Origin of the sequence: Burkholderia sp. D-99 (genome assembly GCF_011605345.1) — a bacterium.
Classification (GTDB): Bacteria; Pseudomonadota; Gammaproteobacteria; order Burkholderiales; family Burkholderiaceae; genus Burkholderia.
The window spans coordinates 570,221-1,031,593 of sequence record NZ_JAAOXM010000001.1; the positions used below are offsets into that span (position 1 = coordinate 570,221).

The 461,373-nt window shown below is 67.1% G+C and carries 389 protein-coding genes, 7 pseudogenes and 2 riboswitches (2 of these 398 only partly in view); of the genes and pseudogenes, 169 read left to right on the forward strand and 227 right to left on the reverse strand.

The window, feature by feature from the left end; translation table 11 throughout:
- The 6 genes from HAV18_RS02530 to HAV18_RS02555 all read right to left on the reverse strand — a co-directional run.
- Positions 1–307: the 5' portion of a TetR/AcrR family transcriptional regulator gene (locus HAV18_RS02530; RefSeq protein ID WP_166952294.1), read on the reverse strand. The gene continues 266 nt to the left of window position 1, outside the view; the window shows 307 of its 573 coding nt (coding positions 1–307); it begins with the start codon at positions 305–307; its stop codon lies off the left edge, out of view.
- Positions 308–568: 261 nt separating this feature from the next.
- Positions 569–1,414, reverse strand: coding sequence for a GNAT family N-acetyltransferase (locus tag HAV18_RS02535; RefSeq protein WP_166952297.1), 846 nt, complete (start codon positions 1,412–1,414; stop codon positions 569–571).
- A 379-nt stretch (positions 1,415–1,793) separates the two neighbouring features.
- Positions 1,794–2,363 (reverse strand): YdeI family protein, encoded by a 570-nt coding sequence (locus HAV18_RS02540; protein ID WP_166952300.1) that lies wholly within the window; start codon positions 2,361–2,363, stop codon positions 1,794–1,796.
- A gap of 236 nt (positions 2,364–2,599) precedes the next feature.
- Positions 2,600–4,528 carry a TonB-dependent receptor domain-containing protein gene (locus HAV18_RS02545; RefSeq protein ID WP_166952304.1) on the reverse strand — a complete coding sequence of 643 codons (1,929 nt, stop codon included), beginning with the start codon at positions 4,526–4,528 and terminating at the stop codon, positions 2,600–2,602.
- Positions 4,529–4,611: 83 nt separating this feature from the next.
- Positions 4,612–4,779: a hypothetical protein gene (locus HAV18_RS02550; protein WP_166952307.1), complete on the reverse strand. Its 168-nt coding sequence runs from the start codon at positions 4,777–4,779 to the stop codon at positions 4,612–4,614.
- A gap of 90 nt (positions 4,780–4,869) precedes the next feature.
- Positions 4,870–5,063: riboswitch (cobalamin riboswitch) on the reverse strand.
- A gap of 89 nt (positions 5,064–5,152) precedes the next feature.
- Complete coding sequence (locus HAV18_RS02555) at positions 5,153–6,211, reverse strand: AraC family transcriptional regulator (protein ID WP_166952309.1); 1,059 nt, start codon at positions 6,209–6,211, stop codon at positions 5,153–5,155.
- A 167-nt stretch (positions 6,212–6,378) separates the two neighbouring features.
- Between HAV18_RS02555 and HAV18_RS02560 the strand changes: the two genes are divergently transcribed.
- From HAV18_RS02560 to HAV18_RS02580, 5 genes are read left to right on the forward strand one after another with little or no spacing between them, the layout of a single operon-like run.
- A complete protein-coding gene (locus HAV18_RS02560; RefSeq protein ID WP_166952312.1) occupies positions 6,379–6,723 on the forward strand; it encodes a hypothetical protein in 345 nt (114 codons plus the stop codon).
- Entirely contained in the window at positions 6,713–7,345 is a 633-nt protein-coding gene (locus tag HAV18_RS02565) for a Dabb family protein (protein ID WP_166952315.1), read from the forward strand. The genes HAV18_RS02560 and HAV18_RS02565 overlap by 11 nt, the downstream gene beginning before the upstream one ends.
- 44 nt (positions 7,346–7,389) lie before the next feature.
- Positions 7,390–8,382 (forward strand): NADP-dependent oxidoreductase, encoded by a 993-nt coding sequence (locus tag HAV18_RS02570; RefSeq protein WP_166952318.1) that lies wholly within the window; start codon positions 7,390–7,392, stop codon positions 8,380–8,382.
- Positions 8,383–8,413: 31 nt separating this feature from the next.
- Complete coding sequence (locus tag HAV18_RS02575) at positions 8,414–9,289, forward strand: SDR family NAD(P)-dependent oxidoreductase (RefSeq protein WP_166952321.1); 876 nt, start codon at positions 8,414–8,416, stop codon at positions 9,287–9,289.
- A gap of 5 nt (positions 9,290–9,294) precedes the next feature.
- Positions 9,295–10,119, forward strand: a complete 825-nt coding sequence (locus HAV18_RS02580) for an SDR family NAD(P)-dependent oxidoreductase (protein WP_166952324.1) — start codon at positions 9,295–9,297, stop codon at positions 10,117–10,119.
- Between the two features lie 33 nt (positions 10,120–10,152).
- Here the strand turns inward: HAV18_RS02580 and HAV18_RS02585 are convergent, their stop codons facing one another.
- From HAV18_RS02585 to HAV18_RS02610, 6 genes are all read right to left on the reverse strand, one after another.
- The gene (locus tag HAV18_RS02585) at positions 10,153–10,401 is read right to left on the reverse strand and encodes a hypothetical protein (protein ID WP_166952327.1); all 249 of its coding nucleotides are present in this window, start codon (positions 10,399–10,401) and stop codon (positions 10,153–10,155) included.
- Between the two features lie 177 nt (positions 10,402–10,578).
- On the reverse strand, positions 10,579–11,553 hold the full coding sequence (locus tag HAV18_RS02590) for a threo-3-hydroxy-L-aspartate ammonia-lyase (protein ID WP_166952330.1): 975 nt from the start codon (positions 11,551–11,553) through the stop codon (positions 10,579–10,581).
- A gap of 66 nt (positions 11,554–11,619) precedes the next feature.
- The gene (locus tag HAV18_RS02595; protein ID WP_166952332.1) at positions 11,620–12,258 is read right to left on the reverse strand and encodes a transcriptional regulator; all 639 of its coding nucleotides are present in this window, start codon (positions 12,256–12,258) and stop codon (positions 11,620–11,622) included.
- A 62-nt stretch (positions 12,259–12,320) separates the two neighbouring features.
- The gene (locus HAV18_RS02600; RefSeq protein ID WP_166954099.1) at positions 12,321–12,824 is read right to left on the reverse strand and encodes a YbaK/prolyl-tRNA synthetase associated domain-containing protein; all 504 of its coding nucleotides are present in this window, start codon (positions 12,822–12,824) and stop codon (positions 12,321–12,323) included.
- 312 nt (positions 12,825–13,136) lie between these two features.
- Positions 13,137–14,498, reverse strand: coding sequence for an FAD-binding oxidoreductase (locus HAV18_RS02605; RefSeq protein WP_166952335.1), 1,362 nt, complete (start codon positions 14,496–14,498; stop codon positions 13,137–13,139).
- A gap of 86 nt (positions 14,499–14,584) precedes the next feature.
- Complete coding sequence (locus HAV18_RS02610) at positions 14,585–15,184, reverse strand: hypothetical protein (protein WP_166952338.1); 600 nt, start codon at positions 15,182–15,184, stop codon at positions 14,585–14,587.
- Positions 15,185–15,866: 682 nt separating this feature from the next.
- Here HAV18_RS02610 and HAV18_RS02615 point away from each other — a divergent pair.
- From HAV18_RS02615 to HAV18_RS02625, 3 genes are all read left to right on the forward strand, one after another.
- Positions 15,867–16,556 carry a TetR/AcrR family transcriptional regulator gene (locus HAV18_RS02615; RefSeq protein ID WP_166952341.1) on the forward strand — a complete coding sequence of 230 codons (690 nt, stop codon included), beginning with the start codon at positions 15,867–15,869 and terminating at the stop codon, positions 16,554–16,556.
- Positions 16,557–16,798: 242 nt separating this feature from the next.
- The gene (locus tag HAV18_RS02620) at positions 16,799–17,674 is read left to right on the forward strand and encodes a hypothetical protein (RefSeq protein ID WP_166952344.1); all 876 of its coding nucleotides are present in this window, start codon (positions 16,799–16,801) and stop codon (positions 17,672–17,674) included.
- Positions 17,675–17,798: 124 nt separating this feature from the next.
- The gene (locus HAV18_RS02625; protein ID WP_243771526.1) at positions 17,799–18,815 is read left to right on the forward strand and encodes an alpha/beta hydrolase; all 1,017 of its coding nucleotides are present in this window, start codon (positions 17,799–17,801) and stop codon (positions 18,813–18,815) included.
- 190 nt (positions 18,816–19,005) lie between these two features.
- Here HAV18_RS02625 and HAV18_RS02630 read toward each other — a convergent pair whose 3' ends face one another.
- Positions 19,006–19,425: an NUDIX hydrolase gene (locus tag HAV18_RS02630; protein WP_166952347.1), complete on the reverse strand. Its 420-nt coding sequence runs from the start codon at positions 19,423–19,425 to the stop codon at positions 19,006–19,008.
- 307 nt (positions 19,426–19,732) lie between these two features.
- Here HAV18_RS02630 and HAV18_RS02635 point away from each other — a divergent pair, with 307 nt between their 5' ends.
- Both HAV18_RS02635 and HAV18_RS02640 read left to right on the forward strand, forming a co-directional pair.
- On the forward strand, positions 19,733–20,236 hold the full coding sequence (locus HAV18_RS02635; protein WP_166952350.1) for a GNAT family N-acetyltransferase: 504 nt from the start codon (positions 19,733–19,735) through the stop codon (positions 20,234–20,236).
- Positions 20,237–20,380: 144 nt separating this feature from the next.
- A complete protein-coding gene (locus HAV18_RS02640) occupies positions 20,381–20,746 on the forward strand; it encodes a hypothetical protein (protein WP_166952353.1) in 366 nt (121 codons plus the stop codon).
- A 199-nt stretch (positions 20,747–20,945) separates the two neighbouring features.
- Here the strand turns inward: HAV18_RS02640 and HAV18_RS02645 are convergent, their stop codons facing one another.
- Positions 20,946–21,662 carry an EthD domain-containing protein gene (locus HAV18_RS02645; protein WP_166952356.1) on the reverse strand — a complete coding sequence of 239 codons (717 nt, stop codon included), beginning with the start codon at positions 21,660–21,662 and terminating at the stop codon, positions 20,946–20,948.
- Positions 21,663–21,712: 50 nt separating this feature from the next.
- Positions 21,713–22,225 carry a nuclear transport factor 2 family protein gene (locus HAV18_RS02650; RefSeq protein ID WP_166952359.1) on the reverse strand — a complete coding sequence of 171 codons (513 nt, stop codon included), beginning with the start codon at positions 22,223–22,225 and terminating at the stop codon, positions 21,713–21,715.
- A gap of 189 nt (positions 22,226–22,414) precedes the next feature.
- On the opposite strand from HAV18_RS02650, the gene HAV18_RS02655 reads away from it, so the two are divergent.
- The 5 genes from HAV18_RS02655 to HAV18_RS02675 all read left to right on the forward strand — a co-directional run bounded on the left by HAV18_RS02655 (position 22,415) and on the right by HAV18_RS02675 (position 27,870).
- Positions 22,415–22,915 (forward strand): nuclear transport factor 2 family protein, encoded by a 501-nt coding sequence (locus tag HAV18_RS02655; protein ID WP_166952362.1) that lies wholly within the window; start codon positions 22,415–22,417, stop codon positions 22,913–22,915.
- A gap of 50 nt (positions 22,916–22,965) precedes the next feature.
- Positions 22,966–23,832, forward strand: a complete 867-nt coding sequence (locus HAV18_RS02660) for an SDR family NAD(P)-dependent oxidoreductase (protein WP_166952365.1) — start codon at positions 22,966–22,968, stop codon at positions 23,830–23,832.
- Positions 23,833–23,841: 9 nt separating this feature from the next.
- Positions 23,842–24,597 carry an SDR family NAD(P)-dependent oxidoreductase gene (locus HAV18_RS02665; RefSeq protein ID WP_166952368.1) on the forward strand — a complete coding sequence of 252 codons (756 nt, stop codon included), beginning with the start codon at positions 23,842–23,844 and terminating at the stop codon, positions 24,595–24,597.
- 103 nt (positions 24,598–24,700) lie between these two features.
- Entirely contained in the window at positions 24,701–25,477 is a 777-nt protein-coding gene (locus HAV18_RS02670; RefSeq protein WP_166952371.1) for a glucose 1-dehydrogenase, read from the forward strand.
- Positions 25,478–26,004: 527 nt separating this feature from the next.
- Positions 26,005–27,870 (forward strand): phosphoenolpyruvate carboxykinase (GTP), encoded by a 1,866-nt coding sequence (locus HAV18_RS02675; protein WP_166952374.1) that lies wholly within the window; start codon positions 26,005–26,007, stop codon positions 27,868–27,870.
- 97 nt (positions 27,871–27,967) lie between these two features.
- Here HAV18_RS02675 and HAV18_RS02680 read toward each other — a convergent pair whose 3' ends face one another.
- From HAV18_RS02680 to HAV18_RS02700, 5 genes are read right to left on the reverse strand one after another with little or no spacing between them, the layout of a single operon-like run.
- Positions 27,968–28,876 carry an NAD(P)-dependent oxidoreductase gene (locus HAV18_RS02680; RefSeq protein WP_166952377.1) on the reverse strand — a complete coding sequence of 303 codons (909 nt, stop codon included), beginning with the start codon at positions 28,874–28,876 and terminating at the stop codon, positions 27,968–27,970.
- A 58-nt stretch (positions 28,877–28,934) separates the two neighbouring features.
- Positions 28,935–29,768, reverse strand: a complete 834-nt coding sequence (locus HAV18_RS02685) for an SDR family NAD(P)-dependent oxidoreductase (RefSeq protein ID WP_407062404.1) — start codon at positions 29,766–29,768, stop codon at positions 28,935–28,937.
- Positions 29,769–29,808: 40 nt separating this feature from the next.
- On the reverse strand, positions 29,809–30,567 hold the full coding sequence (locus tag HAV18_RS02690) for an SDR family oxidoreductase (protein WP_166952383.1): 759 nt from the start codon (positions 30,565–30,567) through the stop codon (positions 29,809–29,811).
- Positions 30,568–30,607: 40 nt separating this feature from the next.
- The gene (locus HAV18_RS02695) at positions 30,608–31,465 is read right to left on the reverse strand and encodes an SDR family NAD(P)-dependent oxidoreductase (protein ID WP_166952386.1); all 858 of its coding nucleotides are present in this window, start codon (positions 31,463–31,465) and stop codon (positions 30,608–30,610) included.
- Positions 31,466–31,468: 3 nt separating this feature from the next.
- Entirely contained in the window at positions 31,469–31,885 is a 417-nt protein-coding gene (locus HAV18_RS02700) for a nuclear transport factor 2 family protein (RefSeq protein ID WP_166952389.1), read from the reverse strand.
- Between the two features lie 460 nt (positions 31,886–32,345).
- On the opposite strand from HAV18_RS02700, the gene HAV18_RS02705 reads away from it, so the two are divergent.
- On the forward strand, positions 32,346–32,555 hold the full coding sequence (locus HAV18_RS02705) for a hypothetical protein (RefSeq protein WP_166952392.1): 210 nt from the start codon (positions 32,346–32,348) through the stop codon (positions 32,553–32,555).
- Positions 32,556–32,831: 276 nt separating this feature from the next.
- Positions 32,832–34,328, forward strand: a complete 1,497-nt coding sequence (locus HAV18_RS02710; RefSeq protein WP_166952395.1) for an FAD-dependent oxidoreductase — start codon at positions 32,832–32,834, stop codon at positions 34,326–34,328.
- Between the two features lie 175 nt (positions 34,329–34,503).
- Here HAV18_RS02710 and HAV18_RS02715 read toward each other — a convergent pair whose 3' ends face one another.
- A complete protein-coding gene (locus HAV18_RS02715) occupies positions 34,504–36,177 on the reverse strand; it encodes an acid phosphatase (RefSeq protein WP_166952398.1) in 1,674 nt (557 codons plus the stop codon).
- A 480-nt stretch (positions 36,178–36,657) separates the two neighbouring features.
- Here HAV18_RS02715 and ftsH point away from each other — a divergent pair, with 480 nt between their 5' ends.
- Together ftsH and HAV18_RS02725 are read left to right on the forward strand one after the other, a co-directional pair.
- Positions 36,658–38,634: an ATP-dependent zinc metalloprotease FtsH gene (gene ftsH, locus HAV18_RS02720; protein WP_166952401.1), complete on the forward strand. Its 1,977-nt coding sequence runs from the start codon at positions 36,658–36,660 to the stop codon at positions 38,632–38,634.
- Positions 38,635–38,717: 83 nt separating this feature from the next.
- Positions 38,718–39,185: an OsmC family protein gene (locus HAV18_RS02725; RefSeq protein ID WP_166952404.1), complete on the forward strand. Its 468-nt coding sequence runs from the start codon at positions 38,718–38,720 to the stop codon at positions 39,183–39,185.
- Positions 39,186–39,192: 7 nt separating this feature from the next.
- Here the strand turns inward: HAV18_RS02725 and otsA are convergent, their stop codons facing one another.
- The 3 genes from otsA to HAV18_RS02740 form a co-directional block, all read right to left on the reverse strand.
- Positions 39,193–40,599 carry an alpha,alpha-trehalose-phosphate synthase (UDP-forming) gene (otsA, locus tag HAV18_RS02730; RefSeq protein ID WP_166952407.1) on the reverse strand — a complete coding sequence of 469 codons (1,407 nt, stop codon included), beginning with the start codon at positions 40,597–40,599 and terminating at the stop codon, positions 39,193–39,195.
- A gap of 632 nt (positions 40,600–41,231) precedes the next feature.
- Positions 41,232–42,851: a methyl-accepting chemotaxis protein gene (locus HAV18_RS02735; protein ID WP_208101649.1), complete on the reverse strand. Its 1,620-nt coding sequence runs from the start codon at positions 42,849–42,851 to the stop codon at positions 41,232–41,234.
- A gap of 467 nt (positions 42,852–43,318) precedes the next feature.
- The gene (locus tag HAV18_RS02740) at positions 43,319–45,397 is read right to left on the reverse strand and encodes a TonB-dependent receptor (protein WP_243771527.1); all 2,079 of its coding nucleotides are present in this window, start codon (positions 45,395–45,397) and stop codon (positions 43,319–43,321) included.
- A 354-nt stretch (positions 45,398–45,751) separates the two neighbouring features.
- A riboswitch (FMN riboswitch) is annotated at positions 45,752–45,912 on the forward strand.
- A 66-nt stretch (positions 45,913–45,978) separates the two neighbouring features.
- Between HAV18_RS02740 and HAV18_RS02745 the strand changes: the two genes are divergently transcribed.
- A complete protein-coding gene (locus tag HAV18_RS02745) occupies positions 45,979–46,485 on the forward strand; it encodes a 6,7-dimethyl-8-ribityllumazine synthase (protein ID WP_166952413.1) in 507 nt (168 codons plus the stop codon).
- 105 nt (positions 46,486–46,590) lie between these two features.
- On the opposite strand, the gene HAV18_RS02750 is transcribed toward HAV18_RS02745, so the two are convergent.
- Together HAV18_RS02750 and HAV18_RS02755 are read right to left on the reverse strand one after the other, a co-directional pair.
- The gene (locus HAV18_RS02750) at positions 46,591–47,022 is read right to left on the reverse strand and encodes a MarR family winged helix-turn-helix transcriptional regulator (RefSeq protein WP_166952416.1); all 432 of its coding nucleotides are present in this window, start codon (positions 47,020–47,022) and stop codon (positions 46,591–46,593) included.
- Entirely contained in the window at positions 47,019–47,936 is a 918-nt protein-coding gene (locus HAV18_RS02755; RefSeq protein ID WP_166952419.1) for a serine aminopeptidase domain-containing protein, read from the reverse strand. Before HAV18_RS02755 ends, HAV18_RS02750 begins: the two co-directional genes overlap by 4 nt.
- Before the next feature lie 355 nt (positions 47,937–48,291).
- On the opposite strand from HAV18_RS02755, the gene HAV18_RS02760 reads away from it, so the two are divergent.
- Entirely contained in the window at positions 48,292–49,203 is a 912-nt protein-coding gene (locus tag HAV18_RS02760) for an ABC transporter substrate-binding protein (protein ID WP_166952422.1), read from the forward strand.
- 70 nt (positions 49,204–49,273) lie between these two features.
- Positions 49,274–50,368, forward strand: a complete 1,095-nt coding sequence (locus tag HAV18_RS02765; protein WP_166952425.1) for an LLM class flavin-dependent oxidoreductase — start codon at positions 49,274–49,276, stop codon at positions 50,366–50,368.
- A gap of 104 nt (positions 50,369–50,472) precedes the next feature.
- On the opposite strand, the gene HAV18_RS02770 is transcribed toward HAV18_RS02765, so the two are convergent.
- The 11 genes from HAV18_RS02770 to HAV18_RS02820 form a co-directional block, all read right to left on the reverse strand.
- Positions 50,473–51,405, reverse strand: a complete 933-nt coding sequence (locus HAV18_RS02770; RefSeq protein ID WP_166952428.1) for an ABC transporter substrate-binding protein — start codon at positions 51,403–51,405, stop codon at positions 50,473–50,475.
- 34 nt (positions 51,406–51,439) lie between these two features.
- Positions 51,440–53,227 carry an amino acid ABC transporter permease/ATP-binding protein gene (locus HAV18_RS02775; RefSeq protein ID WP_166952431.1) on the reverse strand — a complete coding sequence of 596 codons (1,788 nt, stop codon included), beginning with the start codon at positions 53,225–53,227 and terminating at the stop codon, positions 51,440–51,442.
- A gap of 64 nt (positions 53,228–53,291) precedes the next feature.
- On the reverse strand, positions 53,292–54,644 hold the full coding sequence (locus HAV18_RS02780) for an LLM class flavin-dependent oxidoreductase (RefSeq protein ID WP_166952434.1): 1,353 nt from the start codon (positions 54,642–54,644) through the stop codon (positions 53,292–53,294).
- Positions 54,645–54,651: 7 nt separating this feature from the next.
- Positions 54,652–55,701 (reverse strand): LLM class flavin-dependent oxidoreductase, encoded by a 1,050-nt coding sequence (locus HAV18_RS02785; protein WP_166952437.1) that lies wholly within the window; start codon positions 55,699–55,701, stop codon positions 54,652–54,654.
- Positions 55,702–55,764: 63 nt separating this feature from the next.
- A complete protein-coding gene (locus HAV18_RS02790; protein WP_166952440.1) occupies positions 55,765–56,712 on the reverse strand; it encodes an ABC transporter substrate-binding protein in 948 nt (315 codons plus the stop codon).
- Positions 56,713–56,768: 56 nt separating this feature from the next.
- Positions 56,769–57,329, reverse strand: coding sequence for a GNAT family N-acetyltransferase (locus HAV18_RS02795; RefSeq protein ID WP_166952443.1), 561 nt, complete (start codon positions 57,327–57,329; stop codon positions 56,769–56,771).
- 318 nt (positions 57,330–57,647) lie between these two features.
- The gene (locus HAV18_RS02800) at positions 57,648–58,049 is read right to left on the reverse strand and encodes a type II toxin-antitoxin system MqsA family antitoxin (RefSeq protein ID WP_166952446.1); all 402 of its coding nucleotides are present in this window, start codon (positions 58,047–58,049) and stop codon (positions 57,648–57,650) included.
- A gap of 2 nt (positions 58,050–58,051) precedes the next feature.
- Positions 58,052–58,348, reverse strand: coding sequence for a type II toxin-antitoxin system MqsR family toxin (locus HAV18_RS02805; protein WP_166952449.1), 297 nt, complete (start codon positions 58,346–58,348; stop codon positions 58,052–58,054).
- A gap of 103 nt (positions 58,349–58,451) precedes the next feature.
- Positions 58,452–59,492 carry a succinylglutamate desuccinylase/aspartoacylase family protein gene (locus tag HAV18_RS02810; protein WP_166952451.1) on the reverse strand — a complete coding sequence of 347 codons (1,041 nt, stop codon included), beginning with the start codon at positions 59,490–59,492 and terminating at the stop codon, positions 58,452–58,454.
- A gap of 255 nt (positions 59,493–59,747) precedes the next feature.
- Complete coding sequence (locus tag HAV18_RS02815) at positions 59,748–60,023, reverse strand: hypothetical protein (protein ID WP_166952453.1); 276 nt, start codon at positions 60,021–60,023, stop codon at positions 59,748–59,750.
- Between the two features lie 244 nt (positions 60,024–60,267).
- Positions 60,268–61,818, reverse strand: a complete 1,551-nt coding sequence (locus HAV18_RS02820) for a sensor domain-containing diguanylate cyclase (protein ID WP_166952464.1) — start codon at positions 61,816–61,818, stop codon at positions 60,268–60,270.
- A 522-nt stretch (positions 61,819–62,340) separates the two neighbouring features.
- On the opposite strand from HAV18_RS02820, the gene HAV18_RS02825 reads away from it, so the two are divergent.
- Genes HAV18_RS02825 through HAV18_RS02835 form a run of 3 tightly spaced genes read left to right on the forward strand, consistent with a single transcriptional unit; the run spans position 62,341 to position 67,168 of the window.
- Complete coding sequence (locus HAV18_RS02825; RefSeq protein ID WP_166952467.1) at positions 62,341–65,220, forward strand: xanthine dehydrogenase family protein molybdopterin-binding subunit; 2,880 nt, start codon at positions 62,341–62,343, stop codon at positions 65,218–65,220.
- Positions 65,217–65,912 (forward strand): (2Fe-2S)-binding protein, encoded by a 696-nt coding sequence (locus HAV18_RS02830; protein WP_166952469.1) that lies wholly within the window; start codon positions 65,217–65,219, stop codon positions 65,910–65,912. The genes HAV18_RS02825 and HAV18_RS02830 overlap by 4 nt, the downstream gene beginning before the upstream one ends.
- The gene (locus HAV18_RS02835) at positions 65,909–67,168 is read left to right on the forward strand and encodes a cytochrome c (protein ID WP_166952472.1); all 1,260 of its coding nucleotides are present in this window, start codon (positions 65,909–65,911) and stop codon (positions 67,166–67,168) included. Before HAV18_RS02830 ends, HAV18_RS02835 begins: the two co-directional genes overlap by 4 nt.
- Before the next feature lie 89 nt (positions 67,169–67,257).
- Here the strand turns inward: HAV18_RS02835 and HAV18_RS02840 are convergent, their stop codons facing one another.
- A complete protein-coding gene (locus HAV18_RS02840; RefSeq protein WP_166952475.1) occupies positions 67,258–67,428 on the reverse strand; it encodes a hypothetical protein in 171 nt (56 codons plus the stop codon).
- Positions 67,429–67,637: 209 nt separating this feature from the next.
- On the opposite strand from HAV18_RS02840, the gene HAV18_RS02845 reads away from it, so the two are divergent.
- Positions 67,638–68,102 carry a hypothetical protein gene (locus HAV18_RS02845; RefSeq protein WP_166952477.1) on the forward strand — a complete coding sequence of 155 codons (465 nt, stop codon included), beginning with the start codon at positions 67,638–67,640 and terminating at the stop codon, positions 68,100–68,102.
- A gap of 117 nt (positions 68,103–68,219) precedes the next feature.
- On the opposite strand, the gene pal is transcribed toward HAV18_RS02845, so the two are convergent.
- From pal to HAV18_RS02870, 5 genes are all read right to left on the reverse strand, one after another.
- The gene (pal, locus tag HAV18_RS02850; RefSeq protein ID WP_166952480.1) at positions 68,220–68,711 is read right to left on the reverse strand and encodes a peptidoglycan-associated lipoprotein Pal; all 492 of its coding nucleotides are present in this window, start codon (positions 68,709–68,711) and stop codon (positions 68,220–68,222) included.
- Positions 68,712–69,101: 390 nt separating this feature from the next.
- Positions 69,102–70,298, reverse strand: coding sequence for a porin (locus HAV18_RS02855; RefSeq protein WP_166952482.1), 1,197 nt, complete (start codon positions 70,296–70,298; stop codon positions 69,102–69,104).
- A gap of 279 nt (positions 70,299–70,577) precedes the next feature.
- Positions 70,578–71,156, reverse strand: coding sequence for a hypothetical protein (locus tag HAV18_RS02860; protein ID WP_166952485.1), 579 nt, complete (start codon positions 71,154–71,156; stop codon positions 70,578–70,580).
- 42 nt (positions 71,157–71,198) lie between these two features.
- Positions 71,199–71,654, reverse strand: coding sequence for a VOC family protein (locus tag HAV18_RS02865; RefSeq protein WP_166952487.1), 456 nt, complete (start codon positions 71,652–71,654; stop codon positions 71,199–71,201).
- A 254-nt stretch (positions 71,655–71,908) separates the two neighbouring features.
- Positions 71,909–72,910 carry a GlxA family transcriptional regulator gene (locus tag HAV18_RS02870; protein ID WP_166952490.1) on the reverse strand — a complete coding sequence of 334 codons (1,002 nt, stop codon included), beginning with the start codon at positions 72,908–72,910 and terminating at the stop codon, positions 71,909–71,911.
- A gap of 345 nt (positions 72,911–73,255) precedes the next feature.
- Between HAV18_RS02870 and HAV18_RS02875 the strand changes: the two genes are divergently transcribed.
- From HAV18_RS02875 to HAV18_RS02920, 10 genes are all read left to right on the forward strand, one after another.
- Positions 73,256–74,230, forward strand: a complete 975-nt coding sequence (locus HAV18_RS02875; protein ID WP_166952492.1) for a nitronate monooxygenase family protein — start codon at positions 73,256–73,258, stop codon at positions 74,228–74,230.
- Between the two features lie 742 nt (positions 74,231–74,972).
- The gene (locus HAV18_RS02880; protein ID WP_166952495.1) at positions 74,973–76,079 is read left to right on the forward strand and encodes an AAA family ATPase; all 1,107 of its coding nucleotides are present in this window, start codon (positions 74,973–74,975) and stop codon (positions 76,077–76,079) included.
- 8 nt (positions 76,080–76,087) lie between these two features.
- A complete protein-coding gene (locus HAV18_RS02885; RefSeq protein ID WP_166952498.1) occupies positions 76,088–76,258 on the forward strand; it encodes a hypothetical protein in 171 nt (56 codons plus the stop codon).
- Positions 76,259–76,268: 10 nt separating this feature from the next.
- Positions 76,269–78,764 carry a DUF5682 family protein gene (locus HAV18_RS02890; RefSeq protein ID WP_166952501.1) on the forward strand — a complete coding sequence of 832 codons (2,496 nt, stop codon included), beginning with the start codon at positions 76,269–76,271 and terminating at the stop codon, positions 78,762–78,764.
- A gap of 103 nt (positions 78,765–78,867) precedes the next feature.
- Positions 78,868–79,992 (forward strand): VWA domain-containing protein, encoded by a 1,125-nt coding sequence (locus HAV18_RS02895; RefSeq protein WP_166952503.1) that lies wholly within the window; start codon positions 78,868–78,870, stop codon positions 79,990–79,992.
- Positions 79,989–82,235, forward strand: a complete 2,247-nt coding sequence (locus tag HAV18_RS02900; RefSeq protein ID WP_166952506.1) for an SWIM zinc finger family protein — start codon at positions 79,989–79,991, stop codon at positions 82,233–82,235. Before HAV18_RS02895 ends, HAV18_RS02900 begins: the two co-directional genes overlap by 4 nt.
- A gap of 165 nt (positions 82,236–82,400) precedes the next feature.
- A complete protein-coding gene (locus HAV18_RS02905; protein ID WP_166952509.1) occupies positions 82,401–86,657 on the forward strand; it encodes a WGR and DUF4132 domain-containing protein in 4,257 nt (1,418 codons plus the stop codon).
- A 31-nt stretch (positions 86,658–86,688) separates the two neighbouring features.
- Positions 86,689–87,435, forward strand: coding sequence for a lysozyme inhibitor LprI family protein (locus tag HAV18_RS39780; RefSeq protein WP_243771528.1), 747 nt, complete (start codon positions 86,689–86,691; stop codon positions 87,433–87,435).
- Between the two features lie 88 nt (positions 87,436–87,523).
- On the forward strand, positions 87,524–88,573 hold the full coding sequence (locus tag HAV18_RS02915; RefSeq protein WP_166952512.1) for a hypothetical protein: 1,050 nt from the start codon (positions 87,524–87,526) through the stop codon (positions 88,571–88,573).
- A gap of 187 nt (positions 88,574–88,760) precedes the next feature.
- Positions 88,761–88,928 carry a hypothetical protein gene (locus HAV18_RS02920; protein WP_166952515.1) on the forward strand — a complete coding sequence of 56 codons (168 nt, stop codon included), beginning with the start codon at positions 88,761–88,763 and terminating at the stop codon, positions 88,926–88,928.
- Positions 88,929–89,018: 90 nt separating this feature from the next.
- On the opposite strand, the gene HAV18_RS02925 is transcribed toward HAV18_RS02920, so the two are convergent.
- Complete coding sequence (locus tag HAV18_RS02925; protein ID WP_208101661.1) at positions 89,019–89,480, reverse strand: RidA family protein; 462 nt, start codon at positions 89,478–89,480, stop codon at positions 89,019–89,021.
- Positions 89,481–89,696: 216 nt separating this feature from the next.
- Here HAV18_RS02925 and HAV18_RS02930 point away from each other — a divergent pair, with 216 nt between their 5' ends.
- Entirely contained in the window at positions 89,697–90,602 is a 906-nt protein-coding gene (locus HAV18_RS02930; RefSeq protein WP_166952518.1) for a LysR substrate-binding domain-containing protein, read from the forward strand.
- A 186-nt stretch (positions 90,603–90,788) separates the two neighbouring features.
- Here HAV18_RS02930 and HAV18_RS02935 read toward each other — a convergent pair.
- From HAV18_RS02935 to tssJ, 20 genes and pseudogenes are all read right to left on the reverse strand, one after another.
- A pseudogene (locus HAV18_RS02935) lies at positions 90,789–91,315 on the reverse strand (helix-turn-helix domain-containing protein); the annotation flags it as partial.
- A 239-nt stretch (positions 91,316–91,554) separates the two neighbouring features.
- Positions 91,555–91,965, reverse strand: a complete 411-nt coding sequence (locus tag HAV18_RS02940) for a toxin-antitoxin system YwqK family antitoxin (RefSeq protein WP_166952521.1) — start codon at positions 91,963–91,965, stop codon at positions 91,555–91,557.
- Between the two features lie 13 nt (positions 91,966–91,978).
- Positions 91,979–96,487 carry an RHS repeat-associated core domain-containing protein gene (locus HAV18_RS02945; RefSeq protein ID WP_166952524.1) on the reverse strand — a complete coding sequence of 1,503 codons (4,509 nt, stop codon included), beginning with the start codon at positions 96,485–96,487 and terminating at the stop codon, positions 91,979–91,981.
- Entirely contained in the window at positions 96,484–97,782 is a 1,299-nt protein-coding gene (locus HAV18_RS02950; protein WP_166952527.1) for a tetratricopeptide repeat protein, read from the reverse strand. The genes HAV18_RS02945 and HAV18_RS02950 overlap by 4 nt, the downstream gene beginning before the upstream one ends.
- Positions 97,783–97,799: 17 nt before the next feature.
- Positions 97,800–98,399 carry a hypothetical protein gene (locus HAV18_RS02955; protein ID WP_166952530.1) on the reverse strand — a complete coding sequence of 200 codons (600 nt, stop codon included), beginning with the start codon at positions 98,397–98,399 and terminating at the stop codon, positions 97,800–97,802.
- 71 nt (positions 98,400–98,470) lie between these two features.
- Complete coding sequence (tssI, locus tag HAV18_RS02960; protein ID WP_166952533.1) at positions 98,471–100,744, reverse strand: type VI secretion system tip protein TssI/VgrG; 2,274 nt, start codon at positions 100,742–100,744, stop codon at positions 98,471–98,473.
- Positions 100,741–103,401: a type VI secretion system ATPase TssH gene (gene tssH / locus HAV18_RS02965; protein ID WP_166952536.1), complete on the reverse strand. Its 2,661-nt coding sequence runs from the start codon at positions 103,399–103,401 to the stop codon at positions 100,741–100,743. Before tssH ends, tssI begins: the two co-directional genes overlap by 4 nt.
- 12 nt (positions 103,402–103,413) lie before the next feature.
- Positions 103,414–104,589, reverse strand: coding sequence for a type VI secretion system baseplate subunit TssG (gene tssG, locus HAV18_RS02970; RefSeq protein WP_407062400.1), 1,176 nt, complete (start codon positions 104,587–104,589; stop codon positions 103,414–103,416).
- The gene (tssF, locus tag HAV18_RS02975) at positions 104,514–106,385 is read right to left on the reverse strand and encodes a type VI secretion system baseplate subunit TssF (RefSeq protein WP_166952542.1); all 1,872 of its coding nucleotides are present in this window, start codon (positions 106,383–106,385) and stop codon (positions 104,514–104,516) included. Before tssF ends, tssG begins: the two co-directional genes overlap by 76 nt.
- Before the next feature lie 4 nt (positions 106,386–106,389).
- Positions 106,390–106,938 (reverse strand): type VI secretion system baseplate subunit TssE, encoded by a 549-nt coding sequence (gene tssE / locus HAV18_RS02980; protein WP_166952545.1) that lies wholly within the window; start codon positions 106,936–106,938, stop codon positions 106,390–106,392.
- Positions 106,939–106,954: 16 nt separating this feature from the next.
- On the reverse strand, positions 106,955–107,446 hold the full coding sequence (locus tag HAV18_RS02985; RefSeq protein WP_027791618.1) for a type VI secretion system tube protein Hcp: 492 nt from the start codon (positions 107,444–107,446) through the stop codon (positions 106,955–106,957).
- Between the two features lie 71 nt (positions 107,447–107,517).
- A complete protein-coding gene (tssC, locus tag HAV18_RS02990; RefSeq protein WP_166952548.1) occupies positions 107,518–109,026 on the reverse strand; it encodes a type VI secretion system contractile sheath large subunit in 1,509 nt (502 codons plus the stop codon).
- The gene (gene tssB / locus HAV18_RS02995) at positions 109,019–109,573 is read right to left on the reverse strand and encodes a type VI secretion system contractile sheath small subunit (RefSeq protein WP_166952551.1); all 555 of its coding nucleotides are present in this window, start codon (positions 109,571–109,573) and stop codon (positions 109,019–109,021) included. The genes tssC and tssB overlap by 8 nt, the downstream gene beginning before the upstream one ends.
- 79 nt (positions 109,574–109,652) lie before the next feature.
- Complete coding sequence (tssA, locus tag HAV18_RS03000) at positions 109,653–110,702, reverse strand: type VI secretion system protein TssA (RefSeq protein WP_166954108.1); 1,050 nt, start codon at positions 110,700–110,702, stop codon at positions 109,653–109,655.
- Positions 110,703–110,754: 52 nt separating this feature from the next.
- A complete protein-coding gene (locus HAV18_RS03005; RefSeq protein WP_166952553.1) occupies positions 110,755–113,259 on the reverse strand; it encodes a serine/threonine-protein kinase in 2,505 nt (834 codons plus the stop codon).
- 72 nt (positions 113,260–113,331) lie between these two features.
- Complete coding sequence (gene tagF / locus HAV18_RS03010) at positions 113,332–114,027, reverse strand: type VI secretion system-associated protein TagF (protein WP_208101663.1); 696 nt, start codon at positions 114,025–114,027, stop codon at positions 113,332–113,334.
- Complete coding sequence (gene tssM / locus HAV18_RS03015) at positions 114,009–117,635, reverse strand: type VI secretion system membrane subunit TssM (protein WP_166952555.1); 3,627 nt, start codon at positions 117,633–117,635, stop codon at positions 114,009–114,011. The genes tagF and tssM overlap by 19 nt, the downstream gene beginning before the upstream one ends.
- A 1-nt stretch (position 117,636) precedes the next feature.
- Positions 117,637–118,959, reverse strand: coding sequence for a DotU family type VI secretion system protein (locus tag HAV18_RS03020; protein ID WP_166952558.1), 1,323 nt, complete (start codon positions 118,957–118,959; stop codon positions 117,637–117,639).
- A gap of 15 nt (positions 118,960–118,974) precedes the next feature.
- Positions 118,975–120,363, reverse strand: a complete 1,389-nt coding sequence (gene tssK / locus HAV18_RS03025) for a type VI secretion system baseplate subunit TssK (protein ID WP_166952570.1) — start codon at positions 120,361–120,363, stop codon at positions 118,975–118,977.
- Positions 120,360–120,875, reverse strand: a complete 516-nt coding sequence (tssJ, locus tag HAV18_RS03030; RefSeq protein ID WP_166952572.1) for a type VI secretion system lipoprotein TssJ — start codon at positions 120,873–120,875, stop codon at positions 120,360–120,362. Before tssJ ends, tssK begins: the two co-directional genes overlap by 4 nt.
- Before the next feature lie 632 nt (positions 120,876–121,507).
- On the opposite strand from tssJ, the gene HAV18_RS03035 reads away from it, so the two are divergent.
- Positions 121,508–121,894 carry a TssQ family T6SS-associated lipoprotein gene (locus HAV18_RS03035; protein ID WP_166954112.1) on the forward strand — a complete coding sequence of 129 codons (387 nt, stop codon included), beginning with the start codon at positions 121,508–121,510 and terminating at the stop codon, positions 121,892–121,894.
- A gap of 44 nt (positions 121,895–121,938) precedes the next feature.
- Positions 121,939–123,354, forward strand: coding sequence for a type VI secretion system-associated FHA domain protein TagH (gene tagH, locus HAV18_RS03040; protein WP_166952575.1), 1,416 nt, complete (start codon positions 121,939–121,941; stop codon positions 123,352–123,354).
- Positions 123,355–123,415: 61 nt separating this feature from the next.
- Here tagH and HAV18_RS03045 read toward each other — a convergent pair whose 3' ends face one another.
- From HAV18_RS03045 to HAV18_RS03080, 8 genes are all read right to left on the reverse strand, one after another.
- Positions 123,416–124,888, reverse strand: a complete 1,473-nt coding sequence (locus tag HAV18_RS03045; protein ID WP_166954114.1) for a diguanylate cyclase — start codon at positions 124,886–124,888, stop codon at positions 123,416–123,418.
- Positions 124,889–125,318: 430 nt separating this feature from the next.
- Positions 125,319–126,764 carry an NAD-dependent succinate-semialdehyde dehydrogenase gene (locus HAV18_RS03050; RefSeq protein WP_166952577.1) on the reverse strand — a complete coding sequence of 482 codons (1,446 nt, stop codon included), beginning with the start codon at positions 126,762–126,764 and terminating at the stop codon, positions 125,319–125,321.
- 152 nt (positions 126,765–126,916) lie between these two features.
- Positions 126,917–128,215 carry a cytochrome c gene (locus HAV18_RS03055; protein WP_166952580.1) on the reverse strand — a complete coding sequence of 433 codons (1,299 nt, stop codon included), beginning with the start codon at positions 128,213–128,215 and terminating at the stop codon, positions 126,917–126,919.
- 15 nt (positions 128,216–128,230) lie between these two features.
- Positions 128,231–130,450 carry a xanthine dehydrogenase family protein molybdopterin-binding subunit gene (locus HAV18_RS03060; protein WP_166952582.1) on the reverse strand — a complete coding sequence of 740 codons (2,220 nt, stop codon included), beginning with the start codon at positions 130,448–130,450 and terminating at the stop codon, positions 128,231–128,233.
- Positions 130,451–130,534: 84 nt separating this feature from the next.
- On the reverse strand, positions 130,535–130,990 hold the full coding sequence (locus HAV18_RS03065) for a (2Fe-2S)-binding protein (RefSeq protein WP_166952585.1): 456 nt from the start codon (positions 130,988–130,990) through the stop codon (positions 130,535–130,537).
- 139 nt (positions 130,991–131,129) lie between these two features.
- Positions 131,130–131,429: a putative quinol monooxygenase gene (locus HAV18_RS03070; RefSeq protein ID WP_166952587.1), complete on the reverse strand. Its 300-nt coding sequence runs from the start codon at positions 131,427–131,429 to the stop codon at positions 131,130–131,132.
- A 93-nt stretch (positions 131,430–131,522) separates the two neighbouring features.
- On the reverse strand, positions 131,523–132,581 hold the full coding sequence (locus HAV18_RS03075) for an NADP-dependent oxidoreductase (RefSeq protein ID WP_166952589.1): 1,059 nt from the start codon (positions 132,579–132,581) through the stop codon (positions 131,523–131,525).
- A gap of 233 nt (positions 132,582–132,814) precedes the next feature.
- Entirely contained in the window at positions 132,815–133,435 is a 621-nt protein-coding gene (locus HAV18_RS03080) for a TetR/AcrR family transcriptional regulator (RefSeq protein ID WP_166952592.1), read from the reverse strand.
- A gap of 295 nt (positions 133,436–133,730) precedes the next feature.
- On the opposite strand from HAV18_RS03080, the gene HAV18_RS03085 reads away from it, so the two are divergent.
- Positions 133,731–135,302, forward strand: coding sequence for a hypothetical protein (locus tag HAV18_RS03085; protein WP_166952594.1), 1,572 nt, complete (start codon positions 133,731–133,733; stop codon positions 135,300–135,302).
- Positions 135,303–135,569: 267 nt separating this feature from the next.
- Here HAV18_RS03085 and HAV18_RS03090 read toward each other — a convergent pair whose 3' ends face one another.
- Positions 135,570–136,589, reverse strand: a complete 1,020-nt coding sequence (locus HAV18_RS03090) for a DNA-binding protein (protein ID WP_166954116.1) — start codon at positions 136,587–136,589, stop codon at positions 135,570–135,572.
- 260 nt (positions 136,590–136,849) lie between these two features.
- On the opposite strand from HAV18_RS03090, the gene HAV18_RS03095 reads away from it, so the two are divergent.
- The 4 genes from HAV18_RS03095 to HAV18_RS03110 all read left to right on the forward strand — a co-directional run bounded on the left by HAV18_RS03095 (position 136,850) and on the right by HAV18_RS03110 (position 140,191).
- Positions 136,850–137,341 carry a papain-like cysteine protease family protein gene (locus HAV18_RS03095; protein ID WP_166952597.1) on the forward strand — a complete coding sequence of 164 codons (492 nt, stop codon included), beginning with the start codon at positions 136,850–136,852 and terminating at the stop codon, positions 137,339–137,341.
- A 157-nt stretch (positions 137,342–137,498) separates the two neighbouring features.
- On the forward strand, positions 137,499–138,956 hold the full coding sequence (locus HAV18_RS03100) for a HAMP domain-containing protein (protein ID WP_166952600.1): 1,458 nt from the start codon (positions 137,499–137,501) through the stop codon (positions 138,954–138,956).
- Positions 138,953–139,600: a response regulator transcription factor gene (locus tag HAV18_RS03105; RefSeq protein ID WP_166952603.1), complete on the forward strand. Its 648-nt coding sequence runs from the start codon at positions 138,953–138,955 to the stop codon at positions 139,598–139,600. The genes HAV18_RS03100 and HAV18_RS03105 overlap by 4 nt, the downstream gene beginning before the upstream one ends.
- 219 nt (positions 139,601–139,819) lie before the next feature.
- Positions 139,820–140,191: a DUF4156 domain-containing protein gene (locus tag HAV18_RS03110; protein WP_166952606.1), complete on the forward strand. Its 372-nt coding sequence runs from the start codon at positions 139,820–139,822 to the stop codon at positions 140,189–140,191.
- Positions 140,192–140,424: 233 nt separating this feature from the next.
- Here HAV18_RS03110 and HAV18_RS03115 read toward each other — a convergent pair whose 3' ends face one another.
- The 4 genes from HAV18_RS03115 to HAV18_RS03130 form a co-directional block, all read right to left on the reverse strand.
- Entirely contained in the window at positions 140,425–141,753 is a 1,329-nt protein-coding gene (locus HAV18_RS03115) for an MFS transporter (protein ID WP_166952609.1), read from the reverse strand.
- A 95-nt stretch (positions 141,754–141,848) separates the two neighbouring features.
- The gene (locus tag HAV18_RS03120; RefSeq protein ID WP_166952612.1) at positions 141,849–142,736 is read right to left on the reverse strand and encodes an oxaloacetate decarboxylase; all 888 of its coding nucleotides are present in this window, start codon (positions 142,734–142,736) and stop codon (positions 141,849–141,851) included.
- 8 nt (positions 142,737–142,744) lie between these two features.
- Positions 142,745–143,635: an amidohydrolase gene (locus HAV18_RS03125; protein ID WP_166952615.1), complete on the reverse strand. Its 891-nt coding sequence runs from the start codon at positions 143,633–143,635 to the stop codon at positions 142,745–142,747.
- 64 nt (positions 143,636–143,699) lie between these two features.
- On the reverse strand, positions 143,700–144,995 hold the full coding sequence (locus HAV18_RS03130) for an MFS transporter (RefSeq protein WP_166952618.1): 1,296 nt from the start codon (positions 144,993–144,995) through the stop codon (positions 143,700–143,702).
- A gap of 123 nt (positions 144,996–145,118) precedes the next feature.
- Between HAV18_RS03130 and HAV18_RS03135 the strand changes: the two genes are divergently transcribed.
- The 3 genes from HAV18_RS03135 to HAV18_RS03145 all read left to right on the forward strand — a co-directional run bounded on the left by HAV18_RS03135 (position 145,119) and on the right by HAV18_RS03145 (position 148,446).
- Positions 145,119–146,015 carry a LysR family transcriptional regulator gene (locus HAV18_RS03135; protein WP_166952622.1) on the forward strand — a complete coding sequence of 299 codons (897 nt, stop codon included), beginning with the start codon at positions 145,119–145,121 and terminating at the stop codon, positions 146,013–146,015.
- A gap of 320 nt (positions 146,016–146,335) precedes the next feature.
- Positions 146,336–147,520 carry a thiolase family protein gene (locus HAV18_RS03140; RefSeq protein ID WP_166952625.1) on the forward strand — a complete coding sequence of 395 codons (1,185 nt, stop codon included), beginning with the start codon at positions 146,336–146,338 and terminating at the stop codon, positions 147,518–147,520.
- Positions 147,521–147,780: 260 nt separating this feature from the next.
- A complete protein-coding gene (locus HAV18_RS03145; RefSeq protein WP_166952628.1) occupies positions 147,781–148,446 on the forward strand; it encodes a cation diffusion facilitator family transporter in 666 nt (221 codons plus the stop codon).
- Between the two features lie 201 nt (positions 148,447–148,647).
- Here HAV18_RS03145 and HAV18_RS03150 read toward each other — a convergent pair whose 3' ends face one another.
- Entirely contained in the window at positions 148,648–149,838 is a 1,191-nt protein-coding gene (locus tag HAV18_RS03150; protein WP_166952630.1) for a LuxR family transcriptional regulator, read from the reverse strand.
- 281 nt (positions 149,839–150,119) lie between these two features.
- On the opposite strand from HAV18_RS03150, the gene HAV18_RS03155 reads away from it, so the two are divergent.
- The 5 genes from HAV18_RS03155 to HAV18_RS03175 all read left to right on the forward strand — a co-directional run bounded on the left by HAV18_RS03155 (position 150,120) and on the right by HAV18_RS03175 (position 156,032).
- Positions 150,120–151,058, forward strand: coding sequence for an alpha/beta hydrolase (locus HAV18_RS03155; protein ID WP_166952634.1), 939 nt, complete (start codon positions 150,120–150,122; stop codon positions 151,056–151,058).
- Complete coding sequence (gene ribBA / locus HAV18_RS03160) at positions 151,055–152,179, forward strand: bifunctional 3,4-dihydroxy-2-butanone-4-phosphate synthase/GTP cyclohydrolase II (protein WP_166952636.1); 1,125 nt, start codon at positions 151,055–151,057, stop codon at positions 152,177–152,179. The genes HAV18_RS03155 and ribBA overlap by 4 nt, the downstream gene beginning before the upstream one ends.
- Before the next feature lie 152 nt (positions 152,180–152,331).
- Positions 152,332–152,838: a helix-turn-helix transcriptional regulator gene (locus HAV18_RS03165; protein WP_166952639.1), complete on the forward strand. Its 507-nt coding sequence runs from the start codon at positions 152,332–152,334 to the stop codon at positions 152,836–152,838.
- 2 nt (positions 152,839–152,840) lie between these two features.
- Positions 152,841–154,181 (forward strand): type II toxin-antitoxin system HipA family toxin, encoded by a 1,341-nt coding sequence (locus HAV18_RS03170; protein WP_166952642.1) that lies wholly within the window; start codon positions 152,841–152,843, stop codon positions 154,179–154,181.
- Between the two features lie 615 nt (positions 154,182–154,796).
- Complete coding sequence (locus HAV18_RS03175) at positions 154,797–156,032, forward strand: NADH:flavin oxidoreductase (protein WP_166952645.1); 1,236 nt, start codon at positions 154,797–154,799, stop codon at positions 156,030–156,032.
- A gap of 60 nt (positions 156,033–156,092) precedes the next feature.
- On the opposite strand, the gene HAV18_RS03180 is transcribed toward HAV18_RS03175, so the two are convergent.
- The gene (locus HAV18_RS03180) at positions 156,093–157,220 is read right to left on the reverse strand and encodes a 4-hydroxyphenylpyruvate dioxygenase family protein (RefSeq protein WP_166952648.1); all 1,128 of its coding nucleotides are present in this window, start codon (positions 157,218–157,220) and stop codon (positions 156,093–156,095) included.
- A gap of 357 nt (positions 157,221–157,577) precedes the next feature.
- On the opposite strand from HAV18_RS03180, the gene shiA reads away from it, so the two are divergent.
- Positions 157,578–158,885: a shikimate transporter gene (gene shiA, locus HAV18_RS03185; RefSeq protein WP_166952651.1), complete on the forward strand. Its 1,308-nt coding sequence runs from the start codon at positions 157,578–157,580 to the stop codon at positions 158,883–158,885.
- 22 nt (positions 158,886–158,907) lie between these two features.
- Here the strand turns inward: shiA and HAV18_RS03190 are convergent, their stop codons facing one another.
- A complete protein-coding gene (locus HAV18_RS03190; protein ID WP_166952654.1) occupies positions 158,908–159,636 on the reverse strand; it encodes an HNH endonuclease in 729 nt (242 codons plus the stop codon).
- A gap of 253 nt (positions 159,637–159,889) precedes the next feature.
- Here HAV18_RS03190 and HAV18_RS03195 point away from each other — a divergent pair, with 253 nt between their 5' ends.
- Entirely contained in the window at positions 159,890–161,191 is a 1,302-nt protein-coding gene (locus HAV18_RS03195; RefSeq protein ID WP_060359039.1) for a UDP-N-acetylglucosamine 1-carboxyvinyltransferase, read from the forward strand.
- A 99-nt stretch (positions 161,192–161,290) separates the two neighbouring features.
- Here the strand turns inward: HAV18_RS03195 and HAV18_RS03200 are convergent, their stop codons facing one another.
- Both HAV18_RS03200 and HAV18_RS03205 read right to left on the reverse strand, forming a co-directional pair.
- Positions 161,291–161,902 carry a hypothetical protein gene (locus tag HAV18_RS03200; protein ID WP_166952657.1) on the reverse strand — a complete coding sequence of 204 codons (612 nt, stop codon included), beginning with the start codon at positions 161,900–161,902 and terminating at the stop codon, positions 161,291–161,293.
- A gap of 27 nt (positions 161,903–161,929) precedes the next feature.
- Positions 161,930–162,883 (reverse strand): energy transducer TonB, encoded by a 954-nt coding sequence (locus HAV18_RS03205; protein ID WP_166952660.1) that lies wholly within the window; start codon positions 162,881–162,883, stop codon positions 161,930–161,932.
- Positions 162,884–163,016: 133 nt separating this feature from the next.
- Between HAV18_RS03205 and HAV18_RS03210 the strand changes: the two genes are divergently transcribed.
- Positions 163,017–163,787, forward strand: a complete 771-nt coding sequence (locus HAV18_RS03210; protein WP_166952663.1) for an IclR family transcriptional regulator C-terminal domain-containing protein — start codon at positions 163,017–163,019, stop codon at positions 163,785–163,787.
- Positions 163,788–163,905: 118 nt separating this feature from the next.
- Here the strand turns inward: HAV18_RS03210 and HAV18_RS03215 are convergent, their stop codons facing one another.
- From HAV18_RS03215 to HAV18_RS03235, 5 genes are all read right to left on the reverse strand, one after another.
- Entirely contained in the window at positions 163,906–166,206 is a 2,301-nt protein-coding gene (locus HAV18_RS03215) for an ATP-dependent DNA helicase (protein WP_166952666.1), read from the reverse strand.
- Positions 166,203–167,897, reverse strand: a complete 1,695-nt coding sequence (locus HAV18_RS03220) for a VRR-NUC domain-containing protein (RefSeq protein ID WP_166952669.1) — start codon at positions 167,895–167,897, stop codon at positions 166,203–166,205. Before HAV18_RS03220 ends, HAV18_RS03215 begins: the two co-directional genes overlap by 4 nt.
- A gap of 96 nt (positions 167,898–167,993) precedes the next feature.
- Positions 167,994–168,872 (reverse strand): MipA/OmpV family protein, encoded by an 879-nt coding sequence (locus HAV18_RS03225; protein WP_166952672.1) that lies wholly within the window; start codon positions 168,870–168,872, stop codon positions 167,994–167,996.
- Between the two features lie 206 nt (positions 168,873–169,078).
- A complete protein-coding gene (locus tag HAV18_RS03230; protein WP_166952675.1) occupies positions 169,079–169,390 on the reverse strand; it encodes a hypothetical protein in 312 nt (103 codons plus the stop codon).
- 327 nt (positions 169,391–169,717) lie between these two features.
- Entirely contained in the window at positions 169,718–170,017 is a 300-nt protein-coding gene (locus HAV18_RS03235) for a hypothetical protein (protein WP_166952678.1), read from the reverse strand.
- 134 nt (positions 170,018–170,151) lie between these two features.
- On the opposite strand from HAV18_RS03235, the gene HAV18_RS03240 reads away from it, so the two are divergent.
- Positions 170,152–170,400: a hypothetical protein gene (locus tag HAV18_RS03240; RefSeq protein WP_166952681.1), complete on the forward strand. Its 249-nt coding sequence runs from the start codon at positions 170,152–170,154 to the stop codon at positions 170,398–170,400.
- 336 nt (positions 170,401–170,736) lie between these two features.
- Here the strand turns inward: HAV18_RS03240 and HAV18_RS03245 are convergent, their stop codons facing one another.
- Positions 170,737–172,719, reverse strand: a complete 1,983-nt coding sequence (locus tag HAV18_RS03245) for an ATP-binding protein (RefSeq protein WP_166952684.1) — start codon at positions 172,717–172,719, stop codon at positions 170,737–170,739.
- A gap of 394 nt (positions 172,720–173,113) precedes the next feature.
- Here HAV18_RS03245 and HAV18_RS03250 point away from each other — a divergent pair, with 394 nt between their 5' ends.
- Entirely contained in the window at positions 173,114–174,151 is a 1,038-nt protein-coding gene (locus HAV18_RS03250; protein ID WP_166952687.1) for a sigma-54-dependent Fis family transcriptional regulator, read from the forward strand.
- A gap of 30 nt (positions 174,152–174,181) precedes the next feature.
- Here the strand turns inward: HAV18_RS03250 and HAV18_RS03255 are convergent, their stop codons facing one another.
- Entirely contained in the window at positions 174,182–175,981 is a 1,800-nt protein-coding gene (locus HAV18_RS03255; protein ID WP_166952690.1) for a methyl-accepting chemotaxis protein, read from the reverse strand.
- A gap of 353 nt (positions 175,982–176,334) precedes the next feature.
- Entirely contained in the window at positions 176,335–176,589 is a 255-nt protein-coding gene (locus HAV18_RS03260; RefSeq protein WP_166954118.1) for a DUF3562 domain-containing protein, read from the reverse strand.
- Positions 176,590–177,144: 555 nt separating this feature from the next.
- On the opposite strand from HAV18_RS03260, the gene HAV18_RS03265 reads away from it, so the two are divergent.
- Positions 177,145–177,579: a hypothetical protein gene (locus HAV18_RS03265; RefSeq protein ID WP_166952693.1), complete on the forward strand. Its 435-nt coding sequence runs from the start codon at positions 177,145–177,147 to the stop codon at positions 177,577–177,579.
- Between the two features lie 540 nt (positions 177,580–178,119).
- On the opposite strand, the gene HAV18_RS03270 is transcribed toward HAV18_RS03265, so the two are convergent.
- From HAV18_RS03270 to HAV18_RS03320, 11 genes and pseudogenes are all read right to left on the reverse strand, one after another.
- A complete protein-coding gene (locus tag HAV18_RS03270) occupies positions 178,120–179,055 on the reverse strand; it encodes a universal stress protein (protein ID WP_166952696.1) in 936 nt (311 codons plus the stop codon).
- Between the two features lie 209 nt (positions 179,056–179,264).
- Positions 179,265–180,647, reverse strand: coding sequence for an amino acid permease (locus HAV18_RS03275; RefSeq protein WP_166952699.1), 1,383 nt, complete (start codon positions 180,645–180,647; stop codon positions 179,265–179,267).
- Positions 180,648–181,088: 441 nt separating this feature from the next.
- Positions 181,089–181,283, reverse strand: a pseudogene (locus HAV18_RS03280) (cytochrome P460); the annotation flags it as partial.
- A 5-nt stretch (positions 181,284–181,288) separates the two neighbouring features.
- Positions 181,289–182,332, reverse strand: a complete 1,044-nt coding sequence (locus HAV18_RS03285; RefSeq protein WP_208101665.1) for an invasin/intimin cell-adhesion domain protein — start codon at positions 182,330–182,332, stop codon at positions 181,289–181,291.
- 76 nt (positions 182,333–182,408) lie between these two features.
- Entirely contained in the window at positions 182,409–184,541 is a 2,133-nt protein-coding gene (locus HAV18_RS03290; protein WP_166952702.1) for a hypothetical protein, read from the reverse strand.
- Between the two features lie 522 nt (positions 184,542–185,063).
- On the reverse strand, positions 185,064–185,237 hold the full coding sequence (locus HAV18_RS03295) for a hypothetical protein (protein ID WP_166952705.1): 174 nt from the start codon (positions 185,235–185,237) through the stop codon (positions 185,064–185,066).
- A 71-nt stretch (positions 185,238–185,308) separates the two neighbouring features.
- Complete coding sequence (locus tag HAV18_RS03300) at positions 185,309–187,342, reverse strand: invasin/intimin cell-adhesion domain protein (protein WP_208101667.1); 2,034 nt, start codon at positions 187,340–187,342, stop codon at positions 185,309–185,311.
- A gap of 61 nt (positions 187,343–187,403) precedes the next feature.
- Positions 187,404–188,402: an omega toxin-like domain protein gene (locus HAV18_RS03305; RefSeq protein WP_166952708.1), complete on the reverse strand. Its 999-nt coding sequence runs from the start codon at positions 188,400–188,402 to the stop codon at positions 187,404–187,406.
- A gap of 1,070 nt (positions 188,403–189,472) precedes the next feature.
- The gene (locus HAV18_RS03310; protein WP_166952711.1) at positions 189,473–190,498 is read right to left on the reverse strand and encodes a DedA family protein/thiosulfate sulfurtransferase GlpE; all 1,026 of its coding nucleotides are present in this window, start codon (positions 190,496–190,498) and stop codon (positions 189,473–189,475) included.
- A gap of 185 nt (positions 190,499–190,683) precedes the next feature.
- Entirely contained in the window at positions 190,684–191,190 is a 507-nt protein-coding gene (locus tag HAV18_RS03315) for a cupin domain-containing protein (RefSeq protein ID WP_166952714.1), read from the reverse strand.
- 383 nt (positions 191,191–191,573) lie between these two features.
- On the reverse strand, positions 191,574–192,044 hold the full coding sequence (locus HAV18_RS03320; RefSeq protein WP_166952717.1) for a universal stress protein: 471 nt from the start codon (positions 192,042–192,044) through the stop codon (positions 191,574–191,576).
- Between the two features lie 322 nt (positions 192,045–192,366).
- On the opposite strand from HAV18_RS03320, the gene HAV18_RS03325 reads away from it, so the two are divergent.
- Together HAV18_RS03325 and HAV18_RS03330 are read left to right on the forward strand one after the other, a co-directional pair.
- Positions 192,367–194,475, forward strand: a complete 2,109-nt coding sequence (locus HAV18_RS03325; RefSeq protein ID WP_166952721.1) for a PAS domain S-box protein — start codon at positions 192,367–192,369, stop codon at positions 194,473–194,475.
- Positions 194,472–195,119: a response regulator transcription factor gene (locus HAV18_RS03330; protein WP_006483707.1), complete on the forward strand. Its 648-nt coding sequence runs from the start codon at positions 194,472–194,474 to the stop codon at positions 195,117–195,119. The genes HAV18_RS03325 and HAV18_RS03330 overlap by 4 nt, the downstream gene beginning before the upstream one ends.
- A 75-nt stretch (positions 195,120–195,194) precedes the next feature.
- Here HAV18_RS03330 and HAV18_RS03335 read toward each other — a convergent pair whose 3' ends face one another.
- A complete protein-coding gene (locus tag HAV18_RS03335) occupies positions 195,195–195,599 on the reverse strand; it encodes a lysozyme inhibitor LprI family protein (RefSeq protein ID WP_166952725.1) in 405 nt (134 codons plus the stop codon).
- A 351-nt stretch (positions 195,600–195,950) separates the two neighbouring features.
- Between HAV18_RS03335 and HAV18_RS03340 the strand changes: the two genes are divergently transcribed.
- Genes HAV18_RS03340 through HAV18_RS03350 form a run of 3 tightly spaced genes read left to right on the forward strand, consistent with a single transcriptional unit; the run spans position 195,951 to position 198,267 of the window.
- Positions 195,951–196,553 carry a DUF1326 domain-containing protein gene (locus HAV18_RS03340; protein ID WP_166952728.1) on the forward strand — a complete coding sequence of 201 codons (603 nt, stop codon included), beginning with the start codon at positions 195,951–195,953 and terminating at the stop codon, positions 196,551–196,553.
- Between the two features lie 23 nt (positions 196,554–196,576).
- Entirely contained in the window at positions 196,577–197,365 is a 789-nt protein-coding gene (locus tag HAV18_RS03345; protein ID WP_166952731.1) for a DUF2182 domain-containing protein, read from the forward strand.
- An 8-nt stretch (positions 197,366–197,373) separates the two neighbouring features.
- Positions 197,374–198,267 carry a DMT family transporter gene (locus HAV18_RS03350; protein WP_166952734.1) on the forward strand — a complete coding sequence of 298 codons (894 nt, stop codon included), beginning with the start codon at positions 197,374–197,376 and terminating at the stop codon, positions 198,265–198,267.
- 115 nt (positions 198,268–198,382) lie between these two features.
- Here the strand turns inward: HAV18_RS03350 and HAV18_RS03355 are convergent, their stop codons facing one another.
- The 6 genes from HAV18_RS03355 to HAV18_RS03380 form a co-directional block, all read right to left on the reverse strand.
- Positions 198,383–198,712 carry a DUF4148 domain-containing protein gene (locus tag HAV18_RS03355; protein WP_166952737.1) on the reverse strand — a complete coding sequence of 110 codons (330 nt, stop codon included), beginning with the start codon at positions 198,710–198,712 and terminating at the stop codon, positions 198,383–198,385.
- A gap of 222 nt (positions 198,713–198,934) precedes the next feature.
- On the reverse strand, positions 198,935–199,798 hold the full coding sequence (locus HAV18_RS03360) for a PilZ domain-containing protein (protein ID WP_166952741.1): 864 nt from the start codon (positions 199,796–199,798) through the stop codon (positions 198,935–198,937).
- Between the two features lie 79 nt (positions 199,799–199,877).
- Positions 199,878–202,466, reverse strand: coding sequence for a penicillin-binding protein 1A (locus HAV18_RS03365; RefSeq protein WP_166952744.1), 2,589 nt, complete (start codon positions 202,464–202,466; stop codon positions 199,878–199,880).
- 174 nt (positions 202,467–202,640) lie between these two features.
- A complete protein-coding gene (gene lhpH, locus HAV18_RS03370; protein ID WP_166952747.1) occupies positions 202,641–203,648 on the reverse strand; it encodes a trans-3-hydroxy-L-proline dehydratase in 1,008 nt (335 codons plus the stop codon).
- A gap of 69 nt (positions 203,649–203,717) precedes the next feature.
- Positions 203,718–204,839 (reverse strand): branched-chain amino acid ABC transporter substrate-binding protein, encoded by a 1,122-nt coding sequence (locus tag HAV18_RS03375; protein ID WP_166952750.1) that lies wholly within the window; start codon positions 204,837–204,839, stop codon positions 203,718–203,720.
- Positions 204,840–204,960: 121 nt separating this feature from the next.
- Positions 204,961–205,698 carry a FadR/GntR family transcriptional regulator gene (locus HAV18_RS03380; RefSeq protein WP_166952753.1) on the reverse strand — a complete coding sequence of 246 codons (738 nt, stop codon included), beginning with the start codon at positions 205,696–205,698 and terminating at the stop codon, positions 204,961–204,963.
- A gap of 263 nt (positions 205,699–205,961) precedes the next feature.
- Between HAV18_RS03380 and lhpI the strand changes: the two genes are divergently transcribed.
- The 3 genes from lhpI to HAV18_RS03395 all read left to right on the forward strand — a co-directional run bounded on the left by lhpI (position 205,962) and on the right by HAV18_RS03395 (position 208,265).
- Positions 205,962–206,897, forward strand: coding sequence for a bifunctional Delta(1)-pyrroline-2-carboxylate/Delta(1)-piperideine-2-carboxylate reductase (gene lhpI, locus HAV18_RS03385; RefSeq protein WP_166952756.1), 936 nt, complete (start codon positions 205,962–205,964; stop codon positions 206,895–206,897).
- 167 nt (positions 206,898–207,064) lie between these two features.
- On the forward strand, positions 207,065–207,469 hold the full coding sequence (locus HAV18_RS03390; protein ID WP_166952759.1) for a response regulator transcription factor: 405 nt from the start codon (positions 207,065–207,067) through the stop codon (positions 207,467–207,469).
- A 16-nt stretch (positions 207,470–207,485) separates the two neighbouring features.
- Positions 207,486–208,265 (forward strand): helix-turn-helix domain-containing protein, encoded by a 780-nt coding sequence (locus HAV18_RS03395; protein ID WP_166952762.1) that lies wholly within the window; start codon positions 207,486–207,488, stop codon positions 208,263–208,265.
- Between the two features lie 48 nt (positions 208,266–208,313).
- Here the strand turns inward: HAV18_RS03395 and HAV18_RS03400 are convergent, their stop codons facing one another.
- The 6 genes from HAV18_RS03400 to HAV18_RS03425 all read right to left on the reverse strand — a co-directional run bounded on the left by HAV18_RS03400 (position 208,314) and on the right by HAV18_RS03425 (position 212,713).
- Positions 208,314–208,664 (reverse strand): metal ABC transporter ATPase, encoded by a 351-nt coding sequence (locus tag HAV18_RS03400; RefSeq protein WP_166952765.1) that lies wholly within the window; start codon positions 208,662–208,664, stop codon positions 208,314–208,316.
- Positions 208,665–208,820: 156 nt separating this feature from the next.
- Entirely contained in the window at positions 208,821–209,060 is a 240-nt protein-coding gene (locus tag HAV18_RS03405) for a UDP-glucose 4-epimerase (protein WP_166952768.1), read from the reverse strand.
- Positions 209,061–209,082: 22 nt separating this feature from the next.
- Entirely contained in the window at positions 209,083–209,367 is a 285-nt protein-coding gene (locus tag HAV18_RS03410) for a DUF1488 domain-containing protein (RefSeq protein WP_166952771.1), read from the reverse strand.
- A gap of 149 nt (positions 209,368–209,516) precedes the next feature.
- Positions 209,517–209,915, reverse strand: a complete 399-nt coding sequence (locus HAV18_RS03415; protein ID WP_011355271.1) for a DUF488 domain-containing protein — start codon at positions 209,913–209,915, stop codon at positions 209,517–209,519.
- A gap of 163 nt (positions 209,916–210,078) precedes the next feature.
- A complete protein-coding gene (locus HAV18_RS03420) occupies positions 210,079–211,281 on the reverse strand; it encodes an amino acid aminotransferase (RefSeq protein WP_166952774.1) in 1,203 nt (400 codons plus the stop codon).
- 46 nt (positions 211,282–211,327) lie between these two features.
- Complete coding sequence (locus HAV18_RS03425) at positions 211,328–212,713, reverse strand: amino acid permease (protein WP_166952777.1); 1,386 nt, start codon at positions 212,711–212,713, stop codon at positions 211,328–211,330.
- 317 nt (positions 212,714–213,030) lie between these two features.
- Here HAV18_RS03425 and HAV18_RS03430 point away from each other — a divergent pair, with 317 nt between their 5' ends.
- Positions 213,031–213,504: an Lrp/AsnC family transcriptional regulator gene (locus tag HAV18_RS03430; protein WP_059853705.1), complete on the forward strand. Its 474-nt coding sequence runs from the start codon at positions 213,031–213,033 to the stop codon at positions 213,502–213,504.
- A 30-nt stretch (positions 213,505–213,534) separates the two neighbouring features.
- Here HAV18_RS03430 and HAV18_RS03435 read toward each other — a convergent pair whose 3' ends face one another.
- Positions 213,535–214,392: a DMT family transporter gene (locus HAV18_RS03435; protein WP_166952780.1), complete on the reverse strand. Its 858-nt coding sequence runs from the start codon at positions 214,390–214,392 to the stop codon at positions 213,535–213,537.
- A gap of 409 nt (positions 214,393–214,801) precedes the next feature.
- Between HAV18_RS03435 and HAV18_RS03440 the strand changes: the two genes are divergently transcribed.
- Positions 214,802–216,475, forward strand: coding sequence for a phospholipase C (locus HAV18_RS03440; protein WP_166952783.1), 1,674 nt, complete (start codon positions 214,802–214,804; stop codon positions 216,473–216,475).
- A 94-nt stretch (positions 216,476–216,569) separates the two neighbouring features.
- Positions 216,570–217,988 (forward strand): cytochrome-c peroxidase, encoded by a 1,419-nt coding sequence (locus HAV18_RS03445; RefSeq protein WP_166952786.1) that lies wholly within the window; start codon positions 216,570–216,572, stop codon positions 217,986–217,988.
- Between the two features lie 24 nt (positions 217,989–218,012).
- Here HAV18_RS03445 and HAV18_RS03450 read toward each other — a convergent pair whose 3' ends face one another.
- The 4 genes and pseudogenes from HAV18_RS03450 to HAV18_RS03465 form a co-directional block, all read right to left on the reverse strand.
- Complete coding sequence (locus HAV18_RS03450; protein ID WP_166952789.1) at positions 218,013–218,744, reverse strand: class I SAM-dependent methyltransferase; 732 nt, start codon at positions 218,742–218,744, stop codon at positions 218,013–218,015.
- A gap of 357 nt (positions 218,745–219,101) precedes the next feature.
- A complete protein-coding gene (locus HAV18_RS03455) occupies positions 219,102–220,424 on the reverse strand; it encodes a TIGR00366 family protein (protein ID WP_166952792.1) in 1,323 nt (440 codons plus the stop codon).
- 207 nt (positions 220,425–220,631) lie between these two features.
- A complete protein-coding gene (locus HAV18_RS03460) occupies positions 220,632–221,966 on the reverse strand; it encodes a chloride channel protein (RefSeq protein WP_166952795.1) in 1,335 nt (444 codons plus the stop codon).
- A 184-nt stretch (positions 221,967–222,150) separates the two neighbouring features.
- Positions 222,151–222,536: pseudogene (locus HAV18_RS03465) on the reverse strand (amidohydrolase family protein); the annotation flags it as partial.
- Between the two features lie 308 nt (positions 222,537–222,844).
- Here HAV18_RS03465 and HAV18_RS03470 point away from each other — a divergent pair.
- Positions 222,845–223,987, forward strand: coding sequence for a porin (locus tag HAV18_RS03470; RefSeq protein ID WP_166952798.1), 1,143 nt, complete (start codon positions 222,845–222,847; stop codon positions 223,985–223,987).
- Positions 223,988–224,203: 216 nt separating this feature from the next.
- Positions 224,204–224,506, forward strand: coding sequence for a DUF4148 domain-containing protein (locus HAV18_RS03475; protein WP_166952801.1), 303 nt, complete (start codon positions 224,204–224,206; stop codon positions 224,504–224,506).
- 115 nt (positions 224,507–224,621) lie between these two features.
- Here the strand turns inward: HAV18_RS03475 and HAV18_RS03480 are convergent, their stop codons facing one another.
- On the reverse strand, positions 224,622–225,569 hold the full coding sequence (locus HAV18_RS03480) for a LysR family transcriptional regulator (protein ID WP_027791525.1): 948 nt from the start codon (positions 225,567–225,569) through the stop codon (positions 224,622–224,624).
- 201 nt (positions 225,570–225,770) lie between these two features.
- Here HAV18_RS03480 and HAV18_RS03485 point away from each other — a divergent pair, with 201 nt between their 5' ends.
- Positions 225,771–227,954: an FUSC family protein gene (locus HAV18_RS03485; protein WP_166952804.1), complete on the forward strand. Its 2,184-nt coding sequence runs from the start codon at positions 225,771–225,773 to the stop codon at positions 227,952–227,954.
- A gap of 155 nt (positions 227,955–228,109) precedes the next feature.
- Positions 228,110–228,322, forward strand: a complete 213-nt coding sequence (locus tag HAV18_RS03490; RefSeq protein WP_166952807.1) for a hypothetical protein — start codon at positions 228,110–228,112, stop codon at positions 228,320–228,322.
- A 144-nt stretch (positions 228,323–228,466) separates the two neighbouring features.
- Here the strand turns inward: HAV18_RS03490 and HAV18_RS03495 are convergent, their stop codons facing one another.
- Positions 228,467–229,576 (reverse strand): P1 family peptidase, encoded by a 1,110-nt coding sequence (locus HAV18_RS03495; protein WP_166952810.1) that lies wholly within the window; start codon positions 229,574–229,576, stop codon positions 228,467–228,469.
- Positions 229,577–229,640: 64 nt separating this feature from the next.
- Positions 229,641–231,047 carry an APC family permease gene (locus tag HAV18_RS03500; RefSeq protein ID WP_166952813.1) on the reverse strand — a complete coding sequence of 469 codons (1,407 nt, stop codon included), beginning with the start codon at positions 231,045–231,047 and terminating at the stop codon, positions 229,641–229,643.
- 125 nt (positions 231,048–231,172) lie between these two features.
- Here HAV18_RS03500 and HAV18_RS03505 point away from each other — a divergent pair, with 125 nt between their 5' ends.
- Positions 231,173–231,973 (forward strand): helix-turn-helix transcriptional regulator, encoded by an 801-nt coding sequence (locus HAV18_RS03505; protein WP_166952816.1) that lies wholly within the window; start codon positions 231,173–231,175, stop codon positions 231,971–231,973.
- Positions 231,974–232,111: 138 nt separating this feature from the next.
- The gene (locus HAV18_RS03510) at positions 232,112–232,495 is read left to right on the forward strand and encodes a hypothetical protein (RefSeq protein ID WP_166952819.1); all 384 of its coding nucleotides are present in this window, start codon (positions 232,112–232,114) and stop codon (positions 232,493–232,495) included.
- An 82-nt stretch (positions 232,496–232,577) separates the two neighbouring features.
- Here the strand turns inward: HAV18_RS03510 and HAV18_RS03515 are convergent, their stop codons facing one another.
- Positions 232,578–232,883, reverse strand: a complete 306-nt coding sequence (locus tag HAV18_RS03515) for a panthothenate synthetase (protein ID WP_166952822.1) — start codon at positions 232,881–232,883, stop codon at positions 232,578–232,580.
- A gap of 188 nt (positions 232,884–233,071) precedes the next feature.
- Entirely contained in the window at positions 233,072–234,511 is a 1,440-nt protein-coding gene (locus tag HAV18_RS03520; RefSeq protein ID WP_166952825.1) for a cytochrome P450, read from the reverse strand.
- Between the two features lie 87 nt (positions 234,512–234,598).
- On the opposite strand from HAV18_RS03520, the gene HAV18_RS03525 reads away from it, so the two are divergent.
- Positions 234,599–235,534 carry an AraC family transcriptional regulator gene (locus tag HAV18_RS03525; protein WP_166952828.1) on the forward strand — a complete coding sequence of 312 codons (936 nt, stop codon included), beginning with the start codon at positions 234,599–234,601 and terminating at the stop codon, positions 235,532–235,534.
- 7 nt (positions 235,535–235,541) lie between these two features.
- Here HAV18_RS03525 and HAV18_RS03530 read toward each other — a convergent pair whose 3' ends face one another.
- Positions 235,542–235,919, reverse strand: a complete 378-nt coding sequence (locus HAV18_RS03530; protein WP_166952832.1) for a nuclear transport factor 2 family protein — start codon at positions 235,917–235,919, stop codon at positions 235,542–235,544.
- 290 nt (positions 235,920–236,209) lie between these two features.
- On the opposite strand from HAV18_RS03530, the gene HAV18_RS03535 reads away from it, so the two are divergent.
- The 4 genes and pseudogenes from HAV18_RS03535 to HAV18_RS03550 all read left to right on the forward strand — a co-directional run bounded on the left by HAV18_RS03535 (position 236,210) and on the right by HAV18_RS03550 (position 239,951).
- Complete coding sequence (locus HAV18_RS03535) at positions 236,210–237,094, forward strand: LysR substrate-binding domain-containing protein (RefSeq protein ID WP_059522161.1); 885 nt, start codon at positions 236,210–236,212, stop codon at positions 237,092–237,094.
- Positions 237,095–237,267: 173 nt separating this feature from the next.
- A pseudogene (locus HAV18_RS03540) lies at positions 237,268–238,220 on the forward strand (AEC family transporter).
- Positions 238,221–238,346: 126 nt separating this feature from the next.
- Positions 238,347–239,282: a DMT family transporter gene (locus HAV18_RS03545; protein WP_166952835.1), complete on the forward strand. Its 936-nt coding sequence runs from the start codon at positions 238,347–238,349 to the stop codon at positions 239,280–239,282.
- A 294-nt stretch (positions 239,283–239,576) separates the two neighbouring features.
- Positions 239,577–239,951, forward strand: a complete 375-nt coding sequence (locus HAV18_RS03550) for a hypothetical protein (protein ID WP_166952838.1) — start codon at positions 239,577–239,579, stop codon at positions 239,949–239,951.
- Between the two features lie 146 nt (positions 239,952–240,097).
- Here HAV18_RS03550 and HAV18_RS03555 read toward each other — a convergent pair whose 3' ends face one another.
- Positions 240,098–241,615, reverse strand: coding sequence for a CoA-acylating methylmalonate-semialdehyde dehydrogenase (locus HAV18_RS03555; RefSeq protein WP_166952841.1), 1,518 nt, complete (start codon positions 241,613–241,615; stop codon positions 240,098–240,100).
- A 49-nt stretch (positions 241,616–241,664) separates the two neighbouring features.
- Positions 241,665–243,020 carry an aspartate aminotransferase family protein gene (locus HAV18_RS03560; RefSeq protein WP_166952844.1) on the reverse strand — a complete coding sequence of 452 codons (1,356 nt, stop codon included), beginning with the start codon at positions 243,018–243,020 and terminating at the stop codon, positions 241,665–241,667.
- Between the two features lie 105 nt (positions 243,021–243,125).
- Here HAV18_RS03560 and HAV18_RS03565 point away from each other — a divergent pair, with 105 nt between their 5' ends.
- On the forward strand, positions 243,126–244,079 hold the full coding sequence (locus HAV18_RS03565; protein ID WP_166952849.1) for a LysR family transcriptional regulator: 954 nt from the start codon (positions 243,126–243,128) through the stop codon (positions 244,077–244,079).
- A gap of 109 nt (positions 244,080–244,188) precedes the next feature.
- On the opposite strand, the gene HAV18_RS03570 is transcribed toward HAV18_RS03565, so the two are convergent.
- From HAV18_RS03570 to HAV18_RS03580, 3 genes are read right to left on the reverse strand one after another with little or no spacing between them, the layout of a single operon-like run.
- Complete coding sequence (locus HAV18_RS03570) at positions 244,189–245,445, reverse strand: MFS transporter (protein WP_166952852.1); 1,257 nt, start codon at positions 245,443–245,445, stop codon at positions 244,189–244,191.
- Complete coding sequence (locus HAV18_RS03575; protein WP_166952855.1) at positions 245,442–245,777, reverse strand: hypothetical protein; 336 nt, start codon at positions 245,775–245,777, stop codon at positions 245,442–245,444. Before HAV18_RS03575 ends, HAV18_RS03570 begins: the two co-directional genes overlap by 4 nt.
- 37 nt (positions 245,778–245,814) lie before the next feature.
- Positions 245,815–246,285 carry a MarR family winged helix-turn-helix transcriptional regulator gene (locus HAV18_RS03580; RefSeq protein WP_166952858.1) on the reverse strand — a complete coding sequence of 157 codons (471 nt, stop codon included), beginning with the start codon at positions 246,283–246,285 and terminating at the stop codon, positions 245,815–245,817.
- Positions 246,286–246,453: 168 nt separating this feature from the next.
- On the opposite strand from HAV18_RS03580, the gene HAV18_RS03585 reads away from it, so the two are divergent.
- On the forward strand, positions 246,454–246,945 hold the full coding sequence (locus HAV18_RS03585; protein WP_166952862.1) for a 2,4'-dihydroxyacetophenone dioxygenase family protein: 492 nt from the start codon (positions 246,454–246,456) through the stop codon (positions 246,943–246,945).
- Positions 246,946–247,048: 103 nt separating this feature from the next.
- Here HAV18_RS03585 and HAV18_RS03590 read toward each other — a convergent pair whose 3' ends face one another.
- Positions 247,049–248,197, reverse strand: coding sequence for an epoxide hydrolase family protein (locus HAV18_RS03590; RefSeq protein WP_166952865.1), 1,149 nt, complete (start codon positions 248,195–248,197; stop codon positions 247,049–247,051).
- Positions 248,198–248,274: 77 nt separating this feature from the next.
- Complete coding sequence (locus tag HAV18_RS03595; RefSeq protein WP_166952868.1) at positions 248,275–249,246, reverse strand: GlxA family transcriptional regulator; 972 nt, start codon at positions 249,244–249,246, stop codon at positions 248,275–248,277.
- Between the two features lie 136 nt (positions 249,247–249,382).
- Between HAV18_RS03595 and HAV18_RS03600 the strand changes: the two genes are divergently transcribed.
- The 3 genes from HAV18_RS03600 (at position 249,383) to HAV18_RS03610 (ending at position 252,824) form a co-directional block, all read left to right on the forward strand.
- Positions 249,383–250,183: an SDR family oxidoreductase gene (locus HAV18_RS03600; RefSeq protein ID WP_166952871.1), complete on the forward strand. Its 801-nt coding sequence runs from the start codon at positions 249,383–249,385 to the stop codon at positions 250,181–250,183.
- A gap of 327 nt (positions 250,184–250,510) precedes the next feature.
- Positions 250,511–252,319 (forward strand): sensor domain-containing diguanylate cyclase, encoded by a 1,809-nt coding sequence (locus HAV18_RS03605; protein WP_243771530.1) that lies wholly within the window; start codon positions 250,511–250,513, stop codon positions 252,317–252,319.
- Positions 252,320–252,527: 208 nt separating this feature from the next.
- Positions 252,528–252,824, forward strand: a complete 297-nt coding sequence (locus HAV18_RS03610) for a hypothetical protein (protein ID WP_166952874.1) — start codon at positions 252,528–252,530, stop codon at positions 252,822–252,824.
- Between the two features lie 21 nt (positions 252,825–252,845).
- On the opposite strand, the gene HAV18_RS03615 is transcribed toward HAV18_RS03610, so the two are convergent.
- From HAV18_RS03615 to HAV18_RS03625, 3 genes are all read right to left on the reverse strand, one after another.
- Positions 252,846–254,186, reverse strand: a complete 1,341-nt coding sequence (locus tag HAV18_RS03615) for an MFS transporter (protein WP_166952877.1) — start codon at positions 254,184–254,186, stop codon at positions 252,846–252,848.
- Between the two features lie 87 nt (positions 254,187–254,273).
- Positions 254,274–255,623, reverse strand: a complete 1,350-nt coding sequence (locus tag HAV18_RS03620) for an MFS transporter (RefSeq protein WP_166952880.1) — start codon at positions 255,621–255,623, stop codon at positions 254,274–254,276.
- Positions 255,624–255,803: 180 nt separating this feature from the next.
- Positions 255,804–256,763, reverse strand: a complete 960-nt coding sequence (locus HAV18_RS03625; protein ID WP_166952884.1) for an MBL fold metallo-hydrolase — start codon at positions 256,761–256,763, stop codon at positions 255,804–255,806.
- A gap of 177 nt (positions 256,764–256,940) precedes the next feature.
- Here HAV18_RS03625 and HAV18_RS03630 point away from each other — a divergent pair, with 177 nt between their 5' ends.
- Positions 256,941–258,590 (forward strand): IclR family transcriptional regulator C-terminal domain-containing protein, encoded by a 1,650-nt coding sequence (locus HAV18_RS03630; RefSeq protein WP_166952887.1) that lies wholly within the window; start codon positions 256,941–256,943, stop codon positions 258,588–258,590.
- 855 nt (positions 258,591–259,445) lie between these two features.
- On the opposite strand, the gene HAV18_RS03635 is transcribed toward HAV18_RS03630, so the two are convergent.
- Complete coding sequence (locus HAV18_RS03635; protein ID WP_021159229.1) at positions 259,446–259,928, reverse strand: Lrp/AsnC family transcriptional regulator; 483 nt, start codon at positions 259,926–259,928, stop codon at positions 259,446–259,448.
- Between the two features lie 285 nt (positions 259,929–260,213).
- Between HAV18_RS03635 and HAV18_RS03640 the strand changes: the two genes are divergently transcribed.
- Positions 260,214–260,861, forward strand: coding sequence for a LysE family translocator (locus HAV18_RS03640; RefSeq protein WP_166952890.1), 648 nt, complete (start codon positions 260,214–260,216; stop codon positions 260,859–260,861).
- Between the two features lie 81 nt (positions 260,862–260,942).
- On the opposite strand, the gene HAV18_RS03645 is transcribed toward HAV18_RS03640, so the two are convergent.
- Positions 260,943–262,391: a hypothetical protein gene (locus HAV18_RS03645; RefSeq protein WP_243771531.1), complete on the reverse strand. Its 1,449-nt coding sequence runs from the start codon at positions 262,389–262,391 to the stop codon at positions 260,943–260,945.
- Between the two features lie 110 nt (positions 262,392–262,501).
- On the opposite strand from HAV18_RS03645, the gene HAV18_RS03650 reads away from it, so the two are divergent.
- Positions 262,502–262,933 (forward strand): YqaA family protein, encoded by a 432-nt coding sequence (locus HAV18_RS03650; RefSeq protein WP_166952893.1) that lies wholly within the window; start codon positions 262,502–262,504, stop codon positions 262,931–262,933.
- A gap of 59 nt (positions 262,934–262,992) precedes the next feature.
- On the opposite strand, the gene HAV18_RS03655 is transcribed toward HAV18_RS03650, so the two are convergent.
- Genes HAV18_RS03655 through HAV18_RS03670 form a run of 4 tightly spaced genes read right to left on the reverse strand, consistent with a single transcriptional unit; the run spans position 262,993 to position 267,617 of the window.
- Entirely contained in the window at positions 262,993–264,450 is a 1,458-nt protein-coding gene (locus tag HAV18_RS03655) for an MFS transporter (protein ID WP_166952896.1), read from the reverse strand.
- 40 nt (positions 264,451–264,490) lie between these two features.
- Positions 264,491–265,513, reverse strand: coding sequence for a cyclase family protein (locus HAV18_RS03660; protein ID WP_166952899.1), 1,023 nt, complete (start codon positions 265,511–265,513; stop codon positions 264,491–264,493).
- Between the two features lie 58 nt (positions 265,514–265,571).
- Positions 265,572–266,849 carry a CaiB/BaiF CoA-transferase family protein gene (locus tag HAV18_RS03665; protein ID WP_166952902.1) on the reverse strand — a complete coding sequence of 426 codons (1,278 nt, stop codon included), beginning with the start codon at positions 266,847–266,849 and terminating at the stop codon, positions 265,572–265,574.
- 18 nt (positions 266,850–266,867) lie between these two features.
- Entirely contained in the window at positions 266,868–267,617 is a 750-nt protein-coding gene (locus HAV18_RS03670) for an IclR family transcriptional regulator (RefSeq protein WP_166952905.1), read from the reverse strand.
- A 229-nt stretch (positions 267,618–267,846) separates the two neighbouring features.
- Between HAV18_RS03670 and HAV18_RS03675 the strand changes: the two genes are divergently transcribed.
- The 3 genes from HAV18_RS03675 (at position 267,847) to HAV18_RS03685 (ending at position 271,517) form a co-directional block, all read left to right on the forward strand.
- The gene (locus tag HAV18_RS03675) at positions 267,847–268,755 is read left to right on the forward strand and encodes a CoA ester lyase (RefSeq protein ID WP_166952908.1); all 909 of its coding nucleotides are present in this window, start codon (positions 267,847–267,849) and stop codon (positions 268,753–268,755) included.
- A 174-nt stretch (positions 268,756–268,929) separates the two neighbouring features.
- Entirely contained in the window at positions 268,930–270,003 is a 1,074-nt protein-coding gene (locus HAV18_RS03680) for a porin (RefSeq protein ID WP_166952911.1), read from the forward strand.
- A gap of 56 nt (positions 270,004–270,059) precedes the next feature.
- Positions 270,060–271,517: an MmgE/PrpD family protein gene (locus HAV18_RS03685; RefSeq protein ID WP_166952914.1), complete on the forward strand. Its 1,458-nt coding sequence runs from the start codon at positions 270,060–270,062 to the stop codon at positions 271,515–271,517.
- A 43-nt stretch (positions 271,518–271,560) separates the two neighbouring features.
- Here the strand turns inward: HAV18_RS03685 and HAV18_RS03690 are convergent, their stop codons facing one another.
- A complete protein-coding gene (locus tag HAV18_RS03690) occupies positions 271,561–271,725 on the reverse strand; it encodes a hypothetical protein (RefSeq protein WP_166952917.1) in 165 nt (54 codons plus the stop codon).
- Positions 271,726–271,745: 20 nt separating this feature from the next.
- On the opposite strand from HAV18_RS03690, the gene HAV18_RS03695 reads away from it, so the two are divergent.
- Together HAV18_RS03695 and HAV18_RS03700 are read left to right on the forward strand one after the other, a co-directional pair.
- On the forward strand, positions 271,746–272,177 hold the full coding sequence (locus HAV18_RS03695; RefSeq protein WP_166952920.1) for a YqaA family protein: 432 nt from the start codon (positions 271,746–271,748) through the stop codon (positions 272,175–272,177).
- A 140-nt stretch (positions 272,178–272,317) separates the two neighbouring features.
- Positions 272,318–274,300, forward strand: a complete 1,983-nt coding sequence (locus tag HAV18_RS03700) for a methyl-accepting chemotaxis protein (RefSeq protein WP_166952923.1) — start codon at positions 272,318–272,320, stop codon at positions 274,298–274,300.
- A 37-nt stretch (positions 274,301–274,337) separates the two neighbouring features.
- Here the strand turns inward: HAV18_RS03700 and HAV18_RS03705 are convergent, their stop codons facing one another.
- Positions 274,338–275,990 (reverse strand): acyl-CoA synthetase, encoded by a 1,653-nt coding sequence (locus HAV18_RS03705; protein ID WP_166952926.1) that lies wholly within the window; start codon positions 275,988–275,990, stop codon positions 274,338–274,340.
- Between the two features lie 168 nt (positions 275,991–276,158).
- Between HAV18_RS03705 and HAV18_RS03710 the strand changes: the two genes are divergently transcribed.
- The 7 genes from HAV18_RS03710 to HAV18_RS03740 all read left to right on the forward strand — a co-directional run bounded on the left by HAV18_RS03710 (position 276,159) and on the right by HAV18_RS03740 (position 285,961).
- On the forward strand, positions 276,159–276,914 hold the full coding sequence (locus HAV18_RS03710) for a Crp/Fnr family transcriptional regulator (RefSeq protein WP_166952929.1): 756 nt from the start codon (positions 276,159–276,161) through the stop codon (positions 276,912–276,914).
- Positions 276,915–277,142: 228 nt separating this feature from the next.
- Positions 277,143–280,310, forward strand: coding sequence for an efflux RND transporter permease subunit (locus HAV18_RS03715; RefSeq protein WP_166952932.1), 3,168 nt, complete (start codon positions 277,143–277,145; stop codon positions 280,308–280,310).
- A gap of 36 nt (positions 280,311–280,346) precedes the next feature.
- Positions 280,347–281,576, forward strand: a complete 1,230-nt coding sequence (locus HAV18_RS03720) for an efflux RND transporter periplasmic adaptor subunit (RefSeq protein ID WP_166952935.1) — start codon at positions 280,347–280,349, stop codon at positions 281,574–281,576.
- Between the two features lie 5 nt (positions 281,577–281,581).
- On the forward strand, positions 281,582–283,096 hold the full coding sequence (locus HAV18_RS03725) for an efflux transporter outer membrane subunit (RefSeq protein ID WP_166954123.1): 1,515 nt from the start codon (positions 281,582–281,584) through the stop codon (positions 283,094–283,096).
- A 28-nt stretch (positions 283,097–283,124) separates the two neighbouring features.
- Complete coding sequence (locus tag HAV18_RS03730; protein ID WP_011355331.1) at positions 283,125–283,820, forward strand: heavy metal response regulator transcription factor; 696 nt, start codon at positions 283,125–283,127, stop codon at positions 283,818–283,820.
- Positions 283,817–285,274: a heavy metal sensor histidine kinase gene (locus tag HAV18_RS03735; RefSeq protein WP_166952938.1), complete on the forward strand. Its 1,458-nt coding sequence runs from the start codon at positions 283,817–283,819 to the stop codon at positions 285,272–285,274. Before HAV18_RS03730 ends, HAV18_RS03735 begins: the two co-directional genes overlap by 4 nt.
- A gap of 99 nt (positions 285,275–285,373) precedes the next feature.
- Positions 285,374–285,961, forward strand: a complete 588-nt coding sequence (locus HAV18_RS03740; RefSeq protein ID WP_085037708.1) for a LysE family translocator — start codon at positions 285,374–285,376, stop codon at positions 285,959–285,961.
- Positions 285,962–285,983: 22 nt separating this feature from the next.
- Here HAV18_RS03740 and HAV18_RS03745 read toward each other — a convergent pair whose 3' ends face one another.
- Positions 285,984–286,829, reverse strand: a complete 846-nt coding sequence (locus HAV18_RS03745; protein ID WP_166952941.1) for an AraC family transcriptional regulator — start codon at positions 286,827–286,829, stop codon at positions 285,984–285,986.
- A gap of 221 nt (positions 286,830–287,050) precedes the next feature.
- Between HAV18_RS03745 and HAV18_RS03750 the strand changes: the two genes are divergently transcribed.
- A complete protein-coding gene (locus HAV18_RS03750; RefSeq protein ID WP_166952944.1) occupies positions 287,051–287,845 on the forward strand; it encodes an SDR family NAD(P)-dependent oxidoreductase in 795 nt (264 codons plus the stop codon).
- 24 nt (positions 287,846–287,869) lie between these two features.
- Here the strand turns inward: HAV18_RS03750 and HAV18_RS03755 are convergent, their stop codons facing one another.
- The 8 genes and pseudogenes from HAV18_RS03755 to HAV18_RS03790 form a co-directional block, all read right to left on the reverse strand.
- On the reverse strand, positions 287,870–288,244 hold the full coding sequence (locus HAV18_RS03755; protein WP_166952947.1) for a hypothetical protein: 375 nt from the start codon (positions 288,242–288,244) through the stop codon (positions 287,870–287,872).
- A gap of 210 nt (positions 288,245–288,454) precedes the next feature.
- Complete coding sequence (locus HAV18_RS03760; protein WP_166952950.1) at positions 288,455–289,525, reverse strand: AI-2E family transporter; 1,071 nt, start codon at positions 289,523–289,525, stop codon at positions 288,455–288,457.
- Positions 289,526–289,649: 124 nt separating this feature from the next.
- On the reverse strand, positions 289,650–290,759 hold the full coding sequence (locus HAV18_RS03765; protein WP_166952953.1) for an NADH:flavin oxidoreductase/NADH oxidase: 1,110 nt from the start codon (positions 290,757–290,759) through the stop codon (positions 289,650–289,652).
- 140 nt (positions 290,760–290,899) lie between these two features.
- On the reverse strand, positions 290,900–291,586 hold the full coding sequence (locus tag HAV18_RS03770) for a type 1 glutamine amidotransferase domain-containing protein (protein WP_166952956.1): 687 nt from the start codon (positions 291,584–291,586) through the stop codon (positions 290,900–290,902).
- 467 nt (positions 291,587–292,053) lie between these two features.
- Positions 292,054–292,205 (reverse strand): annotated as a pseudogene (locus HAV18_RS39785) (LacI family transcriptional regulator); the annotation flags it as partial.
- 173 nt (positions 292,206–292,378) lie between these two features.
- Complete coding sequence (locus tag HAV18_RS03780; protein ID WP_166952959.1) at positions 292,379–293,128, reverse strand: SDR family oxidoreductase; 750 nt, start codon at positions 293,126–293,128, stop codon at positions 292,379–292,381.
- A 146-nt stretch (positions 293,129–293,274) separates the two neighbouring features.
- Entirely contained in the window at positions 293,275–294,192 is a 918-nt protein-coding gene (locus HAV18_RS03785) for a LysR family transcriptional regulator (protein ID WP_166952962.1), read from the reverse strand.
- Between the two features lie 132 nt (positions 294,193–294,324).
- Positions 294,325–294,633 carry a hypothetical protein gene (locus HAV18_RS03790; RefSeq protein WP_166952965.1) on the reverse strand — a complete coding sequence of 103 codons (309 nt, stop codon included), beginning with the start codon at positions 294,631–294,633 and terminating at the stop codon, positions 294,325–294,327.
- Between HAV18_RS03790 and HAV18_RS03795 the strand changes: the two genes are divergently transcribed.
- The 8 genes from HAV18_RS03795 to HAV18_RS03830 all read left to right on the forward strand — a co-directional run bounded on the left by HAV18_RS03795 (position 294,626) and on the right by HAV18_RS03830 (position 302,671).
- Positions 294,626–296,110 (forward strand): PLP-dependent aminotransferase family protein, encoded by a 1,485-nt coding sequence (locus HAV18_RS03795; RefSeq protein WP_166952968.1) that lies wholly within the window; start codon positions 294,626–294,628, stop codon positions 296,108–296,110. The two genes, HAV18_RS03790 and HAV18_RS03795, sit on opposite strands and share 8 nt — an antisense overlap.
- A gap of 94 nt (positions 296,111–296,204) precedes the next feature.
- On the forward strand, positions 296,205–296,642 hold the full coding sequence (locus HAV18_RS03800) for a carboxymuconolactone decarboxylase family protein (protein ID WP_006479143.1): 438 nt from the start codon (positions 296,205–296,207) through the stop codon (positions 296,640–296,642).
- Positions 296,643–296,652: 10 nt separating this feature from the next.
- Complete coding sequence (locus HAV18_RS03805; protein ID WP_166952971.1) at positions 296,653–297,075, forward strand: cupin domain-containing protein; 423 nt, start codon at positions 296,653–296,655, stop codon at positions 297,073–297,075.
- Positions 297,076–297,402: 327 nt separating this feature from the next.
- Positions 297,403–298,101: a TetR/AcrR family transcriptional regulator gene (locus HAV18_RS03810; protein WP_166954124.1), complete on the forward strand. Its 699-nt coding sequence runs from the start codon at positions 297,403–297,405 to the stop codon at positions 298,099–298,101.
- Positions 298,098–299,063, forward strand: a complete 966-nt coding sequence (locus HAV18_RS03815) for an HlyD family secretion protein (protein WP_166952974.1) — start codon at positions 298,098–298,100, stop codon at positions 299,061–299,063. Before HAV18_RS03810 ends, HAV18_RS03815 begins: the two co-directional genes overlap by 4 nt.
- Positions 299,060–300,019 (forward strand): ABC transporter ATP-binding protein, encoded by a 960-nt coding sequence (locus HAV18_RS03820; RefSeq protein ID WP_166952977.1) that lies wholly within the window; start codon positions 299,060–299,062, stop codon positions 300,017–300,019. The genes HAV18_RS03815 and HAV18_RS03820 overlap by 4 nt, the downstream gene beginning before the upstream one ends.
- The gene (locus tag HAV18_RS03825) at positions 300,016–301,170 is read left to right on the forward strand and encodes an ABC transporter permease (RefSeq protein ID WP_166952980.1); all 1,155 of its coding nucleotides are present in this window, start codon (positions 300,016–300,018) and stop codon (positions 301,168–301,170) included. Before HAV18_RS03820 ends, HAV18_RS03825 begins: the two co-directional genes overlap by 4 nt.
- A gap of 10 nt (positions 301,171–301,180) precedes the next feature.
- On the forward strand, positions 301,181–302,671 hold the full coding sequence (locus tag HAV18_RS03830; protein WP_166952983.1) for an efflux transporter outer membrane subunit: 1,491 nt from the start codon (positions 301,181–301,183) through the stop codon (positions 302,669–302,671).
- A gap of 216 nt (positions 302,672–302,887) precedes the next feature.
- Here the strand turns inward: HAV18_RS03830 and HAV18_RS03835 are convergent, their stop codons facing one another.
- Together HAV18_RS03835 and HAV18_RS03840 are read right to left on the reverse strand one after the other, a co-directional pair.
- Complete coding sequence (locus HAV18_RS03835; protein WP_166952986.1) at positions 302,888–304,108, reverse strand: porin; 1,221 nt, start codon at positions 304,106–304,108, stop codon at positions 302,888–302,890.
- 478 nt (positions 304,109–304,586) lie between these two features.
- The gene (locus HAV18_RS03840; protein WP_166952989.1) at positions 304,587–305,651 is read right to left on the reverse strand and encodes a phytoene/squalene synthase family protein; all 1,065 of its coding nucleotides are present in this window, start codon (positions 305,649–305,651) and stop codon (positions 304,587–304,589) included.
- A 358-nt stretch (positions 305,652–306,009) separates the two neighbouring features.
- Here HAV18_RS03840 and HAV18_RS03845 point away from each other — a divergent pair, with 358 nt between their 5' ends.
- Complete coding sequence (locus HAV18_RS03845; protein WP_166952992.1) at positions 306,010–307,155, forward strand: glycerophosphodiester phosphodiesterase; 1,146 nt, start codon at positions 306,010–306,012, stop codon at positions 307,153–307,155.
- A 77-nt stretch (positions 307,156–307,232) separates the two neighbouring features.
- Here HAV18_RS03845 and HAV18_RS03850 read toward each other — a convergent pair whose 3' ends face one another.
- Both HAV18_RS03850 and HAV18_RS03855 read right to left on the reverse strand, forming a co-directional pair.
- Positions 307,233–308,858 (reverse strand): rhodanese-related sulfurtransferase, encoded by a 1,626-nt coding sequence (locus HAV18_RS03850; RefSeq protein WP_166952995.1) that lies wholly within the window; start codon positions 308,856–308,858, stop codon positions 307,233–307,235.
- A 133-nt stretch (positions 308,859–308,991) separates the two neighbouring features.
- Positions 308,992–309,558 (reverse strand): cysteine dioxygenase, encoded by a 567-nt coding sequence (locus tag HAV18_RS03855; RefSeq protein ID WP_166952998.1) that lies wholly within the window; start codon positions 309,556–309,558, stop codon positions 308,992–308,994.
- Between the two features lie 17 nt (positions 309,559–309,575).
- Here HAV18_RS03855 and HAV18_RS03860 point away from each other — a divergent pair, with 17 nt between their 5' ends.
- The gene (locus tag HAV18_RS03860; protein ID WP_208101674.1) at positions 309,576–310,550 is read left to right on the forward strand and encodes a LysR family transcriptional regulator; all 975 of its coding nucleotides are present in this window, start codon (positions 309,576–309,578) and stop codon (positions 310,548–310,550) included.
- 61 nt (positions 310,551–310,611) lie between these two features.
- Here HAV18_RS03860 and HAV18_RS03865 read toward each other — a convergent pair whose 3' ends face one another.
- Positions 310,612–312,090: an acyl-CoA dehydrogenase family protein gene (locus tag HAV18_RS03865; protein ID WP_243771532.1), complete on the reverse strand. Its 1,479-nt coding sequence runs from the start codon at positions 312,088–312,090 to the stop codon at positions 310,612–310,614.
- 294 nt (positions 312,091–312,384) lie between these two features.
- On the opposite strand from HAV18_RS03865, the gene HAV18_RS03870 reads away from it, so the two are divergent.
- The 8 genes from HAV18_RS03870 (at position 312,385) to HAV18_RS03905 (ending at position 320,512) form a co-directional block, all read left to right on the forward strand.
- Positions 312,385–313,470, forward strand: coding sequence for an LLM class flavin-dependent oxidoreductase (locus tag HAV18_RS03870; RefSeq protein WP_166953004.1), 1,086 nt, complete (start codon positions 312,385–312,387; stop codon positions 313,468–313,470).
- Positions 313,471–313,492: 22 nt separating this feature from the next.
- A complete protein-coding gene (locus tag HAV18_RS03875) occupies positions 313,493–314,332 on the forward strand; it encodes a class II aldolase/adducin family protein (RefSeq protein ID WP_166953007.1) in 840 nt (279 codons plus the stop codon).
- A gap of 32 nt (positions 314,333–314,364) precedes the next feature.
- Positions 314,365–315,408, forward strand: a complete 1,044-nt coding sequence (locus tag HAV18_RS03880) for an ABC transporter substrate-binding protein (protein ID WP_166953010.1) — start codon at positions 314,365–314,367, stop codon at positions 315,406–315,408.
- Between the two features lie 4 nt (positions 315,409–315,412).
- Positions 315,413–316,510 (forward strand): ABC transporter permease, encoded by a 1,098-nt coding sequence (locus HAV18_RS03885; RefSeq protein ID WP_166953014.1) that lies wholly within the window; start codon positions 315,413–315,415, stop codon positions 316,508–316,510.
- On the forward strand, positions 316,504–317,331 hold the full coding sequence (locus tag HAV18_RS03890) for an ABC transporter ATP-binding protein (protein ID WP_166953017.1): 828 nt from the start codon (positions 316,504–316,506) through the stop codon (positions 317,329–317,331). The genes HAV18_RS03885 and HAV18_RS03890 overlap by 7 nt, the downstream gene beginning before the upstream one ends.
- Before the next feature lie 50 nt (positions 317,332–317,381).
- Positions 317,382–318,566, forward strand: a complete 1,185-nt coding sequence (locus HAV18_RS03895; RefSeq protein ID WP_166953020.1) for a cytochrome c — start codon at positions 317,382–317,384, stop codon at positions 318,564–318,566.
- Positions 318,567–318,603: 37 nt separating this feature from the next.
- Positions 318,604–319,557, forward strand: coding sequence for an ABC transporter substrate-binding protein (locus tag HAV18_RS03900; RefSeq protein ID WP_166953023.1), 954 nt, complete (start codon positions 318,604–318,606; stop codon positions 319,555–319,557).
- An 88-nt stretch (positions 319,558–319,645) separates the two neighbouring features.
- The gene (locus HAV18_RS03905) at positions 319,646–320,512 is read left to right on the forward strand and encodes an MOSC domain-containing protein (RefSeq protein ID WP_166953026.1); all 867 of its coding nucleotides are present in this window, start codon (positions 319,646–319,648) and stop codon (positions 320,510–320,512) included.
- Positions 320,513–320,698: 186 nt separating this feature from the next.
- On the opposite strand, the gene HAV18_RS03910 is transcribed toward HAV18_RS03905, so the two are convergent.
- The 3 genes from HAV18_RS03910 to HAV18_RS03920 form a co-directional block, all read right to left on the reverse strand.
- A complete protein-coding gene (locus HAV18_RS03910; RefSeq protein WP_166954126.1) occupies positions 320,699–322,117 on the reverse strand; it encodes a sensor histidine kinase in 1,419 nt (472 codons plus the stop codon).
- A 199-nt stretch (positions 322,118–322,316) separates the two neighbouring features.
- Entirely contained in the window at positions 322,317–322,997 is a 681-nt protein-coding gene (locus HAV18_RS03915) for a response regulator (RefSeq protein WP_006484260.1), read from the reverse strand.
- 124 nt (positions 322,998–323,121) lie between these two features.
- Positions 323,122–324,360, reverse strand: coding sequence for a multidrug effflux MFS transporter (locus HAV18_RS03920; protein WP_166953028.1), 1,239 nt, complete (start codon positions 324,358–324,360; stop codon positions 323,122–323,124).
- Between the two features lie 102 nt (positions 324,361–324,462).
- Here HAV18_RS03920 and HAV18_RS03925 point away from each other — a divergent pair, with 102 nt between their 5' ends.
- The 5 genes from HAV18_RS03925 to HAV18_RS03945 all read left to right on the forward strand — a co-directional run bounded on the left by HAV18_RS03925 (position 324,463) and on the right by HAV18_RS03945 (position 331,471).
- Positions 324,463–325,950 (forward strand): PLP-dependent aminotransferase family protein, encoded by a 1,488-nt coding sequence (locus HAV18_RS03925; protein ID WP_166953030.1) that lies wholly within the window; start codon positions 324,463–324,465, stop codon positions 325,948–325,950.
- A gap of 218 nt (positions 325,951–326,168) precedes the next feature.
- A complete protein-coding gene (locus HAV18_RS03930) occupies positions 326,169–327,269 on the forward strand; it encodes an ABC transporter substrate-binding protein (RefSeq protein ID WP_166953033.1) in 1,101 nt (366 codons plus the stop codon).
- A 116-nt stretch (positions 327,270–327,385) separates the two neighbouring features.
- Positions 327,386–329,158: an iron ABC transporter permease gene (locus tag HAV18_RS03935; RefSeq protein WP_166953035.1), complete on the forward strand. Its 1,773-nt coding sequence runs from the start codon at positions 327,386–327,388 to the stop codon at positions 329,156–329,158.
- Positions 329,151–330,218, forward strand: a complete 1,068-nt coding sequence (locus tag HAV18_RS03940) for an ABC transporter ATP-binding protein (RefSeq protein ID WP_166953036.1) — start codon at positions 329,151–329,153, stop codon at positions 330,216–330,218. Before HAV18_RS03935 ends, HAV18_RS03940 begins: the two co-directional genes overlap by 8 nt.
- A gap of 161 nt (positions 330,219–330,379) precedes the next feature.
- Complete coding sequence (locus HAV18_RS03945) at positions 330,380–331,471, forward strand: porin (RefSeq protein ID WP_166953038.1); 1,092 nt, start codon at positions 330,380–330,382, stop codon at positions 331,469–331,471.
- Positions 331,472–331,639: 168 nt separating this feature from the next.
- Here HAV18_RS03945 and HAV18_RS03950 read toward each other — a convergent pair whose 3' ends face one another.
- Positions 331,640–332,602 carry a zinc-binding alcohol dehydrogenase family protein gene (locus tag HAV18_RS03950; protein ID WP_166953039.1) on the reverse strand — a complete coding sequence of 321 codons (963 nt, stop codon included), beginning with the start codon at positions 332,600–332,602 and terminating at the stop codon, positions 331,640–331,642.
- Between the two features lie 46 nt (positions 332,603–332,648).
- Entirely contained in the window at positions 332,649–332,900 is a 252-nt protein-coding gene (locus HAV18_RS03955; RefSeq protein ID WP_166953041.1) for a hypothetical protein, read from the reverse strand.
- A gap of 95 nt (positions 332,901–332,995) precedes the next feature.
- Here HAV18_RS03955 and HAV18_RS03960 point away from each other — a divergent pair, with 95 nt between their 5' ends.
- Positions 332,996–333,805 (forward strand): helix-turn-helix domain-containing protein, encoded by an 810-nt coding sequence (locus HAV18_RS03960; protein ID WP_166953042.1) that lies wholly within the window; start codon positions 332,996–332,998, stop codon positions 333,803–333,805.
- Here HAV18_RS03960 and HAV18_RS03965 read toward each other — a convergent pair.
- The 8 genes from HAV18_RS03965 to HAV18_RS04000 are packed head-to-tail and all read right to left on the reverse strand — an operon-like array spanning position 333,796 to position 339,874.
- A complete protein-coding gene (locus HAV18_RS03965) occupies positions 333,796–333,951 on the reverse strand; it encodes a hypothetical protein (protein WP_166953043.1) in 156 nt (51 codons plus the stop codon). The genes HAV18_RS03960 and HAV18_RS03965 overlap by 10 nt on opposite strands.
- Before the next feature lie 19 nt (positions 333,952–333,970).
- A complete protein-coding gene (gene hpaI, locus HAV18_RS03970) occupies positions 333,971–334,777 on the reverse strand; it encodes a 4-hydroxy-2-oxoheptanedioate aldolase (RefSeq protein WP_166953044.1) in 807 nt (268 codons plus the stop codon).
- 12 nt (positions 334,778–334,789) lie between these two features.
- A complete protein-coding gene (gene hpaH / locus HAV18_RS03975) occupies positions 334,790–335,593 on the reverse strand; it encodes a 2-oxo-hept-4-ene-1,7-dioate hydratase (RefSeq protein WP_166953045.1) in 804 nt (267 codons plus the stop codon).
- A gap of 20 nt (positions 335,594–335,613) precedes the next feature.
- Positions 335,614–336,006 (reverse strand): 5-carboxymethyl-2-hydroxymuconate Delta-isomerase, encoded by a 393-nt coding sequence (locus HAV18_RS03980; RefSeq protein WP_166953046.1) that lies wholly within the window; start codon positions 336,004–336,006, stop codon positions 335,614–335,616.
- Between the two features lie 33 nt (positions 336,007–336,039).
- Positions 336,040–336,888: a 3,4-dihydroxyphenylacetate 2,3-dioxygenase gene (gene hpaD / locus HAV18_RS03985; protein WP_166953047.1), complete on the reverse strand. Its 849-nt coding sequence runs from the start codon at positions 336,886–336,888 to the stop codon at positions 336,040–336,042.
- A 49-nt stretch (positions 336,889–336,937) separates the two neighbouring features.
- Positions 336,938–338,401 (reverse strand): 5-carboxymethyl-2-hydroxymuconate semialdehyde dehydrogenase, encoded by a 1,464-nt coding sequence (gene hpaE / locus HAV18_RS03990; protein ID WP_166953048.1) that lies wholly within the window; start codon positions 338,399–338,401, stop codon positions 336,938–336,940.
- Between the two features lie 22 nt (positions 338,402–338,423).
- Positions 338,424–339,188 (reverse strand): fumarylacetoacetate hydrolase family protein, encoded by a 765-nt coding sequence (locus tag HAV18_RS03995; RefSeq protein WP_166953049.1) that lies wholly within the window; start codon positions 339,186–339,188, stop codon positions 338,424–338,426.
- Positions 339,185–339,874 (reverse strand): fumarylacetoacetate hydrolase family protein, encoded by a 690-nt coding sequence (locus HAV18_RS04000; RefSeq protein WP_166953050.1) that lies wholly within the window; start codon positions 339,872–339,874, stop codon positions 339,185–339,187. Before HAV18_RS04000 ends, HAV18_RS03995 begins: the two co-directional genes overlap by 4 nt.
- 152 nt (positions 339,875–340,026) lie before the next feature.
- Between HAV18_RS04000 and hpaR the strand changes: the two genes are divergently transcribed.
- Complete coding sequence (gene hpaR, locus HAV18_RS04005; protein ID WP_048245409.1) at positions 340,027–340,467, forward strand: homoprotocatechuate degradation operon regulator HpaR; 441 nt, start codon at positions 340,027–340,029, stop codon at positions 340,465–340,467.
- A gap of 54 nt (positions 340,468–340,521) precedes the next feature.
- Here hpaR and HAV18_RS04010 read toward each other — a convergent pair whose 3' ends face one another.
- Positions 340,522–341,733 carry an SDR family oxidoreductase gene (locus HAV18_RS04010; protein WP_166953052.1) on the reverse strand — a complete coding sequence of 404 codons (1,212 nt, stop codon included), beginning with the start codon at positions 341,731–341,733 and terminating at the stop codon, positions 340,522–340,524.
- Between the two features lie 649 nt (positions 341,734–342,382).
- Here HAV18_RS04010 and HAV18_RS04015 point away from each other — a divergent pair.
- The 4 genes from HAV18_RS04015 (at position 342,383) to HAV18_RS04030 (ending at position 347,028) form a co-directional block, all read left to right on the forward strand.
- Entirely contained in the window at positions 342,383–342,727 is a 345-nt protein-coding gene (locus HAV18_RS04015; RefSeq protein WP_166953053.1) for a DUF3564 family protein, read from the forward strand.
- A gap of 417 nt (positions 342,728–343,144) precedes the next feature.
- A complete protein-coding gene (locus tag HAV18_RS04020; RefSeq protein WP_166953055.1) occupies positions 343,145–345,040 on the forward strand; it encodes a penicillin-binding protein 2 in 1,896 nt (631 codons plus the stop codon).
- Between the two features lie 208 nt (positions 345,041–345,248).
- Positions 345,249–346,244 (forward strand): arabinose ABC transporter substrate-binding protein, encoded by a 996-nt coding sequence (locus tag HAV18_RS04025; protein ID WP_166953057.1) that lies wholly within the window; start codon positions 345,249–345,251, stop codon positions 346,242–346,244.
- Positions 346,245–346,263: 19 nt separating this feature from the next.
- Positions 346,264–347,028, forward strand: coding sequence for an SDR family oxidoreductase (locus tag HAV18_RS04030; RefSeq protein WP_166953059.1), 765 nt, complete (start codon positions 346,264–346,266; stop codon positions 347,026–347,028).
- A gap of 75 nt (positions 347,029–347,103) precedes the next feature.
- Here HAV18_RS04030 and HAV18_RS04035 read toward each other — a convergent pair whose 3' ends face one another.
- From HAV18_RS04035 to HAV18_RS04050, 4 genes are all read right to left on the reverse strand, one after another.
- Entirely contained in the window at positions 347,104–348,822 is a 1,719-nt protein-coding gene (locus tag HAV18_RS04035) for a cation:proton antiporter (RefSeq protein WP_166953061.1), read from the reverse strand.
- Positions 348,823–349,031: 209 nt separating this feature from the next.
- On the reverse strand, positions 349,032–350,444 hold the full coding sequence (locus HAV18_RS04040; RefSeq protein ID WP_166953063.1) for a cytochrome c: 1,413 nt from the start codon (positions 350,442–350,444) through the stop codon (positions 349,032–349,034).
- Complete coding sequence (locus HAV18_RS04045; RefSeq protein WP_166953065.1) at positions 350,441–352,219, reverse strand: GMC family oxidoreductase; 1,779 nt, start codon at positions 352,217–352,219, stop codon at positions 350,441–350,443. Before HAV18_RS04045 ends, HAV18_RS04040 begins: the two co-directional genes overlap by 4 nt.
- Complete coding sequence (locus HAV18_RS04050) at positions 352,219–352,956, reverse strand: gluconate 2-dehydrogenase subunit 3 family protein (protein WP_166953067.1); 738 nt, start codon at positions 352,954–352,956, stop codon at positions 352,219–352,221. The genes HAV18_RS04045 and HAV18_RS04050 overlap by 1 nt, the downstream gene beginning before the upstream one ends.
- Before the next feature lie 603 nt (positions 352,957–353,559).
- Between HAV18_RS04050 and HAV18_RS04055 the strand changes: the two genes are divergently transcribed.
- Positions 353,560–354,144, forward strand: a complete 585-nt coding sequence (locus HAV18_RS04055; RefSeq protein ID WP_166953069.1) for an RNA 2'-phosphotransferase — start codon at positions 353,560–353,562, stop codon at positions 354,142–354,144.
- 9 nt (positions 354,145–354,153) lie between these two features.
- Here the strand turns inward: HAV18_RS04055 and HAV18_RS04060 are convergent, their stop codons facing one another.
- Positions 354,154–354,570, reverse strand: coding sequence for a DUF3995 domain-containing protein (locus HAV18_RS04060; RefSeq protein WP_166953071.1), 417 nt, complete (start codon positions 354,568–354,570; stop codon positions 354,154–354,156).
- Between the two features lie 331 nt (positions 354,571–354,901).
- Here HAV18_RS04060 and ald point away from each other — a divergent pair, with 331 nt between their 5' ends.
- Complete coding sequence (gene ald / locus HAV18_RS04065; protein WP_166953073.1) at positions 354,902–356,017, forward strand: alanine dehydrogenase; 1,116 nt, start codon at positions 354,902–354,904, stop codon at positions 356,015–356,017.
- Between the two features lie 47 nt (positions 356,018–356,064).
- Here ald and polX read toward each other — a convergent pair whose 3' ends face one another.
- The 9 genes from polX to HAV18_RS04110 form a co-directional block, all read right to left on the reverse strand.
- Entirely contained in the window at positions 356,065–357,831 is a 1,767-nt protein-coding gene (polX, locus tag HAV18_RS04070) for a DNA polymerase/3'-5' exonuclease PolX (RefSeq protein ID WP_166953075.1), read from the reverse strand.
- A gap of 149 nt (positions 357,832–357,980) precedes the next feature.
- Positions 357,981–358,373 (reverse strand): TraR/DksA family transcriptional regulator, encoded by a 393-nt coding sequence (locus HAV18_RS04075; protein WP_166953077.1) that lies wholly within the window; start codon positions 358,371–358,373, stop codon positions 357,981–357,983.
- Positions 358,374–358,605: 232 nt separating this feature from the next.
- Positions 358,606–359,379: a transporter substrate-binding domain-containing protein gene (locus HAV18_RS04080; RefSeq protein ID WP_243771533.1), complete on the reverse strand. Its 774-nt coding sequence runs from the start codon at positions 359,377–359,379 to the stop codon at positions 358,606–358,608.
- 68 nt (positions 359,380–359,447) lie between these two features.
- Positions 359,448–360,647 (reverse strand): acetyl-CoA C-acyltransferase, encoded by a 1,200-nt coding sequence (locus tag HAV18_RS04085; protein WP_166953079.1) that lies wholly within the window; start codon positions 360,645–360,647, stop codon positions 359,448–359,450.
- Complete coding sequence (locus HAV18_RS04090; protein ID WP_166953081.1) at positions 360,644–361,306, reverse strand: 3-oxoacid CoA-transferase subunit B; 663 nt, start codon at positions 361,304–361,306, stop codon at positions 360,644–360,646. Before HAV18_RS04090 ends, HAV18_RS04085 begins: the two co-directional genes overlap by 4 nt.
- The gene (locus tag HAV18_RS04095) at positions 361,281–361,961 is read right to left on the reverse strand and encodes a CoA transferase subunit A (RefSeq protein WP_166953083.1); all 681 of its coding nucleotides are present in this window, start codon (positions 361,959–361,961) and stop codon (positions 361,281–361,283) included. Before HAV18_RS04095 ends, HAV18_RS04090 begins: the two co-directional genes overlap by 26 nt.
- An 11-nt stretch (positions 361,962–361,972) precedes the next feature.
- Complete coding sequence (locus HAV18_RS04100; protein WP_166953085.1) at positions 361,973–363,286, reverse strand: aspartate aminotransferase family protein; 1,314 nt, start codon at positions 363,284–363,286, stop codon at positions 361,973–361,975.
- A 44-nt stretch (positions 363,287–363,330) separates the two neighbouring features.
- On the reverse strand, positions 363,331–364,092 hold the full coding sequence (locus HAV18_RS04105; RefSeq protein WP_166953087.1) for an amino acid ABC transporter ATP-binding protein: 762 nt from the start codon (positions 364,090–364,092) through the stop codon (positions 363,331–363,333).
- On the reverse strand, positions 364,089–364,751 hold the full coding sequence (locus HAV18_RS04110; protein WP_166953089.1) for an amino acid ABC transporter permease: 663 nt from the start codon (positions 364,749–364,751) through the stop codon (positions 364,089–364,091). The genes HAV18_RS04105 and HAV18_RS04110 overlap by 4 nt, the downstream gene beginning before the upstream one ends.
- A gap of 213 nt (positions 364,752–364,964) precedes the next feature.
- Here HAV18_RS04110 and HAV18_RS04115 point away from each other — a divergent pair, with 213 nt between their 5' ends.
- Complete coding sequence (locus HAV18_RS04115; RefSeq protein ID WP_166953091.1) at positions 364,965–365,888, forward strand: LysR family transcriptional regulator; 924 nt, start codon at positions 364,965–364,967, stop codon at positions 365,886–365,888.
- Positions 365,889–365,929: 41 nt separating this feature from the next.
- Here the strand turns inward: HAV18_RS04115 and HAV18_RS04120 are convergent, their stop codons facing one another.
- Together HAV18_RS04120 and HAV18_RS04125 are read right to left on the reverse strand one after the other, a co-directional pair.
- Positions 365,930–367,345 carry an undecaprenyl-phosphate glucose phosphotransferase gene (locus tag HAV18_RS04120; RefSeq protein WP_243771534.1) on the reverse strand — a complete coding sequence of 472 codons (1,416 nt, stop codon included), beginning with the start codon at positions 367,343–367,345 and terminating at the stop codon, positions 365,930–365,932.
- Between the two features lie 2 nt (positions 367,346–367,347).
- Complete coding sequence (locus tag HAV18_RS04125) at positions 367,348–368,130, reverse strand: Crp/Fnr family transcriptional regulator (protein ID WP_166953093.1); 783 nt, start codon at positions 368,128–368,130, stop codon at positions 367,348–367,350.
- 922 nt (positions 368,131–369,052) lie between these two features.
- On the opposite strand from HAV18_RS04125, the gene HAV18_RS04130 reads away from it, so the two are divergent.
- The 6 genes from HAV18_RS04130 (at position 369,053) to HAV18_RS04155 (ending at position 375,975) form a co-directional block, all read left to right on the forward strand.
- Entirely contained in the window at positions 369,053–369,835 is a 783-nt protein-coding gene (locus HAV18_RS04130; protein WP_347814727.1) for a Crp/Fnr family transcriptional regulator, read from the forward strand.
- 171 nt (positions 369,836–370,006) lie between these two features.
- Positions 370,007–370,258, forward strand: coding sequence for an acyl carrier protein (locus HAV18_RS04135; protein ID WP_166953095.1), 252 nt, complete (start codon positions 370,007–370,009; stop codon positions 370,256–370,258).
- Positions 370,255–371,451 (forward strand): acyl-CoA dehydrogenase family protein, encoded by a 1,197-nt coding sequence (locus HAV18_RS04140; protein WP_166953097.1) that lies wholly within the window; start codon positions 370,255–370,257, stop codon positions 371,449–371,451. The genes HAV18_RS04135 and HAV18_RS04140 overlap by 4 nt, the downstream gene beginning before the upstream one ends.
- Entirely contained in the window at positions 371,448–372,440 is a 993-nt protein-coding gene (locus tag HAV18_RS04145; RefSeq protein WP_166953099.1) for an amino acid--[acyl-carrier-protein] ligase, read from the forward strand. The genes HAV18_RS04140 and HAV18_RS04145 overlap by 4 nt, the downstream gene beginning before the upstream one ends.
- Positions 372,437–373,495 carry a DUF1839 family protein gene (locus HAV18_RS04150; protein ID WP_166953101.1) on the forward strand — a complete coding sequence of 353 codons (1,059 nt, stop codon included), beginning with the start codon at positions 372,437–372,439 and terminating at the stop codon, positions 373,493–373,495. The genes HAV18_RS04145 and HAV18_RS04150 overlap by 4 nt, the downstream gene beginning before the upstream one ends.
- Positions 373,492–375,975 carry a glycoside hydrolase family 2 protein gene (locus HAV18_RS04155; protein WP_166953103.1) on the forward strand — a complete coding sequence of 828 codons (2,484 nt, stop codon included), beginning with the start codon at positions 373,492–373,494 and terminating at the stop codon, positions 375,973–375,975. The genes HAV18_RS04150 and HAV18_RS04155 overlap by 4 nt, the downstream gene beginning before the upstream one ends.
- A gap of 45 nt (positions 375,976–376,020) precedes the next feature.
- Here the strand turns inward: HAV18_RS04155 and HAV18_RS04160 are convergent, their stop codons facing one another.
- Positions 376,021–377,412 (reverse strand): sigma-54 dependent transcriptional regulator, encoded by a 1,392-nt coding sequence (locus HAV18_RS04160; protein ID WP_166953105.1) that lies wholly within the window; start codon positions 377,410–377,412, stop codon positions 376,021–376,023.
- A gap of 1,453 nt (positions 377,413–378,865) precedes the next feature.
- On the opposite strand from HAV18_RS04160, the gene HAV18_RS04165 reads away from it, so the two are divergent.
- The 4 genes from HAV18_RS04165 (at position 378,866) to HAV18_RS04180 (ending at position 383,935) form a co-directional block, all read left to right on the forward strand.
- A complete protein-coding gene (locus HAV18_RS04165) occupies positions 378,866–379,450 on the forward strand; it encodes a drug:proton antiporter (protein WP_166954132.1) in 585 nt (194 codons plus the stop codon).
- The gene (locus HAV18_RS04170) at positions 379,447–381,021 is read left to right on the forward strand and encodes a mannose-1-phosphate guanylyltransferase/mannose-6-phosphate isomerase (RefSeq protein WP_166953107.1); all 1,575 of its coding nucleotides are present in this window, start codon (positions 379,447–379,449) and stop codon (positions 381,019–381,021) included. Before HAV18_RS04165 ends, HAV18_RS04170 begins: the two co-directional genes overlap by 4 nt.
- Positions 381,022–381,532: 511 nt before the next feature.
- Complete coding sequence (locus HAV18_RS04175; protein ID WP_166953109.1) at positions 381,533–382,681, forward strand: glycosyltransferase; 1,149 nt, start codon at positions 381,533–381,535, stop codon at positions 382,679–382,681.
- Positions 382,682–382,855: 174 nt separating this feature from the next.
- Positions 382,856–383,935, forward strand: a complete 1,080-nt coding sequence (locus tag HAV18_RS04180) for a glycosyltransferase family 1 protein (RefSeq protein WP_166953111.1) — start codon at positions 382,856–382,858, stop codon at positions 383,933–383,935.
- Between the two features lie 247 nt (positions 383,936–384,182).
- Here the strand turns inward: HAV18_RS04180 and HAV18_RS04185 are convergent, their stop codons facing one another.
- The 10 genes and pseudogenes from HAV18_RS04185 to HAV18_RS04225 all read right to left on the reverse strand — a co-directional run bounded on the left by HAV18_RS04185 (position 384,183) and on the right by HAV18_RS04225 (position 400,926).
- Positions 384,183–385,751 carry a GNVR domain-containing protein gene (locus HAV18_RS04185; protein WP_347814734.1) on the reverse strand — a complete coding sequence of 523 codons (1,569 nt, stop codon included), beginning with the start codon at positions 385,749–385,751 and terminating at the stop codon, positions 384,183–384,185.
- Between the two features lie 417 nt (positions 385,752–386,168).
- Positions 386,169–386,429, reverse strand: a pseudogene (locus HAV18_RS40240) (Wzz/FepE/Etk N-terminal domain-containing protein); the annotation flags it as partial.
- 45 nt (positions 386,430–386,474) lie between these two features.
- On the reverse strand, positions 386,475–387,800 hold the full coding sequence (locus HAV18_RS04190) for a cellulase family glycosylhydrolase (RefSeq protein WP_407062405.1): 1,326 nt from the start codon (positions 387,798–387,800) through the stop codon (positions 386,475–386,477).
- A 23-nt stretch (positions 387,801–387,823) separates the two neighbouring features.
- On the reverse strand, positions 387,824–389,035 hold the full coding sequence (locus tag HAV18_RS04195; RefSeq protein ID WP_243771536.1) for an O-antigen ligase: 1,212 nt from the start codon (positions 389,033–389,035) through the stop codon (positions 387,824–387,826).
- A 350-nt stretch (positions 389,036–389,385) separates the two neighbouring features.
- Complete coding sequence (locus tag HAV18_RS04200) at positions 389,386–390,639, reverse strand: flippase (RefSeq protein WP_166953117.1); 1,254 nt, start codon at positions 390,637–390,639, stop codon at positions 389,386–389,388.
- 38 nt (positions 390,640–390,677) lie between these two features.
- The gene (locus HAV18_RS04205; RefSeq protein ID WP_166953119.1) at positions 390,678–391,868 is read right to left on the reverse strand and encodes a glycosyltransferase; all 1,191 of its coding nucleotides are present in this window, start codon (positions 391,866–391,868) and stop codon (positions 390,678–390,680) included.
- 328 nt (positions 391,869–392,196) lie between these two features.
- Positions 392,197–394,014, reverse strand: a complete 1,818-nt coding sequence (locus HAV18_RS04210; RefSeq protein ID WP_166953121.1) for a serine aminopeptidase domain-containing protein — start codon at positions 394,012–394,014, stop codon at positions 392,197–392,199.
- A 400-nt stretch (positions 394,015–394,414) separates the two neighbouring features.
- Entirely contained in the window at positions 394,415–395,602 is a 1,188-nt protein-coding gene (locus HAV18_RS04215) for a polysaccharide biosynthesis/export family protein (protein WP_166954134.1), read from the reverse strand.
- A 384-nt stretch (positions 395,603–395,986) separates the two neighbouring features.
- Positions 395,987–398,377 carry a hypothetical protein gene (locus HAV18_RS04220; RefSeq protein ID WP_166953123.1) on the reverse strand — a complete coding sequence of 797 codons (2,391 nt, stop codon included), beginning with the start codon at positions 398,375–398,377 and terminating at the stop codon, positions 395,987–395,989.
- Positions 398,378–398,502: 125 nt separating this feature from the next.
- On the reverse strand, positions 398,503–400,926 hold the full coding sequence (locus tag HAV18_RS04225) for a glycosyl hydrolase family 28-related protein (protein ID WP_166953125.1): 2,424 nt from the start codon (positions 400,924–400,926) through the stop codon (positions 398,503–398,505).
- A gap of 727 nt (positions 400,927–401,653) precedes the next feature.
- On the opposite strand from HAV18_RS04225, the gene HAV18_RS04230 reads away from it, so the two are divergent.
- A complete protein-coding gene (locus tag HAV18_RS04230) occupies positions 401,654–403,855 on the forward strand; it encodes a glycoside hydrolase family 3 C-terminal domain-containing protein (RefSeq protein WP_166953127.1) in 2,202 nt (733 codons plus the stop codon).
- Between the two features lie 243 nt (positions 403,856–404,098).
- Here HAV18_RS04230 and HAV18_RS04235 read toward each other — a convergent pair whose 3' ends face one another.
- Positions 404,099–404,680: a DUF4865 family protein gene (locus tag HAV18_RS04235; RefSeq protein ID WP_208101678.1), complete on the reverse strand. Its 582-nt coding sequence runs from the start codon at positions 404,678–404,680 to the stop codon at positions 404,099–404,101.
- Positions 404,681–404,807: 127 nt separating this feature from the next.
- On the opposite strand from HAV18_RS04235, the gene HAV18_RS04240 reads away from it, so the two are divergent.
- From HAV18_RS04240 to HAV18_RS04255, 4 genes are all read left to right on the forward strand, one after another.
- Entirely contained in the window at positions 404,808–405,665 is an 858-nt protein-coding gene (locus tag HAV18_RS04240; RefSeq protein ID WP_166953131.1) for a LysR family transcriptional regulator, read from the forward strand.
- A gap of 76 nt (positions 405,666–405,741) precedes the next feature.
- On the forward strand, positions 405,742–406,392 hold the full coding sequence (locus tag HAV18_RS04245) for a DUF2625 family protein (protein ID WP_166953133.1): 651 nt from the start codon (positions 405,742–405,744) through the stop codon (positions 406,390–406,392).
- 298 nt (positions 406,393–406,690) lie between these two features.
- Entirely contained in the window at positions 406,691–407,278 is a 588-nt protein-coding gene (locus tag HAV18_RS04250) for a YigZ family protein (protein ID WP_166953135.1), read from the forward strand.
- Positions 407,279–407,555: 277 nt separating this feature from the next.
- Complete coding sequence (locus HAV18_RS04255; RefSeq protein ID WP_166953137.1) at positions 407,556–407,846, forward strand: H-NS family nucleoid-associated regulatory protein; 291 nt, start codon at positions 407,556–407,558, stop codon at positions 407,844–407,846.
- Between the two features lie 55 nt (positions 407,847–407,901).
- On the opposite strand, the gene ppk2 is transcribed toward HAV18_RS04255, so the two are convergent.
- The 7 genes from ppk2 to HAV18_RS04290 form a co-directional block, all read right to left on the reverse strand.
- Positions 407,902–408,852, reverse strand: coding sequence for a polyphosphate kinase 2 (ppk2, locus tag HAV18_RS04260; RefSeq protein WP_166953139.1), 951 nt, complete (start codon positions 408,850–408,852; stop codon positions 407,902–407,904).
- Between the two features lie 88 nt (positions 408,853–408,940).
- Positions 408,941–410,332 (reverse strand): OmpW family protein, encoded by a 1,392-nt coding sequence (locus HAV18_RS04265; protein ID WP_166953141.1) that lies wholly within the window; start codon positions 410,330–410,332, stop codon positions 408,941–408,943.
- Positions 410,333–410,336: 4 nt separating this feature from the next.
- Positions 410,337–411,632 (reverse strand): HlyD family efflux transporter periplasmic adaptor subunit, encoded by a 1,296-nt coding sequence (locus HAV18_RS04270; RefSeq protein ID WP_166953143.1) that lies wholly within the window; start codon positions 411,630–411,632, stop codon positions 410,337–410,339.
- 12 nt (positions 411,633–411,644) lie between these two features.
- A complete protein-coding gene (locus tag HAV18_RS04275; RefSeq protein WP_347814728.1) occupies positions 411,645–412,649 on the reverse strand; it encodes a hypothetical protein in 1,005 nt (334 codons plus the stop codon).
- Positions 412,646–414,766 carry a peptidase domain-containing ABC transporter gene (locus tag HAV18_RS04280; RefSeq protein ID WP_166953147.1) on the reverse strand — a complete coding sequence of 707 codons (2,121 nt, stop codon included), beginning with the start codon at positions 414,764–414,766 and terminating at the stop codon, positions 412,646–412,648. The genes HAV18_RS04275 and HAV18_RS04280 overlap by 4 nt, the downstream gene beginning before the upstream one ends.
- 144 nt (positions 414,767–414,910) lie before the next feature.
- Entirely contained in the window at positions 414,911–415,096 is a 186-nt protein-coding gene (locus HAV18_RS04285; protein WP_166953149.1) for a hypothetical protein, read from the reverse strand.
- A 225-nt stretch (positions 415,097–415,321) separates the two neighbouring features.
- Complete coding sequence (locus HAV18_RS04290; protein ID WP_006495012.1) at positions 415,322–415,495, reverse strand: hypothetical protein; 174 nt, start codon at positions 415,493–415,495, stop codon at positions 415,322–415,324.
- Positions 415,496–415,776: 281 nt separating this feature from the next.
- Between HAV18_RS04290 and HAV18_RS04295 the strand changes: the two genes are divergently transcribed.
- From HAV18_RS04295 to HAV18_RS04325, 7 genes are all read left to right on the forward strand, one after another.
- Positions 415,777–417,192: a TolC family protein gene (locus HAV18_RS04295; RefSeq protein WP_166953150.1), complete on the forward strand. Its 1,416-nt coding sequence runs from the start codon at positions 415,777–415,779 to the stop codon at positions 417,190–417,192.
- A 482-nt stretch (positions 417,193–417,674) separates the two neighbouring features.
- On the forward strand, positions 417,675–418,712 hold the full coding sequence (locus HAV18_RS04300; RefSeq protein ID WP_166953152.1) for an aliphatic amidase: 1,038 nt from the start codon (positions 417,675–417,677) through the stop codon (positions 418,710–418,712).
- Positions 418,713–418,780: 68 nt separating this feature from the next.
- Positions 418,781–419,263 (forward strand): AmiS/UreI family transporter, encoded by a 483-nt coding sequence (locus HAV18_RS04305; protein WP_166953154.1) that lies wholly within the window; start codon positions 418,781–418,783, stop codon positions 419,261–419,263.
- Positions 419,263–420,102 (forward strand): CbbQ/NirQ/NorQ/GpvN family protein, encoded by an 840-nt coding sequence (locus HAV18_RS04310; protein ID WP_166953157.1) that lies wholly within the window; start codon positions 419,263–419,265, stop codon positions 420,100–420,102. The genes HAV18_RS04305 and HAV18_RS04310 overlap by 1 nt, the downstream gene beginning before the upstream one ends.
- Positions 420,099–421,658 carry a nitric oxide reductase activation protein gene (locus tag HAV18_RS04315; RefSeq protein ID WP_166953159.1) on the forward strand — a complete coding sequence of 520 codons (1,560 nt, stop codon included), beginning with the start codon at positions 420,099–420,101 and terminating at the stop codon, positions 421,656–421,658. The genes HAV18_RS04310 and HAV18_RS04315 overlap by 4 nt, the downstream gene beginning before the upstream one ends.
- Before the next feature lie 32 nt (positions 421,659–421,690).
- Positions 421,691–422,833, forward strand: coding sequence for a transporter substrate-binding domain-containing protein (locus tag HAV18_RS04320; protein WP_166953161.1), 1,143 nt, complete (start codon positions 421,691–421,693; stop codon positions 422,831–422,833).
- Between the two features lie 6 nt (positions 422,834–422,839).
- The gene (locus HAV18_RS04325; protein WP_027791381.1) at positions 422,840–423,451 is read left to right on the forward strand and encodes an ANTAR domain-containing response regulator; all 612 of its coding nucleotides are present in this window, start codon (positions 422,840–422,842) and stop codon (positions 423,449–423,451) included.
- A gap of 28 nt (positions 423,452–423,479) precedes the next feature.
- Here HAV18_RS04325 and HAV18_RS04330 read toward each other — a convergent pair whose 3' ends face one another.
- Positions 423,480–423,929 carry a helix-turn-helix domain-containing protein gene (locus HAV18_RS04330; RefSeq protein ID WP_011355448.1) on the reverse strand — a complete coding sequence of 150 codons (450 nt, stop codon included), beginning with the start codon at positions 423,927–423,929 and terminating at the stop codon, positions 423,480–423,482.
- Positions 423,930–424,280: 351 nt separating this feature from the next.
- Between HAV18_RS04330 and HAV18_RS04335 the strand changes: the two genes are divergently transcribed.
- Positions 424,281–425,204 carry an alpha/beta fold hydrolase gene (locus tag HAV18_RS04335; protein ID WP_166953163.1) on the forward strand — a complete coding sequence of 308 codons (924 nt, stop codon included), beginning with the start codon at positions 424,281–424,283 and terminating at the stop codon, positions 425,202–425,204.
- Between the two features lie 87 nt (positions 425,205–425,291).
- Here HAV18_RS04335 and ggt read toward each other — a convergent pair whose 3' ends face one another.
- Positions 425,292–427,013: a gamma-glutamyltransferase gene (gene ggt, locus HAV18_RS04340; protein WP_166953166.1), complete on the reverse strand. Its 1,722-nt coding sequence runs from the start codon at positions 427,011–427,013 to the stop codon at positions 425,292–425,294.
- 427 nt (positions 427,014–427,440) lie between these two features.
- On the opposite strand from ggt, the gene HAV18_RS04345 reads away from it, so the two are divergent.
- Entirely contained in the window at positions 427,441–427,965 is a 525-nt protein-coding gene (locus tag HAV18_RS04345) for a metal-dependent hydrolase (RefSeq protein WP_059861431.1), read from the forward strand.
- 201 nt (positions 427,966–428,166) lie between these two features.
- The gene (locus HAV18_RS04350) at positions 428,167–432,690 is read left to right on the forward strand and encodes a DEAD/DEAH box helicase (protein ID WP_166953168.1); all 4,524 of its coding nucleotides are present in this window, start codon (positions 428,167–428,169) and stop codon (positions 432,688–432,690) included.
- A gap of 264 nt (positions 432,691–432,954) precedes the next feature.
- Here the strand turns inward: HAV18_RS04350 and HAV18_RS04355 are convergent, their stop codons facing one another.
- The 4 genes from HAV18_RS04355 to HAV18_RS04370 all read right to left on the reverse strand — a co-directional run bounded on the left by HAV18_RS04355 (position 432,955) and on the right by HAV18_RS04370 (position 435,612).
- On the reverse strand, positions 432,955–433,251 hold the full coding sequence (locus HAV18_RS04355) for an XRE family transcriptional regulator (RefSeq protein WP_011355454.1): 297 nt from the start codon (positions 433,249–433,251) through the stop codon (positions 432,955–432,957).
- A 73-nt stretch (positions 433,252–433,324) separates the two neighbouring features.
- Complete coding sequence (locus tag HAV18_RS04360; RefSeq protein ID WP_166953170.1) at positions 433,325–433,684, reverse strand: type II toxin-antitoxin system RelE/ParE family toxin; 360 nt, start codon at positions 433,682–433,684, stop codon at positions 433,325–433,327.
- A 126-nt stretch (positions 433,685–433,810) separates the two neighbouring features.
- Positions 433,811–434,797 carry a pca operon transcription factor PcaQ gene (gene pcaQ / locus HAV18_RS04365; RefSeq protein ID WP_166953173.1) on the reverse strand — a complete coding sequence of 329 codons (987 nt, stop codon included), beginning with the start codon at positions 434,795–434,797 and terminating at the stop codon, positions 433,811–433,813.
- 77 nt (positions 434,798–434,874) lie between these two features.
- On the reverse strand, positions 434,875–435,612 hold the full coding sequence (locus HAV18_RS04370; protein ID WP_166953175.1) for a helix-turn-helix domain-containing protein: 738 nt from the start codon (positions 435,610–435,612) through the stop codon (positions 434,875–434,877).
- Between the two features lie 120 nt (positions 435,613–435,732).
- On the opposite strand from HAV18_RS04370, the gene HAV18_RS04375 reads away from it, so the two are divergent.
- From HAV18_RS04375 to pcaG, 3 genes are all read left to right on the forward strand, one after another.
- A complete protein-coding gene (locus HAV18_RS04375; protein ID WP_166953177.1) occupies positions 435,733–436,299 on the forward strand; it encodes a YiiX/YebB-like N1pC/P60 family cysteine hydrolase in 567 nt (188 codons plus the stop codon).
- A gap of 274 nt (positions 436,300–436,573) precedes the next feature.
- A complete protein-coding gene (gene pcaH / locus HAV18_RS04380) occupies positions 436,574–437,281 on the forward strand; it encodes a protocatechuate 3,4-dioxygenase subunit beta (protein ID WP_006489685.1) in 708 nt (235 codons plus the stop codon).
- A gap of 3 nt (positions 437,282–437,284) precedes the next feature.
- Positions 437,285–437,878: a protocatechuate 3,4-dioxygenase subunit alpha gene (gene pcaG / locus HAV18_RS04385; RefSeq protein ID WP_166953179.1), complete on the forward strand. Its 594-nt coding sequence runs from the start codon at positions 437,285–437,287 to the stop codon at positions 437,876–437,878.
- A 461-nt stretch (positions 437,879–438,339) separates the two neighbouring features.
- Here the strand turns inward: pcaG and HAV18_RS04390 are convergent, their stop codons facing one another.
- Positions 438,340–439,119, reverse strand: coding sequence for a helix-turn-helix domain-containing protein (locus HAV18_RS04390; protein ID WP_166953181.1), 780 nt, complete (start codon positions 439,117–439,119; stop codon positions 438,340–438,342).
- A 142-nt stretch (positions 439,120–439,261) separates the two neighbouring features.
- Between HAV18_RS04390 and HAV18_RS04395 the strand changes: the two genes are divergently transcribed.
- Positions 439,262–440,041, forward strand: coding sequence for an alpha/beta fold hydrolase (locus tag HAV18_RS04395; protein ID WP_166953183.1), 780 nt, complete (start codon positions 439,262–439,264; stop codon positions 440,039–440,041).
- A gap of 35 nt (positions 440,042–440,076) precedes the next feature.
- Here HAV18_RS04395 and HAV18_RS04400 read toward each other — a convergent pair whose 3' ends face one another.
- The 8 genes from HAV18_RS04400 to HAV18_RS04435 form a co-directional block, all read right to left on the reverse strand.
- A complete protein-coding gene (locus HAV18_RS04400; RefSeq protein WP_166953185.1) occupies positions 440,077–440,904 on the reverse strand; it encodes a M55 family metallopeptidase in 828 nt (275 codons plus the stop codon).
- Positions 440,901–441,983 carry a P1 family peptidase gene (locus HAV18_RS04405; RefSeq protein WP_166953187.1) on the reverse strand — a complete coding sequence of 361 codons (1,083 nt, stop codon included), beginning with the start codon at positions 441,981–441,983 and terminating at the stop codon, positions 440,901–440,903. The genes HAV18_RS04400 and HAV18_RS04405 overlap by 4 nt, the downstream gene beginning before the upstream one ends.
- Positions 441,983–442,876 carry a glutathione ABC transporter permease GsiD gene (gene gsiD, locus HAV18_RS04410; RefSeq protein ID WP_166953189.1) on the reverse strand — a complete coding sequence of 298 codons (894 nt, stop codon included), beginning with the start codon at positions 442,874–442,876 and terminating at the stop codon, positions 441,983–441,985. The genes HAV18_RS04405 and gsiD overlap by 1 nt, the downstream gene beginning before the upstream one ends.
- A gap of 7 nt (positions 442,877–442,883) precedes the next feature.
- Entirely contained in the window at positions 442,884–443,804 is a 921-nt protein-coding gene (gene gsiC / locus HAV18_RS04415; RefSeq protein WP_166953191.1) for a glutathione ABC transporter permease GsiC, read from the reverse strand.
- A gap of 79 nt (positions 443,805–443,883) precedes the next feature.
- The gene (gene gsiB / locus HAV18_RS04420; RefSeq protein WP_166953193.1) at positions 443,884–445,446 is read right to left on the reverse strand and encodes a glutathione ABC transporter substrate-binding protein GsiB; all 1,563 of its coding nucleotides are present in this window, start codon (positions 445,444–445,446) and stop codon (positions 443,884–443,886) included.
- 95 nt (positions 445,447–445,541) lie between these two features.
- Positions 445,542–447,443 (reverse strand): dipeptide ABC transporter ATP-binding protein, encoded by a 1,902-nt coding sequence (locus HAV18_RS04425; protein ID WP_166953195.1) that lies wholly within the window; start codon positions 447,441–447,443, stop codon positions 445,542–445,544.
- Between the two features lie 29 nt (positions 447,444–447,472).
- Complete coding sequence (locus HAV18_RS04430) at positions 447,473–448,474, reverse strand: isoaspartyl peptidase/L-asparaginase family protein (protein ID WP_166953197.1); 1,002 nt, start codon at positions 448,472–448,474, stop codon at positions 447,473–447,475.
- Positions 448,471–449,415, reverse strand: coding sequence for a MurR/RpiR family transcriptional regulator (locus HAV18_RS04435; protein ID WP_166953199.1), 945 nt, complete (start codon positions 449,413–449,415; stop codon positions 448,471–448,473). The genes HAV18_RS04430 and HAV18_RS04435 overlap by 4 nt, the downstream gene beginning before the upstream one ends.
- 244 nt (positions 449,416–449,659) lie before the next feature.
- On the opposite strand from HAV18_RS04435, the pseudogene HAV18_RS40245 reads away from it, so the two are divergent.
- From HAV18_RS40245 to HAV18_RS04450, 3 genes and pseudogenes are all read left to right on the forward strand, one after another.
- Positions 449,660–449,821, forward strand: a pseudogene (locus HAV18_RS40245) (porin); the annotation flags it as partial.
- Positions 449,822–450,139: 318 nt separating this feature from the next.
- Entirely contained in the window at positions 450,140–452,161 is a 2,022-nt protein-coding gene (locus tag HAV18_RS04445; RefSeq protein ID WP_166953202.1) for a BCCT family transporter, read from the forward strand.
- Positions 452,162–452,219: 58 nt separating this feature from the next.
- Entirely contained in the window at positions 452,220–452,531 is a 312-nt protein-coding gene (locus HAV18_RS04450) for a hypothetical protein (protein WP_166953204.1), read from the forward strand.
- Between the two features lie 99 nt (positions 452,532–452,630).
- Here the strand turns inward: HAV18_RS04450 and HAV18_RS04455 are convergent, their stop codons facing one another.
- Entirely contained in the window at positions 452,631–453,479 is an 849-nt protein-coding gene (locus HAV18_RS04455; protein WP_166953206.1) for a class I SAM-dependent methyltransferase, read from the reverse strand.
- Between the two features lie 199 nt (positions 453,480–453,678).
- On the opposite strand from HAV18_RS04455, the gene HAV18_RS04460 reads away from it, so the two are divergent.
- The 3 genes from HAV18_RS04460 to HAV18_RS04470 all read left to right on the forward strand — a co-directional run bounded on the left by HAV18_RS04460 (position 453,679) and on the right by HAV18_RS04470 (position 456,897).
- Positions 453,679–455,142 carry a metallophosphoesterase gene (locus HAV18_RS04460; protein ID WP_166953208.1) on the forward strand — a complete coding sequence of 488 codons (1,464 nt, stop codon included), beginning with the start codon at positions 453,679–453,681 and terminating at the stop codon, positions 455,140–455,142.
- On the forward strand, positions 455,139–456,524 hold the full coding sequence (locus HAV18_RS04465; RefSeq protein ID WP_347814729.1) for a cytochrome c peroxidase: 1,386 nt from the start codon (positions 455,139–455,141) through the stop codon (positions 456,522–456,524). The genes HAV18_RS04460 and HAV18_RS04465 overlap by 4 nt, the downstream gene beginning before the upstream one ends.
- Positions 456,525–456,621: 97 nt before the next feature.
- Positions 456,622–456,897 carry a hypothetical protein gene (locus HAV18_RS04470; protein ID WP_166953210.1) on the forward strand — a complete coding sequence of 92 codons (276 nt, stop codon included), beginning with the start codon at positions 456,622–456,624 and terminating at the stop codon, positions 456,895–456,897.
- Positions 456,898–456,978: 81 nt separating this feature from the next.
- Here HAV18_RS04470 and HAV18_RS04475 read toward each other — a convergent pair whose 3' ends face one another.
- Complete coding sequence (locus tag HAV18_RS04475; RefSeq protein ID WP_166953213.1) at positions 456,979–458,463, reverse strand: PLP-dependent aminotransferase family protein; 1,485 nt, start codon at positions 458,461–458,463, stop codon at positions 456,979–456,981.
- A 203-nt stretch (positions 458,464–458,666) separates the two neighbouring features.
- Between HAV18_RS04475 and HAV18_RS04480 the strand changes: the two genes are divergently transcribed.
- Positions 458,667–459,017: a hypothetical protein gene (locus HAV18_RS04480; RefSeq protein WP_166953215.1), complete on the forward strand. Its 351-nt coding sequence runs from the start codon at positions 458,667–458,669 to the stop codon at positions 459,015–459,017.
- 157 nt (positions 459,018–459,174) lie between these two features.
- Here the strand turns inward: HAV18_RS04480 and HAV18_RS04485 are convergent, their stop codons facing one another.
- The 4 genes from HAV18_RS04485 to HAV18_RS04500 all read right to left on the reverse strand — a co-directional run.
- Complete coding sequence (locus tag HAV18_RS04485) at positions 459,175–459,597, reverse strand: DUF6691 family protein (RefSeq protein ID WP_166953217.1); 423 nt, start codon at positions 459,595–459,597, stop codon at positions 459,175–459,177.
- Position 459,598: 1 nt separating this feature from the next.
- Positions 459,599–460,033, reverse strand: a complete 435-nt coding sequence (locus HAV18_RS04490; protein ID WP_166953219.1) for a YeeE/YedE family protein — start codon at positions 460,031–460,033, stop codon at positions 459,599–459,601.
- Positions 460,023–460,373 carry a helix-turn-helix transcriptional regulator gene (locus HAV18_RS04495; RefSeq protein ID WP_166953221.1) on the reverse strand — a complete coding sequence of 117 codons (351 nt, stop codon included), beginning with the start codon at positions 460,371–460,373 and terminating at the stop codon, positions 460,023–460,025. Before HAV18_RS04495 ends, HAV18_RS04490 begins: the two co-directional genes overlap by 11 nt.
- Positions 460,374–460,469: 96 nt before the next feature.
- Positions 460,470–461,373: the 3' portion of an aromatic acid/H+ symport family MFS transporter gene (locus tag HAV18_RS04500; protein ID WP_166953223.1), read on the reverse strand. It continues 458 nt past the right edge of the window; 904 of the gene's 1,362 nt are visible here — the last part of the coding sequence; its start codon lies off the right edge, out of view; it ends in the stop codon at positions 460,470–460,472.

Below are 461,373 nucleotides of genomic sequence, written 5' to 3' on the forward strand. Positions count from 1 at the left end.
CGGCCGCAAAACGGCCGGGGTGTTCGCGTGCGTAGTCGCGATAGACGTTGGCGAGCGCGGTGAGCGCGTCCTTGGCGGTGCGGCCGGCCAATGCTTCGGTCGCGCGATCGGCGAGTTCCTTCAGCGCGAATAGGGCGATCCGGCTCTTGAGGTCGTCGAAACTCGGGATATGGGAGTACAGGCTGGCCAGTTTGACGTCGAAGTGACGCGCGAGCGCTGCGCCGGTCAGGTGCTCGAAGCTGGTTTCATCGGCGAGCTGTGCGCCGGCTTCGACGAGTTTGTCCAGGGTGATGCCGGCGCGTGGCATGGCGTATGCTACTCATATTAGTAAAAAAACTAATTGTATTAGGTTTTGGGGTGATGTCAATTCTCCGTGCGTGCCGGTGCTGCCGATGCGTCACTGGGGTGACGTGTTCCGGTGCTTCGAAGCGCCATGCCTTCATGTGATCGGGAACAGTTGCCATGGCTGAGTGTTGCGCACCAGGAAGCGGAGAGAAACATGCGTCGAGCTGTCTGCCATGCCGACCTGGCTGTCGCGGCAGATCTGCATCTGCCCGGCCCGTGACGATCACCCCAGCTCGAACGACGTCACCCCGAACACGTGATCGATCGCAATCGCCGGCGCGTCTTTCGTGTACATCCGTGCGGTTTCGAAGACGCTCGTCATGCCGTGCCGTTCCGCCAGTGCGACGGCCGCGGGGTTCGTTTCCGGCACGTCGAGCACGATGACCTCGCCGGGCATGCGCGCCGCGAGCGCGCGAAACAGCCCGGTGGCAACGCCTGCGTCGTCGGCGAACAGCGGCCCGATCTTGCAGCCCGCCTTGCAGCGCCGCACGACACCGTATCCGGCGACACGGCTGCCGTCGAGCGTCGCGAGCGCGACGGCATCCGGCTGCGCGATCCAGGCGGAGACGAAACGCTCGCGCGCCGTGGGAAAGCACTGGCGGTCGTAGGCAAGCAACTGCTCGAACGGCACGTCGGCGGCTGCCACCACGTGCGCGCAACCGATGCCGTCCACGCGCCCCTGATAGCGGATGTTGCGGTATGCGAGCGCGAATCCGGACTTCCGGTAGTTTGCCTGCTGGGCCAGGACACCATCGAGCCCGATGTTGCGGTCTCCGAGGTAACGCATGCCGTGCTGCCAGATTCGGATGCCGAAGCCTTTGCCGCGAAACCCGGGTTTCACGATGTAGAGGCCGATGAAGCCGAAGTGTTCGTCGTAGGCGACAGCGGAGATGCACGCGACCGGCTCGCCGCGGCAGACGCCGACGAAGAACCCGGCCGGGTCCGCTTCCCGGAAACAGGACGGATCATGCAGGCCGGGGTTCCAGCCTTCTGCAGCCGCCCATTCGACCGACATTGCCACCTCGTCGGCCGACATGGTGCGCACGATGAAGTCTTCGCCTTGATCCATGGTTCACCTCGGTCGCTGCGCTCGGGAATGCGCATTGCGTTACGGTAAATGCATCGGGGAAGCGTTGGCGGGCAGCCTCGTGGCTGCCGATCGGGTCATCATAATCCCGGGAACGGGTATGAGCGTGGGGAGGGTACAGCCGTACTGTCGATGGCCGACACGCGGTGGGTCGAGGCGGATGGCGTGGTTGCGTTCGGCGAAGGTTCAAAATCTGCCGGACAACGGTTGTCACGATTGGTCTTGCTTGACGCGCACCGCAATGGACTTGTATCGGCCGACAAGGGCCCTTCTGACGTTTCCCGCGCAGGACGGCTGCTGAGCCGAAGCGGCCACGACAGCCTACATGCCCCGGATTGGGAAAACGCCGTCAGCGAAAAATCTATGGATGGAAGGTTTCGCCACGGTTCAGCATCTCGATGAATTCCCCGATTTTACGCGCCCTTGTTTCCGGTTTTTTTGCGTTCTGTACCCGAAACAGGATTGCATAGCGGTTCCGGCTGTTCAGTGTCGCGAAAAACTTCCTGGCTCCCGGATTTGCGTCCAATGCTGCCTGTAGGTCGTCCGGCACGATCGAATTGGCGGCCGACGTATAAGCCGCCTTCCAGCGGCCGTCCTTCCTGGCCTTTTCGATTTCGCCCATGCCGCGCGGGCGCATTCTGCCTGCGGCGATCAGCGCTTCGGCCCTGTCGGTGTTGAGTTTGGACCAGATGCTTCTTGCGGAGCGTGGCGTGAAGCGTTGTAACCAGTATTGCTCGTTCTCAGCCCGCTTTTGACCATCGATCCAGCCGTAGCAGAGGGCGCTTTCCAACGCCTGTTCGTAGGTGACGGTTCGCTCCTCGGTGCCTTTTCTCGCCAGACGCAGCCATGCGCCGGTCGAAGTGCTGCCGTTTTGCCCTAGCCAGCTTTCCCATTCGATCTGACTGGTAAATGTCAGGGCGCATTCGGTCATGTCACTGTCCTGAATGGTTGAGTCCATGTGCGGGGAAGGCGTCCGCAGTCTAACAGTGTTGATACGGACATCAACGTCCGTGGTGCGACCAGAAGACCGGCCGATTCGTAGCCCCGGCCCGTCGACCGGTTTGTGGCGGAATCCCCGTTTCCAAGACCCGGCGACGGACGCGTCGAACACTGCTTTTCAACGAGAGACCTCGCGGCCCGACGCGCCAAGGCCTCTCCATCCACCCGTCAGAACGTATAACTCACCTTCCCGAACGCCGTCCGCCCAAGCGTGTTGTAGCCATACGCGGTCATGTATTGCCGATCGAACAGGTTCGACACCGTAGCCGACACGGTCAGATGCGAATTGATCCGGTACGAAGCACGCAGCCCCACCGTCAGGTACGAAGGCAGATAGGTCGAGTTGGCCGGATCATCGAACGTCGTGCCGCCATAAAGCAGCGACGCCCCCGTGCTCAACGCATGCAGGTGCAGCTCATCCCACGTGTGATCGATGTTGAGGCTGACCGTCTGACGCGGCCGGCGGTTGAGCCAGGAATCGTTGGTCTCGTCCTGCGGATTCAGGATCCCGATCGCGAGGCTCACCGGCGTCGAGCGGCCGATCGTCCCCTTGTACGACAGGTCGATGCCGCGAATATGCGCGCGACCGATGTTCATCGGCGAGAAGGTCGCCGGGTTGTACGCGATCAGGTTCGTGACCCGCGTATCGTAGATCGCGGCCGTAAACGTTCCGTACGACGTGTTCGCATCGACCGCGGCCTCGACCGACGTGTTGCGCTCCGGGTTGAGATTCGGATTGCCGTAGCCGGGGTAGTACAGGTCGTTGAAGGTAGGCAGCCGGAACGCATTGCCGTACGAAACGCGTGCCGTGTAGACCGGCGTGATCGCCCAGGACAGCGCCGCGTTACCCGTATTCACCGACTGCCCGGCGATGATTTCATGGCGCCCCGCGAGGAACATCGTCACGCTGCCGAGCGTCGCCGACTGATGCAGCGAGAACGCGGAATCGTTGCGCGTCGGTACGCCACCGGGAATATCGACCGGCAGGAACGCCTGCTCACGCGTGAAGTCGTACGCGAGCTTGGTCTCGCCCGACAGCGGCAGCCCGAACAGATGGAACCCGCGCTCCTGATGCGTCAACGACGTCGACGTGCTGATGCGCTGTGAATTGATCTGGTCGGTCGGGATGGTCGGATCGCTCGCGTAGAGGAACTGGCGATCGTTCGCATAACCGAACGACTGGTCGAACTGCGTGTCAGGCGTGATGTCGAGGTGGAACGCGATGCCGGTCGTCAGTTGATGATCGAGCTGGCGGTTCGCATAGCCGCTGTTGTCGTAGGACAGATCGGACCGGTGATACAGCGCGAACGTCGAGATCGACCAGTTGTCGCGCGCGTAGCCGAGGCGCGCATCGAGATCCTGCGCGTGGTACGGGTTGCGGCCGGCCTCATGGTACGGCAGCACGGGGCGCGTCGAGTCGATGCCGTCCGTGTTGTACGAATGCAGGCCGAGCGAGTAGGTGAGCCCGCCGAGCGCGGCGAGCGGCCCGGTCGACGGCACCGTGCCCGACGTGCGGAGCTGCGTGTCGAACGTCTTGTTCGACCCGTCGCCGAACGACACGGTCGTCTGGTTCGGCTGGTTGGCGGCGCGGCGCGTGAAGAGCTGCACGACACCGCCCATCGCATTGGCGCCGAACGACGCGGCGGCCGGCCCCGAAATCACTTCCACACGTTCGAACGCTTCGGTCGGCAGGTCGGCCCACGGCGCGATGCCGGTGGTCGGCGAGCCGATCCGGATGCCGTCGATGAACACCGCGACCTGGCTGGCCGACGAGCCCCGGATGCTGACCGACGCGGACGAACCCGGGCCACCGTTCTGCGAGACGGTCACGCCGGGCAGCGTCGCAAGCGCCTGCGTGATGCTCGGCTCGCTCGGCGACAGCCGGTCGAGATCGGTGCGCGTGAGCACCTGGGTCGTCGCGTAGCGCTGGTCGAACGACTCGGGCAGCCGCCGCGTGTCGGTCACGTTGATCGTCGGCAGGTCGGCGCCTTCGGCGGCCGGGGCCGGTTGCGAAATCGCGGGGTCGCCGGCGGCGTGGGCGAGGGGCGAGAGGAGCGCGGTCGCGGCGGACGTGGCAAGGAGGTGTCGAATCTTCATGAGGCTGTCGTTGTCATCGGGCTGCGCATGCGTCGATCGTGAGCGGGCGGCGGGCAGCACCGGTTTTGTTATCGGTGATCGGGTTATCGCGCGAGTGGGCCGGGCAGGCCGTTGTCGCGGGCGTCGGCGCGGCGCATGCCGGCGGACGCCATCGAAAGGAAGCGGCACGCGCGAGCGGGCGGGCCGTGCAGGCCGGCGGCGTGCCGGCGCGACGCTTCCGGTGCGGAAGCGGATGCGGTAACAGTGGACATCGGGCGGATCCTGAGGTCGGGCCGTCCATGCAACGGGCGACCGCCAACGGCGGTGCCTGGCGCATCGGGACACCCCGCCCGGTGCGGCTGCTTGGACCTCGGGTCGATGGCAGGTCTCCTGGCTCGCGGGTCGTCATTCGTGCCGGCCTTCCCGGTTTCCCAGTGGCATGCAGTGGCACGGATTCGCCGCTCACAGTTGCGGGGGCAGCCGCAGATTCGAGGCGCGGCCTCTCCTGCGTTCCCTTTTGATCCCGTCTCCGGGAACCATCAGCGCGCAAGGGTAATGGCGTGCGCGCCGGCGCGTCAATTATCCGGTCGCGCGGGGATGCGAAAAAACGTCATTGCCGGGTGAAAACTTTCGAAATCCTTTCTTTCATGCATCGGTGCCGCATTTCATGTCTGACGAAACGGGGTGGTTTGCAACTTTGCGATCGCGCCTGAACCGGCTCGGCGCGACACCCGTCCACCGCACGAACGCGCGGCGAAACGCCTCCTCGCCGCCGAACCCGAGATGCGCGGCAATCCGCGCGACCGGCCAGTCCGTCTCGCACAGGCAGCGTTGCGCGGCTTCGGCGAGACACTGCTCCCGCAGCGCGTGATAACCGGTGTGCTCGGCCGCCAGCCGCCGCCGCAACGTCGCCTCGCTGACACCGAGCCACGCGGCCAGCTCGGCGAGCGCCGGCAACGCCTGTTCGTGCGCGAGCGCCGCATCGAGGAAACCGCGCACCTGCTGCGTCCACGACACGACGGCCGGTGCCGCATCGATCAGGCGAAACGGAAAATCGACGAGAAACGCGTCGAGCTCGGCCGGCTGCCGGATCACGCGGCACGCGAGCTGCGTTGCATCGAATGCGAAGCCGTAGGTCCTGCGGCCGACTTCGACCGGCGCATTGAACAGCCCGAGCAGCGGCATCGCGTCGTCGCGGCGGGGATGGCCGAGCCACACGTCGGCCGGCCGCAACGGCTGCCCGATCAGCCAGCCGAACAGCTGCAGGTAGCAGAACAGCCCCGTCAGGTCGACGAGGCACGCGGCCGGGCTGCGCGTACGCCGCAGCGAATCCATCCGGAACAGCGCGCGCCCGTCGCGCATCGCAAGCGTCAGGTGCCCGGCGCGCGGCTGGAGCATTTCGCAGAACTCGGCCGCACAGCGGATCGCGTCGGCGAGCGTCGCACAGCTCAGCAGGCAGCGGCACATCAGGTCGACTTCGCGCTTGCGCATCGGCGGGTGGCCGTCGCCGCGCGCGACCTGCGCCTCGAGCCGCTCGATCGCGTCGCGGTACAGCGCGACGAAATCGCGCGGCGTCGTCGCGGGTAGAAGTGGCGGCGCATCGCGGTCGGCCGGCGGCGCGCCGCTGCGCGTGAGTTCGCTCAGCAGGCGCGCGCCGAGGCCCGGCAGGATGCGGCCGCGGGCCGGCATGGCGCGCTGTTTCATGAGTTTCCCGATCTGATCGTTGCGACAGGGGCCGGTGAGCGGGCCGGTAGGGGTCTGCGGACCGTCGCCGCACAACAATGCTATCCACGCCGGCCGCCCGCGGCCTCGCCGGAACGGCGTAGGCCGGCCGCGCATCCCTGTCACGAACGACCACGGACGACACGCGAATGATCCAGATCGTAGACGAAATCACGCTCGCGCCCGAGCGCATTCCCGACGTGCTTGCGCTGCTGCGCGACCGTTACCTGCCGGGCCACGCGGCGCGCGGGCTGACGGCGGCGGGCCGCTGGGTGTCGCCGCCCGTCGCGGCGCCGGGGCAGCCGAGCACGCTGTGGCTGACCTGGCACGTGGCGGATGCGCCGGCCTACTACCGGATGCGCGCGCTGACGGATGCCGACGTGGTCGGTTTCTGGATGGCTGTCGACGCGCTGTGCGACGTGCGCCGCCGCCATGTGATGACGGACGCCGATGCGCCGCTGCCCGCGCTGACGGAGGTCGATCATGCGGCATGACACGGCGCAGGTGTTCGTATCGGCGGATCGCGACACCGGCGGAATCGAGCGCGCGTTGCACGAAGCCGCGCACGCACTGGTGGGCGCGAAACGCGTGGCGCTGGCACGCAATCTGGACGGCAGTTGGGGCGCGGGCGACTACACGCTCGACGTGCTGCGCGACGATTCGGCGGCCGACGGCGCGGCGGATTTTGCCGAGCTGGCGCAACTGCCGGGTATCGAGCGCATCGACGGCGCCGTGTGCCGCGCGATCGGCGGCGGCCTGCGCGAACCGGCACTGCGCAACGGCGTGTGGCGCACGCTGATGCTGCGCGTGCGGCCGCAGGCCGGCGCAGCGCAGGTCGCCGCGCTCGAACGCGAACTGTTGCGCATGCCCGCGTTCATGCCCGGCATCCGCAACTGGCGCCTGAGCCGGATCGTGACGCCCGGCGCATGGACGCACGTGTGGCAGCAGGAATTCGCGCACGTCGGCGATCTGCTCGGCGAATACCTGATGCATCCGTATCACTGGGGCTGGGTCGATCGCCGGTTCGATGCCGAAAGCCCCGACTGGACGGTCGATGCGATCTCGCATGCGTTCTGTCCGCTCGCGTCGAGCCTGCTGGCCGATACGGCGGCGTGACGCGGCGCGCCCATCAAGCTGACAACACCCCTGGAGACACGAAGATGCGAGCCCTGTTGATCGACCGCGCCGGTCATTCCGACGCCTTGCGGATGGCCGACGTACCGGCACCGACGCCGGGCCCCGGCGACGTGCTGATCCGCGTTGCCTTTGCAGGCGTCAATCCCGCCGACTGGAAATGCCGCGAAGGCTACCTTGGCGCATTCATGCAATACACGTTTCCGTTCGTGATCGGCTTCGATGCGGCGGGCGTGGTCGAAGCGGTCGGCGACGGCGTCGACGGTCTCGCGCCCGGCATGCGCGTGTTCGCGCAGACCGACGTCGGCGCGGGGCGCTGGGGTGCGTATGCGGAATACGTGGCGGTGCGCCACGACTCGGTCGTGCGCGTGCCCGACACGGTGAGCCTGGCGGAAGCCGCCACCGTGCCGACGCCTGCGCTCGCCGCGTGGGCCGGCCTGTTCGACGACGGCGGGCTGCGGGCCGGCCAGACCGTGCTGGTGCACGGCGGCGCGGGCGCGGTCGGCACGTTCGCGATCCAGCTCGCGGTGCAGGCCGGCGCGCGCGTCGCGGCGACGTGTTCGGCGCGCAATCGCGCGACGGTCGAATCGCTGGGCGCGGCTGCAAGCATCGACTATCGCGCGCAGGACATCACCGCGGCGCTGCATGCGTGGGCGCCCGGCGGGGTCGACCTCGTACTCGACGCGGTCGGCGGCGACACGCTGCCCGCCGCGCTCGACCTGCTGGCACCGGGCGGCACCCTGGTGAACATCATGACGCTCGCGCCCGGCGATGCGCAGCGGCTGGCCGCGACGGCCGCCGAAGCTGCCCGGCGCGGCCTGCGCACCGCGATGACCTACAGCCGGATGCCGAGCGGCGGCACGCTTGGCCGGATCGCGGCGCAACTCGAACGGCGCGCACTGCGCGTGCCGCGTTTCGACCGTTTTCCGCTCGAACAGGCGGCCCGCGCACTCGATCTCGTTCAAACGGGCGAGGCGAAAACGAAGCTGGTGCTTCATGTTGCGGATATTGCCGACTGAGCCGCCCGCACGCCCATCACAGGAGACAACGATGACCGATACCCGAACCGGCGTGCTCGCCGGCAAGTGCGCGCTCGTAACGGGCGCAAGCCGCGGCATTGGCCGTGCGATTGCGCAGCGCCTGGCATCCGAAGGCGCGACCGTCGTCGTGACGGCACGCAGCCTCACGCAATCGGCCGCGACTGCCGGCACGCTCGCCGAAACGGTCGCGCTGATCGAGCAGGCCGGCGGCCGCGCGATCGCGCTCGCGGCCGACCTGTCGAACGCGGCCGAGCGCGATGCGCTCGTCGGGCGCGCGGCGCAGGCGGCCGGCGGCCTCGACATCCTCGTCAACAACGCGGGCGTGGCTGACTATGCGTGCGTCGACGCGATGCCGATGACGATGTTCGACACGACGATCGAGCACTATCTGCGGATTCCGTTCGCGCTGGCGCAGGCCGCGATCCCGCTGATGCGTGCGCGCGGCGCGGGCTGGATCGTGAACGTCGGTTCGGTGACGGCGCTGCCGCCGCTGCGGCCGTTCGACGATTTTTCGCGTGCGGGCGGCGCGACCGTCTATGCGGCGGTGAAGGCGGCACTGTCGCGCTTCACGCAAGGGCTCGCGGCCGAGCTCGAAGCCGACGGCATCGCGGTGAATCTCGTCGCGCCGAGCACGGCGATCCGCACGCCGGGCGCCGCGCGCTACATCCCCGAAGGCTATCCGACCGAGGATGTCGCGTATCTCGCCGAAACCGCGCTCGCGCTGTGCAGCCTGCCGGCACGCGAACGCACGGGCCTCGTCACGCACAGCCTGCATTTCCCGCTCGCGCAGCAGCTCGCGGTGCGTTCGCTCGATGGCCGCACCGTGCTGCCGCCGCCGGTGATTCCCGCGTATGCGCATCCCCACATCGACCCGACAGGACTTTGATTGATATGACGAATTCGATTCGCTTCGACGGCGGCACCGCCGTGATCACCGGCGCGGCCAGCGGCATCGGCAGCGGGCTCGCACGCCATGCTGCCGGGCTCGGCATGCGCGTCGTGCTGGCCGATCTCGACCCGGCGAAGCTCGACGCATTCGCCGCGACGCTCGACACCGACGTCCTGTGCGTGCCGACCGACGTCAGCCGGCCGGAAGCCGTCGACGCACTGGCGGAAGCCGCCTGGCAGCGCTTCGGCGGCGTCGACCTGCTGTTCAACAACGCGGGTGTGATGGCGACCGGCTTCAGCTGGGAAATCACGCCGGAACGCTTCGAGCGCAGCTTCGCGATCAACGTGCACGGCGTGCTGAACGGGATCCGCAGCTTCGTGCCGCGGATGCTCGAACGCAACGTGCCGGCGCGCATCGTGAATACCGCGTCGGTCGGCGGGTTCCTGCCGAGCCCGCTGATGTCGCCTTATTCGGCGACGAAATTCGCGGTGGTCGCGCTGACCGAATCGCTGTACGGAGAACTGAAGATGCTCGGCGCGCCGGTCGGCGTGTCGTTGCTTGCGCCTGGCCCCGTGCACTCGGGCATCTTCAACGACCCGTTCGGCGCGGCGCACGACCGGCCCGAGGTGCGCGGTTTCGTCGACACGATGCGCTCGATGCTGAACGCGCACGGGCTCACGCCCGACGCATTCGCCGAGCGGGTGTTCGACGGCATCCGTGCCGGGCGCTACTGGCTGATTCCGCAACCGGAGACGATCGACGGCGCGCTGCAGCGGCGCACCGACGACATTCTCGCTGCACGCGATCCGTCGTTGCCGGCATTCTGAGGGCCGGGCGCGGCAGCAGCGCCCGGCGCGCCGTCACATGTGCGTGCCGGAGTGCGTGCGGCCGCTCGGGTCGCCGCCGCGATCGGGTGGCGTATTGTTCTGATCGATCTTCGCGAGCACGAAGCCGGCGTGCGGCAACGCGGCGGGCGAGCGGTGCACCGCTTGCGCGATCGCGTCGTGCGGCGACGCGGCGGGAAAACCGGATGACGTCACGCCCGGTTGAGCGAACGCCGAAAGGGATGCAGCCGCCAGGGCGGCGGCGACGATCGCGTGCGTTTTCATGGTGGCTCCTTCACGACTGGCTGTGCGACTGACTGCGGGACAACGTAATCAGTCTAGGGCGCGAAACTTAACGCGGCGTGAAGGCGTGAAGGCGTGTAGGCGTGTAGGCGTGTAGGCGTGTAGGCGTGTAGGCGTGAAGCGGCGCGGATGACGGAAAGTTCACGCGCGCCGCGACGTTCATGCCGGCGCCGACACCAGCGCGCAGAAGTTCTCGAGATCGACGTTGCCGCCGCTGATCACCACGCCGACGCGCTTGCCCTGCAGCGCATCCTTCATCCGTCGCACGGCGGCGAGCGACAGACAGCCGGTCGGCTCGACCACAATCTTCATACGCGTCGCGAAGAAACGCATGCAGTCGACCAGTTCCGCGTCCGTCGCGGTGAGGATGTCGTCGACGTCGCGGCGGATGATCGGGAACGTCAGGTTGCCGAGGTGCTGCGTCTGCGCGCCGTCGGCGATCGTGTGCGGCGTGTCGATATGCACGATCGCGCCGGAACGGAACGATTGCTGGCCGTCGTTGCCGGCTTCCGGCTCGACACCGTACAGCGTTGCGTGCGGCGACAACGCGCGTGTGGCGAGCGCGGTGCCCGACAGCAACCCGCCGCCGCCGAGCGGCGCGAATACCGCGTCGAGCGGGCCGACTTCGTCGAACAGTTCCTTGGCCGCCGTGCCCTGGCCGGCGATCACGTCCGGGTGGTCGTAGGGCGGGATCAGCGTGAGCCCGTGCTGCGCCGCGAGATCGCGCCCGATCTGCTCGCGATCCTCGGTGTAGCGGTCGTAGGTCACGACCTTGCCGCCGTAGCCGCGCGTCGCGGCCATCTTCGCGGCCGGCGCATCCTGCGGCATCACGATCGTCGCGGGAATGCCGAGCATGCGCGCCGACAGCGCGATCGCCTGCGCATGATTGCCGGACGAGAACGCGACGACGCCGTGGCGGCGCTGCTCTGCGTCGAAGCGCGACAGCGCGTTGAACGCGCCGCGGAACTTGAATGCGCCCATGCGCTGCAGGTTCTCGCACTTGAAGAACACCTGCGCGCCGAGCGCTTCGTCGATCGTCCGCGACGTCATCACCGGTGTGCGGTGCGCATGGCCTTCGAGCCGGGCCGCGGCGGCGGCAACGTCGTCGTACGTGGGGAGAGTCGGAGAGTTCATGATCGCTCGGGGTCGGAAAGGTCAGTCAACAGGGAAGCAGCGCGCACGGCGCGCCGGCATCCGGAATCATTTCGCATCGTTGTAGACGGTCGCGCGCGAGACGCCGAGATGCTGCGACACGATTTCCATCGCGCGGCGCACTTCGAGGAAGCCGTCGGCCTTCAGCGTCTGCATCAGCTCGCGGCGCTGGTCGGTCTTCAGCTCGCGCGGCGTCGTCGCGAGGCGCATCGCGAATGCGTCGATGCGCTGCCGGATCGCGTCCGCGCCGGCCGGGTCGAGCGTTTCCGCGACGGCTTCGCCGTCCGTGCTGCAGAACTGGTTCAGCATGCCCTGGAAGCCGCGGAACAGCGTGACGTCGGCGTTCAGGCACAGCGCGGCCACGTAGCGGCCGGTCGAATCCTTGATGCCGATCGACGTGCTTTTCGCGGTGCGGCCGTCGGCGAAACGGTTCGGGTAGTTCGCGAGCACCTGCGGGAAATCGTCGTCCGCGATGCGGGCGAGGCCGAGCTCGGTCGCGGGATCGCCGACGGCGCGCCCCGACAGGTTGTTGTGGATCGCGAGGATCGCGTGCTTCGGCGTGCGCAGGTCGTGGACCACGACCTCGGTGAACGGCGCGAACATCGCGCCGAGCCCTTCGGCAATGCGCTGCACCTGTTCGATCAGCGAGGCCTGCTCGGACAGCGCCTTGTTCCGGGTGGTGGTCATGGTGGTTTCGCGTTCAGGTTTCGGATCGATGCGACGGCTTCGGGAAAGGGGCAACCGGCGTGTTACTCGCCGTCCGCCGCGTGCGGCCGCGTGATGTCGGCGAGCAGCGGCTGCGCGATCCGCACATAGTCGGCCGCGTCGAGCACGACGGAGCGGTCGAGGCGGCCCGCGTTGAAAGCGATCTCGGTGTTGCGTTCGACCAGGGCGGGATCGACCACGAGCGTCACGCTGGCGTCGAACACGAACGGCGGCACGGCGCCTATCACGCAGCGGGTGACGGTGGCCGCGAGGTCGGGCGATGCGAGTGTGGCCTTGCGGCGGCCGAGCGCATCGGCGACCTTGCGGAAATCGATCTTCAGGTGGCCGGGAATCACCGCGAGCGCGGTGGCGTTGCCGCCATCCTTGAACGTGCACAGCATCGCCTTCGCGCCCTGTTCGGGGCGTGTGCCGCGCAGCGCGGCGATCGCGTCGGATTTGCCTTCGGCCGGATGCGCCAGCACGCGGAACCGCGCGCCGGACGTGTTCAGCAGATCGCAAAGCGTGTCGAAAACGGGGTAGTCGCTCATGGCGCTCATGTCGCTCCGGGCAGGTGGGGCCGGGGAATCGAGGCGCGCTCGGGTTCGCATGCTTCAGCGTGCCGGTCGATGAATTGTCGAATTATAGACGTTTTGTCACGTATGTGGCAAAGGGGCGAGAAGCCGGGGAGTGGAGGGCGCTGCGAGTGGAAAGGGGGATCGAGAAACAGTTGCGTTACGCAATGGTGCGGAGCGCCGGGGAGAATAGCCGGTGCGCGACCCGACGACGGAGCCTTTAGGGCGGGCGGGAAGCGCGACGCGAACCCGGCGCCGGCTACGACGGGAACGCGCAACCCTCCGCCGTTACTTCGTCAACCCTCGTTCTTCCCACCGGTCCCAGGTCTTCAGCGCTCGACGGGCCACCCTGCCGAACAGGAACGACAGGGTGTCGCTCTTCATCGACATCGATTTCCGGTTCACGATCCAGAAGTCGGTCAAGGTCGTTTGCTTCCCGCTCAACAGATCCGCGATCGTCCGGCCATTGAGGTGCGTCAGGGCGACGCCGTGACCGAAACATCCGCCCGAGTAGATGATGCGTTCGTCGTCGATGAAACCGATCTCCGGAACCATGTCCATCGTCACCGAAACCGGGCCGCCCCATCGATAGTCGATGCGCGTGTCCCGCAGCTGCGGGTAGATCCATTTCAGGTGTTCCTCGCAATGCCGCCAGGCCGCGGGGGCGGGAACCTCGTCCATGGCGTCCGTCGTGTAGCTGATCGCGTCCCCGCCTCCCATGAGAATGCGGCCATCGGCCGTCGGCCGGAAATAGTGCAGCATCTGCCGATTGTCCCCGAACGACTGTCGCGCCTTCCAGCCGATACTGTCCCATTGCGCCTCGCTCAAGGGTTCGGTGACGACCTGATACGTCCAGAGCGGATATTGACGCGCTTTCAGCTTGGGCGAGCCGGGAACCTGGCGAGAATAGGCATTCGTCGCAACGACGATCCTGTCTGCCTCGATCCGGCCGTGCGGCGTCGCGATGCGTACCGACAACGGCGTTCGTTCCAGATTCGTGACGGGTGTCAGCTCGTAGATCGAGACCCCGCTCGACATCGCCAGGGCCTTCAGCGACCGGACCTGCTTGCAGGGGTTCAGATACCCGGTGTCCGACTCGTAGATGCCGCCGGCGAAACGTTCCGATTGGAAGTCCTGCTGGAACTGGTGCGCGCTGCGCCACACCATGTCCGTGTCGATGCCCAGCTGCTGGAACAATTCAAACGTCTTCTGCATTCGGCCCAATTGCTGCTTGGTATAGCTCGCGCGAACCAGGCCGCCATGGCAGTAGTCGGCTTGAAAACCATGTTCGTCGATGAGGTGCCGGGTGTGCGCCACGGCGAGCTTCAGGTAGTGATGGGCCTCGATCGTCTTTTGCTTGCCCCAGCGCAGCAGGACCATTTCCGGCTCGAGGCCGAACATCTTCGTGCTGAACCCGGCATTGCGTCCGCTGGCACCGAATCCCACGATGGCGGCCTCCAGCACGACGACTCGAGCATTGGGATTGTCCTTCTTGAATTGAAACGCCGTGTTCAGCCCGGTGAAGCCGCCCCCGATGATGGCGACATCGACCTTGAGATCCCCGGTCAGCGATGGATTGGGCGAATAGTCTCCGTAGGCTTGTTGCCAGAACGACCTGGCCTGAAGCAGGGGTGTTTGATCGAGTGCCATGGCGATGCTCACAGGTGGGGAGATCCGGCCGCCGCCCGATTGATGACTGCGAGGGCGCAGCGGCGAATTTCCCGGGTTACAAGGGCTTACGCCCGCTGGTTCTGGTTATTGATTTCGGTATCCGAAGCAATTATCTCGTGCTGATGAATGAATGCGTCGATGCGGCTTGCCAGCACGGCATCGTCTCCGTTCAATGAGCGCTTCATCATGTCGATCTGGAACGCCTCCTGATCGACCATGTAATCGAGAAAGGCGCGCGCATCGGAGGGGCCGATGTCCCGAAGCCGGCGCAACGTTTCGCAGTAGACGACAGTCTGCGCGCACACGTACTTCAGGAAAGGTTTCAGCAGACACCTCGGGACCGAACTCACGACCCATGCCTTTACCCGCGTCGTCAACCTGGGCGAAGCATCCACTCCCCAACGAGTTGCCGCAGCGTGGTAAATCGGCGCGTTGAACACTTCCAGTTTCAGATAGGCTGCCCAAAGTCGCTGACGGGGATCACCGTCGAGGCGCCCCGCAAGTCTTCCAATGGCACGCAACGCGAAGGCGCGGTTCTGGATCTCGTGATGAAATCCATCGATAAAGGCATTAGTCGGCATCAAAATTTTCCGCTCGTGTATGGCCAGTGTGTGGCAGGAAAAAGCGGTTCCCGGCCCTACCGGCATGTCGATCGATTCGAACAAGCACGAAGTAATCCTAATAATCAAGGTCTGGAAGACGTCAATGGTCGGAACAATGGGTTGCGTACTCAATCGCCGGAAATGCCGCCGGTCCCGCACTCTTCAACTTCCGTGCGGCTTCCAGAGGGGAAAGCGACCCGCTGGAGCTCGACTCGAGTCACGCCGGGCAATCGCCCGCGTATGCCGTCGCCGGTACGTATTGACGATAATATGTCACGTGACCTATTTGTGCAACTTTGGCGACGAACACGCAACGTCGACTGTGGAACCCGATTGCGGCCATCGAGCTCAGCCGCCAAGCAGCCGGCGTCGTGGATCGTCAGTCTCGTGAAAGAGATGAAGGGCGTTCTTGTCGCCACGGCGGAAGTGTTGCAGCGGGGTGCTCAAGCAAGTGGAAGATGAACAAGGATTCCTCTTGCAGACGGGCACCGGACAAGTCCTGTGTACGCCCGCCGATGGACGCCGTCTCGTCTCCCCGGATTCCCAAACCTGCGTAGAATGTCGCCGTCAGGTTCGGCACTTCGGCTCCCACGGTGGAGCCGGTGCCTGGAAGCCGACGGCAGATTCGAGTCGACCGGCACGACCCAATGTCAGGTATCGATGCTTTGCACAATCCGGTCAACCAACCTATATCCCCGCTCGCCGTGTATCGGGCGGGCACGGCGCGGTCGGTATTCGACCGGGCATGAACGGCGCTGACGCGTCGTCGGCACCATCGCCCGGGCATTCGCTCGTCGGGCAGCAGGAGGAATTCTTGAAGAAGGCGGCTCTCGATAACGAACGCGTCTTGACCGAACGCGGCAAGAACACGGTGAACAAAATCATGGCCAGTGCGATCGAGATCTTCGTCGTCGAAGGCTACGGTGGGCTGACCATGCGGAAGGTCGCGGCAAAGGCGGGCCTGGCGCTGTCGAACCTGCAGCATTACTTTCCCACTCGCGAAGACATCTTCGCGGCCATCCTTTCCGCGACGAGGGAGGCCTACGCCAATACGTACGACAGTGTGTGCGCGGACACGTCGCTGACACCCGAGGGCCGCCTGGAGAAAGTGGTCAGGATGTTGCTTGAAGACGGCAAGCAGCCTCAGACGCAAAGCCTGTTCGTGAACTTCTGGGCACTGGCCCAGACTCAAGAGTTCGCGCGGAAAATGCTCGAAGAGGGATACGGGTTTCAACGGAACGTGATCGCCGGATTCATCGAAGCCGTGAACCCGGCGCTGTCACAAGCGGCGCTCGCCAGGCGAGCCGCACTGGTTACGGCACAGATCGAGGGGCTCATCGTGTTGATACCGCAAAGAAACCGGTTCCCGTCGGATATCAAGGGAATCGAGGACGACGCGGTGATGGCCATTCTGGCTTTGGCCAAGGCGCCATGAGCTGAACCGCTGCGGCGGCTTGGCGTCAGCCTGGATCGGGGTAGCTTCGGAAAGCGGGGAATGCTACACATCAAGGCTGGTCGAGATGTGGTGCTATCCCACGCAGATCCCCGAGATGCGGTTCGACCTATCCCTCATGTGCTCGAGTGGTCGAAGCCTATCGAATCAGGCGCAGAGACGTTGACGCGACGAGGTTTGCTTGCAACTGGCTGGAAAGAGGATCTACGAGGAGAACACAGGCAATGTTGATCGGTACGCTGGAAAAGCGCGGAGAAGATTCATCCTTTGGGCGACGATCTTCAGGCACCCGAAAAAGCAGGAAACTCAACTTTTACGTGCAAACGGTGTTGACGTTCGTCCTGGCGCTGGTCGCACACTGCACGTTTGCCGCGAGCGACGTGACCGACAACGATCAGCAGCAAGCTGCGTTGCGTACGCTGATGGGCACGGCTCCGGCACCGGCAGACAGCGTCAAGGGTGTCGCGCTTTCACCATGGGCGCATGGTCCATCGGCTTCAGGGCCGCTGTGGGTCGTGGCCGCCTTGGTCCAGCGCCCGACCGATAACGTCGACGCGGAATTGTGGACAGGTGTCCTGACCCGCGACGGGCAAGGGTTCCACCTGCTCGCGAGTGATCGGAGCGAGCGCGTCGATACGTCACCGATGTTATGGAATGTGTTCCTGACGATGGACGTCATTCCCTACCGAATCAGCGCGCAGGAAACCGCCTTTGGCGTTCGCTTCAACAATAACTACACGTCGACTGCACATAGCGACTCGACCGGGATACTGAGCCTGTATCGCTATGCCGATGCACGCGTGATGCCAATCTTCACCGCAACTACCGATTGGTCGACCTATGACAAGGACGGGGCTGCGGAGTGTGTAGCGGAGAAGGCAGGAAAAGGCAACGATCCGGGGGACGCACGGCAGGATGCCTGCGATGCGGAAAACACGACGGAGGTTCATTACGTGCTGTCGTTCAGCCCTCACACGACCAACGGGCACTACGACCTCCTTGTGCGTCCGAAGGGCAAGGCTGCGTCGGGCAAGTCCGCGCGTTTTACCTGGAATGAGAAAACGTATCAGCCGCGTCAATTCGTCGGCGACTGGCGCTGAAATTCGGCGTTGTGAGCCGGGTGAGCCGGGTGAGCCGGGGAGGCCCACGGCGGGCGAAAGGAGTTGACCGTCCAAGGTTACGACGGCGCGGCAGGAAGGGGGCGGCCGGGCATGAGTCGGCCGGATGCATCGGGTCGACGCGGCTGCTTCCATCGTTGAATCCCGTCGACGTTCGCATGCGCCGTGGGAGCCGTTGGCCGTGGTGCTTCATCAGGGAGAGCTTTTACAAACCATGCAGACGGAAATCGAAGCGCCGGGCCCGGCCGGCCCGTTGAAAGGCACGCTGTTGTCTCCGGCCTCCGGCGACGCCCCGGTGGTGTTGATCGTGCCGGGCTCAGGCCCGACCGACAGGAATGGCAACGCGCCGAACTGGCTTCAGGCGTCGACCTACCGATTGCTCGCGGAAGGGCTGCACGATGCGGGTATCGCGTCGGTTCGAATCGACAAGCGCGGCATGTACGGCAGTGCGTCGGCGATACCGGATGCCGATGACGTCACGATCGACGAGTACGCGGCCGACGTCCATTCGTGGGTCGCCGCCATTCGTGCGCGGACGCGGGCTTCCCGGGTATGGCTGTTGGGGCATAGCGAGGGCGGACTGGTAGCGTTGTCGGCTGCACGGCAAATGGCCGACATCGACGGCCTGATCCTGGTATCGACGGCGGGGCGCCCGCTAGGGCGCGTGTTGAGGCAGCAACTGCAGTCGAACCCGGCAAATGCCCCGATCCTGGCCAATGCAATGTCGATCCTCGATTCCCTGGAAGCCGGGGAGCGTGTAGATGCAGCCGGGATCGACCCGGCACTCATGCAGTTGTTCAGGCCGAAAGTCCAGCGCTTCCTGATGAGCGAGTTGACCCTGGATCCGGCAGCGCTCCTGGCCGGTTACATGAAGCCCGTGCTCATCGTGCAGGGATCGCGGGATCTCCAGGTTGCCGTACAGGACGCGGAACTTCTGAAGCAGGCCAATCCGCGCGCCGAAATGGCGCTGATCGCCGACGCCAATCACGCGCTCAAGACGGTTCGCACGCCGGCGCGGCAGGAAAACCTCGCTGCTTATTCGAACCCGGATCTGCCGCTGGCGGACGGTGTGGTGGAGGCAATTTCGGCGTTCGTGTACGCAGCGATAGCGGGTCGGCGCTAGTCGTAGTCGAGTCCGGTTCGGCCATGCGGGCGGCCTGTAACGGGGCGGGAGATCGGCAGATGACGTCGAGCGTTTGCCGTGGGAAACGGGCATGGTCGCTTCGACCCGCTTCGGCCGAACGCATCGAGCAGGAGTTGACCCGCAGGCGACATTCGACGGACAAACGCAAATCGCCGCAAATCGTGCGCCGTCAACGACTCAGATAATCCGTCACGCGCGCCTGCAAATGCGTGATCGCATCGGTGAGCCGCAGATACGCGTCGACATCCATCAGTGTCCATTCCTGGCCTTCGTTGCCGAAACGGATCGCGGCGATTTCCGCATCGCTCAGCCAACTGGCGAAGAACCAGTGTGGCAGGCGGTCCGGTCGATTCGACGGATAGACCCGTGACCAACCTATCCGGCTGCTCGGTATCGCCAGTCCGAATTCCTCATGGAGTTCACGCAATACGCACGCTTCGGGCGTCTCGTTGCCTTCCCGGCCTCCGCCGGGCAGGTCCCACAGGCCGGGAAACGGTATGTCGGGTTTGTCGTCACGTCGATAGACGAGGATTTCCCGGTTCTTGAAGAGCGCGATCTTTGAACCACTGAAGGGGGCGGGCGATTCCATGCATGATCCATATCGTGGAAGCTGGGCTGTCAGTGTAGATTCTCGGGTATCCACGCGTACGCTCGATTTGGTATAAGCATCCGTCCGGCACGGCCGCAACGACAGCGCGCGCGATGCCTGCTGCCGCTCGTCAGCTTGAAACCGGCCAATGAAGGATCCGCCTGTCCGGCCGGTGCGGTATAGCCGATACCGCCGTTAAAGGTTGAGAATCGAACATGAAGACTTTTGCCATAAGGAACGGCCAATCGGAAAATCGGCGTCGGCCCAGCGCTCGGTAATTTTCCGCACAAGGAACGAGATGAACGCAATGTTGTCGATCCGAACCGCGAGGCAGGAAGACGCCACGCGTATCGCCGTGCTCGGCGCGCACGTGTGGGTGCATACCTATGCAGCGGCGGGCGTGTCCGAGGTCATTGCGCAGTATGTGCTGACGACCTTTACGACTGAACGCATCCTGACTCTGGTGAACGATCCTGACACCGTTCTGCTGGTTGCCGAGGCAGACGGAAATCTTGCCGGATATATCGTCATCCGCCTGGGGGCGCAGCTTGCAGACGTTCCCGTCGAGATTGAAACCCTCTACGTCCAGGCGTCTTTTTCCGGTCGTGGAATCGGATCGGCACTGCTGACTCATGCGAGCGGCATTGCAGAGGAAAGAACCGGAAACCGTTCATTCTGGCTCAGCGTCAACTCGCAAAATGCGAAGGCGATCTCTTTCTACCATTCCCGTGGAATGACGCAGGAAGGAATAACGTACTTTGAGCTTGGCGGGATCCAGCACGAGAACAAGATAATGGTCGCGCGGGGCTGACACATCACGCGTCGTTGTGAACGGCCGTTGAGCGTCAGCAAGTGTGCTGACATTGACGCGACCATTGCTCCCTCGGCGTGTCCGTTTTCGCAACCGGCGGCAGGCAGTCATTCGATTCCGGACCACGACAACAGAAAACGAGCCATGGCAAACCTGATTCGATTCAGTGTTCGACCGGTATTTCAGGGTAGTGATCGGCTGGTCGAGATACTTGATGACCATCGCGCGGTCGATTTCCCGAGCATCGCCGCGATCCTGCAGGATGCGCTCCACGCTGTCCGGGTTCCGCACCCGGATGGCCTTGATGAACCCGTGATCGCCTTGTCCCAGGATCGCTGCTTCAGCTATTGGACTTATGCTCGGGGGCACTATGAAATTGACGACGATATCTGGGGATTGTTCGTGACGGCGTCGATCGACAATTCGTCCATCGTCGCGGACATCGAAAGCGCACTCCTGTCGACGGGGAAGTTCGTCAAGGAAGACGTGGATTTCGGCAAGTTCGAGTGAGTCGACGGGGGCAGGGAACGCCTGCGCAGCCATACCGAACGACCTATCCTTGCGCCCCGCAAGGACCGCGCCAGGTTGAGCAATGCTCTCCACGGAAATCCGCGAAGCGGCGACAAACAAGCCGGCGAAGCGCATCTGCGCTCCACCGGCTCAGCAGCCATTCCGGATAAAAGCGATCGCACCACGCGATCCCCTGAACCTACCCCCGCACCGCCTTCACCACATACTGACTCGTCGGTACCACATCGATCTTGTCGAAGTCGATGAAGCGTCCACAGCTGTCCATCATCTCGGCCACGTTGCGCTGGAATTTTTCATCATCGCCTACCGCATCGAAAAACGCATGCGGATCGGTCATCGCCGCGGCGGGAAAGCATTCCTCGACGATCGCGTCATAACCGGGCGCCGCATGCGTGAGCGCGCGCACGACGACGTTCTGCACATAAAGGAAGTTATCCTGCGTATCGATCGCGACGCGCGTGTGATGCCCGTGCCATACGTCGAGCCATGCCTCGTGCGTGAGGCGCGGCGGCCGCTTCAGGAACGCGAGCTGCGAGAAGCCCGTAGTGCGCTCGCCCGGCTGCGCCGGAAAGCGCGTATTCGGGATCGGCTGCGACTCGGTGACGAGATACGCAGCCATGTGCGGGACGACTGAGCGCACCGCGTCGTCGAACGGCTGGCGGAACATCGCGTTTGCGCTATCGACCCACACCGCGACGATCCCGTCGATGCCTGGGTGCGTGTTGGTCTGCTTCAGGCCGGCGGCCGGCGCGACATCCGCATCGGCAACGTTCACCTGCACGCCGTGCGCACCGAGCGACAGTAGCTTGTCGGCGAGTTGCGCGCGCACCGTGCGGCTCCACTGATCGGGCGCGGCTTTTGCGTCGCGCCACAATACGTAAATGACTTTCTCCATTGCTCCGGCTCCAGGGGGAATGACGGGATCGGCGGCGGTGCCGCCGGGGTTCAGGAAGCGGCTTCAGGCGATCCGGCTGCCTGGTGTGCGTCCGGCGCGAACCGGTTCGCGGTCAGCGTGAACGACGGCGGGATCGGCGACGTGACGGTTTCGAACAGCCGCTCGTGGCGCGTCGCGTGAATGCGCCACACGCCGTCGCGCTTCACGTACTGATCGTCGTAGAACGCAGTGCCGTGCAGCAGGTAGTTGTCCTCGAGATTGATCGCATGGTCTTCGAGAAACCACACGCCGCACGCGTGATCGGCGGACACCAGCGTGAGTTCCGGGTGATGGCCGTGATGCATCGTCAGGAAGGTGGGCTTGCCGATCAGCTCGCGCAGGCTCGACACGAACGCGTCGCGGCCGTCGTACGCATAGCGGCCGCCATACAACCGCGCCTCGCAGTCTTCGGTCAGGCAATCCGCGAGCAGTGCCCAGTCGTGCGTGTCGACCGCGCGGAAATACCGGTACTTCAACTGTCGGATCTGCTCGTACTCATGGAGCGTGCGGGTCGTGTCGTCCATCGCCGGGTCTCGTGGTGGTGTCGTTCGATGGTAGGAACGAAGCCGCCTGCATCACATCGTCTGTTCGGACGAAACCCTCATGCATGAACCGCCGGTTTAATCCGAACGGGTGATGGCCGACGCATCGCGCAGCGGTAACGTGGCATCGACGCGGCCTTCGAACCGCGCGGCACCGAACAAGGAGACAGGATGACCCTCATCGAATCGCTGGAAGCGCGTGTGCGCCGGCTCGAGGACGCCGACGCGATCCGGCGCCTGAAGGCGCGCTACTTCACGTGCTGCGACCGCAAGGATCCGCAAGGGATGCGCGACTGCTTCGCGCCCGGCCACGTGCACATCGACTACGGCCGGATCGGCACGTTCGACACGCGCGACGCGCTCGTCGACGTATTCGCGCAACTCGGCTGCCATCCGCACATCGTCGAGATGCACCACGGCGTGAATCCCGAGATCGACGTGCTCGACGACACGCATGCGCGCGGCACGTGGGGCCTGCACTACCAGATGATCGACACGAACGCGCGAACGCTCACGCAGCTCGGCGCGTACTACGACGACGAATACCGGAAGGTCGACGGCGAATGGAAGATCGCGGGCACGCGCTGCGTCGTCACGTCGACGCTGTCGGCCCGTTACGAAGGCGATGCGCCGGGCGTGCTGTTCGCCGGTGCGCAGCCGCCGGCCGCCTGACGCACGCCAGCGCCACGCACGTGGCGCACATTCCACAGGAGACATCGAACATGACACAGAACCACGAGGCGCCGGTCGCCGTCGTGACAGGCGCATCGCGCGGCGCGGGCAAGGGCATCGCGCGCGCGCTCGGCGCGGCCGGCATGACCGTCTACGTGACGGGCCGCTCGCAGAACGAAGGCGATGCGCCGCTGCCCGGCACGATCCACGAGACCGCACGCGAGATCGATGCGCTCGGCGGCCGCGGGATCGCGGTGGCGTGCGACCACGCGGACGATGCGCAGGTGAAGGCGCTGTTCGAGCGCGTCGAACGCGAAAGCGGCCGGCTCGACATTCTCGTCAACAACGCGACCTACCTGCACGACCAACTGATCCTGCCCGGCCCGTTCTGGGAGAAGTCGCTCGACCTCGTCAACATCCTCGATGTCGGGCTGCGCTCGTCGTATGTCGCGAGCTGGCACGCGGCGGCGCTGATGGCGAAGCGTCGCAGCGGGCTGATCGCGTTCACGTCGTCGTTCGGCGCGAGCTGTTACATGCACGGCGCGGCCTACGGCGCGCAGAAATCCGGTGTCGACAAGTTCGCGAAGGACATGGCTGTCGACCTGAAGCCGTTCGATGTCGCCGCCGTGTCGATCTGGATGGGCCCGCTGCGCACCGAGCGCACGACGCGCGTGTGGGACGAACACCCCGATCTGTACAAGGAGTTCTCGCTCGTCGCGGAAAGCCCAGAATTCACGGGCCGCGTGATTCACGCGATCCATGGCGATCCGCAGCGCATGGCGCTGTCGGGGCAGGTGCTCGTCGGTGCGGAAGCCGCATTGCAGTACGGCATCGCCGATCTCGACGGCAAGCAGCCGCCGTCGTACCGCGAACTGCTCGGCGGGCCCGTGCAGGCGCATCCGGCGATCGTCGCTTAAGGGGGGCGCATGGGCATCCTGAAGGGCAAGGTCGCGCTCGTGACGGGCGCGGGACAGGGCGTCGGCCAGGGCGTCGCGCATGCGCTCGCGGCGGAGGGCGCGCACGTCGCGGTGGTCGGTCGTACCCGCGACAAGCTGCTCGCGACCTGCGAGGCGATCCGCGCGCGCGGCGGCGCGGCCGAGCCGTTCGTGTGCGACGTGATGGACGCCGCGCAGATCGAGCAGTGCGTCGACAGCGTCGTTGCGCGGTTCGGCGGCTTGCAGATCCTGATCAACAACGCACAGGTCGTGCCGCTCGGCCGCCTGCTCGACGTGACCGATGCGGATTTCCTGGCGGGGCTCGAATCGGGGCCGATCGCGACGCTGCGGATGATGCGCGCGTGCCATCCGCATCTGAAGGGCGACGGCGTGGTCGTCAATTTCGCTTCGTCGGCCGCGGTGCGCTGGGACGCGTCCGGCTACGGCGCGTACGCGGCGACCAAGGAGGCGATTCGTGCGCTCACGCGCGCGGCTGCCTGTGAATGGGGCGTGGACGGTATCCGCGTGAACGCGGTCGCACCGCACGCGTTGTCGCCGGGCCTGAAAGGCTGGGTCGACGCGAATCCGCAGGAAGCCGCCGCGTTTTTCCGCACGATTCCGCTCGGCCGCGTAGGCGACTGTGAGCAGGACATCGGGCGCGCGATCGTGTTTCTGGCGAGCCGCGACGCGGCGTACCTGACGGGCGCGACGCTGCCGCTCGACGGTGGCCAGGCTTACTGGGGGTGATGGCGGGAGGCGCGCGGCGCTGGCCGCGCGCAGATCATGATCCGGCAAGCGCACGCACGCATGCGCGCTTTGACCGGCAAACCGGAATCGAAGAGAGGACGACATGGGTCGACTGGAAGGAAAGGTAGCGATCGTCACGGGCGGTGCGCGTGGCATGGGCGCGGCGACGTGCAGGCTGTTCGTCGCAGAAGGGGCTCGCGTCGTGATCGGCGACGTGCTCGACGCGGAAGGCGAAGCGCTCGCGCGCGAGCTCGGCGACGCGGCACGCTTCATGCGGCTCGACGTCGCCGACGAAGCGAACTGGGTACGCGTGACCGAAGCGGCGATCGAGCAGTTCGGCCGTATCGACGTGCTGGTCAACAATGCGGCCGTGCTGACGTTCGGCGGCATCACCGAGCTGTCGAAACGCGATTTCGAGCGCGCGGTGTCGATCAACCTCGTCGGCACGTTCGTCGGGATCCGGACGATCGCGCCGCACATGATCGCGCAGAAGAGCGGGTCGATTGTCAACATCTCGTCGGTGGACGGGCTGCGCGGCGTGAACGCACTGGCGGCGTACGTGTCGAGCAAGTGGGGCGTGCGCGGGCTGACGAAGGTCGCCGCGCTCGAGCTCGGCCATCAGGGCGTGCGTGTGAATTCGATCCATCCGGGCGGCGTGAACACCGCGATGTCGAACCCGACCGGTGCGCCGCTCGAGGAGATCAACAAGCATTACGCGAACGTGCCGCTGCAACGCGTGGGCCTGCCCGACGAAATCGCGCGTGCGACGCTGTTCCTCGCGAGCGACGAAGCGTCGTACTGCAACGGCGCCGAGCTGGCCGTCGACGGCGGGATGGCGGCAGGCGCGTATTACCCCGGATTGCCGGGCGCGCCGTTTTGAGCGGGTGGGCTTGTCGCACGTTCTCGTCGGATGTTTGTGTACGCAACCTAATTCAGGGTTTGCCTGAGTAGCGAAAACACGAATTCGCCGGATGCGCATGCGCGATCGTCATGCGTGCGTCCGGCGAGCCGAATTGACCGCTTCCCCGAAACCATTGCCGGACGGCCGTTCCGGCCGTTTCGCCCCCGAAAGCGGGCGCGTCGACGCCGTCGACATGACTTGCCGGCAACGCATGTGCCTGCACGTCGTCACAGTTGTTTCTTGTTGCAACGCAACGCCCGAGCAATATCGGCGATGGTATGCTGGCCGGCATGGAAGTTGTAAGGCAGGTTGCATGCATGGCGAAACTCGCGTTCGCATCTTCTAACGAGACATCACATCCTCTCGCCCGCATCGCGGCATCGACACGCGCACAGCTCGCGTGTACCGCGCTGCGCGTTGCTGCGTCCTGCGCTCCGATCGCATTCCCCATCTGGCGGGTTCACCCCGCATTCCCCATCCCCGCCCAATAATCTGGAGACATTTTCATGTCGCAAAACAATCTGGCCGAAGCCACACGCGGCCCGCTGATCGCTCCGCCGGCCTTCGTCAAACATCGCAAGCTGATCGACTGGGTGTCGCGCATCGCGGCGCTCACGGAGCCCGAGCGCGTCGTGTGGTGTGACGGTTCGCAGGAAGAAAACGACGCGCTGTGCCAGGCGATGGTCGACCAGGGCACGCTCAAGCGCCTGAACCCGGAGAAGCGCCCGAACTCGTATCTCGCGCAATCCGATCCGTCCGACGTCGCGCGCGTCGAGGATCGCACGTTCATCTGCGCGGCATCGCGCGACGACGTCGGCCCGACCAACAACTGGATCGCGCCCGCCGAAATGCGCGAGACGCTCAACGGCCTGTTCCGCGGCTCGATGCGCGGCCGCACGCTGTACGTCGTGCCGTTTTCGATGGGCCCGCTCGGCTCGCCGATTGCGCACGTCGGCGTCGAACTGTCAGACAGCCCGTACGTTGCCGTGAACATGCGGATCATGACGCGCATGGGCCGCGAGGTGTACGACGTGCTTGGCGAGGACGGCGAATTCGTGCCGTGCGTGCACAGCGTCGGCCATCCGCTCGAAGCCGGCCAGCAGGACGTGCCGTGGCCGTGCAACCCGGTCAAGTACATCGTGCACTTTCCCGAGACGCGCGAGATCTGGAGCTTCGGTTCGGGCTACGGCGGCAACGCGCTGCTCGGCAAGAAGTGTTTCGCGCTGCGTATCGCGTCGACGATGGGGCGCGACCAGGGCTGGCTCGCCGAGCACATGCTGATCCTCGGTGTGACGTCGCCGGCCGGCAAGAAGTATCACGTCGCTGCCGCATTCCCGTCCGCGTGCGGCAAGACGAACTTCGCGATGCTGATTCCGCCGCAGGGCTTCAACGGCTGGAAGGTCACGACGATCGGCGACGACATCGCGTGGCTGAAGCCGGGCCGCGACGGCCGACTGTATGCGATCAACCCGGAAGCCGGCTTCTTCGGCGTTGCACCGGGCACGGGCGTGAAGACCAACCCGAACGCCATTTCGACGCTCACCGAAAACGTGATCTTCACGAACGTCGCGCTGACGGAAGACGGCGACGTGTGGTGGGAAGGGCTGACCGACACGCCGCCCGCGAAGCTGACCGACTGGCAGGGCAACCCGTGGACGCCGGAGATCGGGAAGGAGACGGGCCGCAAGGCAGCGCATCCGAATTCGCGCTTCACGGCGCCGGCCGCGCAGTGTCCGTCGATCGATGGTGATTGGGAGAACCCGGCCGGCGTGCCGATCGATGCGTTCATTTTCGGCGGCCGCCGTTCGACGACCGTGCCGCTCGTGACCGAGGCGCGCGACTGGGTCGAAGGCGTGTACATGGCCGCGACGATGGGCTCGGAGACGACCGCCGCGGCGGTCGGCCAGCAGGGCATCGTGCGCCGCGATCCGTTCGCGATGCTGCCGTTCTGCGGCTACAACGTCAGCGATTATTTCGCGCACTGGCTGAAGCTCGGCAAGCAGCTCGAAGGCGCAGGCGCAAAGCTTCCGAAGATCTTCTGCGTGAACTGGTTCCGCAAGGATGCGAACGGCAAGTTCGTGTGGCCGGGCTTCGGCGAGAACATGCGCGTGCTGAAGTGGATGCTCGATCGCCTCGAAGGCACGGGTGGTGGCGGCGAGCATGCGTTCGGTGTGTCGCCGGCGTATGAGGACCTGCACTGGGACGGCCTCGATTTCACGCGCGAGCAGTTCGATGCGGTAACGTCGATGAACGCCGACGAATGGCGTGAGGAGCTGAAGCTGCATGCGGCGCTGTTCGACATGCTGAAACTGCGCCTGCCGGCCGAGATGACCGACACGATGAAGAAGATCGAGCAGCGCATCGGCGCCTGACGCTCCGCAGCGACGTAGTCGCCCCGACGTCCCGCCGCCGGCATCGATCGCCGGCGGCGGGACGTTTTTGCATCCGCGCCACCCACGCGCCGTTCGCCTACTGCGCGCTGCAATGCGCAACGACTTCGTCGACCGCACGCTGCACGTCGCCGCGCCGGTAGCGGAGCAGCGCGCTATCGGCCGGATCTGGCTCGTACGACACGACGTTGCCGCGCCCCGTGTAGATCGCCATGTCGGGCAACAGCGGATGCTCCTGGTCGAGCGACGGCACGTCCCGCGGATTGCCGGCCGCGCGGAAGAACGCCGCGAAGTAGTCGGCGAAGCTGAGGTTCTCGTCGCCGACGAGGTAGGCCTTGCCCGCTTCGCCGCGTTGCAGCGCGCCCCAGATCGCTTCCGACAGCGATTGCGTCGAGATGAAGTTGCTGCCGCCGGCCGGCCCGAACACGGGCAGCCCTGCGAACTGGCCTTGCGCATAGCCCGTGTACGCAGCGAACATCTCGTTGCGCAGCCCCGGCACCGACCCGACGACGAACGGCGCATTGACGCTGCAGACGGCGAACGACTGCGTCGCGAGCGCGCGGACGCGTTCGTCGGCAAGATGGCGCGAGCGCACGTACGGCACCGTATCGACGAGCGCCGGCGCGACCTGCGGATAGAAACTGCCGACCAGTACCGCGCGCTTCACGCCCGCGTCGCGCGCGAGCGCGAAGAAGCGCGGCACCGCGTCGACGTTCGCGCGTTCCCAGTGCGCAGCTTCGTCGGTGCCGGGTGGCAGGTGACGGATGTCGTTGCCGGCGGCGAACACCACCGCGTCGAACGGCGCGAGATCGTCGCGCGTGAAGTTGCCGGCCACGTAGTCGCGCAGCAGCACGTCGAACTGCGCGAGCGCGCTGCCGGGGGCGGGCGGCTTGCGTGCGGCGAGCGTGACGTGGTTGCCCTGCGCATGCAGGTGCAGCGCGGCATGGCCGCCGATGAGGCCGGTGCCGCCGACGATCAGGATCTTCATGGTGTCTCCGGTAGCGGCGCAACCGCGCCGCGTGAAATGAACAGGCGAGCGGTGCTGCTCAGAAATTGAAGCCGTTGCCCGTGACGACAGGCATGTTGGTCCAGAAGCCGTTCGGGTCGCGATACCAGCCGGCCGCTGCGAGCGCGCCGCCGTCGACATGCAGCGTCGTGCCGGTGACCCACGAGGCGAGCGGGCTCGCAAGGAACAGCGCGGCGCCCGCGATATCGCCGGCCGCGCCGAAGCGCCCGAGCGGGATCCAGCGCGGGATATGGTCGTGGTGCTCGGCCGCGACCATCGCGCTGACGGGCACCTGGGGCGTCTCGGTGGTTTCTGGCGCGATCTGGTTCACGCGAATGCCGGCCGGCCCGAGTTCGAGCGCGAGGCTTTTCGTGAATCCGGTCAGTGCGGCCTTGAAAGACGCGTACACGGTGCAGTTCGGAATGGCGCGAAAGCCTTCGATCGACGACACACCGACGATGCTGCCGCCCGCGCCGCGCTTGCGCAGCAACGGCAGCATCGCGCGCGTGACGACGAATACCTGGCGCAGGTTCGCGTCGAACAGTCGCGCGATGTCGTCGTCGGTGCAGTCTTCGAACGGTTTCGCGATCTGCAGGAAGTCGCCCACGTTGTTGACGAGCACGTCGAGGCCGCCGAAGCGTGCGTCGACGGTTCGCGCGAACGCATCGACCTGGTCGCGGCGCGTGACGTCCACGGTGCCGACGAGCGCGTCGACACCCGCCGCTTCGAGCGCCTGGCGCACGTCCTGCGCGCGTGCCGGGTCGATCTCGGCCACCGCGACGCGCGCGCCGGCCGCGCCGAACGCTTCCGCACACGCACGGCCGATGCCCGCGCCGCCGCCGGTGACCAGCACGGTCTTGCCGGTGAATGAAATCATCGATGAACTCCTTTGAACGGGAAGGTGGTGCGTCGCGTCACAGCGACGACACCAGTTGCGCGTTGTCGATCCGCAGTTCCGCACCGTTCACGAAACGCGATTCGTCGGACGCGAGGAACAGCACGAGATTCGCGACGTCCTGCGGGTCGCACATGCGCGCCATCGGATCGCTGCCGATGCCGAGCGCGGCGGGGTCGAGATCGGGCATCAGCGCCTGCGTCATCGGCGTCCAGATCCCGTCCGGATGGATCGAGTTGCAGCGGATCCGGTAGCCGCTGCGTTTGCAGTGGACGGCGACGCTGCGCGCGAGTGCCGTCACCGCGCCTTTCGATCCGGTGTACGCGCACATCATCGGCAGCCCGCCGAGCGCGGCGACCGACGACATCATCACGATCGAGCCCGGCGTGTCGTTGCCCTTCATCGCGCCGATCGCATGCTTGCAGCCGAGGAAATAACCGTCCGCGTTGGTGCGCATCACGCGTCGCCACGTGTCGAGGCTCGTGTCCTCGATCGAGCCGACCGGGCAGATCGCCGCGTTGTTGACGAGCACGTCGAGGCGGCCGAAGCGGTCGAGCGTCGATGCGATCGCATGCCGCCAGCCGTCTTCATCGGCGATGTCGTGGCGGACGAACAGTGCGGCGTCGCCGATCTCGTGTGCGAGCGCGCGGCCGGCGTCCTCGTCGATGTCGGTCAGCACGACACGCGCGCCTTCGGCGGCGAGCAGCAGCGCATCCGCGCGGCCGACACCGCTGGCCGCGCCGGTGACCAGCGCGACCTTGTTTGCGACTCGATTCATGATCAGTCGAATTCCTTTGACGTTGAAAGATGGCAGGTACTCATGTGGCGTCCGGTGCGCGGCCGGCCTTGATCGCGTCGAGCGCGGCGGCGCCGTAGATCTGCGCGATCGTGTCGTCGACGCGCGGGTTGGTGCGCAGTTCGTGGCCGCCGTCGACCGCGAAGCTCTGGCCGGTCACCCAGCCCGACTCGGGGCCCGCGAGATAGCGCACCGCATGCGCGATCGCTTCCGGTTCGCCGAGCGTGCCGAGCGGAATTTGTTCGAGAAAACTGTCGACGAGCGCGCGGTTGTCGAACATCGGCGCCGTGGCTTCGGAGCGCGTGAGGCCCGGGCGCACCGCGTTCACGCGGATCTTCGCGCCGGCCAGTTCCTCGGCCGCGCCGCGCACGAGCGCTTCGAGCGCAGCCTTCGCGGTGCAGTACGCGGACAGCCAGCGGAAATTGATCTGCGCGGCCGTCGACGAGATGCAGACGATCGCGCCGCCGCCGCTGTCGGCGAGCCGCGGCGCGGCGTGACGGATCGCGGCGAACGCGCTGTGCAGGTTCAGCTCGATTTCGGCGCGGAAGGTATCGGCGTCGTGCAGCAGCAGCGGCCGGAAGCCCGCACCGCCGACCGTCGGCACGACGATGTCGAGGCGGTTGTCGAGCGCCCACGCGCAGTCGAGCGCGGCCTGCAGGTCGGCTTCGTCGCAGGCGTCGCCCGCGTGGATCGCGACGCGGCTGCCGGGCACCGCGTCGGTCAGTTGCCGTTGCGTGCGTTCGAGCGCGTCGCGGCGGCGGCCCATCAGCACGACGGCCGCGCCATCGGCGACGAGCGCATGCGCGCAGGCCGCGCCGATGCCGCCGGCGCCGCCCGTGACGAGTGCGGTGCGGCCGTCGAGGGGAAGGGGTTTGCGCATCGTTCAGCCCTCCAGCGGCAGGTCTTGCGCCCAGTCGACGTGCAGCGTGCGCGCGGCGAAGCGCCACGTGCCGCCGTCGAACACGCAGCGGTCGCGATAGCGCAGCCCCCAGTCGAGCTTGCGCTTCACGCCGTCGCGCACGTAGACGTGGCAGGCGACGCCGTAGGTCTCGACGTCGGCCTCGCCGCCGTCGAGCGTCACGAGCTGGTTGTGCACGTGATGCTGGGTCGCTTCGTAGCGCTCGATCACGCGCATGCCCGCGACGATCGCGTCGCGGTCGTCGAAGCGGAAGCCCGGGCCGGCGAGCTGCGCATCGGGCGTGAAGAGGGCGGTGAGGCGCGGCCAGTCGCGCCGGTCGACGGCTTGCGCGTAGCGGCACGCAAGTTCGTACAGCGCGTGGCGGGGATTCGAATCGGTCATGCAGTACTCCCGTGGAAGAACGGAAAGAGTCAGCCGCGCCGCGAGTGCGGACACGGCGGCATTGCGACGTCGAGGCGAAGGTTCGCATCGGACCGATGGCGACTCATCATCCATACGGAGCAGGGCGAGGGTCGGGGAAAACACCGGGGCCGGCCGCGGCGTGTCACACGATGGCGCACGGATGGTGCGGCGCAGCGACCGGTGCGCGACAAGCGTCTGACGATTGGCGCGTCCGGCTGCGACAGGCGCACAACGTGCCGTGTCTCCTCCACGTGTGCGAAGGCATGGCGCACGATGTTGCGATGCGGCACGCCGCTTGCCCTCCGCTCAGCGTTTGCCCCTAGTCGAAATGGACGATGGCCGGCGGCCGGGCGCTGGCTACCGTGCAGTCATCCGGTGCCGCATGCGATGCACGCCGGACACGAACCGCACCAGCGGACAACCGGAGGGGACGACGATCATGAGACTGACGACTCGCAAGCTGTGCGTATTGGCGATGGGCACGTTCGCTGCCATGGCGATGGCGCGATACGGTGCCGATCAGGTGCCGTCGCCGCCGTATGCGGCCGGCATCCTGCAATGCCGCTCGGTCGACGCGAACGGCCTGCCGACCGGCTGCGTGCCGATCGATCCGTTGCACTTCGGTTTCGCCGCGTTGCGCGGCATGTGACGTCGGCGCGGCCGCGCGCCGCGCAGGCGGGAAGCCGTGGCAGCGCGATGGCGTACGGACGCCTTCCGCTACGGGCACGGTGGAATCATCGCGCGCCGATCCCGCGTTGCGCGGGGCGGCTTCAACCGGGCATGAGATGGCGTGCGTCCTGCACGCGCACCGTCGCACGCCTTTCTCGGCAGCGGGGCGTCGCGGCAACGTCGCGTCGGGCCGCCTGCCCGGCCCTCGCCACATCCGCCGCTTTGCGCAGATTTCCTAAACGCTGACCCATTCCTCATGTCATCCGACTATTCCCTGACTCACCCCCTGAACACCCGCGACGTGCATCGCTGGGATGCCGAACACGATGTCGTGATCGTCGGCTTCGGCGCGGCCGGCGCCTGTGCGGCGATCGAAGCCGCGAGCGCCGGCGCCGACACGCTGATCGTCGAGCGTGCATCGAGCTACGGCGGCACGAGCGCGCTGTCGGGCGGCGAGATCTACCTCGGCGGCAGCGGCGGCACGCCCGCGCAGCGGCAGGCCGGCTTTACCGACGACACCGAGGATCTGTACCGCTACCTGATGCTGGCCGGCGGCCGCGACGCCGACGACGCGAAGGTGCGGCTCTACGCGAACGAAAGCCTCGCGCATCACGACTGGCTCGTCGCGCAGGGCCTCACGTACAAGAACACGTTCATTGACGAGCGGATCGTCGAACCGGAGACCGACGATTGCCTGATCTGGTCGGGCAGCGAGGAAGCCTGGCCGTTCAGCGAGGCCGCGAAGCCGTGCCCGCGCGGGCACACGCCGCAATGGCCGGGCTGGGGCGGTGGGCAGATGCTGATGCGCGTGCTGGCCGAACGCGTGGCGGCGCTCGGCGTCGCGACGCGCTACGACACGCGCGCGCTCGCATTGATCGTCGACGACGGCGGCGCGGTGTGCGGCGTCGTGCTGCGCGCGTATGGCGAGACGGCATTCGTGCGTGCGCGTCGCGCGGTGATCCTGTGCGCGGGCGGCTTCGCGATGAATCGCGACATGGTGCGCCGGCATGCGCCGCAGTTCCTGCGCTCGGATGAACCGATCGGCAGCCCCGGCGACGACGGCTCGGGCATCCTGCTCGGCCAGAGCGCGGGCGGCGCGGCGATCCACATGGACCAGGGCTTCGTCAGCCTGCCGTTCTACGCGCCGGAATCGCTGATCAGGGGGATCTTCGTGAACGCGCGCGGCCAGCGCTTCATCAACGAGGACGGCTATCACGGCCGCACGGGCCATCACGCGTTTCACCAGGCCGACGACCGCATCTACCTGCTCGTCGACCAGGCGACGTACCGGGAGCCGCCCGCGATCGCGCGGATCGGCATCGCGGCGGCCGGCGAGACGTGGGAGGAAGTCGAACGTGACCTGCAGATGCCGGCCGGCACGCTGACGGCGACCGTCGACGTCTACAACCGCCATGCGGCCGAAGGCGCCGATCCGCTGTTCCACAAGGCGAAGAAATGGCTGCAGCCGCTGATCGAGCCGCCGTTCGTCGCGCTCGATTGCCGGATCGACTACGCGTTCTATCCGCACTTCACGCTCGGCGGGCTCGACACGCTGCCGACCGGGCAGGTGGTCGACGCGGCGCGTGCGCCGGTGACGGGGCTCTATGCGGCCGGCCGCACGAGCTGCGGGCTGCCGCGCTGGGGCGCCGGGTACAGCTCGGGGCTGTCGCTGGCCGACGCGACGTTCTTCGGCCGGCAGGCCGGCCGTCACGCCGCGCGGGCGGGGTGTGAGGCACTGCGCAGTGCCGCGTAGCGTAGCGTTGGCAGGATGGAAATGAACGACGCCCCGGGCAATCGCATTGCCCGGGGCGCCGTCGTTTCAAGCGGCCAAGCGGCCAAGCGGCCAAGCAGCCAAGCAGCCAAGCAGCCAAGCAGCCAAGTGACCGAGCCGGCCACCCAGGTAACCGACCAACCAGGCCCGCCCGCCGTCAGCCCAGGTCGAGCGCGTTCGTGAGATCGCCCGGCGGCGTCGCGCCGCGCGCGGCGAACGCCTTGTTGCGCGCGGCCACGCCGTCGAGCGGCGCGAGCCCGTGCACGCGGCTGATGAAGCGCAGGATCGAGTTCGTGTCGTACAGCGTGTGATCGACGAAACCCTTCTTCGCGAACGGCGAGATCACGAGCGCCGGAATCCGTGAACCGGGGCCCCAGCGGTCGCCAACCGGCGGCGCGACGTGATCCCACCAGCCGCCGTTCTCGTCGTGCGTCATCACGATCACGGTGTTGTCCCATTGCGGCCCGCGCCGGATATGTTCGATCACGGTCGCGATGTGACGGTCGCCCGATTCGATGTCCGCGTAGCCCGCATGCATGTTCAGGTTGCCCTGCGGCTTGTAGAACGTGACGGCCGGCAGGCGGCCCGCGTCGATGTCCGCGATGAAGTGGTTCGTCGAAGGCTCGTCGCCGAGCCCTGCGTCGCGCAGGTGCTTGCTGCGCGCGTCGGTGCCCGGCGCATAGTTCACGAAGTAGTTGAACGGCTGGTGGTGGTACTGGAAATCGGGCACGGTACCCGTGTCACGATGCTCGAGCGCGTACTGCCACGCGCCGCTGTACCACGCCCAGTCGACGTTTTTCTCCGACAGGCGGTCGCCGATCGTCGCATAGCCCTGCGGCGGCATCACGCGATGGTCGTCCGGATCGGCATACGCGGCGTTGCCCGGGTCGGGCGGCGGCACGTAGCTCGGCTGGTACGGCGGCGCCATCGTGTTCACGCCGTAGCCGTCGGGCGTCAGCGGGCCGTCGCCTGCGAACTTCGGCGGACCGTCGAGCGCGGACGCGGGCGAATCGTCGGCGAGCTTCAGGCGCGTGCCGGCCGGATCGTTGCCTTCGACCTTCGACAGCAGCTTGGCCGCGTGCGGATGCTTGTGTGCGTCCGGATACATCGGCGGCTGCGCGGAGATCAGGAACATGTGGTTCATCCACGACCCGCCGAAAGCCGCCATGAAGAAGTTGTCGCACAGCGTGTATTGCCGCGCGAGATTCCACAGCCGCAGCGTGTCGGCCGAATTGCGGTAGTGGCCCATCACGAGGCCGCCCGAATCGGCCCACGCGGCGAACTGGTCGTTGCGGCCGCCCGCGATCTGCATCTGGTTCTGGTAGAAGCGGTGCCACAGGTCGCGCGTGATCACGCCGTTCGGCAGCGGCTTGCCCTGCGCGTCCGTGATCCGGAACGGCGCGTTCGGCAGCTTGTCGATGTCGCGCTCGGCGATCGCGTAGCGCTTGCCCTCCACTTCCTGCGCCTGCGGCACGAGCCCGCCCCAGATCTTCGGCAGCACGGGCAGCGGCGTCTTGCCGTCGCGATCGAGCTGCTGCGCGTGCTCGGGCCGCACCTCGCTCAGCGGATGTTGCACGCCGGGGAAATCGCCGTACAGGTTCGCGAAGCTGCGGTTTTCCGCATAGATCACGACGATGTGGCGCACGCGCTGGCGCAGCGCTTCGTCGATGCGCAGGTCGGCGGCGGAACGCGGCGCGCTGCCCGCCGTGGTTTCACAGCCGCTGAGTGCGACACCCGCACCGAGCGCGGCGAGGCCGCCGAGCACGCGGCGGCGGTCGGGGTCGGCGGGAAGGTCGTCGGGGCGATCGGGGCGATCGGGGGTGTCGTTCACGTCGTGGGTTCCTCGAATGGGCGGATGGACGGGGCGTGATGCGCTGCGGTGCCGCACAGGCTGCCGTGCCGCAGGAGCGAAAGCAACGGCCCGTGTTGCGTATCGGCGGGCGCGATGCGTCTGTCACAAAAATGTCACGAACGCGACTATAACGCGGCAACGGGGGCGGATGAAAGGTGTTTGTCGGACGATTCGAGTCGCGCCGAGGGCGATGCGCGACGCTCGCGCGCGAACTAGACTGGATTCAGGGGCGGCGCGTGTCAGCGTGCCGCCCGGGCGAGGATTGCCCGGCGGCGCCGGCCGACGGCGTCGTCGCGGCGCCATTGATGCGACGAAACGAGGCGATGAAGCGAGGCGACGATGGCACGCATGAATGCCGTTTCCGCATGGCTGCCGATGCCGCGCGCCGATTGCGCGCGTATCCGCGCACGTCCGCCGTGCCGCGCAGCGTAGCGTCGTGCGCACGTCCGGCCCGATGCCATGGACAAGAAATTCGACTACCCGGGATTGCTGATCGCGGCGGGCTTCTTCGTGCTGTTCGCCGCGCAGTTGCTGATGTTGCGCCCGACGTCGGCGTCGATCGCGTACAGCGATTTCCACCAGCTCGTCGCCGCCCGGCTTGTCGATGATCTCGAAGTCGGCCCCGCATCGATCACGGGCACGCTGAAGATGCCGCAGGCCGGCACGAAGCTGCCGGCGTCCGAAGCCGCGGCCGTGCAGCAGGCCGGTGCGCCGTGGCGGTTCACGACCAACCGCGTGACCGACGAACACCTGACCGACACACTGACCGCCGCCGGCATCCGCTATCACGGCGCGCCCGACACGAGCTGGATCGCATCGCTCGCATCGTGGCTGCTGCCGCTCGTGCTGTTCGTGTTCATCTGGAACATGATGTTGCGCAGGCGCGGCGGGCTGCAGGATTTCACCGGGATGGGCAAGAGCCGCGCGCGCGTGTACGTGCAGCAGGAAACCGGCATCACGTTCGACGATATCGCGGGCATCGACGAGGCAAAGGCCGAGCTGCAGCAGCTCGTCGCGTTCCTGCGCAACCCCGACCGCTACCAGCGGCTCGGCGGCAAGATCCCGAAGGGCGTGCTCGTCGTCGGCGCGCCGGGCACAGGCAAGACGCTGCTCGCGCGCGCGGTGGCCGGCGAGGCGGCCGTGCCGTTCTTCTCGATCAGCGGTTCGGCGTTCGTCGAGATGTTCGTCGGCGTCGGCGCGGCGCGCGTGCGCGACCTGTTCGAGCAGGCGCAGCAGAAGGCGCCGTGCATCGTATTCGTCGACGAGCTCGATGCGCTCGGCAAGGTGCGCGGCGTCGGCCCGATGTCGGGCAACGACGAACGCGAGCAGACGCTCAACCAGTTGCTCGTCGAGATGGATGGCTTCCAGGCCGGCTCCGGCGTGATCATCATGGCGGCGACGAACCGTCCCGAGATTCTCGATCCCGCGCTGCTGCGGCCGGGCCGCTTCGATCGCCACATCGCGATCGACCGGCCCGACGTGACCGGCCGCCGGCAGATCCTCGGCGTGCACGTGAAGCGCGTGAAGCTCGCGGCCGACGTCGATCTCGGCGAACTCGCGTCGCGCACGCCGGGCTTCGTCGGCGCGGATCTCGCGAACGTCGTCAACGAGGCCGCGCTGCATGCGGCCGAACTCGGCAAGCCGGCGATCGGCATGGCCGATTTCGACGAGGCGATCGATCGCGCGCTGACGGGCCTCGAGCGCAAGAGCCGCGTGATGAACGCGCAGGAGAAGCTGACCATCGCGTATCACGAAGCCGGCCATGCACTCGTCGCGGAAAGCCGCGCACATTGCGATCCGGTGAAGAAGGTGTCGATCATTCCGCGCGGCGTGGCCGCGCTCGGCTATACGCAGCAGGTGCCGACCGAGGATCGCTACGTGTTGCGCAGGAGCGAGCTGCTCGACCGGATCGATGCACTGCTCGGCGGCCGGGTTGCCGAAGAACTCGTGTTCGGCGACGTGTCGACGGGCGCGCAGAACGATCTCGAACGCGCGACCGCGATGGCGCGCCACATGGTCATGCAGTACGGGATGAGCGAGAAGATCGGGCTCGCGACGTTCGACGACGGCGATGCGCGCCAGGGCATCCCCGGCGCATGGCATGCGGGTGAAGGGCGCTGCAGCGAGCACACCGCACGGATGATCGACGACGAGGTGCGCACGCTGCTGACCGACGCGCATGCGCGGGTCGCGATGACGCTCGGCGAACGCCGCGATGCGCTCGAACGCATCGCGCGCCGGCTGCTGCAATGCGAGGTGCTCGAACGCGACGCGCTGCAGGCGCTGATCGACGGGCGCGTCGAAACGTCGTCCGCAGCGCCGGCGGCGCCGGACGACGAAGCCGGTGCACGCGGCGGCGCGATCGAAACGGAGCACGCGTCTGCGGTCGAGCGCGATTTCGTCGCGTACGGGCCGCCACGCGAACCCGAGCGCTGAAGGTGCCGCGAACCTGCGAGCCGCGCGCGTCGATGCGACTGCGTGCCGGCATTCCTTTCCCCGTTGATCTCCGCGGAGTCGCCATGAGCGAGGCGCACGTATCGGTCGATGTCGCGCAGCAGGCGCGTTTCTGTTTCGAAGTGGCATTTGCCGGCACGACGCTGTCGCCGGTGCTCACCGACGAGCCGCCGCCGCTCGGCGACGGACGCGGGCCGAACCCGATCCGGTTGCTGGCCGCGGCAGTCGCGACCTGTCTCGCGGCGAGCCTGCTGTTCGCACTGGAAAAGCAGCATGTCGATCCGCAGCCGATTGCCGCGCACATCGATGTCGACATGGTGCAGAACGAAGCAGGCAGGGTGCGCGTGGGCGCGATGTCGGTACGACTGTCGATCGGCAAGACGTGGGCCGATCTCGCGGCGGCGACGCGCGTGCTCGATCAGTTCGATGCGTATTGCGTGCTGACGGAGAGCCTGCGCGAAGGCATTCCGGTGTCGGTCGACCTGTGCGACGTAAGCGGCGCGGCGCTCGAATACGCGACGACGAACGCGTGAGCGCGCGTCAGGATTCGGTCGCGGCCGCGACTTCCGCCGCTTCGGCGAGCGCGTCGAGAAAGCGCGTGCGCCACCAGTGCACGTCGGTCTTGCGCACGATCGCCATCAGCGCCGCATGACGCTGGCGGCGTTCTTCGAGCGGCATCGTGAGCGCGCGCTGGATCGCCTGCGCCGTGCCTTGTGTGTCGTACGGATTGACGAGCAGTGCTGACTTCAGCTGCTCGGCCGCGCCGGCGAAACGTGACAGCACGAGCACGCCCGGATCGGCTGCGTCCTGCGCGGCGAGAAATTCCTTCGCGACGAGGTTCATCCCGTCGCGCAGCGGCGTGACGAGCGCGACGCGGCTCGCACGATAGAGGCCCGGCAAGCGCTTGCGCGCAACGGTGCGGTGAATGTAGCGCATCGGCATCCATTCGAGTTCGCCGTAGTCGCCGTTGATCGCGCCGCACAGGCTGTCCATCTCGCGCCGCAGGTCGTCGTATGCGCCGAGATCCTCGCGGCTCGGCGCGGCGATCTGGATCAGCGTCGCACGGTCGCGGTTCTCCGGATATTGCTCGAGCAACTGGCGGAACGCATGCACGCGCTGCGGCAGCCCCTTCGTGTAGTCGAGCCGGTCGACCCCGACCAGGAGCTGACGCCGCGAATACTCGTCGCGCATCCGTTCGAACATGTCGAGCCCTTCGCGATCGCGCGCGAGCGATTCGAACTCGTCGACGTTGATGCCGATCGGGAAGGCGCCGGCCGACAACGTGCGGCCGAACGCGCGCAGGCGGCCGTCGGGCAGCCGCGCGGCACCGGCTTCCGCTTCGACGTAATGCTCGAAGTGGAGAAGATCCGACTCGGTCTGGAAGCCGACGAGATCGTAGGCGAACAGCGAGCGCATCAGCCATTCGTGTTCCGGGATCGCGGCCATGATCGGCGGCGGCGGCATCGGGATGTGCAGGAAGAAACCGATCGGATTCGTACAGCCCATCGCGCGCAACTCGGCGGCGAGCGGAATCAGCTGGTAGTCGTGGACCCAGATGGTGTCGTCGGGCCGCAACAGCGTGCGCAGCTTGCGCGCGAACAACTGGTTCACGCGCCGGTAGCCGTCGGCGAAGCGACGGTCGAACTGCGCGAGATCGAGCCGGTAGTGAAACACCGGCCACAGCACGTTGTTCGAATAACCGAGGTAGTAAGCGTCGTAATCCTGCGGGTCGAGATCGATCGTCGCGAGCTGGATGCCGCCGACGTTCTGGATCTGCACCTCGTCGCCATGCGTGGGCTGATCGTCGTCGCCGCGCAGCCTCCCGCTCCAGCCGAACCAGACGCCGCCGGATTCCTGCAGGCTGTCTTTCACGGCAACGGCGAGCCCGCCGGCCGCGGCTTTACGGGGATCTGCAATGCGATTGGATACGACGACGAGTCGGCTCACTAGCTCTCCTGACGATTGTTGGGGGAAAGGTTCGTGCGGCCGTGGCGCGAGAAGCAGACGCCGCCATCGGCACGCGATGTGCGAAGCGATGGGGCCGCAATGCGATCGGACGGGAGTCAGGGCACGCGATTCGCCGTCCGAACGGGGAGTGCTTTTTTAAGCATACTCGTCATTCGTTCGTTTTAAAAGTCTGCATCGGCGGGCGATGCGCGTGCGAATGCAGCGTGATCTCCATGTCGTCGGTGTGGCAACGCACGATACATGGCCGGGATCGAAACTTGCGCGACGCTGCAAACGCAGCATGCGCCATGCCATGAGGAGGACCGCGCATCGCACGCGATCGTCCGTGACGATGCGCATTTCGGACACGCGCGCGATGCCATGCCGGTCGGTAGAACCGACCTTCGATGATGCGGCTATGCCGATGCGCGAGCTACCCGCACGCGTGCCGCGCACGCGCGACGCGAATCGGGGAAGCGCGACGTCGCGCGTGCGAACCGGCAGCGCCCGACGGCGACGATGCACAACCGCACCGCATCCCGCATGCGGCCGCGCATCGCGCGGTACGCGCAAGCGTGACGCAGGCAGACCGGCGAGACAGCGTGCGCACCGTCGTCTCCTTGCGGTATCCGTTACGCGGTGGCCGGTTGCCAGTGATGCATGGCGGGCTCTTGCGCGTACGCGCCCGACGGCGTCACGTGCGTGCCGGACGGCATCCGGAACGCGGCGACCGTTTCGGACAGCTCGCGGCCTTGTGCCTCGAGCGACTTCGAAGCGGCTGCGGCCTGCTCGACGAGCGCCGCGTTCTGCTGGGTCGTCTCGTCCATCTGCGTGATCGTCAGGTTCACCTGGTCGATGCCGCGGCTCTGCTCGGCCGACGCGGCTGCGATCTCGCCCATGATGTCCGTCACGCGCGCGACGGCCTGCGTGACGTCCGACATCGTCTTGCCGGCTTCGCCGGCGAGCGCCGAGCCGTCGCGGATCGTCTGCACCGACGCGGAGATCAGTTCCTTGATCTCCTTCGCTGCCGTCGACGAGCGCTGCGCGAGACTGCGCACCTCGCTCGCCACGACCGCGAAACCGCGGCCCTGTTCGCCCGCACGCGCCGCTTCGACGGCCGCATTCAGCGCGAGGATGTTGGTCTGGAACGCGATGCCTTCGATGATGCCCGTGATGTCGGCGATCTTCGACGAGCTGTGGCCGATCTCCGTCATCGTGTCGACCACGCGGCCGACCACCGAGCTGCCGCGATGCGCGACATCCGACGCGTTCGCGGCGAGCGTGCTCGCCTGTTGCGCGTTCTCGGCATTCAGCCGCACCGTCGACGTGAATTCCTCCATCGTCGCGGCGGTTTCCTGCAGCGACGCGGCCTGTTCCTCGGTGCGCTGGCTCAGGTCGAGGTTGCCCGATGCGATCTCGCCGACCGCATGCGCGATGCTGTTCGACGAATCGCGCACGCGGCCGACGATGCCGATCAACCGCTCGTTCATCGTTCGCAGCGCTTCGAGCAGATCGCGCGTCTCGTCGTTGCCGCTCACGTCGATGCGGCTGCCGAGATCGCCGTTCGCGACCGTGCGCGCGACGTCCACGGCCGAGCCGATCGGCACCGTGATCTTGCGCGTCAGCCACAGGCCACCGCAGGCCGCGATCGAGACCGCGATCAGGCAGATGCAGGCCAGCAGGTTGCGCTCCATCGCATAGCGATCCGCGAATTGCTGGGCGATCGCGAGTTCGCGTTCATGCGTGTAGGACGCGTACGCGTCGGTCGCGCGCACCAGTTGCGCGAGCAGCGGGCGGCAGTTGTCGTCGATGTCGGCGGTCGCCTCGTCTTTCTTGCCGGCCTGCGCGAGCCCGACGATGCGCAGCGCGACGGGCCCGTAACTGGATTCGATGCGGACGATGTCGGCCACCAGTTCGCGCGCGCGATCGGAGGTGTCGGTCGCGTTCGCCATCATGTCCTTGAGCTTCGCGAGATGCTCCTGCACGTCCTTGTGCGCCTGGTTTACCTCGGCCAGTTCGAGCTCGAGGTCGGACGGTTTGGTCACGAGCACGAGGTTGCGCGCGGCGATCGCGCGCCGGTCGACTGCGGTGCGGATCTGCGCGGACAGGGTCGCCCGCGCGCTGATGCCGTTCATGTAGCGGGAAAACTCGGCATTCGTATCGGATAGCGCCTTGAGTGCCATGCCCGACACGATCACGACGACCGCGGCGAGCAGGCCGAAGCCGCCAAGGAGTTTTGTTTTGATGCTCATTCTGGCGATTTTCACGTTGTGCCTCTGCGCGTGTGGTTGGCAAATTGGATTTATTGTTCGACCAGATACGGGCTCGTGCCGGCATTAACGGGTATACCGAATGATTCTTTACCCTTCGAAAACCCTGATATTAGTTTTTTTATCGCTGAAACCTTGTCGGGTGGGCGCTCTTGATTTCAATCGAAAAAACGCCGGAGCGCCCGTGATTAAAAGGTTTATACGTGGAATTTGAAACCGGTTTTATTGGTTGAAACAAAAACAGTCTTTTTGCTAATAATCGTCTGATGAATTTGTTTCGATTTATGGGTGAATAAGGGAATTTCGTTGCGATCTAATTGGGGAGGGAACCGATGCGTGTCGTCGGTGTGTGCCGCGCGATTGGCGGTAATGGCCGATAAACGGAAATGCGGCGCGGAGTGGAGGCGCCGCAGAGCAGCCCGCGGCGGGCGCCGCGGACCATGAGAGGGTCAGAACGTGGTGCGCAACCCGGCCATCACGCTGCGGCCGCCTTCCGGCGCGAAGCCGCGCACGACCGAGGTCGAATAGCGGATTTCCTGGTTCGTCAGGTTGTCGCCGCGCAGGTATGCGAGCCAGTGCGTCGGACCCATGCGGAACTTGTAGGTCAGCATCACGCCGAGCGACGTGTAGCCGTCCGTCGAAGCGTCGTTGTCCGGCACGCGATGCTGCGACCACGCATGCGTGACCTGTGCGCGCGCGCCGAACGGGCCGTAGCCGTAGTCGGCCGCGAGCGTCGCGCGCAGCGGCGCGATGCGCGGCAGCGGCTGGCCCGTGTCGACGTTGCGCGCATGCGTGTAGTCGGCCGTCAGTTCCAGGTCGACGGTATGGCCGCGCCGCGCGAAGGCGCGCCACTTGCCGTCCAGCTCGATGCCGTAGAACTCGGCGCGCACGCCACGGTAGATCGCCTCGTTGAGCGAGCCGTCGGTACCGGGCGCGACCGGTTCGCCGTCGTCGTTCACCACGCGGCCCGTGTTGTACTCGGCCAGGTAGTTCGAGAAGCGGTTGTAGAACACGCCGACGCTGCCGCGATTCGGGCCGCTCGCGTAGCGCAGCGACAGGTCGGTCGACACCGCTTTTTCCTTCGACGCGTTCGGGTTGCCGATCAGGAACTGGCCGGTCGCATCGTGCGGGCCGTTCGAATACAGCTCGTAGAAGGTCGGCGCGCGTTCGGTGTACGCGACGTTGGCCGCCACCGACCACACGGGCGTCAGCGAGAACAGTGCGCCGGCCGACAGGCTGCCCGCGTTGAATTCGCGCGGCTGTGCACCCGCGAATTTCTCGACGCCGGCCGGATCGGGATCGACCTTCACGTGCTCGAAACGGCCGCCGAGGCTCAGCTTGAGCGCCGGGACGACCTGCCATTCCTCGAGGCCGAACAGCGCGACGCTGTTCGTGCGCGTGGAGGGCACGAGCATCTCGTCGCCCAGCGCGGAGAACGTGTTCTGGCCGAACTGCACGCCGATCGCGCCTTCGAACGGGCCGATCTTGCGATGGGTTGCCTCGATGCGCGCCTCGTAGCCGCGATTGCGGAAGGTGGTGGCGGTTTCGCCGTTGTCGACTTCCTTGTGGCGATAGTCGGTGTACGCGAAGTCGAATTTCAGCTTCGTGAACGGCCCGCTCAAGTTGCGTACCTCGGACGCGAGCGCGAGGCGTTCCTGGCGCATCCGCAGCCGCACGTCGCTCTCCGCGACGGAGCCGTAGTTCGATTCGTAGCCGCTGTAGGACAGGCCCGCGAAGCCGTCCGTCCACGTGTACGACGCGCCGAGCGCGCCGCCGTGCACGCGGCCGTCGCTGTTCGGCACGTTGCGGTACGGCTGCGGCGTGTCGGGGCCGTCGATCGCGCGTTGCGCGCCGCTGCGTGCGTAGCCGGGAATCCGCAGCTTGCTCGTTTCGCGGTCGAACGCGTCGATGTGGAACGCGAAGCGGCCGTTGCCGCCTTCGACCTGCGCGGCGCCCGCGCGCACGGAATTCGCGCCGCCGTAGCGTGCGTCGAGCGCACCCGTCACGCCTTCGATCGCTTCGCGCGGAATCCGGTTGTCGATCGTGTTGACGACGCCGCCCACTGCGTTGCCGCCATACAGCAGTGCGGCCGGCCCGCGCACGATCTCGACGCGTTCGACCGACAGCGGATCCTGCGGCACCGCATGGTCGTACGACAGCGACGACGCGTCGTAGGCCGCGACACCGTTCTGCAGCAGCCGGATCCGGTCGCCGTCCATCCCGCGGATGATCGGGCGGCCGACCATCGGCCCGTAGGTGGTGGTCGATACGCCGGGCAGCCCGTTCAGCGTTTCGCCGAGCGAATCGGCCTGGCGGCGCGTCAGCGCATCGCCGGAAAGCTGGACGGTCGGCGCGATCAGGTCGCTGTCGCCGAGCGGGTTCGCGGTCACGAAGATCGGTGCGAGCGGCGTGGCCGGCGGCGTGCCGGATACGGCGGGTGTATCGGCCTGTGCGTGTGCGACGGCGGCGAACAGCATCAGCGAAAGGGACGAGAGCGGGCGAAGCGGTAGACGAGGGAGGTCGCGCATGGTCGGTGAATCGGTTGGAATCGGATCGGATAACGAGCGATGCGGGTCACGGCTGGATACGATATATTGTTGCGTCCGTGACGCGTAGTGACCCGTTGGAACATGGCTCGGCGAGGCTCGCCCGCCCGGAGTGGAACGGCGTCAGGCGGACGAGCACGCGAAATGATATGTTATATCATTTCAAATTCCAAGCCGGATGACAGGAAGTCGTAGGTTTTCCGTCGGATTGGTGAAAAGGCTGCTGGACAGGAGGCCGGTCACCCGGGGGCACGTTGAGTGCATGAAGTGGGCGGGTGACATCGAAGACTTGCACGACGCGAGTGTGATAGATTTCCGGCGCGGCCAATGTGCCGCGAACGTTCTCAGGGCGGGGTGAAATTCCCCACCGGCGGTAATCGCGCGATTGATTGCGTGTAGCCCGCGAGCGCTTGCCGACACGCATGTGCACGGCAAGGTCAGCAGACCCGGTTGGATTCCGGGGCCGACGGTCAAAGTCCGGATGAGAGAGAGCGGGGTTCGTTGCGTACGCAAGGTACGCGGCTTCTCCCTGTGCGCCCATTCAACTCACACAGGACCCATCGATGACCCAACTTGCTTCCCCCTCCCAAACTGCCGCGCCGCGTATCGCTTTTGTCCAGTCATGCTGGCACAAGGAGATCGTCGACCAGTGCCGAAACGCGTTTGTCGGCGGACTCGTCAACGCGAACCTGAGCCAGGCGGATTGCGATTTCTTCGAAGTGGCAGGCGCTTTCGAAATTCCGCTGCATGCCAAACTGCTCGCGAAAACCGGCAAATACGCGGCCATCGCGTGCGCCGGCCTGGTCGTCGACGGCGGCATCTATCGCCATGACTTCGTCGCGCAAGCGGTGATTTCCGGTCTCATGCAGGTGCAGCTCGAAACCGGCGTGGTGGTGCTATCGGCGGTTCTGACGCCGCATCATTTCCACGGGGCCGAGCATGTCGCGTTCTTCCACGACCACTTCCTCGTGAAAGGCGCGGAACTCGCGCATGCATGCGTCGATACGATCGGCAAGGTCGCCGCGCTGAAAGCCGAACCCGTAGTCGCCGCGATACCGCAGGCTGCCTGACGCATCAGTGTGTGCGTGCCGCCGCGTCGATTGCGCGGCGGCACGTACGCCAGTTTGTGCGGGGAACTCGCGAAGGCGGCAGCGACACGGCATTTCCGCCCTTGCTCAGCGCTCCGCAGGAAACCGCTCCTGCAGCGCGTGCAGCCAGCGCGCGACGGTATCGAGTTCATCGTCGGAAAACCCGTCGCACAGCTTGCCGTTCAGCTCGCGCAGCAGCACGCGCGCCCGCTTGAGCGCCGCGTGACCGTCGTCGGTCAGGTACAACCGCGTCGCGCGGCCGTCGTCCGAATCGGCGTGACGCGTAATGAGGCCGGCTTTCTCCATCCGGTCGGCGAGCCCCGTCATCGCGGACGGCGCAAGCTGCAGCGCGGCGCCGACTTCGCCGATCAGCGCACCGTCCTGTTTCGCGAGACAGAACAGCACGCCGGCCTGCGCGGCGCTCGCGCGGGTCTCGGTCTCCGCCTTGCGGTCGATCCAGCGCTGCACGCGCCGCTGGCCGATGTTCAACATGAAAAACAGTCGTCGGTCTTCGCTCAAGCTGGGTTCCCGGCTGCAATGGAAAGGGGGGGACGTCCCGCGGTTCGCGGCGTGTCGAGTGCCTGCGCGAGCCAGTCGGCCACGTCGGGCCACAGCACGGTACCGGGGCGGCTGCGGAAGAAGCCCATGTGCCCGACCGGGCCGCTGCCCGCCGCATGCGGATCGATCTGGCGGCGTTCGACCGCCGCGCGGGTCAGATAGCTTACCAGCAGCCCGATCGCAGTCGGGTTCGCCCACGGGTCGTCGTCGAAGCCGAGCACAAGGATCGGCAACTGCTGTTTCGCGTAACGCTCGGCCGCGCCGAGTGTCGGATCATCGAAAAAATAGTGCGGCAGCGTCGTCCAGCGGCCCCATTCGCGGAACACGCCGGCCGGCATGTCTTCGCCGAGCCCGAGGCGCTTGCCGGGCACGTAGCCGAACAGCGCCGACATCAGCGGGCCGAACACACGCAGGATCAGCCGCACCTTCAGGCGTTCGGCCGCCTGCGTGATCAGTCGCGTGCTGGCCGCATGCGTGGCGACGAGCACGGCCGCGCGCAGATGCGGCGTAGCGGCCGACAGCCCGATCGCATGCCCGCCGACGCTATGCCCGACCGCCAGCAGCGGCAACCCTTCATAGGCCTGCCGTGCCCACGCGGTCGCGGCGCCCACGTCGAGTTCCATCCAGTCGCGCATGCGTGCCTGCAGCGCGCCCAGGCGCGCGGGCCGCGACGCGCCGATGCCGCGATAGTTGTAGGTGAGCGCCGCGAAGCCGCGTTCGGTCAGGAACCGCGCGAAGCCCGCATACAGCCGCTCCGGCACGGCCGTCGCCGGATGGATCAGCACCAGTGCGCGCGGCGCTTCGTCCGGCGTCCACAGCGTGCCGTGCAGTGCGTAGCCGTCGGCGGCGGAAAACTCGATGGGTTGGGAGGTCATGGCCGTCCTCGTTCCGGGTCATTATTTCGTATGCGAAATATAGTGCGTAATTTATTTCGCGCACGAAATATCTGTCGAGGATTCATTCGAACCGGGTTGGCGGGAGGGCAGCAGGCGATATCCGGCGACATCGACCCGGTCATAAAATATTTGCATCTTTACATAGAAGAATATTGCGTTTGTTTCATAGATCGGATCGGCGTATCTTCACCGGTTCCATCCGTTCCGCCGGCCGCCGTGCACGGCGGACCACGAGGCGCCGCCATCGCGCGGCCGCCCGCCAACCTTCCGGGAGATCACGTTGCTGAGCCGAATCGTCACGGCACTCTTGCTGGCGCTTGCCGCGCAGCCAGGCATGGCCAAAGACACCGTCACGCTGCGCGTCGGTGAACAGAACTACTTCAACATCCAGGCGTCGATGGAGGCGTCCGGCGTGCTGAAGGACCTGCCTTACGCGATCGAATGGAAGCATTTCCAGGCCGCCGCGCCCGTTGCCGAGAGCCTGAACGGTAACGCGATCGATGTCGGCTTCCTCGGCGATTCCGCGTTGCTCACGCTGGCCGCGCGCGGTGCGCCGGTGAAGGTGGTCGCGGTGTCGCGCCAGAGCCTCGACGGCGTCGCGATTCTCGTCCCCAAGAATTCGCCGGTGCGCACCCTGGCCGACCTGCAGGGCAAGACCATCGCCGTATGGCGTGGCGCGTGGAGCCAGCAGCTCGTGCTGCGCGCGCTCGAACACGCCGGCCTGCGCGCGGATTCGGTGAAGTACGCGTACCTGATGCCGATCGATGCGACCAACGCGCTCGCGAACGGCTCGGTCGACGCCGTGTCGCTGTGGGAGCCGTTCGTCAGCACGCTCGCGTTGCGGCAAGGCGCGCGGCCCGTGACGACCGCGCAGGGGCTGATGCCGGCGCTGAGCTTCGTCGCCGCGAACGAGCAGGCTGCAACGGGCAAGCGCGCCGAGATCACCGATTTCCTGCGGCGCGTGGTTGCCGCGCGCCAGTGGGTCGACAGCCATCCGCGCGAGTACGCGGACCTGTGGGCGAAGCGCGCGAAGCTCGAACCGGATGTCGCGTACCGCTGGCTCAACAACGCGAAGCAGCGCGTGGGCCCGGTCGACGAGACGGCAGCGAAGGACGCGCAGAACACGGCCGATTTCCTGCACAAGGCCGGCGTGATTCCGGCTGCGTACGACACGTCGAAGCTGCTCGACCGCTCGTATGCGGGCGCGTTCGCGGCGCCTGCGCAGAAGACGGCCGCCGCGCAATGATCGTGCTGTCATTGCCACGATTTTCGTGGTTCCCGCAATTCCCTATCAAGCACCTCAAGGACATACCGACATGCCAGTCGACATCATCGGCATGATCACCGCGACGCCCGGCGCGGAGGTCGACGTACCGGGCGGCGTGGCCGTCCAGCCCGACTACGTGCGCCGCTTCGCGCAGGCGCACGAGGCCGCCGGCTTCGACCAGATCCTGGTCGGCCATTTCAGCAACGCGGCGGACGGTTTCATCGTCGCGTCGTTCGCGGCCGCCGCGACCGAACGCATCCGCATCCTGCTCGCGCACCGGCCGGGCGTGATCGTGCCGTCGGCCGCCGCGCGGCAGATATCGACGCTCGACGTGTTCAGCGGCGGGCGTCTCGCGCTGAACGTCGTGTCCGGCGGCGACGATACCGACCTGCGGCGCGACGGCGATTTCGTCGCGCACGATGCGCGCTACCGCCGCACCGGCGAATATCTCGACGTGCTGAAGCGGATCTGGCTCGCCGACGCGCCAGTCGATCACGATGGCGAGTTCTACCGGCTGCGCGGCGCGTCGCCGCTCGTGAAGGGTGCGCAGCGGCCGCATGTGCCGATCTATTTCGGCGGCTCGTCGCCGGCTGCGCTGGCGGTTGCGGGCGAGCATGCCGATGTCTACATGACGTGGGGCGAGCCGCTCGATTCGGTGCGCGAGCAGATCGCGCGCGTGCGTGCGGCCGCCGCGCCGTTCGGGCGCACGCCGCGCATCAGCGTGTCGTTCCGGCCGATCGTCGCCGCCACCGAGGCGGCCGCATGGGAGAAGGCCGAGGCGATCCGCGAGCGCGTGCGCGCGGCGCGGCTCGCGAACGGCCAGCCGATTGCCGGCCACACGCCGCAGAATGCAGGCTCGCAACGGCTGATGGCGGCGGCCGCGCAGGGCGACGTGCTCGACGAGCGGCTGTGGATGGGCGTCGCGAACCTGACCGGCGCGCGCTGGAATTCGACCGCGCTGGTCGGCACGCCCGAACAGGTCGCGCGCGCGCTCGGTGCGTATTACCGGCTCGGCGTGTCGACGTTCCTGATTCGCGGGTTCGATCCGCTCGACGATGCGCTCGACTACGGGCGCGACCTCATTCCGGCGATTCATGCGCAGGTCGCGGAGCTCGACCGGTATCACGCGGCGGCGTCGGCGTAGACACATCGCGGCGCAACGACGTACGGGCTGCTTCGATTCGCCCCGGCATTTCCGTTGCGGGATGCCGGGGCGATGTCATGTTGATCGTCGACGTATCGACGCCTTCAGAACGACGGCAACCCCGGCGGATTGGTTTCGGCGCGCGCGATCGCCTCGCTCTGCAAGCCCCAGCGCGCGAGCGCCTGCCCGTAGCGACCGCTGCCGATCAGCGCGTTCGTCGCCAGCGTCAGCGCGGGTGCGAGGCCGCTGCCGCGGCGCGTCGCGATCGCGACATCGGCATTGTTGGGCCAACCCGCATTGACGACGCCGACACGGCGGATCTTGCCGGTGCGCGCGGCCTCGTACGCGAGCGATGCGTTCGGGTTCAGCTCCGCATCGGCGCGGCCCGACAGCAGCGCGACGCGCGACGCCGCATCGTCGTCGAAATATTGCAGCTCGGCCGGCTTCAGCCCCTGCGCCACGTTGCGCTTGTTCCACTCGAGCAGGATGCGCTCCTGGCTCGTCCCCGCGCCCGTGATGATGCGCAGGCCGGCGATGTCCTTCGGCTCGGCGATCGTCGCGATCGGGCTGCCGGTGCGCACGTAGAAGCCGTGCAGCCCGAGCCGGTAGGTCGTGAAATCGTATTTCTCCTTGCGCTTCTCGGTTACGCCGACGTTGGAGATCACCGCATCGTACTTGCCGGACGTCAGCCCGAGCGGCCAGTCGGCCCAAGCGATCGGCACCAGCGCGAGCGTGCGGCCGAGCGCGTCGGCGACGAGCTGTGCATAGTCGGGATCGGCGCCGACCACGGTGCGCGCGTCGGTCGCGTAGGTCGACACGGGCGGCGCGTGCGGTGAAATCGCGACCGTGAACGCGCCTTCGCGTACCCAACGATAGCCGGCTGCCGCGCGGATCGCCGCGTCGTCGCGTTGCGCACGCACGCGGCCGGCCTGGCGCGGGTCGAGGTCCGCCGTCGCGGCGGCCGCGTGCGCCACATGCCACGGCAGGCCCGTTGCCGCGACCAGTGCGGCGGTCATGAACTGGCGTCGGTCGGTCATCGTGCGGCACCTCGCAAGCCGGCAGCGGCGCGCATCACAGCACCCGCGACAGGAACGCGCGGGTGCGCGGATGCGTCGGCGCGTCGAGCACGACGGCCGGCGGCCCGGATTCGACGATGCGCCCGCGCTCCATGAACAGCACGTTGTCCGCGACTTCGCGCGCGAAGCCGATCTCGTGCGTGACGATCACGAGCGTCGTGCCCGAGCGTGCGAGTTCCTTGATCACGTCAAGCACTTCGTTCACGAGTTCCGGGTCGAGCGCCGACGTCGGTTCGTCGAACAGCAGCACCTTCGGGCGCAACGCGAGCGCCCGCGCGATCGCGACGCGCTGCTGCTGGCCGCCCGAGAGCTGGCGCGGATACGCGTCGGCCTTATCCGCGAGACCGACGCGGGCGAGCAGCGTGCGGGCGATGCGCTCTGCGGCGTCGCGCGTGATGCCGCCGACGACGACCGGTGCCTCGACCAGGTTCTCGAGCACCGTCAGGTGCGGGAACAGGTTGAAGTTCTGGAACACCATCCCGACGGCCGTGCGCCGCGTCAGCACGTCGTGTTCCTTCAGCTCGTAGAGCACGTCGCCGTCGCGGCGATAGCCGATCAGTTCGCCGTCGATGTCGATGAAGCCGTCGTCGACGCGCTCGAGATGGTTGATCGTGCGCAGCAGCGTCGACTTGCCCGAGCCCGACGGCCCGACGATCACGGTCACGCTGCCGCGCGGCGCGACGAACGAGACGTTGTCGAGCACGCGCTGCATGCCGAACTGTTTCGATACGCCATGCACGGCCACTTCGCCGCCGGCGCGCGGCGCGACGGCAACCGTACCGGCATCGACTTCGGCGCGTGCGATCGACGCGTCGCGGCGAGACCTGACACGCCGCCACAGCACGCCGAGGCGCGCGAGCGCGAACGTGACGACGGACGGCGGCGGGTTGCGCAGCGCACCGCGCGCATAGTGCCGCTCGACCTGCACCTGGATGGCCGACAGCACGGTCAGGATGATCAGGTACCAGACGGTGGCGACCATCAGCAGCGGGATCACCTCGAGATTGCGGCGATAGATCACCTGCACCGTATAGAACAGCTCCGGCATCGCGAGCACGTAGACCATCGACGTGCCTTTCGCGAGCATGATCAGGTCGTTGAACGCGGTCGGCAGGATCGCGCGCATCGCCTGCGGCAGCACGATCCGCGTGGTCTGGCGGCCGCGCGGCAGCCCGAGCGCGGCGGCCGCTTCGAGCTGGCCCTGGTCGACCGCGAGAATGCCGCCGCGGATCACCTCGGCGGAAAACGCCGCGTGGTGCAGCGTGAGGCCGAGCACGGCCGCGAGGAACGGGCTGATCAGGTCGGTCGTCGGCGTGTCGAACCACACGATGTCGGTGAACGGCACGCCGAGCCGCACATGCTCGTACAGGTAGCCGAGGTTGTTCAGGATCAGCAGCAGCACGATCAGCGGAATCGACCGGAACAGCCACACGAAGGCCCACGCGCTTGCCGACAGCAACCGCGAACGCGACAGCCGGGCCAGCGCGACGAACGCGCCGAGCACGAGGCCGAACACCGCGCCGAGCGCGGTCAGCACCAGCGTGCGCACGAGCCCCGACAGCACCGGCGGCGACAGGAACCATTCGGCGAACACCGGCCAGCCCCATTGCGGGTTGCCGAGTATCGAATGCAGGACGATCGCGATCATCGCGACGGCGAGCACGGTGCCGGCCGTGCGCGACCGGTGGCGCGCGGGCACGATCCGGAAACGCGTGCCGGGCTCGCGCGCGCCGGGGGAAGAGAGCGGCGGCAGCGCGCCGCCGAGGTGGGTCGTGTCGCTCATGTCGGTGGAAATCCTCGAATCGGGCGGGCGGGCGCGCCGCGCACGGGCGGCGCGGCGGCGGGTGTCAGGCGTGCGCTTCGGCGGCCGGTTCGTGCGACGCGTCAGGCGCCGCGTGGCGGCTTGCCTTGCGCGGCAGGCCAAGGTGGTCGCGCAGCGTCGCGCCGGGCAGGTCGCGGCTGTAGCGCCCGCGTGCCTCGAGCGCCGGGATCACGAGTTCGACGAAATCTTCCACACCTTGCGCCTGCACGGCAAAGCCGAGGATGAAGCCGTCGCCGGCGCCTGCGTCGTGCCAGCGGATCAGCTCGTCGGCGACATGCTCGGCCGTGCCGATGAAGTTCGGGCGCGGCGTGGCGACCGCGAGCGCCGTCTCGCGCAGCGACAGCCCTTTCTGTTTCGCGTCGGCCTTGATCCGGTCGGTGGTCGAGCGGAAGCTGTTGCGGCCGAGCTCGCCAAGTTCCGGGAACGGCGCGTCGAGCGCGTACTGCGTGAAATCGTGGTGATCGAAATAGCGGCCCAGATAGGCGAGCGCCTCGTCGATCGTCAGCAGGTCGCGGATCGCCTGGTATTTGTCCTCGGCCTCGGCGGCCGTGCGGCCGACGATCGGCCCGATGCCGGGGAAGATCTTCACGTCGCTGCCTTGCCGGCCGTGCTCGATCGCGCTCTGCTTCACGCGCCGCGTGAACGCGGCCGTTTCGTCGAGCGACGGCGAATGCGTGAACACGGCATCCGCATACTTGCCCGCGAGCCCGATGCCGGTGTCGGACGAACCGGCCTGGAAGATCACCGGCTGCCCCTGCGGGGAGCGCTGGATGTTGAGCGGGCCCGCGACCTGGAAGAAGCGGCCGTGGTGATCGAGCGTGTGGAGCTTGTCGCGATCGAAGAAGCGGCCGGTCGCGCGGTCGCGCACGAAGGCGTCGTCGTCCCAGCTGTCCCACAGGCCCTGCACGACGTCGAGGTATTCGTCGGCGATCTCGTAGCGCAATGCGTGATCGGGATGCGCCTTGCCGAAATTCTTCGCGGTGCCTTCGAGCGGCGTCGTCACAACGTTCCAGCCCGCGCGCCCGCCGCTGATCGCGTCGAGCGACGCGAGCTGGCGGGCGACCGTGAACGGCTCGCTGTACGACGTCGAGATCGTGCCCGCGAGCCCGATCTTCTTCGTCGCGACCGCAAGCGCCGACAGCACGGTCAGCGGCTCGAAGCGGTTCAGGAAGTGCGGGATCGACTTCTCGTTGATGTAGAGGCCGTCCGCGACGAACGCGAATGCGATGCCGGCGGCTTCCGCCTTGCGGGCGTTACCGATCGCGAAATCGAGATTGATGCTCGCGTCCGGCGGGTTGCTCGGGTGCCGCCATGCGTTCATGTGGCTGCCTGCGCCTTGCAGCATCAGGCCGAAAGGGATCGATCGTCGGGTCGTCATGGGAGCGTCACGCGTTCTGGTCAGGGGAAAGGAAACGGTCGGCCGCGAGGGCCGCCTGCAACGGCGTGGCCGACAGCGCGCCGCCGAGCCATTCGGCCGAGGCGAGCCGTGCCGCATAGTCGGTCACCGGCGAATCGATCACGAACGCATCGACGTCGAGCCGCCGGCTCAGCGCATCGAGCGCGCGGTGCACGCGCTCGGGGGTATCGGCCAGCACCGTCGGGCGCAGCTCGTCGATCCGGTAGTCGGACGCGCCGCTCTGCCGCGCGAATTCGGCGGCCGCCTGTGCGCTGGCGAGGTTGAAGCTCTGGCCGCCCGCGAACTGCAGCTTGAAGATCTTCAGCGGCCCGATCAGTTGCTCGGCCTCGTCGCGCGTCGGCGCGGCCACCGCGTACAGCGCGACCAGCGGCCGGGTGCCGCCCGCGCTGCGATACGCGTCCAGCGAGCGTTCGATGTTCGCGTCATCGCCGTTGAAATGCCCCGCGTAGCAGAAGCGCCAGCCGTTGCGCGCGGCGAGCGCGCCGCTTTCCGGCGAGCCGCCGAGCAGGATGCGTTCGGGCGCCTGCGGCGGCACGGGCAGCGCGACCGCGCCGGCGAGCGGGTGATCCTCGGCCACGCCCCAGCCGAGAAACGCGTCGAGTTCCGCGAGCTGGCCCGCGAAGTCCGGCTTGCGCGCCTTGTCGTGGAACCACTGCAGCGCGCGCGTGGTCAGCGGCAACCCGCCGGGTGCCTTGCCGACGCCGAGATCGACGCGGCCCGGCGCGAGCGCGGCCAGCACCTTGAAGGTTTCGGCGACCTTGAACGGGCTGTAGTGCTGCAGCATCACGCCGCCCGAGCCGACGCGGATGCGCGACGTATGCGCGAGCAGGTGTGTGACGACGATCTCTGGCGCCGAGCTGGCGAAGCCTGGCGTGCCGTGATGCTCGGCGACCCAGAAGCGCTCGTAGCCGAGCTGTTCGGCGCGCTGCGCGAGCGTCGTGGTGAAGCGCAGCGCGTCGGCGGCGTTCGCGCCGTCGGCGATCGGACTCTTGTCCAGCAACGAAAGCGAGTAAGACATGGTGAGCGGCGTTCCTGCCTGAGAGTGAAATGAGCGTGACGGGACGGTGGGCGGGCGCGCCGCTCAGCTCTTTGGCAGCCCCGGCGGATTCGTGCGCGACTGGTCGATCGCTTCGGAGGCGAGGTTCCAGCGGTCGAGCACCTGCTGGTAGCGGCCGTTCCTGATCAACCCGTTCAGCGCGACGGTCAGCGGATCGGCGAGCCCGCTGCCGCGGCGCGTCGCGATCGCGATGTCGGCCGTGCGCGGCCAGCCGCCGCTGATTGCGCCGACGAGCCGCGTCTTGCCTTGCTGCGCGCTCTGGTACGCGAGCACCGAGTTCACGCTGAACACGACATCGGCGCGGCCCGACTGCACGGCGACGATGCGCATCGCCTGGTCGTCGTAGTACTGGATTTGCACGGGTTTCAGCCCGTGCGCGACGTTCTCGCGATCCCACGCGAGCAGGATCTTTTCCTGGTTGGTGCCGGCGTCGGTCACGACGCGCAGCCCCGCGACGTCCTTGGGCTCGCGGATCGCCTGGATCTTGCTGTCGTTGCGCACGTAGAAGCCGACCTGGTCCTTGCGGTAGGTCGAGAAATCGAACTTCTGCTTGCGCTCCTCGGTGACGGTGACGTTCGAGACCACCGCGTCGACTTTCCCGGATTCGAGCGCGAGCGGCCAGTCGGCCCATGAGAGCGCGACGATCTTCAGCTTGCGGCCGAGACTGTCAGACACGAGCTGGCCGACGTCGGCGTCGAAGCCGATCACCGTGCGCGCATCGGTCGCATACGAGCTGATCGGCGGCAGGCTCGGCGCGATGCCGATCGTCAGCGTGCCCGGTTCGGCGAACTTGAACGACGCCGGCACCGCGCGCTCGACTGCCGCATCGGCCACGCCGCGCGGTCGGCTGCGCTGTTCCGGGCTCAAGTCGAACGTTGCGGCGGCCGCGGCTGCGGCGAACGCGGTCAGGCCGATCAACGCGGTGGCCAGCGTGCGCGCGGCACGGGAAGAAAGCGGTACGGCTCGTTGCATGAAAGCGTCCTGTGGTGGCAAGCGGTAATCGGAGGGAGGTGGGGGCGCGGCGGCGGTCAGCGCGGCAGCGCCGGTTCGGGCACGGGCGCCCACAGGTCGGCCAGCGTCGACGTGCGCGACGGATCGGCGAGATCTTTGCCGAACCGCAGGTGGTAATGCACCTCGGGGGCGATCGACGAATCGAACAGCCGCGTATAGCCGGTGCGGTCGTACAGCGCCCATGCTTCGGGCTGGCGAAAACCGGTGGTCAGGTAGATGCGGCGATAGCCTTGCTGCGCGGCGCGCCGTTCGAGCGCCTCGACGATGAGGCGTGCGAGGCCCTGGCGGCGCAGGTCCGTGCGGGTCCAGATGCGTTTGAGCTCGGCGGTCTGCGCGTCGTAGCGCTTGAACGCGCCGCCGCCGATCGTCTCGCCGTCGCGCAGCAGCAGCACGAAAGCGCCTTCGGGCGGCGCGAACAGCTCGGCCGGGTAGCGTGCGAGCTCGTCGCGCGCAGACGCGCGGCTGTCGGGGCGATACGCGTTGTAACGGGTCGAATATTCGTCGATCAGCGCGTCGATCAGCGGTTGCGCGCGGACGTCGAGCGGTGTCGTGTCGATGATGCGGTCGGTCGTGGCCATGGGCATCGCGAAGGGCGCGCGATGCGGACGTTCCTGGCGGGGTGCGGGCACGCGGCCCGTCCGGTCTGTTCCGTTATCGCGGCGCGGTTGTCGTGATGGCGGCGGCCGGTGCGCATCCTGCGGTGATGCAGGTGGCGGGCCGCCGCCGTTTTGAACACGTTAGCGGCGCGGCCGGCAAAGGCGAACGAAGCAATTTCGATAAGGATTTCGCGGCGGACGTCAGAAGGCTTGCAGCGGGAGTGGGGTGGGGATGACGGGGAGCGCGCGCATGCGTCGGAGCCGGTGCCTGACGCATGCGCGATGCCGACCGGCGAGCGCCTAGGCCGCCCGGACTTCGGCGAGCAGATCGGGGTGACGGTCGAGGATCTTCAGCAATTTCACGAGGGCGAGCGGCGGATTCGTCTTGCCTGTCTCGTAACGGGAGAACGCGTTGACGCCGCCGCCGAAAATCTCGGCCGCCTCGCGCTGATCCAGCCTCAGCTTCTTGCGCACCTTCGCGATGTACTTCGGGTCGACGATGGTCGCGTTCACCTGCTTGTTGAACTCGGCGATCGCTTCGCCGAGACGGGTCGCCTCGTCGAGATCCAGTACCGATTCCCCGCAGGCCGGGCAGAAATCGCCGGTGATATCGCGGACGACAGTCGACCGGCCCTTGTAGGTATAGGGGATGTCTCGCGTGTCGCGGACCAGCTTCGCGGCACCGCATGCAGGGCACTTCATTTTCATCGCTCCTTGAAAGACACGATCAGCACATCGTCGATCACCGTCAGTTTCAGGTACACGTCGCCACGCACCGTCAACGGCCGGTAGACGTCCTGCCAGATCGTGTGGTCGGCGTACGTCGTCATGCTCTTGTGGAAGTCGAGGTCGGACAGCGACATCACGACATCGAGCGCCTCCCTTTCCGTGAAACCCAGTTGCCGGGCGCCGAATACCGCACTCGTGGTGAACCGGACCTGGCCGGATTCGACCAGCGCCTTGACGTGAGGCAGCTTGCAATGAGGCCTTCTCTTTTCCATTGGCGATCATAACCAAGTAAGTTAATTTGTCAAGTTGGTTAATGGCGAGCGCATGCCGTCCGCCATGACTGGCAGACAGCGTGGAAAAGAGAGGGATCCGGTGTTAGGCCGTCTGGCCGATGCTCGGCGGGGCCGACAACTCCGCCAGCTGGAACAGGCAATCACCGCGCTGCACCTGCGCGGGCACGCGCTTGCACACCACTTCGCCGTCACCCTTGAAGCGGTGCAGCACCGGCTCGCGCAGCGGCGTATCGGGGAAGTGCACCCACGCGGCCGGCTGGCCGGCCTTCACCTGATCGCCGAGTTCGACGAGCGGCTCGTACAGCCCGCGCTCGTACGCATAAACGAAATGGCGATCGCCGTCGACCCGCATGAAGCGCGTGACGGTCGGCGGCGCGTCGGGCACGAGCGCGCCGCTCAGCAGGCCGATATAGCCGAGATAGTGCAGCAGCCCGTGGCGACCGAGCCGGATCAGCGACGGATCGGCCATGCCCGCACCGCCGAGTTCGGTCACGATCGAGATCGCACCCTGCCGGCGCGCGGCCGATGCCGAGTGCACGGGATTCGGCGCGTGCAGCAGCGCATTCTGCAACCCGAACGCGACCAGCAGCCCGTTGAGCTTCGCGGCTTCGTCGGCGTCGAGCGGGTCGATCGCGAGCATGTTGCCGCCCTGGTACAGCAGCGAGCTGCCGCCCGAGTGCAGGTCGACCAGATACTGCGAACGCGCCAGCAGCACATGCTCGATGTAGTGGGCAATCATCTGCGTCGGCTTGCCGGCCGGGTCGCCGGGAAAGCTGCGGTTCAGGTTGCCTTCATCGAGCGGCGACACGCGCAGGCCCGCATCCGCCGCCGGGAAATTCGCCATCGGCAGCAGGATCAGCTGCCCGCTGACCATCTCGGGCTCGATCTCGCGCATCAGTTGCGACACGATGATCTGGCCTTCGTACTCGTCGCCGTGGTTGCCGGCCATCACCAGCGCGACCGGGCCTTCGCCATTGCGGATCGACGCGATCGGGATCGGCAGCCAGCCGTACGCCGAGCGGTGCACGGAATGCGGCAGCCGCAGGTAGCCCGCGTGCTTGCCTTGTGCGTCGAGATCGATTTCGCAGTGGATGGGATTGCGGTGTGAGGAAGAGGCGGTCATGGCGGCATCGTTCGATGAACGGAATCCGCCATCTTATCGGGAATCGACCGCCGCGCGGCGCGCCGGGCGCGCGCAACGCCGAACGCCGTCAACCGGCATGCGCATGGATCCGTACGGGCGCGTTGCAAAGCCGATACGTGGCACCCCACGCGATGTTGCAGCGGTGAACGCATGCCGGCGCGCCGGCCGGCCGCATTCGGGCCCGATGTTGCGCGCCGGCCCCGCGCCGCGACAGGGCCGGCGCGTGCGGCGGGCTTACCGGCCCGATGTTTCAGCTTCGAGACGTCCTTCTTCCCACAGTGCCCAGAAACGGCTGCCGGCGCGATACGGATTCGCGCGGCGCGCGCCGTGATCGTCGACGCCCTGGCGAAATGCGCCGTACAGCGTCAGCGGCGGATTGTCGACGCATCGGGCTTCGCGTGCGGCCGGCATGCGGCGTTCGGATACGAGCCGGCGGATCAGCGATGCGCCGTCGATCACATCCAGTTCGTCGATGGTTTCGCTGCGGCTGAGGACTTCGACGGTATTCATGTTGGGTCTCCCTGACCACCTGTTTCCCTGACAGGGAGCAATAAGAGTGCCAGGCTCGAAAAGCCTTGCGCCGCTTCGATCGTGCCGGCTTCTGCAGCCAACGTGACGGGTGGCGGACGGCGATGTTACGGAACACGTCACGTGACACGCGAGCGCGCGACGCCACGTGCGGCTGCGCAAAGCGTTTCGGAATTGAATCGTCGGGAGGATGCGGAGGCGGGAGAAAGCGGGCTGCGCGGCCGGGTCAGCTCGCGGTGGCTGATGTGACCCGGCTGCTGCCGCTCGAATAGAAGCGGTAGATTCCCTTGCCGGCCGACTTCGCGTCGTACAGTGCGCTGTCGGCCTGCCGGATCAGTTCATCGGGGGAGCCGTGCCCATCGTCGAGTGCGATGCCGATGCTGATCCCCAGGCGCACGGTCTCGCCGATCGACAGCGTGTACGGCGCCGAGATCTGCCGGATGATGCGCGCGGCGAGGATCGAGCATGCGTGCATCGTCGTGTCGTCGATCGCGACGACGAACTCGTCGCCGCCGATTCGCGCGGCCAGCTCGCCGGGCGGCAGCGTCTTGCCGAGTCGCTCGGCGACCTGCGTCAGCACGTCGTCGCCGGCCTGGTGGCCGAACCGGTCGTTGATCGCCTTGAAGCCGTCGAGGTCGAGATACATGACGGCGAGCCCCGGGCCCGGCGTGCGCCGCCGGCTCGCGAGCATCCGCTTGAGCTCGGCGTGCAGTTCGTGGCGGTTCGGCAAACCCGTCAGCGCATCGTGCCGCGCGAGATGCCGGATGTGCTGCTCGGTCTGGCGGCGTGCGGTGACGTCCTCGACGATGATCACCGCGTTGCCGTCCGGCACGCGATGGCGCGTCAGTTCGAGCTGGCGGCCGTCGGCAAGCACCACGTCGAGCGGTGCGGGTTCGTCGCAGGTCAGCCAGATCTCGCACTGCGCGGCGAGACGGGCGCCGCCGGGATCGGTCGCGTCGTTCGCGCCGAGCGCCGCGACGACGGCGGGCAGCGGCGTATCGAGCATGATCTCGCGCGGCGAGCCGAACAGTTGCGCGGTGCGCCGGTTCGCGACGATCACGCGGCGCTCGCCGTCGATCATGCACAGGCCGTGCGGCATGTAGGTGAGCGCGGCGTCGAAGCGTGCGACGAGTTCGGCGTTGCGCTGGCGCGCGGCGATCAGCGCGACGAGCACGCGATAGTGACGCTGGACGACCGTGCGCATCGCGGCGAGATAGATCGCGAGCGGCGGCAGCAGCAGCCACGCGCCCGAGCGATGGGCCAGCATCGCGCCGACGCCGATCGGCAGCACGCCGAGCGTGACCTGCATCATCGCGAGCCGCGGCAGCGCCGAATTGCGCGACGCGATTCCGCCGAACACACCGCCCGCGACCATCACCGACAGCGTGCCGAGCTCGACGTCGATGGCCTGCACGCAGCCCATCACGCCGAGGCCGAGCACGAAGCACGCGACGAGCGATACGGGCGCATAGCGCATCGCCCAGTATTCGGCGCGGTCGTCGCCGGCATCGCGCTGAACCGTGTACGCCCGTGCGATCGAGAGCCGCGCGACGAGCAGGCCGACGTCGACGATCAGCCACGCGAGGCACCAGAGCTGCTGCAGCCGGATCAGCGCGACGGCCGCGACGAAGCCGCTCGCGAGCCCGGAGAGCGCCATCGGGCGGACGTCTTCGAACAGGGTGACGAGCATCGACGGGCGCAGCGCGGCCGTCACACGGTGGTTGCCGGAGGGGGGAGTGGCGAGAACGGAGTGCAGGAGAGATGCCCTGACTGCCATGGTTTTTGACCTCGACACGATGTCGCGAGATGTCGCGATGGCTGGCGGCGCCCGCACGGCACGTGGCGGAAGCCCGGCCAGGCCGGATGCGCACGACATTAACATGAAACACGGGCGGCGCGGGTCGCCCGGGGGCCGGCCGGCGGGACTGCGCGCCGCGCCGGCCACTAGTCGTAAACCACGCCCGCGAAAGTCTTGCGCATTCACCGCGGCGGGGGCAGCATCGTTGCGAATGGAGCGCGGTTCGGCGACCGGCAGGAGACCGGTCACCCTGTACCGGGCGCGTATCCGCCGGGCGCGGTCGACACGATCGAAACCGCTGCAAACGGGCAGGCGACGCGAGCGATTCGCCCCCCGCGACCGGCTGTCGCAGCCCGGCTGAATGCCGTTATAAGAAATTCAATAAGTATTTCATGCGAGAAATACTATAGGCGATATATCAAAAACAATGCCAGAATGCGCGCCGCTCCGAACGTCGCGACACCCGATCGCCGTCCGAGCCGCATCAGGAGGTTCCCCCCAATGAAAAACCATGGCCTGTCACGGCGGGGTTTTCTGAAAGCCAGCGTGCTGGCGGGCGTCGCAGTGTATGTCGCGCCCCTGGGCAGCCGCGCATTCGCGGCGCTCTTCGAAGAAAAACTCCTCACCCCCGTCAAATGGGATAGCGTCACCGGCATCCCCCAATTCCGCATCGACGGCATCGCGAAGGTCACGGGCTCGAAAGTGTTCGCCCGTGACGTGCGCGCAGCCGACATGCCGCACTGGCCGCAGCAGCAATCGCATGCGCTGATCCTGCGCGTCACGCAGGCCGATCGCACGTACGAAGGCTTCGACCTGTCGCTGCTCGGCGATGACCTGAAGCCGGACCGTGTGGTCACGGCCGACGATCTCGCGCGCGACGGCGTCGCGTTCCCGACGTTCTACGGCGACGACATGCTGTTGCCGGCCGGCAAGACGCCCGCGTATCTCGGCCATGCGGTCGCGATCCTGATCTATCACGACTTCGCGCGCTTCCGTTTCGCGAAGAACGCGCTCAAGTTCCGCGACGACGTGATCCGCTACGGCGCGGTCACGGGCCCGCTCGAGCGCGATCCGTGGGGCACCTTCCGCTACGTGCGCGTGGGCGGCAAGACGGCCTACGACGACGACGTCTATTCGAGCCTGAAGGACGCGCCGATCTTCCCGAGCATGATGCGCAAGCACCTGCCGGTATGGCCGGACGGCAAGGAGCACGGCAAGCTCGACGAGCAGGGCATGTTCCTGGCCGGGCAGATCGCGAGCGAGCTCGACCATCCGTCGGCGGACTGGCTCGTGTTCGACCGCGAGTACAACACGCAATCGGTCGACACCTCCGCGCTCGAGCCGGACAACGCGAACTGCTGGTACGACGCCGCGACGCAGTCGCTGCACCTCGTCGTGCCGACCCAGTCGCCGCTCGAAGTGGCGGAGAACGCGGCCGCGATGGTCGCGAAGTGCCGCTTCCCGGTGAAGAAGCTGTTCGTGCATCCGTGCTACACGGTCGGCTACGGCTCCAAGGATCACTTCAACGTACCGTTCTACGGCCTCGTCTGCGCGCTGTACGCGGACGGCCGCCCGGTGCGTTTCGCGAACGACCGCTACGAGCAGTTCCAGACGTCGCTGAAGCGTCACGCGTTCAAGATGCATTACCGGATCGCGGTGGACCGCAACACGGGCCTGCTGCAGTCGTTCAAGGGCGACTTCGAGGCGAACGGCGGCGGGCGCATGAACTTCTCGCCGTCGGTCGCGATGGTCGGCGCGACGGCCGCGCAATCGATCTACTACTTCCCGAAGAGCGACCTGGCCTCGGTCGCGATCGCGTCGCGCGCGATCGATGCGGGCTCCGCGCGCGGCTACGGCACGCTGCAGAGCATGGCGGCGACCGAGATGGCGGTCGACGAGATCGCCGCGCAGCTGAACATCGACCCGATCGATTTCCGCCTGCGCAACGCGCTGCGTTCGGGGATGAAGAACACGCAAGGGGCGATTCCCGCCGGCGCGCTGCGCGTCGACGAGGTGCTCGAGCGCTCGAAGCAGCATCCGCTGTGGACGCGCCGTGCCGCGCGCAAGGCCGAATACGAGGCCGCGAACCCGGGCAAGCGCTACGGCGTCGGCTTCGCGTGCGTGCAGAAGGATTTCGGCACGGGCGCGGAAGCGTCGTTCGCGAAGGTCGAATTCGACGAGAACGGCAAGGTGTCGCTGCGGCACACGGCGGCCGAGATCGGCACCGGGATGTCGACGTCGCAGGCGGTTGCCGTCGCGAAGTGGCTCGGCCGTCCGGCGACGGACGTGCAGGTTGCCGTGACCGAGTGGCCGGACCTGCCGGTCGAGGTGAGCGGCGATCCGTACCTGATGTCGCAGGCCGACCAGGATCGCCTGAGCGCGAACCCGCGCTGGTCGCCGAGCTATGCGTCGCCGTCGAGCGCGACGAACTCCGCTTACTACTTCACGCACAGCACGCGCGAAGCCGCGCGCGCCGTGTTCCGCTACGGCCTGTGGCCGGCGGCGATGTCGATCTGGACGCGCGGCCTCGGCGGCGGCCAGGCCGCGCCGTACACGATCCGCATCGAGGACGCGCGCTGGGTCGACGGCAAGCTGACCGCCGACGGCCTCGAGCCGCTGTCGTTCGAACAGCTTGCGAAGCAGGCGTATGCACTCGGCCTGCCGACCGGCGCCGTCGTGCACGTGTTCAACCGCTGGCAATGGACCGACGCCGAGTTCGAAGTGGGTGGCACGGTTGAACGCTTGCCGATCGACGGGCTGTCGCTGCGTGTCGGCGCGCCGAAGACGGGTGCCGACAACGGCCCGGTGCCGGGCACGGCTGCACCGGCCGGCGCGACCGCGATGCGCGGCACGCTGGCGCCGACCGCGAACGGCTACCGCGTGCTGGACCGCAAGCGCGTGTTCATTCCGCCGACGAGCCGCAACAACGCGGCCGTCACGTACTACACGGCGGTCGGCACGCTCGTCGAGCTGGCCGTGCACGAAGCGACCGGCAAGGTCGAGCTGCTCACGCATCACTCGATCATGGAATGCGGCAACCAGATTTCGCCGCAGCTTGTGTCGGGCCAGTTGCAGGGCGGTCTCGCGATGGGTATCGGCCATGCGTTGCACGAATACCTGCCGCTGTATGAAGACGGCCCCGGCAACGGTACGTGGAACTTCAACCGTTACCAGCTGCCGCGCGCGTCCGACGTTGCCGTCTGGACGCAGACGGGCGACGTGCTGCCGCCGCTGTCCGAGACCGATCCGCCGAAGGGCGTCGCCGAAGTGGTGATGATCCCCGTCGTCGGTGCGATCGTGAACGGCATCGCGCACGCGATCGGCCATCGTTTCACCGACCTGCCGGTGACCCCGCAAAAGATTCAGGAGGTGCTCGCATGACGACCGCCCAAACCGCGGCTTCGGCCGCGAGCGCCAGCGCCGCTGCGACCGGCGCTTCCGCACCGGACGCGGCTTCGGCCGTACCGGCCCCGGCTGTGCCGGCATCGGCAGCGGCACCGGCCGCCGTCGAGCGTCCGCTCGTCCGCTTCCAGCCGAAACCGTTGTCGATCAACATCAACGGCAAGTCCGTCGGCCCGATGCAGGTGCCGGAAGGGCTGATGATGATCGAGTTCCTGCACGAATACGCGGGCCTCACCGGTTCGCGGCTCGGCTGCGGGCAGGGCATCTGCCACGCATGCGTCGTGATCGTCGACAAGCCGGACGGCAGCAGCGAGGAAATGCGCACCTGCATCACCGGCGCGCATTTCTTCCACGGTCGCTCGATCCGCACGATCGAAGGCCACGCAAAGCGCAACGAAGCGGGCGAAGTGGTCGAGCTGTCGCCGATCCAGCAGAAGTTCCTCGAGCACTTCAGCTTCCAGTGCGGCTATTGCACGCCGGGCTTCGTCAACGCGGCGACCGTGCTGATCGAACGCCTGAAGCGCGAACCGGTTGCGAAGGCCGACGTCGAGCGCACGATCACCGAGGCGCTCGATGCGCACCTCTGCCGCTGCACGGGCTATGTCCGCTACTACGAAGCCGTCAAGGACGTGGTGCTGACGACGCCGGGACTCGTGAAGGACGCCGCATGAAACGCACATTCGTTCATCGTGTCGCGCGGGTTGCGGGCTTCCCCGCACTCGCGGCCGCCTGCGCACTGCTGCTCGCCGCGTGCGGCGGCCATGACGCGCCGGCCTCGAACGCGGCGTCCGGCGCGCCCGGTGCCGACCCGGTCGCGCGCGGCCGCTATCTCGTCAAGGCCGCAGACTGCGCGGCGTGCCACACCGCGAAGGACGGCGCGCCGTTCGCCGGCGGCGCGCCCCTCGAATCGCCGTTCGGCACGTTCTACGGCTCGAACATCACGCCCGACAAGGATCACGGGATCGGCAGCTGGAGCGCGGACGACTTCTACGCCGCGCTGCATGACGGCAAGGCGCCGGGCAAGCGCCTGTATCCGTCGATGCCGTACACGTCGTACCGGCAGCTCACGCGCGCCGATTCCGACGCGATGTACGCGTACCTGAAGACCGTCAAGCCGGTCGCGCAGGAGAACCGCGAGCACGAGCTGAAGTTCCCGTACAACCTGCGTTTCGGGATGGTCTTCTGGGACATGGTGTTCCTGAAGGACAGCCTGCCCGATGCATCGGCCGGCCAGTCCGCCGACTGGCAGCGCGGCCGCTATCTGGCGGGTGCGCTCGGCCACTGCGCGGAATGCCATACGCCGCGTGCGTTCACGGGGCAGCTCGACAGCGCGAAGCCGTTCGCGGGCGCGGCGCTCGGCCGCGTGGCCGCGCCCGACATCACGCCGGCCGGCCTTGCCGCGCGCGGCTGGACGGGCGCCGACCTGCAGACGTTCTTCGGCGTCGGCATCGCGCCGCAAGGCTCGGCGTTCGGCGAGATGTACCCGGTCGTGCACCTGAGCACCCAGTACATGACGAAGGACGACCTGCGCGCGCTGTCCGTGTACTTGCTGGGCGATACGCCGCCCGCGCCGCAACCGGTGAAGCCGGTATCGGCCGACGCCGCGCAGCTCGCGGCCGGCCGCTCGGTGTATCTCGCGGTGTGCGCGGGCTGTCACGGCTTCAACGGCGAAGGCAAGCCGCACGTGGCGGTGCCGATGAACGGCAATTCGACGGTGCGCCAGGGCGACCCGCGCAACCTGCTGGTCGCGATGCTCGACGGCATCGGCGAGCAGAAGTTCGCCGGGTTCGAGAACCTGCAGCCGATGCCCGGTTTCGCGCACACGCTGAGCGACGACGAACTCGCGCAGCTCGCGAACTACCTGCGGGCGACGTGGGGTGGCCAGCCCGCGAGCGTCACGCCGGCCGACGTGAAGGCCATGCGTTAAGTCGTGCCGCCGGGCGGGGCGTCGCGTGCGATTCAGCCGGTTTCCGGCGTTCGCGCGCGATGCGTCGCCCGACTTTTTGCGGCGGCTCTTCAGTAGCCGCTGCCGCCTCCGCCACCGCCTCCACTGCTTCCCGAGCCGCCACCGCCATACCGGCTCATGCCCGGTCCCTGCGCAGGGCCACTACCCGACGACATACATCCCGCCGACAGCACGAGCACCAGCGCGGCGATCAGCGCCGCGGCCAACGTTACCGATTTCATGTCCGCCTCCTTGCCACGCGCAGGCCGCGGGAAAGGCCGGTTCGCGTGAACCGCTCGTCTGCGCACTGACGAAACACGAAACGTTTCGGGCGGATCGTTTATTCCATGATTTTTGTGGATGATCGAGCGCGAAGGGGGCGGATCGGAGCCGTCGCGCGGCGCCTTGGTACACTCCGGCAGGCCGCCATTCCGATTCCGACTACAAAAACATGAGTGCCACCGTTGAACGTTCGACGTCGCGTCCGTCCCATTCCGTCGCGCTCGGCTGCGTGTCGTTTGCCGTCGGCGGCCCGCTGATCACATCGCTCGTCTGGCCGGCTGTGATGCTGATCCCGTGGTCGTTGATCGACGGCCCGTCGTGGGAGCGACTGAATGTCAGTGCCGGCATGGTGCCGCTGATCTTCTTCGGGTCGTTCCTGCTCGGCTTTTTCCTGCCGGCGGCCGTGGCAGGCGGCATCATGGGCGCGATCGGCACGCGAATCCAGCGGCGCTGGTTCGTGCTGCTGGGGATGGTCGCCGGTGCCGGCGCGATGCTCGGTTTCGTCGAAATCGTGAATTGCCTGACGAAGTCCGACAAGTTCGGCGCCGTCAAAGTGGTCGCCACGCTCAGTGCGATGGTGGCGTCGGCCGTGATGTCGTACTGGCTGCATCGCCGGCTTGTACGTCGGCGTTGAACGAGAGGCAGTGCGCCATCGTCGGTGGCATGCAGGCGCCGCACGGCCGCTTCCGCGGCCTGCTGGCTGCCATGCCGTTCCTGAACCGGAAGCCGCCGCTGTCGCGGCGGCCCGCGATCAACGATAGACGAGATCGGCGCGACGGTTCTGCGCCCACGAATCCTCGTCGTGGCCGAGCGCGACGGGCTTTTCCTTGCCGAGGCTGACCGCCTCGAGTTGCGTGGCTTGCACACCGAGCGTTTCGAGCGCGCTCGCCACGGCCTGCGAACGGCGTTCGCCGAGCGCGAGGTTGTATTCGGACGTGCCGCGTTCGTCGGTGTTGCCCTGGATCAGCACGTGCCGCGCCGGATGGCTGCGCAGGTAGTCGGCGTGCGCCTGCAGCAGCGACTGGTATTCGGGCTTGACGGAGTACTGGTCGAAATCGAAATAGATGCTGCGCTTCGCGAGCGGGCTGTTCGGATTATTGAGTTCGTCGGCCGTCACCGTTGCGACGGCTTCGCTCGAGGGCGCCGGTGCCATGCCGGCATTCTCGGGTGTCTTGGCCGCGTGGTGGCAACCGGCCAGCAATACGACGGTTGCCAGGACCGCAAATCGGTTCGTTTTGCTCATCGTTCGTCTCCTGCGGTTGACTGCATTGAACGCGTGGGGCGTGCGATCGGCACGCCCGTATCCGGCCGCCACAGCGCGAAAGGTCCGGCACCCACGACGTGAATCGTGTTCGTAAGCCGGTGGTGCGCCATATGAAAGAGTGTCGCGCCGGAACGCCAAATTACGGCGTCGCTGCAAACAGATTAGGAAAAATGTCACAGCGTGACCAGTTTCTCCGCATTTTTTTGCGCCGGCGCGACTGACCGGGCGACATTCTTGCCGTCGCGCGGGGCGATGCCACAGCGAAAAGGCCGCGCACGGGCGCGGCTTTTCCGGTTCAGGGCATGACGATCGAGCGGCGCGGGAAACGCATGCGGCGCGCGGTCGGCGCGGCAGCGCTGCGCCGCGTCGTCAGAACTTGTGCCGCAGCCCCAGCGCGACGACGACCTGGTTGCTGTTCGCCGACGGCGTCAGCGTCCAGACGGTCGCGTTGAACGCGGGATTGCCGTTGCCGCCGCTGACGCTCTGGTAGACGCCCTCGATATAGGCATCCGTGCGCTTCGACAGCGCATAGTCGGCTTGCGCGACGACCTGGTTCCATTTCGGGCGCGTCTGGCCGGTGCGCGTGTCGAAGCGACCCATCGTGTACGTGTACGCGGCGGACAGGCTCAACGCACGCGTGACGGCGAAGCGCCCGTCGACCGAGAAGTTGTCGAACACCAGCGATTCACCCTTCAACGGCGCGATGCTGCCGCCCTGGAGCACGCCGGTCACGCCGTCGGTGGTCGAGTGCGACCACGCGGCGCCGACCGAATGCGGCCCGAAGGCATAACGGCCGGCCGCGGCCCAGATCTGCTGGTTGCCGCCCGTGATCGTCGCCGAGCCGTCGACCGTGCTGAGCGCGCCATTCGGGTTCGGCGCATTGCGGTCGCGGCTGATCTTCAGGTAGCCGGCGCCGAGCTTCAACGGCCCGTTCACATACGACACGCCCGCGCTCCACGCCGCGTTGTTGGAGAACTGGCCGGCCGTGTTCGAGAACCCGTACATCGCGCCGAACGTCAGCCCGCGGTAGGCCGGGCTCGTGTACTTCACCGCGTTGTTGATGCGCAGGTTGCGGTTCGAATCGTCGTTGTCGTACGGATGAACCGCGAGGTTGCCGCCCCAGCCGGGGCCGGACGCGCCGAGCGGCGTCACGAAATCGAGGATCAGGTCGTACTGGCGGCCGAACGTGAGCGTGCCGGCCGTCTTCGAGCTCACGCCCACCCATGCCTGGCGGCCGAACATGTCGACGCCTTTCTGCGACAGCGCGCCCGTGGTGCCCGAGAAACCGTTCTCGAGCCCGAAGACCGCGGCCATCCCGCCGCCGAGATCCTCGCGGCCGCGCAGCCCCCAGCGCGACGCGTTCAGTGCACCGCTCGTCATCGCGACGCTGCCGCTGCCCGGCGAGCCGGCGCCATGCGTGCGCTGGTTGGTCGCGTAGGTGATCGACGTGTCGATCAGGCCGTACAGCGTCACGCTGCTCTGTGCGTGTGCGCCGCCCGACGCGAAGGCGGTCAGATAGGTGGCAATGGCGGTCCCCGCGAGTCGAGTGCTGGCGTGTTTTTTCATCTTGTAGGAATGCAAAGGAGTTTTTATCGTTTTCCCGGCGCGGCGGCCGGTGGATCGAGCGGCCATTATTGGAGATCGTGCGGCGGTCGATTAAGGCGTTGCACAGGAAAGGTCCTCTGCGAAATCGCGTGGAATCGCAGTGGGACGAAGACGGGAAGCGTGCGGTGCGGCGGAAAGTGCGTCGCCGGGGTTGCGATGCGTTCGAGGGCTCGAGGGGGAGGTCGGGTGAGTCAGTTGGCCGTCGCGTGCTCGTTCGTCGAGCGATGGACGGCGGGCAGGTTAGCGGCGGGCAACCGGCAGCGCGGTTTCGACGCCACCGCTGCGATACGCGGCACGGACGGCGGTCACCTTGGCTTCGAGTGCTTCCGGTGAGAGGCTGGGCCGCAAGCGGACCGCGACGCGCGGCAACGCAGCAAGCTGATCGCGCAGGCGCACGACCGACTGGCAGCCATGAAATGCCGACGACCGCGCATCGGGGCCGGACGCGGCGTCGGCAAGCTCGGCCGTCCACTCGACGCCGCGGTGGCGCCTGACTTCGTCGAGGTGCGGCAGATGGCGCGCGTCGCCCGATAACGCGATCAACAGCGCGGCCCAGTGCGCGCCGCGCCATCCATGGTTCATGTCGCGCGTGAGGTCGGCCAGCAGCGCGTCGTCGAGCACGGACAGGCTTTGCTGGCACAGGTAGTGGAAATCGAGCGGTTGGTAGCGGAGCTGCGGATAGTCGCGCAACACATGCCCGAGTTCGGCGCCGGTCTCGACAGCAGCGGCCAGGAACTGTCCGGCCGGAGCCGGGCGGTTCAGCAGCAGCGTCGGTACGCTCCGGTAGAGCCGGTGGATGTCGTCGGGGTGATAGTGCATCGCGAATGTCGGGATGATCGATCGGTGCGCGCGGCGCGCCGGTCAGGTTTTCTGCTGATCGCCGGACAGCAGCGCCGTATAACGCCGCTGCATTTCGTCGGGGTCGACCGCTTCGATCGTATGCCCGATCAGCCAATCGTAACCGAACGGGTCGCGAATCTTGCCGGCGCGCTCGCCGTGGAACTCGTCCTGGATCGGGCGGGTCAGCTGCGCGCCGGCCGCGACCGCTGCGGCGATGGTCGCGTCCGCGTCGTCGACGTGCAGGTGAAGCAGCATCGGCGCCTTGCCATCGGGATCGGGGGCAGGGAGATCGTATTCGGGGAACGCGTCGGAGATCATCAGCGTGCACGGGCCGAGCTGCAGTTCCGCGTGGCCGATGCGCCCCGACGGTTCGACGAGACGGAATTTCTCCCGCGCGCCGAACGCCTTCGCATAGAACGCAATGGCGTCGTCCGCGCGCAGGGCGCGCAAATAGGGAAAGACTTCGCGAATCGCCATGGTGCCCTCCGGTGGGTGGTGGGGGTGTCGCTCGATCCTGTCGGGCATCGCAGGCCCGGTCTTGAAGACAATTATCCGCCGTGCCTGACGGCGGTATCCGGCTGCGTGTGACGGCGCTGCGTGATGGCTGCGTTGTGCCGAACCCCGATCCGGTGCGACTGGCTGGATTCGGCCGACCGGGTCGACGTTTCAGCTCATATGCGACCGCTTCCGGATACCTGTCGCTGAGCGTTGTGCCGGCCGGGGTTGTCAGGTCAGGTGGTTTGCGAATCCCCTGTCGGTCGAAAACGATCACGGTATGCGCCGGGGCTGAGTCCGACCTTGTCCTTGAACAGTCGGCAGAACGAGCTCGTATCGCTGTATCCCACCTGGGCCGTAATCCGCTCGAGGCTGAGATCGCCTGCCTCCAGCAAACCGCGCGCGGCTTCGATGCGCAGGCTCTGCAAATACCGCAAGGGCGGCTGATCCAGCGCTGCGTGGAATCGGCGGATGATCGTGCGCTCGCTCACGCCAAGCTCTTGCGCCATCTCCGACATCTTCACGTCCTTCGTCATGTTCTTCTGCAGCCAATGCTGCGCGCGGTGAACCAGCGAGTCGGCGTGTTCCTTGTCCGCCAGCAACGGGAGATACGGCAATTGCTTCGTCTGGCTGACGTCGATCAGCATCGTCTTGGCGCACTGCGCGGCGATGACTGCCCCGGCGAAGCGCTCGATGACATGGATTGTCTGCAGCAGGTAGGACGCCGACGCCCCGGCACAGATCAGGCGGTCGGCTTCGGTGACGACGGGTTCCAGCTGAAGGTCGACGCGGGGAAACCGGCTGCGGAACTGATCGGCCAGCCACCACGTGGTCGTCGCGGGCCGTTCGTCCAGGAGGCCGGTTTTGGCCAGTATGAAAGTGCCGGTGCAGTTTGCCGCAAGGTAGGCCCCCGCGTTCCATTGCGAAACCAGCCAGTCGCATGCGGCGGACTGTCGTGCCAGCAACCGGTCGAAGGCCTTGCCGCTTGCGTAGTGCGCGCTGGGAATGAAAACCAGGTCGAACTTCTCGCGCGGCCGGATCGGCTCCGTGTTCAGTTGCAACCCGTTGCTCGCCATGACGGGTTCCCCCTTCGGAGAAACGAACCGCCATTCGAACTGCGCAATTGCATCGCCTCTTTGTCGCCGCAAGTGCGAGTTCGCGATCTGAAGGATGTCGGCGAACCCTCCCAGGCTGGAAGCGTAGCAATCGTCATACGCAAGGATGGCGGCGCGGGGCATGGTGTGTCGGATATCGCATTCGATGTGTCAGTTTCGCCAATGTACGGCAATTCGAACCCGGGGGAAACTGTCCATGTCCACTTGGCCTACCTCGCGCCAGCCGCCGGGTGGCGACAGAATCGCCCACGCGGCCGGCAGCGCAGGGGAGGCGACGTCGTGTGCTGTCCGGGCCGTGCGAACGCAAATGCGGTCGCCCTTGGGTAGCGCTAGTCGCCCCCGTTGCCTGGCAGCATGGATTTCCATCGGCTTCGCAGCGGCAATTCGGCGCGCCGTGACGCGCGTCGTGGCCGCAAGGCGTTCCCTGCACGCGAAGGCGCTTTCGTCTCAACCTGAACCGCAAACATCATGAAAACCAGGATCACCGAACTCTTCGGCATCGAATATCCGATCATCCAGGGCGGCATGCACCACGTCGGGTACGCGGAGCTGGCGGCCGCAGTCTCCAACGCCGGTGGCCTCGGTATCATCACCGGCCTGACCCAGCGATCGCCGGCCGATCTGGCTGCCGAAATCCGGCGTTGCCGCGAGATGACCGACAAGCCGTTCGGCGTGAACCTCACTTTCCTGCCGACAGTCACGTCCCCCGACTATCCCGGCTATATCCGGGCCATCGTCGAAGGCGGGGTCAAGGTCGTCGAAACGGCCGGCAACAACCCGCAGCCCTACCTGGCGGCGCTCAAGGAGGCGCACATCAAGGTGATCCACAAGTGCACGTCGATTCGTCACGCGCTGAAGGCCGAGGCCATTGGCTGCGATGCGGTCAGCGTGGACGGATTCGAATGCGGTGGCCATCCGGGCGAGGACGACATTCCGAACTTCATCCTGCTGCCACGTGCTGCCGAGGAGCTCAGGATTCCGTTCGTGGCCTCCGGCGGCATGGCTGACGGCCGGTCGCTGGTTGCGGCACTTTCGCTCGGCGCGGATGGCGTCAACATGGGGACGCGATTCATTGCCACCCGCGAGGCGCCGGTGCACGAGAACGTGAAGCAGGCGCTGATCGCGGCGACCGAACTGGATACGCGCCTGGTCATGCGCCCGTTGCGCAATACCGAACGTGTGCTGCGCAATGCCGCGGTCGATCGCATCCTCGAAAAGGAAAGCCGGCTCGGCGCCGGCATCCGGTTCGACGATATCGTCGAAGAGGTCGCCGGCGTGTATCCGCGCATCATGAAGGAGGGCGCGCTCGACGCGGGAGCATGGTCGTGCGGTCTGGTCGTCGGCCTGATCCGCGATATCCCGACCGTGAAGGAACTCGTCGAGCGCATCGTGAGCGAGGCGACGGAGATCATCCGCAGCCGGCTGGCAGGTATCGCGGTCTGATATCGCGGTCTGGTCCGGATTGGCGACACGGGATGCCGCCGGCCCGTGCCGATGAATCTTCGCCGGCGTGATGCCGGCGAAGATTCGCGCGGGATGCTGTCGGCGAGGACGAACCGGGTGAACAGGGCGACCGCGGTGATGGTCGAAAGCGCGGGGTTGGTAGTCACTGTGTCCAGTCTGTCGCGTCGTCGGTTCTAGTCGCCTGACGGCGCGACCCGACTCGAGCACCATGTCTGTCATGACCTGAATCACTTCGGGATGACCGAGTGCTCATGTGTTCCATGAATTCTCCTTGTCGGATCGGGCACTTCGGGTTGCCCGATTCCGCTTTTTCCACAGGCATACTCACCTGCTCCTCGTCTGGCTTGGCCGGACACCATCCGGATTCCGGCCCGGCCGACGCCACAGTGGCGTCGCACGCGCAGCGTGCGGCCCGGTGCGGTTTCCATCAGGCTCGACCCGTCGCAAACCGGCGCCAGCTCCCGCGACCGAGCCGCGATTCCGACCCAACCGACCCGACAGCGGCGTCGCACGCGCAGTGTGCGGTTGCGCGTTGCGCAACGTAAGCCCGGTGCGGTTTCTCTCAGGCTCGACCCGTCGCAATCCAGCGCCCGCTCCGGTGATCGAACCGCGCGATGACAAAAACCGTCATCGCCGGATCGTGATCTCGCGCGCAGCGATATAATTCGCGCTCCGAGGGCATTCGAGCCCGACCGCGAATACAAGACAAGAAGAAGCAGACATGGCTCCGTCTCAACCGCATGCATTGCAGCGTCCGCCCGCTGAAGTCCTGTATGCCGATCAGCTCGCGGAGCTGAAGGCGCAGGATGGCGGCCAACCACGCCCGCCGGGCTGGCAACTGAGCCTGACGGCCGCCCGCGCATTCATCGCCGGCGATCGCTCGCTCGGCATCGCGCCGAAGGTGGTCGCGCCGATCGCGAGCATCGAGCGCATGCTCGTCACGCTCGCCACCGGCCGCGGGCTGATGCTGGTCGGCGAGCCGGGCACCGCGAAATCGATGCTGTCCGAGCTGCTGGCGGCCGCGATCAGCGGCACGTCGACGCTGACGATCCAGGGCGGCGCGTCGATCACCGAAGACCAGATCAAGTACGGCTGGAACTATGCGTTGCTGATCAACGAAGGGCCGAGCCCGCGCGCGCTCGTGCCCGCGCCGCTGTACCAGGGCATGCACGACGGCCGGATCGTGCGCTTCGAGGAAATCACGCGTGCGCCGCTGGAAGTGCAGGACTGCCTGCTCGGCATGCTGTCCGATCGCGTGATGGCGGTGCCCGAACTGCACGGCGAACACGGGATGCTGTACGCGCGCGAGGGCTTCAACATCATCGCGACCGCGAACACACGCGACCGTGGCGTGAACGAGATGAGCGCGGCGCTCAAGCGGCGCTTCGATTTCGAAACCGTGTTTCCGATTCTCGATTTCGACAGCGAACTCGCGCTCGTGCGCGAAGCCAGCGCGCGCCTGCTGGCCGGCAGCGGCATTCCGGCAGCCGTGCCGCAGCCGGTGCTGGAACTGCTGGTCACCACGTTTCGCGATTTGCGCGGCGGGGCCGGCGATGCGGCGGGCAGCGACGGCGCGATGGACCGGCTGACGGCGGTGATGTCGACGGCCGAAGCGGTGAACGTCGCGCATGCGGTCGGCGTGCGTGCATGGTTTCTCGAGCAGCGCGAAGGGTCGCCGCAGGATCTCGTCGACTGCATCGCCGGCACCGTCGTCAAGGACAACGCCGACGATCGCGCGAAGCTGCGCCGCTACTTCGAACAGAAGGCTGCTCGGCGCGAAGGGGCGCACTGGCGCGCGTACTACGCGGCACGCCACCGCCTGCCGTGACGCGCGACATGAGTACGACCGATCACGGCGGCATGCCGCGGCCGGGGTGGGGTGCGCCCGATGCGTACCGTGTGCGCCGCGTGCGCGGCCGACACGGCGTGCATGGCGGACACGGCGACGAGGGCAGGTTGGGCGCCATCCCCGGTGCCGCCACCGCCGCATGCATCGACATCGACTGACACGCGCCGCATGCAGACCGTGACGCCCAGCCAACCACACATCATCGGCATCCGCCATCACAGCCCGGCCTGCTCGCGGCTGGTGGCCGAGCGCATCCGTGCGCGGCGGCCGCGCTACGTGCTGATCGAAGGGCCGGCCGATTTCAACGGCCGGCTCGACGAACTGTATCGTCCGCACCGCCTGCCGATCGCGATCTACAGCTATCTGTCCGGCGCTGCCGCGCATTACGGCTCGTGGACCCCGTTTGCCGAGCACTCGCCGGAATGGCAGGCATTGCAGGCGGGGCGCGAAGTCGGCGCGACGGTTCGGTTCATCGACCTGCCCGCGTGGCACGCGGCGTTCTCGCGGCTGGAGAACCGCTATGCCGATGTCGCGGACGCCGAACACGAGGCGCGCGCCGACGCCTATGAGCGCGCGCTGGCGGACACGCTTGCGGTGCAAGGCCGCGATGCACTGTGGGACCACCTGTTCGAGGACGTCGGCGATACGCCGGGCGCACTGGACGAACTCGCGGCGCGCCTGTCGACCTACTTCTCGCATCTGCGCGCCGACGATCCGGGCTCGCTCGGCAACCAGGCACGCGAACGGATGATGGCGCGCTGGATCGCGTGGGCCGTCGCCGAAGCCGACGGGCAGGCGGACGACGTACTGGTCGTCTGCGGCGGCTATCACGCGCCGGCGCTGGCGCGACTCTGGCACACGCTGCCGGCCGCGTTGCCCGATACGCCCGAACCCGGCTCGATCGACGGCCGTGCCGGCACCGTGCCGGACGAACACGCGGACGACTCCAGCGCGCGCGAGACGGCTTCGAATCCCGCCGACGAGGCCGCGCGCAGCGTCCGCTACGGTTCCTATCTCGTGCCTTACACGTTCAAGCGCCTCGACGCGTTCGCAGGCTACGCGTCGGGGATGCCTTCGCCGGCCTATTACCAGTGGGTCTGGGCTCACGGCGCGGAAGAGGCCGTGCGGCGCATGCTCGAGAACGTGATGCAGCGGCTGCGTGCACGCAAGCTGCCGGTATCGACGGCCGACCTGATTGCCGTGCACGTGCGGGCCGAAGGGCTGGCACGCTTGCGTGGCCATGCGCGGCCGCTGCGTTGCGACTGGCTCGACGCACTGGCCGGCGCGCTGGTGAAGGAGGCGCTTGACGCGCCGCTGCCGTGGACCTATCGCGGGCCGCTGCGGGCCGGCACCGATCCGGTGCTGGTCGAGGCGATGGATGCGCTGGCGGGCGACGTCGCGGGCGAACTCGCACCGGGCACGCCGCAACCGCCGCTCGTCGCCGCGGTGCGCGACGAACTGGCCGCGCTCGGTATCGTGCTGCACGGCACGCTGACGCTCGACCTGCTGACCGACCAGGGTCGTGCGCGCAGCCGCGTGCTGCACCGGCTGGCGCTGCTGCGCGTGCCGGGCATCGTGCGCCGCCAGGGCGCACAGCTGGCGATGTCGGGCGAGCGCGACGAGGTCTGGCAGCTCGGCGAGCCGCTCGAGCAGCAGGCGGCGCTGATCGAAGCCGGCGCGTGGGGCGCGACGCTGTCCGACGCGGCGCGCGCACGGCTCGAGGATGAATTGCGTGAGGCGGGCGGCCGCATCGCGCCGCTCGCGGATGGCCTGAACCGTGCCGCGTGGGCCGGGTTGGCAGCGCTGAGCACCGCGTTGCTGGACACGCTGCGCGATGCGGTCGCGCGCGAGCAGCGCTTCGAGGCGCTCGCACCGGCGCTCGGCAACCTGCATACGCTGCTGCGTCATGGCCATCTGCTCGGCATGAGCGATGCCCCGGTGTTGCGGATCGTCGTCGAGGCCGGTTTCGATCGCGCGCTATGGTTGCTGGAGCCGGCCGCCGCGCTGCCGCCGGCCGATCTCGATGCCCACGTGCACGGGTACGTCGCGCTGCGCCGGATCGTGGCCGACGTGCTGGCCGGTGTCGACGGTGTCGTTGGTGTCGCTCACACGCCGCTCGCGATCGAACCGTTGCGCGCGCTGGCCGTCTGGCGGCGCAAGGCGGCCGATACGGCGGCGGCGCCCGCGAGTCGCGGCGCGGCGCTCGGGGCGCTGTTAGGCCTTGCCGAGCAGGCCGGTGTCGACGACGGTCAACCCGTCGCCCGCATCGACGATGCGATGGCGCTGCTGCAGGCGATGCCGGCCGCCGCGCTCGGCGATGCGCTCGGCGGCTTGCTTGCGCTGGCGCGCGAGACGCTGGCGAGCGCGCCAGCCTTCGTCGCGGGCATGGATGCGACCGTGCGCGCGCTCGACGACACCGATTTCGTGTTCGCGCTGCCGGGGCTGCGCGGCGCGTTCGCGTGGCTACCGCCGCAAGAGCGCGGGCGGCTCGCAGACCAGGTGCTCACGCTGCACGACGCGACGCACCTGTCGCGTCGGGTACTGACGGAGCGGCACGCGGACGAAGCATCGCCCGAGGAGGCCGCGCACGCCGCGCGCATCGAGGCACAGGTGCTCGGCCGCCTGCGCCGCTGGGGGCTCACGCCCGACCCGGAGGCGTCGTGACGTGCCGATCGACGGGCCGCCGCGCGCCCGGCTTCTTCTTCCTTCACCACGACGATGTCGCGCCGTCTCGGCACGGCGCGGCGCGGTTTCCGCGAGTCTTGCCATGCCGCTGAACATTCCCGGTCCGCTCGAACGCTGGCGCCTGTTGCTCGGCGAACCGGCCGAAGCCGCGTGCGGCAAGCCGGGCGCCGACGCGCAGGCCGCCGATGCGGCACTCGAATGGCTGTACGGTCGCGACGACGATCGCGCGCAGCGTGGCGAGCGCGGTGCCGGCCTCGGGCCGTCCGCGCTGAGCACGCCGGACTGGATCAACACGATCCACACGCTGTTTCCGAAGGAGGTGATCGACCGGCTCGAACGCGATGCGGTCGAGCGCTTTGGCATCGACGAAGTCGTCACGAACCTCGACGTGCTGGAGCGGATCGAGCCGTCCGAATCGTTGCTGCGCGCCGTGCTGCACACGAAGCACCTGATGAATCCCGAGGTGCTGGCGGCCGCACGGCGGCTGGTTGCCGAGGTGGTCCGGCGCATCATGGAGCGGCTCGCGACCGAGGTGCGGCAGGCCTTCAGCGGTACGCGCGACCGCCGCCGGCGCTCGCGGATGAAGATCGCGCGCAATTTCGACTACACCCGCACGCTCGCCGCGAACCTGCGTCACTGGCATCCCGAGCGGCGCAAGCTGTATCTCAACACGCCGGTCTTCAACAGTCGCACGCGTCGCCACGTCGAGCCGTGGGACATCGTGCTGCTCGTCGACCAGAGCGGGTCGATGGTCAACTCGGTGATTCACAGCGCGGTGATGGCGGCATGCCTGTGGCAATTGCCGGGCATGCGCACGCGGCTCGTGGCGTTCGATACGTCGGTGGTCGACCTGACCGCCGACGTATCCGACCCGGTCGAGCTGTTGATGAAGGTCCAGCTCGGCGGCGGCACGGACATCGCGAAGGCCGTCGCGTATGCGCAATCCCGCGTCGCGAATCCCGCACGCACGATCATCGTGCTGGTCAGCGATTTCTATGAAGGCGGCAGCGGCTACGAGCTCGTGCGCCGCGTGAAGGCGCTGGCCGAGAGCGGCGCGCGCGTGCTCGGGCTGGCCGCGCTCGATTCGGCAGCCGAGCCCGCCTACGACCGCGAGATGGCCGCGCGGCTCGTGAACGCCGGTGCGCAAGTCGGCGCGATGACGCCCGGGCAACTGGCCGCGTGGCTCGCCGAGAAGGTGCAGGGATGAGCGCGCCGATCCGTGACGACCTGCTCGAACTGACGCCCGAAGCGCTGACGGCGCTCGCCAACGCCGGGTTCGTCAAGCGCGCACAGAAGGATGTCGCAGCCGGCGCGGTGCCGGCGCTGGCCGTCGACGGCGACGGTACGGTGCACGCATCGTTCGACGACGGCGTGCGTACCAGCCTGCCGCCGGGTCGGACCTTGCGCGACGCGACGTGCAACTGCACCGCGAGCGGCATGTGCCGGCATCGCGTGATGCTGGTGCTTGCCTACCAGGCGGGCAGGCAGGCGAACGAAGCGGCTGATGCGGCTGATCCGGGCGATGTGCGTGCAGGCGAAGACGGCAAGACGGGGCAGGCCGATACGCGCGGTGAAACGCTCTGCAATCCCGACGATGTGGCGAACGGCGAGACGCGCGACGGTTCGTGCGATGCACCGCCGGATAACGACGCGAACGTGACGTCGTCCGCGGATCGCACATGGAGCCCTGCCGATTTCGACGACGCCGCGCTGGCGGCGAGCTTCGCGCCGTCCGTGCTCGAACAGGCCGCGCGCATGGCGGCCTCCCGGCCCGTCGTGGCCGTGCAGCCGGGGGCCGGCGCGCAGTCGTCGCCGGTTGCACGCCTGCCGATGTGCACCGTGCGGTTCTTCTCGCGCCGCTCGCTCGCGCATGCGCGTTGTGACTGCCGGCAGGGCAGCGGCTGCGCGCACGTCGTGGTGGCCGTCTGGGCATTCCGCCAGGCCGGTGTACCGGCCGACGGCGGATCGGAGACGATCGTCGAGGTGCGCCCGCCGGCCGGCGACGCAGGCGAGAGTGACGACGACCGGTCGCCGTTGCGCGACGACGCGGCGCACGCGTTGATCGCCGACCTCGACAGGCTGATACACGCGCTGTGGCTGGACGGTTCGAGCCAGCCGCCGATCGCGCTGGCCGCGCGCGTGGAGTCGCTGCGTGGCCGCCTGCGCGAGCGCGGCTGGCAGTGGGTCGACGACGCGCTCGACGAAGCGTGGCAGCTCGTGCATGCGCAGCACGCACGCAGCAGCCGTTTCGAGCCGCTGCGGCTCGTGCGTGTGCTGGCCGAACTGTGGGCGCGCCTGCGCGCGGCGATATCCGCCGCGACGCAGCGCGAGGGGGCCGCCGTGCCGGCCCGCCAGATGCTCGGCATCGGCGTGAAGGGCGAGGTCGAGCTCGATCATCTGCGGCTGGTGTCGCTCGGCGTCGAGCTGTGGGCCGACGAAGCGGAAGAGGGGGCGAGCGTGCTGTTCGCCGATCCCGACACGCAGACCGTGATGGTGCTGACGCGAAACTGGCCGCGTGCCGCCGACGTCGCGGCCGGCGGCCGTGCACCGGATCTGGCAGGCCGCCGTGTGGCAGGTTTTCCGTTGCGGCAGATCGCCGCCGGGCAAGTTGTCACGAAGGCCGCCAAGCGGCGCGCCAACGGTGCGGTCGACATGGCGGCCGGCGTACGGCAGACAGGCGTGCTGCCGCTGTCACCGACATCCTGGGACGATCTCGTCGCGCCGATCCGCCAGCCGGGCATCGCGGCGCTCGTCGCGCACCTGCGTGACGCGTTGCCCGACTTCGTGCGGCCAAGACAGGCGGCGAACGGCGCGGCAGCCGGCGCGGCCGGGTCGCTGCACGTCGTTGCGTTCGAGCCCATGGTCGTGCGGTCGGTCCGTTGGGATGCGGCCGCCCAGGTGCTGCACGCGCGGCTTGCACAGGGGGAAGCCGGGACGGCCGACGCGGACGGCGACGATGCGCTGCACCTCGCGCTGCCGCATCGCGCCGTGGCGCCCGGTGCGATCGATGCGCTGGCGCGCGCGCTGTCCGGCGAATGGGGCGCGTTGCGTGCGCTGGCGGGCACCGTGCGCCTGCATGCGGGCACGGCCGTGATGCGGCCGCTGGCCGTGTTGACCGCACAGCGCGCCGTCGTGCTGCAGACCGAAGCGGCGCCGCCGCAACTGCTGCCGCTGGCCGGCGGGCGCGAGCCGGTGCCCGCGCTGGTCGCGCTCGCGGAGGACACGCTGGCGCTGCTGGCCGAGTGGCTGCGACAGGGCATGCGCCATCAGGGCGGCGGCGCGATCGAGCGTGCGCTGGCGCAGGCCACGCGGCTTGAGCGGGCCGGCCTCGCACACGCGGGCCGGTTGCTGCGCGCGCTGACCGACGGCCTGCGCGGTGCACAATCGGCGTCGGTACTGGCGCAACTGGGTTCGCTGACGTTGCTGCTGCTGGGCATCGTCGAGCGATGACGGCATGACCGTCGACCGGGCGAGCAGGCAGCGCCCGACACCGCGAGTCGTGCAGGCTGCACGGGCCACGGGGTGAATGAACGAGAGGGCGTCGTGGCTGCCTGGCGGCCATGGCATGCGGACGCGGCATAGTGCTGCGTCGTCGATCCGAGTGAGAGGGAACGGATGCGTCGTTTTGAACTGATCGAAGGCAATTCCAGCAAGTTCTGGGAAGTGGAGCAGGACGGCTCCGGGCTCAATATCCGCTGGGGCCGCATCGGCACCGCGGGCCAGAGCCAGACGAAGTCGTTCGCGGACGAAGCGAAGGCGCGCGTCGCGCTCGACAAGCTCGTCAAGGAGAAGACCGGCAAGGGCTATGCCGAAGTCGCGGTGGCGGCCGGCGCCAGCATCGGCGCGACTGCCGCGAAGCCGCCGGCCGTCGCGTCGCCGGCGACCTCATCCGCTGCGCCGCAGGCGTCGACGGATGCAGAGTCGGCGGCGAGCGCGCAACCCGCAGCGGCGAAGGCCGAGAATGGTGCGCCGCTCACGCCGTCGGCCGGGCCGGCCGCATCGACGCCGCCTTTGACGGCCGCTGCCACCGTGCCCGTGCCGCCCGTCGCGGCCGAAGGTTTCGATGCCCAGTGCGAGCGTGTCTTCGAGGCCGTGCGCGCGCAGATCGCGAACGGCGACATGAAGCCCGGCGACACGTTGACGGTCGCCGTGATCAAGCGCCGCTACGATGTAGGCGACCGGGGCGCCGCGATGGCGTTCGACCTGCTCAAGTCGCGCCGCCTGCTGTATGGCTGGGGAACGTCGGCCAACGTGCTCGAGCACGCGCAGGCGGCTGCGGTGGCCCTCGGCGAGTGGGTAGCAACCGAGGCGGCCGCCGCGCCGGCGCCTGCCGCACCCGCAATCGTCGACACCGGCGCACCGCCGTGGCTGATGCAAGGCGATCCCGTGCGGCTGTCGCCGCAGATCCAGCGCGATGCGTATGCGTCGCGCCGTTTTCCCGTCGCGGTGACCGTGCTCGACGTGCGCGCTGCGTGGCTGAAGATCGAAGGCAAGAACGGTTACTCGGTCGACATCGGCGCGACCGATGCGGCGCTGCGCCCGGCCGTGCAGCGGATGCTCGACCGGCTGGCCGCGCGTACGCCGATCGCCGGGCCGGTGGCGGATGCGCAAGCCGACGCCGCGCTGTTCGCGCTGGCGATGCTCCTGGGCGACTCCCACGGCGAAACCACGATCGGCCGCCCGGTCGTCGACTACATGGTCGCGCAATACGGATTGACGGGCGCGATCGACGTGCTGTTCGACGCGTTGAAAATCCAGGTGCACGCCGACTACGACCGTCAGGCGCAGGGCCGCGTCCATCGTTTCTCTACGAATGTCGAAGGCCCGGTGCGCGGTAGCTGGCGCGGGCCGATCGTCGGCACCGAGGCGGCGCTGCGCGAGCATCTTGCCGCGGCGAGCGATACGGACTGGCAGGCCTGCGTCGACAGAATCGAGGCCGCGTTGCCGGCGCTGCACCCGACTCGCCAGCCCGTACCCGCACTACTGCTGCCCGATGCGCCGCACGTGTCGAATGCACTGGTGCGCCGGCTGGGCGCCGAGCGCGACGTGCCCGAGACGCTGCACTGGATGCTGCTGACCGCGACCGATCCCGATGCGATCGCGGTGGCCGCGAAGATCCGGCCGGATAGCTATGGCCATTCATTCTGGGGGATGTCGCGGCTGGTCGCGACCGTGCTGCGCGAGCGCGGCACGGCCGCGTTCGACGTGCTCGAACGCGGCGCCGGCGACGATGCGGCGGGCGACGCGCTCGCCGCGATCGGCACGCCCGACGCGGTGGCTGCGCTGGCGAAGGTCGCCAGTGCTTCGAAAGGCGCGCTCGCGCGCCTGTCGCTGTCGCTCGATCGCTGGCCGCTGGCGGGCATGGTCGCGCTGTCGCGACTCGTGGCCGCGGGCGGCAAGGACGCCGGGCTGCTGACCCCGAGCCTGACGCGCCTGTTGCGCGCGCATACGGTGCACGTCGACGGGCTGCGGCCGTGGCTCGACGCGCCGGCCCAGGCCGTGATCGACAAGCTTCTCGCGCTGCTGGCCGGCCCGGCCGACGTCGCATCGGCCGAGGAATTGCCGGGCGTGCTGGCGGCGCCACCGTGGCTCGCTGCACGGCAGAAAAAGGCGGCGGCGCTGACGCTGGAGCCGCTCGAACTGGCCGCAATCGAATGCTGGGACGAAGCGAAGCGCAACCAGGCGAAAACGCCCGACCAGTGGGAGGTGAAGCGACTCGCCGCGGCGGCGAAGGACACGATGACGCTGGTCGCCGGCCTCGGCTTCGACGCGCACAAAAAGTACTTCGGGCCGCTCGGCGAGGCTGCCGCGAAGGCGATCCGGCAAGGCGACGCGCCGGCGTTCGTCGCCGCATGGCGCGCGATGATCGACGAGCGCAAGCGCGAGCGGTACTTCTGGTACTCGCTGCGCGTCGAATACCTGACGCTGTTGCCGGCCGCGGTGGCCGTCGACATCTGGAACGCGGTGGCGGGCGAATACAGCACGGCGGGCGTGAACCTGCTGATGGCGACCTTCGGACTGCCCGCGTTGCCCGGCCTCATCGCAACCGTGCGCAACAAGCCGACCGAGAATTTCGGTTACGCGCTGAATTACGGCGCCGTCGAATGCGCGCCGATCGCGGCCCGCGCGTTCGTGAAGCTGAAGACCTTGCGCGACGACGGCCGTACTTGGTTGCTGAAGTTTCCGGAGCATGCGGCCAGCGGCCTGATCGCGCCGTCGCTCGGCAAGCCGGGCGAAGCGCGCGACTGCGCCGGCGCGGCGCTGCGTTTGCTGCAGGCGAACGGCCACGAGGCGTTGCTGATGGACGTCGCCGCGCGCTATGCCGACGACGCGGTGCCGCAGGCGGTGCGCGTCGTGCTCGACGAGAGCCCGCTCGACCGTTTCCCGACCAAGCGCAGCAAGCTGCCTGATTTCTGGCAGCCGCGCGGCTGGCGCCGGCCGGTGCTGAAGAACGGCAAGGCGCTGCCGGATGACGCGCTCGACCATCTCGGCCAGATGCTGACGTTCCCGACCAGCGAAGAGATCTACGGCGGCATCGACGTCGTGAAGGACGCGTGCACGGCCGAGTCGCTGTCCGATTTCGCGTGGGACTGCTTCAACGCATGGCTCGATGCCGGCGCGCCGGGCAAGGAGGGCTGGGCGCTCACCGCGTTGGGCCTGTTCGGCAACGACGACACCGCACGCAAGCTGACGCCGTTGATCCGCACGTGGCCCGGCGAATCGGCGCATGCACGCGCGGCAACCGGCCTCGACGTGCTGGCCTCGATCGGCAGTGACGTCGCGCTGATGCTGCTCAACGGCATTGCGCAGAAGGTCAAGTTCCGCGCGCTGCAGGACCGTGCGCGCGAGAAGATCGATGCGATCGCGGAAGCACGCGGGCTGTCGTCCGAGGAACTGGAGGACCGTCTCGCGCCGGATCTCGGGCTCGACGCACACGGCACGATGCTGCTCGACTTCGGCCCGCGCGCATTCCGGGTGGGCTTCGACGAGACACTCAAGCCGTATGTGCGCGAGACCGGCGCCGACGGCGTGGCCGGCGCGCGGCTTGCGGACCTGCCGAAGCCGAAGAAGACCGACGATCCCGTGAAGGGCAAGGAAGCGGTCGAGCGCTTCAAGCTGCTGAAGAAGGATGCACGCACCATCGCGAGCCAGCAGGTCGCGCGGCTCGAGGTGGCGATGTGCGGGCGCCGCCGCTGGACGCCCGAGGTGTTTCGCGCGTTTCTCGCCGAGCATCCGCTGGTGCGCCACCTGGTCCAGCGCCTCGTGTGGGGGGTGTACGAAGTCGACGATGGCGGCAACTTCGGCGGCACGCTGAAGGCCTGCTTCCGCGTGGCGGAAGACGGCACCGCGGCGACCGCCGACGACGACGCGTTCACGTTGCCGGAAGGCGCGACGATCCGCGTCGGGGTGCCGCATGCGCTGGAAATCGCGCCGGCCGATGCCGCCGCGTTCGGGCAGGTGTTCGCCGACTACGAGCTGCTGCAGCCGTTCGCGCAGCTCGGTCGCGACGTGTACCGGCTGACCGACGATGAGCGCGACGGGCGCAAGCTCGAGCGCTGGAAGGGCGTCAAGGTGCCGACCGGCCGCGTGCTCGGGCTCGTCAACAAGGGCTGGCGGCGCGGCCAGGTGGAGGATGCCGGCTGCATCTGGTATTTCACGAAGCCGCTCGGCGCAGGCAAGGTGATCGAGCTGTCGCTGGATCCGGGGATCTTCGTCGGTGCGGTCGACATGAATCCGGATCAGGAACTTGGCGTGTTGCAGGCCGGTGCGCCGTCGAACTGGGGCAGCATTCGCGAGCCTGATGCGCTGTCGACCCTCGACGAGATCTCGGCGAGCGAGTTGATCCGCGATCTGGAGGGGATGCGCGAGTAACGCGTGACCCTTCACCCTCATCGAATCCGACATGAAGACAACGATTACCCTCCGGATGCTGGCCCGCCTTGCACTCCTGCCGGCGTCCTTCTGGTTCGCCGGCGCCGTACACGCCGCCTCCTTCAATTGCCATCTGGCCAGACACCCGACGGAGCAAACGATATGCGCGGTCCCGGAGTTGTCGAAACTCGACGATCAGCTCGCGATCGCGTGGTCGCTTGCGCCGCAACGCGTTGACCGGTCGCACGGCGACTCCGGCCTCAATGAATTGAAGAGCTATCAGCGTGGCTGGCGAATCCAGCGGGACGCCTGCGGACAAGACGTCGACTGCCTGCGCACCAGCTATCTCCGGCGGCTGCAGCAGCTTTCCCAGACCAACCCCGACATCGTGCGCGACATCAACGACTTCCATTGGTCGCAAACCTGGACACTCCTGGAGATTTCGTCCAAGCCGTTGCCGCGCAACCGCGGCGGAATCATCATGATTCTTGTCAATCCGTATGCCGATGCAGCACGGCTGACATTCAACGCATCGTCATGGAACGGTGAAAACAGCGGACGGGAATACAAGGCCGACGCCGTCGTGCGGGCCGACGGCAAGGCATTCCACGTTGGCGCCGACGGCTGCCAGCTCGATTTCGCCATTCACGGCGCGCAGATGGAAGTCGAACAGCGCGGTCAGTGCGGGAACGTGCTCGGCCACGGCAGCGACGTGGATTTTCAGGGCACGTATATCGACGAGGAGCACGCGCCGAACAAAGGCTTCGAATTTGAATGACCGACTGAACCGCACGTCTTCAAGCCGCCCGACCGTCCGCCTCGGCCATGCCGATATCGCACATTCTTCCGTTCCTGCAGCGCCAACCATGACGCAACTGCCCCCTGAACTCCTTGCCGTCCTGCACCGGCCCGTACTCGACGAAGCCGATCTCTTCACGCTGGACGATTTCTTCGAACTGACCGAAGTCGACGCATTGCGTGCGCAGGCGCAGGACCGTACCCGCGCCGATGCCATCCTGCACGCTTGTGCGGCCGAGCTGCCGGTGCTGCATCCGAATCGTGCGGCGTTGCTGGCGTTGCTCGGTGGCGCGATCGTCGAGAGCGGGGCCGATCCGCGCATCCTGTTTCCGGCCGCGCTGGCGCGGCTTGGGGCGTGGCTGCCTGAACTTGCGCCGTATTGCGCAAGGGCAGTCGAGGATGACGACGATGAAGCCACCGACGACGAACGGCGCGACTGGCACGTGGCCCGGCAGCGGCTCGATGCACTCGACGGGCGACAGGGCCGGGAAGTCGACGCGCTGCGGGATGCGGTCGATACGCTCGTCCTGCCGCTGATGGCGATGCTGATGCGCGATCGCGACAATCACCGCGATCTTGTCGCCGACACTGCGCTGCAGGCGTTGCTGGACCGGATGGCCGACAACGACAGTTTGCCGTTCGAGCAGTTGCACTTTCTGTGCGCCGCGTCGGCATTGAGCTACGAACCGGAGTGCGTCGTCGTGCTGCCGGCTTCCGGCACGGGCTTCGTCGCCAGCGCGCATGCGGTCAATAACACGTTCCACGCGTTCACGCTGCTGCAGCGCCTGATCGGTGAGCATGCGCGGACGCTGCGCGTGGGCAAGCCGATCGCGCCGAGGAGCGGCGACGAAGAGCAGGACACCTCGGAGTTTCACTGGCTGCGGGGGCATGCGTACGCGAACGGCGTGCTGGTCGACAACCTGGCGCTCGCATGGGGCGAAGCGTCGTTGCGCAGCCACCGCAAGCACGGCAAATGCGTGCTGATCGCGCTGGAGACGGAAGAGGGTATCCGGAGGAGCTGGGACGGCTTCAACGGTGTGTGCCATCCGGCGCAGAACCCGTCTGTGACGCTGGTGCGTTTCCTGTCGCCGGAGGAAGTGGCGGCGTATCTGGTTTGACGCGTCGGGGCGAAATCGGCGTAGAGATCGCGGATGATCGACAGCCTCCGGACAGTGATGAAACGCACCATCGACCCGTGCGCAGATGCTGGGCAGGATCAGGGCGTTCATCAGTATCCTTGTGGAGCAGCGCAAGAAAATTGCGGATTCGGGTGCTTTGTAGTCTGCCGGAACTCGACTGGATGACGTGCAAGTCCGCGATGGCATCCTGAGCTTCGGCTCGGTCATGCTTTACGGTGGCCTGGCAGCATGGCTGCTGGCCGCCGTCAGTTTTGCGATCTTCGGCTCTGCCGGTTCACCCTCGAGAGCACTTGATGTGATTTGGAATCCTGATGATGACCGGGAGTTGAACTGACAGGCTTCGACGCGATCACGCTTCGATGCAGCAATCCATACTGCATTGAAGCGCTGCATCTTCACGCATTGCGTGCCGGCGTTGGGCGCTTCAGGTGTTGACAACCTTTGCCGCGGTCACGGTCACTTCGACCAGCCAGCCGGGCTCGACCAGCCGCACCACCTGGGCGCGCGTGCGAGTGGGCAAATTCGGCTGCGCCGCCGACCCGAAATGGTCGCGATAGACCGTGGAAAAAGCGTCGAAGTTCGGCATGTCGTCATTCGCCGGATCAGCGACGAACAGCGCCTGTACCGTGACGATATCGCCAAGTGCATACCCCTTGGCTTCCAGGATCTGCCGAATCTGGTCCAGTACGCTTCTTGTCTGCGTTTGCATGTCGCCGAAGTACTCGACCGTAAGCGGCCCGGCTTCCCGATTGCATGGCAATGCGCCGACGCCGCTCAACGTAATGGTTTTTGCACCCGCAGGAACTTCGATCGCCTCCGAGAATTCCCGAGCCCAGGATTCCTTGATGGACAGGGGCGTCGGGTGTCGCAAGATGGCATCGTTCATTTCAGGCTCCGGATTGGATCTCACGGTTTCAGGCAACGACAGTCATGTCGATCGTGTGCCGCATGCGTCAGCGACCGGCAACAGGCCGGATGATAAGTGGCCGTCGGCGATCCAAAAAGTGAATTAATTAGATTAAACCGTTCGACAGCATCGATCGATGTCGCTACGCTGGCGCAATCGACTTACACGCTCGCTCGAGCGTGACCGGGCAGCATCGTGAAGAAACCACGTCAGGTACCTATGGAATTGCGGCACCTTCGCTATTTTCTGGCCATCGCTGAATTGAACAACCTGTCGCGGGCCGCCGAAACGATGTACGTCGCGCAATCCACGCTGTCGCACGCGCTGCATCAGCTCGAAGAGGAATTGGGCACGCCGCTGTTCGACAGGGTGGGGCGCAGCATTCGGCTCACGCAGGCAGGGCGCATTTTTCGCGACTATGCCGCGCGGACATGCAACGAAGCGATGCACGCCAAACGGGCCGTGCAGGAGCTCAACGCACTCGAGGCAGGTGTCTTTACCCTCGGTGCCATCCCGGTGTTTCCGATTTCATTTCTGCCTGGTGCGGTCGCGACCTTCAATCAGCGCTACCCGAAAGTTCAGATTGCGGTTCGGGATCTCCTGGCCGCGGAGCTGGAGGAAAACCTCGCATTGGGCGCGCTTGATCTCGGCATCGCGTTTCATCCAGCGTCGCGGGACGATGTCGAATCGGAGTATCTGTTCACGGAGCGACTGGTACTGGCGGTCGGCCGGAGTCATCCTCTCGCGAAGAAGCGCCGGATCCAGTGGAAAGCGCTTGATGCGATCCCGTTGGCACTGCTCACGTCGAGATTTTCGACGCGCATCCTGATCGAGCAGACGTTCAGGGATGTCGGCGCGTGTCTGCAGGTCGCGGTAGAAATGGATACTGCCGAGTCGCTTCTCGCCGTCGCGGCCGAGGGGCAGCTCGCAACCATCGTCCCGGAAAGCGCCGGAGCGCGCTTCGAACACGTCAATCTGTTGCGCATAACGGGCCCGGAGTTGTCGCGTGATCTGGGCCTGCTGTGGTCGAAAAGAACCGGCCGAACCCGTGCGGCGAGCCTGTTTGCAGATATGTTGAGGAGCCTGTCCAGCGTCGGGTAGGTGGTTGCTAGGTGACGTATGAAGCGCTTGAGCATGGCTTCGTGCTGGACGATCGGCAGCGGCGATGCCGGCAAACGCCAGTTGATGATCCCGCTCAGGTCCCTGCACGGCATCGCGGCGAGAGAAGGGCATCGATGCCCGCCGGCGTTTCGATTCGATACCCGTTGAGAAGCTGCGCCGTATGGCCATTGTCAGTCGGCTCGTCGCGTCGTCCACATACATCAGGCTGGCGCGCGTTCCTCGAACCATCGATGGTCGCTGCCGTCGATCTGGATCAGTTCGCCCAGACACGCCCGGCGCGCTCTCGGCTGATAAACCTTCGGCGGTCGCTGCCGACGCGGCACCCATAAACCTGCCTCCGTCATGAGCTTCCTGACTGTCTCCTTGGCCAGCCGAATGCCGTGGCATTCCCAGAGCTTCTCGCAGGCCAGTGTCGGTCCGAAATCGGCGTAGCGATCGCGGATGAGCGATAGCGCCCGGTCGACAATTACCGCGTCCAGCCGGTTGTTGCTGGGCCTCGCATACCGTCCCGACACGAGACCCTGAGGCCCGTGTTCTCGCAGCCGGGCGACCAGTCGGCGAATCTGTCGTGTCGTCAGTTCCAGCCGTTCTGCCGCGCAGCCAGGCTTCAAGCCCAAATCCACCACGGCCTGGATTACCTTCAGACGGTCGAGTTCTCGCATGTTCAATGTCACCAGAGCTGTTCGGTGCATCGCAGGCTCCATGATCTGACGGGGAGCCGGCAAGCTTACCGAGGTCCAAACACGACATTTCTAAATGGCTAGAACACGACATTTCTAAAAAGCTACTACAACACAAATTATCGATAATTCACGTTATGTCAAATTATAAATCGACACGGGCGACGGCTTCCAAGGTCCGTCGCTCATGTTCCGATGTGGGCGGCTGTCGCAGCAATCCGGCTGCGGCAACCGCCTTTTCTGTGGGCTACCTACGCGGAATCGTCTTTTCGATACAAGGCCCGATACTCTTGCAGAACCTGAAAATCCTCGTCATCCTCGCTCAACTGAAAGTCGTCCAGGAGTCCGCCGCTCTCATCCCAGCTTTTCTCCCACAGGGTGATGCCATATTCATATTCGCCGTCCTCGGCAAGCTGGCCATTCTTATGCCATTCACGTGCACGTCCATGGAGTACGCCCTTGAAGAAGGTCGCTTCCCGCATTGGTCGCCCCGGCTCGTACCACTCTTTCGTTGTACCCCACTGCAATCCCTGGCGGATTTCCGTTTCTGATTTTTCCCATCCGTCTCGGAGCGTATAAGAAATTCCGGAAAACGGCTCGCCATCGAGATAATAGAGACCGTCTCCGGGATACTCGAGTTGACTGGAAAGAATGCGTTGCATCAGGAAGTACCTCTTAGTCGGTTAGAGCAATAATACCGTCAGTAATTGGCTTGCAGTTGTCGCATCGAGGCATGGGCTCGCCAGCGTCTGCCTTGTCCATTTCCGTGCGAACATTATAGACAGCCAACTCGTTGAGTTGGGCATCAGGCCGTGCCTCCAACGCTTGGTTGGCCGCCTGTACTTCGGAGTGCGAACCCGGGATGCCTTTGTTTCGCGTCCACCCAGGATTGTTTGGATATGGGGAAGGACTTTTTTCCTCGTTGGCGATCGCGACTTTTTCAGTCTGCTCCTTGAGCGGTGAACGCAGCCCACGCGGTCGCTTTCCGGTGTTCTGTCCGTAGTAGATGGCACCCGTTGTCAAGTCCTTCACAACCGAAAGACATGGCCCCATCGTCGTGTCGCCGGTCTTCAAGACAGTCCCGTCGTCGAGCGTGACCGTTCGGTCGCCTCGAGCATTGGCATCCTTCATCTTCTGCCAGGCAGCTTGTGCGAGTGCCCCAAGCTCTTGCCGAAGCACGTCGAGGTCGTGCTCGCTGTGTGAGGGCGCGTCGTGTGCTTTCTCGGTTTCGGCACCCTTTTTCTTGTTGTCTGCGACTTCTTCGCCGAGGCTGGATCCGCAACCACTTTCCGCCAACCCCAGAACGTCCACCTTGACGATCGGATTGGCCGAATACGCATATAAATTGATGCCGCCTGCCTGTCCGGCGGGATCCGATTGCAGGTAGCGCCCGAGTATCGGACTGTAAGATCGAAACCGATTGGAATGTATGCCGGCTTCGACGTCATGGTAATGACCGGGAAAGCGCAGATCGTAGTCGATCAAGCTTTCTTTTGAAACGGAAATGGCACCGTATGGATCGATATCGTCGGGTTTCCAGACGACGCCGCGTTCTTGATTCGTGATCAGGTCGGGCAGTCCAACCTGATTGTGCTGGAGAAAATAAGCTATTCCGCTACTCGGCTCTGCATCCACGGATTCGTAGTCGATGAGCATGAACGGAACATAGGCGGTTTCGCACGGGTATACGTATAGACGCAGGCGTCCGTCCGGCCTCCTCTCGGCTACAAGGCGGTCGTCGTCCCAAAAGAAGTCGGTGCGCTGTTCCCCGATGGACTTGTAGATGCGGCGGCACAGTCCGTCATACTCCGCGGCCCAGGAGTGTTGTTGGTCATTCCAATCGATCGCTACCAGCAAGTCCATGCTGTCATAGCGGTAGACGGTACGACGGTTGTCGCCGGTGATCGTTTCCGCAAGGTGATTTCGGTCGGTGTAGCGGAATATTCCCGTCGCCGCTACCGAGAGTCGGTTGCCTTCGGTGTAGCGCATCCACGCGCATGTCGACGATGACAGAAGATTCCCGCCCGCGTCATATTGGAAGCGTCGCGCGGGAAATCCGTTGCGAGTTTCGCCAATCAAGCGGTGCGTGGCGTCGTATTGGTACTCGGTCGTACCCGTTGCACTATCGGTTACGCTTCGCAGTTCCCCCATGGCACTGTATGCATACGTCACACAATGCACGGACTCCGGTTGATCCGACACCCATCTGGTTCGTCCGACACATCTACCGTACGCATCGAATGTTTGGAGAATATTTGTGCCGTTGCCGAGGCATAGCAGAACCTGTCCATCGCGTGAACGCACAAGACGGTGGCTACCGCCCTCTGGCGTATGAATGAGTATTTCGCCATGGCCGACAGATTCATAATGGACGGTATATCGATCAAGATAAGTGGTGCGGGCTAGCGATTTTTTGACGTAAACGTGTTCGACGCCCAAGCCATCACGTTTGTCCGAAGTGCGCCGGCCTTGTGAGTCGTAGGTCAACTTAACGTCGAACCTGTCCGTCGAGGCCTTTGTAATATTCGCGCGCGAATCGTAGTGGTAGGAATGAGTGGCCCCACTCGACAGCATCCGCTTGCTGTGCAGGCCGTTGTCGCCGATCTCAAAATGGAGCAGCAGATTGCCGCACCCATCCCGCTTTTCGATCAATCGATCACCGGTGTCATATTTATAGGTTTCGCGCAACACACCGTGCCGCGTTACGCTTTGAATTCGACCTTTGAAATCGTAACGGTAGACGCTCTCGTTGCCATTCGCGTCGACGATCGCAGCGATCTCGGCTTTGGCGGTATATCGATACCGGACTGCATTGCCCATCGGTCCCGTCTCGCTTTCACGTAGATTCCAGGACGTGACGTTGTAACGATATGCGCGCCCGTCCCTGTCTCCCAACTGCACGAGATTGCCCGCAGCATCGTAGTGAAGGCGCTCTGTATGCCCATAAATGTCGGTGCGGCTGATGATGTGCCCGGCTGCATTGCATTGCTCGGTAGGCGGTGATGTAATTCGGGCGGCTGGAACAGCTGTGGTCGAAACGCTATCGATCTCCGGTGGCAGGAGTATTCGATCTGGCAGGTTCGATGTTCGAAGCCAGCCATACAACAGTCCAATCGGCGTGGCGGGAACCTTATGCGTAAGGGGATTTGGCAAGGCTGGCGCTTCCTCCCTCGTCGGCCAACTGTTTCCCCAGCGATCCAGCCGCCCGGTGTTTGCTCCGCGCCGGTCGTATAACCAGCACATCGTGCGTCCGCCGGAATCGATTTCACTCAGAATTCGGCCGTCGCGACCGGTTAAGCGCTCGGCCGTTCCGCCATATGGGTCGATGATTCGTGTCACCGTACGCGAATTGTCGTACAAGAACGACCACTTGCCTCCATCGGCACGTGTCACTACGGTGCGGCCCGGTTGGTAGTCGAGCGCGACATGCCACAACCCGTCCTGCCCCCTGCTGTCAATACATCGGTTCTCGTTGTCGTACTCGTAATAGAACGAGTAACCGTTCGCATCCGTCTCACGGGTCATTCTTCCGTGGGAGTCGTAGCCGTATGACATTTCTGCACCGAGCGGATCAGTTGCTACCTCCATGCATCCGGATGGGTTGTAACGATAGTAAGTAATACACAGACTTTCCCCTTGCGGATGTGTGAGGTAAATTGCTGAAATATGACCGAAATCGTCGTAGCGAAATTCAATCGTCTGTCGAAGGTGGTTGCATTCGGCTTCCTGGGTGACATGTATCAGTACCTCGCTTTCGTCATACACAAACCGGTATTCGAACTCCGTTTTGACATGATTCACGAGCCGGGCAACATGAGTGTCATTGTCCAGGCACTCGAACGTCATCCTTCCAAGCCGCGGATGATGGATCGCGAAACGACGTTCATCGCACTGCTCCAGCTCATAACCGGCAAAGCATCCCTCATAACGGCCGGCACTGGTCCGAGGAAATGGATATTCGTGGTTGCGTGCGTCAACATAAATGGCGCGGGTCCGCAGAAGGCGCAACTCGTGTTGGAAAATGTGTCGAAAACCAAAACCAATCGGACTGTCTTGTTTGTGCCAGCCGCTGCAGTAGTACCGCTCCCACTTGAATGCAGGCGCCGTGTGCGTTTTGTAGTCGATGAATTCGTTTTCCGCCGTACCCCTGACCACATCGACCGGATGTCCGTCGGTGCACGGGCTGACTTCTTTCTGCCTGTTCGCAACCCGTGCCTTGACCCTCTTCCCGATCCCGTGCTTCGCCCCATGCCACATCATCTGCGAATCCGGCAGCGGAAACCCGCCGATCAGCACGGTCGGATCGCCCATGAGCAACGTCCCCATACTCGGCTCGACACCGGGATCCTTGCCCATCAGATTGCTGAGCATCATGAACGCGAGATCCGCGGCTGTCTGCGCAGCCATCATCGCCGCCGCAGCGATCTCTCCTTGGGATGCGTCATCGGCCGCAGTCGCCACCCCCGACGCCGGCCCGAGCGCCGCGTTACCAACAGACCACGCTTTCCCTGCTCTCCCCAACGCTTTTGCCCGGCCAGTCACCTGCGCCGCCTCGCTCGCCACCTCCTCGCTTTTCTCTGCAGCGCTCGCCGCCTCCCCCTCCGACTTCCCGACATGCCCCATCGGATTGCAGTGCCGCGTCATATCGATTCCCATGCGCGCGGCACGCATTCCGCCGATGAACGTGTTGCTCGATCCCGTCTGAATGTCGAAGTAAGGCGTCAATCCGCCGCAAGTCGGCGCATAGCCGATATCCAGCACGCGTGCGGCCGGAATGCCGCCGATCAACACGCTCAAGCAACCGCTGCCGATCGTCAGGCCAACACTCGGTAACGGAAAGCCGTTGCTCGGCGGATGAGCATGCGCATGCGGCGTGCCGAGGTGAGGAACGCCGATCGTCGCTGCGGGCATCCCCGGCATCTTGTCGAGCAGCGGGATCTGCGCAATACCGGTATTAAGTAACTGCGACGGCATGCCCTGTACGGACGCAAGCGCATTTACCGCTTCACTGACGTGGCGGAATGCTCCGCCTTCCGATGAGAACGTCTGCTTGAACGGATCGAAGGTCGACTTGACAGTCCCGAGCAACGAATCGCACGCGGTGTCCGTCTTCGATTCAGACGACGCGGCATGGCTCTCGGTGGGTCCGGACGCGCGCGTCAAACGGCTTACCGTTTCACTCATGGTCGTACCTTCTCGTATCCAGCTGTCGTGTCGCGTATGCCTGGCGCTATGGCTCCCCGCAACTGGGCCACGTACCGCGGATCTTTTTCGAGCTCGTACGCCCTCGCCTCGGTTTTCAGCCCGGCGTTTCCATAAAGTGATACGAGGCGATCAAGGAGGCTGATGCGCTGCCGTTCGCAGCGAAACTGCTCGCACAATCCCTTCGCGGCGATCCAGCTTTTCGCCGCTTCCGCTGCCTGGCCGCATGACAGCAACGCGACACCGCCCTTCTCCATCGCCTCGATCTTCGTATGCACGAGCATCAGCCTGCCTGCCGCACCGCTTGCCAGATCGAAATAAGTCGCCGCCTTCGCATGCTCGCCGAGCGTGTTGCAACAGCCACCGGTCGCCATCAGCGCGTTGAGTACGACCAGCAGATTCCGGCCATCGAGCGCGGCAGGCAATGCGCGCAGGTACCAGTCCTTTGCATCGCGCGGCGACCCGTGGCGAAGCGCCACGTCACCCAGTCCGTGCAACGCGATCGCGCAACCGGTCGAATCCTTCCGCCCAACATGAAACGAAAAGAGCGCGTAATACTTGCGCTGGGCTTCGGGCAGCCGGCCATGCGCAAGGTCGATCCCGGCAATCTGCATCAAGGCTCCCATGCGCTGCTCGATCGGATGCACCGCATCGTTCGCGATGTCGACCAGATGACGGGTTGCCTTCTCGGACGAGAAGTCAACTGGAAGAATCAGCACATGCTCGGCCTTCTTCTCGCGCGCGAGTGGAATCAGGCACGGATGCTTCCGGTCGTCGCGGATGCAGAACCGATGTCCTTCCATCCACTCCTCAAAGCCGTTCAGCGCCAGGCATTGCAGCACCAGCTTCGCAAAGCCGCCGAAATCGCCCATCGGCGACGGCAACCATGCCCATACGACCTTGGTGCCTTCCGGCATCAGCGTGCGAACGTGCATGACTGCATCGCGCAGCCGTGTCGCCGGCGCGCGCCTTGGGTCGGTGCAGGTCAGCGGCAACGGCGGCCAGCCTGTTTCGCCACGTTCGATGCGTGCGCTGCTTGCGTCGTCGATCTGACGTGCAAGCGCTTCCATGCATGTCTGCAAATACGCATCGGCAGAGTCGCACGGAAACGGAAAATTCAGGAAAACCGCATCGCCGAGTCGTTCGTCGAGCGATTGCATCATCTTGAGAACCGGCACGAGGTCGTTGTCGGATGCCTCGATCAACAGCGTCGGATCATCGGGCTGATCGATGAACGCCTCGAGCGACGATTCGATGGCGGAGAATTCACGATGCATGACGTCGGGCCGCCTTCTCAGTTCAGGCGAACGTACCGGCTGCGGACGACGGTGTCCGCTTCTGTTCGGATATCGACACCGCCTCGTCCGCCCTCCAGTTCGAGGGTTTGCGCGCTCAACCGGAGCTTGCCGGCAACTTCGATATTCACGTTCCGGTTCAGCAGCGTCACGACAGGCCCGTCTGGCGAGGCCCGCACCTGCAGCAGCGGGCAGCCTGATGCATCTGCGATCTGCACGCACTTGTCGGCTTCAAGCGAAAGCGCCATCGCGGGTTCGACCGCTGGTTCGACTGGTTCACCATGCCCTTTGCGGGTCAGCAGCCCGGCGATCAGGTACTCGGGCCAGTTCGCCGGCGATTGCAGCAGCACGCGATCGCCGATGCGGGGTTTCACGCCGTCCACGCATTCGAGCCAGCGTTCGCACGTGGTGTCGTCCTGCAATGTCCACTTCACGCGAATGAGCCCCATCGTATCGGGATGATGGGTATCGGTCACTTCGCCGATCATCGTCGACGATTCGCAGCGTTCGGCAGGCGGCGTGCGATCAGGCGTCGCATCGTTGGCGAATAACCGGCGCAACGCCTCGACCGTTTCCGCTTCGAGCGTTTCATCGACCATCATCTGATCGGATTCGTTTTCCATCGTCCGTCTCCCATGCTTCATCCGCAACCGGCAGGCACCGGCCGAAATCAATTGATGTGGGCAATCGTCCCCTGGATCGTCACGCCCGATCCGTCGAGCGTGATGGAACCGCCACCGGTCGCCAGGACAATCCTCGTCGCGTTGACATTGACGTTGCAGCTGGCCTTACCGTTGTCGATGTTCACCGTGGGCGCTTGAAGATTGGCGGTCGACTTGCCCGAAAGATTGAGATCGTTCTCGCCGTAGATCGACACGCCCTGCGCAAAACCCGAGATGTTCACGCCCTTGTCGTATCCCGCGATATCGACGCCGCCGACCTGACCGGTAATGCCAACACCGACATCGCTCGCCAGTCCTCCAATCAGAACCCCGACGTTCTCCTTGTTGATCGTTACGCCGCTCTGTCCGGCACCCATGTCGATGTATTGGCCTGCCGCCAATGACGCGACCTGGGCCACGTCGACGGAATGGCTTCCCGTATTGACCTTCGTCGCATACGACCCGGTACCGACGACATGCGTGCTGTTCCCCTCGACGAAGACGTCATGCGTGCCGGTAACTACCGCCAGGTTGTGATTCCCCTTCGTCACCGTATGCGAACTGTTCCCATCGACAGACACGCTGCGATTCCCCGTCACCCCATGCGTCTCGTTCGCCCCGATCTGCGCGATCCGGTTCTGCCCGATATTCACCGTCTCGTTCTGCCCCACACTCCGTTGCCGGTTGTTCTTCACCTGCATCGTCTCGTCGTTGCCAACGGTATGCGTATGGTTGTTCCCGACCGAAAGCGAATGATCGAGCTCCGTCTCCGCATCGAAATTCCGTTCCGCATGCATCCACAGCTGCTCCGCGCCCTTCTTGTCCTCGAACCGGAACGCATTGGCATGGTCAGTCGTCCCGCCCGGTGACGACCGCGACAACAATCCGCTCTGTGTCGCACTCCCCGGCAGCCCCCACGGCGGCATCTTTTCGCCGTTGTAAACCCGCCCGGTCACGATCGGCTCATCCGGATCGCCGTTCAGAAAATCCACGACAACCTCATCGCCTACACGCGGAATCTGCACGCCCCCGAACCCGCCACCCGCCCAGGGGCTCGACACACGCACCCAGCACGACGAATCCTGGTTGCTTTGCCCGTACCGATCCCAGCGGAATTGCAGCTTTATGCGCCCATACTGGTCGGTCCAGATTTCCTCCCCAGGCGGCCCGACCACAGTGGCCGTCTGCGGCCCGTTGGTCCGTGGCCGCGGCGTATCGCGCGGCGACCGGTAAGGCAGGCTCGACGGTTGCACGAGCATCATCGTCTGATGGACCACAGCCTCCGCGCCCTGATCGCTCGCATACGCGTTCTCCTGAAAGCGGTACTGGCATCGCACGATCAGGTATTCGCGGTTCTGGTCGGCGCGCGGGCAATGTTCGAGCGTGAACAGGTAACCGGGCGCGACACCGCGCACGTCGGTATCCGCACTCGCCCGCTCATGTTCAGCCTGCTGTTCCTCGAGCCGCACGCGGCTGTAATGCGCACCGGGCGCATCGTCGCGATAGCCGCCGGGCCACTCGAACGACGCGAAACCGTCGTGATCGTGCCCGCGCGGATCGACCTTCTGCGACGAAAGATCGGCGCGCGGCTTCGTGTAGTCGTAGTCGGTGGTCTGGTGCCGGCCGATGCTCACTTCCTGCGCGGGCAGCCAGCCGTCGATATGCTCCTCGTCGGCGATCGCGGTGCGGTCGCGCGCGATGTACGGAATCGTCTCGTAGCCGGGCAGCACGGTGTGCGACGACATCGCGTCGCCCAGCATCAGCGTATGCGTATCCTCGGCATGCCGAAACCAGAAGTAGATCCCCTCGAACTCCATCAGCCGTGACACGAACGCGGCGTCGGTCTCGTTGTACTGCACGCAGTAGTCGCGCGGCACATATGATTCGGCGAGGTGGTTCTCGATCGGAAAGCCGTACGTCGACAGGACCTCCTGCACGATCTCGGGCACGGTCTTGTTCTGGAAGATCCGGCAATCGGAGCGTCGCGTCGCGAGCCACAACCATGGCCGCACGATCAGTTCGTAGCCGTAGTACCGCTCGGCGCGCCGGCCGGCCAGCGATGCGCGCGCTACGATGCCGTTCAGGTAGCGCGTGGACAGATCCTGCTGTTCGATCCGCACCGTCACCGGTTTGCCGAGCATATCCTTCAGCGACAGGCTGTGACTGTCGGCGAGCGCCTCGATCCGGAATTCGAACAGGCGGCCGAGTTCGTCACTGCCGTCGAGCGTATGGAACTTGAGGTCGTCGCCGTGCGGGCTGTCGAGTGTGAATACGCGATTCAAGTCGTTTCCTCCCCGTCGAACCGGTATGAGAATTCGCCGTCGGCCGCGCTCAGCTCGATCGACGACAGCGTGCGGCCTTCGAGCGTGGCCTGCAGGATCGCGCGGCCGATTCGCGGCATCACGGTATGCGTGAGGATCGCGTCGACCATCCGGCCGCCTGACTCGATCGTCCGGCAGCGCTCCACGACCAGCGCGCTCGCTGCGTCGGTGCAATGCAGCCGGATGCCGTGATGCGCGTCGATCCGCTGCTCGATCCGCCGCAGCTGCAATGCGACGATCCGCGCAAGCGTCGCATCGGTGAGCGGGTAGTACGGCACGACGGTCAACCGGCCGAGCAGCGCGGCGGGAAACACGTCGAGCAACGGCGCGCGCAGTGCATCGGCGAGCGTCTGCACGTCAGGCAGGCGCTCGGGGTCACGGCACAGCTGCATCACGCGATCGGCGCCGACATTCGATGTCAGCAGGATCACCGTATGCCGGAAATCGATATCGCGCCCTTCGCCGTCCTCCATCCAGCCCTTGTCGAACACCTGGAAGAAAATCTCGTGCACGTCGCGGTGCGCCTTCTCGATCTCGTCGAGCAGCACGACGCTGTACGGGCGCCGGCGCACGGCCTCGGTGAGCACGCCACCCTGCCCGTAGCCGACATAGCCGGGCGGCGCGCCCTTCAGCGTCGACACGGTATGCGCCTCCTGGAACTCGCTCATGTTGATCGTGATCGCGTTGTGTTCGCCGCCGTAGAGCGTGTCGGCAAGCGCGAGCGCGGTCTCGGTCTTGCCGACGCCGGAAGGCCCGCACAGCAGGAACACGCCATGCGGCTTCTTCGGATCGTCGAGCCTGGCGCGCGCGGTTTGAATGCGCTCGGCGATCAGTTCGACCGCGTGCTTCTGGCCGACGACGCGCTCGCCGAGCGTATCGGCGAGCTTCAGCACGGCCTGCGTTTCGTCGCGCACCATCCGGCCGAGCGGAATGCCGGTCCAGTCGGCGACGACGGCAGCCACTGCGTGCGTGTCGACGGCGGGGAGCACGAGCGGCGCATCGCCCTGCAGGTCGGCCAGCGCCTGCTGTGCGGCCGACAGACGGGTTTGTGCCGTGGTGCGTGCATCGGCGTCGAGCACATGCGAGGGATCGTCATCGAGCAGCAACGCGCGGGCATCGACGATCGCCGTCAATGCGTCGCGTTCGGTTTGCCAGCGCGTGTCGAGCCGGTCGAGTTCGGCCCGGGCGGCGGTTATGTCGCGGACGATCGCATCGCGCCGCACGGTATCGCCGGTGCCGAGCGCGCATTCGCGTCCGATCCGCTCCTGTTCGACGCACAGGCTGTCGATGCGGCGGCGCGCGTCTTCGATCGGCGCGGGCACCGCGTGCTGGCTGACGGCGACGCGCGCGCAGGCCGTGTCGAGCAGGCTGATCGCCTTGTCCGGCAACTGGCGGGCGGGAATGTAACGGTGCGACAGCGTGACGGCGGCCTGCAGCGCGTCGTCGAGCACGAGCACGCGGTGGTGAGCCTCGAGCTTCCCGACCAGGCCGCGCAGCATCGTCAACGCGGCCGCCTCTTCCGGTTCATGCACGTGCACGAGCTGGAAGCGCCGCGTCAGCGCCGGATCCTTCTCGATGTACTGCTTGTACTCGGACCACGTGGTCGCGCCGATGGTGCGCAGCAGGCCGCGCGCGAGCGCGGGCTTCAGCAGGTTCGCGGCGTCGCCGGTGCCGGCGGCCCCGCCCGCGCCGACGAGCGTGTGGACTTCGTCGATGAACAGGATCGCCGGCCGCTCGGACGACATCGCCTCGTCGATCACGCCGCGCAGCCGGCTCTCGAATTCGCCTTTGACGCTCGCGCCGGCCTGCAGCAGCCCGATGTCGAGCAGGTACAGCGCGACGTCGCGCAGCGACGGCGGCACGTCGCCGGCGGCGATCCGCAGCGCGAAACCTTCGGCGACGGCCGTCTTGCCGACGCCTGCCTCACCGACCAGCAGCGGGTTGTTCTGTCGGCGCCGCAGCAGGATGTCGACGATCTGGCGAATCTCGGCGTCGCGCCCGACGACCGGGTCGATCTCGCCGGCCCGCGCGCGGGCGGTCAGGTCGACGGCGAAGCGCGCGAGCGCTGAGCCGTCGGCGGCGGCTGCCGCGCCGCGCATCGCCGTGTCGCCGCCCGGCGTTGCGTGCCCGGCCGGCGGCGCCTCGGGCGAGCCTTCGACGATCGATTTGAGCGCGTCGGCGAGCACGTCCGGCACGACGCGCTCGAATTCGCGCGTGATCGCCACCAGCACGTTGCGCAATTGCGGCGTCTTCAGGATCGCGAGTAGCAGCACCGCGCCGCGAATGCGCGTCGCGTCGTACTTCAACGTCGAATAGACCCATGCGCGTTCGACCGCATCGTCGATATGCACGGACAGATCCGACACCGAGCCCGCGCCGCGCGGCAGCTTGTCGAGCGCGGCAACGAGCCCGCGGTCGATCGCGGCGTCATCGATCCCGAAGTGGTGCAGCACGCGCTGCAGGTCGCCGTCGGGCCGCTGCAGCATCTGCTTGAACCAGTGCGCGAGCTCGACGTACGGATTGCCGCGCAGCCGGCAGAAGCCGGTCGCCTGCTCGAGCGTCTCGTAGAGGAACGGATTCAGTTTTCCGAACAGGTTGACGCGGCCGATATCGGACATGACGGTTCCCGTTTAGGCGGTTTCGCGATGAAGGGGTGCGCCGGCGCGCCGTACGTCGTAGCGGACGACGAGGTCACGCGCGGGGCCCGGTTCGAGTCGCTGCCCGAGCCACGCGGTGCGGCCGATGCCCTGGGGCGCGCCGAGCGCGATCGCCGGTACCGCGTCGGCCGCCAGTTCGAGCTGCACGTCCCAGTCGAACTCGATGCCGACGTATTCGCGCACCCATTGCGCAAGCTGCCGGGCATGCGGGCCGCCCGGGAGGAAACGGCGGTACGCGTCGAGCGACAGCGGGCCGAGCACGATCCGGAAGCGCGACTGCGCATCGCGCACCGCGATACCGAGCGCGACGGCGCCGACCCGCAGCGTCGGCCGCGTCGCGCGGATCGTGCAGCGCTGCGACCGTTCGATCGCGACCCACTGCGGCACGTGCTCGACGATGCGGGCCTCGACACCGAAATGCCGGCGCAGGATCTGCACGAGCCCTTCCGGGTTGCGCGTGTGCCGCACCAGATGACCCGCGTGGAAATAGCGCGCATGCGGTGCAAGCGTGTCGGTGTCGGTGTCCGCGTTGGCTTGCGCGGCCGGTTTGTCGCCATGTGCCGCCCGCCCGATCAGGCTCGCGACATAACCGTCGAACCGCGCACGTTCCGGGCGATCGAGGCTCACGGTCGGCTGCGCGTCGGCCCACGCGCGGTAGAACAGCAGGATCAGCCGGTGATGAAACAGGTCGGCGAACGCGGCAAACGTGGGGTCGTCGTGCTGCGCCGCGCGTTCGTGCGCGTATTCGGTCAGGTGCGTCGGCAGCGGCCCGTTAGGGCCGAACAGCCCGAAGCCGTGGATGGCGATGCGCGGCGGCATGCCACTGCCCTCGTCGCTCACGCCGGCCAGCATCGACGCGGCGAACGCGAGCGACGGTTGCTGCCCGAGCCGCACCGGCTCGTCGCGCGGCCGCGTGGCATGGCCGAGCGGCGCGCGGCCGGGCGACAGCGCATCGAGCCAGCGCAGCGCCTGGAACAGGTCGTAACCGTGCGGCGCGGCACGCAGGCGCGCCCACCACGCGTCGCGGCGTGCGGCTTCGGCGGCCGGCCCGGCACCCGGAGACGTGTCGCGCTTCATATCGCGGGCCGCCTGCCGATGCGCGCCGGCCAGTGCGCGAGCGTGCCGCGCTGCGCGCTGGTCAGCACGCATTCGGCAAACGCGTTGATCGACACGTGGCGCGCGAAGAACTGTTCGAGCACCGCGCCGAGCAGGAACGGACTGTCGCCGGAGAACGCATGGTCGTCGACGGTCACGTCGACTTGCACGCCACGCCCGAACATCAGGGGGCCGGACGCCGGCAGCCGGCGGAACACCGGCGAGAACGCCACGCGCAGCACGCCGTCGATCTGCCGGCGCATCGCGGCATCGGCCGGGTCGGCATGCAGGCCGAGCAGTTCGCGCAGCGCATGCGCGCCCTCGTCGTCGTCGAGATCGGTCAGCGTGTGACGGGCCAGCCCGAGATGGCGGATCAGCCGCCACGCGGTTTGCGCGTCGGCGATCGGCGGGCGCGGTCGCGACGGCCCGCGGATCGCGACGATGCTGTCGACCGGGGCCGACACGCGCAGCGTGAACGTGTTCGCATCGCCGGGCGGTTGCAGCAGCACGAGATCGCGGTTCGTGCACAGCGTGTCGGCCGCCAGGTAGCGCATCGTCTCGTCGTACGGCGCACATTGGCTGTCGACGAGCGACACGTAGGTCTCGCTGCCGACGTAGCCGGTGCGCGTGCCGTTCGCGCGCGCCTGGGCGGAGACGAGCCTGGGCTCGCGCCGCACCGTGTAGTACGCGCCATGATTGCCGTCGTCGCTGGCGAACGACGCGTGAAACGGCCGGAATTCGCGTGACTGGCCGTCGTCGCGCTGCTCGCTCGCGAGCCGCTGCACCGCATAGACCTCGTAGTCGAGCGGCCGGCTGCGATCGACGACGACATGGTGTTCGCGCGCGCCCGGCTGCAGCGCAATGCGATCGGCTCGGCGCGCGAACAGGTTCACGGCCGGCGTGCAGTTCAGCGCGAGGTGGCGCGCGCTGACGGCCGCTTCGAGCGCCGCATCGTGGCGGTCGAACAGCACGGTCAATTCGAACTCGTCGCCGGTCGCGCGTGCGAGCGCGGCACGCAGCCCGCCGATGCTGAAGAACAGGAAGCGCGCAGGAAACGCGAAATACTCGCGCAGCAGCCGGTAGCCGTGGAAGCTGCGGCCGTCGTCGGGCAGGATCGCCTGCGCGGGATCGAAGCCCTCGTGGACGATCGCGTCGGCATCGAGCGTATGCAGCCAGCGCGGCGGCTGCGCGGGATCGTGGCACACGACGCCGAGCGCGTGCGCGGCGATCAGTTCGAGCAGATGCAGCGCGTCGCGCTCGGGGCCAGCGAGATGGAAGGTCAGGCGCTCGAGCGGCAACTGCGCGAGCTTGGCGCCGCCGCGCGCCTTCAGCCGGATGCGCAGCGCGCCGCGCGCGTCCTGTCGCGCGGCGAAGGCGCCACGCGGCAGCCACGACGGCGCACCTGTGACGGTCGCATCGGTCAGTTCGAGCGGCCACAGCGTCAGGTCGTGCGCAGTGCGGAATTCGCACGCGGTCTGCTCGGACGCCGCCGGCCGCGCACGCAGCGCGGTGCCCGCCGGCAGCCACCAGCCTTGCGCAAGACTGCCTTCGTTCAGCATCGGCGTGAACCGCACGATCGCCATCGACGGCAGCGGCGCGATATAGCCGGGATACACGGCATCGAGCAGCGCCTGCGTGAAGCGCGGAAACTCGGCATCCATCTTGAGCTGCACGCGCGCGGTGAGAAAGCTGAAGCCTTCGAGCAGCCGCTCGACGTACGGGTCGGGCGGCCCCGATTCGTTGAGCCGCAGCCGCGCGGCCACTTTCGGGAACTGCTGTGCGAATTCGCCGCCGAGCTCGCGCAGGTACGCGAGTTCGCGATTGTAGTAGTCGAGCAGGCGTGTATCCATCGCGTCAGGCCCCCGCCACGGATTGCAGCGACATCGCGCCCGTCTCGAGATCGAGGTCGGAGCGCAGCACGAATTCGAGCGGATGCGGGATCGACCACAGCGTGCCGCGGATCTCGAACAGCAACACGTTGTGGCGCCGTTCGCCGGCGCGGCCGCCGGGCGCATCGATGACGCTGCGGACATCGACGCTGTCGGGCGCGATGCGCGGTTCGAAGCGGACGATCGCGTCGCGGATCGATGCCTCGACCGACATCCGCTCGACGCCCGACATCGGCTTGCCGACGAGCGGCCGCATCCCGTAGTTGAGCACCGACGCCTGCGCGTGCGCGAACGCCGACCAGTCGACGAAGCCGTCCTCGGCGTTGCGCGTATTGAGCAGCCACGCAAGATCGCGCAGCACGGCCGCGCGCAGGCGTTCGGTGCCGATCCACTGCGCACCGGGCGCTTCGCTCGCGCGCTGCGGCGTGTCGTCGGTGAGCCGGTCGAGCAGCGCGGGCTGGAGCCGGTCGCGCAGGCTGCCCTCCCGGCCGTCGCGGGTTCGCGGGTCGTCCATGGTCATCTCCGCGCCGTCACATCTCGGTGTTTTCCTTGATGTTCCAGCCGACGGTCACCTCCGCGCCCTTGCCGCCGTTGTCGTTCTGCTGCCAGTACTGCTTCTTCACCTTCGCGGCCTGGAAGCCGTAGTGCATCATCAGCCGGTCGGCAACGTCGCCCGGATCGATGCCCGCGACCTGCGCGGACGTGACGAGCACCTCCTGCAGCGTCACGCGCATGAACTCGACCTGCGTGCCGCCCGTCTTGCACGCGGATATCTCGACCGACGAAAGATGCTTGCCGTTCGCGCAGTTCTTGATGATCGCGGGCGCGCCCTTGTCCATGTACGCGGCGACCACAAGGTCGTTGAAGCTCGCCTTGCCCGCGTTGCCGCCGCTGCCGCTCGCCATCGCGCCCGGCTGGCTCGCGCCCCACGTGAACGACTGGATGTCGGTCCAGCCCTTGTGCTGCGCGTCCGCCGATTCGCCGGTCACGCCGTCCACCTTCATAAACATTGCCACGCCCATTGCCGTCTCCGTTTCAGTGCGATGTCAGGATGAATGCCGCGTTGAATGCCGATCGTCGTGTGCTCTGCCGCTCACTCGTTGGCCGCCTTCGCGGTCGGCAGCCGCGAGATGAGCCGCAACGACACGGTGAGCCCTTCGAGCTGGTAGTGCGGCCGCAGGAAGAATTTCGACGTGTAGTAGCCGGGGTTGTCCTCGACCGCGTCGACGACCACCTGCGCGGCTGCGAGCGGCTTGCGCGCCTTGGTTTCCTGCGACGAGTTGATGGGGTCGCCGTCGACGTAGTTCATGATCCAGTCGTTCAGCCAGCGCTCCATGTCGTCGCGTTCGCGGAACGAGCCGATCTTGTCGCGCACGATGCACTTCAGGTAATGCGCGAAGCGGCAGCACGCGAACAGGTACGGCAGGCGGCCGGACAGGCGTGCGTTCGCGGTCGCGTCGGGATCGTGGTACTCGGCCGGCTGGTACAGCGACTGCGCGCCGATGAACGCCGCGAAATCCGAGTTCTTCCGGTGTACGAACGGCATGAAGCCGTTCTTCGCGAGCTCGGCCTCGCGGCGGTCGCTGATCGCGATCTCGGTCGGACATTTCTGGTCGACGCCGCCGTCGTCGGTCGGGAACGTGTGGCTCGGCAGCCCTTCGACCGCCCCGCCCGATTCGACGCCGCGGATCGACGAACACCAGCCGTACTGCTTGAACGAGCGGTTGATGTTCGCGGCCATCGCGTACGCCGAGTTCGCCCACGTGTAGCGGTCGTGGTTCGCGGCGTCGGTGTCTTCCTCGAAGTCGAATTCGTCGACCGGGTTGGTGCGCGCGCCGTAGGGCAGCCGCGCGAGAAAGCGCGGCATCGCGAGCCCGATGTAGCGCGAATCCTCCGACTGCCGCAGGCTGCGCCACGCCGCGTATTCGGTGTTCTGGAAGATCTTCGTCAGGTCGCGCGGGTTCGACAGCTCCTGCCACGAATCCATCTGCATCAGCTCGGGCGACGCGCCCGCGATGAACGGTGCATGCGCGGCTGCCGCAATCTTCGACAGTTCGCCGAGCATCTCAACGTCGGGCGGGCTGTGATTGAAATGGAAATCGCCGACCAGGCAGCCGAACGGCTCGCCGCCGAACTGCCCGTATTCCTCTTCGTAGATCTTGCGGAACAGCGGGCTCTGGTCCCACGCGACGCCCTTGTAGCGTTTCAGCATCCGCGCGACCTCGTTGCGCGATGCCGGCAGCGCCTTGATCTTCAGCAGCTCGTCGGTCTCGGTGTGCGTGACGAGGTAATGCAGCCCGCGCCACGCGCCTTCGAGCGTCTGGAACTCGTTGTGATGCAGGATCTGGTTGATCTGCTCGGACAGCTTGCGGTCGATCTCCGCGATGATCTGCTTGACGCTGCCGTACGCATCGGTCGTCATGCCGGTCGAGTGTTCGAGCGCCTGCTGCGCGAGCGTGCGCACCGCGCGCTCGACCGACTCGCGCGCCTCGGCCGTTTTCGGCTTGAACTCCTTCTGCAGCAGCGCGGCGAACGCGTCGTGCGCGATCTCGGGCTGCGCGGCCTCGCGCGCGTCGGTGCGGGATTGGGCGGGCTCATTCATCGCGGGTCTCCGGTTCGGTCGCGACGCCGCCCTGCCGTTGCGCGTTCGGTTCATGCACGAGCGTCTTCAGCAGGTCGGGATCGTTGATCGCGCGCTCGATCAGCTGCTCGGCGCCGTGTTTGCCGTCCATGTACGACAGCAGGTTCGACAGCTCGGTGCGCGCCTCCAGCAGCCGGCGCAGCGCGTCGACGTTGCGCGCGATCGCGGCCGGCGAGAAATCGTCGATCTGCTCGAACGTCATGTCGACGTTGAGCATCCCTTCGCCCGTCAGCGTGTTCGGCACCTGGAACGCGACGCGCGGCGCGACCGATTTCATCCGCTCGTCGAAGTTGTCGACATCGATCTCGAGAAACTTGCGCTCCGGCAGGTCCGGCAGCGGCTCGGCACGCTTGCCCGCCAGGTCCGAAATCACGCCCATCACGAACGGCAACTGCACCTTGCGTTCGGCGCCGTAGGTCTCGACGTCGTACTCGATCTGCACGCGCGGCGCCCGATTGCGCGCGATGAACTTCTGTCCGCTGCCCGCCGCCTTGGTTCTGTCCGTCATCGTCCACTCCTTCACATCGATCAGGTTGCGCAGTCCGTCGCCGCCTGCATGGCGGCGCCTTTCGTTGGTTTCGTTCGGTTCATTCGCTCCGCTCTCCGCTCAGCAGGTCCAGCTTCGCCAGGCTCTCCGGCGCGAGATCGCGGATGATTTCGTAGAAGTCGAGCGCGAGCAGCCGCTGGGCGCGCCGCAGCAGCAGCGGCGCCGGGTGGCTCGGTTCGTGCTGCTCGAAGTAGCGGCACATCTTGTCGAGACCGATCCGCACGTCGTCGCGGCTCGTGAGTTCGGCGTCGCGCCATGCGTGCGCGTTCGGCATCGCCGCCGGCGCGATCGGTGCGGGGCCGGCCTGCGATGCGTCGTCGGGAACGGCCTGCTGCATGGCGGGTGAGAACGGTTGCGGCTCGGGGAGCGGTACTTCGCGCACGATCCGCTGCAGCGCCTTCTCCGCATCGCCTTCGTCGGTTGCCCATTCGCGGCCCAACTGGTCCGTCACGCACACGCGGATCGCATTCAGCGCGTGCAGTGCCGCGCGCGCCGCGTCGAGCGGCGTCGTGCCGTCGCTGCTTACGGCCGACAGCGCGACCAGCAGGCTTTCGCGGTTTCCGGCTACGGGATTGCCGGTGTCGTCGCGGCCGTCGAGCAGCCGTTCGGCGTCGCGCACGCTCGGGCCGCCTTCGAACAGCGGCTGGCGGCGCGCCGCGCGTGCGCAGTCGTGCGCGCCGGCCACGTCGGCGAGCGCGTTCATCCGTGGCGTCGGGTCCGCTTCGCCGTCCGCGTCGAGCCGCGGATGCAGGGCTTCCCAGCGGCGCTCGAGCAGGTTCGCGATGAGCGCGAGCGCATCCGCATAGCCTGGAATGCCGTGCTGCTCGGTCCAGCTTCGCGCGAGACAGGCGATCACACGCAGGTCCTTCGTGCGCGCGGACAGCGCAAGCGCGAGCCGCTCGACCGCACGCCAGTCGGGCGCTTCGGCCGGGATCACGGTGTCGCCGTATTGCTGCTCGGCGCGCGGCGTCGCACGCTCCTGCAACTGCAGGAACTCGGCGTCGTATTCGAGGTTCGCGCCGCACGGCGCATCGGGCGCGACATCCGCGAGCAGCTGGCCGATCAGGCCGGCGCGCGGTGTCGCCGGCATGCCGGGGGGCACCGCGGACAATGCGGCGGCGGCCAGCGCCGCCTGGCTGACGTCATTCGAATGCATAGTCGATGTTGACCGGTTTGCTGCCGAAGTCGATCGCCACGGTGCGGTGCAGCGGCGGCAGCGTGCCGTTGCGGATTTCGATCACGTAGACGCCAGGTGTCAGCGATACCGAACGCAGCGGCGGGCTCGCGCCGCGCCGCGCGCCGTTCACGTAGACGTCGCCCCATGGCCGCACGTTGAAACGCACCTGCACGGTTTCCTGCGCCTTCGGCGGACGCGGCTGTTGCTCGGCAGGCAGCACGTTCACGGCGGCGATGGCCGTCTGGTTCTCCGGCGGTTTCGGTGCTGGTGATGGCGGCGTCACCGGCGGTACGGCGGCTTCCGACGGAGGTACGTTGACGACGCGTTCCGACGCGTCGAGGCTGCCGGCGGGCGCGATGGCGGAACGGGAGCCGGCCGGCGGCGGGGCCGTGTTCGTCACGGTGGTCTCAACCTGAGGCGCGGGCGCGGCGGCCTCGACGGCGGGCGCGCTGGCAGGCTCGGCGGCGACGGGCAGCGGCACCTGCGCGGACGATCCGGCCGGCAGGCTGGACGGCGGCACGACGGTGGGTGTCGGCCCCTGCTGGGCCAGCGTGGCAGCCGGCGTGCTCGCGGGCGGCGTCGTGCCGGCCTGCGGCTGGCTCGCGACGGGCGCGGGCTCGTCGGCCACGCGGGCGGGACGCGACAGGTAGGTCGCGGCGAGGCCGACGGCGATCAGCACGACGGCCGCGCTACCGGCGTAGACAGGCAGCCGGCGCTTGCGCGATCCGGCGGGTGCCTGGCCGCGTTGGGCGCCGGTCGGCACGGACGCACCACCTGATGACGATGGGGCGGGATACGGCGCGGTCGTACTGGCAGGGCTGGCAGTGGCACCTGCACCTGCACCTGCACTTGCACCTGCACCTGCACCTGCACCTGCACCTGCACCTGCACCTGCACCTGCACCTGCACCTGCACCTGCACCTGCACCGGCAGTGGCACCTGCACCGGCAGTGGCACCTGCGCCGGCAGTGGCGCCGGCGTCTGCAGCCGCGTTCGCGTTTGCATTACCGGAACCTGATGCACCACGCGCACCGATGTCCGTGTCGGTACTTGCGGATCGCATACCGGCTTCGTCGTGTGCGTCAGTTCGTGAAGCGGCCGGTTCTTTCGCGCGCTCGACGTTTCCATTCGATGCATCGGACTCGACCGGTTTCGCAGCCGGCTGGGACGCATGTGATGCAGACGCTGCGAGCGTCCCCGCAGCCGCCATGACGGCGCCTTGCGTGGCCGCCTTGAACGTTGAAGACGCCTCATCGGTGTCAAGCTTGCCGCCTGACACACCAGACGATGCGGATGCCGTGTCCGTGGGCGTCGACACATGGCCCGCACCAGCCTGCATCGGTGGCCGACCACCCGGCACAGCGCTGCCCGAAGCAGCCCCGCCCGCGCCGGTCGAAGTCGCGGCGACAGCCGACGCGGCCCCGGCCCCGGCCCCGGCAGAAGCCTCACCCTTCCCTTCTCCGCCCCTGCCCGCCTCGCTTACGGGCGGCACGGCGGCCGCGCCATACCCGCCCCCCGTCCGGTCGAAGTCCCGCAACCCGAGCTCCGCCGCGAATGCCGCGACCGATTCGGGCCGGTCCGGAATCCGCAACTGCAGCGCATGGTCGACGGCCGCGAGAAAGGCCGGGCTGTACACCTCGCCGGCCGGCAGCTCACGCGACGCGAGCGGCCGGTACGTGTCCTTGATGCTGCGCACGACGGCCGCGGGCGGCAACTCGCCGGTGATCATCGCGTGCATCACCGCGCCGAGCGCATAGAGATCCGTCCAGGGGCCCTGGCTGAACGCGGGATCGTCGGTGTACTGCTCGATCGGCGCGTAGCCGGGCTTGATCATCATCGCGCCGTCGTCGACCAGATCGCCGATCCGTTTGCGCGCCGCACCGAAGTCGAGCAGGATCGCGCTGCCGTTCGGGCGGATCAGCACGTTGTCGAGCGCGACGTCGCGATGGAAGCATTGCGCGCGATGCAGCGTGTCGAGTGCGCCGAGCAGCGCGCCGACGATGTGGCGCAACTGCGTCTCGCTGATCCGCATCCCGCCGTCGAGCAGCTGCTTGAGCGTGCGCCCTTCGTAGAACGGCATCACCATGTACGCGGTGCCGTGGCTTTCCCAGAAGTGCAGGACCTTGACGAGCCCCGGATGGTCGAATTGCGCGAGCAGGCGCGCCTCGTTGAGGAACGCGCCGCGCCCTGCGTCGAAGGCCTGCGCGAACCGCTCGGAGCGCAGCGACACCGTATAGTCGCCGCCGCGCGTGGCCAGCATCGACGGCATGTACTCCTTGATCGCGACCGCGCGCCGCAACGTGCGGTCGAACGCGCGATAGACGATTCCGAAGCCGCCGATGCCCAGCACCTCGTCGAGCTGCAGTTCGCCCAGGCGATGGCCGAGCGGCAGCGGCCGCACCGTGAATTCGGATGCGTCGCCGCGTGTCGCCGTGTCGTGCTCGTTGTCTCTCGATCCAGCGTCCTTCATCTCCACCACCTCTCGAAACCGCGTCCTTTCCGCCCGCCGCGCCCGGCGGCCCGCCGTCCTTCAGCCAGGCCGCTAGCCGCCGCCGAACAGCGTCAGGAACAGCGCGTTGTCGGGCGAGCCCGTGTGCGCGTGGGTGCGCAGCGGCGATCCGTCCGCGCGGTTGGTCCACCAGAAGCTGGTGCCGCCATGCGGATCGAAGTAACCGGACAGCCCCGGCCACGCGGCCGGTGCCGGCCGCTCCGGCAGCGGCGCGGGCGTGCCGTCGGCGAGGTCCGCGTGGTTGTCGTGACCCGGCGCGAGCCGCACGCGTTCGAGGGTCCGCTCGAGATCGCCCGGCGCGCGCGCATGGCGGATCGCGTCGAGCAGCGCCTGGCCGACCTCCCAGTAGAACGTGTCGGCGGCGTCCGGCAGCCCGCTCCAGTAATCGGCCGCGCGCATCGGCAGCGTGACGATCACCGGGTAGTAGCGCCCCACGCGGTCGCAGCTCGGCGCGAGGCAGCCCGGCTGCACGCACGACGCGCCGGCGCCTGCCGGGATCAGGAAATTCCAGACCGGCGCGACCGTGTAATGGCGCTCGATCTCGTCCGCGCCGCGCTGGCGCATCGCGGCCATTCCCTGCTGGAGCCAGCGCTCCCACCACAGCGCGAGCGCATGCGGCAGCCGGCTGTTCACGAAGTCGCCGGCGCCGGGAATCTTCCCGTACCAGGCCGGCGCATCGCCGTCGGTACGCGTGAACGGCGGTGTCGGGCTCATGGCTTCGGAGGGCATGTAAAGGACTCCATCTGGGGCAGCCTGAACGGGTTGCGGACACTGCCCGCATTCACCTGCAGCACGATCGGTTTGCCGTCGACCGTGAAGCGCGCAATCATCTGGTCGGAGCCGCGCCCGGCCGATACGCCCGCGCGGTCGAACAGCCGGTGCAGCGCCCACGGCCCGTCGGTCGTGAAGCCGTCGGTCGCACCGGCCTGCCCCGACACCTGCAGCCGCACCTGGTTGCTGCCGCGCGGGCCCGGCCAGTCCACCGCGCTCTGCACGAGCGGGCCATGCGCGTAGCGGACGATCTGCCCGTCGACGTCGAGCACCATCTCCGTGATCGACGGGTCCATTTCGAGCGGCTGGACCTGCACCTTCAACTGCGCGGTGCGCGCCCCGCCGCCGAAATAGACGTCGCGGATCACCGCGGCCTTCTCGAACGACGCGAGCATCGCGGCCGCCGACGGATCGGCATCGGCATTGCGGTTCGCGAAGCGCCACGGGTGCGACGTCGTATCGACGATCGACTGCAGGTTCTTCTGGAAGAAGTCGTCCATCAGGCCGCCGGGCGCGAACATCTGCGCGAAATCCGCCGGCGCGACGTCACGCGACGATCCGCGCGCGAACGGATAACGCCCCGCGATCGCCTGGCGGCAGAAGTCGCCCACATTCGCGCCGGCCCGCGTCGCGACGCTGCGCTGCTCGACGGTCGCCACGCTGCCGTTCGCGACGTTCGACAGGTCGTCGAGCACTTCGCGGAACGGCGTCGGCAGGCGGCCGGCCTGGGCGCGCAGCTTGGCAGGCGCGTCGGACGGCGGCGGCTGTGCGCCGCTCCGCAGCGCGTCGTCGGTGGCCGTCAGGTACGTGTACAGCGCATCGATCGACTTCAGCACCTCATTGAACGCCTGGGCCTGGTCGCCGCTGCCCGGCGCGAACGTGCGCAGCCCGGCGAAGTGGCTGTCGACGATCTGCTCGGGGCTCGCGGGCGCCGCCGCGGACGCGTTCGCATCGCTGCCCTGGCTCGCGAAGATCTGCGACAGCGAGCTGCGCGCCTCGTCGACCTTGTCCTGCGCGCGCGCGGCGAGGTTGCGGGCCCCGCCCGGCGCATCGCCGAGCGCCGTGTCGCGGGCGAGCGCGACCATCAGCCGCGTGAGCGGCGAATCGGCCGACGACAGCGCGCGCGCCACCTGAATGCTCTGCGCGAGCGTCGCGGTGCGCTGCAGCTTGATGTCCGCGAGATAGTCATCCCAGATCTTCAGGTAGTCGTTCAGGTACAACTGGCGGATATCGCGCGCCCACGCGGCCGCGTCGTTCGGCCCGGGAATCTCGGAGAGCCCGAGGTTCAGCACCCACACTTCCTCGCGCCCGTACGCGTCGACCTCGCTGGCCAGGCGCGGCGCGAACACGTTGCGATAGCCGTTGCGCGTATAGAGGCCCGGCACGCCTTCCGACAGCGGCTTGCCGCCCTGGCGGCGGAACACCAGCGACGCGTCGGGGCCGACTGCCCGCGCGACGCTGAAGTCGAACGCGGAGGTGGCCGGCCGCAGCGTGAGCGTGAGCTGCCGGTACAGCCGCTGCGAGAACGGCACCTGCCGCAGCCGGTCGCGCACGTCGGCCACGAGCCGCTCGTTCATTGGATACGGCGACACCGCGACCCGATTGCCGAACAGCGCGGCGAGATGCGCGCGCAGCGCGGTGCGTTCGGCCGGCGAGAAATCGGGCGGCAGCGCGCGTTCCATTTCGAGATCGACGACGGCCTGCACGAAGGCCGGATCGTAGTGCGCGCTGTCGTACAGCATCAGGTACGCCTTCAGCGCCGCATACGCGAATTCGGTCTCGTCGGGCCGCGCGTCGCGCAGCGCGGCCTCCATCCGGCTCGCGGCGATCGGCAGTAGCACGTCTTCGAGCGCGCGCCGGTACACGGCGTCGACGGCTTCGTCGATCTTCTCGCCCTGGAACAGCCCCCACCGGTACGCGAGCGGCGGATGCTGCAGGTCGACGCCGCCGGTATTCGCGAGGCCGCCGAGTGCGTCGAGCACGGGCAGCAGGCGGGCGACGTCGGCCGCATCGGAGAATTTCGCGCCGGCGATCTGCGCATCGACGGCCGGCACGCGCGCGGCGATCTGGTCGAGATACGCGCGATTGTTCGAATAGCTGCGCAGCCACGCGGCCAGCACGGCCACGCACAGCAGCGCGAGCAGCACGTAGCCGGCGATCTGCAGCACGCGCCGCTTCTGATGCCAGCGCAGGTCGCTGCCGGCGAGCGCGGCCTCGCGGAAGATGTGTTCCTGCAGCAGCGACTTCAGGAAGAAGCTGCGGCCGGTCGAGCCGACCTGCGCGACCGGCGGCACGCCCTCGATCTTCAGGAAGCGCTTGATGCCGCTCATCACGCGATCGAACGCGGTGCCCTCCTGCGTACCGCTTGTCAGGTAGACGCCGCGCAGCATCGGCATCGGCTCGTAGCTCGATACGGAAAACACCTCGGCGACGAACTGCCCGAGCATGTCCTGCAGGTCGGCGATCTGCTGCGGCAGCAGGTACGTCATCTCGCGCTGGCGCGCGTCGGTCTGCGCGGCGAGCAGTTCGGGCAGCCCGTCGTTCAGCCGCTGGTGCAGCAGCCGGTATTCGCGGTCGAACGCCGCGCGCAGGTCGAAACCCGGCGCCTCGCTTTGCGCGAGCGGGAACGTGAAACCCCACACCTGCGCGCACTCCGTGCGGCCGTAGCTGCTGAAATACTCGGCGAAGCCCGCGAGCAGGTCGGCCTTCGTCACGAGCAGGTACACGGGAAAGCGAATGCCGAGCTGCGCGCGCAGTTCGAGCAGCCGCTTGCGCAGCACCATCGCGTGCTGTGTGCGTTCGGTCTCCGACGCGCCGAGCAGGTCGGCGACGCTGATCGTCAGCATCGCCCCGTTCAGCGGCTGGCGCGTACGGTATCTCTTCAGCAGGTCGACGAAGCCTTTCCACTCGGCCTCGTCGAGTGCACGGTTGCCCTCGTGCGTCGTATAGCGGCCGGCCGTGTCGATCAGCACCGCGTCGTTCGTGAACCACCAGTCGCAATGCCGCGTGCCGCCCACACCGCGAATCGCCGCGCGGCCGAACTGCTCGGCGAGCGGGAAACTGAGCCCGGAATTCACGAGCGCGGTGGTCTTGCCCGAGCCCGGCGCGCCGATGAACACGTACCACGGCAACTGATACAGGTACTGGCGCGACATCCGGTCGAACCAGCGCGGCAGGCCCTTGCGCACGGTGTCGGCCTGCCCGAAGCGAACCTTCTTCAGCAGCGTCGCGGCTTCGTCGAAGCGGCTGCGCAACTCGTCGAGCTGCGCTTTCGCCGGATCGTCGGCGGTGGCGGGCCCGGGCGCCGCTTCGCGCAGCTGGTTCAGCAACTGCGCATTGAGCCGGCCGGCGCGCCAGCTGCGCCACGCGACACGCGCGCCCCACACGATGAACAGCACCGCGATCGTCAGCCCGCGCGCCCAGCCGCTTTCGAGCGGCCGGACTTCGGCGAACGCGAACAGCGGGCCCGCGAGCCACACGAAGCATGCGAGCACGACGAGACCGGCGAAGGTCCAGATTTCCCGCGACGGCAATGGCCGGACGAAACGCGCGACAGCCTGGTTCATATCAGTTGGCCCCCTGCGTTGCGCTCGCGCCGACGGCGGCACTGCCGGGCGCCGGCAGCAGCGTGATCTCGACGCGCCGGTTCAGCGCGCGGTTCGCGGGCGAATCGTTCGGCGCGACCGGATCGAGCGTGCCGCGCCCTTCCGCCGCGAGCCGTTCCGGATGGTCGAGCCGCTCGGCGATCATGCCGCGCACCGCTTCCGCACGTTCGCGCGACAGGTCCCAGTTCGACGCGAAGCGCGCCGTATGCACCGGCGTGTCGTCCGTATAGCCGGTCACGCGCACATTGCCGGGCACCTTGTTCAGCGCATCGGCCACGCGGGCGAGCACCGGCACGTAGCGGTCGATCACCGACGTCGAGCCGGACTTGAACAACCCGTCGCCGCGCAGCACGATCACGCTGCGATCGGCGTCGTCGCGCACCGACACGAGGCCGGCAGCGATCTCCGGTTCCAGGAACTTCGCGATGCGCGGGGCCGACGCCGGGCGCGGCGGCGCTTGCGCGGGCTGCAGCTTCGGCACGTGCAGCGCGTCGATCGACGCGAACAGCCGGTCCGAATGCCCGGCGAGCGCGATCCGCAGCCCGACGAACACGCCGAAGCCGATCAGCAGCGCGAGCGCCACGCACACCCACAGCGGCACGACGAACCGGCGCGCAACGTCGCGCGTGACGACGTCGCGCCAGTGCGGCGACAGCGCAGGCTCGAACTCGCCGCGCACCGAGCGGATCGTCAGCGCGAGCTGGTGGCGTAGCGCGTCGAGCTGCGCGTGACCGTTGTCGAGCACGCGATAGCGGCCCTCGAAGCCGAGCGCGAGACAGAAATACAGCAGCTCGAGCAGGTCGAGATGCTGGCGCGGCTGCTGCGACAGGCGTTCGAGCAGGTGGAAGAATTTCTCGCCGCCCCAGGTCTCGTTGTGGAACGACACGAGCAAGCTGTGCGACGACCACACGCTGCCGCCCCATGGCGTCAGCGCCGCCGCCTCGTCGAGCGCCGTGCACAGGCAGTAGCGCGCGCCGATGATCGCTTCCGACGGCACGCCGGCCTCCTGCGCACGCGCCTCGAACTGCCGGATCTCGACGACGAGATGCTCGCGCAGCCACGCCGGATTCGGGTGATGGACGGTCGAGCGGATCTGCGGCACGAGGTTGAGCAAGGGATTCGCCGCCGCGACGAGCGGGTTCGTGCCGCTCGCGGCCCAGCGCCCGGGGCGCGGTTGCGTCGCGGTCGGGCCGGCCGCGCCCGCCGCGGCCGGATGCATGCCGCCCGGATTCGGCGGCACGAATCCGCCTGCGCCCGGGGAGATCGAATCGGAGGTGGAATTCATCGCGTCGCCCCGCCCTCACCCGCGTATCGCCCAGAACTCCATCGAGAGTCCAGGGAATTCGCCGGCGAAATGAAAAGCGAGACCGCCGGAGCGCGCCAGCTGCTTCCACAGGTCGCTGCCCTTGTCGATCTCGAAGTACGTATGGCCCGCGTGATACGGGATCTGCCGCGGCGCGACCGGCAGCTGGCGCATCGTGATGCCCGGCAGCTGTAGCTGCACGAGATCGCGGATCCGCTCGACCGGCCCGAGCTTCGCCTGCGCGGGAAAACGCGCGCGCAGGCTGTCGGCCGGCACGTCCGCGCGCACCGCGAGCACGAAGCCGGCCGTGTCGCGCAGCGCCGGGTCGGCCAGCGTCGCGACGCGGATGCCGTTGCCCGCATCGCGCAGCTCGATCTGGATCGCGTTTTGCTCGAGCACCGTCGACAGCGACCGCCGCAGTTCGGTCATCAGCGCCGCGAAGCTCGTGCGCAGGTCGTCGTGCACGTAGACGGCGAGCGACTGCGGGCGCCGTCCGGCCGCCGTGAACGTGCTCAGGTCGCACGCGAGCTTCAGCCAGTCGCAGAACAGCGCTTCCGGGTGCGTCGACACGTGCTGCTGCGCATGCCAGGTCAGCGCGAGATAGCGGTTCACGAGCTGCAGCAGCAGGAAGTCCGCCACTTCCGACACGCCGCCGCGGCCGGGCTCCGACAGCCGTTCCGCGAGCGCTTCGCTGCGTTGCGTGAGCAGTCCGTGCAGCTCGCGCGCATAGGCCAGCAGCACGGCGTCGTGCTGTGCGACGAGGCGCGGTGGAATGTAGCCGTCGTCGACGAGCAGTCGCGCATCGGTGCGCCGCTCGACGATCCGTGCGACACCGAGTGCGTGCCAGTCGCCGGTCAGCTCGGCCTCGAGCATCAGCCGCACGTTCAGGCGCCCCGTCTGCAGCAGTGCGGGACCGAGCGCGACCGCGTTCGCGTCGGCCACTTCGTATTCGCGCACGACGTAGCGCGCGACCTCGCCATTGCCGTTCGCGGCATTGACGCCGCCTGCACCGAACGACACCTCCTCGCCGCCGCCGCGCCACAGCGGCAGCGCGAGCACGACGAGCTGGTCCTTCGCATCGGCCGGCACGTCGAGCGGTTCGGGGAGATCGTCCGGATGGGACAGGTCGAACGGCGTGCCGTCGCGCATCACGCCCGACGCGGTGCGCAGCGCGACCTTGCCGAGCGCCAGTTGCTCGCGATCGAGCTCCAGCGTGTCGAAGCCCCAGTAGAAGCCTTGCAGCGGCAGGCAGCGCAGCGCGACGTAGCGTTCCCAGTGCCGTTCGAGCTGCTGGAAATGCTGCGGCCGCAGGAACATCCCCTCGGTCCACACCACCCGCTGGCGGAGCGCCGCGACCGGTGTCGCGGACATCGTCGGTTCGGTCATGGGCGCCCCTTCGCATCGTTCAGTGCGAGGCCGCCATTCCGTACGGCGATCGACAGCTTCAGCTCGCCCGGCGACGTTTGCCAGAACTTGTAGAGATTGAGTTGCTTCGCGCGCGGCAGCGGCACCGTCAGACGCCAGCGGTTCTTTTCGAGCATGCGGTATTCGGCGACCACGCCAATCGCGCCGGCCTCGACGTTGCCGCGATAGTGCAGCGTGCGCGACTCGCCCGGCCGCAGGATCACACGGTCGGTGCCGAGCAGGTCCGCGCCGAGCACGTTCTCCGGCTTGTCCTGCAGCGAGAAGAAATCCGCGCTGTCGAACGACGCCGCCGCGCGGAGCTGGAACACCTTCAGCACGATCGGCGACGGCTTGCGGTTCATGTCAGGGTTGACGTCGGGCGCGACGTCAACCGTGATCGCATACGGTACCGCCGCGGCGTGCTCCGTCGCGCCGCATCCCGGCAACAGCATCACGCATCCCCATACGATGAAACTGCTCGACCGCCATTGCATATTCCACCCTCGCCACCCAATAACCACTCGCCGGTTTTCGACTGCGAAACCGGATGATCTGATTGAAAAAAGGGACAATTAATTGATCGGTAATTGTGTAACCAGCATATCCATCCATCACAATCAATATCGGCAAATTATTCTTGTAAAAAGCCGGGTCGTATCATTCAGGGTTTTTGAAAGTAGATTTGGCGAGATGATGGGCAATTGAATTTTGATTGGTAAATTAATGGCAAAAGTTAATCCGACCGGCGCGCCGCTGGCGGCCCGGTTCTGTGGCGTGGACACCTGTCGGACGGGCCCGGGGCGCAAGCCGGCCGGCCACCGAGCAAGGGACGCTCGCGACGCTGATGGTGTGCCAGGCTATTCGTTTTGCACGAACGGACGATCCGGTTTTTCGTGCATTGACGCGCGCTGACCAAACAACTGACGAATCCGAAAAACACAGCGAACTATAGGCCGTTTTTCCGGATTCTCAAGCACTGAAATTCGTAGTCGATTCGGCATTCAGGTGGAAATGGATCGACTAAATGAAACAAAAAGTAACAGGCGGTTCGGTGCCGATGATTGGCACTAGAATCCAACAGCGCTTGTGTGCCACCTTCCAATTACGCCAATCTTTAATTTCAATAATGAAAGGTCGTTCATCGCTCGTTATTTGCCTCGGCGCCTTGTTGCTGGGGGCCGGCGGGTGCAGTACGTCCCCGACACAGTCGGCTGCACGCGCGACGATCGATAGCGCGCGCACCGCGTACGACAGCGGCGACTACGGGCGCACGATCGCGCTGCTGAGCCACGCGAAGGAGATCGACGGCGCCGACACCGACACGCAGGTGGCCGCGCACAAGCTCCTCGCGTTCAGCTATTGCGTGACGAACCGCATCACGCCGTGCCGCGCCGAGTTCTCGAAAATTCTCGACCTCAACCCGCGCTTCGACTTGTCCCCTGCCGAGAAGGGGCATCCGATCTGGGGGCCCGCGTTCGAATTCGCGCGCCGCAGGCATGCGTCGTCGTCCTGAACGAACCGGTTTCCACGCGAGCGCTTCACCGAGCGACGTATGACATGCAACTGATCGTGATCGAACATGCCGGCGAGCCGGTCGAAAACGACTCCTACGACGCCGTCGTGTTTCATCCGCCAGGCGGCACCATCGGCCGGGCCAGCGACAACCATCTCGTGTTGCGCGACGACACGCGGCAGATTTCGCGGCTGCAGGCGCTGCTGCAGGTCGGCGACGACGCCTGCCTGCTGAAGAACCTGAGCAGCGTATCGACGATCGAGGTGAATCGCGAGCCCGTCGGCTATGCGCAGGAGCGCCCGCTCAACACCGGCGACATCATCCGGATCGGGCCGTACGTGCTGCGCGCCGAACGTGACGACGGTGGCGATGGCGTCGATGCATCGGTCATCGACATGGCGACCGATGCCGGCAAGCACGTCGACGCACCAGCGCAGGCTCGGGCGGCAGCGGCACCCGCGCACGCATCGTCTTCGCATGTCGATACGAAAGGCGCCGGCAACCGGCTGTGGGGCCTCCTCCAGGATCGTCTCGCGCCGCGCGGCAAGGCGGCGGACGCCGGCACACGGCCAGGCGGCCCCGCCCCTGCGCACGCTGCACCGCCTGCGCCGTCGCAGCGCGACCTGAACCAGCTGTCGACCGATCCGCTCGACCTGTTCGCGCAGTCGACGGGCGATATCGGCGCAGCGGGCACGGCGGCGCACGTCGATCGTGGCCACACGGATCGCGAAGCGTCGTCCGCGACGCAGGCCGACCATGCTCCCGAGTGGACGCAGCACGTGCGCGTGCAACCGGCCGCCGCGCGCACGGAGTCGCGACCGGCCGACGAACCGGCGCCGCATGCGGCGCGCGCGCCGACGCCGGAGGAACTGCTGAGCGCGTTCTTCGAAGGCGCGGGGCTCGATACGGCCGCCGAATCGCATCAGTGGTCGGCCGAGCAGCTGTACATCGCGGGCCAGTTGCTGGCGCTGTTCGCGAACGGCACGGTCGAGCTGCTGTCATCGCGCAGCATCCTGAAGCGTGAGGTGAAGGCGCACATGACGATGCTGCTCGATCGCGAGAACAACCCGCTGAAACTGTTGCCCGACGGTGGCGCGGTGCTGCGCCAGATGTTCGGGCTGCCGCTGCCGGGCTTCATGTCGCCGCAGAGCGCGGTCAGCGATGCATTCCAGGATCTGCATGCGCACCAGATCGGCATGGTCGCCGGCATGCGCGCCGCGTTGATGGATCTGCTGACGCGCTTTTCACCGCAACGCCTGCGCGAGCGCGGCGACGCGATGCGCTGGTACGAGAAGCGCGTGCCCGTGCTGTATAAGGCGAGGATGTGGGATCGCTACGCGGCGACCCATCGCGACACGGTGTTCGCGATCGAGGACGATTTCGCGTCGGTGTTCGGCAAGGCGTTTCTGGCGGCGTACGACGCCGAGGTGGAAAGCTATCGCGGCAGCGGCCGGCATTGAGCGTCGAACGTCACGCCCGCCGTCGGTAGCGGGCGATGCGTGCCGGCGGTGGCGTCAGGTGTCAGGTGTCATGCGAGGCGACCTTGTTTCGCCCCGTTTCCTTCGCGTGGTACAACGCCTCGTCGGCCGCCTTGATCACCGACTCCACCTCTCCTTCCTGCTCTGGCGCCCAGCTTGCCACGCCGATGCTCGCGGTCACGCGCCCGAATTCGCTTTCCGCATGTTCGATCGCCAGCCCGTCGATGGCCGCACGAATCCTTTCGGCGATCTCGGTCGCGCCGGTGGTCGGCGTATCGGGCAGGATCACGACGAATTCCTCGCCGCCATAGCGGGCCGCGGTGTCCGCGGGGCGCCGGATGTTGTCGCCGATGCATCGCGCAACCGCCGCCAGCGCGTCGTCGCCGGCCTGGTGGCCATACGTGTCGTTGTAGGACTTGAAGCGGTCGACGTCGACGAACAGCAGCGAAAACACCGACCGGGCCCGGCGTGCGCGGCGCCATTCGAGGTCCAGCACCTCCCCGAACGAGCGGCGGTTGTTGAGCCCGGTGAGGCCGTCGGTGCGCGCGAGCATGACCAGCTCGGATTCTGCCCGCATCCTGCGCCGCAGCTGTGAGCCCAGCAAAAAGGACAGCACGATGAACGCCGCGCCGAAGGTCGCCACCAGCGCGCCGATCGTGATGGCCCGGCGCCGCCACGCGGCGTAGATGTCCTGCTCCGCCTCGGCGACCATGATGATCAGCGGCAGGTGCGGCAGTGTCTTGAAGTAGTAAAGGCGGCGCACGTTGTCGATCGTCGAGGTGTCGACGAACGAGCCTTCCGGCGCCGTCAGGAAGTGGCGAAACGTCGCCGCCTTGCTGATGTCGCGACCGATGGTGTGCACGTCGTACGGCTGGCGCATGAACATGATGCCGTTCGTGCCGACCAGCGAAATCGCGCCGTGCGAGCCGAGCGCGAGGCCGGCGAACAGCGTGTGGAAATACTCGAGATTGACCGCGATCATCACGATGCCGCCGAACGAGCCGTCCGGATTCGACACGCGGCGCGTCAGCGCGACGCTGAGCGAGCCGCCACGCAGGCGGGACGCATAGGGATCGCTGATGAACAGCCCGGCGTCCGGATTGTCCCGGTGAACCGTAAAGTACTTGCGGTCGCCGAAATTGCCCTGTCGCGGCACGTCGTTCGCCGAATCGAGGATGATGTTGCCGGCCGAATCCAGCACGAGCATCGAGCCGAGAAATTTCGCCGTCATCGCGTGATCGAACAGGACGCCGCGCCGCAAGGCCGGCGAGGCCGCCATGACGTCCGGCCGCTGGAGACCCTGGATCACCGCCTCCAGCGACAGGCCGTACAGCTCGATGTTGCGTTCGATGTCGCGCTCGGCGACGAGCGCCAGATTCCGCGACGTATCGCGCGCGCGATCGAGCGCATCGTGACGGCTCTGAAACAACTGCAACACGCAGAGGCCCATCAGCGCGCACGCTATCAAGGTCCCCGCCAGCACAACGTAGTACGGCGCTGCCGACCGCGGATGCATCCGTGTCCTCTCAGATTGGCCCGGCGCTGACGCACCGGTTGTTATGGTTTGTTCTGAATAACCTATACCAAAAAGTGTGACATCCGGGTACGAGGTGCAGTCCGTACTTGCCAGGTGGCTGACGACGTGGCCTGAACGGTGTCGAGCGAATCGTGTTTCGCTCGGGCCGGCAGCGGGTGCCGGCGCTCGTTCACCGAGGGGCGTCGCGTGGCGTGACGTGCGTCGCTGCCGATGACGGAATCGAAACAATCCGTTCGCAGTGGTACGCGTATTGCAATTCCCGTCCGGTTGCCATGCGAATGCACGGCCGACGGTAAAAGCTGGCGGGAGACCGGGCGCGCCGTTGCGCGTTGCGCAACGTGAGTGCGGCCCGGCCCGCGCCGATCGCGCGCACGACACCAACGGCGTCGCGCACGCGATCGATCGGCCGTCAGACGGCCATCACCGTCACCGACTTCGTGACGAGGTACGGTTCGAGCGCTTCCGGCCCGCCTTCCGACCCGTAGCCCGAGTCCTTCACGCCGCCGAACGGCATTTCCGGCCACGGCGTCGCCGGCTGGTTGATCCACAGCATCCCGACTTCGAGGCGCTGCGTGAGCAGGTGCACGTTCGCGAACGAACGCGTGAACGCGTAGCCGGCGAGACCGAACGGCAGACGGTTCGCTTCCGCGATCGCATCTTCGAGCTTGTCGAAGCCGCGGATCGCCGCGACCGGGCCGAACGGCTCGTTGTTGAACACGTCGGCTTCGAGCGGCACGTTCGCGATCACGGTCGGCGCGAAGAAGTTGCCTTCCGAGCCGATCCGCTCGCCGCCGGTTTCGATGCTCGCACCGACCTTGCGCGCGTTGTCGACGACCGACGCCATCGCGGTGAGGCGGCGCGGGTTCGCGAGCGCGCCGAGCGCCGTGCCTTCCTCGAGGCCGTTGCCGACCTTCAGGCTTTCCGCATGCTTGACCAGCGCGCGCGTGAATTCGTCGCGGATGCTGTTGTGCACGAGAAAGCGCGTCGGCGAAATGCAGACCTGCCCTGCGTTGCGGAACTTCGCGCCGCCGGCGGCTTTCACCGCGAGCGCGACGTCGGCGTCCTCGGCGACGATCACCGGTGCGTGGCCGCCCAGCTCCATCGTCGCGCGCTTCATGTGCAGGCCGGCCATCGCGGCGAGTTGCTTGCCGACCGGCGTCGAACCCGTGAACGTGACCTTGCGGATCACCGGGTGCGGGATCAGGTACGACGAGATTTCCGCCGGATCGCCGTACACGAGGCCGATCACGCCGGACGGCACGCCCGCGTCGACGAACGCACGCAGCAGCGCGGCCGGCGACGCCGGGGTTTCTTCGGGTGCCTTCACGAGGAACGAGCAGCCGGTTGCCAGCGCGGCGCTCAGCTTGCGCACGACCTGGTTGACCGGGAAATTCCACGGCGTGAAGGCCGCGACCGGGCCGACCGGCTCCTTCACGACGGTCTGCTGCGCGCCGAGGTTGCGCGGCGGCACGATCCGGCCGTACACGCGGCGGCCTTCGTCCGCGAACCATTCGATGATGTCCGCCGCCGACAGCACTTCGACGCGCGCTTCGGTGAGCGGCTTGCCCTGTTCCTGCGTCATCAGCTGCGCGATCGCGTCGGCGCGTTCTCGCACCAGCGCGGCCGCCTTGCGCATCGTCGCCGCGCGTTCGTGCGCGGGCACCTTGCGCCACGCTTCGAAGCCGCGTTGCGCGGCGGCGAGCGCACGGTCGAGATCGGCGATGCCCGCGTGGGCCACCTTGCCGATTACCTTGCCGGTCGCCGGGTTCACGACGTCGATCGTCTTGCCGCTCGCGGCGTCGACCCACTCGCCGTCGATCAGCAGTTGCGTATCCGTATAAGTCACGTTAGCCATCCAGACACCCCTACATTGCGTCGATAAACGCGCGCTGCCGCGAACGGCCGCGCGCCGGTTGACAGAAAAAGCCACACCGCCGGGGCAGGCACGCGCCCGGCGGCGTCGACGGCAGGCACGCCGGCCCGCCATCGTTCCGCATGGGGCCGCGCTCAGCGCGCGGCCGCCGTCGCCTTGCGGAGTTTCGCGACGTCCGCCGCCTGCACGGCCGGCGCGCCGTTGTTCCAGCCGGCGCGCATGAACGTCAGCACGTCGGCGATCTGCCGGTCGTTCAACTGGTTCGAGAACGCCGGCATCGGATACGCGGACGGCACGCCATCGATCACGAGCGTCTCGCTGCCGTTCAGCGTCACGTTGATCAGCGACGCGGCATCGGCTTCGAGCACGTTCGGATTGCCGGCGAGCGGCGCAAGCAGCGGCGCGTAGCCGCGCCCGTCCGCGCCGTGGCAATGCAGGCAGTAAGCGTTATACACCTTCGCGCCCGGATCGGCTGCCGGCCGGCCCAGCGCTGCCTGCGTCGCCTTCGGATCATAGCTGTACGGCGGCGCGCCCGTGCCGCCCGCGGCCGGCAGCGATTTCAGGTAACGGGAAATCGCGGCCAGATCGTCGTCGGTCAATGCCTGCGTGCTGTGATTGATCACGCTGACCATCGAGCCGAACGCGGTGGCGTGCCGGTTCGCGCCGGTCTTCAGGAACTGCGCGACTTCCGCCTCGTTCCAGCGGCCGAGCCCCGTGTTGGGCTCGCCGGTCAGGTTCGATGCGAACCAGTCGTCGATCGGCGCACCCGACAGGAACGCCGCGCCGCCTTCGTCGAGCGCCTTCTCCTGGAAGCCCACGCCGCGCGGCGTGTGGCACGACCCGCAGTGCCCGAGCCCCTGCACGAGATACGCGCCGCGGTTCCACATCGCGTCCTTGGCCGGCTTGTCGGCATAAGGCGTCGTATCGAGGAACACTGCGTTCCACAACGCGAGCGGCCAGCGCATGTTGAGCGGCCACGGGATGTCGGACGGCCGGTTCACCTGCTTCACCGGTTCGACGCCGTGCATGAAGTACGCGTACAGCGCCTTCACGTCGTCGTCCTTCAGCTTCGCGTACGACGGGTACGGCATGGCCGGATACAGGTGATGACCGTCCTTCGCGACGCCCGCGCGCAGCGCGCTCGCGAATTCTGCTTCCGTATAGCCGCCGATGCCTGTCTCGGGGTCGGGCGTGATGTTGGTCGTGTAGATCGCGCCCATCGGCGTGACCATCTTCAGGCCGCCGGCGAACGGTGTGCCGCGCGGCGCGGTGTGGCACGCGACGCAGTCGCCGGCTTTCGCGAGATACGCGCCGCGCGCGACGAGCGCGCTGTCGGCCGGTGCAGCCTGCGCGGCATGCGCGGTCGGGCCGGCCAGCATGGCGGACAGCGCGAGCAGCGACGCGCGGAGCGTAGTCAGGGTGAGGTTTCGCATGATCGTCGCCTCCCCTCAAGCCGTCTTCAACTGGTCGCCGACCGGCAGCTTGCGCAGCCGCTTGCCGGTCGCCGCGAAGATCGCGTTCGACAGCGTCGCGGCCGTCGCGGCCGTGCCAGGTTCGCCGATCCCGCCCGGCGCTTCGCCGCTTTTCACCAGATGGACCTCGATCGGCGGCGTCTCGTTGATCCGCAGCATCCGGTAGTCGGTGAAGTTGCTTTGCACGACACGGCCGTCCTCGATCGTGATCTCGCCGTACAGCGCGCCCGTGATCCCGAAGATGATGCCGCCCTGCACTTGTGCCTCGATCGTGTTCGGGTTGACGACCATCCCGCAATCGACCGCGCACACGACACGCTTGACCTGCACCTCACCGCCGTCCACCGCGACGTCGACGACGATCGAGAAGAAGCTGCCGAACGCGTGCATCACCGATACGCCGCGCCCTTGCCCCGTCGGCAGCGACGCACCCCAGCCGGCCGCCTTCGTCGCGACGTCGAGCACGTTGAGCGCGCGCGGCGTTTTGCCCAGCAGCGCGCGGCGGTATTGCACGGGGTCGGTCTTGGTCTGCGCAGCCAGTTCGTCGATGAAGCTTTCGACCACGAAGGTGCTGCGCGTCGGGCCGACGCCGCGCCAGAACGCGGTCGGCACGTGGCGCGGCTCCTGGCGCACGTAGTCGATCAGCTGATTCGGCAGGTCGTACGGCAGGTCGGTGGCGACCTCGACCGCGTCGGGATCGACGCCGTGCTGGAACGCGGGCGGCGCGAAGCGCGCGAGGATCGACGAGCCGACGATCCGGTGCTGCCACGCGATCGGCTTGCCGTTCGCGTCGAGGCCGGCCGAGATCCGGTCGTAGTAGTACGGGCGGTACATGTCGTGCTGGATGTCTTCCTCGCGGGTCCAGATCACCTTCACGGGCGCGTTGACCTGCTTCGCGATCTTCACAGCCTGGCCGATCATGTCCGTCTCGAGGCGCCGGCCGAAGCCGCCGCCGAGCAGGTGGTTGTGCACGACGATCTTCTCCGGCGGAAAGCTCGTAAGCCGCTGCACGGTATCGACCGCGCGCGTCGGCACCTGCGTGCCGACCCAGATCTCGCAGCCGTCGCTGCGCACGTGCACCGTGCAGTTCACCGGCTCCATCGTCGCGTGCGCGAGGAACGGCTGTTCGTACACGGCGTCGACGCGTGTCTTCGCATTCGCGAAACCCTTGCCGACGTCGCCGTCCTTGCGCGCGACCGCGCCCTTGCCGTTCGCCGCGGCCTGCGCGAGATCGGCGACGATGTCCTTCATCGACACCTTCGCGTCCGCACCTTCGTTCCACTTCACGACGAGCGCCGACGCGCCGCGCTTCGCCGCCCAGGTGTGATCGCCGACGACCGCCACCGCGTTGTCCGCGCGCACGACCTGGCGCACGCCGGGAATCTTCTTCGCGGCGGTATCGTCGACGCTCGCGACCGTGCCGCCGAACACCGGGCTGTTCACGATCACCGCGTACAGCATGCCGGGCAGGCGCACGTCGAGCCCGAACTGCGCGGTGCCGTCGACCTTCTCCGGCGAATCGAGCCGCTTCGCGGGCGTGCCGATCAGCTTGAAATCCGCCGGCTTCTTCAGCGCGACATCCTTCGGCACGGGCAGCTTCGCCGCGGCGTCGGCGAGCTGGCCGTACGACGCACGCCGGCCGCTCGGCGGATGCTGCACTTCACCGTTCGCCGCGCGGCAGGATGCCGGATCGACATTCCATTGCTTCGCGGCGGCCGCGACCAGCAGCGTGCGCGCGGTCGCGCCCGCGCGGCGCAGCGGTTCCCATGCGTAGCGTATCGACGTCGAGCCGCCGGTGAGCTGGCCGCCGAGCAGCGGATCGAGGAACAGCTTCTCGTTCGGCGGCGCATGGTCGAGCGTCACGCTCGACAGCGGCACTTCGAGTTCCTCGGCGATCAGCATCGGCAGCGCCGTGTAGACGCCTTGCCCCATCTCGACCTTCGGCATCACCAGCGTGACCTTGCCGGCACGGTCGATCTGCACGAACGCGTTCGGCGCGAACACGCCTGCGCGTGCGGTTTCATCGCCGTCGCCGCCGATCACCGAACGGCGCGCATCGTCGCCGACGGCCGGCAGGCTGAAGCCGAGCAGCAGGCCACCGCCTGCCGCCGCGCCGAGCGACATGCCTAACTTGAGGAACGAACGGCGCGACACGCCCGCGCCGGCCCGACCTGCTTCGATCAGTCCGCGTGACATGTCAGCCTCCGCAGAGTCGTTTCAAGGAGGCTGACCACCTCTGTGGGGGGCAGCGAACGAAGTGAGCGTGGGGACTGTTTCATCTCAGGCTCCCTTCGCGGCTTGCTTGACGGCCGCGCGAATCCGGTTGTACGTGCCGCAGCGGCAGATGTTGCCGGCCATCGCCGCGTCGATGTCGGCGTCGCTCGGGTTCGGGTTCGACGCGATCAGCGCGGTGGCGGCCATCACCTGCCCCGACTGGCAGTAGCCGCACTGGACGACGTCGAGCTCGCGCCACGCCTGCTGGACCTTGTGGCCGGCCGGCGTCGCGCCGACGGCTTCGATCGTCGTGATCTTGCGGCCCGCGACGGCCGCGACCGGCAGCACGCACGAGCGCGCTGCGACGCCGTCGAGATGCACGGTGCATGCGCCGCACTGCGCGATCCCGCAGCCGAATTTCGTGCCGGTGAGGCCGACGATGTCGCGCAGCACCCAGAGCAAGGGCATGTCGTCGGGGGCGTCGACCGAGCGGGCTTCGCCGTTGATGTTGAGGGTGACCATTCAGCCTCCGGGGCCGGTGTATTGGGGAAGCGGCGCGCATCGCACGCCGCGCGGGTTTTTCGTTGTCGTCGCCGTCGCCGGATGCGACGGGTGCCGCGCGGCCCGGGTCGGCGCGGGCCGCGGCGTGGGTCCTGCTGCGTTACTCGGCCACGTCGATGCCGGACAGCACCTTGATGACCGGCGGCGACGCGAACCAGTCCGCCGATTTCACGCGGAATTCGCCGAAATACGGGCTGGCGAGATGCGCGTCGACTGCGGCCTGATCGTCGTAGATCTCGTACAGGTGCAGGTTCGGCGAGCCGTCCTGTTCGCGGAACAGGTCGTAGCGCCGGTTGCCCGGCTCGGCGCGCGTCTTCGCGACCATGCTGCGCAGTTCGGCCTCGGCCGCCTCCGCGTGTTCGGGTTTCAGGAACAGCGAAGCAATCACGTGAAGCGCCATCTTGTCACTCCTTTTGAATCGAAATCGAGCATGCCACAAGCCGGCGTCGCGCGGCGCCGGCGTGCAAACGTCATGCGTTGCAGTGCCGCGAGATCAGGCCAGTTCGTCCGGGCCCACGCGCACGACGACCTTGCCGAAGTTCTTGCCGGCCAGCAGGCCGATCAGCGCTTGCGGCGCGTCGGCCAGGTCGGGAACGACATCCTCGAGCGTCTTCACCTTGCCCTGTGCGACCCATTCGCTCATCTCCTTCAGGAACGGCGCATAACCGGTCGCATAGTGGTCGAGGATGATGAAACCCTGGATCCGGATGCGCTTGCGCAGGATCGTGCCCATCAGCGCCGGCACGCGGTCACGGCCGGTCGACACAGCGGTGTCGTCGTATGCCGCGTCGTTGTAATGCGCGATGATCCCGCACACCGGCACGCGCGCGTGATCGTTGAGCAGCGGCCACACCGCGTCGAACACGGCCCCGCCGACGTTCTCGAAATAGACGTCGATGCCGTTCGGGCACGCGTCCTTCAGCTTCGCGGCGAATGCCGGGTCGCGGTGATCGACGCACGCGTCGAAACCAAGCGTATCGGTCACGTATGCGCACTTGTCGGCGCCGCCCGCGACGCCGATCACACGGCAGCCCTTCAGCTTGGCAATCTGGCCGACCACCGCGCCGACTGCGCCGCTCGCGGCCGCGACGACCACGGTTTCACCGGCCTTCGGCTCGCCGATTTTCAGCAGCCCCGTATAGGCGGTGAAGCCCGGCATGCCGAGCACGCCGAGTGCGTACGACGGATGCGCGACGTCGCGGCCGAGCGGAATCAGGTCGCGTCCGTCGGACAATGCGTAGTCCTGCCAGCCGGCACCCGCGACCACGAGGTCGCCTTCGCGGAACGCGGGCAGGTTCGACGAGACGACCTGGCTGACGGTGCCGCCGACCATCGGCTGGCCTAGCTCGGCGGGCGGCGCATAGGACGGTGCGTCGCTCATCCGGCCGCGCATGTACGGGTCGAGCGACAACCAGACCGTGCGCAGCAGCACCTGGCCGGCGCCGGGCGTCGGCACGTCACCGGATTCGCTGCGGAAGTTGTCCGGCGTCGGCGCGCCGACCGGGCGCGAATTCAGGATGATCTGGCGATTTGCGGTCTTGCTTTGCGGCATGTGAGCCTCCGTCAACAGGAATGGACGTGCTTCGTGGGCACGATCGGATCAGGGATGGACCAGCGGGAGACGCGCGCACGGCAACGTCGGCGGTCAGGCCGTCGCAGCTGAGTGCGTGCGCTTGAAACAATCGGGAACAGCGTAACGCGGCGTGGCACGTTCGTCATGCGGGTTTGAGTAGACCAGTCGTCTAGAGTCAAGGTAAAAACAAGGCGCGCCGATGCGCGCCCGGGTTACGACTGTGCGCCGCCATGCTCGGCCGGCGGCAGGTTCAGCATGCGTCTCGTTTCGACCATCGCTCTTTCGAGCGGCTTGCGGTTGCGGTGAATCTTTTCCAGCAGCGTCGCACCGAGCCACAGTTCGTAGAGGATCGCGGCCGTGTGCGACGGATCGGCGACCCCGTTCAGCGAACCGTCGGCCAACCCGGCCTCGATGCCGCCCGCGAGGCGCTCGATGATCTGGCCCGTGCCGTGCCGCAGTACCGCGCGCATCGCTTCCGACAGGTCCGACACCTCCGCGCCGAGCTTCACCGCGAGGCACTTGCCTTCCGGATCGTCCGCGCATTGCGTGTGCAGCCAGTTGCGCCAGTACGTCATCAGGCGCTCGGCGCCCGTGCCGGCCTGATGCTTCAGCAGGTTGTCGAGATGCGCGAGGTAGCCGTCGAAATACGATTCGAGCAGCGCTTCGCCGAATGCCTCTTTCGAACCGAAGTAATGGTAGAACGAGCCCTTCGGGATGCCCGCCGCAGCGAGTATCTCGTTCAGGCCGACCGCCGAAAACCCCTTGTGGAGCATGATCGGCTTGGCGATATTCAGGATGTGCTGGCGGACTTCCGCGCCTGAAGATGCATTCATGGTGGCGTATGTTAGCAACGATTAGACCGGTCGTCTAGTAACGTCGATCCGGGATGTTGAGCGGCACTTTACCCGATCCCCGCCCGGCGCCCAAACGTCGCGCCGGCGCTCCTCACTCCTGTCCCGTGTCGCGTCACACGCACGACTTCGTTTCGTCGCGGGCGTTTCATCGATCTCCCGCATAAATACGCGCGGCGCATGCGCCGGCGACTGCGCACTTTCGACCGGCATTGCACACGTGTGCATTACGCCGGATCGTCGTTGTCGCCTCCCGAAACCGAGACCAGGAACGCCCATGACCGCTTCGAAACCCGAACGCCCGTCCGCGCCGAACCGCCGGCGCTTCATCCAGCGCGGCGCCGCGCTGACCCTGTCGCCGCTCGTCGGCACCCTGGCTGCCTGCGGCGGTGACGGCAACCCGACTGCGGCGTCGTCGTTCGCCGCCGCCGGCGCTGCAAATGCCGCCACACGCAGCTACGGCATCGCCGACCGCTCGATCACGATCAACGTCGTCAATGCGATTCCGTCGACGACGCTTGCGTACGGCAATGCGGCGAGCCAGAGCGGCTCGCTGCCGCAGGCGTCCCAATCGCAGGTTTCGACCGGGCAATCGACCGCCGTCAGCGCGTCGAACAGCTGGGGCGATTGCACCGGATCGTTCGGCCTTGCCGGCGGTGACGCGTCGTTTGCGATCTCGTACACGCATCCGTTCGGGTCGCAACCGACCACCGTCAGCGTCACGCCGTCGGCCGGCTACGTGTCGGGCGCCGACGCCGCCACGTTTCCCGGTCACGATTCGGTCGCGAATCTCACGCTGTATCGCGGTGTCGCCACCGCGAACGGCGCCTGGGTCGTCCCGCTCGCGCAACTCGCGACGCCGCCGGGCAACAACGGCCAGGATTTCGCGAACAGCATGTTCGGCAGCAACGTGCGCACGGCCGCGGCGATCCAGTCTGCGTACCAAAGTACGGGACCGCTCGGCTACGTGCCGCCTGCCGACTTCACCGGCGGCCAGCTCGCGGGCTTCGTCGCGCAATGGGTGCAGCGCTGGCAGAGCGGCTCGGCGTATGGCGTGCTGCCCGCTGCCGATGCGCAACTGATCGATGCGCTGAAGCAGTATGTGTCCGGCGCATCGAACGCCGGCCCGCTGACAATGTGGGTGCCGCAGATCGCGTGGCAGGCGGGCTCCGATCCAGCGGTGTTCGCGCTGACGGGCTATCGCGCGTTTCCGTTCGTTGACGCACAGGGCAACTGGATCGCGGGCGCACTCTCCGCGTTCCTCACGTTGCTGGCGGCTGGCTCGCATATCGTCGCGATCAGCGCGACAAGCGACCTGCCGGCGGGTGTCACGATGCAGGCGTTCGACAGCTTCATGGGCGCGAGCGGGCTGACGACGTCGACGGATATCGGCAACTCGCACTACGCGTCGGTCCTGAACACGACGGGTCGCTACTACCTGAGCGTCGGCAGCGATTTCGCGCCGGCGAACTGCGGGCTGATCCTGTCGTTCCTGTACGGGCGCACGGTGAACAACCTGCTCGCGGGCGCCGGCACGTACAACACGTTCATCCAGCTCGAAGGCTGGCAGGCCGGCGGTTCGCGGCACAACGCCGACTATGCGACGTATCAGCAGACGCTGTGGAACATCTCGACGTACGGCGCGTCCGCATATAGCGAAAAGCGCGCGACGTCGATCTTCCTCGCGCCCGCAGGGTGGACGCCGCAGGTCTATCAGACGACGCGGATGATGCCGTACGTCGGTGCCTATGCGCAGTCGAACGGTACGCCGCAGGGTTGGCTGAACACGTCGCTCGTCACGATTCCGGCGGACGCGCCGGCGCTGCCGTCGCGGTATGTGGCGAGTTGATCTGTGTCGGTGGGCGGGCGAGCGATCGGAGGTATAGCGGTCTCGGTTGCTTGCCCGCTCAGGAGGCTGTTGAAAAACTGATCCGAGGGGTGCTCACAGATGGTTCAAGGGGGCGTCTGCCCCCTTCCCGAGGTCGCGTGAGCGGCTTATAGAGCGTTCTACAAGATCGATTATTTTCTGCGGTGGCCCTCGCGGGAGAACGTCAACAGCCTGTCAAGGCTTACGGCGTGCGTTGCCATCGGCCGAAGCACGCTTGCGGTTTCGCCGTCAGCGCGGCGCTTCGTCTGCGCGCTTTCGCGTACGCGCCCTTCGCTCGTCACGTTGCGCGGCCGGTGCCGCCTTGGCACCGCGCAGCGGCGCCCTGCGCGCGAGCACCGTCATCTCGCGCCGCAGCGCGTCGAGTTCCTTGCCGCGCGCCGCATCGGTCGCCTGCGCGCCGTCGAGCTGCCCCTGAAGCATGCCGCATCGATGCAGCGCGTCGCCCAGTTGCGCCTGCAGCGCGGCCGTGTCTTTCCGCTGCTGCGTATCGCGCTGCTCCGTGCGCGATGTCATTGCATCGAGCTCCTTTTGCAGTCGCGCGGCGGCGAGCCGTTCTCGATCGATCTCCTGAAGCGCCCGCTTCTCCGACGCACGCAAGCGTTCCTCGGCCCGGCCGGCGTCGTCGCGCAGCCGGTCGAGCTGGGTGGTGAAATCCGCGCGGGCCTGCGCGAGTGCGCGGTCGCCTTCCGCGTTGTCGGCCGTCAGGCGCTCGATATCCGCTTGCAGCGCTTGCCGCGATGCGTCGTCGGCGGCCCTCGCCTGTTCCAGTTCCTGAATGCGCACCTGCGCGGCCAGCAGCGCGGCCGTGCGTTGCTCCAGCGCGGTTTCGGTGCGGGCCAGCTCAGCCTGTAGCGCCGAGACTTCCGCCTTTGCCGCCGCCCGTTCGGCTTCGACTTCCGCGCGCAATGCGTCGAGCGCGGCAGCCGCATCGGTGCTCGACCGATTCCAAAGCGCCGCAACCAGTTCGCCGGCGGCCGCCTGCAGATCGGCCGGCAGGTCGGGATGCTCGATGCGGACGCGACTCTTTTCCCGCAACTCGGCCCAGAACTCGCCGAGGACGGCCGTCGGCGTGCTCATGCTGCCCTTGCGAACGAGCTGGTACAGGCGGTTCGCGGTGGGCGTGATGCCGAAACGGAAGAACAGCAGCGCGCACGCTTCGCGATACAGCTCGCGGGTTTTCGGGAAGTCCGCCTTGAGGCGCTCGATTTCGGCGGTCAGGCGGGGTTCGTCGGCGGCGAGATCGGACATGGCGGGTTTCGTTGGTGATTTCGTAAATAATATAACGTAAACCGGTAAATATCCAATTATCCCCATTCTTTGATTTGACATTATTTCTATAATGTCGAGATTGATGTGTGTCGGCACGGTACGTGGATCGCAGCCGTTCGTTTGCCCCTTCCGCATTCCCCGCGCACGCCGGCTGTGTTGATGCAATCTCCCGTCAGGATGGTTGTCGTCGTGCCCGATTCTTCATACGCTTAGGGATCACTCCTGCCCGGAGACCCGAAATGGTGGACGTCAGATTGAACGTGCCGATGGTCGATCAGAGCGGCATCAGGAAGACCAAGTCAGGATCCAAGGCACTGAAAAACGCATGCTGGTATGCGGCGGCGTGCATGGTTTCGTACTTCCACCGCCCCGGGCCGCGTCTGGGCATTCCGGAGCTATGGCGGGCCGACCAGGGGCTTCTCCCGTCAAGGATCCCCGACTTGTGCGCGGTCGAAGGTCTCGTGCCGCTCAATCAGCCGACGGTCATTACGCCCGAGTGGCTCGCCGCGGTACTGACGGACTTCGGTCCGATCTGGGCCGCGGGGCATTTCCTGGACAGGCCGGACCAGCCTGAAATCGGTCACGTGATCGTCATCACGGGCATCCAGCAACGCATCGTTCATTACAACGACCCGGAGGGGCCGCCCGCGCGCACGATGCTTCTGGGGACTCTTGACGCCGGACGGCGGACACCCGACGGACTGCTGGTGAAGGGGCCGCACCGTTATTGAATGCCGTCGCGGGCGTCCATCCTCCCCCTGCAGAAACGCCCCTGCAACCGCCTCGGAAAACCGTCACCATTGCGGAATTGAAAGCCGGCTGCCTTGCCGCGTCGTCGGCATCCATCCGGCGTATCCGTGACGAAAACAGCAGAACGAGGAGCCCGCGTTGCGCACATTCCGGATCCCCTTCCGCGGCTTGTTCGTCAAGCTCGTGCCGACGTTCATCGTCGTGGGGTTCGTGGCGATGGTGCTGTCGTCGGTGCTGACGAGTGTGCTGTGGCGCTCGCATGCCGAAAGCGATATTCGCCGTTTTCTCGGCAACGTCGACCGCCCTGCACTCGCCGCCTCGACCGGCGCCGTCGACTGGCGCGACCCGGTTGCCTGCCGCGCCGCGGCCGACGCGATGTTCTGGCAGATCGCGCGAATCGGTGCGCGCGACGTGATGGATTTCGCGCCGATGATGGGCTTCTTCGCCGCCGGCCGGCTGCAGGTGCGCATTACGCGACCTGACGGCGCCGGATGCGAAACGTCGCCCGCCGCGTCACCGTTGCTGTCCGATGCGTTCGCGGCGACGCCGGCCGATCCATCGGCACACGACACGATGCTGCGCCGTGACGACGACTGGGCCATCGTCACGCGCGTCGTGATGCCCGGCGGCGCGATCGCGCGGATCGGCGTCCATTACTGGCCCGGCTGGCAACTCCATTACGAGATCGCGGACGATGCGTCGGCGTACGACCTGATCCGCACCGTGCTGTATCTCGGCGCGATGGGCGCGAGCTTCGCGGCGCTGCTGGTCTGGTTGCTGGTGCGGCGCGTGCGGCGGATGACGGCCGCGGCCGACCGCTGGGCGGCCGGCGACCTGTCGGCCCGGATCGCCGATACCTCGCGCGACGAACTCGGCGCGCTGGCCGCGCATTTCAACCGGATGGCCGATGCGCTCGCGCGCGCGTTCGGTACGCAGAAGGCCCTCGCGGTGTCGGTCGAGCGCACCCGCATCGCGCGCGACCTGCACGACACCGCGAAGCAACGCAGCTTCGTGCTCGGCCTCAAGCTGACCGAACTGGAATACGAGGCGCGGCGCCATCCCGATCTGTTGCCGACTGTCGGCGCCGCGCGGCGCCTGGCCGATCATCTGCAGCAGGATCTCGACAACGTGGTGACCGGCTTCAGCCTGCCCGCGATTGCGGAGGACGGCTTGCACGCCGCCGTTTCGCAGGCGGTGCACGACCTGCTGGCCGGATCGGGCATCGACTGGTCACTCGATCTGCCGGAAGTCGCGGAGCGCACGCTCGACGCCCACCCGGCGGCCGCGCACGAACTGCTGATGATCACCCACGAGGCGGCCGCGAATGCGCTGCGCCACAGCGGCTGCCGCCGGATCGACATCGCGTGCGAACCGGGCAGCGCCGCCCACGCGGCGTCCGGCTCGTCGACGACGCGCTGGCGATGGACCGTACGCGACGACGGCACCGGTTTCGATCCGGTTGCCGTGCCCGTCGGCATGGGGCTCGGCAACTTGCGCTGGCGCGCCGACGCGCTGCCCGGCGGCATGCTCGACATTGCGTCGGGCGCGGACGGCACGCGCGTGACCATTCTTTTCAATCCGATGGAGACGGCATGACCACGATCCTGATTGCCGACGATCACGCGGTCGTGCGCGAAGGCATCCGCGGGCTGTTGCGGCTCGATGCGTCGTTCGAGATCGTCGCGGAAACCGACGACGGCGCGTCGACGATCGAGCAGGTGCGCGCGCGTCGTCCGGACGTGCTGTTGCTCGACCTGATGATGCCCGGCATGGGGCACGCCGGCGTGCCCGCCGTCATTCGCGCGATCCGGGCGGCCAGCGCCGATACGCACATCATGGTGCTGACTTCGTCGGACGACGATGCGCTTGCACTCGCCGCGATCGAGGCCGGCGCCGATTCGTTCCTGCTGAAATCGATGCGCGGCGAGCGTCTGCTGCAGGCGATCCATGCGGCCGTCCACGGCGAACCGACGCTGCACCCCGGCATCGCGCAGCGCATGATCGGCGCGTGGCGCAAGCCGCCGCGCAGCCCGTTCGCCGCGCTGACCGCGCGCGAACTGGAAGTGCTGCGCTGCCTGGCCGAAGGCGGCAGCAATGCGCGCATCGCCGCGACGCTCGGCATTACGGAAAAGACCGTCAAGACGCATCTCGGCAACGTGATGTCGAAGCTGCATCTGTCCGACCGCACGCAGGCCGTCGCGCTCGCGTGGCGGGAAGGACTGATGGCGCCGAAATCCTGATATCCGTGCGCGGCCGGCGTCGGCCACGCTGTCCGCCCTCGCCGCCTCGCATTCCCGCTTCGCAAGCGGCGCACGCTTCGCCGAACCGATACGCCACGTCTGCGACTTTGGTCGCATTCTTTCCCGCCCGAGCGCACGACCTTCGCCCGATGTGCCGACGCGGCGGCGTCCCTAAAGTGGCGCTGTCGCGCGATCGTGCGCATTCGATACGGCGGAAACATGAGACCTGGCTGCCTGCTGTTCCTTCCTGTCGCGCTGGCGGCATGCGTGCCGCTCGCGCTCTCGTCCGCGGGCAGCGGCGTGCGCATCGTCACGACCGACCCCGGCGGCACGTGCCGCCATCTTGGCGACGTGACCGGCAGCCAGGGCAACTTCCTGACCGGCGGCTTCATCCCGGACACATCGCTCGAGACCGGCGCGCGCAACGACCTGAAGAACCGCGCCGCCGCGCTCGGTGGCAATGTCGTGGTGCTCCTCACGCAGCGCGCCACGCAAAGCGGCAGTTTCGACGGCAGCGAAGGCGGCTACCTGCGGCAGACCGGCGTCACGCTGACCGGCAGCGTCTATCGCTGCCCCGGCACCGGAGCGTGACGATGCGCCTCTTCGCGACCCTGATCTGGAGCCTCGGTGTGTCCGGCTGGCTGCCCGGCTGCGGCCGTGACGGCAACGAACCCGTCATGCCCGGCGGCTTGCCGGCGCCGCCACCCGGAATGCAGTGCGCCGCGTCCTGGCCGGACGGCGCGCCGGAAACGGACGCGACCCGCCCTGTGACGCCCGCCGTGCCAGTCGTGGCGCAACGGACGCAGTAACGCGCCCGCACCGGTTCAGCGCGGAGCCGGCGCGGCGACTGCCGCCCGGGACGTGCGTTCGCGCTTCGCCGGGTGTGTCTCCGGCATCCGCCAGTACACGAGCAGCGAAATCGCCGCGCACGCGGCGACGTACCAGAAGAACATCGTCTCGTTGCCGCTCGCCTTCAGCCGCAGCGCGACGAATTCGGTCGTGCCGCCGAGGATCGCCGTCGTCAGCGCATAAGGCAGCCCGACCGCCAGCGCGCGGATCTGCGGCGGGAACAGCTCGGCCTTGACCAGCATGTGCACCGACGTGAAGCCGCTGAGCACGACCAGCCCCGCGAACACGAGCGCGAATGCGGCGAGCGGTTCGTGCACGTGCCCGAGCGTCGTGAAGATCGGCACGGACAGCAGCGTGCCGCCGATCCCGAACCACAGCAGCACCGGCCGGCGTCCGACGCGGTCCGACACGAGGCCGAACAGCGGCTGCAGCGGCATGTACAGCAGCAGCGCGGCGGTGCAGATCCAGGTCGCCGTTTCCTTGTGCAGCCCGACCGAGTTGACGAGATATTTCTGCATGTAGACCGTGTACGTGTAGAACGCCACGGTGCCGCCGACCGTGATGCCGATCGCGAGCAGCAGTTCGCGCCAGTGGGCCGCGAGGTCGGCCGTCATGCGTGTCTTTGCCGCGCGCGCCCGGCTGGCGATGAACGCGTCGCTCTCCACGACGTTGCGGCGCATGTAGAGCGCGAACAGCGCGAGCAAGCCGCCGACGAAAAACGGAATCCGCCAGCCCCAGCGCTCGAGATCGTGCGTGCCGGCGAAGATGCGCTGCATCGCGAGCATCAGGCCGAGCGCGACGAGCTGGCCGGCGACCACGCTCACCTGCAGGAAGCCGACGTAGAAGCCGCGCCGGTCCGGCGGCGCGATCTCGCTCAGGTAGGTCGCGCTGGTGCCGTATTCGCCGCCCATGCTGAGCCCCTGCAGCAACCGCGCGGCGACGAGCAGCGCCGGTGCGAGCACGCCGATCGTCGCGTACCCGGGCGTGACGGCGATCAGCATCGATCCCGCGCACATCGCGAGCACCGACTTCGTCAACGCGGCCTTGCGTCCGCGCCGGTCCGCATAGACGCCGACGAGCCAGCTCCCCGCCGGCCGTGCGATGTAGCCGACGGCCGCGATGGCCGCCGTGTTCATCAGTTGCACGGTCGGCCGGTCGGCCGGAAAGAACGCCGGCGCGAAGTAGATCGAGAAGATGCTGTATGCGAGAAAGTCGTACCACTCGATCAGGTTGCCGGCGAGCCCGCCGACGATCGAACCGATGCGCGGCGGCTCGCCGGCCGCTCCGGTAGGGGAAATTGCCACGGGTTATCTCCTGTCCTGTTCTGGCGTGTACGGGCCGGGCGGCCGTCCTTGCCGCCTGAGTACCCGAGTGCCCGAGTGCCCGAGTACCGGCGCGCTTATGCGCGATCGGCCCCGTAGCGGGCGTCGAGTGCGTCGAAGCGCGCCTTGTCGACGAGCCGCTGCCGTTCGGCGAACGGCGCGACGAGTGCGGGATCCTCGTCGAGCCGGCCCGTATCACGCAACGCGGTCAACGCGGCCTGCATCCCATGCACCGCGCCCTGCAGCGCCGCGTTCGCGTACAGCACCACGCCGTAGCCGAGGCGAGCCAGCTCGTCGCGCGAGCGCGTCGGGGTTTTGCCGCCGATCACGATGTTGATGAGCTGCGGCGTATCGAACAGCGCCGGCAGCCGCTCGACGTCCTCCGGCGTTTCCATTGCCTCGATGAACAGCACGTCCGCGCCGGCTTCCGCGTAGCGGTGCGCGCGCTCGATCGCGTCGTCGATGCCGTGGACGGCGGCCGCATCGGTGCGCGCGACGATCAGCAGGTTCGGATCCACGCGCGCGTCGACGGCCGCCTTCAGCTTGCCGACCATCTCGCCGGCGGGAATCACTTCCTTGCCCGCGAAATGGCCGCATTTCTTCGGCAGCACCTGATCTTCGAGCTGGATCGCGTCGGCGCCGCTGCGCTCGAGCGTGCGCACGGTGTGCAGCACGTTCAGCGCATTGCCGAAACCGGTATCGGCATCGACCATCAGCGGCAGCTCCACCGCATCGCGCACGCGCGCGGTGTGCTCGGCCAGCTCGCCGAGCCCGACGAAGCCGAGATCGGGCAAGCCGAGCGACATGTTGGTGACGCCGGCGCCGCTCAGGTACAGCGCGCCGAAGCCGAGATCGGCCGCGACCCTGGCGCTGAGCGCATTGAACGTGCCGGCGACGAGCAGCCCCTGGCGGGCGGCGATGCTGCGCCGGAAGCCGGCGCGACGAAGTGCGGTGTGATCGGACATAGTGGGCCTCATTGGTCGAAACGAAACAGGGTTCGCGGCGCATCGCGCAGCACGCGCATGCGCTCGCCGGTGTCGGGCAGCCAGCGCACGAGTGCCGCATACGCGGCATCGAAATCGACGCGCTCGCGGTGCTGCGTGTGCGGCCAGTCGCTGCCCCACACCAGCCGCTCGGCCGTGAACGCGGTGCGCAGCGCGCGTGCGGCACCGAACGCGTCGATCGCGCCGTCGCCGGCCGCGCTGTTGCGATACGCGGCCGACAGCTTGACCCAGACGCGGCCGGTATCCGCGAGCAGCAGCAGGCGGCGGAAGCTCGGCGCGCGCTCGCCGAGCGCGGGCGACGGGCGGCCGAAATGGTCGATCACGAGCGTGCACGATTGCGCGAGCAGCGGCGCGGTGATCGCATGCAGATCCTCGATGCCGCGATGGATCTCGACATGCCAGCCGAGCGCGTTGATGCGGGAGAACAGCGCACGCCACGCGGGCGCGCAGAAATCCGGGATCGGCAACCCGACGAGGTTCAGCCGTATCCCCACCACGCCCGCCCGGTCGAGTACGTCGAGATCGTCGTCCGAAATCGCCGGATCGACCACCGCGACACCGCGGAAGCGGCGCGGGTAGCGGCGCAGCACGTCGACGAAGTACGTGTTGTCGGTGCCGAGGAAGCTCGGCTGCACCAGCACCGCGTGCGTGATGCCGTGCGCGGCGAGGTGCGCGACGTACGCGTCGAGCGACGCATCGTAGTCGGGTGCATGCCGGACCACGGGCGCGAGCGGCAGGCCGTGCGCGAACACGTGCGCATGCGCATCGATGGCGGCGACGGCAGGGTTTCCGGCGTACCACGCGTCCACTGACGGCGCGGCCGGAACCTGTTCGACGAGGTGATTCACGAGGCGATCCATGACGAGTCTGCAAGAGGCGCCCGGCCGCTGCGCCGGGCGATTCGATGACGGGAGGTGGCGAAACCTACAGCGACGCCTCGGCGCGCGGCCGGGTTTCGGCATCCGCTTCGCCGCCCGGCGCCGCGCCGGACAGCCGCCGGCTGCGCGTTTCGGGCAGGAACCACACCGCGATCACGACCAGCCCGTACGCGATGCCCGCGTCGATGCCGAGTGCCGTGCCGAGCGGCAGCGACTCGCCCATCCGCCCGACCAGCACCGGGAAGCCGGCCGATGCGATGCGGCCGAAGTTGTAGCAAAAGCCGACCCCGCGGCCGCGCACGTTGCGCGGGTAAAGCTCGTTGAAGAGCGTGCCGAGCGTCGCCGGGATGCCGGCCGAAAACAGCCCGAGCGGAAAACCGAGCAGCAGCATCGCGATGTCGTTCAGCGGCAGGAACACATACAGGTTCACCATCACCGCGCAGCATGCGGCGAACAGCATCACGTTGCGGCGGCGGCCGATCCGGTCCTGCAGGTACGCGCTGAGGAAGCAGCCGCAGATGAACGCGACGATCACGACCGCGAGATACGCGCCGGTGCCCAGCACCGACAGATGCCGCTCGGTCTTCAGGTAGGTCGGCAGCCAGATCGTGATCGCGTGATAGCCGCCATGCGCGCCGACGCCGATCAGCCCGCCGACGACCGTCGCGCGCACCACGGAGCGGTCGAAGATGCCGATCGTCGGCCCTTCGTCTGCGCTCGCCTTTGCCTGCGCCGTCGCGTCGGCCGGCGTCGCGCGCGGCGGCTCCGGAATCGCGCGACGGATATACAGCACCAGCAGCGCGGGCAGCGCGCCGATCGCGAACAGCACGCGCCACGCCCATTCGGCCGGCAGCCAGGCGAACACCAGCATGTACAGCAGCACCGCGACGCCCCAGCCGAAGCCCCATGCACTCTGCACGATGCCCATCGCCTTGCCGCGATGGCGCGCGCCGACCGTTTCGGCGAGCAGCACCGCGCCGGCGGTCCACTCTCCGCCGAACCCGAGCCCCTGCAGCGCCTTCAGCACCAGCAACTGTTCGAAGTTCTGCGCGAATGCGCTCAGGAACGTGAACAGCGAGAACCAGCACACGGTGATCTGCAGCGCACGCACGCGCCCGTAGCGGTCGGCGATCACGCCGGCCAGCAGCCCGCCGAGCGCGCCCGCCACGAGCGTCGCGCCGCCGATCAGGCCGGCCTGCCCCTTGCCGATGCCCCAGGTCGTGAGCAGCGCCGGGATCACGAGGCTGAACATCTGCGTGTCGAGCCCGTCGAGCGCCCAGCCGGCAAAGCAGCCGCGCAACGTGCGCCGTTCGGTCGTCGATAGCTCGCGGGTCCAGTTCAATGCAGGTCTCCTCGTGTGGTCATTCCGTCGTCATGCGCCGGATGTTGTGGCCCGATGAGCATCCTATGAAGCGTGGCGATAATTCGCTACCATGTTTTGAATAATTATTCATAACGTGAGCTTATGGAAATCAGGCACGTTCGCTACTTCCTCGCGATCGTCGATACGGGCAGCTTCACGCGCGCAGCCAACGAGCTCGGTATTGCGCAGCCGGCGCTCAGCCAGGCGCTGAACCGGATGGAGAAGGAGCTGGGCGTGCGGCTGTTCGACCGCTCGCGGCGCGGGGCCACGCTGACGGCGGCCGGCCTGGCGATGGTCGACGACCTGCGCCTGAGCCTCGCGCGCCTCGACGCGGCCGCCCACCGGGCCGGCGAGATCGGCGCGCAGCGCGCCGGGCGCCTGACGATCGGGTTCGTCAGCGCAGCGCTGTTCGACACACTGCCGCGCGCGATCCGCGCGCTGCGCGAAAACACGCCCGACGTCGAGCTCGTGATGCGCGAAATGAGCAATGCCGAGCAGGCGATCGCGCTCGAGCGCGGCGAGATCGACATCGGCCTGCTGCATACGCCGGTCGCGGTCAACGGCCGGATGCGCGAGAAGCTGATCCGGCGCGACCCGCTCGTCGCCGTGCTGCCGAAGGATTTCCGGCGCCAGCCCGACGGCACGGTCACGCTGCAGGATCTCGCCGGCACCGGTCTCGTATGGTTTCCGCACGACCAGCTGCCGCTGATCCGCGCGGGCATCCTGAGCGCCTTCCGGCAGGCCGGACACCCGGTCGACATCGTGCTCGACGTGAACCGCACGCTGACCGTGATCTCGTGCGTCGCCGCCGGGTGCGGCGTGTCGCTGCTGCCGCATTCGATCCATACCTTCGCGTTCGAAGGCGTCGCCTACAGCACCATCCGCGATGGCGGAGCGCTGCCGCGGTTCGAACTCAGCGCGATCTGGCCCGCGCGGTCGCGCCCGACGCTCGCGGATCGCTTCGCCGCACTGCTGCCGTCGGCGGACGGACAGCGCTGACCGGCCGCGCCACGTCCGGCGACTGACATCGCCCTGCCGCCGTCGACGGGCGGCAACGGGCGAACGCGCCGTTCCGCCTGCTCCACACGCCCTGTCCCTTCATCTCGCGCGCAAAGCCCCCGTTGACAGTATGCATATGCATAGATACCGTTCACTCACATGGCGGCGCGTGATCCGGGCATCGGAGGCGGCCGCGTTGCGCGGCGTCGGCAGTCCTGCCGGCGTCACGACGCAATCGAACCGGCGACGCGAATGGCGCGGCGTGCCCCGTTCGCAATCGACTCGTCCGCGCGGCTTGCAACGCGATCCAGGAATGCATCATGAGTACACGCGAAATCGTCATCTGCCATCCCGTCCGGACACCGATCGGCACGTTCAACGGCGCCCTGAAGGACACCCCGGCCACCGAACTCGGGGCGATCGCCGTGCGCGAAACCTTGCGGCGCAGCGGCCTCGACGGCGCGGCGATCGACACGGTCGTGCTGGGCAACGTGATCCAGGCCGGCAACAAGATGAATCCGGCCCGGCAAGCCGCCATCGGCGCGGGCCTGCCGGTCAAGGTGCCGGCGCTGACGGTCAACCGTGTCTGCGGCTCCGGTGCGCAGGCGGTCGTCAATGCCGCGCAGGAGATCCTGCTGGGTTACGCGAACGCAGCGATCGCCGGCGGCATGGAAAGCATGGAGCGCGCGCCGTACCTGCTCGATGGCGCACGCTGGGGGTACCGGATGGGCGACGCGCCGATCCGCGACAGCATGCTGCGCGACGGCCTCGTCGATGCGTTTTCCGACCAGCATTCGGGCTGGCATACCGAGGATCTCGCGAGCCAGCTCGACATCTCGCGGGACCGCCAGGATCGCTGGGCGCTCCGCTCGCAGCTGCGCTTTTCCACCGCGCTGGCGGACGGCAAGTTCGACGCCGAACTCGTGCCGGTCGAGGTCCTGCAGCGCAAGGCGCGCGTCGCGTTTGCGCGCGACGAGACGCCGCGCCCCGACACGACGCTCGAAGCGCTCGCGAAACTGAAGCCCGCGTTCCGCCCGGACGGCACGATTACCGCGGGCAATGCGCCGGGGCTGAACAGCGGCGCATCGGCGATGCTGGTGGCCGATCGTGCGTTCGCCGACGCGCACGGCATCGCGCCGAGTGCCCGGCTGGTTGCATTCGGCGTGGCCGCGGTCGAGCCCGGCATGTTCGGGCTCGGCCCGGTGCCGGCCGTGAAGATCGCGCTGGAGCGGGCGGGCTGGGCGCTGGCCGACGTCGAGCGTTTCGAGATCAACGAAGCGTTCGCGGTCGTGCCGATCGCGGTGGCGGGCCAGCTCGGCATCGCCGAGGAAATCGTCAACGTCGAAGGCGGCGCGATCGCGCACGGCCATGCGATCGGCGCGACGGGCGCGGTGCTGACGACGCGCCTGATCCACTCGATGCGGCGCGACGGCATCAAGCGCGGCATCGTCACGCTGTGCATCGGCGGCGGCCAGGGCATCGCGCTGGCGATCGAGACGCTTTGAGCTGAAACGGGCGCGGCCGCATCGACGATTCCGACGAAAGGGAAAAGCCGCGGACGATCGGTGCCGCGGCGCAGGTTGGCAGGTTGCGCGGGACACGGTGCGGCCAGTCGCGTTCGCGGCGTGTGGCCATTTCGGCGGGTGGCCCGGACACGCGCATACGCATCCCGCGCGGATTCGGCGATTCCTCCCGTGTCACCGATCTGCCACCGTCGCCCGGTAGCGTTCGGGTCTGACCCACGCTATTGACAGACGAATCCGCCATGCAGCGCACGTCGCGCGCCACGCCCCACGTTTATACGGCCACGTCCCGCGCCCTCGCCGTCAGCCTCGCGATCAACCTGCTGCTGCTCGCCGTCGAGACGGTCGCGGCATGGTCCGCGCATTCGTCGGGGCTGCTCGCGGATGTCGCGCACGCGGCGATCGATCTCGCGGCCGATGCGCTGATCCTCGTTGCGTGCCGGCTCGACGCACGCCTGCCGCCGGAGCGGCGCCCGACCTACGAGCCGCTTGCGCTCGCGGGCCTCGGCGCGGTGCTCGTTGCGACCGGCGCGCAGATGATCTGGCACGCGATGAACCGGTTTGCCATCCCGCCCGTCGTGCAGCCGGGCGCGGCGACGCTCGCGCTCGTCGCCGTGACGCTCGCCGGCAAGGCCGTGCTGTCGCACTGGATGCTGCGCAAGGCGCGCGAAACGGGCTCCGCGCTGCTCGAGGCGAGCGGCTGGCATGTCCGGACCGATGCGCTGTCGTCGTTGCTGGCGGCGCTCGCGATGAGCGCGGCATGGGTCGGGTTCGGCCGTCTCGACGATCTGGCCGCGCTCGCGATCGGCGCACTGGTGATCCGCACGGGCGCCGGTTTCATCCGGCGCGGTTGCGCGCAGTGGCCGGCGCTGGCGTCATGGGCGGATCGCTCCACGCGCGGGTCGTGAACGCGCCCGGCATCGCCGTGCGTCGGGCATCCGGTCTCCGCAGGCTGCTGCGTTGAATGAAGAAGAGGCTCGCGCGGGTGCGAGCCTCTTTTGCATGATGTCGTCTCCGCCGCGCGGCAAGTGACACGTGCCAAGTCGACCGTTGCCGATGTATCGCCAGACGAATGCGGCCGGTTCCGATGGATCTGCGTCGGCTGTCGCTTACCCCAGCGGCACGACGCTCCCGAGCAGAATCCGCACGAGCGTCGCCTGGCGCGTGACGCCTGTCTTCGAGAAGATCGCGCGCAGGTGCGTGCGCGCCGTGTTCTTGCTGATCCCCGATTCCTCCGCAGCCTCCTCGAGTGTCAGCCCGTTCGTCAGCAGCAGCGCGAGCGACGTCTCGGCGGGCGTCAGGTCGAACAGCTTGCGGATGATTTCCTGCGCACCCTCCGGCTTGCGGTCGGGGTCGCGCAGGAACAGCGTGACGGCCGGGCGCCGCTTGTTGTCCTCCGACCAGTCGGACAGCAGCACCGTGCGCACCAGCAGCCCGAGGCGCGGCTTGTCGAAGCTGCGCGTGATCGGCATCGCCTCGACGGTCGCCGCGGCCGTGCCGTGGTGCCCCATCACCGCGTGGCGGATCAGCCGCTTGAGCGTGCGGTTCTCCGGCGCGTCGGTCGCCTCGATCGTGCCGCGCGCAATCGTCAGACCGTTGTTCTGCTTGAGGATCTCGTCGGCGACGCTGTTCATGTCGATAATCGTGCCGTTCTCGTCGAGCGCGATCGTGCCGACCTGCATCCGGTCGATCGCGTTCGCATAGATCGACCGTTCGACCTCGGCCGAATCGAGCCGCGAATGCAGTTCGATCGCACGCTTCAGGTGCGGCAGCAGCAGCGCGCAGATCGCCTTGTCGCGCGCGGAGAACTGCTTCGACGCATGGTTGCGGCACACGCGGAACCGGCACTCGACGCCCGACGGCGTGCGCAGGTCGGCACCGAGGATATAGCGCACGTCCTGCGGCTTCAGGAACTGCTTGTACAACTCGCTCGACAGCCAGCCGGTGTCGCCGAACACGTCGTCGACCGTGACCACGCGATCGGCCGGCAGGCCGACGAACGGGTCGAGCGAATAGTAGTAATCGTTGTAAGCCGCCTGGCCGTCGCCCGGGACGACCGGGCCGAACTCCGATGCATGCACCGACAGCGGCGCGCGACGGTCGCTCGCGGCCGCGCGCAGGATCAGCGTCACGTAGTTCGCGTGCAGCCAGCGGCGGACCAGTTCGAGCGCGCCGGCCCACGGCGGCGTCTCCAGCGGCCCCTGGTAGATGCGCGCCATCAGCTCGCTGAAATCCGCGACGCCGATGTCGGCCTCGTCACTGGTTGCCTGGCTCTCTTGCGGAGCCCATCTCGTCTCCATCAGCACGCTCCATCCTCCATACGACATGTTTCCGGCGCGACCGAACCGCGCCGCCATGATTAAGACGCGTCTAAATTCCGGCGTCATCGGGAGATTCACTGAATGGTGAGAATTGGCCATCCGTGCGAACCAACCATCGTCCGATCGGATGATGTGGCGCCCTGCCCGCTGCGCTGGAATGCCCGTCAGGCCGTGCCGGCAAGCGTCCGGCGCGGACTCAGGGAAAACCGTGACACGGGTTTACCTGATTCAAACCGCATCCGATTCAGACAGGAGTTCCCATGCCGCTCGACCCACAGGCGCAGGCGCTGCTCGCCGCGTTCGCCCAGGCACCCGCGATCGATTTCGCGCAGCTCACCGTTCCCGCGTATCGCGCGAGTCTTGCCGCCGGCGGCGCGTTCGCCCCGGGCGATGCCGTCGCCGCCGAAGAGGACTGGCAGATTCCCGCGGCGGGCCGTCAGTTGTCCGCACGGCTGTATCGGCCCGTGGCCGACGGGCCGTTGCCGCTGACGGTGTTCTTCCACGGCGGCGGCTTCGTGTCGTGCGGCATCGATTCGCACGCGAATCTGTGCCGCAGCCTCGCGGCCCGTGCGCGCACGCTCGTGCTGTCGGTCGACTACCGGCTCGCGCCCGAGGCGCGCTTCCCGGCCGCCGCGCACGACGCATGCGACGCCGTGCGCTGGGCCGCCGCCAGTGCGCGCGATCTGGGCGCACGCGCCGGCGCGCTGGCGGTCGCCGGCGACAGCGCCGGCGGCAATCTTGCGGCGGTCGCCGCGCTGCAGTTGCGTGGCTCGGGCATCGCGATCGCGCACCAGTTGCTGCTGTATCCGGTCGTCGATTGCGCGACCGAGCATCCGTCGTACGAAACGCTCGGCAACGGCTATTTCCTGACGGCGGACATGATGCGCTGGTTCAAGCACCACTATTTCGACGACGGCGCCGATCGCGCGTCGCCGCTTGCAAGCCCGCTCGCCGCGCCCGACCTCGCGGGCGCGGCGCCGGCGACGATCGTCAGCGCCGAATTCGATCCGCTGCGCGACGAGGCCGAAGCGTATGCGCTGCGTCTCGCACAGGCCGGCACGCCGGTGACCCTCGTGCGCTGGCCGGGCCAGCTTCATGGTTTCGCGAGCATGCTCGGTGCGGTCGATGCGGCCGAAAGCGTGTTGACCTTCGGCGCCGACGCACTGCGCCGCGCGTTCGACGCGACGGAGGCACCATGACGCTCGCCGGCACGCTGGAGATCGTCGACGAGTTGCGTGCGGGCCGGATGGTCCTGCTCGTCGACGAAGAGGATCGCGAGAACGAAGGCGATCTCGTGATCGCGGCCGATCACGTGACGCCGGAAGCGATCAATTTCATGGCGCGTTTCGGGCGCGGGCTGATCTGCCTGACGCTGACCGCCGAGCGCTGCGAGCAACTGAGGCTGCCGCCGATGGCCGATCACAACGGCACGCCGTTCGGCACCGCGTTCACCGTCAGCATCGAGGCAGCCGAAGGCGTGACGACCGGCATTTCGGCGGCCGATCGCGCGCATACGATTCGCGCGGCGGTGCGATCCGGCGCGCGCCCCGACGATCTCGTGCAACCGGGCCACGTGTTTCCGATCGCCGCGCGCCCGGGCGGCGTGCTCGTGCGCGCGGGGCACACCGAGGCCGGCTGCGATCTCGCGGCGCTCGCCGGGCTCACGCCCGCATCGGTGATCTGCGAGGTGATGAACGACGACGGCACGATGGCGCGGCTGCCCGAGCTAAAGGCGTTCGCCGCGCATCACGGGCTGAAGATCGGCACGATCGCCGACCTGATCCACTACCGTCGTGAGCACGAATCCCTGGTCGAACGCATCGGCGAACGGCCGCTGCATACGCCGTGGGGGCGATTCCGCGCGATCGAGTATCGCGACACCGTGCATGGCGCGCCGCATCTCGCGCTCGTGCGCGGCGAGCCCGATCCGTCGACGCCGGTGCTGACGCGCGTGCACGAATGCCACTCTCTGCTCGACCTGCTCGATGCGGAGCCGTCCGCGCATTCGTGGCCGCTGCATGCCGCGCTGCAACGGATCGACGCGGCCGGCTGCGGGGTGGCGGTATTGCTCGACTGCGACATGCGCGGCGACGCGATGCGGGTGCCGGCCGGCAATGCGCGCCGCGACGGGCGCGTGACGGGGATCGGCTCGCAGATCCTGCGCGAGCTCGGCGTACGGCGGCTGAACGTGCTGTCGAGCCCGTTCCGGCTGCCCGCGCTGTCGGGGCACGACCTGGAGATCATGGCGTTCATTCCGCTCGGCGACGACGATCCGGAAAGCGCGCGAGGCGCGCACGCGAACCCGCTGCGGGCGGCGTGACGCGTTGCCGCGGGATGGCCGGCGGGTTGCCTGCTTGACAGGCTATCGTTTGTTTTTGTTGAATACAGTCTCAGGTTTGTATTTTGACAATACATGCTGTAGATTGTATTTTCCGATTACAAACGATCGCCTGTCATCCCGCGGAGCGCCCGATGGCCTTTCCTGTCCAGACCCTGACCCAGCTGCGTCCGATACTCGTCGGCTTCCGGAAATCCGCGGGGCTCACGCAGGCGCAACTGGCCGCCCGCCTGGGCGTCACGCAGCAATCCTACGCGCAGCTCGAAGCCAATCCGTCGGCGGTCAGCATCGAGCGGCTCTTCAAGGTGCTGAACACGCTCGGCGTTCGCATGACGCTCGCGCTGGGCACGCAGGACGAATCGGCGGAATCGGCCGATCCTGCGCCCGCTCCCGCTCCCGCTCCCGCTCCCGCTCCCGCTCCCGCTCCCGCTCCCGCTCCCGCTCCCGCTCCCGCTCCCGCTCCCGCTCCCGATGCGGTGCCGGCGGTTCGCAAATCCGCCGCGAGCAAACGCAAGCCGGATGCGGCGCGCGGCACCACGGCCGCTAAAAATCCAGTCCAACCCACGGCCGGCGCCGCGCGCAAGCGGCCCGCGTCGGCAGCACCCGGCAAGCCACGGGTGTCGAAGCGGGAGGACTGGTAACGATGGCCACGCGTGCTCGTCACGACCGGCTCGACCTGTGGATGAACGGCATTCCGGTCGGCTACTGGGAAATCCGGCGCGGCGTCGAGCGGCTCGTCTACCTGCCGGCCTGGCTCGACGATCCACAGGGGCGGCCGCTGTCGCTGTCGCTGCCCTTCACGCCCGGCAACCAGCCGCACCAGGGCACGATCGTCGCCGACTACTTCGACAACCTGCTGCCGGACAGCGAGCCGATCCGCCGCCGCATCGCGCAGCGTTACCGGCTCCGGTCGACGGCGCCGTTCGAGCTGCTCGCGTCGATCGGCCGCGATTGCGTCGGCGCGATCCAGATGCTGCCGCCCGACGAAACGCCCATCGATCTCGAGACGATCGACGGCGTGACGCTCGACGACGCGGCCGTCGCCGATGTTCTTCGCCACGCAACCGCCGCACCGCTGCCCGGCCGCGCGGAGCCGGAAGGCGACCTGCGCCTGTCGATTGCCGGCGCGCAGGAAAAGACCGCGTTGCTGCGTCAGGGCAACCGCTGGCTGCGGCCGTCGGGCAGCACGCCGACGACGCACATCTTCAAGCTGCCGCTCGGGCGTGTCGGGAACATGCAGGCCGACATGCGGACGTCCGTCGAAAACGAATGGCTGTGCTCGAAGCTCGTCGCAGCGTACGGTTTGCCGGTCGCGCCGTGCGAAATCGGCCGGTTCGACGACCAGAAGGCGCTGATCGTCGAGCGTTTCGACCGGCGTGCTTCGCGCGACCGTACGTGGATCCTGCGGTTGCCGCAGGAGGACATGTGCCAGGCGACCGGCACGCCGTCGGGCGCGAAATACGAGTCCGACGGCGGCCCGGGCATCGAGACGATCATGGGCATCCTCGCGAATTCGGCCGACGCCGCGCACGACCGGCTGAATTTCTTCGTCGCGCAGCTCGTGTTCTGGGTGCTCGCGGCGATCGATGGGCATGCGAAGAACTTCAGCATCGCGCACTTGCCCGGCAACACGTATCGCAGCACACCGCTGTACGACGTGCTGTCCGCGCATCCGATCATCGGCACGCGCCGCAACCAGCTTCCGCCGCGCCGCGCGCGGCTGGCGATGGCCGTGTGCGGGAAGAACCGGCACTACGTGATCGGCGAGATCCAGCCGCGCCACTGGATCGCGCAGGGCCGGCGCGTCGGCCTGACCGAAGACGACGTGCGCGCCGCGATGGCGGCCGTCGTCGCACGCACGGAACCCGCGATCGCCGAAGCCGCGGCGCAGATCCCGGCGGAATTTCCGATGGATGTGGCGGACGCGATCTTCGATGGCATGCGTCGGCAGGTTCGCAAGTTCCGGGCAGGCGATCTCGCGTGACGGGTCGATGGGGTGCGGTCGGGTTTGGGGCGGGCTTGACTCGAGCGTCTGATGAATCGCTTCGAAGCACTGAATCGGGATCTCGTCAGGAACGGGTTGCGCTGGCGCATTGGTCAGCACTGGCCAGGATTGAGAGCCGGATACGGCGCTTCAATGCGCGGATTCGACGGATCGTCCGGCCCAGACCGGCGACGCCGAAGCGGACTCAGCCAGCAACACGTCCTGCCGGATGACGGAGTTCGCGGGGCGTGAGGCCGCCTCGCGGGCGACGCCGATGCGGACGTAGCCATAACGCGTCCTGCCGGATGACGAAGTTCGCGGGGCGTGAGGCCGCCTCGCGGACGAAGCCGATGCGGACGTAGCCAGCAACACGTCCTGCCGGATGACGGAGTTCGCGGGGCATGAGGCCGCCCCGAGGGCGACGCCGATGCGGACGTAGCCAGCAACACGTCCTGCCGGACGTCGAAGTTCGCGAGCCGTGAGGCCGACCCCGAGGAGCCCCCAGTCTGCACACCGGCTCGCCATCACTGCCGTCGGCTCGTCCACCCGGACGATGCGCGCCTGCACCACCGTCGCACAATGGTCGCCGTGCCCATTCCCGACGCCCGCCCCCTCATGGAATCCGCCAATCTCACGACCGCGTTCAGCCCGCTGCAGATCGGCCCGCTGACGTTGCGCAACCGCCTGATCAAGTCCGCGACCAACGAGGGCATGACGCCGAACGGCGTGCCGTCGCGCGCGCTTGTCCGCTTTCACGAACGCATCGCCGAAGGCGGCGCCGCGCTGACGACCGTCGCGTACTGCGCGATCAGCGACGACGGCCGCACGTTCGTCGACCAGGCGCGGCTCGACGTGCCGACGGTTCGCCAGTTCCGCGCGCTGACCGACGCCGTCCATCGCCATGGCGCAGCCGCATCCGCTCAGATCACACACGGCGGCTGCTTCACGTTCCTGCCGTCACTGTCGACCAAGCGGCCGTTGAGCGCATCGGGCGGTTTCAACAAGGTCGGCGTGATGAGCGGCCGCTTTCTGAAGCAGGCGATGACGCGCGACCAGATGTCGGCCATCGCCGACGAATTTGCGCAGGCCGCACGCCATGCGCGCGACGCCGGCTTCGATGCGGTCGAGATCCACATGGGGCACGGCTATCTGCTCAGCCAGTTCCTGTCACCGCTGTACAACCGCCGCCGTGATGCGTACGGCGGCGACGCGGCGCGACGCGCCGCTTTCCCGGTCGAGGTGCTGCGCCACGTGCTCGACGCGGTGGGCCGCGATCTCGCCGTCGTCTGCAAGATCGGTGTGACCGAAGGCGTGCGCGGCGGCGGAACGGCCGACGACGCATGCGAAATCGCGCGGCGGCTCGAAGCCGAAGGCGCGCACCTGCTCGTGCTCAGCGGCGGGATGAACGTCGAATCGGTGTGGGAGCTGTTCGGCAGCCCGTTGCCCGGCGACGCGCGCGCGAACGCCGACAACGCGATCGTGCGCGCGGCGATGGCGCTGCAGAAACTCACCGAGCCGAAGATGGGCGCCTTTCGCGAGATGTATTTCCTCGAGCACTCGAGGAAGGTACGCGCGTCCGTCAGGATGCCGCTCGCTTACCTCGGCGGCGTACGCTCGCGCGGAAATGTCGAACTGGCGATGCGCGAAGGGTTCGATGCGGTCGCGCTCGCCCGCGCGCTCGTGTTCGAGCCGGATTTCGTCAACGGGCTGCGCGACGGCCGGCTCGCGCAGTCGGGCTGCACGTCGTGCAACCGCTGTGTCGTGTCGATGTACACACCGGGCGGCACCGCGTGCGTCCTGCGCGAGCCGAACGACCCCGCGCCGAACCGAATGCCGGCCGCCGGCGCGTGAGGGTTAGCGCGGGACGTGGGGCGCGGGACGTATGACGCAGGATGCGGGCGCCAGCGCCGCTCAGCCGGCGTCGCGTGCGCGGGCGAGCGCCGCGAGATTCCCTTCCCCGAACCCGTGGTGCCCCTTGCGCTGCACGATTTCGAAGAAGATCTCGCCGGGCCGGCGCTTGACGAAGGTCTGGAAGAACAGCCTCGGCACGCCGTCGCTGCCGATCTCGCCGTCGACCAGCACCGCGCGGCGGCGCAGCGCGTCGAGATCGACACCGTGCCCCGGCAGCCGCGCGTCGACGTCGTCGTAATAGCGGGCCGGCGGCTCGATGAATTCGACGCCGTTCACACGCAGCGCATCGACGCACGACAGGATGTCGTCGGTGGCCAGGGCGACGTGCTGCACGCCCTCGCCCGGATGGTCGGGCAGATACGCGTGCATCAGCTCGGTCCGCCGCGTGCCTTCCTCGTAGACCGGAATCCGCACTGCGCCGCACGGCGACACCATCACGCGCGATTCCTCCGACACATGCCAGTGCGCGTCGATTTCGTGGATCTCGCGAAAATGCAGCAGGTCGTGGTAGAAATCCAGCCACTCCCGCATGCGCCCCGCGCCGACGGTCTGCGTGAAATGATCGACCTGCTGCAGGCCGACGCCCACGCAGTCGAGATCGGTATGCGCGGTCGCGATGTCGATCGGCCGGAAATCGATGTCGAAGATCGAGATGTCGCCGACGCCGCCCCGCTGGCCGTCACGCCCGCGCCAGCGGTCGACGAAATAGAGGTGCGAATCGCCGATGCCCTGGATCGCCGGGATCTTCAGCTCGCCGACCCCGACCTTCTCGCCTTCGAACGCCCACGCGCCGAGCTCGATCGCCCGCTCGAACGCGCGCCGGGCGCTGGCCACGCGCAGCCCGATCGCGCAGACGCCCATCCCGTATTCCTCCGCATAGCGCGCGGCGAACGAATCGGGCTCGGCGTTGATCAGGAAATGCATCTGCCCTTGCCGGTAGAGCGTGACGTTCTTGCTGACATGCCGTGCGATCGCCTTGAACCCGAGCTGCTCGAAGCGCTGCGCGAGCGCCTCGGGCACGGGCGCCGCGAATTCGACGAATTCGAGGCCGGCCATCCCGAGCGGATTGGCAGCCGGATCGGCAACGGGCGGCGTATCGCTGGACAGGGGGTGGGAATTGCCGGGCATTCCAGTCTCCGGGGGCATGCGTTCGATGGGGACGGCGCCCGCTGCGTGCGGCATGCGTGGCCAACGTGGCGACCGCGCATCCGCCCCGAACGGGCGAGTTATCAATGCTGCAGATTTTAACCAGATCGTTCACGGCGGCACACCCTGACCGAACGGGATATCGCCACGCCGCTTAGTGCAAACCCGAAAAGCGTCCGATAATCGCACGGATTTGAACGATAATCGCGCACTTTATCCGATTGGCCAATTGCCGCCGTGCGGCGCGCGCCCTATTCTCCGTTCACTCACCGATTTCAATGCAGCATCGGACGCGGCGCCGCCACGATTCCTCGATGCGCCGTGCCAGGAGACACCGTCATGACCCCAACCTTCGACACCCTCGATGCCGCCGCCAGTGCCCGCATACGCAGCCAGGCGCGCAAGGCCGCGATCGGCAGCTTCGTCGGCGCCGTTGTCGACTGGTACGACTTCCTGCTGTACGGGATCGTCGCCGCGCTGGTATTCAATTCCGAGTTCTTCCCGAAAGTCAGCCCGACGATGGGCACGCTCGCGGCGTTCGCGACGTTCGGCGTCGGCTTCCTGTTCCGGCCGCTCGGCGGCGTCGTGTTCGGCCACTACGGCGACCGGCTCGGGCGCAAGCGGATGCTGGTTCTGACGGTGATGCTGATGGGGCTGTCGACGGTCGCGATCGGCCTGCTGCCTGCGTTCTCGACGATCGGCTGGTGGGCGCCCGTGCTGCTGGTGCTGATGCGCGCGATCCAGGGTTTCGCGGTCGGCGGCGAATGGGGCGGCGCGGCACTGATGGCCGTCGAAAGCGCGCCGAAGCACAAGAAGGCGTTCTACAGCAGCGGCGTGCAGGTCGGCTACGGCGTCGGCCTCGTGCTGGCCACGGGCATCGTGTCGATCCTGAGCCACACGCTCGGCGAGGCCGCGTTCAAGTCGTGGGGCTGGCGCCTGCCGTTCGTGTTCAGCATCGTGCTTGTGCTGATCGGGCTGTGGGTGCGCAAGAACATGGACGAATCGCAGGAGTTCGTCGAGAAGGTCGAGCACGGCAACCGCAAGCTGCGCCTGCCGGTGCTGGAGGCACTGACGCGCCATCCGAAGGCGTTCCTGCTGATCATTGCGCTGCGGCTCGCCGAGCTGTTCACGATGTATATCGTCACCGCGTTCGCGCTCAGCTATTCGACGACGAACCTCGGCATGTCGCGTGACCTGTTCCTGAACATCGGGCTGCTGGTGGGCGCGGTGAGCTGCGTGACGATCCCGTGTTTCGCGTGGCTGGCCGACCGCTACGGCCTGCGCCGCATCTACCTGATCGGCGCGCTGATCGGCGTCGCGTCCGCGGTGCCGTTCTTCCTCGCGCTGGAAGCGCGGTCGATCGCGTGGATCGTGATCTTCTCGATCCTGCTGGCGAACGCCGCGCACGACATGGTCGTGAGCGTCCAGCAGCCGCTGTTCACCGAGCTGTTCGGCGCCGAATACCGCTATAGCGGCGCGGGCGTCGGCTACCAGTTCGCGAGCGTGGTCGGCGGCGGGTTCACGCCGTTCATCGCGGTCGGCCTCGTCAGTGTCGCCGGCGGCTCGTGGCACCTCGTGGCGGGCTATCTCGCGGTGGGCTGCCTGATCTCGCTGGTCGTCGCCGCGCGGATGCGGGCAGCGCAGTAACGCTGGTCACGCGCGTCGCCCGTTACGCGCGAACCAGGCGCGGCAAATGTGCGTAAAGGCGTTCGACGAGTTGTCTGGCGTTCTCGCCGTAATGCAACTCACGGTGGCAGTTTGGGCAAACGGCCACCGTATTCGACACAAGATCGGGGCCCAGCTCCGCCAGCTTGCGGACATGGTGCACTTCCAAGTACGGCAGCCCATCCGCTCCCTTGAACGGCGCGGGCTCGCTACAGCATTCGCAAGTCCCGTTCGCTTGCGTCAGAACCCAAGCCTTGACCAATGGGTCGCGGCGAATTTGGGTCACGGTCGCACTGGTGGCAGCAGGATTCGCGTTTCCCGGCGGCGGTGCAATCTGCGCCTTTTTCAACGCGTCGCGCACGTCGAGTTCGAATTTAACGGCCGGAGCAGCCGGCCGCTGCCCCAGTTCGTTGATGAATTGCTCGATCAGGACGCCGTGCGAGCCGACGTTTTTCGCGGGCTTGAGTCCGGGAAGCCATTGGCGGCCCATCAGTGCCAGCACATACGAAATGTTCTGCATCCGATACTCGAACGCTTTCGCCGTGCGATTGAACTGCCCGGCCAGCCTGTCGTACACGATCTTCTTGACGTAGGGCTGCCCACCGCGCTCGCTTTCGAGCATTTTGAGATATTCGTCGACTGAAGCACGGAGTTCCTCGTGCGTCCACGGCCGCCCGTCGGCATTTGTAGAAACGTTGTCAGGTACGGGGGATTTTGGTGTTGGTGTCGACATGAAGGGCCGCATTCGGGAGTCCGGTCTCGATTTTACGAGATAAGAAACCGATCCGATCCTAGTCGTCGCGGCTGGCTGTTTTCATTTTTGCGTGCCAGTCTCACGGGTGGATTGCCGATATCGCCCGCGTCCAACGTCAAACACCGTCAATCACACGCCCCGATTCCCCCTTTTCCCCTCTGAACATTCCACGCCGCCCGCCGACCAATGGCATCATATGGGCCTACGTCAGTCACCGATACGCCCCCATATCATGTCGAATCTCATCGTCCACGGCGGCACTCCGCTGCGCGGGGACATCAAGCCGTCCGCGAACAAGAACGCCGTCCTGCCGATTCTGTGCGCTACCCTGTTGACCGATCAGCCGCTGCGCCTCATCGGCGTGCCGGATATCACCGACGTGCGCAAGATCCTCGACATCTTCCGCACACTTGGCAGCGACGTGTCGGTCGACTTCACGACGGGCCTGCTCGAACTCCACCATCGCAACACGAAATTCGATCCGGCCGTCCACCGGCTGCCGGAAGCGATGCGCTCGTCGATCATGCTGATCCCGCCGCTGCTCGCGCGCTTTGGCGTCGCGCGTCTCGAGAACGACGTGAAAGGCTGCACGCTCGGCGTGCGCGAGATCGATCCGCACGTCGAGGTGTTCGAGCGCTTCGGCGCGCACATCGAGCGCACGCCCGATTCGCTGATCGTCCGCACCGACGGCCCGCTGACGGCCAACGATCACTGGCTCGACTACGCGTCGGTGACGACCACCGAGAATTTCGCGCTGTGCGCGACCACCGCGAACGGCACGTCGACGCTGATGAACGCCGCGTCCGAGCCGCACGTGCAGGAGTTCTGCCAGTTCCTCGCGATGATCGGCGTCGCGATCGAGGGTATCGGCACATCGCGGCTCTGCGTGACGGGCGGCCGCAAGCTCGGCGGCGGCGAGTTCCGCTTCGCCGAGGATTTCCACGAGATCGCGACGTTCCTCGCGCTCGGCGCGATCACGGGCGGCGACATCACGGTGCGCAACTCGTCACCCGAACACTTCCCGCTGATCGACCGCACGTTCGCGAAGTTCGGCGTCAACGTCACGCACCGCGACGGCTGGTCGCGCGCGGAACGCGACGGCCCGCTGCGCGTGCGCCGGCCGTTCACACAGAACATCCTCACCAAGGTCGAAGCCGCGCCGTGGCCGTACCTGCCGGTCGACCTGCTGCCGATCTTCATCGCGCTCGGCGTGCGCGCGGAAGGCAGCGCGATGTTCTGGAACAAGGTCTACGACGGTGCGCTCGGCTGGTCCGGCGAACTGTCGAAGTTCGGCGCGCACGTGCTGCTGTCCGATCCGCACCGGCTGATCACGTTCGGCGGGCTGCAACTGACGCCGGCTCGCGTCGAGAGCCCGTACATCATCCGCGTCGCAATCGCGCTGCTGATGGTGGCCGCGAGTATCGAAGGCCGCTCGGAAATCATGAACGCGCTGCCGATCCGCCGCGCGCATCCGCATTTCGTCGAGAACCTGCGCTCGGTCGGCGCGAACGTCGAATGGACGAGCAGCGAGTAAGACCCTGACGGTACGGCGCACGCCACACGAGCGCCGTACCGCCACCCGCACCCGGTTGGCGGCTACACCGGCCGCCTCCTCCCGCCGCCCTCTCCCGCGTTACTCACCGCCCCCGCAATCGGCATCGCCGGCGCCCATGTGGTCGAACCCGTAGAGCATCACGGCCGTCGTGCCGCGCGCGGGGTTGCTCGGGCGCTTCGCCAGGCTTTCGTCGAGCGGGGCCGACGGATACTGGACACTCGTGTCCATCAGGTTGTCCGGCGCCGAGCGCAACTCCGCTTCGGTCAGCTTGCGCCCTTCCGCGCGCGGCAGCCCGAACGCCTTGCGCACGTCCGCTTCGTTCCACGTCCCCTTGAGCGTGACGGTGACCATCTGCAGGTCGCCGTGCTCCCAGTCCAGCTCGACCTTCGTCGCGAGCGGATGCACGCTGGCCGCGAGCCGATCGGGGAGCGCCGGGCCTTCGTTGTAGACCTTCGTGTTCCCGCACGCATCGCCGGTATTCCTGTACTTCTTCAGCGCGCAATTGAAGCGCTTGTCACGGTAGCCGAAGGTCGTTTCGACGTAGCAGCCGAATTTCGGTGACGTCATGCGCGGCCAGGTACGCACGTCGACGGTTGGCTTCGGGAGCATAGTGCCGGACGAAGGATTCGCCGCGGCAAGCAGCGGCACGGCCGCGACGAGCACGGCCAACACGGATTCGCGAATTTTCATTGTTGTATTCCAGTCGAGGCGGCGATTCTAGCGCGGCTTCGCCAGTGAGATCGTCCCTGCGATGTTGCGGAACAGCGGCAACGCTTTCGGCATGTCGTCCACATAGGTCGCGCACGTCAGGCTGATCCGGTAGTTCGGCGTATCGCCGAGCGCCATGTACAGCCTGACGCGCTCATGATTGGGCCCGATCTTCGGCGAATACACGGTTTCCTGCCCCTTCACGCCACCGCCGAGGTCGATCGGCGTCACGCGCTCGATCACGCCGAAGATCGAAATCGTCGACTCGATCGACGCCTTCAGGTTGGCGATCGCCTCCGGTGAATTCAGATCGCGCTGCGATACGTCAGCCAGCGCGGCGGATTGCGACTTCAGTGCCACCGCGCACAGGCTGTCCGATTTCTCCGCATAGCGCGGCACCGGTTCGGGATTCGTCACGTCGACGATCAACGGCATCGACGGCCGCGTACGCCGTTCTCCCACCTGCAGCGGCGCCGGCACGGAGAACGACAGCCCCGTCTTCGCATCGGTGAACCGCCGCCCGTTGCCGGCATCCGGTTGCGCCGGGCCGAGATCGAAGACGATCGGCACACTGAGCAGCATCGAATCCTCGGGCATGTCCGGCGAGAACGCCGGCACGTTCCCGCGCCGCAACGCAGCGATCGCCGCCTGATCCAGATCCGCATGGCCCGACGACTGCAGGATTTCCACCTGCGTCACCTTGCCGTCGCGGCCAATCCGCGCGCGCACGCGCGCCGTGACCGTTCCGGATGGCGGATGGCCCGACCCGGCCGGCATTTGCAGCCGCTGCAGGATCGCCTGCCTGGCCGCCACGGTCCATGCGTCCTGCGTTGCCGGCGCCTCCGACCAAGCCTGCGCCGCCGGCAGCGACGCCAACGCCAGCAACACGGCGCAGCGGGCAACCCCGCGAGCAATACGGCGGCCAATTGGCACGAGGAGATATCGGTTGTCGTTGTTGGTCATGTTCCAGGCTCGCGGCACGCATCCAGCGTCGAATCATACAAGCCCACGCCATGCGCCGCGGCCAATCCGATTTGCGCGATAATCGCCCACTCGCGCGCGATTGCCGCGCACCGAGGCGCCACCTTCCCCGACGATGAAAAAGCCCGAACTCGATCGACGCGACTGGATCGCCGGCCTCGAAAAAGGTCTTGCGATCCTCGAGGCGTTCGACAGCCAGCACGCCCGCATGACGCCCACGCAGGCCGCCGCGCGCACCGGCCTTACGCGCACGGCCGCGCGGCGCTACCTGCTGACGCTCGAATCGCTCGGCTACGTGTACACCGACGGCAAGCTGTACGGCCTCACCCCGCGCGTGCTGCGGGTCGGCTGGTCGTACTTCGATTCGGCGAGGCTGCCGCGCTCGGTCCAGCCCTATCTGCAGCAATTGAGCGCGTCGCTGAACGAATCGGCGTATGTGAGCGTGCTCGACGGCTGGGAGCTCGTGTTCATCGCGCGCAACGGCGTGTCGCGCGTGATGACGACCGGCTTCGTGCTCGGCGCGCGCGTGCCGGCGCCGCTCACGTCGCCGGGCGTCGTGCTGCTCGCCCATCATCCCGATCGCGAAGCCGTGCGCGCGTGGCTCGACGACACCGAGCTGCCGCCGTTCACGCCGCACACGATCACCAACAAGGCGCGCCTGCTCGAACAGGTCGACCAGGCACGCGACGCCGGTTTCGCGGCGATCGAACAGCAATTGCAGGTCGGCGTGCGCGGGATCGCGGTGCCGCTGAAGAACCGTCACGGCGAAGTCGTCGCCGCGCTGAGCACGAACATGCCGATCGGCGCGGAGACGACCGACGCGGCCGTGCGGCGCGTACTGCCGCACCTGCAGGAAGCCGCGCTCGCGATGCTGAACGTGCTGTAGCGCTAGTGTGCCGCCCACCCCGAACGGGCTCGACGATGCTTGCTGCGCCGCTTCATTGCTACGCGACGGATCACGCCCCGGCACCGAAACCGGCAGTCCCCGCGCGGGGATTTTCCCCTTACCCGATCCGCCACCACCGCGGCAGCAGGTCCCGCACTTCACGCCGCCGGTAACGGTCGTCGATCAGATGCACGACGCCCTCGTCGTGCTCGGTGCGAATCACGCGCCCGGCCGCCTGCACGACCTTCTGCAAACCCGGATACAGGTACATGTAGTCGTAGCCGTTGCCGAAGCGCGCGTCCATCGCACGCCGCATCTGCTCGTTGACGTCGTTGACCTGCGGCAGCCCGAGCGTCGCGATGAACGCACCGATCAGCCGCTCGCCAACCAGGTCCACACCTTCCGAGAACGCCCCGCCCAGCACCGCGAAGCCGACGCCGCGCCCGCCCGCGTCGAAGCGCGCGAGAAACGCGTCGCGCTCGCTTTCGGTCATGCCGGGCGCCTGCGCCCAGACGGGCACGTCCGGGTGCCGCGCCTGCATCAGCGCGACCACGCGCCCCAGATAGTCGAAGCTGCTCAGGAAACCGAGATAGTTGCCGGGCCGCGTCGCATATTGCGCGGCGATCAGGTCCACGATCGGTTCGAGCGAACGGTCGCGGTCGCGCCAGCGCGTCGACACGTGGCTCGCGACGCGCACCGTCAGCTGCTCGGCGCGGAACGGCCCGTCGACGTCGAGCCAGCCCGTGTCGCCGGGCAGCCCGAGCGTGTCGCGGTAGAAATGAAACGGACTCAGCGTGCCCGAGAACAGCACGGTCGCGCACGCGGCTTCGTAGCGCGGTGCGAGAAAGCCGGCCGGAATCACGTTGCGCACGCAGAGCGTCGACTGGACGCGGCGCCGGCGGCCGGCCGACGCAACGCCGTCGAGCGCCGGCTGGCGCGGCATCGGTTCGCCGTTCAGCGTCACGTCGAAGATCGACGCGCTGTCGAACGCTTCGGCGAGCACGCCGAACTGGATCGCCTCGAAATGAAACCGCAGCAGCGCGTCGCCGTTCGCGCGCGGCGCATCGGCCAGGTGTTCGCCGATCGCCGCGACGAGGTTCTGCACGGCCGACACGATCGGGCCCGGTATCTCCGGATACGCCACATAACGCTCGGCCTGCGCGCGATTGACCGTGCCCCATGCGCGGGCGAGCCGGTCGAAGGCCTTGCGCAGCGCCGCGGGTGCGGCTTCGCGCGCGGCCGAGAATGCGAACGGATCGAGCGATGCGCTGTACATCTTGCGCGCACGGTCGAGCAGGTTGTGCGCTTCGTCAACGAGCACGCCGACGCGCCACTGGTTCTGCTGTGCGAGCGTGTGCAGCATCGCGCTGCCGTCGTAGTAGTAGTTGTAGTCGCCGATTACCATGTCGGACCAGCGCGCGAGCTCTTGCGACAGGTAGTACGGGCAGACGTCGTGCGCGAGCGCGGCCGCGCGCACCGTGTCGCGGTCGAGCAGCCCGGCCTCGATCGCCGCGTCGCGTGCGGCCGGCAGGCGGTCGTAGAAACCTTTCGCGAGCGGGCACGATTCGCCATGGCACGCGCTGTCGGGATGCTCGCACGCCTTGTCGCGCGCGACGAGTTCCAGCACGCGCAGCGGCAGCGCAGGTGTGCCGGCGCCGAGTGTCGCCGCCGCTTCGAGCGCGAGCGCACGGCCGGGCGTTTTCGCGGTGAGGAAGTACACGTGGTCGAGCTCGCCTTCGCCGCACGCCTTCAGCAGCGGAAACACGGTGCCAAGCGTCTTGCCGATGCCGGTCGGCGCCTGCGCCATCAGGCAACGATCGTCGCGTGCCGCGCGATAGACGGCCACCGCCAGCTCGCGCTGGCCGCTGCGGAACTGCCCGTGCGGAAACGCGAGCGCGCGCAGTGCCGCATCACGTGCCGCACGGTGGGCCGTCTCGCGCTCGGCCCAGCCGACGAAGCACGCGCACTGCTCGGCGAAGAACGCCGCGAGATCGGCCGCCCCCAGCGTTTGCGTCAGCACCGTCTCGCGCTCGGACACGATGTCGAAGTAGACGAGCGCGACGTCGATTTCCGGGAGGCCGCGCGCGTCGCACATCAGGTGCGCGTAGACCTTCGCCTGCGCCCAGTGCAGCGCGCGGTGGTTGGCTGGCATCGCGTCGAGGCTGCCGCGAAAGGTCTTGATTTCCTCGAGGCGGTTCGCCACCGGATCGTAGCCGTCCGCGCGGCCGCGCACAGTGAGCGTGCCCCACGTGCCCGTCAGCGCAATCTCGGTTTCATAGCGTGCGCCGCGGTTCGAGGTGACCGCTCCGTGGCCGGCGATCCCTTCGAGCGCGGTCGGCGCGGGCGTGAAGCGCAAGTCGAGATCGCCGCGCCGCGCGGTGAACTCGCACATCGCTCGGACCGCGACGACGTAGCTCATGCGGACAGGCCTGCCGCTTCGGCGTGCGCGACGTCTGCGCCGGCCCACTCGACATCGATCACGCGCACCGGAATGCCGTGCGCGACGCAGTACGCGAGCCAGCGCGTCTGATTGTCCTGCAGGCGGTCGCCGGGGCCTTTCACCTCGACGAGTTCGTAGCGGCGCTCGCCGGGCCAGAAGCGGACGAGATCGGGCAGCCCCGAACGGTTGCTGCGGATATCCGCGAGCAGGCGCGTGAACCACAGCCGCAAATGCGCGGGCGGCAGGCAGGCAAGCGCCTCATCGAGCAGTTCGTCGGTCAGCACGCCCCAGAACACGAACGGGGATTGCAGCCCCGCCTTCGTCGCGAAATGCCGGCGGATCGTGTCGCGATAGGCGCCCGAATCGAGTTGCGCGAAGCACGCGGCGAACGCGTCCGCTCGGCGCGCGGCGAAATCGGGCGCGTGCAGGTCGGCCGGGCCGCGCTGGAACGGATGGAAGAACGCGCCGGGTATCGCGGCGAACACGGGTTCCCAGCACAGCAGCCCGAACAGCGAATTGATCAGCGTGTTTTCGACGTAATGGACCGGCGAAGCGGGTTGCGCGAGATGGTCCCGCACCGCGAATTCGACACTGACGAACGCTTCGGGGCGCGCGAGCACGAGTGTTTCACGCGGCACGTCCGCCGCCGCGGCCGCGCGTTCGACGCGCTGGCCGAGCCGGCGCTGCAGGCGCGGCAGCATGCGCTCGACACGCTGGCGCTCCTCGTCGCTCTCGAAAGCGCCGCGCGCATCGAGCGCCAGCGCGAGCGCATCGTCGTCACGTCCGCAGCGTTCGAGCACGCGGATGCGCCGATGGCGGCTGCCGGGCCATGCGCTGCGCACATACGCGTCGAGCGCGCCGGCCCAGTCGGCCCGGCGCTCGCACGTCTGCCCGAGCGCGAACAGCAGCTTCGCGCGACGCGTCGCGAGCCACGGCTGCGCGCAGCCGACCGCGTCGATCGCGTGCACCAGCTCGTCGAACGGCAGATCGTCGGGCCATGCGTCGAGCGCTTCGCGGCACGTCTGCAGCGCGAGATACGCGTCGACGTCGCCACGCTGCTGGAACGCGCGCGACGACGGTGCGATCGGCACGCTTTCGTACTGGAACACGCCGAGATCGGCGAGCACGAACTCGCTCCAGTCCTGGTGGAGATTGCCGAAGAACATCAGGCGCAGCCGGTCGCACAGCGCGCCGACCGTCACGCGCAGCACGCGGTCGCCGGCCTGCGCGCACCACGCGTCGAGCGGTTGCGCGAGGTCGTGCGCGGGCCGCAGCCGTTCGAGCCATTCAGGCTTGCGCTCGCCCGCATGCGCGGCGAGTGCCGGGAAGATCCGCAGCAGATCGGCCTTGGTCGACAGCGCGAACAGTTCGTCGAGCGTCAGCGCGGGCGCCGGATCGACCCAGCCGAGTTCGACGAGCGGCGCGGCTGCTTCGAGTGCGCAGCCGATTTCGTCGTACACGAGCTTGCTGGCGCGGAAGTCGGACCCGTTGCGCATCAGCATCCGGACGAGCAGCGCGCGCGACGTTTGCGGCAGCGCGGCAAACTGCCGGACGAACGCGTGCTCGTGCGCGTCGAACAGGTCGTCGTAACGCGCGCCGAGCCAGGCCAGCGCGCGTTCGAAATTGGTCAGGTAGTAAAACGCCGGGGGCGTCGGCGAAGCAGGCGTCACGGGGATTGATCACTGTACATTTGTACAGGTCGGAATCATATCAAATGTGACGGGAAATGCCCCACGCCCGATCGGCGCCCTGCTGCCCGGCCGCGGTCAGAACTGGTAATTCACCGACATGTCGAACACGCCGTTGGTCGACTGCTGCGTGATCGGGCTGCGCGCGGCGCGGCCGACGAGCTGCTCGATCGCGCCGTCGATCGTGACGAACCAGTGCTTGTTCACGAACCAGGCCATGGTCACGCCCGCGCCGAACGACTTGAGCCCGGCCCCCGACGAATAGGCCGGCAGCCCCGAGCGCGCGGCGGCGCCCTGGCTCACGCCGAACCAGCTGTTCATGTAGCGCGAATCGGCGAACGACACGGTCGGCCCGGCGAACCAGAAGAAATGCTCGTTGCTGCCCGGCAGCGGCATGTACGCGGAAAAATCGCCGACCCAGCCGTTCGAGCCACCGATGCTGCGGCGGATATCCGCGCGCAGCACGAGCGGAAACTCCTTCGAGATCACGTAATCGGCCGCCAGTTTCATCACCGGCGCCGCGTTGATGTTGTCGAGGCCGTTCAGGTGCTCGGTATCGTCGGCCGAACGACGCCCGAGGTCGTAACCGACGGACAGGCTCACGCGCCAGTTCGGCCCGCGCAGCACGTTCGCGCCGAGCCCCTCGCCCGTCGACAGGAAGAACAGGTCGCGATAGCGGACGTCGAGATTCGGGCCGCCCAGCACGCGATAACGGTCGGAGCCCGCATAACGCGGCTGCAGCGTCATCGCGGCGCCCACGCTGATATCCCAGGTGGAAATGTTCGGGTCGTACAGTTTTTCGAGCGGCACACCCGCCGAGTATTGCCACTCGCCGAGCGGCGAAGGTGTCTGGGCTGACGCATCGCGGGCGCCGGCCGCGGCGAGCGCCGCGCAGGCCGACACACCGGAAACGAACCGGCGTGTGCCGGGCGACAGCAAAGGGCGAGCAACAGTCATCAAGGCGGTCCCCGTCGGTTGCGCGAAACGAACCTGAAGGAAAGCGTTTTGCGCCCCTTCGGCTGCAGCGGCTACCAGGCTGCGGCGCGAACGTAGCGCGCGCTGAATTAACGGACATCCTACGCGACACACACGCGGACGCAAAGCGCCCGCTGCGCGCGGGCACTTTGCCGTACGCCTGGATCGACCGGTGAAGCGTAGTGGAATCAGAATCGCTCGACGTGATAGTCGCCGGCCAGTGCGGCCGGATTGCGCTTGGACATCATCCGCGAGAAGCCGTCGGCGAGCCGTCCGAGCGCGAGCTGCTTCTGGCTCGCATCCCAGTGCGTATAGGTGGCGTACGCGGCATCGTCGAACGACACGGTGACGGCAGCCGGGCGCCCGCTGGCGCGAAAGCCGATCTGCAGCACGCCGCCCGGCAGTTCCTCGATGTGATAGCGCAACGAGCGCGATTCGAAATAGCGGCCCAGCACCTGAGCGATCGCGCGCTTGTCGGGCGATTGCACGTGAATGTCCATGAGGGTCCTCCTTTTTTCAGTGTTCGCGCGGCCGGTTGTGGTGCACCGTTTCCTCCCGGCATCCGCATCGGCGGCGGGTGCGACGGCGGGTCGCCCTGGGGCAGCTCGTCTGGCACGGGCGGATCGACGGGATCGTCGTGCCCGGGCCGCGGCGGGTCCGGGTCGACGTCGGGCGTCACCGGCTCGGGGCGGTGCAGCGTGGATGGCGTCTTCATGTCTCTCCTGCGCGACGGCGCGCGCATCTCGATGGCGCTGCAGGCGTGCGCAAGCGGCGTTCCTGCTTCCGCGCCGCACGGTTGTCCGCTCCGGTCGGACACGGCCGTGCGCTCACGCGTCGCAGGCGGCCATCACCAGCCACATCGTGCGTCCCTCCGCGGTCAGCCGTACCGCGCGCGCGAACCGATCGGACGGCGCGCATGCCGCGACGAGTGCCCGCTGGGCGCGCTCGGGGCCGTCGTAGACGGTGTCGTTCATTACGCGTACCTCGTCCTTGCCGTCGAACAGGCGCCGCTCGGGCCGATAGACCCGCGATTCGCGCTTCCATGTGTCAAAACGCTCGCGCACGTGGGAGAAATCGCCGCCGCATACGTTCGCGTCGTAACGTATGCTTTCCCTGGGTGCATTCATCACGATGTCCTCTCGTTCACGCCGACGGCGCGCATTGCCGCACCGTGCGGTTTCGCCGACGTGCAAGCGTCGTGCCGCCCGCACCGCGCAGGCACGGCGCTTGCGCCCGTATCAATGACCAAGGAGGTTTGACCATGACCGTTCACGCCACCGGCCGCCACGACGCCGTGTCACCGGCTGCCGGACTGCTCTGGCTCGCCACGTCGCGCCCGCCGTCTGAAGACAAGACGGAGGAGCGCATCGACGAGGGACTCGAGGAGACGTTTCCGGCCAGCGACCCGCCCGCCGTTGGCGGCGCGACCCGTATCGACCCTGCCAAGCCGTCCGGCGAGCACGAACGCCGCGCGCCGCACGTCCCTTCCCCGCCCCGCGATCACGGCTGACGGCGGCATCCGGCTCGCGCTGCGCGGCGGCGCAGCGGCGCGCCGGAGCAATCCGGAGTTGATCTGATGAAACGCCTTGAACGCAGATGGCATGAAATCAGCGGCGCCGCCGGCGTCGCTGCGCTGGCGGCGATCGAAAGCGCCGTGGTGCTCGCGATCGTCGCGATGACGGGCATCGGCCACTGACCTCCCGTACCGCCCGTTCGCGGCTGCTGCCGTGGAAGATGTACAAGCGGGCTGGCAAATTTCTCCGTCGCCTGGCCGTCGCGGCCCCTCGTGTGCGGCGGGGCGACGTGACGAAATCGGTCTACGTGCCTTTCCTCGTGGATGCCCCGGCTACCGGCCGCGCACTTTCCGGTCGTGCGCCGCATCCGGCGCGACCTCGGCGATCACGCTCGCCAGCGTCGGCATGTCCACCGGCTTGCACAGATACGCGTCGAAGCCGGCGGCCATCACGCGGTGCCGGTCGGCGTTGCCGGCGTGCGCCGTGACCGCGACGACGGGCAGATGCCCGCTGCCCGGCAAATGACGGATGCGCTCGAGCAGCCAGAAGCCGTCGCCGTCCGGCATCGCGAGATCCGACAGCACGACGTTCGGCGCGTCCTGTTCCACCACGTCGAGTGCGTCGTGCCCCGATTGCGCGGTCGACACCTGCGCGCCCATCGTTTCGAGTGCCGCGGCGAGGCTCGCGCGCGAGGTCGCATCATCGTCGACGACGAGCACGCGCCGGCCGTCGAGCCCCACCGTATCCGGCGTGCCCGCTGCGTACAGCAGGTTCTCGGCCGGATCGTCGACGTCCCAGCCGGCCGGCAGCGTGACCGTGACGGTCGTCCCGCGTCCGGGGCCCGCGCTCGTCGCGACGACGTCGCCGCCGTGCAGTTGCGCGATGTTGCGCACAATCGACAGGCCGAGCCCGAGGCCGCGCTTCGGCGATGCGAACGCGCGTTCGGGCCGGCTGAACGTCTCGAACAGGTGCGGCAGGTATTCCGGCGCAATACCCTGCCCCGTATCGGCGACCGACAGCCGCACGCGCTCGCCCGCGCGGGTCAGCGACACGGCGATGCGGCCGCCCGGCGGCGTGAACTTGATCGCGTTCGACAACAGGTTCGACAGGACCTGACGCACGCGCTCGCGGTCCGCCGGAATCACGCAGGTCGCCATTTCGTGTTTCGTCGACAGTTCGAGCCCGTTCGCCTGCGCCGTCGCATCGAGTTCCCGCGTGGCATCGCGCACGACCCGCACGAGATCGACCGGCACGCGCTCGAGGCGCAAGCGGCCCGTCGCGAGCGACGACGCGTCGAGCAGGTCGGCCACCATGTGCGACAGCGACCGCGCGCTGCGATCGATCGCATCGACCGCCTGTTGCGCGAGCGCCTCGCCGTCGACGTTGCGCAGGACCTCGACCCAGCCGTAGATCACGTTCAGCGGCGTGCGCAGTTCGTGCGACACCGTGGCCAGCAGTTCGTCCTTCAGCCGGTTCGACGTGTCCGCCTGTGTGCGCGCGTCGCGTGCGCCGCGCAGCGAGCGCATGTTGCGCCGTTCGCCGCGGCGCCGTTCGTGCGCGCCGCGCAGCGTCATCGACAGGCCCGTGCAGTCGCCCTGCGCGTCGACGATCGGCGACGCGGCGAAAGTCGCACGAAAGCGGCGGCCGTCGCGTCGCACGCACAGTACGTCGAGCGGACCGACCGGCGCATGCAGGGTCGCGAACGATGCAGGCAGCGGATGCCGCCTCAACCAGCGCGGCGCGATCAACTCGGCGATGTCGAGTGCGGTGGCCTGCGCCGCGTCGATGCCGAAGATCCGTCGCGCGGCCGGGTTCCAGCTCGTGATCCGGCGGGCGGTATCGACGCCGATGATCGCGTCGGGCGAAGCGTCGACCACGCGGCGCAGCAGGCCGTCGTCAGGTGCGGGCACGCGTGCGGCGGGCGCCGGCTTGCGATGCGGCTCGCGAGCATCGGCGTCGTCATCGATTTCGCGGAGACGATCGTTCGCGAGCAGCGGCTTCACGGCCATCACGAGCACGCACTCGACGAAGCTGATCGCGACGAATGCGCCGGCCTGCGCAAGCAGCGTGGCAAGCGGCGCATTGCGCCACCAGAGCGCACCGATCACGGCCACGCTTGCGGCGGCCGCGACCAGACCGCCGCCGAACGACGCCAGCCATGCGGCGGCTGCAACGCCTGCATAGAAAGGCAGCGGCGCAAATGGCGCGTGCTCGCCGACGATGCGAACCGTCCACGCCTGCAGCGCGGACGCCAGCCCGACGGCCAACACGACCCATGCACCCTGCCGTAACAGCTCACGGGTCAGGGTCTTCATTGCATCCTTGCCTCGCGCCGGCTCCGGTCGCATGGCGTCATGCCGCGTGTCGACCATCCGGCCTGCCGTCGAGCGTGCCGGGCGAGCGTGATGGCATCAGCAAGCGACATGCCCGATGCGGGCTTCGGCCGGACGGATGGTGCGCCGCGCCGGCTACCTGCCTGCCCGGTGGGTAGCGGCCAGTCGGGCGCCGGCCGATGTCGAAGGCCGCGTCAATGCCACATGGTCGCAACCGTCTTTTTCATAGGGATGCTGTAAAAAAGCACCGATACGACCCTGGATGGCGCGAAAGTGCCGCGATTCGTGTCAAGAATCGATGGCCTGTTTCTTCCGCCGCCGCCGCGCACATTGGAAATTTCTATGCCGCGGCACCTTCGTGGTCGTTTCGCTGTCGATGATAAATATTGCAATCAACGGAACGCGTGATGCCGATTTTCAAAACGGCCCGCTGACGCCTATGGGAGAAACCGCAAACCGATTGAAGCAGCGTGCAGACGGCCGCCGGTTGTCCGGCCGCTCCTCCGCGATGCGCACGCTGCTCGGCCGCATCGAAAAGATCGCGCCGACCCACGCCAGCGTGATGATTGCCGGCGAAAGCGGGGTCGGCAAGGATATCGTCGCGCGCCGGCTGCACGATCTCAGTGCCCGGCGGGACGGCCCGTTCGTCCCCGTGAACTGCGGCGCGATTCCGCCCGATATCGCGGAATCGCAATTGTTCGGGCACGAGAAAGGCAGCTTCACCGGCGCGATCGCGCAGCGGGAAGGTTTCTTCGAAGCCGCACGCGGCGGCACGCTGCTGCTCGACGAGATCGCGGAAATGCCTGCGCTGCTGCAGGTGAAGCTGCTGCGGGCGATCGAATCGAATGTGATCGTCCGGGTGGGCGGAACCGAGCCGATTTCGCTCGATATGCGCATCGTGTCGGCCACCCGCCACAACCCGGCCGAAGCCGTGCGCGACGGCCGGCTGCGCGAGGACCTGTTCTACCGCCTCGCCGCGTTTGCGCTGTACGTGCCGCCGCTGCGCCAGCGCGACAGCGATATCGAGACGATCGCACGGGAGTTCGTCGACGCGCTCAACGCGCGGCACCATGCACACAAGCGACTGACCGACGCGGCCGTCGCGGCACTGCGCGCGTATTCGTGGCCCGGCAACGTCCGCGAGCTGCGCAACACGATCGAGCGCGCGTACATCCTGTCGGACGAGGATATCGACGTCACGCTGCCGAAGCCGGCGCTGCCGCCCGAGCATCTGTCGGAGAACACGATGGCGCTGCCGCTCGGCGCGACGTTGCACCATGCGCAGCAGCGCTTCATCGCGGCGACGCTGCGCCACTTTGACGGCAACAAGCCGCGCGCCGCGAAAGCGCTCGGGATCAGCCTGAAAACGCTCTACAACCGGCTCGCGCTGATGCGCGACAACGGCTGCGCGTGAGCGGCGCGGCCGTGTCTGCGGCGCACCGCATTACGCGACCTTGAACCGCCCGACCGTGGTCGCCAGCGCGTTCGCCTGCGACTGCAGCGCGGTCGCGGCGGCGGTCGACTGTTCGACGAGCGCCGCGTTCTGCTGCACCATTTCGTCGAGCTGCGTGACCGCGCGATTCACTTCCTGGATACCGCGCGTCTGCTCGTTCGCCGCGTGCGTGATCTCGGAGATGATCGTCGTCACGTTCGACACGTTGGAGACGATTTCGCGCATCGTATCGCCGGCCTGACGCACTTGCCCGGACCCGGCCGACACGCTCGCGACCGTCGATTCGACCAGCACCTTCACTTCGCGCGCGGCCTGCGCGCTGCGTTGCGCGAGGCTGCGCACTTCCTGTGCGACGACCGCGAAGCCGCGCCCCTGCTCGCCGGCACGCGCCGCTTCGACGGCCGCGTTCAGCGCGAGGATGTTGGTCTGGAACGCGATCCCGTCGATCACGCCGATGATGTCGCCGATCCGGCCCGATGCTTCCTCGATCTTCTCCATCGTCGCGACCACGTCCGACACGACCACGCCACCGTGCGATGCGATCCGCGACGCGGCCGCCGCGCGTTCGTCGGCCTGGCCGGCGGCCGACGCCGACTGGCCGACGGTCGCGGTGATCTCTTCCATCGACGCGGCCGTTTCCTCGAGGCTCGCCGCCGCCGATTCGGTGCGCGACGACAGGTCCTGGTTGCCCGCCGCGATCTCGTTCGCGGCCGTGCGCACCGATTCGCTCGCATCGCGGATCTCGCGCATCACGTCGTTCAGCTTGTCGACGAAGCTGTTGAACGAGCGTGCGATGTCGGCCACTTCGTCACGGCCGTCGGCCGGCAGCCGCTGCGTCAGGTCGCCGGCGCCCGAGCCGATCGCGGCCATGGCCTGGCGCACTTGCGACAGGCGGCGGAACGAGGTCGCGGTGATCGCGCCGATGATCAGCGACGCGACGCCGACGATCACGAGCAGCGTGATCAGCGAAGCGGTCAGCAGCGAGCGCATCCCGGCCGTCGCCTCGTTCTTGTCGAGCAGCACCAGTGCGTACCAGTCGGTGCCCGGCACGGGGCGCGCGCGCACCAGCTTCGCGTCGCCCCCCACGCTCACCTCGACGGGCGCGGTCGCGGCCGCGATCGTCGCGCCGTTCGTTGCGCCGAGTTCGGGCGACACGTCGGCGACCTGCTTCAGCGTGAGCTTCGGGTCCGGGTGCGCGACTACATGGCCGTTGCTGTCGATCAACATCCCGAAGCTGGCGGGCGTCGGGTGGATCGACTTCACGTTCGCGATCACGGTGTCCATCGCGACGTCCGCGGCGACGACCCCCTTCAGCGCGCCGTCGCGCAGGATCGGCACCGCGAACGTGACGACGAGGTTGCCCGTGCCGGCATCGACGTAAGGCGGCGTGACGACCGGCTTGCCGGCCTGCGCGGCCTGCTTGTACCACGGGCGGCCGGTCGGATCGTAGTCGGGCGGAATGCCGGTCGGGTCGGAGAAGTGGAACGCCTTGTCGGCGTAGCCCGCGTAGACGTTCGTGAAACCGCCGGCCGTGGCCATCTGCTTGAACACCGGCAGCGGATCGGGCGTCAGCGCGGCATCCTGCAGCGACGCGATCATCCGGCTCCGGGTGGCGACCCAGTCGGCGATCCCGACCACGTGTCCGCTTGCGACGGAGGTCAGGTTGCGGTCGATCGCGTCGTCGTTGTACGAGCGCGCGATGAAGTAATTGATGAGCGTGGTGGCGACGAGCGCGAATACGACGATGGCGACGCACGCGGCGAGGATGCGGGCGCGGATGGACGAGAACATGGCAACGACTCGGTAAGGGAGCGCGAACGCCCGGTGGACGAATTCACCGGGTAAACGGCAATCGCGCCAGTTACTTGAGGCCGCTGTGACAATTCAGTGAAACGTATGACGAAACGCAACGCCGGTTGTCAGTGGATTGTCAGGATGGCCGCGCCGTCCGGCGACACGCGCGCACGTCGCCCGGAGGCGACAACGGCGCGAAGCCGGTACCCGGGATCTGCGGCACGGGGATCAAAAAGGGAGAGAAACAAGCCGGTTCGCTGTCGACGCATGCATGGATGTCGATCAGGATCCGGCCGTGGCCCGGCGACGGATCGCGTCGCGTCCGAGGCGTCAGCCGCGGCGCGCGCCCGTCACAGGCGATGGCTCGGACGCGGATCGGCTTCCGCGGGCGACACGTCGGCCCGCGTGTCGTGGTCGAGATCGTCCTGCTGGCGCATCCGTTCGCGCAGGTGCCGGATCGCGAACACGTGGATGTAGTCGTGCACCCGCGCGTCGGACGACAAAGCGCGCACCTCGTCGTCGAGCATCGCACGCAACTGATCCGAACCGATCGCGCGCTGTTTGGCGGCTTCCTTGAGTGAATCGAGCAAATTGTCCTTGGACATCGACGGACTCCTGACGGTCGAGGAACGAAAAGAAGAAGGTACCGGAAGCTTAAAGACGGAACGGTCGCGCGGCGTGCGATGCGCCGGCGCGTGTTTGCGCGCGATCAACGGCACGTTGCGTGCCGCCGTGCCGATCCGTCCCCGAACCGGCCGCGCATGATCCGCGGCGCAAACTGCCCGCGAACGAGACTGGAAGCCCTGCCACGCCACCCCGGGGCGCGGCACCGGCTGGCGGGCGAACGATGGAACGCTGCTCGACGCCGATGCAGTGGCGAACTTAGACCGGCCGAAAACATGCGTCAAGCGACGTCCGCCACGTGCTGCCCATTCGTCGGAACGAACGGGCCGGATCGTCGCCGGGACGGCCGATCGGTCGCCCTGCGTGTCAGCGGATTCCGATACGTGCCGCGCAATACCTGACAGCGACTTCAGCGCGCGCTGCTTGGCAGCGCACTGGCGCAACACGATACTGGTGACATGGACGAAAGGTTCATACGGGTCATCGCTCAGCCGGCCGTCGAGCCGGCATGCGGGGCCTGGCGCAGGAGACCAACCATGGGACATCGCAACTTACCGGGCCGGGACGGCCAACGGCGCGCGGCGGGCAACGCACGCGCCCTGCCCGCCCAGGCCGCGTCGGGCGGCAACCGTCCGTCCGACGATATCGACACCTTGCTTGCGCTCGCTCGCGAAGCCGGGTTGCTCGTCACGCTCGACGGGCAGATCGGCCGCGAAAAGTACCAGAGCGTCGCGGGCTCGGTTCTCGCGCTGCAACGGTTCGCCGCGGCACTGTGCGCGCGGGCCGCGCCCGACGCGCCGGCCGTTGCCGAGCCGCGCCGCAAGGCGCGCCCCGGCTGGCCGCATGCCAACCGCCTGCGCAACCGCACGTGCAGCGTGTGCGCGCCGCTGCATGTCGCGCGCCAGCGCCCGCGGGTGCGGCGCGGCGCGGGCCGGCGACACGACTTGCGGTCGATGCTTCGTATCGGCTGAGCGGGCCGGCAGCCGGCACGGCACGGGGCCGTGCAACGGCTGCACATCGCGTAACGTCGGCAGCGCCTGCCACGCGCCGTGCCTGTACGACAACGGCGCGCCTGCCGCGACCATCACCGATCCGCATCGACGCAACCGTGCACCATCACGCATTGCGACGCGCCGTTCCACACGGCCGCCATGACAACGATTCCTGCGGGGAATGCCATCCAGACGGGGCCAACTACAACACGAACGCGGAAAGCGGACGGGGTGACTTGCACCCCGCCCGTCCTCCAAGGCAGCCGTCGGCTGCCTACCCTCGTGCCAGAGAGTTCTCGGTCGGATGACGCGCCGTGCATCGCACGTCGCGGCTCCGGAAAATGATGTGACGCCGGTGAACGTACCGTCGCTCGCTGCCTTCGACGCTCGCGCGGTTGCGCGGTACATGCACGACAGACCGGCTGCGTGGCCGGATGTTCCGTCAATGTCTCACGCGATATGCGCGCCGTTTCTGATGCAGATCAACCCAGGCAGGCTTCGATCTCGACAGCGCGCGATTTACTCGGTACCGCGCACGAGCAGCACGGGCACCTGCGCGAGATGCGCAACGCGGCGCGCGACGCTGCCGATCAGCCAGGCCGCAATGCCGCGCCGGCCGTGCGTGCCGACCACCAGCAGTTCGGCACGCCAGTGCACGGCATCGCGCATCAGCGCGTGGGCCACGTCGTCGCTGGTCGGGCGGGTTTCGACGACACTGCGCTTGGTCGGGTTCCCGGTCGCATGGAACAGCGGGCCGATCTTCGCGAGTGCATCCTCGCCTTCCGCGCGATAGGCATCCTCGAGCGCGCGCACCGGCACGATATCCGTCAGACGAACCGCGCGATCGATCACGTATGCCGCGTACAGCAGCGTCGTCGGCGTTGCGAAGCCGAGCCCGACGCGCACCGCGTGCAGCGACGGCTCGCTGCCGTCGACCGCGAACATCAGCCGCTGCAGGCCGCCGTCCGACGGCAGCGCATAGGCGGCCGGCACGATCAGCAGCGCGCAGCGCGCGCGCGTCGTCAGCGTGTCCGACATCGCGCCTTCGACGAGGCGCAGCAGCCCGTGATGCGGATTCGCGCCGACCACCAGCACGTCCGCGCGCCATGCCGACGTATCGCTCACCAGCGCATCGGCCACCGAGCCGCCCGTCACCGACGTATCGACGATGGCCTGCTCGACCTCGATGCCGCTATCGGCGAACAGCGCCGCGATCCGCTCATTGACGGCTTGCGCTTCGCGCATCATGTCCTCGCGCGCGGACGTCAGCAGCGCGTCGATGCGCGGGATGTCGGGCAAGACTAGGCGCGGGTTGTCGATGGCGCAGACGATGCGCAATCGCATGCCGGGACGCAGCAGCGTGCGTGCATAGCGTGCGGCGGACAGCGATTCGGGCGTCGGATCGACGGCCAGCGCGATCCGCGCAAGTGTCGGGATGGGCTGGGCAGGCTGCATGGCGAAGGTCTCCGTGCGTGCGGGTCGTCGTGGAACGACGACGGGGGCTTCGCGCGGAAGCGGCGCGCGGCGGTCGGACAGCCGCTGCGGCCGCGAGGATCGGCGGGGTGCCACGCGAAGCGCGGACAATCGATGCGTTCAGCATAGGACGTCCGGCCCGCGCGCGCATGATCGCGATCAAGGGTCGCGCGGGCCCCTGCCCGTGCCGCTTACGATTTCGTCGGCACCGATGCCGCCGGACGGTTCGCGTAGAACAGCGCATACGCGATGCCGAGCAGCACGATCCATACCGGCCCGATCACGAGCGCGACGCGCGTGTCGGGCGTGAACGCCATCAGCACGACGACCAGCACCAGAAAACCGAGTGCGACGAACGAACCGAGCGGATAGAACGGCACGCGGATCGGCAGGCGCGCGATCTTGTCGGCCGACAGCGTGCGGCGAAAGCGCATCTGTGCAATCAGGATCACGCACCACGTCCAGATCGCGCCGAACGTCGACACCGACGTGAGCCACGTGAACACGTGCTGCGGCGCGAGATAGTTGAGCAGCACGCCGATCAGCAGCAGCGCGACCGACAGGATCACGCCGTACACCGGCACGCCGTTGCGGTTGACCTTGCCGAGCTTGCTCGGCGCCTGGCCCTGCTGCGCGAGGTTGTAGAGCATCCGCGCGGTGCTGAACAGGCCGCTGTTGCACGACGACAGCGCCGCGGTGAGCACGACGAAGTTGATGATGCCGGCGGCAGCCGGGATGCCGAGCCGCGAGAACGTCATGACGAACGGGCTGCCCTGCGTGCCGATCTGGTCCCACGGGTAGAGCGACATGATCACGAACAGCGCGCCGATGTAGAAAATCAGCACGCGCCAGAACACCGAGTTCACGGCCTTCGTCAGCGACTTCTCCGGGTTGCGCGCCTCGCCGGCCGTGAGGCCGAGCATCTCGACGCCGAGATACGCGAACATCACGATCGGCAGCGCGGCGATCACGCCGTTGATGCCGTTCGGCATGAAACCGCCGTGCGCCCACAGGTTCGAGAGGCCGATCGCGACACCGCCGTTGCCGATGCCGAACGCGATCATCAGCCCGCCGCCGATGATCATCAGCACGATCGTGACGATCTTGATCAACGCGAACCAGAACTCGAATTCACCGTACAGCTTGACCGCGATGAAGTTCACCGAGCCCATTGCCATGAGCGCGGCGAGCGCCCAGATCCAGTTCGGCACGCCGGGGAACCACATGTGCATGTAGACGCCGACCGCCGTGATTTCAGCCATGCAGGTGACGATCCACACGAACCAGTAAGTCCAGCCGGTCAGGTAGCCTGCCAGGGGCCCGAGGTAGTCGCGTGCGTAGCGGCTGAACGCGCCGGCGACCGGATTGGCGATCGCCATTTCGCCCAGTGCGCGCATGATCAGGAAAATGGCGATGCCGCCCAGCAGGTAGGTCAGCAGGATGGCCGGGCCGGCGACGCGGATCGCGGTGGCCGAGCCGAGGAACAGGCCGACGCCGATCGTCGCACCGAGCGCCATCAGGTTGATGTGCCGCTCTTCCAGCCCGCGGTGCAACTGGTCTTCTGGTTGTTTCAAGTCCGTCTCCTGGCAGCCGCGAACGGGCCGCCGTCATTGTCGATATCAATGCGCGGCCGTTCATGCCGATCCCGGCATGCCGAAAACGAAATAATCTCCGCCGTCGTTTTCCGATTTGGAAACGACATGGATACTGCGTCAATCCGATGGGAATCGCCGCGGATTAACCGTATTTTCCGGAACAATCCGGAATACGGATCGGGCCTTTCACGGAATACGCCCGTGTGGCCCGTGTGACGCGGCTGAGCGCGTGACGGACGACAACGGGATCAATCGCTTTCGGCGCGAACGAACGCGCGTCGAATGTGCGCGATCTTGCGCACGCAATATGCAGGCGGGATTATATGGAGGATCAGCGGTTTCACGCCAGTCGATTTTCGTGGAAATCGCGGTGGATGAAACTGGCGGCGGAATTCGAATGCGTGCGGATCTCGCACGGATTTATCTGGACAGCATCGCGCGCACCGTATATTCGCCTTCAATCGCACCATGTTCCGGCCGCACAAAATCCCGCGACGCATCGAGACCCGCCGGCAGCGGCTCGACCGGGAAGCCGTGCTTCTCCCATGCGTCGAGATCGCCCTTCAGGGCCCGGATGTTATGAATCATCTTCTTGCACTGCATCTTCGCGACGATGCTGCTCATGAGGAAGCAACCTTGCTGTCCGCTGGTGTTTCGAAATTCTGGTACACCTTGAGGTCGTACGTGTGCCTGATCAGCTTATCGACCCACACCGACAAATAGCCGTCTTTGGTGGTCGTCGCCCGGAGGCCCGGCAATGGAACGGAACCGCTGCGAGTGGTCGGGTAAGGCCCGAGCGGTTGAGGGGTGAAATTGGAACCGGCTGCCACCGCATAGACACTGATGTACGGCCATCCTGTTCCATGTGCATCGATTAACGAAACCCCGAGACAGGACGAAGGACCTGGTTCCAGATATATCCGTATCGGGTTCCCTTTCGAGCTATGAAAACGGAATTGACTTTCCTCCGGCGCGAGCGCCAGATCGAACGTCGCTTCCTTGCCATTTGCCGTGGCAACAATGGTGAAGAGGCCGGACTGCTCACCCACGACGACCTGCATCGCTGGCGTCAACCCGTTGACGTCCGTGATCACCGGCGACGGCGGCTGCACCGTACACCCCGTTGTTCCGTTGACTTGGAAGCTGATTCGCGCATTCGAGACCGATTTCGAATTCACGTCGAGCGCCTTCACGACGAGCGGACTCGGAAACGCCTTGCTATTCAGGAAGGCCGCTTGCTGATCGCCTTCGACCATGACGAGTTTATCGACATCGTGCGTATTGTCGGGCAACCGCGCCCCGACCTCGAGCGTAAAGACGGCTGGCGAGTTCTCGGCCTGAGCCTGGCGCGCCTCGATCTTGAAGCATCCATTTGCCGTCCCTGCCTTGACGAGCACCGACGCGAGGCCTGTCGTCGTCGTTATGACGGTCGTTGACGTCGACCAGGTTCCCGATTCCGTCGACCATACACCGGGAATACCTTGGTCTTGTGCGTTGTCGACGGCGAACACAATCGGCTGATTGGCCACCGATGCCCCACTGCCCTCGGAATCGATGAGGACTGCGGTGAGCGGCAGTAATGCAACCTGGCTTGTCTCGACTCCCTGGCATGCTGAGTCGGACGTCGCAGAAATCGAATACGGAAGGCTATCCTTGTCGCGCATGACATGCCTCGAATTGCAACAGGTCAGGCTGGCAGGGCACGCCGTGCCCTGTTCGCCGGTTTGATTCCGAGCATGCTCATGCGTCGAAGTCGGGGGTAACGTTATACATTTGCACCGCCGCACTAAGCGAAGTCTCCAACACAACGGCCTGCAAGTAGACTTTCCCAGTCGCAACAAAACACAACGCGTAGCCTCCCGCTGCGTGATAGTCCAAAATGACAGAGCCGTCGGCACCCGTATTGACGCCAGGGATGATCTGGTCCTCGGGCAAAGGATGTCCCGTGACGCTATGGACGAAATACGATGGAGGTTCGTCGGCCCCTTCAGGAGGGAGAATTGAGATCTGGACTGCTTCGCCGGGACATGGGGCGTCTTCGGCGCCGAGCACCTTTACCCACAGGCCGTCGCCACTGAACGGCGGGTGCGGATCATATGTCGGTGCCCATTGGATATGGGTAGGAACAGGGGTGACCTGCCAATCGAATTCTGCCGGTCGGATTCCGGGCCACAGATTATTATCTGGATAAGCGTGCACGACAACGGGTCCAGCCGTGTCGAGCGCATATAGGGTGGCACTCGCTTTTCCGCTCGAATTCGTATGGACCGTCGTGCTTTTATCTCCCGGGGCATAACTAGCCTCCTTGAACGAGGCCGAGCCGCTTTGAATCTGAAAAATGACAGGAATCGGTGCCCCGTCGGCACCTGAAACGTGGGCATCGAGCGTCTTCGGAAACTGCTTGTTCACGCGGGCAAATACGTTTTCCGGATCCTCCGGCGTGATGCCGTCGACATTCGGTTTGCTGCCAATTTGCCCCCAAAAGAATGCCATAGGAAGATTCGGTTGCCCGCGCGTGTATCCTTTAATCTGAAAGCTGTCGCCTGTCTGCGCGGCCGTGGACGCATAGATCGTCGGAACGAGTGCGACGCCTGCCGGATTTCCGTTCCCCGGACCCGTGATGATCGTCGCGGTCTGCACGGAACTGCTGTCCGAGAAACTCACGTCCGTACCGGTAATCTGCACCTCGATCTGCCTGTCACTCAACAATGCAACGGTGTCTTGCCGTGTGACCTTCACGCTGATCTGATGATCAAAGGCGTGGCCTTTAGCCACATAGCCCGTCGTTGGCGAGCCACTGTAATCGACGTCCTTGCCCTCCAACGGATCGATCGAGTCCGGCGGCACGAAGTCGAAAACCCGAGCATTCGCCTGGTCCGACACCCAGAAATCATCGATCGGATGAGTGATGTTGCCACGGTATAGGATGCTGTTCGGTGCAAACGAATTTGGCCTGCCCGGATACTTTTCGCCAACGAACTCCCCTTCGTAGAACTCGCAGACCGATTGCCCCGTTAGATTCAACGGGTTCTGCTCGGACGATGTGATCGAGTTCGCGATTGCCACCCAAACGAAGCCGCTGTTGTCGACGGCAAGGCTTCTGGGATCCGAGCTCATACCAAGTAACTCAATCCGTTCCGTCGTCGCACCCGGCAGGGTAACGTCGTCAATCTTCCATAGCGCTTCATAACCGTAGGCCACGGTCGTGAACCACAGTCGTTTGCCATCGGAAGCGAACTGCAATGCGAACGGATCCGCGCCGTCACTGTTCAAGGAGTATTTATTGATTCCTTGCCCCGATTGTCCAAGCTTTGCGAGATCGAACGAGAAGATCGCGCTTTCGGCATATCCGGTAGCCCAGATCTTGCCTCGCGCCATCGCCAGCATCGAAATCCCCGATCCGAACACCACCTGCTTTTGCGAAACCGGCGCGGGAGGCGCCAGCGTGACATCGATCGCGTACATGTTGCCGGTAGCCTCGTCGGCGACCCATATCAGTCGATTCGAGGCATCCCATAGCAACCCACGCGGACTCGCGTGGCTACCGAGATCGATCGACGTCGCCGTCGACGCGCCCGGCTGAAAATATGCGACAGCATGGTCATCCATGCTCGTGACCCAAACCCTCTCCACAACACCGCCCTGCTGCTGCAACGCGACGTGGGACAGTCGCACGCCTTCGTCGGTGAACGCCGCATGCACCGCTGTCCTCTGCGGGTTGACCGACCCTGTTTTGCCCACCTGATAGACATACTGTGGCTGCCCGGGCCTGGAAACAGCAGCATCCGCGACCCAAACATTGCCATCGTCGGCAATGGCCATCGCCCCCGACGTCGCACCGGCGGGCAGTGAATAAGGCGTAAACTCAGACATACGGAACCTCGATCAGTAAGGTAATAACGAATACCTGAAAGCCTGCGGCGTCAGGCAACGGTTTAACAACAACAGGCTGCCGGTCTTGCTTTTCACGCGGCCTGACTTTACGAAGACAGGCCTTGCCACTCTCCAGGCACGCCGACGTCGACGCCGCTCGGCTTCCCGATATGCACTCCATTTGCAATACCCGCGATCGCATGCGCCTACATACAGCCGCCCGGACAAATATCGAATCCACCTGTGTCGGTGGCGTAACGGGTTCCATTTAGGTTGCTATCGAATACGATGACATTAACGATCGTTGACTTGCCCGCGATCATCTCGCTGACCGCTTCACGTAGAAGTTCACGTAAGCCCCTTATCTCTAGCGAGCATGTCGTACCGAGTTTCAAGCCGGGGTGCGCGTGGGCGAATTTGCCACGCCGCGGGCATCGGCATCTCGCCTACGAGCACGAAGTCGCGCCAACTGCGCATGACGCTCGGCAAGCTGTCCGAACGGTTGAACATGAACGCTGACGTTCACGGAAACCTGCTTGCCGAGTTCAAGCGACATACTGCCGTTAATGCCGCCGCTCCGATCGTTTCACCGCTTTGCGTGACGAGCTTGCCTTCATTTTTGGCGTCATCCTCTTTGCTCACACCGGCAATTGACTCATTGGTCAATAACGACCTTGCTGTCGTGATATCGATCATGGCGACAGCAACAAGGGGACAATCTCGCGCAGCTCAGTTCGCTCATCCCCCATGCCGACCGGACAATGCGGCTATTTCGGACCGATCTTCAACGTCAGAGACGGGCTCTCGTCATACTGATCCATACTTGCGATGATCTTGAACGTTCCCGGGGTCCCGCCTAGCCGGATCGCTGGAACCTGCGCGTATCCGTCGATAATGTCCGAGTCGCTACTGAGCTTAGGTGGATTCCCGGAGCAAAAAGTCGTCCCCGTGCTGCCGGTGTCGTCGATCGTCAAATTCAGTCGACCGGAAATCATCGGCACGTTGTTATCGAAATTGACCCACACGTAGACACCAATCTTTCCTTCTTTAAGGATCGTTCCCGCAGCATTCGTCAAATCGGGCGGTGCGTTGTCGAAGGCAATGGAACCGGGGTATTGCGGGTCAATCACCTCGACCGTGATGGTCGACGATGCAGTATTGCTTGCGTCGGAGATAACGACATCGAAGCTTCCGGATGCATCGGTCACGCTCAACGGCGGCACGGTGACGCCCCCGGTCTCCGGATTCGAGACGCTTGTTGTCTGGTGCGTCCCCGAGACAAGAAACGATGCGTCGACAGAATCCGGTTTTGTGTTGATAGTGAAATTGATGTGTTGCGCGGTAGCAGGATTGCCAGCCGAGTCGAGTGCCGTGACCGACCAGTGGCCGATCACGTCCGTGTTGCGGATTGCCTTGACGCTCTTCTCTAGCGGATCGAAATGGTCAACGCCCTTGATGCCCACCTGCACAGACGCCTTACACTTCGGATAACCGTCCAGATACGCGACGATTTGATACGTCCCCGCCGTTGCGCCGGCCCTTAGCGGAGGTGTGGTGAGCGTCCCGCGCGTCTCGTCGTCATCGCTGGTCGTACCCTGCCATTCAATGACATGTTGGTCGTCAACCTCGAAGTACAGATCGTTCTGGTTATCGACCAGCTCGTCGTTCTGACGAATTTCGACATGAATCAGCTTGTTCGAAACACCCTGGATACCATTGCCGTCATTTTGGATCTGGTCTTCGAAAATGATGGAATTTTCATACCGTGACAACGGGGCCATCGAAATTACGTTCGGCGGAGGCGGACTATTCACAACAAGCGTTTCACCATCGGGCGGGAAGTCCGCGTGCACGGCGCCGATCAACGTCGCAGCGACATCATCTGCGACGAGCACGTCCAGCGTCACGTTACCCGGCGTTTGCCCGGCAACCAACTCGCCGCCGGGAATAGTGGCGACGCCATTGTCATTGGCTGTCGCGGGGTAACGCGTTGCCCCACCCTTGAACAGCGTACCTGTGCCACCATCATCCTTGATCTGAAAGACGACCTGTGATTTTGGCAGGATTGTACCCGGGGCGCCTAGATTCTCGTTGCCCTCCAGTATCAGAACATCGATCTCCGGAAACGGATCGTTCGGCGCGGCGGTGATGTCGCTGAGTGAGGAAGGCGCCTTCAGCGTCGCATAAGCGGCGTACGTGTAGTTCATCTGCGGGTATGCGATGACACTACTGCAATCCTGGTGTACCGAGTCGACTTGACCTGATCCAGGCCCAAAACTCAGGTCGTAAGAACCGGGTTCCGAGAACTGCGAGTTAAATGTCCGCGGAGCCCAAGCAACTCCATTACAGAAGTCTACGTACTTTTGCGATTGGTTCGGGCCGAAAGTCACGGAGAACTGATTTGTACCTGTTAAACAGTTATAAGTTTTATTTTTATACGGGTTCCGAATACTGTAGAACGTAAGCGTGACCTCCCCTCCTCGCTCGAGCGAGATGCTCTGCTTGAGTACACCATTTCCGTTACCAGCATCATTATCGCCAGCAAGAACAACGACATTGTAAGAACCTGCGGGTATTTCGTTGCGATACGGTTGCATCAACGGGTCCAGGACGTTCTCGATTCGCAGGCCGCCTGCGAAACGCTCCCAGTTATCCGGTGGCACATAGCCCTTCTGTTCGTTAGTGTCGTTTAGCACATAGTTGTCGTTTTTCTTATCATTGAGAAACTGATTCATATCCGAGTTGCTCACGGAGAACAGAGTGTTCACCACCAGCTGCTTCGATCCGATAGGAGCCGTCATGACATAGATCCTTTTAATGTAATCCTTGCTATTGCATGCTCATTTTGAGTAGGCAACCCTCTCACTGACTGCACGTTGTCGCCTGGTCCTGATCGCTATATGAAAAAATATTCATATGGATGGCCGTGAAATCGAGTTTTACGATTGGCACAAACCTTCCCGTAGTCTTGCAAAAATCCTTCTGGACTGCCTTCGCGTTCTCCAACGCCGATTGGAGGGTAGTGTTATGATCATCTCCATTTTGCGTAGTGTAGAAGAACGCCTCGATTGGCAATTGGTCGGGAATTCCGTCCGGCCAGGTTTCGATCAAAAGCTCGGTCCACAAACTTTTTCCATCAGCTTTATATTGATACGCGGCCTGTAGTGCCTGATAGAACGCCACCGGGTCTTCAGTGCTAAACGAGCAGTTATAACTCAAAGCATCATTATTTTTCTTCATCGAGATCCACTCGCCTGAGGTCTTGATGCCGAGTGGCTCACATGAACTCACATCGCCGGTGTATGGTGGCTTAGAGTCTCCAGGCGGCTTTTTCATGCATCCATAACTCAAATATGTACCATCGTCGGTCGCTGCATCATTTGGATAGATGCAGCGATACGACAGATCAGGATACGTTCCGACGTCGAAATTGGCATTATTCTTGAAAATGAATCCGTGATCATGATAAACCTTGAGCGTCCCCGTATCTCCCCGAACATAGGAAAACGAGACGGATCCCATTAATAGTGCCGTCGGACTTGGATCCCATTCGTGGTAATTGCCGTTTGCCGCAGCAGTGGCCCGAATAGTGATTCCGGAACAGTAGTAGGCTGGCTTTCCGTCCGGACACTGATTGACCATGTACTGATATCTGGAATTCAGACCATTGGCGATATCCTGTCCACTCTGAAGTGCAGCATTTTGGCCGGCATCCTTTGCGACCGCCGCGGATATCCCGACCAGCGCGAAAACAGTCCAAATTGCCAACCGCAGCGTATTTCCGGGACGAGACTCGTGCAACGTCAGCCCGCACACGACCGAAAGGGCTTTACGGATGTAAATCAGTGAGGAAAAGTTCATACAAGGTCCGCCCGGTGATGAGCGCGACAAAAAAATATCGCACGCATCAAAAATACGATCCCTCACACGAACAGTCCATTACACTCGATTACGCGAAATAAATACATCCCGCGCTGCCATGGGCAGGAGCAGAGCAAATTTCGCAATAAACTCCCGTATAGTTCAATAATCGTGAATTTCCCACGCAACATGCGGGGCGCGATCGGGAAGCTGTTCTCACGTGTCGGCCGCCCTGTTTTTCCAATTGCTCGCCACACTCAGGGCGCCTTGCCGATGGATCACCAGGAAATCGTCTTCGAATCATTTGGACGTCCGTCACGGCCATGTCCGATGACATTGCAAAGGCATGATCCATTCCCCCGCCTGGTCCGCGCACGGCAATGGCTTCTTGAGGTGATGTCTCGTAAGAAATTGCGGTTTCTATTGAACAAATTCCTGTTTTTTTGAGGGGAATTCAATGCATGGCCATAATGGAAGCAATAGAGGCCCACAAGAAGCTTGCTGGTTATAAGTGATTCAATCTGTGGTTAGGGAGAGAATCCTTTCTGGCGCGACCTGCCTCATCAAAAGAATGAATTCAATCGTCGAATGGCGATAATTACTCGTGATCCGTGGTTATTGACTTCTTTTTCTTAAATTTCTGATTTTGTGCGTGGCAGTGAGGTTTGCGCACATATTTTCTTCGATCGAGTTAATCTTGAGGTTTCCATGTCAGGTGGTCGAGGTGACAAGACCGTGCCGCGCGCTGTGCCCTGAACACTGAAATCGAAACTCGAAAACTGTCAGAAAACAATAACCCCGGCCCACTTTCGCGAGACGGGGTTATATAATCGTTAAGATCAAAGGATGAATTTATATTAAATCGACATATCGCAATCTACCCTGCCGAGAATCTCCGTTGTCGACCACGACGTCTGTCAAACGGGATCAGCTGTGCTTCAGAGGCTCCGAGTGCCTGTCGAGCACATCCGATGACGCTCAGGCCATCCGGGCGACTTTGAAGGCGTCTATCCCGTTCGAAACCATCGCTGGAGTTCGGCGGTACTGACTGCTTCGTGGCTCGCCGCCGTTTACTTCGACAACGTCGCGCGCACCGTATATTCACCTTCGAGCGCACCGTGTTCCGGCCGCACGAAATAACGCGACGCGTCGAGATCCGCCGGCAGCGGCTCGACCGGGAAGCCGTGCTTCTCCCACGCATCGAGGCCGCCCTTCAGCGCCCGGATGTTGTGGATCATCTTCTTGCGCTGCATCTTCGCGATCAGGCGCTTCGCGGTCGCTTCGTTCGGGCACACGCAATAAACGACGATCGGCCGTTTCAGCAATTCAGGGTCGAGCAGGTCCGGTGAATCGAGATCGACCGGCACAGCGCCGGCGATCCGGTACGGTTCGCGCTCGCGAATCGCTTTCGGCCGCGCGTCGAAGATCAGCGGCGGCTCGTCCGACGTCATCATCTCGACGAGTTGCGGCGGCGAGATGCGCACCTGCGCGAGATAGCGGCGGAACTGCACGCGACGCACCCAGCGGTACAGCAGGAACGTGATGAAGATGGCGAGGAACGCGTCGAGGATGGTGCCGCCGCTCGCGCGCACCCACAGCACGAACTGGACGATCTGGTCGTGAATGGCCGCGCCGCCGACCAGCCAGAACGCCGCCCACAGCGACGCGCCGGCCAGATCCCAGAACAGGAACACGCCGACACCGATCGCGGTCGTGCCGAGCAGCGGCGCCGACACGAGGCCGAGGCCCGGCAGGAACTTGGACAGCACGAGCAGCGGCGCGCCGTATCTTTCGAATACGTTACGCGCGAAACGCAACGTGGTGTCGAGCGACAGCGAGAAGCGCACGAGGCCGTTCAGCAGGCGCCGGCCGCGCGTGCGGCCCATGAAGAACCACAGCGAATCCGCCAGCATCGTCGCGCCGATCGCCGCCGCGAACATGCTGACCCAGGACGCCTGCCCCATTGCCGCCATCGTGCCGCCGAGAATCAGCATCGGCACGGCCGGCACCGGCACGCCGAGCTGCGTGATCAACACGCTCGCGAACACGGCCCACGGGCCGAGCGACGATGGAATAGCGATGGGAAAGTGCCACACGGCGGCGCTCCTGGAAGACATGCGGCCGCGCGACGAGGGCCGTCGGTACGGCTGGGCAACGGCCGCCGCGGCACGTCCGCAGCTGACCTGTGCATGACGGGCATTCTAAACGGGTTTGGCCGCGATCGCGCGGAACACGCACCGTCGGCACGGGCTTCCGGCAGTGGTCCGCACCGCCATCGCGCTCACGCGTCCGGGCGCGGCGCAAGCCGGGCGACGTGTTCCGCGTAGTCGGGAAACGCAGCGGCCAGCGCGGCCGCGTCGGCCAGTTCGAATTCCGCGAACTCGAAGCCCGGCGCCACCGTACAGCCGACGAGCGCGACGTGCTCCGGCGCCGCGCAGCGCGCGCCGAACCAGCTCCCGCCCCGCACGACCGCCTGGAACACGGTGCCCGGATGCGTGAGCGGGTTGCCGAGCCGGTGGATCGTCAACCCGTCGCGCTCGTCGAGTACCCACACCTCGATCGGATCGCCCGCATAGAAATGCCAGACTTCGTCGGAACGGATCCGGTGCCATGACGAGTACGCGCCATCGCACAACAGGTAGTAGATCGCCGTCGACGCCGCGCGTGGCGCGCCGTCGGCCGGACGCACGACCGAATCGGTCGCACGGTAGGTTTCGCGGAAAAAGCCGCCTTCGGGATGCGGCTGCAGGTCGAACTGGCGAATCAGGTCGGTAGCGGAAATCGGCATGGCGGATGACGTCGGTAAGGTGAGGAACCGGGCACCCGGCGCGGCGGCTCGCTTCGCTTATCGCGAACGCGACCGCATGCCGCCGGATGCCGCTGCGTCGAACGCCGCGGCCATGCGCGCGGCGAACAAGCGGATACCGGCCGATGCTGCCAGAACTGCGTGTCGGGATGCAACTGTGGCCACGCGATTGCGCCGTGACGGTGCGTCGGGTGTGCAGCCCTCGCCCGGCCCCGATGGGACAGACGCGATAGCCGCGCTCACACGCCGAGCGTCGACCGGCATGTCGTGCGTTTCCGTTTTCTCAGGCCATCATCCGACGAATGCGCGAGACGGTCGCCGCCCGCGACCGCCCGTGCATCAGCGTCAGCGCCTTGCAGCGTGCGTCACGCAGCCGACGGCGCGCCGGGCTCGCTGTGCCGCACCAGCAGCACGGGCCGGTCGGCCGCGCGCAGCAGCGATTCGGCGACGCTGCCGAGCAGCAGCCGGCGCAGGCCGTGCCGCCCGCTCGTGCCCATCACGATCAGGTCGGCATCGGCTTCGGCCGCCGTGCGCATCAGCACCGTGGCGACATCCTCGCCGTAGGCGTCGAGCGCGCGCACGGTGCCTGGCACATGCTCCTGGGCGAGCACCGCTTTCGCATCGTCGAGCACCGGTGTCGCGGCAGCGGTCGCAGCCGCATCGCCATCGCGCTCGGCCGCGAAGCCCGCATCGACGTCGACGAGCTGCGGCCGGTGCTCGACGACATACGCGCAGGTGACTTCGCCGCCGGACGCCGCCGCGATCCGGATCGCCTCGTTCAGCGCGAGACGCGCGCTCGGGCTGCCGTCCAGCCCGACGAAAATCCGCTTGTACATGGTCCGTCCCTCCGACCGGGCACGCATCGCGCGTTGCGCGACGACGGCCCGCTATCGCCACCCGGCCCGGTGCCGGCTGGCCTGCCGAACAGTCTGCCCCACGTGCCGACGCGCCCGTTGATGCGCGTCAAGTGCGGCCGATGCGCCCGTTGCTGCGCGCCGGTTGCCGCAATTTCTAGTGACCCCATTACAAAAAACGTGTAAATCGCGCACAATTTCATCTTGAAAATAGACGTTGCGTGCAGCCGGTGCGAGTTTTGCCTGGTTTTGCTGCGCTGCCCCCGTGCCACGGGGCGGCCCCCGACAACAGAATGGCCATCGAATGACCGCAAGTGGAACCCCGACGCGTGACGCCCGAGGGCCCACGCGCCTCCAGATCATGTTACGCCAGCCGCTCGCGGCCGGCGTTGTTGTGCTGTGCGCCGGCGCGGCGCTGTCGCTCGGCGTCGCGCTGCTCGTGCGCGAGCAATGGCAAGGCGCTGTCCATACGCGTTTCGAACGCCGCACGACGCACGTGACCGCGATGCTCCGCCACGAGCTGCAGTCCGGCGTTGCCGTGCTCGAAGGCGCGCGCGGCGCGTTCAGCCTCGTCCCGGGCATGACGCCCGAGCAATGGCGCCGGTATGCGGACCAGCTCGATCTCGACAGCGGCCGCTCGCCGGTTCGCCAGATCGGCTATGCGCCGCTGCCGCCCGCGACGCGCACCGCGCTCGCCGCCGCCAAACCGATGCCGGCCGGCACGCTCGCGGCCGCCGCGCTCAGCGCGCCGGCGTCGAATTCACCCGTCGTGCGCTTCGGCGCATCCGACGCGGCGCCGCTCTCGCGCGCGCTGCAGACCGGCGACATCGCGCTCGGCGTCCACCCGGCCGACGACGACACGTCCCGCGACGCCCGCACCCTCACGCTGTTCCTGCCGGTCGCGGGGTCGCCGCATGCAGCCGCCCCGCCGTCCGGCACACGCGAAGGCGCCGCCGACGGCGTGCTGTTCGCGGCGTTGAGCCCGCGGCGCCTGATCGAGCGCGCGCTCGACGCGGAACGCGGAATCGACGTATGGATGACCGCCGGCGGCGACCGGCGTGCGATCGTCAGCGTCGAAACGACGACCGACGAGGCGTCGGCATCGCCCGACCTGATGCGGCGCACCGACGAGCTGAATTTCGGCGGCACCGTGCTGACGCTCGCCTATTCCGCGGACGGCCGCCCGAGCGCGACCGGCGCGCAGCGTGCGGCCGGCACCGTGCTCGCGGCGGGGCTGATCGCGTCGATCGCGTTCGCGGTGCTCGTCCATGCGCTGCTGCGCGGCCGCACCGGCGCCGCCGATTCCGGCGCGAGCAGCCGCGGCATCCTCAACGAGGCGCGGATGATGGGCATCATCCGTTCGTCGATGGAAGCGATCATCACGATCGACGAAAAACAGACGGTCGTGATTTTCAATCCGATGGCCGAGCAGGTGTTCGGCGTGTCCGCGATGGAGGCGATCGGTGCGCCGCTGTCGCGCTTCATCCCCGAACGGTTCCGCGCCGCGCACGCGAAGCACGTCGACCAGTTCGGCGTGACCGGCGTGTCCGAGCGGCAGATGGGCCGCCAGCGGGTGCTGTTCGGGCTGCGCGCGAATGGCGAGGAGTTCCCGATCGAGGCATCGATCTCGCAGATCCGCGACGCGTCGGGCAAGCTCTATACGGTGATGCTGCGCGACATCACCGAGCGGCTGCGCGCGGAGAACGCGCTGAAGCTGTCGCGCGAGGAGTTGCGCGAACTGTCGGCGAACCTGCAGAACGTGCGCGAAGAGGAAAAGACCCGCATCGCGCGCGAACTGCACGACGACCTCGGCCAGCAGCTCACCGCGCTGAAGATGGATCTGTCGGTGGTCGAGCAGCAGCTGCGCGTGCCCGGCCGCGCGCCCGACGAGGGCGTGCAGTCGCACCTGCAGGGCATGCGGCGGCTGATCGACACGACAGTTGCATCGGTGCGGCGCATCGCGGCCGACCTGCGGCCCGTGATGCTCGACGATCTCGGCCTCGTGCCCGCGATCGAATGGCTCGCGAACGATTTCACGAACCGCTACGGGATCGACGTCGAGCGGCACATCGAAACGGGCGGCCTCACCTTCACCAGCGCGGGCGCGACCACGTTGTTCCGGATCGTCCAGGAAGCGCTGACGAACGTCGCGCGCCATGCGGATGCGACGCGCGTTGCGCTGAGGCTCGACGTGGAGGAAGGCTTCTGCGTGTTGCGCGTCGCGGACAACGGCCGCGGCTCGGCGCCAGGCGGCCCGGCCCACGAAGACAAATCGTTCGGCCTGATCGGCATTCGCGAACGCGCCCACATGCTGGGCGGCACCGTGACGATCGACACAGCGCTCGCACGCGGTTTCTCGATTACCGTCGCATTACCGCTCGGCACAGTACAACAGGAAACGCTCATCACATGATCAAGGTGCTCATTGCCGACGACCATACGCTCGTACGCGACGGTCTGCGGCACATCCTCCAGAACGCCACCGGATTCGAGGTGGCCGGCGAAGCCTGCGACGGCCCGTCGACGATCGCGCTCGTGCGCGCCACGCCCGCCCAGGTGCTCGTGCTCGACCTGTCGATGCCGGGCCGCAACGGCGTCGAACTGATCAAGCAGATCAAGGACGAGAAGCCCGCGCTGCGCGTGCTCGTGCTGACCATGCACGCCGAGCAGCAATACGCGGTGCGCGCGTTCCGCGCCGGCGCGTCGGGGTATCTGACGAAGGAAAGCGCGAGCGCCGAGCTGGTCGGCGCGGTCACGAAGGTGGCGTCGGGCGGCGTCTACGTGAGCCTGGCGATGGCCGAGCAGTTCGCGCAAAGCCTGAACGAGCCGGCCGAGACGCTGCCGCACCAGCGGCTGTCCGACCGAGAATTCGACGTATTCCGGCGGATCGCCGCCGGCCAGACGCTGACGGAGATCGCCAATGCGCTATGCGTGAGCGCGAAGACGGTCAGCACGTACAAGACGCGGATCCTGGAAAAGATGCAGATGCCGCACGAAGCGGCGCTGGTGCGTTACGCGATGCGGCACAAGCTGCTCGACGAAACGGACGACGTGTAACGGACGACGTCTGCCAGCGAATGGCCTACGCCGCCCGCCCGCGCGGCATGCGCCCGACCGGGCGGCGCACCCCGCTTACCGGGCGGGCACCGGGCACGCGAGATCGCCTTCCTCGCAGGACAGGTAGCCCTTCAGCGTTTCGGTGCGCGCTTTCGTCAGATCGTCGAGGCAGGTCGACACGACCATCGGATACGCGCTGCCGCCCTCGGCGTTCGCGCTGGAGAAGTTGCATTCGGCATCGCGGTACGCAATCCATGCACGCTGCGCATTCACGAGTTTGTCGGCGAGCGGCCGCGCATCGCGCAGGCGCGCGGTGACGGCCTGGTAGGTCCGGTTCAGTTCCCCGTCGGATTTCTTGTACGCGCGGTCGGCGCATGCCGTCATCGCCGCCTGATCCGTCGCGTCGGCACAATTCGCCTGCGCATGGGCGACGTTCGCCGTCAGCGCCAGCGCGCACAGCAGACCGGTCAAGACACGCATGGATGCTCCTTGTTGTTCGTTGAAATCGTGGAACCCGGTGCCGGGCTTGCCGCGCTGTCGCGCATCGGCCGCCGTGCCCAGGCGGCGACACCGATCGCGATGCTAGCGCACGCGCGCCGGCTTGTCAGCCGGCATCGCAACCCATGCGACGCCTTGCATATCGGCCTTCCGAACCTACACTTGAAAATCGATACGCCGCTTCAGGCCCGCGCTATCGCATCCATCCCGTCTCCGCTTCCGCGCATTCCTCAGCGCATTTCGCGTTCGCATCGCCGAGCGGGGTGACGATTCGTCGGTCAGATTCCTCCACCCGGCCCAACGTGCAATCACCGTCGCTCCCTGGAGGGAATCATGAGCTATCACCTGGAAGGCCGTCTGCTCGAGGTCTGCAACTGCCGCGTACTCTGCCCGTGCTGGATCGGCGAGGATCCGGATTTCGGCGTCTGCGACACGATCGTCGCCTGGCATGTCGACAAGGGCACCATCGACGGCGTCGACGTCAGCGGCAACACGATCGCCGCCGTGTGCCGCGTGCCGGGCAACATCCTGCAAGGCAATTGGACGGCTGCGATCTATGTGAGCGACAAGGCGTCCGACGCGCAGGAGCAGGCGCTGCTCAAGGTCTACACGGGCCAGGCCGGCGGCCCGATCGCCGAACTCGCGAAGCTGATCGGCACGGTCGTGTCGATCGAACGCGCGCCCATCACCTTCAATGTCGAAGGGGCGCGCGGCACCCTGTCGATCGGCACCGACTACCACGCGGAACTCGAACCGTACCTCGGCCCGAGCGGCGCGCAGACGACGCTGACCGACACCGTGTTCTCGACGGTGCCCGGCGCACCGGTGTTCGTCGGCAAGGCGCCCGTCTACCGGTCGAAGAATGCGGCGATCGGCATCGACGTCGATCTGAAGAATCACAACGCGCTGCAGAGCACGTTCCTGTTCGACGCGTGAAACGCGATCGCACGCCAACGGTCATGGCTGCGTCACTGCATCGGCGCCTGTTTCCGCTCGTGCTCGCGAGCCTCGCCGCATTCGCGTGGCTCACCCTGTGGGCGTGGACACGCAGTCCGTACGGGCGATATCTCGACCACGGCGACAGCACATTGTCCGCACCGTTCAGCACGCTTTGCCGCGCGCTGCCGGGCGGCACGCTGTGGCTGCCGGCCGCATTCGACGCGGCCGGCTGGACGCTGATGATCCTCGCGATGATGCTGCCGACGACGCTGTCGCTGTTCGATGCGTTCGCCCGCGTCGTCGCGAGCCGACCCGACCAGACGCGCCTGCTCGTGCTCGTCGGCATCGGCTACGTTGCCACGTGGAGCGGCTTCGGCCTCATCGCGCACGGTCTGCACGGGCTGCTGCTGACAGGCGTCGCGCGGATGCCGGCGCTCGCGTGGCGCGGCTGGCTGATCGGCGCGGCCGTATTCGCGCTCGCCGGCGCGTTCCAGTTCAGCGGACTGAAGACGCACTGTCTCGACCGTTGCCGCACGCCCTTCAGTTTCGTGATCAGCCGCTGGCGCGGGCGCACGCCGATGCGTCACGCGTTCGCGCTCGGCGTCAGCCACGGGCTCTTCTGCGTCGGCTGCTGCTGGGCGCTGATGCTGCTGATGTTCGTCGTCGGTGCCGGCAGTCTCGGCTGGATGCTGTCGCTCGCCGCGGTGATGGCCCTCGAGAAGAATGCGTCGTGGGGGCAGGCGCTCACCGCGCCGCTCGGCGTCGCGTTGTTCGGCGCGGCCGTGCTGATCGTCGCCAGCCACGCGTGAGGCCCGCGATGCGACCGCCTGCCTCCACTTTCGCGCTGCATGTCCGGCCAGGCGCGCGCGTCGCCGCGCTGACATCGATCGCGATGCTCGCGTTCGCGTCGAATTCGCTGCTGTGTCGGCTCGCGCTGCAGGCCGGGCGGATCGACGCGGCCAGCTTCGGCAGCCTGCGCCTCGTATCCGGTGCGCTGATGCTCGCGATCGTCGCGCGCGCGGGGGCGCGACGGCCCACCCCGCCTGCGGACTGGCCCGCCGCGGCGATGCTGTTCGTGTACGTCACGTGCTTTTCGTTTGCGTACCTGACCGTCAGCGCGGCCACCGGCGCGCTGATCCTGTTCGGCGCGGTGCAACTGACGATGTTTGCGGCCGGATGGCACGCCGGCGAACGGTTCGCGGCGGCCGGCTGGGCCGGGTTCGGTGCGGCGCTCGGCGGGCTGGTGTATCTCGTGTCGCCCGGGCTCGCCGCGCCGACGCCGCGCGGCGCCGCGCTGATGACGGCCGCGGGCATTGCATGGGGAATCTATTCGATACGCGGCCGTCGGCCGGTCGATCCGGTTGCGGCGACCACCGGCAATTTCCTGCGTGCCGCGCCGCTGGCACTCGCGCTGAGCGTCGCGCTCGCCGCCCGCTTTCACGTCACGCCGGCCGGCGTCGTGCTCGCCGTGCTTTCCGGCGCGCTGACCTCGGGCCTCGGCTACGTGCTCTGGTACGCCGCGCTGCGGCACCTCACGGCGATGCGCGCCGCGGCGGTTCAGCTCTCCGTCCCGCCCATCGCCGCGTGCGGCGCCGTGCTGTTCCTGTCGGAACAACCGACCTGGCGGCTCGCGCTCGCATCGGCCGCGATCCTCGGCGGTGTCGCGGCCGTGCTGGCGACGCGGGCCCGCCAGACGGATAGCAGCCGGTGATGCGCGCTCGCGCGGCCCCCGTCCGGGCAGCCAAAATGCAAAACCCGTACACGGATACCGTGCACGGGTTTCAGAAAAGACGCCAAGCCGGGCGCCCTTGCGGGCGCTGCCACGCTTAGTGGCCGAAGAACACCGACGAACGGTCGGTTGCGGCCGGCACGAGCACGCGCTGGCCCGACTGCGACGTCCCGACAGGGTTCGAACCGTAGCCCGTTGCATCGGCTTGCGCGCCGGTGTTCTGAGCGGCGGCGATCTTTGCCTGCGCGGCCTGGATGTTTTCCGGGTAGTTGATCCAGTCGTTCGGGTTGTAGCCGGCCTTTTCGAGCTGGACCAGCTCGGCGCGCACTTGCGCGCGCGTCAGCGGCTGCTGGTTCGATTGGGCGAACGAAACGACCGGTGCGGCCACCAGAGCGGCCAGTGCAACTGCCTTGATCAGTGATTTCATGATGCGTTACCTCCAGGATTGTTTTGTCAGGCGCTTCGGACTCGGGGTCGTTGCGCATGAGTAGAAGTCTAGGAGGCTGCGATATCAGGGTAAATACTTAAATCGCGAATTCACTGTTGACGGAAAACATACAATCGTCGCGGAATCCACTGAATCATCAGATGATTATCGGCGTTCACGCACCGAATGCCGCGATACGGCACCCGGCGTGCCCGCCGCGCATCAGCGCCCCGGCGACGGCATCAGCCGGTCGAACAGCAGCGCCTTGAGGCGAATCAGGTCGTCGGCGCCGGTTTCGCCGAACGCGGCGTGATGAAGCGTCAGCGCGGGCGCAGCCGGATCGGCATGAACGGCCCGCACCGTGCTGTCGAGGGCCAGCAGTTCGACCCGGTCGCCCGCCGCGAACGGCAGCAGCACACGCAGGGGCTCGCCGGTTGCGGCGATCGGCCGGTCGACGGCGATCGACAGCCCGCTCACGCTGATGTCGTGCACCATCCCGATGCCTTCCGCGCCCTCCGCTCCGCCTGCGCAGCAGGCGGCGATCCGCACCGGCACGCGCGGCTCCGCGCGCGTGCGCAGCCGGTCGACGAAGCCGGGCGGCGACAGGATCAGGAACCGCGTGCCGCCCGATGCCTGCACCGACTCGACCGTCGCGCCGAAACGCGACACCGCGGCACGGCCGATCGCCACGGCCTCGATGTCGTCGCCATGCGCGAAGTCGAACGCGGCCGCGGGCTGCGGCTCGACGAACAGTGCACCCGATGCGGCGATGCCGATCAGCCGGTAGCGCTGCAGCCCGCGGGTCGTGCCGACCCGGCGGCGGATGCCGATCGCGGCGCCTGCCGACAATCCCATCTGTGTCGCGTGCGGCGCCGCGTCAGGCACGCGCGGCTCGGCTTCGGCGTCGTCGCGCCGGCGTACCGGCCGGAAATGGTCGAACAGGAATGCATGCTGCGCGGCATCGCGCAGCGCCGTGCCGGCCGGCAGCAATGCGGCGCCGTCGGCATCGTAAAGATCGAAGCCGAGCGGGACGCCGGCGGCGAGATCGTCGCGCGCGAGCGGGACGTAGTCGGAAGATAGCCTCATCGGAGAGGCGCGGAGCGACCGCGCGAGCTGTCATGACAACATGATTACGGCAGCGTCGCGCGAAATCTGAACGGCTCCGTTACTGCGAAGCCCCGGTCGCGTCGGGGGCGACCGGCACGGGCGGCTGGGCCGGTGCCGCCGAAGGGGCGGCGGCCGGTGCGGCACCGAGGCCCGCGCTGCCGCCGCTCGCCGGACTCGCCCCCGTTGGCGGCTGCGCGGGCTGCGGCTGCGATACGCCGGCCGACAGCGCGGCGGCCGACGCGGCCACTTCGGACGCCGGCACCCATTCCTCGACGATCCCGCCGGACGCCGCTTCGGGCGCCGATGCCGCGAGGGCATCCGACGCCGCGCCTGCGTCAGCCTCGGGCGCCCGCTCCACCCGCTGCGTCCTGACCGGCGCGGGCGCCTTCTCCGGCTTGGGCGGGAACCACGTGTCGAACAGGTCCGTCACGCGCTCGCGCAGCGAAGCGAACCAGCCCGGCGACGGCTCGGTGTCGAATTTCGCCTTCGTGTCGACGATCCGGGCGCGCTGCGCACGCTGGAAGAAATCGCCGACGATCGGCAGCGCACTGTGCGCGCCCTGCCCCCAGTAATCGCTGCGCAACGTCACGCGGCCGTCGTCGAAACCGACCCACGCACCGGCCACGAGACCGGGCTGCATCAGGATGAACCAGCCGTCCGCGTTGTCCTGCGTGGTGCCCGTCTTGCCGGCCACGTCGCCGCGAATGCCGAAGCGCGTGCGGATGCTGCCGCCCGTGCCTCGCGTCACGACATCGCGCATCACGCTGAGCAGCGTCTTGTCGGTTTCGGCGTCGAGCGCGCGCTCGGGCGGCGCCGACGCGTATTCGGCGAGCACGTCGCCCTGGCGGTTCTCGATGCGCGTCACCATCTGCGGCTCGACATACAGCCCGCCGTTCGCGATCGTCGCGTACGACGCGACCATCTCCTTCAGCGTGACCGGGCTCGTGCCGAGCGCGAGCGACGGCACGCGTTCGAGCGGGCTGTCGCGCACGCCCATGTCGCGCGCGAGCCGTGCGACGGCGGCCGGCCCGACCTTCTCCATCACCTGCGCGGTAATCCGGTTGCGCGACAGCGCGACCGCGTCGCGCAGCGTCATAGGCTTGCCCGTGGGCGGCACGTCGTCGTTCGGCCGCCAGATCTCGCCGCCCTTCAGCGGGATCTCGACCGGCTGGTCGATGAACGTGTCGTCCGGCTTCATCCCGTTCGCGAACGCGACGCCATAGACGAATGGCTTGAACGTCGAGCCCGGCTGGCGTCGCGCCTGCGCAACGTGGTCGAACGGCTCGTTGGTGAAGTCGCGGCTGCCGACCCACGCGCGGATCTGCCCGTTGCGCGGATCGACGGCGAGGAAACCGGCCTGCACGTCGGTCTTCGTCTTGCACAGCGCGCGCATGAAGCCGCGGTCAGCCGCGAGCAGCTTCATCGCGGCCGCATCGTCCTTGCCGGCGTCCTGCGCGGCCTTGTACTCCGGCGACTCGCGCATGAAGGTGCGGAATACCTCGTTGTCGGTACCGCAGCCGTCGCGGCCGCTCCACGCGTTGTTCGCGATGCCCTGCAACTGGTTGCCCTGCAGCATGAGCGCCTGCGTCGCCATCTGCTGCAGCCGCGAGTCGATCGTCGTGCGCACGATCAGCCCGTCCGAGTAGATGTTGTAGTCGTTGCGGTCGGCCCACGCGATCAGCCATTTGCGCAACTGCTGCGCGAAATGCGGCGCCGGGCCCGGCGGCTCCTTCTGGCGCTCGAAGTCGATCCGCAGCGGCCGGCGCTGCAACTGCGCGAACTGCGCTTGCGACAGCTTGCCGTACTTCACCATCTGGCCGAGCACCGTATTGCGTCGCTGCAGCGCGCGCTCGGGGTTCAGCACCGGGTTGTAGTAGCTGTTGCCCTTCAGCATTCCGACCAGCGTCGCGCTGTCGAGCACGTCGAGCTCGTCGGCCGACTTGTCGAAATAGGTGCGCGCGGCCATCTCGACGCCGTACGCGTTGTACAGGAACGGCACCGTATTCAGGTAGGTCTCGAGGATCTGGTCCTTGCTGTAGACGGCCTCGATCTTCAGCGCGGTGATCGCCTCCTTCACCTTGCGCGTGAGCGTCGGCGCACGGCCGATCTCGTCCGGATACAGGTTGCGGGCGAGCTGCTGCGTGATCGTCGAGCCGCCCTGGCGGCTGCCCGAGAAGGTATGGAGCGCGGCCGACGCCGTGCGCTTCCAGTCGAGGCCGTGATGCTCGTAGAAGCGGTGATCCTCGGTCGCGATCAGCGCGTCGACCATGTGCGGCGAGATCTGCTTGAGCGGCACCCACTCGCGGTTCGACGGCTTGAATTCGGCCAGCAGCTTGCCGTCGGCGGAGAGCACTTGCGCGGGCTGGTCGACGCGCGCCTTGCGGATGTCGCCGATGCCCGGCGTGAACGGAATCAGCACGACCACGTACACCACGAACAGCGCCGGCACGGCGGCAGCCGTGAGCAGCACGCCGCGGCGCGTCGGGTGGCGGACATGGTGCCACGCAACGGCGGTGAGAGGCTTGACCCTCGCGACGGCGGCAGCCGCGACGGGTTGGGCGCGCGCGACCCATCTGGCACAGAAGTCACGCACTGACGACACGTTTCGGCGATTCACGCGGGTGGAGCTCGGCTGAAAAGGGTGCATCGTACCAAACTCGCGCGGCCCGCCGACCCGTGGCGGCGTTGCGCGAGCATGCACCGCGTGGCCTTGCCGGCGTTTCGCACGCAAAAAAGGCGCGTGCCCCGTAACGGGAACGACGCGCCAAACCTGGTACTACAACCGGGAAACCGCGCGAGGGCGGCCAATCGGCGCCGCTGCTCAGCGCACGAGGAAACCGTAGGTCAGCGGATCGCGTTCGTCGACGATCCAGTTCGCGAATCCGCAGATATGCGCGCTGCCCTCCACTTCCGGAATCACGGCCGGGATCTCGCCGACCGTCGTTTCGCGCAGCACGCGCCCCTTGAAGACCGTGCCGACGATCGATTCGTTGACGAGCGTGTCGCCGGCCGCGAGCAGCCCGCGCTGGTAGAGCTGCGCGACGCGCCCGCCGGTGCCCGAGCCCGTGGGCGAGCGATCGACTTCACGATCGGCGAACACGCAGCAGTTCGCCTGAGTCGAACCCGGATGGCGCGGCGCGTTCGCGATGATCGTGCCGTAGATATGGTTGATCTCCGGAATCTCCGGATGCACGACCGGATACTTCGCGTTCGCGGCGGCCTTCACTTCCGCGCCGAAGCGGATCAGCTTTTCCACCGCCGCTTCGCGCACCGGCAGGTTGAACGGCGCGCCGTCGACGTAGAAGTAGAACGCGCCGCCGTACGCGATGTCACCGGTCACGGTGCCGAACGACGGTGTCTCGACCGAAACGTCGCGTTGCCAGATGAACGACGGCACGTTGACGAAGCGCACCGGCCCCGCATGCTCGCCATCCCACTTGACGAAAGCCTCGATGAAGCCGCACGGCGCGTCGATGCCGACCCGCGTTTCCGGCACCGTGCGCTGCACCCAGCCGAGTTCGACCGCAGCGGTCGACAGGGCGATCACGCCATGCCCGCAATGGTCGCTGTAACCTTCGTTGTGCACGAAGATCACGCCGAAATCGGCATTCGGCGAGACCGGCTCGGTCAGGTAGCCGCCATACATGTCGGCGTGGCCGCGCGGTTCGAACATCAGCGCGCGGCGAATCTCGTCGGCGTTCTCCTTGAGCCACGCGCGGCGCTGGACGATCGTGTCGCCCGGCAGCCTCGGCAGCCCGCTCGTGACGATGCGGAACGCTTCGCCGCCTGTATGCACTTCGACGGTGGAAAGGGATCGGGAAATTTTCATGGTCGATCGGATGCGTGGAAACGAAGGACGGCGGTCGCGCCGCCGTCCGGTGACAGGCTGGTGCGGCGATTACTTCGCGTACGGTTCCGGCAGGCCGTTGCGGATCACGTAGACGGTGGTCGGTGCGCCCTTCAGGTCGCCGTTCGCGTCGAACGAATAGGTGCCCGCGACGCCCGCATAGTTCGACTTCGCGAGCTGCGCGATCAGCTTCGCCTTGTCGGTGGTCGTCCCGGCCTTGACCATCGCATCGGCGAGCAGCTTCATCCCGTCGTAGTAGTTCACGCCGTAGACCTGCGTATCGGTGTGATACGTGTCGTGGTACTTCTTCAGGAATTCGCGGCCGGCCGCCGTCTTCTCGAGCGCGACACCGCCCTGCGCGCAGTAGACGATCGATGCCGCGTCGCCCGCGACCTTGCCCATGTCCGCCGAGCAGATGCCGTCGCCGCCGAGCAGCTTCGCGCGCAGGCCGCGCTGCTTCATCTGCTTGGCCATCGGCGCGCCCTGTGCCGCATAGCCGCCGAGGAAGATCACGTCGGGGTTGCTGGCCTTGATCTTGGTGAGAATGCCGAGGAAATCGGTGGCCGACGAACTCGTGTATTCCTGGTCGACGATCTTGATCCCGTTCGCCTTCGCGACGTTCATGAACTGTTCGGCAACGCCCTGCCCGTACGCGGTGCGGTCGTCGATCACGGCGGCGGTTTTCGCGTTCAGCGTCTTCGCGGCGAACGTGGCCATCGTGCCGCCGAGCTGCTCGTCGCTCGCGCCGATCCGGAAGATGTTCTTGAAGCCCTGCTTGGTCAGCGCCGGGTTCGACGCGACCGGCAGCATCGGCACGCCGGCAGTCGAGTACACGCGCGATGCGGGAATCGCGACGCCCGAGTTGTACGGCCCGAGCACCGCGACGACGCCCTTGTCGACGAGGTTCTGTGCCACCTGCACGCCTGCCTTCGGGTCGGCCTGGTCGTCGTCGGAAACCAGTTTGAACGTGACGGTCTTGCCGGCGACCTTGACGCCGGCCTTGTTGAGTTCGTCGACGGCGAGGCGCGCGCCGTTTTCATTGTCCTTGCCGTTCGCGGCCTGCGGGCCGGTCAGCGGCGCCGAATGGCCGATCATCACGACTTCCTGCGCGTGCGCGGAAGTCAGCGCGCCGGCGGCGAGGGCCACCGAGAGCGCGGTAACGAGGTGTCGCATGATGTCTCCTGATTGGTTTTGTGTGAAACCAATGTAGGACACGCGTGGTCACCATGCAAGCAATTTCAAAATAAAATCTTCGATTCTGGTCATTTTTCAGACCAGAACGACGCCGGCGCGGTCACTTCGGCGCAATGTCGCGCCGCACGCGGCGGATGTGCTGCTCGACATAGAACGCCGCCGCGTCGGCGTCGCCCGATACGATCGCCTCGTAGATCAGCCGGTGTTCGGACACGTAGAGCCGGATCCGGCCCGCATCGTAGATGCCGTCGTCCTTCAACCGCTTCCACAGCGGCTGGTCCATCGTCTTCGCGACTTCGTCCGCGATCTTCACGATCAGCGCATCGCCGGTCATCAGCGCGAGCTGCCGGTGAAACAGCCGGTCGCTCTCGTTCCACAGCGCGCGCTGATGCGGATCGTCGACGTCGGTGATGGTTTCCATCTGCGCCAGATAGCGTTCGGCGCCGGGGTCGGCCCGGCCGTGTTCGGCCGCGAGGCGCGCGATCGCAGGCTCGAGGATCAACCGCACGTCCAGCGTCGACGTCGGGCTGAAATCGGCTTCGGACGCCCTGTGCATGTCGCCGCGCTGCGCGAGCACGTCGAGCGGCGACGCGACGACGTAGGTTCCCGAATTGCGCTTGGTGAACACGAGCCCCTCGTTCTGCAGCGCGCCGAGCGCTTCGCGCACGGCCGGCCGGCCGACCTGGAACAGCCCCGCAAGTTCGCGCTCGGACGGCAGCCGCGACTCGGCGGCGTAGCGCCCCGCGCGGATCTCGTCGCGGATCTTCTCGGCCACCTGCTCGTAGATCTGCAGCGGCTTGAAACCGCCTTCGAGTAAGTCGGGACGCGCGGACATCATCGTGTGGCTCCTGCCCGGTCGCGGGCGTGAATCTGGAATGGGTTCGCACTATACCGGAGCGCGCCGGCATCGAGGCCATGAAGGCCCTTCTGGACAGATATTAGAACCAAAACCGGCGAGGCGCTTTATTTTCTGGGTTGCGGGTGGGCCAGCAAGTGGTATAGATTTGATCCACACTGCCCTGTGTCACGGTATCCGGCAGCCCTGTGGCGGGCGCGGCATGCGCCCGTCGTCCACGCTCACCGACGCATACGACGTACACGATGACCGCTCTTTCCCCGATTCCTGTTTTCGACGCGGCCGACACGGCCGCGCTGCTCGACTACCCGGCGCTGCTCGCCACGCTCAGGCAGGCCGTCGCCGACTATGCGGCGGGCGAGATCGTCAGCCCCGAACGCCTGGTCGTGCCGCTGCAGGCCGGCGGCGTGATGCTGTCGATGCCGTCGAGCGCGCGTGACCTCGCGACCCACAAGCTCGTGAACGTGTGTCCGGGCAACGGCGCGCGCGGGCTGCCGACGATCCTCGGCCAGGTGACCGCCTATGACGCGACCAGCGGCGAGATGCGCTTCGCGCTCGACGGCCCGACGGTCACCGGGCGCCGCACGGCGGCCATCACCGCGCTCGGCATCCAGGCACTGCACGGCGCCGCGCCGCGCGACATCCTGCTGATCGGCACCGGCAAGCAAGCGGCCAATCATGCGGAAGCGCTCGCGGCGATCTTTCCCGAAACGCGCCTGCACGTGCGCGGCAATCGTGCCGACAGCGCGGCCGCATTCTGCGCCGCGCACCGTGCGCACGCGCCGCGTCTCGTGCCGCTCGACGGCGACGCGATTCCCGATGCGATCGATGTCGTCGTGACGCTGACGACGAGCCGCACGCCTGTCTATCGCGAAGCCGCGCGCGAAGGCCGGCTCGTGGTCGGGGTCGGCGCGTTCACCGCGGACGCAGCGGAAATCGATGCGAACACGGTGCGCGCCAGCCGGCTGGTGGTCGACGATCCGGTCGGCGCCCGCCACGAAGCCGGCGACCTGATCGTCGCGCAGGTCGACTGGCAGCACGTCGCGTCGCTCGCCGACGTGCTGGGCGGCGCATTCGACCGCACCGGGCCGCTGCTGTTCAAGAGCGTCGGCTGCGCCGCGTGGGATCTGGCCGCGTGCCGCACCGCGCGCGATGCGCTGGACGCACGCCGGGCCGGCTGATCCGGCAGCACGGCCCGCCTGCCGCACACGCGGCACGTCACACCGAGGCCGCTCCGGCGGTTTCCCGTACGCGTTGTAGGAATCGCCCTACAACGCGTCGCAGCGGCCTACATCAACTTCCAATTCGGCCGATTTCATTTTCGGCGGCGCAACACGATACTGCCGGCATGAATGCCAGCCAGTTGCCCGCCACGCTCCGGGTGTTTCTCGTCGATCACGCCGTCGCCGTCCGGCAGCGGATCGCGCTGCTCGTCGGCGCGATCCGCGGCGTCGCCGTCGTGGGCGAGGCGGAAGACGGCCAGGACGCGTGGACGCATATCCGCAGCAGCCAGGCGGATGTGGTGATCGTCGACCTGCGGCTGGCGGACGGCAGCGGCCTCGACCTGATCGGGACGCTGTCGAAGGCGGCGCCGCGCATCGTCACGATCGTGCTGACGAATCACTCGGCGCCGGCATTCAGAGAGGCATGCGCGTCGGCCGGAGCCGACTACTTCTTCGACAAGACCGTCGAATTCGACGCCGCATGCCGTGTCATCGAATCCCTGGTGCACGCTCACGCGCACCGCCCCTGACGAGCCGGAGTGACTCATGTCCACAGCCACCGCCTGCGCCGCCGACGTAGCCATCACGCCCCGGCCGACGATTCCGCTTCGCGCGGTCACGCGCGCCGACGCCGCCAAACATCCCGCCGCACGCTGCTCGGCGTGTGCGATGCGCTCGATGTGCCTGCCGCCGCAACTGACCGCCGCCGAATACGGCCGCCTCGACGCGATCATCTGCACGACCCGGCAGGTGCGCCAGGGCGACGCGCTGTTCCGCACCGAAGATCCGTTCCAGAGCATCTATGCGGTGCGCGCGGGTTCTTTCAAGACGGTGTTGATGCATCGCGACGGCCGCGAGCACGTGACGGGCTTCCAGATTGCCGGTGAAACGCTCGGGATGGACGGCATCGGCGGCGGCCAGCACTGCTGCGACGCGATCGCGCTCGAAGACAGCGTCGTGTGCATCATCCCGTTCGGCGCGCTCGAAGCGGCGTGCCGCGAGATCAAGCCGATGCAGCACTTCCTGTACCAGATGCTGAGCAGCGAGATCGTCCGCGAATCGAGCCAGATGCTGCTGCTCGGGACGATGTCGGCCGAGCAACGCGTCGCGCATTTCCTGCTGAACCTGTCGTCGCGCTTCGAGGCACGCGGCTATTCGGCGACGGAATTCAACCTGCGGATGACGCGCGAGGAAATCGGCTGCTATCTCGGGATGAAGCTCGAAACCGTCAGCCGGATGTTCTCGCGGTTCCATCGTGAAGCGCTGGTCGAAACGCGCGGCAAGCGCGTGCGCATCATCGACTCGCAAGCGCTCGCACGGGTCTGACGGGCCGGGGCGACGCCCGGCCGCCTGCGCGGCATCGCGTGCGATGCCTCATTGCACCGCGCCACCGGCCGCCGCGTCGCGCAACCCCACCCTTGCACCGCCCGCCTGGCTTGCGATCAGCGCCTGTTCGGCCTGCATGAACGCGCGGCGCAGCGCGTCGTTCACGTCGTCCCCGACGCACGGCGGCAGCGGCCAGAGCGCCGTGTCGCGCATCACGAGGTCGAGCCGCACGTCGTAGCGGCGTGCGCCATCGACGGCGCCATGCGCTTCGATGGCGAGGTGGCAGCCGCCGATCCGCGCGCGAAACCGTTCGAGCCGCACCAGCTGCGCGCCGGCCTCGGCTTCGATCGCGGCGGAACCCGCGAATCCGTGGCAGGCGATCTGCATGCCCACGCCCATGTCGTGTCTCCTGACGGGGCCGCCCGCTCGTCGACCGCCTTGCGTGCACCGCCCGCACTGAAAGGCGGTGGCGCGTGTTGCCCGCGGCACGGCGCGATTTCTTCGATCGCTGCCCGGCCGATAAGTCTGCCCGCGCCTTTGCTGGCGCGGGACCGTTCATACGTTGAAGGTCTGCGACGTCTTCATCTCGATCCACGTCATGCCGGCCCGCAGCCCTTCGATCATCGCCTCGCGTTCGGTCGGATACGCATGGCTGTGCTCGAACGTGTGGTGAAAACGCGCGGCACCGGTGCCATGCTCGACCGACACGCGGCAGCGGTATTCGCCCGATTCGCACGGGCGCGTCTCGACTTCGACGGACCAGTCGCGTTCGTGAATGTTGCCCTGCAGTGTCATGCGCCCTCCTGCGGTATCCGTCTCAGAGCCGGAAGTGGCCGCTGTGCAGCAGCACCGGCCGGCCGCCGATTTCCTCGAGCATGCGTCGCGCCATCGCCTCGATCGCCGACCGGTGCGCTTCGAATGCAGCCAGCAGGTCGCGTTCGAGCAGCGACGGCGCGCCGAAGTGATCTTCCAGCGCCTCGGCCGTGACCGCGCACTGTACGCAACGCCCGTCGACCAGCGCCGAAAACGCTACGACCAGGTCGCGTGCGCAATATTCGGGCGGTTCCGGCGGGAAGACAATCTGCATCTGTCCGTCTGTCATCGTCGTGATGGCTCCATGACAAGAGCATAGTGGCGCGCGCGCCTGCACGCTTGACCCACGTCAACCGGTTCGCTGCGCCGCACGATGACGGCGCAACAGCGTGCCGGCGCGGCTGCGAGACGCCGCTCGAGTCCGCTTTCAGCGCGCTTTCAACCCGCGTCGGGCTCGATCGCCGCGCCGCGCTCCGCGAGCAGCTCGCGCAGCACGCTGCGGTGGCAGTGGCGTTCGTCGTCGCAATAGCAGCCGATCGAGAACGCGGTGGTCGCCGACAGCGCCGCCAGCAGGTCGAGCACCTTCGGCGCATCGCCATGCGCCATCTCCGCGCGGAAGTGACGCCGGAACGCGTTCCATTCGGCGTCCGTTTCGGCGGCCTGCGCCTGCGCGACGAGTTCGGGGCTCGGCGACAGCGTCGGCAGCCATACATCATAGTAGTTGCGCGACGCGAATTCCGCCTTCGGCACACCGCGCGGCGGCCGCCGCACCGTGCCGATCCGCAGGCCCTCGCCGGCCGCGCGCGGCGTGCCGAGCTGGATGATCCGGATGCCCATGTCGCTCCTTCCATGTTGCGTTCGATTCCGTGATCGTACCGCCGCGCCTGCGCCCGCGTCAGCCGGGTGGCGCACATTACGGCCGTACAAGAAAAAACCGGCTGCCCCCTCGCGGGAGACAGCCGGTTCGGCCAACCGCGTTGCGCGCCGGGGCGCGCCGCGATCAGACGCCGCTCTTCAACACCTTGCCGATTGCATCGGCGACGATGGCGACGTTCGAGTCGTTCAGGCCCGCGACGCACATCCGGCCCGAACGCAGGACGTACACGCCGTGCACTTCGCGCAGCGCGTCGACCTGCGATTCCGTCAGGCCCGTGTACGTGAACATTCCGCGCTGCTTCACGTAGCGCGTCAGTGCCTCGCCGCTGACGTGATCGCGCAGGCCGTCATGGATCGACTGGCGCATCCGCGCGATGCGGCGGCACATCGCCGCCAGTTCCTCTTCCCACTGCTTGCGCAGCGCCGGCGTGCCGAGCACGGCGGCGACGACCTTCGCGCCGTAGGTTTGCGGGTTGCTGTAGTTCGAGCGCACCGCGCCGGCCAGCTGGCCGAGCACGCGGTCGGCCGCGGCGGCATCCTCGCAGACGACGCTCAGGCCGCCCACGCGCTCGCCGTACAGCGAGAAGTTCTTCGAGAACGAGTTCGCGACCAGCGCCGGCACGCCGCGGCGGGCCAGTTCGCGCACCGCGAATGCATCCGCGTCGAGGCCCGCGCCGAAGCCCTGGTAGGCCATGTCGACGAACGGCAGCAGCCCGCGCGCCTCGATCACGTCGATCAGCTTCTCCCACTGACCTTCGTCGAGGTCGACACCGGTCGGGTTATGGCAGCACGCATGCAGCAGCACGATGCTGCGCGCCGGCAGCGCGTCGATCGCCGCGAGCATCGCGTCGAACTTCAGGCCGCCCGTCGCCTCGTCGTAGTACGGGTACGTGTTCACCGTGAAGCCGGCGCGCTCGAAGATGAAGCGGTGGTTTTCCCAGCTCGGATCGCTGAGCCATACCTGCGCATCCGGGAAATAGCGCTTCAGGAAATCGGCGCCGACCTTCAGTGCGCCGGAGCCGCCGAGCGTCTGCAGCGTCGCGATGCGGCCGGCCGCGCGGGCCGGATGATCGGCGCCGAACACGAGCGCCTGCACGGCGTCGCGATATGCGGGCAGGCCGACCATCGGCAGGTACGGCTTCGCGCCGCTGTCGCGCTGCAGCGCGGTTTCGGCTTCGCGCACGGCGCCCATCACCGGAATCCGGCCTTCGGCATCGAAGTAGATGCCGATGCTCAGGTTGACCTTCTGGTCGCGCGGATCTTTCTGGAAGTTCTCGTTGAGCGTCAGGATCGGGTCGCCCGGGTACGCGTCGATGTGTTCGAACATGGCTTGAGTCTGTCTCGTTTGGAAGAATGATCGGGGCCGGCCTGCGTCAGCGTGCGGATGCGCTGTCGTGCACCGCATAGCCTGCATTCTTCTGACGGAAGCGATACCCGACCGCGAGCACCGCGAGCCATACCGGGATCAGGTACACCGACAGGCGGAGATCCGGCGTCAGGTACATCACGACGAGAATGCCGGCCATGAATGCCAGGCACAGGTAATTCGTGAAAGGATAGCCCAGACTGCGGAAGGAAGTCTCCTCCCCGGCCGCGCGCTTCGCCTGGCGGAACTTCAGGTGGATCAGGGTGATCATCGCCCAGTTGATGATCAGCGCCGACACGACGAGGCCCATCAGCACCTCGAACGCCTTGCCCGGCATGAAGTAGTTGACCAGCACGCACACACCGGTCGCGAGCGCCGACGCGCCGAGCGCGGCGAGCGGAATGCCGCGCTTGTTCACCGAGCACAGCACCTTCGGCGCATTGCCCTGCCGCGCGAGGCCGAACAGCATCCGGCTGTTGCTGTACACGCCGCTGTTGTAGACCGACAGCGCGGCCGTCAGCACGACCACGTTGAGCACGTTGGCCACCATGTTGCTGCTCAGCGCGTGGAAGATCAGCACGAACGGGCTGCCGCCGGTGACGACCTTTTCCCACGGGTACAGCGACAGCAGGACCGCGAGCGCGCCGATGTAGAAAATCAGGATCCGGTAGATCACCTGGTTGGTTGCGCGCGGAATGCTGCGCTTCGGATCGTCGGCCTCGGCCGCGGTGATGCCGATCAGCTCCAGCCCGCCGAACGAGAACATGATGGCGGCCATCGACATCACGAGCCCCGACACGCCGTTCGGGAAGAAGCCGCCGTGCTGCCACAGGTTCCGGACACTCGCCTCCGGCCCCGCATGGCCGCTCGCGAGCAGCCAGCCGCCGAAGCCGATCATCCCGACGATCGCGGCGACCTTGATGATCGAGAACCAGAATTCCGTCTCGCCGTACGACTTCACGCTCGCCAGGTTGAGCAGGTTGATCGCGACGAAGAACACCAGCGCCGACACCCAGGTCGGCACGCCCGGCCACCAGTACTGCACGTAGATCCCGACGGCCGACAGCTCGGCCATGCTGACGAGGATGTACAGCACCCAGTAGTTCCAGCCCGACAGGAAGCCGGTGAAGTGGCCGACGTACTTGTTGGCGAAGTAGCTGAACGAGCCGGCGACAGGCTCGTCGACGACCATCTCGCCGAGCTGGCGCATGATGAAGAACGCGATGATGCCGGCCACCCCGTAGCCGAGCAGCACGGACGGGCCCGCCATCTTGATCGTCTGCGCGATGCCGAGGAACAGCCCCGTGCCGAGCGCGCCGCCGAGCGCAATCAGCTGGATGTGCCGGTTCTTCAGCCCGCGCTTCAGGCCGTCGCTCTCGTTTCCAGAAACCATGTCTTCTCCACTCTGTCCGCCTCCGCCTGAAGCGGTGCGGCGCGCCTCGGTGTGCCGGGCGCTGTTTTGCTGTGCCGGGGCCGTTCGTGGAGCCGCCGGGTTGGGGACTGCAATCTTCGCGTGGCGGCGCCCGATTCGCGTCGGCGTGCCCGCCAGACCGGCCGCCGACTGCCGCCGCGCCCGCATTGCTGCGTTCGCACACGAAAATCCGGCGTCAGTTTAGCGTCGCGACGGCGAAATCGGGTTTCGTAACCCGTTCATGCAAACCCTACATTATGAGATAAGATTGCATCCGGGAGACAGATGAGGAAATAAAAATGCATGAACCGGTTCTGGATCGCCTCGATCGCCACTTGCTCGCGATCCTGCAGGAGAACGGCCGCGCGTCGAATCTCGATCTGGCGAAGGCCGTCGGCCTGTCGCCCGCGCAGACACTGCGCCGCCACCGGCGGCTGGAGGAGATCGGCGCGATCCGCCGCTACGAAACCCGGCTGTGCCCCGACACGCTCGGTTTTGGCGTCACCGCTTTCGTGCACGTGACGATGGAGCGCGGGCATATCCGCGACCTGTCGAAGTTCCAGAAACTCGTGTCGGATCTCGCGCAGATCCAGGAGTGTTTCTCGGTGACGGGCGATATCGACTACGTGTTGAAGGTCGTCGCGCGCGACTTGAAGGGACTGTCCACGTTCCTGCTCGAAACGCTGATGCGAATTCCCGGCGTGAGCGGCGTGCATTCGAGCGTCTGCCTCGACGAGATCAAGTGCACGAGCGCGATGCCGGTGGAAAGCTGAAGCCGCGGGCCGCACGCCCGGCCGGCCCGTTCACCGCACCGCTTCAAACGCACTGATCAGCAACGCCCCCGACGCGATCACCACGCACCCGGCCGCCCGTCGCGGCGTCAGCCGCTCGCCGAGATACACGCGTGCGATCAGCGCCGCGAACACCACGCTCGTTTCACGCAGCGCCGACACCGGCCCCATCGGCGCGCGATCCATCGCCCAGATCACGATGCCGTACGCGAGCGCCGCGAACACGCCGCCGCACGCGGCCTTCGCCGTTTCGCCGACATCCTGAGTGAGCCGCAACGGCCCCGCACGCAGCCGGTAGTACGCGGCCATCATCGCGCCCGTCAGCACGAACATCCACGCGGTATAGCCGACCGTGTTGCCGCTTTCCCGCACGCCGATTCCATCGACCACGCTGTAGGCCGCGATCGACACGCCGGTCGCGAACGCCGTCGGCAGGACCTGCATCATCCGGTGCTTCGCGTCGCGTCCGCGCTCCAGGCCGATCGCCATGATGCCCGCGCAGATCAGCACGAGCCCGCCTTGCGCGCCGACATTCAGGTGCTCGCCCGCAAACGCCGCTGCGCCGAGCGTGACGAGCAGCGGCGCGGTGCCGCGCGCGACCGGATACGCGACGGTCAGGTCGCCGTGCTCGTACGCGCGCACCAGCAGCAGCGTATAGACGACGTGGAGCACGGCCGATGCGATGACATAGAGCCAGCTCGCCGGCGTGATCGGCGCCGCGGCCGGCAGGAACAGCAACGCGAACAGCCCGATCGCGATCTGCAGCACCGTGGCCGACCGCAGCCGGTCGCCGCTGCTGCGGACGAGCGCGTTCCATGACGCATGCAGGAACGCCGCGCACAGAACGGCAAACAGAACGGGGATCGGCACGCTGAATACTCCCTGACGCGCGGCCACGCGAAATCGTCGCCGCAGGGCGTTCATCGTATGAATACGTCATCCGATTGTCAAAAATGCACTGCGCAGCACCCTGCGCAAACCGCGCAGCGGCGCCCGTTCGCCGGCCTCGCCCGCCCCGCGCGGCATCCGCGGCCGTGGCCCCGCGCGTCGCGGGATGTGACGCAAAGGTGGCAGGCGGTCCGCCCCTTTCCGTTCTCTTTCGACTCGCGTTCCGCCGTAATGAAATCGATACCGCAGCGCAATCGCCACGAAATGACTCCGTCCCCATATCTTCATACGGGACTGTTTCAATGCGCGTGCTCTCTCACGAGCCCCGCGCCGAACCGACACGGCGACGGGGCCGCTCTCCACCATCGAAGACCTTACCTGGAGTTTCCCGATGTTCCGTCAAGCCTTGCTCGTCACCGCCTGCGCAGCCGCGGCGCTGGCGCTGTTCGCCTGCGGCGGCAGCGACGATCCCACGTCGACGCCTGCCGTGTCGTCGCAGGATGCGCTGCAGACCACCACGCCGATCAAGCACGTCGTCGTGATCTATGGCGAAAACATCTCGTTCGACCACTACTTCGGCACCTACCCGAACGCGACGAACCCGTCGGGCGAACCGGCGTTTACCGCGAAGGCCGGCACGTCGACGCCCAACGGCCTGACGGGCACGCTGCTCACCGCGAACCCGAACTTCACGAACACGGCCAACGGCACCGACGCGGCGAACCCGTTCCGCCTCGACCGCACGCAGGCCGCGACCGCCGACCAGAACCACGCGTACACGGCCGAGCAGCAGGCCGAGGACAACGGCCTCGCCGACCTGTTCCCGAAATACACCGGCAAGGGCTCGTCCGGCGGCGCCGGCGCGTTCGGCACGAAGGGCCAGGTGATGGGCTACTTCGACGGCAACACCGTGACGGCACTGTGGAACTACGCGCAGCGCTTCGCGATGAGCGACAACATGTACACGACGTCGTACGGCCCGTCGACGCCGGGCGCGCTGAACGTCGTGTCGGGCCAGACCAACGGGATGCAGATCGTCAAGACGTCGGCACAGCCGTCGACGCTCGCGAAGAGCTCGTACTACATCAATGACGGCGCGGGCGGCCTCACGATGATCAACGACGTCGACCCGGGCAACGACGTGTGCTCGAGCACGACCGACCAGGCGTTGATGAGCGGCAAGAACATCGGCGACCTGCTGAACGGCGCGAAGATCACGTGGGGCGGCTTCATGGGCGGCTTCAACCTGTCGACGACCAACAGCAACGGCACGACGGGCTGCGCGCGCAGCACGGTCGCCACCGCCGTGAACGCCGCGACGTCCGACTACATCCCGCACCACAACTGGTTCCAGTACTACGCGTCGACGTCGAACCCGCAGCACACGCGCCCGAGCTCGGTCGCGGCGATCGGTTCGAGCCTCCAGACCGACGGCAAGACCGCCGAACCCGCGAACCACCAGTACGACACGGACGACTTCTTCGCCGCCGTGAAGGCCGGCAACTTCCCGTCGGTCAGCTACCTGAAGGCCCCGGCCGCGCAGGATGCTCACGCGGGCTATTCGGATCCGCTCGACGAACAGGCGTTCGTGACGAAGGTCGTCAACTTCCTGCAGCAGCAGCCGGACTGGCAGAACACGGCCGTGATCGTCACCTATGACGATTCGGACGGCTGGTACGACCACGTGTACACGGCACCGACGCGTTCGTCGTCCGACCCGGTCGACCAGGTCAACGGCAACGGCAAGTGCGGCACGGGCGGCACCACCGGCGTGAACGGCTCGACCGTCAACGGCCGCTGCGGCCCGGGCGTGCGGATTCCGCTGATCGTGATCTCGCCGTATGCGAAGCAGAACTACGTCGACCACACGATGATCGACCAGTCGTCCGTCGTGCGCTTCATCGAGGACAACTGGCTCGGCGGCCAGCGCATCGGCGGCGGTTCGTTCGATGCGACGGCAGGCGACCTGCGCAACCTGTTCGACTTCACGTCGAAGCCGAACACGGCGCCGCTGTACCTCGACCCGACGCTCGGCACTGCATTGAGCGCGGCACCGGCAATCTGACCGGTATTGCATGACCGCATGGCCGGCGCCTCACGCGCCGGCCGTTTCCGTTTAACGCGCCGCTTCGTGCGGCGCCCGATTTCCGACCGACAGCATGACAGCTCGCCCTGCGTTCCCGTCTCCCGACGCCTCCGGCACCTCCGCGCCGCGCTCTCCTTCCCGCCTTCTGCGCCGCGCGGCCTTCGTGATCGGCGCCGCCGTGCTCGGCTATGGCGCGTTCGCGATCGCGTTCCCCGCGCAGGTACCGGCGGCGATCGGCACCGTCGTCGCCGACTGGACGGGCGCGAACCCGCATCCGGTCGTGTTGCAGCGGCCCGCCGCGCAGCCGCTGTCGGCGGTCGCGCAGCTCGGCCGTGCGCTGTTCGCCGATCCGTCGCTGTCCGCGTCGGGCAAGCAGTCGTGTGCGTCGTGCCACAGCCCCGATCATGCGTACGGCCCGCCGAACGCGCTCGACGTGCAGCCGGGCGGCCTCGCGATGACGCAGCAGGGCTATCGTCCGCCGCCGTCGCTGATGTACCTGTACCGCCAGCCGAACTTCAGCATCGGCCCCGACGCCGGTGAAAACGACGCCGCGCCGACCGTCGCGCAGCAGGCCGCGTCGGCCGCTGGCGTAGTGAAGGCGCAGAAGGTGGCCGGCACGTCGGCCGCGCCGCAGCTCGTGCCGCAGGGCGGGATGTTCTGGGACGGTCGCGCCGATACGCTGCAGCAGCAGGCGTTCGGCCCGCTGCTGAATCCGGTCGAGATGGCGAACGCGAGCATCGACGACGTCGCGCGCAAGCTCGCGCAGTCGTCGCACCGCGCGCAGCTCGAGCAACTGTTCGGCGCGCGCGTGTTCGACAGCCCGCAGCTCGCGGTATCGGAAGCGATGTTCGCGATCGCGCGCTACCAGGTGGAGGATCCGTCGTTCCACCCGTACAACAGCAAGTACGACCGCTGGCTCGAAGGCCGTGCGCGCCTCACGCAGGCCGAGTTGCGCGGGCTGCGCCTGTTCAACGATCCGGACAAGGCGAATTGCGCGGGCTGCCATCTGTCGAAGGCCGGCAAGGACGGGTTGCCGCCGATGTTTACCGACTACCAGTACGAGGCGCTCGGCGCGCCGCGCAACAAGGAACTGGCGCAGAACCGCAACCCGGCGTTCTACGATCTCGGCGTGTGCGGGCCGTTCCGCGACGACCTGAAGGACCAGACGCAGTATTGCGCGATGTTCCTCACGCCGACGCTGCGCAACTCGGCGACGCGCCACGTGTTCTTCCACAACGGCGTGTTCCATACGCTCGACCAGGTGATGGCGTTCTACAACGAGCGCAGCATCTCGCCGCAGAAATTCTATTCACGCGGCGCGGACGGCAAGATCGACGAGTACGACGACATTCCGCCGAAATACCGCGCGAACGTCGACGTGACCGACGCGCCGTTCGATCGCAAGGCGGGCGACAAGCCGGCGATGACCGCGCAGGACATCAAGGATATCGAAGCGTTTCTGGGGACGTTGAACGACGAGCCGGTGCGCTGAGCGCCGCTCGCCCGCCGCGCGGCGTCAGCTGCGCGCGCGGATGCAGAGAAACGCCGGCGCCTGCGACAATTCCGCGTGAAGCCGCTCCGACTCGGCCTTCATCTCCGCCAGCGGCAGCGGCTCGACGAAGCGCTCGAGCCGCCAACCGGCGTCGGCCACCGCGTTCAGGATGTCGCCGAGCGGCCGCCGGTAGGCTTCGACAAAGGGTTTCGGCTCACCGAAACCCGACCAGTGGAAGCCGAAGCGCGACGTATCGAAGTACGTACCCTCCCCGCGCGTCCGCTCGTCCATCCAGTCGCGCATCGGATGCGCCATCGAAAACACCAGCGTCGCACCCGGCCTCGCGACGCGTTTGAATTCGCGCAGCGTCGGCGTTAGATCGCGTACGTAGTCGAACGCCAGCGAACACACGATCTTGTCGAAAGCGTGGTCGGGCAGCCATGCGAGCGGCGCCGCGAGATCGCCTTCGACGACGTCGACCGCAAGGCCCGCGCAGCGGGTTCTCGCCAGCGCGACCATTTCCGGTACCACGTCGAACGCGTGCACGGTCGCGCCGTGTCGTGCAAGGTGCGCGCTGCAAATGCCCGGGCCGCAGCCCGCGTCGAGCACGGCCAGGCCGTCGACGTCGCCGAGCAGCACCATCGTCGCGGGCCGCTCGTACAGTGCGTTGTGCGCCTTCGTCGGCGCGATGTCCGCGTAGCGTTGCGCAAGCGCCGCGTACGCGCGGCGACCGGGAGGTTCGTGTGGATCGTGCATGCGGCCTCCATCGAGGTGAACAGGGGATGATTCTGCGCGATCGGACAACGGATGGCGAGCGGCCCGCGCCCCTGCATGACGAAAGGCTGTCGAGCAACCGGTATCACGCGCCCCCGGCCGCGATACGGAAACGCTGCAAGCGGTGAAACGGAATCGGCCGGATCGGAGACGGTGCGATCGAACGGGCTACCGGCAACGCGAAAACGGGCTGAGGCTGCTCGTGGCCGCGTTCGTCGTCCGGCGTTCGCGAGCCTCGCATTGCGTCGCGGACACGAGCAGCCCGATACGCGGTCGCACGCTAGACAGTCGGCATGATGCAAACCGCGCGATGCGGACTCCCGCATCGCGCCCGCTCCGTCAGAACAGATACATCCCCGCGACGAACACGACGCCCGAGAACAGCAGCGTCGTCACGCAATAACCCATGATGTCGCGCACGCCGAGCCCGGCGATCGCCAGCGCGGGCAGCGCCCAGAACGGCTGTGCCATGTTGGTCCAGGCCTCGCCGTACGCGATCGCCATCGCGGCCTTGCCGAGATCGGCGCCGAGCGCTTGAGCCGCCGGCATCACGAACGGGCCCTGCACGACCCAGTGGCCACCGCCCGACGGCACCGCGAAATTGATCACGGCCGAGCTCAGGAATGCCAGCAGCGGGAACGTGTGCACGTTCGCGATATCGACGAACCACTTCGTGATCACGCCCGCGAGCCCCGAGTGGTCCATCAGCGCCTGGATGCCCGCGTAGAACGGGAACTGGATCATGATCCCGGACGCGCCGCGCGCAGCGCCTGCCACCGCGCGCGCATAGGCCATCGGCGTACGGTGCAGCAGGATGCCGGCCGCGAGGAATGCGAGGTTCACGGTGTCGATGTCGAGCGCGAAGCCCTTCTGCACGAACTTCAGCACGAGGAACGCCGCACACAGCGCCGCGACAAGGACCGACAGCGCTCGGCTCTCCTCCATCCGCTCCGCGAACGTCGCGTCGGGCCCGAGCTGGCGCTCGACGCTCGGCGGTTCGGCGAGCAGTGCCGGATCGACGCTGACCACGTCGCCGGGCTTCGGCATCATCATGCGCGCGAGGAACGGCAGCATCACGATCAGGCCGATCGTGATGAACGCGTTGTAACCGGTGAAGATCGTCTGCGACACGGGAATCAGCCCGATGGTCTTCTCCATCGGATTGCCCTTCGTGGCCGCGACAAGCGGGACCGAACCCGACAATCCGCCGTGCCAGCTCAGGAAGCCCATGTACGCGGACGCGACGAGCAGCCGGTAATCACTGCCGGCGACACGACGCGCCACTTCGCGCGCGAGCATCGCGCCGAGCACAAGACCGAAGCCCCAGTTGATCGCGCACGCGAGCGCGCCGACGAACGCGACGAGCATCACGCCCTGCCCCGGCGTGCGTGCGGTGCTCGCGAGTGCGACGAGCATGCGCTTCACGGGCGGTGAGCTCGCGAGTGCGTGACCGGTGACGAGAATCATCACCATCTGCATCGAGAAGGCAAGCAGGTTCCAGAAACCCGAACCCCACATCGTCGTGAGCTGCGCGGGCGAATTCGGCGTGAGGCCGAACGCGAGCGCGAACGTGACGACCGTCAGCAGGATGGCGAAAATCAACGGGTCGGGCAACACGCGGTGGACCACCTGCGTGAAAAAGCGGGAAATGCGCTGAATCAACTTGAGCTCCTCGTTTCCTGATAGGGACGTCCGCGCGTGTCGTTGTTGGTTGGTGCGCGGGTCGCGCGGATTCTTGCACAGAACCGAAGAACGCGCTCTGGATTGCGCGGCTGCGATTGCGTGCTGACGCGATCGTGGAAACGGGGAGGGAAACGGCGGCCGGCGGTGCAATCGGCGCCGCCGGTGAAAAGGACGGCTGCGCGTGCGTTAACGAACGGCAGTCGCAGGCGTGCTCACGGCTGCAACCGGATTCACCTTCCGCTCGGCCAGCCGCTGCGCAAACCGGTACGCGACAAGCGAGCCGGCCACGGCAAGCAGCATTGGCACGAGGCTGTCGTGATCCACGCGGGTGAACTCGAGCAACAGCACGACCGCCGTGATCGGCATCTGCATCGACGCCGCGAGAAACGCGGTCGCGCCGACGAGCGCGCAAGCGCCGATCGACGCGCCCGGCCACACGAGGCTCCACAGCCCGCCGAGCACGACGCCGAGCAGCGCGCCGTTCGCGAGGCCGGGCGTCAGCAGGCCGCCTTCCGCGCCGGCCCGCAGGCTGCCGGCCTCGATCAGCACCTTCAGCACGAGCAGCGCGGCGGCGAGGCCGATCGTCAGCGTGCCGTCGAAACCCAGCGACGCCGGGCCCTTGCCGTTGCCGAGCAATTGCGGCAACCGCATCGCGAGCACGCCGATCACCGCGAAGTTGATCAGCGCGAGCACGGGCAGCCGCCCGTCTTTCGGCGCATTCGCCCGGGCGCGCGTCGTGAGCCGCACGAAGCCATACGCGGCGAAGCCGAACAGCGGCCCGCAGACGATCGACCACGCCACCAGCGGCGTGCTCAGCACGAATGGCGGCACCGTGTACTGGTGCTCGTTGCCGAGGCCGATCCATGCAACGGCCGCCGCGATCGCCGATGTCGCGACCGCCACGACCAGCGCTCGCAGTTCGAACGTGCCGAGCAGCACTTCGAGTACGAAGATCGCGCCGCCGAGCGGCACGTTATAGACGGCCGCGAGGCCTGCGCCGGCACCGCACGCGACCATCAACCGGCAATCGTCCGGAGTGAGCCCCGCACGGTGAGCAAGCTGCCCGGCGAGCAGCGAACCGATCTCGCGCGGCGCGACTTCACGGCCGAGCGGCGAGCCGAGCGCGACGGTGACGATCTGCAGCAGCGCGTGAATCGTCGTGCTGACGACCGGCATCCGCGGATCGGCCGCGCGCACCGCGCGGCGGATGCTGACGAGCGGCCGGCCATACCGGTACAGCGCCCACCAGCCGCCGCCGGCGACGAAACCGCAGACGATCAGCACCACGAGCCGGCGCAGCGGATCGGCGTCGGTCACGCCGGTGAGGAAGCTCTCGGTGCCGATCACGTGCGCGACGCTGTAGCCGAACGCGACGTGCTGGATCGCATGCAGCAGCAGCGCGAGCAGCATGCCGCCGAGGCCCGCGCCGACACCGGTCAGGATCGTGACAACGGCCACGCGCGCGAACGGGCTGGCGGCCGGCGAAGAGGATGCGGGGGCGGACGGGAGATCGGGGCGCATGGGGTCGGCGAATGGGGTCGGCGAATGGGATCGAAAGGACGGCGCGCGACATGCGCGCCGTCGTCAGGACCGCATCGTAGGCCGCCGCCCATCATGAGACAAACGTATTTTTCGAATCGACTCATGCATTTTGTGAATGCATGGGTGCTGACAAGCCGTGGCCGCCTGCGACTCGCCGCCCATCTCAATCCGGATACGTGATGCGCTCCGGTTCGCGCCGCGGGATCACCTTCCCGTGACGGATCGACAGCGTGGCCTTTGCCCGCCGACGTACCGCTTCGTAATCGCTCCACGTCGAGCATGACGAGATTCGCCGGACGCCCGGCCGCGACGCCGTAGCCGTCGCCGTCGCCGTCGCCGTCGCCGACATGCATCGTCGTCGCGCTGCGGTCGGCCACGAAGTCGACGGATTGCTGCAGGACCTGGGAGCCGATCATGTGGCAGACATGGAGGCCCGCATCGAGCACGCGCAGGATGTTGCCGTTGCCGAGCGGATACCACGGCTCCTTGATCGAATCCTGCCGAGCACACGTTGATGCCCGCGCGATCGAGTTCCGCGACACGCGCAACGCTCGTCGTGGGCGTGGGCGCGAACGATCCATTCTCTGCGCGCCGGTCGCGCCGCTCCACCGCCGTGCCGCGCTCCGCGCATGTTGCAACGACGCGACAGCACGCGCGCGACGGCGGGATACCACCCGCGTGCGACCACGCAAAAACCACCAGCGTCCCGCGCGTGCGGCGCGTCGTGTCAGTTTTGTGAAGGACTCTTGCCGGATCCGGAAAGGTGCGCTCGCCGCCCCCGGCGGGCTTGCGCACGCGTTGCGTTCCTATACTTGCGCCGCACTTTTGTTCCCCCTCCCACACGCAGGAGCCTTCACTTGAAAAAGACCCTCATCGCCGGCGCATGCGCCGCCGCACTGTTCGCCCCGCTCGCTCACGCACAGAGTTCGGTCACGCTGTACGGCCTGATCGATGCCGGCATCGTCTACACCAACAACGCCAACGGTGCGTCGCTGTGGCGCCTGAACAGCGGCACCGTCAACGGCAGCCGCGTCGGGTTTCGCGGCACCGAGGATCTCGGCGGCGGCCTGAAGGCCCTGTTCGTGCTCGAGAACGGCTTCAACGTGAACAACGGCGGCCTCGGGCAGGACGGCAAGCTGTTCGGCCGCCACGCATACGTCGGCCTGAGCCAGAACGGCTACGGCACGCTGACGCTCGGCCGCCAGTACGACACGATGGTCGATTTCGTCGCGCCGCTGTCCGCCACGTCCGGCGACTTCGGCGACACGAGCTTCGCGCATCCGTTCGACAACGACAACCTGAACCACTCGCTGCGCATCAACAACGCGGTCAAGTACACGAGCGAGACCTTTGCAGGCTTCAAGGTCGGTGCGATGTACGCCTTCTCGAACGCGACCAGCTTCGGCGCGAACCGCGCGTACAGCGTCGCGGCGAGCTACACGAACGGCCCGCTGAAGCTGGCCGGCGCGTACCTGCAGATGAACGGCACGAAGGGCTCGACGAGCGCGAGCCCGGGCGCGACCGATGCGGCCGAAGCGAAGAGCCTGAACCAGGGCGGCTGGTCGATCGGCTCGGACCGCATGCGTTCGTACGGCGGCGGCATCAGCTACGGGTTCGGCCCGGCCACCGTCGGCTTCGTCTATACGCGCTCGCAGTACGACAACACGGGCTCGTTCGGCTCGACCGGCCAGGTCGCGTTCAACAACTACGACGTGAACGTGCGCTATGCGGTGACGCCGGCCGTCAGCCTCGGCGCGGCCTACGTGTACACGGACGCCAGCGTGTCGAACCCCGACAGCAAGCACGGCACCGATCCGAAGTGGCACCAGGTCGACCTGCAGGCCGTCTACAAGCTGTCGCGCCGCACGGACGTCTACGCGGAAGCGATGTATCAGCACGCCTCGGGCCGAGGCTACCAGGCGTTCATCAACGGCTCGGGCGGCGCATCGAGCACGGCGAACCAGATCGTCGGCACGATCGGCATGCGCACGCGCTTCTGACCGGCGCGATGCCTCGTCGCCCGACGGCCACGCACCTGCGTTCGCACGCGGGTTCGTTCGCCGCGGGCGGCTTGCAGCAATGTTGTTCCATCTGGAAGGCAGCCTGCCTGGAATCGGGGTTTTTACGCGCGCGGGCGCTGCGTAGACTGCCAGCGAAGGTCAGGGTCACGCATCGCGCGTCGACCCGGCCACCTACCCCGTACCCAGGAGAACCTCGTGAAATCGCTCGTCGCTACCGCCGCCGCTGCCGTCCTGCTCGCTGCACCGGCCCTGTCGTTCGCCCAGTCGGCACAGTCGCCCGTCACGCGCGCGCAAGTGCTGCAGGAGCTGATCGATCTCGAATCGGTCGGCTTCAACCCGGCGCGCGGCGAATCCGTCAACTATCCGGACGACATCCTGGCGGCGCAGGAGCGGCTCCACGAAAAGCGTCTCGCACAACAGAAGGCTGCGCGAGACGCATACGGCCCGGCCGGCGAGCCGGCAACGGAATCGGGCGCGGCGGCCAAGCCCGCGCAGTAACGGCATGACGATGCGCCCCGCCCGCGTGAACGATGTACCGTGGGCGCGGCGGGTCGCGTTGGCGTAGCTCGCGTGAAGAGAAGAAGCCGGCGGTGTGCCGACGCGCGTTGGTCGCTCAGGCGGCCTGCGGTTCGCGGTCGATCGCGTTCAGCATCTCGACGTCGCGCGCGATCATCCCCGGCACCTGGGCACGCAGCATCTCGACCCACGTCCGCACCTTCGCATCGACGAAGCGGCGTGACGGATACAGCGCATAGACGTTCATCTTCTGCAGGATGTGCGCGGGCAGCACGCGTACGAGCGTGCCGTCGCGCAGCGCGTCGATCGCCGAGTACAACGGCAGCATGCCGATCCCGATACCGTCGCGAATCGCGAGGGCGAGCGATTCGGCGGTATTGGTCTGCACCGGCCCCGCGACGTGGATCTGTTCGACGCCTTCGGGCCCTTCGAGCACCCATTCGTGCGTCGGGAACGCCGGCGTGCACAGCGTCAGGCACGCGTGCGCGGCGAGATCCTGCGGACGGGCCGGCGCGCCGTGGCGTTTCACATAGTCGGGCGACGCGCACAGGATGCTGAAGGTCGAGCCGAGCAGGTGCGACACGAGTTCCGAATCGGGCAGCGACGACGCGGTCACGACGGCCATGTCGCTCGTCCCGTCGAACAGGTCGGGCATGCGCTGCGACAGCGACAGCTCGATCGACACGTCCGGGAATTGCGCGTGATAACGCGTCAGTGCAGGCAACACATAGTGATGACCGACGCTCGCGAAGCTGTGCATGCGCAGCACGCCGGCCGGCCGTTCATGCGCGCAGCTCGCCTCTTCTTCCGCGCGGTCGACGTCGGCGAGGATCTGGCGGCAGCGCCGCAGATAGCTTTCGCCGGCCGACGTGAGCGCGAGACGGCGCGTCGAACGATTCATCAGACGGGTGCGCAGGCGCGCCTCGAGCTCCGACACCGCGCGCGACATCGCGCCCGTCGTCGAATTCAGCGATTGCGCGGCGGCGGTGAAACTGCCCGTCTCGACGACGCGCGAAAACACCCGCATGTTTTGTAGGGTATCCATTCCTGTGAGCAACCTGTAGCGGAGCCGCTATTTTCCTCCACTGGATGCGACAGATTGTTACTCCGGCTGCAACTATCGTTTCCCCGTAGCTGCGTTAATGCGCGGGCGCCGCGCTCCTACAATCGGCGCCTCACCAGTCGAACAGACCCGTTCGGACGCGCCGCGGCACCGTGCCCGGCCCCGCTCGGGCCCCCTCTTTTCATGAAGCCACAACCTGCGATCGAGCGACCTTCCATCGAACCGGCACGATGGAGGACATGGCTCGATCCACTCGGCGACGCGGCGCGCGACTGGGCCGCGAGCGACGGGCTGATCTGGCTGCACCTCGCGAAAACCGTGTTCGCGGCGCTCCTCGCGATGGGCATCGCGATGCGCCTGGAGATGTCGCAGCCGCGCACGGCGATGACGACCGTGTTCGTGCTGATGCAGCCGCTGTCGGGGATGGTGTTCGCGAAGAGTTTCTACCGCGTGCTCGGCACGGCGGCCGGCCTCGTCGCCGCGCTCGCGCTCGGCGGGCTGTTCGCGCAGCAGCCCGAGCTGTACATGGCCGGCATCACGCTGTGGATCGGCACCTGCATCGCGCTCGCCGTGCGCAACCGCCACTTCCGCTGGTACGGCTTCGTGCTCGCCGGCTATACGGCCGCGCTGATCGGCCTGCCGGCCGTGATGACCCCGCAGACGCTGTTCCAGTCCGCGCTCACGCGAGCCGCGGAAGTCGCGCTCGGCATCGCCTGCTCGGGCGCGGTCAGCGCGCTGATCCTGCCGCTCAGTTCCGCGAAGGCGCTGATGCGCTCGCTGGGCACCCGCCATGCGACCTTCGCGGCGTTCACGGCCGGCGCGCTCGCGGGCGACGTCGCACGCGGCGATTTCGAGCGGCGCTTCGCCGATTTCGTCGACGACATCGTCGGCTTCGAGGCCAACCGCGCGTTCGCGTCGTTCGAGGATCCGCACATTCGCGCGCGCAGCCGCCGCCTCGCGCGGCTGAACAGCGAGTTCATGAACGCGTGCACGCGGCTGCATGCGCTGCACCAGCTCGTCAAACGGCTGCGCGCAAATGGCTCGGACGCGGTGCTCGATGCGCTGGCGCCGCATGTCGATGCGCTCGCGCAGCGCTTCGCCGCGCTACGCGACGAGCGACAGCGCGGCATCGCGCCGGCCACCGGTGCGCTGCTCGAACTGCGGCGCTTCCACAGCGCGTTGCCGAAAGCCGCGCGCGCATCGCGACGAAACATCGAGGAGCATGCAGCCGGCGGCCTGCTCGACTTCGATACCGCGATCGAATTGCTCTACCGCTTCATCGGCGAATATCTCGGCTACGCCGACACCTATGCATCGCTCGACCAGGACGATCATGCGTTCGAGCGCTCGGTCACGCATTACGCGGTGAAGACCAACTCGTTCTTCGTCGGTTTCGCGTTCCTGCGCACGATCGTCGCCGTCGGCGCGATGAGCGCGTTCTGGCTTGCCTCCGAATGGCCGAGCGGCCCGCTCGCCGTGATCGCCACCGCGATCGCGTGCGCGCTCAGCTCGACGTCGCCGCGCGCGCCGAAGTTCGTGGCGCAGATGAGCGTCGGCGCGGCATTCGCGACCGCCGTCGGCTACGTGTTCCTGTGCTACGTGTATCCGAACATCGACGGCTTCCCGCTGCTGTGCGCCGCGCTCGCGCCGGTGCTCGGCCTCGGCGCGTTTCTCGCGATGCGGCCGGGATTGTCCGGCTACGGGATCGGCTTCGCGGTGTTCTTCTGCCTGCTCGCGGGGCCCGACAACGTGATCGCTTATACGCCCGAGGTGCTGATCAACAACGGCCTGGCCATCGTCATCGCGATGCTCGCGTGCTCGCTCGTGTTCGCGGTCGTATTCCCGACGCAGATGCCGTGGCTCACGGGCCGCATCGCGCACGACCTGCGCCGCCAGGTCACGCTGGCGTGCACAGGCACAACGGACGGCCTCGCGCAGCGCTTCCAGTCGAGCACGCACGACCTGATGGCGCAGCTGCGCACGCTGCTCGTGCGACGCACGCGACAGCATCGCGACGCGCTGCGCTGGATGTTGTCGACGCTCGAAGTCGGCCACGCAGTGATCGACCTGCGCGACGAACTGAACGCGTTCTGCGCATCGAAACCGCCGCAAACGCTGCGCTGGACCGGCTCGATCGACGCGGTGCTGCACGAGCTGCCGCGCTTCTTCGACGATCCGACACCCGGCCATCACGCACGCACGCTGAAATCGGTGAATCTCGCGATCCGCGCGGCGCAGCACACGCTGCAGGCGTGGTATGCGGTGCCCAACGAGCGGCACCGCATGCAGCGCATCGTCGGCTGCCTGCACTTCATGCGCAGCGCACTGCTGGACAAGGACGCGCCGTTCAACCGGCATCGTCATTGACGCCATCGACGCCATCGACGATCGGTGCGCGCGCAACGGGATCCTTGTGCCGGATGGAAATAAGCTCTACAGCCACGGTGATTAATCTTTAAGCAGTGCGAGCCTATAGTTTCCTCACTGCCAGCGAGACTGGCACTCACCCAGGAGAAACCCAAATGAAGCCGCTGCACCTCGCCCTCGTTGCCCTGTCGCTCACCGCTGCTGTTGCTCACGCACAGCCGGCACCGGCAGACGTCGCACCGCAACAGGCGAACCGCGCCGAAGCCGTGAAGGCCGCCGGCCGCGTCGATCGTTCGCAATCGAAGCAGGAAGACCCGAACGCCTGTGTCGGCCCCGTCAGCTTCTGCAACATCTACTTCGGCAGCTGAGCATGACGCCGCGTCGTCACGGCCAGGCCCGCACCGCCCGCGTTGAATGCGCGGGCGAGCGGCGGCCCGGCCGATCGCGGCCCGGCCGATCGCCGCATCGCCGCTCCACCCCACGCCGCTTCGATTGAAGCGGCGCATGCCGTTTCAGGCGCCGCGCCCCGGCCGCCAGCCCACCTCGCGCAACGCATCGAGCAAGCGCGCCTGCCCCAGCCCCTCGACCCGCGCACCGCGCGACTCGACGTCACCGCCCGCGACGAGCGCGTTCACGATCGCTTCCTCCACTGCTTCCGCCGCCGCGACGAACAGCGCGGAAATATGGTCGTTGTTGACCATCTTCACGCCGGTGGTCGGCGCACCCTTGCTGCCGTAGTTCGCCGCCGGCAGGCCGTCGTTGCCCGTTGCGAACGCAAGGAAGATGTCGCCGCTCGAATCCTCCGTGCCGCCGCCGACCCGCGCGAGCCCGACACTGGCACGCTGCGCGAGGCGCGTGCATTGATGCGGCAGCAACGGCGCGTCGGTCGCGATCGTCACGACGATCGAGCCCATCCCGGCCTCGCCCTGCGCGTCCGGCGCGCGGAACGGAGAAGGCACGTGCCGCAGTACCTCGCCGACCGGATAGCCGGCCACGCGCAGCATCTCGCGCACGCCGTAGTTCGCCTGGACGAGCGCGCCGACGGTCCAGCCGCCCGCATCGGCCGCGAGCACGCGCGACGCGGAGCCGATGCCGCCCTTGAACTCGTGGCAGATCATGCCCGTGCCGCCGCCCACGCCGCCTTCGGCAACCGGCCCCGATTGCGCAGCGGCCAGCGCGCGCAGCACGTGCGCGGCGCTCACGTGCTGCCCCCAGATGTCGTTCAGCAGGCCGTCGTAGGTTTCCATCACGACCGGCATGCACCAGTACACGCGGCCCGCCGCGGCTTCGCGCTCGTTCGCGACGAGCGCATCGCGCACCGCACCGACGCTGTGCGTGTTCGTATAGGCGATCGGCGTGGTGAGCAGGCCGGCTTCGCGGATCCATTCGAGCCCCGTCGCGTCACCGTTGCCGTTCAGCACGTGCACGCCCGCGAAACACGGCGAATCGTGCGCGGCGCCCGCGCGCGGCTCGATGACGGTGACGCCGGTGCGGATCGACGCGTCGCCGTTCTCGACGCTCAGCGTGCAATGTCCGACCCGCACACCCGGAACGTCCGTGATCGCGTTGAAGCGGCCCGGCGTGCCGAGTCCGATGCGGATGCCGAGATCCCTCGTGCGCATGATGCAATTCCTCCAGTGTTTCAATGGTTCGGTGTTTCGTTACGGCAAGGCCTCGATCCGGCGCTCAGAGCGCGCGGAATGCTTCGCTGTGGCGCGCCCAGACAACGTACATCACGAGTGCGGCAATCAGCAGCCCGGCGATGATGATCAGGTCGGTCGGCTTCGTCGCTGTGGCCAGCGTCGTGTAGAGCGTGTACGCGGCGCCCGCCACCGCGACGAGCGGCGTCACGGGCCACAACGGCATCCGGTAATGATGCTCGACGTCACGGCGCACGAACCGGCTCGCGAGCGCGGCCAGCCCGACGACCAGATAGATCAGCAGCAGCAGGTCGACCGTGAACGCGGTCAGTTCGTCGAGGCTCGACACGAACACGAGCCCTGCCGACGGCACCGCGAGCGCGATCGTCGCGAGCCACGGCGATTCGAGGCGCGGATGAATTGTCGAGAACGCGCGGTTACAGGTACGCGACCAGAGCGCGTGCCGGCCGCTGCTGTACAGCAGGCGACCCATCGTGATCACGATCGCGATGATCGCGTTGAACACCGACAGGAAGATCCCGGCGCTGACCACGCGCGACACGGCCGGATTGCTCAGCGAACGCACGACATAACCGATCGGGTCGGCACTCTTGGTCAGCTCCGTCAGCGACGGCGCGCCGAGCACGATTGCCGTGAGCGGTACCAGTTCGACGACGAGGATCACGAGCAGCGAATAGATCACGGCCTTCGCGACGTTGCGGTTGCCGCCGCGCAGGTCTTCGGCGAGATATGCCGCGGAGCCGAAGCCGTTGTAGCAGAAGATCGCGGTGCCGATCGCGGGCACGATGGCGGCGAGCGTCGCCGGCACGAGCGCGTTGCCGCTCGCGACGACCGGCGCGACCAGTACGTCGGCGCCGCGATGCAGCGAGCCGAAACCGAGCCCCGCGATCAGCATCAGCACGCCGATCTCGACCACCAGGAACGCGCCCGTGATCCACGCGTTCGTCTTGATGTTCAGCATGCCGAGCAGGTAGCTGAGCAGCACGATCGTCAACGCGACCGACTGGTTGCTGAAGTGCGTGCCGAGCGCATTGTTCAGGTAAGGCGCGGCGCCGCTCGCGAGCACGGCGGGGATGAATACGCTGACGGACAGCACCGTGATGAAGGTCAGGTAGCCGGGCAGCGTGCCGAACACGCGCTTGGCCATCACGTATTCTCCGCCCGCGCTGCGGTGCGCGGCGCTGAGTTCCGCATAGCAGAGCGCGAACGCGAGCGCGAGCACGCCGCCGAGCAGAAACGACAGCACCGCTCCGCTGCCGGCCTGCTGGATCGCGAACGGCGCGATCACGAAGATCGAGCTCGCGGGCGTCACGCCCGATACGGTGATCATCACCGCATCGCGCACGCTGAGCGTCTGCGACAGCGCGCGCGGCGCGTCTTCCGTGGCAGGCACCGCTTGCACGGTGCCAGTCGATTCCGACATCATCGCCATTTCGTTCCTCCTATCACGCTGTTTTTTGAACGCCCATACTCGGGCCCGACTGATTGCGTGGCAGTCTAGGAAGCCAATTTCAGGACCGCTATTCCCCCTTCGTGTTACGCCCTTCCGGTGGTGGTATGGATCGTCTCTTTTCCGAAATCGCAATGCACCAGGCGCTCGGCCGCGCAATCGATCATCTCGGCCAACCGCGCTTCTGGCGGTTCCTGGTGCTGCTGCTCAATGAAATGGTGCCGTTCGACAACGCGCTCGCGACCGCGGTCGGCCGCGACGGGGTGCCGCTCGTGCTCGAAGAGTACGACACGGGCGGCACCGATGCAGCGTCGCCCGTGCCGCTCTACCTGAACGGCGTGTATCTGCTCGACCCGTTCCTGCAGGCCGCGCACGACGGGCTCGCCGACGGCTGTTACCGGCTCGAGGAAGTCGCGCCCGACCTGTTCCGGCAGAGTGAATATTTCCTGAGCTACTTCCGCGACGCAGTGGGCGACGACGAGATCCAGATCCTCGTGCGGCCGAACGCCGACATGCTGCTGTCGTTGTCGCTCGGCACGGGCACGCGTTTCGAAGTCGAGCCGCTCGGCAAGCTGACGGCCGCGATGCCGTGGGTGCTCGCGGCGATCCGGCAGCACTGGCGGCTGGTGGGCGACGCGGCACGCGTGACGCCCGACGCCGATCTCGGCGCGCGGGTCGAGCAGGCGCTCGCCCGCTTCGGCGCGGGCGTGCTGACCGATCGCGAAATGTCGATCGCGCGAATGGTGCTGCGCGGCAATTCGTCGAAGGCGATTGCCGAGCGGCTCGCGATTTCACCGGAAACGGTGAAGGTGCACCGGCGGCACCTGTACGCGAAACTCGGGATTTCTTCGCAGCCCGAGCTGTTCTCGCGCTTCATCCAGGCGCTGGGGGAAGACGCGGCCGGATGAATGCGTCGATCCGGACGGATGGCAACCGGCGCGGAATCGGGCACTATCCGTGAAGTGCCGCATGCCGTAGTCATCGGGTGACGCCGATGCGGATGCTCCGTCGACAACAAGACTGCCCGAAAACAGGAATCCCGACTCATGTCACTCATTCCGATCCTGGGAATTGGCTGGCTGTTTCTGTGCGCGCTCAGCGCCGCGTCGCTCGTGCTCGTGCCGCCTGTGGTGCTGGTCGCCTGCCTGATGGGGAAGAACGTCTGGTCGATCCTGACCCGCGGCCGGCTGCAGTTCGCGTTCCTGGCCTATCTGGGTTCCGCGCCGGTGCTGGCGGTCTTCACGTTCCTGCTGGAAGCCGGCGCCGCGGCCGGGAATGCCGGCGGCGCGGCGTCCGACGCCGAGGTTCAGTGGAACGAACGGTTCTTTTTCGTGTTCGTTGCCGCGGCGGCAGTGAGCGGCCTGCTGTTGATATTGCGACCGAAAGAGAGGCAAACCGCGAACGTCGAGCCGCCGCAGGCTGCGCGATAGCCGGCGCGCGAACGCCGCGCGATGCCGCGCGCCCGGTTTTCGGGCACGGGCACGGTCATGCGCTGCTTCCCGCTGCTTCCCGCTACTTCCACTTCGCGCCGATCTGCGCGAGCCCGGCGTTGCGGAGATCGTCCGGCAGCATCACCACGCGGAACTCGCAGTCTGCATTCAACATGAGGAACCACGGCTCCGCGAGCGCCGGGATCTGTGACGGGTCATCCAGATTGACGATCACGACCGCCCCGCGCCCGCCGTTCTGCTCCGTGAAATACACGGCCTCCGGCTTGACCGCATCGAGTATTCGCGAGATCACGTCGCCGACGCTGCCGTCGCGCACCAGCGTGTTGAACGGTTCGTGAGGGATTCGTATGTTGAGAAGCATGCGCATGACCATCCTCCTTGGGCTCCGCCCGGCGTGGGCCCTTCAAGCATAGGTGCTGCGCGATGGCGCGCGAGTGACACGACAAGCCGTTGCCGGCACGCATTCACATTCCGACGATTCGATGACGCCGCATCGCGCGAACGGCAATCGCTCGCGCGATGCAGGCCGGGTCGAATCGACCGTTCATGCCTCCATCATTCGGAGACCGTATCGGCCGCCAACCCCGTCGGTGCGATCGCCAGATGCAACGCCTGCTGCGGCCGCAGCGTCACGTTCAGCACCGCGCGCGGCGGCGTCATGCCGGGCGGCACCGACAACACGTAGCGCTGCAGGACCATGGCGGCCACGACGGTCATCTCCGTCATCGCCAGATGCTGCCCGAGGCACACGCGCGGGCCGGTGCCGAACGGCATGAAGGCGCCGCGCGGCAGCGCCGGCGCATCGTCGGCGAAGCGCTCCGGGCGGAACGTATCGGGCTCCGGGAACCATCGCGGATCGCGCTGCATCAGTTGCAGCGGCAGCATGAACAGTGTGCGCGCGGGAAACTGCCACGCGCCCAGCGCGATCGGCCGCGATGCGCGACGGCTGATCAGGATCGGCGCGGCCGGATACATGCGCAGCGTTTCGTCAAGTGTCTGCGACAGGTAACGCAACGACGAGCGCGTCTCGGCCGACGGCGCGTGACCGCCCAGCACGCGGGACACCTCGTCGCGCGCGGCCGCCTGCACGGCCGGATTCGCGGCCATGCACCAGGCCCACCAGGTCAGCGTCCCGGCGGTGGTCTCGTGGCCGGCCATGAACGCCGTCACGCATTCGTCGTGCACGGCCTGCAGCGGCCATTTCCGCGCATCGGCCCGATGCAGCCGCAACAGGCGCGACAGCAGATCGTCGGGCCAGGTACGCTCGGGCCGGTCGAGGCGCGCATGCAGCTGCCGGTCGATCAGCCCCTTCAGCACCGCCATCGCGCGTGCCGTGCGGCGCTTCCACGGTACCCAGTTCGGCATGTTCACCGGCTGGTAGAACGCCGCGTTGGCCGCGGCGCTCACCACGCGCACCGCCTCCTCGGCTGCGCGTGAATCGTCGCCGATCGTATCGGAGAACATCGTGCGCATGATCACGTCCATCGCCAGCGACGTCAGCGCGCTTTCGATCGGCCAGCCCGGATCGCGCGCGGGCCATTGCGCGAGGGCGTGACCGGCCGTCGCCGCGATCGCCGGCACGAACGCCTGAACCGGCTTCGGCATGAAATTCGGCTGCATCGCCTGCCGTTTGTCGCGCCACGCGTCACCTTCCGCGACCAGCACGCTGTGGCCGTGGACCTCCCCGAATACGCGGATAGCGCGCTCCCAGCGCCCGAGCGCATCGTGATGCGTGACCAGCAGCTCGCGCACGAGCGCCGGATCGGTCACGGTGACGGCGTGCTCGGGCCGCACGCGCAAGTGCACGACGTCGCCGTAGGTGCGCTGCCAGCCCGCGAGCGTGCCGATCAGGTCGCGCGACATCGTGCGCAGCAACCCCCAACCCGTCAGGCCGGCGGGCGGCCCCGGCGGCCATACGCCGGGCGGGTGAAGTACGGGCGCCGGCGCAGCGGTGTCCGCGTGGAATGGGCATTGGGAAGAGGATCGTGTGTTCATGTGCCGGATTGTCCGCATCGGCACCCCTGCGGTCTTGAACGCAAACGACATCGACATGCGTCGGGCCGGTCCCTATACTGCGGCGTCATGTTCTCCGGCCCGCCATCGATTCCGCTGTCATGTCCCGATCCGCTTGCACGCGCGCCCCGCGTGGCGGGCGGCGGGCGGTCGCCGCATGCGCGGCTGCATCCCGCACCGGCCGCGCTGCAGGGCGCGGTGGTCGCGATCGTCCTGTGCGACACGCGCGGCGTCGCGTTGAGCGACGCGCAACGGCTTTCGCACTTTCCGGCCACGCCGCTCGTCTGTGTATCGTGGTACCGGGATCTCGACGTGGGCTTCATCGAACCCACCCCCGACGGCCCGCAATGGCGCCCCTTCGGCGCGACGGCGACGCTTTCGGGCAGCCATTCGGCCCCCACGGTCGCGTGGGCGCCGACGGGCGGGCTGATCGGCATGATCTGTTTCACCGCCGATGCCGCGCGGACATTGTTCGGCATCGCGCTGCCGGACATCCACGACCGCGTGCTCGACGCGCACGCGTGCCTCGGCCACGACTGGCACCCTCTGCTCGATGCACTGATCGGTGCGGATCGCGACGCCGACGTGCTGGCGGCAATCGATCGCCATCTGGCGCCTCGCTGGCAGGCACTGCGGCCCGCGACCGCGCTGTCGTCGCTCCGCAACGCGGGACGCAGCTGGGTCGGGCGCCTCGCGCTGCAGGCGCGCGAATGGCGCGGCACGCACAGCCCGCGTCAGGTCGAACGGCGCATCAAGACCTACAGCGGCCGATCGCTGCGCGAATGGCAGGCGCTCGTCAGGACGGAAAGCGCGTTCTTCGCGGCGCGCGACCGGTTCGAAGCCGGCGCCGCGTTCAACTGGGCCACGCTGGCGCTGGACGAAGGATTCGCCGACCAGGCGCACCTGAGCCGCGAGGTCAAGCGCATCACGGGATTCTCGCCGAGCGAATTCACGCAGCGCTTCATCGACGACGAATCGTTCTGGATGTACCGGCTGTGGGTGTAGCCCGCGCTCAACCGCGTGGTTCGACGAACTCGCCGTCACGCGCATCGTGCGGCACATTCCAGCCGAAATACACCTCGGCCTCGACGATCCGGCCATCGCGGACACGCAACCGCTCCGCATTCCGGAACCGCTTGCCGCCACGCGTTTCCGCCTCGTACACGACGAATACGTGTTCTCCGTGCGCGACGACGTCGATGAAGTCGAAGCCCGTGAGCATCGCGCTGTTCGGCCAGCAGCGCGCGAAATAAGTGTCGCGGTCGAGCCGGTTGTCGAGCGGGCTCGTGAAATGAAAGTCCGGCGCAATCAGCGCTTCAATCGCGTCGCGGTCCTTGTCGGCGTATGCGCGGTAGCACGCACGCGCCACATCGCCGGGATTCGGCAGCATCGTCGGGTCCTCCTTCAACGATCGACGCAAGCGTCGCTCGCGTCGCTTCGGATAGTGCGGCGGAACACGCCTGGCTGCAACCACTCCGACAAGCGTCGCCGCGGGCAGCCCGCGCGTGCCGTCACACGCCGGCGATGCCACGGTTGCCCGATTCGGCGGCCACGGGCATGATGTCCGCGAACTTGCCGGTTGCATTGTCCGCTTGCGTATCCCGCCGGGTTCACCGCCTCCATGCGACCCGTCACGCGAGCAATCCGCATGCCGCCCCCGCCTCTCACGTCACTTCGCCCATGTCCCTCCGCGCATTCAGAACGCTGGTCGCCATCGCCCGATACCGGACTTTCGCACGCGCCGGCGAAGCCATCGGCCTCACGCAATCGGCGGTGAGCCTGCAGATCAAGACGCTGGAAAGCGAATACAACGTGCAGTTGTTCGATCGATCGCGCCGGCAGCCGGTGCTCACCGAGGCCGGCAACATCCTGCTTGCGCAGGCCGAGCAGGTGCTCGCGATGGTCGACCGGATTCCCGATGCGCTCAGCGACGAGAAGAAGCTCGTCGGCCGCCTGCGGATCGGCGCGATCCAGACCGCGCTGTCCGGCCCGCTGCCCGACGCGCTGCTCGCGCTGCGCGCTGCGCACCCGGGGCTGCGCGTGCACGTGTCGGCCGGCATGTCGGCCGAACTGGCGAACCGCGTCGCGGCCGGCGAACTCGACGCGGCGATCACGACCCGCCCAGTGCGCCCGCATCCGGCGGAACTGACGTGGACCACGCTGTACGAGGATCGCTTCTGGCTGCTCGCGCCTCCTGACCAGGCGGAACGCGACGCGGGCACGCTGCTCGACGCGCTGCCGTTCATCCGCTTCGATGCGCAGGCATGGGCCGGCCGCATGATCGCCGCCGAGCTGCGCCGCATCGGCGTGCGCGTGCGCGAGGAGATGGTGCTGGACAGCGCGGAGACGATCGCGCGCATGGTGGCCAGAGGGCTCGGCGCGGCGATCGTCGCGCTCCCCGATTCGACGCTCGCGCGGCTGCCGCCCGTCACGCGTTTGCCGTTCGGCCAGCCGCAGATGGGGCGCGCGGTCGTCCTGCTCGAACACCAGTCGCGTCCGGCCGAACGTTTCGCGCGTGCGCTGGCTGCCGAAGTCACCGCGTCATCAATGAGAATTTCTCATTGAACACCCGATAATTAACAATTATTCCTGTTGCTTGCGCGTGTTAACTTGGCGGCATCGTCACTCTTTCGATTGCGTGTCGCCATGTTGCCCGCCGGATGGATGCCTGCCTCGTTCCGCCGCTTTGCGTGCCAGCCGCTCGCGGCGGCCGGCATGGCTCGTGTAGAGGTGCGCCGATGATCGGCCCGATCCTGCTTGCGCTGGCGCCGGTCGCGCTGCTGGTCGCGTTCGGCCACGGCCTGCGGCGCACGGGCTTCATCGCCGACGCGTTCTGGCCGCAGGCCGAGCGCCTGTGCTACTACGTGCTACTACGTGCTACTACGTGCTGCTGCCCGCGCTGTTCGCGGACGGCCTCGCGAACGCGCGGCTGCAATCGCTGCCCGTTTTACCGCTCGCGGCAGCGCTGATCGGTTCGACCGCACTCGCCGCGGCGCTTCTTCTGCTGGTCCGCCGGTTCGTGCGGGTCGACGGCGCCGGCTTCACGTCGGTGTTCCAGAGCGCCGTGCGCTTCAACAACTATGTCGGCACCGCGCTGGCGGCCGGGTTGTTCGGCGCCAAAGGCATCGCGCTCGCGGCGGTGTGCGTCGCGGCGATCGTCCCGACCGTCAACCTGATGTGCGTACTCGTGTTCGCGCGCTACGGCGACACGCGGCTCGGCTCGGCGGCGCTCGCGCGCCAGATCCTGTCGAATCCGCTCGTCGTCGCGTGTGCGCTCGGGATCGCGATGCAGGCCGGCGGCGTCACGTTCCCGGCGGCCGTCGAGCCGGCCGTGCGCGCGCTCGGTGTCGCGTCGATGCCGCTCGGCCTGCTGTGCGTGGGCGCGGCGCTGAAATTCGATGCGGCGCGTGCGTGGCTGCAGCCGGTGTGCGTCGCGTCGGCGTTCAAGTTCATGGCGATGCCGCTCCTCACGCTCGCCGCCGGCCGGCTGTTCGGGCTCGGCGATGCGGCGCTGACGGTCGCACTGCTGTTCCAGGCGCTGCCGACCTCGTCGGCGTCCTACATCATGGCACGCCAGCTCGGCGGCGACGCGCCGCTGATGGCCGGCATCACCGCGTTCCAGACGATCGCCGCGGCGCTCGCGATGCCCGTCGTGCTGACCGCGCTCGCGTCGGCGCCCGCGTTTCGCTGACGACGCAACGACCGCCCCGATTCCCCTGAATCCAGCCTGCAAGCGCACCATCGCGCGATCCGGCATCGCCGGCCGCGTGCGGTCGTTCATGCGTTGCCGCAGGCGCTCACCGAGAAAACCCGTCACATGAACGCTCCCGCCCCACCCGCCGCCATCTCCGCCACCCGGCCGCACGCGGCCATCTACGTGAAGCTCACGCTCGTCGCGCTGTTCTGGGGCGGGACGTTCATCGCGGGCCGGATCCTGGCCGCGACGATGTCCGCGACCTCCGCGGCCACCGGCCGCTTCGCGATCGCCGCGCTGCTGCTGGTCGTGCTGACGTGGAAGATCGAAGGCGGGCTGCCGAAGCTGAGCGGCCGCCAGATCGTGACGACCTTCGGGCTCGGCGCGACCGGCATCTTCCTGTACAACGTGTGCTTTTTCGCGGCGCTCGCGCGGATGCCGGCGGGCCGCACCGCGCTGTTCGTCGCGTTGAACCCGGTCGCCACCGCCGTGCTGCTGTCGATCGTCGTGCGCGGGGAACGCCTGTCGCTGTCGCGCTGGGCCGGCATCGGCGTCGCGCTGTTCGGCGCGCTGGTCGTGATCAGCCGCGGCGAATTGCTGCGGGTGCTGACCGATCTCGGCAACACGTTCGGTGCGGGCGAACGCTTCATGCTGTGCGCGGTGCTGAGCTGGGCCGCCTATACGGTGATCGGCCGGCGCGCGCTCGACGGGCTGTCGCCGCTGGCGGCCACGACGTATGCCGCGCTGTGGGGCCTCGCTCTGCTGATCGTCGCGCACCTGTTCGGCTCGCCCGCCGGCAGCGGTACGCCGCTGACCTGGCAGGCCGTCGCGTCGATGCTCTACCTCGGCGCGATCGGCACGGTGGTCGCATTCGTCTGGTATTCGCAGGGGATCCGCGAACTCGGGCCGGCCCGCGCGGCCGTGTTCACCAACCTGGTGCCCGTATTCGGCGTGCTGCTGTCGGTCGCGCTGCTCGGCGAACCGTTGTCGCCGTCGATGCTGGCGGGCGGTGCGCTCGTGATCGCGGGCGTCGCGCTGACCAATCGCGCGAGACGCTGATGCAGGGGGCGTGCGCGCCGCGCACTCGGGGACGGATGCCGATTACCGGCGCGGATCACGGTGGCGATCGCCCCCCGTTGCGTGACGCCTACGCGCGGCCGATACGCCCCCGATGTTCTCGCAGCCCCGGCAAAAACCGCCTATCGTGAATGGAGCGCTCCGTTCGCCGCCATTCGACCCTGCGTCGCTCGCACCGGCGGCAACGGCACCGCGTTCCGGCACCATTCATCGCGATCCTGGCGCACGCTCGCCCGTGCACGATCGCGGCCGCCCACCGGATTACAGGAGGCCCTCATGAAAGCCGCGCTGCTCGTCAGCACCGCCCTGCTCGCCATTGCATCCGCTTCGGCGTCGGCTCAAGGCTCGATCACGAAAGTCGAAAACGGTTCGCTCGTCGCCGCGAACGGGATGACCGTCTACACGTTCGACAAGGACAAGGCCAACGCCGGCACCAGCGCGTGCACGGGCCAATGCGAATCCTTCTGGCCGCCCTACAAGGCCAGTGCGACCGACGTTCCGGTCGGGCCCTACACGATCGTCAAGCGCGACGACGGGAGCCCGCAATGGGCGTACAAGGGCAAGCCGCTGTACTTCTTCTCGAAGGACATGAAACAGGGCGATCGCAACGGCGACAACTTCAAGGACATGTGGCACGTGGCCGCGCCGTAGGCGTCGTTCCGCCGTCTTCCGCGCACGCCGCGCGGACGTAAAAAAGCCCGCCCGGATCGTCGATCCGGGCGGGCCTGCTCACGATCGCGCCGGCCGCGTTGCATCGTCCGCCGGCAGGCCGGCGACGCATGCAACCGGGCAGCGCGTCAGCGGTTCGACGGGAAGCTGAACACAGTCCCTTCGCGCACGCCGGCCGACGGCCAGCGCTGCGTGATCGTCTTGCGCTTCGTGTAGAAGCGCACGGCGTCCGGGCCGTACGCATGCAGGTCGCCGAACAGCGAACGCTTCCAGCCGCCGAACGAGTGGTAGGCCACCGGCACCGGCAGCGGCACGTTGATGCCGACCATGCCGATCTGGATGTTGTCGCTGAAGTAGCGCGCCGCCTCGCCGTCGCGCGTGAACAGGCACGTGCCGTTGCCGTACTCGTGCGCGTCGATCAGCGCCATCGCCTCGTCGAGCGACTTCAGGCGGATCACGCCGAGCACGGGCCCGAAGATCTCGTGCTGGTAGATCGGCATGCCGGGCTTCACGTTGTCGAACAGGCACGGGCCGAGGTAATAGCCGCCGTCGTGGCCGTCGACCTTCACGCTGCGGCCGTCGACGACGAGCGTCGCGCCCGCCGCCACGCCCGCTTCGACGAAGCCCGTCACCTTCTCGAAATGCTGCTGCGTGACGAGCGGGCCCATGTCGACGCCCGCGCCGTTGCCCGGGCCGACCTTCATCTTCTCGATCTCGGCCTTCAGCCCCGCGACGACCCTGTCGCCCGTCTCGTCGCCGATCGCGACGACCAGCGGAATCGCCATGCAGCGTTCGCCGCACGAGCCGTATGCGGCGCCCATCAGCGCGTTCACCGCGTTGCCGATGTCGGCGTCGGGCATCACGACCGCGAAGTTCTTCGCGCCGCCGAGCGCCTGCACGCGCTTGCCGTGCGCGCAGCCGGTCGAGTAGATGTACTCGGCGATCGGCGTCGAGCCGACGAAGCTCACGGCCTTCACGCGCGGGTCGGTCAGCAGCGTGTCGACCGCTTCCTTGTCGCCGTTCACGACGTTCAGCACGCCCGGCGGCAGGCCGGCTTCGAGCGCGAGCTCGGCCATGCGCAGCGTCGACGACGGCGTGCGCTCGGACGGCTTCAGCACGAACGTGTTGCCGCACGCGACGGCCATCGGCCACATCCACAGCGGCACCATCACCGGGAAGTTGAACGGCGTGATGCCGGCCGCCACGCCGAGCGCCTGGAACTCGCTCCACGAATCGATCGCGGGGCCGACGTTCTTGCTGTGCTCGCCCTTCAGCAGTTCGGGCACGTAGCTCGCGTATTCGACGTTCTCGATCCCGCGCTGCAGTTCGCCCATCGCGTCGGCCAGCACCTTGCCGTGCTCGGCCGTGATCAGCGCGCACAGTTCGTCGGCATGCTCCTCGAGCAGCGTCTTGAAACGGCTCATCACGCGGGCACGCTTCAGCGGCGGCGTGTTGCGCCACGCCGGAAACGCGGCCTGCGCGGACGCGATCGCGGCCTCGACGGTCAGCTTGTCGGCGAGCGCGACGCTCTTGTTCGATTCGCCGGTGGCCGGGTCGAATACCGGCTGGACGCGGCTGCCGCCGTCGACGCGCTTGCCGTCGATCAGGTGGCCGATGGTGGAGGTCACATTGCTGTCGTGTTTCATCGTTGAGGCTCTTTCGTGAATTCGGTTATCGCTCAGGGCAAGCTGCGGCTCAGTCCACTTCGTTCAGCGCGTCGGACAGCGCGTTGACCAGGTTGTCGATCTCGCGCTTCTCCGAGATGAACGGGGGCGCCAGCTGGATCGTGTCGCCGCCGTAGCGCACGTAGAAACCCTTCGCCCAGCAGCGCATCGCGATCTCGTACGGGCGCCGTGCCGGCTCGCCCGGCAGCGCCGCGATCGTCAGGCCGGCAGCCAGCCCGTAGTTGCGGATGTCCGCAATGTGGCGCTGCCCCTTCAGCCCGTGCACCGCGGCCTCGAAATGCGGTGCGAGATCGCGCACGCGGGCCACCGCGTCTTCCTTCACCAGTAGGTCGAGCGCCGCGACGCCGGCCGCGCATGCCACCGGATGCGCCGAATACGTGTAGCCGTGCGGGAACTCGAGCATGTACTCGGGGCCGCCCGCGGCCATGAAGGTGTCGTAGATTTCCTTCGTCGCGATCACGCCGCCGAGCGGCTGCACGCCGTTCGTCACCTGCTTCGCGAAGTTCAGGATGTCCGGCACCACGCCGAATGCGTCGGCGCCCGTCATCGCGCCGGCACGGCCGAAGCCCGTGATGACTTCGTCGAAAATCAGCAGGATGTCGTGCGCGGTACAGATGTCGCGCAGGCGCTTCAGATAGCCCTTCGGCGGCACGACCACGCCCGCCGAACCGGAGAACGGCTCGACGATCACGGCCGCGATGTTCGATGCATCGTGCAGCGCGATCAGCTCGAGCAGGCGGTCGGCCAGCTCGGCGCCGTGCTCGGGCATCCCGCGCGAGAACTTGTTCTCGGCGAGTTGCGTGTGCGGCAGGAAGTCGGCGTCGAGGCCCTGGCCGAACAGCTTGCGGTTCGGCCCGATTCCGCCGACCGAGATACCGCCGTAGTTCACGCCGTGATAGCCCTTCTCGCGGCCGATCAGGCGCGTCTTCGTGCCCTTGCCCTTCGCGCGCCAGTACGCGCGGGCCAGCTTCAGCGAGGTATCGGCCGCTTCCGAGCCCGAGCCCGTGAAGAACACGTAGTCGAGGCCGGCCGGCGTCAGTTCCTTGATCTTGTTGGCGAGCTCGAACGATTTGGGATGACCGAACTGGAACGCCGGCGCGTAGTCGAGCTGCGCGACCTGGCGGCTCACGGCTTCGACGATTTCCGTGCGGCCGTGACCGAGGCCCGTGCACCAGAGGCCGGACAGGCCGTCGAAGATCTTGCGGCCTTCGCCATCCGTGTAATACGCACCCTGGCCCGACACGATCATGCGCGGGTCGGCCTTGAACTGGCGGTTGGCCGTGAACGGCATCCAGTGCGCGTCGAGCCACGCGGCGTCGGTGCGGAGGTTCGTGTCGTCCTGCGCTGCGGTGATGATGTCGGTCATGTCGGTCGGCGCGGAGCGCCCCTCCTTCTTGTGATGATGTTGCGCATTGTCGGGAGGCCAATTAGTCTCTTCAATATCGCAATATCAATGTTCACTTGCGCAACTATGCAAGCAAAGAAACCGAAGAGCCGCGCGCTGCTCGGGCAGCTCAGCGACATGGATCTCCGCCTGCTGCGGGTCTTCAAGGGCGTCGTGCAATGCGGCGGGATGGCGGCGGCCGAACTGGAACTGAATATCGGCATCTCGACGATCAGCCGGCACGTGAAGGACCTGGAAACGCGCGTCGGCCTCGTGCTGTGCCGGCGCGGCCGCGCGGGCTTCACGCTGACGCCCGAGGGCCAGACGGTGTATGAGGAGACGTTGCGGCTGCTCGCGTCGATGGAAGCATTTAGAAGCAGGATAGACGGCATTCACGACCGGATGGGCGGCGAATTGCACATCGCGGTGTTCGACAAGACGGCCACCAACGCGAACGCGCGCCTTGGCGACGCGATCCGCCAGTTCGCCGACGAAGCCCCCGACGTCGCGCTGAACCTGCATGTGGCATCGATCAACGAGGTCGAGCGCGGGATCATCGACGGCAGCTATCAGGTCGGGATCATTCCCGCGCACCGCAACTCCGGCAGCCTCGTGTATTCGGAGTTGTTCGACGAGCGGATGCTGCTCTACTGCGGCCGCCAGCATCCGCTGTACGACGCGCCGCACGGCAAGCTCACGTGGACGACGATCCGCAACCACGCGTTCGCGGGGCTCGGCTTTCATTCGCCGAACATGGAACTGAGCCATCGCGCGAAGCTCACGCGCAGCGCGACCGCATCGGACCAGGAGTCGATCGCGACGCTTATCCTGTCCGGCCGCTATCTCGGCTTCCTGCCCGACCATTACGCGGAAAGTTTCGAAAACAAGGGGCTGATGCAGCCGATCGCGCCGCACCGGTTCAATTACCGGTGCCGGTTCGTGAGCCTGCTGCGGCGTTCGCCGCGGCCGTCGCGGGCCGCGCTGCTGTTCCAGTCGTGTCTGGAAGCCGCGCATGCGACGGCGGCGCGGCCGGCCGTGTAGTCGATTCACGCGAAGAGTCCGGCTTCCGGCCGCGCGCGGTGCGGCAGCGTGCGGCGGTTGCGGGACGGACAAGTACAGCGGCTACACCAGCGCCCCGCCCGGCCCCCGGTCACACGCCGTCGTATCGGTCGAGCGCGCGGTCGGCTTGCGCTTGCGCGCGGCTGCGCTTCACGAAATGCGTCGCGACGAGCGCTGCGGCAAAACCGGACATCGCGCCGACGCCGAGCGCCCAGCGCGGGCCGAGATGGTTTGCAACCCAGCCCGCGACCGGCGCGCCGATCGGCGTGCCGCCGAGCGCGACCGCGAGGCGCAGCGCCATCACGCGGCCGCGCATCGCCGGCTCGGTGGACAGCTGCATCAGGCTGTTGGTCGAGTTCATGAAGGTGATCGCGGCAATCCCGGTCAACACGAGCGCGGCGGCGAACAGCCAATAGCCCGGCGCCAGCGCGGCGAGCGTGCAGCCGAGCCCGAACAGCGCCGCGCCGAACCACAGGTGCCGGAAACGCGGCTGCTCGCGGCGTGCCGCAAGCAGCGCGCCGGACACCGTGCCGACGGCCATCATCGACGACAGCACGCCGAAGCCGCGCGCATCGACGTGGAACACGCTGGCCGCCATCGTCGAGATGAACAGCTGGAAATTGAGCCCGAACGTGCCGATCAGGAACAGCATCACGAGGATCGCCTTCAGGTCGTCGCGCCGCCACACATAGCGAAACCCGTCGAGCAAGCCGCCGCGCGAGCGGCCCGCCCGCAGGTTCGGACGCAGTTCGTCTTCGCGGAGCAGCCGCAGCGAGACGAGCACCGCGAAGAAACTGAGCCCGTTGGCGACAAACGCCCAGCCCGTGCCGACCGACGCGATCATGAAACCGGCCGCCGCCGGGCCGATCATCCGCGCGGCGTTGAACGACGTCGAATTGAGCGCGACCGCGTTCGCGAGTTCGCGATCGCCGACCAGTTCCGCGACGAAGGTCTGCCGCACGGGCGCGTCGAACGCCGCCGCGCAGCCGAACAGGAACGCGAACACGTAGACATGCTCGAGCCGCGCGACGCCCGTGACCGTCAGCGCGCCGAGCACCAGCGCCAGCACGCCCATCAGCGCCTGCGTCACCATCAGCAGCTTGCGCTGGTCGAAGCGATCGGCCGCGTAGCCGGTCCACGGCAACAGCAGGAGCTGCGGCCCGAACTGCAACGCCATCACCGTGCCGACGGCCGATGCGTCGTGATGCGTGAGTTGCGTGAGAACGAGCCAGTCCTGCGCGGTGCGCTGGACCCAGGTGCCGATGTTCGACACCAGCGATCCGATCGCCCACACCCGATAGTTGAAACTGCGAAGCGAACGGAACACGCCCGCCGCCGGCACGCTCATGGCCGCTCCCGGTCGGGCTCGTTGCCGCCGTGCAGCTCGCCGAAGCGCCGCGCGAGGAACAGTCCGAGCGCGAGGATGCCGAGGCCGAGCGCCGCGGCATCAGCCGTGACCCGGAGGTCGAAATCCCCGACCCGGCACACCAGCACATAAGCAATCACGAGGTTCACGACGCCCCACACGACATTCACGGTGGACGACGACAATCCACGCCCGGGCGGATTCGCGAACGGGGTCTGGAACGGCTCGCCGCGCAACCCGCTGACGAGATGCGGCACGACGTTCGCGAGAAACGCGCCGCCGAAGAAATACGACACGAGATGCGGGAAGTTCATGTTCAGGTGGTCCTTTCGGCAAGCGGGTCGATGCGGTTCAAGGGCGCGCCGTTTCCTGGAATTCGGCGAGCCGCTGCAGCAGCTTCACGGCCGACGCGAGCTCGGCCTGCTCTGCCGCCGACAGTTGCGCGTGCAGCGCGCGGAACAGCCAGTCATCCTTGGCCGCGCGGTTGGCCTGCAGCACCTTGCGGAAACCGGGCGTGAGCGCGATCAGCGTCTGCCGGCCGTCGGAGGGATCGGGCTCGCCGCTGACGGCGCCGAGCGTCTCGAGCGTCGCGACCGTCACGCGCATCGACTGCGGCCGCACGCTTTCGGCGCGCGCGAGGGCCGACACGGTCGCAGGGCCGTCGCGGTCGAGCCGCAACAGCACCGACTTCTGCGATGACGTGAGGTCGTGCGGGTGGATCTGCTCCCGCATCCGCCGCACCAGCTTGCCGACCGAGATGCGGAGTTCGCCGGCGAGACCGGCCAGGGGGAGCGCGTCGGAGGGAGGCAATGGCGTGTTCATGAATTCAAGATAGCAGATATACAGTCAAACTGTACAGTTTAGCTGCACATTTCAGGCTGTAAGGATCGCCGCTTCGCCTGTGCTCCAGCCGCTGAGAAACGTCCCGTTCGGCCGCGCGAGCCGGCTCTGCGATAATGCGGGCTCCCCATTTCCGCTCCGCCTCCCGCCATGACGCAGCCGCCCGCTCCGCTCTCCACCGACCTGCCGCCGATTTCGTGCCTGCCCGGCGAATCGCTGCCGTGGCTACCGATGAGCGCCGACCTGCCGGGGCTCGCGATCAAGTACCTGCATATCAATGCGGCCGAGGACACGCTGACCGCGCTGCTGAAGATGCCAGCCGGCGGCACGCTGCCGCGCCATCGCCACGACGGCGAGGTATTCGTCCATACGCTGCAGGGTGCGTGGCGCTACGTCGAATACGACTGGATCGCGCAAGCCGGCTCGACGGTGCTCGAACCGGCCGGCTCGGTGCATACGCCGGAAACGCTCGGCGCGCCGGGGGAGGACGTAATCACGCTCAACGTGATGCGCGGCGATCTGGTGCTGCTCGACGACGAAGGCCGCGAGACCGCACGCGAGAACTGCCGCGTCGCGCTGCTGCGCCAGCGCAAGCATGCGCGCACGGCGCCGGACGACGCCGTGGCGTTCGTTACGCGGTAAGACAGGCGGCATCGCCGCGTCGCGATCCGCATGGTGCCCGGCTCGCGTTCATGCGCGGATGGCAGCCGACGCACTTCGGCAGCTTCCCCGGCCTGCCCGCGCGTTACCGAAAACGCCGGAAAAATCGCCGGATATCGCCGGCCAGCAGATCCGGCTCTTCCATCGCCGCAAAATGGCCGCCGCTCGGCATGTCGGTCCACTGCACGACGTCGAACACCCGTTCGAGCCAGCTACGCGGCGGGCTGCTGATTTCCTTTGGAAAACGCGCAAACGCGACGGGCACCGCCACGCGCTGCCCGGCCGCAAAGCGCATCGGCTGCAGCCGGTTTTCCCAATACATCTGCATGGACGAGCCGATGCAGCCGGTGAACCAGTACAGCGAGATTCCGGTCAGCAGCGTGTCGTACGAAAACCGCCGCGCCAGGTCGCCGTCGCAATCGCTCCACGCGCGGAATTTCTCGGCGATCCACGCGGCCAGCCCGGCCGGCGAATCGTTGAGCGCGACGGCCAGCGTGTGCGGCTTCGTCATATGCACGTGCGCGTATCCGCCTTCCAGTGCGGCCCACTCGCCGCGCTGCGTCACGAAGGCCTGTTCGTCCCCGGTCAGCGGTGAAGCCGCGTCGGTCGGAGGCTCGTAGCTGCCGGGCAAGTAGTTCAGATGGATGCCGTCCACCACGTCGGCATGCCGCGCGCCGAGCGCAATCGACACGCCTGCGCCGAGATCGCCGCCTTGCGCACCGAAGCGTCGATATCCGAGACCGGACATCAGCGCCGCCCAGCAGTCGGCGACCTGAAATGCCGACATGCCGGCTGCCGCGGGCGCCGGCGAGAACAGGAAGCCGGGCAGTGACGGCACGACGACGTCGAACGCGTCGTCCGGATCGCCGCCGAATGCCGCCGGATCGCAGAGGCGATCGATCAGCGCGTCGAATTCGAATACGGAGCCCGGCCAGCCGTGTGTGATGACGAGCGGATAAGGCCTCGGCCCGACGCCGCGCCGATGGATGAAATGCACGCGCTGCCCGCCTGCGTCCGCGACGAATTGCGGCAGCCGGTTCAGCGCGCGCTCCACCGCTCGCCAGTCGAAGCGTTCGGCCCAGTACGCGGTCAGTTCGCGCAGCCACGCGCCGTCGACGCCCTGCTGCCACGGCCCTGCGGGTGTCAGCATCGGCACGCGCATGTCGCGCAGGCGCCGGCGCAGGTCATCGAGCGCGTGATCGGGAATCGCAATGTCGAACGGGGCGGCGTGCATCGTGTCTCCTCGCAAAGCATGTCGACGAGATTCTGCGCGATTTTCCCGGCCCGCGCCGAACGGCTCGCGCACCCGCGTCAGACCGCTTCCCGCTCGCCCGACCGCTCGTCCGCCCGTGCGTCGCGTCGCACCGCCTGCGGCGGCACGCCGAACCCGCGCACGAACGCCTCGCGCATGTGCCGCCGGTCGCGAAAGCCGTTTTCCTTCGCAATCACGTCGAGCGAATGGCGGCTCTGCTCGATCATCAGTCGCGCAGACTCCAGCCGCAGCCGCTCGATCGCCCTCGCGGGCGACTGCCCCGTTTCGAGCGTGAACACGCGGCTGAACTGGCGCGGGCTCAGGTGCACGGCTTCGGCGAGATCCTCGACGGTCAGCGCGCGGCCGAGATTCTGCCGCGCGTAGTTCAGCGCGTTCTGGATGCGGTCGGATTTCGGCGCGAGATCCAGCATTTCCGAATGCTGCGACTGGCCGCCGGCCCGCCGCTGGTGCATCACGAGCTTGTGCGCGACCGAGCGCGCGGCATCGGCGCCCAGATCCTTTTCCACCATCGCGAGCGCAAGGTCCAGCCCGGCAGTCATCCCGGCCGACGTCCAGATCGGACCGTCGACGATGTAGATCCGGTCTTCCTCGACGCGAATCTCCGGGTACTGCCGCTGCATGTCGCGGCCGAACGCCCAGTGCGTGGTTGCGCGGCGCTGCGCGAGCAGCCCGGCCTCGGCCAGCACGAACGCACCCGTGCAGATGCCGGCAATCCGCCGCGCACGCGCATTCGCTCGCCGCAGGTAGGTGACGACGCCGGCCGGCGCCGGCGAAGCGACCGGATCGTTGACGCCCGCGACGATCCACGTATCGACGGCGATTCGCCCGCGCAGCGCGTGCGTGGCAACCGGCAGCCCGAGCGACGAACGCACGTCGCCACCGTCGACCGAATAGTTGCCCATCACGTAGAACGGCTCGCTCATCCCCATGTTCGCGTACTCGAACACCGACTGCGCGGCGAGCGCCATGATCTGGAAGCCGTCGCTGATCAGAAAGCCGATGCGGTGCATGTGCGTTCTCCCATCCCGGGCGAGTGGGTTGTCCCGATGTCCTGAATCATACCCATCTACGTCATTTGTGTCGCAGCGATTCGAGGCCAGAATGGCTTCACGCCATCCGGCCAACCCCATCGAAACGGAGCACATCATGACGCAAGCACACCTCGGTACCGCCCTCATTACCGGCGCCTCGTCGGGCATCGGCGCCGTCTACGCGGACCGCCTCGCGCGCCGCGGTTACGACCTGATCCTGGTCGCGCGCAATCGCGACCGGCTGGCCGCCCTCGCCGAGCGCATCACGAACGACACACAGCGCAGCGTCGAGATCGTCGACGCGGACCTCAACGACCGCGCGGCACTCGCCGTCGTCGAGGCGAAGCTGAAGCAGGATGCGAGCATCACGCTGCTCGTGAACAATGCCGGCGTCGGCACGCACGCGCCGCTGCTCGACAGCGACGTCGACGCAATGACACGGATGATCGACCTGAACGTGACCGCGCTCACGCGCCTCACCTATGCGGCCGTGCCCGGCTTCGTCGCCCGCGGCCGCGGTGCGGTGATCAATATCTCGTCGATCGTCGCGATCTCGCCGGAAACGCTGAACGGCGTGTACGGCGGCACGAAGGCGTTCGTGCTCGCGTTCAGCCAGTCGCTGCATCACGAACTCGCCGGCAAGGGCGTGCAGGTGCAGGCCGTGCTGCCCGGCGCGACCGCCACCGATTTCTGGCAGACGGGCGGCCTGCCGCTCGAGCATCTGCCGAAGGAAATCGTGATGCCGGCGCCCGACATGGTCGACGCGGCGCTGGTCGGCTTCGAGCGCGGCGAGCTCGTGACGATCCCGTCGCTGCATGCGGGTGACGAATGGGCCGCCTATGAGGCCGCGCGCCGCACGATGGCCCCGCACCTGTCGGCCGATACGCCCGCACCGCGCTACGCGACGGCACGCTGACCCATCGAGATCCCGCGGGTCGAAGGCAGCAAGCGCTTCGAACCCCGGGACGCGCTGCGGAACACGGTGATACGCGGCGAATCGCCGACAGTCATCCGGGATTCCGCGGCACGTTTCCGGGCACGGGCCGATCGATGGATTCGTCTGCGGAAACACGCACCGAATTCTTTCCCGACAAGCGCAAATAGCGCATACCGACTGACGATTCCGGCTCACTTGCCATGCATTCGGCGCAACAGTAAGCTCTGCGATTGCAGTCCCCAAGCGACCTCGTTCGACCGGCATTCGTCCGATCACGAGGGCAATCGTCCGTTGCGGAATTCGACCATGCGGGTCCGTATGTTCATCACCGAGACTGGCGACGCGCCGGCCTCCGCGCGCGGTTCGGCCAACCTTCAGCCCGCGCTCCCGCCCCTGCCGGAACTGGCCACCGTCTGCCGTGTCGCGCGGGCGCATTTCGGTGCCGCCGGCGCGTTCATTGCGCACGCCGAAGCCGATGTGCCACGCGTGCTCGCCAGCGACGGCGCGCTGCCCGAGCCCCTTTCCGCTGCTTGCTTGCCGCCCCAGGCCGAGCCGGACCCGGCTGCCGAGGCCCGGTTCGCCCTGCCCGGCGCGAACCCGAACGGGCAACACGACGACGGCCCGCCTCACGCGCTGCGCATCGTCGCGGCCTGCGAACTGGCCGCGCCCGATGGCGCGACACTCGGCATGCTGTGCGTCGTCGGCGATGCGCGCTTCACGCTCGACACCACGCAACGCGCGCTGCTGCACGATCTCGCCACGCTGGCTGCAAGCGCGCTTGCCCGCGCGATCGAAGCAACCGCGTTGCGCGAACGGCTCGGCATCGTCGAGGAGCACAGCACGCTAACCACGCTCGCGCTCACCGAAAGCGGCACCGGCGTGTGGGATCGCAACGTGGAAACCGGCGAGATCCACTACTCGCCGGCCTGGAAGGCGATGCTCGGCTACGCGCCGCACGAGCTCAGCACCCGGATCGAGGATGCGTACGAACGACTGCATCCGGACGACGTCGACGACGTAAAGGCCGCGATGCTCGCGCACTTCGAACACCGCACCGATTGCTACGCAGTCGAGCACCGTATCCGCTGCAAGGACGGCACATACAAATGGATCTGCAGCCGCGGCAAGGTGATTACCCGCGACGTCTACGGCCGTGCGCTCCGGATGGTCGGGACGACCACGGACATCACCGCGCTGCGCGAGCTCGCCGCGCGGTTGCGCGACTCGGCCGCGCTCGTCACGGATCTCACCGACCAGGTTCCCGGGCTCGTGTTCCAGCTGCGTCAGACGGCCGACGGCCGCCGCTTCTTTTCATACGCGAGCGCGGGTGTCAGCGACATCTATGAACTGACGCCCGAGCAGATCGCCCGCAGCGCGGGGGCGGTCGAGGCGCGGATCCACCCGGCCGACCTGCTCGCCTATCGGCAGTCGCTGCACGACTCGTCGGTGCGACTGACGCCGTGGCGGCTCGAGTATCGCGTGCTGCTGCCCGGCCAGGGCCTGCGCTGGCGCGAAGGCGATGCGCGCCCGCAGCGCATGGCCGACGGCGGCACCGTGTGGCACGGCTTCATCACCGACGCGACCGACCGCAAGCACATCGAGGCCGAACTGCACCGGATGGCCACGACCGACCACCTGACGCAACTGTCGAACCGTCACGCGTTCATGCGGCAAAGCGAAGCCGCGCTGCGCAACGTGCGCACGACCGGCCTGGCCGCCGCGGTGCTGATGCTCGATCTCGATCACTTCAAGGCGCTGAACGACCGCTGGGGCCACCCGGTCGGCGATCGCGCGCTCCGGCATTTCGCGCGGCTGCTGCTCGCGGAAACCGGGCCCGACGGCATCGTCGGCCGGGTCGGCGGCGAGGAATTCGCGATCGTGCTGCCGAGGGCGGATCTCGACGCCGCGCTGGCATTCGCGCAGCGCGTGCAGCGACGCGCGATAGAGGCGCGGCTCATGCACGAGGACCAGCAGGTCACGCTGACCGTCAGCATCGGCATCGACGCGATGCGGGCGTCGGACTTCGGCGCGTACCAGCCGCTGTCGCGCGCCGACAAGGCGCTCTATCTCGCGAAGGAGCGCGGCCGCAACCGGATCGAGGTGTATCGGGCGTAGCCGGCGCGATTTCGCGCCGGGCGACGGGCATCAGGCATCAGGCATCAGGCATCGGGCGTAGGGCATCGGGCGTAGGGCATCGGGCGTGCCGCGTCCGCCACCCGCCGTCCGGGTTCCCACTTCCAACTTCCCACCGCCCCCGTTGCGCGACATATTCGGGACCGATCGTGTAGGCTAGCGCCCCTGCCCCTACTCACCACGACTTGCCATGGACAATGCCAAACGCACCAAGGGAATCGCGTCAGGTCTTCTCGTCGTCGCGCTCGTCGAGCTGCTGGCGCTTCTGATCGGCTACGGGTTCGCCAATTCGATGGAAGATCCGTACACCGGCGTTCGCGTGCTCATTACCGCGCTCTTCTGGGCGGCAGGCATCTCGGTCATCGGGGTCATCGCGGCGGTCGCCTGCCTGTCGATCGACCTGCAGGCGCGCGGCGGCATGATCTACGGGGCGCTGGTGCTGCACGGCCTGCTGGTCGTGCCCGGGCTGTTTCTGTATTTCCACTGAATCGCACCGTAGCCGCGGGCGTCACGCCGACTCCGCACGCGGCACCGCCCGCACGCCCAGCAGCATCGCGACCGCACACGCGGCCAACAGCGCCGCGATCATCAGCATCGCCGGATCCATGCTGCCGGTTCGCGTGCGGATCAGCCCGACGAGCCAGGGGGTGATCATGCCGCTCGACACGCCGATGCTGCTGATCAGCGCGATCCCGCCCGCCGCGCCGGCACCCGAGAAATACGCGGACGGCACGGCCCAGAACACCGGATGCGCGGCGAAGATCAGCATCGCCGCGATCGACAACAGCGCCATCATCGCGACGATGCTCGGCAGGTGCAGCGTCAGCAGCACGAGCGCCACCGCGCCGCCGAACGCACATGCCGCGAAGTGCCAGCGCCGTTCGCGCTTGCGATCGGAGCGCCGCGCGATCGCGATCAGTCCGGCCGCACCGATCGCATTCGGCACGACCGACAACAGGCTGATCTGCACGACGTCGTGGATGCCGAATTCGCGGATCATCAGCGGCATCCAGAACAGCAGCATCAGGAGCGCCGTGGTCAGCGAGAAATAGATGAACGCGAACAGGTACGTGCGCGGTTCGGCCAGCACCTGACGCAGCGAATGCGGCGTCGGCGTATCGGTGCCGGCGCGGTCGGCGGCCAGGTCGGCCGCGAGCCGCTGGCGATCGGCGTCGGATAGCCAGTGCGCCTGTTCGGGACGATCGCACAGCCAGAACCACGCGATCACGCCGAGCAGGATCGCGGGCGCGCCCTCGATCGCGAACATCCATTGCCAGCCGTGCAGCCCGAGCACGCCCGACATCCCGCGCATCAGCCAGCCCGACAGCAGCCCGCCGACCATCCCGGCCACCGCGACGCCCGCGTAGAAGATCGACAGCACCGACGCGCGTCGCCGTGCCGGATACCAGTACGTCAGGTAGAACACCACGCCCGGAAAGAACCCGGCCTCGAACAGCCCGAGCAGGAAGCGCAGCACGTAGAAATGCTTCGCGCTGTCGACGGTGATCATCGCGACCGACACCGCGCCCCACAGGAACATGATCCGCGCGAACGTGCGACGCGCACCGAAGCGGCGCAGCAGCGCGTTGCTCGGCACCTCGAACAGCACGTAGCCGACGAAGAACAGCACCGCGCCGAGGCTGTACATCGCATCGGTCAGGCCGAGATCCTGCCGCATCTGCAGCTGCGCGAAGCCGATGTTGCTGCGATCGAGGATCGACACGATGTAGCAGATGAACAGGAACGGGATGATCCGCGCGCCGATGCGCCGGTACAGCGCGTCGTCGTCGGTGGAAGCGGCGCCGGACGCGACGCCACGCGCGGCGTCGGCTTGAAGAGGGGCTGACATCGATCGTCTCCTCGATGGATTCGGGTACGGGGCGAACACGTGGCGCCAGTCGCCGCCGCCCGCGAGCAGCGACCGGCCGTTGCCCGCTCAGTCGTGCGGCGCGGCTTCGCGTTTCACGCCGAGCATCAGCGCGACGCCGCTCGCCACCAGCAGCGCGGCCAGCAGATACACGGCGAGATCCATGCTGCCGGTGCGCGTGCGGATCATCCCGATCACCCACGGGCTGACGATGCCGCTCGTGATCCCGATGCTGCTGATCAGCGCGATCCCGGCCGCGGCCGCGTTGCCCGACAGGTAACGGGTCGGCACGGCCCAGAAGATCGGCAGCGCGGCGAAGATCAGCGTCGCCGCGATCGACAGGCACGCGAGCATCGCCGCGAAGCTGTGCAGGTGCAGCGTCAGCGCCGCGAGCGCGAGCCCGCCGCCGATCGTGCAGCACGCGAAGTGCTTGCGGCGCTCGCCGGTCCGGTCCGAACGGCGCGCGATCAGGATCAGCCCCACCGCGCCGACCGCGTTCGGCACGACCGTGTACAGGCTCACGGCCACGACGTCGGTCACGCCGAAGTCGCGGATCATCAGCGGCATCCAGAAGTTGAGCGTCAGCGACGCGCAGGTCAGCGAGAAATAGATGAACGCGAACAGGTACACGCGCGGGTTCGCGAGCGCGGCCCGGAGGCTGCGCGTGTCGTGCGCGTTGCCGTGGCTGCGGCCCTCGGCGCACAGCGCGGCGACCCGCGCCTTTTCATCGGACGTGAGCCACGCGGCGTCCTGCGGCCGGTCGACCAGCCGCGTGAACGCGACGAACGCGAGCAGGATCGCCGGCGCGCCTTCGATCGCGAACATCCACTGCCAGCCGTGCAGGCCCAGCACGCCGCTCATGTCGCGCATGATCCAGCCCGACATCAGGCCACCGAGCACGCCGGCCACAGCGACGCCCGCGAAGAACACCGAGATCGCGGCCGCGCGCCGGTTCGCGGGGAACCAGTAGGTGAGGTACAGCACGATGCCGGGGAAGAAGCCCGCTTCGAACACGCCGAGCAGGAACCGCAGCACATAGAAATGCGACGGCTGCGACACGAACATCATCCCGGTCGACGCGATGCCCCACAGCAACATGATCCGCGTGAAGGTGCGGCGCGCGCCGAAACGCGCGAGCAGCAGGTTGCTCGGCACTTCACAGAACACGTAGCCGACGTAGAACACCGCGGCGCCGAGGCCGTACATCGCGTCGCTGAAGCCGAGGTCGTGCTTCATCTGCAACTGCGCGAAGCCGATGTTGATGCGGTCGAGGAACGATACGACGTAGCAGAGGAACAGGAACGGCACGATCCGCCATGCAATCTTGCGGAACAGCAGCGCGTCGTCCGTGGCGGCGGATACGGCAGCCGAAGCGCTCGCGTGCGCGAGCGTCGCTTCGGCAGGAAGCGATTGGGGCATGTCTCTCTCCAAACAGGCTGCGCGATTCGGGCGCGCAGCCGTCTCCCAGGGCGTACGTGCGCCCTGCTTTCTTGTGAGCTCGGATGACGGCAGACGGAAAGACGGCGGAACGCCGCGGCCGGTCGCCGCTTCAGAAAAAAGGCGGGGCGCCCTGTCGGACACCCCGCCTGCGCAAGCCGCTCAGTCCTGCAGCGCGGCCCACATTTCCTTGTCGCGCTGTGCCGTCCAGATGCGCGGATGCGTGATGCCGCTCGCTTCGTCGAACGCGCGCGACACGTCGAACGGCAGGCAGTGCTCGTAGATGAACACGTGGCCGAACTTCGGGTCCATCGCTTCACGCGTGAGCGCCATCGACGCCTTCAGGTCGAGCTTCTGCTCGACGGCCTTGCGGCCCTGCGCGAGCAGCGTCGTGACGAAATCCTTCGTGTAGTCGAGGCCCTTGTTCACTTCGGCCGGGTTCAGCAGCGCGGGGCCACGGCCCGGCACGAGCTTCTCGGCGTTCAGCGCGCGAAGCGCCTCGAGCGTGGCCGGCCACTGCTCGAGCTGGGCGTCGCCGCAGTAGCACGCAGCGTCGTATTCGACGAGGTCGCCCGAGAACAGCACTTTCTGCGACGGCAACCAGACGATCGTGTCGCCCTTCGTGTGGCCCGAGCCGACGTGCATGATCTTCACTTCGAGCTTGCCGAGGAACAGCGTGATCTCGCGCTCGAACACGAGCGTCGGCCAGGTCAGGCCGGGCACCGTCTCGACACCGGCGAACAGGCGCGGGAAACGCTCGATCTCCGACTTCATGTCGGCCTCGCCGCGCTCGACGATCATCTCGTACGTGCCACGGCTCGCGATCACGTGCTGCGCACCTTCGTCGAAATACGCGGACGCGCCGAGCACGCGCACCGCGTGGTAGTGCGACAGCACGACGTGCTTGATCGGCTTGTCGGTCACGCTGCGGATCTTCGCGATCAGGTCCTGCGCCATCGCGGGCGTCGCGGTCGTGTCGACGATCAGCACGCTGTCGTCGCCGATGATCACGCCCGAGTTCGGGTCGCCTTCGGCGGTGTACGCGTACGCGTTCTCGGACAGCTTCGTCCAGGTGACTTTCTTCTCTTCCAGATCGGCTTGGGAGGCGAATGCTTTGGCCATGTTGCGTTCCGTGGCTGCGAGCCATGTGTTGAGGGGAGTGAGCGGATCATCTTCCCGCGCCAAATATTTGTCAATGACAAAGTCGCTTGCTATTGTTTAATACGGGTAAACCTGCGGGCTGGCGCGATAAATGGCGTCGGATACCATGCGGGGTTTCGTCAACGGAAGAATCATCGCGTGCAGAACCACGAAGTCAGCGCAGACGACGCGCCGCCCAAGGCGCAGCGCGGGATCCAGAGCGTCGAGGTCGGCGGCCGGCTGCTCGACGCGCTCGCGCGCCGGCGCAAGCCGCTCGGGCTGTCCGAGCTGGCCGCGGCGGCCGACCTGTCGACCGCGCAGGCGCACACCTATCTCGTCAGCCTGACGCGGCACGCGCTCGTGAAGCGCGACGCGATCACCGGCAACTACGAGCCGGGCCCGTTGTCGCTGCGGCTCGGGCTGATGTCGATCGAGCGCCAGCCGGCCTATCGCGCGGCGCTGCCGCATGCAGCGCGGCTCGCGGAGGCGGTCGGCCTGAGCGTTGCGCTGTCGGTGCCCGGCGCGCTCGGGCCGACGATCGTGCGCATCGAGCACGGCGGCTATCCGCTGCACGTGAACCTGCACGTCGGCTCGGTAATGTCGCTCGACACGACGGCCACCGGCCGTGTGTTCCGCGCGTTCGGCGACCCCGCGCAACTCGACGCGATGGCGGCCAGCCAGGCCGGCGCGGGCGATACGCTGGCGGGCGCCGAGCAGCCGGTGCCCGATACCGGCGTGCCGCAGGCCGAACTCGATGCGATCCGCGCACGCGGGATCGAGCGCGGCGTCGACCTGCCGAGCCCCGGCGTCAGCGCGATGTGCGTGCCGGTGTTCGACGCGGCGGGCAAGCTGCAACTCGCGTTGACGGTGATCGGTTCGCCGGGCTCGATCGATGTCGCCTGGGACGGCCCGATCGCGGCGGCACTGCGCGACGCGGCACGGCAGGCGAGCGCGTCGCTCGACGCGGCGCACGACGCACCGCCGCCCGCATCCGGCCCGGCCCCGGTCGCCCCGCACGTGCCGCCCGCGCTGGCCGACGATGCGAAGGCGCAGCGCGGGATCAATGCGCTCGACAGCACCGGCGAGCTGCTGCTCGCGCTGGTGTCGGCGGGCCGCGCGCTGGCGCTGCGCGATCTCGCGGCAGCGGCCGGCATGCCGGCCGCGAAGGCCTTTCCACACCTCGTCAGCCTGCAGAAGATCGGCCTGCTGAGCCGCGACGACGCGGGCTGCTTCGGCGGCGGCCCGCTCGGGCAGGCGCTCGGCCTGATCGCAATGCAGCGCGTGTCGCCGACCCGCGACGCGGAAGCCGAGATCGTCGCGCTGGCCGGCGCGACCGACATGAGCGTGGCGGCCGCGACGCTCGGCCCGCTCGGCCCGACAGTGATCCGCCTCGAGGAATCGGCGCGGCCGCAGCACGTGAGCCTTCAGGTCGGCACCGTGATGTCGCTCGTCAATACGGCGATCGGACGGATCTTCGCAGCCGGCATGTCCGACGACGTGCTGGCCGACCTGCTCGCCGACGAACCCGTGCGCCTCGCGGGCCGCATCGCCACGCCGGCCGACGACGTGTTCCGCGCGCGGCTCGCGACGATCCGCGCGGACGCGCTCGATTTCGCGTTCGACGCGCCGGTGCCGGGCATCGGGACGGTCGCCGCGCCCGTGTTCGATCACACCGGCAGCATCCGGCTCGTGATCGCGATCATCGGTTCGTCGCGCGGCTTTCCGCGCGGGCCGGACAGCGATCTCGCGCAGGCGTTGCTCGCCGCGACGCGGCGGCTGTCGTGGCGGTTCGGGTGGATCGGCCGGTAAGCCGCCGCCCGCCGCTTCCGCCATCCTCCCCGCTGCCCGAATTCCCGCTCCTGGTTCTGCTTCCATGCGAGGCCGTGCAGGCACGGCCTCACCGCGCCGGTGGGCCACGCCGATGCGCCACGCAAAGACGCCCGATATTCATGTTGCGAAGCAGCAACACAAATTGTCAGTAATTCTCATATAACGAAATCGCATTTCACAAAGCGGAGGTGTTTCGCTATGATTAGGGTTATCCCTAACTCGCCACCTATACGGGGCTTCGTCATGCAAACGTCTAACATCTCCGACCGTTCCACCGAATCCGCTGGCTGGCTCGCACGTATGGGCGAGCTGATTGCAGAAGCTTGGGCACTCCACCTCGAGACCTGCGAAGTCATCGCTGAAGCACACGCACGTCTGCCGCACTAAATGGCGTGACCACCCGCCAGCCGGCGGCACGATGCAGTGCCTGATCCGCTTGCCCGGAAGCGCGCCACGAGGCCGCGGCGCCGGGCAACGTCTGGTGAGGCGAGCAACGTGGAACCCGGCCGGCGTTGTTCCGGTTGAATGCGCTCCCTGCGTCGGGAGCGTGTCGAAGTCGCTTTAAAGCCGATGCCGGCGACAATCGGCATCGAATCGATATCGATTCGGCATCGGCGCGGTTTTGTCTGACGGTTGCCCGGGCGGGCAGCCGTTATCCAGCAAGCACACGCTTACGCCGGATCGTCACGGACGGAAGATTCATCCGTGTTGCCCGCCCGGGTACCGGGCCGCGCCACACGCCTTGTCCCTCGCCCGATTGCCGGCTTTCTCCGCGCATACGCGCAGCTGCATGCGCCGTCGTTTCAACGACGGCCGCCTCTCATCCCGCCTTCCTCACACCTGAATCGACGGCACGTCCTTCATGCAGCGCAGCGCGAACATCGAGCGGCTGTGACGGATGCTCGAAATCTTGTACAGCTTTTCGCGCAGGAAGCGCTCGTAGCCGGCCGTGCCGTCCACCGCGACCTTGATCCAGTAGTCGTACTCGCCCGACACGAGATACGCCTCGAGCACCTCGGGCAGCGCCGCGAGCTCCTCGCCGAAACGGGCGAGCGCGTCGTCCTCATGGCGATCGAGCGTGACTTCGAGGATCACGATGTCCGCATAGCCCAGCTTCCGCTGGTTGACGAGCGCGACATACCCGTCGATGTACCCATCCACCTCGAGCTGCCGTGTGCGGTTCCAGCACGCGGTGGTCGACATGCCGATCTGTTCGGCCAGTTCGGCGTTCGACAGCCGCGCATTTTTCTGCAGTGCACCGAGGATCTTGCGGTCCTGGCTGTCGAGCGTTTTCGGCGAGCGTTCACGTGTGGCCATGGCGAGAAGAATCTTCTACTGAAAACTGGGATTCTATCTGAACGACATTCCGGATTTGTGTCGGTTTGTGTGGAAAAGCGGAAGCCTTTTAATCCGGCCCCTTGATATATTTTTCCCCATGCCTGTTGTCCGGCACGCTCCCCGCGACAACCCCTTCGCACCGGGACGCACGGCCGCAATCACGAGTTGCGGTGCCGGCCAGCAGGCATGCGATTCCCCGCCGCCCGCGCGCCTATCCGGCCGCGCGGCTTCGGCGCCCGTGTTCCTGTTCCTGCCCTATCCGTCATGTCGTTCAGGCTTTACCTCTCGTTTCTCGCTGCTTCCGCCGTTCTCGTCTACGCCCCCGGCCCCGTCAACCTGCTCACGATGAACCAGGCGCTGCGCACCGGCTGGCGCCGCGCGCTGCCATGCGTCTGGGGCGGCACGCTCGCCGTGCTGCTGCAACTCGCGCTGACCGCGCTGTGCCTGAATTCGCTCGTGCATCTCGACGAGCGCGCGCTGACCGTGCTGCGCTGGGCCGGCGCAGCCTACCTCGTCTGGCTCGGCTGCAAGCAATGGCTCAGCCGCGCGCCGGCCGGCGCGCCCGCCGTGTCGACCGGGCCCGCCGTGGCAGCAACGTCGGAGACCGACTCGCATCGCGCGCTGTTCTGGCGCGGCCTTGCGACCTCGGGCCTGAATCCGAAGACGCTGCTGTTCTTCCCGTCGTTCTTCCCGCAGTTCATCGTCCCGAGCGCCGACTGGAGCCTGAACCAGCAGTTCCTGCTGCTCGCCGCGACGTTCGCGGTGCTGTTCGCGGGCGGCGTCGCGTCGATGGCGCTGTTCTCGCACCGGCTGAGCCGCGCACTGCAGCGGCCCGCGCGGATGCGCGCGATGAACCGCGTGACGGGCGGGCTGCTCGTCGGGATGGGCGCGATCATGGTCGGCTGGAACTGATTGAATTGGCCGTGCGGCGCGGCCGCTTCGGTACGTATCGGCCGCGCCGCGGGCGTGGCGGCGCTTCGGCTCGCGCACGGTTCAATGCGACGACAGCCACGCGATCGCGTCCGTCACGACCGGATCCCAGTCGCCTTCGCGCGCCTGCCGAAGCACCGTCGCTTCCGCGACCCATGGCGTCGAGCGCCCCTCGTGCCCCCAGCGCCAGTCGCCCGACGTATTGACCGGCACGCACACCGGCTTGCCCATCATCGCGGCCAGGTTGGAAACCGCCGAATCGACCGCGAATACCGCATCGAGCTCACCGATGCAGGCGGCCGTATCGTCGAAATGATAGATGCCGGGGAGATACCGACTGACGTTGACCACCGGCATGCCGCCGGCCCGCTCCTCGACTATCGGATGGTGAAGCGTGACGAAGTGGACCCGGTCGGCGACCGGGCGCGCCGCGACGATCCGTTCGATCTCCCCGATCGGCATACTGCGGCGTCTGGCCCAGCAACGCATCGCGGCGCCCAGCTCAGGCTCATGGCGCTGGTTGCAATCCCAGAACAGCCCGACCAGTCGCTTCCCCGGATGTTGCGCGCGCAGCTGCTGCGCCCAGGCCTGCGCCGCACGCCGTTTATCGTCGGGCGCCTTCAGGTACGGACGAAAACGGTGTGCGGCGATCGACTGCCCCGTCGTCATCTTCAGCAGCGGGAGTTGCAGCAGCTGGGCGTGCAGGTGCGGCGCGAATGCGTCGACGCGCGCCTGGACGTCATCGGGCAACGGCTCCCGCACGTGCAGCGGGCGCGCGGCGCTGATGACTTCGCAACCGGGCAGCGATGCCTGCATGAGCGCAAGAATCTGGGGGGCGCAGATGAGCATCACGCGCGCGCCGGCCGCTTGCCAGTCGGCCACGCACGCCGCCAGCAGGAAGTTGTCGCCGAAGCCCAGCTGGTGCGTGACCAGCACGCGCCGGCCCTGCAAGTCGGCCTCGCCGGCCCAGTCGGGAACCCCGGCCGGTTGATAGCTCCCGCAGTCGCCGCCGGGCGCATTGCGCTTCTGCCATTGTGTGAATCCGCCCGGATCCCCGGCCTTGAGCATCGACTCGCCGAGCAGGTGTTCGGCGACGACCCGGATCTGCGGGTTGCCCGATGCCGCCAGGTGCCGCGCTTCGCTCAGCAGCGTGATCGCGCGCGCCAGGTCGCCGGCCATCATCAGGCTGTAGCCGAGCCGCAGCCGGTCCAGCAACGGGTCGCCGGCCAGCGCAGCATGACGTACCCAGACCGCGGCCGCCTCGCCGTGATGCCCCTGCAGATTCAGCGCAAGCGCCTGCATGACCAGAAAATCGGCAGCCGCGGGATCGAGCGCCTCGGCCCGCTCCGCCCACGGCACGAGTTCGTCCTCGCGCCGGAGGGCAATCAACAGTTCGCAGATCTCGCGCAGGATCACCGGATTCCGCCAGTCGTTCCCGTACCGGCCAAAAGCCGCCTGCAGCCGCCGCTCGAGATCCAGCTCCATCGCCTCGTTGCTTGCCTGATCGTGCATATGTCGACGCTCTCACGCGCTCCCCAAAGCGCCGATTTTCACCCGAAACCGGTCCGTTGTTGCGCTCATTCCGCGTGAGAACGGCGCGGCGCGCCCGGTACAATCGCGCGATGTCCGAATTGCTCACTTACGGCGGCCTGTTCGCCGTGTCGATGGTTGCCGCGACCCTGTTCCCGCTCCAGTCCGAAGCCGTGCTCGCCGGCCTGCTGCTCGCCGGACGCGAACCCGCGTGGGCGCTGGTGCTCGTCGCGAGCATCGGCAACGTCGCCGGCTCCGTGATCAACTGGGCGCTCGGGCGCGGCATCGAGCACTTCCGCGAGCGCCGCTGGTTTCCCGTCAAGCCCGCGGCGCTCGCGCGCGCCGAGCGCTGGTATGGGCGCTACGGCCGCTGGTCGCTGCTGCTGAGCTGGGCGCCCGTGATCGGCGATCCGCTGACGATGATCGCCGGCGTGCTGCGCGAGCCGCTGCCGTCGTTCCTCGCGATCGTCACCGTCGCGAAAGTCGCCCGGTATCTCGTGATCGTGTGGCTCGTTCCCGGTTGACGCGGTTGACGCGCCGCCCCTGAACCCGCGACGCCCGCACGCAAGCCGCCCCGGCCGGACTACCGTTGCCGCGCGCGCACGGCCGGGCCGCGATACCGGTCCGGCGCACCGGACGCGTCTGCCGGTGTGGCCGCCGGCGCTGCGATTTCGTCGAGCGAGCGGTGGTTGGTGCGCGGCCCGAAGATCCCGATCGACAGCATCACGACCAGCATGCTCGCGCCGATCAGCGCGAACACCGCCGGCACCCCGAGATGCGCGAGGATCAGCGCGATCAGATAGCTGCTCGCCACGCCGGTCAGCCGGCCGAACGAATGGACGAACCCCAGCGCACGGCTGCGGATCGCCGTCGGGAAGACTTCCGCCTGGTACGCGGTCGCGTTGCTCGCGAGCGTCGTATTGCAGAACGTGATCAGGATACCGAACAGGATCACGGCGGCCGTCGACGACGACATCGCGAATGCCGTCCCGAACAGCGCGACGCCGAACGCCGCCGCCACGATCAGCCACTTGCGCTCGATGCGATCGGAGAACAGGCCTGCCGCGAGCGGCGAGAGCGGATACGCAAACGCGATCAGGAACGCGTAGAGCAGGCTCTGCGTCACGGGCGTGCCCCGCGCGGCCAGCAGGCTCGGCAGCCACTGGCTGAAGCCGAAGAAGCCGATGCTCAGGCACGCGTTGAACGCGATCAGCATCAGCGTCCGGCCCCGCAGGCCGGCATCCCACATCGACACCGCGCGCACGGTTTCCGCTTCGCCCGCCGCGACGGGCGGCACATCGGGCAGCGGCCGGCCGTATTCACGCGCGACGCGTGCCTCGATCGCCCCCAGCACCGCCTCGGCTTCGTCCGCGCGGCCGTGCATCGCGAGCCAGCGCGGCGATTCCGGAATCCGCGATTGCAGCCACCAGACGATCACCGCGCCGCTGCCGCCCAGGAGAATCACCCAGCGCCAGCCGGACAGGCCGAGCGGCGCGCGCGGGATGAGCAGCCATGACGCGAGCGCGAGCACCGGCATCGCGAGATAGCCGATCGCGAAACATACGGCAAATGCGCGGCCGCGCATGCCTTTCGGCACGAGTTCGGTGAGGTACGCGCCGATGGTGATCAGCTCGGCGCCCACGCCGATACCCGCGACCAGCCGGCACAGGTGGATGCCGACGGCCGTTTGCTGCACGCACATCGCGAGACTGGCGAGCGTATAGAGCAGCAGCGAGCCGGTGAAGACGGCGCGCCGCCCGAAACGGTCGGCCAGCCGCGCCACGGCGATTTCGCCGATGAACAGGCCGATGAACGTCGCCGCGCCAAGCGTCGCCTGGTCGGACAGGCCGAACAGGCCCTTCGCGCCGACGTGAAAGATCCCGTCGCTGACGAGGCCGGCCGGCAGATACGTCATCTGGAACAGGTCGTAGACCTCGAAGAAGCCGCCGACGCTCAGCATCAGCACGAGGCCCCAGATGCTGGCCGTCGGCGGCAGACGGTCGATGCGCGCCGTCACGGCAAGCGCGGTTGAGTTGGACATGCTGCTGTCTCCGGAAAGGAATTCGGGCGTCGCGCCGCGCTCAGACGGTCGCGACCGGATTGACCGGCGAGCCGACAAGGCCGCGCAGGTGCAGTGGCGGCGCCGTCAACAGGAAGCGATTGCGCCGGTGCTCGCGCAGCCAGCGCGCGAGCGGCGTGAGGTGCCACAACTCGCCGAGATGGATGCCGAGCTTGAAGAGGCACAGCGCGTGCAGCGGCATCAGCGGCCCGCGTTCGGCGCGCGGCAGCGGCGCCCGCGGACGCTCTTCGACCGCGTGGTTGTCCGCGACCAGCGCCGCGAGCCCGGACACGTCGATCCATTCGAGCAGCCGCGGATCGTCGCCGTCGAGCACGCAGCAGGCGGCGTGCACGTCCGGCGCGTGCCCCGGCACCTCGGCTTCGAGCAGCAGGTCGGCGAAGCCGGTATGCAGGCAGACGATGTCGCCGCGCTCGACCACGACTTCGTCGGCCCGCATCACCGCCATGAGATCCGCGTAGCCGACCTTGCGGCGCGCATCGCCGAAATGGTGCCGCAGGTCGATCATCACGCCGCGCCCCTGCACGCCGGTCGCCGCCATGTGCTCGATGCCGAGCGCACGGGCGCCGCCGACCTGCGCGCCGGCCTCCGGCACCCGCACGTGCTCGCCCATCCGGTAGCCGTTGTAGAACACGGCTTCCGCATCGCCGTCGCCATCCGCGTCGAACAAGCCGCCGACGTGCGACAGCGCATCCCATTGGGTCGAGAATTGCGAGTGCAGGCAGAATGCGTCGTCGCATACGACGTCCGTCGCATGCGCGACCTGCTCGTCCGCGCGATAGCCGAAGTACGGCTTGCCGTGCAGCAACGCGGGCATGATCGCGGGCGGCAGCCGCCGCGCGTTGAGCCCCCCGCCGTGCGGCACGTCGAGCGGCAGGCTGAGCGAGAACACGCGCCCCTCGCGCACCTCGCGCACGCCCTCCAGCGTCTTCTGCGGCGTGAGCCAGTTCAGGCGCCCCTTCTGGTCGTCGTCGCCAAAATCGCCCCAGTTCGAGCCGGGCGGCCGGTGTGTCCAGCGCGGTTTCATGTCGGATGTCTCCTTGATTGTCGTTGTCGCGGGCCGCGGATGCGCGTGCCCGCCCCCGTCATCCGTGACGGATCACCCCGCGTTCGGCGAGGCGCGCGAATTCACGCTCGCCCAGCAACGGCTCGAGGATGTCGCGGTTGTTCTCGCCGAGCCGCGGCGCCGGCCGCCGGAACGTGCCCGGCGTCTGGGAGAAGCGTGGCGCGATGTTGTGCATCGGCAGCGTGCCGACGTCCTCGTCCGGCACGTTCACCAGCGCTTCCCGCTCGATCACATAGTGGTCCTGAACAACCTGGCTAATATCGTGGATCGGTCCGGCCGTCACGCCCGCTTCCTCGAAGAACGCGAGATTGTCGGCCAGGTCGCGCGCGGCAATGAAGCCGCCGACGATCTCGTCGAGCTGCTGCGCGTGCTGCACGCGCAACACGTTGGTGCGATAGCGCGGATCGTCCACGAGATCGGGCCGCCCGATCGCGCGAAACAGGCGCTCCGCCATCGTCTGCGTCGAGCTCGACAGGCACAGCCACCGGTCGTCGCGCGTGCGATACGCGTTGCGCGGCGCGGTGTTGGTGGAGCGGCTGCCCGTGCGCGGCTTGACCTTGCCGGTCATCGCATAGTTCGCCGCGGAGGGCCCGAGGATCGACAGCAGCGGCTCGAACAACGACACGTCGATCACCTGGCCCGGCGCGTCGTTCGCCTCGCGCGCCCACAATCCGACCATCACGGCGATCGCGCCGGACAAACCGGCCGTCATGTCGCCGAGAAACATCGGCGGCAGCACCGGTTCGCGGTCGGCGAAACCGTTGATCGCCGCGAAACCCGAGTAACCCTCCGCGAGCGTGCCGAAGCCCGGCTTGTGGCGGTACGGCCCGGTCTGCCCCCACCCGGAAATGCGCGCGATCACGAGCTTCGGCCGGATCGCCAGCAGCACGTCCGGGCCGAGGCCCATCTGCTCGAGCACGCCGGGCTTGAAGCTCTCGATGAACACGTCGGCCTCGCTCACCAGCGCGAGCACGATGTCGATGCCTTCGGGCGTGTGCAAATCGACGCACACGCTGCGCTTGTTGCGCCCGTACACCTTCCAGTTCGTGCTGATGCCGCCCGCGCCGACCGCGCGCAGCGTATCGCCCTGCACCGGCTCGACCTTGATGACGTCCGCACCGAAATCCGCGAGCTGCACGCTCAGCATGTTGCCGGCCATCAGCCGCGACAGGTCGACCACGCGCACGCCCGCCAGCGGGCCGGCGGCGTTCACGTCGAACTGGCGGCCGTGGAGCGGCCCGATCCGGCCCGCGTGGCCGTCTGGTTCGGTTCCGGCTTGCGCCAAGGGTTCCGACATTACGATTCTCCTGGTGGATTAATCCTGCAGTTCGCCTTGCGGGCCGATCACCGCGGGCACGCTGCCCGATACCGGCAAGTCGCCGCCCAGCGTATGGGTCAGTTCGCTTGCCGCGGCCTGCACGCGCGGCAGGTAATCGGCGAGCACCTTCTTGTTGAAGCGATAGCGCGGCACGCCCAGCGAGATCGCGCCGGCCAGCGAGCGGCCCACGCCGAACACCGGGCAGGCGATCGCCGCGCTCTCCGGGTCGCGCTCGGCGATCGACACCGCGTAGCCCTGCTCGGCAACCTTGTCGTAATCGCCGCCGCGCGTGCCCGAGAACGCGAGCAGGACCCGGCCGGCCGCCCCGGCCTCCAGCGGAAAACGGTCGCCTTCGCGCACGTTGGTGTGGACGGCGCGCTGCGCAAACGCGCGGAACAGGCAGACGCGCTCGTCGCCGTCGCGCACATAGAACGCCGAGGTCTCGGCGGTTTCCTCCGACAGCCGCGCCAGCAGCGGCACCGCGTGTTCGCGCAGATGGAACGACTCGCGGTACATCATGCCGAGATGGAACGTGGCCGGCCCGAGCACATAACGGCCGTCGGGCATACGCTTGACGAACTGGAACATCTCGAGCGATTCGAACAGGCGCAGCAACGTGCTCATGTTGAGCCCCGTCGCGTCGCTGACCTGCGCGAGCATCAACCCGTTCGGCGCATCGCCGAACGCCAGCAGCGCCGACAACGCACGATTGACGGCCGAGACGCCGCCATCTGCCTGAGCATTCATACCTACCTCGCAAAGAAAAACCGGGCCGGACGGCGCCGTGGCGCGCCCACACAAAAACAAAAGTGACTTTCATTTTTATGGATGGCGCCCATCCTGTCAACAGGGAACGTCATCGACCGACCTCGTATCAACTCTAAATTCCCTTTGTTTCGTCGGGTAAACATCGATATTGACGAATCCTCTCGATTCGCACAAAAATGAAAGTCACTTTCATTTTATAAAAAAACACATGAAAATCCATGCCACCACCGCACCCGACTGGCGCTCGCTGCTGTACGTACCGGCTCACATCCCGCGCTTCGTCGACAAGGCCGCGACGTGCGGCGCGGACGCGCTGCTGCTGGACCTCGAAGACAGCGTGCCGACGGACCGGAAAGCGCTCGCGCGCGACGCGCTGGCGGCGGCCGTGCCGCGCCTGAAGGCGTCGGGCAGCGACGTGCTCGTCCGGGTCAACAGCTCGCTGCAATGGCTGGCGCTCGACCTGCGCGCCGCCGTGGCCGCCGGAGCCGGCGGCGTCGCGATCCCGAAAGTCCTCGGCGCGTCGCACCTCGAGGCCATCGACGCGCTGCTCGGCGAACTGGAGGACGAACACGGCGTCGCGCACGGCGCGACCCGCGTGATCGCGTTGATCGAGACCCCGGGCGCGTTCGAGGCGAGAGCGCGGATCGCCCGCGCGTCGCCGCGCATCGCCGCGCTGATGCTCGGCGGCGGCGATTTCGCGCTGCACTGCGAGAGTGACGCCAGTGCGGACGTGCTGAACGTGCCCAAGCAGTTGCTGGTCATCGCCGCGCGCGCGGCCGGCGTGCTGCCGCTGGGCCTCGCCGGCACGCCCGACTCGCTCGACGATCTCGATGCGTTCGCACGCATGGCGCAACGCTCGAAGGCGATGGGGTTCGCCGGCGCCACCTGCATCCATCCCGCGCAGGTGCCGATCCTGAACCGCGCATTCGCCCCGACGGACGACGAAACCCGGGCCGCGCAGACGCTGGTCGACGCGTACGAAGCCGCACGTGCGGACGGGCTCGGCGCGCTGCGCGTCGACGGAAAGATGGTCGACGCGCCGGCGGTCGAACGCGCGCGGCGCGTGCTCGCGCGGCGCCAGGCGGCCATGAGCCGCGCGCAGGCCGCGCCGCGCTAGCGCCGGTTCGCGCGCGGCACGGGCTTGCAGCCGTGCCGCCTTGCGTGGCCAGCTGCCGTGCGGCGCCGCGCTACGTGGGTCCGGCACGGCACGTCGCCCCCCTCGGGCGCCGACTGTCACATCGATTCGCATGACCGACACAAACACAACAACACCGAAAAACAGGAGACAAGGATGAAGAAGAAGCTGGTCGCGCTCTGCGGCCTCGGCGTGGCATCCGCCACCGCCAGCGCGCAAGGCAGCCTGACGCTGTACGGCGTCGCCGATATCTACACGGAATACCTCACGCACCAGAGCACCGCCACGCCGGGCGGCTCCGGTTCGCTCGTGCGGATGGGTTCGGGCGGCAAGAGCGGCTCGCGCTGGGGCATCAAGGGCGGGGAAGCGCTCGGTGGCGGCTGGCAGGCCGTGTTCCGGCTGGAAAGCACGATCAACCTCAACAGCGGCAGCAACTCCGGCGGTTTCGACCGCGCCGCCTGGGTCGGCTTCCAGCACGACGCATGGGGCACGCTGCGCCTGGGCCGCCAGTACACGACGCTCTTCGACGTGATGGAACACTACTCGCCGACCGTCGCGTACTCGACGATCTACGAGCCGGCCGGCGCGATCGTCGGGCTGAACTTCCGCGAGAACAACATGGCGAAATATCGCGTGACCTACGGGCCGATCGCGATCCAGGCGCACTACGCGTTCGGCGGTACGCCGGGATCGTTTCGCAGCGGCGCGGCATCGGGGATCGGCTTCGAGTACACGGGGCCGGCGCTGTCGGTGGCCGCCGCCTACGACAACGTCAACGGCACGCAGCCCGCCGACATCACCCATTTCCGGCGCTACGCGGCCTCCGCGATCTACACGGTGGGCGCCGCGCAACTGATCGCGGGCTTCGCCCATGCGAACGGCAGCGTCACCACGCCCGGCGTCGTCACGCGCTTCAATTTCTACTGGCTCGGCACGCGTTACATGGTCACGCCCGCGCTGCAGGTGATCGGCGCGTTCTACTACGAGGACATCGGCAAGCAGAATCCCGCGGCCGGCCAGCCGGTGCCCGATCCCGACAACCCGAAGCAGATCACGGTGCAATTCAACTACGCGCTGTCGAAGGCCACCACGCTCTATCTCACCGGCGGCTACGCATGGCGCGCCGCGCTCGATTTCGACGACTACAACTACCACATCCTCAACTATTCGCTCGCCAGCAACCGCGGCAGTTCGCTGGGCATCGCCGTCGGCATGCGCAAGCTGTTCTAGCGCCGCCCGGCTGCCGCCCGCACGTTCTCAGACTTTTCTTCCCGATGATCCACACCATGAATCGACGCCACTTCCTGTCCACCCTGACGAGCGCCGCCGTCGCGGCCGCCGTACCCTTGCACGCCCGCGCGCAGACGCCCGCGTCGCCCGACACCCTCGCCCATCGGCTGGCCGACTACGCCGCATCGCTGCGTTACGAGAATCTCGACGCGGCCACGGTCGAGACCGTCAAATCGCACTTCATCGACGCGCTCGGCTGTGCAATCGCCGCCCACGACGAAGGGCCGGTGCGCATCGCCCGGCAGGTCGCGCTTGCAACGGGCGGCGGCACGGCGACCCTGCTCGGCACCACGCAACGCACGACGCCCGATCTCGCGGCGTTCGCCAACGGCGCCGCGTTGCGCTATTTCGACCTGAACGACGCATACGCGGGCAAGGAAACCGGCCACCCGAGCGACAACGTCGCGCCGTGCCTGGCCGTGGCGGAATCGGGGCGCAGCAGCGGCCGCGACCTGATCCTCGCGATCGCGCTGGCCTACGAAATCAATTGCCGCCTGATGGACGCGGCCGCGATCAGCCCGCGCGGCTGGGACCACACCTGCTACAGCCTGCCGGCCGTCGCGCTCGCGACCGGCCGGCTGATGGGGCTGACGAGGCCGCAGCTCGTGCAGGCCGTGAATCTCGCGATCAACGGGCACATGGCGCTCAACCAGACGCGCATCCAGGAACTGTCGAACTGGAAAGCGCTGGCCGATGCGGACGCCGCGCGCAACGCGATCTTCGCAACACGCCTGGCGCGCGAGGGATTGACCGGCCCGTCGCCGATCTTCGAGGGCGGAGCCGGCTTCTTCAAGCAGATCTCGGGGGCATTCGACATCGACCTGGCGCAGTTCGGCGGATGGGGCGGGCGATTCCGCATCAACGACTGCATCGTGAAATACTACCCGGCCCAGGGGCTTACGCAGACGTCGATTCCGGCGGCGATCGAAGTCGCCGCGCAAGTCGGCGACCTCGGCCGCATTCGCAGCATCGAGATCGCGACGACGCAGGTCGGCTACGTCACCGCGGGCAAGGACCGGCAGAAATGGGCGCCCGAGACCAGCGAGACCGCCGATCACAGCCTGCCGTACATTGTCGCGCGCGCGATGCTCGACGGCGACATCACGACCTCGAGCTACACGCCGGCGGCGCTGCGCGACCCGAAGCTGCATGCGCTGATCGAACGGATCACGGTCGTGGAAGACCCGGCGTTGACGGTGCGCTATCCGCAGTACGCGCCGAACCGCGTGACCGCCGTGACCGACGACGGGCGCAAGTTCACCCGCGAAGTCGACGACCTGCCGGGTTTTCCGCACCATCCGATGACGCGCGCCGATTTCGAAACCAAGTTCACGCGGTGCGTCCGGCCCTACTGGAAAGCGGCGCAAACCCGCCGCACGCTCGACTGGCTGTGGGGTCTCGACGCTCAGCCGGACGTGTCGACGCTGCCCGCGCTGATGACGATCCGCGCCTGACCCACGCCTGCCCGCTGGCGCGCGTGCGGCGCGCGCGGGCGGCTTACCGTGTCTTCGGGCCCGGCGCGTCGCTGCCCGCCAGGTCGATCGGCATGACCAGAAAATCGGCGGCCTCGCGATCGAACGCCTCGGCCCGCTCCGCCCACGGCACGAGTTCGTCCTCGCGCCGGAGGGCAATCAACAGTTCGCAGATCTCGCGCAGGATCACCGGATTCCGCCAGTCGCGCGATGTCCGAACTGCTCACTGACGGCGGCCTGTTCGCCGTGTCGATGGTCGCCGCGACCCTGTTCCCGCTCCAGTCCGAAGCCGTGCTCGCCGGCCTGCTGCTCGCCGGGCGCGAACCCGCGTGGGCGCTGGTGCTCGTCGCGAGCATCCGCAACGTCGCCGGCTCCGCGATCAACCGGGCGCTCGGGCGCGGCACCGAGCACTTCCGCGAGCGCCGCTGGCTTCCCGTCAAGCCCGCCGCGCTCGCGCGCGCCGAGCGCTGGTATGCGCGCTACGGCCGCCGGTCGCTGCTGCTGAGGTGGGCGCCCGTGATCGGCGATCCGCTGACGGTGATCGCGGACGTGCCGCGCGAGCCGTTGCCGAACTTTCTCGCCATCGTGACGATCGCGAAGGTCGACCGTTACCTGGCCGTCGCGTGGCTCGTGACGCACTGACGCCCGCTGTCTTCTCGCGCGCCTGCCTGCCCGCCATCGACGGCGTTCCGCTAAAGATTTCGCCAAAGTTGCCGTATTAAGCGGACGTCTAGCGGTGACGCGTGCGTTCCGCCCCTCCCCCTCCCCACTCAGGATGTTTCATGAGATTGACCCAATTGGGCCGGGTGAGCGTCGGCGCGCGTCTGGCCGCGCTGGCGTGCGCGCTCGTCGCCCTGCTGTTTACCGTGTTCGCGTGGACACTCGCCCATTTCGCCGGCCAGCAGCTCGCTGAAGAAGCGCACCTGCGGATCGCCGACAAGGAGCAGTCGATCCGCGCGATGGTCGACCTGTTCGACAAGGCGCTGACCGCCGAAGCCAATCGCTCGATGTCGCTGTTCGCGAGCTTCCTGCCGGCCGACTTCTCGCTCGACCCGGCGCGCACCGTCGACATCGGTGGCGTCGCCGCGCCGACGCTCCTCGCGGGCGGCCAGCCGCTCGACCTCGATTATTCGATTCCCGACCAGTTCCTGAAGAAAAGCGGCGCCATCGCGACGATCTTCGCGCGCGACGGCGACGATTTCGTGCGCATCACGACATCGCTGAAGAAGCAGGACGGCGCGCGCGCCGTCGGCACGAAGCTCGACCGCGCGGGCCCCGCATACGCACCGCTCGTCGCCGGACGCGTGTACACGGGCCTCGCGAAGCTGTTCGGGCGGCCGTACATCACGCAATACAAGCCGGTGACCGATGCGACCGGCCGCGTAATCGGCGCGTTGTTCGTCGGGCTGGACATCGGAGCCGAACTCAAGCTCGTCGAAGACGGCATCCGTTCGCTGAAGATCGGCAGCAACGGCTACTACTTCGTGCTCGACGCATCGCAGGGCCCGTCGCGCGGCACCTTCGTCGTGCATCCCGATACGGCCGGCGGGCCCGCCGACGACACGCGCGCGCCCTACGCGCAGATGCTCGCTGCCGGCGAAGGGCAGCTCGCGTACACGTCGACCGACCCGGCCGCGCACGACAGCGGGCCCACCGCGAAATTCGTGTCGTTCACGACGATTCCGCAGTGGCAATGGCTCGTCGGCGGCATCGCACTCGACGACGAACTGCTCGCCAGCATGCGCGCCACCCGCAACCGCTTCCTGATGATCGGCGCGTTGCTGGTCGCGGCGTTCGCGACGCTATTCGTCATCGTGGTACGTCGCGTCGTGAGCCGGCCGCTCGATGCGGCGGCACGCGCCTCCGAGCGCTATGCGGCGGGCGATCTCAGCATGCGCATCCGCGATGACGCAGCCACGCGCGGCCACGCGGGCAACGACGAGATCGGCCGGCTCGTGCAGGCGGTCGACGGGATCGGCGACGGCCTCGCCCGGATCGTCGAGCAGGTGCGCAACAGCTCGGCCGACATCGCGCGCGGCACGGTCGACATCGCGGCCGGCAGCGGCAACATGGCCGCGCGGATCGCGACGCAGGCGAGCAGCGTCGAACAAACGGCAGCCAGCATGGAACAGATCACCGCCGCCGTGCAGCAGAGCGCCGAGCACGCGGCGCAAGCCAACGCGCTGGTCGCCGACGCGTCGGCCGCCGCGACGAACGGCGACGCCGCGGTGCAGAGCGTGGTCGCGACGATGGACGACATTGGCCGCGCAACGCGCCGGATCGCCGAGATCACGGGCACGATCGAAGGCATCGCGTTCCAGACCAACATCCTGGCGCTGAACGCGGCCGTCGAGGCCGCGCGCGCGGGTGAACACGGCAAGGGCTTCGCGGTGGTCGCGGCGGAGGTGCGCACGCTCGCGCAGCGCAGCGCGGCTGCGGTCAAGGAGATCGACGCACTGAGCGCCGAATCGTCGACGACCGTCGAACAGGGTTACCGGATCGCGGACGCCGCGCGTGGCACGATGCGCGACATCGTCGCGCGCGTCGACCAGGTCCGCACGCTGATCGGCGAGATCAGCGCGGCGTCGCGCGAACAATCGACCGGCATCGAACAGGTGAACCTGGCCGTCACGCAGATCGGCGACGCGACGCAGCAGAATGCGTCGCTGATCTCGGACGCCGAACGCGCGGCCGTCGCGCTGCGCGACCAGGCCGCGCAACTGTCGGACGCGGTCAGCGTGTTCCGGCTCGAACGCGACGCGTGACGGACGCCGGATGATCGGCCAAGGCCGGGCGGGTCGCCTACTTCTTGTCGCCCGCCAGGTCGATCGCCTTGTCCGAGCCGACCGCGTTGCGCAGCTGGAATTTCTGGATCTTGCCGGTCGACGTTTTCGGCAGCTCGCCGAACCGCACGGCCTTCGGCACCTTGAAGCCCGCGAGCAACTGCCTGCAATGCGCGACGATCTCCTCTTCGGTCGCGCTCGCGCCTTCGCGCAGTTCGACGAACGCGCACGGCACTTCGCCCCATTTCGGGTCGGGCATCGCGACGACGGCGGCGACCGCCACGGCCGGATGCCGGTACAGCGCATCCTCGACCTCGATGCTCGAGATGTTCTCGCCGCCCGAGATGATGATGTCCTTCTTGCGATCCTTGATCCGGATATAGCCGTCCGGCGTCAGCACCGCAAGATCGCCGGTATGAAACCAGCCGCCGTGGAACGCGTCGTCGGTCGCCTTCGGGTTCTTCAGGTAGCCCTTCATGCAGATGTTGCCGCGGAACATGATCTCGCCGAGCGTCTCGCCGTCGGCCGGCACCGGCGCCATCGTGTCGGGATCGAGCACCGTCGCGCCCGCTTCGAGGTGGTAGCGCACGCCCTGGCGCGCATTGAGCCGTGCACGCTCTTCATCGGGCAGTGCCTCCCAGTGCGCCTGCTTCGCGCACACGGTCGCCGGGCCGTAGACCTCGGTCAGCCCGTACACGTGCAGCAGGTCGAAGCCGATCTCCTTCATCTTCGCGATCACGGCCGGCGCGGGCGCCGCGCCCGCCACCATCGCATGCACCGTGTGGTCGATGCCGGCGCGGAATTCGGCCGGCGCGTTCGCGATCGCGCTCTGCACGATCGGCGCACCGCAGTAGTGCGTGATGCGTTCACGACGGATCAGGTCGAACACCGTCTTCGCATCGAACTTGCGCAGGCAGACGTTCACGCCCGCGCGCGCCGCGACCGCCCACGGGAAGCACCAGCCGTTGCAGTGGAACAGCGGCAGCGTCCACAGGTAGACGGCATGCTTCGGCATGTCCCATTCGAGGATATTGCTGATCGCCGCGAGATACGCGCCGCGGTGGTGATAGACGACGCCCTTCGGATCACCGGTCGTGCCGGACGTGTAGTTCAGCGCAATCGCGTCCCATTCGTCGGCGGGCGGCGTCCACGCGTAGTCGGCGTCGCCGCTTGCCACGAGCGCCTCGTAGTCGGTCGCGCCCGCGAAGCGCGCGGGGTCCGCCGGCATCGCATCGGCCACGCTGACGATCTTCAGGCCCGGCACCTCGAGCGCCGCGCGATGCGCGAATTCCGCATACTCGGTGTCGACGATCAGTACCTTCGCCTCGCCATGACGCAGCATGAACAGCACCGACGACACGTCGAGCCGCGTGTTGATCGTGTTCAGCACGGCGCCCGCCATCGGCACGCCGAAGTGCGCCTCGACCATCGCCGGGATGTTCGGCAGCATCGCCGCGACCGTGTCGCCGCGACCGACGCCGAGCCGCGCGAGTGCGCTCGCCAGCTGCTTCGCGCGCGTGTAGGTTTCGCCCCAGGTGCGCCGCACGTCGCCGTGCACGATCGCGAGGCGCTCGCCGTAGACTTCCGCCGTCCTGACCAGGAAGTCGATCGGGGTGAGTGGCACGTAATTGGCGTCGCGGCGGCCGAGTCCGGCCTCGAACATCTGCGTCATGATCCTGTCTCCCGTGTCCTGTCGACCGAGGCCCATCCACCCCGGATCGTTTTGATGTGGTTCAATTGCCGACAGCCTAACGGGCGCTATTGTGAGCCGTCTGTCATCGAAACGACAGAGTGCCTTTCACGCGCTGCGCGTTATCCCTATCCTCGCAAACCCGCACCCATGCACGACCCGCTCGCCGCACTGTCCGACGCGCCCGCCCACCCGGCCGACGCCCCTTCCGAACCGGGCCCGCCGCCGGCGCTGGCCACGCTGTTCGGCCAGTGCGCCTGGTTCCGCACGCTCGCGCCCGAGCACCAGGCGCTCGTGCTCGCGCAATCGCGCGTCGAGCAGTGCGAGGCCGGCGACGTGATCGCCCATCGGCTCGCGCCGTCCGAATACTGGATCGGCGTGCATCGCGGGCTGCTGAAGCTCGCGATCTTCAATGCGTCGGGGCGCGGCTGCACGTTCTCGGGCGTACCGTCGGGCGGCTGGTTCGGCGAAGGCAGCGTGATCAAGCGCGAACTGCGCAAGTACGAGGTCGTCGCGATCCAGCGCTCGACCGTGCTGTTCGTGCCGGTCGACACGTTCCACGCGCTGCTCGACACGAGCCTGCCGTTCACGCGCTTCGTGATCCACCAGTTGAACAACCGGATGGGCGAGTTCATCGCATCGATCCAGAACAGCCGGCTGCTGGACGTCGACGCACGCGTCGCGCAGGCGCTCACGCAGCTTTTCAATCCCGACCTGTACCCGGACACCGGTCCGTCGCTGTCGATCTCGCAGGAGGAACTGGGGATGCTCGTCGGCGTATCCCGGCAGCGCATCAACCAGGCGCTGCAGCAACTCGAGAAGCTCGGCGCGCTGCGGCTCGCGTACAACCAGATCGACGTCGTCGACCTGGGGGCGCTCGCGCGCGTCGGGATGGAGCAGATCTGAGCGCGGGCCCATGAACGCAAGCGCTGCAAACGCGATCGACTCGTCCGGTATCACGGCCGTTTTCCGGCCGCAGCACCCCGCCGCGTTTCCTCTGCTGAATCGGCACCGGGCCGCCCCGCCCCAACCTGACAATTCCGCCAGTTTCGCGACAGTAACCCGTTCCATGCCGACGCCTATCATTCGGGTTCCCTTTACCCACGCCTGATCACCGCCTGTCCCGCTGCCTCCATGTGGATTGTCAATCTCGCGCTCAGGCGCCCCTACACGTTCATCGTCATGGCCATCATGATCGTGCTGGCCACCCCGCTTGCGCTGATGCGCACGCCGGTCGACGTGCTGCCCGCGATCAACATCCCCGTGATCAGCGTCATCTGGAATTACAGCGGCTTCTCCGCGACGGAGATGACGAACCGCATCACGTCCGTGCATGAGCGGATCCTGACGACGACCGTCAACAACATCCAGCACGTCGAATCGACGTCGCTGCCCGGCATCGCGGTCGTGAAGGTGTTCCTGCAACCGGGCGCGAACGTGCAGACGGCGATCGCGCAGACGGTCTCGTCCGCGCAGGCGATCGTGCGGCAGATGCCGCAGGGTGCGACGCCGCCGCTCGTGATCACCTATTCGGCCTCGAGCATTCCGGTGATCCAGCTCGGGCTGTCGAGCAAGACGCTCAGCGAACAGTCGCTCGCCGACATCGCGCTCAACTTCCTGCGCCCGCAGCTGATCACGGTGCCGGGCGTGCAGATCCCGTTCCCGTACGGCGGCCGCACGCGCGTGGTCGCGATCGACCTCGATCCGCAGGCGCTGCTCGCGAAGGGGCTCACACCTGCCGACATCGTCAACGCGGTCAACGCGCAGAACCTCGTGCTGCCGACCGGCACCGCGAAGATGGGCCAGACCGAATACCGGATCGACACCAACGCGTCGGCCGATACCGTCGCCGACATCAACAACCTGCCGATCCAGACGGTCAACGGCGCGACGACCTACCTGCGCGAGGTGGCATCGGTACGCGACGGCTTCGCGCCGCAGACCAACGTCGTGCGCCAGAACGGCCAGCGCGGCGTGCTCATCTCGATCCTGAAAAGCGGCGACGCGTCGACGCTCAAGGTCGTGTCCGACCTGAAGGCGCTGCTGCCGAAAGTGATCCCGACACTGCCCGAAGGGCTCACGATTACGCCGCTGTTCGACCAGTCGGTGTTCGTCGACGCGGCCGTCCAGGGCGTGATTCACGAAGCGCTGATCGCCGCCGTGCTGACCGCGATGATGATCCTGCTGTTCCTCGGCAACTGGCGCAGCACGCTGATCATCGCGATCTCGATTCCGCTGTCGATCTTCACGTCGCTGATCGCGCTCGCCGCGCTCGGCGAGACCATCAACATCATGACGCTGGGCGGGCTCGCGCTCGCGGTCGGGATCCTGGTGGACGACGCGACGGTGACGATCGAGAACATCGAGCGGCACCTGCATCTCGGTACGAACCTTCACGACGCGATCCTCGAAGGCGCGGGCGAGATCGCGGTGCCCGCGTTCGTGTCGACGCTGTGCATCTGCATCGTGTTCGTGCCGATGTTCTTCCTCACGGGCGTCGCGCGCTTCCTGTTCGTGCCGCTCGCGGAAGCCGTCGTGTTCGCGATGCTCGCGTCGTACGTGCTGTCGCGCACGCTGGTGCCGACGCTCGCGATGCTGCTGTTCCGCCCTCAGCAGGCGAGCACCGGCCCGGACCATTCGACGTCGCGCTTCGCGCGCATCCATCACGCGTTCAACGAAGCGTTCGAGCGGCTGCGCGCGTGGTACATCGTGCTGCTCAGCATCCTGCTGGTGCGCCGCCGCTTCTACGCGATGTGCTTCCTCGGCTTCTGCGTGCTGTCGACGGGCCTCGTGTTCGTGCTCGGCCGCGACTTCTTCCCGAATGCCGATTCGGGCAACATCCGGCTGCACATGCGCGCGCCGACCGGCTACCGGATCGAGGAAACCGCACGCCTCGCCGACCAGGTCGAGCGCGTGATCCGCGAAACCGTGCCGCCCGACGAGCTCGGTGCGATCGTCGACAACCTCGGCCTGCCGGTGAGCGGCATCAACCTGTCGTACAGCAACGCGGGCACGATCGGCACGCTCGACGGCGAGCTGCTGATCGCGCTGAAGCCCGGCCACCGCGCGACCCAGCACTACGTGCAGGCACTGCGCACGGTGCTGCCCGAACGCTTCCCGGGTGTCGAGTTCTTCTTCCAGCCGTCGGACATCATCACGCAGATCCTCAACTTCGGCCAACCGGCCGCGATCGACCTGCAGGTGCTCGGCAACGATCTCGCGAGTAACATGACTATCGCGAGCAGCCTGATGAAAAAGTTCAGGCAAATCCCCGGTGCCGTCGACGTGCACGTGCTGCAACGCAACGACGAGCCGACCCTGCTGGCCGACATGGACCGTACGCGCATGCAGCAGCTCAATCTCTCCGCGCAGAACGTCGCGCAGAACATGCTGATCTCGCTATCCGGCAGTTCGCAGACGACGCCGTCGTTCTGGATCAACCCGCGCACCGGCGTCCAGTACCCGCTGCAGATCCAGACCCCGCAATACAACATCGCGTCGGTCGACGATCTGCTCGGCACGCCGATCTCGGCGAGCGGCCGCACCGGCATGCCGCTGCAACTGCTCGGCAACCTCGTGCAGGTGCGCAGCACCGCGAACCCGGCCGTGATCACGCACTACAACATCCGCCCGGCGATCGACGTATACGTGAGCGTCGAAGGCCGCGACCTCGGCGCGGTCGCGGGCGAGATCGACCGCATCGTGTCCGATGCGCGCGCGACGCTGCCGCGCGGCACCGAGCTGACGATGCGCGGCCAGGTCGAGACGATGCGCACGTCGTATATCGGCCTCGGCGCGGGCGTCGCGATGGCGATCGTGCTCGTCTACCTGCTGATCGTCGTCAATTTCCAGTCGTGGCTCGACCCGCTGATCATCATCAGCGCGATGCCGGCCGCGCTCGCGGGCATCGTCTGGATGCTGTTCATCACCGGCACCCACCTGAGCGTGCCCGCGCTGACGGGCGCGATCATGACGGTGGGCGTCGCGACCGCGAACAGCATTCTGGTCGTGTCGTTCGCGCGCCAGCGTCTCGCGGCCGGCGCACCGCCGCTCACGGCCGCGCTGGAGGCCGGCGCGACGCGGATCCGGCCGGTGCTGATGACGGCGCTCGCGATGATCATCGGGATGGTGCCGATGGCGCTCGGTCTCGGCGAAGGCGCCGAGCAGAACGCGCCGCTCGGCCGCGCGGTGATCGGCGGGCTGCTGTTCGCGACCGTTTCGACGTTGCTGTTCGTGCCGCTCGTGTTCGGCGGCGTGCATGCGCGGCTGGCCCGCCGGCGCGCGCGCCACGCCGGACACTGACTTTCGTCCCACTACCCGGTTGATTTGGTTGAATTCATGGAAGAGAAACATCACAGCGCCGTCGGCATCCAGGTGGACGAACACGGCATGCACCTGCCGACGCGCACATCGGTGTCGCGGCGCGGTCGAATCGTCCTGATCGTGATCGGCGTGCTGCTGGCTGCCGGCGCCGCGCGCACGGTCTTCGTCAACGTGCTGAACCGCAACCGGCTCGACGCGGTCGCCGAGCAGAACACGCGCCAGTACGTGAGCGTCGCGCATCCGGTCGATGCGGCCACCGGCGGCAAGCTGTCGCTGCCCGGCACGCTGCGCGGCTTCGTCGAGGCGCCGATCTACGCGCGCGCGAGCGGCTACGTGCTGCGCTGGCAAGCCGACATCGGCGCGCACGTGAAGCAGGGCCAAGTGCTCGCCGAACTCGACACGCCCGAGCTGAACCAGGAACTCGCACAGGCCACCGCGCAGCGCCAGCAGGCGCAAGCCGCACTCGCGCTCGCGAAGACGTCGTTCGACCGCGCGCAGCAGCTGCGCCAGCGCGATGCCGTCTCGCAGCAGGAACTCGACGACCGGCAAGGCGCGTTCAACCAGGGCACCGCGAACCTCGCCGCGGCCGACGCGAACATGCGCCGGCTCACCGAGCTGAAAGGCTTCCAGCGGATCGTCGCGCCGATCGACGGGATCGTCACGCAACGCAACGTCGATGTCGGCGATCTCGTCAGTTCCGGCAACGCGGGCCGTTCGCTGTTCACGGTCGTGCAGGCCGACCGGCTGCGCCTCTACGTGCAGGTGCCGCAGGCGTACGCGCAGCAGGTGAAGGTCGGCCAGCACGTGAGCGTCGCGCAGGCCGAGCTGCCGGGCACGACATTCGACGGCACGATCACGCGCACGTCCGAGGCGATCGACGTCGCGACGCGTTCGCTGCAGATCGATATCACGCTGCCGAACCCGGACGGGCGGCTGCTGCCCGGCGCCTACGTCCAGGCGACGCTGCCGATGACGCCGGTCGGCCGGCTGCAGGTGCCGGCCAATACGTTGCTGTTCCGCGCCGAAGGCCCGACGGTCGCGACGGTCGACGCGAACGGCCAGGTGCGCCTGAAACAGGTGACGGTCGTGCGCACGATCGGGCAGACACTCGAAGTCGACGGCCCGCTCACGCCGAACGACCGCCTCGTCACGAACCCGAGCGACGCGCTCGCCAACGGCGATCAGGTGATCGTCTCGGCACCGGCCGCGAAGCCGGCATCCGGCGCCGCGGAGGCGAAGTCGTGATCGCGATGCGCATCCGCCGGCGGCCCGCCGCCGTCTCCGCCACTGCCGTTGCGCTCGCCGCCGCCCTCGCCGGCTGCACGGTCGGCCCCGATTACCAGCGGCCCGACGTCGCCACGCCGGCCGCGTGGCGGCTCGATCCGGCCGATGCGTACTGGCATCCGGCCGCGCCGGCCCGCGCGCCGCTCGACCCGGCATGGTGGACCGCGTTCGGCGATCCACAGCTCGATGCGCTGGAAGCCGAAGCGTTGCGCAACAACCAGAACCTAAAGGCCGTCGCCGCGCGCTACGACCAGGCGAAGGCGACGCTCGCGTCGGTCGCCGCGGCGCAGTATCCGGCCGTCGGCCTGAACGCGAGCGGCCAGCGCTTCAAGATCTCGGCCGACCGGCCGCAGACCAATTACGCGACGCTGAACACGTCGACCGTGCAGAACGACATCCAGGTCGGCGCGAGCGTCAGCTACGAGCTCGACCTGTTCGGCCGCGTGCGGCGCAGCGTCGAATCCGCGCAGGCCACCACCGAACAGGCCCGTGACGATTTCGCGAACGCGCGCCTGGTGCTGACTGCCGATCTCGCGTCGAGCTATTTCGCGCTGCGCGAATTCGATGCCGAGATCGACGTTGTCAGGCGCTCGATCGACCTGCAGCAGAAAGCGCTCGACTACGTGAGCGCGCGCCACGACCTCGGCGCGGTGTCGGGACTCGACCTGCTGCAGCAGCGCGCGCAGCTCGACGCGACGCGCACCCAGGCGCAGTTGCTGCTCCAGCAGCGCGTGCAGGTCGAAACCGCGATCGCGACGCTGGTCGGCACGCCGGCCCCCGCCTTCTCGATCGCGCCGCGCGTCGTTCCCATCAACGCGCCGGCGCTGCCGACCGGCCTGCCGAGCGACGTGCTGCAGCGGCGCCCCGACGTCGCGTCGGCCGAGCGCGCGATGGCTGCCGCGAATGCACAGATCGGCGTCGCGCGGGCCGCGTATTTCCCGCGCATCATGCTGTCGCCCGATATCGGCTGGGACGCGACGCGCTTCGCCGGCCTGTTCACCGTGCCGGCGTTGCTGTGGTCGGTCGGGGGGTCGCTCAGCCAGCCGCTGTTCGAAGGCGGCAAGCTGAAGGCCGGCGTCGATTTCGCACAGGCCGGCTATGTCGCCGCGCAGGCCGGCTACCGGCAGACCGTGCTCACCGCGTTCCAGGAGGTGCAGAATGCGGTCACGGGATTGTCGGTGCTCGCCGAGGCCGCGCAGCAGGCCGCCGCGGCCGTCGACGACGCACGCAAGCTCGTGTCGCTCGCGCAGGATCGCTACGCGGGCGGCCTGACGCCGTTCATCGACGTGCTGACGGCCGAGCAGCAGTTGCTGACGAGCGAGCGGCAGGCCGTGCAGATCCAGGGCCAGCGCGCGGCGCTCGTCGTGTTTCTTGCGAAGGCGCTGGGCGGCGGCTGGGACGGCCATGCCACGGGCGACCCGGCGCCGGCCGAGGTCGCCACTGCAGCCCCGGCGCCGGCACCGGCGCAACCGGGCCCTTAACCGGATCACGCGGACAACGGATTCGAACATGAAAGTCCTGATCGTCGAAGACGAACCCAAAGTCGTCGAATACCTGAAGAGCGGCCTGACCGAGGAAGGCTGGGTCGTCGACACCGCGCTCGACGGCGAGGACGGCGCGTGGAAAGCCGTCGAATTCGACTACGACGTCGTCGTGCTCGACGTGATGCTGCCGAAGCTGGACGGCTTCGGCGTGCTGCGCGCGTTGCGCGCGCAGAAACAGACGCCCGTCATCATGCTGACCGCGCGCGACCGCGTCGACGACCGCGTGCGCGGGCTGCGCGGCGGCGCCGACGACTACCTGACCAAGCCGTTCTCGTTCCTCGAACTGATCGAGCGGCTGCGCGCGCTGACGCGCCGCGCGCGCGTGCAGGAATCGACGCTGATCTCGATCGGCGACCTGCGCGTCGACCTGATCGGCCGCCGCGCGACCCGCGACGGCACGCGGCTCGACCTGACCGCGCAGGAATTCCAGCTGCTCGGCGTGCTCGCGCGGCGCAGCGGCGAGGTACTGTCGAAGACGACCATCGCCGAACTCGTGTGGGACGTGAACTTCGACAGCAACGCGAACGTCGTCGAAACGGCGATCAAGCGCCTGCGGGCGAAACTCGACGGCCCGTTCACGGACAAGCTGCTGCACACGATCCGCGGCATGGGCTACGTGCTCGAAGCGCGCGAGGACGGCGATACCGAGAGGCCGGCATGAAACGCTCGATCGTCCTGCGGCTGTCGGCGATGTTCGGCATCGTGTCGCTGCTCGTGTTCACGCTGGTGGGCTGCGGGCTGTTCGTGATGATGGAGCGCCAGCTGTTCGCCGAGCTGCGCGCGACGCTCGACACGCGTTCCAAGGTCGCCGAACTGATCGTGTCGCATGCCACCACCGCTGCGCGCGGGCGCCTGCTGCAGGAGAAACTCAGCGATTTCGAACCGCCCGACGGCTCGACGCACTACCAGATCGTCAGCCCGGATCCCGCCTTCCGCTTCGGTAGCCCGGTGAACGGCGTGCCCATCGAGCCGCCGAACGGCGCGTTCCAGCGCTACGCGCTGAACGACAGCAGCTACGACGTGATGACGAAAACCGTCACCGTAGCCGGCAGCGGCGAGCGGCCGACACTCCAGCTGATCGTCGCCAGTTCGTGCGAGCGCACGCAGCGGATGCTGCGCCGTTTCGGCTGGACCCTCGCCGCGCTGATCGCGACAGCCACCGTCATCACGCTGCTGCTGAGCCGCGCGGTCGCGCGCTTCGGGCTCGCCCCGCTCGACCGGCTGTCGCAGGATGCGGCAACCGTGAGCGCCACGAACCGCCGCCAGCGCTTGCAGACCGACGCGCTGCCGGCCGAGCTGCGCGACCTCGCCGCGTCGTTCAACGGCGCGCTCGACCGCATCCAGCAAACCTACGCGCGGCTCGAGGCATTCAACGCGGACGTCGCGCACGAGCTGCGCACGCCGGTCAGCATCCTGATCGGCCAGACCCAGGTCGCACTGACCAGCCGCGACCGCACGGTCGAGCGGATGCAGCAGACGCTGCAGTCGAACCTCGAGGAATTCGAGCGGCTGCGCGTGATCATCAACGACATGCTGTTCCTGTCGCGCAGCGACCGCGGCGAACGCGCGACCGACCTGAAAGACGTGTCGCTCGCCGACGAGGTGCGGCGCATGCTCGACTTCCTCGAAATCCCGCTCGATGAAGCGCAACTGCATGCCGAACTGCACGGCGATGCACGCGCGGCCGTCGATCCGTCGCTGTTCCGCCGCGCGATGACGAACCTGCTGATCAACGCGATCCAGCATTCGGTGCCCGGCGCGACGCTGAACGTGACGATCACGCGCCGCGACGCGCTCGTCGAAATGGCCGTCGCGAACCCCGGCGAACCAATCGACCCCGCCCAACGCTCGCACGTGTTCGAGCGCTTCTACCGGCTCGAGGAAGCCCGCGCGAACAGCAAGGAGAACCACGGGCTCGGGCTGTCGATCGTCAAGGCCGTCGCCGAGATGCACGGTGGCGGCGTGTTCGTCGCATGCTCGGGCGGCGTCAATACGTTCGGCTTCTCGGTATCGACGCAACCTTGCGCGGGCGGCCCGCTGCGCCCGGCCGATGCAAACGGCCCCGCCGATACGCACGACGCGCAACCGGCGCACACGCCGCGCGCGTTGCACTGACGGCCGCCGCGCGCGGCCGAGGGCAGTTTTCTTCAATACGGGCCGATGCGGCTCCCGTAGTCTCGATGCGACTTTCGACATTTCGCATGGAGACATCCAATGAGCATGCTGGTTTCAATGGCGGCGTTCGCGCTCGCCTCGTCGATCACCCCCGGCCCCGTCAACATCGTCGCGCTCAGCGCGGGCGCCCGCCACGGCCTCGGCGCGAGCCTGCGCTATGCGGCCGGCGCGACGCTCGGCTTCGTCGCGCTGTTCCTGCTGATCGGCCTCGGGCTGCACGCGGCGCTCGCGCGCTGGCCCGTGCTGACGACCGCCACGCAGTGGTCGGGGATCGCATTCCTGCTGTATATGGCGCTGCGGCTCGCGCTCGATGACGGCCGGCTGTCGGCCGACCCGGACGTGGCCGGCCCGTCGGCGGCGGCCGGCGCGGCGATGCAGTGGCTGAATCCGAAGGCATGGCTCGCGTGCGTGGCCGCGATGGGCGCATATGCGGCCGACGGCGACCGCGCGCAGGTCTGGCAGTTCGCCGCGCTGTATCTCGTGATCTGTTTCGCGTCGATCGCGTGCTGGGCGTATGCGGGCGCATCGCTGCGGCACCGCCTCGCGAACGCGCGGCGCATGCGCGTGTTCAACCGGCTGATGGCGCTGCTGCTCGCGGGCAGCGCACTCTTCCTGCTCGACGTGTAAGGCTCGCCGCTCAGCTCGTCTTTCAGCTCGTCGCGCTGCGGTATTGGCCGGGGGTTGCAGCCGCGATCCGCCGGAACGCGCGCTGGAAATGCGCCTGGTCGGCAAAGCCCGCGTCGAGCGCGACATCGGCGATCGGCCGGCCGCGGCGCAGCTCCGTGCGACCGTACTGCACGCGGCGATCGATCAGGAACGCATGCGGTGTCATGCCGTAGCGCGCGTTGAATGCGCGGATCAGGTACGACGGCGACAAATCGGCCGCCGCGCAGATCGCATCGAGCGTGACGCCCTCACGGCAATGCGCGGCGATGTAGTCGGCCGCGCGCGCGAGTTTGGCGTTGTCGTCCCCGGCGCGCGGGCCGGGCAGTTCGCGATCGAGCGCGCCGTGCAGCGCCGTGAAGAACTCGACCGCCGCGCTCTCCTTGCCGAGCGAATCGATGCCGGGTGCGACGAGCGTGCGATAGAAGCCGCCAAATTGCGCGAACAGGTCGTGCCGTTCCGTCAACTTCGGTGAAAACCCATGGAAATCGCAATTCGGATCGCGGCCCAGCGAATGCTGCAGCCGCGCGAGCCATGGCACGTCGACATAGACCATCCGGTATGCCCACGCGTCGGGGCCGTAAGGATTGCACGCATGCACCTGTTCCGGATCGATGATCACGAGCACGCCGCGCCCGACGTGCTCGTTCGTCGCGCCGTTCACGTAGGTGCTCGTGCCGCCGACGATCGCGCCCACCGAAAACGTGTCGTGCGTGTGCTTCGCGTAGCAGATCGCGCGACCGTCGTCGACGGTACGCGCCTCGATGAACGGCAGCGCGGCGTCGCGCCAGAACGGCGACGGTACGACGGATCGGTTGGCGGTACGGCTCACGCGGCGGGCTCCCGGTTCGGACGGCGAACGCTCACCGTACAAGACTGTGCGGCGCCGCGCAACCGGATCGCCGGATCGCTGGATCGCCGGATCGCCGGATCGCCGGACCACTCGCCGAACCACTGGCTTCGATGCCGGATCGCGCCGTTTCGCCTAAGCTTTGAATTCCGTCCGCCGCGACACCCGCGCCGGATCCCGTTCACTCTTCTCCCGTCACGCTCATGCATATCGATCTGAAAGGCAAGACCGCGGTCGTCACCGCCTCCACCGCAGGCATCGGGCTCGCGATTGCCGAAGGGCTGGCGCGCGCCGGTGCGCGCGTCGTCGTCAACGGCCGCAGCGACGCGTCGGTGCAGTCCGCGCTCGCGCACTTGCGCGCGGCCGTCCCCGGTGCGGGCTTCGACGGCGTCGCGGCCGATCTCTCCGATGCCGCCGGTGTCGCGCGCATCACGCAGCACACACCTGCGGCCGACATCCTCGTCAACAACGCGGGCATCTACGGCCTGAAGGCGTTCTTCGACATCGACGACGCCGAGTGGGACCACTATTTCCAGACCAACGTGATGTCCGGCGTGCGCCTCGCGCGGCATTACCTGAAGGGGATGATCGAACGCAACGCCGGTCGCATCGTGTTCATTTCGTCGGAATCCGGCCTGAATATCCCGGTCGACATGATTCATTACGGATTCACGAAAACCGCGCAGCTGTCGATCGCACGCGGGCTCGCGAAGCTCGCAGCGGGCACCAACGTGACCGTCAACTCGGTGCTGCCGGGGCCGACGATGTCGGACGGCGTGCGGGCGCTGCTGAAGGAAACGGCCGACGAAACCGGCCGCAGCGTCGAAGACGTGGCCGTGGATTTCGTGCGCAACCATCGCTCGAGCTCGATCATCCAGCGGCCCGCGACGCCGGAGGAAGTCGCAAACCTGGTCGTCTACGTGTGCTCGCCGCTCGCTTCGGCGACGACGGGTGCCGCGTTGCGGGTGGACGGCGGCGTGGTCGACACGATCGCGTGACGACGGGCGGGCAAGGCCGCCGCGCTAGCGCGACGCGGCCTTGCCCGGCTGCAGCGTGCCCTTGCGGTCAGCGTTCATGCAGGAATCGAAGCCGTATTGCGTGACGACGCCGGCCCTGTCGAACACGACGAAATACTCGCGGTGGTCGTTGCCGTGCTCGATGAAGTAGTTGTAGCAGACGCCGCTGCCGTTGCGGACCATCCACACGCTGCGCGGATTGCCGCCGGCGCGGACGACGTCGGCGCGCGTCGCGCCGTGCCGCGACGCGGCCCTCGCGAGCGGCGTGCGCGAATACGAGAATGGCAGCCACGCGTCGAACCACGCGCAGCCGTGCAACATCAGGCAGCTGGCGGCCAGGGACAGCGTCGCTGCGGGACGGGCCATCGGAATCAATCGCATGCTTGAGGAAATCTGCTGCGCCGTGCCGGCGCGATCGAAAGCCTCATGCTACTAGACCTTTGGGTCCGGATCGAAAAGAAATGTAGAGATCTTTATCGCAATCGCTGCATTGCATGACCGTGTACCGGCCCGCTCGCCGCCCGTCGCGGCGGCCGCCGCGCGTTCGCACGCGCATCCGCGCCGCGGCGTCAACCGGTGGCGCGGCGCTCGTCACGCAATCCATTCGGCCCACAGCATCGTCAGCACCGTCATCAGCGCGGGGCCGACGAACAGCCCGATCAGGCCGAACGTCTCAGCGCCGCCGAGGATGCCGAACAGCACGAGCAGGAACGGCAACCGTGCGGAGCTGCCAATCAGCACCGGCCGCACGAAGTGCTCGGCGACGAACACGACGACGAACCCGAGCACGGCCACCGCGACGGCCCACACGGTCGCGCCCTGCACGAACAGCCAGAGCGCCGCGCCGCAGAACACGACCGGCGCGCAGAACGGCAGCATCGCGGCGATCGCCGTGACGAGGCCGAGCAGTGCCGCATGCGGGACACCGGCCAGCGCATACGCGACGCCGAGCAGCGCGCCCTCGCCGAGCCCGACGACGACGAGCCCCGTCACCGTGCCGAACACGGCCGCGACCATCCGCTCGATCAGCTCCGCGCCGTTGTGCCCGAACGCGCGCCGCGCGCCCTGCAGCAAGGCCCCCGACAGCTTGTGGCCGGCGCGCAGGATCACGAACAGCGTGACGAGCATGAAGCCGAATTCGAGCAGCGCGTGCGCGAGCTTCGTGCCGAACTGCCGGCCGAACGCCAGGAATTTCTCGCTGTTGACGCCGTGCATCGCGCTGGCCGCATGCAGCGGATGGCCAAGGTTGGCCTGCCACCATTCGGTGACCTGCGCGGCGCCATAAGGCAGCCGGCCGACCACGTCCGGCACCGGGATGCCGTTGTCCTGGATCGTGCGCAGCCACTCGCGCAGGTCATGCGCCTGCCCGATCGCCTGGGTCGCCGCGACGGCCACCGGCAGCACGACCAGCAACGAGATCCCCGCCGTGATGACGAGCGCGATGAGCGTCGGGCGATTGCGGAACAGCCGGTGCGATTCGAAGCGTTTCAGCATCGGCCACATCGCGATGGCAGTCACGCAGGCCCACGCGATGGCGGGAATGAAATCGTGGATCACCCACAGCGCGATCACCAGCAGCGCCGCATACAGCACGGCGCGGGCGATCTGCTGCACGCGCGGGCGTGCGGCGGGATCGTGAGACGACGGGACTTGTGCGCCCATGGCACCTCTGAATGAAAAAATGGCGGTTCGCGCAGGCCACCGGCCTGCGCGAACCGCCATTCTATCCATCGGCGCCGGATCAGCGGCGCATGTCATGCTCGCGCCGCCCCGGTGCCACGCCCGCTCAGGCCACCTTGTCGGCGGTCCGGTAACGCTCGAGCCAGTGCGCGTACGGCGCGGGCAGCGTCCACGACGGACGGTCGACGCCGAGCTGCTTGGCCGCGTAGTACGGCCAGTGCGGGTCGGCCAGGTGCGCGCGGCCGACCATCACGAGATCGAGCTGCTCTTCCGCCACCACGCGGTTCGCCAGTTGCGGCGTGTCGATCCCCCATGCGGACGACACCGGCAGCCCGGCCTCGCGGCGCACGCGCTCGGCGACCGGCGCGAGGAACGCCGGGCCCCACGGAATCTGCGCGGCGGGCGTCGAGAAACCGACCGACACGCTGAGCATGTCGAGCCCTTCCTGCTTCAGCCGCTGCGTGAGCGCGATCGACTCGGCGAGCGTCTCTTCGTCGCGGCCGTCGTATTCGATCACGCCCAGGCGCGCGGTCAGCGGCAGATGCTCGGGCCACACCTTGCGAACGGCCGCCAGCGTTTCGACGAGGAAGCGGCCGCGGTTCTCGGCCGAACCGCCGTATTCGTCGTCGCGCTGGTTCGCATGCACCGAGAAGAAGCTCTGGCCGAGATAGCCATGCGCGAAGTGCAGTTCGAGCCATTCGAAGCCCAGGTCGCGCGCGCGCTTCGCGGACGCCACGAAGTCGGCCTGCACGCGTGCGATGTCGTCACGCGTCATGGCGCGCGGCGTCTTCGGCAGATGCGCGCCGAACGGCACCGCCGACGGCGCGATGGTCTGCCAGCCGCGCGGATCGCCGTCGGCGATATGGTCGTCGCCTTCCCACGGACGGTTCGCGCTCGCCTTGCGGCCCGCGTGCGCGAGCTGGATGCCGGGCACCGCGCCGGCCGCCTTGATCGCCGCGACCGACGGCGCGAACGCTTCGGCCTGCGCATCGGTCCACAGCCCCGCGCAACCCGGCGTGATGCGCCCTTCCGGCGACACGGCCGTCGCCTCGGCGATCACGAGGCCCGCGCCGCCGCGCGCGATGCCGGCCAGATGCACGTGATGCCAGTCGTTGACGACGCCGTCCTCGGCGACGTACTGGCACATCGGCGGCACCGCGATGCGGTTGCGCAGCGTGACATCCTTGAGTTTGAACGGTTCGAACAGGGCAGACATCCACGGCTCCTTTGCTTGGTTCTGCAAAACGACTGGAAACGCGCCGTGCAGTGCGCACGACGGAACGATTGGGGCGTCGCCGGGCGGCTTGCGCCCGGCGACGGATACGGTGCGGCGCCGGCCCGGCCGGCGCCATCGGCTTAACGGTGGCCGAGCTGCGCGAGCAGCGCCTCGGCGGCAGGCTCCGATGACGCGGGGTTCTGCCCCGTGATCAGCAGCCCGTCGGTGACGACATGCGGCGCCCAGTCGGCACTGCGCTCGAATTGCGCGCCGTTGGTCTTCAGCATGTCTTCGACGAGGAACGGCACGACTTCGGTCAGTTCGACCGCCGCTTCCTCGCTGTTGGTGAAGCCCGTCACGCGCTTGCCGCGCACGACCGATTCGCCGGTCTGCGGGTTCTTCACGTGACGCAGCACGCCCGGCGCGTGGCAGACGGCCGCGACCGGCTTGCCGGCCGCCAGCGCGCGCTCGATCAGGCCGATCGAATGCAGATCCTCGGCGAGATCCCACAGCGGGCCATGGCCGCCCGGGTAGAACACGGCGTCGTAGTCGTCCACGGACACGTCGGCCAGCTTGCGCGTCGAAGCCAGTTCGGCCTTGGCCGCCGCATCGGCTTCGAAGCGGCGCGTCGCGTCGGTCTGGGCGGTCGGATCGTTGCTTTTCGGGTCGAGCGGCGGCTGGCCGCCCTTCGGCGATGCGAGCGTCAGCTCGACGCCCGCATCCTTGAACGTGTAGTACGGCGCGGCCAGTTCCTCCAGCCAGAAGCCGGTCTTCTTGCCGGTGTCGCCGAGCGTGTCGTGCGAGGTCAGGACAACCAGAATCTTCATGATCGGACACTCCTTCGAAAATGGATGGGAACGGGGCCGCACAACCGGAAAACCCGGCCGGCGCGGCACGCCTGTCGGTTAGTCAGCTGTGACGCGTTATCGTGCGACCCACGTATCCGAATGCGACATGCGCCTATTAGACCAGTCGTCTAGGACTTTCGAAAATAAAACGACGGCGTCTCGCTGCACCACCAGCATCGCAGCGCGAAATGGCATTTTCGCGTCTGTGTTGCATGCGCCGCGGACGTCGCCGCATTCATGAGGCCGGATGATAGCTTTTGATTAGACCGGTCGTCTAGTAAACGGAGAATCGCCCCTTCGAACGTCATGGCCATTCCCGAGGTGCGCGATCCGTCAGCGCTCGCTGTCGCTCGCGCCCCTCACCTTCACTGCGCCGGCTGGTCACGCACCGGGCCGTCCGTGTCGCCCGCCTCGATTGCCGGCGCCTGGAGCCGATGCTCGCGCACGCCATCGTGCGTGAACGGACACTCGACGAACCGCGCCGGATTCGGCTCGATGCCGGCTTCGCGCAGCGCTGACAGATAGCCTGCACGGCGTGGCGTGGCGCGGCAAAATTCAGTGCAAGCGACGCGTTGACCATTGCGATGCGCCGGTTCCCTTAACCCGACAGCCGGCACACCGCGTCCCGCGCGCCAGCAGCGGGCGGCGACATGCGTGGCGCCTGTGCGGCGCGATAGATGCGATGCGCGGACGCCGCCCGTCCGCATGTGACGGGGACAGCCCGCCCGGCGCAACGCCGGCCGGCTGCCGTCCCCGCCGGGGCCTCGCCGATCAGAGCAGCCCCATCCCGCCCGACGCGATGATCTCCGCGCCGACGATGAACGCGGATTCCGGCGCGCTGAGGTGCAGCACCGTCGACGCGATCTCGTCCGGCGTGCCGAACCGGCCGATCGGGACGAGGCCCTTGATCTTGTCGGCCGTCTCGTCGAGCGTGGCCGCATCGAGCCCGAGCTTGCCGTAAAGCGGCGTCTGCACGGGCCCCGGGCTCACGACATTCACGCGCACGCCGTGCGGCAGCAGTTCCGTCGACAGCGTCTTCGCGAACGAATTGACGGCCGCCTTGCTCGCCGCGTACACCGACGAGCCGGGCATCCCGATGTGCGCGTTGATCGAGCCGTTGATCACGATTGACGCGCCGCGGTTCAGCAGCGGCACCAGCGACTGGATCTGGAAATACGCGCCCTTCACGTTGGTGTTGAACACGAGATCCCACATGGCCTCGTCGCTGTCGGCGAACGGCGCGAGTTTCGCGACGCCCGCGTTGATGAACACGGCGTCGAGCCGCGCCCCCGCCGACGCGATCGCATCGGCCAGCGCGCGGGCCGATGCGACGCTGCCGGCCTCGTTGCGGATCGCGAGCGCGCCTGCGCCGAGCGTTTGCCGCGCGACCTCGAGCGTCTGCGCATCGCGCCCGGTGATGATGACGCGCGCGCCTTCGGCCGCGAATGCCTTGGCGGCCGCCAGGCCGATGCCGCTGTTGCCGCCCGTGACGAGGACTGTCTTTCCTTCGAAGCGTTGCATGATGTTCTCCTGTGAACCGGTGAGTTGACCGTGAACACAGGATGCGCGCCGCGCCCGGCCTTGCCGTGCGACGTGCGCGACGAACACGTTCGAAATTGTCGAACGTGTTTGCACGGGCGGGTTCGATTGCCCGGTTCCGCGCCGCGTCAGCCGGCCACGTCGATGCCGTCGAGCAGGCGCTGCGCGAGCCTCGGTTCGCGCAATTGCTCGAGCCACCATTGCAGCGCACGGCCGTCCCGGTCGCCGTGCCACGCGACATACAGCAGGTTCGGCTCGCGCGGATCGGCCGTCTGTTTTTCGACGAGTTCGCCGCGCGCGAGCAGCGACGTCACGCGCCGGCGCGGCACCCAGCCGACGCCGAGCCCGTCGCGCTGCGCGAGGATCTTCGCGCGCATCGACGGCACCGCCAACACGGCCTGTCCGCCGAGCAGGCCATACGCGCGGCCGGTCGCACGACGCGACGAATCGGCGACGACGACCGCCCGGTGCGCGCCGATCGCATCCCGCGTCAGCGCGCCGCGCGCGGCGGCCAGCGGATGGCGCGGCGACACCGCGAACACCCACTCCATCGCCCCCAGCTCGAACCACTTGAAGGCGGGAATCGCCGGCGGCTCGTTGGTCGCGCCGACCACCAGATCCGCGCGGCCGTCGCGCAGTGCTTCCCAGGTCCCACCGAGCACTTCGTGCGTGAAACGCAACGACACGCCGGAGTCGAGCGCGTCGAACGCCTGGACGACCGGCAGCAGCGTGTCGAACTCCAGCACCTCGTCGCTGACGATCCACAGCCGGTCTTCCCAGCCGCTCGCGACCTGCCGCACGCGCTGCGTCAGCCGCGCGACGTCCAGTGCCAGCCGTGCCGCCTCGTCGGTCAGCAACTGTCCGGCCGGCGTGAGCTGCAGCCGGTAGCCGCGCCGGTCGAACAGCAGCGCGTCGAAGCGCGTTTCCAGCTGGCGTGCCGCGTGCGACACCGTCGACGGCGCCTTGCCGAGCCGCGCGGCCGCGCGCGACAGGCTGCCGGTGGCGCGGATCGCGTCGAGCAGCGCAAGTTCGTCTTCGGACAGCATGGGCACGCTCCGGTGTGGATTGGTCTGGGGTTGTCGTGGCTCCCGTGGATCGTAAGGCAGCGGCGGGCGGCGGTCCAATCGGATGGCGTTCGATGCGGCGGATGGGTGGGCAAGCGGCCGGCGAACGTCGCTTCATTGGGTGTTCCGCCCGTTTGGCCGGCCGGTTTCGACGGTTTCGACGGTTTCGACGGTTTCGACGGTTTCGACGGTTTCGACGGTTTCGACGGTTTCGACGGTTTCGACGGTTTCGACGGTTTCGACGGTTTCGACGGTTTCGACGGTTTCGCACGCTCGATCAGCGCTCTCGCCTTTCGGTTCCCCGCCCGCACACTGCATCGAACGCAGCATCCCGTCGCCCCGAATCCGCACGGCGGCGGCATACTGGCGGTACACCGGATTCGGAAAAAATGCATCAATCGAGGTAACCACTGCGATGGACATCGCCATCCGTATCGAAGGCCGTCACGACCTGACGGGGCAGATCTTCCGGCAACTGCGCACCGCGATCGTCGACGGGCGTCTCGCGGGCGGCGCGCGGCTGCCGTCGACGCGCGACCTCGCGAAACAGCTCGGCGTATCGCGCAAGACGACGCTCGACGCGTTCGAGCGTCTGGTCGCCGAGGGCTACCTGAATACGCGCGCGGGCGACGGCACGTTCGTCGCGGACGGCCTCGCGCGCGTGCCGCACGCCGCAGCCATGTCGGCGCCGTCGCTCGTCGACGGCACGCCGCGCGTCGACGCGGTCGATGCGCGCGCGCTGTGGAACGACCTGCCCGACGCGCTCGCGATGCCCACGCCGCAGGATTCGCCCGGCTTCGACTTCCGCGGCGGCGTGACCGACAAGACGCTGTTCCCGTTCGACGCGTGGCGGCGCTGCCTGCATCACGCGCTGCGCCAGCAGATGCGCGGCCCCGCCCAGTATCACGACCCGGCCGGCGATCCGCAGTTGCGCGGCGCGATCGCGCGCTACGTCGCGTTCAGCCGCGCGGTCGCGTGCGGTTGGGACGACGTGCTCGTCACGCAAGGCGCGCAACAGGCGCTCGACCTGATCGCCCGCGTCGTCGTGCGGCCCGGCGATGTGGTCGCGGTCGAGGATCCCGGCTATCCGCCCGCGCGTGCCGCGTTCGCGTCGCTCGGTGCGACGGTGATCGGCGTGCCGGTCGACGCGCACGGCCTGGTCACGGAACGGCTGCCCGACGACGCACGCCTCGTCTACGTGACACCGTCGCACCAGTTCCCGCTCGGGATGCCGATGACGCTGGACCGGCGCGTCGCGCTGCTCGAATGGGCGCAGCGCCGCCGCGCGGTGATCATCGAGGACGATTACGACGGCGAGTTCCGCTTCGAAGGCCGCCCGGTCGAATCGCTGAAGAGCCTCGACCGCACGGGCCTCGTCGCGTACGTCGGCACGTTCTCGAAGACGATCTTTCCCGAATTGCGGATCGGCTACGCGATTCCGCCGCGCGCGCTGCGCGGCGCGCTGGCCAAGGCGAAGCAGATCGTCGACTGGCACACGTGCACGCTGACGCAGGCGGCGCTCGCACGCTTCATGCTCGAAGGCGACTTCGCACGGCACCTGAAGCGCGTACAGAAGCACTACGATGCGCGCCGCAAGATGCTGATCGCGCATCTGCGCGGCGAACTCGCGCCGTGGTTCGACGCGATCGTGCCGACCGCCGGCATCCACCTCGCCGCCCGCCTGAAGCCGGGGCTCGACGAGGCGGCGCTCGTCCGCGCGGCCCGCGCGCAGGACATCGGCCTGTACGGCATCTCTGCATTCCACGTCGGCGTGCCGGTCAGTGCGGGGCTGCTGTTCGGCTATGGCGGGATCGACGCGCTGCGCATCGACACGGCGCTCGCGAAGCTGGCCGGCCTGCTGGGTTCGGGCACCCTCGGCGGTTCGGCACTGGTTACCTGAATTTTCCGGAAATTGGCCATTCAAGCAGGCCAGTATGCGTCTTAAAGTGGGTCCTGTCGCGCCACCGTGCGCTCCAACCGAAAGAGGACCTGCCATGCAACCGCGCCTGAATTTCTATGCCGCCAGCCCGAATGCGATCAAGGTGATGCGCAACGCCGAGGAGTTCCTCGCGAAGAGCTCGATCGAGAAGCCGCTCGCCGAACTCGTCCGCCTGCGCGCGTCGCAGATCAACGGCTGCGCGTTCTGCGTCGACATGCACACGACCGACGCACGCAAGGGCGGCGAGACCGACCGCCGCCTGGCCACCGTCGTCACGTGGCGCGAGACGCCGTTCTTCACGGAGCGCGAACGCGCGGCGCTGGAATGGACCGAGGCGCTGACGCTGGTCGCCAGCAACCACGTGCCCGACGCCGTCTGGGAAGCCGTGAAGCCGCACTTCACCGACGAAGAACTGTTCGACCTGTCGATGCTGATCGCGACGATCAACTCGTGGAATCGCTTCGCGATCGCGTTCCGCAAGATGCCCGAGTAAGGAGGCGACGATGACCTACGCTACGCTTCGTCGCGCCACCCTCGGCATATGGCTCGCGGCCGGTTTCACGCTGCTGCCGGCCACCGCCCGTGCGCACGACACCGGCGACAACGTGCACACGATCATGCAGCAGGCCGTGCCCGAAGCGCCCGGCAAGCTCGCGGTCGTCGCGACCGTCGACTATGCGCCCGGCCAGGCTTCCGAAGCCCATCGGCACCTCGGCTCGGTGTTCGCGGTCGTGTCGAAAGGCGAAGTGCTGTCGCAGGTGAACGGCGGCCCGCTGCACCGCTACCGCGCCGGCGAAGGCTGGTACGAGGCGCCCGGCTCGCGCCACCAGGTGTCGCGCAACGCGAGCGCGACCGAGCCCGCGCAGCTCGTCGTGTTCGGCCTGACCGGCGAACACGTGCCGCTGACATCGCCGATCGATCAGTAAGCGCTTTCCGGGGCGCGTGCCGTTGTCGACGCACGTGCCCCCTTCGCGAGCGGGTTCCAGCCGGTTTCATGCTTTGGCCCCGCCGCCCCCGCCGGTTTTTCCACGCACTCCCTCGCCGTTTACGCCGCCGCTTCCATCGCCGTTTCCCTGCTGTTCCCCCGCCGTTTCCCCATTAGCCGCTCCCTACACTCCGCTGCCGGCTTGCTGCACCGCGCCGCGTCGCATCTCTTCCCGCCCGCGTCGCCATTCGACACTCGCCTGATCGAGATCAACTCGGTCGAAAACCCTTCCTTGAAATTAACTAACTCATCAATTAGCGTCGATTTCATGAACGCGAAATCCACCATCGCCAGGCCGCGCGGGCGCCGCCCGTCGGTGGACGATTTCGACCTGCGCGACCACATGCTCGACGTCGCGATGCAGTTGTTCGCCGAGCGCGGCATCGCCGCGACGACGGTCGCGCAGATCGCCGCTGCAGCAGGCGTCACGTCGGCGATGGTCCACTACTACTTTACGAATCGCGAGCAGTTGCTCGACGCGATCGTCGAGGAACGGCTCGCACAAGCCATCGCGTTCGTGTGGCGGCCGACCGAGCCGCAGATCGAAAACGATCCGTTCGCGCTCGTCAGCGAACTCGTCGACCGCTTCTTCGACGTCACGCGCCGCATGCCGTGGCTGCCGTCGATCTGGCTGCGCGAAATCGTCCACGAAGGCGGGCTGCTGCGCGAACGGATGGTCCGGCGCATTCCGCTCGACCATGTCGGGCGCTTCGCCGAACGCATCCGCGGCGCGCAGCAGGCCGGCACGCTGAATCCCGCGCTCGAACCAACGTTCCTGTTCCATTCGATCATCGCGCTGGTGATGCTGCCGCTCGCGACCGCGAAACTGTGGCAAAGCGCACGCGGCCTGCCGCCGATCGACCGCGACGTGCTGCACCGCCACGTCCGCGCGCTGCTCGGTTCGGGCATGCAGCCGCCGGCCACCGCGCCACGCGCGCGGGCCCGCTCACCACGGAGGCCGTCATGAACCCGGCCCGCGCACTGCCGCTGGCGCTGGCCGCCGCGGTCGCGTTGCTCGCCGGCTGCGGACGGCCGGCCGGCAACGGCACGACCTACCAGGGCTACGTCGAAGGCGAATTCGTGTACCTGTCGTCGTCGCAATCGGGCACGCTGACGCAGTTGCCGGTCGCACGCGGCCAGACTCTCACCGCCGGCGCGGCGGCCTTCTCGCTCGAGTCCGTCAGCGAAACCGCCGCGCTGCTGCAGGCACAGCACCAGCTCGCTGCCGCCCGCGCGCAGCTTGCCGACCTGCAGACGGGCAAGCGCCCGCCGGAAATCGCGGTCACGCAGGCGCAGCTTGCCCAGGCTACCGCGCAGGCTGCGCGCGCCGCCGCGCAGCTCGCGCGCGACGAACGCCAGTACGCGGCCGGTGGCCTGTCGAGGCAGCAGCTCGACGATTCGCGCACGTCCGCGCAAACCACCGCCGCGCAGATGCGCGAACTGCAGAAACAGGTCGACGTCGCGCGCCTGCCGGGCCGCGCGCAGCAGGTCGCCGCGCAGGCCGCGCAGGTCGACGCCGCGCAGGCGGCCGTGGCCGAAGCGCAGTGGAAGCTCGACCAGAAGCGCGTCGCCGCCCCCGCCGCCGGGCGCGTGTACGACACGCTGTACCGCGTCGGCGAATGGGTGCAGGCCGGCAATCCGGTCGTGCAGATGCTGCCGCCGCAAAACCTGAAGGTGCGCTTCTTCGTGCCCGAGGCCGCCATCGCATCGCTCGCACCGGGCCGCACCGTCGAGATTCACTGCGACGGCTGTGCGGCCGACGTGCCCGCGCGCATCACCTACGTGTCGAGCGAGGCAGAATACACGCCGCCCGTGATCTACAGCAACGAGAGCCGGACCAAGTTCGTGTTCATGGTCGAGGCGCGCCCGGCCGTCGCCGACGCGCCGAAGCTGCATCCGGGCCAGCCCGTCGCCGTGAGGGTGCCGTGAACGCGCCGCCCGCACCGTACGCGATCGACGTCGATCGCCTGAACAAGCGTTTCGGCGACAAGCATGTCGTGAAGGACGTGTCGCTGCGCGTCGCGCGCGGCGAGATCTTCGGCTTTCTCGGGCCGAACGGCAGCGGCAAGACCACGTCGATCCGGATGATGTGCGGGTTGCTCACGCCCGACTCGGGCAGCGGCACCTGCCTCGGCTACGACATCGTGCGCGACAGCGCGCAGATCAAGCGGCGTGTCGGCTACATGACGCAGCGCTTCTCGTACTGGGAAGACCTGTCGATCCGCGAGAACCTCGACTTCGTCGCACGCGTGTACGGGATGCCCGACCGCAAGGCGGCCGTCGCGCGCGCACTCGACGGGCTCGGCCTCGCGAGCCGCGCGGACCAGCTCACGGGCGCGCTGTCGGGCGGCTGGAAGCAGCGCCTCGCGCTCGCCGCATGCATGCTGCACGAACCGCAACTGCTGCTGCTCGACGAGCCGACCGCCGGCGTCGATCCGGCCGCCCGCCGCGACTTCTGGGAAGAACTGCACCGGCTGGCCGCGCAGGGCATCTCGGTGCTCGTCAGCACGCACTACATGGACGAGGCCGAGCGTTGCCACAAGCTTGCCTACATCGCGTACGGCGAGTTGCTCGCGCAGGGCACGTCGGCGGAGATCGTCGCGTCGCAAGGGCTCGCGACCCGCGCGATCACCGGCGAGCGCCTGGCCGAACTGTCCGCCCGGCTGCGCGAGATGCCGGGCATCGACCAGACGGTCGTGTTCGGTTCGGCGCTGCATGTGAGCGGCCGCGATCACGCGCGGCTCGACGCGACGCTCGCACAGGTCGCGGCGCAGGCCGGCGGGCATGCCGCGCTGCAGGTCACGCCGATCGACACCGGGCTCGAGGACGTCTTCATCTACATGATGGGCCGCGCATCCGCGCCGCCCGGCGGAGCGTCGTCATGAACGCGTGGGCGCGCTTGCGCGATGCGTTCTCGGTCACGCGCTGGTGGAGCATCGTGCTGAAGGAATTCCTGCAGTTGCGCCGCGACCGCGTGACGTTCGCGATGATCGTCGGCGTGCCGATCATCCAGCTCTCGCTGTTCGGCTTCGCGATCAACACCGATCCGAAGCACCTGCCGACCGCAGTGATCGTCGCCGACGCGAGCCCGTTCGCGCGGAGCTTCGTCGCCGCGATGCGCAATTCCGCGTACTTCGACATCGTCGAGACGCTGCCCGACGAAGCGGCCGGCCAGCGTGCACTCGCACGCGGCGACGTGCTGTTCGTCCTGAGCGTGCCGGCCGACTTCTCGCGCCGGCTGCTGCGCGGCGAGCGTCCGTCGCTGCTCGTCGAGGCGGACGCGACCGATCCCGTCGCGACCGCGTCGGCGATCGGCGCGTTGTCCGGCCTCGTGCAGCCGGTCGCGGACAAGGACCTGACCGGCCCGCTCGCTCACCTGAACGGCCGCGCGGCCGCCTTCGACGTCGTGCTGCACCGGCTGTACAACCCAGAGGGCATCACGCAATACAACGTCGTGCCGGGCCTGATGGGCGTGATCCTGACGATGACGATGGTGATGATGACGGGCCTCGCGATCACGCGCGAACGAGAGCGCGGCACGATGGAGAACCTGCTCGCGACGCCCGTGCGGCCGCTCGAGGTGATGACGGGCAAGATCGTCCCGTATGTGCTGATCGGGCTGATCCAGGTGTCGATCATTCTCGCGGCCGCCCGCTTCGTGTTCGAGGTGCCGTTCGTCGGCGGCGCGTTCGCGATCTACCTGTCCGCGCTGCTGTTCATCGCCGCGAACCTGACCGTCGGCATCACGCTGTCGTCGCTCGCGCAGAACCAGTTGCAGGCGATGCAGCTCGCGGTGTTCTACTTCCTGCCGAACATCCTGCTGTCGGGCTTCATGTTCCCGTTCGCCGGGATGCCGAAGTGGGCGCAGTTCATCGGCAACCTGCTGCCGCTCACCTACTTCAACCGCCTCGTGCGCGGCATCCTGCTGAAAGGCAACGGCTGGAGCGACCTGTGGCCATCCGTGTGGCCGGTCGCGCTGTTCACCGTCGTCGTGATGGGCATCGCGTTGCGCTTCTACCGGCGTACGCTCGACTAGGCCCCGCACGATGAAACCGGCTTCGCGTCGCCCCTCCCACGCCGCCCTCGGCTGCACGCTGGCCGGCGCCGCGCTGCTCGTCGCCGGATGCGCGGTCGGGCCGGATTTCCACGCACCGGATGCGCCTGCCACGCAGCGCTACACGCGCGGCGACCCGCCAGCGACGACGGCCGCCGCCGCCGGCCCGGCAGGCGATGGTCAGACGTTCGCATCGGCCGGGCACACCCCGCAGCACTGGTGGACGCAGTTCGGCTCCGAACCGCTGAACCGGCTCGTCGATACCGCGTGGCGCAACAGCCCGACGCTTGCCGAGGCCCGCGCGCGGCTCGACGAAGCGCGGCAGAACCATGCGGCCGAAGCCGGCGCGACGATGTTGCCGAAAGTCGATGCGAGCCTGTCCGCCACGCGCGAGCAGGTCGACACGACCGCGTTCGGCCTGCCCGCCAGCGTGCCCAGCCCGGGGCCGTTCACGCTTTATGACGCGTCGGTGAGCGTGTCGTACGTGCTCGACGTGTTCGGCGGCAACCGGCGCGCGCTCGAGGCGCTGCGCGCGCAGGTCGACTACCAGGCGTACACGCTCGACGCCGCGCGCCTGACGCTCGCGGGCAACGTCGTCGCCACCGCGATCCTGCGTGCATCGCTCGCGCAACAGGTCGCGCTCACGCGGCAGTTGATCGACGCGCAGACGCAGCAGTTGCGCATCGTCGAAGCGCGTTTCGCGGCGGGGGGCGTATCGCAGGCCGACGTACATGCGCAGCGCGCGCTGCTCGCGCAGACGCAGGCGTCGCTGCCGTCGCTCGCGGCCCGCCTCGCGCAGTCCGGCCACCGGCTCGCGATCCTGCTCGGCGCGCCGCCGTCCGATGCGCTGCTGCCCGACCTCACGCTCGATGCGCTCGCGCTGCCTCGCACGCTGCCCGTCGCGCTGCCGTCGACGCTCGCGCGAGAGCGGCCCGACATCCGCGCAGCCGAAGCCGTGCTGCACCAGGCGAGCGCGAACGTCGGCGTGGCCACCGCGAACCTGTATCCGCGCTTGTCGATTTCGGCGGGGATCGGCTCGGAGCGCACGCGCATCGCGGATCTCGTGAGCGGGCTCAATGTGTGGAATGTCGGCCTCGGCCTGACGCAACCGCTCTTTCACGGCGGCGAACTGCGCGCGAAGAAACGGGCGGCGGAAGCGGCGTACGACGCCGCGTTCGCGAGTTACCGGGAAACCGTGCTCGAAGCGCTGCAGCAGGTGGCCGACGCGATGCGCGCGGTCGAGCACGACGCGGCCGAACTGCAGGCGAGGGACACCGCCGCGCAGGAAGCGGCGGCAAGCAACAGGATTGCCGGCGACCGCTACGCGGTGGGCGGGATCAGCACGTTCGACCTGCTCGACGCGCAGCGGCAGGCGTTGCAGACGTTACTCGACCGCACCCGCGCGCAGGCCGACCGGCTTGCCGATACGGCGGCGCTGTTCCAGGCGCTGGCGGGAAGCTGGACGGATGAGGCTGCGCAGTGACGGATAGGACGGTGTCGGCACTGGCCGAACACTGCGCCATGCATCGCATGATGCCCGCACCTGTCAGACTCGACTGCCGTCGCCCCTGCTGCCATTCGATGCCCGCCAGTGCCGGAACCTGCACGGCGCACAATCCGTACCGCCAATAAAAAACCGGCCCGAAGGCCGGTTTCTTCATACCGCATGTCGTAAGCGGCGCTCGCGCGCCGCGCGACATCAGAAGCGGTGGATCATGCCGACGCCGGCAGCGATCTGGTTCTGCTTCGAACCTGCGCCCACGCCGTCGCCGATCGAGGTCGTTGCTGCCTGGATGCCACCGGTCGGGGTCAACGTGTTGCCGCTTGCGTGCTGCCAAGCTTCAACTGCGTACAGGCCCGTGCGCTTCGACAGGCTGTAATACTGCGACAGCGTGACTTGGTGGTACTTGGCCGAGCTCGAGATACCGTTCGACTGCGTTGCCGCCGTGTACGAGTAGCCTGCTGCGAAGTCCCACTGCGCCGATGCCTTCCAGTGCAGCACTGCACCGGCCGTGTTGAAGATCGCCGTGTTCTTGAAACCCGAACCCGTGCCCGGAATGTACTGAACGTTCGAGTACGACGCCGAAATGTCCCACGACGGCGTGAACTGGTAGCCAGCCGTCACGGCGATTCGCTGTTGCGACTGCGCGAATTGGTAGCCGTTGTTGATCGACGACACTGCCGGCTGGACGCCGTTGGTGCCAGCCGCGTTCAAACCGTTCTGGACCGTCGAGTTCGCGCCCCACGCACCGCCACCGAGCGTCGCGTTGTTGACCTTCTGGTAGCCGACCGCGATGCCTGCCGGGCCGTTCAGGTACTGGATCGCCGCGCTCCACGTCGAGCCGCGGTTCGTCGCGCCTGCAACGCCGCCGAACGAGTACGAACCGCCGACCGTGAAGCCGTAGAACTTCGGCGACATGTAGACGAGCGAGTTGTTCGCGCGGTAGCTGGTATCCAGCGAATCGATGTCGCCCGGGTGCGCGCCGTAGTAGCCGGTCAGCCAGGTCGTCGGGCTGTACGGCGACAGCAGCGTGTAGTACGCGGTGTACTGGCGGCCGGCCGTCAGCGTACCGTACGTGGCGTTGGTCATACCGACCCATGCCTGACGCGTGAAGATGCCGTTGGTCCACTGCGACGAGCCGTTAGCCGTGTTGACGCCGGCTTCCAACTGGAAAATCGCCTTCGTGCCGCCGCCGAGATCTTCGCTGCCCTTCAGGCCGAAGCGGCTGCCTGCCCACACGCCGGTGGACATCTGCACCTTCGAGTGACCACCCGAGGTCGCACCCGTGCCCGACGAGTTGTTCTGCCAAGCGATACCGTTATCGACGATACCGTACAGGGTCACGCTGCTTTGAGCGTGGGCGGCGGTAGCGGCTGCAAGGCCAGCTGCCGTCATGGCAACAGCGACGCGCTTTTTCATTGATTCTCCGTCCTCAAAGAATGTTTCTTTTCTGGTGTGGTTTTATGACTGACACATGTGCGAGTACATGCCGACGCGATTCTGACGGATTACCAATTGTTTCCCAATATGTGCAGTCGGTCATCGTATGATCGACGCAACGCACGGGTTCACCAAACAGTTACATAACACCTTGAAACGCTTACGCGGCGGGCCTTTCCGGCATTTACCGGTGAAAACCCTAGCTTTACATTTTTACGGGTGCAACGCGACCGTCGGATGTCGTCAGATGCCTTCGACGAAATACATCTTACAAATGCGCGACCGCGGCTGACGCCACGATTCACGCCGCCGCGAAGGATCGCTGACGTTCATGACACCCACGTTTCGCGAAACGAAATAATGAAAACGTTTTTAGTCGATGCCAGGGAGATGGCCCGGCGAACGCGGGCCGATGGGTGACGCCGGCGCCTGTCGTGCCGGCGTCGTTCAGTGCACTTCAGCGCGTGGGCGGCTGCACGAGATGCGCGCTCACGGCATCGGCGAGCGCGGTCATGCGCGCGCGAATCGCCGCATTCGAGCCGACCAGCGCGAGCGACGACGCCATGATCCGATAGATGCGTTTTCTCGGCACCTTGGCCGGCTTTGCCGGATCGAGCCACGCCGCGTGACCGGCCAGCAGCTCCAGCGTTTCGAGGCCGATCATGATCGGCCACAGGCACGCGAGCCGCAGCCGCACGAAGCGGCGCGGGATCGCGAGCGTATACAGGCACGCGTCGCGATACTGGTCCAGCGTCACGCGCAGCAGGTCGACCAGCACGCCGCGTGCGCGCGCCGACGCATCGGGCGACATCAGGTCGGCGACGCCGAGCCCGTGCGCGCCCAGCACGTCGTCGGGCAGGTAGCAGCGGCCGATGCGCAGATCCTTCGCACAGTCGCGCAGGATGTTGGTCATCTGCAGCGCCTTGCCGAAGCGGATGCCCTTCTCGCCCATGTCCGGCAGGTTCCAGCCGCGCGCGGCCGGCGTGTGCATGCCCGTCATGTCGGTCCAGAACTCGCCCACGCAGCCGGCGACGAGATACGTGTAGCGGTCGAGTTCGTCGCGCGTCGGCAGCGACGCGACCTGCCCCGATTGCTCGTCGGGGAATGTGCGCAGGTCGAATACCATCCCCGCCGTTAGCGTCGCGACGACCTTGCGGATCGATGCGCGATCGGCGTCCGGCTGCGCGCGCAGCAGTGCGAGCATCGGCGCCATCGAGCCGAGCAGCACGTGTTCGTGCGAATCGGTCTGCATCCGCGTCACGTCTTCGAGCGCACGCGACAGCGCGACGCCGTCGCCGAGTTGCTCGACCTCGTCGCGCAGCTCGGTCAGCAATGCCGCCCGGCGATCGGGCGCGACGAGCGCCGTGTCGGCGATCGTGTCGGCTGCGCGCGCGAGCAGGTACGCAAGGCCGACCGGGTCGCGCATGCCGTCGGGCAGCACGCGCAGCGTCAGGTAGAAGGAGCGGGAAACGTTTTTCAGCAGGTCGCCGAGCAGGTAGGCGGAATCGGTTCGAGTCGTCATGGGTCGGGAAAAATCGGCCGGCGCGGGCCCCGGGCGCCCGCGCCGGCCCGCGAGTCGCCGCATCGTCGCACCAGGCGGGCGTCGGCCCCGGCGCGGCGATGCAAAATTCCCGCAAGTTTAGTGCATCCGGCGCACGGCCTGCCCGAGATGGCCGGAATGCGTCACCTGCCAGGCCGCCTTCAATCGCGCTGCCGCGCTTATCGCGCCCCAAAAACAAGAAATGGAAAGGCGAAAGTAATGCATATGTAATTATTCGGTGCGACGATCGCGTCCCATTCGACTCCGTGCGGCACGGCACGACAGCCGCACCGCCGGAGCGACCGCCCCTTTCCGACTCTCGTTTCGAAGGTTCATCGACATGCTCTTCAAGCGCCCGACCTCCCTGCGCTACGTCCCGTTCGCCTGTGCCGCCGCGTTCCTGCTCGCCGCGTGCGGCGGCGACGACGACGTCTCGTCCGATCCCACCCAGCCGATTTCCGCAAAGGTCCAGGTGGTCGGCCATCGCGGCGCGAGCGCGCTGCGCCCCGAACACACGCTCGCGTCGTACCGCAAGGCGATCGAGGACGGCGCGGACGTGATCGAGCCCGATCTCGTGTCGACCCGCGACGGCGTGCTCGTCGCGCGTCACGAGAACGAGATCTCGGGCACGACGAACGTGTCGACGCTGCCGCAGTTCGCGAGCCGCAAGGCGACCAGGACGATCGACGGCGCGGAGCTGACGGGCTGGTTCACCGAGGATTTCACGCTCGCCGAGCTGAAGACGCTGCGCGCCCGCGAGCGCATTCCGCAGGTCCGCCCCGCGAACACCGCGTACAACGACCAGTTCGAGATTCCGACGTTCGACGAGATCGTCGCGCTCGCGAAGCAGATGTCCGCGCAGACCGGCCGCACGATCCACCTGTATCCGGAAACCAAGCATCCGACCTACTTCCAGTCGATCGGCCTGCCGCTCGAGGACCGTCTCGTCGATGCGCTGCTGAAGGATTCGTACACGGCACGCACGGCGACCGTCTACATCCAGTCGTTCGAGGTCGCGAACCTGAAGACGATCCGCAACCGGATCAAGTCGAGCCAGCCGAACTGGAAGCTCGTGCAGCTGATGGACGAAGCCGGCCAGCGCCCGTACGACTTCGTGAAGGCGAACGACAAGCGCACCTACGGCGACCTGTCGACGCGTGACGGCATGCGCGAGATCGCGACCTATGCGAACGGCGTCGGCCCGTACAAGACGTCGATCATCACGGTCGCCGCGGACGGCACGCTGCAGCAGCCGACGCCGTACGTGCGCTACGCACACGAGGCCGGCCTCGTCGTGCATCCGTACACGTTCCGCCCGGAGAACAACTTCCTGCCCGCGTCGCTGAAGGACGGCGGCACGGCGGCCACGCGCAACACGGCCGGCTCGGTGCGCGAGATCCAGGCGTACCTGCGCGCGGGCATCGACGGGTTCTTCACCGACGATCCGGCCGTCGGCCGCACGGCCGTCGATACGTTCAAGCGCTGACACGCGCGGAACGTGCCAGCGATGCGGTTACCGGGTGCGGCGCACGGCGTGCTGCCGCGCCCGGTCGCGCCGCACGGTCAGATCACGTTGAAGTGATGCGTGCCGTCCCGCTTCAACTGGTCGACCAGCCCGTATTCCCAGTCGAGATACGCCTGCATCGCGGCCGCCGCGTTGTCGGTGCCCTCGTACGGCCGCCGGTAGCGATCGACACGCGGTGACGCGAGATGCGTCTCGCCGCTTTCAAGCGGCAGCCCGGCGGCGATCCAGGCAGCCGTGCCGCCGGTCAGCACCGAGATGTCGGCCGAAGCCGGCAGCAGCGCACGCGCGTCGTCCGCCGCAAACCGCGCCAGCAGGCTCGACCCGCACGTGAACACATAGCGCTTCGCGGCCGGAATCGCCGCGAGCGCGTCGCGCAACTGCGCGCGCACGGCGAACCACGCGCCGGGGATATGGCGCTTCACGTAGTTCGCGCTGGCCGTCACGTCGACGATCGCCAGCTCGCCGGGCGCCGCCTCCTTCAGCCAGCCCGCGAGCGTCGCGGGCGATACGTCGGTCACGGTCGGTGTCGCCGGTACGTCACGCGGCGGCTGGCCGCGCTCGCCGAACGCCGTCGCGCCAGCCGGTTCGACGACGCGCACGTCCCAGCCCATCTGCGCGAGCCACGACGCGGTCATGTCGGCACGCACGCCGTCGTCGTCGGCGAGTACGATCCGCGCGCCGCGCACGGCCGCATGATGGTCGGTCTCCTGCACGAGCTGGCCGCCCGGCGTGCTCAGGAAGCCCGGCAGATGGCCGGCTTCGTATTCCTCCGGCGTGCGCACGTCGAAGCGGTACAGCGTGCGGCCCGGTTCGTCGAGCGCGGCGACGTCGGCCAGCGCGAGGCGCGGTACGCCCGCGCGTTCGGCCACCGCGCGCGCCGCCTGGCGCGCGTCGGCGCGCTGCGTCGCGTCGATGTCGTCCGGAAAGCGTCGTGCGGCACCCCGCTCGAGCGTCTGGCCCGCGAGCGTCCAGCCGATCGTGCCGTTGCGCAGCGCCGCGACCGGATTCGGCAGCCCCGCGTTGACGAGCGACTGCGTGCCGATGATGCTGCGCGTGCGGCCCGCGCAGTTGACGATGACCTGCGTCGCCGGGTTCGGCGCAAGCGCGCGCACGCGCAGCACGAGTTCCGCGCCCGGCACGCTCGTCGAGGTCGGGATGTTCATCGTCTGGTATTCGTCGAAACGGCGCGCGTCGACGATCACGACATCGGCCTTCGCGTCGATCAGCGCCTGCACCTCCTGCGCGGACAACGACGGCGTATGCCGTTCGGCCTCGACCCATTCGCCGAACGACTTGCTCGGCACGTTCACGTCGATGAACAGTTCGCCGCCCGCGGCGAGCCAGCCCGCGAGGCCGCCGTCGAGCAGCCGCACGTCGGTGTAGCCGAGTTGCGCGAGCTTCGCGGCCGCGCGCGGCGCGAGATCCTCGCCGCCCGCTTCGCCGAACACGACGATCGGCGTGTCGCGGCGCGGAATCCGCGTCCACGCGTCGAGTTCGAGTTTCGACAGCGGAAAGTTGGCGGCCCACAGCGGGTGGCCCTGCGCGTACGGATCTTCCTCGCGTACGTCGATCAGCGCGATCTCGTCACGGGCAAGCAGGCGTGCGCGCACATCCTGGTACGACGCGACGGGAAAGCGGGAAGTGGAATCGGCGGATTGCGTCACGATGTCTCTGTGTTGAATGTGTTGAAGTCGGTAAAAAAAGCGGAACGGATGAATCCTGGGCCCGCCGGCGCGTGCAGGCAACCGGTCGCCCGCCGCCGGTCGCTTGCAGCCAGCGGCACCAGCGGGCGTTGCATCAGGCGTTCGAATAGCCCGACACGAAAGGCTTCACGGTGCCGTCGTCGAGGTACACCGCGCGCTCGACCTTGCCGATGTTCGCGCCGTACACGTGGATGCTGATCGATACCTGATCGGCGAACGCGTTGGTCACGCGATGGACGTCGCCAATGCGCGGCGACACGGCCTCGATCTCGCCCGGCTCCAGCCTCACGGCTTCGCCTGAAGGCACGGGCCGGCCCGCTGCGTCGAACCGGTACGGCTGCGAGAATTCGCCGCCGCGCAGCATCCCGATCAGCCCCCAGACCGTGTGGTCATGGATCGGCGTCGTCTGGCCGGGCCCCCACACGAAGCTGACGACCGAGAACCGCTCGTCCGGGTCGAGATGCAGCAGGTACTGCCGATAGCGCGCGGGGTCGGGCTGCGCGAACGCGTCGGGCAACCAGTCGTCGTGTTCGACGAGGGCGGCGAGCAGCGCCCCGCCCTCGTCGAGGATGCGCGCCTCGTTCGCGCCGGACGCGAGCAGCGCGCCCAGACCGTCGACGAACGGACGCAGCGGCGTCTGCTGCAACGAAAGCGTACTCATCGGCTAGCTCCTCGAATATGATGCCGAATATGATGGATCGTCATGATGCACCCGAAAGACCATGCAGAACAAACATGAAAATTAGCGATATCGACGCTTTTGCAGCGGTCGTCCGCTGCCAGACCCTGAGCCAGGCCGCAGCCGAGCTCGGGATGACGCAGCCGGCGATCACGCGGCGCGTCCAGAATCTCGAGGAAGCGCTCGGCGTGACCCTGCTCGATCGCAACACGAAGCCGCCTCGCCCGACCGACATCGGCCGGCAGGTGTTCGAGCAGTGTCGCGCGATCCTGCGCGAAGTCGATGCGCTGCGGGAGCTGACGGCCGGCGAGCAGCCTCCCGCCGGTGAGTTCCGGATCGGGCTCACGCAGGGCCTCGGCGAGCTGATGCTGCCCGCGCTGATCGCCGGACTCGCCACGCAGTGGCCCGCGCTCGCGACGCAGGTCACGACCGCGTGGGGCGGCATGCTCGTCGAGCGCGTCGCCCGACGCGAACTCGATGCGGCGCTCGTGTTCCTCGCGCGCGAGATGGTGCTGCCGGCACAGGTCGACGGCGAACGGCTGCTGGCCACGCGGCTCGTCGCGGTCGGCCGCAAGGGTGACTGGCCGCGCCGCAGCTACCGGCTCGCCGATTGCCACGCACACGGCTGGGTGCTCAATCCCGACGGCTGCGGCTTTCGCGCGGGCCTGCGACGCGCGCTCGACGCCCAGGGCCTGCCGATGCCGGTCACGCTCGACACCTACGGCCGCGACCTGCAACTGCAGAGCGTCGCGAACGGCTTCGGCATCGGGCTGATGCCGCTGCCGCTCGTCGAAGGCAGCCCGCTGCGCGACGCGCTCGACATCGTGCCGCTCGCCGATTTCAAGCCGCACATCGATCTGTGGTTGCTGCGCCGGCACGATGCGGCCCGCTTCGGCGCACCGCTTGCGGCCGTTGCCGCACATGCGCGCACGGCATTCGCGCTGCCCGAGCCGGCGCACGGCAAGGCTGCGTGACCGTAACGGGCGGCCGCGACGTCGCGCCGCCCGATCGATGCTCGCGCGAGCCCAGTTTCGCTCACGCATTGCTGCGGCTGCGTTCGGTCTTGTTGACCGACGCCGCGCCCGTCTCCGTCTCGCTCTCCGTCTCGCTCTCCGTCTCGCTCTCCGTCTCGCTCTCCGTCTCGCTCTCCGTCTCGCTCTTCGTCTCGCTCTTCGTCTCGCTCTTCGTTTCGCTCTTCGTTTCGCTCTTCGCTTCGTCCTTCGCTTCGCCCTTCGCTTCGCCCTTCGTTTCGCCCGGGCTCGCCGCTTCGAGCACCGCACGCCCAGCCGCCACCGCGATCGAGTCGTCCTGCGGCGTATGCACACGGCTGCACAGCACGTCGCGATAGTGGCGTTCGAGCGGATTGGCGCGGCTCAGCCCGTGATTGCCCGTCAGCTTCAGCGCCTGCTCGACCGCACGGATCGCGTGCTCGGTCACGGTCCGCTTGACGAGTCCGCTCGTCGTGACCGGCGGCGCGTTGCCCGCGTCGGTGCGCACGATGTGATCGTCGAGCAGCACGCGGTTCGCATGCAGCCAGCCCTCGATTTCGCCGACCGCTTCCTGCACGCGCGGCAGCGTCGCGAGCGGTGCGCCCAGCCCGCTCGGTGCACGCGTCGTCGCGAACCCGACCAGCCAGTCGCGGGACGCGCGCGCCACCGCGTCGTACAGGCTGCCGAACAGCGCGACCATCCACGCCTGCTGGTCGGCCTGCGCGTCGGCATCCGCATGGGTCGCGGCCGACACGGCCCATGCGTCGGGCGCGCGTACGTCGACCGCGTGATCGGCCGGCAGCCGGACGTCATCGAACACGACCTCGTGGCTGCCCGACGCACGCAGGCCGAGGTGATTCCAGCTCTCGATCACGCGGATGCGATCGCCATCCGCATCGCGCTCGCGCGGCACGAGAAACACGCCGACCCGCGGCGCCGGTTCGTCGGTGCGCGCCCATACGGCCAGCCAGCGCAGCGCCGGAATCCCGGTGCTGTACAGCTTGTGGCCGAACAGCCGCCAGCCGTCGCCGTCACGCCGTGCAACGGTTTCCGGCAGACCGCCGCGCGACGGCGAGCCGAGCGCGGGCTCGACCCGCAGCGCGTTGATCAGCGCACCGTGCGTGACCGCGCTGTCGAACACCGCGCGCCGTACCTGCGCAGGCCAGCGGTTGTCGGCGCGGCCGAGCGCGCGATGTTGCAGATAGGTCATCGTCAGCACCAGCGCGGTGGCCGGATCGGCCCGCGCGACGGCGGCGACGATCCGGCTCGCCTGCGCGAGCGTCGCACCGGCGCCGCCATGCTCGCGCGGCACGACCTGCGCGATCAGCCCCGCGCGATGCAGCCGCGCGAAGTTCTCGTGCGGAAAGCGGCCGTCGACGTCGTTGCGCGCCGCATCGGCGGCAAGGTCAGGCGCGAGACGCTCGAGCAGCGCGGCGACGCGTGCGTCGTCGGCATCGTCGGTGGGCAGGAGGCGCAGCGAAGGCGGCTGCGGTAACGGCGAGGAAGCGGCAAGGCTGGCGGACATCGAAACGGATTCCCTGGGTAATACGGACAGGCGGCACGCGCGGCAAGCGGTCGCCGCACCGCGCGGCTTCTCGTGAAGCCGGCGATCCGGAGCGCGCCGCGCCGGATTCGCTGGCGCCCGCGCGCCCGATCGTTCGTGAGCCCACAGCGTATGCGCAGCGCACACGCGCCCAAACCATGCAAATCTGATATTCAAATCGGGATTGATTATTTCCATTCCGCATGATCCCGGCGTTAACCTGCGCTCCATTCCTGCCCGGCCGCGTGTCGGGCCGTCCCTGCACCGGAGACCCAGATGAGCGTCGAATTCATCGGCATGATCCAGAGCCAGAAGCAGTCGGAAATCCATCCGCCGTCCGGCCCCGTGGTCGATCCCGACTATGTGCGCGACTTTGCGCGCGCCCACGAGACGGCCGGTTTCGACCGGATCCTCGTGCCGCACCACTCGACCGGCCCGTCGGCGACGCTGACGATCGCGTTCGCGGCGGCCGCGACCGAGCGCATCCACTTCATGCTCGCGCATCGCCCGGGCTTCACCGCGCCGACGCTCGCGGCTCGGCAGATCGCGACGCTCGACCAGTTCAGCCGCGGCCGGCTCGCCGTGCACTTCATCTCCGGCGGCTCGGACAGCGAGCAGCAGCGCGATGGCGATTTCCTCGACCACGACGCACGTTATGCGCGCACCGACGAATACCTCGGCATCCTGCGGCGGATCTGGACCGAAGCGCAGCCGTTCGATCACGACGGCGCGCACTACCGGTTCAAACAGGGGTTTTCGGAAGTGAAGCCGTTCCAGCAGCCGCATGTGCCGATCTATTTCGGCGGCGCATCGGAAGCCGCGCTCGCCGTGGCCGGCAAGCACGCGGACGTCTACGCGCTGTGGGGCGAATCGCTCGACCAGGTGCGCGACCTGACGACGCGTGTGCGCGCCGAAGCCGCGAAGCACGGCCGGCAGGTGCGGTTCTCCGTGTCGTTCCGCCCGATCCTCGCCGCGACCGAGGACGAAGCGTGGGCGCGTGCGCATCGCATCCTCGATGAAACACGCCGGCTGCGCGAAGCGGCCGGCCTCGGCGCCGGCGGCCCGCAGCAAAGCGAAGGCGCGCGCCGCCTGCTGGCCGCGGCCGAACGCGGCTCGCGCGTCGACAAGCGGCTGTGGACCGAGATCGCCACGCTCACCGGCGCGCGGTCGAACTCGACGGCACTGGTCGGCACGCCCGAACAGGTCGCCGATGCACTGCTCGACTACTACGACCTCGGCGTCACGACGTTCCTGATCCGCGGCTTCGATCCGCTGGAAGACGCGATCGACTACGGCCGCGAACTGATTCCGCGCGTGCGCAGCGCCGTCGCCGCACGCGACGCCGCGCGCCGCGCGGCCTGACGCAACCCGGGAGACCCCTACAATGTCCGCCGTTCTGTCCACGCCCGAACGCACCGCGTCGGGCCTCGCGCTCGCCGCGTCGCCGCGCCAGCATTTCTGGTTCGATCCGCCCGCGCCGCGTATCGACGTCGCCGCCGAGCGCCGCCACCGTCAGGAACGGCTCGCGGCCGCGTTCCGCCTGTTCGCACGCTTCGGCTTCGCACAGGGGCTCGCCGGCCACATCACCGCACGCGACCCCGAACTGCCCGACCACTTCTGGGTGAATCCGCTCGGCGTGCATTTCTCGCAGATCAAGGTGTCCGACCTGCTGCTCGTCAACGCACGCGGCGAAACCGCGATCGGCACGCGGCCGCTGAACAAGGCCGCGTTCGCGATCCATGCGGCGATCCACGACGCGCATCCGCACATCGTCGCCGCCGCGCACACGCATTCGACGTACGGCAAGGCGTGGTCGACGCTCGGCCGCCCGCTCGATCCGCTCACGCAGGACGCATGCGTGTTCTATGAAGACCACGCGCTGTTCGACGACTTCACGGGGATGGTCGTCGACACGAGCGAAGGCGCACGGATCGCCGATGCGCTTGCGAAGCCGGACGGCACCACGCACAAGGGCGCGATCCTGAAGAACCACGGAATCCTGACCGCCGGCCCGACGGTCGAGGCCGCTGCATGGTGGTACATCGCGCTCGACAACGCCGCGCACACGCAGTTGCTGGCCGAGGCGGCCGGCACGCCGCAACCGATCGATCACGCCACCGCACGCCACACGCACGGCCAGATCGGCGGCCCCGAGGGCGCGCTGCACGCGTTCGACAGCCTGTTCGCGCGCGTCGTCGCCGACGAACCCGACCTGCTCGACTGAGCGCCTTTCCGCACGACCGGAGACCCGACCACATGACCCGAACCGCCGCCCCCGTGCCCGCCAAGGCACACGACGTGCACGACGACAAGCGCCGCCGGCTGCTGCGCGCAGCCGGCGCCGCCGCGCTCGCCGCGCCCGCGATCACGCTGGGCCGCAAGGCCTGGTCTGCGCCGCCGCTGAAAAAGCTCACGTTCGCGTGGAACCAGAACGCGTTCTGCCTGACGCCGATCGTCGTCGCGCAGGAGCGCGGCTTCTTCGAGAAGAACGGCCTGAAGGTCGAGCTGATCAACTACAGCGGCTCGACCGACCAGTTGCTCGAATCGATCGCGACCGGCAAGGCCGACGCGGCGGTCGGCATGATCCACCGCTGGCTGAAGCCGCTCGAAGCCGGTTTCGACGTGAAGATCATCGGCAGCTCGCACGGCGGCTGCGTGCGGCTGCTCGGCGCGAAGGCCGCCGGCGTCACGACGCTGCAGGCGCTGAAGGGCAAGACGGTCGGCGTCAGCGACCTGGCCGCGCCCGGCAAGCATTTCTTCTCGATCCTGCTCGCGAAGAACGGGATCGATCCCGAGCGCGACATCACGTGGCGGCAGTATCCGGCCGACCTGCTCGGCGTCGCGGTCGACAAGGGCGAGATCCACGCGATCGCCGACGGCGACCCGAACCTCTATCTGCTCGAGAAGCGCAGCAACGGCGCGTATGCCGAACTGGCGACGAACCTGTCCGGCGAATACGCGCGCAAGGTGTGCTGCGTGATCGGCGCGCGCGGCGACCTCGTGCGCAACGACCGGCCGTCGGCCGCCGCGCTCGCGCGCTCGATCGTGCAGGCCACCGAGTTCACGCACGACAACCCGAACGAAGCCGCGAAGGTGTTCGCGAAGTATTCGCCGAAGATCAGCCCCGAGGACCTGCGCAAGCTCTACGCGACGCTCACCTATACGCACCACCCGACCAACGTCGACCTGCAGCAGGAAATCGCGTTCTACGCGGACGATTTCCGCCGCATCAGCGTGCTGAAGAAGAGCACCGACCCGCAGCGCTTCGCGCAGCAGGTCTATGCGAACGTGCTGGGGTAACGCGATGTCGACGATCGAACACGTTTCCACCGCACGCACCGCACCGCCACCGGCCGGCGGAGCGCCGGCTTCCGCTGCGTCCACGCGCGTGGCCTGCACGGCCTGCGAAGCGACGCTCGCGGCCGAAGCACGCCGCGCGCGTACCTGGCCGACCGGCATCGCCGCCGCGCTCGCATGGGCCGCGCTCGGCGCGCTCACGCATCTGTGGCCGAACCGCGTCGTCGGCTTCAGCGACTGGGCGTACACGGACACATTCGGCACGGCCGCGTGGACGATCGCCGCATTGCTGCTCGCCGCCGCGACGCTTGGCCATCTCGTGCCTGCGACGCGCACGCGGCTCGCGCGCGTGCACCCGGCCGGCCCGTGGCTCGTCGCGCTGCCGCTCGTGCTTGCCGCATGGGAAACACTCACCGCGAAAACCGGCTGGCTGCCCACGCCGTTCTTCGCGCCGCCGCAGGCACTGATCGAGGTCTACGTCGACGACTGGCCGCGCCTCCTCGGCAGCGCCGGCAACACGCTGAAGCTGCTCGCGCTCGGCTTCGCGTACGGCGTCGCGGTCGGTTTCGCGGTCGGCGTGTCGATCGGCTGGTCGCGCCGGATCGGCTACTGGGTGCATCCCGTGCTGCGCGTGCTCGGCCCCGTGCCGGCTACCGCGCTGTTGCCGCTCACCTTCTACTTCTTCCCGTCGAGCTATTCCGCGGCCGCGTTCCTGATCGCGCTCGCAACCGGCTTCCCGGTCGCGGTGCTCACGTGGTCCGGCGTCGCGAGCGTCAACAAGCAGTATTACGACGTCGCGCGCACGCTCGGCGCGAACGCGCGCTTCCTCGTGCTGCGCGTCGCGATTCCGGCCGCGCTGCCGCACGTGTTCGTCGGCATCTTCATGGGACTGAGCGCGTCGTTCACGGTACTGGTCGTCGCCGAGATGATGGGCGTGAAGTCCGGGCTCGGCTGGTACCTGAGCTGGGCGCAGGGCTGGGCATCGTACGTGAACATGTATGCGGCGCTGATCGTGATGGCGCTGCTGTTTTCCGGGCTGATCGCGCTGCTGTTCGCGGTGCGCGACCGCGTGCTCGCGTGGCAAAAAGGAACCGTCAAATGGTGAACGCCGCCGTACTCGAATCGCCCGCGGCCCCTGCGCCCGCCACGTCGTCTGCCGCCACTGCGCCTCGCGGCGCGCGCATCGACATCCGCCGCGTAAGCCATGCGTTCGACGGCCCCGGCGGCCCGCTGCCGGTGCTCGACGACGTCACGCTGTCGGTCGCGGCCGGCGAATTCGTCGCGCTGCTCGGCCCGAGCGGCTGCGGGAAATCGACGCTGCTGCGCCTCGTCGCGGGCCTCGACGCCGCCCGGCAAGGGACCATCGCGCAGGATGGCGTGCCGATCGAGCAACCCGATCCGTCGCGCATCGTCGTGTTCCAGGACCCGACGCTGTACCCGTGGCGACGCGTGCGCGCGAACGTCGCGCTCGGCCTCGAAGCGCGCGGCGTGGCGCGTACCTCGCAGCATCGCGTCGACGATGCGCTCGAACGCGTCGGGCTGCGCGAATTCTCGAACGTGTTCCCGCATCAGTTGTCCGGCGGGATGGCACAGCGGGTCGCACTGGCCCGCGCGCTCGTCAACGATCCGCGCCTGCTGATTCTCGACGAGCCGCTCGGCAAGCTCGATTCGCTGACGCGGCTCACGATGCAGGCCGAGCTGACCGCACTGTGGCAACGCGACGGTTTCTCCGCGCTGCTCGTCACGCACGATGTCGAGGAAGCGCTGTTCCTTGCGCAGCGCGTGATCGTATTCGGGCCGCGCCCGGCACGGATCGTCGCCGAATTGCACGTCGACCTGCCCTACCCGCGCCATCGCGGCGACCCGCGCCTCGCCGCGCTGCGTCACGACGCGTTGCGGCATCTCGGGCTCGATGCGAGCTGGTAGATGCGCGGTACCGTTCGACGATTGGCCGCCGCGCGGCGGGAACGTAGCCGATGAACGCACCGACGTTCGCCGACTGGGCGCTGATGTTTCTGCAAGGGCTGTATCGCGCGCAAGTCGTGCTGTCGCGTGTGCTGCATGCGATCGGGCTGACGGGCGACGCCGACGGTCAGCCTGCATGGCCGTGGGCCCATCGCATCGCGCTCGAAACGCTGCGCATCGACGCGGGACTCACGCGGCAACTCGCGTTCGCCGTCGCGGCGACGGCGCTGGCCGCCGGGCTCGCGTGCATCGCGCTCGCGTCGCGCAAGTGGCGTGTCGCATCGGTGCTTGCCGCGCTGGCCGTTGCGTGGTTCGCGCCGTGGCCGCCGGCTTCGCTGTGGCTCTCGCCGGCCGTGCCGACGAGTTTCCAGCGCGATCCCGCGCCGTTTTCCGTATCGAACGTGATGCGCGGCGCGCACGTGTATGCGCAACACTGCGCGGCGTGCCACGGCGTGGACGGACGCGGAGAAGGGCCGCTCGCGGCCACGCTCTCTCACTGGCCGCCGACCTTCGCCGGTGCACTGCTCGCGCGCCGCCTCGACGGCGAACTGTTCTGGCGTGTGCGCCACGGGACACGGGACGAACACGGCGCGCCGACGATGCCCGGCTTCGCCGCGACACTCGGGCCCCGGGACACCTGGGCCGTGCTCGACTACCTGAAAGCGCTCGCCGCGGGCAGCGGCGCGCAGGCAGAAGGCGCGTGGCCCGTGCCCGTCCCGCTGCCGGCGCTCGACGTGCGCTGCGGCGCCGCCGCGCCCCAACCGCTCGATCGCTGGCGCGCAGGCCAGCGTGTGCGCATCGTCGCCCTCGCGCCGGGCGCGACGCCCCCGCCGGAAGACGCGCGCTGGCAAACCTTGCTCGTCACCGCGCGCGGCGCGCCCGTGGCGCAGGCGACCGATGCGGCGCGAGCCGATTGCGTCGCGTCGACGCCCGATGCATGGCTCGCCTTCGCGACGATCGCCGGCGTGGCGCCCGACGCACTCGGCGGCACGCAGCTCCTTGCCGATCGCCGTGGCTGGCTGAGAGCGCGCGCGTTGCCGGGCAGCGCCGGCTGGTCGGATGCCGACCTGCTGTGCCGTTCCGACGCCACCGCACGGCCCGCAGTACCGGCAGCGAACGGCGATGCGCTGACTGCGCTGCTGCTGCGGGTCGACACGGAACCCGTGCGCGACGTTCAGGCCGGGCTCCCGCATTGATCGAATCCCTGAATTTCTCTTCCGACCAAACTTCACGATGAATCCGACCCGACGCCACTTCCTCGCGCAAGCGAGCGCCCTCGCCACGATCGCCGCGGCCCCGGCCACACTGCGCGCGCAATCGGGCACGCGGCCGCTGCTGCGCGCCGGCGACCAGAAAGGCGGGCTGCGCGCGCTGCTCGAAGCGGCCGGCGAACTGAACGGCCTTGCGTACGACATTGCGTGGACCGAGTTCCCGGCCGCCGCGCCGCTCGCCGAAGCGCTGAACGCGGCTGCCGTCGACTGCGGGCCGATCGGCGACGCGCCGGTGATCTTCGCGCTCGCGTCGGGCGCACGCATCAAGGTGATCGGCGCAAACCGCTCCGATCCGTACGGCACGGCGGTGCTCGTGCGGCCCGATGCCGCGCTGAAAACCCCGGCCGACCTGAAAGGCAAGCGCATCGGCACCACGCGCGGCTCGATCGGCCATTTCGTCACGCTGAAGGCACTCGACGCGGCCGGCCTGCCCCCCGACGCGGTATCGTTCCGCTTCCTGCCGCCGGCCGACACGATGCTTGCGCTCGCAACCGGTTCGATCGATGCGTGGGCGACCTGGGAGCCCTATACCGCGCTCGCGGAAACGAGCGGCCGCGCGCGTGTGCTCGTCAACGGCCGCGGGCTGTGGTCGGGCCTCAGCTATCTCGCGGCGACCGACGCGGCGATCGCATCGAAGCGCGATGTGCTGCACGATTTCCTGCAGCGCGTCGTGCGCGCGCAGGCGTGGTCGTACCGGCATGCCGACGCGTATTCGGCGGCACTCGCGCGCATCATCGGCATTCCGCCGGCGGCCGCGAAGCTGCAGTTCGAGCGCCGCAACACGCGCTGGTTGCCGATCGACGCGACGATCATCGCCGAACAACAGCGCACGGCCGACTTCTACCTGAAGGCTGGACTGTTGCGCCAGCCGCTCGACGTGCGCGCGACGTTCGACCCGGGCTTCCCGCTCGCATGACCGGCCGCGCGACGGCGCGCAACCGTCCAAACGGCTGCGGCGCGATCTGGCACAATCGCAGTCTCGCCATCCGCCTTCAGCCAGCGTCATGCCAGCCATCGCCGAACTCTTCGTCTACCCGATCAAATCCTGCGCCGGCATCGCGCTGACACGCGCGCAACTGCTCGAAACGGGCCTGGCGTACGACCGCCACTGGCTGATCACCGACCCCGCCGGGCAGATGATCACGCAGCGCACGCACCCGCGCCTCGCACTGATCCGCACCGCACTGGGCAACGATGCGCTCGTGCTGAACGCGCCGGGCATGCGCGAGATCCGCACGCCGCTCGACGGCGACGTCTCGCCCGCCACGCCGAAGATGGCCGCGACCGTGTGGCGCGACACCGTCGACGCGATCGACACGGGCGCCGAAACCGCCGCGTGGCTCACCGAATTCCTCGGCATGCCCGCGAAGCTCGCACGCTTCGGGCCCGACGCGCGCCGCGGCTGCAACCGCAAATGGACCGGCGAGATCGATACACACACGCAATTCGCGGACGGCTACCCGCTGCTCGTGATCGGCCAGTCGTCGCTCGACGACCTGAACGCGCGGCTCACCGCCAAAGGCGCACCGGCGATTCCGATGAACCGCTTCCGCCCGAACATCGTCGTGTCGGATCTCGAGGCGTACGAAGAGGATTTCATCGAGCACCTCGACACCGAAGGCGCGGCGCCCGTACGGCTGCGGCTCGTGAAGCTGTGCACGCGCTGCCCGATGCCGACGATCGACCAGGTCACCGGCGCGCCCGATCCCGCGTGGCCGCACGAGCCGACCGACACGATGCAGACCTATCGCGCGAACCCGAGCTTCAACGGCGAGCTGACGTTCGGCATCAACGCGATCGTCGTCGAAGGTGCGGGCACGTGGCTCGAAATCGGCCAGTCGCTGGAAGCGGAGATCGGGTTCGGCGATTGAGTCGCACGCACGGAACCGCTCACCCGATCACATAGTCTTCATCGCGACGGAAGTCGTGCGGAAGTCGTGCGGAAGTCGTGCGGAAGTCGTGCGGAAGTCGTGCGGAAGTCGTGCGGTAGTCACCCGGTAGTCGTGCGGTAGTCACCCGGTAGTCACCCGAGCCGCTTCCCGCCTCCCTACTCGCCATCACGCGGCGTGCAGCCCCGCGTCGTTTGCCGCCGGCAACCGGATCGTCACGACCAGCCCGCCGCCGGCCGCATCGGCAAGCGTCACGCTGCCCTGATGAACGCGCGCGATCTCGCGCACGATCGACAGCCCGAGCCCCGTCCCTTCGACCGTCTGCGTCTTGCTGCCGCGATGGAAACGCTCGAACACCGCGTCGCGCTCGTCCGCCGGAATGCCCGGCCCGTTGTCGATGACGTCGAGCCGCGCATGCGCCCCGTCGCGCGACACGCGCACCGTAATCACGGCGCGATCGCCCGCATAGCGGATCGCGTTGTCGATCAGGTTGCCGACCATCTCGCCGAGCAGGTCGGGCTGCCCGTGCACGTCGATGTCGGCTTCGTGCTCGAAACCGAGATCGATATCGCGCGCGCGTGCGACCGGCGACCAGTCGAGCGTCACGCTGCGCGCAAGGCGGTGCAGCGCGACCGGCTTTTGGGCAACAGCATGGCCGCTATCCGAATCGAGCCGCGACAGCGACAACAGTTGCTGCACGATCTTCGCGGCCTGCCGCACCGCCCCGTTCGCACGTCGCAAGTGCCCGTTCACGCGCGGCTGCTCGTCGGGCCGCAGCGCGAGCTCGACGCCCGCCTGCACGGCCGCGAGCGGCGTCTTCAGTTGATGGGCCGCGTCCGCGAAGAAGCGGCGCCGCGCGACCTGCATCCGTTGCGTGCGGCCAATGTACTGGTTGATCGACTCGACGAGCGGCGCGAGTTCGCTCGGCATCGCACCGGTATCCAGCGGCGTCGTATCGTCCTCGCTGCGCGCGGCGACCGTCGCCGACAGCCGGTTCAGCGGCCGCAGCCCGCGCCCGACGCCGAGCCACACGATGCCGAGCGCGAGCACGACGAGCAACCCTTCCTGCAGCAGCGACCCCACGAGGATCTCGCGCGCGAGCGCCTGGCGCGCCTCGATCGTCTCGCCGACCATCACCCACACGATGCGCGACTGCGCGGTCGGCACGTCGTGCACCGGGATGCGCAGCGCGGCCATCCGCAACTGCTCGCCGCGATAGACGACGTCGTAGTAGCGCGTGACGAACAGCGCGCCGTCGCCCGCGTCGCGCCCTTGCGGCAGCGGCAGGTCCGGGTAGCCGGTGATCGTGTGGCCGTTGTCCTCGCGGATCAGGTAGTAGATCTTGCCGCCGTCGCTCGATTCGAGCATTTCGAGCGCGAGATACGGCAAGTCGACCTCGACCTCGCCATCATTGAGCCGCACGCCTTCGCGGATCGACTTCAGCGACGACGACAGCGTGCGGTCGAACGCGGCGTGCGCGGCGCTCATCGCGCGCTGGTACGTGAGCCACGAGTCGAGCGCGAGCAGGCCGAGCAGCGGCAGCAGCAGCCACAGCGCGACCTGGGTGCGCAGGTTCGGGCGGGTCATCATGCGTCCCGCCGGGCTGCCCCAAAGGGCGCAGCGGGGCATTCGCGGCGCATCGCTTTGCGCCCGCACTGCCCGCCGGCTTTGCAAAACCGGCCGTGGATGGCATGCGCCCCCTCGGGGGGCCGCGAACGTGTCGATCCGGAGCAACGCCTTGGCGCGTACTCCGGTCCCATCCAAAGCAAGTGCGCGTGGGGGTCGTTCACTCGGCCGTCTCCGCCTTCGCTTCCAGCAGATAACCGAGCCCGCGCAGCGTGACGATCGCAACCCCCGTGTTCTCGAGCTTCTTGCGAAGCCGGTACACGTAGATCTCGATCGCATCGGCGTTGACCGACTCGTCGAGCCCGAAAATCTTCTCCGACAGCGTGTCCTTGTTGATCGCGCGGCCGTTGCGCAGGATCAGCACCTCGAGCACCGAACGCTCGCGCGGCGTGAGCGACAGCGGCTCGCCCGCGAGATGAAAGCTGCGATCGATACTGTCGTACGAAAGCGGCCCGCATTCGACCCGCGAATGCTCGTGGCCGAGGCTGCGGCGGATCAGCGCGCGGGCGCGCGCTTCCAGTTCGGTCAGTTCGAACGGCTTCGCGAGATAGTCGTCGGCGCCGAGATCGAGCCCCTTCACGCGATCCTCGACCGACCCGTGCGCGGTCAGGATCAGCACCGGCACCGGATTGCGCCGCGCGCGCAGCCGCCGCAGCACTTCCAGCCCGTCGAGCTTCGGCAGCCCGAGATCGAGGATCACCAGTGCGTAATCCTGCGTGCGCAGCACGTGGTCGGCCGCCTCGCCGTCCGCCATGTGATCGACCGCGAAGCGCGCCGCGCTCAGCGCGTCGTTCAGCGACTGGGCGAGGTTCGGATTGTCTTCGACGAGCAGCACGCGCATGGGGATTCCGGTAAGGTCAGCGACAGGCCGCTACATTACATGATCCTTTCCATCGCGACGCCTCGCGCAAACACCGGTTGCGCCGCCGGCCCGCTCGCGCGTCGGCCGACCCGCCGATCGTCGCTCAGCGCTCGGCAGCGGCGCGGTTGCGCGCCGCGAAGCGCGAACCTTCGCCTGCGCGCTGCCGCTCGCGCAGGCCGACCACCACCGCCAGGAACGCGACGCTCGCACCGGCCGTGACGACGATCATCGGGCGCGCGGTGCCGTCCGACAGCCACGCCAGCACGCCGCCGCACGCGGCCGTGATCGCCATCTGGACAAAGAAGAACAGCCCGGACGCGGTCCCGGCGATCGTCGTGTACGGCTGCATCACCGCGAACTGGCAGGCCGGGATCGCGATCCCGACCGCGATCATCACGAAGAACATCGGCACGACGAGCGCCGCCACCGCCGTCGGCGCGATCGCCCCGCCGACCCACAGCACGGCGGCGCCGGCCAGATTGACGCCCGCCGCCACTGCGATGACCGAATCGGCCTTCCAGCGGGTGCCGGTCCGCGCGAACACGTTCGAGCCGATCAGGTAGCCGAGCACGGTCAGGCCGAAGATCGCGGCATACACCGGGCCGGATACGCCTCGTTGCCGCTGAAACAGTGTCGACGATTCCGCGATGAACGGGTAGTACGTGCAGTACGCGAAACCGATGGCGAGCGAGTAGCGCAGGAAACGGCGCTCGCGCAACAGGCCGGCGTACGTCCGCAGGAGCCCCGCGCCCGGCACCGGCCGCGCGGCGCTTTCGCGGGTCTCCGGCAGGTAACGCAGCACCATCGCCGTCGCAACCAGCCCGCCTGCCGCCAGTAATCCGAACACGCCGCGCCATCCGAGCCACCCGGCCACCGCGCTGCCGGCCAGCGGCGCAATCACGGGCGACAGCGCCATGCCGGCCGAAATCCGGCCCAGCATCGTGGCCTGCATCGCGGCCGGGAAGCGCTCGCGCACGATCACCCGCCCGATCACCGTGCCGCAGCAGCCGCCCAAAGCCTGGAAGATGCGGGCGGTGACGATCGCCGCGATGCTGGTCGACCACGCGCAGGCGACGCTCGCGACCACGTAGAGGCACAAGCCGCCGAGCAGGACGGGACGACGTCCGTAACGGTCGGACAACGGCCCCGACACCAGCATCGACAACGCATAACCGACCATGTAGAGGGTCAGCGTGAGCTGCAACTGGGCGTCGGTGCCGTGCAGCGCGTCCGCCATCGCCGGCAGCGACGGCAGGTACGCATCGATCGTGACCCGCGGCAGGCACACGACGAGCATCAACAGGAACAACCAGCCCCACTGGGGTAATGAACGCGTTTTCATGCGGTGAGCCCGTCTCCGGTCGGATTGATGTGGTCAACAGCAATCTAAGGTCAAAGTGATATAAGCTGAAGGGCCATTAAATCCGACATTGACTGGACCACTATGCCGCGAGGCAAAGCCGCGATTCCGCTGGATCTGCCGTGCCCTGCCGGGCTGTCCACGGGCAGCCCGCAGTCGAAGCAGGAGTGCATTGCCGACGCGCTGCGCGACGCGATCCTGAAGCGCCTGCTTCCCGGCGACAGCCCGCTGCCGTCCAGCCGCACCCTCGCGACGCGCTGGGGTGTCGCCCGGGGGACGGTCGAAGCGGCGTACGACCGGCTGTGCTCGGAGGGCTACATCGCCCGCGCGCAAGGGTCGGGGTCGCGGGTCTGCGCGGTGGTACCGGACAGCTATCTGCGCGCGGCCGCGCAGTCGCGCGAGAACGGCTCTCCCCCTTCCGGCGCGCGCCCCACACCGGCGCGCACGTCCGGCGCCGCCGCGCCGGAACAAGGCGTGCGCCCGGGCATCCCGTTCGTCGCGCGGCTTGCCGATCCCGGCCTGCTGCCGATGCAGCAATGGAAGAAGGCGCTCGGGGCAAGCCTGCTTGCCGCCACGGCGAACGACCTCGGGGCGACGCCGGCGCAAGGCGTCGAGGGCCTGCGCGACGAAATCGCCGCGTACCTGCGGGAATACCGCGGCATCCCGTGCAACGCCGGCGACATCTTCATCACGACCGGCATCCGCCATTCGATCGATCTCGTCGCACGCACGCTGCTCACGCCCGGCTCGACGGTGCTGATGGAGGATCCCGGCTACGCGTCGGCCTGGCAGATCTTCACGATCGCGGGTGCGACCGTGATCGACGTGCCGGTCGATAGGGAAGGCATCGACACCGCGTCGCTCGACCGGCATCCCGATGCACGCGCAGCCTACGTGACGCCCGCCCATCAGGCGCCCCTCGGCGTCACGATGTCGGTGTCGCGCCGGCTCGAACTGCTCGACTGGGCGCAGCGCAACCGCGCGTGGATCATCGAGGACGACTACGACGGCGAATTCAGCTACCAGACCGCCCCGCTGCCCGCGCTGAAATCGCTCGACGCGTGCGATCGCGTGATCTACTGCGGCTCGTTCAACAAGACGCTGTTCTCGGGGCTGCGCATCGGCTTCATGGTCGTGCCGGCGGAACTTCGGCCGGCGCTGTCGGCCGTGTGGCATGCGACCGCGCGCTCGGTCGGCGTGGCGCCCCAGCTGGCGCTGGCCCGCTTCATCGCGCACGGCGATTTTGCGAAGCACCTGCGCGCGGCGCGTCACGCCTACCGCCAGCGGCGCGACATCGTGCTCGACGAGTTGGCGAAACACGCCGGCGGACGGTACACGGTGTCCGGCGAACACGCGGGCTTTCATTTCGTGCTGTGGCTGCCGCCCGGGATGGACGACGCAACGTATGTCGCGCAAGCCCAGGCGGACGGCGTCGAATTGCAGCCGGTCCGCGGATTCTGTCGAAGCGCCCGGTGCGAAGCAGGCGTCGTCGTCGGGTATGCCGCGCTGACGGCCGCGCACGCACGGCATGGCGGCCGGCTCCTCGGAAAGCTGCTCGCGCAACCCGCATAGGCGCCCTCGCCATCACTGCCGCTCCCCGCAGCAGCCCGCTTCCCTCCCTTGTCAGATCATGCCGCGCGCCGCGAAACGCGCGGCCGCCGCCGCTTCGACCTCGGGAAATCCATGACACAAAGGACGCGATTGTGAACCGAAATGAAAGCAGGCTGAAAGTGCGCCGCAATTAACATCCGCTCCACTCGAACAACACCTAGACGTAACTGGAGGAAGACATGCCGTTTGCACCGAAGCACCTCGCCGCCGCGCTGGCGGTCGTTCTGGGCACTGCCGCCGGCAGCGCCGCCGCGCAGGTTCCGGCCGGGTATCCGGGGAGTTACCAGGGCGTGATCGACGCCGCGAAGAAGGAAGGCAAGCTGATCGTCTACTCGACGACCGACACGGGCCTCGTGCGCCCGCTGATCAAGGACTTCGAAAGCCTGTACGGCGTCAAGGTCGAGTACAACGACATGAACAGCACCGAGCTGTACAACCGCTACATCAGCGAGAACGCGGCGAGCAGCACCAGCGCCGACGTGCTGTGGAGCTCGGCGATGGACCTGCAGGTCAAGCTCGTCAACGACGGCCTGATGGCGTCGTACGATTCGCCGGAAAGCCCGAACCTGCCGCAATGGTCGCAATACCAGAAGCAGGCGTACGGCACGACCTTCGAGCCGCTTGCGATCGTCTACAACAAGCGCCTGATCCCCGAGAACGAAGCGCCGACGACCCGCGCCGAGCTGATCAAGCTGCTCACCACCCAGGCCGACAAGTTCAAGGGCAAGGTCACGACCTACGACATCGAGAAATCGGGCGTGGGCTTCAACTACCTGACACAGGACGCGCACGTGAACGAGAAGGTCACGTGGGAGCTCGTGAAGGCGATCGGCGCGACCGGCCCGAAGCTGCAGTCGAGCACGGGCGCGATGATGGAGCGGATCTCGTCGGGCGAGAACCTGATCGGCTACAACATCATCGGTTCGTATGCGTACGCAAAGGCGAAGAAGGACAAGTCGATCGGCTATGTGTTTCCGAAGGACTACACACAGGTCGTGAGCCGCCTCGCCACGGTGTCGAAGAAGGCGAAGAACCCGAACGCCGCGAAGCTGTGGGTCGACTACCTGCTGTCGAAGCGCGGCCAGACGCTGATCGCGAACCAGGCCAACCTGTACGCGATCCGCGCGGACGTGACGGGCGAAACGTCGGCCGCGAGCCTGTCGAAGGAACTCGGCGATTCGCTGAAGCCGATCCAGATCGGCACCGGCCTGCTCGTCTATCTCGACCAGTCGAAGCGGCTTGCCTTCCTGAAGCAATGGCAGCAGTCGATCAAGCGCTGATCCGCTGAGCAGCTGATCGGTTGACCCTCGGCCGCCCGCCACACACCGCGCGGGCGGCCCCTTCCCCTTACCGACTTCCTAGAGGCGGCCATCCGGATGGCCGCAGGGGCGAACTCATGCTTTCAACCAGTACACGCGGAACGGCGCCGGTCGTTCCGCCCTCTACCGGCCAGGGCAGCGCGATTCCCGCGTTGCCGGTCAACAGCCTGCAGCCGCTGGCCGGCATGCTGCGCTGGATCGTCGTCGCGGTGCTGACCATCGCGGTCGCGCTGCCGCTCGGCTTCATCCTGTTCCAGAGCCTGCTGTCCGCGCCGTTCTTCGATGCGAACAAGGCACTCGGCATCGAAGGTTTCCGCTTCATCTTCAACGATCCCGACTTCTGGTCGGCCGTGAAGAACTCGTTCATCATCGCCGGCGGGATGCTGTTCATCTCGATCCCGCTCGGCGGCATCCTCGCGTTCCTGATGGTGCGCACCGACCTGCCCGGCCGCCGCTGGCTCGAACCGCTGCTGCTCACGCCCGTGTTCGTGTCGCCGATGGTGCTCGCGTTCGGCTACGTGGTCGCGGCCGGCCCGGTCGGCTTCTACTCGGTGTGGTTCAAGGAACTGTTCGGGGTGCAGAACGTGCCCTGGAACGTGTACTCGATCTTCGCGATCACGGTGATCGTCGGCCTCACGCACGTGCCGCACGTGTACCTGTATTCGTCGGCCGCGCTGCGCAACCTCGGCTCGGACGTCGAGGAAGCCGCGCGCGTGGCGGGCGCCCGCCCGTTCCGCGTCGCGCTCGACGTGAGCCTGCCGATGACGATGCCCGCGCTGCTGTTCGCCGGCGTGCTCGTGTTCTTCCTCGGCTTCGAGGTGTTCGGGCTGCCGCTCGTGCTCGGCGATCCGGAAGGCCACCTCGTGCTCGCGACCTACCTGTACAAGCTGACCAACAAGCTTGGCGTGCCGTCGTATCACCTGATGGCCGCGGTCGCGGTGTGCATCGTCGCGATCACGTTTCCGCTCGTGCTGCTGCAGCGCCGACTGCTGAAGACCGCGAACCGCTTCGTCACCGTGAAGGGCAAGGCCGGCCGCGCGACGGTGCTGCCGCTCGGCGTGTGGCGCTGGGTCGCGCTCGCGATCGTCGCGCTGTGGCTGATGCTGACGGTGATCGTGCCGATCTCGGGCATCGTGCTGCGTGCGTTCGTGACCAACTGGGGCGAAGGCGTCGCGCTCGCCGAGGTGCTCACGCTGTCGAACTTCATCGAGCTGTTCGAGCAGGACAACCTGGTACGCGCGATCGTCAACACGCTCGGCATCGGCGTGATCGGCGGTGCGCTCGCGGTCGGCTTCTACTCGCTCGTCGCGTTCGCTGGCCACCGCCGCCCCGACTGGGCCACCAAGCTGCTCGACTACCTCGTGCTGCTGCCGCGCGCGGTGCCCGGCCTGCTCGCCGGCCTCGCCTTCCTGTGGATCTTCCTGTTCGTCCCGGGCCTGCGCGAGCTGAAGAACTCGATGTGGAGCATCTGGATCGCGTACACGGTCGTGTGGCTCGCGTACGGGATGCGGCTCATCCAGAGCGCGCTGCTGCAGGTCGGCCCCGAGCTCGAGGAAGCCGGCCGCAGCGTCGGGGCGACCCGCAGCCGCGTGTCGCTCGACGTGACGTTGCCGCTCGTGCGTTTCGGCCTGCTCGCCGCGTGGCTCCTGATCTTCATGATCTTCGAGCGCGAATACTCGACGGCCGTCTACCTGCTGTCGCCCGGCACCGAAGTGATCGGCGCGCTGCTCGTGTCGCTGTGGGCGACCGGCGCCGTCGACCAGGTCGCCGCGCTCTCTGTCATCAACATCGCGATGGTCGGCGCCGGTCTCGGCGTGGCCCTGCGTTTCGGAGTGAAACTTCATGGATAAGCTCATCGTCGACGACCTGCACCTCAGCTACGGCGCCAATCCGATCCTCAAGGGCGTGTCGTTCGAACTGAAGGCCGGCGAAGTCGTGTGCCTGCTCGGCGCGTCGGGCAGCGGCAAGACCACGCTGCTGCGCGCGGTGGCCGGCCTCGAACAGCCATCCGACGGCCGCATCCAGCTCGACGACCGCGTGTTCTTCGACGGCGCGCAGCGCGTCGACCTGCCCGTCGAGCAGCGCTCGCTCGGCCTCGTGTTCCAGTCGTACGCGCTGTGGCCGCACCGCACCGTCGCCGAGAACGTCGGCTACGGGCTGAAGCTGCGCCGCGTGGCGCCTGCCGAACAGAAGCGCCGCGTGCAGACCGCGCTCGACCAGCTCGGCCTCGGCCATCTCGCGGAACGCTTTCCGCACCAGTTGTCGGGCGGCCAGCAGCAGCGCGTCGCGATTGCGCGCGCGCTCGTCTACAACCCGCCGGTGATCCTGCTCGACGAACCGCTGTCGAACCTCGACGCGAAGCTGCGCGAGGAAGCGCGCGCGTGGCTGCGCGAGCTGATCGTGTCGCTCGGGTTGTCCGCCCTGTGCGTGACGCACGACCAGACCGAAGCGATGGCGATGTCCGACCGCATCCTGCTGCTGCGCAACGGCCGCATCGAGCAGGAAGGCACGCCGGCCGAGCTGTACGGCGCGCCTCGCTCGCTGTACACGGCCGAGTTCATGGGCAGCAACAACCGGATCGACGCGCGCGTCGCGGCCGTCGACGGCGAACGCGTGACGCTCGCCGGCGACGGCTGGGAACTGCAGGCGCTCGCCCGCGACACGTTCGCGCCCGGTCAGGACGCGCAGGCCGTGATCCGCCTCGAACGCGTGCAGGTCGCCGACGGCCCGGGCGCGAACCGGCTGCAGGCCGATCTCGTCACGTCGATGTATCTCGGCGACCGTTGGGAATACCTGTTCCATTGCGGCGAGATGCGCCTGCGCGCGTTCGGCCACGTGCCGCGCGCAGCGGGCAAGCACTGGATCGAATTCCCGACCAACGACTGCTGGGCGTTCGCGAAAGCGGGCTGACCGGCGCGCGGCGGCCCGCGCGCCGCCGCGCAGGCATTTCAGCGCGTATCCCGTTTCGATTTCGCACCTGGTTCGGCGGGCGCTTCACGGCGTCCGCCGTGGCGTGCTGCGCGCTGCGTATCCGTTTCACCCAACTCACAAGAACCAAGGAGACACCGTCAATGAAGTCACGCGCAGAACGTACCCTTCGCACCGCCGTCCTGACCGGATCGGCGGCCGTCGCCGGCCTCGCGGCGGGCGCCGCGCACGCGCAGTCGTCGGTCACGATGTACGGGATCATGGATGCCGGCATCGAGTACACGAACCACGCGGCGCCGGAGGGCGGCAGTTCGGTCAAGCTGAAGTCGGGCAACAAGAATACGTCGCGCTGGGGCCTGCGCGGCGTCGAGGATCTCGGCGGCGGGCTGAAGGCCGTGTTCCGCCTCGAAAGCGGGATCGATCTCGCGAACGGCGCATTCGACGACGGCCCCGACTCGATCTTCGCGCGCCGCGCGACGGTCGGCCTGAAAGGCAAATGGGGCGAACTGACGCTCGGCCGCAACTACACCGTCACGTACGACTACATGCTGCCGTTCGACCCGATGGGTTACGCGCAGAACTACTCGTGGGCGACGTCGTCGATGGCCACCGGCGGCCGCAAGGACGGCATGTTCACGCGCTCGTCGAACGCCGTGCGCTACGACGGCGAATTCAGCGGCGTCAAGTTCGGCGCGATGTACGGCTTCGGCAACGTGCCGGGCAGCGTGAAGACCAGCTCGAAATACGACTTCGCGCTCGGCTACGAGAAAGGCCCGTTTGCGGCGGTCGTCACGTTCGACCGGCAGAACGGCGCGGCCGACAGCGTCACGCCTGCCGATACCGTCAACTATATCCAGGGCATCCACGCGGGCCTGAGCTACGACTTCGGCAACCTGAAGACGATGGCCGGCTATCGCAACTACAAGCGCACGTTCCGCACCACGGCAGCGAACCAGTTGAGCGACACTTACTGGGTCGGCGGGTCGTATCAATTCACGCCGGCGTTCTCGCTGATCGCGGCCGTCTATCACCAGAACGTCAAGGGCGGCAGCGATGCCGATCCGACGCTGGTGTCGATGCGCGCGAACTACGCGCTGTCGAAGCGCACGGTGCTGTATGCAGCCGGCGCGTTCGCGATCGCGAAACACGACCAGAAGGTCGGCGTGTCGCGTGATTTCGCGGGCTACGGCACCACGCAGGTTGGTGTCACGGCGGGGATTCAGCAGCGGTTCTGAGTTTGGCGCGGCGGGCGGCGGGCGATCTTCGTGTCGCGCCGCCCGTTTTTCGCGGTTGATTACGCATGTGCCACCCTGCTTCGCATCCGTCGCACACGTCAGCGTGACGACGGATGCTCGGCTGCCTTCGCCAGCGCACACGACGCCCCCTCCGCGGCCCTTGGCCGGTCACTCACCGTGCATCGTGAACACCGGGCGCACCAGACTGTTCACATCGCTCCAGTGTTCACCGACCGCCGACAACGGTACGGTGCGCGTTTCGAGTGCCAGCCCCGCTGGGCCGGCCGCGTCGAACACGCCGCGCACCGACGCCAGCAAACGCTGGAGGGACACGCTGCCGATGCCACTGCCCATCAGTTCGATCGCGGTTGCCCGCAATACGGCACCCGGCAGCAGCACGTCCGCGCCGCCGATCGAGCCGATCTGCACGAAGCGCAGCCGGCGGCCATCCGGCGTCGCCTTCGCGGCGGCTACCAGCAGCGCCTGCGCGCTGGCCCCCCACAGATAATCGAGCACGACATCCACGCCTTCGCGGAAATGCGGTTCGAGCGCACGCGCCAGATGCGCGTCGTCCTGCTGCAGCGACACGACGGCATCCGCGCCGGCGTTAAGCAAGGCCTGCAACGCAGCCGCGTTGCGCCCCGTCGCGATTACCTTCGCGGCGCCGAGATGTTTCGCGATCCGCACTGCCAGCCGCCCTGACGCGCCCGTCGCACCGTTGACGAGCACCGTCTCGCCCGCGACAAGCCGTGCACGCTCGGTCAGCGCTGCCCACGACGACATCCCCGGAATCGCGATCGCGGCAGCCGTGACATCGTCGAGCGTATCCGGCAGCGGCACGCACTGCGTATCGGGCGCGATCGTGCGTTCGGCCATCGCGCCGAACGGCGCAGGCGCACCGAAGAAGTAGACGCGTCGACCATCGTCGAGACGGCCGACACCGTCGACGCCAACGACGAACGGATAGCGTGCGTCCGACGAGTAATGCGTGCCGGACGCACGCGCCTGCGCGATCCGGCTCAATGCGGACGCGGTCACGTCGATCAGGCAGTGGCCCGGCATCGCGCTCGGCGCATCGAATTCCATATGAACGGGACGCTCGCCGGCGCCCGTCACGACTGCTGCTTTCATGGTGACTCCTTGATTCGGGGATCTCGATCGACGGTTCCGGTGCGCATCAGCGCGCGTCGAGCCACGCGCGCAGCGCGGGATCGCGCACTTCCAGCACGTCGAACAGGCCGAGCGCCCGCAGCGCGGGCAACGCATCGATCGCGTCGGCCTCCGCACGCGCCCGGTCGGCCGGCGCGGCGTTCGGGTCGGTCAGCACGCGCGCGTTGACCAGGAACGCGCCGACGGTCCCTTTGCGGATCGTCGTATCGCCGATCGTGATCCGGTCGGTCTGGTCGGGAAGCATCTGTTCGGCTCGCATCGTGTCGCACTCCGGTTGTCATCGATGGACGCAGTGTAGGCGTGCAAATCCGGCCGATCTCCGGTATAACTGCCATTCGATACCGATATCCGGCCATGTCCGATCCACTCCTGCCCGCCCGCTTCATCACGTCCGACGACGGCCCGTTCGTGGTCGCCGCCGTGCTGTCGCAACGCGACCCGCGCGTGACGCCGCCCCATTCGCATGCGCGCGGCCAGCTCGTCGGCGCGCTGAGCGGGTTGCTGACGATCGGCCTCGACGACCAGGACTGGGTCGTGCCGGCGATCCATGCGATCTGGATTCCGCCGCATTGCCGGCATTCGCTGCACTCGTTCGGGCCGATTTCCGGCTGGTCGGCGTTCGTCGCCGAAGCGCGCTGCGCGGCGCTGCCGGATACCCCGCGCGCGATCCGGACGACGCCGCTGCTGCGCGAAGCCGTCCAGCGCGCGGCGAGTTGGGATGGCTCGGAGCTGGATGCCGCGCGAACCCGGATCGCCGACGTGATCCTCGATGAAATCGCGTCGTCGGAAGTCGAGGCGCTGGGGCTGGTGCGGCCGCAGGATCCGCGGCTGATGCGGATTACCGACGCGCTGGCCGCGGATCTCGCGGACAACCGGCGGCTGGAGGAATGGGCCGAATGGGCCGGCATCAGCGCCCGGACGATGAGCCGCCGCTTCGTCGCCGAGACGGGGCTGACGTTCGCGCAGTGGCGTCAGCAGGCCAGGCTGCTGCGGGCGCTGGAGAGAATTGCCGACGGCGTGCCGGTGACGACGATCGCACTCGATCTCGGGTACGACAACGTGAGCGCGTTCATCGACATGTTCCGGCGAGCGCTTGGGACGACGCCAGGAAGATATATGGACGCGGCGAGATCAGCAGTCGGAACAATGGGAAGTCAGTCGTAACCCATCTGCAGGGCTTGCGCCTGCGCACTCAATTCCGCCATCGCATCCGGGATGACATTCGACTCAAGCGAGGGCATCCGGTCCCTTTGCGAAACCTTGTGCCGATGCTCCGATTCGTCAGGCGGTACTTCTGCTTTGCTTGCCATCTCGGTCACCACTCGTCGCTCAATACGTCGTGTCTCCGTTCTTTTTATCCGGTCGAGATCCCCCCTTGAACTGCGCCGCGAGCCGCTCCGCACTCCTCGCCAGCAACGTCGTATCGACCCCGACTGCGACGAACAGCGCTCCCGCTTCCAGATACCGCCGCGCGGCCGCCTCATCCGCACTCAGAATGCCCGGCGCCTTGCCGGCCGCCTTGATCGTCCGGATCGCGCCGTCGATCGCGGCCTGCACGTCCGGGTGCCCCGGATTGCCGAGATGCCCGAGATCGGCTGCGAGATCCGCCGGTCCGATGAACACGCCGTCCACGCCCTCGACCCGCGCAATCGCGTCGATCGCGTCGAGCCCCGCGCGCGTCTCGACCTGCACGAGCACGGCCATCTCGTCGTTCGCGCGATGCAGGTAGTCGCCCACCCGATTCCATCGCGATGCACGCGCCAGCGCACTGCCGACACCACGAATGCCATGCGGCGGATAACGCGTCGCCGCCACCGCCGCGCGCGCTTCGTCCGCGCTCTGCACCATGGGCACGAGCAGCGTCTGCGCGCCGAGATCGAGCACCTGCTTGACGATCACCGGATCGTTCCACGGCACGCGCACCACCGGCTGCGACGGGTACGGCGCGATCGCCTGCAGTTGCGCGAGGATCGACGGCACCGTGTTCGGCGCATGCTCGCCGTCGATCAGCAGCCAGTCGAATCCGGCGCCCGCGACGACTTCCGCGCTGTACGGATTCGCGAGCCCGAGCCACAGCCCGACCTGCGCGTCGCCGCGCGCGAGCGCGGCCTTGAAGACATTCGAAGGAATCTGCATCGTTCGCTCACCTCACTCGAAGTAGCACTGGATCGTCCCGAGCGGGCCGTAGTCGACACTGAACGTGTCGCCCGGCCGCGCCGCGCATGGCCGTGTGAACGAGCCGCCGAGCACGATCTGCCCCGGCTCCAGCGCGACATCGAAGCGCGCCAACCGGTTCGCGAGCCACGCCACGCCGTTCGCCGGATGGTTCAGCACGCCCGCCGCGACACCCGTTTCCTCGACCACGCCGTTGCGCGACATGATCGCCGCGACCCAGCGCAGGTCGACGTCCTGCGGTTTCACGGGCCGCCCGCCGATCACGACGCCTGCATTCGCCGCGTTGTCGGCGATCGTGTCGAATACCTTGCGCGGCCGTTTCGTATCGGGGTCGATCGACTGGCTGCGCGCGTCGATGATCTCGAGCGCAGGCACCACGTAGTCGACCGCGTCGTACACGTCGAAGATCGTGCAGTCCGGGCCGGTGAGCCGCTTGCCGAGCACGAACGCGAGTTCGACCTCGACGCGCGGCACGATGAAGCGTCCGGCGGGAATCGTGCCGCCGTCGGCAAAGAACATGTCGTCGAGCAGCGCGCCGTAGTCGGGCTCGTCGATCTGCGACGTGTTCTGCATCGCCTTCGACGTGAGGCCGATCTTGTGGCCTTTCAGCGTGCGGCCTTCGGCGAGCTTGAGGGTTACCCACGCGCGCTGGATCGCATACGCGTCGTCGATCGTGATGTCGGGATGGTCGAGCGAGATCTGGCGGATCTGCTTGCGCTCGCGCTCGGCGTCGTGCAGACGCTGCGCGAGCTGGTCGATGAGGGCGGGTTCGAGCATGGTCGTATCGGGAATGGGGTTCAGCCGGCCCGCTTGTAGCGGGCGTGGATGTTGTTGTGCTTGTACGAGCCGCTTTCGCTGAACTCGGTCAGTTCCATCGACAGCGCGAGGTAGCGTTTCGCATACAGCTCCGCGAAATGCGCCTTGATCGCCTCGAACAGCGCGTCGCACGCGGCCTTTTTCTGCGCGTCGCTGCGGCCCGAGCCGATCTTCAGCGTCACGTGCACGAACGCGTCGTCTTCCGTGCCGTCGGCCACGCAGTAGTCCTGCAGTTCGATCGCGCGCGAGCGGATGCCGCCCGTCGGGAACACGCCGCCCTGTGCTATCAGCGTCGCGTTGATCGTGCGCAGCAGCGCGGGAATGCGCGCGTCGTCGCGGATGTTCGCGGTGTATTCGACGACGATATGTGGCATGGCAAGTCTCCAGTCGAATGCGTGGCGCGGCGCTCAGGCCAGCGGGAAGATCGCATTGATCTGCCCGGTACCCGAACTCGCGAAATAGTCGGTGACGATCTCGACCGGCTTGTCGTAACGATCCCAGCCCAGCAGGCCGAGCAGCATCGCCGTGTCGTGCATCCCGCCTTCGCCGTGGCAATGCGTGTTGTACTCCGGCAGCATCGCGCAGAAGGTCTTGAAATCCCCCTGCTTCCACAGCTCGACCACGCGCAGGTCGACCTGCCGGAAGAATTCGCGGCTGATCTGGTGAATCGATTCCTCGGGGCTGCCGTTGTCGTTGAAGCGGTGCGACAGCGAACCGCTCGCGAGAAACGCAACGTTCGAATCGCTCTTCTCGATCGCTTCGAGCAGCGCCTCGCCGAAGCGCCGGCTTTCGTCGAGCTGATGCCACATGCACCAGCCGGCGATCGACACGACCTTGAAGTGCTGGTCGGCGTTCATGTAGCGCATCGGCACGAGCGTGCCGTATTCGAGTTCGAGGCTGTCGATCTCATGTGCGCGCGTCGCGACCCCGCGCGCGCTGGCCGTCTCGGCGATCAGCCGGCCGAGCGCCGGGTTGCCCGGATACGCGTATTCCATGTCGCGAATGAAATGCGGCAGCTCGTTGCTCGTGTACGTGCCCGCGAACCGCGCATTGCAGTTCACGTGATAGCCGGCGTTGACGAGCCAGTGCACGTCCGACACGACGATCGTGTCGACGCCGAGCGCGCGGCAGCGCTCGCCGATCAGTTGATGGCCGCGGATCGCCGCCTCGCGGCAGCCGTGATGCCTGCCGGGCAATTCCGACAGGTACATCGACGGCACGTGCGTGATTTTCGCGGCGAGGGACAGTTTGCCCATCGTTCAAGTCTCCGTATGGTTCTTTCGTGCTGCCGACGGCCCGCGGCCGTCACACGCCCCAGCGCGGAATGTGGTGCGAACCCATCGAGATGCACACGTTCTTGATCTCCGCGAACACCTCGAAACTGTATTCGCCGCCCTCGCGCCCGGTGCCCGATTCCTTCACGCCGCCGAACGGCTGGCGCAGGTCGCGCACGTTCTGGCTGTTCACGAACACCATCCCGGCCTCGATGCCGCGCGCGAGGCGGTGCACCTTGCCGACATCCTGCGTCCAGATGTACGAAGCGAGACCGTACGCCGTATCGTTCGCGAGCCGCAGCCCTTCGTCTTCATCCTCGAACGGGATGATGCAGGCGACCGGCCCGAAGATCTCTTCCTGCGCGACGCGCATCCGGTTGTCGACGTCGGCCAGCACGGTCGGCCGCACGAAGTTGCCGTTGCGCAGATGGTCGGGCAGGCCCGCCGGCTTGTCCGCGCCGCCCGCGACCACGCGCGCGCCTTCCTGCTCGCCGATGCGGATATAACCCGTCACCTTCTCCCAGTGCTGGCGCGTGATCATCGCGCCGAGATTCGTGGCCGGATCGGACGGATCGCCCACCACCAGGTTGTTCGCGCGGCGCGCGAATTCCTGCACGAAGCGGTCGTAGATCGTGCGCTGCACGAAGATCCGCGAGCCGGCCGTGCAGCGTTCGCCGTTGATCGAGAAGATCGTGAACAGCGACGCGTCGAGCGCGCGGTCGAAATCGGCGTCGTCGAAAATCAGCACCGGCGACTTGCCGCCGAGTTCCATCGAATACTTCTTCAGGCCCGCACGCTCCATGATCCGCTTGCCGGTCACCGTACCGCCGGTGAACGACACCGCGCGTACGTCCGGATGGCGCACCAGCGCATCGCCGGCCGTCGCGCCGTAGCCCTGCACGACGTTGAGCACGCCCGGCGGAATGCCGGCTTCGAGCGCGAGGCGGCCGAGCTGGTCGGCCGTCAGCGGCGACAGCTCCGACATCTTGAGCACCGCCGTGTTGCCGAGTGCGAGGCACGGCGCCGTCTTCCACGTCGCGGTCATGAACGGCACGTTCCACGGCGACACCAGCGCGCACACGCCGACCGGCTGGTACAGCGTGTAGTTCAGCATCTGGTCGTCGACCGGATAGGTGCGGCCGTTCATCTGCACGCACACTTCCGCGAAGAAGTTGAAATTCTCGGACGCGCGCGGAATCAGCTGCTTGCTCGTCTGCGCGATCGGCAGGCCGGTGTCCTGCGTCTCCAGCGCCGCGAGCATCGGCACGTTCTTCTCGATCAGCTCGCCGAGCTTGCGCATCAGCTTCGCGCGCTCCTTGGCAGGCGTGTTCGCCCATTTCGGGAAGGCTTCCTTCGCAGCGCGCACGGCCGCATCGACTTCGGCCTCGCCGCCCGACGCGACGTCGGTAATGACTTCGCCGGTCGCGGGATTCAGCGTCGTGAACGTCTCGCGGCTCTCGACTTCGCGGCCGTCGATCCAGTGCTTGATGGTCATGCTCTCTCCTTGGGCGACGGGCTCAGCCGGCGCGATAGTAGTCTGCTTCGCCGACGATCGTGTTCACGAGGCGGCCAATCCCTTCGATCTCGGTCACGACCTCGTCGCCCGGCTTCGTGTCCGCCAGCCCCTCGGGCGTACCGGTCAGGATCAGGTCGCCCGGCGAGAGCGTCATGAAGCCGCTGATGTGTTCGATCAACGCCGGCACGTCGAAGATCATGTCGCGCGTGCTGCCGCGCTGCGTCTCCTGGCCGTTCACCGTCGTGCGCAGCGTCAGGTCGCCCGCATCGCCGATCTCGTCGCGGCTGACGAACCACGGCCCGAGCGGCGTGCAGGTGTCGCGGTTCTTCACGCGCAGGTTCGGACGGTAGTAGTTCTCGAGATAGTCGCGGATCGCGTAGTCGTTCGCGACCGTATAACCGGCCACGTAGTCGAGCGCCTGCGCGCGGCTCACGTTGCGCGCGGGCCGGCCGATCACGACGGCCAGCTCGCACTCGTAATGCATGTGGGTAGCGTCCGCCGGGCGCACGGTGCGCGACCGGTGGCCGATGAACGTGTTCGGCCCCTTCAGGAAGATCAGCGGTTCGCTCGGCGCCTTGAACGCGAGCTCCTTCGCGTGGTCGGCGTAGTTGAGGCCGAGCGCGAACGTCGTGCGCGGCGCGACGGGCGGCAGCCACGCAACCACGTCTTCGGCAACCACTCGTCCCGTATCGAGACGGATCGCGCCGTCGCCGGCCGGTTCGGCCGCATGCAATGCACCGTTGTAGATCACGCGCGCCGTCTTCATCGTGTTTCCTCCGCGATCAGCGTGTGCCGCAACGTGCCGATGCCGGCGGCGGCGATCTCGATCGTGCTGCCCGCGCGGGCGCGCGGTGCACCGCCCGCGACGCCGAGCAGCAATACATCGCCCGCGTCGAACGACATGAAGGCCGTCACGTCGGCAATCAGTTCACGTACGGGGCGAATCAGCGTGGCTGTGGAGGCGGACACGGCAACCTCGCCGTCGATCCGCACGGTCAGGCCGATCGTGTCGACATCGCCCAGCGCGGCGGCCGGCACGATGGCCGGGCCCAGCGGGCAGAAACCGTCGCGGCACTTGAAGCGCACGGCCGGACGGTAGTAATCGGGATGCGGTACCGACACGTCGCTGGCGAGCGTGAAGCCATGAAGGTAATCGAGCGCCTGCGCGGCCGGCACGCGCGTCGCGCGCCGGGCGAACACGACGGCCACCGACGCGCCGATCTCCAGCGAGTCGACGCCGGCCGGCACGACGACGGCCGCGCCGTCGGCTGCATGCGTGTTGGCGGGCTTGATATACAGGATCGGCGCCTGCGGCGGGCGGCCATAAGGCGGTGCGTTCACGGCATCGCCGAGCGCGTCGAGCGCCGCGCGCTCGTTGAGCAGCGCACCGTAGACGGTACCGATGGCGACCGGCAACGGCGGCGCCGCGGCGGTCGTGCAAGACAGCTCCATGCGTCATTCCCCTGCCGCGCGTCGCGGCGCATCGTCAATAGTTAATATCTTAAGTAAACAATCGGGCGCTGGCAACCTCGATTACCCTGATACGCGAAATTCACTCCCCGCGGCTGTTAAGATTGATGCGTCCCCGTCCACTGCTCACCCCGATGAACCGTACGCTCGACCATCGCAACCTGGCCATGCTGCTGCTCGAGGCCCGCGAAACGCTGATGGGTCTGTTCCGCCCCATTCTCAAGGAATTCGCGCTGACCGAACAGCAATGGCGGATCATCCGCGTGCTCGACGGCGAACCGGCACATGCGCTCGAAGCGGGACAGATCGCGCGGCGCTGCTGCATCCTGAGCCCGAGCCTCACGGGCGTGCTGGAACGGATGGAGCGCGACGGCCTGATCACGCGCACGCGCGCGCAGGAAGACCAGCGCCGGCTGCTGGTCAGCCTGACGCCGCAAAGCAGGAAACTGGTCACGGAAATCGGTCCGCGGATCGACGAGCAGTACCGGCAGCTCGAATCGCGGTTCGGCCAGGACGGCCTCGAAGACATCTATCGCGCGCTCGACCGGCTCATCGAGCTCGGCGGCAACACGTGATGACGCCCCCGTTCCCGCCAGACGCGGGAACGGGGGCCGGTGCGGCGCGGGCGGTCAGTGCACCGCGCCGCGCATCAGCTCGGTCACGGCCACGCCGCGCGACGTGCGCATGCATTCCTCGACGTAATCGATGAACGACAACGGCTCGAAATCGATTTCATCGCGAACGCGGCGGTTGTCGAACACGCGATCGACCGTCGCGAATTCCCCGCAACGCTGCAGCGCCCGGCCGATCACGCGTTCGAGTGCCGGATCGGTCCGCCCGAGCACATCGCGCACCACGAGCGGCAATTCGGCCGGTGCACACGCCGCGTAGCGCGGTGCGCCCGTCATCCCCGCCGCCTCGTCCATCGCACGCACGATCTGCGCGACCTGCGGCGCCTCGTCGCCGGCCGACACGTGATACAGGTCGTGCGCGAGCGTCGGCTTGACGGCCAGCAGCATCGTCGCGCGCGCCACGTCGTCCACCGACACGATGTCGATGCGTGTCATCGGCCGTGCGGTGAAACGGCGCGCGGCATGCGCCAGACGGAACATCCAGAACGAATTCGGCGCGGGCCGCGTACCAAGTACCGTGTGGCCGACCACATGCGACGGCCGCACCACGACGAGCGGCAGCCCGAGCGCGCGCAGGCGCTGCTCGGTTTCCGCCTTCGCGTGCAGGTAGTCCGCCGCGAGCACCGCGCCCGGCAAGCCTTCCGCGTCGCGCTCGACGTCGTTCGCCGCGTCGCCCGCCGCCTCTTCCTGCACGATCCCGCCGCGGCCCGCATGCGCGTAGGCCGTGCCGACGTACACGAAGCGCTGCAGGCGCGGCGCCCGTGCGAAGCGCTCGGCAAAGCGCACCGCATCGGCGATGTCTGCCTGCAGGTGCACGCCGTCGGCCGGCGACGCATGGCCGGCGCAATGAATCACGTGCGTCGCGGCGGCGAGGCGCGGCGCGTCGGCACCCTGCCACACGTTACCGAGCGCACCGACGATCACGTTCGCATCGGTCAGGCGCGACGCCCAGTACGGCGCGAGCCCCGCGCGCAGCGCCGCTTCGCGCAGCCGCGCGACAGCGTGGCCGCGATCCTGCGCGCGCACGACACAGACGATGCGGTCGAGCAGCCCCGCATTGACGAGCGCCGTCAGCACGGTACTGCCGATGAAGCCGGTTGCGCCGGTCAGCACCAGCCGCCCGACGTTCGCCGCCGCGACCGGTGCGCTGGCCGGCGACACGAGGCTCGTCCGCCAGTTCAGCGACAACGCGGTTTTCCAGATCAGCACGATAGTCTCCTTCGAAGAATCGGCCGGGCGGCGCGGCGCCCGCGGTTGCGGGCTGCGCACGGCTCACCGGCCGGGCCGGGGCCTGACGCGCGCCCCGGCAGTCCCGATCGGGCGTGCGGCCCGCGATCGCGTCGATCGCGTCTCTGGCACGAGGCGGCGGCAGCCGCCGAGGACGGGCGTCCGCGGCACTGGATCGGGAAGATCCCAGTGTGGGGCCCGACCGCAGGCAAGTCTGTCCCGAAAGTTTCGTGAAAGTGTGCCGATTTGTATGCGATTGTCTGAGTCTGTCGCGCCGGCCGTGCCTTCAAAACGTCGCAATATCCGATCAGGCCGCCTTCCTGCGGTGCAGTGCCGCCTCGTCGGCCCGATTTCCGCAGCCGGTCGCACGCGACAGATCGACGCGCCTCGCGGCGAGGTCATCCCATGTCTCGAAGATCGAACGGGCCCTCATCGGCACCGCGATCGCCGGTGTGCGCGTGTTTGTGCGCGCAGCCGGAATGACCATGAATCGTCAGACGTCGTTCCATCTGAAACAGCAATTGACTCAATACGGATTTATTACGGTTTATCACTTGCGTTTCACACCAGTCTATCTAGACTGTTCAAGTCAAAACGGTCGAATGTGTCATTTTTTTAGGAGACGATCACAATGCGCCTCACCATTCGGATTAATGGCAGCGAATCGGCAACCCGGCAATCCTTCGCGGTACTGTGGGTCGATACCGACGAGGGCCTGTGGTCGCGCGAGGCACATCAGGGCATGGATCTTCCGACCTGGGGCAAAGTCCGCGACGTCGAGGGCGCAATGGCGCTCTGCGCGGCCGATGGCGGGAATGCCGTGTGCCAGTTGAAGGGTCTGTCGTTCGATGCAACGCAGCGCGAACAGGGCTCCGCCGTACTCGCCGGCAATCACGCCGGCGCATGGCGACTGCAGGCTGTCGATCGCTGCACGAGCGAGCCGGAATACCAGGAATTCATTTCCGTCACCCGATAGAGATTATCGAGATAATTTGTCTGCGGTTTTCGGGTTTATTCCGGTTTCAGTGATATTCATTTCGATATTCAGTATTAACGGCGCCCCTTTTCGGGGCGTTTTTCATTTTCTGGTGCAAAGAAATAATCGTGCCCCGGGCAATTGATCGCACACCGGGAACGGTCGGCATCGGCCGTAGCGGAAATCGCGCCCGCGCATCGACACACGCCGAATCGCCCGCCTTCCATCGCCTGTTGCATCGGTGATGTTCCGTTTCCCTCCGCCGTTCCTTCCCCTGTTCCGCCCTTTGCCGGACGGCCGATTCCCGCCTTTTCACGGGGCCGGAACACACTTTTCCCACACGGTGTTTACTCATTTATTACAATCGCATTATCCAGACTGATTTGCCGCCCCTCGGCGGCCCGACCCGGCCATTGCATGAGCGTGAAAAAGAAGACCCACCCCGCCGATCCGTACGCGGCCGCGACCAAGAACCCCATGCTCGCGTCGCGCCTGCCGATGTGGCGCTCGAAGTTCGTCGTGATCCTCGTGTTCCTTGCATTCGCCGCGCTGATCGGCCGCGCCTTCTGGGTGCAGGTCGCGAACAAGGAGTTCTACGTCGGCCAGGGCCAGAAACGCTACCAGCGCACGATCGAACTCGACGCGACACGCGGGCGCATCGTCGACCGCAACGGCGCGATGCTCGCCGTCAGCCTGTCGACCTATGAAATCTGGGCGAACCCGAAGCAGGTCGCCGACACCGACTACCCGCAGATCTCGAAGCTGCTCGACATGCCGCTCGTCGAGGTCAAGCGGCGCCTCGGCAACGACAAGACGTTCGTGCTGCTCAAGCGGCAGGTCGACGCCGACACCGCGGGCAAGCTCGACAAGCTCGCGATCGACGGCATCACGCAGATCGCCGATTCGAAGCGCTTCTACCCGGAAGGCGAATCGGCCGCGCACGTGGTCGGCTTCACGAACGTCGAGGATAAGGGCCAGGAAGGCGTCGAGCTCGCGGCGAATGCGCGGCTGGTGGGTACGTCCGGGCAGCGCGAGGTGATCCGCGACCGGCTCGGCCGCATCGTGTCGGACACGCGCCCGCTCGTGCCGGCACAGCACGGCGCTACGATCGAACTGACGATCGACCGCCGCATCCAGCAGCTCGCATTCAGCCAGCTCAAGGCGGCCGTGGTCGAGAACAACGCGCTGGCCGGCAGCGTCGTGGTGCTCGACGCGCAGAACGGCGAGATCCTCGCGCTCGCGAACTACCCGACCTTCGACCCGAACGACCGCGCGCGCCTCACCGGCCAGCAGTTGCGCAACCGTGCGGTGATCGACACGTTCGAACCGGGCTCGACGATCAAGCCGCTCGTCGTCGCGCTGTCGATCGACGAGCGCAAGGTCACGCCGAACACGATCATCAACACGTCGCCGGGCACCTACAAGATCGGCCCGGCCGTCATCCACGACACGTCGAACCACGGTTCGCTGACCGTCTCGCAGGCGCTGCAGAAGTCGAGCAACGTCGCGCTCGCGAAGCTCGCGCTGAACCTCCCCGCCGAAACGATCTGGAACAAATACCAGGAATACGGGATCGGCCGTGCGCCGGAACTGACGTTCCCGGGCGTCGCGTCGGGCCGGTTGCGCGGCTACAAGCGCTGGCGGCCGATCGAGCAGGCGACGATGGCGTACGGTTACGGCCTGTCGATGTCGCTGCTGCAGATCGCGCAAACCTATACGGCCTATGCGGGAGACGGCACGCTGCACCCGGTGTCGCTGCTGAAGAACGGCACCGACCAGCAGACGATCGACGCGCATCGCGGCCACCGCGTGACGTCGGCGCAAACGGCCGCGTCGATCCGCTCGATGCTCGAGATGGCGGTCGGCGAAGGCGGCACGGGGCGCCGCGCGCGCGTCGACGGCTACCGGATTGGCGGCAAGACGGGTACCGCGCGCAAGCAGGTCGGCGCGACCTATGCGAAGGGCAAGTACCGCGCGCTGTTCGCGGGGATGGCGCCGATGAGCAACCCGCGCCTGATCGTCGCGGTGATGATCGACGAGCCGCGCGGCAAGGGCTACTACGGCGGCACGGTGGCCGGCCCGGTGTTCGCGTCGGTCACGAGCGGCTCGCTGCAGCTGCTCGGCGTGCCGCCCGACGCGCCGGTCGAGCCCGAAAAGGCGCCGCCGCTGAAGGCCGTTGCCCCGCAGAAGACGGTGGCTGCGCCGAAAGCGGCTGCGCAAACCAGGACGGCCGCGGCACCGAAAGCCACCACGCCGTTGAAGACTGCCGCGCCGTCGAAAGCGCCGGTGCAGCCGGTCACCGCGGCCGGATGATCGGTCCAGGCCCACGCGACACGCCGGCCTCCGGCGCGCGTGGCACACCGGCTGCCCCTCACCCCCACGCGATTCCCCGCCTCGGGCACCGTCCCACTTTCTAGGAATGCCGCGCATCATTTGAGCGTTTCCGCTCCCTCCTCCTACAATTTTTCCGCGCCCCGGGCAGCCCTGCCTAGGTGCGCGACTACAAAATGGAGAGAGACGCATGCGATTCCACTGGAAGACGCTCGCACCGGCCATCGCGAGTGCTGTGCTGGCCGGCGGGCTGCCCGCCCATGCCGCCGACCCCGCCGACGTGAAAATCGGCTTCCTCGTCAAACAGCCGGACGACCCGTGGTTCCAGGACGAATGGCGCTTCGCCGAGCAAGCGGCGAAGGAAAAGCATTTCACGCTGATCAAGATCGCGACGCCGAGCGGCGAAAAGGTATCGACCGCGCTCGACAGCCTCGCCGCGCAAAAGGCGCAGGGCGTGATCATCTGCGCGCCCGACGTGAAGCTCGGCCCCGGCATCGCGGCAAAGGCGAAGCGCGCGGGGATCAAGCTGATGTCGGTCGACGACCAGCTCGTCGACGGCCGCGGCGCACCGCTTCAGGGCGTGCCGCACATGGGCATCTCCGCGTACAAGATCGGCCAGCAGGTCGGCCAGGCAATCGCGGACGAAACGAAGCGGCGCGGCTGGAATCCGGCCGAGGTCGGCATCATCCGGATCGCATACGACCAGTTGCCGACCGCGAAGGAGCGCACGACAGGCGCGGTCGATGCGCTCAAGGCCGCCGGCTTCCCGGCCGCGAACGTGATCGACGCACCCGAAATGACGGCCGACACCGAAGGCGCGTTCAACGCGGCGAACATCGCGCTCACCAAGCATGCGAATTTCAAGCGCTGGGTCGCGTTCGGCTCGAACGACGACACGACGGTCGGCGCGGTGCGCGCGGCCGAGGGGCGCGGCATCGGCGCGGACGCGATGGTCGCGGTCGGCATCAACGGCAGCCAGGTCGCGCTCAACGAATTCGCGAAACCGAAACCGACGGGCTTCTACGGCTCGATCCTGCTGAATCCGCGCCAGCACGGCTACCAGACGAGCATCAACATGTACGACTGGATCACGAAGAACCAGGCGCCGCCGCCGCTCGTGCTGACGTCCGGCACGCTGATCACGCGCGACAACGAAAAGCAGGCACGCGCCGCGCTCGGCCTGTGAGCCGGCACAAGGAGCCGACATGACACGCACCACCCTCGTGACGGGCGCCGCCGGCGGCATCGGCCAGGCGCTGTGCCGCACCTTCCTCGCGGCCGGCGACCGCGTGCTCGCGCTCGATCGCGACCGCGCGGCGCTCGACCACTTCATCGATACGCTCGGCGACGCGCGCGTGACGCCGGTTGTCGACGACCTGACCGACGCCGAGCGGCTGCGTTCGATGCTCGAATCGCATCCGCAAGCCGACGTGCTCGTCGCAAACGCGGGCACGGCCGCGTCGACCACCTTGCGCGACACGACACCCGCCACCTGGCGCACGGATCTCGACGCGAACCTGACGGCCACCTACCTGAGCGTCGAAGCCGTGCTGCCCGGCATGCGCGCGCGCGGGCGCGGCGCGATCGCGATCATCGGTTCGGTCAACGGCGTGCATGCGCTCGGGCATCCGGCGTACAGCGCGGCCAAGGCCGGGCTGATCAGCTACACGAAATCGCTCGCGATCGAATACGGCCGCGACGGCGTGCGCGCGAACATCGTGTTGCCGGGCACCGTGAAGACGCCTGCGTGGGAAGCGCGCGTGCAGCGCAATCCGCAGGTGTTCGAGCAATTGAGGAAGTGGTATCCGCTCGACGATTTCGCGACACCCGACGACGTCGCGCAGGCCGCGCTGTTCCTGTGCTCGCCGGCGGCGCGGATCATCACGGGCGTCGCGCTGCCCGTCGACGGCGGCCTGCTGGCCGGCAATCGCGTGATGGCGCAGGAGCTGACGCTCGAGACGTTCTACTGAAACTGAAGTGCGCAGGGCCGGCGGCCGCCCGGGCCGCCGCGCCCTGCCTGGAGCGCGGCGCGATGCCGCGCGCCGTCAATGCGCAGCGGCCGCGACCGGCTTCACCATCCTGCCGAGCACGTGCTCGGTCATCCCGCGCGCGAGTTCGGACTCGCCCATGAACACGGTGCCGATGCCCTCGTTCGACAGCAGCGCGGCCTCGTCGCCGCTGTTCGTGCACAGCACGACCTCGAGCGCCGGGTTGAGCGTGCGCGAGATCTCGACGATCTGCCGCACATCGAACACGTCGGGCAGCGTGACGACCAGCATCCCGGCCCGCGCGATATGCGCCTGCACGAGCACGATCGGCTCGATCGCATCGCCCGACACGGCCGCGACGCCTTCCGCGCGCAGCTTCTCGACGAGCTCGCGGTTCTGCTCGACGACGACATACGCGATCCCGCGCTCGTCCAGCGCATGCGCGATCCGCGTGCCGACCTTGCCGTAGCCGACGATCACGACTTGCCCGGTCAAATGCGTCTGCGGCGTCGACATCGGCAGCGCGGCGAGCGGATCGTCGCGCGCCTCGAGCTTGCGCGCGAACGCCGAATGCTTGCGGATCCACACGAGCGCCGGATCGATCATCGCGAACAGCAGCGTGTTCATCGCGATCGAGATCAGCGCGACCGCCAGAATCAGGCTCTGCCCCTCGGCCGACAGCAGCCCGAGCGCGCGGCCGAGCCCCGCGAGGATGAACGAGAACTCGCCGATCTGCGCGAGGCCCGCGCCGACCGTCAGTGCGGTGTTCAGCGGATAGCGGAACGCGATCACGAGCGCGACCGCCGCGAGCGTCTTGCCGATCACCACGATCGCCGCGACCTCGATCACGTGCAACGGCTCCGCGAGCAGGATCTTCGGGTCGAACAGCATCCCGACCGAAATGAAGAACAGCACCGAGAACGCGTCGCGCAGCGGCAGCGTCTCGTCGGCCGCGCGCCGGCTGAATTCCGACTCGCGCATCATCATCCCGGCGAAGAACGCGCCGAGCGCGAACGACACGTCGAACAGCTTCGCCGCGCCGAACGCGATGCCGACCGCGGCCGCGATCATGCACAGCGTGAACAGCTCGCGCGAGCCCGTGCGCGCGACGAGCCACAGAATGCGCGGAAACACCCGCTTGCCGACCACCAGCATCAATGCGATGAACGCCGCGACCTTCAGCATCGTGACACCGAGCGTGCCCCACACGCTGCCGCCGGCCGCATGCGCGTCGCCGGGCGGCGTGCCGCCGAGCAGCCCCGCGACGGGCGGCAGCAGCACGAGCACGAGCACCATCACGAGATCCTCGACGACGAGCCAGCCGACCGCGATGCGCCCGTTGACCGACTCGACGAGCCCGCGCCCTTCGAGCGCACGCAGCAGCACGACGGTACTTGCCACCGACAGCGCGAGCCCGAACACGAGCGCCGCACCGACGCTCCAGCCCCAGGTGAGCGCGAGCCCGCCGCCGAGCAGCGTGGCCACCGTAATCTGGACAATGGCGCCCGGCAGCGCGATCTTGCGCACCGCGAGCAGATCGCCGAGCGAGAAATGCAGGCCGACGCCGAACATCAGCAGCATCACGCCCACTTCGGCGAGCTGCTGCGCGAGCGACAGATCGCCGACGAAGCCGGGCGTGCCGGGGCCGATCACGATCCCGGCGAGCAGATAGCCGACGAGCGGCGGCATTTTCAGCAGCGACGCGAAGTAACCGAAAATCATCGCGAGACCGAAACCGGCCGCGAGCAACGCAATCAGGCTGACGTCATGAGGCATCCCCCCTCCCGAGTTCTTGTAACTATTTAGTAAGGTTCAAGAGTGGAAGGATAAGGGATGAGGCGGAACAATGGCGCGCCACCGCGAAAATTTCACGCGGTGGCGCGCCTTTGCGGGGTGCAACCCCGGCGAAACGACAGGCGCCGTGCAGATCGCGGCGACGCCTTGAAGCCCATCGGACAGGCGGGGCCGGCACCCCGCCGCCCCCGTCAGCGCGACGCTTGCGGGAACCGTGCGCCCGGCGGCGGTTCGGGCCGGGTCGACGGCACGCTCTTGCGCACCTTCGCGACCTGCGCGGCCGTCACCGGCGCGCCCGTGTTGCCCCAGCTCGTGCGCACGAAGTTCGACACGTCCGCGACTTCCTGGTCCGACAGGCGCCAGCCGAACGGCGGCATCGTGAAGGTCGACGGCGCGGTGCGCGTACCCTCCAGCGCGCTGCCTTCCAGCACGACGTGGATCAGCGAGGTCGGATCGTCGCCCTGCACGACCGGGTTGCCGGCGAGCGCCGGGAACACGCGCGTGTAGCCGTGGCCGTCGCTGCGGTGGCAGGCCGTGCAGTTGTCGCGATAGACGGCCGCGCCGGGCTTGCTCGCGTCGCCGGCCTGCAGCGCCTTGGCAGCGGCCGCGTCGTACACGTGCGGCTGCTCGCCCTGCACGCGCGGCGGCAGCGTCTTCAGGTAGCGTGCGATTGCGTTGAGGTCGTCGTCGGTCATGTGCTGCATGCTGTGGCCGACCACGTCCGTCATCCCGCCGAATGCAGCCGTGCGCAGCGTGCGGCCCGTCTTCAGGAACTGCACGATCTCGGCTTCGTTCCACGTGCCGAGGCCCGTGCGCGGCTCGCCGCGCAGGCTCGTCGGCACCCAGCCGTCGATCGCCGCGCCGCCGGCCAGGAAGTCCGGGCCGTCCGCGTCGGTCAGCCCGCGCTCCTGCATGGTCGGCGCGCGCGGCGTGTGGCATGCGCCGCAGTGGCCGAGACCCTGCACGAGATACGCGCCGCGCGCGACCACCGGATCGGTGTACGGCGCCGCATCGAACGGCTTCGGCGTCGGCGCGAACATCTTGCGCCAGATCCCGAGCGGCCAGCGCATCGACAGCGGCCACACGATGTCGACCGCACGGTTCTCGTGCTCGACGGGCGCGACGCCGTGCATGAAGTACGCGTACAGCGCCTTCATGTCGTCGTCGGTCAGGCGCGCGTAGGACGGGAACGGCATGGCCGGATACATCGTGTCGCCGTTCTTGCGCACACCCTCGCGCACCGCGCGCGTGAAGTCCTCGTAAGTCCAGCCGCCGAGGCCCGTTTTCGGATCCGGCGTGATGTTCGTCGAGTAGATCCCGCCGATCGGCGTGTCGAATTTCAGCCCGCCCGCGAACGGCTTGCCGCCGCTCGCGGTGTGGCATGCGATGCAGTCGCCTGCCCGCGCGAGGTATTCGCCTCGCTTGATCAGGTTCGCGTCGGCGGATTGCGCCGCGGGTGCGGCCGCCGGGCCGGAAGCCGCCGCGGGCGCGGCAGGCTGCGCAAACGCCGTCGAGCCCGCGAAGCCGAGCGCGGCCCAGGCCGCACCAGCCGCCAGCGCGCGCGACATCCGGCGCGCGACGTTGTGGTTCATCGTCCTCTTCATACGGTCACCAGCGGGGCGGGATTTTTCAGGTATTGCTCGCGGATCGCACGTGCCGACCAGTAGGCCAGCGCCGCGATGATCCCGGTCGGGTTGTAGCCGATGCCCTGCGGCAGCGCCGATGCGCCCATCACGAACACGTTGTGCACGTCCCAGCACTGCAGGTAGCGGTTCAGCACGCTCGTCTTCGGATCGGTGCCCATGATCGCGCCGCCGACGAGGTGGGTCGTCTGGTACGCGCGCGAATCGAAGTGCTTGCCGAACTCGCGCGTCGACACGCCGATCGCCTTCGGCCCCATCGCTTCCGCGATCTTCTTCATCTGCCCGGTCACGTACTGCGCCATCTTGATGTCGTTGTCCTTCCAGTCGAAGGTCATCCGCAACAGCGGCTGGCCATACGAATCGCGATAGGTCGGATCGAGGTCGAGATACACGTCGCGGTACGACATGTTCGAGCCGTGCGCGTCCATCGAGATCGTGTGCGCGTAGTAATCCTTGACGGACTTCTTCCACGCCGAGCCCCACTGCGGCGTGCCGGCCGGCGTCGCGATGCCGCTGATCGGCTTCACGCCGGCCTGGTTCACCCACAGCGGCGAGCCGCCGACGAAGCCGAGCGGGCCGTGGTCGAAGTTGTCCGCGTTGAAATCGTCCACCGCGACACCGTTGCCGCCCGCGCCGATGAACGGATTCGTATAGGTGTCCTTGTCGAAGAATGCCTTGATCGTCGACAGGTTCTGGTACGCGAAATTGCGGCCCACCACGCCTTCGCCCGAGATCGGGTCGTACGGCTTGCCGATGCCCGACAGCAGCAGCAGGTGCACGTTGTGGTACTGGAACGCGGCCACGATCACGAGATCGGCCGGCTGGTGCACTTCACGCCCGGCCGGGTCGACGTAGGTCACGCCCGTCGCGCGCTTCTTCGTATCGTCGAGGTCGACGCGCAGTACGTGGCACTTCGAGCGCAGCTCGAAGTTCGGCGCCTGCTTCAGCGCAGGCAGGATGTTCAGGTTCGGCGACGCCTTCGAGTACATGTAGCACGCATAGCCGCTGCAGTAGCCGCAGAAGTTGCACGGGCCCATCTGCACGCCGTACGGGTTCGTGTACGGGCCCGACGTGTTCGCCGACGGCAGCCGGTACGGATGCAGGCCGAGCGACTTCGCCGCATCCGAGAAGCGCTGCGCCGAATACGTATTGAGCTGCGCGGGCAGCGGGAAGTTGTCGCTGCGATTCGCTTCGAACACGTTGCCGTCGCCGACCACCTTGCCGCCGACCTTGTACGCCTGCCCCGACGTGCCGAACACCTTCTCGGCAAAATCGAAATGCGGCTCGAGCTCCTCGTAGGTCACGCCCGTGTCCTGGATCGTCATCCCTTCGGGGATGAACTTCTTGCCGTAGCGCTCTTCATAGTGGCTGCGCAGGCGCAGCTCTTCCGGCGTGATCCGGAAATGCACGCCCGACCAGTGCAGACCCGCGCCGCCCACGCCCTCACCCGGCAGGAACGCGGCGAGCTGCCGGTACGGCAGCGCGGTGTCCTGCAGGCCGTGGCGGATCGACACGGTCGTCTTCGACAAATCGAGGAACAGCTTCTTGCGGACGTTGTAGGTCAGCTCGTCGATCGTGTTCGGATACGCGCCGTCCGGATAGGTGTCGCGATACTCGCCGCGCTCGAGCGCGACCACGTTCAAGCCCGCTTCAGTCAGTTCCTTCGCGAGAATCGCGCCGGTCCAGCCGAAGCCGACGATCACCGCATCGACATGCGGTTTTTTCTCTGCGGCCATCAGCTGCGCTCCCCGTTGATCGAGACCGGGCCGTACGGATACGGCTTGCCGTTCTGGTTGACGAAATCCATGAAGTCCGCGCGCGCGCCCGGAAAACCGATCATCTTCCACGCGGCCATGTCGTGATTGCCGCCATGCACCGGATCGCAGAAGTAGCCTTCGCGTGCGTTCTGCAGCAACTGGCCGAAGAACACGCCGGGCGGCACGTCGTCGATCTGAGCGCCGCCTTTTTCCAGCGCGCCGAGCACGGTGTCGCGGGTCGGCGCGTCGAGATCCGCGAACGCCTTGCCGTGGGTCTTCTCGCAATAGCGGTTGACCGCCGCGATACCGAGCCGGTAGATGTCGCGCGGCACCAGTTTCAGCTGGTAGCCGAGCTCGGGCACGCCCTGCTGGAACGGCCCCTGCATGTACCAGGTCGCGCCGTGCGCATACGGTGTCTCCATCTGGCGGTCGATGAATTCGGGCACGCCCGATTCGAGCGCGCCGGGGCCTTCGGCGTCGGCCGGAATCAGCCGGTCGACGGCGGCCTGGACGAACGCCCATTCCTTCGCATCGAAGAAGGTCGGCTTGTACGGAGCGCGTTCGGCGCTGGCCGATGCACCGGGCGCGTTGCCGGTCGTCGCGGAAGGCGACGACGAGCGCAGGTCGCAGCCGGCGACCGACGCGATCGGCACGAGCGCGACCGACGTGCGCAGGAAACGGCGGCGCGAGTTGGGTTTGTCAGGTGGCGTGGACATGGTCGGATGTTGATCGTTGGGGATCTCGGGGCCCGGACGCACGCACTCCGCATGCGGTGTGTCCGGCATGGCAGCCTTGCCGCACGCGGCTGGCCGTCCTGTTCTTTCGTCTGTTGCGAACAACCTCGATGCAGGCGTCGCCCGTGCAATGCGCGGCAGCGCCTTCATGCGGCCGCGCATCGCGCCGGCTCAGGCTGCGCTGCACGGTTCGGCCTCTTTGTGAGCCTTATCGTCTGACAAATACCGGCATCTGCCCGCATCTGCCCCTCATCGCTCATGACCCTCATTCAACTTAGACGCCGCGTTTGCCGACGGCAAGCGCGATGTGCACGACCCTCTTTCGGGCCCGGCGACAAGTGCCGCGAATTATATATGGAACCGGTTCCATCAAGAGATACGCCAATGCAATTCAATGCATCGAAAATCGCAACAATTGAAAAGTCCGGAAGCCGGAATGCACAAGGACCGCGCGATTACCACCCTGCGCAGGTGTCAGGTAGAGGATTGTTGTGTGCCGAGTCTCGCCGAAGGCTGTCTCTTTCCAGCCACGCGGTGCACCCGGGGGTGCCGGTTTGCATCGCGCTCTGGTAGCCTCCGCGTCTCATGAGACCACAGAAAAATGAACTGCCGGCGCCCGACGCGACCCGCATCAGCCGAACCCTCAGCTACCTGCTGCGCCACGCGCCGGAAACGATCGGGCTGCAGCTCGACCCGGAAGGCTGGGCCGACATCGACGAACTGATCGCCGGCCTCGCCCGCCAGGGGCACCCGATCGATCGCACGACGCTCGAAACCGTCTGCGCGACCAACGACAAGCAGCGCTTCGCCCTCTCCGACGACGGCCGGCGCATCCGTGCGGTACAAGGCCATTCGACGCCCGTGGTGCAGCGCAGCTATCCGGCCGCGCAGCCGCCCGAGCGCCTCTATCACGGCACCGCAACGCGCTTCCTGGATTCGATTCGGGCGCAAGGGCTGAAACCCGGCGCCCGTCATCACGTGCATCTGTCGCCGGACATCCGGACGGCGCTGGCCGTCGGCACGCGCTACGGCGTGCCCGTGATTCTCGAGGTCGATGCGCAGCGCATGCATCGGCAAGGCCACACGTTCTTCGTCGCCGAAAACGGCGTCTGGCTGACGGACACCGTGCCGGCGGAATACCTTACGGAGCTGGACGGGCCAGCGCGCTGAGACGCGCGTTCACCACGGCCAGAACATCGACGCGATGGACAGCGCCAGCGCCGCGCAAAGCGGCGAGTAGTACAACGTGTCCATCCGTGCGAAACGCGACCCGCGTATCCGCTTGAAGAAGCCGACGTACCGGAAATCGCCGACGGCCCGCACCGCGAAGATCAATGCGAACGCAACGACCGCGAACGAGATCGTGCCGGGATACGGGTTCGGCCCCAGCCAGCCGGCCCGCGCGGCAACCACGCATGCGCCGCCCAGCAATGCCGCCGCGACGGCAAGCGTGCCGACGGCGGTCGGCCGCAGCAGCGGCTTGCCGTCCTGCTCCGGAATGGCCGCACGCTTGCCGCGCCGCCCGCCCAACGCCCAGTAGACGTGAATGAGCGCGATTGCGCAAAGCGTCGGCACGCTGAAATACGCTCCGGTCATGTCCGTAAGTGCCCTCGTCTCGTTGTGTCGTTTTCTCGATGTGTTGCCGGCCAAGGTCCGGCACGCGGCCTCGGGCCGCGGCACACGTGACGATACCGAAACCCGGCAACACGTGCATTGCGACGTCCGGTCGCAACCTGCCACAACGCATGCTGCAACGCAGTGCGCGCACAAGCGCGCGCGGGCCGCCCGCTTGACTTCCCTCCGCGCGCTACTACCCTGTTATTCCAGTACTGCGGTCGATCCGCGCCTGCGCGATCTGCCGCACGTGCATCGTTCGCCGCATTGCGCACCTGCACGACAACGATAACGAAGGCCATGGAGGCGACTCATGCTGATCGGTGTGCCGAAGGAGATCAAGAACCACGAATACCGTGTCGGCCTCACGCCGGCCGGCGCGCGCGAACTGACGCGGCACGGCCATCGCGTGCTGGTGCAGCGTGGCGCGGGCACGGCGATCGGCCTGCTCGACAACGACTACACGGCCGCGGGCGCATCGCTTTGCGACGGTGCCGACGAAGTCTTCGCGCGCGCCGACATGATCATCAAGGTCAAGGAGCCGCAGCCGGTGGAATGCGCGATGTTGCGGCGCGGGCAGATTCTCTACACCTACCTGCATCTCGCGCCCGATCCCGAACAGGCGGCCGCGCTCGTGAAGTCCGGTGCCGTCTGCATCGCCTACGAAACCGTGACGGGCCCGGGCGGCGGCCTGCCGCTGCTCGCACCGATGAGCGAGGTGGCCGGGCGCATGTCGATCCAGGTCGCGGCGACCCACCTCGAAAGCCCGCGCGGCGGGCGTGGCTTGCTGATGGCCGGTGTGCCCGGCGTGCCGGCCGCGCACGTCGTCGTGCTCGGCGCGGGCGTGGTGGGCACCGGCGCGCTGCAGATGGCGGTCGGCCTCGGCGCACGCGTCACCGTGCTCGACACCAACGTGAACCGGCTGCGCCAGCTCGACCTCGTGTTCGCCAACCGGATCGCGACCGCCTGCTCGAACGCGCACACGATCGACGAAGCCGTACGCGATGCCGATGTCGTGATCGGTGCCGTGCTCGTGCCGGGCGCATCGGCGCCGCGGCTCGTCACGCGTGACATGATCGCGACGATGCGCACGGGGGCGGTCGTCGTCGATGTCGCGATCGACCAGGGCGGATGCTTCGAAACCTCGCATGCGACGACGCACGCGGACCCGACCTTCATCGTCGATGGCGTCGTGCACTACTGCGTCGCGAACATGCCCGGCGCGGTCGCGCGCACGTCGACCTTCGCGCTGAACAATGCGACGCTTGGAGCTGCGCTCGCGCTCGCCGACAAGGGCTGGAAGCAGGCAATGACCGACGATCCGCATCTGCGCGCGGGCCTGAACGTGTGCGACGGGCACATCACGTACGAAGCGGTCGCGCTGGCGCTCGGCCTGCCCTATGTGCCGGCGGCAGGCGTGCTGGCATGACGTGACCGCATTCACGCACGGCCGGCGGCACACGCCGCCGGCCGCGTTCACGCGCCCTTCGATCCGCTGCGCTTGGTCGTGCCGCTTGCTCCCATCGTGCGTGCGAGCAGCGGCCTCAGTTGCGCAAGCGTGCGCGTATTCAGCACGTCGGGCCGCGTCAGCCAGCCGCGTCGCGCCTGATCGACGCCGTATGCCAGATTGTCGAGTTCGTCCGTGCTGCACGCATCCGAGCCGATCGCCACCGGCACGCCCGCCTTCGCGGCCTCGCGGCACCAGATGTCCGGCAGGTCGAGCCGCCGCGGCTGCGCATCGAGTTCGACGAAGCAGCCGCGCGCCGCGGCGTGCGCGATCACGCGCGGCACGTCGAGTTCGCATGCTTCGCGCTCGCCCAGCATGCGGCCCGTCGGGTGCGCGAGAATCGTGAAATGCGGGTGGTCCATCGCGCGCAGCATGCGAGCTGTCTGCGCGTCGCGCGACAGCTCGAAACCGTCGCGTACCGCACCGATCACGAGATCGAGCCGGCCGAGCATCGCGTCGGGCACGTCGAGGCTGCCGTCCTCGCGAATACCGGCCTCTACCCCCTTGAGCAGCACGAAATCGTCGAACGATGCGTTGAGGTGATCGATCTCGTCGAGTTGCCGGTCAAGCCAGTCGAAGCCGGTGCGGCCGCTGCCGGCATCCGGTGCCCGGTCGGTGATGGCCAGGTACGCGAACCCGCGTGCGCGGGCCGCATCGGCCATCGCGTGCAGGCTGTCGCGGCCGGCCGATGAGTCGGTATGCGCATGCAGGTCGCCGTGGAGATGCTTGCGCTCGACCAGCGCCGGCAGCGTGCCCGCGCGCGCGGCGTCGATCTCGCCGCGATCCTCGCGCAATTCCGGCGGGACTTCGTGCAACCCGATCGCAGCGTAGACCGACGCCTCGGTCACGCCGGCGATCCGTTCGTCGCCGCGAAACACGCCATATTCGTTGATCTTCAGCCCGCCGGCCTGCGCGATCCTGCGCAACGCGATGTTGTGCGCCTTCGATCCGGTGAAGTAGACGAGCGCCGCACCGAACGCGTCGGCATCGACGACACGCAAGTCGACCTGCAACCCGCTGGCGAGCACGACGCTCGACTTCGTCTTGCCGTGCGCAAGCACGCGCGCCACCTCGCCGTAGCCGACGAACGCTTCGGCGACGGCCACCGGATCGCGTGCGGTGACGAGGATGTCGAGATCGCCGACCGTCTCGCGGCGGCGGCGGAAACTGCCGGCCGGCACGGCCTTGCCGACACCGGCAATCGCGCGCAGGCGTTCAAGCAGCGGCAGCAACGCGTGTACGGCATCCGGCAGCAGGAAGCGTTGAGGATCGCGTTGCAGCCGGTCGTCGATCGCTTCGAGCAGATGCGCTTCGGTTTTCGCGCCGAAGCCCGGCAATTCGCGCACGTGCCCATTCTTCGCTTCCGCGCGCAGCTGCTCGAGCGAATCGACGTGCAGCGCGTCATGCAGCGCCTTCACGCGTTTCGCGCCGAGCCCCGGCACGTCGAGCAGTTCGACGATCGCGCCCGGCAGCGCGTGGCGCAGCGTTTGCTGCAGTTCGCAGGTGCCGGTCGCGGCGATCTCGCGCAGCTTCGACGCGAGGTCGGGCCCGATCGACGGAATCTTCCCGAGATCGTCGCCGTTCGCGATCATCGTCGGGATATCGCGCCCGTAGTCGGCGATCGTGCGCGCGGCGTTGCGGTAGGCACGCACCCTGAATGGATTGGCGCCCTGGATTTCGAGCATGTCGGCGATCTCGGCGAACACGGCCGCACACCCGGCATTGTTGATCGACATGATCGGCGTGGCTCCCTTCCACGTGGACGGCGCCGCGCGCGTGCGCGACGGTGTCTGCCCGCCCGGCGCCGCATGCTGACGCCGCCGGGCGCCCGCGTGTCATCGTACGCCGGCCGTGCGTCGCGTGCAGCGCCGTTGCGGCCGCGACGTCAGAGGGTGGCGCGCGGCGTCGTGGCGTAGTGCCGCTCGTAGATCGACTGGCAATGCGTGCACCGTTCGGCGGCCGGACGCGCCAGCAGGCGCTCGTAGCCGACCGAACCGTCACAGTCGATGCATTCGCCGTAGCTGCCGTCGCGCATCCGCTGCTGCGCGCGGCCGACCGCGCGCAGTTCGGTGAGCTTCATGCCGATCAACGCATGATCGACGTCGACGAACAGGTCCGCATTCGCCTCGTCGCCCTCGTCCGGCGCCGCGCCGGCGAGGTCTGCATAGGATTCCGACGCGCGCTGGTCTTCGCTCGTACGGATCTCCGCACGTAACGTCTGCTCGCTCTCGTTCAGCCGCTGTTTCAGCGTCTGCCGTTGTTGTTGGTCGAGCGCCATGGCCGTCTCTCCTGTTCCGGGTTCCGCGCGGGAAATTGCGGCGCGCGGTGTCGCGCCGGTGCGCGGCGGGCAGGCGTCACCGCCGCCGCCGTGTCCGGATGTGCGCCCGGATACACGTAGCACCGGACGCATTCGACGCAGGATAAACCCATTGAGCACGCGTGTGTTGACCGGAATCAGCGCTGCACTGCGTCGCAAAAAGCGGGGACGGACGCGAAATCGGGGACGGCAATCAGCGCACGTCCTCGCCGAGCCACTGCTTGCTGATCGCGCCGTACTCGCCGTCCTTGAGCATCGTGTCGAGTGCCGCGTTGATCGCGTCGCGCAGCTTCGGGCTATCCTTGCGCACCGCGATCCCCATCTTCTCCGGATACAGCAGCGGCCCTGCCGGCTTCGCATCGACATGCTTGTCCCGAATCGTCAGGATGCCTGCGATGCGGTCCGTGACGAATCCCTCGATACGGCGGTTCTGCATGTCGATCAGGATATCGGGCAGCCCCTTGTAGGTTTTCACCTGCACGTCGGGCCGGTTCTTGCGCAACCATGCCTCGTAGGTTTCCCCGAGCGTGACGCCGACCACCTTGCCCTTCAACTGCGCAATGTCCTGCACGCTGCTGCCCTTCGGCACAAACAGTTGCGCGCCCGAACGATAGTAGGACTGCGTGAAATCCACGGCCTTCAGGCGTTCGTCGGTCATCGCCAGGCTGCCGATGACGGCATCGTACTTGCCGGCCAGCAACCCGCCGACGATGCCGTCCCACGCCGTCATGACCGGCACGGGCTTCGCGCCGAGCCGGCCCGCGACGCGGGTGCCGATATCGACGTCGAAGCCGGTCAGCTTGCCCGACTCGTCGATGAAGCTGAACGGCGGATACTTGCCGGTCAGCGCGAACGTCAGGTTGCCGGTCTGCCGGACCTTGTCCAGATCGTCGGCGCGTGCCGCGACACTCGCGGCGCCGATGAGCGCCGCGCAGGCGACCATCGTCATTCGTTGCAGCAAAGTCATCTCCAGTCTCCAGGATCCTGATCGTGAATCGAACGCGTCGATGCGCTCGACGTGGCATCACACGGCGCCTAACGCCGCGCGACTTCGAACAGCGCGGCGGCCCCCTGCCCGCCGCCGATGCACATCGTGACGACGACGTGGCGCACGCCGCGCCGCGCCCCTTCGAGCAACGCGTGACCGACCATGCGCGTGCCCGTCATGCCGTACGGATGGCCGAGCGCGATGCTGCCGCCATTGACGTTGACGACCTCGTACGACAAGCCGAGCGTGTCGACGCAATGCACGACCTGCGACGCGAAGGCCTCGTTGAGTTCCCACAGGCCGATGTCGGCGGCCGACAGGCCCGTGCGCGCAAGCAGCTTGCGCACGGCAGGCACGGGGCCGACGCCCATTTCGTCGGGCCGGCAGCCGGCCACCGCGCACGCGACCAGGCGTCCGAGCGGCGGCGTGTCGAGCGTGCGCAACATGGCGCCGGAGACGACCGCGCATGCGGCCGATCCGTCCGCGAGCGCGCACGCATTGCCGGCCGTCACGGTGCCGCCGTCGCGCACGGCATCGAGCGCCGCCAGCGCGTCGCCGGTCGTCCCCGGACGCCCGCATTCGTCTTCGCTCACGCGCAGCATGCGTGCGATGCTCTCGCCGCTTGCCTTGTCGCGTTCGAGCTTGCGCACGTCGACCGCGACGATTTCGTCGCGCAGCCACCCCGCTTGCGCCGCGTGCGCGGCACGTTGCTGGCTGAGCGCCGCGTAGTCGTCCTGCGCGCGACGCGAAACGCGATAACGGCTCGCGACCACGTCGGCCGTCTCGACCATCGGCATGTAGGCGTCAGCGTGCTGCGCGAGCAACTGCTCGTCCTGCTGGCGATGGCGATTCATGTGCGCGTTCTGCACGAGGCTGATCGATTCGACACCGCCCGCCAGGATCGCATCGGCTTCGCCGCCCGAGATCCGCGCCGACGCCAGTGCGACCGACATCAGCCCCGACGCGCATTGCCGGTCGACGGTCATGCCCGGCACGCCGACGGGCAGGCCGGCCGCCAGTGCCGCAAGCCGCCCGATGTTGTAGTACTGCGTCCCTTCCGGCAACGCGCAGCCGAGCATCACGTCGTCGATCCGTTCGGGATCGAGACCGCTGCGCGCCACCGCGGCACGCAGCGAAAGCCCGGCAAGCGTCGGCGACGTCGTATCGTTGAACGCGCCGCGAAATGCACGCCCGATCGGCGTGCGCGCATAACCGACGATCCATGCGTCGCGATCGGTGCCTGTCATGCGGCCTCCTTGTCGACCGTGAAATCGGCTTCGGTCAGGTTGCGGATCTCGGCGACGCTCAGCGAACCGAGCCGCTCCACCAGCGTCAGTCCATGCGCCGCACACCGGAACACCGCGTGTTCGGTGACGATCATCGCGACGCGGCGGCGGGCCGTGAGCGGCAGCGTGCATCGCTCGACGATCTTCGGTCGGCCGTTCTTGTCGGTGTGCGGCATCGTCACGATCACGCGCCCCGCCTTCTGCGCGAGTTCCGCGCCGCCGCCGATGCCTGCCACGAGGCTGCCCGGCACGAGCCAGTTCGCGAGATCGCCGTGCGCCGACACCTGCAATGCCCCCAGGAACGTGATGTCGACCAGCCCACGCCGGATCATGCCGAACGATTCGGCGCTATCCACGATCGCGCCGCCCGGCACGACCGACACATAACCGCCGCCGGCGTCGATCAGATCGCGGTCGAGATCGGCGGCATGCGCGAGCGCGCCGACCCCGACGATGCCGTTCTCCGAGTGGATCCAGGCGGCCGACGGATCGTCGAGATACGTGGGAATCAGCGTCGGCAGGCCGATGCCGAGATTGATCAGTTGCCCGCGCGCCACTTCGCGCGCGGCCCGGCGCGCGATCACGTGGCGCGGGTCAGCGCTGGATGGGCTGGTATTCATCGGTGTCTCCGTCGATCTGGATCAGGCCATGCACGTGGATGCCCGGCGTATGGATGTCGTCGGGCGCGATCGGCGTCGCGTCGACGACGCGCGCCTCGACCAGCACCCGATCCGCGGCCATCGCCATCAGCGGCGAGAAATTGCGTGCCGCGCCGCGATAGCGGAGATTCCCGCAGGCATCCGCGCGATCCGCGCGAAGCAGCGCGAAATCGGCCCGCAGCGCGCGTTCGAAAAACAGCGTCCGGCCGTCGACCGAAATCGTTTCGCGCGTGACGCCCAGCTCCGGCGGCAACTCGATATCGGTCACGATGCCCGGCAAGCCGACGCCCGCGCAGCGGATCCGTTCGGCGAACAACCCCTGCGAAAAGAATTCGATCTGCAGTGCGCCGGACAGGTAAGCGCGCCGCGCGGGGCCGCTCAGGCCGAGATGCGTCGTCAGCAGCCGGCTCACGACACCGGCCTCGATCAGCCTCGACACGCCGTAGTTGTCCTGGTTCGCATCGTTCTTGATGATCGTCAGGTCGCGCTTGCCCTGCCGTTGCAACTCGGCCAGCAGCGAAAACGGCGTGCCCGGCGAACCAAAACCGCCGACCATGATCGATGCGCCATCCGGAATCGGCGCGACCGCGTCGGCGAGCTGCATGCGTTTGTCCATGCGTTGCCCCGTCATCGCCCGATCGTCCGGAACGCGAGGTCGAGCCGTTCGACGATCTCGTCGCATTGCGCGCGGGTCGTGATCAGCGGCGGCGCGATCAGCGTGTGATCGCCGGTTTCCCCCATCAGCGATTTGCGCGGATAGACGATCACCCCCTGCTCGCGTGCGGCGCGCGTCACCTGCTCGCCGAACCGGAGCGCCGGATCGAACGGGGTTTTCGTGTCGCGCTCCGCGACATACTCGAGCGCGAGCAGGAAGCCGCGCCCGCGCACGTCGCCGATGAAGTCGTGCCGGGTCGCCAGGCTGTCGAGCAGGCCGCGCAGATAGTCGCCCGTCTCGGCCGCATGCTCGACCAGCCCCTCGCGTTCGATCACGTCGATCACGGCCAGCGCCGTCGCGCTCGCGAGCGGATTGCCCGCGTAGGTATAGCCGTGCTGGAACCCGCCCGATGCGAGGATCGGGTCGGTCAGCCCGGCCCGCGTCACGATCGCGGACGTCGGGTAGTAACCGGCGCCGAGCCCCTTCGCCACGCACAGGATGTCGGCCTCGACATTCCAGTGCTGGAAACCGAACCAGCGCCCCGTGCGGCCGATGCCCGTCATCACTTCGTCGAGGATCAGCAGGATTCCATGGCGCGAGCAGATCTCGCGGATGCGCGCGAAATACGCGTCGTGCGGCACCTCGGCGCCCGTGCTCGCGCCGCCGATCGGCTCCGCGACGAACGCGGCCACCCGCCCGGCACCGACTTCGCGAATCGCCGCGTCGAGTTCGTCCGCGCAATCGAGCGCATGCTGCTCCGCGCTCTTGCCGGGCGGCACGCGATACTGCGTCGGCGAAGCCACCTTCGGATAAAGCTGGATCATCGGCTCGAACGGCCGCGTGAGCGGCGTGTAGCTCGTCATCGCGAGCGCACCCATCGTCGAGCCGTGATAGGACGGCTGGCGCGCGATGAACACGCTGCGCTCCGGCTCACCGCGGCACACCCAGTGCTGGCGCGCGAGCTTCAATGCCGATTCGACCGATTCCGAGCCGCCGCTCGAGAAAAACACGCGATCGAAGCGGCCGCCCGCGAGCTCGACGAGCTTCTCCGCGAGGTCCACGGCAGGCTGGTTCTCGAACTGCGTCCGATACGCGAACGCGACCTTGTCGAGTTGCGCGAGCATCGCGTCGCGGATCGCCGGATGACCGTGGCCCAGCTGGGCCACGATGGCGCCGGAACACGCGTCGATGTGACGCTTGCCGTCCGTATCCCACGCGTAGATGCCTTCGGCGCGCGCGACGGTCGGCAACTGCACGGCGGACTGGTAAAAGAGATGGTCGCTCATTGACGTCCTTTTCTGATTGCGTAAGGTGATTCGGTAGCGCGCGGTTAGCGGATATCGGCGAGGAACGCCTGGGTCCGTTCGTGCGAAGGCCGATGAAAGATCTCGGTCGGACAGCCGTCCTCGACAACCCGGCCGTCGGCCATGAAGACGACGCGATCGGCCACGCGTTCCGCGAACCGCATCTCGTGCGTGACGACCATCATCGTCATGCCGGCCTTCGCCAGCCGCTCCATGACGGCCAGCACGCCGCCGACCATCTCCGGGTCGAGGGCCGACGTCGGTTCGTCGAACAGCATCGCGTCGGGCTTGAGCGCCAGTGCCCGCGCAATCGCGACACGCTGCTTCTGCCCGCCGGACAGATTGCCGGGATAGACGTCCTGCTTGTCGAGCACGCCGACCTTGTCGAGCAGTTCCCGCGCTTCGTCCCGCGCCTGCGATGCCGTCATGCCGAGCAACTGCATCGGCGCGAGCGTCAGGTTGTCGAGCACGGTCAGGTGCGGAAACAGGTTGAAGTGCTGGAACACCATGCCGACCTTCATCCGCATCGCATTCAGGTAACGCTCCTGGGCCCGATGCCCGCGGCCCGGATCGTTGACGAGGCTGCCGAGCACCCTCACCTCGCCGCGCGTCGGCGTCTCCAGGTGGTTCACGCAGCGCAGCAGCGTGCTCTTTCCCGATCCGCTCGGGCCGATCAGCACGACCACCTCGCCTTTGCGGACGTCGAGCGAAATGCCCTTCAGCACTTCCAGCGCCCCGTAGGTCTTGTGGATATCGCGCAGGACGATCTGCGGCTGGGTTCCGTTCATGCCCGGCCTCCCTTCAGGATCAGGCGCCGTTCGAGCTGGCGCAGCACCAGGCTCGTCCCGGTGGTCAGCAATGCATAGATCATCGCGCATGCAAAGTAGAGTTCGAATGGCTTGAAGGTCGCGCCGACCAGTTGCTGCGTGCGCATGAACAGCTCCGCGAGCGTGATCGTCGACACGAGCGACGTGTCCTTGGTGAGAATGATCAGGTTGTTGCCGAGCGGCGGCACGATGAGCCTGAGTGCCTGCGGCAGCACGACGAGCCGCATCGTGCGCGCGGCGCCGAAGCCCAGCGACCGGGACGCTTCGACCTGCCCGTACGGAATCGCGAGGATGCCGGCGCGGATCGTCTCCGCGTTGTAGGCGCCGACGTTGAGCGCGAGACCGATCACGCCGGACGTGAACGGCGACAGTTCGAGCCCGAACTGCGGCAACCCGAAGTAGATGATGAACAGCTGGACGAGCAGCGGCGTCGAGCGGATCAGCCAGATATAGGCGCTGGTGGCGTCGCGCAGCACGCGATGGCGCGACAACCTGCCGAGTGCGGCGCCGAGGCCGATGGCCAGGCCGAATACGGTCGCGAGCAGCGTCAGCTCCACCGTGACGGCCGCCGCTTCGAACAGCATCGGCAGGTACTTGAAGACGAGATGGAAATCGAACATGGCATGGCGGCCAGCGCGCTGCGCGGCGGCGCAACGGCACTGAGGGTGTCTCCGTATGATGAGTGACCGATTTGATTCATCATCTGCCGACGGCCCGGAAGCCATTGCAGCAGAAGGAATCGGCCTGTTGTTTGACTGGATCGAAGTCTCGCTTTGAATTATTTTTCGGTCAATATATGATCTTTTTTAATCAATTGATTGACCGGAGCGAACATGCGGAGCGACTTCAGCCTGCGCGACATCGAAATCTTCCATGCGATCGCCACGGCCGGCTCCACGCGACAGGCGGCGGTTCAGCTCGGCATCACGCAGTCGGCCGTCAGCCATGCGCTCGCGAGGCTGGAGGACAGCCTGCGCATCCGGCTGTTCGCGCGCGAGAACCAGCGCCTGCAGATCTCGCCGGCAGGCCGCTACATGCTCGACGAGGCCGTGCAGCTGCTCGACCGGCTGAATCGTATCGAAGAGGAAATTTCGCTGTTGCAGGACAGCGGTGTCGCGTCGCTGCGCATCGGCTGCGCACCGGGGCTGTGTCACCGGTTCGGGCCGCGGCTCGCGCAGCAATATGCGCAGTCGCACAGCGGCACGGGCGTCGCGCTCGACGTCGCCGCGAGCGGGCGGCTCATATCGGATGTGGAAGGCGGCCGCCTCGATCTCGCGATCGTGTCGTACGAGATCCATGAGCCGGGCCTGATCTTCGTGCCTGTGTTCGGCGCGAAGATGGTCGCGCTACTGACGCGCAAGAACCGGCTCGCCGCGCGCAAGCTGCTGACGTACGACGATCTCGCCGATCAGCAGTACATCAAGCCGATCCAGTCCGACCACCTGATCTACGACGACTCGAGCGACCGCCGGCGGCTCGGCTACGAGTTGCGCGTGAGCATGAGCTCGCTCGGCGAAGTGATCCGGCTGACCGACGGCGTGAGCCTGCTCAATGCGCTGACCGCCGCCGACCTGTGCGCGAACCGCGAGCTGGTGGCGCGCCCGTTCGATTCGAGCCAGTGGTTCAATTTCTATCTCGTTCACCAGCATGCGCTGAAGAACAATCCGGCCGTGCGCGACGTGCTCGATATCGCGCAGGCGTGCGTGCGGGATACGGCGGAAAACTCCGCGTATCCCGATGCGTTCGTGGTGCGCTGACGCGGGGCTGGCCGCCGCCGCGTTGGCCGCCCCGCGCGACCTCAGAACGCATTCCGGCCGATAAAGCCTCGCACGACCGTCAGCAGGATGATCTTCATGTCGAACCAGAAGCTCCAGTTCTGCATGTAGAACAGGTCGAACTTGACACGCGCCTCCATCGACTCGACCTTGCGCGTCTCGCCGCGATAGCCGTTCACCTGTGCCCATCCGGTGATGCCGGGCCGCACGCGGTAGCGGTACATGTAGCAGTCGATCAGTTGCCGGTACAGGTCGTCGTGTTCGATCGCATGCGGACGCGGGCCGACGACCGACATCTGCCCGAACAGCACGTTGAAGAATTGCGGCAGCTCGTCGAGCGACGTGCGCCGCAGGAACGCGCCGACGCGCGTGATGCGCGAATCGTTGCGCGACGCCTGCCGCACGACACCCGGCTGTGCGCGATGCACGCGCATCGTCCGGAACTTCAGGATGTCGAACTCGCGCCCGTCGACGCCCTTGCGGCGCTGCCTGAACAGCACGGGCCCCGGCGACGACAGCTTGACCGCGATCGCCAGCATCGACAGCAGCGGCAGCAACGGAATCAGCACACCGAATGCGAACAGCCGGTCGAACGCGAACTTCGCCCACAGCTCCGGCGCCGAGCGCGGCGTGGTCGCGAGATTGATCGCCGGCATGCCGAGCACGTCGGTCGCCGAGCGATCGACCATCGCCATCTGCCGCACGTCGGGCAACAACCGCAACTCCACGAACTCGTCGCGCAACTCGCGGACGATGCGCTGGATCCGCCACTCGTGCGACATCGGCAGCGTGAGCCATACCTCGTCGATCCCGCCGCCGCGAATCAGGTCGCGCAACGCGTTCCAGTCGTCGATCACCGGCACGCCGCCGATGCCGCCGGCGGCAGCCTGTGCGTCGTCGTCGAATACGCACGCCGCCACGAAAGGGCCCTGCGGGTCCAACTGCATCCGCTCGACCGCGACACGCCCGTACGCGGTTGCGCCGACCACCGCGACGCGGCGCTGCCGCGCGCGCGGGTCGTCACGCGTCAGCGCAAGCGCCAGCAGCGCGGCACGGCCGAGCAGCAGCGCGGCGTCGCCGGCCAGCACCGTGCGCACGATCCAGCGTGTCGTGATCGTGCCGCCGCGGTTCATGATCCACATCGCGGCGGCCACCGTCAGCACACTCGCGCAGACGAGCGCCACCATCGTCTGCGTCAGCGCATGCGTGCCGCCTTGCGGCGCCACGCTGCCACGCACGGTGCGCAGGTAGCGCGGCAGCAATGCCACGGTCAGCACGCACAGCAGCGCGATCGCGCCGCGCTGCGCGTCGGACAGCGCGCGCCACGCGAGGCCCGACGCCGCCTGCGCCGCGAGCGCGCCTGCCAGCACGAGCACGACGTCGGTCGCTGCGATCGCGGCACGCCGCATCGCATTCGTTCCACCGGCCCTCGACTGCATCGTCACGCACCATGTGCCGGGAACCCGCGGCGCCCCTCCGGCAGGCGGGGACGAACCGGCGCCGGCCTTGCCGTCCCGCGCGTGCCGAGCAGCCTGCGATAGTCGGCGCGAATCAGGTCGTAGCATTCACACGCGTGATGTTCGAGGCCGTCGCGGTCGAGCACCGTGATGCGGCCGCGGCGCTGCCGGATCAGCCCGGCTTCCTGCAGGTTGCCCGCCGCTTCCGTCACGCCTTCGCGCCGCACGCCGAGCATGTTCGCGATCGTCTGCTGCGTGACGGCCAGTTCGTCGCCGTCGATGCGGTCGTGCGCGAGCAGCAGCCAGCGGCTCAACTGCTCGCTGACCGAGTGATGCCGGTTGCACAGCGCGCTGCGCGAGATCTGCGCCATCGCCGCCTGGCAGTAGTTGAGCAGCAGCCGGTAGGTCGCCGGCGATCGCTCGAATTCGGCGCGCATCACGCAGCTCGGCACGCGATAGGCCATCCCGCCGATGCGGACCTCGACCCGGTGCGACGCGGCGGCGCCACCCACCAGCGTCGCCAGCCCGACCACTCCTTCGCGGCCGACCTGCGCTACCTCGACCATCGCACCGTCCTCCATCAGGTGCTGCACCGACATCATCGACGTCGTCGGGAAATGCACGTGGCGCGTCGGCTCGCCGACCCGGTCGAGCATCCCGGCCTTGATCCTGACGAGTTCGAGATGCGGTGCGATGGTGCGGATGCTGTCCTCGGGGAGGGCATCGAGGATGGCATTCGCCGAGTAGCTCGAGTGAAGATGAAGCATGTCTGTATCCCTTTTATTGTCCGCGCCGCCTGCAGCCGCGTGCACGGAACTCGTTATCGCGATGCGCGCCCGGACGTTGGCAGTGGTTGCGGCCCACAACCCTGATTCCGACTGCCCTCGGCTTGCCACCGCCGGATTGAGTCGGTCGTCCCGTTTCGACACGCCAGCCCGAATAAGCGATTTACGTGCCAATACATGCCCATCCTTAATATATGAATCACGACGGATTTAGATCACCCGAATAACCGGTGAAAAAACAAAAAAAGCGTCTCATTTCCGGACACTCTTCCGGACGATGGACACTGCACGCCATTTGACTGATCATTTCCCCCGCATCGAACCAAGTCAGTCGCAGCGGTGCTGCGAGGCTTGTCGCTCATATACTTACAGTCGATTTTCAATTGTTTCGGTGATGTGCCGGACAGCACCCCGCTCCAGTGCCACGCCTCACACGGTTGTTTGAAACTGTCTCAAATTTGAATCGAGACACTAATTTTCCACTTTGTCACCCAGCGCACACTTCATACGCATCCATTTGATTTTTATAGATATTTTTGCGAGCACCATTTATTTGTCAAATAATGTTCAATGCCCGCCAGGCACTTTCTCCAAACGGTTCCCACCACCGCTCGATTCATTCCCGGCCGACACCGAATGAATGATCGCTGTGCCATTCCGTCTCCGGATGATTAATTCCGTCGAAATGAATCATTAAATACGGATGACGTTTTCATCCGGCCAAAATCGTCAAACTTTGTGAAATGACGCAATATGCAATTGATCCAAATCAATGGCGTGCTAGCCTTTTCGCCAGTATCGTCACTCCATTTTTGACGAACACAAGTCCGCACGATCGTGCGAATTCCCCATTTTCGGGGTATTGCCGATACGACGCGCGACCGCCACCCTACGAGGATGCGCCGTGACTCACCAGGCCCCTGACGCCGTCGTGTACGCGAACGGCATGATCGAGCTTTCCCACAGCTTCGATGCGAACCGGTTTCTTGCGGCCATCGACCGCGACGACCTCGCGACGTTCGCCCCCCACCTTCAACTCGTCCACCTGAAATCGGGGCAAGTGCTCTGCGAGCCCGGCGAAATGCTCGCGGCGGTCTACCTGCCCGTCACGACCGCGATTTCGCTGCAATACGTGTCGTCCGGCGGCATGACGCTGGAAGTCGCGGAGATCGGCAGCGAGAGCGTGGTGTGCGACGACGTGATCAGCGGCAGCGGCCGGATGCCCTGCCGGGCCGTCGCCTGCCGCGACGGTTTCGTGTACCGGCTCGACCGCCGCGTGTTCGCCGCCGCGTTCGACGCGTCGCCGGTGATTCGCCATCTCGTGTTCGTCTGCGTACGGCTGCTGATGGCGCAGGTCTCGCAGATCACGTTCTGCAGCCGTCATCACGTGCTCAAACATCAGTTATGCCGATGGTTCCTGCTCGCGTATGACCGGACCCGCAGCATCGAGATCCAGGTGACACACAGCATGCTGGCGCAGATGCTCGGCGTGCGGCGCGAAACGGTCACCGATGCCGCCGGCGAAATCCAGAAGCTGGGCCTGATCCGGCAATACCGGAGCTCGATCGAACTCGCCGACCTCGACGGTCTCGAAAAAATGTCGTGCGGCTGCCGCACGATCGTGCGTGACGAGATGAAGCGCATCCTGTCGGCCGACTCGGGTGTGCCGGCCGCTTCGCGCGCCTGACCGGCCTGCCCGCCCGGCGCGGCACTTCGGTGCGCCGGGTCAGCTGTTTGTAGGGTGGCGAACAGAACGCCGTGTCTGCCAATGGTCTACTGATGCCGGACTGCCGGGGGGACGTCAGCGCGTATCGCGCGTCTGCCCGAGCGGACGACACCACGCACGCCGGAGCAGCACGTGAAAAACGAAATCAGAACCATCCTGAAGCACGTCGCCCATCTCGAAGCCGCGATCGATTCGATCGGCGACGGGGACGACCTCTACCAAGCGGGCCTTTCGTCGCTCGACACGATCCAGCTGATGCTCGCGATCGAGAAGCAATTCAACATCGAGATTCCCGACGAGATGCTGAACCGCAACCTGTTCCGCAGCGTCGACGCGCTCGCGGACACGATCGCCACGCTGCAACGCACCGAGCATTCCGCATGAGCGCGCTGCTTCCCGAACTCGCGACCGACAGCGATTCGCGTCGGCTCGACGAGGCCGCGCATGCCGTCGCACAGATCGCCGCGCAGCACGCGGACGCGGTCGACCGCGACGCGCGCTGCCCCGTCGAGGCGATCGAGGCGATGCGCGCGCGCCGCCTGCTCGGCGCGATGGTGCCGACCCACCTTGGCGGCGCTGGCGCGTCGCTGGAGGACGTCGCGTCGGCCTGCTCGATTCTCGGCCAGGCCTGCGCGTCGTCGGCCATGGTGTTCGCGATGCACCAGATCCAGGTCGCCTGCATCGTCAACCACGCGCTCGACCAGGGCTGGCACAAGCTGTTCCTGCAGCAACTCGTGCGCCACCAGTGGCTGCTCGCATCGGCGACGTCGGAAAACGGCGTCGGCGGCAACCTGCGCGCGAGCCAGTGCGCGCTCGAAACCGACGGCGGCGAATTCCGGCTGCGTAAATCCGCGCCGACGATCTCGTACGGCGACTATGCGGACGGCATCCTCGCGACCGCGCGACGCGATGCGGACGCCCCGGCCTCCGAGCAGGTACTCGTCACGCTGCTGCGCGACGGCTACACGCTCACGCGCCGCGGCGAATGGGACACGCTCGGGATGCGCGGCACCTGCAGCAACGGTTTCGAGCTCGACGCGCAAGGCGCCGCCGTCCAGTGCCTGCCGGTACCGTTCGCGAAGATCGCCGAGGAAACGATGGTGCCGGTATCGCACATCCTGTGGGCTGCGGTATGGATCGGCGTGGCCGGCGACGCGTTCCATCGCGCGCACCAGTTCTTCCGCGCGCAGGCACGTCAAACCGACGGTGCGCCGTCGCCCGCGTCGAGGCGCATCGCCGAATCGCTCGCGCTGATGCAGGCGATGCAGGCCCGCGTCGACAACGTGCTGCGTCTCCATGCGAATGCGACGGCGCGCTCGTGGTCGGCCGGCATGGCCTGGGCCGCCGAGATCAACACGCTGAAGACCTACGTGTCGACGACCGCGCTGGAAGTCGCGCACGAGGCCATGATGATCTGCGGGATGGCCGGCTACAAGCAAGGCACGCCGTTCAGCATCGGCCGCCACATTCGCGACCTGCATGCGGCGCCGCTGATGATCAGCAACGACCGCATTGCCGCCAACACCTCGAACCTGCTGCTCGCGCTGCGTCCTGCGACGCTGGAGAAACATTCGTGAACGATCGACTTGCCGTGCCCTCCGCAGCCTCCGCAGCCTCCGCCGCCTCCGCTCCCGCCGACGCACCGTTCGACCGCGCGGGCGTCAATCCGCTGCGCGACGAACTGATCGACGCGGGCCTGCTGGTCTCGACCGGCATCCAGGGCCTGTTCGGCCGCAGCGAACGGTTCGAGCGCGTCGTGGAAGCGCTCGACGCGTTCGTTACGCGCATCGGCGCCGACCAGCAGGCCGAAGTTCTTCGCTTCCCGCCGGCCATGAGCCGCCTCGAATTCGAGCGCAGCGAATACATGAAGAGCTTCCCGCAGCTCGCGGGCAGCGTGCATGCGTTCTGCGGCGACGAACAGCGGCACCAGCGCGTGCTGCAGTGCCTCGATCGCGGCGACGACTGGACGGAAAGCCAGAAGCCGACCTACGTCGTGATGACGCCGGCCGCGTGCTACCCCGTCTACCCGGTCGTGGCACGCGCGGGCGCGCTGCCGGCCGACGGCCGGATCGTCGACGTATTCTCGTACTGCTTCCGCCACGAGCCGTCGCTCGATCCGACCCGGATGCAGCTGTTCCGGATGCGCGAGTATGTGCGGATCGGCACGCCCGAGCAGATCGTCGCGTTCCGCGAAACCTGGATCGAACGCGGCACGCGGATGATCGAGGCACTGCGCCTGCCCAACGCGATCGATCTCGCGAACGACCCGTTCTTCGGGCGCGGCGGCAAGATCGTCGCGAACAGCCAGCGCGAGCAGAACCTGAAATTCGAGCTGCTGATCCCGATCGAGCACGACGATCGCCAGACCGCCTGCCTGAGCTTCAACTACCACATGGACCATTTCGGGTTGCTGTGGAACATCCGCACCGCGACGGACGACGTCGCGCACACGGGCTGCGTCGGCTTCGGCCTCGAACGGCTCACGCTCGCCCTGTTCCGCCACCACGGCTTCGACATCGAAGCATGGCCGCGTGAAGTCCGCGACGTGCTGTGGGGCACGCGATGAGATTCGTGTCCCGCGACGGCGAAGACGCGTCGTTCGAGGATGTGCGCCACCGCGCGCGCCACTACCGGCCGCATCCGCTGCACAGCCAGGAGATGGTCTGGAAGCAGACCAACTGCTACGTCGACATGTGGCTCGAAGTGCTCCGGTGGTGGGGCTTCAATCCGTACGCGGCGCTACCGTTTACGATCGCACTCGATTTCGAGGGCGACCAGTTCACGTTCTTCAAGTTTCCGCACGACGAACTGGAGCGGCTGTACGGCATCGTCGTGCAGGAGCACTCGATCTACGAACCGCTCGACCAGCACATCGAGACGCAGGTCGCGCGCGGCCACCTGATGATCGTCGAGGTCGACGCGTGGTTCCTGCCCGATACACGCGGCAGCAGCTACCGCACGCAGCACACGAAGACGACGATCGGCATCGATGCGATCGACCGCACGAAACGCCAGATCGGCTACTTCCACAACAGCGGCTATTACGTGGCCGAGGATTTCGACTACAACGGGCTCGTCGGCGGCAGCTCGCCGATGACGCTGCCCCCCTATGTCGAATGCGCGAAGCGGCGGTTTGCGCCGCTCGACGAGCGCGCGCTGTGCGAAACGTCGCTCGCCGCGCTGCAGCGCCATCTGCGCCGCCTGCCGGTCGTCGACCCGATCGCCGCGTTCCGGCGCCAGCTGCAGACCGACGCGCGCACGCTCGCCGAGTCGCCGCTCGAGCACTTCCATGCGTACTCGTTCAACTCGGTGCGGCAGCTCGGCGCGAATTTCGAGCTGTTCGGCCATTACGCGCGCTGGCTGCAGGCCAGCGGCTGCGTCGGGCCGTTCGCCGAGATCCGCGCCGCGTGCGACCGCATCGCGTCCGAAGCGATGGTGCTGGAATTCCGGCTCGCGCGCGCCTGTGCACGCGGCAAGGAGGAACGCGGCGACTCGACGCTCGAAGCGATCGAGGCCGCCTACGCGGATGTGGTCGCGTGCGCGCGGCAGATCGGCTTGCCGCTGCGGCACATCACGCCCGCGCGCAGCGACACTGCGGCACCCGTGCCGGTCATGCGGTGACGCGCACGCGTGCGCGGCCCGCCTGGTCGATGCTGGCGACAGCCGCGGGGGCCGCACGGGAACCGCGCGACCTCCCGGCCGCCGGCGGCGGCTGGATTCCGGCGACCGTGCCCGGCACCGTTGCGCAGTCGCTCGCGCTCGCCGGCCGGCTCGACGAAGCCGAATCGCTCGACGAGCGCGACCACTGGTACCGGATCGAACTGCGCGGACGCGGCCCGCGCGTGCTGCGTTTTCACGGCCTCGCCACGCTCGCGCAAGCGTGGCTCGACGATACGCCGATCCTCCGTTCCGACAGCATGTTCGTCGCGCACGATGTGCCCGTGTCGCTCGACGGGTCGCACCGGCTGACCCTCTGTTTCCGTGCGCTCGCCCCGCACCTGCGCGAGGCGCGCGCGCCGCGCCGCGCGCGCTGGCGCACGCGCCTCGCCGAGCCTGCGGCACTGCGCACGATCCGCACGTCGCTGTTCGGGCACATGCCGGGCTGGTTTCCGCCGTATGTGCCGACCGGCCCTTGGCGGCCCGTGGACGTGCTCGATCCGGCCGACGGGCCCGTTCTCGTCGATTGCGACCTGCACGCGCGCATCGAAGGCGACACGGGCTGGCTCGACGCGGACCTGACGTTCGCCGCACCGCTGCCCGACGCCCTCGCGGCACGGCTGTCGTGCGGCCAGCACCATGCCACGCTCGAACGTGCCGGCCCCGACCGCCTGCGCGCAAGCGTCGCAGTGCCCAACGTGTGCCGCTGGTGGCCGCATACGCACGGCGAGCCGGTGCTGTACGACGTTGCGCTGCATATCGGCGACGAGCGGCGACCGCTCGGCGCGACGGGCTTCCGTACGATCGAAGTCGACCCCGGCGCCGACGGCAAGGGCTTCGGGCTGCGCATCAACGGCGTGCCCGTGTTCGCACGCGGCGCGTGCTGGAGCAGCGCCGCGCCGCTCGCGCTGCACGCGGACGACGCCACCTACGCCCGCCTGCTCGGGCTCGCGCGCGACGCCGGCTTCAACATGATCCGCGTCGGCGGCACGATGACCTACGAGGCCGACGCCTTTCACGCCTGGTGCGACCGGCTCGGGCTGCTGGTCTGGCAGGATTTCATGTTCGCGAACTTCGACTATGCGCTCGACGATCCCGGGTTCGCTGACAACGTCGATCGCGAAGCCCGGCAGTTCCTGTCGCGTCACCGCGCATCGCCGTCGCTCGCCGTACTGTGCGGCGGCAGCGAGATCGCGCAACAGGCCGCGATGTCCGGGCTCGGGCCGAAGCAGCGCTTTCTCGAGCTGACCGCCGACCGGCTGGCCGGCCATGCGGCCGCCTGCCGGCCCGACGTCCCGTATGTACCCGACTCGCCCGACGGCGGCGTGCTGCCGTTCGCGCCGCGCGAACGCGTGTCGCACTATTACGGCGTCGGTGCGTACCTGCGCCCGCTCGAAGACGCGCGCCGCGCGGACGTGCGCTTCGCGAGCGAATGCCTCGCATTCTCGAACGTGCCGTGCGACGCGACGCTCGCCGGGCTCGGCTGGCCCGGCGTGCACGAGCCGCGCTGGAAAGCCGCCGTGCCGCGCGACCCCGGCACGTCATGGGATTTCGAGGACATTCGCGACCACTATCTGCAAACGCTGTACGACGTCGCGCCCGACCGGCTGCGGCGCGAAGATCCGGCCCGCTACTTCGAGCTGTCGCGCGCGGTGATCGCCGACGTGATGCGCGAAACGTTTTCCGAATGGCGGCGCACCGGCTCGCGCTGCGCCGGCGCGCTCGTCTGGCAGTTCCAGGACGTGATGCCGGGCGCCGGCTGGGGGGTGATCGACGCCGCGCACCGGCCGAAATCGGCGTGGCATGCGCTGCGCCAGGTCCTGCAGCCCGTGCAGGTGTTGCTCGTCGACGAAGGCTTGAACGGGCTCGACGTGCATGTCGTCAACGAGCGCCCCGCGCCGCTGTCGGCGGCACTCGAGCTGGTCGCACTGCGCGACGGCCGCACGCCGGTCGCGCGCGCGGGCTGCCCGATACGGATCGCGGCGCACGACACGGTGCGGATCGGCTCGGCCGAGCTGCTCGGCCGCTTCTTCGACTGGACCTACGCGTACCGCTTCGGGCCCTGCGAACACGACACCGTCGTCGCAACGCTGCGCACCGACGACGGCACGCTGCTGTCGCAGGCGTTCCATTTCCCGTCCCGCACGCATCCGGCCGTGCTGGCACGCCGCGAACTCGGGCTGGAGGCGTGTGTGTCGCGCACCGGCGACACGTGGCACGTGGACATCGACACACGACACGTCGCGCGCCACGTGCAGATCGATGCGCCGGGCTTCGTGCCGCGCGACGACTGGTTCCATCTCGCACCCGGCACGCCGGCGCGCGTCGCGCTCGTTCCGCTGGAAATGGCAGGAAAGAATGGGGCTGCGGCGGATGGGCCGCCGGCCGTGGAAATCCGGGCGGTAAACGCAGCGCGCACGGTACGCGCAACGCAGGCCGGTTGACGTGACGCTCGCGGCCGCACAAGCCGCGAGCGCCCCAGTCGAATCTCAGTCGGACGAGCCCGTCCCGCGCGGCCGCTCGATCCCGTATGCCTCCATCCAGCGATACAGCGTCGCACGCGACACGCCGAGCTCGCGTGCCGAAGCCGCGACGCGCCCGCGCGTGCGCAGCAGCGCGGTTTCGATTGCCTCGCGCTCGATCGACTTGCGGATGTCGGCCACCGACGGTGACGCGGCGTCGAGACAGTATTCGAGTTCGAGATCCTGCGCGGTAATCAGGCGCCCTTCCGTCATCACGACCGCGCGGCGCACGCGGTTGATCAGTTCGCGGACATTGCCGGGCCAGTCGTGCTTGTACAGTGCCGTGATCGCATCCGTCGAGAAACCGCGGACGCGATGGCGCGCGTCGCCTCGAAAGCGTTCGAGCATGTGATGCGCGAGCAGTTCGATATCCTTGCCGCGCGCGCGCAGCGGCGGCTGGTCGATGCGCATCACGCACAGACGGTGGAACAGGTCCGGCCGAAAACGCCCTTCCTCCATCGCGTCGCGCAGGTCGACGTGCGTCGCCGACACGATCCGGACATCGACCGGCACCGGATCGCTGCCGCCAAGACGATGGATCGAGCGCTCTTGCAGAAAACGCAGCAGGCTCGCCTGGCTCTCGTGCGGCAGGTCGCCGATCTCGTCGAGCAGCAGCGTGCCGCCGTTCGCCGCTTCGACATAGCCGATCTTGCGCGCGTTCGCACCGGTGAACGCGCCGCGCTCATAGCCGAACAGTTCGGATTGCAGCAGATGTGGCGGAATGGCACCGCAGTTGACCGCGACGAACGGGCCGTTGCGACGCTCCGAATGGCGATGGATCGCGACGGCCGTCAACTCCTTGCCGGTCCCCGTTTCGCCGAACACGAACACCGGCGCATCCGTGCGCGCGAAGCGCCGCACCGTATCGAACAGCCGCAGCATCGCGCTGCAGGTGCCGACGATGCCTTTCTCTTCCGATTCGAGCCGTTCGCGGTCGCGTGCGAACAGGCATTCCATGCCGTACGCATGGCCGACCGTATCGGCGATCCGCTGGTGCGACGCGGGCAGCGTGACGTAATCGAAGCAATAGTCGCGCAAGAGCGCGCGCACGTTCGGCGAAGCGGTCTGGCCGACGTCGACGAGTGCGACCCAGACGACGTCGCGCATCGACGCGCAGGTCGACGCGATGCTGCCGATCGCGTCGGCATGGCCGCCGCTCAGGTCGAGGATGCCGCAGGTGATTTCGCCGGACGTGTCGCGCAGCTCGCTCGCCTGCGCGACGACCGACACTTTCCAGTCGCGTCGCGCCAGTTCCTTTCGCAACATGACGGACGGCGACTGCGTCCAGTAAATCAGCGGACGCTGCCCGTTACCGCTCCCCGCGCCGGCGCTCTTATCGCGCGTTATTGGCATATTCATAACGAACCATCACTTTCTCCACTCCGCGAACCGTTCGCGTGCGCTGCGGCCGGCGGCGCATGGCCGCCTTTCCGCGCTGCGTTTCCGCAGCTTTGGCGAAGATCGAGACTGCACACGGCGAGAGCCCCCGGAGGTCGAGCCGGATGTCATCCGGCCTCGTTGTCATCGAACTCGAAGGGAACGCGCGGCTGCGGAAGCCACGACGTTCCCGCTTTGAAGCGACCCGCCATCGAGGCGGAGCGCGTCGGCAGACGGGAATGCCGTCGGCATGTGCGTCACGTCGTACACGACAGTTGCGCCCGATGCTGAACCGGATGGCCGCCAACCCGCTTCCGGAATGACCGCCGCATTTCATCCGCTCCTGAATTTACACCCCGTTTCGAGATGGTCTTGTTACCAAAAGATAATCCTGAATCAGCCGGTTACGCGACCGGTCGCCCCGCACCACACGCGTTTGACCACTGAGATTTGATTATCTATGAGCATTCCAGTCAATCAGTGGCAAATACTACTTTTCCGCGAGATGGGGGGAGTCGATTGCGCAAGATTTCCATCGAAATCCCCGGGAAAGGCCGGTACCGCATTCCACTCGCCGCATAATCGCGCGCGCCGCCGGATGGCCGCATCGTATCGCGACGGCGCACGGCCTGCTCGTCCCCCGCGCTTCCGTTACATGCCGTAATCAACCGCACCGCATCGTGCGTCGCGTTTCGCGGTGCCAAGGCGTGGCGAAACGCGTTCCGCTCGCGCCGATCGTTCTTCGGTGAATCGTCGTGGCCACGCGTGAAATCGATTGTGCCGACCGTCGTCTCCCGCAGTGCAGCATGGCGGCACGGTACGCGGCGCGCAGTCACGTCGCGCCTGTGTGCGGCGTTTCGTCGGCACGGATGCGGGCGGCTCGCTGTCGCAATCGGCCAGGCAACACAGCCTGGGCGCATGCGGCGACGACAGCAGATCGCCGCGGTAGCACATGCGTGCAAACAACGGCATGCGGATGAAGAACGGGTGCCCCGCGCGGGCACACCCGATCCTGAAGGAATTCGACGAGGCTCCACACGGTCGGCCTGCGCGATGCCGCCGAGCGCGGGCATGAGTGCATGCCGGGCACCACCATGCACGATCGGCCCGTCGTGAACGCTTGCAATCTTCAAGTCCTGCCCCCGGTTCTTTATTGACATTCGATGTTGACTGGCCGCGCATCGAGGCGGGCCGCCAGGATGCGGCAATTATGGAAAAGCGGCGGCCGCTGCGGTGTGTGCTACCGCACATTGCGGCGCTCGCGCGACAGGCTCCCTGCTGTACATGCCGCGCCTGCCGCGCGAATCCGGGGCGTGAGTACGCTTTCGAACAGACCGGCGTGCGGCGCACCCGGATGATGAAGATCGCCGCACTGCACGGAACGATCGCGTCCGCGCGGCACGGCGTGCCGAAGGCATCACGCGAGGACAGCATCATGGAATGGCATTGTTGTGAATTCGAGCATCTGGGCGCCGTCGATCTCTATGCAATCCTGCGCGCGCGCAACGCCGTGCTGGTGGTCGAAGATGCGCACACGCATCTCGACATCGACGGCAAGGACGCGGGCGCGCTGCATGTCTATGCGACCGTGCGCGACGCCGACACGAAGGAAGTCGCGGCCTACGCACGCATCCTGCCCGGCGACGACATCGATCCGGACGTCGTGATCGACAAGGTGTTGACGAGCGAGAGCCGTCGCGACGACGATACGCTCGAGCGGCTGATCGAGCGCGCCCTCACCGCCGCGCAGGCTGCCTGGCCCGAGGCCGCGGTGCGCACGCACGTTCCGGCGCCGCGCCAGGCGTTCTACAAGCGTTTCGGATTCCGCAAGGCCTACGGCCCGTATCTCGAACAGGGTGCGCCCTTCGTCGGCCTGGTGCGGTCGGCCGACCGCGCTGCAGGCGCGCTGCGCAGCCTGCTGTCCCGGGCCGTTTCGGCCCACCGGTCGCGCAACGACGACGCGCGTGCCGACGGCCGCACGCACAACCGGCTGCCCGCCGACACCGGAGCCAATCGATGACCCGCACCCTTCGCCCGGTTCCCGAGCCCGACCTGCCGCGCATCCTGCCGGTGATTCTCGCTGGCGGCTCCGGCACACGACTGTGGCCGCTGTCGCGCGAGCAGTATCCGAAGCAGCTGATCGAGCTGATCTCGAACGAATCGCCGTTGTCGGCGACGGCACGCCGCCTGAACGGCATCGAGAACGCGTCGCTCGGCGACACGCTGCTGCTGGTCTGCGGCGAACAGCATCGCGTGATGAGTGCCGCACAGGTACTCGGTCGCGCGGCGCCCGCCCGCATCCTGCTCGAGCCGGCCGCGCGCAACACCGCGCCTGCGTTGACGCTTGCGGCACTCGACGCGAGCCAGCTCGCGGACGATCCCGTACTCGCGGTGATGCCGGCCGATCACGTGATCACCGACGTCGGCGCGTTCCAGGACGCGGTCGCGCGCGCGGCGCGCTACGCGCAGGAAGGGGCGATCGTCACGCTCGGCGTGCTGCCGCGCCGCGCGGAAACGGGCTACGGCTACATCCAGGTCGGCGAGCCGCGCACCGGCCGCCACGGTGGCCAGGGCGGCTACGCGATCGGGCGCTTCGTCGAAAAACCCGACGCGTCGCTTGCCGAGCGCTATCTGCAGTCGGGCGACTACTGGTGGAACAGCGGGATTTACGTGACGCGCGCATCGGTCTGGCTGGCAGCGATCAACGCGCTCGCACCTGACATCCATGCGGCCTGCGAAACCGCATGGCGCGCGGGCATCGCCGAGGATCCGTTCTTCCGGATCGATGCGGCGGCCTTCGACGCGTGCCCGTCGGACTCGATCGACTATGCGGTGATGGAACGGCTCGCGGAACACGGCGAGCTCGGCATCGAAGGCATCGTGGTGCCGCTCGCGGCCGGCTGGTCGGACGTCGGCACCTGGGATGCGATCTGGGAAATCATGCCGAAGGACGATCACGGCAACGTCGCGCGCGGCCCGATCGTGTTCGAGGATACGCAGGACAGCCTGGTGCGCTCGGAGGGCCGCCTGATCGCGTGCGTCGGGATGAAGGACGTCGTCGTGATCGAGACGCCCGATGCCGTGCTGGTCGCGAACAAACACGACGTGCAGCGTGTGAAGAACATCGTCGCGCGCCTGAAGACCGACCGGCGCCCGCAGGCGAGCGAGCATCGCAAGGTGCAGCGGCCGTGGGGCCATTACGATTCGATCGATCTCGGCCAGCGCTTCCAGGTGAAGCGGATCGTCGTCGAGCCCGGCAAGCGGCTGTCGCTGCAGATGCACTATCACCGCGCCGAGCACTGGATCGTCGTGCGCGGCACCGCGAAGGTGACGCGTGGCGGCGAGACGTTCCTGCTGTGTGAGAACGAGTCGACGTACATCGCGGTCGGCGAAGTGCATCGCCTCGAGAATCCCGGCCGGATTCCGCTTGAGATCATCGAAGTGCAATCGGGTGATTATCTCGGCGAGGACGATATCGTTCGGTTTGACGATCAGTATGGGCGGCCGGTCGAGGCGCTGCAGCTTAAACCCGCTTCGTCCTCGTCGCAGAAAACACACGCGCAAGCCACCGTGCCGGATGCCGCCCAATAAGCGCGTGTCGAACTGGCCGTCGCACACATCACCATCAAGGACGGACGCGTGCGCCGGAACAGCTCGCTACACGTCCTTCACACCGGCCCCAAGATACGCCTCGCACGCGGGCAACCATGCGTCGGCCGTCGAGTGTAAGCCATCGCACCCAGCACTACGCGCATGCGTAACACAATGCTTCAGACACGTTGGATCGAGTGTCGTCAAGCAGATACTCGTGGTTGCGTGACGCAAATCGTCAGACCGCTTTCACCGGTAGCGAAGCGTTCCGCTCGCTCGCCATACCGGCCCTGAATCGGACTGACCGAGCCCTCAACAACGCCTGCAAATCGCTCAATTGATCCAGAGGTACGAATTCCGGCACCGGCTCTCAACGCATCCGATCATTCAGGAATACGTACATCATTAATCATATCCGTCGATTGGATTTTTCGTCATCAACGTCGCGATTCTCGGATATTCGTTTTTACCGTCGACCACGCAGCATGCGGTTGAACAGACAGTCCTCAAGATGACCAGAAAAAGGATCGTTCACATTGTCGAAGCGTTTGGCGGCGGCGTACTTTCAATGCTCGTCCATCTCGCCAACCATGCCGCGGCAACGGGCGTCGATGTGACCGTGCTGCACGCCATCCGGCCCGAAACGCCGGTCGATTTCCCGGCGCTCTTCCTGCCCGGCGTCAAGCTCGTCCATGTCGAAATGACGCGTGAAATCAGCGTAAGAAAAGACCTTCTCAGCGTGCGCGCGCTGGCCAACATCCTTCGCGAATGCCATCCGACCGTCATCCACCTTCATTCCTCGAAGGCTGGCGTGCTTGGCCGGGCAGCTGCAAAGATAGCCGCGCCTGGAGCGAGGTTGTTTTATTCCCCGCATGGACTTTCGTTTTTGCGCGGCGACGTATCCCGGGCGAAGCAATTCGCCTACTTGAGCTTCGAGCGAATGGCCGCCCTCCTGGGTGGAACCATCGTCGCCTGCTCGGACAGCGAACTCCGGGAGATCAAAGGAAAGGTTCGAGCGAAATCGGCGGTGCTGGTCGAGAACGGCGTCAATGTCGTCGAGATTCCTTCGCGTCAGGCACGTGGCGATCACAAAATTGCGATCGGAATGAGTGGTCGCGCGTCGTTTCAGAAAAACCACCAGGCCTTCGTGCAGCTGGCGGCCGAGCTGCATGGCGCCGACGTCGAATTTCTCTGGATCGGCGGCAACCCGGACGACATCCCGGACCCTCAAGAAAGTCAGGCCATTGCCTGCAGCGGCTGGGTGACGCGCGCGCGCGCGCTCGAGCTCACGTCCGGGCTGGATATCTACGTCCAGACGTCCCGCTGGGAAGGCATGCCTGTCGCGTTGATTGAAGCCCAGGTCGCCGGGCTACCCGCCGTGGTGACGGACGTAGTCGGAAACCGCGACGTGGTTATTCATGGTGTAACCGGATATATCGCATCGAGTGCCGACGAGATGGCACGGTATGTGGCCATGCTCCGTGACGACCGGCAGCTTCGCGAGCAAATGGGGGAATCGGCCAGAAAATTCGCGCTGCACCGGTTTTCCATGAATTCCATATTCCGACAGTGGCATGCCCTCTACGAACTGAACACGAACGCGCATCGCACCGATGCGCTGTATGTCGAACATGCCGTTCCGGATCAGGTCAAGGCCTGACGCGCCGCGGAAATCGGGAGCAGTACTCGCCGACCTCGACGGCGACGTATTCGGGACATCGCATTCATGACCTCAAGCGCATGAGCCGATACATCGGGTGGACGAGCGGCAAGAGCCGTTGTCCCGCACGATCTGCACGGGCCATGGCTGCGGGTCGATTTCACCGGATCTGACATGAGCAATTTCAAAAAGCCCAAGAAACTCGTATATAACGGCCGATTCACCACCCAGAAAACGACCGGAGTACAACGAGTCGCACGTGAATTGATCGCCGCCCTGGTCAGGGTGCAGCCGCAAGATTCGGTAACGGTCCTGGTTCCCCCGCATACGCACGCATCAGTGAGTGGCACCAGGACGATCACGGTCGGCTTTTTCAAAGGCGTGATCTGGGAACAACTGGTGCTTCCTCTTTTTGCGCACCGCGACCGCATCGTCAATCTGAGCAATTCCGGTTCCATTTTCCTCGGCAACCAGATCATCTATATGCACGATGCGGCGGTGTTCGACACCCCTGCGCACTTCTCCCGAACGTTCCGGGCGTGGTATCGGATCATGTTCTGGATTCTTGCGCGCACGTCCATCTGCGTGTTGACCAATTCCCGCTTCTCGCGCGACCGCCTCGCCCACTACTGCGGTGTTTCGGCGGAAAAAATCAGCGTCGTGCCGCTTGGCGCAGACCATCTCGATGCGCTGGAATCGGACACGAGCGTATTGAAAGAACTCGCGCTCACGCAGCACCGGTTCGTGCTTGCGGTCAGCAGCATGAATCCCACCAAGAACTTCGGCAGGTTGATCGCGGCATTTCGGGAAATCAACGATCCGTCAGTGGATCTCGTCATCGTCGGCATGCGCAACACCGCGGTTTTCGGTGCACAGGACGATGTTTCCGTGACCGAGCCGAACATCAAGTATGCCGGATACATCAGCGACGAAAAGCTGAAAGCGCTGTATCAAAACGCTGCCTGCTTCCTCTATCCATCGATCTACGAAGGCTTCGGCATCCCACCGCTTGAAGCAATGCGATACGGCTGCCCAACCCTGGTTGGAAGATCCGCGGCGCTGCCGGAGGTCTGTGCCGATGCAGCGCTCTACTGCGACCCGTATTCGGTCGACGATATTGCAGAAAAATTGCGAAATTTGCTTGATTCCGCCGAACTCAGGGCAGATCTGACACGCCGAGGATTTTTGCACGCCGAGCAATACCTCTGGAGTACAAGCGCCGAGATGATGGCCGGAATATTCAATACGCTTTAATGCGATCAACGCACGTCATCAAGCGGCGCACTCATGGACGATCGCCGATCGTGACGTGAGCAGATCCGGATCGACGTAGCGCATGCGTCGCCCGCCGAGACTGGGCGCCACACCTACACTTCAATCGCCCTCCCCGCCATCGCCATTCACCTCGGTAGAAGGTGCGACAGGAAGTCGTTTGGATTCACATCTTTTTCCGGTACTTCCGGCGCCGTGCCGCGGACCTGCGGCACGGCAACGCCCGAAATTACACCCCTTGCCGCTCCGTCGGCCGAACCGGAAAGCCGCGCGTCCACGCGCGTTTGACGACCGGTTTGCTCGAACCCGTATATGTATTGAAAACGTGCCCGGTAATGTCCGCGCCAATGCTCCGCAGACGAGACAACGCAGCCTCGACGTCGGCGACGCGCGTCAGGCCGCTGCGCGATACAAGTACGTGCGCGTCGCAATTCTCACCGACGATGCCGAGCGCGTCGTTGCTCGGCAATAGCGGTGGCCCGTCGACGACGATGAAGTCGTAACGCTGGCGTAACGATGCGACGAGCTTCGTGAATTCGGCACCTTCGAGCAACTCGCCTGGCGGCGTTTTGCCGGGTAAACCCGCCGGCATGATCGACAGGTGGCTACCCGCCACGCGCAGGGTCACGGCATCGGGCGATACCGAGCCGTCGAGCACCTGTGCGAGACCCGGGCCGCCGGCCATCGATGAAGCGCGCAAGTCCGCATTGATCAACAGCACGCTGGCGCTCGTTCCCGCCAGCAGATACGCGAGATTCGAGGATACGAAACTGCAGCCGACGCCGGCTGTCGCCCCCGTGAACAGCAAGACCTTCCCCCCATCGCCCTGATTAGACTCCGCGAGCGCTGCCTTCAGGCTCGCACGCAGTGCACGCACCGAATCGACGCCCGCGTCGTCCGGATGCGTTGCAGCCAGCGGCAACACCGTCGGGCGACGGCCGCCGGGCGCGGCCGCCAATGCAGGCGACGACGCCACGATTGCGAGACACGGCAGGTCGGTCAACCTGGCCAGCGCAACGGGCGAATTCAGCTCACGGCGGTACAGCGACAGGAGATGCACGCCTGTCAGCGCAAAGAACACCCCGGCGAACAGCGCGCCGAGCACGATGATGCTGCGCTTGGGCCAGACCGGCCGAAATGGCGCGACCGCCCAGTCGACGGCTGTCACACCCGGCGCGGCGCTGGAGATCGCGATCTCCAGCTGTTGCGCGTTGGTCACCACGCTCGTATAAAGCTGCGTCGCTATCGTCACCTGGCGTGACAGCCGCACGAATTCCCGCTGAGTCGACGGCAGTTTGGCCGCCATTGCACTCGTATCGCGAATCTCCTTCTTCACCTGGTCGAGCTGCGCCTGTACGGTCTGATACTGAACGCTTTTCGGCAGAAAGTGCTGCTTGACGTCGTCGAGCGTGATCTGCAACTGGGTCTGATGTTCGGCGAGAGTATTGAGTCTGCCGATCAGCGCTGCGCCTTGTTGATCGACGTCGATGGCGTCGTTCTGCGTCCGGTATCGGTTCAGATTGTCTTCGGCATTTTGCAGGTCGTGCTTCAGCCCCGGCAACCGCTGACGCAACGAGTCGAGATTGCGCCGCGCGCGATCCGTCCGAAACGCGAGGTCACGCTGCAGATACTGCTGGACGATCGCGTCGACCATCTTTTTTGCTTCTTGCGCGCTGTCCGCCTGATAGCTGAGACGGATCATCGAAGGCGATTCCAGTGTCGAGTCGCGGTTCGGCACGACCGTCTTCAGATGCTTCGATACGTTTTCGTAGACGAGCGGCTCCGGCTGCTTGCGCACGGTGTATGCGACGCCTGGACGTGCGCGCAACGCGTCGACGCGCAATCGGCCAGCCGTTGCTTCGCCGGGAAGCCTGAACGGCACCGTTTCGCCGACCTTGCCGTGCGCGATCGCGTTGTTGTCGTCGTCATAGAGCGTCCAGTTGTTCGCCTCTTCCGCGACGATCCTGAATCGATCGCCGAGTGCTGCTTTCGGGATCGAGAACTCGCCGATCTCGAGCCTCTCTCCGCCCCACGCGTAGCCTGTCAGCCCGAGCGGAGCCGGCGCAAGTGCGTCTTGCGCATCGAAGCGCGATGCAAGTAACGAACCAATCAGCGGGAACCGGCTTGCGTTGCGAATGTCGAGATCAGCACCGGTCGTGTCGATCGCATTGTCGATGACCGTGCGCGAAATCAGCATCTCGCTTTCGTCGGACGCTGACGGGGAAGCCGCGATCGTCCCCGAGACGTCCGAGAGCGAACTGATCGACGAGCCTGGCTTCGTCTGGACACGCAGAAGTGCTTCGGCTCGATACTGCGGCGTGGCAAGCAGCGCATACAGCACTCCCGTCACGAGCGTCGCGCCGATCGTTGCGAAGAACAGGCGACGATGCTGCGTGACTGCTTGCCAAAGCTGTGTCATCCCGGATTCGTCCGGTTCCCGCTGCAGATATTGGAGGTTTCGTGCGTTGGTTTTCATGTTTGTTTTCTGGATGATGCGACCGTATACGATCCTGCTTGCCGGCTATCGGCCAGCCGCCGAGACGATGAACACCGGGCCTTGCTCCTCGCGGAGCGTCAGTCGACGACGCGTGAGGTCGACCGACGCTCCGTAGAGATCGGACGCAAACGTACCTGCGGCCGGTAATTGCGACAGGTCGACGTCGACCGTGTCGTTGGTTTCGTAGCACCAGACCACGTATTTCACAACGCCTTCGGCACGAAATTGCAGGACGGCGAAGTGGCGGACGGGATCGAGAAACAGTCGCGCGCCTTGTGCATTCGCGGTAAACGAGAAAAGATGCCGAACCGCGACGTATGCCGGAAGCGGCATGTTGTCTGCGTCGAGCAGGCCGAAGTTGTGTTCCATGTTCTTCGGGTCGCGGCCGTCGTTACGCATGTCGTAGTAGGCCGTGAGCCCGATCTGCGCAATCCAGTCAACCAGGAGGCGCCGCACTGCGTAGCGGGCCTGGCGCTCGCGCGCGACGGGATCGTGGCCGTCGCGAGTGTGCGATACGTACTTGTACCCATAGGTTGGATACGACCACTCGGTTGCCCAGATGGCGGGAGCGGTGCGATACATGGCGAGATCTCGCGCGAGCGTGACATAGTCGCGCAGAGCGGTCTCGGGCGCGGTCTGCCGATACGGATGTACGCTGACTGCATCGGGCGCGGGCTGCGATGCACTGCCGATGTCGCCTACCGCCCGAATGAACGTCAGGTCGACCTGCTGAACGCCGCCCGTCGCAACGACTGCGCCCGGATTCGCGGTTTTGACCGCCCGGACGGTTGCCTCCAGCAAGTTCCGGTACTCGGCCGGCGATGGCGGCGCGAGCCAGTAGTCCTTGTGGTCTTCCTCGTTCCAGACTTCGAAACGTACCGGTTGATCGCGAAAGTGTCGCGCGGCCTGCGTCGCATACTCGGCGAATGCGTCGATCTGCGCGGGCAACGTCGGTGGCTGCTTGGGAGCGTGCCGCGGATGCTGATAGCCGAGGATGAACAGCGCGCCGAGCCCACGCGCACGCAGGTTGGCGACGAGTGCGTCGTAGCGCGAGAAATCCCAGCCTCGCGGCGTTTCCACCGAATCCCAGAACAGGTCCGTCCGGACAAAGGAGAATCCGGCGTCCCGCACCGCGTCGAGCAACGTCGGATCGTCGATTTCGTGAATTGCGACACCGGAATTCGCGCGCGTTTCGAAGAAGCGCGGCAGCGCGACGAAAGGCACCGTAGACGTTTGCCCCGCATTCGGCAGGACAACCGCCGCTTCGTCCGAACTGGCGGGATTCGACGCCGTCAATATGGCGGCGACCCCGAACAGCGCGGTTGCGCACCATTTCGTCCACGATCGCATCCGTGCCTGATCGAGCGCCATCATCATCGACTTCCCCCCCAGGTCGCCGTATGACTCAGGCCGTCGCGGCTGGATTGGTTCTCCCAGCCGGCCCGGGCGGTAAGCATGCGGACCGCGAGACCCGCGAACAGCAGGCAGCCAAGCGCTTCGAAGATATCCGTCGTGACACCACTCAACAGCACGAAGAGCAACATCAGCCATGCTCGCGGGTCGTCGGTACGACTGACCAGTACGCGCTGCACGAACACGAACATGACGAGCAAGGCCCCCGCTATGCCGATATTCGCGACGAGATAAAGCGCGGCGTTGTCGGAGTAGCCGGTATTGAACCCGAAGTCGGCCGTGTAGTACGCCGTCGCCGAACCGAATCCGCCGGGCCCCACGCCAAACCAGAGCAGATCTGCATTCGCCATGCCGTCGAGCAGTTTCGGCCAGGTGTTCAATAGCCGGTCCTGCATCGACGCGAGTGACCCCGTATCGGAAACGCCCGTATTGGTCGTCGCAGCAATGATCCATCCCGCGAGCGGCAATACGATCATCAATGCAGTCATGACGATACAGGCGCGCCTGAGGCCGGGTGTTTTCAGGGCGGCGAAGCAAAGCAGTACGAGTGAAAGCGCGATAAGTGTCGTCTTGTTGGTGGTGGCCCAGATCGCAAGCGCCGACATGGCGAGCAGCGCCACGATAACCAGCGCATTGCGCTGCCGCGGGACGAGCCACGTGGTCAGCAGGCCGATGACGAGCCCGGTCGTCGCACTGCTGCGCCCGAAACCCGGCAGGCGCGGTACGGTGCCGACATAAGTGGATGACGCGAGCTGAACATTGACGCCGTCGACGTCGATGCTGCCGCCCACCCACGGCAGATGTACAAACCAGTTGAGCATGACCCCTGCACAGCACGCTGCCATCAACACGACGAACACGAACCGGATCGAACGTGACTCGAGCATGTCAAGCGCGCCGGGAGGCATGAGGAGCACGAATAGCAACGGCGCAACCGTCCACACCCAGAAACATGCGGCCACTAGACTGACGCCATTCGAGAGCGAAACGCACATCTGCACAGCGAGGAAGCTGACGACGAGTACGGCGTCTACGCGCGGACGTATCACGAGGCCGAACACGATGCAGCCGACCATCAGTGCCTTGGGCAGATAACCGAGCAACGAAATGCCCGCGAGCGACGTGTAATAGCGGATCGCGCCGGAGAATATTTCGCTCGCGATCGCTATCATGAATGTTGCGGCCCATAGCCGGTTAATCGATCGGTTTCCGTTCATGATGCTGGATACACATGTTCTCGATCGGAGCGACGCGAAAGTATTGCGTGTGATACGGTTCGCGCGACGTCATGGATGAGGAGGCCGTCAGCGCGTCCGCGCGAGCCAACCGGGGGCGGACAGCACTGGCCTGACGTGGTGGATCCTCGCGAGCCTGCCCTACTGTCTCGCCAGTCTAGGGTCGCGTAACCGGGAGAACAGTTCGACAACCCACACTTCACTGAAAGCGTCCTGGAAGGAACGTGGCTCCGGAAAATCGCGTTGCCGCACCCTACCGAGGTCGTGTGTGCGGCTCGCCCATCGTGTCACCCCGCACGCGCTGACAGATTGATCAGGCCAACCCGTTCGCGACGGAGTACGTATGCGAGCGCGACGGCTACGGCCGTCTCAGCGATCAATACCGCGATAGCTGCGCCGCGCTCGGCAAACAGCATTGCAAGCGGCGGCAGCAACGTCACGTTCAGCACACCGGACGAGATCAGGATGACGCTGAAGGCACGTTTCATCCCGAGCGGCAACATCGTCTGAACGCCGAACAGGTCCGTCATGGATGCCATGAACGGCACCAGCGCCAGGCAACGCAGCACGCCGACCGTCGGCGCAAACGAGCTGCCGTACAGAATTCGAACGGCAATCGGTGCGCAGACATAGATCGCTGCCGACATTGCCAACACCAACGCGCCCTGCATCACGATCAGCTTTCGCAAGAATGCGAACGCTTCGTCACGCGCGTGATGCATCAGATACGTGACGTGCGGATAGGTTGACGCCCTCAATGGTTGCAGCAAACCGACTGCGGCCCGAATCAGCTTGTCGCCCGCGGCAAAGTAGCCGGCCGCGACATTACCCGAGACGATACTCAGCAGGACCGTATTGGTCGATGCGTAGAACGAGATCGACGTCGATGCGAGGAAGACCTGCGAGCCGCCTTTCAGGGCGTCGGCGATGTCGGCGAACCGCACGCGGACGCTTTCGATCTCGCGATGAACGACCAGGTACGCAAGCAACGTCACCCCGCACAGCAACGGCACCGCCGTGTTGATGGCAACCGCGTGCAGGAGATCGTCCGGCGTACGTACCCACAGGAAGATGGCGACGACGCTGAGCGCGCGGTACACGACCACCGTGACGCTGTAGACGCTCAACTTCTGGATGCCCTGAAAGTACCAGCCCGGCGTAAGTGCGGCACCGATCGCCATCCCGAATCCGATCAGCAGCGCCGTGCGTTCCGTCGCGAAATGCGGAATGCACATGGTCAGCATGACGAGCACGGCGAAGCCGGCGAAGGTGATCGCCCATTGCGCGCACACCGTGGTCCAGAAAATTCGGGACCGCTCCGTCCTGTCGTTCGCGAGCGCGACACGCGGCGTTGCGGTCAGGTCAAAGCTGTAATTCGCCAGATTGATGAAGTACGTCGTCACCGCAAGCACAAACGACAGTCGCCCATACTGCATCGGACCAAGTACGCGCGTCAGGAGCGGCAACGTGACGAGCGGCACGACATACGTCGAGATTTGCAACGCAAACAACAAGGCAAAGTTTTTTCGAACGGCGGTCATCGTGCTATCCGGGCCGAGTGTGAACAGTGCATCGACTGTCAATGTGCCCGCTTGCGCGGTACATCCATTCCGATACCGAGTACGGCATACAACGACGATGCATAGCAGTCGACCGAGTATCGCGACCAGTCGTAGCAGCGATTTTCGTTGTCGAGGTGCGCGCGCAGCTCGGCAAGTGCGCGCGAGAAGTCTTCGGACGTATTGCGGTAGCGAATCTTGTTGCCGATCTCCTCGCCGAAGGTCGACAGGCTGCCGATGTCGTGCACCAGTGCCGGCAAGCCCAGCATCGCCGCTTCGACGATCACGAGCGGCGCGTTTTCCACCCAGATCGACGGCAACACGAGGGCGTCGTGCGTCGGTAGCGCAGCGAACAGCGTTGCATGATCGAGGCGCCCGGCAAAACGCAGCCGGCCCGACTCGACAAGTGCCGCATGCCGTTTCTCGAGGTTGCTCCGTTCCGGTCCGTCACCGTAGACGGTGAGCGACGCAATCGCCGCTCCGGCCGATCCGGTCATGAGCGCGAGAAACGGCGCGAGGCCCTTGTCCGCCTCCAGACGACCGACGAACGCGAGATCGAGACGGTCGCCTCCGGCAGGCTTCGGTGGGCACGGAACCAGCGTTGCGTCGATCGGGTTCGGCAGAAGTGTGGCGGGCGTTCGACCGCACCGTGCGATCAGGTCGCGCATGAACGGACTCGGACAGAGTATTTCGTCGAACAGGCCGAGCGGATCGAAAAGCGTATCGACTGCGTGCCAATGCAACTTCTTCGCGACGTCGTGAAGGAATCCGCGCGGACTGGCGGTGAGAACGAGACGCCTGCCGCGACGCAACTGATCGAGCGACAGCGGTTGCGCACGTCCGCGGGAATAGACCATCAGGCTCGGGTTATAGAACACCAGATGGTAGTCATGCGCGGTCAGGTACATACCGCATCCCGACCGCCGCTTGTAGCGGGCAAGCACCGGCAGGATCGCACTCGACAACAGGTTGTGATAGTTGTGCACGAGGATCCGTTGCGGGCGAAATTGCTCGAGCAACGTAACCAGCGCACGTGCAGCGGCAGGCGACCACGCGCGGGCACGCCGACTGTTTTCAACATCGGGGAGTGCGTGCTCGTCGAAGGTTTCGACCACAACGTCATCGCGCGCACGAAGCACGTCGACGGATACCCGGTACACCTCCTCGGCACCACCCTTGCGAACGAAGTCGTTGATGACCAGCACACGCATCACGACGCACCCGGATGGCACATCGCCAGTAGCTCACAGGATTCGCCTGCTGTGCGGCATCCGCGGCAATTTCGTTGTATCGACATTCCTGAACGGCCTCATGGCGCCGGAACCGTCGAAAACGGGCGGCGCGAGAAATAGACACCGTCACGATACTGTGCAGCAAACCGCGGATCTGTTCGCACGGTTACTTTCGGGCGGTTTCAAACAGGCTGCCTGGCACGCCGTGGCGTGTTCCGCCCCGTGCGCCGGCAACCTGCCCGTCGTTCATCCATCTCCGGCACGTCGGCCCCACCGCGCTCGTCCGGGCGCGGCGCTTGCCCGCATGCTACGGAGTCGCGCGTTTCGCTTTCGCAGTCGAGGTCGCGTGAGCCGTCGCTTTCACGGGCGCGGTCACGGCGGACTCTGCCGATGCATGCCAGCCGGCAAGCAGCGCAGCGCAGCGGTCGATCACGTATTGGGCGGCGGCGTTGCCGCGCAGCGAATGATCGAGTGCGTCCTGCATGTCGATCGATACGTTCGGCAAGTGCGCGAACGCACCGGACACGGGACCGAAATGCCGGACCACGACATCGACGCCGGGATCGAACGTCCCGTAGATCAGGTGCGCCTGAATGCCGCGTGCAGACATGTCACGCAGCAACCCCCGTGGCGTGTCCTTGCCCGGCCCCCTGCCGACGCGCTCCATGAGGCGCCTGACCGGTACGGTCATGACATCCGTGACGAAGCGGACGAGCGCGCGCAGGATCGGACGCAGATCGCGACCTTCGAGCAGCAGACGGCGCCACTTGTCGGCACTGCGCAATGATGCGGCATAGCCCCGCATCGAGTTGGTCTGGTTATCGACGACATTCGCGAGCGTCTGTCCGCGCGGCCAGATGAAAACCGGGAGGTTCACCGCGATCGCGCCGGCGAGCGGGCCGTGCGCGGCGGCATGGAGCGATGCGTATGCGCCGGAGCAGATCCCGAACGCGACAACCCTGTGATGGCCGGCCTCTTTCAGCCAGCGCGCGGCAGAGACCATGTCGGAAATCATCTGGTCCGAATACGGAATGTCCGACTGGTCGTCGCGAGCATGGCGGCTGCTGTCGCCGATGCCGCTCGAATCGATGCGCAGGCTGCGCATGCCGAGCGCCGCGAGCGACCGGGCCAGGCGAACGGCAAGCCGGCCGTCGGCGGTACGAGGATTGGCGGCCGTATTGGCGATCAGCAGTGTCGGGGCCGAGGCATGAAAGGCGTCGCCGGCCGGTTCGCACAGCACCCCGACCAGTTGTTGCGGCTCGACGCGGATCACGTGTTCGACGCAGCCGCTGCCGGCCAGCGCAATGCCGGACACGGGGCGTTGAGCGGAGGCGCGAACAACCGCGTCTGAACCGTCATCGATCCAGGTTGCGATCGTATCGACCAGCGTATCGGGTAGCCGCGACAAGTGCGGTTCACACATCGCGGCCGCCCAGTCCGAACACGTCTGGATGCTCACCGCGACACCGCGTGCCTGCAGCGCATCCGATAGCGACGCACTGTCGCCATACGGCGCATCGACGAGCAACGCGCGAGCCGGCAATGTACTCATGTCGCCGACGGCGCGGCACAGGTCGATGCGCCGGAGCGCGTCGACGAGATCATCGGGATACGCATGACCGAGTACGTTGAACGACGGTTCAGCCTGGTCGCGAACCGCATCCCGCACGGTCGGCGGCAGGTTGTCGAGCCAACGTTGTGCGATGAGAGAAAGCTCACGCACGTAGTTGCGGCCACGCACAACGGGTGCGAGTGCGATGAAACGCGTGAGTCCGGGTATGCCGTCCGCCGCGAGGAGCGCCAATGCCGCGCCGGCGCGTATGCCGATGAGCGTCAGGCTGTCCAGCGTGGCATTCTCATGCAACGTCCGGACGCCATGCCGGATACTCTCGAGCATGTGGTCGAAGCGTTCCGGATCCTGTTCGTCGCCAAGCGAATCGCCGCCCGACGGATAGTGAAACCGCAGCACCGGGAAACCGCGATCGGCAAGATGCTCGGCGATTGAGCGCACAAGTTTGTGGAGCCAAAGCGCCTCATGGCCGAGCGGCTCGCAAATGACGATGCCATGTGGCCGATTACCCTCGTGAAGCCAGCCGACGCATCCATCGAACTGGATGGGTGTCATGGTTTTGGTCCTTGTTTTAAGTGTCTGACGGGCCGGAGTTCAATACATGCTTGCCGCAGGTCATGCGGCAAGCGGTCGATCATTGCTCGCACGAGCGAAGAGAGACGCACGTACGACGCACATGCATTTGCCGAGGACCACCCCGATCCGCGGGCTCTTCGAGGTTGAGACTGGTTTTGAGAATGTTCCGAACGCTCATTCCTCAATATCGCCATTTTTCACACCGGATGACCTCGATGCGCGAGGCGGACGGCCCTGCTCGAATGTCTGCGCGTAGTAGACCATCCAATCCTGACGTATTCCGTACGTCACATTACAATTTCAATACTTTCGCGCTCAACGTCGTACCGGTCAGGCACGCGTGTGAACAATCGCGACCACGGGGAATTTGAAGCGGGTTTCATGGAGTCACGGCCCGGGCTGTCAGCGCGCCTTGCGCCGCGGATGGAATCAGCAGGTTCACGACGCGACTCCAGCGCACCAGCGATGACGCATCGACGAATACGACGTCGCGACGCTCGAGTGCGAACTGCTCGGCGAGCGCATACGATGCCGGCGCACTGCCGTCCAGGTGATAGACCTGCGGCCGGTTGCCTGGCCCGCGGCGCACCACATAGATCTGACGCGCATCCGACGTGTACTGGCTCACCCCGCCCGTATCGCCAAGCGCTTCGCCCAGGCTCATCCGCCCGTCGGTCAGCGTCAGCGTCGCCGGGCGCGACACCTCGCCGAGCACGAACACCTTCGCATCGCTCGTCGCGTGCACGCGTACCAGATCGCCGTCGCGCAGCAGGATGTTCGACGGGTTGACGCCCGCCGCAATGATTGCAGGCAAGCTCACGTTCACCGTTTTTCCACCCCGCGTCACCGAGACTTGCGAACGATCCGCGCCGGTCGTGAAGCCGCCCGCGCGATCGATCGCCTCGGGCAGCGTCATCGGCATGTCATTGACGATCTGCAGCCCCGGCGTACGCACTTCGCCGTCGAGATAGACTCGCTTGCTGCGATATGCCTGGATGCGCAATGCAATCTGCGGCTTGCGCACGTATTCCCCCAGCCGTCGGGTCAGCGCCGCGCGCGCCTCCGCCTCGGTCAGCCCCGCAACGTGGACGAGGCCCGCGTACGCAAACTGCACGTTCCCGCTTGCATCGACCGTGTAACCCGCCGCGACCGAGTTGGTGCCGATATTGTCACCGTTCGTCGTCTGGGCCGTGGGAAGATTCAGTTCCGGGTGGTCCCACACGACGATGTTCAGCACGTCGCCGGGGCCGATCACATACGCCTTCGGTGTACCGAACAGTTGCCGGACTTCAGCGTCCACGTTGGCGGAATGCGCAACGCGCTGCTGCTCCACGTACGCAGACGTAATCTCGATCAGGTCTTCGCTCGACACGTTCTGTACGCCGTCGAGGCCCCCCGAACCCGACGCGGCGACGCCCGCGCGCACATTCGCGTCGCGGTCGGACGGCGCCTGGTATGTCATGCCGGGCGCGAATGCACACCCGCTCAGCGCACATATGGTCACTGCCGCCACCACGTGCAGTCGCGGCAGACCGATCCTCGATTTCGTTTGTCTAGTAGTTGACATCGCGTCTTTCCAAACTGTGCAGCAACCCGCCCAGTCCAACATGACGGACTACCGCATTACGCTTGCCGGCACGGCTCGCGTTGCTTTGCCGCGCATCTTTTGTTACCGCGCGACGTTCCGGACGGTTCGCGCCAGCGCCATTGCGCCGGTCGTGCTCCGGCGCAGCCGCTCATGCGGCAATACCTGATTGAACACTGTCCGGCGCAGCGTGTATGTGAGCGAGCCCACCGAAAACGTATCTTCATACAAACATCTGATTGCGCCCCGGAACCCGAGCGCCCGAGCCACCGGGTACGGTGCGAATGACCTGCCGTATCGACGATCCAATCGTGCCGATACTCACGGTGAGCTGCTCCGGAAACCCGGCACGACAAGACCGCATCGTTAACCGCCACACCATTTGTTCAATGTTGCGTCAAACGTAAAGGTCAGAACTTGCCCGGTCGACATGACGACATTTGCACCGGTTGTCGTCTGGATGTTCGCGTTGTTCACGATCGTGCAGTTGCCGTTGGTCGCAACGATCTTGACCGACTGACCGTCGATCCCGCCGGTCAGGTTCGTCAGCATCGCTGCCGTCGCATAGTTCGCCGTCAATTTGCTGATACCCGTCACACTCGGCGTCGCACTTGTTCCGACGAAGCCATTGGCCCAAACCGCCATCGCATTACCGGCGCTGTCGGCCGTCGGTACGCCATAGCTGTAACGAACCAGCCCCGTTGCATTCTCGATGTGGAATTGCCACGGCCACATTTGCAGAAGGCGCCCGCTCGCCCATGCGCCGTTGACCGCGCGCCCGTACCGGTCTTCAGGAATATATTTGTAGCGCCCGGCGACACCGTTGCCTTGTGAAGCATCGACGCAGATCTTTGAAAAGTATTCGCCGGCCGGGATGTACGAGTTGTTTGATGAAGAAGGCGTAAACGTATAGGTGTCCGTTCCTGCCGTCACGCTTCCTGAGCGCGTAATCGTTCCGGTAATGCCGAAGATCGTTGCCAGCGTCGTGTCGCCGGTTCCATTAACTGCATTCACCGGCATGAAAATCGACAGATTCGACGTCGTGCCGAACGACCAGCCCGGAATCGCCACCGCCCCCGTACCCGTCAGCACCATCGCGGAGGTGACCTGCTGAAACACGCTGTCGGTCTCGCAATCGATTCTCAGGTTATACGGCCCCTCGGTAGAAATAGATACCGCTTCAGCGCATCCGAAATAATTTCTGAACTTGATCGCGTTGTAGCCGACGTTACCGATCGTCACCCCCTTGACTGTCTTCGGGAATGCAAAGGTAAATTCGTTATCCGTAGGATAGACGTTGAAATTCGGGTTCGGCAGAATCTCCGCTGCGTAATCGTTACGAGCACTCAGGGGGAAATTGATGTCGAACAGGCAGTTGGTGACCTGTCCGACGACACTGAACATGCGTCCTCCGCTCAGGCCCATCGTTGTCATCCGGTCGTGCAGCACGATGTTGCGCGCCTGAATTCCGTACAGTGGAAATCCCGTATTCGACGTACGCCGATCTTGCACGGCAAGCGCCGTACCGTAGCTGAAAATGATGTCGATATTGTTCAGATTGAACAGGTTCGACGAATCGGATGCGGCTGCGGCCGGGCTGTCGTCGAGATAAATGCCGAAGCTCGGTGTATTCGTCGCCCCGTCACCGCAATGCCTGATCTTCATCGTATTCAGGTTGATTTCACGGACATTGGCGCGCGCTTGCCCCGACCCGCTTCCGGTGTCCATCCACAGCACGCCGCCGCCCCGGAAATACAGGCAGTTCACGTGAGCGACGTCGAGCCAATCCACGTTGCCTTGCAACACCAGGCCATGTTGAAGCGACGTGCACGCGCGATTGCCCTGAAGGGTAAAGTCACGCAACACGCAACCGGCAAGGACTGCCATGTTGGAAGTCCATGACACGTTGCCTGTCTGTGGCAAATCCGTCGCTTCGTTATTGAACCCCGCATTCAATACCGTAAAGCACTGTCCGCCGACCCCTGCGCCGAACTGGATGATCGAGGTGCGTGCCGAGTGGCCGAACAACGCGATCGGCTTCGTAATAGCGGGAAGCGCGAGGCCCGAGTAGTAGACCCCGGCAGGAAGATCGCCCTTGACCGGCCAGATGGTCATCAAGTAGTTCAGCCAGGCCGTCAGGGCCGGGCCGTCATCGCTGCCGTAGACCACATTTGTCCCTGTCGCGGAAGCATTTGCCGCTTTCGCGAGCGTGACTTGTGTAGCGCTGACGAACGCCGCAATCGTGGTGGAGACGACAAGCGTCGCGACACCATTTGCGTTTGTCGTCGCAATGTCGATACGCTTGCCGACATCTGCCGCCGTGAACGTCGCCGACGCCGACGAAAAAGCTGTCGATCCTGATGTCGTTACGCCGTCATTGACGATCCTGGTGTTTCCTTTCGCGCCGAAGTATTTGGCGCTGACCGGCAAATTGGCGGGAAGTGCCGCTGGCAGGTCGATCCATACCTGAGTGGTGCCCGCGGCTAGATTGACGGCAGCACCGCCGTTGCTCGAGGCCAATACGGTTGTGCGAGACAGCGTGTTCCCGCTGGCGTTGTACGTACCGATCCCTATCTCCCAGTTGCCGCTCGGAACACCTGCACCGGTGACGGCCTGCAACCCGTAATAGAAAGTATCGCCATTTGCGCAAACGGACGAAAACGAGCGGAATCCCGTCATTGCACCGACAAGGGAAAGCGCACCCGTACCGGTAGAAGTGGTCGTTTCCTGAACACGATCTTGAAGCTGGAATGCCATATCGATCCTCGACGTGTGGTTGGCCGGAACGCATTGATGAATGCTGATAAGAATTTTGCAAGTGGCTGGTCGACGGGCGAGTTCGGTGCCGTTTCCGCCCGGCCGTCAACGTGAAGACGCGCGCGCTACTGCCCCAGTCTCGGAATCATCGTGACGGTGGGGACGGTGGTATAGGTGACCGTCATTGCGTCGCCCGGTTTGAGATCGATCATTCCGTTCGTCAACCCGGTCGCATAGGCCGCTTGTCCGTTTCGAGAGACACTGATCGACGATACGGTACCGCCGGCGATCGACATGCTGACTGCACTCAGGTTGCTATTCGTGAACGTCCATGGCGAAGCGCCGACTGTTTCGACAACGGGAGTCAACTGGACATTGAGACCGACAAACCCGTTTTGGGCGAAGTTGTCTTCACTCCACGACGTATAGTTCCACGATGCTGAATAAATCAGGCTGTCGATTGCTCGCGGATAATTGACCGGTTGAGCCATATAATTTCCCCGCAATTTGAGAGACGCTCCCGCCACGAGTGCTCCCATCGTGATTAGACGGGCAAATCCGTTGCAACAACCGATGTTTTCTCCGATATTGCTACTGATCTCCGTGAAGTTCGTGCAGGAACCGTCCAGATAAATCCCGTCCTTTGCGATGCCGGATAGTTGATTCTTCGAAACGATGCACTCCCTGGTGCCAGACAGGTTGATTCCGGGCGAAGTGCTCAATGAGCTTGTTCCGGTGAATGTAATGGACGCGCCGTTCGCAATTCCGCTGCCAGTGAAATTATTGGACACCGTGACGGTCGGGCCATTTCCGTTACCGGAAACCGACGTCACGTAAGTACCGACCGGGATATCCGTTCCAGATACGCCTTGCCCGACCGCACAGCCGCGTGCCGACGGATACGGGGTAAACGTCAGTGTGTTGGTTCCCGACGCTGATGCGGCCGAGGTCGTGATCGTTTGAGACGTCATGCAGACCATCGGGATAAAGACGATGGAAGCACCGTTCGCCACGGTACCGGTCGTCGCCTTGCTGAGCGTCACCGAAGTCGCCGTCGCACCGGTCACGAACGTCCCTGGCGCGATGTTGGTACCGCTGACGCTCTGCCCAATCGACACGCCCGTTGTTTCGTTGCCAGGTGACCCGAAGCCATAGTTATCGTTATAAGTGACGCCGGTCGTCGCGGCGAATGTCAACGTCGTGGCAGCACCCGCGGCGGCGGCAATCGTTGCAACGGTAGCCCCGAACAAGCCGACACCGGAAAAGATCACGGTCCCGCCACTCGGTACGGTCGCATTCTGGTTCAGCGTAACCGTCGATGCGCCGGCAGATACGACCGTGCCGATCTGCACGCTTGTCGATCCGTTGAAGTACCAGGCTGTCATGCCGACGGCAACGCCCGGGTTATTGGCAAAGTTCAGTGTGGGAGATGTCGAAGTCGCACTTATTGTCGTCAACGGGAAGCCGTTCTTGTTATTCGGATCCCAACCATTGACTATCGTGTTCTGTGAAATGTTGACCTGAATGTGAGTACCACCTGACGCCCCTAAAAATACTGGATTTCCAGCCGAATTCTTGATTACGTTGTTGACGATCGCAATGTTGGAGTTATTGGATCCATTTACCGCATTCAAGTGCAACGCCCCATAGAAAACCGGAGAATTCGGAAGATTTGGAAACGCACCAATGCTGGACGACATCCCGCACGTGTCCAGAATATTATTGACCACCCTCACATTTTCATTGCCATACGTCTGATAACTGGATTCCGAGGCAATATAAATTCCCGCACACTGGGAATTGTAAATGTGATTTCCCGAAACCGTTACGTCCTGAGCACCGACAATGGCTATTCCACGAGCGTATTTTGTCTGATCGACTCGATTGTTCGAAACGATAATTCGACGGGGACGGGCTAGATCTTTTTGATACCCAACGACAGCAAACGCGTCATCGCCGCCGTTTATTACTTCATTGTTTGTGATCGTAATGTCAGCGCTTGCTCCGGTAACATGGAAGCCGTCATGCCAGACATTAAGCACCGTATTTCCAAAGACCCTCCCGTTGACACAGGCACGCATCATGATGGCCTGGCTCGCTGCATTGTTGATCTGACATCCAGATATCTCGAACAGGCTACATGCCTCCAGATTGATCGGCCCCGCGTTTTCGTTGGCGTAGTACCCCGCCGCATTTTTCGAAAAAAACTTCAAATTCTGAATTTTAAAATTACTGGCATTGCTCCAATATATCGATGCGTTTTGACCTTGCGACGTAGTGCACTGGAGAATTGAATTCCAGCCGGCTCCAACAAGTGACGCGGTTGCAGTCAGTGTATTGCTGTACAGATAGATGCCGGGTGGGAAGTAGAGAGGAACTCCAGCATTGAGAGCCACTTGAAGCGCCGCTGTATCGTCGGTCACACCGTCGCCCATCACCCCGAACCGCCTCACACTCATCGGCAAATCGACCAATTCCTGGACAAGCGTTCTTGCGGTCAAGCCTGTCGCCGTACCAACCATATACGTAGCCGGAAATTCCGCTGTCATCTAAGCGCTCCTGCCATCGCAATCCATCGCGACGAAAAATTTTAAAATTAAGTTGCTGGTTTATTGACACTCATCCCAATCTCGCACACATCGTTTCGCGATCTTGTCAACCACCTTCAATGCACACATGCTGGCGCCGGATCGCATGCACCCTTCTCAGAATAGGGGCAGATTTCTCGACGAAAGGTGCGTGGGCTAACCAAAGTAGACAGGCAGATCCGGAAAATCCTTGCGCGTCCGATACGGCAAAAATTCGATAGTGATCGTGGCGCTCCGCACGCACTGGATGCGTATCGATCCCACGCAAAGGATCGGCAGTTCGGGAGCATTTCAATGGACAACGATGTTCTCCTGGGTCGAGTACTTCTTACTCGGCGCGGCAGCCCAAATCGGGAACGATGACCGTCTTTTCACCGGATCGCGCCCCCCTGCCAAATAAAGATCGTACGTATCGGTATAAACACCGATGCTGTAGTCAAACTACATTCATACCATTAGTCGCTGCAGAGGATCGCTACATCCGATTCGGCAGCGCCGGGCGGCCTGCGCGTCGCCGCCCGCGTTGACCGGTCGAGCCCAACCGGCCGTAACGATTCCCCGCCTGGCCTGGCATGCCGACGCGCAACCACCCTGCATCGCCAGCCGAATGCGTCCGGTGCGAATCCATCGGACGAGCGCAGCTCCAGACATCATCCGAACAACCGGCAATACGATCATGGAGAGCAACATGCGGGACACACTCTGGCCGGCCGTCGTGCTGGCAGCGACCCTCTGCACCACCGCCTACGCCGGCGACGCCGATTTCAACGCGCAAGGCGATGCGACCGATGCGTTCGCATCGGCCACCGCGCAACGGCGCGCCGACCTGCTCGTGCGCAAGATGACCCTCGACGAGAAACTGCAGTTCATTCATTCGCAATACGAAATGTCCAAGGTGCCGGGCGGCGGCGCCGGCTACATCCAGGGCGTGCCGCGGCTCGGCATTCCCGATCTCAACATGGTCGACTCGGCAACCGGCTCCGGCAGCACGTCGCAGGCCAGCACGACGTTCCCCGCGACGATCGCCGTCGCCGCTAGCTGGGATCGACGGCTGTCGTACGACTACGGCAAGCAGGTTGCGATCCAGTTGCGCGCGCAAGGATTCGGCATGGGCCTCGGTGGCGGCACCAATCTCGCGCGCGAGCCGCGCGGCGGCCGCCTGTTCGAGTATCTCGGCGAAGATCCGCTGCTCGCGGGCGACCTGCTCGCCGAACGCACGCTCGCCACGCAGCGGCAGAAAGTCATCGCCACGATCAAGCATTACGCAGGCAACGAACAGGAGCACGGCCGGATGGGCGGCAACACGCAGATCGACGAACGCACGCTGCGCGAGCTCTACCTGCTGCCGTTCGAGATCGCCGCGAAGCGTGGTCGCCCCGGCAGCGTGATGTGCAGCTACAACCGCCTGAACGGCGCGTACGCGTGCGAAAACAATCACCTGCTGAACGACGTGCTGAAGAACGAATGGGGCTTCCAGGGCCAGGTGCAGTCCGACTGGGGCGCCACGCACAGTACCGCCGCCGCGATCAACGCCGGGCTCGACGAGGAAGAAGATGTCGGGCCGACCGTCTACCTGACGCCGGGAGCCGTCAAGCAGGCGATTGCGAACGGCTCGGTGTCGACCGCACGACTCGACGACATGGTGCGGCGCAAGCTCGCGGTGATGATCCGCGTCGGCGTGATGGACGATCCGGCCACGGGCGGCGGCACGATCGATTTCGCGGCCGCGAACCGGTTCGCGCAGGCCGCTTCCGAGCAGTCGATCGTGCTGCTGAAGAACGACGGCAACCAGTTGCCGCTGGCCGCGTCGGCACTGTCGCGTATTGCCGTGGTCGGCGGCCATGCGGACGCGGCCGTGCTGTCCGGCGGCGGCTCGGGCAACACGCGCGACCCGGTGTCGGGCTCGTTTGCGGGCTGCGGCGGCCTGACGTTCGGGGCATCGACCGGATGCAGCTGGTGGCGCAATCCGTGGCTGAAGGTCGACGTGCCGATCGTCGCGGCGATCCGCGCGCTTGCGCCGGCTGCGCAGGTCACTTACGCGGGCAACAGCGACCAGCAGTCGCCGTTCCGTGCGTACACGCAGCAGGAAATCGACCAGGCCGCGGCGCTCGCGGGCCGCTCGGATGTCGCGATCGTCGTGGTTGCCCAGCCGGCCGGCGAGGATTTCGGCGACCTGCAGAGCCTGAGCCTCGCGAACCCGTCGAACCAGGACGCGCTCGTCGAAGCCGTCGCGCGCGCGAATCCGCATACGATCGTCGTCGTCCAGAGCGGCAATCCGGTACTGATGCCGTGGAAGGACAATGTGTCTGCGATCGTCGAGGCATGGTATCCGGGCGAAGCCGGCGGCAAGGCGATCGCGAACGTGCTGTTTGGCGCGGTCAACCCGTCCGGCAAACTGCCCGTCACTTTCCCCGCGCGCGATCAGGATTCGCCGACCTGGGGGCAAAACGGCACATTCGAGAACGACCCCGTCTACGCGGAAAAGCTGAACATGGGCTATCGCTGGTATGACGCGCGCAACATCAAGCCGATGTTCGAGTTCGGCTACGGCCTGTCGTACACGCACTTCGCGTATTCGGGGCTGTCGGTGTCGAAGCAATGGGACGGGTCGCTGAGCGTCGCGTTCACGGTACGCAACGACGGGCGCGTCGCCGGTGCGGAGACCCCGCAGGTGTATCTCGGCGTGCCGTACAAGGACGAACCGCCTAAGCGGCTGGTCGGCTGGGAGAAGATCCGGCTGAATCCGGGCGAGGCGCGGCGGGTTCGCGTCACCGTGTCGCCACGCATGCAGAGCGTGTGGAACACGTCGCGCAACGGCTGGCAGGTCGTGCCGGGCGGGACCGTGTACGTCGGTGCGTCGTCGCGGGATATCCGGTTGCAGGGGCACTGAGCGGCGATGACCCAACGGAAGCGCCGCGCGCATCGCGCCCGGCTCTTCCGTATTCCCCCATCCGCACCGGCGATCCTTACCGGAACAGCAGCGCCAGCAACGTCGCGAGCGCGGCAATCACGGCGATCCCCGCCGCCATCCCGGCCAGATGCGCGGCGATCGCCAGGCCGGCCGGCAATCGCACGGGTGCCGCGAAGCTCGCCCCACCCGCTGGCCGGGCCCGAGATCGCGACGCGACGCCGGTCATCGCACTCCGCTCCCATCGAGCGTGTCGAGCAAAGGCTTCGCCAGATGCAGTACCTGGTACACCGTGCCCGCGCCGCCGTCGTCCGGCTCGTGCTCCGATACGAGTACCCGCGTCAGCCGCCACCGCAGTGGATCAAGGCTGACGGCGGCTGCGACCGTACCCTGCCGCGCCGCCGCTTCGCGATTGCGCGCGATCTCCTGTGCCAGCGTCGCATCGAGGTCGGCATCCGCCGGAATATCGACGGCTTCCAGACGAGCGAAGCGTCCCGTCGACGCACTGCCCTTGCGCGCATCGAGCGCGACCTGCACGTCGATCGGTGCGCGGCCGAAGCTGTCCGTCACGACCCGATAGCGGCCGTCCGTCACGAACCCGGCGAACGCCTGCTCGTTGCGCCACAGATAAAGCGACGCGTAGCCGTTTTCCGTCGCACCGTAGCGGCCCGCCTCGCGCAGCAAGAAGCCCTTGAACACCAGATCCGGCGTGTCGTCCCAGAGCGTGCCGCGCTCGCGCACGCGATTGCGGATGATGTCGAGGTCGTAGTCCGCCGGCAGGCGGTGCACGTAGTACGCGGTCAGCATGATCGACTCCTGGAAAGGAAAAGGGAGATTCCGAACGGCTCGAGAACAGCGTAGAAGACCTTGAATCATTTGAAAAGACGATGGCAGAATATTTCAATGATTCAATTTCACAATGGATGAGCACACGATGAAAACGCTCGACATCGAAGCTGTGCAGGCGTTCGTGCTGACCGCCGACCTCAAGAGTTTCACGCGAGCCGCCGAGGCGATGGACACGACGCAGTCCGCGGTGAGCCTGAAGATCAAGCGCCTCGAAGACGGCCTCGGCCGCCGCCTGCTGGAACGCACACCGAGGCAGGTTCGCCTGTCGGCCGACGGCACCGCGTTCCTGGAACCCGCGCGCGAGCTCATGGCCGCTCACCAGGGTGCGGTCGCCGCGTTCGGCGCCGGCCAGCGGCGGTTGGTCATCGGTGTGAGCCACCATGTCGTCGGCGCCGATCTACCGATGTTGCTTCGGCGCATGAGCGAAGCGGAACCGGGGCTCGTGCTGGAGATCCGGGTCGCCGCGTCGCGCGACGTGCTCGATGCGTTCGACCGCGGCCAGCTCGACGCTGCCGTCACACTGCAGCACGACAGCCGGCGGCTCGACGGTGAAACCATCCTGTCGGAGACGTTCGGCTGGATGGCCGCGACCGATTTCGAGTACCATCCGCCGCAACCGCTGCGGCTGGCCACGCAAGCCGAGCCCTGCAGCGTGCGCCGCATGGCGATCGGCGCGCTCGACGAAGCCGGTGTCGCGTGGACGGAAGTGTTCGTCGGCGGCGGCGTGGCGACGATCGGCGCGGCGGTATCCGCGGGGCTGGCCGTCGCGGCGCTCGGGCATCGCGTGGCGCCTGCCGGCACGGTCGACGTCGGTACGCGATACGGTCTGCCGCCATTGCCGACGCGCGACGTGGTGCTCCATTCGAACCTGACCGATGCGCGAGCCCGGCAGGCACTGCGCACGCTGGGCGCGGCGCTCAGGTCGTCGGTTGGCGTGCGTTGATGTCGCACGAGCCGGTGCATGCCGTATCGTCCCGGCATCGGCCGATGCCGAACCAAACCACCCGGAGAGAAGACATATGCGTCCGCTGGACGAACTGGTAAACGAGCGAGAATCCGCCCTGCCGTCCTTGATCGAATGGTCGGCGGCAGCGAGTCATCGTTGCGAGATATTGCCGCCATCGGGCCGGAACGGCGAAATTCTGTCCGCCCTTCAGGTCACCACGCGTTCACTCCTGGGAACCCTCGCCTATTCGACGGGCGGCGTGCTTGTGGACGGAGGCTACCTTCGTCTGCTTGGCTCGGGCCATCCCACGTTGCCCAGGGACATCGTTGGCTGGAATCACGGGCGATCCTCCGGCTTTCTATTGGTCGCGGACGATGCCGTCGGCGGATTCTTTGCGTTGAACGGCGGTGCACTCGGAGAGGACACGGGCGCCGTGTACTACTTCGCACCCGACACGCTGAGCTGGGAGCCACTCGGGATCGGGTACGGCGACTTCGTGCGATGGTCCCTCGGCGACACGCTGCACGACTTCTATGCGAGCATGCGCTGGCCTGGCTGGGAAGCCGATGTCCAGGGACTGACGACGGATCAATGTTTCAGCTTCTATCCGTTCCTGTGGACGAAAGAAGGATCGGTCGAACGCAGCAGCCGTCAGGCGGTCGACGTTTCCGAGTTGTACGCGCTCCAGATCGGCGCCGGGGCCGCGACGTCAAGGCAACCGTGATCAGGTGGGTGACTTGCCTTCGAACCCGAAACGTCGGGTTCCGTGCCGATGCCGGCGCCGTACGCTTCGCTGTGCTCCGTTGCCCGCCGCCGCGTCCGACGGCACACTCGCCCTCACCTGACCGTTCGCATCGGTGCCGCGTTTCGACGGCATCGAAAGGCGTCAATCCGCGCCAAGGTAAAATTCTCGCTTCACCCTGCCCGCTCGTGCCGCCGCCCGATGCCTGCGCGGGTCGATATCAAACGCATCGCCAGGCCGTCATCACCTTGATTTCCTTACACATTTCATCCCGCGACGCATGAGTTACTCGCTCGCCACCCCCTGCATCCGCGAACTCGAAATCCGCAAGAGCCGCTTCATCGGATACGCGATCCCCGTCGAGGATCGCGACGCCGCGATGCAGGCGCTGCAACGCCTGCGCGACGAACACCCGACGGCCACCCACGTCTGCTGGGCGCTGCTGGCGGGCGGCCAGTCGGGGATGTCGGACGACGGCGAGCCGTCGGGCACCGCCGGCCGGCCGATCCTCGAGGTGCTGCGCCATCACGACCTCGACGGCGTGCTCGGCGCGGTCGTGCGCTACTACGGCGGCGTGAAGCTCGGCGCGGGCGGGCTGGTGCGCGCCTATACGGATGCGATCGCGTCGGCGCTGCTCGACGCGGAGCGCGTCGAACGCATCCGCTACACGCGGCTGGCGATCGAGCTTGGTTATCCGGACGAGGCACGCGTGCGCCGCTGGATGGAACAGGCCGGTTACGAACTGGTGGACAGTGCGTACGGGATGACGGTGAAACTCGTGATCAAGCTGCCCGAGACCGCCGTCGGCGATGCAAGAGCCGAGCTGTTCGATCTGACCCAAGGACGGTCGGGCTTCCCCGACCTGTGACAGACACAAGAGAGCCAGGACAAGCCTCCCGCTCCCCACCCTGCGCTGTCGTCGCGTCCTCACGTAAATTCGACCAAAAAATCAGATACGTCCGATAGAAAAAACGCTCGCCAGAACTTAATCTCACCGGGTTCCCGGCGACGCGCTCCGCAACCGTTTGGCCGGCAAACCCGGAGCAGCCCGCGCGAGATGCACCACCGGCCGGGAGCCGGGAATGCGGACACGCGGCTCGTCACGCGTCGCCAGTAATCAAAATCAGGTACGGGATAACGGACGCATGCAGCATGTACAGAAACTGCAAGCCCAGCTTGCAGAACTCGATCGGCGCATCAAGGTGGCACGGCGCCGCGAACGCAGTGCGGTGCTTGCGCAGGTACGCGAACTCGTCACGAGCTACGCGTTGACCGCACGGGAAGTCTTCGGGCAGGGATACAGCGATCGGGCGAAGCTGTTCACCGTCGGCGTGAAATATCGCGACCCGGTCACGGGGGCGACGTGGAGCGGGCGTGGCCGTGTGCCGGCGTGGCTCGTCGGGCGCGACCGCGCCGCGTTCCTGATTCAGGAGTAACGCGCGCCGCGTGGCACGGCGCGCCCCTTCACTACATCGAACCCGCCGCGACCGCTCAGTAAGTATCCGGCACGATCATGTTGTCCGGCACCTGCCGGCGGATGTAGTCCTCGTGATGCTCGCGCGGCGGCAGGTCGATCGGTGCGTGCGGCACATCGTGATACGGCACCTGCTGCAGCAGGTGGTGAATGCAGTTCAGCCGCGCGCGCTTCTTGTCGACCGCCTGCACGACCCACCACGGCGCTTCCGGAATGTGCGTGCGCAGCAGCATCTCTTCCTTTGCGGCCGTATAGGCTTCCCAGCGGCGGCGGCTCTCGAGATCCATCGGGCTCAGCTTCCATTGCTTGAGCGGATCCTCGATCCGGCTCTGGAATCGCACTTCCTGTTCGTGATCGGTGATCGAGAACCAGTACTTGACGATCTGGATCCCGCTGCGCACCAGCATTTTCTCGAACTCGGGCACCGAACGGAAAAACTCCTCGTATTCATCCTCGGTACAGAAGTTCATCACGCGCTCGACGCCCGCGCGGTTGTACCAGCTTCGGTCGAACAGCACGATCTCGCCACCGGCCGGCAGATGCGCGACATAGCGCTGGAAATACCATTGCGTGCGTTCGCGGTTATTCGGCGCCGGCAGCGCCGCCACGCGGCATACGCGCGGGTTCAGCCGCTGCGTGATGCGCTTGATCGCGCCGCCCTTGCCGGCCGCGTCGCGCCCCTCGAAAATGACGACGAGCCGGTGGCCCGTGCTCACGACCCAGTCCTGCAGCTTCACGAGTTCGCCCTGCAGCCGGAACAGCTCGCGGAAATACTGCTTGCGCGCTTCGCGACGCTCCTGCGAAAACAGCAGGTCGTCGTTGTCGTCGAAGCGGCGATCGTCGAGCTCCATCTCGAGCTCTTCGTCGTAGGCGTCGACCAGGTCTTCCTCGAAGCGGCGCTGGCGCGCCTCCATCGATTCGCTATCGGTGCGGTCGTCGGTCTCGGTACGGGTATCGTTGTCGCCCATGGGGCCTCCTTCCATCATTGACGCAGCCAAACTCCAACATTATCCCAGTGTCGCGCGTCAAATTCATGAAAAAAGGGGCCGGCGCCGGTCAGAAGCGGAACGCGAGCAGCACGCTGGCCAGCACGGGGTTCGCGGAAATGTCGAACGTGTTCGACGCGAGCTGCCGGTTCGGCTGGTCGATATCCAGCGTAATCTTCGTACGTAACGGGATATAGGTCACCATGCCGGTGATCCAGAACTGGCGCGTGATCTGGTAGCTCGCGCCGACGGTGAACACCGGCTCCCACACGCTCTTCACCTTTGCCGACACGTTGGTCTTGCCCGACAGCAGCAGGTCGCCGCCCGCATCCCAGATGCGCTGGAACAGCGACGGGTCGAGCAGCAGCGACTGCAGGCTGCCGATGTCCGAGCCCGCCGCGAGCAACCCGCCGAGCGACGCGAGCTTGCGCTGGAACACGGGATTCAGGTTCGTGTTCGTGAAGCGCGTATAGCTGATGCCGATGCCCGCGAACGGGCGAAAACGATCGTCGCGCTCGCCGAGGTAATACTTGAACACGACGGACCCGAGCCATGCGCGCGTGGTCGCGAGCGGGTTGCTTTGCGTGTTCGCGAGGTCGATCAGCGGAAAGCGCCCCTGGACGCCGGAAAAAATCCGGTCGAGCGGCAGCGCGATGCTGCCGTGCCCGCGCAGCGTCAGCACCGGCGGAATGCCGCCGCCAAGTTCGGCCGCCCAATTCTCCGAGAAAAAGTGGGTAAAGGTGAACGCTAGCGTGTTCGTATTGCTGAGCGACAGGCTCGAGCCCTGGTTCTGGAAGCTGTTCAGCCCGAGTGCGTCCGTGTGCGTCGTCACGGGCGTCGATCGGCCGGTCGTCGCGATGAAGTGCCAGCCGAGACCGACCATGTTGCGATCGTCGCCCATCAGCTGTGTCAGCAACGGCGGCGCCTGGGCGGCCGGCAGATCGGGCAGCCGCGACGGGTCAATGGGATGCAGTTCGTACGGCATCCGGTCGGCGCGGACGACGCCGCCGGCCGGTGCGTCATCCGCCGTTGCATCGCGTGACGTGGCCGGCTCGCAGCCGCCGGCTGCGCCGTTATCGTCGAAGCCGATGCCGTCCACGCTGTCGTCGGACGCTCCCGCGCATGCGCGCCCCGCCCCACCAGTGCGCTGACCGAGCGTGATCTTGCGCGCCGAAAACGGGATGGCGTCGGGTTGCGGCCCATCGACCGCATCGCCGCGCCCGCGGCGCGCCGGCCCCGCATCGGTCGCCCACGCGCTCGCATCGAACCCGTCCGCGTCGCCGCCCGGCCAGAAGCCGATCCCGTCGGCGCCGGCCTGCCAGCGCGGCTCGGCGTCGCCATCCGGCTGCGGCGCGCCGTGCGCGGCGGCCGCGCACGCGAACAGCGTCGCGCCGAGCCAGCGCGACAGCGGACGCACGACGCCCGGCCGCGCACGGCGGCGGTACTTGTCCCGGCTCGCCATCGGCTCAGGCCGGCACGCCGAACAGGCGTTGACGGATCCGGTACAGCGGCTCGAACAGCCATTCGAGCAGGCTGCGCCGCTCCAGCACGATGTCGGCCTTCAGCATCATCCCGGCCCGCAGCGACAGCGGCCGCCCTTCGAATGCCGGCGTGCGGTCGGCCAGCTCGACCCAGGTCTTGAAGTAGGTCTGCGGCGTGGCGGCATCGCCCGGCAGGTTCAGCTCCTTCGCGGAAAACGCGACCGGCGAGATCGACAGCACCTTGCCGCGATACGTGCCGAACTTCTCGACCGGGTAGCTTCCGTACGCCACCTTCACTTCCTGCCCCTTCTTCACGAAGCCGGCCTTCGACGACGGAATGTAGACCTCGGCGATCAGCCCGTCGGCCTTGGCGGGCAGGATCTCGACGACGCGCGTGCCCGGCGGGTCGATCACGCCGCCCTGCACGACGTCGAGCCGCACGATCTGCCCGTCGGCCGGCGCGTACAGCACCTGGTTCACGTTCTCGTCGATGTTGTATTCCTTCGCGTTCAGCTCCTCCTGCTTGATCTTCAGTTCCGCGTTCGCGCCGTCGTATTTGCTCTGCATCGTGTCGAGGTCGCCGCGCAGCTTCATCGCATTCTTCGCGAGCTCCGCACGGCGCAGCAGCAGGTCCTGGTACGCCTGCCCGGCCTGCAGGTACTGCGTGTTGACCTGGTTGTACTGCTCGAGCGTCACGACCTGTTCGTCGAGCAGCTGCTTCACGCGCGCGCGCCGTTCGCCGTACTCGTCGACGATGCGCTTCTGGTCCTGGATCTGCCGGTCGATCAGCCCGCGGCTTTCGCCCTGCGCGGCGATCTGCTGGTTGGTCTGCTGCACCGACGACTTGTATTCGAGCCGCGCCGCGTCGATCTGCTGCGTCACCTCGACGCGCTGCCGGTCGAGTGCCGCGCGCATCCCCTGCACGTTGTTCCCCTGGCTCACGAAGCTCGTGTCGCGCGTCACCGCCAGCAGCCGCTGGCCCGCCTTCACCTGCTGGTCCTTGCCGACGTAGATGTCGCGCACGGCCCAGCCCGGCGGCGCGCTGACGCCGATCAGCCCCGAGCGCGGCGTCAGCATCCCCGACACGCTCTCGGTGTTCGCGTAGCTCAGTTCGACGAGCGCAATCACGAACATCGCGAACATCGCGAGCGACAGGTAGCAGAAGAACCGCATCGACACCGGCACGTCGACGACGCCGTGGATCACGGTGCCGAAGGTCGTGCCGCGCGCGAGCTTGCGCGAAGGCTTCTGTTCTCGAAGAGCGGAGTTCCAGGTCGGCATGGGGCGGGCTCGTCAGGAGCGACGCCGCGCGGCCGCATCGATCAGCGGCGCCGGCATCAGGTAAGGCGTGAAGTGTTCCCAGAAATGCCACTGCTCGGGCTGGCGCACGAGCGCCTGTTCGAGACGGTCGACGATGCGCTGGTGCGTCGCACGCACGGGCGACGCGTCGTCGTCCGCGCCGAGCATCGGCGCGAGCGGGCTGGCCGGGAGTTCGGTGAAATGCACCGCGCAGCGATCGCGGAACGGCACGCCCGTCGCGTACGCGACGAGCAGCGGAATCCCCTGCTCGACCGCGAGCTTCACGCCGCCGCCGGCCATCCGCACCCAGCGGCCGCCGAGCCGGCAGCGGTTGGTCTTGCCGAACTTGCCGTGCAGGTCGGAGAACAGCAGGAACACGGGCGCCTCGCGCCGCAGGCTCGTGATCAGACGCCGCAGGTGCACACGCTCCTCGATGTCGATGAACTCGACTTCGCCGGCGCCGTATTCGGCGACGAGCCGCAGCGCATCGTCGAAGAACGCGCCGGGTGCATCCCGGTGCAGTATCACCATCAGCTTGCGGTCGTCGGGAATCATGAAGCGCAGCTTCGTGACGAACAGCATCAGGTTGCCGAAATGCAACCCCGCGAGCATCAGCGGGCCGCCGCGCGCGAGCGCCGCTTGCAGCTGCGCGTCGCCTTCGCACGCCATCCCGTCGATCATCGACTTCATCGATTCGAGGCTGTGAGTACGCAGCTTGAGCCCCGCGAACTCCGCTTCGAACAGTTCGCGCACGATCGCCGCCGACACTTCCCGCACGCGTCGCGGATCGTCGTTCAGGTGTGCGCTCAGCATGTACGCGACCGCACGCTCGATCGACTCGCGAATGCACGGAAAGCAGCGCAGGCATGCGCCCGAGCACCAGCGCATCAGCCGCAGCCCGCGTGCGGGCGACGTGCGCAGCGCGACGGCGCGCACCGCGCGCCGCACCAGGAACGCATAGGAAAACGGATTGAGCAGAAAGAGTCGTCCGAGCATCACCGCGTCTCCTCGGCCAGGCGCCATGCGTCGGTCGCATCGGTCAATACGCCGTCCTGCATCTCGTAGATCCGGTCGACCATCGACAGGATCGACGCGTCGTGCGTGACGAGCACGATCGTGCACGGCAGCGTCAGCACGTTGCGGCAGATCTCGTGCGTCGTCGCCTGATCGAGGTTCGACGAGAATTCGTCGAGGATCAGCAGGCGCGGCTCGCAATACAGCGCCCGCGCGATCAGGAGCCGCTGCATCTGCCCGGCTGACAGGAATTTCTGCGTATCGCCGAGCGGCGTGTCGTAGCGATGGTCGAGCCGCTCGATCTCGTCGTGGATGCACGCGAGCTTCGCCGCGTCGAACATCGCGCCGATCCGCGGCGCGGGCGCGAAGTTCGTGATGTTGTCGCGGATCGTCCCGCGAAACAGCTGATCGGACTGCGTGACGGCCGCGAGATGCTTGCGGTACTGCCGCAGGTTCACTTCCGCGAGATCGACGCCACCGACGAACAGCGTGCCGGGGCCCGGCCGCACGAGCCCGCAGATCAGGTTCAGCAGCGTCGTCTTGCCGCTGCCGGTGCGGCCGACGATCGCGATCTTGCTGCCGGCCGGCACGTCGAGCGCGATGTCGCGCAGGATCGGGCGGTTGCCGCCCTTCGGCGTGTACGACAGCGCGCGGATCGAAAGCTCGCCGTCGAACCCGTCGACCGGCCGCACGACCGCGTCCGGCGCGGGCTCCTCGGTCTCGGTCTGCAGCACGTCGGCGACGCGGTCCATGTGCACCTGCAGCACCTTGCGGCGCACGTAGAGCTGGATCGAATCGATGAACTTGTCGGCGAACAGGTTCTTGTACTGGATGAACGCGTAGATCACGCCGATCGTGCTCTGGCCGTGCATCACGAGCCACGCGCCGTACGTGACGATCACCAGTTGCTCGACATGCACGATCCCCTTCGAGATCGCATCGAACAGCAACTGCAGCCGCTCCTGCTGGCGCATCGCCTGCAGCTTCTGCGTGAACGCGTTGACCCACAGGCTGCTGCGCGCCGTCTCGGCCGACAGCAGCTTGATCGAGTGCGCGGAGCGGATGTTCTCGATCAGCAGCGCATCGGCTTCGGCGCCGCGCGTGAGGATCTGCGACATCGCGTCCTGCAGTTGCGGCTGGATTGCGAGCCGGCTCAGCGCGAACAGCACCATCCCGGCCAGGCTGATGCCGGCCAGCACGGGGCTGTAGTACAGCATCAGCACGAGCGTCAGCGTGCAGGTGACGATATTGAGCAGCCCGCCCACGAGACCGTCGACGAGAAACCGCCCTACCTCCGACACCGACGACACGCGCGAAATCGAATCACCCGTGTTGTGGAACAGGAAATAGCCGATCGGCAGCCGCGCGAGATGCCCGACCATGTTCGCCGACAACTGCTGCGACACGATGTTGCGCAGGTAGCTCTTGATGTTGCCGACGAGGTTCGCGTAGAGCGTGTCGAACAGGAACACGATCGCGAACAGGATCGTCAGCAGGTACAGGATGTCGACGTCGGTCTTCTTCAGCGCCTCGTCGATCGTCAGTTGCACGTACGACGGGCCGAGCAGCAGCAGGAGCTGCGCGGCGACGCCGCCCGCGATGCCGATCGCGAGGCTCTTGCGGATGCCGGTCAGACCTTCGAGGTAATCACGCAGCCGGATCCGGTCGGCCTGCCCCGCCCGCGTGAAGCCGATGTCCGGGTTCAGTTCGAGCGCATAGCCCGTGATGTGCGTGAGCGCCTGCGCGAGCGGCAGCTTCGTTTCGCCGAGCGCGGGATCGACGATGTGCACGCTGCCGTAGCCGACCTTCGTCAGCACGACATAGTGGTTCATCCCCCAGTGCAGGATGCACGGCGTCTTGAGCGCGTCGAGCTCGCCCGCGTCGAACTGCAGCGCGCGTGCGCGCAGGCCGAGATCGTTCGAGATCTCCATCAGGTCGAAGAACGACAGCCCGGAATCGATCCGGACCGGATAGCGGTTGCGCAGCGTGCGCAACGTCGTTTCGCGCCCGTGCCACGACGCGATCATCGCGAGGCAGGCCAGGCCGCACTCCGTCACCTCGTCCTGCAGGACCGGACGGACTTTACGCGTATTGAAGAGCATGGTCGGGCACCCGGGGCGCGACGACGCGCCGCCCCGGGCCTTCCGTTGCAAGCCGTGGCGGGTCGTGCGCGATACGCATGGGCGCAGCCGGCACGCAGCCGGCTGCGACAAAAGATCGGTGTTACGGGCCGCTTGGCGAGTCGCTCAGCGCGACGAGCCGAGCGACATCCGGAACTGTTCGACGGCGTGGGTCTGGTACTGGGTCATCAGGCCCTGGATCGTGGTCCCGATCGACTGATTGACGAGATCGACCGTATAGGCGGCCGAATTGGAGTAAAGCGACGCGCCGCCGCGAATCTGGCGGGCCTGTTCTTCCGTGATGTCTCGCATTTGTTGTGGCCTTTATATTGTCGGAATACCCGCCACCGTCAGCCAATTGAAATCACAATGGCTGTTCACTTTATTACGGGGATAATCCGGCACTCCTGCCTCCTGATAATCGCCCGAACCGAAAACAATGCATTCCGGATTCGCTTTATTTCCACTGCGGCGATCGATTCTTTTCCTTCTGTTTCGCAGCATTTCGCGCGGGGGGCGCCTCCCCGCGCACGGCGGTTACTTGCCGGTGTTATTGAACGTCTTCGGGTTCTGCAGGTAATTACCGAGGCTCGGCAGGAACTGGCCGAGCGCGGTCACCACCGGCGCGGCGTCAACGGCGAGGCTACCCAGCGAGCTGATCGCACCGCCGCCATGCACATTCCTGACCTGTTCCGTCGTCATGACCTTCATCATTCTCTCCTCGTAAAAAATAAAGATGATGCAAAGAACCTTCATTGAAAGACAAACGGCTTTTAATCCCTAGCGACTTGTTAATCTAATAATCACTGCGATTACGAGCCGAAATCAGGCTATCATGCGAGCGCATCGGAATTCAATGGAGGACACACTCTTACAGGCGCGCTTTCCGATGCGCCACGGGTGGCATGCATTCAAGCTGTTTGAATTTCAATTTCAATACGTTTAAATCCCGCCGCAATGCGTTGCGGCACGGGCAGGAGACGGAGACGGCCATGTTTGAAACGAGGCGCGCGAATCGCGGATCGGCGACGCAGAGTGCGGGTAATTCCCTATCAAGTTTTTCGACTAGGTGGAATCCCCGACTTGCAACCCTAACATTGTTCGCTGTAACAGTGACTGGCGTATCGGCAAACGCGCATGCGTTCTGCCTCGACACGGCCTACCAATACGCGTCCGTGCACGATCCGCGCTATCTCCAGGCGCGCAGCGAATACGATGCGGCCCGCCAGAAATTCCCCGAAGCACGTGCGCAGATGTTGCCGCAGGCCGCCGCGCAACTCGAATGGGGACGCTACGGTACGCACGCAAACCTGTTCGGCATCGACGTCAGCGGATCGAGCAATGCCGCATACGGTTCCGCGCAGGTCACGCAGGCGCTGTTCAACGTGCCCTACCTGTACGACATGCGGCGCGCCACCGAGTATGAGGAATCGGCGAAACAGAAGCTCGAGGTGGCAAGGCAGGACCTGATCCTGCGCGTCGCGAACGCGTGCTTCGACCTGCTGAGCGCGCGCGAGAAACTGCAGTCGGCCGACGACGAAGTGAACGCGCTCACCCGGCTCGAAAGCGATACGCGACGCATGGCACAGCTCGGGATGAAGACGATCGGCGATACCGCCGAAATCGAGGCGCGCCGCAGTCTCGCGGAATCCGACGAAGCCCTCGCGCAAACCGACGTGGACGCGCGCCGCGCGCGCTACGAGACGCTGCTCGGTTCGACGATCGATTTCTCGCGCTGGCCGCGGCTCGCGATGCGCGGTTCGTCGCCGCGCATTCCGTCGGGCGAATACGCGCCGCAGGACAACCCCGCGTACCAGCAGGCGTATCGCGACGTCCAGGTCGCGCGGCTCGCCGCGAAGCGCGTCAGCGCCGAGCACCTGCCGACCGTCGACCTGTTCGCGTCGTATTCTCGCGGGCTCAACCCGAACCTGCGCGGGCTCACCGATCGTTCGGACTTCCATCAAAGCGCAGTCGGCGTGCAGGTGACGATCCCGATCTTCTCCGGCGGCAGCGTGTACTACCGGCAGGTGGAAGCCGAACACGTGACCGAGCAGTACCGCAACCGGCTGCGCGAGGTCGAGGAGCAACTGGGCACCGATCATCGCGAGGCGCTGTCGGCGCTCGAATCGGTCGGCAAGCGCATTCGCGCGCTGCAGCAGTCGCTGCAGGCCGCACGTCTCGCGTACGATTCGTCGATGAAGGCGCATCAGGTCGGCTACAGCACGACGTACGAAACGCTGAACCTGCGACGCGACATCTCGGGCATCCGGCAGAAACTGTTCGACAGCTATCTCGATGCGCTGAAGCTGCAGTTGAAGCTGAAAAGCGTGCTGGGCACGCTCGACGAGCAGTCGCTGATCGCGGTGGACAGTTTCCTCGAAAGCAATGCGGCGAGCGGCCGCGGTTAAGCGCGGTTCGACGTGCATCGCCATCGCGCAAATGGTTGTACACGCAACCTTGATGGACAATGCCGATGCGCCCGCCGATCGATCTGCCGATCCATCGCAGCCGGCGCGGAGCGATAACGTCCCGTCGTTCGCGCAATCTTGCGTCCGACCCCGCTCGATCACCCGACGCAAGACACCATCCCGGATGCGCGCCACGCCCTCACGGCGTGCAGGGGTATACGCGATGTTGCGTCCAAAAAAAACTTTGCCTAGAGTGCATCCCATCGATCCGGCGGACAAAGACGTCCCACGATCGTGCGCAGCGCGCGCCCGCTAGCCCGCGCTTCGCCGGCCCCGCACCGGGCCACCCATCCGCATTCCCGTTATCCGACAGCGTTGTCGGATGAACGGACCGGCAAAGAAGCCCTTGCCTCGCTCGTCGAGGCAAGGGCTTTTTTTTGTCTTTCGAAAACGCACGTCTTCACCCGAACCAGGAGCACACCATGCGTCATGGCGATATTTCCAGCAGCAACGACGCCGTCGGCGTCGCCGTCGTCCAGTACAAGATGCCGCGCCTGCATACGCGCGCCGACGTGATCGCGAACGCCCGCGAAATCGCGGAGCGCGTGGTCGGCATCAAGCGCGGCCTGCCCGGCATGGACCTCATCGTGTTTCCCGAGTATTCGACACACGGGATCATGTACGACGCGAAGGAGATGTACGACACGGCATCGACGATTCCCGGCGAGGAAACCGACATCTTCGCGGCCGCGTGCCGCAAGGCGAACGTGTGGGGCGTGTTCTCGCTGACCGGCGAGCGCCACGAGGAACACCCGAACAAGGCGCCGTACAACACGCTCGTGCTGATCAACAACAAAGGCGAGATCGTGCAGAAGTACCGCAAGATCATGCCGTGGGTACCGGTCGAAGGCTGGTATCCGGGCGACTGCACGTATGTCGCCGAAGGGCCGAAGGGGCTCAAGATCAGCCTGATCATCTGCGATGACGGCAACTACCCGGAGATCTGGCGCGACTGCGCGATGCGCGGCGCCGAACTCGTCGTGCGCTGCCAGGGCTACATGTACCCGGCGAAGGACCAGCAGGTGCTCGTGTCGAAGGCGATGGCGTTCATGAACAACTGCTATGTCGCGGTCGCGAATGCGTCCGGGTTCGACGGCGTGTATTCGTATTTCGGCCACTCGGCGATCGTCGGCTTCGACGGCCGCACGCTCGGCGAATGCGGCGAGGAAGAAAACGGCGTGCAATATGCGGAGCTGTCGGTGAGCCTGATCCGCGACGCGCGCCGCAACATGCAGTCGCAGAACCACCTGTACAAGCTGCTGCACCGCGGCTACACGGGCAAGATCGGTTCCGGCGAATCGCCGAACGGCGTCGCGCAATGCCCGTTCGAGTTCTATGCGAACTGGGTGAACGACCCGGACGGCACGCGCCAGGCCGTCGAGAAGCTCACGCGCGCGACGCCCGGCACGCCCGAATGCCCGATCGAAGGCATTCCGTCCGAAGCGCCCGCGCACCGCTGAACCCACGCCCTGCCCTGCCGTTCGCGCCGCGTGCGCGAACGGCTCCGTCCCACTCTGGAGCCTTCATCATGCTCGGTGTCGCTCTCTTCTTCATTGGCGCGGTGCTGGTCGTCAACGGCGTCGCGCTCACCGGCCGCATCGAACCGCGCGACGCGGCCGGCCTGAACCTGCTCGTCGGGCTGCTCGCGCTGCTGATCAACCTCGCCGGCCTCGTGCAGGCGTCGGCGCCACCGCAGTTTTTCTCGAGCGCGGGCGGGCTGCTGTTCGCGTTCACGTACCTGTATCTCGCCGCCGTCCAGTGGCGCGGGCTGCAAGGCGCGGGCCTCGGCTGGTACTGCCTGTTCGTCGCAATCAGCGCGCTCGTTTATGCAGGCACGTCGCACGACGTGCGCTTCGGTGCGATGTGGCTGCTGTGGTCGAGCCTGTGGTTCCTGTTCTTCGTCGCGCTAGGGCTGAAGCGGACTGTGCGCTTCCTGCCCGGCTACACGATCGCGATCGGCGTCGGCACCTGCTGGCTGCCCGGCATGCTGATGATGACGGGGAGGTGGTAATGAGCGCACGCGACACGCCGCTTGCCACCGATCCGCTCGCCGGGCACCGCATCGCCGAAGCCCCGTTCTACCAGCCGGCCGGCGCCGAGGCCGACTGGTTCGAGGCGGCCTGCCGCCATCACCTGCCGGTGCTGCTGAAAGGGCCGACCGGTTGCGGCAAGACACGCTTCGTCGAATACATGGCGTGGCGCATGGGCCTGCCGCTGATCCAGGTCGCGTGCAACGACGACACGGCGGCGGCCGACCTGACGGGCCGCCACCTGCTCGACGCCGACGGCACCTACTGGGCCGACGGGCCGCTCACGCTCGCGGCGCGACACGGGGCAATCTGCTATCTCGACGAGATCGTCGAGGCGCGCCCCGACGCGACGGTCGTGATCCACCCGCTAACCGACTCGCGGCGCGTGCTGCCGCTCGACCGGCTCGGCGAGGTCGTGCATGCGCATCCGGATTTCCATCTGGTGATCTCGTACAACCCCGGCTATCACGGCGAGCATCGGCGGCTGAAGCCGTCGACGCGGCAACGTTTCGTCGCGATCGACTTCGGCTATCCGGATGCCGCGCACGAGGCCGACGTCGTCGTGCGCGAAAGCGGTGCCGACCGCGAAACCGCGCGCCGGCTCGTCGACCTCGCGCAGCGCACGCGCGCGCTGGCGCAGGCGGGCAACGGTCTCGACGAAGGCGCGTCGACGCGCCTGCTCGTGCATGCGGCCCGGCTGATCGTCGCGGGGCTCGCTCCGCTCGATGCGTGCCGGATCGCGATCAGCGACGCGGCAACCGACGACGCCGATACGCGTGCCGCGTTGCAGACGATGGCCGCCGCGTACTTCGCGACATGAGCGCGCTGCAACTCGCCCGCTTCCTGCACGGGATGACCGCGCACGAGACCGACGTGCGGCTCGACGATGCGGCGCTGCGCGCGACGCTCGGTCATGCCGCGCTGCGCGTGCCCGGTGCGTTGCCGCCCGATGCGCGCATCGCGGCGGCCGCGCACGCGCTTGCTCACTGGCTGCATTCGCCGTCGGGCGAACCGGTCGACACACTGACGCCGATCGGCCTCGCCATCGCCGGCCTGATCGAGGATGCGCGTGTCGAGGCGCTGCTCGCGCGCGCATGGCCGGGGCTCGCGACCTTCTGGGCGCCCGCGTTCGCGCCGATCGACCGTGAAGGGCTCACGTTCGGCCGTCTGTGCGCGCGGCTGGCAAAAGCGTTGTTCGATCCGTCGTATCGCGACGGCAACCCGTGGGTGGACAAGGGCGTACAGCTGTTCAACGAACGTCGCGACACGCTCGACGATTACCGTGCGTTTCGCACGATTGCATCGCGGCTCGCGAACGATCTCGGCCAGATGCGCGTGCGCTTCGAACCCGACGACGGCGCATGGCTGCCCTATCGCGACGACAACGCGTGGCTGTGGGCGCAGCCGGCCTCCGCGGCGGCCGAACAGGCGGGCTCCGACGGCGTCGAGATGTCGGCCTCGACCGGCGGTCACAGCGACGAACCCGACGACGAACCGCCGCCCGCGCCCGATGCACCGCGCTATCCCGAGTGGAATTGCCACACGCAACGCGAACGACGCGACTGGACGACGATCGTCGAACGTGCGCCAGCCACGTCCGTGCCGCCTCGTTCGCTTGCTGCGCTGATCGAAGCCGACCGCCGCACGGCGAAGCGGATGCCGGCCGCCCGCGCGCCGGAGATGCTGCGACGCGTCGGCCGCCAGCTCGACGGCGATGCACTCGACGTCGATGCGGCGATCGCCGCACGGATCTCACACCGCGCCGGGCATGCGCCCGATCCGCGCGTGTTCCGTCGCCGCGTGCCGCACGACGCGCGCGGGCCCGTGCTGATCCTGCTCGACTTGTCGGCGTCGACGGCCGCGCAGGTCGCCACGCTCGAGAAGCGCGCGGCGTTCGTGCTCGGCGACCTGTTCGACCGGCAGCGGCGGCGCTGGGCCGTGCACGGCTACACGTCGGACGGCCGGCATCGCGTGTACTACGCGCGCTTCAAGGATTTCGGCGAAGCGTTCGACGCCCGGCGTCGTGCGGCGCTGCTGGCGGCCGACAGCGGGATGAGCACCCGCACGGGCGCGGCACTGCGGCATGCGCTGGCGTTGCTGCGCCGCGAAGCCGCGAGCGCGCGGGCCGCCGTGCTGATGATCGGCGATGGCGAAGCCGCCGACATCGACGTGTTCGACCCCCGCTACCTCGTCGAGGATGCACGTCACGCGGCACGCCAGGGCCGGCAGCGCGGCGTCGCGATCGCCGGTTTGTCGTTCGGCGCACCGCCCGGGTTGTCTACAATACTTGGCGTCGGCCCGCGCTGCGTCCACGCGGCGAACGGCGACGCATTGCCCGCCGTCGTCGCGCACGCGGCCGGGCGCCTGAGCGCGTGACGGCCCTCCCCGGAAGAGACAGGAACGATCGAATGAACAGTGTGAAGGTTGGCGTATTGTTCTCGCAGAGCGGATGCACGTCGCACCTTGGCCAGAGCCAGTTGCGCGGCACGCTGCAGGCGATCGCCGAGATCAACGAAGCGGGCGGCGCCAACGGCTGCGAGATCGTGCCCGTCGTGCGCGATGCCTGTTCCGACCCGGCCGTCTACGCGCGGCTCGCCGAAGAGCTGATCGCCACCGAACGCGTGAACGTGCTGTTCGGCGCGTACATGTCGAGCAGCCGCAAGGCGCTGATTCCGATCGTCGAGAAGTGGGACAAGCTGCTGTTCTACCCGACGCTCTACGAAGGCTTCGAGTTCTCGCCGAACGTGATCTACACGGGTGCGGCGCCCAACCAGAACAGCGTGCAGCTCGCCGCGTTCATGACCGCGCAGTTCGGCGCGCGCGTGTACCTGATCGGGTCCGACTACATCTACCCGTACGAGTCGAACCGCATCATGATCGACCTCGTCACGCAGCATCCGGAAGGCCAGATCCTCGGCGAGGTGTACATGCCGCTCGTCGCGTCCGAGCAGGATTTCGCGGCGGTGGTCGAGGACATCCGCGCGAAGGCGCCCGACTTCGTGTTCAGCACGCTCGTCGGCGACAGCACGGCCGCGTTCTACCGAGCGTATGCGCAAGCCGGCCTCGACGCACGCAAGATGCCGATCGCGAGCCTGACGACGTCCGAGATCGAACTCGGCCAGATGGGCGCGGCCGCGGCCGGCCACTACACGTCGTCGCCCTATTTCCAGACCATCGATTCGGACGTGAACCGGCGCTGCATCGCGCAGCTCAAGGCGCGCTTCGGCGACGACGCGAGCGCATCCGCGCCGTGGGAAGCCGCGTATTTCCAGGTTCACCTGTTCGCCAATGCGCTCGCGCGCGCCGGCACCGACCAGCGCGACCGGCTCGTCGAGCATCTCGCCGACGCGGAATTCGATGCGCCGCAAGGGCGTGTGAAGATCGACCGGCTCACGCAGCACACGTGCCTCTACCCGCGCATCGGCTGCGCGACGGCCGACGGCAATTTCACGATCGTGCGCGAAGCGACGCGGCGCGTGCATCCCGATCCGTACCTCGTCACGCATTCGCTCGGCGACCGCGTGCACGCGCCCGACGAACAGAAGGCGTAACCGACGATGCGCGCCCGCACCCCGATCCGCTCGACGCCGCGCCTGCTCGCCGAACTGCGCTCGCTTCGCGTGATGGTGTACTACCCGGATGACGACAACGGCCTGCTGCTCGTCGAGCAGCTCTCGCGCATCGGTTGCCCGAGCGAGCAGCGCTGGCCGCCGCCCGCCGCGTTGCCGGAGAGCGTCGACCTCGTGATTCTCGCGGTCCGGCCCGACCTGCTGCACCTGTCGATCCCGTGGCTCGAGGACGACGCGCGGCCGCCGCTCATCGCCGTCACGACCTACGAAAGCCCGACGATCCTCGAACTGATGCTGCGCATCGACGCGCAGAGCGCGGTGACGACGCCGGTGCGTTCGTTCGGCCTGTTGAGCGCGATGGCGCTCGCGTGTCACCAGAGCCGCCGGCACGACGAATACCGGCGCCGCATCGCGCAACTGGAGCAGCGCGTGATGTCCGCGCGCACGCTGCAGGAAGCGAAGACGCTGCTGATGCAGCACAACGCGATCAGTGAGGAAGAGGCGTACCAGCAGATCCGCTCGCAGGCAATGGAACGGCGCATCTCGATCAACCAGCTCGCCGAGCAGATCGTGCACGCGCATGCGCTGCTGAAGCGGTAACGCGAACGCGATCGCCAATCGCCGCGCGTCAGTCCGGCGGCGGCAACACGACCGTGTCCTCCGGCCCGAGCACGCGCCCGTCCTGCGAACGCAGCTCGAGCTTCCTGACCGGCAACCCGGCCTTCCGGTCGACGAGCAGCACGTGTGCCTCGTCCGGTTCGAAGAAGAAATCCTCGCCCCACTGCCGCAATGCGACGAGCAGCGGAAACAGGCCGCGCCCTTTCTCGGTCAGCACGTATTCGTGATGCGCGCCGCCGTCCGCGGCCGGCACGATGTCCATGATCCCGTGCGCGACCAGGTTGCGCAGACGCGCGGCCAGGATGTTCTTGGCCAGCCCGAGGTTCTTCTGGAATTCGCCGAAGCGGCGCAACCCGTCGAACGCGTCGCGGACGATCAGCAGCGACCACCAGTCGCCGATCGCGTCCAGCGGGCGGGCAACGCCGCAGGGGGAATCCTCGTGCGTGGTTCGTCTGTTCATCGGTGCATGAGGCGATGCCGTTCCCGGAATGCGGATGGAACGGCGGTCGTTTACGTTGAAATGAATGGTTGCAATATAAAACTATCTACACGAAAGATCAATCGCACGGGCCCCGACTGTTCGCAACCGACGAACGGCATGGTCGATTCGGGCCTCATTGGCACTTCGACTCATACGTCCAGCCGATAGATTCCGACATTGTCCCGGTCTGGTGCGTCATTTCCCACCAATGGTCCAGTCGTTCGGCGATTGGCCTGGTCATCATTTTGGTTGCAACTTGAAACTCGATAGCCTACGCTCGAATCGGTTTCAACTTGAAACCAAACTATTCCACTACAGAAGGAGCGCTCGATGATCCGGTCCGATGCCACGTTCAACGGCACCTTTCCTTTCGCCCCGCATTTCGACGACGCGTCCGGCTTCCGGATGCATTACGTGGACGAAGGCCCGCACGACGGCGAAACCGTCCTGTGCCTGCATGGCGAACCCACGTGGGGCTATCTGTTCCGCCATCTGGTTGCGGTGCTGAGTCGGACGCACCGCGTCGTCGTCCCCGATCACATGGGCTTTGGCAAAAGCGCGACGCCGCAGGGCCGCAGCTACTGGCTGCAGGACCATATCGACAACCTGGAACGTTTCGTGCTGGCGCTCGACCTCGATCGCCTCACGCTCGTGATGCACGACTTCGGCGGCCCGGTCGGCATGGGGCTTGCCGCGCGGCACCCGGATCGCATCCGGCGCATCGTGTCCGCGAACGGGCCGACGCCGTTCGGCCAGCCCGATCTTGTCGAGCGACTGACCGCGAACGGCCGCGATGCACCGTGGTTCCAGTGGATCATGCGCGCAGCCGCGGACGATACGCTCGAGACGGTGCTCGGTCAGCTCGGCTTCAACATCCTGAGCACGCTGAAGCTGAACGGATTCGAAAATCACGCGATCATCAACGACACCTGGATCGCCGCATACGGTACGCCGTTCGCGCAACCGGAGGACTGCGTCGGCGCAATTGGATGGGCCCGCGGGTTTGCCGCCGGCGCGCACCGGTTCGAGGAACCCGATGCGGCGGCGCTGCGCGCGATACGCGAAAAGCCCGCGCTCGCGATCTGGGGAGACGCCGATCGAACGCTCGGCGCCGAACACTTCCTGCCGCTCTTCACGGCACTGTTTCCGTCCGCGCCCGTCGAGCGGCTGGCGGGCGTCGGGCATTACTGTTTCGAGGATGCGCCCGACGCCATCGCGGCACGCATCGCCGGATTCATCCGGACCACCGGCTGAGTGCGTTGCGCAGCGGGCTGCACGACGCCCGGCTGCGCAACACGGCGTGCGCGGCCGCCTCCGCAACCGCGCACGCCCCGCTTCACGTCAGTGGATGATCCGCGTCACGCCACGCCCGCGCGGGTCGGCCATCGCCTCCGGCGTCTTGCCGTCGATCTTGATCACCTGGATGTCGCCGCTGAAATCCTGCCCCTTCAGCGTGTAGCCGCGTGCTTCGATCTGCTTCGCGAGTTCGCCTTCGATCGGGTGGTAAGGCTCCCAGAAGATCGTGTTCGGCGGCAGCAGCTGGTGATGGAAGCGCATCGCGCCGACGGCGTCCTTCAACGGCATCTTGAAGTCGTAGATGTTGTTGATCACCTGGAAGATCGACGTGAAGATGCGCGAGCCGCCCGGCGTGCCGATCACGAGCGACACCTTGCCGTCGCGGGTCATGATCGTCGGCGACATCGACGACAGCGGGCGCTTCTTCGGTTCGATCGCGTTCGCGTCGCTGCCGACCACGCCGAACATGTTCGCCACACCCGGCTTCGCGGAGAAGTCGTCCATCTCGTCGTTCAGCACGATGCCCGTGCCGTCGGCGATCACGCCCGAGCCGAAATAGCCATTGATCGTGTAGGTGTTCGACACCGCGTTGCCCCACTTGTCGACCACCGAGAAGTGCGTCGTTTCAGCCTTCTCCGGCATCGTCGTGCCGAGGCCCGGCTGCACGCTCTTCGTGTCCGACGGCTCCTTCGGGTTGACTTCGGCCGCGCGCTTCGCGATGTAGGCATCGTCGGTCAGCTGCGCGATCGGCACCTTGTAGAAATCGGGATCGCCGAGATACTGCGCACGATCGGCGAACACGCGCTTCTCGATTTCCGCGACGAGGTGGATGTACTGCGGCGAGTTGAGCTTCACGCCCTCGAAGTCCTGCTTGAGATCGGCCTTCATCTTCAGCAGCTGCACGAGGCCGATGCCACCCGAGCTCGGGGGCGGCGCCGTGATCACGTCATAGCCGTTCCACTTCGCCTGCACCGGCTGGCGCCACACCGCGCGGTACTGCGCGAGATCCTCGGTGGTGATCAGCCCGTTGCCGTCACCCGTCTTCATCGACGCGGCGATCAGCTCGGCCGTCTTGCCCTTGTAGAATCCTTCCGCGCCGTCGTTCGCGATGCGCGTGAGCACATCGGCGAGATCGGCCTGCTTGAAGTTCACGCCCGCCTTCAGCCCGGAGAAATACTTGTCGAAGTTGGTCTTGCCGCCGAACTCCTTCGATGCGTCGACGCCGCGCTGCGCGAGCTGTTCGTCGACGACGAAGCCGTCGCGCGCATAGTGGATCGCCGGCGCGAGCACCTGCTTCCACTTCAGCTTGCCGAAACGCTTCTGCGCCTCCCACATGCCCGCGACCGTGCCCGGCACGCCGACCGCGCGCGGGCCGTACAGGCTCATGCCCTTGACGACGTTGCCGTCCTTGTCGAGATACATGTCCTTCGTCGCGGCGAGCGGCGCGCGCTCACGGTAGTCGATGAAGTACGGCTTGCCGTCCTTGTAGATCGTCATGAAGCCGCCGCCGCCGATGTTGCCGGCTTCCGGATACGTGACGGCGAGCGTGAAGGCGATCGCGACGGCTGCGTCGATCGCGTTGCCGCCTTCCTTGAAGATCCGCTCCGCGGCATCCGCGCTGTACTTGTCGGCCACCGCGACCGCCGAGCTCGTCAGGACTGCCGGCTGCGGCCCCTTCGCATAGGCGGGCGCGTTCGGCAGGAACCCGATGCCGGCCACCGTCGCAAGCACGACAGCGGATGATTTGAAGCGATTCAGCGTAGTCATTGCATGTCCCCCATGTGGATCTCCTTCAGGCAGGAAAAGCACCTGTCCCGCGCATGGCCGCCGGCGCACCGACGGCCATATCCGGTTTCGTAGTATAGGGGGACAAAAAGGGTCGAACACGCGGCGTGCAATGAAAGCGCATGCGTTATCTGCGCCTGGTCATGCCGCGGCTTCCGAACATGCATGCGGATCGGCCGGAATGGCACGCGGTGCGCATTCATCGCGCACGTCCGCCGTGTACGTCATCACGCAACGCACAAAAAAAACCGAAAGTTGCGAACTGCGCGGCAGGCCACGCGGCACGTGCAAAAAAATCTGCAAACGTCCCTCCCGCTGCACGATCCGATCTGCGAAGATAGCGCCCCGCTTTCGCACCGCATCATTTTTTCGTTCACGCGCCGCCTCACGTTTCTTCGTCTCGCTTCCTATGGCATCACACAACGCGCATCATGCGTCCGGCTTCGCGGCCGGCGTTGCCGCCGCCGCCCTCGTCGCACAAACCGGCGCCACGGGCCCGTGGCATTCGGGCATGTTCGCCGCATTCGCGGCAGGCGTCGCCGGCGGCACCGCGCCCGACTGGCTCGAAGTCGCATGGTGGCGCCGCAAGCGCCGCCTGTGGGTCACGCATCGCACCATCACGCACTGGGGCATCGGCTGGATCGCCCTGCTCGCGCTCGGCTGGCACGGGCTCATCCATCATCCGCATCCGCTGTGGGCCGCGCCGCTGTTCGGCTTCGCATGCGGCGGCGTGATGCACCTGCTCGCCGACTGGCCGAACCCGCTCGGCGTACCGTGGATCTGGCGGCGTCATTCGCTCAACCTGTGGAACAGCGGGCATTGCGACCTGATCGTCGTGGGCGCCGCATGGGGCGGCACGCTGTGGCTCGCGCAGTCGTTGTGCTCGCGTGCGCCGCTGCTCGAACACTGGCTCGGCTGGCTGCATCGCGTTTAGTTGCAATTTGATGCAATTCGGCGCGCGATCTGCATGCCGGCGCGCATGCAACTTTCCGTCCATTGAAAGTGCGGTGCAGGCCCCCATCTGAATCCGGATCGTCGACACGCGTGCCCGGCACGCACGTGCGACGTCTGGCACACTGACGATTCGATTCGTACGCGCTCCTGCCGCGCGCTTGCACCCCATTTCAACGCTCCGATGGACGTCACCGCTACCCGCCCAGCCTCCCGTGCGCTCGACGTGTTCCACCCGGCCGTCGCCGCGTGGTTCCGGCGCACGTTCGCCGCGCCCACCGGCGCGCAGGCGCTCGCGTGGCCGCACATCAAGGCCGGCCGCTCGACGCTGGTCGCCGCGCCCACCGGCTCCGGCAAGACCCTCACCGCGTTCCTGTCCGCGCTCGACGATCTGGTGCGCGATGCGCTGGCGCACGACGGCACGCTGCCCGACGCGACGCTCGTCGTGTACGTGTCGCCGCTGAAGGCGCTGTCGAACGACATCCACGTGAACCTCGACGCGCCGCTTGCCGGCATCGCCGAATCGCTCGCGCAACTCGGCCTGCCGGTGCCGGCGATCCGCACCGCCGTGCGCACCGGCGACACGACGCAGGCGGAGCGCGCCGCGCTGCGCAAGCGCGCGCCGCACATCCTCGTCACGACACCCGAATCGCTGTACGTGCTGCTGTCGTCCACGTCGGGGCGGCAGATGCTGTCGAACGTGCGCTCGGTCATCGTCGACGAAATCCATGCACTCGCGTCGTCCAAGCGCGGCAGCCATCTCGCGCTGTCGCTCGAACGTCTCGACGCGCTGGCCGGCCATGCGCTTCCGCGTATCGGTCTGTCGGCCACGCAAAAGCCGATCGACGCGGTCGCGCGCTTCCTCGTCGGCGGCCCGGCAGACGCGCCGCGCGACTGCACGATCGTCGACACGGGCCATACACGCGAGCGCGATCTTGCGCTCGAACTGCCGAACGTGCCGCTCGAACCCGTGATGGCAACCGACGTGTGGGAGCAGGTGTACGACCGCATCGCCGGGCTCGCGGCCGCGCATCGCACGACGCTGGTGTTCGTCAACACGCGGCGCACTGCCGAGCGCATGGCGCGCCATCTCGCCGACCGGCTCGGCAAGGAAGCGATCGCCGCGCATCACGGCAGTCTCGCGAAGGAGCACCGCTTCGACGCCGAACAGCGCCTGAAGCGCGGCGAACTGAAGCTGCTCGTCGCCACCGCATCGCTCGAACTCGGCATCGATATCGGCGACGTCGATCTCGTCTGCCAGGTCGGCTCGCCGCGCGGGATCGCGCCGTTCCTGCAGCGCGTCGGCCGCTCCGGGCACCAGGTCGGCGGCGTGCCCAAGGGGCGCCTCTTCCCGCTGTCGCGCGACGAACTCGTCGAATGCGCGGCGCTGCTCGATTGCGTGCAACGCGGCGAGCTCGACGCGTTGCGGATTCCCGAAGCGCCGCTCGACGTGCTCGCGCAGCAGATCGTCGCCGAAGTGGCGTGCACGGAATGGCAGGAGGATGCGCTGTATGCGAGCTTCACGCGCGCGGCGCCGTACGCGCGGCTGACGCGCGAGCGCTTCGACGAAGTGATGAAGATGCTCGCCGAAGGCTTCACGAGCCGCCGCGGCGTGCGCGGCGCGTACCTGCATCGCGACGTGGTCGGCGGCACCGTGCGCGGGCGCCGCAACGCGATGATGACCGCAACCACGTCGGGCGGCACGATCCCCGACATGGCCGACTACGCGGTGCTGCTCGAACCGCAGGGCATCCAGGTCGGCACGGTCAACGAGGATTTCGCGATCGAGAGCCTCGCGGGCGACGTGTTCCAGCTCGGCAACCAGTCGTACCGGATCATTCGCGTGGAAACGGGCCGCGTGCGTGTCGAGGACGCGCAGGGCCAGTTGCCGAACATTCCGTTCTGGTTCGGCGAGGCGCCAGGGCGCAGCGACGAGCTGTCGGCGGCGGTCGGACGGCTGCGCGCGCGGCTCGACGGGCTGTTCGCGGACGGCGACCGGCAGGCATATGGCGGAGACCGTGAACACACCGGCGACGGAACTGGTGGGAAATCCATGCCCTGGACTGGCACCAAAGCGGGCGCGAGAGCGAAATCAAAGGCCGGGATCAAAGGCGATCCCGATGCCTCGATCGACTCGCGGCACGACACCGTTGCCGCCACCACCACCGAAAGCCGCCTCGCGCCGGCATTGCGCTGGCTCGTCGACGATCTTCGCTTGTCGCCCGACGCCGCCCGTCAGATCGCCGACTACCTCGCCCGCACCCGTGCCGCGCTCGGCGCGCTGCCGACGCAGGATACGCTCGTGATGGAGCGTTTCTTCGACGAATCGGGTGGCACGCAGCTCGTGATCCATTCGCCGTTCGGCAGCCGCATCAACCGCGCATGGGGGCTCGCGCTGCGCAAGCGCTTCTGCCGCAGTTTCAACTTCGAACTGCAGGCGGCCGCGACCGACGACGCGATCATCCTGTCGCTGTCGCTCGCGCACAGCTTCGCGCTCGATGAAGTGTGGCGCTACCTGCGTTCGGCCAGCGCCGAGCACGTGCTGGTCCAGGCACTGCTCGACGCGCCGATGTTCGGCGTGCGCTGGCGCTGGAACGCGACGACCGCGCTCGCGCTGCCGCGCTTCACCGGCGGCAAGCGCACCGCGCCGCAACTGCAGCGGATGAAGAGCGAGGACCTGCTCGCGACCGTGTTTCCCGATCAGGTCGCGTGCCTCGAGAACATCGTCGGCGAACGCGAGATACCGCATCACCCGCTCGTCGACCAGACGCTCGACGACTGCCTGCACGATGCGATGGACACCGATGGCTGGCTGGCGCTGCTGCGGCGGATCGAAAGCGGCGCGATCGAGCTCGTCGCGCGCGACCTGCCCGCACCGTCGCCGCTCGCGGCCGAGATCCTGAACGCAAAACCCTACGCGTTCCTCGACGACGCACCGCTGGAAGAGCGCCGCACGCAGGCCGTGCAGTCGCGTCGCTGGAGCGATCCTGAATCCGCCGACGATCTCGGCGCGCTCGACGCCGACGCGATCGATGCGGTGCGCGACGAAGCATGGCCGCTCGTGCGCGACGCCGACGAAATGCACGACGCGCTGCTCACGCTCGCGTGCATCGCCGACAGTGAAGCACGCGTGCACGAAGGCTGGCCCGACCGGCTTGCGGAACTTGCCGAACGCCGCCGTGCGACGAAGCTCGTTACGCCCGGCGGCGCCGCACTGTGGGTGCCGGTCGAACGGCTCGTGTGCCTGCGTGCGCTGCATCCCGACGCGCGCATCGCGCCGGCGCTCAAGGTGCCGGCTGCCTGCGCGCAGCCGTGGGAAGCGGATGCCGCACTCGTCGACGTGATCCGTGCGCGGCTCACCGGTTTCGGCCCGCTTGCAGTCGATGCGATCGCGACACCGCTCGGCCTGCCGCCTGCGTCGATCGCGACGGCACTCGCGGCGCTGGAGCGAGAAGGCTATGTGATGCGCGGCCGGTTCACGCCGGGCACGACGACGGACGAATGGTGCGAACGCCATCTGCTTGCGCGCATTCATCGCTATACGGTGAAGCGGCTGCGCCGCGAGATCGAGCCGGTGGAGCGCGCCGACTTCATGCGCTTCCTGTTCCACTGGCAACACCTGACACCCGACACGCGCGGCACGGGCCGCGATGCACTCGCGGCCGTGGTCGAACAGCTCGAAGGGTATGAGGCCGCGGCGAGCGCATGGGAAGACGCGTTGCTGCCCGCGCGGCTCACCGACTACACGGCGGGCGGGCTCGACGAGCTGTGCCGCTCCGGCAAGCTCGTGTGGACGCGCATCGGCGCGCCGGCGCGCGCGGCCGGCACGCCCGTGAAGACGACACCGATCGTGCTGCTGCCGCGCCGCCACCTCTCCGCCTGGCAGGCGCTACGCGATCCCGACGCGCAACCGGCGCTGTCCGCGCGGGCCACCCAGGTGCGTGACGCCCTCGCCGCGCACGGCGCGATGTTCTTCGATGCGCTGCTCGACGACCTGCACATGCTGCCCGTCGAACTCGAACAGGCGCTCGGCGAACTCGTGTCGGCCGGCCTCGTGAATGCGGACAGCTACGCGGGCCTGCGCGCACTGCTGAAGCCTGTCGTCAAGCGCAGCGCGACCTATGCGCCGCGCACGCGGCGCGGCGGTGCGCTGATCGGCGGAATGGACGACGCGGGCCGCTGGGCGCTCGTACAACGCCACGCGCCGCCGGACGATGCGCCGGCGCCGAAACGCGGCCAGGCCTCGGCCTCCCCCGACGCGCTCGAACACATCGCGTGGACGCTGCTGCGCCGCTATGGCGTCGTGTTCTGGCGCCTGCTCGAACGCGAAGCCGACTGGCTGCCGAACTGGCGCGAGCTCGTGCGCGTGCTGCAGCGCCTCGAAGCGCGCGGCGAGATTCGCGGCGGACGCTTCGTCGCCGGGCTCGCAGGCGAACAGTTCGCGCTGCCCGAAGCGATCCCGATCCTGCGCGAACTGCGGCGACAACCGGGCGACGGACAGTACGTTTGCGTGACGGGCGCCGATCCGCTGAATCTTGCCGGCACGCTGCTGCCCGGCGACAAGGTGCCGGCGCTGGCTGGAAATCGCGTGCTGTTCCGTGACGGCGTGCCCGTCGCATCGCTGGTTGCGGGGGCGTTCCACTACGCACCCGAACTGTCGCCCGCCGCGCGCGAGGATGCACGCCTGCGGCTCGCACGCCGCTACTGACATCGGCTGACCCGCGGCACCGCACGGACTACTGATCGCCGGGCCGCGCTGCCACGTGCCTTCGGGTAGCATCGAACGACTTTCCGCGCGGGCGCCCGCGCTCCAGGTCAGTGACCCGGCATGTGCGCGCGGGCCGACACTCGCGCGCTCGCGGCGACACGCCGTCGAATCATGGCCGAACCGCTGGCCGGGCAACCGGCCACTGCGCCGTGCGCATCACGCGCCGGGCCGCGGACTCGACCGTACACCGATGCTTCATGCTCGTCAGGCGGGCACCAGCTCGAAGCTGAGCCGTTTGCCGAGCGCGGCGGCAGCGCTTGCGAGCGTCGCCAGCGTGAGGCTCGTGTCGGTTTCGTCGAGCAGACGGTTGAGCGCGGCGCGGCTGGTTTTCATCCGCGCGGCCATCGCGGTTTTCGTGATGTGCTGCGCCTTCATTTCCTGCCCGATCTGCCAGGCGATCACGCGCTTGATCGCGGTGGCGGTGGCCGCTTCGAGATTGCCGTCCTCCTCGAGGAAGGTATCGAAATCGCTGCCGATATGCGGATTGTTCGTGGTCGTCATGAGGTACTCCATTGCATGGCGTTGCCGGCTGCCTGACCGTCGAGGACGGTGCGTTCCGGCGCAACCGGGAAATTCAGATGGCACGCATCAACGCTTTGAGACGCGCGACGGTGACATCGAGATCGTCCGACGGCGTGGCCCGCGACTGCTTGCAGAAACCGTGCAGCAGGACCATGGTGCCGCCGACGACCGTAAACAGCACACGGGCGCTCCGCCCCGGCAGCATCACGCGGATCTCCCACAGATCCTGTGCCATCTTCCGGACCAGCGGCATGCCGAGCGGCCAACCGAGTTGAACGGTCTTGATCTCCTCGCCGATCACCCTTCGCTCCGCCTGCCCAAGCGACTTCAGCCATTCGCGCACCGGCTCGTTGCCACGGGCCGTCTGGAAGAACCGCACGCCGAGCGTGACCTGGATCTGCTGTCTCGTCATCGTCTTGACACCCATCGTACCAAAAACGATACGATATGCCAAGCACCCGTGGGGCCGCTACTGGCCGGATGGCCAATCCGGCAGCCGGGGATGGGTCGGGCCGCGCTTGCCGCGCGATCCGCCGGGTCAATTGTCGCGACGAGCCGGCTTGCGCGCCGCGCGTGACGTCCGGCTCATGCGCGTGTCGCCGAAGCGCGATCGCGCGATGTCGCGCACCGCATCGATCAGCGTCCGCGCGACCGGCGACGGCTGTGCATCGGTGCGCAGCACGAGCCCGACCGGCTCGTCGGTACCTGCCGACGGCAGCGGCAGGCGTGCCAGCGCCCCGGCCGACAGGTCGTATTCGGCCGCATAGAGCGGCACGAACCAGACCGCATCGTTCTCGAGCGTCAGCGCCCGCGCGACCGATACCGACAGCACCTCGATGAACGAGTCCAGCGGCGGCACGCCGCAGGCGCCGAGCAACTGCTCGGCCGACTGGCGGATCAGCGTGCCGAACGGCGGCAGCACGACCGGATAGCGCGCGAGCTCGGCGGCCGGCGCCGCGCTTGAAAGCAGCGGATGCCCGGCACGCACGACGGCGACGAGCGGCTCGTTATACAACTGCTCGAACGCGAGCCCGATCATCCGCTCCGGCTCCGACAGCCGCCCGATTGCGCACTCGATCGCGCCGGACTTCAGGCGCTCGAGCAGATCCGCGTTCGCGGCCGTCGCGATCCGCACGACGATGCGCGGCCAGCGCTCGGCGAGCGCCTTCATCAACGCGGGCGCGAGCGATGCCGCGACGGTCGGCAGCATGCCGATTTCCAGTGTCGCCGCGGCGGCGCCGCCCTCACGCGCAAGCAGCCCGACACCCTGCCGCAGCGCCAGCACGCAAGCATTGGCGTGCGGCATGAACAGTTGCGCCTCGCGGGTCGGCTGCGCGCCCTGCCGGCCGCGCTCGAACAGCTTCACGCCGAGGATCGCCTCCAGTTCGGCGATCGTCTTCGAGACGGCCGGCTGCGTGATCGACAGGCTCTCCGCCGCCTTCTGCACGCCGCCCAGCTGCGCGACCGCGAGAAAGCACTGCAGGTGCCGGAACTTGACGCGGCCGTCGGCGATACGGTTATTCATAACGGGTGGTTATGCGATTGACGATGAAATGCCATTTTGCATAACTTTCCGGATAGCCCCAAGCATTCGACGATGCGTCACGCGCGACGCCGCAGTGCCTGGAAACCGGCCGGCTCCCACATGCGCTTCGCGATCAGCAAGCTCGTCCCGTGCTTCTGTGCGAGCGGGGCGGACGACGATTCCGCATGCAGCGCGGCCGCCTTGCTGCGCAGCCGACGCAATTCCAGCTCGAGCTCCGCGGAGGCGGCCGCCGTCAGCATCCCCTGCGAGAACGTCATCGTCTCGCCCTCCCCGTCGAAGCGGCTGTCGAGAAAATCGCCGAGCGCGTGCGCATGGAAATAACGGCGGATCGGCCCGCCGGGCAGCCAGTCGAAATCGCGCGCGACACGCACGCGAATCCGGTCGCCCGGCAACAGCGCGACGACGTTCATCCGGTCGAGCATCAGCAGGTATTTCACGCACTCGGCTTGCGTCACCTGATAGGCCGACACGATGTCCTGCACGGTCCAGTAGTTGATTGCGCAGACAGCAACGAGCAGCAGTTTGTCGTCCGACACGAGCAGCGCCTCCTGCTGCTCGGTCAGCACGCGCAGCCTCGGCGCCGACGCGGAAGCCTCCTGCACGAGCTCGGCCAGCGTAAAGCCGAGGAGCTGCGCGATCTCCACGACACGCTCCAGCGTAAAGCGGCCGCTGGCGAACAGCCGCTTCACGCTCGTCTCGGAGACGTCGAGCGCCCGCGCGACGTCGCGGTAGGTCATGCCCTGCGCCTTCAACTGGCGCTTCAGCATTTCGATGAGTTGGGCGGTTTCGGTCATATTGGTATCGAAAAATGATGCTCAAGGTCAGATATTAGGCTACCTGTGCACGCAGATGAACACTTTCGGATACTTGTCTGCATAATCCGCTCCGTGCTGTCACTGAACGACGGAGCTGAAATGACCACCCGAACCGAAATCGCCGCCTACGAATCGCACCACACCGCCCCGCGCGATGCACGCGACACGGATCGCACGATGCCGCTCGCCACGATCCGCACGCTGGCCGCCAGTGCGCACGTCGGGGATCTCGTGTTCATCCGCGTGCCGGCCAGTGCACCGCGCGACGCGGCAGGCACGACGGGCGCGTGGGCCAATCGCTTCGGCATCGTCGTCGATACGTCGGGCGACGAGCCCTTGATCGCCGAATCCGCGTTTGCTTGGACGAAGCTCACGCCGCTGTCGCGCTTCGTCGCCCGCACCGATGCCGGGCGCATCGCACTGGCGCGCCGCGTCGCCGCACCGACCGCCGATGCGCAGCGCCGGGTGCATGCAACGGCGGAACAGCGGATCGACGCGCTGCTCGGCAACCGCTTCAACCTGCGGACACGACGCGGGTTCTGCGCGGACTACGTGAGCGGCGTGCTCGGTGCCGACCGGGACGCGACGCCGGCCGCGCTGCTGCGCAGCGGCACGCTGTCACTCGAATTCGACGGGATCGTGTTCGATCCCGGCCGTCAGTCATAACGGGCGCGCTCAGGGAGACCGGATAACAACAAGAACGAAAACACAAAAAGCAGCGACGGGCTGGCTGGAGGGCCGTGCACGGGGTCGTCACCGACGACGCGAAGCCCGATCGCTTTTTCCGCCGGACAGGCATCCTGTCCGGCGGAATTTTCATTGGTGCGTCGAACATAACAAACGGTTATGCGATTCGCGAAAAAAGGTCATTTTGCATAACTTTCCGGATTGGCTAAAGTCCTGCCATCCCCTACGCGAAATACCTATCAGGAGACGCCCGATGGATTCCCCCACGATCCTCACGCCGCGCGACTGGCCGTCGCATCCGGCCTATGTCCACCCCGAGTACCGTTCGTCCGTGAAGCGCGGCCCGACCCGCCCGCTCATCCCGCTGAAGGAGAAGCTCCGCGACCAGTACGCGCCCGTCTACGGCGCGGAAGATCTCGGTGCGCTCGACCATGACCTGACGAAGAATGCCGTGAAGAACGGCGAGCCGCTCGGCGAGCGCATGGTCGTCACGGGCCGCGTGCTCGACGAAGGCGGCAAGCCCGTGCGCAACACGCTCGTCGAGGTGTGGCAGGCGAACGCGGCCGGCCGTTACGTGCACAAGGTCGACCAGCACGACGCGCCGCTCGACCCGAACTTCCTCGGCGCGGGCCGCTGCCTGACCGATGACGAAGGCCGCTACCGCTTCCTGACGATCAAGCCCGGCGCGTATCCGTGGGGCAACCATCCGAACGCGTGGCGCCCGAATCACATCCACTTCTCGCTGTTCGGCGATTACTTCGGCTCGCGTCTCGTCACGCAGATGTACTTCCCCGGCGACCCGCTGCTCGCGTACGACCCGATCTTCCAGGGCACGCCCGAGGCCGCGCGCGATCGCCTGATCTCGCGCTTCTCGATGGACATCACCGAAGAAGGCTATGCGCTCGGCTACGAATTCGACATCGTGCTGCGCGGCCGCGACGCTACCCCGATGGAGCGCTGAACCATGACGACGCTGAAGCAAACCCCTTCGCAGACGGTCGGCCCGTACTTCGCGTACGGCCTGTGCCCGCAGCAATACGACTACGACCTGAAGAGCCTGTTCACGCCGACGATCGCCGCGGCACACGCCGAAGGCGAGCACGTGCTGCTGGTCGGCCAGGTGTTCGACGGCGACGGCAACGTCGTCGGCGACGCGGTGCTCGAATTCACGCAGGTGGACGGCGCGGGCCGCTACCCCGCGTCGCGCGACGACATCGCGAAATCCGGCTTCACGGGCTTCGCGCGGGTCGGCACCGGCACCGATGCGCAGCAGCGCTTCGTCGTCGAGACGGTGAAGCCCGGCCGCATCGCCGCCGGCGAAGCGCCGCACATCAACGTGACCGTGATGATGCGCGGGATCCTCACCCATGCGTTCACGCGCGTGTATTTCGACGACGAAGCGGCCGCGAACGCAGCCGACCCGGTGCTGAACGCGGTGCCGGCCGAGCGCCGCACGACGCTCGTCGCGAAACGCGACGCGCAGCCGGGCCGCCCGGTCGTCTACCGCTTCGACATCCGCATGCAGGGGCCGGACGAAACGGTGTTCTTCGACGTGTGACGCGCGTGTCGGCACACGCCGGCTTCGCCCGCTACCGCATCGCCGTGTGGCGCGATACCGACAGGCATCGCGCCAAGCGGCGTTTTTCGTGGTCAGTCGCCATCATTCGATGCTGCGGCGCATCGCGCCGGGCCACGGGTACAGACATCCGATATCAGCCGCTTCCGGCCCCTGTATCGAACGCGCGATTGAAACGCATGCTGCGACTGCACATCAATCGTCGGTCGGACGGGATATCGTTTGCGCGTTATGCGGCGTATCCTTCGTTATCCGCAACGCACCAACGGGATTAAATCAGCATCGGCAATAATTACGCATGTAATGCGCGACACCGCCCGGCAGGCTGTGCGCGCATTTTTTTCTGACCGGGTGCCTTTAAACGCGTCTGACCGAACTTGGCAGGCGCGTATTTTTTTGGCGGTAACCGGCGCACCGGCGTGGCGCGCGCGGATTCGTTCCGGTCAGCGCCGAATCTCCAGATAGCGGCTCGGCGTATCGCCCAGAATGCGGCGAAACGCCGACGTGAACGCGCTAGCGCTCGCGTACCCGAGATCGAGCGCGACGCGCGTGACCGGTTGCCCGTTGCTCAGGCGGGCGATCGCCGCGAGCATGCACACCTGCTGGCGCCATGCGGCAAAACTCACGCCCGTCTGCGCGCGAAACTGCCGCGTGAACGTGCGCCGGCTCACGCCGGCGTCAGCGGCCACCTGGTCGAGATCGGCCGCGATCGACGGCGACGCGAGCAGGTGCCGGCACACCTTCGCGAGCCTTGCATCGGCCGGCAGCGGCGCATGCAGCGACAGGCGCGGCATCGTCGCGATTTCCGCGACCAGCAGCGCCATCAGCTTGCCCGCGCGCCCGTCCATGTCGTACAGGGCCGGCAGGTCGATCGCGTCGTCGATCAGTTGCCGCAGCAGCGCCGATACGCCATAGACGCCGCACTGCTCGGGCAGGCCCGCCTCGAGCGCGGCGTCGCCGGACACGAACGTGTTGAGCATCGTGACCGGCCCGGTCATCGTCATTTCGTGCCGCACGCCGGCCGGCACCCAGCACGCGCGCTGCGGCGGCACCAGCCAGCGCCCGTGCGGCGTCGACACGCTGATCGTGCCGCGCGACGCGAACGCGAATTGCCCGCGCCCGTGCGCGTGCTCCGGAAACGTCGTGCCCGCCGCGTAGTCGTTCGCGGTCACGACCACGCTTCGCGGAATGTGTTCGTAGGGATCTAGCAGCGTATTTCTCACGGCCCGAATTCCATCATCAATGACCCGATATCAAAGGCGGGTCTCCTTCGCGCGAATTACGATCCGCTCCACCCTTGCGTGACCTCACGGCCGCAAGACCCGTCGGCCTGATCGGCCGGATTACCACTGCATCGGAGCGGACATGCCGAATACGTTTCATCGTGTGGGGGACGGCCCCCACCCTGTTCTTGTACTGCCCGGCTGGTTCGGCGACGCCCACGCGTTCGAACCCGTCGAAGCGTGGCTGTCGCGTGAGCATTTCAGCTATGTATTCATGGATTACCGAGGTTACGGCCGCATGCGCGACGCAGCGGGCGACTACACGATCGACGAGATCGCCGCCGACGCGCTCGCGCTTGCCGATACGCTCGGTTTCGCGACCTTCAGCGTCGTCGGCCACTCGATGGGCGCGATGGCGGCCGAGAAAGTCGCCGCCATGAAGCCCGACCGGGTGCGCGCGCTCGTGCCGGTCACGCCCGTGCCTTGCGGCGGCCTGCCGTTCGACGCAGAGAAACGCGCGTTATTCGAGCGCGCCGCCGACCACGTCGCCGATCGCCGGACCATCATCGATCGCAGCACCGGCGGCCGGCTGCCCGCCGCCTGGGTCGCATGGAAAGCCGCGTATTCGGCAGCCCGTTCGTCGCCGACGGCGTTCGGCGCGTACTTCCGCGCGTGGGCCGATACGGATTTCGGCGACGAGATCGCCGGCATCCATCCGGTGAAAGTGCTGATCGGCGAGCACGATCCGGCGTTCGACGCAGCGTTGATGGCCCGCACTTACCTGCGGCGCTATCCGCTCGCCACCGTCGACGTGTTGCGCAATGCGGGCCACTATCCGATGAACGAGACGCCGCTCGCGCTGGTCGCGGCAATGGAAACGTTCCTGCTTGCCGTGACAACGAGCCCTGCCGCCGCGCATTGACCGGTCGCACGCCTGCGACATCGCTGCGGCACACATCACCGCAACATGAACGACATCGCGGACAGGCTGTTCAACGTGCGCACCACATGCTCGACCGAAGGCCCGTCGAAGCGCAGCGTGACCGCATCGACGCGCTCCAGCGACGGCAGCACGCAGAACAGGTCGGCCAGCGCCGCCGTCTGCACGCGCAGCGTGCAAGCGGCCGGCACGGGCCGATGGACGCCCGCGTGCACACCTGCCGACAGTGCCCGCGCGACCGCTTCGCGTGCGGCGGAGGCGATCCGTGCACACGACGCGGCGGGCGTGAGCGTATCGCCGCTCGATGCGCCGCCGGCCGTCTTGACCGTCTCGAAATGCGCATCCGGAAACAGCGGCTGCGTTTCCTCCGCGAACACGTCGTCGCCCGTGGCCAGCGCGACGTGCGCGCCATATTCACGTGCCAGCGCGCCGTACAGCCCGGCTTCGCCGAGCTCGACGCCGTTCAGCCACACCTGCGTGAACGCGAAACCGTTGATCGTGTGCGCGAGGATGCCGCGCGTCTGCGATTTCGCGTGATAGCCGATCATGAACACGAGATCGGGCTGTTGCTCGAGGCCCGCCATCATCCCGAGCGTGCGCGGCTTGCCGAGCACGACACGCGCACGCGCATCGAGCCCGTCGGGCAGCAGGTTGCGGAACCCGCCGTGCGAATCGTTGACCCACACGGCCTGCGCGCCGCCCATGAACGCGCCTTCGATCGCCGCATTCGCCTCGGCGGTCATCCAGCGCCGCGCGCGCTCGTATTCCGGATTGCCGGCGCGCGTCTGCTCGGTGGCGAACACGCCGGCGACGCCTTCGATGTCGGTCGAAATCAGGATTTTCATGACTGGGTAAGAAGTCCTTCGGGGCCTTCGTTGAACAGGCGATCGAGATCGGGCACCGCATCGCGCAGCGATTGCCGCACGTGGCCGTCGCGCCCGGCCACCGTCACGGCCTGCAGCAATGCATCGGCGATGGCGTGCTCGACGCTTTCGGCCGCGGCCATGAACAGCGGATCGAGCGCCGCATCGGCGACGAGGGCCGGCAGCGCGACAGTCGATGCGTCGTGCGCGATCGTGTATGCGGTGGAGAATGCGAGCGCGATGTCGCCGCTGCCGTGCCCGTAGACCGAGCCCGTGCGGGCCAGCCCCGCGCCCGCGCGGCGCGCGAGCCGCGACAGTTGCCGCGCGTCGAGCGGCGCATCGGTGGCCAGCAACAGGATGATCGAGCCCTGTTCGGGTGGCGCCGCGTGTGCGGCCTCGGCCGCACGCCGTTGCGCGACGATGCGCCCGAGCGGCACGCCGCCGAGCGTCAGCATCGGCAGCCGGCCGAAATTCGCGAGCACGAGTGCACCGACCGTATAGGGCCGGCCGGCCGCGACGGCAACGCGCGATGCCGAACCGATCCCGCCCTTCAGGTCGAAGCACGACATCCCGCGCCCGGCCCCCACCGCGCCGCGCGCGACGTCACGCGACGCCGCGCGGCATGCGTCGTCGTAATGCGCGGCCGTGACCGCGAACGCCTGGATATCGTTCAGATAGCCGTCGTTGCACTCGAACACGAGCGGGTTGACGGTCGACCAGTCGCGGCCGATTGGCGGATTCGCCGCGATCGCCGCGCGAATCTGCGCCTGCGCGAGCGCGCCGACGCCGAACGTATTGGTCAGCGCGATCGGCGTATCGAGCGTGCCGAGCTCGTCAACCTGCACGAGCCCGACGCTCTTGCCGAAGCCGTTGATCACGGCGGCGCCCGCCGGCACCTTGCTGCGGTACACGTCGCCCGGATGCGGCTTCACGACGGTCACGCCCGTCTGCACGCTGCCGGCATCGAGCGTGCAATGGCCGACCGTCACGCCCGGCACGTCGGCGATCGTGCCGCGCGGCCCGGCCGGCAGCGTCGCCGTCCACATCGGTGCGCTGCCCATCAACGGCGCTCCAGCTTCGGATCGAGCGCGTCGCGCAGCCCGTCGCCGAGCAGGTTGAACGCAAGCACGGTCAGGAAGATCGCGAGGCTCGGGAAGATCGCGATGTGCGGCGCCGTCACCATGTCCGCGCGCGCCTCGTTCAGCATCGCGCCCCACTCCGGTGTCGGCGGCTGCGCACCGAGCCCGAGGAACGACAGGCTCGCGGCCGTGATGATCGACGTGCCGATCCGCATCGTGAAGTAGACGACGACCGACGACACGGTGCCCGGCAGGATGTGCCGCATGATGATCGTCCAGTCCGACGCGCCGATGCTGCGTGCGGCCTCGACATAGGTCATGTGCTTGAGCATCAGCGTGTTGCCGCGCACGAGCCGTGCGAACGCCGGGATGCTGAAGATCGCGACCGCGCAGATCACGTTGACCATCCCGTTGCCGAGGATCGCGACCACGCCGATCGCGAGCAGGATGCCCGGGAACGCGAACAGCACGTCGGCCACGCGCATCGTGATGCGGTCCCACCAGCCTTCGTAGTAGCCGGCGAGCAGCCCGAAGAACGTGCCGATCACCGCGCCGAGCGCGACCGAGAAAAAGCCGGCCGCGAGCGAGATGCGCGTGCCCGTGATGATCCGGCTGAAGATGTCGCGGCCGAGCGAATCGACGCCGAACCAGTGCACGGCCGACGGCCCCGCGTTCAGCGCGTCGTAGTCGAAATAGTTCTCCGGATCGAACGGCACGATGTGCGGGCCGACGAACGCCAGCACGACGAGCGCCAGCACGAAGCCGCCCGCGACGAGCGCGACGGTCTGCTTGCGGAACTTGCGCCAGAATTCGCGCCACGGCGTGCGGATCGCGGTCGGTGCGGCCGGCGCCGCGGGCTGGACAGTCGCGTTCATGGGCGCCTCACTTGAACCGGATGGTCGGGTTGATGACCGCGTACAACACGTCGACGGTCAGGTTGATCAGGATGAATTCGAGCGAAAACAGCAACACGATCGCCTGGATCACAGGGTAGTCGCGCATCGTCACGGCATCGACGAGCAGGCGCCCGAGGCCCGGCCAGTTGAACACGACCTCGACGACGATCGAGCCGCCGAGCAGGAAGCCGAACTGCAGCCCCATCATCGTGACGACCGGGATCATTGCGTTGCGCAGGCAGTGCTTGAGCACCACCATCGGCTCGTGCACGCCTTTCGCGCGCGCGGTGCGCACGAAATCCTCGTTCAGCACCTCGACGAACGATGCGCGCGTGAAGCGCGCCATCACGGCCGCCACCGCCGCGCCGAGCGTCAGCGACGGCAGCACGTAGCTCCGCCACGAACCGTCCGGCACGACCGGCAGCCAGCCGAGCTTCACCGAGAAAATTTCCATCAGCAGCATGCCGAGCGCGAACGCGGGAAACGAGATGCCCGACACCGCAATCGTCATGCCGAGGCGGTCCGGCCAGCGGTTGCGCCACACCGCCGACGCGATGCCGATCGCCATGCCGAAGGCCGTCGCCCACACCATGCTGACGAGCGTCAGCATCAGCGTCGGCATGAAGCGCTCGCCGATCTCGGTCGATACCGGCCGCTTGCTGCGCGTCGACAGGCCGAAATCGCCGTGCGAGATCTTCACGAAGAAGTTCACGAACTGCGCGGGCAGCGGCTGGTCGAGGCCGAGATCGGTGCGCACCAGCGCGACCGTCGCATCGTCGGCTTCGGGCCCGGCCGCGAGCCGCGCCGGGTCGCCCGGCAGCAGGTGGACGAACAGGAACACCAGCACCGCGACGATCGCGAGCGTGGGCAGCAGGCCGAACAGGCGTTTGACGAGAAAATTCAGCATGGGGCACCGATCGAATCAGCGTGCCGGCGGCTTGCGCCGCCGGCACCGCGTGGCGGGCGAACCGCCGTCATCACCACTGTCATTTCAGCGAGATTTCGTCGAAGTTGAACGAGCCGTCCGGCATCACGTACGCGCCCTGAAGCCGCTTGCTGCGCGCATACACGATCTTCTCCTGCACGAGGAAGATCCACGGCGCATCGGTCCAGATCTGCTTCTGCGCATCGGTGTAGAGCTCGGTCTTCTTCGCGCGGTCGACCGTCTCCAGCGCCTTCGAGAGATCGCCGTCGACCGTGTCGTTCTTGTAGTACGCGGTATTCAGGAGCTTCGGCGGCGCCGATGCGCCGGCGAGCAGCGGCGTGATCGCCCAGTTCGCCTCGCCGGTCGACGACGACCAGCCGATGTAGTACATCCGCACCGGCGCCTTCGCCGGATCCGGCGCGCTCTCGACCTTCGCGACGCGCTCGCCGGCTTCCAGCGCCTGCACCTGCACCTTCACGCCGACCTGCGCGAGCTGCTGCTGCACGAACTGGATCGCCTTCTGCGACGTCGAGTTGTTATAGGCGGACCACAGCGTCGTCTCGAAGCCATTCGGATAACCGGCCTCCTTCAGCAGCGCGCGCGCCTTCGCCGGGTCGTACGGCCACGGGCCCAGCTTCGTCGCGTAATCGACGCCCTGCGGCACGACGCCGGTGGACGGCGTCGCGAAGCCGGCGAACGCGACCTTCGCGAGCGCTTCCTTGTTCACCGCGTAGTTCAGCGCCTGGCGCACCTTCGGGTTGTCGAACGGCTTCTGCTGCATGTTGAGCGACACGTAGCGCTGCACGATCGACGGCCGCTCCACGACGTCGACCTTCGGGTTGCCCTTCAGGTCGGTCGCCTGCTCGAACGGGATGCGGAACGCAAAATCGGCTTCGCCCGTCTTGATCAGCGCCGCACGCGTGTTGTTGTCGACCACCGGCTTCCAGTCGATCGCGTCGATCTTCGGATAACCCTTCTTCCAGTAGCCGGCGAACTTCTTCACCTTCAGGTCGTCGGTCTGCTTCCATTCGACGAACTCGAACGGGCCCGTACCGACCGGGTGCAGCGCAATGTCGCGGCCCCACTTCTTCAGCGCGGCCGGCGAGATCATCACGGCCGACGGGTGCGCGAGCGTGTTGATCAGCGCCGAGAACGGCTCGCGCAGCGTGATCTTCACCGTGTACGGATCGACCACTTCGGTCTTCTCGATCACGCGGAACATGTTGTAGCGCTTCAGGTGGTTCGCCGGATCGGTCACGCGGTCGAAGTTCGCCTTTACAGCCGCTGCGTTGAAATCGGTGCCGTCGTGGAACTTCACGCCCTGGCGCAGCTTGATCGTGTAGACCTTCGCATCCGGGCTTGCGTCGTAGCTGGTCGCCAGCACGTTGACGAGCTTCATGTCCTTGTCGAAGCCGAACAGCCCCTGGTAGAACGACTTGACGACGGCCTGCGACACCGTGTCGTTCGCGTCGTACGGGTCCATCGTCGTGAACGTCGAATCCACCGCCATCACCGCGGTCTGCTGCGCGAACGCGGGCGCCGCAGCCGACAGCGCGAACGCGCCGGCAAGCGCGGCGAAACACGCGCGCGGACGAAACATCGGGAACGGATGCTGCTTGGTCATTTTGCTGGGCTCCTATCGGTGAATCGGTGACGCCTCACGGGCGTTTCGGTTTCGACTTCCTGCAAGCTCGCGCATCGCCAGGGCGATGCAGTTCTTCAGTACGCGCCGCCGACGCGGTGCGTCGCGACGTAGTGATCGGGGCCGACCGCGACGAGCGGCGCGACGAGCGGCTCGTCGCCGGCCGCGCGGATCGGGCTCGGGATTTCGTCCGCCGCGAGCTGACGCGGTGCGTGCCGGCGCGCGGGGTCGGCCACCGGCACCGCGCTCATCAGCTTCTTCGTGTACGGGTGCTGCGGCGCCTCGAACACCGCGCGGCGCGGGCCGATCTCGACGATCTGGCCGAGATACATCACCGCGACGCGATGGCTGATGCGCTCGACCACGGCCATGTCGTGCGAGATGAACAGATATGCGACGCCGAGCTCGCGCTGCAGGTCGAGCATCAGGTTGACGATCTGCGCCTGCACCGACACGTCGAGCGCCGACACCGATTCGTCGGCGATCACGACCTTCGGGTTCAGCGCGAGCGCACGCGCGATCGCGATCCGCTGGCGCTGGCCGCCCGAGAATTCATGCGGATAGCGGCGCGCGGCCTCGGGCGGCAGGCCGACCTTGTCGAGCAGCCAGTCGACGCGCGCCTGCGCTTCGCGGCCGCTCGCGACGCCGTGCACGAGCAGCGGCTCCATGATCGAGAAGCCCACCGTCAGGCGCGGGTTCAGCGATGCGAACGGATCCTGGAAGATGAACTGGATGTTCCGGCGCAGCGCCTGCAGGTCATGCCCCTTCATTGCGCTGATGTCGCGGCCGTCGAACTCGATCGAGCCGCTCTGCGATTCGACGAGGCGCAGCAGCGAGCGGCCGGTGGTCGACTTGCCGCAGCCCGATTCGCCGACCAGTGCGAGCGTCTCGCCCGCGCGCAATTCAAAGCTCACGCGTTCGACCGCATGCACGTATTGCGATACGCGGCCGAACACGCCGCTCTTCACCGGGAAGCGCGTCACGAGATCGCTCACGCGCAGGATCGGCGGCGCAGCATGATCGACAGGCGGCTGCACATCGTCATTCGCCGCCGATGCGGGCGCCGGTGCTGCCGTGTTTGCGCCCTCCACCTTCAGCAGCGGGAATTTCTCGGGCGCGTCGGTGCCCTGCATCGAGCCGAGTTTTGGCACGGCCGCGAGCAACGCGCGCGTGTAGCGATGCGCGGGCGCCGCGAAGATGCGATCCGATTCGCCCTCCTCGACCTTCTCGCCGCGATACATCACGAGCACGCGGTCGGCCACTTCGGCCACCACGCCCATGTCGTGCGTGATGAAGATCACGCCCATGTTCATCTCGTCCTGCAGCCCGCGCACCAGTTGCAGGATCTGCGCCTGGATCGTCACGTCGAGCGCGGTCGTCGGCTCGTCGGCGATCAGCAGCGCGGGCCGGCACGACAGCGCCATCGCGATCATCACGCGTTGCCGCATCCCGCCCGACAGCTGGTGCGGATAGCGCGCGAACACGCGGCGCGCCTCCGGAATGCGCACGAGTTCGAGCAGCCGCAGCGTCTCCGCACGCGCTTCCGACGCGCTCTTCGACTGATGCAGCGCGATCGCCTCGCTGATCTGGTCGCCGACGGTAAACACCGGGTTCAGCGACGTCATCGGTTCCTGGAAAATCATCGCGATGTCCGCACCGCGAATGCCGCGCATCGTCGCACCGCTTGCCTGCGCAAGATCGACGAGCGCGCCGCCGCGCCGACGGAACGCGATCCGGCCGTTCGTGATCGCGCCGCCGCCGTGCTCGACGAGCCGCATCAGCGCGAGCGACGTGACCGACTTGCCCGAGCCCGATTCGCCGACGATCGCGAGCGTCTCGCCGCGATCGACGTGAAACGACACGTTGCGCACCGCGTCGAACGTCGCGCCTTCGCGGCGGAACGTGACCGACAGGTCGTCGACGGCCACCACGCGCTGCTCGGGCAGCACCAGGCCGGACGGGTTACGGCTCGAAGTCATCGTGAGTCTCCTCCTCGTGCGGTCCGGAATCAGGCCGTGTCGTCGTCGCGATAGATGCCGACCACCGGCGCTTCGCCGACGCGTGCGTAGCCGCGGTACATCCCTTCGGTGTTGAACGGCATCGCGACGTTGCCCTGCGCATCGACCGCGATGATCCCGCCGCGGCCCGCCAGGCGCGGCAGCTTGTTCATCACGACGTCGTGCGCGGCATCGGCGAGCGACGCGCCGCGGTACGCGATCTGCGCGGCGACGTCGTGCGCGGTCGCGAGCCGGATGAACATCTCGCCCGTGCCGGTCGACGACACCGCGCAGGTCGCATCGTCCGCATAGCAGCCTGCGCCGATGATCGGCGAATCGCCGACACGCCCCGGCTGCTTGTTCGTGATGCCGCCCGTCGACGTCGCCGCCGCGATGTGGCCGTGCTGGTCGCACGCGACTGCGCCGACCGTGCCGTGCTTGCGGTCCGGATCGAGCGGCTCGGCCGGCTGCTGCTGCGATTGGGAAGCGCCGAACGTGAACGTCGCCGCGTCGTGGTCGAGCATCACGCCGGCTGCCGCGCGTGCCTTGACCCACTGCGCATGACGTGCCTCGGTGTCGAAGTAGCCCGGTTCCGCGAGTTCGAGCCCCTGCGCGGCCGCGAACGCATCGGCGCCCGCACCGGCGAACAGCACGTGTTCGCTCGCCTCCATCACGCGCCGCGCGGCGAGCACGGGATTGCGCACGCGCGTCGCGCAGCAGATCGCACCGGCGCCGAGCGTCGCGCCATCCATGACCGCCGCGTCGAGTTCGTGCTTGCCTTCGGCCGTATAGACGGCGCCGCGCCCGGCGTTGAACAGCGGGCAGTCCTCGAGCATCCGCACCGCGACGGTGACGGCGTCGAGCGCGCTGCCGCCATCGGCCAGCACCTGCTGCGCGGCCGTCAGGATCGCGGTCAGTTCGGCACGGTACTGACGTTCGGTGTCGGAATCCATCGCATCGCGCAGGATCGTGCCTGCGCCGCCGTGAATCGCCACGATCGCGGGTGAAGTCATGTTTTTTTCGGACGGTGAGTAGAAGGATTGGCGGCAGGCTGCGTCGCTTGCGGCTGCATGAGCCACGGCAGCAGGAATTCGGTCATCTCGGCGGCGGATTTCGCGGACCGGTGCGTGCGCAGCGCGACCGCGTCGATCAGCGCCTCGATCATCGCGAGCACAGCCGCTTCCGACGTAGCCGCGAAGCGCCGTTCGGCCTTGACGTACAGGTTCAGCGACGCGATCGGCGCGAGCGGCGATTGCGGGCCGTCGGAGATACCCAGTACGCGTGCACCGCGCGCTGCCGCGCGACGGGCGAGTTCGATCGTGTCCTTCACATAGCGCGGAAACGCGAGCGCGATCACGAGATCGCGCGAGTCGGCCGTATATAAGCGCCGCGCCGCGTGCGACGGGCCGCCGAGCAGCGCGAGCGACTGCACATTGTCGTGACAGACGGACAGCCCGTGCTCCATCAGCCCGGTGAGAAACGCGCTCGACCCCGCGCCGAGGATCAGCACGCGCCGCGCGCCGACGATCGCCTCGACCGCGGCCTCGACATCGGCTGCGTCCAGTTGCGCACGCGTGTTCTCGATGTTCGCGACGGCCTGGTCGAATACCGCGTCGATCCATACGGCACCGCGTACACCAGGCTCCTGCTCCTGCGCGGAACGCAGCCGCTCGACCGGCCCGAGGGTCGCCTCGAAGCCGCGCACGAGCGCCGCGCGCATCGCCGGATAGCCGTCGAAACCGAGCGCCTTCGCGAAGCGGTTCGCGGTCGCGATCGACGCATTCACGGCCTGCGCGAGTTCGTCGATGCGCATCGTCGCCGCGCGGAACGGATTCGCGAGCACGAACTCGCCCATGCGCCGATGGATCGGCGTCATCAACGGCATCGCCGACGCGATCCGCTCGGCGATCGCGGGTTCGTCGTGACTGGCATCGTGCGGAACGAGAGGCGTCATGCGAAGGGTTGTTGAAAGAATGATGGAAATGAATTTACACAATCCCGGTCATGAAAAGAAATAAATTTTCATCGCGATCGTCACGCCCCGTCCCGCTCCTTTCGACCACACGATCGCTCGCACAGCCCCGCCGCACGGGCCTTTCGCGCGTGATTGCCGCACCTCGCCACGTGCGTTGACTGCCCTCGCTCATCGGGAAAACCCCGAGCAAGTTCGTTCGAATGCAATTTCACGTTGACCGGATTCGCTGCAGGCGTACACGCATTCGAGCGGGCAGACGCTCGGTGCGCAAGGGGCCGGCCACGTGATCGACGCGATGCCGATCGTCGGCGATTCGCAGCAGCTCACGCCCTCGACGACGCACGGCCAGTTCGTCGGCATGGCCGGGATCGCCGTCATCTTCTGATCCATCTCGACAGCGCCTTCGGCACGCTACCCCCGCCCCGGGCGACACGCATTTCGCGCATGCCACGCATGTTGTCTGGTCACCCGATACGCGGCCGCCGCGGCGTTTTCAGCGCCGCGCCCGCCCGTCGCACGAACCGCGCGGGTTTTCTCGATCCCTCCCGATACCTTACAATTCGTCAGGTTTATCCCTTCTGCATACCCCTTCTTGCAGTCCTGACACCGCGGTACACTCGACGCACGCCGTATCAGGGTCCGACGCGCGACACGCGCGCCGGGCGGCGTCGCGCCTCGTTGCGCCCACAACTGGATGCCAGCCATGCCAGATTCCCGCCCCTCGCCCCGCACGACATTCAAGCCACAGGTCGTCCTGCCCGCGCTCGCGGTCATCGGCGCACTGCTCGTCGTGTGCGCATTGCGCCCGAGCGAAGCCGGCGCGCTGTTCTCCGCCGGCCAGCAATGGGTCATCGCGCGCTTCGACTGGTTCTACGTGCTCGCCGTCACCGGCTTCCTCGTGTTTCTCGTGCTGATCGCCGCGAGCGACTTCGGCAACATCCGGCTCGGGCCCGACGATGCCGAGCCCGAATTCAGCTTCGTGTCGTGGACAGCGATGCTGTTCGCCGCCGGCATGGGCATCGGCCTCATGTACTTCGGCGTCGGCGAGCCGATGCAGCACTTCCTGAAGCCGCCGACCGTCGACCCGGGCACGCCCGCCGCCGCGCGCGAGGCGATGCTGATGACCTTCTTCCACTGGGGCTTCCATGCGTGGGCGATCTACGGGCTGATGGGGCTCGTGCTCGCGTACTTCGGCTTCCGCTACAACCTGCCGCTGACGCTGCGCTCGGGGCTGTATCCGGTGCTGCGCGAGCGCATCAACGGCTGGATCGGTCACACGGTCGATGCGTTCGCGCTGGTCGGCACGGTCGCCGGCATCGCAACGACGCTCGGCTACGGGGTGATGCAGATCAGCGCCGGCCTGCATACGGTCGCCGGCTGGGATACGGGCAGCAATGCGTTTCGCATCGGGCTCGTCGCGCTCGTCGTGATCCTCGCAGGGCTGTCGGCCGCAAGCGGCCTCGACAAGGGCGTGCGGCGGCTGTCCGAGCTGAACCTGCTGCTCGCGTTCCTGCTGCTCGCGTTCGTGGCTGTCGCGGGCCCGACGGCGTTCCTGCTGCGCGCGCTCGGCGACAACATCGGCCAGTACCTGTCGAGCCTCGTCGACCTGTCGTTCCGCACGTACGCGTACGCATCGCCGCGCGAGGAAGGCTGGTTCGGCGGCTGGACGATCCTCTACTGGGCGTGGTGGGTATCGTGGTCGCCGTTCGTCGGCATGTTCATTGCGCGCATCTCGCGCGGCCGCACGATCCGCCAGTTCGTGATCGGCGTGCTGCTCGTGCCGACCGCGTTCAACCTCGTGTGGATGACCGTGTTCGGCAACAGCGCGATCTGGCTCGATACACATGGTGCAGCCGGCGCGCTCGCGCAGACGGCCACCAACGTCGATTCGCTGCTGTTCCGCTTCTTCGATTTCCTGCCGCTGTCGCAAGTGCTGTCGATCGCCGCGATCGTGCTGATCGCGGTGTTCTTCGTCACGTCCGCCGATTCGGGCGCGTTCGTGATCGACCAGATCGCGACGCGCGGCAACGCGCACTCGCCGGTCTGGCAACGGCTGTTCTGGGCAGCGCTGCTCGGCGTGACGGCCGCGGTGCTGCTCGTCGCAGGCGGGCTCGGCGCCTTGCAGGCGATGACGCTGATCGCCGCGCTGCCGGTCGCGATCATCATGATCGCGCTCTGCTACGGGCTATGGCGCGGGCTCGCGGCCGACCGCGTGCACTATTCGCAGGACGTCGCGCCCGCGACGAGCTTCTGGACCGGCCAGCACTGGCGCCACCGCCTGACGCACATCCTGCGGCAGACGACCGAAGCGGAAGCACGCCAGTTCGTTGCCGAAACGGTCGAGCCCGCGCTGCGCAAAGTCGCCGACGAGTTGCGCGCGAGCGGCGTCGATGCGAACGTGCAGCGCGATAGCGACGATGCGGTGCGTCTCACCGTGCCGACCGCCGACCACCGCGATTTCGTGTACGGCGTGCGCGTGACGATGAAATCCGCGGCCGCGTTCCTCGTACGCGAGGCGGCCGGGCCGGAAGCGGCACGGGCGCACGTGTACGGGATCGTCACGTTCTTCGAGGACGGGCGGCTTGGCTACGACGTCGAATACCTGCGCGGCGACGAAGTAATTGCCGACGTGTTGCGCCAGTACGAACGCTACGTGTCGCTCGCGGCCGACAAGCGCACGCATCTGCTGAGCCGCGCGCCGGGGCATGCGACGGAGGCCGAATGAACCCGCGTGCCGCCCTCACTGCGTCGTGGCCGCCTGCCACGCCCGACGGAGCCACACGATGACCGGGTTCCTGCAAAGCCGCGCCTCCGACGTCATCGCGCTCGGCACGCTCGCCGTGCTCTATCTCGGTGGAGCCGGCATCGCGCTATGGCGGATCCGCGCCGCGGCGCCGCGCGGCAAGGTCTACTGGATCATCTGCGCGGCGCTGCTCGCCGGTGGCGCCATCGCGATGGGCATCAACCTGTCGCCGATGCCGGACACCGGGGACATGCCGCCCGGGTTTGCGCTCGGCGTCGAGGCGGTCCTGCTCGGTCTCGCATTGGTCGCCGGCGGTTGCGCGTGGCTGATGCTGCGCGCGCGGCGACGCTGACGCACGGACGTCGCGCGGCCCGGTTTCGTTCCGCGCGAACGGCAACGCGCGGGGCGAACCGGCCGCTCCTTCCCTGATCCGCTTCCTAACCGCAACGCGTTACGCGGACGGTGCACGCGCCGTCACGAACCAGCATGCTGCGTCGAAGCGCACATCCGCACCGTCGACGTAAGGCTCGAACGCGGCACGCATCGTGTCGACCACGCGCCGCCGCGTTGCCTCGTCCACTTCCAGCAACGCCAGCCCGACCGGGCCCAGCCGGGTGATGTAGTCGTCCAGCGCAGGCGCGGGCAGCGCGCACGCCAGATCGACCGGCTCGATCGCAATGTCCGCCCAGCCGCTGTCCGCCAGCACCGACGCGATCCGCTGCCGGTCGCCGAACCCGAACTGCCCCGGCGCGCCGGGCCGCCGCGCGGGCAGGTTCGGCAGCAACGGCGCCGCGGCCCGCTCGGCGATCGTCATGAACGGATTGTCCGCCGCGCTGCGCCATGCGACGAACCGCATCTGCGCATTCGGCCGCGCCGCATGCCGCAGATTCGCGAAGGCGCGAACCGGATCGTCGAAGAACATCACGCCGAGGCGCGACACGATCAGGTCGACGCTCGCGGGCGCGAACGCGTGCGTCTGCACATCCGCACGCACGAAGCGGGCATGAACGCCGCTGCGTTCGGCGCGCGCCTGCGCGGCGTCGATCATCCGGGCCGAGATATCGATGCCCGTGCATTGCGCCTGCGCACCGAGCCGCTGCGCGATTGCAACCGTGACCCCGCCTGTGCCGCAGCCGACGTCGAGCACGCTGCGCGCGGACGACGTGGCCGCCGCCTCTACAAGCAACCTCTCCAACGGCTCGAACATCCGGTCGATCGACGCCTGCGTATCGACCCAGGCACGCCCCGACGGGCCGTTCCACAGCGCGGATTGTTCGTCATTGGGCCGGCTGGTTTCCATCGTCGATTCCCCTTCTGATTCGTTGATCGTGCATCGCACTTTGCTGCTTCAAGCCCGCTTGAGGTCAAGCCCCCTGGCCGCGACCTGCCGCCGCAACGTCGACGCCCGGCCCGCGTGCGAGCCCCCGTCGCGCACCGTTTTTTTCATATTTCTTACATTCACACTGCGTATCGTTGACGACTTTCCTACGGTGCCTCCCATGCGACGATTCCTCCCGCGCGCCTTGCTCGTCCGCTGCGCTCCCCTTGTTGCCCTCGCCGCGCTGTCCGCGTGCTCGAACCACATCGATTCGCCGGCCGATCCGGCGAGTGCGTCGGTCAACGTCCAGGCCGCATGGGTTGAGATCGGCGATACGAACCAGGCGATCGCACGCGTCATCACGAACTACACCCCCGCGTCGTCCAGCGATCCGCTGTGCCCGCAACTGACCGTCGACGGCAAGCTGTCGCGCATGTCCCTGCGCGCGGGCGCCGCGACCATCGCCCAGCGGCCGACCGCCAGCGACCCGTCCGATTCGAAGCCGTCGAGCTTCCCTGTTTCCGTCTGCGAGGCGACACTGCCGACCGGTGCGCAGGCGGCGAGCGTCGCGGGCCGCACGCTGCCGCTGCCGAAGGCGCAGCCGCAACGCATCGCGATCATCGCCGACACCGGCTGCCGCATGAAGAAAGCCGACAACGCATGGCAGGCGTGCAACGACGCGACGGTCTGGCCGCTCGACACGATCGCGGCCAGCGTCGCGAAGCTGTCGCCCGACCTGGTGATGCACATCGGCGACTACCACTATCGCGAGAACGCATGCCCGCCGGACATCGCCGGCTGCAAGGACAGCCCGTGGGGCTATGGCTGGGATACGTGGCAGGCCGACCTGTTCCGCCCGGCCGCGCCGTTGCTCGCGAAGGCACCGTGGGTCGTCGTGCGCGGCAACCACGAGGAATGCGCGCGCGCGGGCCAGGGCTGGTTCCGCTTCCTCGATCCGCGCCCGTATGCGGCCGCGCGCTCGTGCGACGATCCGGCCAACGACAACAACGCGAACTATTCGGAACCCTATGCGGTATCGCTCGGCGGCGGCTCGCAGGTGATCGTGTTCGACACCGCGAAGGTCGGCCGCACGCCGCTCAAGACGACCGACGCGCAATTCGGCATCTACCAGAAGCAGTTCCAGACGGTCGCCGCGCTCGCGTCGAAGGCCGGCATGACGACGACGATCTTCACGAACCACCATCCGATCCTCGCGTTCGCGCCGATCGCCGGCAGCACGCCCGCGCCGGGCAACCTCGCGCTGCAGTCGGTGATGTCGAGCCTCAATGCGCAGGCGTACTATCCGCCCGGCGTGCACGTCGCGCTGCACGGGCACGTGCACGATTTCCAGGCGATCAACTTCTCGTCCGGGCACCCGGCGACGATCGTGTCCGGCAACGGCGGCGACAATCTCGACGTCGCGCTGCCCGACCCGTTCCCGGCCGGCCTGACGCCCGCACCGGGCGCCGTGATCGAGCGGCTGTCGCACAACAACAGCTTCGGTTTCCTGATCATGGAACGCCGGGCCGCCCCGGCGACCGGCTGGGTGTTCCACGCGTATTCGGCGGCCGGCAAGCTGCTCGCGTCGTGCAACCAGTCGGGCACGACGCTCGCTTGCGACAAGACGGGGTTCATTGCGCCGTGAGTGAGGAAGTTCGATGTGACGGCCGCCATGCGCGCGGCCGGCAAACGCTGCGCACACTGGCCGCTGCCGTGCTCGCCGGCCTGACGCTCGCGGCTCAAGCCGCGCCGGCCGAAACCGTCCTGCTGCCCGGTGCGCCGCCTTCACGCGTGGTCGACACGATCGGCAACGGCACGCCGCAAGTGACGGGCAAGATCGATGCGGCTACCGCGAGATTCGCGCCCGACCCGACGCTCGTCGCGCTCGGCCGCCGGATCTTCTTCGATTCGCGGCTGTCCGAGCCGCGCGGCATGTCGTGCGCGGGTTGCCACGACCCGGGGCGCGCGTTCGCGCCGACGCTGTCGGCCGCCTCGCTCGCGGGGCCCGGCGTGCCGGAAGGCAGCCGTCCCGGGCGTTTCAGCCAGCGCAACGCACCCTCGCTGCTCTATGTGCGCTACGTGCCGCGCCGCCACTTCTACCAGGACGACGACGCGCCCGCGCCGTCACCGTTCGGCGGCCTGTTCAGCGACGGCCGTGCGGATACGCTCGCCGAGCAGATCCGCGGGCCGCTGTTCGATCCGAACGAGATGAACAACCGGTCGCCGGCCGCGCTGCTGCGCAAGGTCGACGCGACCGAACTCGCGCCCGAGCTCGCCGCGCGCTTCGGCGCATCGGTGCAGCGCGACCCCGAGCAACTGGTGCGTGCGCTGGGCCTGGCCGTCGAAGCCTATCTGCAGAGCGACGAGATGGCGCCGTTCACGTCGCGTTTCGACGCATTCCTGCGCACGCGCAAACCGCTCGCACCGGCCGAGATGCGCGGCCTCGCGCTGTTCCGGAATCCTGACAAGGGCAATTGCATGAGCTGCCACACGCTGTCGGAGACATCGAGCCGCCCGGAGCGTTCGCTTTTCACCGATTTCGGCTACGACGCGATCGCGGTGCCGCGCAATCGCGCGCTGCCGGCAAACCGCGATCCGCGTCATTTCGACAACGGCCTGTGCGACACCGCACGGCGGCTGCGCTGGCCCGAGCCGACGCAATGGTGCGGCTACCTGCGCACGCCGGGGCTGCGCAACGTCGCGGTCAAGCAGTCGTTCATGCACAACGGCGTGTTCACGACGCTGCGCGACGCGGTCGCGTTCTACAACACGCGCTCGACTGACCCAGGCTTCTGGTATCACGGGGCCAGAACGTTCGACGATGTGCCGGCCGCCTATCGCGGCAACATCAACGTCAACTCGACGCCGATGAACCGCCGGCCCGGCACGCTGCCCGCGCTGACCGACACGGAGATCGACGACATCGTCGCGTTCCTCGGCACGCTGACCGACGCGCGCTATACGGGGGTCGCCGCGCCCGCGGCCCCTGTTGCCCGGATCACGCGAACCGCTGCGCCGGCTCGCTGACCCTGGCCGAACGGCCAGCCGCATGCGCGCCCGCTTGCGGCCGCCCCGAACACTGGTTATATTTACAGCACTGTATTTATGAACAGTGAGGCGCGCGATGGAACATCTGGTCCGTATCGTCAACGAAGCCGATCGCCAAGTGCTGGCGTGGCTCCGCGCCCAGGTCGGCGATGCCCGCGTCGAGCACGCGGCTCGCCAGCTCGGGCATACACGCAAGCCCTTCCCGTCCGCCGTTTGCCGATATCTGGGCATGAGCGCACCGGCCACGCTGCGCCAGGCCGAACGGCCGCGCGCCGCGCGCGATTTCTCGGTCGGCGATCGTTACCTGTCGCTGATCCGCCAGCACCTCGCCACGCACTCGGCCAGCCGATGAAATGGCGGCGGCTTGCCGAGTCGGTGGCCCGGAAAGCCGGGGGGCTTGCGTCTTCGCAAGCTCGGCCAGCCGCCACCGCGCTTACGTGGCCGCCATGGCTTCCCGTACGAGGCGGCCGAGCGTTTCGAACGCCGCTTCGTGCGCCGCATCGAACACGCGCGTGCAAGCGAGCCGGATATAGCCGTCGAAGCGGTCGGAATTCGAGAAGATCGAACCGGGCGCGATCCTGACGCCGTGCGCAAGCGCGGCGTCGAACAGCGCCTCGGAGCGCACGCCGTCCGGCAATGCGATCCACAGCAGCATGCCGCCTGGCGGCTGGTTCATCCGGGTTCCAGCCGGGAAATGCCGTGCAATCGCGTCGATCGTCACGTCGCGCTGCACGCTCAGCTGTTCGCGGAACCGGCGGAGATGGCGATCGAACGCGCCCGAACCGACGAATTCGGCCGCAACGGCTTGCAGCAACGCAGCGTTGTGCCGGCTGTGCGCGAACTTCAGCATCTTCACGCGCGCGTGCCAGCGCCCCGCGCTGATCCAGCCAAGACGCATCCCGGGGGCCAGTACCTTGTTGAACGACGGGCAGTAGATCACCGTGCCGTCGCGATCCCATGCCTTCACCGGCTTGACCGCCTGTGGCGCCTCGACGAGTTCGCGATATGGCTCGTCCTCGATCACGGCCACGCCGTGACGCGAACAGAGCGAGACGAGCGCGGCCTTGCGCCCGTCAGGCATCACGCAGCCGAGCGGGTTCTGCAGGTTCGGCACGACGACCACGGCCCGAATGTCCGGATACGCGGTCAGCGCCACTTCGAGCGCCTCGATCGACAGGCCGGTTGTCGGGCTGGCCGGGATTTCGAGTGCGCGCAAGCCGAGGCTTTCGAGCAACTGGATCAAGCCGAAGAACGCCGGCGATTCGATCGCGATCGTGTCGCCGGGGCGCGCCACCGCACGCAACGCGAGATTCACGGCATCGACGCCACCGCTCGTCGACATCACGTCGTCCGGCGTCACCGTTACGCCATACGAGAGCGCGCGCTTGGCCATCGTCTGCCGGAACTCGGGCGAACCGCCGACGGGCCCCGCATCGGTCAGCAAGGTGGGCTTGCGCCGCAATAGCCGGATCGCGAGCGCCTGCAGGCGCTCGGCCGGATACAGCGTGGCCAGCGCGGACGCGCCGCCGAGATTCAGCGCATCGGGCGCCGCGTTGGCGCGGTCGATCACGCGAGACACGCGTTCGTGCAGGCCCGCGAACGGCGGCTCGACGCTCAGCGGCGGCCCATCGCTTTCCGGCAGCGTGTCGAGCGCGACCGCCGCGCGGCGCCGCACGAAGTAGCCGGAACGCGGCTTCGCCTCGCACCAGCCCGTATCCTCGAGCCGCCGGAACGCCTGGATCGCGGTCGACAGGCTCACGCCGTGCTGTGCCATGAACGCGCGCACCGACGGCATCCGGTCGCCGGGCGCCAGCGTGCCGGCCGCGATGATGCGGCGGTAATGCTCGGCGAGCCGTTCGTAAAGCGGCTCGCCGTCCAGCGGCAACGGTGGGCGGGATGAATCGGTGAAAGGCGTCATACAGGCGATCGTGCCCGCTCGCCCGATGGCACGCCAGATACAGACTCCGGGGAAAACCACCGATACAGCAACGCAAAATCGTCGTCTGCACCGCAACAGATTCCCGCCCCCTGAATCTGTCGTGCCGGTGCCCGTTTCCCTAACCTGACTGCACGCTGTCGCCTCGCCGTCGCGAGGCCGCGCAACCGGGAAAGGGAATCGCCATGCAAACGCATCACATCCGGCTCGACGCCGGGCAAAGCCACTTTGCGTGGTTCGACAAGGGCAGCCGGGTGATCGTGCTCGACGGCGCGCTTGCGGTCACGCTGCGCCACGGCGGGCTCGACTGGCTCCCCGACGCGCCGCAGCACATTCGCCGCTTGCTCGACGAAGGCGAATGCCTGACGCTCGAGACGGCCGGCCACGTGGCACTGTCGGCCGGCGGCGCCGGCGCAGTCAGCACGGCGATCGTGGAACCGGCGAGCCGGAGGGGTTTGCTCGTGGCGTGGCGCGCAATCCTGCGCCGGCTGTCCGCAAGGATGCACGGCGGCCATCGTGTGCGCGAGCATTCGTGAAAAGGAGACTTGCCGTGGTGTCATGGAGGAGCGTCAGGCTGACACCGCATCATCCGGCGGAGATCTGGCGCGGTCCGGTTCGGCCACACTCATGCGGATCGACCGCCCTCGGCCGGTTCAACCGCCGCAGCCTGCCTCGCACGCGGCGGTCACGGCATCACCGTGCGCTCCTGCGACGCTCGATCCACTCGAATACCGCCATCCCTGCCAGCATCGCGACGACGAACCCGATCCCCTTCGCCGACCCGAAGCCGATCGACACGATCGCGGGCCCCGGGCAGAACCCGGCGATCCCCCAGCCGATGCCGAACACGGCACTTCCGGCAACCAGGCGCACGGTGATCGCTCGCAGGGCCGGCAACTGCATCCGCAGGCCGAGCCACGACCGCGTCCGGCGCTTCGCCCATGCGAACGAGAACACGGCCACGCCCGTCGCGCCGGCCATCACAAACGCGAGCGACGGATCCCAGCGGCCCGCCAGGTCGAGAAAGCCGAACACCTTCTGCGGATTGGCCATGCCCGACACGATGAGGCCGACGCCGAACAGCAGCCCCGCCAAAAACGCGAATCCTGCCTGCATGTCAGCCCCCCAACACGTGCCGTCGCACGAATACGGTCGCGAAGCCCGCGACCATGAAGACTGCCGTCGCGACCACCGAGCGCAGCGCGCCGCGCGACATCCCGCATACGCCGTGGCCGCTCGTGCAGCCTCCCGCGTACCGCGTGCCGATTCCGACCAGCAGCCCGGCCGCCAGCAACTCGAACCAGCCTGCATCGATCTGCGGCGTCAGGCTGTTCCCGGCGATGTGCGTCGCGAGCGGTGCCGCGATCAGCCCGGCGACGAACGCGACGCGCCAGTCGCGCTCGCCGGCGCGTGCCGTGAGCAAGCCGCCGACGATGCCGCTGATGCCGGCAATCCGGCCGTTGAACGCGACGAGCCACGCGGCCGCGAGCCCGATCAGCACGCCACCGGCCAGCGACAGCCACGGCGTGAAATGAAGTGCATCAAGCTGCATCGCGCCGCCCCTTCGCGGCCGGGCCGCAGAACTGTTCGTACAGCACGCCCATCACCGCGATCGCGGCCGGGCTGTCGAGCGAGTAGTGAATGTTCTTGCCGTCGCGGCGCGTGCGAACCAGCGCGTTGTCCCGCAACACGCCGAGCTGCTGCGACAGCGTCGGCTGACGGATATCCAGCGCTGCCTCGAGATCGCTCACGCGGCGCTCACCCTGGGACAGCTCGCAGAGCAGCAGCAGCCGGTCGGGATTCGACAGCACCTTGAGCAGCGCGCAGGCCGATTCGGCGGCCGCGCGCATCGGGTCGGGTTCCGGGAACCCGGCGGAAAGATCGTCGTTCATCGGCGCAGGAAGACAATTAAAGAATCGATATTATATTAAATCATATAATGTTGTATCTCCCTGTTTGCCGGCTGACGGCCTTGCGCCCTCCTTCGCTCAGGCCTGCTCGCCCGCCATCGTCTTCGCGGTCGGTGCGCGCGCCGCGCCAGCACGAACCATGCCGAGCGCCAGCACTGTGATCGCCGCTATCACGCACGGCGCCGCGACGACGGCAAAGGCAGTCGACAACGGCACGCCCATCGCCAGCATCGCACCACCCGCCATCGATCCGACGACCGAGCCGCCGCGGCCGATCCCGTTCGCCCAACTTACACCGGTGGTGCGGCACTCGGTCGGATAGAACGCGGCCGACAGCGCATTGGCGCCGACCTGTGAACCCGATACGCAGAAGCCGGCCGCGAACACGGCGAGCGCGGCGCCCCACGGCGACGCGGCAAACACACCGATCGCGGCGACGAATGCGCCGGCCGCCGCGTAGCTGCAGGCCAGTACGCGATGCGGGTCGAAACGGTCCATCAGCCAGCCGAGGACGATCGCGCCGAACGTGCCGCCGACCTGGAACATCGCGGTCACGTGCGCAGCCGTCTGCAGCGTCGCACCGGTCGTGCGCAGCAGCGTCGGCAGCCAGCTCGACAGCAGATAGATGACGAGCAGGCTCATGAAGAACGTGAGCCACAGCAGCAGCGTGCCGCGCAGCAGGTCGGCGCCGAACAGGCGGCCAAGCGGCGATCCGGCCGGTTTGCCGGCCGGCGCGGTGAACGACGCGTTCAGAAGATGCGGATCCGGCGCAATGCGGCCGAGCATCGCGGCGATCCGCGCGGAAGGTGCGTGCCGATTGACGAGATAGCGCACCGATTCCGGCAGCCGCCACGCGAGCACCGGCAGGAGCAGCAGCGGCGCAGCCCCGCCGACGACGAGCACCGAACGCCAGCCGTGGTGCTCGATCAGCGACGCAGCCGCGAGCCCGCCAAGCGCGGAGCCGATCGTGAAGCCGCAGAAC

Excerpts from the sequence above, each read along its gene's own strand:
- HAV18_RS03895 (WP_166953020.1), top strand. The coding sequence starts at position 317,382 with ATGAACGCACCGACGTTCGCCGACTGGGCGCTGATGTTTCTGCAAGGG.
- HAV18_RS03870 (WP_166953004.1), top strand. The coding sequence starts at position 312,385 with ATGAGCGTCGAATTCATCGGCATGATCCAGAGCCAGAAGCAGTCGGAA.
- HAV18_RS03780 (WP_166952959.1), bottom strand. The coding sequence starts at position 293,128 with ATGCAACGCTTCGAAGGAAAGACAGTCCTCGTCACGGGCGGCAACAGC.
- HAV18_RS04200 (WP_166953117.1), bottom strand. The coding sequence starts at position 390,639 with ATGACCGCCGTTCGAAAAAACTTTGCCTTGTTGTTTGCGTTGCAAATC.
- HAV18_RS02760 (WP_166952422.1), top strand. The coding sequence starts at position 48,292 with ATGGCCAAAGACACCGTCACGCTGCGCGTCGGTGAACAGAACTACTTC.
- tssB (WP_166952551.1), bottom strand. The coding sequence starts at position 109,573 with ATGACGGACAGAACCAAGGCGGCGGGCAGCGGACAGAAGTTCATCGCG.
- HAV18_RS03945 (WP_166953038.1), top strand. The coding sequence starts at position 330,380 with ATGAAGTCACGCGCAGAACGTACCCTTCGCACCGCCGTCCTGACCGGA.
- HAV18_RS02915 (WP_166952512.1), top strand. The coding sequence starts at position 87,524 with ATGACGCAACTGCCCCCTGAACTCCTTGCCGTCCTGCACCGGCCCGTA.
- HAV18_RS04290 (WP_006495012.1), bottom strand. The coding sequence starts at position 415,495 with ATGAAGGTCATGACGACGGAACAGGTCAGGAATGTGCATGGCGGCGGT.
- HAV18_RS04320 (WP_166953161.1), top strand. The coding sequence starts at position 421,691 with ATGAACAGTGTGAAGGTTGGCGTATTGTTCTCGCAGAGCGGATGCACG.
- HAV18_RS03230 (WP_166952675.1), bottom strand. The coding sequence starts at position 169,390 with ATGGACATTCACGTGCAATCGCCCGACAAGCGCGCGATCGCTCAGGTG.
- HAV18_RS03755 (WP_166952947.1), bottom strand. The coding sequence starts at position 288,244 with ATGCGATTGATTCCGATGGCCCGTCCCGCAGCGACGCTGTCCCTGGCC.
- HAV18_RS02545 (WP_166952304.1), bottom strand. The coding sequence starts at position 4,528 with ATGAAGATTCGACACCTCCTTGCCACGTCCGCCGCGACCGCGCTCCTC.
- HAV18_RS03400 (WP_166952765.1), bottom strand. The coding sequence starts at position 208,664 with ATGGGCGTGGGCATGCAGATCGCCTGCCACGGATTCGCGGGTTCCGCC.
- HAV18_RS03055 (WP_166952580.1), bottom strand. The coding sequence starts at position 128,215 with ATGCGAAACCTCACCCTGACTACGCTCCGCGCGTCGCTGCTCGCGCTG.
- gsiC (WP_166953191.1), bottom strand. The coding sequence starts at position 443,804 with ATGCTGAATTTTCTCGTCAAACGCCTGTTCGGCCTGCTGCCCACGCTC.
- HAV18_RS04345 (WP_059861431.1), top strand. The coding sequence starts at position 427,441 with ATGGCATCACACAACGCGCATCATGCGTCCGGCTTCGCGGCCGGCGTT.
- HAV18_RS04325 (WP_027791381.1), top strand. The coding sequence starts at position 422,840 with ATGCGCGCCCGCACCCCGATCCGCTCGACGCCGCGCCTGCTCGCCGAA.
- HAV18_RS03180 (WP_166952648.1), bottom strand. The coding sequence starts at position 157,220 with ATGCCCGGCAATTCCCACCCCCTGTCCAGCGATACGCCGCCCGTTGCC.
- HAV18_RS04020 (WP_166953055.1), top strand. The coding sequence starts at position 343,145 with ATGAGCGTGAAAAAGAAGACCCACCCCGCCGATCCGTACGCGGCCGCG.
- HAV18_RS04360 (WP_166953170.1), bottom strand. The coding sequence starts at position 433,684 with ATGACGAGACAGCAGATCCAGGTCACGCTCGGCGTGCGGTTCTTCCAG.
- HAV18_RS03965 (WP_166953043.1), bottom strand. The coding sequence starts at position 333,951 with ATGGCAAGCAAAGCAGAAGTACCGCCTGACGAATCGGAGCATCGGCAC.
- HAV18_RS03430 (WP_059853705.1), top strand. The coding sequence starts at position 213,031 with ATGCATGAACCGGTTCTGGATCGCCTCGATCGCCACTTGCTCGCGATC.
- HAV18_RS03660 (WP_166952899.1), bottom strand. The coding sequence starts at position 265,513 with ATGAAACCGCGCTGGACACACCGGCCGCCCGGCTCGAACTGGGGCGAT.
- HAV18_RS03605 (WP_243771530.1), top strand. The coding sequence starts at position 250,511 with ATGCGGGTCCGTATGTTCATCACCGAGACTGGCGACGCGCCGGCCTCC.
- HAV18_RS02555 (WP_166952309.1), bottom strand. The coding sequence starts at position 6,211 with ATGAAACAGCGCGCCATGCCGGCCCGCGGCCGCATCCTGCCGGGCCTC.
- HAV18_RS03830 (WP_166952983.1), top strand. The coding sequence starts at position 301,181 with ATGAAACCGGCTTCGCGTCGCCCCTCCCACGCCGCCCTCGGCTGCACG.
- HAV18_RS03840 (WP_166952989.1), bottom strand. The coding sequence starts at position 305,651 with ATGACGACTCGAACCGATTCCGCCTACCTGCTCGGCGACCTGCTGAAA.
- HAV18_RS04105 (WP_166953087.1), bottom strand. The coding sequence starts at position 364,092 with ATGAACGGAACCCAGCCGCAGATCGTCCTGCGCGATATCCACAAGACC.
- tssG (WP_407062400.1), bottom strand. The coding sequence starts at position 104,589 with ATGCGTGCTGACCAGCGCGCAGCGCGGCACGCTCGCGCACTGGCCGGC.
- HAV18_RS03925 (WP_166953030.1), top strand. The coding sequence starts at position 324,463 with ATGCCGCGAGGCAAAGCCGCGATTCCGCTGGATCTGCCGTGCCCTGCC.
- HAV18_RS03695 (WP_166952920.1), top strand. The coding sequence starts at position 271,746 with ATGTCCGAACTGCTCACTGACGGCGGCCTGTTCGCCGTGTCGATGGTC.
- HAV18_RS03155 (WP_166952634.1), top strand. The coding sequence starts at position 150,120 with ATGCCGCTCGACCCACAGGCGCAGGCGCTGCTCGCCGCGTTCGCCCAG.
- HAV18_RS04050 (WP_166953067.1), bottom strand. The coding sequence starts at position 352,956 with ATGTCCACGCCACCTGACAAACCCAACTCGCGCCGCCGTTTCCTGCGC.
- HAV18_RS02885 (WP_166952498.1), top strand. The coding sequence starts at position 76,088 with ATGAGTACGACCGATCACGGCGGCATGCCGCGGCCGGGGTGGGGTGCG.
- HAV18_RS03325 (WP_166952721.1), top strand. The coding sequence starts at position 192,367 with ATGACCGCAAGTGGAACCCCGACGCGTGACGCCCGAGGGCCCACGCGC.
- HAV18_RS04165 (WP_166954132.1), top strand. The coding sequence starts at position 378,866 with ATGGAATGGCATTGTTGTGAATTCGAGCATCTGGGCGCCGTCGATCTC.
- HAV18_RS04305 (WP_166953154.1), top strand. The coding sequence starts at position 418,781 with ATGCTCGGTGTCGCTCTCTTCTTCATTGGCGCGGTGCTGGTCGTCAAC.
- HAV18_RS03300 (WP_208101667.1), bottom strand. The coding sequence starts at position 187,342 with ATGACGGCTCCTATCGGATCGAAGCAGCTGGTGGTGAACACTCTGTTC.
- HAV18_RS04210 (WP_166953121.1), bottom strand. The coding sequence starts at position 394,014 with ATGACACCCATCCAGTTCGATGGATGCGTCGGCTGGCTTCACGAGGGT.
- HAV18_RS04300 (WP_166953152.1), top strand. The coding sequence starts at position 417,675 with ATGCGTCATGGCGATATTTCCAGCAGCAACGACGCCGTCGGCGTCGCC.
- HAV18_RS03265 (WP_166952693.1), top strand. The coding sequence starts at position 177,145 with ATGGGACATCGCAACTTACCGGGCCGGGACGGCCAACGGCGCGCGGCG.
- HAV18_RS03625 (WP_166952884.1), bottom strand. The coding sequence starts at position 256,763 with ATGGCCAAAGCATTCGCCTCCCAAGCCGATCTGGAAGAGAAGAAAGTC.
- HAV18_RS02840 (WP_166952475.1), bottom strand. The coding sequence starts at position 67,428 with ATGAAATCGGTAACGTTGGCCGCGGCGCTGATCGCCGCGCTGGTGCTC.
- HAV18_RS03535 (WP_059522161.1), top strand. The coding sequence starts at position 236,210 with ATGTCCCTCCGCGCATTCAGAACGCTGGTCGCCATCGCCCGATACCGG.
- HAV18_RS03335 (WP_166952725.1), bottom strand. The coding sequence starts at position 195,599 with ATGCGTGTCTTGACCGGTCTGCTGTGCGCGCTGGCGCTGACGGCGAAC.
- HAV18_RS03205 (WP_166952660.1), bottom strand. The coding sequence starts at position 162,883 with ATGACCAACAACGACAACCGATATCTCCTCGTGCCAATTGGCCGCCGT.
- HAV18_RS04100 (WP_166953085.1), bottom strand. The coding sequence starts at position 363,286 with ATGAGCGACCATCTCTTTTACCAGTCCGCCGTGCAGTTGCCGACCGTC.
- HAV18_RS04315 (WP_166953159.1), top strand. The coding sequence starts at position 420,099 with ATGAGCGCGCTGCAACTCGCCCGCTTCCTGCACGGGATGACCGCGCAC.
- HAV18_RS03560 (WP_166952844.1), bottom strand. The coding sequence starts at position 243,020 with ATGACCGACATCATCACCGCAGCGCAGGACGACACGAACCTCCGCACC.
- HAV18_RS04270 (WP_166953143.1), bottom strand. The coding sequence starts at position 411,632 with ATGCCGACCTGGAACTCCGCTCTTCGAGAACAGAAGCCTTCGCGCAAG.
- HAV18_RS03405 (WP_166952768.1), bottom strand. The coding sequence starts at position 209,060 with ATGACACTGCAGGGCAACATTCACGAACGCGACTGGTCCGTCGAAGTC.
- HAV18_RS03555 (WP_166952841.1), bottom strand. The coding sequence starts at position 241,615 with ATGAAACACGACAGCAATGTGACCTCCACCATCGGCCACCTGATCGAC.
- HAV18_RS03200 (WP_166952657.1), bottom strand. The coding sequence starts at position 161,902 with ATGAAAATTCGCGAATCCGTGTTGGCCGTGCTCGTCGCGGCCGTGCCG.
- HAV18_RS02585 (WP_166952327.1), bottom strand. The coding sequence starts at position 10,401 with ATGAAAACGCACGCGATCGTCGCCGCCGCCCTGGCGGCTGCATCCCTT.
- HAV18_RS03955 (WP_166953041.1), bottom strand. The coding sequence starts at position 332,900 with ATGCGAGCCGAACAGATGCTTCCCGACCAGACCGACCGGATCACGATC.
- HAV18_RS03035 (WP_166954112.1), top strand. The coding sequence starts at position 121,508 with ATGAAAGGTCGTTCATCGCTCGTTATTTGCCTCGGCGCCTTGTTGCTG.
- hpaI (WP_166953044.1), bottom strand. The coding sequence starts at position 334,777 with ATGCAGATTCCTTCGAATGTCTTCAAGGCCGCGCTCGCGCGCGGCGAC.
- HAV18_RS04435 (WP_166953199.1), bottom strand. The coding sequence starts at position 449,415 with ATGACGCCTCTCGTTCCGCACGATGCCAGTCACGACGAACCCGCGATC.
- HAV18_RS04255 (WP_166953137.1), top strand. The coding sequence starts at position 407,556 with ATGCAGCATGTACAGAAACTGCAAGCCCAGCTTGCAGAACTCGATCGG.
- ald (WP_166953073.1), top strand. The coding sequence starts at position 354,902 with ATGCTGATCGGTGTGCCGAAGGAGATCAAGAACCACGAATACCGTGTC.
- HAV18_RS03710 (WP_166952929.1), top strand. The coding sequence starts at position 276,159 with ATGCACGACCCGCTCGCCGCACTGTCCGACGCGCCCGCCCACCCGGCC.
- HAV18_RS03135 (WP_166952622.1), top strand. The coding sequence starts at position 145,119 with ATGGAAATCAGGCACGTTCGCTACTTCCTCGCGATCGTCGATACGGGC.
- HAV18_RS04045 (WP_166953065.1), bottom strand. The coding sequence starts at position 352,219 with ATGGCCGCAGAGAAAAAACCGCATGTCGATGCGGTGATCGTCGGCTTC.
- HAV18_RS03675 (WP_166952908.1), top strand. The coding sequence starts at position 267,847 with ATGAAAATCCATGCCACCACCGCACCCGACTGGCGCTCGCTGCTGTAC.
- HAV18_RS03125 (WP_166952615.1), bottom strand. The coding sequence starts at position 143,635 with ATGGATCGCCTCGTGAATCACCTCGTCGAACAGGTTCCGGCCGCGCCG.
- HAV18_RS03450 (WP_166952789.1), bottom strand. The coding sequence starts at position 218,744 with ATGCACGATCCACACGAACCTCCCGGTCGCCGCGCGTACGCGGCGCTT.
- HAV18_RS03760 (WP_166952950.1), bottom strand. The coding sequence starts at position 289,525 with ATGGGCGCACAAGTCCCGTCGTCTCACGATCCCGCCGCACGCCCGCGC.
- HAV18_RS03855 (WP_166952998.1), bottom strand. The coding sequence starts at position 309,558 with ATGAGTACGCTTTCGTTGCAGCAGACGCCGCTGCGTCCGTTCGTCGAC.
- HAV18_RS04220 (WP_166953123.1), bottom strand. The coding sequence starts at position 398,377 with ATGGCATTCCAGCTTCAAGATCGTGTTCAGGAAACGACCACTTCTACC.
- HAV18_RS03610 (WP_166952874.1), top strand. The coding sequence starts at position 252,528 with ATGGACAATGCCAAACGCACCAAGGGAATCGCGTCAGGTCTTCTCGTC.
- HAV18_RS04395 (WP_166953183.1), top strand. The coding sequence starts at position 439,262 with ATGCCGAATACGTTTCATCGTGTGGGGGACGGCCCCCACCCTGTTCTT.
- HAV18_RS04310 (WP_166953157.1), top strand. The coding sequence starts at position 419,263 with ATGAGCGCACGCGACACGCCGCTTGCCACCGATCCGCTCGCCGGGCAC.
- HAV18_RS04355 (WP_011355454.1), bottom strand. The coding sequence starts at position 433,251 with ATGACGACCACGAACAATCCGCATATCGGCAGCGATTTCGATACCTTC.
- HAV18_RS03880 (WP_166953010.1), top strand. The coding sequence starts at position 314,365 with ATGACCCGAACCGCCGCCCCCGTGCCCGCCAAGGCACACGACGTGCAC.
- HAV18_RS02645 (WP_166952356.1), bottom strand. The coding sequence starts at position 21,662 with ATGGAGAAAGTCATTTACGTATTGTGGCGCGACGCAAAAGCCGCGCCC.
- HAV18_RS02900 (WP_166952506.1), top strand. The coding sequence starts at position 79,989 with ATGAGCGCGCCGATCCGTGACGACCTGCTCGAACTGACGCCCGAAGCG.
- HAV18_RS02870 (WP_166952490.1), bottom strand. The coding sequence starts at position 72,910 with ATGCCCCGCGCCGCCATCCTTGCGTATGACGATTGCTACGCTTCCAGC.
- HAV18_RS02735 (WP_208101649.1), bottom strand. The coding sequence starts at position 42,851 with ATGAGCATCAAAACAAAACTCCTTGGCGGCTTCGGCCTGCTCGCCGCG.
- HAV18_RS03445 (WP_166952786.1), top strand. The coding sequence starts at position 216,570 with ATGACAGCTCGCCCTGCGTTCCCGTCTCCCGACGCCTCCGGCACCTCC.
- HAV18_RS03215 (WP_166952666.1), bottom strand. The coding sequence starts at position 166,206 with ATGAGCTACGTCGTCGCGGTCCGAGCGATGTGCGAGTTCACCGCGCGG.
- HAV18_RS04085 (WP_166953079.1), bottom strand. The coding sequence starts at position 360,647 with ATGACAGGCACCGATCGCGACGCATGGATCGTCGGTTATGCGCGCACG.
- HAV18_RS02945 (WP_166952524.1), bottom strand. The coding sequence starts at position 96,487 with ATGAGTGAAACGGTAAGCCGTTTGACGCGCGCGTCCGGACCCACCGAG.
- HAV18_RS03995 (WP_166953049.1), bottom strand. The coding sequence starts at position 339,188 with ATGAAGACGGCGCGCGTGATCTACAACGGTGCATTGCATGCGGCCGAA.
- HAV18_RS04060 (WP_166953071.1), bottom strand. The coding sequence starts at position 354,570 with ATGACCGGAGCGTATTTCAGCGTGCCGACGCTTTGCGCAATCGCGCTC.
- HAV18_RS04190 (WP_407062405.1), bottom strand. The coding sequence starts at position 387,800 with ATGCGATCGTGGACGAAATGGTGCGCAACCGCGCTGTTCGGGGTCGCC.
- HAV18_RS03520 (WP_166952825.1), bottom strand. The coding sequence starts at position 234,511 with ATGAACACACGATCCTCTTCCCAATGCCCATTCCACGCGGACACCGCT.
- HAV18_RS03260 (WP_166954118.1), bottom strand. The coding sequence starts at position 176,589 with ATGTCCAAGGACAATTTGCTCGATTCACTCAAGGAAGCCGCCAAACAG.
- HAV18_RS02860 (WP_166952485.1), bottom strand. The coding sequence starts at position 71,156 with ATGCACTATCACCCCGACGACATCCACCGGCTCTACCGGAGCGTACCG.
- HAV18_RS04425 (WP_166953195.1), bottom strand. The coding sequence starts at position 447,443 with ATGACTTCGAGCCGTAACCCGTCCGGCCTGGTGCTGCCCGAGCAGCGC.
- HAV18_RS03575 (WP_166952855.1), bottom strand. The coding sequence starts at position 245,777 with ATGAACTTCCCGCATCTCGTGTCGTATTTCTTCGGCGGCGCGTTTCTC.
- HAV18_RS02620 (WP_166952344.1), top strand. The coding sequence starts at position 16,799 with ATGTTGATCGGTACGCTGGAAAAGCGCGGAGAAGATTCATCCTTTGGG.
- HAV18_RS03980 (WP_166953046.1), bottom strand. The coding sequence starts at position 336,006 with ATGCCACATATCGTCGTCGAATACACCGCGAACATCCGCGACGACGCG.
- HAV18_RS03620 (WP_166952880.1), bottom strand. The coding sequence starts at position 255,623 with ATGCCCCAATCGCTTCCTGCCGAAGCGACGCTCGCGCACGCGAGCGCT.
- HAV18_RS04250 (WP_166953135.1), top strand. The coding sequence starts at position 406,691 with ATGAGTTACTCGCTCGCCACCCCCTGCATCCGCGAACTCGAAATCCGC.
- HAV18_RS03570 (WP_166952852.1), bottom strand. The coding sequence starts at position 245,445 with ATGAGCGTGCCGGCGGCGGGCGTGTTCCGTTCGCTTCGCAGTTTCAAC.
- HAV18_RS03515 (WP_166952822.1), bottom strand. The coding sequence starts at position 232,883 with ATGCGCATGCTTCTCAACATACGAATCCCTCACGAACCGTTCAACACG.
- HAV18_RS02625 (WP_243771526.1), top strand. The coding sequence starts at position 17,799 with ATGCATCGGGTCGACGCGGCTGCTTCCATCGTTGAATCCCGTCGACGT.
- HAV18_RS04030 (WP_166953059.1), top strand. The coding sequence starts at position 346,264 with ATGACACGCACCACCCTCGTGACGGGCGCCGCCGGCGGCATCGGCCAG.
- HAV18_RS03020 (WP_166952558.1), bottom strand. The coding sequence starts at position 118,959 with ATGAATTCCACCTCCGATTCGATCTCCCCGGGCGCAGGCGGATTCGTG.
- HAV18_RS03595 (WP_166952868.1), bottom strand. The coding sequence starts at position 249,246 with ATGCACCGCATCGGCTTTCTGATCAGCGACGGCTTCCAGATCATGGCG.
- HAV18_RS02640 (WP_166952353.1), top strand. The coding sequence starts at position 20,381 with ATGGCAAACCTGATTCGATTCAGTGTTCGACCGGTATTTCAGGGTAGT.
- gsiB (WP_166953193.1), bottom strand. The coding sequence starts at position 445,446 with ATGACCAAGCAGCATCCGTTCCCGATGTTTCGTCCGCGCGCGTGTTTC.
- HAV18_RS04055 (WP_166953069.1), top strand. The coding sequence starts at position 353,560 with ATGAGACCACAGAAAAATGAACTGCCGGCGCCCGACGCGACCCGCATC.
- HAV18_RS03685 (WP_166952914.1), top strand. The coding sequence starts at position 270,060 with ATGAATCGACGCCACTTCCTGTCCACCCTGACGAGCGCCGCCGTCGCG.
- HAV18_RS03665 (WP_166952902.1), bottom strand. The coding sequence starts at position 266,849 with ATGTCGGAACCCTTGGCGCAAGCCGGAACCGAACCAGACGGCCACGCG.
- HAV18_RS04295 (WP_166953150.1), top strand. The coding sequence starts at position 415,777 with ATGTTTGAAACGAGGCGCGCGAATCGCGGATCGGCGACGCAGAGTGCG.
- HAV18_RS03795 (WP_166952968.1), top strand. The coding sequence starts at position 294,626 with ATGGACATCGCCATCCGTATCGAAGGCCGTCACGACCTGACGGGGCAG.
- HAV18_RS03770 (WP_166952956.1), bottom strand. The coding sequence starts at position 291,586 with ATGAAGATTCTGGTTGTCCTGACCTCGCACGACACGCTCGGCGACACC.
- tagF (WP_208101663.1), bottom strand. The coding sequence starts at position 114,027 with ATGCCCTCCGAAGCCATGAGCCCGACACCGCCGTTCACGCGTACCGAC.
- HAV18_RS04040 (WP_166953063.1), bottom strand. The coding sequence starts at position 350,444 with ATGAAGAGGACGATGAACCACAACGTCGCGCGCCGGATGTCGCGCGCG.
- HAV18_RS03345 (WP_166952731.1), top strand. The coding sequence starts at position 196,577 with ATGGCTGCGTCACTGCATCGGCGCCTGTTTCCGCTCGTGCTCGCGAGC.
- HAV18_RS03740 (WP_085037708.1), top strand. The coding sequence starts at position 285,374 with ATGAGCATGCTGGTTTCAATGGCGGCGTTCGCGCTCGCCTCGTCGATC.
- HAV18_RS04095 (WP_166953083.1), bottom strand. The coding sequence starts at position 361,961 with ATGGACAAACGCATGCAGCTCGCCGACGCGGTCGCGCCGATTCCGGAT.
- HAV18_RS03960 (WP_166953042.1), top strand. The coding sequence starts at position 332,996 with ATGTCCGATCCACTCCTGCCCGCCCGCTTCATCACGTCCGACGACGGC.
- HAV18_RS03095 (WP_166952597.1), top strand. The coding sequence starts at position 136,850 with ATGGTGGACGTCAGATTGAACGTGCCGATGGTCGATCAGAGCGGCATC.
- HAV18_RS03800 (WP_006479143.1), top strand. The coding sequence starts at position 296,205 with ATGCAACCGCGCCTGAATTTCTATGCCGCCAGCCCGAATGCGATCAAG.
- HAV18_RS04195 (WP_243771536.1), bottom strand. The coding sequence starts at position 389,035 with ATGATAGCGATCGCGAGCGAAATATTCTCCGGCGCGATCCGCTATTAC.
- HAV18_RS04240 (WP_166953131.1), top strand. The coding sequence starts at position 404,808 with ATGAAAACGCTCGACATCGAAGCTGTGCAGGCGTTCGTGCTGACCGCC.
- HAV18_RS03730 (WP_011355331.1), top strand. The coding sequence starts at position 283,125 with ATGAAAGTCCTGATCGTCGAAGACGAACCCAAAGTCGTCGAATACCTG.
- lhpH (WP_166952747.1), bottom strand. The coding sequence starts at position 203,648 with ATGAAAATTTCCCGATCCCTTTCCACCGTCGAAGTGCATACAGGCGGC.
- HAV18_RS03750 (WP_166952944.1), top strand. The coding sequence starts at position 287,051 with ATGCATATCGATCTGAAAGGCAAGACCGCGGTCGTCACCGCCTCCACC.
- HAV18_RS02615 (WP_166952341.1), top strand. The coding sequence starts at position 15,867 with ATGAACGGCGCTGACGCGTCGTCGGCACCATCGCCCGGGCATTCGCTC.
- HAV18_RS04235 (WP_208101678.1), bottom strand. The coding sequence starts at position 404,680 with ATGCTGACCGCGTACTACGTGCACCGCCTGCCGGCGGACTACGACCTC.
- HAV18_RS03065 (WP_166952585.1), bottom strand. The coding sequence starts at position 130,990 with ATGGTCACCCTCAACATCAACGGCGAAGCCCGCTCGGTCGACGCCCCC.
- HAV18_RS04450 (WP_166953204.1), top strand. The coding sequence starts at position 452,220 with ATGACCGGGTTCCTGCAAAGCCGCGCCTCCGACGTCATCGCGCTCGGC.
- pcaG (WP_166953179.1), top strand. The coding sequence starts at position 437,285 with ATGACGACGCTGAAGCAAACCCCTTCGCAGACGGTCGGCCCGTACTTC.
- HAV18_RS04170 (WP_166953107.1), top strand. The coding sequence starts at position 379,447 with ATGACCCGCACCCTTCGCCCGGTTCCCGAGCCCGACCTGCCGCGCATC.
- HAV18_RS02675 (WP_166952374.1), top strand. The coding sequence starts at position 26,005 with ATGTCGCAAAACAATCTGGCCGAAGCCACACGCGGCCCGCTGATCGCT.
- HAV18_RS02660 (WP_166952365.1), top strand. The coding sequence starts at position 22,966 with ATGACACAGAACCACGAGGCGCCGGTCGCCGTCGTGACAGGCGCATCG.
- HAV18_RS02895 (WP_166952503.1), top strand. The coding sequence starts at position 78,868 with ATGCCGCTGAACATTCCCGGTCCGCTCGAACGCTGGCGCCTGTTGCTC.
- HAV18_RS02795 (WP_166952443.1), bottom strand. The coding sequence starts at position 57,329 with ATGGCCACGACCGACCGCATCATCGACACGACACCGCTCGACGTCCGC.
- tssE (WP_166952545.1), bottom strand. The coding sequence starts at position 106,938 with ATGGACGACCCGCGAACCCGCGACGGCCGGGAGGGCAGCCTGCGCGAC.
- HAV18_RS03680 (WP_166952911.1), top strand. The coding sequence starts at position 268,930 with ATGAAGAAGAAGCTGGTCGCGCTCTGCGGCCTCGGCGTGGCATCCGCC.
- HAV18_RS02635 (WP_166952350.1), top strand. The coding sequence starts at position 19,733 with ATGTTGTCGATCCGAACCGCGAGGCAGGAAGACGCCACGCGTATCGCC.
- HAV18_RS03240 (WP_166952681.1), top strand. The coding sequence starts at position 170,152 with ATGACCGTTCACGCCACCGGCCGCCACGACGCCGTGTCACCGGCTGCC.
- HAV18_RS04460 (WP_166953208.1), top strand. The coding sequence starts at position 453,679 with ATGCGACGATTCCTCCCGCGCGCCTTGCTCGTCCGCTGCGCTCCCCTT.
- gsiD (WP_166953189.1), bottom strand. The coding sequence starts at position 442,876 with ATGAACGCGACTGTCCAGCCCGCGGCGCCGGCCGCACCGACCGCGATC.
- HAV18_RS03640 (WP_166952890.1), top strand. The coding sequence starts at position 260,214 with ATGTCGTTCAGGCTTTACCTCTCGTTTCTCGCTGCTTCCGCCGTTCTC.
- HAV18_RS02800 (WP_166952446.1), bottom strand. The coding sequence starts at position 58,049 with ATGAAGTGCCCTGCATGCGGTGCCGCGAAGCTGGTCCGCGACACGCGA.
- HAV18_RS02815 (WP_166952453.1), bottom strand. The coding sequence starts at position 60,023 with ATGAATACCGTCGAAGTCCTCAGCCGCAGCGAAACCATCGACGAACTG.
- HAV18_RS03270 (WP_166952696.1), bottom strand. The coding sequence starts at position 179,055 with ATGCAGCCTGCCCAGCCCATCCCGACACTTGCGCGGATCGCGCTGGCC.
- pcaH (WP_006489685.1), top strand. The coding sequence starts at position 436,574 with ATGGATTCCCCCACGATCCTCACGCCGCGCGACTGGCCGTCGCATCCG.
- HAV18_RS03615 (WP_166952877.1), bottom strand. The coding sequence starts at position 254,186 with ATGTCAGCCCCTCTTCAAGCCGACGCCGCGCGTGGCGTCGCGTCCGGC.
- HAV18_RS04430 (WP_166953197.1), bottom strand. The coding sequence starts at position 448,474 with ATGACTTCACCCGCGATCGTGGCGATTCACGGCGGCGCAGGCACGATC.
- HAV18_RS03495 (WP_166952810.1), bottom strand. The coding sequence starts at position 229,576 with ATGCGCACGAGGGATCTCGGCATCCGCATCGGACTCGGCACGCCGGGC.
- HAV18_RS04215 (WP_166954134.1), bottom strand. The coding sequence starts at position 395,602 with ATGTCAACTACTAGACAAACGAAATCGAGGATCGGTCTGCCGCGACTG.
- HAV18_RS03715 (WP_166952932.1), top strand. The coding sequence starts at position 277,143 with ATGTGGATTGTCAATCTCGCGCTCAGGCGCCCCTACACGTTCATCGTC.
- HAV18_RS03425 (WP_166952777.1), bottom strand. The coding sequence starts at position 212,713 with ATGGTTTCTGGAAACGAGAGCGACGGCCTGAAGCGCGGGCTGAAGAAC.
- HAV18_RS03075 (WP_166952589.1), bottom strand. The coding sequence starts at position 132,581 with ATGCCGCAAAGCAAGACCGCAAATCGCCAGATCATCCTGAATTCGCGC.
- HAV18_RS03635 (WP_021159229.1), bottom strand. The coding sequence starts at position 259,928 with ATGGCCACACGTGAACGCTCGCCGAAAACGCTCGACAGCCAGGACCGC.
- HAV18_RS04000 (WP_166953050.1), bottom strand. The coding sequence starts at position 339,874 with ATGGAGCTGTCTTGCACGACCGCCGCGGCGCCGCCGTTGCCGGTCGCC.
- HAV18_RS03045 (WP_166954114.1), bottom strand. The coding sequence starts at position 124,888 with ATGCATCCGCGGTCGGCAGCGCCGTACTACGTTGTGCTGGCGGGGACC.
- HAV18_RS03150 (WP_166952630.1), bottom strand. The coding sequence starts at position 149,838 with ATGGAGACGAGATGGGCTCCGCAAGAGAGCCAGGCAACCAGTGACGAG.
- HAV18_RS04140 (WP_166953097.1), top strand. The coding sequence starts at position 370,255 with ATGAGCGCGCTGCTTCCCGAACTCGCGACCGACAGCGATTCGCGTCGG.
- HAV18_RS04480 (WP_166953215.1), top strand. The coding sequence starts at position 458,667 with ATGCAAACGCATCACATCCGGCTCGACGCCGGGCAAAGCCACTTTGCG.
- HAV18_RS03545 (WP_166952835.1), top strand. The coding sequence starts at position 238,347 with ATGAACGCTCCCGCCCCACCCGCCGCCATCTCCGCCACCCGGCCGCAC.
- HAV18_RS02785 (WP_166952437.1), bottom strand. The coding sequence starts at position 55,701 with ATGTCTTACTCGCTTTCGTTGCTGGACAAGAGTCCGATCGCCGACGGC.
- HAV18_RS04445 (WP_166953202.1), top strand. The coding sequence starts at position 450,140 with ATGCCAGATTCCCGCCCCTCGCCCCGCACGACATTCAAGCCACAGGTC.
- ppk2 (WP_166953139.1), bottom strand. The coding sequence starts at position 408,852 with ATGGGCGACAACGATACCCGTACCGAGACCGACGACCGCACCGATAGC.
- HAV18_RS04225 (WP_166953125.1), bottom strand. The coding sequence starts at position 400,926 with ATGACAGCGGAATTTCCGGCTACGTATATGGTTGGTACGGCGACAGGC.
- hpaR (WP_048245409.1), top strand. The coding sequence starts at position 340,027 with ATGAACCGTACGCTCGACCATCGCAACCTGGCCATGCTGCTGCTCGAG.
- HAV18_RS02655 (WP_166952362.1), top strand. The coding sequence starts at position 22,415 with ATGACCCTCATCGAATCGCTGGAAGCGCGTGTGCGCCGGCTCGAGGAC.
- HAV18_RS02770 (WP_166952428.1), bottom strand. The coding sequence starts at position 51,405 with ATGACCGACCGACGCCAGTTCATGACCGCCGCACTGGTCGCGGCAACG.
- HAV18_RS03235 (WP_166952678.1), bottom strand. The coding sequence starts at position 170,017 with ATGAATGCACCCAGGGAAAGCATACGTTACGACGCGAACGTATGCGGC.
- HAV18_RS02940 (WP_166952521.1), bottom strand. The coding sequence starts at position 91,965 with ATGCAACGCATTCTTTCCAGTCAACTCGAGTATCCCGGAGACGGTCTC.
- HAV18_RS03720 (WP_166952935.1), top strand. The coding sequence starts at position 280,347 with ATGGAAGAGAAACATCACAGCGCCGTCGGCATCCAGGTGGACGAACAC.
- HAV18_RS03295 (WP_166952705.1), bottom strand. The coding sequence starts at position 185,237 with ATGATCGATATCACGACAGCAAGGTCGTTATTGACCAATGAGTCAATT.
- HAV18_RS02830 (WP_166952469.1), top strand. The coding sequence starts at position 65,217 with ATGACGACCGCCCAAACCGCGGCTTCGGCCGCGAGCGCCAGCGCCGCT.
- tagH (WP_166952575.1), top strand. The coding sequence starts at position 121,939 with ATGCAACTGATCGTGATCGAACATGCCGGCGAGCCGGTCGAAAACGAC.
- HAV18_RS02810 (WP_166952451.1), bottom strand. The coding sequence starts at position 59,492 with ATGACCGCCTCTTCCTCACACCGCAATCCCATCCACTGCGAAATCGAT.
- HAV18_RS02865 (WP_166952487.1), bottom strand. The coding sequence starts at position 71,654 with ATGGCGATTCGCGAAGTCTTTCCCTATTTGCGCGCCCTGCGCGCGGAC.
- HAV18_RS02600 (WP_166954099.1), bottom strand. The coding sequence starts at position 12,824 with ATGAGCGACTACCCCGTTTTCGACACGCTTTGCGATCTGCTGAACACG.
- HAV18_RS03525 (WP_166952828.1), top strand. The coding sequence starts at position 234,599 with ATGTTCTCCGGCCCGCCATCGATTCCGCTGTCATGTCCCGATCCGCTT.
- HAV18_RS03250 (WP_166952687.1), top strand. The coding sequence starts at position 173,114 with ATGATAAATATTGCAATCAACGGAACGCGTGATGCCGATTTTCAAAAC.
- HAV18_RS03050 (WP_166952577.1), bottom strand. The coding sequence starts at position 126,764 with ATGGCTAACGTGACTTATACGGATACGCAACTGCTGATCGACGGCGAG.
- HAV18_RS02590 (WP_166952330.1), bottom strand. The coding sequence starts at position 11,553 with ATGAACTCTCCGACTCTCCCCACGTACGACGACGTTGCCGCCGCCGCG.
- HAV18_RS03290 (WP_166952702.1), bottom strand. The coding sequence starts at position 184,541 with ATGTCTGAGTTTACGCCTTATTCACTGCCCGCCGGTGCGACGTCGGGG.
- HAV18_RS03700 (WP_166952923.1), top strand. The coding sequence starts at position 272,318 with ATGAGATTGACCCAATTGGGCCGGGTGAGCGTCGGCGCGCGTCTGGCC.
- HAV18_RS03375 (WP_166952750.1), bottom strand. The coding sequence starts at position 204,839 with ATGCGACACCTCGTTACCGCGCTCTCGGTGGCCCTCGCCGCCGGCGCG.
- HAV18_RS02925 (WP_208101661.1), bottom strand. The coding sequence starts at position 89,480 with ATGAACGATGCCATCTTGCGACACCCGACGCCCCTGTCCATCAAGGAA.
- pcaQ (WP_166953173.1), bottom strand. The coding sequence starts at position 434,797 with ATGAATAACCGTATCGCCGACGGCCGCGTCAAGTTCCGGCACCTGCAG.
- HAV18_RS04035 (WP_166953061.1), bottom strand. The coding sequence starts at position 348,822 with ATGCCTCATGACGTCAGCCTGATTGCGTTGCTCGCGGCCGGTTTCGGT.
- HAV18_RS02875 (WP_166952492.1), top strand. The coding sequence starts at position 73,256 with ATGAAAACCAGGATCACCGAACTCTTCGGCATCGAATATCCGATCATC.
- HAV18_RS02670 (WP_166952371.1), top strand. The coding sequence starts at position 24,701 with ATGGGTCGACTGGAAGGAAAGGTAGCGATCGTCACGGGCGGTGCGCGT.
- HAV18_RS02765 (WP_166952425.1), top strand. The coding sequence starts at position 49,274 with ATGCCAGTCGACATCATCGGCATGATCACCGCGACGCCCGGCGCGGAG.
- HAV18_RS03490 (WP_166952807.1), top strand. The coding sequence starts at position 228,110 with ATGAAGCCGCTGCACCTCGCCCTCGTTGCCCTGTCGCTCACCGCTGCT.
- HAV18_RS02890 (WP_166952501.1), top strand. The coding sequence starts at position 76,269 with ATGCAGACCGTGACGCCCAGCCAACCACACATCATCGGCATCCGCCAT.
- HAV18_RS02605 (WP_166952335.1), bottom strand. The coding sequence starts at position 14,498 with ATGGCACTCGATCAAACACCCCTGCTTCAGGCCAGGTCGTTCTGGCAA.
- HAV18_RS03670 (WP_166952905.1), bottom strand. The coding sequence starts at position 267,617 with ATGAATGCTCAGGCAGATGGCGGCGTCTCGGCCGTCAATCGTGCGTTG.
- HAV18_RS03805 (WP_166952971.1), top strand. The coding sequence starts at position 296,653 with ATGACCTACGCTACGCTTCGTCGCGCCACCCTCGGCATATGGCTCGCG.
- HAV18_RS02695 (WP_166952386.1), bottom strand. The coding sequence starts at position 31,465 with ATGCGCAAACCCCTTCCCCTCGACGGCCGCACCGCACTCGTCACGGGC.
- HAV18_RS03930 (WP_166953033.1), top strand. The coding sequence starts at position 326,169 with ATGCCGTTTGCACCGAAGCACCTCGCCGCCGCGCTGGCGGTCGTTCTG.
- HAV18_RS03565 (WP_166952849.1), top strand. The coding sequence starts at position 243,126 with ATGCAAGCAAAGAAACCGAAGAGCCGCGCGCTGCTCGGGCAGCTCAGC.
- HAV18_RS02905 (WP_166952509.1), top strand. The coding sequence starts at position 82,401 with ATGCGTCGTTTTGAACTGATCGAAGGCAATTCCAGCAAGTTCTGGGAA.
- HAV18_RS04175 (WP_166953109.1), top strand. The coding sequence starts at position 381,533 with ATGACCAGAAAAAGGATCGTTCACATTGTCGAAGCGTTTGGCGGCGGC.
- HAV18_RS03190 (WP_166952654.1), bottom strand. The coding sequence starts at position 159,636 with ATGTCGACACCAACACCAAAATCCCCCGTACCTGACAACGTTTCTACA.
- ftsH (WP_166952401.1), top strand. The coding sequence starts at position 36,658 with ATGGACAAGAAATTCGACTACCCGGGATTGCTGATCGCGGCGGGCTTC.
- HAV18_RS03940 (WP_166953036.1), top strand. The coding sequence starts at position 329,151 with ATGGATAAGCTCATCGTCGACGACCTGCACCTCAGCTACGGCGCCAAT.
- HAV18_RS03105 (WP_166952603.1), top strand. The coding sequence starts at position 138,953 with ATGACCACGATCCTGATTGCCGACGATCACGCGGTCGTGCGCGAAGGC.
- HAV18_RS02745 (WP_166952413.1), top strand. The coding sequence starts at position 45,979 with ATGACCCAACTTGCTTCCCCCTCCCAAACTGCCGCGCCGCGTATCGCT.
- HAV18_RS02580 (WP_166952324.1), top strand. The coding sequence starts at position 9,295 with ATGACGAATTCGATTCGCTTCGACGGCGGCACCGCCGTGATCACCGGC.
- HAV18_RS02575 (WP_166952321.1), top strand. The coding sequence starts at position 8,414 with ATGACCGATACCCGAACCGGCGTGCTCGCCGGCAAGTGCGCGCTCGTA.
- HAV18_RS03355 (WP_166952737.1), bottom strand. The coding sequence starts at position 198,712 with ATGAAATCACTGATCAAGGCAGTTGCACTGGCCGCTCTGGTGGCCGCA.
- HAV18_RS02565 (WP_166952315.1), top strand. The coding sequence starts at position 6,713 with ATGCGGCATGACACGGCGCAGGTGTTCGTATCGGCGGATCGCGACACC.
- HAV18_RS03285 (WP_208101665.1), bottom strand. The coding sequence starts at position 182,332 with ATGCGCGACAAGGATAGCCTTCCGTATTCGATTTCTGCGACGTCCGAC.
- HAV18_RS02740 (WP_243771527.1), bottom strand. The coding sequence starts at position 45,397 with ATGCGCGACCTCCCTCGTCTACCGCTTCGCCCGCTCTCGTCCCTTTCG.
- HAV18_RS03915 (WP_006484260.1), bottom strand. The coding sequence starts at position 322,997 with ATGCGCGTGCTGCTCGTCGAAGACAATCCGAACCTCGCCCAGTCGCTG.
- HAV18_RS03585 (WP_166952862.1), top strand. The coding sequence starts at position 246,454 with ATGACGCAGCCGCCCGCTCCGCTCTCCACCGACCTGCCGCCGATTTCG.
- HAV18_RS04205 (WP_166953119.1), bottom strand. The coding sequence starts at position 391,868 with ATGCGTGTGCTGGTCATCAACGACTTCGTTCGCAAGGGTGGTGCCGAG.
- HAV18_RS03360 (WP_166952741.1), bottom strand. The coding sequence starts at position 199,798 with ATGAGGCTATCTTCCGACTACGTCCCGCTCGCGCGCGACGATCTCGCC.
- HAV18_RS03175 (WP_166952645.1), top strand. The coding sequence starts at position 154,797 with ATGGAATCCGCCAATCTCACGACCGCGTTCAGCCCGCTGCAGATCGGC.
- HAV18_RS02540 (WP_166952300.1), bottom strand. The coding sequence starts at position 2,363 with ATGACCGAATGCGCCCTGACATTTACCAGTCAGATCGAATGGGAAAGC.
- HAV18_RS02725 (WP_166952404.1), top strand. The coding sequence starts at position 38,718 with ATGAGCGAGGCGCACGTATCGGTCGATGTCGCGCAGCAGGCGCGTTTC.
- HAV18_RS03910 (WP_166954126.1), bottom strand. The coding sequence starts at position 322,117 with ATGACCCGCCCGAACCTGCGCACCCAGGTCGCGCTGTGGCTGCTGCTG.
- HAV18_RS03725 (WP_166954123.1), top strand. The coding sequence starts at position 281,582 with ATGCGCATCCGCCGGCGGCCCGCCGCCGTCTCCGCCACTGCCGTTGCG.
- HAV18_RS03225 (WP_166952672.1), bottom strand. The coding sequence starts at position 168,872 with ATGACTGTTGCTCGCCCTTTGCTGTCGCCCGGCACACGCCGGTTCGTT.
- HAV18_RS03860 (WP_208101674.1), top strand. The coding sequence starts at position 309,576 with ATGATGCCGAATATGATGGATCGTCATGATGCACCCGAAAGACCATGC.
- tssK (WP_166952570.1), bottom strand. The coding sequence starts at position 120,363 with ATGACCGAACCGACGATGTCCGCGACACCGGTCGCGGCGCTCCGCCAG.
- HAV18_RS03655 (WP_166952896.1), bottom strand. The coding sequence starts at position 264,450 with ATGTCCAACTCAACCGCGCTTGCCGTGACGGCGCGCATCGACCGTCTG.
- HAV18_RS03145 (WP_166952628.1), top strand. The coding sequence starts at position 147,781 with ATGCAGCGCACGTCGCGCGCCACGCCCCACGTTTATACGGCCACGTCC.
- HAV18_RS03080 (WP_166952592.1), bottom strand. The coding sequence starts at position 133,435 with ATGAATGCATCTTCAGGCGCGGAAGTCCGCCAGCACATCCTGAATATC.
- HAV18_RS03890 (WP_166953017.1), top strand. The coding sequence starts at position 316,504 with ATGGTGAACGCCGCCGTACTCGAATCGCCCGCGGCCCCTGCGCCCGCC.
- HAV18_RS02570 (WP_166952318.1), top strand. The coding sequence starts at position 7,390 with ATGCGAGCCCTGTTGATCGACCGCGCCGGTCATTCCGACGCCTTGCGG.
- HAV18_RS03110 (WP_166952606.1), top strand. The coding sequence starts at position 139,820 with ATGAGACCTGGCTGCCTGCTGTTCCTTCCTGTCGCGCTGGCGGCATGC.
- HAV18_RS03935 (WP_166953035.1), top strand. The coding sequence starts at position 327,386 with ATGCTTTCAACCAGTACACGCGGAACGGCGCCGGTCGTTCCGCCCTCT.
- HAV18_RS03420 (WP_166952774.1), bottom strand. The coding sequence starts at position 211,281 with ATGTTCGAACACATCGACGCGTACCCGGGCGACCCGATCCTGACGCTC.
- HAV18_RS04495 (WP_166953221.1), bottom strand. The coding sequence starts at position 460,373 with ATGAACGACGATCTTTCCGCCGGGTTCCCGGAACCCGACCCGATGCGC.
- HAV18_RS04245 (WP_166953133.1), top strand. The coding sequence starts at position 405,742 with ATGCGTCCGCTGGACGAACTGGTAAACGAGCGAGAATCCGCCCTGCCG.
- HAV18_RS03530 (WP_166952832.1), bottom strand. The coding sequence starts at position 235,919 with ATGCTGCCGAATCCCGGCGATGTGGCGCGTGCGTGCTACCGCGCATAC.
- HAV18_RS03090 (WP_166954116.1), bottom strand. The coding sequence starts at position 136,589 with ATGTCCGATCTCGCCGCCGACGAACCCCGCCTGACCGCCGAAATCGAG.
- HAV18_RS02950 (WP_166952527.1), bottom strand. The coding sequence starts at position 97,782 with ATGCATCGTGAATTCTCCGCCATCGAATCGTCGCTCGAGGCGTTCATC.
- HAV18_RS03845 (WP_166952992.1), top strand. The coding sequence starts at position 306,010 with ATGCTCTTCAAGCGCCCGACCTCCCTGCGCTACGTCCCGTTCGCCTGT.
- polX (WP_166953075.1), bottom strand. The coding sequence starts at position 357,831 with ATGTCGATCAACAATGCCGGGTGTGCGGCCGTGTTCGCCGAGATCGCC.
- HAV18_RS03415 (WP_011355271.1), bottom strand. The coding sequence starts at position 209,915 with ATGGGCATCCGGATCATCCAGCTCGGCACGCCGCGCGCGGCCGGCGAG.
- HAV18_RS03210 (WP_166952663.1), top strand. The coding sequence starts at position 163,017 with ATGAAAAAGCCCGAACTCGATCGACGCGACTGGATCGCCGGCCTCGAA.
- HAV18_RS03920 (WP_166953028.1), bottom strand. The coding sequence starts at position 324,360 with ATGAAAACGCGTTCATTACCCCAGTGGGGCTGGTTGTTCCTGTTGATG.
- HAV18_RS02650 (WP_166952359.1), bottom strand. The coding sequence starts at position 22,225 with ATGGACGACACGACCCGCACGCTCCATGAGTACGAGCAGATCCGACAG.
- HAV18_RS04475 (WP_166953213.1), bottom strand. The coding sequence starts at position 458,463 with ATGACGCCTTTCACCGATTCATCCCGCCCACCGTTGCCGCTGGACGGC.
- HAV18_RS04015 (WP_166953053.1), top strand. The coding sequence starts at position 342,383 with ATGCGCCTCACCATTCGGATTAATGGCAGCGAATCGGCAACCCGGCAA.
- HAV18_RS04375 (WP_166953177.1), top strand. The coding sequence starts at position 435,733 with ATGACCACCCGAACCGAAATCGCCGCCTACGAATCGCACCACACCGCC.
- hpaH (WP_166953045.1), bottom strand. The coding sequence starts at position 335,593 with ATGCTCGAACCCGCCCTCATCGACCAGCTCGCGCAGCGTCTGCACGAC.
- HAV18_RS03330 (WP_006483707.1), top strand. The coding sequence starts at position 194,472 with ATGATCAAGGTGCTCATTGCCGACGACCATACGCTCGTACGCGACGGT.
- HAV18_RS03505 (WP_166952816.1), top strand. The coding sequence starts at position 231,173 with ATGGATCGTCTCTTTTCCGAAATCGCAATGCACCAGGCGCTCGGCCGC.
- HAV18_RS04280 (WP_166953147.1), bottom strand. The coding sequence starts at position 414,766 with ATGCTCTTCAATACGCGTAAAGTCCGTCCGGTCCTGCAGGACGAGGTG.
- HAV18_RS02820 (WP_166952464.1), bottom strand. The coding sequence starts at position 61,818 with ATGGCAGTCAGGGCATCTCTCCTGCACTCCGTTCTCGCCACTCCCCCC.
- HAV18_RS03590 (WP_166952865.1), bottom strand. The coding sequence starts at position 248,197 with ATGCACGCCGCCCCGTTCGACATTGCGATTCCCGATCACGCGCTCGAT.
- HAV18_RS02705 (WP_166952392.1), top strand. The coding sequence starts at position 32,346 with ATGAGACTGACGACTCGCAAGCTGTGCGTATTGGCGATGGGCACGTTC.
- HAV18_RS03140 (WP_166952625.1), top strand. The coding sequence starts at position 146,336 with ATGAGTACACGCGAAATCGTCATCTGCCATCCCGTCCGGACACCGATC.
- HAV18_RS03905 (WP_166953026.1), top strand. The coding sequence starts at position 319,646 with ATGCCAGCCATCGCCGAACTCTTCGTCTACCCGATCAAATCCTGCGCC.
- HAV18_RS03825 (WP_166952980.1), top strand. The coding sequence starts at position 300,016 with ATGAACGCGTGGGCGCGCTTGCGCGATGCGTTCTCGGTCACGCGCTGG.
- HAV18_RS02755 (WP_166952419.1), bottom strand. The coding sequence starts at position 47,936 with ATGACCTCCCAACCCATCGAGTTTTCCGCCGCCGACGGCTACGCACTG.
- HAV18_RS02790 (WP_166952440.1), bottom strand. The coding sequence starts at position 56,712 with ATGCAACGAGCCGTACCGCTTTCTTCCCGTGCCGCGCGCACGCTGGCC.
- HAV18_RS02880 (WP_166952495.1), top strand. The coding sequence starts at position 74,973 with ATGGCTCCGTCTCAACCGCATGCATTGCAGCGTCCGCCCGCTGAAGTC.
- HAV18_RS02825 (WP_166952467.1), top strand. The coding sequence starts at position 62,341 with ATGAAAAACCATGGCCTGTCACGGCGGGGTTTTCTGAAAGCCAGCGTG.
- HAV18_RS02780 (WP_166952434.1), bottom strand. The coding sequence starts at position 54,644 with ATGACGACCCGACGATCGATCCCTTTCGGCCTGATGCTGCAAGGCGCA.
- HAV18_RS02550 (WP_166952307.1), bottom strand. The coding sequence starts at position 4,779 with ATGTCCACTGTTACCGCATCCGCTTCCGCACCGGAAGCGTCGCGCCGG.
- HAV18_RS03735 (WP_166952938.1), top strand. The coding sequence starts at position 283,817 with ATGAAACGCTCGATCGTCCTGCGGCTGTCGGCGATGTTCGGCATCGTG.
- HAV18_RS03480 (WP_027791525.1), bottom strand. The coding sequence starts at position 225,569 with ATGGATACCCTACAAAACATGCGGGTGTTTTCGCGCGTCGTCGAGACG.
- HAV18_RS04025 (WP_166953057.1), top strand. The coding sequence starts at position 345,249 with ATGCGATTCCACTGGAAGACGCTCGCACCGGCCATCGCGAGTGCTGTG.
- HAV18_RS02630 (WP_166952347.1), bottom strand. The coding sequence starts at position 19,425 with ATGGAATCGCCCGCCCCCTTCAGTGGTTCAAAGATCGCGCTCTTCAAG.
- HAV18_RS02845 (WP_166952477.1), top strand. The coding sequence starts at position 67,638 with ATGAGTGCCACCGTTGAACGTTCGACGTCGCGTCCGTCCCATTCCGTC.
- tssC (WP_166952548.1), bottom strand. The coding sequence starts at position 109,026 with ATGAATGAGCCCGCCCAATCCCGCACCGACGCGCGCGAGGCCGCGCAG.
- HAV18_RS04485 (WP_166953217.1), bottom strand. The coding sequence starts at position 459,597 with ATGCAGGCAGGATTCGCGTTTTTGGCGGGGCTGCTGTTCGGCGTCGGC.
- HAV18_RS03440 (WP_166952783.1), top strand. The coding sequence starts at position 214,802 with ATGTTCCGTCAAGCCTTGCTCGTCACCGCCTGCGCAGCCGCGGCGCTG.
- HAV18_RS03900 (WP_166953023.1), top strand. The coding sequence starts at position 318,604 with ATGAATCCGACCCGACGCCACTTCCTCGCGCAAGCGAGCGCCCTCGCC.
- tssF (WP_166952542.1), bottom strand. The coding sequence starts at position 106,385 with ATGGATACACGCCTGCTCGACTACTACAATCGCGAACTCGCGTACCTG.
- HAV18_RS03070 (WP_166952587.1), bottom strand. The coding sequence starts at position 131,429 with ATGGCGCTTCACGTGATTGCTTCGCTGTTCCTGAAACCCGAACACGCG.
- HAV18_RS04125 (WP_166953093.1), bottom strand. The coding sequence starts at position 368,130 with ATGCTTCATCTTCACTCGAGCTACTCGGCGAATGCCATCCTCGATGCC.
- HAV18_RS03485 (WP_166952804.1), top strand. The coding sequence starts at position 225,771 with ATGAAGCCACAACCTGCGATCGAGCGACCTTCCATCGAACCGGCACGA.
- HAV18_RS03835 (WP_166952986.1), bottom strand. The coding sequence starts at position 304,108 with ATGAAAAAGCGCGTCGCTGTTGCCATGACGGCAGCTGGCCTTGCAGCC.
- hpaE (WP_166953048.1), bottom strand. The coding sequence starts at position 338,401 with ATGACCATCAAGCACTGGATCGACGGCCGCGAAGTCGAGAGCCGCGAG.
- HAV18_RS04405 (WP_166953187.1), bottom strand. The coding sequence starts at position 441,983 with ATGGGCAGCGCACCGATGTGGACGGCGACGCTGCCGGCCGGGCCGCGC.
- HAV18_RS03810 (WP_166954124.1), top strand. The coding sequence starts at position 297,403 with ATGAACGCGAAATCCACCATCGCCAGGCCGCGCGGGCGCCGCCCGTCG.
- HAV18_RS04110 (WP_166953089.1), bottom strand. The coding sequence starts at position 364,751 with ATGTTCGATTTCCATCTCGTCTTCAAGTACCTGCCGATGCTGTTCGAA.
- HAV18_RS03315 (WP_166952714.1), bottom strand. The coding sequence starts at position 191,190 with ATGCCGATTTCCGCTACCGACCTGATTCGCCAGTTCGACCTGCAGCCG.
- HAV18_RS02665 (WP_166952368.1), top strand. The coding sequence starts at position 23,842 with ATGGGCATCCTGAAGGGCAAGGTCGCGCTCGTGACGGGCGCGGGACAG.
- HAV18_RS03245 (WP_166952684.1), bottom strand. The coding sequence starts at position 172,719 with ATGAAGACCCTGACCCGTGAGCTGTTACGGCAGGGTGCATGGGTCGTG.
- HAV18_RS04370 (WP_166953175.1), bottom strand. The coding sequence starts at position 435,612 with ATGACCGAAACCGCCCAACTCATCGAAATGCTGAAGCGCCAGTTGAAG.
- hpaD (WP_166953047.1), bottom strand. The coding sequence starts at position 336,888 with ATGGGCAAACTGTCCCTCGCCGCGAAAATCACGCACGTGCCGTCGATG.
- HAV18_RS03165 (WP_166952639.1), top strand. The coding sequence starts at position 152,332 with ATGGCCTTTCCTGTCCAGACCCTGACCCAGCTGCGTCCGATACTCGTC.
- HAV18_RS03085 (WP_166952594.1), top strand. The coding sequence starts at position 133,731 with ATGACCGCTTCGAAACCCGAACGCCCGTCCGCGCCGAACCGCCGGCGC.
- HAV18_RS02680 (WP_166952377.1), bottom strand. The coding sequence starts at position 28,876 with ATGAAGATCCTGATCGTCGGCGGCACCGGCCTCATCGGCGGCCATGCC.
- HAV18_RS03380 (WP_166952753.1), bottom strand. The coding sequence starts at position 205,698 with ATGATGTCCGCGCGTCCCGACTTACTCGAAGGCGGTTTCAAGCCGCTG.
- HAV18_RS04400 (WP_166953185.1), bottom strand. The coding sequence starts at position 440,904 with ATGAAAATCCTGATTTCGACCGACATCGAAGGCGTCGCCGGCGTGTTC.
- HAV18_RS02855 (WP_166952482.1), bottom strand. The coding sequence starts at position 70,298 with ATGAAAAAACACGCCAGCACTCGACTCGCGGGGACCGCCATTGCCACC.
- HAV18_RS04150 (WP_166953101.1), top strand. The coding sequence starts at position 372,437 with ATGAGATTCGTGTCCCGCGACGGCGAAGACGCGTCGTTCGAGGATGTG.
- pal (WP_166952480.1), bottom strand. The coding sequence starts at position 68,711 with ATGAGCAAAACGAACCGATTTGCGGTCCTGGCAACCGTCGTATTGCTG.
- HAV18_RS03885 (WP_166953014.1), top strand. The coding sequence starts at position 315,413 with ATGTCGACGATCGAACACGTTTCCACCGCACGCACCGCACCGCCACCG.
- HAV18_RS04330 (WP_011355448.1), bottom strand. The coding sequence starts at position 423,929 with ATGAACAGACGAACCACGCACGAGGATTCCCCCTGCGGCGTTGCCCGC.
- HAV18_RS04265 (WP_166953141.1), bottom strand. The coding sequence starts at position 410,332 with ATGGCGAGCCGGGACAAGTACCGCCGCCGTGCGCGGCCGGGCGTCGTG.
- HAV18_RS03645 (WP_243771531.1), bottom strand. The coding sequence starts at position 262,391 with ATGCACGATCAGGCAAGCAACGAGGCGATGGAGCTGGATCTCGAGCGG.
- HAV18_RS02700 (WP_166952389.1), bottom strand. The coding sequence starts at position 31,885 with ATGACCGATTCGAATCCCCGCCACGCGCTGTACGAACTTGCGTGCCGC.
- HAV18_RS03950 (WP_166953039.1), bottom strand. The coding sequence starts at position 332,602 with ATGAAAGCAGCAGTCGTGACGGGCGCCGGCGAGCGTCCCGTTCATATG.
- HAV18_RS03410 (WP_166952771.1), bottom strand. The coding sequence starts at position 209,367 with ATGACAGACGGACAGATGCAGATTGTCTTCCCGCCGGAACCGCCCGAA.
- HAV18_RS02560 (WP_166952312.1), top strand. The coding sequence starts at position 6,379 with ATGATCCAGATCGTAGACGAAATCACGCTCGCGCCCGAGCGCATTCCC.
- HAV18_RS04080 (WP_243771533.1), bottom strand. The coding sequence starts at position 359,379 with ATGACTTTGCTGCAACGAATGACGATGGTCGCCTGCGCGGCGCTCATC.
- HAV18_RS03320 (WP_166952717.1), bottom strand. The coding sequence starts at position 192,044 with ATGTACAAGCGGATTTTCGTCGGGCTGGACGGCAGCCCGAGCGCGCGT.
- HAV18_RS04160 (WP_166953105.1), bottom strand. The coding sequence starts at position 377,412 with ATGAATATGCCAATAACGCGCGATAAGAGCGCCGGCGCGGGGAGCGGT.
- HAV18_RS04335 (WP_166953163.1), top strand. The coding sequence starts at position 424,281 with ATGATCCGGTCCGATGCCACGTTCAACGGCACCTTTCCTTTCGCCCCG.
- HAV18_RS03580 (WP_166952858.1), bottom strand. The coding sequence starts at position 246,285 with ATGAACACGCCATTGCCTCCCTCCGACGCGCTCCCCCTGGCCGGTCTC.
- HAV18_RS03550 (WP_166952838.1), top strand. The coding sequence starts at position 239,577 with ATGAAAGCCGCGCTGCTCGTCAGCACCGCCCTGCTCGCCATTGCATCC.
- HAV18_RS02985 (WP_027791618.1), bottom strand. The coding sequence starts at position 107,446 with ATGGGCGTGGCAATGTTTATGAAGGTGGACGGCGTGACCGGCGAATCG.
- HAV18_RS39780 (WP_243771528.1), top strand. The coding sequence starts at position 86,689 with ATGAAGACAACGATTACCCTCCGGATGCTGGCCCGCCTTGCACTCCTG.
- HAV18_RS04455 (WP_166953206.1), bottom strand. The coding sequence starts at position 453,479 with ATGGAAACCAGCCGGCCCAATGACGAACAATCCGCGCTGTGGAACGGC.
- HAV18_RS03875 (WP_166953007.1), top strand. The coding sequence starts at position 313,493 with ATGTCCGCCGTTCTGTCCACGCCCGAACGCACCGCGTCGGGCCTCGCG.
- HAV18_RS04180 (WP_166953111.1), top strand. The coding sequence starts at position 382,856 with ATGAGCAATTTCAAAAAGCCCAAGAAACTCGTATATAACGGCCGATTC.
- HAV18_RS03765 (WP_166952953.1), bottom strand. The coding sequence starts at position 290,759 with ATGTCTGCCCTGTTCGAACCGTTCAAACTCAAGGATGTCACGCTGCGC.
- HAV18_RS04285 (WP_166953149.1), bottom strand. The coding sequence starts at position 415,096 with ATGCGAGACATCACGGAAGAACAGGCCCGCCAGATTCGCGGCGGCGCG.
- HAV18_RS04090 (WP_166953081.1), bottom strand. The coding sequence starts at position 361,306 with ATGAATACCAGCCCATCCAGCGCTGACCCGCGCCACGTGATCGCGCGC.
- tssM (WP_166952555.1), bottom strand. The coding sequence starts at position 117,635 with ATGAACCAGGCTGTCGCGCGTTTCGTCCGGCCATTGCCGTCGCGGGAA.
- HAV18_RS03815 (WP_166952974.1), top strand. The coding sequence starts at position 298,098 with ATGAACCCGGCCCGCGCACTGCCGCTGGCGCTGGCCGCCGCGGTCGCG.
- HAV18_RS04490 (WP_166953219.1), bottom strand. The coding sequence starts at position 460,033 with ATGCAGCTTGATGCACTTCATTTCACGCCGTGGCTGTCGCTGGCCGGT.
- HAV18_RS03005 (WP_166952553.1), bottom strand. The coding sequence starts at position 113,259 with ATGAAGGACGCTGGATCGAGAGACAACGAGCACGACACGGCGACACGC.
- HAV18_RS03650 (WP_166952893.1), top strand. The coding sequence starts at position 262,502 with ATGTCCGAATTGCTCACTTACGGCGGCCTGTTCGCCGTGTCGATGGTT.
- HAV18_RS02835 (WP_166952472.1), top strand. The coding sequence starts at position 65,909 with ATGAAACGCACATTCGTTCATCGTGTCGCGCGGGTTGCGGGCTTCCCC.
- HAV18_RS02805 (WP_166952449.1), bottom strand. The coding sequence starts at position 58,348 with ATGGAAAAGAGAAGGCCTCATTGCAAGCTGCCTCACGTCAAGGCGCTG.
- HAV18_RS02955 (WP_166952530.1), bottom strand. The coding sequence starts at position 98,399 with ATGGTCGATGAAACGCTCGAAGCGGAAACGGTCGAGGCGTTGCGCCGG.
- ribBA (WP_166952636.1), top strand. The coding sequence starts at position 151,055 with ATGACGCTCGCCGGCACGCTGGAGATCGTCGACGAGTTGCGTGCGGGC.
- HAV18_RS03705 (WP_166952926.1), bottom strand. The coding sequence starts at position 275,990 with ATGACGCAGATGTTCGAGGCCGGACTCGGCCGCCGCGACGCCAATTAC.
- HAV18_RS03390 (WP_166952759.1), top strand. The coding sequence starts at position 207,065 with ATGAATGCCAGCCAGTTGCCCGCCACGCTCCGGGTGTTTCTCGTCGAT.
- tssJ (WP_166952572.1), bottom strand. The coding sequence starts at position 120,875 with ATGCAATGGCGGTCGAGCAGTTTCATCGTATGGGGATGCGTGATGCTG.
- HAV18_RS04350 (WP_166953168.1), top strand. The coding sequence starts at position 428,167 with ATGGACGTCACCGCTACCCGCCCAGCCTCCCGTGCGCTCGACGTGTTC.
- HAV18_RS04470 (WP_166953210.1), top strand. The coding sequence starts at position 456,622 with ATGGAACATCTGGTCCGTATCGTCAACGAAGCCGATCGCCAAGTGCTG.
- HAV18_RS03865 (WP_243771532.1), bottom strand. The coding sequence starts at position 312,090 with ATGTCCGCCAGCCTTGCCGCTTCCTCGCCGTTACCGCAGCCGCCTTCG.
- HAV18_RS04230 (WP_166953127.1), top strand. The coding sequence starts at position 401,654 with ATGCGGGACACACTCTGGCCGGCCGTCGTGCTGGCAGCGACCCTCTGC.
- HAV18_RS03060 (WP_166952582.1), bottom strand. The coding sequence starts at position 130,450 with ATGTCACGCGGACTGATCGAAGCAGGTCGGGCCGGCGCGGGCGTGTCG.
- HAV18_RS03790 (WP_166952965.1), bottom strand. The coding sequence starts at position 294,633 with ATGTCCATCGCAGTGGTTACCTCGATTGATGCATTTTTTCCGAATCCG.
- HAV18_RS03785 (WP_166952962.1), bottom strand. The coding sequence starts at position 294,192 with ATGCTGTCCGAAGACGAACTTGCGCTGCTCGACGCGATCCGCGCCACC.
- HAV18_RS03340 (WP_166952728.1), top strand. The coding sequence starts at position 195,951 with ATGAGCTATCACCTGGAAGGCCGTCTGCTCGAGGTCTGCAACTGCCGC.
- lhpI (WP_166952756.1), top strand. The coding sequence starts at position 205,962 with ATGACCGCTCTTTCCCCGATTCCTGTTTTCGACGCGGCCGACACGGCC.
- HAV18_RS03255 (WP_166952690.1), bottom strand. The coding sequence starts at position 175,981 with ATGTTCTCGTCCATCCGCGCCCGCATCCTCGCCGCGTGCGTCGCCATC.
- tssA (WP_166954108.1), bottom strand. The coding sequence starts at position 110,702 with ATGCCGGCGACACCGCGCGCCGGCCTGATCGGCCAGCTGCTCGCGGAT.
- HAV18_RS04115 (WP_166953091.1), top strand. The coding sequence starts at position 364,965 with ATGCGGAGCGACTTCAGCCTGCGCGACATCGAAATCTTCCATGCGATC.
- HAV18_RS03460 (WP_166952795.1), bottom strand. The coding sequence starts at position 221,966 with ATGCGCCCCGATCTCCCGTCCGCCCCCGCATCCTCTTCGCCGGCCGCC.
- ggt (WP_166953166.1), bottom strand. The coding sequence starts at position 427,013 with ATGACTACGCTGAATCGCTTCAAATCATCCGCTGTCGTGCTTGCGACG.
- HAV18_RS03365 (WP_166952744.1), bottom strand. The coding sequence starts at position 202,466 with ATGCACCCTTTTCAGCCGAGCTCCACCCGCGTGAATCGCCGAAACGTG.
- HAV18_RS03195 (WP_060359039.1), top strand. The coding sequence starts at position 159,890 with ATGTCGAATCTCATCGTCCACGGCGGCACTCCGCTGCGCGGGGACATC.
- HAV18_RS03510 (WP_166952819.1), top strand. The coding sequence starts at position 232,112 with ATGTCACTCATTCCGATCCTGGGAATTGGCTGGCTGTTTCTGTGCGCG.
- tssH (WP_166952536.1), bottom strand. The coding sequence starts at position 103,401 with ATGTCCGATATCGGCCGCGTCAACCTGTTCGGAAAACTGAATCCGTTC.
- HAV18_RS03170 (WP_166952642.1), top strand. The coding sequence starts at position 152,841 with ATGGCCACGCGTGCTCGTCACGACCGGCTCGACCTGTGGATGAACGGC.
- shiA (WP_166952651.1), top strand. The coding sequence starts at position 157,578 with ATGACCCCAACCTTCGACACCCTCGATGCCGCCGCCAGTGCCCGCATA.
- HAV18_RS03120 (WP_166952612.1), bottom strand. The coding sequence starts at position 142,736 with ATGTCCGATCACACCGCACTTCGTCGCGCCGGCTTCCGGCGCAGCATC.
- HAV18_RS03500 (WP_166952813.1), bottom strand. The coding sequence starts at position 231,047 with ATGGCGATGATGTCGGAATCGACTGGCACCGTGCAAGCGGTGCCTGCC.
- HAV18_RS03395 (WP_166952762.1), top strand. The coding sequence starts at position 207,486 with ATGTCCACAGCCACCGCCTGCGCCGCCGACGTAGCCATCACGCCCCGG.
- HAV18_RS04120 (WP_243771534.1), bottom strand. The coding sequence starts at position 367,345 with ATGCAGTCGAGGGCCGGTGGAACGAATGCGATGCGGCGTGCCGCGATC.
- HAV18_RS03600 (WP_166952871.1), top strand. The coding sequence starts at position 249,383 with ATGACGCAAGCACACCTCGGTACCGCCCTCATTACCGGCGCCTCGTCG.
- HAV18_RS03350 (WP_166952734.1), top strand. The coding sequence starts at position 197,374 with ATGCGACCGCCTGCCTCCACTTTCGCGCTGCATGTCCGGCCAGGCGCG.
- HAV18_RS02775 (WP_166952431.1), bottom strand. The coding sequence starts at position 53,227 with ATGAGCGACACGACCCACCTCGGCGGCGCGCTGCCGCCGCTCTCTTCC.
- HAV18_RS02595 (WP_166952332.1), bottom strand. The coding sequence starts at position 12,258 with ATGACCACCACCCGGAACAAGGCGCTGTCCGAGCAGGCCTCGCTGATC.
- HAV18_RS04075 (WP_166953077.1), bottom strand. The coding sequence starts at position 358,373 with ATGGCGCTCGACCAACAACAACGGCAGACGCTGAAACAGCGGCTGAAC.
- HAV18_RS02710 (WP_166952395.1), top strand. The coding sequence starts at position 32,832 with ATGTCATCCGACTATTCCCTGACTCACCCCCTGAACACCCGCGACGTG.
- HAV18_RS02535 (WP_166952297.1), bottom strand. The coding sequence starts at position 1,414 with ATGGATCAAGGCGAAGACTTCATCGTGCGCACCATGTCGGCCGACGAG.
- HAV18_RS02690 (WP_166952383.1), bottom strand. The coding sequence starts at position 30,567 with ATGAATCGAGTCGCAAACAAGGTCGCGCTGGTCACCGGCGCGGCCAGC.
- HAV18_RS03305 (WP_166952708.1), bottom strand. The coding sequence starts at position 188,402 with ATGAACTTTTCCTCACTGATTTACATCCGTAAAGCCCTTTCGGTCGTG.